The sequence below is a fragment of the Nocardioides sp. P86 genome, assembly GCF_023712465.1.
Lineage (GTDB): Bacteria > Actinomycetota > Actinomycetes > Propionibacteriales > Nocardioidaceae > Nocardioides > Nocardioides kribbensis.
Map to the genome: position 1 here is coordinate 394,675 of NZ_JAMAYE010000002.1, position 457,057 is coordinate 851,731.

General features: G+C 74.1%; 411 protein-coding genes, 6 tRNA genes, 1 other RNA gene, 1 pseudogene and 1 riboswitch (2 of these 420 running past the window's edge). Of the genes and pseudogenes, 149 read left to right on the forward strand and 270 right to left on the reverse strand.

The genetic code is table 11. The features are described 5' to 3' along the window. On the forward strand, positions 1-198 hold the 3' end of the coding sequence (gene map / locus M3673_RS09420; RefSeq protein WP_251533179.1) for a type I methionyl aminopeptidase. It extends 666 nt beyond the left edge of the window; 198 of the gene's 864 nt are visible here — the last part of the coding sequence; its start codon lies off the left edge, out of view; it ends in the stop codon at positions 196-198. Here the strand turns inward: map and M3673_RS09425 are convergent. Continuing rightward, complete coding sequence (locus M3673_RS09425; protein WP_251533181.1) at positions 124-1,125, reverse strand: EamA family transporter; 1,002 nt, start codon at positions 1,123-1,125, stop codon at positions 124-126. The genes map and M3673_RS09425 overlap by 75 nt on opposite strands. 109 nt (positions 1,126-1,234) lie before the next feature. Between M3673_RS09425 and M3673_RS09430 the strand changes: the two genes are divergently transcribed. Further along, positions 1,235-2,287, forward strand: coding sequence for a LysR family transcriptional regulator (locus M3673_RS09430; RefSeq protein WP_251533183.1), 1,053 nt, complete (start codon positions 1,235-1,237; stop codon positions 2,285-2,287). Positions 2,288-2,322: 35 nt separating this feature from the next. On the opposite strand, the gene M3673_RS09435 is transcribed toward M3673_RS09430, so the two are convergent. Next, positions 2,323-2,760 (reverse strand): tetratricopeptide repeat protein, encoded by a 438-nt coding sequence (locus M3673_RS09435; RefSeq protein WP_082502852.1) that lies wholly within the window; start codon positions 2,758-2,760, stop codon positions 2,323-2,325. A 28-nt stretch (positions 2,761-2,788) separates the two neighbouring features. Between M3673_RS09435 and rnpB the strand changes: the two genes are divergently transcribed. From rnpB to M3673_RS09450, 3 genes and pseudogenes are all read left to right on the forward strand, one after another. Beyond that, positions 2,789-3,187: RNase P RNA component class A (rnpB, locus tag M3673_RS09440), an RNA gene on the forward strand. A 199-nt stretch (positions 3,188-3,386) separates the two neighbouring features. After that, positions 3,387-4,546, forward strand: a pseudogene (locus M3673_RS09445) (IS3 family transposase). 229 nt (positions 4,547-4,775) lie between these two features. Further along, the gene (locus M3673_RS09450) at positions 4,776-6,218 is read left to right on the forward strand and encodes a hypothetical protein (protein WP_251533185.1); all 1,443 of its coding nucleotides are present in this window, start codon (positions 4,776-4,778) and stop codon (positions 6,216-6,218) included. Between the two features lie 13 nt (positions 6,219-6,231). Here the strand turns inward: M3673_RS09450 and M3673_RS09455 are convergent, their stop codons facing one another. Continuing rightward, positions 6,232-7,620: a DNA cytosine methyltransferase gene (locus tag M3673_RS09455; protein WP_251533187.1), complete on the reverse strand. Its 1,389-nt coding sequence runs from the start codon at positions 7,618-7,620 to the stop codon at positions 6,232-6,234. Positions 7,621-7,728: 108 nt separating this feature from the next. Here M3673_RS09455 and M3673_RS09460 point away from each other — a divergent pair, with 108 nt between their 5' ends. Continuing rightward, positions 7,729-8,148 (forward strand): very short patch repair endonuclease, encoded by a 420-nt coding sequence (locus M3673_RS09460; RefSeq protein ID WP_251533189.1) that lies wholly within the window; start codon positions 7,729-7,731, stop codon positions 8,146-8,148. A 44-nt stretch (positions 8,149-8,192) separates the two neighbouring features. Here M3673_RS09460 and M3673_RS09465 read toward each other — a convergent pair whose 3' ends face one another. Further along, the gene (locus M3673_RS09465; protein WP_251533191.1) at positions 8,193-10,988 is read right to left on the reverse strand and encodes a hypothetical protein; all 2,796 of its coding nucleotides are present in this window, start codon (positions 10,986-10,988) and stop codon (positions 8,193-8,195) included. Beyond that, positions 10,988-14,308 (reverse strand): ATP-dependent helicase, encoded by a 3,321-nt coding sequence (locus M3673_RS09470; RefSeq protein WP_251533193.1) that lies wholly within the window; start codon positions 14,306-14,308, stop codon positions 10,988-10,990. Before M3673_RS09470 ends, M3673_RS09465 begins: the two co-directional genes overlap by 1 nt. Positions 14,309-14,469: 161 nt before the next feature. Between M3673_RS09470 and M3673_RS09475 the strand changes: the two genes are divergently transcribed. From M3673_RS09475 to M3673_RS09495, 5 genes are all read left to right on the forward strand, one after another. After that, on the forward strand, positions 14,470-15,657 hold the full coding sequence (locus M3673_RS09475) for an RNA polymerase sigma factor RpoD/SigA (RefSeq protein ID WP_251533195.1): 1,188 nt from the start codon (positions 14,470-14,472) through the stop codon (positions 15,655-15,657). A 215-nt stretch (positions 15,658-15,872) separates the two neighbouring features. After that, a complete protein-coding gene (locus M3673_RS09480) occupies positions 15,873-16,454 on the forward strand; it encodes an endonuclease/exonuclease/phosphatase family protein (RefSeq protein WP_251533197.1) in 582 nt (193 codons plus the stop codon). 240 nt (positions 16,455-16,694) lie between these two features. Further along, positions 16,695-17,288, forward strand: coding sequence for a GNAT family N-acetyltransferase (locus M3673_RS09485; RefSeq protein WP_251533199.1), 594 nt, complete (start codon positions 16,695-16,697; stop codon positions 17,286-17,288). A gap of 102 nt (positions 17,289-17,390) precedes the next feature. Further along, positions 17,391-18,623 (forward strand): glucose-1-phosphate adenylyltransferase family protein, encoded by a 1,233-nt coding sequence (locus M3673_RS09490; protein ID WP_251533201.1) that lies wholly within the window; start codon positions 17,391-17,393, stop codon positions 18,621-18,623. A gap of 69 nt (positions 18,624-18,692) precedes the next feature. Beyond that, entirely contained in the window at positions 18,693-18,923 is a 231-nt protein-coding gene (locus tag M3673_RS09495; protein ID WP_056864272.1) for a hypothetical protein, read from the forward strand. 197 nt (positions 18,924-19,120) lie between these two features. Here the strand turns inward: M3673_RS09495 and M3673_RS09500 are convergent, their stop codons facing one another. Then, complete coding sequence (locus tag M3673_RS09500; protein WP_251533203.1) at positions 19,121-20,572, reverse strand: RNB domain-containing ribonuclease; 1,452 nt, start codon at positions 20,570-20,572, stop codon at positions 19,121-19,123. 23 nt (positions 20,573-20,595) lie between these two features. Between M3673_RS09500 and yaaA the strand changes: the two genes are divergently transcribed. Further along, positions 20,596-21,369: a peroxide stress protein YaaA gene (gene yaaA / locus M3673_RS09505; protein ID WP_251533204.1), complete on the forward strand. Its 774-nt coding sequence runs from the start codon at positions 20,596-20,598 to the stop codon at positions 21,367-21,369. A 201-nt stretch (positions 21,370-21,570) separates the two neighbouring features. On the opposite strand, the gene M3673_RS09510 is transcribed toward yaaA, so the two are convergent. From M3673_RS09510 to M3673_RS09525, 4 genes are all read right to left on the reverse strand, one after another. Next, on the reverse strand, positions 21,571-22,545 hold the full coding sequence (locus tag M3673_RS09510; protein ID WP_251533206.1) for a hypothetical protein: 975 nt from the start codon (positions 22,543-22,545) through the stop codon (positions 21,571-21,573). A gap of 1,092 nt (positions 22,546-23,637) precedes the next feature. After that, positions 23,638-24,852: a bifunctional RNase H/acid phosphatase gene (locus M3673_RS09515; protein ID WP_251533208.1), complete on the reverse strand. Its 1,215-nt coding sequence runs from the start codon at positions 24,850-24,852 to the stop codon at positions 23,638-23,640. Beyond that, the gene (locus M3673_RS09520) at positions 24,849-25,523 is read right to left on the reverse strand and encodes a zinc ribbon domain-containing protein (protein ID WP_251533210.1); all 675 of its coding nucleotides are present in this window, start codon (positions 25,521-25,523) and stop codon (positions 24,849-24,851) included. Before M3673_RS09520 ends, M3673_RS09515 begins: the two co-directional genes overlap by 4 nt. A gap of 65 nt (positions 25,524-25,588) precedes the next feature. Next, complete coding sequence (locus M3673_RS09525; RefSeq protein WP_251533217.1) at positions 25,589-26,743, reverse strand: Nif3-like dinuclear metal center hexameric protein; 1,155 nt, start codon at positions 26,741-26,743, stop codon at positions 25,589-25,591. Between the two features lie 73 nt (positions 26,744-26,816). On the opposite strand from M3673_RS09525, the gene M3673_RS09530 reads away from it, so the two are divergent. After that, a complete protein-coding gene (locus M3673_RS09530) occupies positions 26,817-27,134 on the forward strand; it encodes an antibiotic biosynthesis monooxygenase (RefSeq protein ID WP_193660985.1) in 318 nt (105 codons plus the stop codon). 28 nt (positions 27,135-27,162) lie between these two features. Here the strand turns inward: M3673_RS09530 and M3673_RS09535 are convergent, their stop codons facing one another. Then, the gene (locus M3673_RS09535; RefSeq protein ID WP_251533219.1) at positions 27,163-28,716 is read right to left on the reverse strand and encodes an AMP-binding protein; all 1,554 of its coding nucleotides are present in this window, start codon (positions 28,714-28,716) and stop codon (positions 27,163-27,165) included. Between the two features lie 279 nt (positions 28,717-28,995). Here M3673_RS09535 and M3673_RS09540 point away from each other — a divergent pair, with 279 nt between their 5' ends. Genes M3673_RS09540 through M3673_RS09550 form a run of 3 tightly spaced genes read left to right on the forward strand, consistent with a single transcriptional unit; the run spans position 28,996 to position 31,701 of the window. Further along, a complete protein-coding gene (locus M3673_RS09540; RefSeq protein ID WP_193660987.1) occupies positions 28,996-29,424 on the forward strand; it encodes a hypothetical protein in 429 nt (142 codons plus the stop codon). After that, the gene (locus M3673_RS09545) at positions 29,411-31,039 is read left to right on the forward strand and encodes a cell wall metabolism sensor histidine kinase WalK (RefSeq protein ID WP_193660988.1); all 1,629 of its coding nucleotides are present in this window, start codon (positions 29,411-29,413) and stop codon (positions 31,037-31,039) included. The genes M3673_RS09540 and M3673_RS09545 overlap by 14 nt, the downstream gene beginning before the upstream one ends. Continuing rightward, a complete protein-coding gene (locus M3673_RS09550; protein WP_056864264.1) occupies positions 31,024-31,701 on the forward strand; it encodes a response regulator transcription factor in 678 nt (225 codons plus the stop codon). Before M3673_RS09545 ends, M3673_RS09550 begins: the two co-directional genes overlap by 16 nt. Before the next feature lie 132 nt (positions 31,702-31,833). Here M3673_RS09550 and M3673_RS09555 read toward each other — a convergent pair whose 3' ends face one another. The 9 genes from M3673_RS09555 to M3673_RS09595 form a co-directional block, all read right to left on the reverse strand. Continuing rightward, the gene (locus M3673_RS09555; protein WP_193660989.1) at positions 31,834-32,712 is read right to left on the reverse strand and encodes a serine/threonine-protein kinase; all 879 of its coding nucleotides are present in this window, start codon (positions 32,710-32,712) and stop codon (positions 31,834-31,836) included. A 33-nt stretch (positions 32,713-32,745) separates the two neighbouring features. After that, entirely contained in the window at positions 32,746-33,141 is a 396-nt protein-coding gene (locus tag M3673_RS09560) for a hypothetical protein (protein WP_193660990.1), read from the reverse strand. A gap of 169 nt (positions 33,142-33,310) precedes the next feature. Beyond that, a complete protein-coding gene (locus M3673_RS09565) occupies positions 33,311-34,240 on the reverse strand; it encodes a lysophospholipid acyltransferase family protein (RefSeq protein ID WP_251533221.1) in 930 nt (309 codons plus the stop codon). Between the two features lie 23 nt (positions 34,241-34,263). Further along, positions 34,264-35,847, reverse strand: coding sequence for a lactate racemase domain-containing protein (locus tag M3673_RS09570; RefSeq protein ID WP_251533222.1), 1,584 nt, complete (start codon positions 35,845-35,847; stop codon positions 34,264-34,266). After that, positions 35,847-37,073, reverse strand: a complete 1,227-nt coding sequence (locus tag M3673_RS09575) for a zinc-binding dehydrogenase (protein WP_193661546.1) — start codon at positions 37,071-37,073, stop codon at positions 35,847-35,849. Before M3673_RS09575 ends, M3673_RS09570 begins: the two co-directional genes overlap by 1 nt. Continuing rightward, on the reverse strand, positions 37,073-39,400 hold the full coding sequence (locus tag M3673_RS09580; protein WP_251533224.1) for an HAD-IB family hydrolase: 2,328 nt from the start codon (positions 39,398-39,400) through the stop codon (positions 37,073-37,075). Before M3673_RS09580 ends, M3673_RS09575 begins: the two co-directional genes overlap by 1 nt. 193 nt (positions 39,401-39,593) lie before the next feature. Beyond that, positions 39,594-39,995: a hypothetical protein gene (locus M3673_RS09585; RefSeq protein ID WP_251533225.1), complete on the reverse strand. Its 402-nt coding sequence runs from the start codon at positions 39,993-39,995 to the stop codon at positions 39,594-39,596. After that, on the reverse strand, positions 39,992-41,377 hold the full coding sequence (locus M3673_RS09590; RefSeq protein ID WP_193660995.1) for a DUF4331 domain-containing protein: 1,386 nt from the start codon (positions 41,375-41,377) through the stop codon (positions 39,992-39,994). Before M3673_RS09590 ends, M3673_RS09585 begins: the two co-directional genes overlap by 4 nt. Further along, complete coding sequence (locus M3673_RS09595) at positions 41,377-41,640, reverse strand: hypothetical protein (protein WP_056864256.1); 264 nt, start codon at positions 41,638-41,640, stop codon at positions 41,377-41,379. The genes M3673_RS09590 and M3673_RS09595 overlap by 1 nt, the downstream gene beginning before the upstream one ends. 185 nt (positions 41,641-41,825) lie before the next feature. Here M3673_RS09595 and M3673_RS09600 point away from each other — a divergent pair. Beyond that, positions 41,826-41,900 (forward strand) — tRNA-Val (locus tag M3673_RS09600). 11 nt (positions 41,901-41,911) lie between these two features. Here M3673_RS09600 and M3673_RS09605 read toward each other — a convergent pair. The 4 genes from M3673_RS09605 to M3673_RS09620 all read right to left on the reverse strand — a co-directional run bounded on the left by M3673_RS09605 (position 41,912) and on the right by M3673_RS09620 (position 45,372). Beyond that, a complete protein-coding gene (locus M3673_RS09605; protein ID WP_193660996.1) occupies positions 41,912-42,547 on the reverse strand; it encodes an isochorismatase family protein in 636 nt (211 codons plus the stop codon). Between the two features lie 64 nt (positions 42,548-42,611). Continuing rightward, complete coding sequence (locus tag M3673_RS09610; RefSeq protein ID WP_251533227.1) at positions 42,612-43,118, reverse strand: peroxiredoxin; 507 nt, start codon at positions 43,116-43,118, stop codon at positions 42,612-42,614. Then, positions 43,115-44,731: an AMP-binding protein gene (locus M3673_RS09615; RefSeq protein ID WP_251533234.1), complete on the reverse strand. Its 1,617-nt coding sequence runs from the start codon at positions 44,729-44,731 to the stop codon at positions 43,115-43,117. Before M3673_RS09615 ends, M3673_RS09610 begins: the two co-directional genes overlap by 4 nt. 167 nt (positions 44,732-44,898) lie before the next feature. Then, entirely contained in the window at positions 44,899-45,372 is a 474-nt protein-coding gene (locus M3673_RS09620) for a DUF3052 domain-containing protein (RefSeq protein ID WP_082500250.1), read from the reverse strand. Between the two features lie 209 nt (positions 45,373-45,581). Between M3673_RS09620 and aceE the strand changes: the two genes are divergently transcribed. Then, positions 45,582-48,407, forward strand: coding sequence for a pyruvate dehydrogenase (acetyl-transferring), homodimeric type (gene aceE / locus M3673_RS09625; RefSeq protein ID WP_193660998.1), 2,826 nt, complete (start codon positions 45,582-45,584; stop codon positions 48,405-48,407). Between the two features lie 112 nt (positions 48,408-48,519). On the opposite strand, the gene M3673_RS09630 is transcribed toward aceE, so the two are convergent. Then, entirely contained in the window at positions 48,520-49,464 is a 945-nt protein-coding gene (locus M3673_RS09630) for an alpha/beta fold hydrolase (protein ID WP_251533236.1), read from the reverse strand. A 119-nt stretch (positions 49,465-49,583) separates the two neighbouring features. Between M3673_RS09630 and M3673_RS09635 the strand changes: the two genes are divergently transcribed. The 7 genes from M3673_RS09635 (at position 49,584) to M3673_RS09665 (ending at position 56,973) form a co-directional block, all read left to right on the forward strand. After that, positions 49,584-50,813, forward strand: a complete 1,230-nt coding sequence (locus M3673_RS09635) for a CdaR family transcriptional regulator (protein ID WP_056864251.1) — start codon at positions 49,584-49,586, stop codon at positions 50,811-50,813. A gap of 91 nt (positions 50,814-50,904) precedes the next feature. Further along, a complete protein-coding gene (locus M3673_RS09640) occupies positions 50,905-52,089 on the forward strand; it encodes an acyltransferase domain-containing protein (protein WP_193661000.1) in 1,185 nt (394 codons plus the stop codon). Beyond that, positions 52,089-53,099 (forward strand): beta-ketoacyl-ACP synthase III, encoded by a 1,011-nt coding sequence (locus tag M3673_RS09645; protein ID WP_056864249.1) that lies wholly within the window; start codon positions 52,089-52,091, stop codon positions 53,097-53,099. Before M3673_RS09640 ends, M3673_RS09645 begins: the two co-directional genes overlap by 1 nt. Before the next feature lie 123 nt (positions 53,100-53,222). Then, positions 53,223-53,468 carry an acyl carrier protein gene (locus tag M3673_RS09650; protein ID WP_056864248.1) on the forward strand — a complete coding sequence of 82 codons (246 nt, stop codon included), beginning with the start codon at positions 53,223-53,225 and terminating at the stop codon, positions 53,466-53,468. A gap of 148 nt (positions 53,469-53,616) precedes the next feature. Beyond that, positions 53,617-54,885, forward strand: a complete 1,269-nt coding sequence (fabF, locus tag M3673_RS09655) for a beta-ketoacyl-ACP synthase II (protein ID WP_056903929.1) — start codon at positions 53,617-53,619, stop codon at positions 54,883-54,885. Then, the gene (locus M3673_RS09660) at positions 54,882-56,318 is read left to right on the forward strand and encodes an acyl-CoA carboxylase subunit beta (protein WP_251533239.1); all 1,437 of its coding nucleotides are present in this window, start codon (positions 54,882-54,884) and stop codon (positions 56,316-56,318) included. Before fabF ends, M3673_RS09660 begins: the two co-directional genes overlap by 4 nt. Before the next feature lie 160 nt (positions 56,319-56,478). After that, positions 56,479-56,973 (forward strand): hypothetical protein, encoded by a 495-nt coding sequence (locus M3673_RS09665; protein ID WP_193661002.1) that lies wholly within the window; start codon positions 56,479-56,481, stop codon positions 56,971-56,973. 92 nt (positions 56,974-57,065) lie between these two features. Here the strand turns inward: M3673_RS09665 and M3673_RS09670 are convergent, their stop codons facing one another. Continuing rightward, positions 57,066-57,584, reverse strand: a complete 519-nt coding sequence (locus tag M3673_RS09670; protein WP_251533247.1) for a DUF3145 domain-containing protein — start codon at positions 57,582-57,584, stop codon at positions 57,066-57,068. Between the two features lie 255 nt (positions 57,585-57,839). On the opposite strand from M3673_RS09670, the gene M3673_RS09675 reads away from it, so the two are divergent. The 5 genes from M3673_RS09675 to M3673_RS09695 all read left to right on the forward strand — a co-directional run bounded on the left by M3673_RS09675 (position 57,840) and on the right by M3673_RS09695 (position 62,205). After that, the gene (locus M3673_RS09675; protein WP_251533249.1) at positions 57,840-58,418 is read left to right on the forward strand and encodes a hypothetical protein; all 579 of its coding nucleotides are present in this window, start codon (positions 57,840-57,842) and stop codon (positions 58,416-58,418) included. Next, a complete protein-coding gene (locus M3673_RS09680) occupies positions 58,415-59,827 on the forward strand; it encodes a ferredoxin reductase family protein (protein ID WP_251533251.1) in 1,413 nt (470 codons plus the stop codon). Before M3673_RS09675 ends, M3673_RS09680 begins: the two co-directional genes overlap by 4 nt. Before the next feature lie 4 nt (positions 59,828-59,831). Continuing rightward, on the forward strand, positions 59,832-60,344 hold the full coding sequence (locus M3673_RS09685) for an FMN-binding protein (protein WP_251533259.1): 513 nt from the start codon (positions 59,832-59,834) through the stop codon (positions 60,342-60,344). Beyond that, positions 60,341-61,138, forward strand: a complete 798-nt coding sequence (locus M3673_RS09690; protein WP_251533261.1) for an FAD:protein FMN transferase — start codon at positions 60,341-60,343, stop codon at positions 61,136-61,138. The genes M3673_RS09685 and M3673_RS09690 overlap by 4 nt, the downstream gene beginning before the upstream one ends. Before the next feature lie 95 nt (positions 61,139-61,233). Continuing rightward, on the forward strand, positions 61,234-62,205 hold the full coding sequence (locus M3673_RS09695; protein WP_251533263.1) for an aldo/keto reductase: 972 nt from the start codon (positions 61,234-61,236) through the stop codon (positions 62,203-62,205). 22 nt (positions 62,206-62,227) lie between these two features. Here the strand turns inward: M3673_RS09695 and M3673_RS19650 are convergent, their stop codons facing one another. After that, on the reverse strand, positions 62,228-63,880 hold the full coding sequence (locus M3673_RS19650) for an LCP family protein (RefSeq protein ID WP_251533265.1): 1,653 nt from the start codon (positions 63,878-63,880) through the stop codon (positions 62,228-62,230). A 171-nt stretch (positions 63,881-64,051) separates the two neighbouring features. Between M3673_RS19650 and M3673_RS09705 the strand changes: the two genes are divergently transcribed. Then, on the forward strand, positions 64,052-64,351 hold the full coding sequence (locus M3673_RS09705; protein ID WP_056903923.1) for a DUF3072 domain-containing protein: 300 nt from the start codon (positions 64,052-64,054) through the stop codon (positions 64,349-64,351). Between the two features lie 89 nt (positions 64,352-64,440). Here M3673_RS09705 and M3673_RS09710 read toward each other — a convergent pair. Beyond that, a tRNA-Ile gene (locus M3673_RS09710) sits at positions 64,441-64,514 on the reverse strand. A gap of 135 nt (positions 64,515-64,649) precedes the next feature. On the opposite strand from M3673_RS09710, the gene M3673_RS09715 reads away from it, so the two are divergent. Beyond that, complete coding sequence (locus M3673_RS09715) at positions 64,650-64,943, forward strand: Dabb family protein (RefSeq protein ID WP_251533275.1); 294 nt, start codon at positions 64,650-64,652, stop codon at positions 64,941-64,943. Positions 64,944-64,960: 17 nt separating this feature from the next. Here the strand turns inward: M3673_RS09715 and M3673_RS09720 are convergent, their stop codons facing one another. The 4 genes from M3673_RS09720 to M3673_RS09735 form a co-directional block, all read right to left on the reverse strand. Continuing rightward, positions 64,961-67,168 (reverse strand): alpha-galactosidase, encoded by a 2,208-nt coding sequence (locus M3673_RS09720; RefSeq protein ID WP_251533277.1) that lies wholly within the window; start codon positions 67,166-67,168, stop codon positions 64,961-64,963. 81 nt (positions 67,169-67,249) lie between these two features. Further along, on the reverse strand, positions 67,250-67,618 hold the full coding sequence (locus M3673_RS09725; protein ID WP_251533279.1) for a hypothetical protein: 369 nt from the start codon (positions 67,616-67,618) through the stop codon (positions 67,250-67,252). Between the two features lie 34 nt (positions 67,619-67,652). After that, the gene (locus M3673_RS09730) at positions 67,653-69,188 is read right to left on the reverse strand and encodes a HAMP domain-containing sensor histidine kinase (RefSeq protein WP_251533281.1); all 1,536 of its coding nucleotides are present in this window, start codon (positions 69,186-69,188) and stop codon (positions 67,653-67,655) included. Then, a complete protein-coding gene (locus M3673_RS09735) occupies positions 69,185-69,868 on the reverse strand; it encodes a response regulator transcription factor (protein WP_251533283.1) in 684 nt (227 codons plus the stop codon). The genes M3673_RS09730 and M3673_RS09735 overlap by 4 nt, the downstream gene beginning before the upstream one ends. Positions 69,869-70,040: 172 nt before the next feature. On the opposite strand from M3673_RS09735, the gene M3673_RS09740 reads away from it, so the two are divergent. Next, positions 70,041-70,373 (forward strand): hypothetical protein, encoded by a 333-nt coding sequence (locus M3673_RS09740; RefSeq protein ID WP_251533285.1) that lies wholly within the window; start codon positions 70,041-70,043, stop codon positions 70,371-70,373. Between the two features lie 111 nt (positions 70,374-70,484). After that, complete coding sequence (locus M3673_RS09745) at positions 70,485-71,174, forward strand: hypothetical protein (RefSeq protein ID WP_251533287.1); 690 nt, start codon at positions 70,485-70,487, stop codon at positions 71,172-71,174. A gap of 61 nt (positions 71,175-71,235) precedes the next feature. Here the strand turns inward: M3673_RS09745 and M3673_RS09750 are convergent. The 10 genes from M3673_RS09750 to M3673_RS09795 form a co-directional block, all read right to left on the reverse strand. After that, positions 71,236-71,308: transfer RNA gene (locus M3673_RS09750), tRNA-Asn, on the reverse strand. 87 nt (positions 71,309-71,395) lie between these two features. Beyond that, a complete protein-coding gene (locus M3673_RS09755) occupies positions 71,396-71,950 on the reverse strand; it encodes a hypothetical protein (RefSeq protein WP_251533289.1) in 555 nt (184 codons plus the stop codon). After that, positions 71,947-73,863: a DNA primase gene (gene dnaG / locus M3673_RS09760; RefSeq protein ID WP_251533291.1), complete on the reverse strand. Its 1,917-nt coding sequence runs from the start codon at positions 73,861-73,863 to the stop codon at positions 71,947-71,949. The genes M3673_RS09755 and dnaG overlap by 4 nt, the downstream gene beginning before the upstream one ends. Before the next feature lie 20 nt (positions 73,864-73,883). Then, positions 73,884-74,810, reverse strand: coding sequence for a 2-hydroxyacid dehydrogenase (locus tag M3673_RS09765; RefSeq protein ID WP_251533293.1), 927 nt, complete (start codon positions 74,808-74,810; stop codon positions 73,884-73,886). 10 nt (positions 74,811-74,820) lie between these two features. Next, entirely contained in the window at positions 74,821-76,089 is a 1,269-nt protein-coding gene (locus M3673_RS09770) for a deoxyguanosinetriphosphate triphosphohydrolase (protein ID WP_251533295.1), read from the reverse strand. Positions 76,090-76,109: 20 nt separating this feature from the next. After that, the gene (locus M3673_RS09775; RefSeq protein ID WP_251533297.1) at positions 76,110-77,063 is read right to left on the reverse strand and encodes a hypothetical protein; all 954 of its coding nucleotides are present in this window, start codon (positions 77,061-77,063) and stop codon (positions 76,110-76,112) included. A 205-nt stretch (positions 77,064-77,268) separates the two neighbouring features. Then, positions 77,269-78,441 carry a tRNA dihydrouridine synthase DusB gene (gene dusB / locus M3673_RS09780; protein WP_308196125.1) on the reverse strand — a complete coding sequence of 391 codons (1,173 nt, stop codon included), beginning with the start codon at positions 78,439-78,441 and terminating at the stop codon, positions 77,269-77,271. 37 nt (positions 78,442-78,478) lie between these two features. Then, positions 78,479-79,258 (reverse strand): hypothetical protein, encoded by a 780-nt coding sequence (locus M3673_RS09785; protein WP_251533299.1) that lies wholly within the window; start codon positions 79,256-79,258, stop codon positions 78,479-78,481. A gap of 25 nt (positions 79,259-79,283) precedes the next feature. Beyond that, positions 79,284-80,681, reverse strand: coding sequence for a glycine--tRNA ligase (locus M3673_RS09790; protein ID WP_251533301.1), 1,398 nt, complete (start codon positions 80,679-80,681; stop codon positions 79,284-79,286). Positions 80,682-80,732: 51 nt separating this feature from the next. After that, positions 80,733-81,053, reverse strand: coding sequence for an antibiotic biosynthesis monooxygenase family protein (locus M3673_RS09795; RefSeq protein ID WP_251533303.1), 321 nt, complete (start codon positions 81,051-81,053; stop codon positions 80,733-80,735). 69 nt (positions 81,054-81,122) lie between these two features. Here M3673_RS09795 and M3673_RS09800 point away from each other — a divergent pair, with 69 nt between their 5' ends. Genes M3673_RS09800 through M3673_RS09820 form a run of 5 tightly spaced genes read left to right on the forward strand, consistent with a single transcriptional unit; the run spans position 81,123 to position 85,099 of the window. Next, positions 81,123-82,154 (forward strand): metal ABC transporter substrate-binding protein, encoded by a 1,032-nt coding sequence (locus tag M3673_RS09800; protein ID WP_251533306.1) that lies wholly within the window; start codon positions 81,123-81,125, stop codon positions 82,152-82,154. Beyond that, on the forward strand, positions 82,151-83,035 hold the full coding sequence (locus M3673_RS09805; RefSeq protein WP_251533313.1) for a metal ABC transporter ATP-binding protein: 885 nt from the start codon (positions 82,151-82,153) through the stop codon (positions 83,033-83,035). The genes M3673_RS09800 and M3673_RS09805 overlap by 4 nt, the downstream gene beginning before the upstream one ends. Continuing rightward, on the forward strand, positions 83,032-84,090 hold the full coding sequence (locus M3673_RS09810; RefSeq protein ID WP_193661021.1) for a metal ABC transporter permease: 1,059 nt from the start codon (positions 83,032-83,034) through the stop codon (positions 84,088-84,090). The genes M3673_RS09805 and M3673_RS09810 overlap by 4 nt, the downstream gene beginning before the upstream one ends. A 5-nt stretch (positions 84,091-84,095) precedes the next feature. Next, entirely contained in the window at positions 84,096-84,557 is a 462-nt protein-coding gene (locus M3673_RS09815) for a Fur family transcriptional regulator (RefSeq protein WP_285839313.1), read from the forward strand. Beyond that, positions 84,539-85,099: a gluconokinase gene (locus M3673_RS09820; RefSeq protein WP_235558730.1), complete on the forward strand. Its 561-nt coding sequence runs from the start codon at positions 84,539-84,541 to the stop codon at positions 85,097-85,099. Before M3673_RS09815 ends, M3673_RS09820 begins: the two co-directional genes overlap by 19 nt. 7 nt (positions 85,100-85,106) lie before the next feature. Here the strand turns inward: M3673_RS09820 and M3673_RS09825 are convergent, their stop codons facing one another. The 3 genes from M3673_RS09825 to M3673_RS09835 are packed head-to-tail and all read right to left on the reverse strand — an operon-like array spanning position 85,107 to position 87,570. Continuing rightward, positions 85,107-85,892, reverse strand: a complete 786-nt coding sequence (locus M3673_RS09825) for an isoprenyl transferase (protein WP_193661023.1) — start codon at positions 85,890-85,892, stop codon at positions 85,107-85,109. Between the two features lie 43 nt (positions 85,893-85,935). Further along, positions 85,936-86,664, reverse strand: coding sequence for a DNA repair protein RecO (recO, locus tag M3673_RS09830; protein ID WP_056864632.1), 729 nt, complete (start codon positions 86,662-86,664; stop codon positions 85,936-85,938). A gap of 36 nt (positions 86,665-86,700) precedes the next feature. Continuing rightward, positions 86,701-87,570, reverse strand: coding sequence for an alpha/beta fold hydrolase (locus M3673_RS09835; protein WP_251533315.1), 870 nt, complete (start codon positions 87,568-87,570; stop codon positions 86,701-86,703). A 48-nt stretch (positions 87,571-87,618) separates the two neighbouring features. Between M3673_RS09835 and M3673_RS09840 the strand changes: the two genes are divergently transcribed. Beyond that, positions 87,619-90,468, forward strand: coding sequence for an ATP-binding protein (locus M3673_RS09840; protein ID WP_251533317.1), 2,850 nt, complete (start codon positions 87,619-87,621; stop codon positions 90,466-90,468). Positions 90,469-90,495: 27 nt separating this feature from the next. Here the strand turns inward: M3673_RS09840 and leuA are convergent, their stop codons facing one another. Beyond that, positions 90,496-92,247 carry a 2-isopropylmalate synthase gene (leuA, locus tag M3673_RS09845; RefSeq protein WP_193661027.1) on the reverse strand — a complete coding sequence of 584 codons (1,752 nt, stop codon included), beginning with the start codon at positions 92,245-92,247 and terminating at the stop codon, positions 90,496-90,498. Between the two features lie 301 nt (positions 92,248-92,548). On the opposite strand from leuA, the gene M3673_RS09850 reads away from it, so the two are divergent. Then, complete coding sequence (locus tag M3673_RS09850; protein WP_251533319.1) at positions 92,549-93,181, forward strand: response regulator transcription factor; 633 nt, start codon at positions 92,549-92,551, stop codon at positions 93,179-93,181. Here the strand turns inward: M3673_RS09850 and M3673_RS09855 are convergent. Further along, positions 93,178-94,107 (reverse strand): LysR family transcriptional regulator, encoded by a 930-nt coding sequence (locus M3673_RS09855; protein WP_193661029.1) that lies wholly within the window; start codon positions 94,105-94,107, stop codon positions 93,178-93,180. The two genes, M3673_RS09850 and M3673_RS09855, sit on opposite strands and share 4 nt — an antisense overlap. Before the next feature lie 70 nt (positions 94,108-94,177). On the opposite strand from M3673_RS09855, the gene M3673_RS09860 reads away from it, so the two are divergent. From M3673_RS09860 to M3673_RS09870, 3 genes are all read left to right on the forward strand, one after another. Further along, positions 94,178-94,669: a flavodoxin family protein gene (locus M3673_RS09860; protein WP_193661030.1), complete on the forward strand. Its 492-nt coding sequence runs from the start codon at positions 94,178-94,180 to the stop codon at positions 94,667-94,669. 100 nt (positions 94,670-94,769) lie between these two features. Beyond that, positions 94,770-95,624, forward strand: a complete 855-nt coding sequence (locus tag M3673_RS09865) for a septum formation family protein (protein WP_251533321.1) — start codon at positions 94,770-94,772, stop codon at positions 95,622-95,624. Then, the gene (locus M3673_RS09870) at positions 95,621-96,484 is read left to right on the forward strand and encodes a septum formation family protein (protein WP_251533323.1); all 864 of its coding nucleotides are present in this window, start codon (positions 95,621-95,623) and stop codon (positions 96,482-96,484) included. The genes M3673_RS09865 and M3673_RS09870 overlap by 4 nt, the downstream gene beginning before the upstream one ends. Positions 96,485-96,517: 33 nt before the next feature. On the opposite strand, the gene era is transcribed toward M3673_RS09870, so the two are convergent. The 4 genes from era to M3673_RS09890 are packed head-to-tail and all read right to left on the reverse strand — an operon-like array spanning position 96,518 to position 100,994. After that, positions 96,518-97,528, reverse strand: coding sequence for a GTPase Era (gene era, locus M3673_RS09875; RefSeq protein WP_082500245.1), 1,011 nt, complete (start codon positions 97,526-97,528; stop codon positions 96,518-96,520). After that, the gene (locus M3673_RS09880; protein WP_056903897.1) at positions 97,521-98,324 is read right to left on the reverse strand and encodes a siderophore-interacting protein; all 804 of its coding nucleotides are present in this window, start codon (positions 98,322-98,324) and stop codon (positions 97,521-97,523) included. Before M3673_RS09880 ends, era begins: the two co-directional genes overlap by 8 nt. A gap of 13 nt (positions 98,325-98,337) precedes the next feature. Next, positions 98,338-99,621, reverse strand: a complete 1,284-nt coding sequence (locus M3673_RS09885) for a class I SAM-dependent methyltransferase (protein ID WP_251533325.1) — start codon at positions 99,619-99,621, stop codon at positions 98,338-98,340. Continuing rightward, positions 99,618-100,994, reverse strand: a complete 1,377-nt coding sequence (locus M3673_RS09890; protein ID WP_251533327.1) for an FAD-binding oxidoreductase — start codon at positions 100,992-100,994, stop codon at positions 99,618-99,620. The genes M3673_RS09885 and M3673_RS09890 overlap by 4 nt, the downstream gene beginning before the upstream one ends. A gap of 68 nt (positions 100,995-101,062) precedes the next feature. Beyond that, positions 101,063-101,158, forward strand: a riboswitch (TPP riboswitch). Here M3673_RS09890 and thiE point away from each other — a divergent pair. Beyond that, entirely contained in the window at positions 101,149-101,877 is a 729-nt protein-coding gene (thiE, locus tag M3673_RS09895; protein ID WP_251533329.1) for a thiamine phosphate synthase, read from the forward strand. (Overlaps the previous riboswitch by 10 nt.) Continuing rightward, complete coding sequence (thiD, locus tag M3673_RS09900; protein WP_251533336.1) at positions 101,874-102,782, forward strand: bifunctional hydroxymethylpyrimidine kinase/phosphomethylpyrimidine kinase; 909 nt, start codon at positions 101,874-101,876, stop codon at positions 102,780-102,782. Before thiE ends, thiD begins: the two co-directional genes overlap by 4 nt. A 19-nt stretch (positions 102,783-102,801) precedes the next feature. Here the strand turns inward: thiD and M3673_RS09905 are convergent, their stop codons facing one another. From M3673_RS09905 to M3673_RS09920, 4 genes are read right to left on the reverse strand one after another with little or no spacing between them, the layout of a single operon-like run. Further along, complete coding sequence (locus tag M3673_RS09905) at positions 102,802-103,158, reverse strand: hypothetical protein (protein ID WP_056864213.1); 357 nt, start codon at positions 103,156-103,158, stop codon at positions 102,802-102,804. Beyond that, positions 103,151-104,458 (reverse strand): hemolysin family protein, encoded by a 1,308-nt coding sequence (locus tag M3673_RS09910; protein WP_056864212.1) that lies wholly within the window; start codon positions 104,456-104,458, stop codon positions 103,151-103,153. Before M3673_RS09910 ends, M3673_RS09905 begins: the two co-directional genes overlap by 8 nt. A 7-nt stretch (positions 104,459-104,465) precedes the next feature. After that, positions 104,466-104,915 (reverse strand): rRNA maturation RNase YbeY, encoded by a 450-nt coding sequence (gene ybeY, locus M3673_RS09915; protein WP_056864211.1) that lies wholly within the window; start codon positions 104,913-104,915, stop codon positions 104,466-104,468. Between the two features lie 5 nt (positions 104,916-104,920). After that, the gene (locus M3673_RS09920) at positions 104,921-105,880 is read right to left on the reverse strand and encodes a PhoH family protein (protein ID WP_251534333.1); all 960 of its coding nucleotides are present in this window, start codon (positions 105,878-105,880) and stop codon (positions 104,921-104,923) included. 218 nt (positions 105,881-106,098) lie between these two features. On the opposite strand from M3673_RS09920, the gene M3673_RS09925 reads away from it, so the two are divergent. Next, positions 106,099-106,383: a hypothetical protein gene (locus tag M3673_RS09925; RefSeq protein WP_193661038.1), complete on the forward strand. Its 285-nt coding sequence runs from the start codon at positions 106,099-106,101 to the stop codon at positions 106,381-106,383. A gap of 37 nt (positions 106,384-106,420) precedes the next feature. Here the strand turns inward: M3673_RS09925 and M3673_RS09930 are convergent, their stop codons facing one another. Continuing rightward, the gene (locus M3673_RS09930) at positions 106,421-106,759 is read right to left on the reverse strand and encodes a histidine triad nucleotide-binding protein (RefSeq protein ID WP_251533339.1); all 339 of its coding nucleotides are present in this window, start codon (positions 106,757-106,759) and stop codon (positions 106,421-106,423) included. 177 nt (positions 106,760-106,936) lie between these two features. Here M3673_RS09930 and M3673_RS09935 point away from each other — a divergent pair, with 177 nt between their 5' ends. Beyond that, positions 106,937-107,887, forward strand: coding sequence for a Gmad2 immunoglobulin-like domain-containing protein (locus M3673_RS09935; protein ID WP_285839315.1), 951 nt, complete (start codon positions 106,937-106,939; stop codon positions 107,885-107,887). 258 nt (positions 107,888-108,145) lie between these two features. Here the strand turns inward: M3673_RS09935 and M3673_RS09940 are convergent, their stop codons facing one another. From M3673_RS09940 to hrcA, 3 genes are all read right to left on the reverse strand, one after another. Beyond that, entirely contained in the window at positions 108,146-108,886 is a 741-nt protein-coding gene (locus M3673_RS09940; protein ID WP_251533341.1) for a 16S rRNA (uracil(1498)-N(3))-methyltransferase, read from the reverse strand. Between the two features lie 7 nt (positions 108,887-108,893). Next, positions 108,894-110,075: a molecular chaperone DnaJ gene (gene dnaJ / locus M3673_RS09945; protein ID WP_193661040.1), complete on the reverse strand. Its 1,182-nt coding sequence runs from the start codon at positions 110,073-110,075 to the stop codon at positions 108,894-108,896. Between the two features lie 150 nt (positions 110,076-110,225). Further along, complete coding sequence (gene hrcA, locus M3673_RS09950) at positions 110,226-111,257, reverse strand: heat-inducible transcriptional repressor HrcA (protein WP_056903889.1); 1,032 nt, start codon at positions 111,255-111,257, stop codon at positions 110,226-110,228. A 275-nt stretch (positions 111,258-111,532) separates the two neighbouring features. Between hrcA and M3673_RS09955 the strand changes: the two genes are divergently transcribed. The 5 genes from M3673_RS09955 to M3673_RS09975 all read left to right on the forward strand — a co-directional run bounded on the left by M3673_RS09955 (position 111,533) and on the right by M3673_RS09975 (position 115,199). Next, positions 111,533-112,258, forward strand: a complete 726-nt coding sequence (locus M3673_RS09955) for a hypothetical protein (protein WP_193661041.1) — start codon at positions 111,533-111,535, stop codon at positions 112,256-112,258. A 464-nt stretch (positions 112,259-112,722) separates the two neighbouring features. Further along, positions 112,723-113,583: an MBL fold metallo-hydrolase gene (locus M3673_RS09960; RefSeq protein ID WP_251533343.1), complete on the forward strand. Its 861-nt coding sequence runs from the start codon at positions 112,723-112,725 to the stop codon at positions 113,581-113,583. Positions 113,584-113,660: 77 nt separating this feature from the next. Continuing rightward, on the forward strand, positions 113,661-113,858 hold the full coding sequence (locus M3673_RS09965; RefSeq protein ID WP_251533345.1) for a hypothetical protein: 198 nt from the start codon (positions 113,661-113,663) through the stop codon (positions 113,856-113,858). Positions 113,859-113,906: 48 nt separating this feature from the next. Further along, a complete protein-coding gene (locus tag M3673_RS09970) occupies positions 113,907-114,752 on the forward strand; it encodes a DUF3097 domain-containing protein (RefSeq protein WP_228942564.1) in 846 nt (281 codons plus the stop codon). A gap of 24 nt (positions 114,753-114,776) precedes the next feature. Then, positions 114,777-115,199, forward strand: coding sequence for a DUF4870 domain-containing protein (locus M3673_RS09975; protein WP_082500244.1), 423 nt, complete (start codon positions 114,777-114,779; stop codon positions 115,197-115,199). Here M3673_RS09975 and hemW read toward each other — a convergent pair. From hemW to M3673_RS09995, 4 genes are all read right to left on the reverse strand, one after another. Next, on the reverse strand, positions 115,192-116,430 hold the full coding sequence (hemW, locus tag M3673_RS09980) for a radical SAM family heme chaperone HemW (RefSeq protein WP_251533352.1): 1,239 nt from the start codon (positions 116,428-116,430) through the stop codon (positions 115,192-115,194). The two genes, M3673_RS09975 and hemW, sit on opposite strands and share 8 nt — an antisense overlap. Before the next feature lie 58 nt (positions 116,431-116,488). Next, positions 116,489-117,403, reverse strand: coding sequence for a 3,4-dioxygenase subunit beta (locus M3673_RS09985; protein ID WP_251533355.1), 915 nt, complete (start codon positions 117,401-117,403; stop codon positions 116,489-116,491). 95 nt (positions 117,404-117,498) lie between these two features. Next, the gene (locus tag M3673_RS09990) at positions 117,499-119,319 is read right to left on the reverse strand and encodes a long-chain fatty acid--CoA ligase (protein WP_056864197.1); all 1,821 of its coding nucleotides are present in this window, start codon (positions 119,317-119,319) and stop codon (positions 117,499-117,501) included. A 102-nt stretch (positions 119,320-119,421) separates the two neighbouring features. Continuing rightward, the gene (locus M3673_RS09995; RefSeq protein ID WP_251533357.1) at positions 119,422-120,078 is read right to left on the reverse strand and encodes an MOSC domain-containing protein; all 657 of its coding nucleotides are present in this window, start codon (positions 120,076-120,078) and stop codon (positions 119,422-119,424) included. 128 nt (positions 120,079-120,206) lie between these two features. On the opposite strand from M3673_RS09995, the gene M3673_RS10000 reads away from it, so the two are divergent. Next, positions 120,207-121,748 (forward strand): sugar transferase, encoded by a 1,542-nt coding sequence (locus M3673_RS10000; RefSeq protein ID WP_251533359.1) that lies wholly within the window; start codon positions 120,207-120,209, stop codon positions 121,746-121,748. 30 nt (positions 121,749-121,778) lie between these two features. Here the strand turns inward: M3673_RS10000 and M3673_RS10005 are convergent, their stop codons facing one another. The 6 genes from M3673_RS10005 to M3673_RS10030 all read right to left on the reverse strand — a co-directional run bounded on the left by M3673_RS10005 (position 121,779) and on the right by M3673_RS10030 (position 129,357). Then, entirely contained in the window at positions 121,779-122,885 is a 1,107-nt protein-coding gene (locus M3673_RS10005; RefSeq protein WP_251533360.1) for a glycosyltransferase, read from the reverse strand. 44 nt (positions 122,886-122,929) lie between these two features. Further along, positions 122,930-124,201, reverse strand: coding sequence for a hypothetical protein (locus M3673_RS10010; RefSeq protein ID WP_251533362.1), 1,272 nt, complete (start codon positions 124,199-124,201; stop codon positions 122,930-122,932). Between the two features lie 128 nt (positions 124,202-124,329). Further along, positions 124,330-125,463 (reverse strand): glycosyltransferase, encoded by a 1,134-nt coding sequence (locus M3673_RS10015; RefSeq protein ID WP_251533364.1) that lies wholly within the window; start codon positions 125,461-125,463, stop codon positions 124,330-124,332. Further along, complete coding sequence (locus tag M3673_RS10020) at positions 125,460-126,668, reverse strand: glycosyltransferase family 4 protein (protein ID WP_285839316.1); 1,209 nt, start codon at positions 126,666-126,668, stop codon at positions 125,460-125,462. Before M3673_RS10020 ends, M3673_RS10015 begins: the two co-directional genes overlap by 4 nt. Then, on the reverse strand, positions 126,665-128,053 hold the full coding sequence (locus M3673_RS10025) for an O-antigen ligase (RefSeq protein WP_251533368.1): 1,389 nt from the start codon (positions 128,051-128,053) through the stop codon (positions 126,665-126,667). The genes M3673_RS10020 and M3673_RS10025 overlap by 4 nt, the downstream gene beginning before the upstream one ends. Then, entirely contained in the window at positions 128,050-129,357 is a 1,308-nt protein-coding gene (locus M3673_RS10030; protein WP_251533370.1) for an oligosaccharide flippase family protein, read from the reverse strand. The genes M3673_RS10025 and M3673_RS10030 overlap by 4 nt, the downstream gene beginning before the upstream one ends. Positions 129,358-129,455: 98 nt before the next feature. Here M3673_RS10030 and M3673_RS10035 point away from each other — a divergent pair, with 98 nt between their 5' ends. Continuing rightward, complete coding sequence (locus M3673_RS10035) at positions 129,456-130,205, forward strand: hypothetical protein (protein ID WP_251533372.1); 750 nt, start codon at positions 129,456-129,458, stop codon at positions 130,203-130,205. Between the two features lie 75 nt (positions 130,206-130,280). Here M3673_RS10035 and M3673_RS10040 read toward each other — a convergent pair whose 3' ends face one another. The 4 genes from M3673_RS10040 to M3673_RS10055 are packed head-to-tail and all read right to left on the reverse strand — an operon-like array spanning position 130,281 to position 135,862. Beyond that, complete coding sequence (locus M3673_RS10040; protein ID WP_251533374.1) at positions 130,281-131,237, reverse strand: ATP synthase F0 subunit B; 957 nt, start codon at positions 131,235-131,237, stop codon at positions 130,281-130,283. A 46-nt stretch (positions 131,238-131,283) separates the two neighbouring features. Beyond that, positions 131,284-132,192, reverse strand: coding sequence for an aminoglycoside phosphotransferase family protein (locus M3673_RS10045; protein WP_251533376.1), 909 nt, complete (start codon positions 132,190-132,192; stop codon positions 131,284-131,286). A gap of 11 nt (positions 132,193-132,203) precedes the next feature. Continuing rightward, positions 132,204-134,084 carry a translation elongation factor 4 gene (gene lepA / locus M3673_RS10050; RefSeq protein ID WP_056864187.1) on the reverse strand — a complete coding sequence of 627 codons (1,881 nt, stop codon included), beginning with the start codon at positions 134,082-134,084 and terminating at the stop codon, positions 132,204-132,206. Between the two features lie 53 nt (positions 134,085-134,137). Then, positions 134,138-135,862, reverse strand: a complete 1,725-nt coding sequence (locus tag M3673_RS10055; RefSeq protein ID WP_251533378.1) for a thiamine pyrophosphate-dependent enzyme — start codon at positions 135,860-135,862, stop codon at positions 134,138-134,140. A gap of 87 nt (positions 135,863-135,949) precedes the next feature. Between M3673_RS10055 and M3673_RS10060 the strand changes: the two genes are divergently transcribed. The 3 genes from M3673_RS10060 to rpsT all read left to right on the forward strand — a co-directional run bounded on the left by M3673_RS10060 (position 135,950) and on the right by rpsT (position 138,272). After that, a complete protein-coding gene (locus tag M3673_RS10060; protein ID WP_251533380.1) occupies positions 135,950-136,903 on the forward strand; it encodes a phosphotransferase in 954 nt (317 codons plus the stop codon). A gap of 539 nt (positions 136,904-137,442) precedes the next feature. Next, the gene (locus M3673_RS19810) at positions 137,443-137,865 is read left to right on the forward strand and encodes a phosphotransferase (RefSeq protein ID WP_251533382.1); all 423 of its coding nucleotides are present in this window, start codon (positions 137,443-137,445) and stop codon (positions 137,863-137,865) included. Positions 137,866-138,011: 146 nt separating this feature from the next. After that, complete coding sequence (rpsT, locus tag M3673_RS10070) at positions 138,012-138,272, forward strand: 30S ribosomal protein S20 (protein ID WP_056864184.1); 261 nt, start codon at positions 138,012-138,014, stop codon at positions 138,270-138,272. A 90-nt stretch (positions 138,273-138,362) separates the two neighbouring features. Here rpsT and holA read toward each other — a convergent pair whose 3' ends face one another. The 6 genes from holA to M3673_RS10100 form a co-directional block, all read right to left on the reverse strand. Beyond that, a complete protein-coding gene (gene holA / locus M3673_RS10075; protein ID WP_056864183.1) occupies positions 138,363-139,391 on the reverse strand; it encodes a DNA polymerase III subunit delta in 1,029 nt (342 codons plus the stop codon). 71 nt (positions 139,392-139,462) lie between these two features. Continuing rightward, a complete protein-coding gene (locus tag M3673_RS10080; protein WP_251533391.1) occupies positions 139,463-141,805 on the reverse strand; it encodes a ComEC/Rec2 family competence protein in 2,343 nt (780 codons plus the stop codon). A 1-nt stretch (position 141,806) separates the two neighbouring features. Beyond that, positions 141,807-142,862, reverse strand: a complete 1,056-nt coding sequence (locus M3673_RS10085; RefSeq protein WP_251533393.1) for a ComEA family DNA-binding protein — start codon at positions 142,860-142,862, stop codon at positions 141,807-141,809. Between the two features lie 130 nt (positions 142,863-142,992). Next, entirely contained in the window at positions 142,993-143,865 is an 873-nt protein-coding gene (locus M3673_RS10090) for a DegV family protein (protein WP_251533395.1), read from the reverse strand. A 4-nt stretch (positions 143,866-143,869) separates the two neighbouring features. Then, positions 143,870-146,356 carry a leucine--tRNA ligase gene (gene leuS, locus M3673_RS10095; RefSeq protein WP_193661562.1) on the reverse strand — a complete coding sequence of 829 codons (2,487 nt, stop codon included), beginning with the start codon at positions 146,354-146,356 and terminating at the stop codon, positions 143,870-143,872. A 169-nt stretch (positions 146,357-146,525) separates the two neighbouring features. Continuing rightward, the gene (locus M3673_RS10100) at positions 146,526-147,431 is read right to left on the reverse strand and encodes an alpha/beta hydrolase (RefSeq protein ID WP_251533397.1); all 906 of its coding nucleotides are present in this window, start codon (positions 147,429-147,431) and stop codon (positions 146,526-146,528) included. 49 nt (positions 147,432-147,480) lie between these two features. Here M3673_RS10100 and M3673_RS10105 point away from each other — a divergent pair, with 49 nt between their 5' ends. Then, positions 147,481-148,284, forward strand: a complete 804-nt coding sequence (locus tag M3673_RS10105; protein WP_251533399.1) for an SDR family NAD(P)-dependent oxidoreductase — start codon at positions 147,481-147,483, stop codon at positions 148,282-148,284. A gap of 49 nt (positions 148,285-148,333) precedes the next feature. Here the strand turns inward: M3673_RS10105 and M3673_RS10110 are convergent, their stop codons facing one another. Together M3673_RS10110 and M3673_RS10115 are read right to left on the reverse strand one after the other, a co-directional pair. Next, entirely contained in the window at positions 148,334-150,541 is a 2,208-nt protein-coding gene (locus M3673_RS10110) for a PhoX family phosphatase (RefSeq protein ID WP_251533401.1), read from the reverse strand. A 74-nt stretch (positions 150,542-150,615) separates the two neighbouring features. Next, a complete protein-coding gene (locus M3673_RS10115) occupies positions 150,616-151,647 on the reverse strand; it encodes an AraC family transcriptional regulator (protein ID WP_251533403.1) in 1,032 nt (343 codons plus the stop codon). 57 nt (positions 151,648-151,704) lie between these two features. On the opposite strand from M3673_RS10115, the gene M3673_RS10120 reads away from it, so the two are divergent. Then, on the forward strand, positions 151,705-153,210 hold the full coding sequence (locus M3673_RS10120; RefSeq protein ID WP_251533405.1) for an NAD(P)/FAD-dependent oxidoreductase: 1,506 nt from the start codon (positions 151,705-151,707) through the stop codon (positions 153,208-153,210). After that, on the forward strand, positions 153,207-153,854 hold the full coding sequence (locus M3673_RS10125; RefSeq protein ID WP_251533407.1) for an acetoacetate decarboxylase family protein: 648 nt from the start codon (positions 153,207-153,209) through the stop codon (positions 153,852-153,854). The genes M3673_RS10120 and M3673_RS10125 overlap by 4 nt, the downstream gene beginning before the upstream one ends. A 16-nt stretch (positions 153,855-153,870) precedes the next feature. Here M3673_RS10125 and M3673_RS10130 read toward each other — a convergent pair whose 3' ends face one another. From M3673_RS10130 to M3673_RS10190, 13 genes are all read right to left on the reverse strand, one after another. Beyond that, the gene (locus M3673_RS10130) at positions 153,871-154,398 is read right to left on the reverse strand and encodes a Dps family protein (protein ID WP_056864174.1); all 528 of its coding nucleotides are present in this window, start codon (positions 154,396-154,398) and stop codon (positions 153,871-153,873) included. 74 nt (positions 154,399-154,472) lie between these two features. Continuing rightward, entirely contained in the window at positions 154,473-155,324 is an 852-nt protein-coding gene (locus M3673_RS10135) for an FHA domain-containing protein (RefSeq protein ID WP_251533409.1), read from the reverse strand. A 9-nt stretch (positions 155,325-155,333) separates the two neighbouring features. Then, positions 155,334-155,615, reverse strand: a complete 282-nt coding sequence (locus tag M3673_RS10140; RefSeq protein ID WP_251533413.1) for a hypothetical protein — start codon at positions 155,613-155,615, stop codon at positions 155,334-155,336. 162 nt (positions 155,616-155,777) lie between these two features. After that, positions 155,778-155,850, reverse strand: a tRNA-Ala gene (locus M3673_RS10145). A gap of 116 nt (positions 155,851-155,966) precedes the next feature. Beyond that, positions 155,967-156,599: a histidine phosphatase family protein gene (locus M3673_RS10150; protein ID WP_251533415.1), complete on the reverse strand. Its 633-nt coding sequence runs from the start codon at positions 156,597-156,599 to the stop codon at positions 155,967-155,969. Then, positions 156,596-156,973, reverse strand: a complete 378-nt coding sequence (gene rsfS, locus M3673_RS10155) for a ribosome silencing factor (RefSeq protein ID WP_251533420.1) — start codon at positions 156,971-156,973, stop codon at positions 156,596-156,598. The genes M3673_RS10150 and rsfS overlap by 4 nt, the downstream gene beginning before the upstream one ends. Next, positions 156,970-157,650, reverse strand: a complete 681-nt coding sequence (gene nadD, locus M3673_RS10160) for a nicotinate-nucleotide adenylyltransferase (RefSeq protein ID WP_285839318.1) — start codon at positions 157,648-157,650, stop codon at positions 156,970-156,972. Before nadD ends, rsfS begins: the two co-directional genes overlap by 4 nt. A gap of 19 nt (positions 157,651-157,669) precedes the next feature. After that, a complete protein-coding gene (locus M3673_RS10165) occupies positions 157,670-157,834 on the reverse strand; it encodes a hypothetical protein (protein ID WP_156697867.1) in 165 nt (54 codons plus the stop codon). A 30-nt stretch (positions 157,835-157,864) separates the two neighbouring features. Then, entirely contained in the window at positions 157,865-159,166 is a 1,302-nt protein-coding gene (locus tag M3673_RS10170) for a glutamate-5-semialdehyde dehydrogenase (RefSeq protein ID WP_251533427.1), read from the reverse strand. A 138-nt stretch (positions 159,167-159,304) separates the two neighbouring features. After that, complete coding sequence (locus M3673_RS10175; RefSeq protein WP_056864168.1) at positions 159,305-160,258, reverse strand: electron transfer flavoprotein subunit alpha/FixB family protein; 954 nt, start codon at positions 160,256-160,258, stop codon at positions 159,305-159,307. A 19-nt stretch (positions 160,259-160,277) separates the two neighbouring features. Next, positions 160,278-161,075, reverse strand: coding sequence for an electron transfer flavoprotein subunit beta/FixA family protein (locus M3673_RS10180; RefSeq protein WP_056864167.1), 798 nt, complete (start codon positions 161,073-161,075; stop codon positions 160,278-160,280). A 150-nt stretch (positions 161,076-161,225) separates the two neighbouring features. Next, positions 161,226-161,648, reverse strand: coding sequence for a hypothetical protein (locus M3673_RS10185; protein ID WP_251533430.1), 423 nt, complete (start codon positions 161,646-161,648; stop codon positions 161,226-161,228). A 78-nt stretch (positions 161,649-161,726) separates the two neighbouring features. Then, on the reverse strand, positions 161,727-162,506 hold the full coding sequence (locus M3673_RS10190) for an enoyl-CoA hydratase/isomerase family protein (RefSeq protein WP_193661072.1): 780 nt from the start codon (positions 162,504-162,506) through the stop codon (positions 161,727-161,729). A gap of 123 nt (positions 162,507-162,629) precedes the next feature. Here M3673_RS10190 and glgX point away from each other — a divergent pair, with 123 nt between their 5' ends. After that, positions 162,630-164,825 (forward strand): glycogen debranching protein GlgX, encoded by a 2,196-nt coding sequence (gene glgX / locus M3673_RS10195; RefSeq protein WP_251533437.1) that lies wholly within the window; start codon positions 162,630-162,632, stop codon positions 164,823-164,825. Between the two features lie 27 nt (positions 164,826-164,852). Here glgX and glgP read toward each other — a convergent pair whose 3' ends face one another. Continuing rightward, entirely contained in the window at positions 164,853-167,441 is a 2,589-nt protein-coding gene (gene glgP, locus M3673_RS10200; protein ID WP_251533438.1) for an alpha-glucan family phosphorylase, read from the reverse strand. Between the two features lie 138 nt (positions 167,442-167,579). Here glgP and M3673_RS10205 point away from each other — a divergent pair, with 138 nt between their 5' ends. From M3673_RS10205 to M3673_RS10235, 7 genes are all read left to right on the forward strand, one after another. After that, a complete protein-coding gene (locus M3673_RS10205) occupies positions 167,580-171,014 on the forward strand; it encodes a M36 family metallopeptidase (protein WP_251533439.1) in 3,435 nt (1,144 codons plus the stop codon). 112 nt (positions 171,015-171,126) lie between these two features. Next, positions 171,127-173,127 (forward strand): alpha-1,4-glucan--maltose-1-phosphate maltosyltransferase, encoded by a 2,001-nt coding sequence (locus tag M3673_RS10210; RefSeq protein ID WP_285839319.1) that lies wholly within the window; start codon positions 171,127-171,129, stop codon positions 173,125-173,127. Beyond that, positions 173,124-174,977, forward strand: coding sequence for a maltose alpha-D-glucosyltransferase (gene treS, locus M3673_RS10215; RefSeq protein WP_082500235.1), 1,854 nt, complete (start codon positions 173,124-173,126; stop codon positions 174,975-174,977). The genes M3673_RS10210 and treS overlap by 4 nt, the downstream gene beginning before the upstream one ends. Further along, positions 174,974-176,452: a hypothetical protein gene (locus M3673_RS10220; protein WP_251533441.1), complete on the forward strand. Its 1,479-nt coding sequence runs from the start codon at positions 174,974-174,976 to the stop codon at positions 176,450-176,452. The genes treS and M3673_RS10220 overlap by 4 nt, the downstream gene beginning before the upstream one ends. Further along, the gene (glgB, locus tag M3673_RS10225; RefSeq protein ID WP_251533442.1) at positions 176,449-178,641 is read left to right on the forward strand and encodes a 1,4-alpha-glucan branching protein GlgB; all 2,193 of its coding nucleotides are present in this window, start codon (positions 176,449-176,451) and stop codon (positions 178,639-178,641) included. Before M3673_RS10220 ends, glgB begins: the two co-directional genes overlap by 4 nt. 73 nt (positions 178,642-178,714) lie before the next feature. Continuing rightward, a complete protein-coding gene (locus M3673_RS10230) occupies positions 178,715-180,001 on the forward strand; it encodes an acetamidase/formamidase family protein (protein ID WP_251533443.1) in 1,287 nt (428 codons plus the stop codon). A 70-nt stretch (positions 180,002-180,071) separates the two neighbouring features. Continuing rightward, the gene (locus M3673_RS10235; RefSeq protein ID WP_056864159.1) at positions 180,072-180,845 is read left to right on the forward strand and encodes an NUDIX hydrolase; all 774 of its coding nucleotides are present in this window, start codon (positions 180,072-180,074) and stop codon (positions 180,843-180,845) included. A gap of 68 nt (positions 180,846-180,913) precedes the next feature. On the opposite strand, the gene M3673_RS10240 is transcribed toward M3673_RS10235, so the two are convergent. From M3673_RS10240 to M3673_RS10270, 7 genes are all read right to left on the reverse strand, one after another. Then, complete coding sequence (locus M3673_RS10240) at positions 180,914-181,864, reverse strand: hypothetical protein (protein ID WP_251533444.1); 951 nt, start codon at positions 181,862-181,864, stop codon at positions 180,914-180,916. A 66-nt stretch (positions 181,865-181,930) separates the two neighbouring features. Then, positions 181,931-182,686 carry an EI24 domain-containing protein gene (locus M3673_RS10245; protein ID WP_251533445.1) on the reverse strand — a complete coding sequence of 252 codons (756 nt, stop codon included), beginning with the start codon at positions 182,684-182,686 and terminating at the stop codon, positions 181,931-181,933. Positions 182,687-182,700: 14 nt separating this feature from the next. Beyond that, on the reverse strand, positions 182,701-183,672 hold the full coding sequence (locus tag M3673_RS10250) for a co-chaperone YbbN (protein WP_251533446.1): 972 nt from the start codon (positions 183,670-183,672) through the stop codon (positions 182,701-182,703). Positions 183,673-183,698: 26 nt separating this feature from the next. Then, positions 183,699-184,220: a PH domain-containing protein gene (locus M3673_RS10255; RefSeq protein WP_193661082.1), complete on the reverse strand. Its 522-nt coding sequence runs from the start codon at positions 184,218-184,220 to the stop codon at positions 183,699-183,701. A 3-nt stretch (positions 184,221-184,223) separates the two neighbouring features. Next, a complete protein-coding gene (locus M3673_RS10260; RefSeq protein WP_156697866.1) occupies positions 184,224-184,388 on the reverse strand; it encodes a hypothetical protein in 165 nt (54 codons plus the stop codon). Positions 184,389-184,489: 101 nt separating this feature from the next. Then, on the reverse strand, positions 184,490-185,479 hold the full coding sequence (gene meaB, locus M3673_RS10265; RefSeq protein WP_374108203.1) for a methylmalonyl Co-A mutase-associated GTPase MeaB: 990 nt from the start codon (positions 185,477-185,479) through the stop codon (positions 184,490-184,492). Further along, positions 185,476-186,690 (reverse strand): acetyl-CoA C-acetyltransferase, encoded by a 1,215-nt coding sequence (locus M3673_RS10270; protein ID WP_056864155.1) that lies wholly within the window; start codon positions 186,688-186,690, stop codon positions 185,476-185,478. Before M3673_RS10270 ends, meaB begins: the two co-directional genes overlap by 4 nt. Positions 186,691-186,851: 161 nt before the next feature. On the opposite strand from M3673_RS10270, the gene mce reads away from it, so the two are divergent. The 4 genes from mce (at position 186,852) to M3673_RS10290 (ending at position 191,450) form a co-directional block, all read left to right on the forward strand. Next, complete coding sequence (gene mce / locus M3673_RS10275) at positions 186,852-187,325, forward strand: methylmalonyl-CoA epimerase (protein WP_056903856.1); 474 nt, start codon at positions 186,852-186,854, stop codon at positions 187,323-187,325. Positions 187,326-187,519: 194 nt separating this feature from the next. Next, positions 187,520-188,857, forward strand: coding sequence for a crotonyl-CoA carboxylase/reductase (gene ccrA / locus M3673_RS10280; protein ID WP_193661083.1), 1,338 nt, complete (start codon positions 187,520-187,522; stop codon positions 188,855-188,857). Between the two features lie 137 nt (positions 188,858-188,994). Then, positions 188,995-190,245 (forward strand): hypothetical protein, encoded by a 1,251-nt coding sequence (locus M3673_RS10285; protein WP_193661084.1) that lies wholly within the window; start codon positions 188,995-188,997, stop codon positions 190,243-190,245. Next, on the forward strand, positions 190,242-191,450 hold the full coding sequence (locus tag M3673_RS10290; RefSeq protein WP_251533456.1) for an AI-2E family transporter: 1,209 nt from the start codon (positions 190,242-190,244) through the stop codon (positions 191,448-191,450). The genes M3673_RS10285 and M3673_RS10290 overlap by 4 nt, the downstream gene beginning before the upstream one ends. Before the next feature lie 29 nt (positions 191,451-191,479). Here M3673_RS10290 and M3673_RS10295 read toward each other — a convergent pair whose 3' ends face one another. From M3673_RS10295 to M3673_RS10305, 3 genes are all read right to left on the reverse strand, one after another. Next, positions 191,480-193,120, reverse strand: coding sequence for an HNH endonuclease signature motif containing protein (locus M3673_RS10295; protein WP_251533464.1), 1,641 nt, complete (start codon positions 193,118-193,120; stop codon positions 191,480-191,482). 297 nt (positions 193,121-193,417) lie between these two features. After that, entirely contained in the window at positions 193,418-194,827 is a 1,410-nt protein-coding gene (locus tag M3673_RS10300) for a HAMP domain-containing sensor histidine kinase (RefSeq protein WP_251533465.1), read from the reverse strand. A 72-nt stretch (positions 194,828-194,899) separates the two neighbouring features. After that, a complete protein-coding gene (locus tag M3673_RS10305; protein ID WP_193661087.1) occupies positions 194,900-195,880 on the reverse strand; it encodes a DMT family transporter in 981 nt (326 codons plus the stop codon). Between the two features lie 38 nt (positions 195,881-195,918). Between M3673_RS10305 and M3673_RS10310 the strand changes: the two genes are divergently transcribed. Continuing rightward, positions 195,919-196,455 carry a CGNR zinc finger domain-containing protein gene (locus M3673_RS10310; RefSeq protein WP_056864147.1) on the forward strand — a complete coding sequence of 179 codons (537 nt, stop codon included), beginning with the start codon at positions 195,919-195,921 and terminating at the stop codon, positions 196,453-196,455. A gap of 49 nt (positions 196,456-196,504) precedes the next feature. Here M3673_RS10310 and M3673_RS10315 read toward each other — a convergent pair whose 3' ends face one another. Then, the gene (locus M3673_RS10315) at positions 196,505-197,377 is read right to left on the reverse strand and encodes an endo alpha-1,4 polygalactosaminidase (protein WP_251533467.1); all 873 of its coding nucleotides are present in this window, start codon (positions 197,375-197,377) and stop codon (positions 196,505-196,507) included. 135 nt (positions 197,378-197,512) lie between these two features. On the opposite strand from M3673_RS10315, the gene M3673_RS10320 reads away from it, so the two are divergent. Both M3673_RS10320 and M3673_RS10325 read left to right on the forward strand, forming a co-directional pair. Continuing rightward, positions 197,513-197,893 carry a response regulator transcription factor gene (locus tag M3673_RS10320; protein WP_193661089.1) on the forward strand — a complete coding sequence of 127 codons (381 nt, stop codon included), beginning with the start codon at positions 197,513-197,515 and terminating at the stop codon, positions 197,891-197,893. After that, complete coding sequence (locus M3673_RS10325; protein WP_251533474.1) at positions 197,890-199,092, forward strand: ATP-binding protein; 1,203 nt, start codon at positions 197,890-197,892, stop codon at positions 199,090-199,092. Before M3673_RS10320 ends, M3673_RS10325 begins: the two co-directional genes overlap by 4 nt. 5 nt (positions 199,093-199,097) lie before the next feature. On the opposite strand, the gene M3673_RS10330 is transcribed toward M3673_RS10325, so the two are convergent. The 3 genes from M3673_RS10330 to M3673_RS10340 form a co-directional block, all read right to left on the reverse strand. Then, on the reverse strand, positions 199,098-199,853 hold the full coding sequence (locus tag M3673_RS10330) for a hypothetical protein (protein WP_251533476.1): 756 nt from the start codon (positions 199,851-199,853) through the stop codon (positions 199,098-199,100). A gap of 64 nt (positions 199,854-199,917) precedes the next feature. Then, positions 199,918-201,738, reverse strand: coding sequence for a 3-hydroxyacyl-CoA dehydrogenase family protein (locus M3673_RS10335; RefSeq protein WP_251533484.1), 1,821 nt, complete (start codon positions 201,736-201,738; stop codon positions 199,918-199,920). 79 nt (positions 201,739-201,817) lie between these two features. After that, on the reverse strand, positions 201,818-202,399 hold the full coding sequence (locus M3673_RS10340) for a GNAT family N-acetyltransferase (RefSeq protein ID WP_251533486.1): 582 nt from the start codon (positions 202,397-202,399) through the stop codon (positions 201,818-201,820). Between the two features lie 25 nt (positions 202,400-202,424). Here M3673_RS10340 and nucS point away from each other — a divergent pair, with 25 nt between their 5' ends. After that, entirely contained in the window at positions 202,425-203,114 is a 690-nt protein-coding gene (gene nucS, locus M3673_RS10345; RefSeq protein ID WP_056864142.1) for an endonuclease NucS, read from the forward strand. A 2-nt stretch (positions 203,115-203,116) separates the two neighbouring features. Continuing rightward, positions 203,117-203,488, forward strand: coding sequence for a DUF952 domain-containing protein (locus M3673_RS10350; RefSeq protein ID WP_251533488.1), 372 nt, complete (start codon positions 203,117-203,119; stop codon positions 203,486-203,488). Between the two features lie 31 nt (positions 203,489-203,519). On the opposite strand, the gene M3673_RS10355 is transcribed toward M3673_RS10350, so the two are convergent. Beyond that, entirely contained in the window at positions 203,520-204,635 is a 1,116-nt protein-coding gene (locus M3673_RS10355; protein WP_251533491.1) for a PAS domain-containing sensor histidine kinase, read from the reverse strand. Positions 204,636-204,702: 67 nt separating this feature from the next. Beyond that, complete coding sequence (locus M3673_RS10360) at positions 204,703-205,629, reverse strand: FAD-dependent oxidoreductase (RefSeq protein WP_251533493.1); 927 nt, start codon at positions 205,627-205,629, stop codon at positions 204,703-204,705. A 115-nt stretch (positions 205,630-205,744) separates the two neighbouring features. On the opposite strand from M3673_RS10360, the gene M3673_RS10365 reads away from it, so the two are divergent. Next, positions 205,745-206,857 carry an alpha/beta hydrolase gene (locus M3673_RS10365; protein WP_251533494.1) on the forward strand — a complete coding sequence of 371 codons (1,113 nt, stop codon included), beginning with the start codon at positions 205,745-205,747 and terminating at the stop codon, positions 206,855-206,857. A 14-nt stretch (positions 206,858-206,871) separates the two neighbouring features. On the opposite strand, the gene M3673_RS10370 is transcribed toward M3673_RS10365, so the two are convergent. From M3673_RS10370 to M3673_RS10390, 5 genes are all read right to left on the reverse strand, one after another. Next, entirely contained in the window at positions 206,872-207,396 is a 525-nt protein-coding gene (locus M3673_RS10370) for a ferritin (protein WP_251533496.1), read from the reverse strand. Between the two features lie 58 nt (positions 207,397-207,454). Continuing rightward, positions 207,455-207,661 (reverse strand): hypothetical protein, encoded by a 207-nt coding sequence (locus M3673_RS10375; protein WP_082500337.1) that lies wholly within the window; start codon positions 207,659-207,661, stop codon positions 207,455-207,457. A gap of 53 nt (positions 207,662-207,714) precedes the next feature. Beyond that, positions 207,715-209,727 carry a protein meaA gene (locus M3673_RS10380; protein ID WP_251533498.1) on the reverse strand — a complete coding sequence of 671 codons (2,013 nt, stop codon included), beginning with the start codon at positions 209,725-209,727 and terminating at the stop codon, positions 207,715-207,717. A 90-nt stretch (positions 209,728-209,817) separates the two neighbouring features. Then, complete coding sequence (locus M3673_RS10385) at positions 209,818-210,117, reverse strand: STAS domain-containing protein (RefSeq protein ID WP_056864133.1); 300 nt, start codon at positions 210,115-210,117, stop codon at positions 209,818-209,820. Between the two features lie 124 nt (positions 210,118-210,241). Beyond that, positions 210,242-210,838, reverse strand: a complete 597-nt coding sequence (locus M3673_RS10390) for a hypothetical protein (protein WP_156718127.1) — start codon at positions 210,836-210,838, stop codon at positions 210,242-210,244. Between the two features lie 93 nt (positions 210,839-210,931). On the opposite strand from M3673_RS10390, the gene M3673_RS10395 reads away from it, so the two are divergent. Together M3673_RS10395 and M3673_RS10400 are read left to right on the forward strand one after the other, a co-directional pair. Then, positions 210,932-211,507, forward strand: a complete 576-nt coding sequence (locus M3673_RS10395; RefSeq protein ID WP_251533507.1) for a cob(I)yrinic acid a,c-diamide adenosyltransferase — start codon at positions 210,932-210,934, stop codon at positions 211,505-211,507. Beyond that, complete coding sequence (locus M3673_RS10400; protein WP_251533509.1) at positions 211,500-212,300, forward strand: hypothetical protein; 801 nt, start codon at positions 211,500-211,502, stop codon at positions 212,298-212,300. The genes M3673_RS10395 and M3673_RS10400 overlap by 8 nt, the downstream gene beginning before the upstream one ends. Here M3673_RS10400 and M3673_RS10405 read toward each other — a convergent pair. The 26 genes from M3673_RS10405 to argS form a co-directional block, all read right to left on the reverse strand. After that, complete coding sequence (locus tag M3673_RS10405) at positions 212,297-212,440, reverse strand: hypothetical protein (protein WP_251533512.1); 144 nt, start codon at positions 212,438-212,440, stop codon at positions 212,297-212,299. The genes M3673_RS10400 and M3673_RS10405 overlap by 4 nt on opposite strands. A 115-nt stretch (positions 212,441-212,555) precedes the next feature. Continuing rightward, positions 212,556-213,734: an MFS transporter gene (locus tag M3673_RS10410; RefSeq protein WP_251533515.1), complete on the reverse strand. Its 1,179-nt coding sequence runs from the start codon at positions 213,732-213,734 to the stop codon at positions 212,556-212,558. Beyond that, entirely contained in the window at positions 213,731-214,168 is a 438-nt protein-coding gene (locus M3673_RS10415) for a DUF2550 domain-containing protein (protein ID WP_056903841.1), read from the reverse strand. The genes M3673_RS10410 and M3673_RS10415 overlap by 4 nt, the downstream gene beginning before the upstream one ends. Before the next feature lie 116 nt (positions 214,169-214,284). Next, on the reverse strand, positions 214,285-214,680 hold the full coding sequence (locus M3673_RS10420; protein ID WP_056864127.1) for a F0F1 ATP synthase subunit epsilon: 396 nt from the start codon (positions 214,678-214,680) through the stop codon (positions 214,285-214,287). Then, complete coding sequence (atpD, locus tag M3673_RS10425; RefSeq protein ID WP_056864126.1) at positions 214,680-216,134, reverse strand: F0F1 ATP synthase subunit beta; 1,455 nt, start codon at positions 216,132-216,134, stop codon at positions 214,680-214,682. The genes M3673_RS10420 and atpD overlap by 1 nt, the downstream gene beginning before the upstream one ends. 19 nt (positions 216,135-216,153) lie before the next feature. Further along, positions 216,154-217,074: a F0F1 ATP synthase subunit gamma gene (locus M3673_RS10430; RefSeq protein ID WP_193661100.1), complete on the reverse strand. Its 921-nt coding sequence runs from the start codon at positions 217,072-217,074 to the stop codon at positions 216,154-216,156. A 3-nt stretch (positions 217,075-217,077) separates the two neighbouring features. Next, on the reverse strand, positions 217,078-218,721 hold the full coding sequence (gene atpA, locus M3673_RS10435; protein WP_056864124.1) for a F0F1 ATP synthase subunit alpha: 1,644 nt from the start codon (positions 218,719-218,721) through the stop codon (positions 217,078-217,080). A 108-nt stretch (positions 218,722-218,829) separates the two neighbouring features. After that, positions 218,830-219,645 (reverse strand): F0F1 ATP synthase subunit delta, encoded by an 816-nt coding sequence (locus M3673_RS10440; RefSeq protein WP_251533517.1) that lies wholly within the window; start codon positions 219,643-219,645, stop codon positions 218,830-218,832. Beyond that, positions 219,645-220,220 carry a F0F1 ATP synthase subunit B gene (locus M3673_RS10445; protein WP_056864122.1) on the reverse strand — a complete coding sequence of 192 codons (576 nt, stop codon included), beginning with the start codon at positions 220,218-220,220 and terminating at the stop codon, positions 219,645-219,647. The genes M3673_RS10440 and M3673_RS10445 overlap by 1 nt, the downstream gene beginning before the upstream one ends. A 37-nt stretch (positions 220,221-220,257) precedes the next feature. After that, complete coding sequence (atpE, locus tag M3673_RS10450) at positions 220,258-220,449, reverse strand: ATP synthase F0 subunit C (RefSeq protein WP_251534340.1); 192 nt, start codon at positions 220,447-220,449, stop codon at positions 220,258-220,260. A gap of 89 nt (positions 220,450-220,538) precedes the next feature. Beyond that, the gene (gene atpB, locus M3673_RS10455; RefSeq protein WP_082500231.1) at positions 220,539-221,357 is read right to left on the reverse strand and encodes a F0F1 ATP synthase subunit A; all 819 of its coding nucleotides are present in this window, start codon (positions 221,355-221,357) and stop codon (positions 220,539-220,541) included. Positions 221,358-221,388: 31 nt separating this feature from the next. Then, positions 221,389-221,718: an AtpZ/AtpI family protein gene (locus M3673_RS10460; protein ID WP_156697861.1), complete on the reverse strand. Its 330-nt coding sequence runs from the start codon at positions 221,716-221,718 to the stop codon at positions 221,389-221,391. Positions 221,719-221,748: 30 nt separating this feature from the next. Next, positions 221,749-222,249 (reverse strand): hypothetical protein, encoded by a 501-nt coding sequence (locus M3673_RS10465; protein ID WP_251533519.1) that lies wholly within the window; start codon positions 222,247-222,249, stop codon positions 221,749-221,751. 112 nt (positions 222,250-222,361) lie between these two features. After that, positions 222,362-223,498 carry a glycosyltransferase family 4 protein gene (locus M3673_RS10470; RefSeq protein WP_056864118.1) on the reverse strand — a complete coding sequence of 379 codons (1,137 nt, stop codon included), beginning with the start codon at positions 223,496-223,498 and terminating at the stop codon, positions 222,362-222,364. 8 nt (positions 223,499-223,506) lie between these two features. Continuing rightward, positions 223,507-224,172: an L-threonylcarbamoyladenylate synthase gene (locus M3673_RS10475; protein ID WP_056864117.1), complete on the reverse strand. Its 666-nt coding sequence runs from the start codon at positions 224,170-224,172 to the stop codon at positions 223,507-223,509. Positions 224,173-224,178: 6 nt separating this feature from the next. Further along, on the reverse strand, positions 224,179-225,051 hold the full coding sequence (prmC, locus tag M3673_RS10480) for a peptide chain release factor N(5)-glutamine methyltransferase (RefSeq protein ID WP_251533521.1): 873 nt from the start codon (positions 225,049-225,051) through the stop codon (positions 224,179-224,181). A 1-nt stretch (position 225,052) separates the two neighbouring features. Further along, complete coding sequence (prfA, locus tag M3673_RS10485) at positions 225,053-226,126, reverse strand: peptide chain release factor 1 (protein ID WP_251533522.1); 1,074 nt, start codon at positions 226,124-226,126, stop codon at positions 225,053-225,055. A 114-nt stretch (positions 226,127-226,240) separates the two neighbouring features. Continuing rightward, complete coding sequence (gene rpmE / locus M3673_RS10490; protein WP_056864114.1) at positions 226,241-226,456, reverse strand: 50S ribosomal protein L31; 216 nt, start codon at positions 226,454-226,456, stop codon at positions 226,241-226,243. Positions 226,457-226,540: 84 nt separating this feature from the next. Then, on the reverse strand, positions 226,541-228,067 hold the full coding sequence (locus M3673_RS10495) for a HAMP domain-containing sensor histidine kinase (protein WP_251533524.1): 1,527 nt from the start codon (positions 228,065-228,067) through the stop codon (positions 226,541-226,543). A 20-nt stretch (positions 228,068-228,087) separates the two neighbouring features. Continuing rightward, the gene (locus tag M3673_RS10500) at positions 228,088-228,459 is read right to left on the reverse strand and encodes a response regulator transcription factor (protein WP_251533526.1); all 372 of its coding nucleotides are present in this window, start codon (positions 228,457-228,459) and stop codon (positions 228,088-228,090) included. A 156-nt stretch (positions 228,460-228,615) separates the two neighbouring features. Further along, positions 228,616-230,850, reverse strand: coding sequence for a transcription termination factor Rho (gene rho / locus M3673_RS10505; RefSeq protein ID WP_251533528.1), 2,235 nt, complete (start codon positions 230,848-230,850; stop codon positions 228,616-228,618). 257 nt (positions 230,851-231,107) lie between these two features. Next, a complete protein-coding gene (gene thrB / locus M3673_RS10510) occupies positions 231,108-232,016 on the reverse strand; it encodes a homoserine kinase (RefSeq protein WP_251533531.1) in 909 nt (302 codons plus the stop codon). A 7-nt stretch (positions 232,017-232,023) separates the two neighbouring features. Continuing rightward, entirely contained in the window at positions 232,024-233,118 is a 1,095-nt protein-coding gene (gene thrC, locus M3673_RS10515; RefSeq protein WP_251533533.1) for a threonine synthase, read from the reverse strand. Further along, complete coding sequence (locus tag M3673_RS10520; protein WP_056864109.1) at positions 233,115-234,431, reverse strand: homoserine dehydrogenase; 1,317 nt, start codon at positions 234,429-234,431, stop codon at positions 233,115-233,117. The genes thrC and M3673_RS10520 overlap by 4 nt, the downstream gene beginning before the upstream one ends. Continuing rightward, positions 234,428-235,828 (reverse strand): diaminopimelate decarboxylase, encoded by a 1,401-nt coding sequence (gene lysA, locus M3673_RS10525; protein ID WP_374108195.1) that lies wholly within the window; start codon positions 235,826-235,828, stop codon positions 234,428-234,430. Before lysA ends, M3673_RS10520 begins: the two co-directional genes overlap by 4 nt. Continuing rightward, positions 235,825-237,480 (reverse strand): arginine--tRNA ligase, encoded by a 1,656-nt coding sequence (gene argS, locus M3673_RS10530; protein ID WP_251533537.1) that lies wholly within the window; start codon positions 237,478-237,480, stop codon positions 235,825-235,827. The genes lysA and argS overlap by 4 nt, the downstream gene beginning before the upstream one ends. A gap of 125 nt (positions 237,481-237,605) precedes the next feature. Here argS and M3673_RS10535 point away from each other — a divergent pair. The 4 genes from M3673_RS10535 to M3673_RS10550 all read left to right on the forward strand — a co-directional run bounded on the left by M3673_RS10535 (position 237,606) and on the right by M3673_RS10550 (position 240,252). Further along, positions 237,606-237,678, forward strand: a tRNA-Arg gene (locus M3673_RS10535). Positions 237,679-237,886: 208 nt separating this feature from the next. Further along, on the forward strand, positions 237,887-239,338 hold the full coding sequence (locus tag M3673_RS10540; RefSeq protein WP_193661114.1) for a hypothetical protein: 1,452 nt from the start codon (positions 237,887-237,889) through the stop codon (positions 239,336-239,338). A gap of 163 nt (positions 239,339-239,501) precedes the next feature. Beyond that, on the forward strand, positions 239,502-239,852 hold the full coding sequence (locus tag M3673_RS10545) for an STAS domain-containing protein (protein WP_056864105.1): 351 nt from the start codon (positions 239,502-239,504) through the stop codon (positions 239,850-239,852). Next, on the forward strand, positions 239,839-240,252 hold the full coding sequence (locus M3673_RS10550; protein ID WP_193661115.1) for an ATP-binding protein: 414 nt from the start codon (positions 239,839-239,841) through the stop codon (positions 240,250-240,252). Before M3673_RS10545 ends, M3673_RS10550 begins: the two co-directional genes overlap by 14 nt. Before the next feature lie 18 nt (positions 240,253-240,270). Here the strand turns inward: M3673_RS10550 and M3673_RS10555 are convergent, their stop codons facing one another. Both M3673_RS10555 and M3673_RS10560 read right to left on the reverse strand, forming a co-directional pair. Continuing rightward, positions 240,271-241,215, reverse strand: a complete 945-nt coding sequence (locus tag M3673_RS10555) for an LCP family protein (RefSeq protein WP_251533540.1) — start codon at positions 241,213-241,215, stop codon at positions 240,271-240,273. Continuing rightward, the gene (locus M3673_RS10560; protein WP_193661117.1) at positions 241,212-241,865 is read right to left on the reverse strand and encodes a hypothetical protein; all 654 of its coding nucleotides are present in this window, start codon (positions 241,863-241,865) and stop codon (positions 241,212-241,214) included. The genes M3673_RS10555 and M3673_RS10560 overlap by 4 nt, the downstream gene beginning before the upstream one ends. Before the next feature lie 313 nt (positions 241,866-242,178). On the opposite strand from M3673_RS10560, the gene M3673_RS10565 reads away from it, so the two are divergent. Both M3673_RS10565 and M3673_RS10570 read left to right on the forward strand, forming a co-directional pair. Then, positions 242,179-245,919, forward strand: a complete 3,741-nt coding sequence (locus M3673_RS10565; protein ID WP_374108204.1) for a multifunctional oxoglutarate decarboxylase/oxoglutarate dehydrogenase thiamine pyrophosphate-binding subunit/dihydrolipoyllysine-residue succinyltransferase subunit — start codon at positions 242,179-242,181, stop codon at positions 245,917-245,919. Position 245,920: 1 nt separating this feature from the next. Then, positions 245,921-246,097: a DUF6104 family protein gene (locus M3673_RS10570; RefSeq protein WP_165699040.1), complete on the forward strand. Its 177-nt coding sequence runs from the start codon at positions 245,921-245,923 to the stop codon at positions 246,095-246,097. Between the two features lie 67 nt (positions 246,098-246,164). Here the strand turns inward: M3673_RS10570 and M3673_RS10575 are convergent, their stop codons facing one another. From M3673_RS10575 to M3673_RS10585, 3 genes are read right to left on the reverse strand one after another with little or no spacing between them, the layout of a single operon-like run. Next, the gene (locus tag M3673_RS10575; protein ID WP_251533548.1) at positions 246,165-246,404 is read right to left on the reverse strand and encodes a hypothetical protein; all 240 of its coding nucleotides are present in this window, start codon (positions 246,402-246,404) and stop codon (positions 246,165-246,167) included. A 25-nt stretch (positions 246,405-246,429) separates the two neighbouring features. Then, on the reverse strand, positions 246,430-247,632 hold the full coding sequence (locus tag M3673_RS10580) for an acyl-CoA desaturase (RefSeq protein WP_251533549.1): 1,203 nt from the start codon (positions 247,630-247,632) through the stop codon (positions 246,430-246,432). 14 nt (positions 247,633-247,646) lie between these two features. After that, complete coding sequence (locus M3673_RS10585) at positions 247,647-248,738, reverse strand: flavin reductase family protein (RefSeq protein ID WP_251533550.1); 1,092 nt, start codon at positions 248,736-248,738, stop codon at positions 247,647-247,649. Positions 248,739-248,957: 219 nt separating this feature from the next. Between M3673_RS10585 and M3673_RS10590 the strand changes: the two genes are divergently transcribed. Then, on the forward strand, positions 248,958-249,590 hold the full coding sequence (locus tag M3673_RS10590; protein WP_056864099.1) for a TetR family transcriptional regulator: 633 nt from the start codon (positions 248,958-248,960) through the stop codon (positions 249,588-249,590). A gap of 46 nt (positions 249,591-249,636) precedes the next feature. On the opposite strand, the gene M3673_RS10595 is transcribed toward M3673_RS10590, so the two are convergent. The 4 genes from M3673_RS10595 to M3673_RS10610 form a co-directional block, all read right to left on the reverse strand. Then, a complete protein-coding gene (locus tag M3673_RS10595; protein ID WP_251533552.1) occupies positions 249,637-250,323 on the reverse strand; it encodes an SDR family oxidoreductase in 687 nt (228 codons plus the stop codon). Continuing rightward, positions 250,323-251,291, reverse strand: a complete 969-nt coding sequence (locus M3673_RS10600; RefSeq protein WP_056864097.1) for a zinc-binding dehydrogenase — start codon at positions 251,289-251,291, stop codon at positions 250,323-250,325. Before M3673_RS10600 ends, M3673_RS10595 begins: the two co-directional genes overlap by 1 nt. A 46-nt stretch (positions 251,292-251,337) precedes the next feature. After that, positions 251,338-252,453 (reverse strand): NADP-dependent malic enzyme, encoded by a 1,116-nt coding sequence (locus tag M3673_RS10605; RefSeq protein WP_374108205.1) that lies wholly within the window; start codon positions 252,451-252,453, stop codon positions 251,338-251,340. Positions 252,454-252,735: 282 nt separating this feature from the next. Beyond that, entirely contained in the window at positions 252,736-253,068 is a 333-nt protein-coding gene (locus tag M3673_RS10610) for a S24 family peptidase (RefSeq protein ID WP_374108196.1), read from the reverse strand. 163 nt (positions 253,069-253,231) lie between these two features. Here M3673_RS10610 and sodN point away from each other — a divergent pair, with 163 nt between their 5' ends. From sodN to M3673_RS10625, 3 genes are all read left to right on the forward strand, one after another. Continuing rightward, positions 253,232-253,633, forward strand: coding sequence for a superoxide dismutase, Ni (gene sodN / locus M3673_RS10615; RefSeq protein ID WP_056864095.1), 402 nt, complete (start codon positions 253,232-253,234; stop codon positions 253,631-253,633). Between the two features lie 221 nt (positions 253,634-253,854). Next, complete coding sequence (locus tag M3673_RS10620; protein ID WP_056864094.1) at positions 253,855-254,274, forward strand: anti-sigma factor; 420 nt, start codon at positions 253,855-253,857, stop codon at positions 254,272-254,274. A 1-nt stretch (position 254,275) separates the two neighbouring features. Further along, the gene (locus tag M3673_RS10625) at positions 254,276-255,112 is read left to right on the forward strand and encodes an RNA polymerase sigma factor SigF (RefSeq protein WP_056903830.1); all 837 of its coding nucleotides are present in this window, start codon (positions 254,276-254,278) and stop codon (positions 255,110-255,112) included. Positions 255,113-255,149: 37 nt separating this feature from the next. On the opposite strand, the gene M3673_RS10630 is transcribed toward M3673_RS10625, so the two are convergent. Further along, positions 255,150-255,533, reverse strand: a complete 384-nt coding sequence (locus M3673_RS10630) for a hypothetical protein (protein WP_056864092.1) — start codon at positions 255,531-255,533, stop codon at positions 255,150-255,152. A gap of 211 nt (positions 255,534-255,744) precedes the next feature. Between M3673_RS10630 and M3673_RS10635 the strand changes: the two genes are divergently transcribed. Continuing rightward, positions 255,745-255,996 (forward strand): WhiB family transcriptional regulator, encoded by a 252-nt coding sequence (locus M3673_RS10635; protein ID WP_027863177.1) that lies wholly within the window; start codon positions 255,745-255,747, stop codon positions 255,994-255,996. Positions 255,997-256,032: 36 nt separating this feature from the next. Here the strand turns inward: M3673_RS10635 and M3673_RS10640 are convergent, their stop codons facing one another. Continuing rightward, a complete protein-coding gene (locus tag M3673_RS10640) occupies positions 256,033-257,559 on the reverse strand; it encodes a PAS domain-containing sensor histidine kinase (RefSeq protein ID WP_251533556.1) in 1,527 nt (508 codons plus the stop codon). Positions 257,560-257,769: 210 nt separating this feature from the next. Between M3673_RS10640 and M3673_RS10645 the strand changes: the two genes are divergently transcribed. From M3673_RS10645 to M3673_RS10665, 6 genes are all read left to right on the forward strand, one after another. Next, positions 257,770-258,612, forward strand: a complete 843-nt coding sequence (locus M3673_RS10645) for a DUF2785 domain-containing protein (protein ID WP_056864090.1) — start codon at positions 257,770-257,772, stop codon at positions 258,610-258,612. Positions 258,613-258,644: 32 nt separating this feature from the next. Beyond that, positions 258,645-260,348 carry an acetolactate synthase gene (locus M3673_RS10650; RefSeq protein ID WP_251533558.1) on the forward strand — a complete coding sequence of 568 codons (1,704 nt, stop codon included), beginning with the start codon at positions 258,645-258,647 and terminating at the stop codon, positions 260,346-260,348. After that, on the forward strand, positions 260,349-260,864 hold the full coding sequence (locus tag M3673_RS10655; RefSeq protein WP_251533560.1) for a GNAT family N-acetyltransferase: 516 nt from the start codon (positions 260,349-260,351) through the stop codon (positions 260,862-260,864). After that, positions 260,864-261,250, forward strand: coding sequence for a thioesterase family protein (locus tag M3673_RS10660; protein WP_251533562.1), 387 nt, complete (start codon positions 260,864-260,866; stop codon positions 261,248-261,250). The genes M3673_RS10655 and M3673_RS10660 overlap by 1 nt, the downstream gene beginning before the upstream one ends. 90 nt (positions 261,251-261,340) lie before the next feature. Further along, complete coding sequence (locus M3673_RS19815; protein WP_369759046.1) at positions 261,341-261,415, forward strand: 50S ribosomal protein bL37; 75 nt, start codon at positions 261,341-261,343, stop codon at positions 261,413-261,415. A gap of 77 nt (positions 261,416-261,492) precedes the next feature. After that, complete coding sequence (locus tag M3673_RS10665) at positions 261,493-262,911, forward strand: amidase family protein (RefSeq protein ID WP_251533564.1); 1,419 nt, start codon at positions 261,493-261,495, stop codon at positions 262,909-262,911. Between the two features lie 37 nt (positions 262,912-262,948). Here the strand turns inward: M3673_RS10665 and rsrA are convergent, their stop codons facing one another. The 4 genes from rsrA to M3673_RS10685 form a co-directional block, all read right to left on the reverse strand. Then, entirely contained in the window at positions 262,949-263,245 is a 297-nt protein-coding gene (gene rsrA, locus M3673_RS10670; protein ID WP_056864086.1) for a mycothiol system anti-sigma-R factor, read from the reverse strand. Further along, positions 263,242-263,883, reverse strand: a complete 642-nt coding sequence (locus tag M3673_RS10675) for a sigma-70 family RNA polymerase sigma factor (RefSeq protein ID WP_251533566.1) — start codon at positions 263,881-263,883, stop codon at positions 263,242-263,244. The genes rsrA and M3673_RS10675 overlap by 4 nt, the downstream gene beginning before the upstream one ends. Before the next feature lie 172 nt (positions 263,884-264,055). Then, on the reverse strand, positions 264,056-264,691 hold the full coding sequence (locus M3673_RS10680) for an alpha/beta family hydrolase (protein WP_251533568.1): 636 nt from the start codon (positions 264,689-264,691) through the stop codon (positions 264,056-264,058). 7 nt (positions 264,692-264,698) lie between these two features. After that, the gene (locus M3673_RS10685) at positions 264,699-265,472 is read right to left on the reverse strand and encodes an SOS response-associated peptidase (protein ID WP_251533569.1); all 774 of its coding nucleotides are present in this window, start codon (positions 265,470-265,472) and stop codon (positions 264,699-264,701) included. Positions 265,473-265,546: 74 nt separating this feature from the next. Here M3673_RS10685 and M3673_RS10690 point away from each other — a divergent pair, with 74 nt between their 5' ends. The 5 genes from M3673_RS10690 to M3673_RS10710 all read left to right on the forward strand — a co-directional run bounded on the left by M3673_RS10690 (position 265,547) and on the right by M3673_RS10710 (position 269,981). Continuing rightward, on the forward strand, positions 265,547-266,089 hold the full coding sequence (locus M3673_RS10690) for a DoxX family membrane protein (protein WP_193661131.1): 543 nt from the start codon (positions 265,547-265,549) through the stop codon (positions 266,087-266,089). Positions 266,090-266,127: 38 nt separating this feature from the next. Beyond that, a complete protein-coding gene (aroA, locus tag M3673_RS10695; RefSeq protein ID WP_374108197.1) occupies positions 266,128-267,444 on the forward strand; it encodes a 3-phosphoshikimate 1-carboxyvinyltransferase in 1,317 nt (438 codons plus the stop codon). A gap of 16 nt (positions 267,445-267,460) precedes the next feature. Further along, a complete protein-coding gene (gene rsgA, locus M3673_RS10700; protein ID WP_056903822.1) occupies positions 267,461-268,471 on the forward strand; it encodes a ribosome small subunit-dependent GTPase A in 1,011 nt (336 codons plus the stop codon). A gap of 78 nt (positions 268,472-268,549) precedes the next feature. Then, positions 268,550-269,476, forward strand: coding sequence for a histidinol-phosphatase (hisN, locus tag M3673_RS10705; protein ID WP_251533576.1), 927 nt, complete (start codon positions 268,550-268,552; stop codon positions 269,474-269,476). A gap of 73 nt (positions 269,477-269,549) precedes the next feature. Beyond that, positions 269,550-269,981: a CBS domain-containing protein gene (locus M3673_RS10710; protein WP_193661133.1), complete on the forward strand. Its 432-nt coding sequence runs from the start codon at positions 269,550-269,552 to the stop codon at positions 269,979-269,981. A gap of 38 nt (positions 269,982-270,019) precedes the next feature. On the opposite strand, the gene lepB is transcribed toward M3673_RS10710, so the two are convergent. Beyond that, positions 270,020-270,811, reverse strand: a complete 792-nt coding sequence (gene lepB, locus M3673_RS10715; RefSeq protein ID WP_251533578.1) for a signal peptidase I — start codon at positions 270,809-270,811, stop codon at positions 270,020-270,022. A 205-nt stretch (positions 270,812-271,016) separates the two neighbouring features. On the opposite strand from lepB, the gene M3673_RS10720 reads away from it, so the two are divergent. Together M3673_RS10720 and M3673_RS10725 are read left to right on the forward strand one after the other, a co-directional pair. Then, a complete protein-coding gene (locus M3673_RS10720) occupies positions 271,017-271,385 on the forward strand; it encodes an FKBP-type peptidyl-prolyl cis-trans isomerase (RefSeq protein WP_056864078.1) in 369 nt (122 codons plus the stop codon). A 22-nt stretch (positions 271,386-271,407) separates the two neighbouring features. Next, entirely contained in the window at positions 271,408-272,571 is a 1,164-nt protein-coding gene (locus tag M3673_RS10725; RefSeq protein ID WP_251533580.1) for a lactate 2-monooxygenase, read from the forward strand. 58 nt (positions 272,572-272,629) lie between these two features. Here M3673_RS10725 and M3673_RS10730 read toward each other — a convergent pair whose 3' ends face one another. After that, a complete protein-coding gene (locus tag M3673_RS10730) occupies positions 272,630-272,878 on the reverse strand; it encodes an RNA-binding S4 domain-containing protein (RefSeq protein ID WP_056864077.1) in 249 nt (82 codons plus the stop codon). Between the two features lie 49 nt (positions 272,879-272,927). Further along, positions 272,928-274,238 carry a DUF445 domain-containing protein gene (locus M3673_RS10735; RefSeq protein ID WP_082503047.1) on the reverse strand — a complete coding sequence of 437 codons (1,311 nt, stop codon included), beginning with the start codon at positions 274,236-274,238 and terminating at the stop codon, positions 272,928-272,930. A 48-nt stretch (positions 274,239-274,286) separates the two neighbouring features. Between M3673_RS10735 and M3673_RS10740 the strand changes: the two genes are divergently transcribed. Both M3673_RS10740 and M3673_RS10745 read left to right on the forward strand, forming a co-directional pair. Beyond that, positions 274,287-274,736, forward strand: coding sequence for an adenylyltransferase/cytidyltransferase family protein (locus tag M3673_RS10740; protein ID WP_193661136.1), 450 nt, complete (start codon positions 274,287-274,289; stop codon positions 274,734-274,736). 84 nt (positions 274,737-274,820) lie between these two features. After that, positions 274,821-276,407, forward strand: coding sequence for an MXAN_6640 family putative metalloprotease (locus tag M3673_RS10745; RefSeq protein ID WP_193661137.1), 1,587 nt, complete (start codon positions 274,821-274,823; stop codon positions 276,405-276,407). A 74-nt stretch (positions 276,408-276,481) separates the two neighbouring features. Here the strand turns inward: M3673_RS10745 and M3673_RS10750 are convergent, their stop codons facing one another. The 4 genes from M3673_RS10750 to zwf form a co-directional block, all read right to left on the reverse strand. Continuing rightward, entirely contained in the window at positions 276,482-277,528 is a 1,047-nt protein-coding gene (locus M3673_RS10750; RefSeq protein ID WP_251533582.1) for a hypothetical protein, read from the reverse strand. A 154-nt stretch (positions 277,529-277,682) separates the two neighbouring features. After that, positions 277,683-278,267 carry a TMEM165/GDT1 family protein gene (locus M3673_RS10755; protein ID WP_193661139.1) on the reverse strand — a complete coding sequence of 195 codons (585 nt, stop codon included), beginning with the start codon at positions 278,265-278,267 and terminating at the stop codon, positions 277,683-277,685. A gap of 240 nt (positions 278,268-278,507) precedes the next feature. Continuing rightward, positions 278,508-280,352 (reverse strand): glycoside hydrolase family 15 protein, encoded by a 1,845-nt coding sequence (locus M3673_RS19655; protein ID WP_193661140.1) that lies wholly within the window; start codon positions 280,350-280,352, stop codon positions 278,508-278,510. Beyond that, positions 280,345-281,772, reverse strand: a complete 1,428-nt coding sequence (gene zwf / locus M3673_RS10765) for a glucose-6-phosphate dehydrogenase (protein WP_251533584.1) — start codon at positions 281,770-281,772, stop codon at positions 280,345-280,347. Before zwf ends, M3673_RS19655 begins: the two co-directional genes overlap by 8 nt. A 127-nt stretch (positions 281,773-281,899) precedes the next feature. On the opposite strand from zwf, the gene M3673_RS10770 reads away from it, so the two are divergent. Next, positions 281,900-283,543 (forward strand): ABC-F family ATP-binding cassette domain-containing protein, encoded by a 1,644-nt coding sequence (locus tag M3673_RS10770; RefSeq protein WP_251533586.1) that lies wholly within the window; start codon positions 281,900-281,902, stop codon positions 283,541-283,543. A gap of 16 nt (positions 283,544-283,559) precedes the next feature. On the opposite strand, the gene M3673_RS10775 is transcribed toward M3673_RS10770, so the two are convergent. Beyond that, positions 283,560-284,213 carry a response regulator transcription factor gene (locus tag M3673_RS10775; RefSeq protein WP_251533588.1) on the reverse strand — a complete coding sequence of 218 codons (654 nt, stop codon included), beginning with the start codon at positions 284,211-284,213 and terminating at the stop codon, positions 283,560-283,562. Positions 284,214-284,362: 149 nt separating this feature from the next. Between M3673_RS10775 and M3673_RS10780 the strand changes: the two genes are divergently transcribed. Continuing rightward, the gene (locus tag M3673_RS10780) at positions 284,363-286,111 is read left to right on the forward strand and encodes a GAF domain-containing sensor histidine kinase (RefSeq protein ID WP_193661142.1); all 1,749 of its coding nucleotides are present in this window, start codon (positions 284,363-284,365) and stop codon (positions 286,109-286,111) included. Between the two features lie 18 nt (positions 286,112-286,129). Here M3673_RS10780 and M3673_RS10785 read toward each other — a convergent pair whose 3' ends face one another. Beyond that, a complete protein-coding gene (locus tag M3673_RS10785) occupies positions 286,130-286,801 on the reverse strand; it encodes a response regulator transcription factor (RefSeq protein WP_193661143.1) in 672 nt (223 codons plus the stop codon). Between the two features lie 353 nt (positions 286,802-287,154). Here M3673_RS10785 and M3673_RS10790 point away from each other — a divergent pair, with 353 nt between their 5' ends. Continuing rightward, positions 287,155-287,811, forward strand: coding sequence for a response regulator transcription factor (locus M3673_RS10790; protein ID WP_228942452.1), 657 nt, complete (start codon positions 287,155-287,157; stop codon positions 287,809-287,811). Positions 287,812-287,926: 115 nt separating this feature from the next. Further along, positions 287,927-288,841 (forward strand): sugar transferase, encoded by a 915-nt coding sequence (locus tag M3673_RS10795; RefSeq protein ID WP_251533590.1) that lies wholly within the window; start codon positions 287,927-287,929, stop codon positions 288,839-288,841. Between the two features lie 911 nt (positions 288,842-289,752). Here the strand turns inward: M3673_RS10795 and M3673_RS10800 are convergent. From M3673_RS10800 to M3673_RS10810, 3 genes are read right to left on the reverse strand one after another with little or no spacing between them, the layout of a single operon-like run. Beyond that, the gene (locus M3673_RS10800; RefSeq protein ID WP_251533598.1) at positions 289,753-293,250 is read right to left on the reverse strand and encodes an Ig-like domain-containing protein; all 3,498 of its coding nucleotides are present in this window, start codon (positions 293,248-293,250) and stop codon (positions 289,753-289,755) included. 39 nt (positions 293,251-293,289) lie between these two features. Further along, on the reverse strand, positions 293,290-294,165 hold the full coding sequence (locus M3673_RS10805; protein ID WP_251533600.1) for a sulfotransferase: 876 nt from the start codon (positions 294,163-294,165) through the stop codon (positions 293,290-293,292). A 10-nt stretch (positions 294,166-294,175) separates the two neighbouring features. Next, entirely contained in the window at positions 294,176-295,111 is a 936-nt protein-coding gene (locus M3673_RS10810; protein WP_251533602.1) for a sulfotransferase, read from the reverse strand. 145 nt (positions 295,112-295,256) lie between these two features. On the opposite strand from M3673_RS10810, the gene M3673_RS10815 reads away from it, so the two are divergent. The 3 genes from M3673_RS10815 (at position 295,257) to M3673_RS10825 (ending at position 298,998) form a co-directional block, all read left to right on the forward strand. Next, on the forward strand, positions 295,257-296,378 hold the full coding sequence (locus tag M3673_RS10815; RefSeq protein ID WP_251533603.1) for a hypothetical protein: 1,122 nt from the start codon (positions 295,257-295,259) through the stop codon (positions 296,376-296,378). Continuing rightward, positions 296,375-297,388 carry a sulfotransferase gene (locus M3673_RS10820; protein WP_251533605.1) on the forward strand — a complete coding sequence of 338 codons (1,014 nt, stop codon included), beginning with the start codon at positions 296,375-296,377 and terminating at the stop codon, positions 297,386-297,388. Before M3673_RS10815 ends, M3673_RS10820 begins: the two co-directional genes overlap by 4 nt. A 77-nt stretch (positions 297,389-297,465) precedes the next feature. Next, positions 297,466-298,998, forward strand: a complete 1,533-nt coding sequence (locus M3673_RS10825; RefSeq protein ID WP_251533607.1) for a hypothetical protein — start codon at positions 297,466-297,468, stop codon at positions 298,996-298,998. Here the strand turns inward: M3673_RS10825 and M3673_RS10830 are convergent. From M3673_RS10830 to M3673_RS10865, 8 genes are all read right to left on the reverse strand, one after another. After that, on the reverse strand, positions 298,988-300,277 hold the full coding sequence (locus M3673_RS10830; protein ID WP_251533609.1) for a glycosyltransferase family 4 protein: 1,290 nt from the start codon (positions 300,275-300,277) through the stop codon (positions 298,988-298,990). The genes M3673_RS10825 and M3673_RS10830 overlap by 11 nt on opposite strands. Further along, positions 300,274-301,542 carry a glycosyltransferase gene (locus M3673_RS10835; protein WP_193661151.1) on the reverse strand — a complete coding sequence of 423 codons (1,269 nt, stop codon included), beginning with the start codon at positions 301,540-301,542 and terminating at the stop codon, positions 300,274-300,276. The genes M3673_RS10830 and M3673_RS10835 overlap by 4 nt, the downstream gene beginning before the upstream one ends. Before the next feature lies 1 nt (position 301,543). Continuing rightward, entirely contained in the window at positions 301,544-302,932 is a 1,389-nt protein-coding gene (locus M3673_RS10840) for an O-antigen ligase family protein (protein WP_251533611.1), read from the reverse strand. Continuing rightward, positions 302,929-304,461, reverse strand: a complete 1,533-nt coding sequence (locus tag M3673_RS10845) for a lipid II flippase MurJ (RefSeq protein ID WP_251533613.1) — start codon at positions 304,459-304,461, stop codon at positions 302,929-302,931. Before M3673_RS10845 ends, M3673_RS10840 begins: the two co-directional genes overlap by 4 nt. A 68-nt stretch (positions 304,462-304,529) precedes the next feature. After that, the gene (locus tag M3673_RS10850; RefSeq protein ID WP_251533615.1) at positions 304,530-305,564 is read right to left on the reverse strand and encodes a sulfotransferase domain-containing protein; all 1,035 of its coding nucleotides are present in this window, start codon (positions 305,562-305,564) and stop codon (positions 304,530-304,532) included. A 9-nt stretch (positions 305,565-305,573) separates the two neighbouring features. Beyond that, positions 305,574-308,477, reverse strand: coding sequence for an Ig-like domain-containing protein (locus tag M3673_RS10855; protein ID WP_251533623.1), 2,904 nt, complete (start codon positions 308,475-308,477; stop codon positions 305,574-305,576). After that, entirely contained in the window at positions 308,474-311,050 is a 2,577-nt protein-coding gene (locus tag M3673_RS10860) for an Ig-like domain-containing protein (RefSeq protein WP_251533631.1), read from the reverse strand. Before M3673_RS10860 ends, M3673_RS10855 begins: the two co-directional genes overlap by 4 nt. 56 nt (positions 311,051-311,106) lie before the next feature. Beyond that, the gene (locus M3673_RS10865; RefSeq protein WP_251533633.1) at positions 311,107-315,798 is read right to left on the reverse strand and encodes an SMP-30/gluconolactonase/LRE family protein; all 4,692 of its coding nucleotides are present in this window, start codon (positions 315,796-315,798) and stop codon (positions 311,107-311,109) included. A 157-nt stretch (positions 315,799-315,955) separates the two neighbouring features. Between M3673_RS10865 and M3673_RS10870 the strand changes: the two genes are divergently transcribed. Further along, positions 315,956-317,056: an LCP family protein gene (locus M3673_RS10870; RefSeq protein WP_251533635.1), complete on the forward strand. Its 1,101-nt coding sequence runs from the start codon at positions 315,956-315,958 to the stop codon at positions 317,054-317,056. A 312-nt stretch (positions 317,057-317,368) separates the two neighbouring features. Further along, complete coding sequence (locus M3673_RS10875) at positions 317,369-318,931, forward strand: hypothetical protein (RefSeq protein ID WP_251533637.1); 1,563 nt, start codon at positions 317,369-317,371, stop codon at positions 318,929-318,931. A gap of 10 nt (positions 318,932-318,941) precedes the next feature. Here M3673_RS10875 and M3673_RS10880 read toward each other — a convergent pair whose 3' ends face one another. Then, positions 318,942-319,232, reverse strand: a complete 291-nt coding sequence (locus M3673_RS10880) for a hypothetical protein (protein WP_251533639.1) — start codon at positions 319,230-319,232, stop codon at positions 318,942-318,944. Positions 319,233-319,560: 328 nt separating this feature from the next. On the opposite strand from M3673_RS10880, the gene M3673_RS10885 reads away from it, so the two are divergent. Continuing rightward, positions 319,561-320,079, forward strand: a complete 519-nt coding sequence (locus tag M3673_RS10885) for a pyridoxamine 5'-phosphate oxidase family protein (RefSeq protein ID WP_193661162.1) — start codon at positions 319,561-319,563, stop codon at positions 320,077-320,079. A 43-nt stretch (positions 320,080-320,122) separates the two neighbouring features. Next, on the forward strand, positions 320,123-321,253 hold the full coding sequence (locus tag M3673_RS10890) for an SDR family oxidoreductase (RefSeq protein WP_251533641.1): 1,131 nt from the start codon (positions 320,123-320,125) through the stop codon (positions 321,251-321,253). A 30-nt stretch (positions 321,254-321,283) separates the two neighbouring features. Here the strand turns inward: M3673_RS10890 and M3673_RS10895 are convergent, their stop codons facing one another. The 6 genes from M3673_RS10895 to M3673_RS10920 form a co-directional block, all read right to left on the reverse strand. Continuing rightward, complete coding sequence (locus M3673_RS10895) at positions 321,284-323,068, reverse strand: L-lactate permease (protein WP_251533643.1); 1,785 nt, start codon at positions 323,066-323,068, stop codon at positions 321,284-321,286. A gap of 91 nt (positions 323,069-323,159) precedes the next feature. Beyond that, positions 323,160-324,581 (reverse strand): glycolate oxidase subunit GlcF, encoded by a 1,422-nt coding sequence (gene glcF / locus M3673_RS10900; protein WP_227488396.1) that lies wholly within the window; start codon positions 324,579-324,581, stop codon positions 323,160-323,162. Then, the gene (locus tag M3673_RS10905; protein ID WP_251533645.1) at positions 324,581-325,858 is read right to left on the reverse strand and encodes an FAD-binding oxidoreductase; all 1,278 of its coding nucleotides are present in this window, start codon (positions 325,856-325,858) and stop codon (positions 324,581-324,583) included. The genes glcF and M3673_RS10905 overlap by 1 nt, the downstream gene beginning before the upstream one ends. After that, positions 325,858-327,357, reverse strand: a complete 1,500-nt coding sequence (locus tag M3673_RS10910; RefSeq protein ID WP_251533652.1) for an FAD-linked oxidase C-terminal domain-containing protein — start codon at positions 327,355-327,357, stop codon at positions 325,858-325,860. The genes M3673_RS10905 and M3673_RS10910 overlap by 1 nt, the downstream gene beginning before the upstream one ends. Before the next feature lie 131 nt (positions 327,358-327,488). After that, a complete protein-coding gene (locus M3673_RS10915; RefSeq protein ID WP_056864042.1) occupies positions 327,489-327,917 on the reverse strand; it encodes a heme-binding protein in 429 nt (142 codons plus the stop codon). Continuing rightward, positions 327,914-330,145: a malate synthase G gene (locus tag M3673_RS10920; RefSeq protein ID WP_251533653.1), complete on the reverse strand. Its 2,232-nt coding sequence runs from the start codon at positions 330,143-330,145 to the stop codon at positions 327,914-327,916. Before M3673_RS10920 ends, M3673_RS10915 begins: the two co-directional genes overlap by 4 nt. A 141-nt stretch (positions 330,146-330,286) precedes the next feature. On the opposite strand from M3673_RS10920, the gene M3673_RS10925 reads away from it, so the two are divergent. Continuing rightward, the gene (locus M3673_RS10925; protein WP_251533654.1) at positions 330,287-331,096 is read left to right on the forward strand and encodes an IclR family transcriptional regulator; all 810 of its coding nucleotides are present in this window, start codon (positions 330,287-330,289) and stop codon (positions 331,094-331,096) included. 62 nt (positions 331,097-331,158) lie between these two features. After that, positions 331,159-331,839, forward strand: a complete 681-nt coding sequence (locus M3673_RS10930; protein ID WP_251533655.1) for a haloacid dehalogenase type II — start codon at positions 331,159-331,161, stop codon at positions 331,837-331,839. A gap of 4 nt (positions 331,840-331,843) precedes the next feature. Here the strand turns inward: M3673_RS10930 and M3673_RS10935 are convergent, their stop codons facing one another. The 4 genes from M3673_RS10935 to M3673_RS10950 form a co-directional block, all read right to left on the reverse strand. Continuing rightward, a complete protein-coding gene (locus M3673_RS10935) occupies positions 331,844-332,908 on the reverse strand; it encodes a hypothetical protein (RefSeq protein ID WP_251533656.1) in 1,065 nt (354 codons plus the stop codon). Continuing rightward, on the reverse strand, positions 332,905-333,453 hold the full coding sequence (locus M3673_RS10940) for an RNA polymerase sigma factor (RefSeq protein ID WP_056864037.1): 549 nt from the start codon (positions 333,451-333,453) through the stop codon (positions 332,905-332,907). The genes M3673_RS10935 and M3673_RS10940 overlap by 4 nt, the downstream gene beginning before the upstream one ends. Before the next feature lie 81 nt (positions 333,454-333,534). Beyond that, positions 333,535-334,071 carry a hypothetical protein gene (locus M3673_RS10945; protein ID WP_251533657.1) on the reverse strand — a complete coding sequence of 179 codons (537 nt, stop codon included), beginning with the start codon at positions 334,069-334,071 and terminating at the stop codon, positions 333,535-333,537. A 104-nt stretch (positions 334,072-334,175) separates the two neighbouring features. After that, on the reverse strand, positions 334,176-335,195 hold the full coding sequence (locus M3673_RS10950) for an LLM class flavin-dependent oxidoreductase (protein WP_251533658.1): 1,020 nt from the start codon (positions 335,193-335,195) through the stop codon (positions 334,176-334,178). Positions 335,196-335,309: 114 nt separating this feature from the next. Here M3673_RS10950 and M3673_RS10955 point away from each other — a divergent pair, with 114 nt between their 5' ends. Together M3673_RS10955 and M3673_RS10960 are read left to right on the forward strand one after the other, a co-directional pair. Continuing rightward, positions 335,310-336,362, forward strand: a complete 1,053-nt coding sequence (locus tag M3673_RS10955; RefSeq protein ID WP_251533659.1) for an amidohydrolase — start codon at positions 335,310-335,312, stop codon at positions 336,360-336,362. After that, positions 336,359-336,922 carry a cysteine dioxygenase family protein gene (locus tag M3673_RS10960; protein ID WP_251533660.1) on the forward strand — a complete coding sequence of 188 codons (564 nt, stop codon included), beginning with the start codon at positions 336,359-336,361 and terminating at the stop codon, positions 336,920-336,922. The genes M3673_RS10955 and M3673_RS10960 overlap by 4 nt, the downstream gene beginning before the upstream one ends. A gap of 7 nt (positions 336,923-336,929) precedes the next feature. Here M3673_RS10960 and ctlX read toward each other — a convergent pair whose 3' ends face one another. The 9 genes from ctlX to M3673_RS11005 all read right to left on the reverse strand — a co-directional run bounded on the left by ctlX (position 336,930) and on the right by M3673_RS11005 (position 346,150). Then, positions 336,930-337,958, reverse strand: coding sequence for a citrulline utilization hydrolase CtlX (gene ctlX / locus M3673_RS10965; protein WP_056864033.1), 1,029 nt, complete (start codon positions 337,956-337,958; stop codon positions 336,930-336,932). 178 nt (positions 337,959-338,136) lie between these two features. Then, positions 338,137-339,048 carry an NAD(P)-dependent oxidoreductase gene (locus tag M3673_RS10970; RefSeq protein ID WP_193661173.1) on the reverse strand — a complete coding sequence of 304 codons (912 nt, stop codon included), beginning with the start codon at positions 339,046-339,048 and terminating at the stop codon, positions 338,137-338,139. A 76-nt stretch (positions 339,049-339,124) separates the two neighbouring features. Further along, complete coding sequence (locus M3673_RS10975; protein WP_251533661.1) at positions 339,125-340,177, reverse strand: hypothetical protein; 1,053 nt, start codon at positions 340,175-340,177, stop codon at positions 339,125-339,127. Between the two features lie 85 nt (positions 340,178-340,262). Further along, a tRNA-Met gene (locus tag M3673_RS10980) sits at positions 340,263-340,336 on the reverse strand. 95 nt (positions 340,337-340,431) lie between these two features. Continuing rightward, on the reverse strand, positions 340,432-343,488 hold the full coding sequence (locus M3673_RS10985; RefSeq protein ID WP_251533664.1) for a UPF0182 family protein: 3,057 nt from the start codon (positions 343,486-343,488) through the stop codon (positions 340,432-340,434). Further along, positions 343,485-344,210 (reverse strand): PPA1309 family protein, encoded by a 726-nt coding sequence (locus M3673_RS10990; RefSeq protein ID WP_251533666.1) that lies wholly within the window; start codon positions 344,208-344,210, stop codon positions 343,485-343,487. The genes M3673_RS10985 and M3673_RS10990 overlap by 4 nt, the downstream gene beginning before the upstream one ends. Next, positions 344,200-345,273: a PDZ domain-containing protein gene (locus tag M3673_RS10995; protein WP_056903771.1), complete on the reverse strand. Its 1,074-nt coding sequence runs from the start codon at positions 345,271-345,273 to the stop codon at positions 344,200-344,202. Before M3673_RS10995 ends, M3673_RS10990 begins: the two co-directional genes overlap by 11 nt. Positions 345,274-345,366: 93 nt before the next feature. Next, entirely contained in the window at positions 345,367-345,639 is a 273-nt protein-coding gene (locus M3673_RS11000; RefSeq protein WP_056864018.1) for a hypothetical protein, read from the reverse strand. A gap of 82 nt (positions 345,640-345,721) precedes the next feature. Then, on the reverse strand, positions 345,722-346,150 hold the full coding sequence (locus tag M3673_RS11005; protein WP_056864017.1) for a molybdenum cofactor biosynthesis protein MoaE: 429 nt from the start codon (positions 346,148-346,150) through the stop codon (positions 345,722-345,724). Between the two features lie 67 nt (positions 346,151-346,217). On the opposite strand from M3673_RS11005, the gene M3673_RS11010 reads away from it, so the two are divergent. Further along, positions 346,218-347,729: a zinc-dependent metalloprotease gene (locus M3673_RS11010; protein WP_251533668.1), complete on the forward strand. Its 1,512-nt coding sequence runs from the start codon at positions 346,218-346,220 to the stop codon at positions 347,727-347,729. Further along, on the forward strand, positions 347,726-348,385 hold the full coding sequence (locus M3673_RS11015) for an NUDIX hydrolase (protein WP_251533669.1): 660 nt from the start codon (positions 347,726-347,728) through the stop codon (positions 348,383-348,385). The genes M3673_RS11010 and M3673_RS11015 overlap by 4 nt, the downstream gene beginning before the upstream one ends. Here the strand turns inward: M3673_RS11015 and M3673_RS11020 are convergent. Genes M3673_RS11020 through M3673_RS11030 form a run of 3 tightly spaced genes read right to left on the reverse strand, consistent with a single transcriptional unit; the run spans position 348,313 to position 350,787 of the window. Continuing rightward, positions 348,313-348,885 carry a M48 family metallopeptidase gene (locus tag M3673_RS11020; RefSeq protein ID WP_056864016.1) on the reverse strand — a complete coding sequence of 191 codons (573 nt, stop codon included), beginning with the start codon at positions 348,883-348,885 and terminating at the stop codon, positions 348,313-348,315. The genes M3673_RS11015 and M3673_RS11020 overlap by 73 nt on opposite strands. A gap of 10 nt (positions 348,886-348,895) precedes the next feature. Further along, a complete protein-coding gene (locus M3673_RS11025; protein ID WP_251533670.1) occupies positions 348,896-349,969 on the reverse strand; it encodes a PHP domain-containing protein in 1,074 nt (357 codons plus the stop codon). A gap of 2 nt (positions 349,970-349,971) precedes the next feature. Beyond that, positions 349,972-350,787, reverse strand: coding sequence for an enoyl-CoA hydratase/isomerase family protein (locus M3673_RS11030; RefSeq protein WP_193661183.1), 816 nt, complete (start codon positions 350,785-350,787; stop codon positions 349,972-349,974). A gap of 85 nt (positions 350,788-350,872) precedes the next feature. Here M3673_RS11030 and M3673_RS11035 point away from each other — a divergent pair, with 85 nt between their 5' ends. After that, positions 350,873-351,865 (forward strand): hypothetical protein, encoded by a 993-nt coding sequence (locus M3673_RS11035; RefSeq protein ID WP_251533672.1) that lies wholly within the window; start codon positions 350,873-350,875, stop codon positions 351,863-351,865. Positions 351,866-353,135: 1,270 nt separating this feature from the next. Here the strand turns inward: M3673_RS11035 and M3673_RS11040 are convergent. From M3673_RS11040 to M3673_RS11065, 6 genes are all read right to left on the reverse strand, one after another. Then, a complete protein-coding gene (locus tag M3673_RS11040) occupies positions 353,136-353,300 on the reverse strand; it encodes a hypothetical protein (RefSeq protein ID WP_165699038.1) in 165 nt (54 codons plus the stop codon). An 83-nt stretch (positions 353,301-353,383) separates the two neighbouring features. Next, the gene (locus M3673_RS11045; RefSeq protein WP_193661620.1) at positions 353,384-353,647 is read right to left on the reverse strand and encodes a hypothetical protein; all 264 of its coding nucleotides are present in this window, start codon (positions 353,645-353,647) and stop codon (positions 353,384-353,386) included. Positions 353,648-353,679: 32 nt separating this feature from the next. Beyond that, complete coding sequence (locus M3673_RS11050) at positions 353,680-353,844, reverse strand: hypothetical protein (RefSeq protein ID WP_165699037.1); 165 nt, start codon at positions 353,842-353,844, stop codon at positions 353,680-353,682. Positions 353,845-353,913: 69 nt separating this feature from the next. Beyond that, positions 353,914-354,234 carry a WhiB family transcriptional regulator gene (locus M3673_RS11055; protein WP_056864012.1) on the reverse strand — a complete coding sequence of 107 codons (321 nt, stop codon included), beginning with the start codon at positions 354,232-354,234 and terminating at the stop codon, positions 353,914-353,916. A gap of 146 nt (positions 354,235-354,380) precedes the next feature. Continuing rightward, complete coding sequence (locus M3673_RS11060) at positions 354,381-354,617, reverse strand: hypothetical protein (protein WP_251533674.1); 237 nt, start codon at positions 354,615-354,617, stop codon at positions 354,381-354,383. A gap of 202 nt (positions 354,618-354,819) precedes the next feature. Next, positions 354,820-356,859: an ATP-dependent DNA helicase UvrD2 gene (locus tag M3673_RS11065; protein WP_193661186.1), complete on the reverse strand. Its 2,040-nt coding sequence runs from the start codon at positions 356,857-356,859 to the stop codon at positions 354,820-354,822. A 99-nt stretch (positions 356,860-356,958) separates the two neighbouring features. Between M3673_RS11065 and M3673_RS11070 the strand changes: the two genes are divergently transcribed. After that, positions 356,959-357,204, forward strand: a complete 246-nt coding sequence (locus tag M3673_RS11070; protein WP_056864009.1) for a mycoredoxin — start codon at positions 356,959-356,961, stop codon at positions 357,202-357,204. Positions 357,205-357,234: 30 nt separating this feature from the next. On the opposite strand, the gene nudC is transcribed toward M3673_RS11070, so the two are convergent. Next, the gene (nudC, locus tag M3673_RS11075) at positions 357,235-358,149 is read right to left on the reverse strand and encodes an NAD(+) diphosphatase (protein ID WP_251533687.1); all 915 of its coding nucleotides are present in this window, start codon (positions 358,147-358,149) and stop codon (positions 357,235-357,237) included. Positions 358,150-358,213: 64 nt separating this feature from the next. Between nudC and M3673_RS11080 the strand changes: the two genes are divergently transcribed. Then, positions 358,214-359,305, forward strand: coding sequence for an FAD-dependent oxidoreductase (locus M3673_RS11080; RefSeq protein ID WP_251533694.1), 1,092 nt, complete (start codon positions 358,214-358,216; stop codon positions 359,303-359,305). On the opposite strand, the gene M3673_RS11085 is transcribed toward M3673_RS11080, so the two are convergent. Both M3673_RS11085 and M3673_RS11090 read right to left on the reverse strand, forming a co-directional pair. Continuing rightward, positions 359,289-362,564, reverse strand: a complete 3,276-nt coding sequence (locus M3673_RS11085) for an ATP-dependent DNA helicase (RefSeq protein WP_251533696.1) — start codon at positions 362,562-362,564, stop codon at positions 359,289-359,291. The genes M3673_RS11080 and M3673_RS11085 overlap by 17 nt on opposite strands. Further along, on the reverse strand, positions 362,561-365,821 hold the full coding sequence (locus M3673_RS11090) for an ATP-dependent DNA helicase (RefSeq protein WP_251533697.1): 3,261 nt from the start codon (positions 365,819-365,821) through the stop codon (positions 362,561-362,563). Before M3673_RS11090 ends, M3673_RS11085 begins: the two co-directional genes overlap by 4 nt. Positions 365,822-365,961: 140 nt before the next feature. Here M3673_RS11090 and M3673_RS11095 point away from each other — a divergent pair, with 140 nt between their 5' ends. Beyond that, positions 365,962-367,608, forward strand: coding sequence for an alkaline phosphatase (locus tag M3673_RS11095; RefSeq protein ID WP_251533699.1), 1,647 nt, complete (start codon positions 365,962-365,964; stop codon positions 367,606-367,608). 78 nt (positions 367,609-367,686) lie between these two features. Here the strand turns inward: M3673_RS11095 and M3673_RS11100 are convergent, their stop codons facing one another. From M3673_RS11100 to moeZ, 6 genes are all read right to left on the reverse strand, one after another. After that, positions 367,687-370,635, reverse strand: a complete 2,949-nt coding sequence (locus M3673_RS11100; RefSeq protein ID WP_251533701.1) for a M14 family zinc carboxypeptidase — start codon at positions 370,633-370,635, stop codon at positions 367,687-367,689. Positions 370,636-370,824: 189 nt separating this feature from the next. Next, positions 370,825-371,493, reverse strand: a complete 669-nt coding sequence (locus M3673_RS11105; protein WP_193661191.1) for a 1-acyl-sn-glycerol-3-phosphate acyltransferase — start codon at positions 371,491-371,493, stop codon at positions 370,825-370,827. Between the two features lie 27 nt (positions 371,494-371,520). Then, on the reverse strand, positions 371,521-371,859 hold the full coding sequence (locus tag M3673_RS11110; protein ID WP_193661192.1) for an MGMT family protein: 339 nt from the start codon (positions 371,857-371,859) through the stop codon (positions 371,521-371,523). Positions 371,860-371,906: 47 nt separating this feature from the next. Next, positions 371,907-372,833 carry a hypothetical protein gene (locus M3673_RS11115; protein WP_251533703.1) on the reverse strand — a complete coding sequence of 309 codons (927 nt, stop codon included), beginning with the start codon at positions 372,831-372,833 and terminating at the stop codon, positions 371,907-371,909. A gap of 86 nt (positions 372,834-372,919) precedes the next feature. Next, on the reverse strand, positions 372,920-373,822 hold the full coding sequence (locus M3673_RS11120; RefSeq protein ID WP_251533705.1) for a hypothetical protein: 903 nt from the start codon (positions 373,820-373,822) through the stop codon (positions 372,920-372,922). 207 nt (positions 373,823-374,029) lie between these two features. After that, on the reverse strand, positions 374,030-375,247 hold the full coding sequence (moeZ, locus tag M3673_RS11125; RefSeq protein WP_193661194.1) for an adenylyltransferase/sulfurtransferase MoeZ: 1,218 nt from the start codon (positions 375,245-375,247) through the stop codon (positions 374,030-374,032). 272 nt (positions 375,248-375,519) lie between these two features. Here moeZ and M3673_RS11130 point away from each other — a divergent pair, with 272 nt between their 5' ends. From M3673_RS11130 to M3673_RS11140, 3 genes are all read left to right on the forward strand, one after another. After that, the gene (locus M3673_RS11130) at positions 375,520-376,107 is read left to right on the forward strand and encodes a TetR/AcrR family transcriptional regulator (RefSeq protein ID WP_056864596.1); all 588 of its coding nucleotides are present in this window, start codon (positions 375,520-375,522) and stop codon (positions 376,105-376,107) included. 80 nt (positions 376,108-376,187) lie between these two features. Then, on the forward strand, positions 376,188-376,409 hold the full coding sequence (locus M3673_RS11135; RefSeq protein WP_056864000.1) for a DUF3107 domain-containing protein: 222 nt from the start codon (positions 376,188-376,190) through the stop codon (positions 376,407-376,409). Between the two features lie 52 nt (positions 376,410-376,461). After that, entirely contained in the window at positions 376,462-376,761 is a 300-nt protein-coding gene (locus M3673_RS11140) for a hypothetical protein (protein WP_193661195.1), read from the forward strand. 15 nt (positions 376,762-376,776) lie between these two features. On the opposite strand, the gene M3673_RS11145 is transcribed toward M3673_RS11140, so the two are convergent. After that, positions 376,777-377,508 carry a ferritin-like fold-containing protein gene (locus M3673_RS11145; RefSeq protein ID WP_251533707.1) on the reverse strand — a complete coding sequence of 244 codons (732 nt, stop codon included), beginning with the start codon at positions 377,506-377,508 and terminating at the stop codon, positions 376,777-376,779. A 177-nt stretch (positions 377,509-377,685) separates the two neighbouring features. On the opposite strand from M3673_RS11145, the gene M3673_RS11150 reads away from it, so the two are divergent. Continuing rightward, positions 377,686-379,218 carry a DEAD/DEAH box helicase gene (locus M3673_RS11150; RefSeq protein ID WP_193661196.1) on the forward strand — a complete coding sequence of 511 codons (1,533 nt, stop codon included), beginning with the start codon at positions 377,686-377,688 and terminating at the stop codon, positions 379,216-379,218. Between the two features lie 67 nt (positions 379,219-379,285). On the opposite strand, the gene M3673_RS11155 is transcribed toward M3673_RS11150, so the two are convergent. Together M3673_RS11155 and M3673_RS11160 are read right to left on the reverse strand one after the other, a co-directional pair. Then, the gene (locus M3673_RS11155; protein WP_251533709.1) at positions 379,286-379,966 is read right to left on the reverse strand and encodes a L,D-transpeptidase; all 681 of its coding nucleotides are present in this window, start codon (positions 379,964-379,966) and stop codon (positions 379,286-379,288) included. A gap of 1 nt (position 379,967) precedes the next feature. Then, the gene (locus tag M3673_RS11160) at positions 379,968-380,756 is read right to left on the reverse strand and encodes a ParA family protein (RefSeq protein WP_251533711.1); all 789 of its coding nucleotides are present in this window, start codon (positions 380,754-380,756) and stop codon (positions 379,968-379,970) included. Between the two features lie 148 nt (positions 380,757-380,904). Here M3673_RS11160 and M3673_RS11165 point away from each other — a divergent pair, with 148 nt between their 5' ends. Continuing rightward, the gene (locus M3673_RS11165) at positions 380,905-381,690 is read left to right on the forward strand and encodes an SDR family oxidoreductase (RefSeq protein WP_193661199.1); all 786 of its coding nucleotides are present in this window, start codon (positions 380,905-380,907) and stop codon (positions 381,688-381,690) included. Between the two features lie 9 nt (positions 381,691-381,699). On the opposite strand, the gene M3673_RS11170 is transcribed toward M3673_RS11165, so the two are convergent. Beyond that, the gene (locus M3673_RS11170; protein ID WP_056863994.1) at positions 381,700-382,581 is read right to left on the reverse strand and encodes a PHP domain-containing protein; all 882 of its coding nucleotides are present in this window, start codon (positions 382,579-382,581) and stop codon (positions 381,700-381,702) included. 59 nt (positions 382,582-382,640) lie between these two features. On the opposite strand from M3673_RS11170, the gene M3673_RS11175 reads away from it, so the two are divergent. Further along, on the forward strand, positions 382,641-383,912 hold the full coding sequence (locus M3673_RS11175) for a YibE/F family protein (RefSeq protein WP_251533713.1): 1,272 nt from the start codon (positions 382,641-382,643) through the stop codon (positions 383,910-383,912). A gap of 27 nt (positions 383,913-383,939) precedes the next feature. Here the strand turns inward: M3673_RS11175 and M3673_RS11180 are convergent, their stop codons facing one another. The 4 genes from M3673_RS11180 to M3673_RS11195 form a co-directional block, all read right to left on the reverse strand. Continuing rightward, complete coding sequence (locus M3673_RS11180; protein WP_056863993.1) at positions 383,940-384,590, reverse strand: DUF6758 family protein; 651 nt, start codon at positions 384,588-384,590, stop codon at positions 383,940-383,942. Positions 384,591-384,662: 72 nt separating this feature from the next. Continuing rightward, positions 384,663-385,217 carry a histidine phosphatase family protein gene (locus tag M3673_RS11185; RefSeq protein WP_228943028.1) on the reverse strand — a complete coding sequence of 185 codons (555 nt, stop codon included), beginning with the start codon at positions 385,215-385,217 and terminating at the stop codon, positions 384,663-384,665. A gap of 74 nt (positions 385,218-385,291) precedes the next feature. Beyond that, positions 385,292-387,256: an NAD-binding protein gene (locus tag M3673_RS11190; RefSeq protein ID WP_251533720.1), complete on the reverse strand. Its 1,965-nt coding sequence runs from the start codon at positions 387,254-387,256 to the stop codon at positions 385,292-385,294. A gap of 51 nt (positions 387,257-387,307) precedes the next feature. After that, entirely contained in the window at positions 387,308-387,901 is a 594-nt protein-coding gene (locus M3673_RS11195; protein ID WP_324251266.1) for a MaoC family dehydratase, read from the reverse strand. Between the two features lie 83 nt (positions 387,902-387,984). Here M3673_RS11195 and M3673_RS19660 point away from each other — a divergent pair, with 83 nt between their 5' ends. Next, positions 387,985-389,112 carry an endonuclease/exonuclease/phosphatase family protein gene (locus tag M3673_RS19660; protein ID WP_193661203.1) on the forward strand — a complete coding sequence of 376 codons (1,128 nt, stop codon included), beginning with the start codon at positions 387,985-387,987 and terminating at the stop codon, positions 389,110-389,112. 15 nt (positions 389,113-389,127) lie between these two features. On the opposite strand, the gene M3673_RS11205 is transcribed toward M3673_RS19660, so the two are convergent. The 12 genes from M3673_RS11205 to M3673_RS11260 form a co-directional block, all read right to left on the reverse strand. Next, on the reverse strand, positions 389,128-390,144 hold the full coding sequence (locus M3673_RS11205; RefSeq protein WP_251533722.1) for a hypothetical protein: 1,017 nt from the start codon (positions 390,142-390,144) through the stop codon (positions 389,128-389,130). A 23-nt stretch (positions 390,145-390,167) separates the two neighbouring features. Next, positions 390,168-391,361 carry an acyl-CoA dehydrogenase family protein gene (locus M3673_RS11210; RefSeq protein ID WP_056863987.1) on the reverse strand — a complete coding sequence of 398 codons (1,194 nt, stop codon included), beginning with the start codon at positions 391,359-391,361 and terminating at the stop codon, positions 390,168-390,170. A 116-nt stretch (positions 391,362-391,477) separates the two neighbouring features. Then, positions 391,478-392,617, reverse strand: a complete 1,140-nt coding sequence (locus M3673_RS11215) for a hypothetical protein (RefSeq protein ID WP_251533724.1) — start codon at positions 392,615-392,617, stop codon at positions 391,478-391,480. Further along, positions 392,614-392,913 (reverse strand): DUF6752 domain-containing protein, encoded by a 300-nt coding sequence (locus M3673_RS11220; protein ID WP_193661206.1) that lies wholly within the window; start codon positions 392,911-392,913, stop codon positions 392,614-392,616. The genes M3673_RS11215 and M3673_RS11220 overlap by 4 nt, the downstream gene beginning before the upstream one ends. After that, positions 392,910-394,496, reverse strand: coding sequence for a class I SAM-dependent methyltransferase (locus M3673_RS11225; RefSeq protein WP_193661207.1), 1,587 nt, complete (start codon positions 394,494-394,496; stop codon positions 392,910-392,912). Before M3673_RS11225 ends, M3673_RS11220 begins: the two co-directional genes overlap by 4 nt. A gap of 67 nt (positions 394,497-394,563) precedes the next feature. Next, on the reverse strand, positions 394,564-395,562 hold the full coding sequence (locus M3673_RS11230) for a glycosyltransferase family 2 protein (RefSeq protein ID WP_251533726.1): 999 nt from the start codon (positions 395,560-395,562) through the stop codon (positions 394,564-394,566). Further along, positions 395,562-396,641, reverse strand: a complete 1,080-nt coding sequence (locus tag M3673_RS11235; RefSeq protein ID WP_251533728.1) for a hypothetical protein — start codon at positions 396,639-396,641, stop codon at positions 395,562-395,564. Before M3673_RS11235 ends, M3673_RS11230 begins: the two co-directional genes overlap by 1 nt. Positions 396,642-396,693: 52 nt before the next feature. Beyond that, the gene (locus M3673_RS11240) at positions 396,694-398,697 is read right to left on the reverse strand and encodes an endonuclease/exonuclease/phosphatase family protein (RefSeq protein WP_251533730.1); all 2,004 of its coding nucleotides are present in this window, start codon (positions 398,695-398,697) and stop codon (positions 396,694-396,696) included. A gap of 131 nt (positions 398,698-398,828) precedes the next feature. Further along, positions 398,829-400,154 (reverse strand): phosphatidylserine/phosphatidylglycerophosphate/cardiolipin synthase family protein, encoded by a 1,326-nt coding sequence (locus tag M3673_RS11245; RefSeq protein WP_193661211.1) that lies wholly within the window; start codon positions 400,152-400,154, stop codon positions 398,829-398,831. 69 nt (positions 400,155-400,223) lie between these two features. After that, the gene (locus tag M3673_RS11250; RefSeq protein ID WP_251533732.1) at positions 400,224-400,643 is read right to left on the reverse strand and encodes a hypothetical protein; all 420 of its coding nucleotides are present in this window, start codon (positions 400,641-400,643) and stop codon (positions 400,224-400,226) included. A gap of 25 nt (positions 400,644-400,668) precedes the next feature. Then, positions 400,669-401,766, reverse strand: coding sequence for a hypothetical protein (locus M3673_RS11255; RefSeq protein WP_251533734.1), 1,098 nt, complete (start codon positions 401,764-401,766; stop codon positions 400,669-400,671). A gap of 118 nt (positions 401,767-401,884) precedes the next feature. Further along, entirely contained in the window at positions 401,885-403,024 is a 1,140-nt protein-coding gene (locus tag M3673_RS11260) for a hypothetical protein (protein WP_193661214.1), read from the reverse strand. Between the two features lie 51 nt (positions 403,025-403,075). Between M3673_RS11260 and M3673_RS11265 the strand changes: the two genes are divergently transcribed. From M3673_RS11265 to M3673_RS11280, 4 genes are read left to right on the forward strand one after another with little or no spacing between them, the layout of a single operon-like run. Beyond that, positions 403,076-404,347, forward strand: coding sequence for a magnesium transporter MgtE N-terminal domain-containing protein (locus tag M3673_RS11265; protein ID WP_193661215.1), 1,272 nt, complete (start codon positions 403,076-403,078; stop codon positions 404,345-404,347). Then, a complete protein-coding gene (locus tag M3673_RS11270) occupies positions 404,340-404,903 on the forward strand; it encodes a DUF1003 domain-containing protein (protein ID WP_193661216.1) in 564 nt (187 codons plus the stop codon). The genes M3673_RS11265 and M3673_RS11270 overlap by 8 nt, the downstream gene beginning before the upstream one ends. Before the next feature lie 11 nt (positions 404,904-404,914). After that, the gene (locus M3673_RS11275) at positions 404,915-406,078 is read left to right on the forward strand and encodes an Mrp/NBP35 family ATP-binding protein (RefSeq protein ID WP_251533736.1); all 1,164 of its coding nucleotides are present in this window, start codon (positions 404,915-404,917) and stop codon (positions 406,076-406,078) included. A 3-nt stretch (positions 406,079-406,081) separates the two neighbouring features. After that, positions 406,082-406,411: a sec-independent translocase gene (locus M3673_RS11280; RefSeq protein ID WP_056863973.1), complete on the forward strand. Its 330-nt coding sequence runs from the start codon at positions 406,082-406,084 to the stop codon at positions 406,409-406,411. Between the two features lie 15 nt (positions 406,412-406,426). On the opposite strand, the gene M3673_RS11285 is transcribed toward M3673_RS11280, so the two are convergent. Next, the gene (locus M3673_RS11285; protein ID WP_228941897.1) at positions 406,427-406,960 is read right to left on the reverse strand and encodes a hypothetical protein; all 534 of its coding nucleotides are present in this window, start codon (positions 406,958-406,960) and stop codon (positions 406,427-406,429) included. 101 nt (positions 406,961-407,061) lie between these two features. Between M3673_RS11285 and M3673_RS11290 the strand changes: the two genes are divergently transcribed. Together M3673_RS11290 and M3673_RS11295 are read left to right on the forward strand one after the other, a co-directional pair. After that, positions 407,062-407,814, forward strand: coding sequence for a LysM peptidoglycan-binding domain-containing protein (locus tag M3673_RS11290; protein ID WP_251533738.1), 753 nt, complete (start codon positions 407,062-407,064; stop codon positions 407,812-407,814). 11 nt (positions 407,815-407,825) lie between these two features. Further along, positions 407,826-408,404 carry an Rv3235 family protein gene (locus M3673_RS11295; protein ID WP_251533739.1) on the forward strand — a complete coding sequence of 193 codons (579 nt, stop codon included), beginning with the start codon at positions 407,826-407,828 and terminating at the stop codon, positions 408,402-408,404. Positions 408,405-408,430: 26 nt separating this feature from the next. Here M3673_RS11295 and secA read toward each other — a convergent pair whose 3' ends face one another. The 15 genes from secA to M3673_RS11370 form a co-directional block, all read right to left on the reverse strand. Further along, positions 408,431-411,259 carry a preprotein translocase subunit SecA gene (gene secA, locus M3673_RS11300; RefSeq protein ID WP_251533746.1) on the reverse strand — a complete coding sequence of 943 codons (2,829 nt, stop codon included), beginning with the start codon at positions 411,257-411,259 and terminating at the stop codon, positions 408,431-408,433. 73 nt (positions 411,260-411,332) lie between these two features. After that, entirely contained in the window at positions 411,333-412,553 is a 1,221-nt protein-coding gene (locus M3673_RS11305) for a winged helix-turn-helix domain-containing protein (protein WP_251533748.1), read from the reverse strand. 5 nt (positions 412,554-412,558) lie between these two features. Next, positions 412,559-413,239: a response regulator transcription factor gene (locus M3673_RS11310; RefSeq protein ID WP_056863968.1), complete on the reverse strand. Its 681-nt coding sequence runs from the start codon at positions 413,237-413,239 to the stop codon at positions 412,559-412,561. A gap of 77 nt (positions 413,240-413,316) precedes the next feature. After that, positions 413,317-413,949: a ribosome hibernation-promoting factor, HPF/YfiA family gene (gene hpf, locus M3673_RS11315; RefSeq protein WP_228941901.1), complete on the reverse strand. Its 633-nt coding sequence runs from the start codon at positions 413,947-413,949 to the stop codon at positions 413,317-413,319. 488 nt (positions 413,950-414,437) lie between these two features. Beyond that, complete coding sequence (locus M3673_RS11320; RefSeq protein ID WP_251533750.1) at positions 414,438-415,169, reverse strand: ComF family protein; 732 nt, start codon at positions 415,167-415,169, stop codon at positions 414,438-414,440. 79 nt (positions 415,170-415,248) lie between these two features. Further along, positions 415,249-417,009, reverse strand: coding sequence for an LpqB family beta-propeller domain-containing protein (locus M3673_RS11325; protein WP_251533752.1), 1,761 nt, complete (start codon positions 417,007-417,009; stop codon positions 415,249-415,251). Between the two features lie 44 nt (positions 417,010-417,053). Continuing rightward, positions 417,054-418,691, reverse strand: coding sequence for an MtrAB system histidine kinase MtrB (mtrB, locus tag M3673_RS11330; protein WP_193661223.1), 1,638 nt, complete (start codon positions 418,689-418,691; stop codon positions 417,054-417,056). A gap of 7 nt (positions 418,692-418,698) precedes the next feature. Beyond that, positions 418,699-419,412, reverse strand: coding sequence for an MtrAB system response regulator MtrA (gene mtrA / locus M3673_RS11335; protein ID WP_056863963.1), 714 nt, complete (start codon positions 419,410-419,412; stop codon positions 418,699-418,701). 64 nt (positions 419,413-419,476) lie between these two features. Beyond that, positions 419,477-420,937, reverse strand: coding sequence for an adenosylhomocysteinase (ahcY, locus tag M3673_RS11340; protein WP_193661224.1), 1,461 nt, complete (start codon positions 420,935-420,937; stop codon positions 419,477-419,479). A 105-nt stretch (positions 420,938-421,042) separates the two neighbouring features. Beyond that, positions 421,043-421,993: a DUF808 domain-containing protein gene (locus M3673_RS11345; RefSeq protein ID WP_251533753.1), complete on the reverse strand. Its 951-nt coding sequence runs from the start codon at positions 421,991-421,993 to the stop codon at positions 421,043-421,045. 80 nt (positions 421,994-422,073) lie between these two features. Continuing rightward, positions 422,074-423,180 carry an acyltransferase family protein gene (locus M3673_RS11350; protein ID WP_251533755.1) on the reverse strand — a complete coding sequence of 369 codons (1,107 nt, stop codon included), beginning with the start codon at positions 423,178-423,180 and terminating at the stop codon, positions 422,074-422,076. 13 nt (positions 423,181-423,193) lie between these two features. Beyond that, positions 423,194-424,222: an SIS domain-containing protein gene (locus M3673_RS11355; protein ID WP_056903731.1), complete on the reverse strand. Its 1,029-nt coding sequence runs from the start codon at positions 424,220-424,222 to the stop codon at positions 423,194-423,196. Then, positions 424,219-424,395 carry a Trm112 family protein gene (locus tag M3673_RS11360; protein ID WP_193661228.1) on the reverse strand — a complete coding sequence of 59 codons (177 nt, stop codon included), beginning with the start codon at positions 424,393-424,395 and terminating at the stop codon, positions 424,219-424,221. The genes M3673_RS11355 and M3673_RS11360 overlap by 4 nt, the downstream gene beginning before the upstream one ends. Then, a complete protein-coding gene (locus M3673_RS11365) occupies positions 424,395-425,789 on the reverse strand; it encodes a phosphomannomutase/phosphoglucomutase (RefSeq protein ID WP_251533757.1) in 1,395 nt (464 codons plus the stop codon). Before M3673_RS11365 ends, M3673_RS11360 begins: the two co-directional genes overlap by 1 nt. Before the next feature lie 92 nt (positions 425,790-425,881). Beyond that, positions 425,882-426,274: a DUF3499 domain-containing protein gene (locus M3673_RS11370; RefSeq protein ID WP_056863957.1), complete on the reverse strand. Its 393-nt coding sequence runs from the start codon at positions 426,272-426,274 to the stop codon at positions 425,882-425,884. A gap of 48 nt (positions 426,275-426,322) precedes the next feature. On the opposite strand from M3673_RS11370, the gene M3673_RS11375 reads away from it, so the two are divergent. Continuing rightward, complete coding sequence (locus M3673_RS11375; RefSeq protein WP_056863956.1) at positions 426,323-426,778, forward strand: metallopeptidase family protein; 456 nt, start codon at positions 426,323-426,325, stop codon at positions 426,776-426,778. Positions 426,779-426,798: 20 nt separating this feature from the next. Here the strand turns inward: M3673_RS11375 and M3673_RS11380 are convergent, their stop codons facing one another. The 3 genes from M3673_RS11380 to M3673_RS11390 form a co-directional block, all read right to left on the reverse strand. Beyond that, complete coding sequence (locus M3673_RS11380; protein WP_251533759.1) at positions 426,799-428,172, reverse strand: DUF5719 family protein; 1,374 nt, start codon at positions 428,170-428,172, stop codon at positions 426,799-426,801. Beyond that, positions 428,169-431,069: a glycosyltransferase family 2 protein gene (locus M3673_RS11385; RefSeq protein WP_251533761.1), complete on the reverse strand. Its 2,901-nt coding sequence runs from the start codon at positions 431,067-431,069 to the stop codon at positions 428,169-428,171. The genes M3673_RS11380 and M3673_RS11385 overlap by 4 nt, the downstream gene beginning before the upstream one ends. 73 nt (positions 431,070-431,142) lie before the next feature. Further along, a complete protein-coding gene (locus M3673_RS11390) occupies positions 431,143-431,397 on the reverse strand; it encodes a WhiB family transcriptional regulator (protein WP_056863953.1) in 255 nt (84 codons plus the stop codon). A 289-nt stretch (positions 431,398-431,686) separates the two neighbouring features. On the opposite strand from M3673_RS11390, the gene cofD reads away from it, so the two are divergent. The 3 genes from cofD to M3673_RS11405 all read left to right on the forward strand — a co-directional run bounded on the left by cofD (position 431,687) and on the right by M3673_RS11405 (position 434,500). Continuing rightward, positions 431,687-432,694: a 2-phospho-L-lactate transferase gene (gene cofD / locus M3673_RS11395; protein ID WP_251533762.1), complete on the forward strand. Its 1,008-nt coding sequence runs from the start codon at positions 431,687-431,689 to the stop codon at positions 432,692-432,694. Positions 432,695-432,726: 32 nt separating this feature from the next. Continuing rightward, positions 432,727-433,671, forward strand: a complete 945-nt coding sequence (gene cofE, locus M3673_RS11400; protein WP_251533763.1) for a coenzyme F420-0:L-glutamate ligase — start codon at positions 432,727-432,729, stop codon at positions 433,669-433,671. Between the two features lie 82 nt (positions 433,672-433,753). Further along, a complete protein-coding gene (locus tag M3673_RS11405; RefSeq protein WP_056863951.1) occupies positions 433,754-434,500 on the forward strand; it encodes a DUF3105 domain-containing protein in 747 nt (248 codons plus the stop codon). Positions 434,501-434,515: 15 nt separating this feature from the next. Here the strand turns inward: M3673_RS11405 and M3673_RS11410 are convergent, their stop codons facing one another. Beyond that, entirely contained in the window at positions 434,516-435,640 is a 1,125-nt protein-coding gene (locus M3673_RS11410; protein WP_251533765.1) for a mannose-1-phosphate guanylyltransferase, read from the reverse strand. A gap of 58 nt (positions 435,641-435,698) precedes the next feature. Here M3673_RS11410 and M3673_RS11415 point away from each other — a divergent pair, with 58 nt between their 5' ends. Then, positions 435,699-436,457: a TIGR03089 family protein gene (locus tag M3673_RS11415; RefSeq protein WP_251533767.1), complete on the forward strand. Its 759-nt coding sequence runs from the start codon at positions 435,699-435,701 to the stop codon at positions 436,455-436,457. Here the strand turns inward: M3673_RS11415 and M3673_RS11420 are convergent. The 8 genes from M3673_RS11420 to M3673_RS11455 all read right to left on the reverse strand — a co-directional run bounded on the left by M3673_RS11420 (position 436,439) and on the right by M3673_RS11455 (position 447,859). Continuing rightward, positions 436,439-439,342 carry an FG-GAP-like repeat-containing protein gene (locus M3673_RS11420; protein ID WP_251533768.1) on the reverse strand — a complete coding sequence of 968 codons (2,904 nt, stop codon included), beginning with the start codon at positions 439,340-439,342 and terminating at the stop codon, positions 436,439-436,441. The two genes, M3673_RS11415 and M3673_RS11420, sit on opposite strands and share 19 nt — an antisense overlap. Positions 439,343-439,547: 205 nt before the next feature. Beyond that, entirely contained in the window at positions 439,548-440,330 is a 783-nt protein-coding gene (locus tag M3673_RS11425; RefSeq protein ID WP_056863947.1) for an ABC transporter ATP-binding protein, read from the reverse strand. Continuing rightward, positions 440,327-441,256: an ABC transporter permease gene (locus M3673_RS11430; protein WP_235557561.1), complete on the reverse strand. Its 930-nt coding sequence runs from the start codon at positions 441,254-441,256 to the stop codon at positions 440,327-440,329. Before M3673_RS11430 ends, M3673_RS11425 begins: the two co-directional genes overlap by 4 nt. Then, on the reverse strand, positions 441,238-443,298 hold the full coding sequence (locus tag M3673_RS11435; RefSeq protein ID WP_251533769.1) for a glycosyltransferase: 2,061 nt from the start codon (positions 443,296-443,298) through the stop codon (positions 441,238-441,240). The genes M3673_RS11430 and M3673_RS11435 overlap by 19 nt, the downstream gene beginning before the upstream one ends. Next, entirely contained in the window at positions 443,295-444,485 is a 1,191-nt protein-coding gene (glf, locus tag M3673_RS11440; RefSeq protein WP_251533770.1) for a UDP-galactopyranose mutase, read from the reverse strand. Before glf ends, M3673_RS11435 begins: the two co-directional genes overlap by 4 nt. A gap of 6 nt (positions 444,486-444,491) precedes the next feature. Beyond that, positions 444,492-445,454: a glycosyltransferase family 2 protein gene (locus M3673_RS11445; RefSeq protein WP_251533772.1), complete on the reverse strand. Its 963-nt coding sequence runs from the start codon at positions 445,452-445,454 to the stop codon at positions 444,492-444,494. Continuing rightward, entirely contained in the window at positions 445,451-446,362 is a 912-nt protein-coding gene (locus M3673_RS11450) for a glycosyltransferase (protein ID WP_251533774.1), read from the reverse strand. Before M3673_RS11450 ends, M3673_RS11445 begins: the two co-directional genes overlap by 4 nt. A gap of 15 nt (positions 446,363-446,377) precedes the next feature. Continuing rightward, complete coding sequence (locus M3673_RS11455) at positions 446,378-447,859, reverse strand: LCP family protein (protein WP_251533776.1); 1,482 nt, start codon at positions 447,857-447,859, stop codon at positions 446,378-446,380. 135 nt (positions 447,860-447,994) lie between these two features. Here M3673_RS11455 and M3673_RS11460 point away from each other — a divergent pair, with 135 nt between their 5' ends. Next, entirely contained in the window at positions 447,995-449,242 is a 1,248-nt protein-coding gene (locus tag M3673_RS11460; protein WP_251533778.1) for an LCP family protein, read from the forward strand. Next, complete coding sequence (locus M3673_RS11465; RefSeq protein ID WP_056863942.1) at positions 449,239-450,111, forward strand: crotonase/enoyl-CoA hydratase family protein; 873 nt, start codon at positions 449,239-449,241, stop codon at positions 450,109-450,111. The genes M3673_RS11460 and M3673_RS11465 overlap by 4 nt, the downstream gene beginning before the upstream one ends. 91 nt (positions 450,112-450,202) lie before the next feature. Here M3673_RS11465 and M3673_RS11470 read toward each other — a convergent pair whose 3' ends face one another. The 4 genes from M3673_RS11470 to M3673_RS11485 all read right to left on the reverse strand — a co-directional run bounded on the left by M3673_RS11470 (position 450,203) and on the right by M3673_RS11485 (position 454,608). After that, positions 450,203-450,754 (reverse strand): Dps family protein, encoded by a 552-nt coding sequence (locus M3673_RS11470; RefSeq protein ID WP_056863941.1) that lies wholly within the window; start codon positions 450,752-450,754, stop codon positions 450,203-450,205. A gap of 66 nt (positions 450,755-450,820) precedes the next feature. After that, a complete protein-coding gene (locus M3673_RS11475; protein ID WP_251533780.1) occupies positions 450,821-451,567 on the reverse strand; it encodes a dienelactone hydrolase family protein in 747 nt (248 codons plus the stop codon). A gap of 43 nt (positions 451,568-451,610) precedes the next feature. Then, positions 451,611-453,422: an acyl-CoA dehydrogenase gene (locus M3673_RS11480; protein ID WP_251533781.1), complete on the reverse strand. Its 1,812-nt coding sequence runs from the start codon at positions 453,420-453,422 to the stop codon at positions 451,611-451,613. Positions 453,423-453,435: 13 nt separating this feature from the next. Beyond that, positions 453,436-454,608 carry an acyl-CoA dehydrogenase family protein gene (locus tag M3673_RS11485; RefSeq protein WP_193661242.1) on the reverse strand — a complete coding sequence of 391 codons (1,173 nt, stop codon included), beginning with the start codon at positions 454,606-454,608 and terminating at the stop codon, positions 453,436-453,438. Positions 454,609-454,667: 59 nt separating this feature from the next. Between M3673_RS11485 and M3673_RS11490 the strand changes: the two genes are divergently transcribed. Further along, positions 454,668-455,135, forward strand: coding sequence for a CoA-binding protein (locus tag M3673_RS11490; protein WP_251533783.1), 468 nt, complete (start codon positions 454,668-454,670; stop codon positions 455,133-455,135). On the opposite strand, the gene M3673_RS11495 is transcribed toward M3673_RS11490, so the two are convergent. The 3 genes in view from M3673_RS11495 to M3673_RS11505 are tightly spaced (at most 7 nt apart) and all read right to left on the reverse strand, a layout consistent with a single transcriptional unit that may run on beyond the window. Beyond that, positions 455,124-456,314, reverse strand: a complete 1,191-nt coding sequence (locus M3673_RS11495; protein WP_251533784.1) for a heparan-alpha-glucosaminide N-acetyltransferase domain-containing protein — start codon at positions 456,312-456,314, stop codon at positions 455,124-455,126. The two genes, M3673_RS11490 and M3673_RS11495, sit on opposite strands and share 12 nt — an antisense overlap. Before the next feature lie 7 nt (positions 456,315-456,321). Next, complete coding sequence (purE, locus tag M3673_RS11500; RefSeq protein WP_268778347.1) at positions 456,322-456,882, reverse strand: 5-(carboxyamino)imidazole ribonucleotide mutase; 561 nt, start codon at positions 456,880-456,882, stop codon at positions 456,322-456,324. 4 nt (positions 456,883-456,886) lie between these two features. Continuing rightward, on the reverse strand, positions 456,887-457,057 hold the end of the coding sequence (locus M3673_RS11505; protein WP_156697850.1) for a 5-(carboxyamino)imidazole ribonucleotide synthase. 990 nt of this gene lie beyond the right edge of the window; the window shows 171 of its 1,161 coding nt (coding positions 991-1,161); its start codon lies beyond the right edge, outside the window — the gene reads right to left on this strand; its stop codon occupies positions 456,887-456,889.

Below are 457,057 nucleotides of genomic sequence, written 5' to 3' on the forward strand. Positions count from 1 at the left end.
GACGACCCGCACTACGACGACGTCATCAACGTCGGCATGACCTTCACCATCGAGCCCATGCTCAACCTCGGCACCCACGAGTGGACCATGTGGGACGACGGCTGGACGGTGGCGACCAAGGACCTACGGCGCTCGGCGCAGTTCGAGCACACCCTCCTCGTCACCGCCGACGGCGCCGAGGTCCTCACCCACCCCTGAGCCCGCCCCCGCCGCCGCACGCGACCCCCGGCGCCGGCGCCACGCGTGGGGCAGCAGCACACCCCCCACCACGAGCACCCCGCCGAGCACCTCGGCCAGCGCGGGGTTCTCCCCCAGCACCAGCCACGCGGTCGTGATGCCGGTGACCGGCACCAGCATCGAGAAGGGCGCGACCGCGCTCGAGGGGTTGCGCCGCAGCAGCAGCGTCCACAGCCCGCTGCCGACCAGGGTGCCGACGACCACGGTGTAGAGCAGGCCCAGGTTGGCCGCGGCCGCTTCGGGCGCGGCGCCCGGACCCACGGCGGAGCCGAGCGACGCGAGGATCCGGTCCGGCCCCTCGACCAGGAGCGAGAGCGCCAGCATCGGCAGCGGCGGCACGACCGTCATCCACAGCATGAGCGCGAAGGGCGAGGCGCCCGCCGGCCCGGCCTGGGCCTGGGCCTGACGCGAGGCGATGTTGCCCAGGGCCCAGCCCAGCGCCCCCAGCAGCACCAGCACCGTCGGCAGCAGCGAGACCGTCAGGCCACGGTAGGCCGCGATCACCAGCAGCCCGGTCAGGGCCACCGCGATGCCCACCCAGGTCGCGCGGGAGGGGCGCTCGCCCAGGCACGCCGCCGCGATCAGCACCGTGAAGGGCGCGGATGCCTGGAGCACCAGCGAGGACAGCCCGACCGGCATGCCGGCGGCCATGCCGGCGTAGAGGAACACGAACTGGAGCACGCCGAAGCCCACGCCGTAGCCGACCAGCCAGCGCGCGGGCACCTGCGGGCGCCGCACCAGCAGCAGCGTGGGCACCGCGATCACGGCGAAGCGCAGCGCGACCAGGAACATCGGCGGGTAGTGCTCCAGGGAGGCGTGGATGGCCAGGAAGTTCACCCCCCAGCAGACCGAGACGAGCACGGCGAGCAGGGCGTCGCGGCGGGTCACCGGCGGTCCACCCGGCGCGGGACGTGCGTGAGGGTCATGCACCCAGCCTGGGGCCTCCCACCGTGAAGATCCATGTCATCGTGCTGCAGCCACTGCGTAGTCTTCCTTCATGGACGTCCCGACCGGGCAGGCCCCGCCCCCGCGCCACCTCGACGTCCGGCGGCTGGGGCTGCTGCGCGACCTCGAGCGGCTCGGCACCGTCACCGCGGTGGCCCGGCGCGCCCACCTGACCCCCACGGCGGTCTCCCAGCAGCTCAAGACCCTGGAGCGCGAGGCCGGCGCCAGCCTGCTGCGCCGGGTCGGTCGCCGCGTCGAGCTCACCGACGCCGGCCGGGTGCTCTGCGACGCCGCGGGCGAGGTCGAGCAGGCGCTCGAGCGCGTGCAGGCCCGGTGGGACGACTACCACGGCGAGGTGCGGGGCACCGTGCGGCTCAGCGTCTTCCCCACCGCCGCGCAGGGTCTGCTCCCCCACCTGCTCACCGCCCTCGCCCGCCACCCCGGTCTGGAGCTGGAGGTGGTCGAGGCCGACCTCCACGGCGACGAGTACGCCGCGCGCACCGACCTCGCCGACGTCGTCCTGGCCCACCGCGCGTCGGTCGACGGCGCGTGGTCGGGCGCGGTGTCGCAGGCCCTGTGGCGACGGCGCGGCGTGCGGGTGGTCGACCTGGTCGAGGAGCCGCTCGACGTGGGTGTGCCGCCCGGTCACCCCCTGGCCGGCACCACCCGGCCGGTCGAGGTCGAGGACCTGCGCGCCGAGACCTGGATCGGGGTGCCGGCGGGCTGGCCCTTCGACCGGGCGCTGCTGGCGTGGTTCGCCGCCGCGGGCGCGCCGGCGCCGCAGGTGACGCACCGCTTCGCCGACCTGCGCACCCAGCAGGCGCTCGTGGGCGCCGGGCACGGCCTCGCCCTGCTGCCGCGCCACGCCGCCCGCCTGGGTGACACGGGCCCGGGAGCCGGCTCGGGGGCGGGCAGGCCGGTGCTGCTGCCCACCGCCGCGCCCGTGCAGACCCGGCGCATCGCCGCGCTCGCCCGCGCCGACCAGGCCGAGCGGGCCGCGGTGCGGGTGGTGCTGGAGGCGCTGCGCGAGGTGGCGCCGCGCTACTCCGGGCACGCCGCGGTCGCGACGGCCCCGACGTCCCGCGGCGACCGCGAGGGCGGCTGACCCACCCCGGGCCCCGAGGCCGGGTCAGGTCAGGGTCAGGTCAGGTCGTCGAAGGACCGCTCGCCGGCCTCGGCGAGGCGCCGCTCGACGCGCAGCACCGCGACCTCGTGCTCGGGGTCGCCCGACATGGCCGCGGCCAGCCGCAGGTGGGGCAGGGCGTCGGCGAGGCGGCTCTGGCGCTCGAGGGCGCGCCCCAGCGCGTGGCGCGCCCACAGGTCGTCGGGCTTCTCCTCCACCAGGCCGGCCAGCTCGGCCTCGGCCTTCGTCAGCTGGGCGCGCAGCAGGTACGCCCAGGCGCGCAGGGTCCGCAGCCCCGAGCTGGTCGGGTCGAGGGCGAGCGCGGGCTCGAGCACGGCGAGCGCCTCGGCCGGTGCGCGGCGCACGAGCAGGTCGTGGGCGACGCGGTAGGCCGACTCCGCGCCGGTCTGGCCGGGGAACACGAGGGGCGGGGGCACCAGGTCGTCGGAGGACACGCCCCCACGGTACGTTCTCTCCTGCGGACGGGCTGGCCGGGCGACCGCGTCGTCTCCCCTGGGAGGCGCCGAGGAAGGTCCGGGCTCCACAGGGCGTGGTGGTGGGTAACGCCCACCCGGGGTGACCCGCGGGACAGTGCCACAGAGAACAGACCGCCGCCGAGGGCTCCGGCCCGAGGCGGTAAGGGTGAAACGGTGGTGCAAGAGACCACCAGCGCCCCGGGCGACCGGGGCGGCTAGGCAAACCCCACCTGGAGCAAGGTCAAGAAGTGCGGAGCCGCGAGGCCCCGCACGCGTGCACGTCTGAGGGTGACCCGCCCGAGTGCACGGGTAGACCGCTGGAGGCTGTCGGCAACGGCAGTCGTAGATGGATGGTCGCCGCCGGCGCGAGCCGGCACAGAACCCGGCCTACAGGCCAGCCCGTCCGCAAAACACGGCTGACCTTCGGAAACGCGATCACGACACCGCTGTAGTCCGCACATAGTCCGCAAGAGAAGTACTCTTGCATCTTCAACTATCGACGCGATCGGGTCTGCTGCACGATCAGGTGACAGGTTGACCTGCCCCACCAGAAAGGTTCCAGTTCCTGTGGCTAAGTGACTGCCTTCACCGGAAGGCTGAACACCGTGCCCCGTGCCTACCCGCCCGAGTTCCGTGCCCAAGCCATCGCGCTCGTCCGTGCGGGCAAACCGCAGAAGCAGACCGCCCAGGAGCTCGACATTCATTCCGTCACGCTCTCCAAGTGGGTCAAGCAGGACCGCGTCGACCGCGGTGAGACTCCCGGAGTCAGCACCACCGAGTCGGCCGAGCTGCGTGCGGCTCGCCGACGCATCCGCGAGCTTGAGACCGAGTTGGTCATCGTCCGGCAGGCGGCGAAGTTCCTGGGCGAGGACAAGCCCCGCCCAAAAGGCTCTACCCGGTGATCGACCGACTCGTCGACGCTGGGGTCCCGGCCGATCGCTGCTGCCGGGTCCTGGGAGTGGCTCGGCAGAACTACTAGAAGCAGAAGCGCATCCCGATCACCCCGACACAGCTGCGGCGCCAATGGCTCACAGGGCTCATCGGTGAAGTGCACGTCGCCTCCCGAGGCACCTACGGCTACCGGCGCGTGCACGCCGAACTCACCATGGGGATGGGCATCACCGTGTGCGAGCGCACCGTCTGGTTGCTCATGAACTAGGCCGGCATCTACGGCCTACCGGGCCCTACCCGGGTCAAGCGGCTCCGCGGCGTCGTCACTGCCGACGACCTGGTGAACCGGAAGTTCCACCGGCTCCGTCCCAACGAGCTGTGGGTCACTGACATCACGCAACACCGAACGAGGGAAGGGTGGATCTACTGTGCCGCGGTCCTCGATGCCTACAGCCGCCGCATCGTGGGCTGGTCGATCGACTCCAAACAGGACGCCACGCTCGTGGTCAACGCCCCCGACATGGCGATCCGCAATCGTCGCCCCGAACCTGGAGGGATCGTCCACGCCGACCACGGGACCCAGTTCACCTCCTGGGTCTTCGGCGAGAAGATCCGCTCCGCCGGCTTGCTGCCATCCTTCGGCACCGTCGGCGTCGGTCTCGACAACGCCATGATGGAGAGCTTCTGGTCCTCGCTGCAGATCGAGCTCCTCAACCGCCGACGATGGAAGACCCGGGTCGAGCTCGCCAACGCGATCTTCGAGTACATCGAAATCTTCCACAACCGCCGCCGACGCCACTCCGCACTCGGCTATCGCACTCCGATCGAGTACGAACTACTGTCCGAAACCGACACCATCACCGCAGCCAGTTAGTCACCGCGACTGGAACCCAAACGGTGGGGCAGGTCAAGATGTCACCTATCCGTGCAGCAGACCCTAGAAACGACGGGAACGATTGATCTGCTGAGCGTTGGCGGCTTCGGATCACCAACCGGAGCCATCGCAACGGACGCCGCCACGAGTAAGGTCGACTCAGCCCAAACCGGGCGGCGCGGGTCATGTTCAGCGGACGACCCGCGACTGAGCCGATACGGTCCGAGGCGTGCATGGACAGGATCAGCCGTACTTCCTGCCGGCGGAGTCGTACGACGAGGCAACGGCCCGCGTCTACGCCTTGGCGGGTGGCGCACCCGCCGAGGACTCACCCGGCGGATCGCGCGGCGTGCGTGGCGCACTCGCGGTGCTTGCCGAAGCGCTCGGCGTAGAAGAAGATCCATCATGGACCAGCGCGATGACAGCGGAACGCGCGGCCCAGCGCCTCGACATTGTCTGGGAGCCGACCTACGTCGTTAAGACGAGCGTCAATCTCGACGGCTTGAATGCGCTCCTCGACGCGGCCTCGGACGCCTACTCCGCGGGCTCGCTCAAGCGGGTCACTGCGCGTTCTGCGCCTGGCCTTGACGGCGCGGAGTGGGCAACGTTCAACCCAGCTCGCTCGAAGATCGAAGCCGTGACGCGCCTCGCCGCGCTGACGGGAGCACCCCGCGAATGGCTTGGCCCCGGCTCTAAGGAGCACAAGAGCGCCCTGCAGAACCTTGCCGGCAACCTCTTCCCGAGCGATGAGCGCATTGACACCAGCAGCAAGCATCGGCTCGGAGCGACCCTCGCCGAGGTGCTGAACGCCCCCTGGTCCAAGGACTTCACAGCCACCGGCCAGACCATCAAGCTCACTGGGCTGAACGCGATCCTCGCCGGGGCCGAGCGGCACCTCGGCCGTCTCGGCGAGGTGGTCTCCGACGCCCTGACCACCCCTGAGGCAGAGGGTGACGCACTTGCGGCCGCGCTCCTCGCGGCGCTCCCGGTTCACTGGGACGCCAAGCAGGCTGTGCGTTGGCTGGCCGAGAACGACCTTCGTGGCTCTAACGATCTCGAGTGGCAGGGCTTCTATGGCGAGGAGAAGGCCAAGGCGATCCTGAACGCTTCCTTCACTCCGAACGTGCCTGGACCACGGCGCGCCTATGGCTCGACTGCCTTCGACTACGCACTTTCGTGGGTGTGGGACATCAAGGTCCACACGTCGATTCAAACCATCGGGCCAGTCAACAAGCGCGCGAGCGACGTCATGCTGCTCAATGACGAGCGTGCCGTCCGCGATTGCGTCGACGAGCAGGGCCTAGGGTTCCTCGTCGTGAGCGGCGACGCCGTCATGGATCACAACGGGGAGTTCAAGGTTTGGCACGACACGTGGAAGGCGAAGCGCTCGGGCAGGGCGTCAGCCCCGTCCAACTCAGGCAGCAGCCGAGTTCGGAAATCTGCGTTCAATCCACTACACGTGGATGCGTACTGGGTTCCCGACACACTGGCCCTCGGATCCGCCATCCTGTCGGGGCAGCTGACGCCGAGGGCCCAGGGACGTCAGGCACCCCGAGTCGCGGGCGGCGTCGGTGCGCCACGTCCACCAAAGTTCGAGATGAACACGGCCAAGGCGGGCACAGGGATACGCGTTGCGTCCTACACGTGGCCGAAAGGCAGGGGGTCCAGGTAGCCGATCCGACGGCTCAGTGCCGGGCGGCGAGGGCCGCGTCAGGGGACATCGGAGCGGCAAGTACCGCGTCGAGGATCCGTCGTCCGGGAGCAGACCTCTTCAACAGATCCTCGTCGCGAGAGACGTGCTCCTGCAGGACGTGCCAGACGGCGCCGACGTTCACGCCGTTGCCCATCTGCTTGTAGGTGGCGGCCGGAGGCTGTGTTCCGAAATCGAACCACTCGGGAAGGCCCTGCATCCGCGCCGTCTCTCGGGGCGAAAGTCGCCGCTCCCGGGGACCGATGATGGAGGTCTGCGTGATCGCGACGAGCGCAGGCAGGTAGGTGGGGCGCTTTGCCCTGATGCCTGAGGGACGCAATTGCATCACGGTATCCCACAGGCGCGGTGTGTCCTGGGCCTGCCATTCAAGCTTCCGTCGGGACGCGGGGAACTTGTCGGTGTAGATCCCCCACTTGCGCGTCCACGGCTTGATCCAGTCCTCGTGCTCGATGAACAGCGCATAGTTCTTGGCGAGATGACCGGCCTTCCACTGCGGGAGCGAGGGGTCTGCTTCCATCAGCTCCCGGTAGTGGGGAGTCGACCCGAAGACACACCGCATAGACGACTTTGAACTCCAGACGTCGCTCCACGAGTCTGCCCAGATCGGCATCCCGGGCGGGCGCCGACCATCAGTTCGCTCGAACCACGTCTGAACGAACTCGTCCCAGGCATTGATCCAGAGCCGCTCGGAGTCGGTCAGGTTGCAGCCCGGAATGTTGTGGCTGTCGTCGAGCAGTTCCTCAAGGTGCCACGTCGCTGGCTCCCAACCGTCGACCGGCTGCCCGCTGATGATCGGCGGCTCGACGTCAAGGCCGCCGGTCAGTCCGTCCGGGTCATAGGTAGCCGTGATGAACACACGCTCGCGGACCTGCGGACGACCGCCGCGCTCTGGCGGCAGCAGGTGAGGCGAGAACACTGCCGGGACTTCGGACACTCGGTATCCCTCGTCTCGCAGAGTCTCGATGATGACCTGCCACTCGTGCCCATGTCGCGGACCCGCGAGGTTGCGCACATTCTCAAGCAGCACGACCTTCGGACGTCGCTCCTGAATGATCCGGAGGATGTTCCAGTAGAGGGTTCCGCGAGTCTCGTCCATGCCGCGCTGGGCGCCGGACTTCGAGAACGGCTGGCAGGGGAACCCCGCGGCGAGCACCTCGTGCGCCGGGACGTTCATGACGTCGTCGTTGGCGTCCTGGGTGATGTCACCGAGCGGGTTGCGTCCCCAGTTGCGCTCGTAGACCGACGCTGCCTTGGAGTCGACTTCGACGGCGTAGACGCACTCGCCACCGAGGGCGGACAGCGCTGCGTGGAATCCGCCGATGCCGGCAAACAGGTCAATGAAGCGGAACGCCGGCCCAGTCATGGCGCACAGCCTAGGCGCCGCCACCCCCCAGCTCGCGACGGCTCGCCGTCGAACATGCGTTCGGCCGACCTTGAGCGAACGGTACGACCACCGGGGCAGAGTCGACGTATGGCGGCCTACGAGTCATGGGCATCGAGCCCTGCGTCCCGCGCCGTCATGCAGTCCAACCGCCGCCGCGACACATCCCCCGAGTTGGCAGTCCGCCGCCTTGCACATGCCCGGGGTCTCCGCTACCGGGTCGACGTAAAGCCCCTTCCCGAGTTGAATCGGCGCGCCGATCTTGTCTTCACCAGACCCAAGGTCGCGGTCTTCATAGACGGCTGCTACTGGCACGGCTGTCCAGTGCACGGAACCGCCGCAAAAACCAATGCCGACTACTGGAGTGCGAAAATCAAGAGAAACCGTGAGCGCGACTCCGAGACAAACGAGCGACTCTCGGACGCCGGCTGGCTTGTACTGCGAGCCTGGGAACACGACGATCCCGAGAAAATCGTGGCGCGGCTCATTGAAGCCGTCCGCACTCGCTAGACGAGAAGTGGACGGCTCCAGCCTCGGGCCGGAGACCCGAGCGCCTAGCGCTCGGGCTTTTTGCGCTGCGAGCAACGCGATTGGACCGGACACATCGTGCAGACCTTCGCGTCGTCGACGCCGGGCGGCAGGAACTCACTACCCGCAGGCACAACGTCCGCTGGCTTCACCGAGGTTCCGCCATATGCCGCTTGGTACGCCCGATCTGCTGGACCCGTGCCGTTCTGCCCGCCGGCCAACGTGAGCAACCACTCCGGACGTGCACCACCTGACTTCTTCACCACCGACCGCGCCTGGGTGCTCCTACGTTGTCCGGTCGTCAGATGCGGCCATAGGTCGTTCGCCGTCACCGCAGCAGCAAGCCCACTCGCCAGACCGACCTTTTCCAAAGCACCTGCAAGGTTTCCATACAGCATGGTTTGCAGGAACTCGGGCCCGAAGCCAGCGCTCGGGCCGAGTGCCCACTGCAGTGCGAACCGTCGCGGGCACGCCTTTGCCGCCGCGACCGCTCGCCGGTCGAGCGCGGTCACCACGTCATCCAGGTCGCTCGCGGACACGAGCACCTCCCGCGGCACCGGGGTGCTCCCAATCTCCGGGCGGTCGGCGGCGCTCACCACCGGGGCCACGGCCATGCCCCCGGCGATCTGGCGGATCGCGAGATCGTCCACGTCCGGCAGGGTCAGCAGCGCCACCAGAGGTGACAGCCGGCGCCGGTCGGCGGCCACGTCAGACTGCCAACTCAGGGTGACGCTGCGGCCCGGGGAGGCCCCGTCGAGCGCAACCCAGAAGAGGTACAGATCGCCGAGAGCGCCGGTCGAGGCGCGGGTCGTCAGCATGGTGGTCACCACCGGCTGCACCACCTGATCGTCGGAGCGGAGCAGGTCTTCCACGTCGAACGGCCACCCGACCGCCGAGGTCCGGCTGGGGAACACGTCCTCGGCCAAGTTCGCCAGGTGCAGGTCCTCGGTGCTCCGCTCCAGCGCGAGCACGTCCAGTCCACGCAGTTCCTGGACCTGCGCGTCGTCGTCGCCCCCGTCGGGTTCGGTCTCCTCACGCGCGGTACTGGCCTCGCGCCCTAGCAGCATCGCCACCACGTCGACGAGCCCGGCGACGTCGATCTCGTCCTCGAGCTGGACGCTGAAGCCACGTAAGGTGTCCTCCAGCCTGTCCCGCTCCTCCTGCGCGGCGCTCGCCAGCGCACGACGGAGCTGGTCCCGGACCCGGCCCAGATGGTCGCCGAGCGTGATCCGCTCCCGCACCGTGATCTCCTCGACCAGGACAACCACCCGCCGGACCGCCCGCTCGATGCTGACGGCCTCCGCCACCGAGAGGTCCGCCCACGGCGCCAGGCGGGCCGGGTTCGCCGCAGCCGCCTTCAGCCGCTCGACGTCGGTCGTGCCATCCTCGCGGGCACCGAGCGGGGCGACCCGTTCGCGCACCGTCGTGGCGAGCAGCTCAGCGCGCTGGACCCACTGGTCGCCGGTCCGGCAGTCCTCGAAGTACGGAAGCGCCCGGCGCAGCACCGCGGCCCGGGGTGGCGCGGCCACGTCGAGAAACCCGGAGGTGACGATGTCGAGCATCGCACTTCCGTCAAGCTCGACCGAGGTCCGGCCACCGGTCTCCTGACGGATGCAGCCGTGCAGGCCCATCAGGAAGGTCCCGACCGGCAGCTGCCCCAGCCGGGCGTCAACGGGCTGGTGCGCACGACCGAGCCGCTGGGCCAGCCGCTCGACGTCCTTCGCCGCGGCGGCATACCGGATCCTGACCGGCGTCTCCGCGGCCTCGCCCCCGGGAGCGGACTCCCCGGCTGCTGCTGGCGCTGCCGCACGTTCGGCCGCGTGCCGTTCGTCCTCCTGCTGCCAAAGGCGGACCAGCTCCGTCGCGCTCCGGCACTCCCGTACGTCGAGCCCGGCGAGGGTGCCCGAGCCCTGGCCGGTGAGCACTCCGCGGAAGTCAGCGGCCAAACCCGTGACCGTCTCCGCACCAGCGATCAGTCTCGGCACCGGCATGTTGAGCTCGGTGCAAAAGTAGTGTCGCCACGACTTGAACGCGGGGTTCGTGCCGTCGTCGTGGACGACGAACACCTGGTCGACCTCCGGAAGCGCCCGCAGCAGTTGGAACATCGCCCACTGGGGCGGGGTGTAGAAGTAGAAGCCGTGGTGGACCAGGGTCCACCGCTCCTGGTCACCGAAGGCGGTGCGCAACGCGGAACGCAGCGCGGCCGCCACCTTCGTGCCGTCCGGCGTCGCGTCGTGGGTGAGGTCGTCCGGCTCGACCCAGAGCAGGTCGCGTGGGGTCCTCAGCGCCTCGAGGTTGTCCTCGGCGAACTCCCAAGCCCGGGCGGCCACCTGGCCGAGGACGTCCCTGGCCTGGAGCCCGCGCGGGTCGACCCCGGCGTTCACCAACGCGTGCACAGTGCGGGCAAACTCCCGGCGCGAGGCGACCAGAGCGCGGCCGCTGGGGTTGTCGGCTTGCTCGCGGACAAACTGACGCAGCAGGTCATCGACCTGGATCCCGATCCGGAGCCGCCGCGACTTCGCCTTCGTCTGCCATGCCCCGACCTGGTCGTTGTACGCGCGCCGGTCCTGCCCGAACGCTGCCGGCCCGGGGAAGTCGTCCAGCGGCAACGCCAACGCGCCGGGCAGGCCCGGCAGCACCAGGAGGTCGACCAGGGTCGCCACCGGCAAGGCCAGGGCTCCCGAGTCCCGGATCCCCCGGGTAAGCGTGGTAGTCGCGGTGACGTGGGAGACCGAGTCCCAGCGCCGGTCCATCGTGCCGAGAACCCGCTCGATCTCTCCCTTGCTGACCCGCGGCAGCGCGACCGCGCCGAAGACCCCCATCAGAGCACGCCCTCGATCAGCTCGGCCCAACTGCGCGGCGGTCGGTGCGTCTGAGCCTTGGGATCGATGAACACGATCAGCTCCTCCCGAGCACGGGTCAGCGCGACGTACAGCAGGCGGGTCTCCTCGCGGGTGGTGTCGAGCGCGTCGACCACCCAGTCTGCGGCCCGGGCCAATGGCACGTTGGTGGCCGGGCCGGATCTGGAGGGTCGCCAACGCCACAGCAGCCGAGGCTTCTCCCCGTGCGGCCGGAGCACGCTGACCTCGGTCCCCGTCGGCCACGATGGCGCGAAGGGCGAGGAGGTCCGCGGCACCAGCACCCGGTGGAACTGCAGACCCTTGGCCTTGTGCACCGTCAGCGCGACCACCTTGCCGTCGGTCTCGGCGTCCGGTTCGTCCTCGTTGTCGTTGGTCGCGACCTGCAGCCGCAGCCAGAACAGCAGCCGCTCCAGGGTGATCGCGCCGTCCCCGAAAATCGTGTCGACCTGGGTGATCAGGTGATCCAGGCACCGGCCGTAACGGGCCCGCTCTGCAGGATCCTCGTCCGGGACCGCAAACGCCTCGGGCTCGAAGGTGCGGGCGACCTCGACCACCCAGGCAAGCACGGGTACGTCGGCCAGCATGCCGCGCAGCGCCGCTAGCCGGCTCCGGAGCAGGTCCAGGTCGTCGCGTCGGAAGCTGCCACCCACGCCCACCGCGGCCACCCGGGCCGCCCACACGACCGGCGCCTCACTGGCCACACCCCACACCTCGTCCGTGACACCGGTCGGCGCCTTTCCCCATAGGACACCGGGCGCCCACCGCGTCTCGCACAGCTCCAGCAGCGCGGCATCGTCGTCCGGGTCAGCGACCGCTTCCAGGAAGACCCGCAGCTCCACCACGGCGGGTGTCTCGTAGAAGCCGCCGCCCACCCGGAGGTCGCAGGACAGCCCACGTGTGCGGATCGCAGCCTGGACGTCCTTCGCCTGACGGTTCGTCCTGCAAAGGATGCCGACGCTGTCGGTCGGGTGCTTGTGCCGCCAGGCGACCACCTGGTCCGCCGCCTTGCTGTCGGCGTTCTTCTTGGGGACCGAGGTGACGACAATCTCCTCGCTGGTGTCGGTGTCACGACGACGGGGCCGCAGCCGGTCAGTGTCGGAGTAGGCGAGGAGCTTGTCGCGGCCCCACTGCGCGAAGTACGGGTGCAACGAGCCGAGCAAGCGCTCCCCGGACCGGAAGTTCCGGGTGAGGCCGAAGTAGGACATCGGCGGCAGACCACGGCCGGTGACCCGGTGCGCCAGCTCAGCGAACGCGTTGCCTTCGGCACCGCGGAACCGGTAGATGCCCTGCTTGACGTCACCGACCACGAACAGCCGGCAGTCCAGGCGTTCCCGCAGCTCGAGCACCAGATCGATCTGCGCCGCGTCGGTGTCCTGGAACTCGTCGACGAACAGGTAGCGGTAGCCCCGCACGAGCGGCTCGGCCTGCTCCTGGAGCGCGGCGGTCGCAGACGGAACCAGCTGGTTGGTAGGCAGCGTCTGGTCCCGCAGCGACATCGCCCGCATCTCCCGGGCGACCTCCAGCACGACCTCCCGGGTCGTGTCCACGACGGACGTCTCCAGACCGGTCCCCGGCGCCTGCCCCCAGTCGACCGCGTCCTGGGCCGGCAACGCCCCCGCCCCAAGTCCGAAGAGGTCGATGCCGTTGTTCTCCAGGGCGTTCCAGACGTCTTGCACGTGGTCTAGCCACTCGTACGCCGCCGGCGCCTGGGGGTGCATGTCGATCATCGCGGTGAGCCGGTCCGACAGCGCCCGGTAGACAGCAGCACGAAACTCCATGGTCCGCATCACGACCCGGAACTCGGGCCCAAGCCCGATAGCCCCTGCTCCCGACGCGGTGATCCTCTTGGCCAGGGAATGGATCGTGACAATGTCTGCCGAGGCCAGCTGCAGCATCCAGGCGAGAGCAGGCAGTGCGCACCGCTGGCACAACCGCTGTCGCAGCAGCAACGTCCTCGCGATGCGCTGGCGCATCTCGGACGCAGATTCCTTGGTGAAGGTCACCAGGGCGATCTCGTCTGCACGCAGGTCGGTGGTCGTCGAGGCGTCACGGCCACGAGCGCTGCTGGTGGCCAGCAGGAAAACCACCCTCTCGGCCATCGTCTCGGTCTTGCCAGTGCCCGCTCCCGCGCGGACGACCACGTCGGCGTCCAGGGGCGCGTGCACGATCCTGTACTGGGCGAGGTTGACGTCGCCGCGGTCGTCGGCCGCCTCGACGGCGCGCCGGGCGTTCCCGGGCGCGCCGTCCAACTGACCGTCCACGACCCAGGCGGAGCACCCAGCTGCCTCCGGGACCGCCGCCCACTCCAGCATCCGGCTGTCCAGGAAGGCCTGGAGCTGGGTCGCCTCCATCGCGTCGGCGGGCAGCTCAGGAACAACCAGGAAGACCCTGATCCCGTAGTGCAGCAGCCCCAGGAGGTCCTCGACGTCGAGGTTGTCGAGACCGACCCGCAGCACGGAGTAGCGCGGTGCGAAGGGGATGCCGAGGTTCCGGCGCAGCACGTCGAGCGCGACCACGGGTTCACTGTCGAGCCAGTGCTCGTCGACCAGCTCAGGACCCTCGGCGAGCACCACCGCAGACGGAGTAGACGGCTCCTCCTGCGGAACCTGCTCCGTAGATTGCTCGGCGTGCGGGGCGGGGGTCGTACGGCGTCTCCGGGTGCGCAAAGTGCGCTCGACCGGCGCGAGCGTGCCGAGTACCTTCTCTAGCGCTGACTCCTCTGTCGGCGCCAACGCCTCCTCGTCACCCTCCTCCGGCAGCAGCGGGACCGCGTCGGCAACGACCTCGACCGGCGGTCCGGCTACCGTGAGCATCTCCGCGACCGGCCAGGACCAAGCGTCGACCAAGACTCCGCCGACCCCGCGGCGATTGTCGCGCGAGCCGACCTGCTGCAGCACCTCGATGTCGATCTGCAGCCAGCGACCTGGCGACGTGGCCGTCGGGGTCTCGTAGAGCACCACCCACACGTGCGTCGCGAACTCGGCGGCCTCGAGGTAGTTGCGGTAGGCGGCGTACTCCATCCAGTGCTCGCTCTGCCCGGTGAGCTGGTCTACGTCCGGTCGCGACCGGGTCTTGACCTCCCAGTACTCCGTGCCGACCTTGCTCGTGGCCAGCAGGTCGGGAGCGCGCAGCCACTTGTTGCCGATCTGGATCAGCGGAGCCGCGGAGTGCGCCGTGTTGTTGGTCGCGTCGGTCAACCGGGCGACCATCATTCCCTTGTCGCTCAGCCATTGCGCCCAGGCGTTCTCGCACCGCCGCCACAGGGCGTTCTCGTCCAGCACTACCGAACCTCTCAGGTTGACCCGCGTATCCCCATAACCCCTCGAGAAGTCTTTCACCTGAGTCCGCCGCGCCGTCCCCACTTGCACCAATTCCTGCGACCTCGTCAGATGTGTCGGAGGTGGCGGTTAGGGTCCAGGATCACCAGGACAAGGAGCAGGACATGAACGGATGGGCAGGCGGCGAGCGGGCAGTCGAGCTCGCACTCCAGTCCGTGGTGACCCACATCGCTTCGCACCTGCGCGACAGCTCGGTCATCAGGTCCAGGGTTGAGCAGGCCCTCGACGTCGCGATGCTCTCCCCTGACCTTCAGCCTCGGCTGCGGCTCGCGCTCGACCATGCGCTCGGCCAGGCCCGGATCCGGGTCGTGGAGGACCTAGTTGGGCTAGATCCCTGGCCGGGTATGCAGACCGCCAAGACCAGTCCCGGGCCTGCGGCGCCGCAGACTAATACTGATCCGGTGGCCACCGCCCGTCGTCGTCTCGATCTCGATCGGACCATGTCGTCGAAGAGACTGGCCAAAGTCATTCTGACTGCCGATGAGGAGGTTGGGCTGACCTTGATCGCTCGTCCCAGTGGCGAGCCGCTGAACCGGGGCGGGCTCGGCCTGCTCACCGGACAGGCGCGCACCGCGGCTGAGGCAATGGTCTTCCACAACATCGGGCTGGTGCATTCGATCAGCAGGGGCTACCTAAACCAGGGCCTGGAGTATGAAGACCTGGTCCAGAGCGGCATGGTCGGGCTCTTTCGGGCTGTTGAGCTTTTCGACCCGGCGTCCGGCAACAAGTTCTCGACTTACGCAACCCACTGGATCCGTCAGGCTGTCACCAGGAACCTGGCCAACGAAGGTCGGCTTATCAGGCTTCCTGTCCACATGTGGGAGCTCGTCCGCAAGGTCGTTATGACCCGGCAGCAATTGGCCGCGGAAGGGCGCGGGCCGTCTCGCCCTGATCTCGCCGCGGCGTGTGGTATCGCGGTCGCGAAGGTCGACCAGTGCCTCGCCCTCGCGCCCGGAGCGTTCTCGCTCGACATGTCCCTCGGCGAGGACGGCTTCACGCTCGGCGACGTCGTCGACGCCCAGCAAGACTCGCCTGAAAGCATTGAGATCCGTGGCCTCTTCGTCGAGGATGTCGAGCGTCTCCTCGGGTACCTGACCGAGAGGGAGGCAGACGTCGTCCGCCGCCGCTACGGCCTCGCCCCACACGACGAGATCGCGACCCTCGACGAGATCGGCAAGGTCTACGGAGTGACCCGCGAACGGATCCGCCAGATCGAGGCGAAGGCGATGACGAGGATCCGGGAGCGACTCGTCATCGAGGGCGTGCTCATCCTCGACTCTCGTGCCGCCTAACTGTAGATCCCTCAACTTCAGCGACCCCCGCGCATTCGGACGTCGCCACAACGCCTTGTGCAGTCAACAACGCCCCAGGCTTACCTGGCGTCTTACGTGTCGAAACCTGGAACCTGGCAGGACGCTGGAGCGATGACCATCGCGTCTTCCTCGAGGACCTGCGATGTGTCGTTCTCCTGCTGACGGAGGTCTCGGACCGAGTCGAGATACCCGCGATGACCGAGCACGTGGTCAAGGCGCAGATGGCACGAAGGCGCCACTGGGCGGGCATCTGGTCGCGTCACCCGCTGACGCCGCTCCCGGATCAGCACGGAGCGTCCGCGATGGCAGAGATCCTGGGCCGCCGCTTCTGCTCCTCGATCTTGCCGTGGAGATCCTGCGGCTCACGCGAGCCGTGGGCCGTGGGCCGTGGGCCGTGGGCCGTGGGCCGTGGGCCGTGGGCCGTGGGCCGTGGGCCGTGGGCCGGAGCGAACACTACCGAGCGCACCATCGACACCGTCGGCGCCATCCGGCAGGCTGCTCCCGACATCTGGGGCGGGGACTGGAACCATGCCCTGCACGGTCGCGAGTTCGCAGGATCAAAGGCCGGGCGTGATCACCTCCTGACGGCGCTCGCCGAGCTCGGCCTTCACGCCGCGACGACTGATGCGCCGCACCAGATCGAGGGTCTACGTTCTATCGACCACATCGCGATTCCAGCGACGTGGAGCACCCGCGTCGAGCACCACTCGGCTCTCCTCGACGAGGGCCGACTTTCTGACCACGATGCGTACGTGGTCGAGGTCATCGAGGCCTGATTCAGTCCGCACAGAGTCCGCAAGAAGTTCATAAACGTCCGTTCCGGACAGTCACTCCGGATCAGCGTTTTCGCAGGCCAGACGGCATTTTCCGCCGCTTTCCATCGACGGCAAATCACGCGAGAACCGGCCCCGGCCTACAGGCCAGCCCGTCCGCACCCCGGGGCCCGCTGCACCCCGGGGCCCGCTGCACCGCGAGTGCCCCTTCACCCCGGGACGCGGAGGTCCTAGGGTCGCGAGATGCCCAAGTTCACCTGGCTCCCGGCCTACCGCGCCTCCGCCGAGGACGTCGCGGCCGTGTTCGCGGCGGGCGGGGCGAGCAGGTGCCGCTGCCAGGGCCTGAAGGCGCCGGGCTGGATCTGGCGCGACACCACCCAGGAGCAGCGGGAGGCGGCGCTGGTCGCACAGACCGCCTGCGGCACCGACGGCCCGACCTCCGGCCTCGTCGGCTACGTCGACGGCGAGCCCGCCGGCTGGGTCGCCGTCGAGCCGCGCGAGCACTACCCCCGCATCTGGAGCCGCAAGCAGCCCTGGATGCGTCAGGACCCCGAGCTGTCCGGCGTCTGGTCGGTGACCTGCTTCGTGGTGCGGTCGGGCTGGCGCAGGGCCGGTCTCACCTACGAGCTCGCCGCGGCCACCGTCGAGTACGGCGCGCAGGTCGGCGCCCACGTCCTCGAGGGCTACCCGATCGAGCCCGCCCCGGGGCGCACCGTCATCTGGGACGAGGCGTCGGTCGGGCTCCTCCAGGTCTTCGTCGAGGCCGGCTACGAGGTCGTCTCCTCCCCCACCCTGCGCCGCCGCGTCGTGCGGCACCGGCCGTCCGCCGGGGCCTGAGCCGAGACCGCGCCGCGTCCGGGGCGGGGCCGCGGCGCAGGGGGTTCCCGCACCACCCCGGGGGGCCTCGCGCACGAGACGGCGTCCGTGCTTGGGTGACCCATGACCAGACCCCGCGTGCTCGCGATCGTCCAGGCCGGCGGCGCCGGTGGGCGCATGGACGTGCTGACCCGGGAGCGCGCCAAGCCCGCGCTGCCCGTGGCCGGTGTCCTCCAGCTCGTCGACTTCCCGCTGTCCAACCTCACCCACAGCGGCATCAGCGACGTGTGGCTCTCGGTGCAGTTCCAGGGCGGCACGCTCGAGGAGGAGGTCGCCAACGGACGCCCGTGGGACCTCGACCGCACCCGCGGCGGCCTGCGGCTGCTCATGCCCGAGGAGGGCACCGGCAGCCTCGACGAGGAGGGCTTCGCGCGGGGCAACGCCGACGAGCTCTACCGGCTGCGCCACCATGTCGCCGGCTTCGGCGCCGACGTGCTGCTGGTGATGAGCGCCGACCACGTCTACACCTACGACTACGCCGAGCTCGTCGCCGCCCACCTCGACCGCGGCGCCGAGTGCACCCTGCTCACCAGCGAGGTCGACCCCTCCGAGGCGGGCGACCACGGGGTCGTCGAGGCCGACGACGACGGCCTCGTCACCGGCTTCGCCTACAAGCCCGACGAGCCCGTGACCTCCGTGGTCTCGACCGAGGTCATCGCCTACGACCCGGTCGTGCTGGTGGCGGTGCTCGAGGAGCTGCACCGCGAGCTCGGCGCCGACAGCCCGGCCGGCGACTCCGGGCTCGACGACTTCGGCGACCACCTGGTGCCGCGGCTGGTGGAGCGGGGCCGCACCCGGGCGCTGGCCCTCGACGGCTACTGGCGCGACCTGGGCGAGCCCCACAAGTACCTGCGCACCCACCACGACCTGCTCCTCGACGACCAGGGGGTGCTGGGTCGCGCCGACTGGCCGATCCTCACCCGCCAGCCGCAGCGCTCGCCGGCGCGGCTGCGCGACGGCGCCGACGTCGTCGACAGCCTCGTCTCCCCGGGCTGCCAGGTCGCGGGGTCGGTGCACCGCAGCGTGCTGGGGCCCGGGGTGGTCGTCGAGGAGGGCGCGATCGTCACCGACAGCGTGCTCTTCGCCGACTCCGTGGTCGGTGCCCGCAGCGCCGTGCACGACGCCGTCGTCGACGTGCGCTGCCGCGTCGGCGTCGGCGCCATGGTCGGGGCGCCCCGCGAGACGGCCTCGCGGCCCGACCCCGAGCACGTCGTGCTGCTCGGCCGCGAGTGCACGGTCGGCGAGGGCGTGGTGCTCGAGCCCGGTGCGCGGCTGGAGCCCGGCACCACCGCCTGAGCGCACCGCCCCGACGTACGTCACACTGCTCACCTGCCGCCGACCGGCGGCGCCGACGGAAGGAACCCCATGGCCACCTACGACGCCGACCTGCAGGCCGCGGTCGACTCCACCTCGGTCGCCTACGCGACCGGCCAGACCGAGCTGCTCGACTACCTGCGCGGCGAGCTGGCCCAGCGCGACATCGAGACCTCCGACGAGGACTGGCTGCACCGCATGGTCGAGGGCATCAAGGCCGACCGCGGCTTCATGATCGACAGCGAGCCGTCGGACTACGAGCGCCCGCGCCGAGACACCTGAGCCCCGTCGGGAGGCTTCTGACCGGGTCCCCGGCCAGAAATACCCGATCGGAGGAGTGATCGCCCCCGCGCGCTGGGGAGAGTAGGACCCACGGCCCCCCGGGTGGCTGCGACGCGGCTCGCGTTCCCCCGGCACGAGACGCGGCAGACCCGGGGGCCGGCCCTCCTCGCCCCACGACGCTCCCGCGACGGCGCCGCTCACTCCACCAGCGCGAACCCGACGCTCCCGGTCGCCACGTCGGCGCTCTCCAGCCTGACCCGTACGTCGGCCCCGAGCGGCAGCTCGCCCGCCGCCGTGACCGTGGCCTCCACGGCGGGGTCGGCCACCACGACGGTGCCCCGGTGGCCCTCGTCGTCGACCGAGACGACCACGCCGGCCATGTCCTCGCCCACGCGCCCGGCCAGCACCCCGGCCTCCACCAGGTCGAGCACCGCCCGCTCGTAGCGGCCGGCCAGCTGGCCCGAGCGCTGCAGCGTGCGCGGCAGCTCGTGGAGCTCGGCCAGCACCCACGCGGGCACGTCCTCCCCCGCGCACAGCGCGACGCACACCTCCCCGGCGTACCGGTCGCCCAGGCGGCGCAGCGGCGCCGTGACGTGGGCGTACTCCGAGGCCAGCGCCGCGTGCTGCGGGTCGGCCGGCACCTCGCCGTCGAAGCCGACGTAGCCGCTGCCGCGCAGCAGCCGGGTGCAGGCCACGACCATCGCGGCGTGCGCCGGCAGCGACGGGTCGAGGGAGCGGACGAAGTCGGGGTAGAGCTGCTCGGCGGGCCACTCGACGCCCAGCGCGCGGGCGGTGCGGTGCAGCCGCTGCACGTCGCGCGGGTCCGGCGGCGGCAGCGTGCGCAACAGGCCGACGCGGCCGTAGACCATGAGAGCGGCGGCCGCGAAGCCGGTGAGCAGGGAGAGCTGGGCGTTCCACTCCTCCACCGGCAGCTGCCGGCGGAACTCGAGGCGCCAGGTCTCGCCGTCGACGTCGACCTCCTGCTCGGGCAGCGGCAGCGACACCCCGCCGCGCGCGGCCTCGCGTGCCAGGCGGATCGGGCCGAGCTCGGCCAGGACCCGCAGCGAGTCGACCGCGCTGCCGTCGTCGATCGCGGCCTGGGCCTGCTCGTAGGACAGCTGGGCGGTCGAGCGCACCCGGGCCCGCTCGACCACGACGTCGGTGCGCTCGCCCTCGGCGCTCAGGGTGATCGTCCACAGCAGCGCGGGCCGCACCTGCCCCGGCAGCAGGGAGGCGGCGTCCTCGCTGAGCACCCGCGGGTGCAGCGGCACCTTCGCGTCGGCGGCGTAGAGGGTCTCGCCGCGGCGGTGGGCCTCGACGTCCACGGGGTCGCCGGGGGTCACGAAGGCCGCGACGTCGGCGATCGCGTAGTGCACGACGAAGCCGCCGTCGTCGCTGCGCTCGAGGTGCAGCGCCTGGTCGAGGTCGCGCGCGCCCTCGGGGTCGATGGTCAGCAGCGGCAGGTCGGTGCGGTCGAGGTCGGGCAGCCGGGGCGCCGCGGCCGCGCGCGCGGCGGCCTCCTCGACCTCGGCCGGGAAGGCCTCGGTGACCTCCAGCTCCTCGCGGATGCGGTCGATCCCGGCGCGCAGCCGGGTCGCGGCCACCCCGTCGTCGGAGGAGCGGACCCGGACCACGCGGTTGCTGGGCATGCAGGCACCATAGCGACGTGCTGATGCTGCTGCCCCCCAGCGAGGGCAAGACCGCGCCGCGGCGTGGCAAGCCCCTCGACCTCGGGTCCCTCTCCTCCCCCTCGCTCACCCCCGCCCGCGAGCGCGTCGTCGACGCCCTGGTCGCCCTGTGCGAGGGCGACCCCGAGGCGGCGGCCCGCACCCTCGACGTCGGCTCCACCCAGCTCGACCTCGTCGACCTCGACCGGCGCCTGCGCGAGAGCCCCACGGCGCGCGCCGACCAGGTCTACGCCGGGGTCGTCTACGACGCGCTCGACGCCCCCACCCTCTCCCCCGCCGCCCGGCGCCGCGCCGCCACCCGGCTCGCGGTCGTCTCCAGCGTCTTCGGCCTGGTGCGGCCCGCCGACCGGATCCCCGCCTACCGGCTCTCCGGCGGCACCTCGCTGCCCGGCCTCGGCCCCGTCGCCGGGGTCTGGCGCGAGGCGCTGGGCCCGGCCGTGCTCGACGCCGTCGGCGACGGCCTGCTCGTCGACCTGCGCTCCTCGACGTACGCCGCCTTCTGGCGCCCCTCACCCGAGGAGGCGCGCCGCGTGGCCACCGTGCGCGTGCTCCACGAGGTCGACGGGGTGCGCAAGGTGGTCAGCCACTTCAACAAGGCCACCAAGGGCCGCCTCGTGCGCGGGCTGCTCGAGGACGGCGCCAACCCCCGCACCCCGGCGCGGCTCGCCGAGGCGCTGCAGGACCTCGGCTGGACCGTCGAGCTCGGCGACCCCGGACCCCAGGGCACCCGCCTCGACGTGGTCGTCGCCGCGCTCTGACCGGCCGCGAGCCCACCGGGGGCCGGTGCCGCTGCGCCGGGAGACCGTGGGGCTCGCCCGTCGCCCCCTGCGTCCAGGGCTCACGGTCACGCGTGCGGTCGGCGCGGTGCACGGTGCACGGTGCACGGTGCCGCTCGCACGGCGCTCGGTCGGCCGCTTCCGTCGGATGCCGACGGGGTGCTCGGAGGCGAGGTCGGCCGGTCACCCGACGGGGCGCTCGGCAACGTGCCCGACCGGCGAGAGCTCCAGCCGCTCGACGAGTCGCTGGCGCCCCGCGGGGGTGAAGCAGGACTCGCGCAGCAGCGCGGTCCACGCGCGCACCGCCGCCGGGTCGTGCTCGCGCCCCAGGGCCAGGTCGACGTCGCGCACCACGGCGCCGGGCCGCCCGACGAGGTCGCCCGAGGTGTAGGCGCGGCGCGACCACCCGGCGCGGGCCAGGCGGCGGTCGCGGCGCAGGTCGTCGGCGTGCTGGGGCGCCTCGCGGTGGTGGGCTCCGTCGTACTCGTGCAGCACCGTCGTGCCGACCAGCCACAGGTCGCCGCGGGCGACCAGGCCGGAGTCGTCGCGCACCTCGTGCTGGCTCGCGACCTCGGCCCCGCACACGTGGTGCAGCACCCGCAGGACGCTCTCCCACACCGACTCCGCCCCGGCGTCGGCCAGCGAGGCGTCGCGACGCAGCGCCGGGAGGCCCCGGCGCCCGGTGAGGTCCGCGAGCCCGTCGAGGCAGGAGGCGTCCTCGCGCAGCGCGGCGTCGACGAGGACCACCAGGTCCAGCAGCGCGAGGTCGCACGCGCGCGCCAGGAGCACGTCGAGCGCGGGCGCCACCCTCAGTCCGCGCACGTCCTCGACCCGCGGCCGCGCCAGGCGGATCGTGCGCAGCCCGGGGCGGGCCGGACGCACGTCACGCCGGCCCATGCAGACCACCACCGGCAGACCGGCGGGGAGCGGCGGCAGGGACCAGCCCCGCGCCGCGGCGCCGGTGAGATGGGTCAGGCCGCCCGACGGCGGCACCAGCAGCAGCCACGCGGCCAGCTCGTCGTCGTCCCCGGCCGACACCGGCACGTGCAGGCCGTGCGCCACCTGACGCCACCCGACCCCGCGCCGGCGCCCCCGCACGGCCCCGGCGTCGGGCTCGTCGGGACCGTCGGGGGCGGGACCGCTCGCGAGGCTGGACACCCCCGGATCCTGCCCACTCCGAGCCCGTCGTCCCCGTCCACGGCGGCACCCTGTGGACGAGCACCCGGACGTGGCGTCGTACGACGAGCCCACGCCCCTCCGACCTGGCGTCTGCCGCCATTTCCCGCACGCTGCCGATCCGGCGCTCACCGCCAGCTCCCCGCGGGCCGTCAACCCGGTGGCGGCGGCCACCACCAGCCACCCGGCGCCGCGACCCGCAGCGGACCCGGCCGCACCCCCGACACCCGGACGACGGGTGACCCGGCGCCCCGTCCACGCAGAAGTGGCGGCAAACGACAGGCCCACGCCCCTGCGACCCGTCGTCTGCCGCCACTTCACACGCTGCCGACCCGGTAACGGCGGCGACCACCACGACCCACCCGGGGTCGAGAGGCCCGGCAGGGAGCTCAGCCCCCTCGGCGCAACCACATCCTCCTCGATCAGCCAGCCGAACAGTCACCCAGAAGTGGTGGCGAACGACAGTCCAACGCCCCTCCGACCTGCCGTCTGCCGCCACTTCTTGCGGGCCTCCGACCTGGCGTGTGCCGCCAGGTCCCCGCGGGCCATCAACCCGGTGGCGGCGGCCACCACCAGCCACCCGGCGCCGCGACCCGCAGCAGGACACGGCCCGCACCGCCGCGACCCGGACGACGTCCGACCGGCGGCCCCGCCCACGCAGAAGTGGCGGCAAACGACAGGCCCACGCCCCTCCGACCCGTCGTCTGCCGCCACTTCCCACACGCTGCCGACGCGGCAACAGCGGCGGCCACCACCAGCCACCCGGCGCCGCCACCCGCAGCAGGACCCGGCCGCACCCCCGACACCGGACGACAGTCGACCCGGCGGCCCCGCCCACGCAGAAGTGGGGGCAAACGACAGGCCCACGCCCCTCCGACCTGCCGTCTGCCGCCACTTCCCACACGCTGCCGACCCGGCAACATCGGCGACCACCACGACCCACCCGGGGCGAGACGCCCCGGCAGGTAACTCGGCCCCGCCGCACCACCTCACCCTCGACAGCCGACCCCGACGCCTGCCGCCCAACAGTGGCGGCAGACGACGGGCCACAGCCGGCGGCGCCCGCGCCAGCGGCTACCAGCGACCGGGGTCGAGGCTGGCCTGGTCGCCGGGGGGCAGGGCGTTGTAGAGCCGCATCGAGCCGCGGGGGGCGGAGGGCTCGTCCCCGGGGTAGAACGACAGCACCGAGATCGACGCCGGCGAGAGCTCCATGCGGAAGACCGCACCGAGGGGCGCGTCGACGGCGTGCGCGACCAGCGTCTTGATCGGCGTCACGTGGCTGACCACCACCACGGTGCGCCCGGCGTGCTGCTCCAGCACCCGACCGAGACCGGCGAGCACCCGCTCCTGCACCACCGCGAAGGACTCCCCGCCGGGCGGCGGCACGTCGAGCGAGCCGAGCCAGGCGTCGAGACCGGACTGGTCGCGCTCGGCGACCTCGGCGAAGGTCAGGCCGTCCCAGGCACCGAACTCCATCTCCGCGAAGCCGGCCTCGGTCTCGACCGGGAGGCCGAGCCGCTCGGCGACGATCGCGGCCGACTCCTGGGTGCGGCGCACCGGCGAGGCGACGACGGCGTCGACCCGGTCACCGAGCCCGCTGAGCCAGTCGGCGGCGGCGCGCACCTGGGCGCGGCCCTCCTCGCTCAGGCCGGGGTTGTCGCCGCCGAGACCGCCGGAGAAGCGCTTGGCCGCGGTGTGCGGGGTGACGCCGTGGCGCAGCAGCACGAGGGTCGTCGGCGGGCCGCCGGGGCCCGACCAGCCGCGCGCGGGTGCCGAGCGCTCGACCTCCTCCACCAGCGACTCGTCGTGCTCCTGGGCCGGCGCCCCCGCCCCGGCGTACCCCGGAGCCACGGTGACGCCGTCGCGCCGACCGTCGAGCGCCTCGTTGGCGAGCCGGTCGGCGTGGGCGTTCTGCCCCCGCGGCACCCAGGTGTACGTCGTGCCCGCCGGTGCCAGCGTCCTCGCCTCGGCCGCCAGCGGCACCATGTCGGGGTGCTTGATCTTCCAGCGCCCCGACATCTGCTCGACGACCAGCTTGGAGTCCATCCGCGCCTCGACCGTGGCGTCGGGCGCGAGGTCGCGGGCGAGGCGCAGGCCCGCGATCAGTCCGGAGTACTCCGCGACGTTGTTGGTGGCCACCCCCAGGCGCGCGGCGTCCTCGGCGACGACCTCGCCGGTGTCGGCGTCGGTGAGCACGGCGCCGTAGGCCGCCGGCCCGGGGTTGCCCCGCGAGCCGCCGTCGGCCTGCACGACCACCCGGCGGGGCGCCGGCGTGGGAGCAGCGGTCACAGGCCCGACTCGGCGGTGCGCACGAGGATGCGCGAGCACTCCTCGCAGCGCACGACGGTGTCGGCGGGGGTGGAGCGGATGACGGCGATCTCGGCGTTGTCGATGCCGAGCTGGCAGCCGGTGCAGCGGCGCTGGTGCAGCCGTGCGGCGCCCACGCCGCCCTTCTGGGTGCGCAGCTTCTCGTAGAGCGCCAGCAGGTCCTCGGGCAGGCCCTCGACCGACGGGCCGCGCTGGGCCTCGACGTCGACGAGCTGGGAGTCGATGACGCCGGCCTTCTCGTCACGCGCCTCGGTGAGCGTGGCCAGGCGCGTGTCGATGGTCTCGACCTGGGCGGTGAGCGAGTCGAGGGTCGCCTGGGCCTGCTCGAGGCGCTCCATGACCTCCAGCTCGTCGTCCTCGAGGCTGGCGATGCGGCGCTCGAGGGAGGTGAGCTCGTGACCCATGCGCTCGAGGTCCTTGGGGTTGGTGATGAGCCCCTGGTCCATCCGGTCGCGGTCGCGGGTGCGGCGGGCCTTGACCTGCTCGACGTCGGCGTCGACCTTGGCCTGCTCGGCCTGCAGGTCGTCGACCACGATCCGTGCGTCGCGGGCCTGGTCGTCGAGCTGCTTGCGCTGCGTGGTGAGGTCGGCGATGTCGGCCAGCTCGGGCAGGTGCGAGCGCAGGTGGCGCAACTGGTCGGCGCGGGCGTCGAGCTCCTGGAGGTCGAGGAGCTTCAGCTGGGCGGACGGGTCGGCTTTCAGGGGGTGCTCCTGGTGTCGGGACGCTCCGTGCGGAACGTCCAGGGGTCGGTCGATCGCGTGCTGACGCGGGTCTCCACCGTATCGCCCAGCGCCGCGCGCAGACGCTTCTCCAGCACCGGCAGCCAGGTCCACTCCGCGGCCCAGTGGGCCACGTCGACCAGGGCCGGGCCGTCGTGCTCGAGGAACTCCCCGGCCGGGTGGTGGCGCAGGTCGCTGGTGACGTAGACGTCGGCGTCGCTGCCGCGCACCCGGTCGAGCAGGAAGTCGCCGGCCCCGCCGCACAGCGCGACGCGGCGTACGACGCGGTCGGGGTCGCCGGCGACCCGCACGCCCTGGGCCGTGGCCGGCAGGGCCCGGGCGACGACGTCGGCGAAGTCGCGCAGCGTCGTCTCGGCCACCGTGCCGATCCGGCCGGTGCCGGTGAGGCCGACGCCGGCGTCGACGATCTCGGCGACGTCGTAGGCGACCTCCTCGTAGGGGTGCACGGCCAGCATCGCCCCGACCACCTCGGAGCGACGGCTGCGCGGCATGACGACCTCGATGTTGACCTCGGAGGTCACCTCGAACTGGCCCACCGTGCCGATGGCCGGGCGCGCGCCGGGCAGCGGCCGGAAGCGCCCCTCGCCCACGGAGGAGAACGACGCGTGCTCGTAGGCCCCCACCGACCCGGCGCCGGCCTCCGCCAGCGCGGCGCGCACCCGGTCGGCGTCGGCGGCCGGCACGTAGACGGTGAGCTTGTCCAGCGGGGCGGCGGGCGCGGGCAGGACCGGGCGCAGGTCCTCCAGGCCCAGCGCGAGCGCCATCGCCTCCGAGACCCCGCCCGCGGCCTGGTCGGCGTTGGTGTGGGCGGCCAGCAGGGCGCAGCCGCCCCGGGCCAGGGTCATCAGCGTGCGCCCCTTGGGCGTCTCGGTGGTGAAGCCGTGCACGCCCTGGAGGAAGAGCGGGTGGTGCACGACCAGCAGGTCGGCGCCCCAGGCGACGGCGTCCTGCGCCACCTCGAGCGTCGCGTCGACGGCCAGCATCACCCGGGCCACGGGCTGTGCGGTGTCACCGTGCACGAGGCCGACACGGTCCCAGTCGTTGGCCGTGGCCGGCGGGTACCACCCGTGGAGCAGGTCGACGACGTCGCGCAGGGAGAGGGGCGAGTGCATGGGCGGGAGGCTATCCGGCGTACGCCCGGTGACGGGCATCCGACTCCTGTGCGACCGGTCCTAGGCTGGGCGCATGCCCGTCGTGAAGATCAACGCCATCTCCGTGCCGCCGCAGGCCGGTGCCGAGCTCGAGAAGCGCTTCGGCGCCGCCGCCCACCGCATGGACGGCACGCCCGGCTTCCTCGGCTTCCAGCTGCTGCGCCCCGTCGCCGGGGAGTCGCGCTACTTCGTGGTCACCCACTGGGCCGACGACGAGGCCTTCGCCGCCTGGCGCGAGGGTCAGGCCGGCGCCGTGCACGGGGGCGAGGGCGGCGAGCGCCGCGACCCCGTCTCCTCGGGCGCCGACCTGCTGGAGTTCGAGGTCGTCCTCGACGTCGCCGCCTCCTCCTGACCCGTCGGTCGACCCGCTGGTCGGGCGGTCAGTTGACCTGGCGGTCGCGACCCTCCCAGTACGGCGCGCGCAGCTTGAACTTCTGCAGCTTGCCCGTCGCGGTGCGGGCCAGCTCGTCGCGGAACTCGATCGACGTCGGGGCCTTGTAGCCGGCCGCCTTCTCCTTGCACCACGCGATCAGCTCGGCCTCGGTGGCCTCGCCGCCGGGGCCGAGCACCACGAGCGCCTTGATCGTCTCGCCCCACTTCTCGCTGGGCACGCCGATGACGGCGACCTCGGAGACCGCGGGGTGGGAGAAGAGCACGTCCTCGACCTCGATCGAGGAGACGTTCTCGCCGCCGGTGATGATGACGTCCTTCTTGCGGTCGCTGATGGTGAGGTAGCCGTCCTCGCCGATGACACCGCCGTCACCGGTGTGGAACCAGTCGCCCGCCAGCGCCCGCGCCGACTCCTCGGGCTGCTCCCAGTAGCCCTCGAGCACGACGTTGGAGCGGGCCAGCACCTCCCCGGCCCCCTCCTCGGAGTCGTCGATGCGCAGGGTGACCCCGAGCGCGGGTGCGCCGGCGCGGGTCAGCAGACCGGCGCGCTCCTCCGCGCCGAGGTGGTCCCACTCGGCTCGCGAGCGGTTGACGGTGAGCAGGGGCGAGGTCTCGGTGAGGCCGTAGATCTGGATGAACTCCCAGCCCAGCTCCTCCTCGACCCGGGCGACGGTCTTCGTCGGCGGAGGGGCACCGGCCATGATGATGCGCACCTTGTCGCGCCCGGGGATCTCGCCCTCCCACTCCTGGGCGGCCTCCAGCACGGCGGCGGCCACGGCCGGGGCCGCGCACATCACCGTGACGCCATGCTCCTCGACGCGCCGCAGGATCTCCGCACCGTCGATCTTGCGGATCACGACCTGCGTGATGCCCAGGCCGGTGGTGGCGAAGGGCATGCCCCAGCCGTTGGCGTGGAACATCGGCAGCGTGTGGAGGTAGACGTCGCGGTCGCTGAGCGTGACGTGCATGGCGAACGTGACGGCGTTGGTCCAGATGTTGCGGTGCGTGATCTGCACGCCCTTGGGCCGCGCGGTCGTGCCCGAGGTGTAGTTGATGCAGGCCGTGGCGTTCTCGTCGTGCTCCCACGCCCGCGGCTCGGTGCCCTCGGGGGCGTAGAGGTCGTCGTCGTCGCCGAGCACGAAGCGGTGCTCCGCGGTCACCTCGCGCAGCGCCTCGTCGAGCTCGGGGTCGACGTAGAGCACCCGCGCCCCGGAGTGCTCGACGATGTACTTCACCTCGTCGGGGCGCAGCCGGAAGTTCACCGGCACCAGCACGCGACCCGACCCGGCGACGCCGAAGAACGACGTGAGCAGCCGCGAGCTGTTGTGGCTCACCACCGCGACCCGGTCGCCCACGCCGATGCCGAGCTCGTCGAGCCTCGCGGCCTGCCGGCGGGCCAGGGCGGCCATCTCGCCGTAGGTGAGGCGGCCCCCGTCACCCAGCGGGGTCGCAGGCTGCTGCGGCTCGTCGACGGCGCCGACGCGGTCGGCGTACACCCCCTCGGCACGCTCGATGAAGTCGGCAACGCTGAACGGGACGAACATCGGACCTCCTGGCTGGTCGCCCGGCGGCACGCCGGGCGGACGAGTCTCCTGGACCCTCCTGGACGGGGAGTGACGCGGGCCACTCTAGTGAGACCAGGTTGCCTCGCCGCTGGCCCGACGCGCCGAGCGCGACGAGCGGTCGCTCCCCCGCGCCCGGTGGTCGTGCCGGCAGCAAGGCGCCGGGGTGGTGGACGGGGGTGGTGGCCGGGGTGGTGAGGATGAGAACCCTCTCATCGCGGTCTCACGCCCGACCCACGATGAGGCAGGATCGTCCTCGTCATGAACATCGTGTGGAAGGTCGTCGTCGCCCTGGCGCTGCTGCTGCCCGTGGGCGGCTACGTCGCGGGCTCCCTGGCCGCCAACTCCAGTGACGGCCCGGCTCCCCGCGACCCGGTCGTGATCTCCCCGGCGGCCTCGCCCGACACCGACCCCGCCCGCGCCGCCGGCGACGACCGCGGCGGAGAGCGGTCCGACGACGAGCGCTCCGACGACCGGTCGGACGACCGCGACGACGACTCCGACGAGCGCGGGGACGACTCCGGTGGCGTCGACGTGGTCGCGCCACGACCCGGCGAGGTCGACGACGACAGCGGCCCCGGCAGCGGTGACGACGGGGACGACGACGGGGACGACGACACCGATGACGGCGGGGACGACGGGGACGACGGGGACGACGGGGACGACGACGGCGGGGATGACGACGACTGACGCGCCCCGCACCGCGACCGACGCCCGACCACGCCGGTCGGGCGTCTCGGTGCGGGTGCGCATCACCGCCACCGTGGCCCTGCTCGTCGCGCTCGCGCTGACGGGCGCCGGCTTCATCGTCTACGCCATCGAGAGCCAGCGCCTCGACCGGCAGTCGGCCGAGGAGGTCGACCAGGAGCTCGACGAGTTCGCCCGGCTCGTCGCCGACGGCCGCGACCCCGAGACCGGTGAGGCCTTCCCCGCGATCCGCCCGCTCATCGACCTCTTCATGGGCCGCAACGTCCCCGACGACGACGAGCTGCTGGTGGGCTGGATCGGCGACGGCCCCAAGGTGAGCTTCCCCGAGGACGACCTGGTCTACGACCCCGGCTTCCGCGCGGCCACCGCTCCCCTGGTCACCGGCGGCGGGTCGACCACCCTCGACACCGCGCAGGGCGAGGTGCTCATCGCCTCCCAGCCGATCACGCTGGCCGGCTCCGACGCGGTGGCCCCCGACGCCAGCGGGCCCTCGACCGGCGCCCTGGTCGTCGTGGTCTACCTCGACGAGGACCGCGCCGAGCTGCTCGACACCATGCGCACCTACGGCATCGTGGCGCTGCTGTCGCTGCTCGCGGTCATCGCCTTCGCCTTCTGGCAGTCGGGCCGGCTGCTGGCGCCGTTGCGCACCCTGCGGCTGACCGCCGAGGAGATCGGCGACACCGACCTGTCGCGGCGCGTGCCCGTGCGCGGCAACGACGACATCACCGCGCTCACCCTCACCGTCAACGGCATGCTCGACCGGCTCGAGGACTCCTTCGCCGGCCAGCGACGCTTCCTCGACGACGCCGGCCACGAGCTCAAGACGCCGCTCACCGTGCTCCGCGGCCACCTCGAGCTCCTCGACGTCGGCTCCCGCGAGGACGTCGAGGAGACCAAGGGCCTGCTGCTCGACGAGGTCGACCGCATGGCGCGCCTCGTCGGGGAGCTCATCCTGCTGGCCAAGAGCGACCGGCCCGACTTCGTCACCACCGGCCCGGTCCAGCTCGGCCGGCTCACCGAGGACCTGCTGTCCAAGGCCAGTGCCCTCGGTGAGCGTGCCTGGCGCCTCGACGCCGCGGCCGAGGTCGAGGTCGACCTCGACGAGCAGCGCGTCACCCAGGCGGTGCTCCAGCTGGCCGACAACGCGGTCAAGCACACCCGCCCGGGCGCGGAGGTCGCGCTGGGCTCGTCGTACGACGGGCGCGACGTGCGGCTGTGGGTGCGCGACACCGGGCCCGGCGTGCCCGCCGGCGACCGCGAGCTGGTCTTCACCCGCTTCGGGCGCAGCGCCGTGCCCGAGGGCGACGAGGGCTTCGGGCTGGGCCTGTCGATCGTGGCCGCCATCGCGGAGGGCCACGGCGGACGCGTCGAGCTCGACGACGCCGAGCCGCACGGCGCGCGCTTCACCCTCGTGCTGCCCTCGCGCTCCCACGGCGCACCCGACGTCACCGCCACCCGGACGCTGCCCGCCCTGCGGGCCGTGACCGGGCCCGACGGCACCACCCGCACCACCACCGTCACCAGCACCAGCACCAGCACCGACACCGACACGCGGCCCGTGAGGGCCCTCCAGGAGGACTCGTGGCCCGCATCCTGATCGTCGAGGACGAGGCGCGCATCGCGTCGTTCGTGGCGAAGGGTCTCAAGGCCGACGGCCACCAGGCGACCGTCGTGGGCGACGGCCCCGGCGGGCTCGACCACGCCCTGAGCGGCGACTACGAGCTCATGGTGCTCGACATCGGCCTGCCCGGCATGGACGGCTTCGAGGTGCTCGACCAGCTGCGCTCCCAGGGATCGCGGATGCCGGTCATCGTGCTCACCGCGCGCGACTCGGTGGGCGACACCGTGACCGCGCTGGAGAACGGCGCCGACGACTACATGCCCAAGCCCTTCCGCTTCGCCGAGCTCCAGGCGCGCATCCGGCTGCGCCTGCGCCAGGCCCCCGGCAACGAGGGCGGCGGGGGCCGCTCGGGCGACGTGGTCGAGGCCGGCGGGGTGGCGCTCGACGTGCGCACGCGCCGCGCCACCGTCGACGGACGCCAGGTCGACCTCTCGGCGCGCGAGTTCACCCTCGCCGAGATCTTCATGCTCAACGCCGGCCAGGTGCTCTCGCGCGAGCAGCTGCTCGACCACGTGTGGGGCTTCGACTTCGACCCCGGCTCCAACGTGGTCGACGTCTACGTCGGCTACCTGCGCAAGAAGTTCGGCGCCCCCACGATCGAGACCGTCCGGGGCATGGGCTACCGCTTCGTGCCCTGAGCCCGCCCGCCCCCACGACGAGAACCGCGGCGGGGGGCCCGGGGACAGGGGCCTCCCGCCGCGGCGCGGTGGAGGGGGGACTGGCGGAGGATCGTGCGGAGCGTGGTGCGGACGGGGCGGGTACGCCGCGTCTCAGCGCACCTTCCAGCCCGCGAGCCGGGCCCGCGGCTGGGCGGCGAGCACCGGCTCGAGGGCCTCGGCCACCTCGTGGGGCAGCGGACGGTCCTCGGGCCGCTTCTCGAGACCGGCGTAGACGATCTTGGCCACGTCGGCGGGCACGGCGTCGGGGAGCCGGTAGGGGTCCTGGGACACCTGCGGGTAGCGCACCCGCACGTCGTCGGAGGTCAGGTCGCCGTCGTCGAAGGCGCGGTAGCCCGCCACCGCCTCGAAGAGGGTCGCGGCCAACCCCCAGACGTCGCTGGCGTGTCCGGGGGTGCCGGTGCGGGGCGGGTCGGCCTGCTCGGGGGCGAGGTAGGCGTCGGTGCCGATGACGTGGTCGAGGGTCTCGGCCGCGGCCAGCGGGCGCGCCACCGAGAGGTCGATCAGGCGCGCGGGTGCGCCCATGATGATGTTGCTCGGCTTCACGTCGAGGTGGGTCCAGCCGAGGTGGCGCAGGTAGTGCAGCGCCGAGGCGACCTCGATGCCGAGCGGGAGGTACTGCTGCGGCTGGAGCGGGCCGTAGCGGCGTACGAGTGAGGACAGGCGGGGCCCGTCGAGGTGCTCGAGCACCAGGTGGGGCCGCTCCCCCTCCAGCTCGTGGCGCAGGCCGCGGACGACGGCGGGGTGGTTGACGACGGCCAGCGCCTCGATCTCACGGCGCAGGCCGCGGATGCTCGAGCGGTCCTCGACCTTGGCCGGCCGGACGATCTTCACCACCACCGGGGCGTAGGTGATCTCGTCGAAGGCCAGGTAGGCCTCGTAGGACGACCCGCCCCCGAGCAGCCGCATCGCGGTCAGCTCGCGGGTGATCGGGTCGCCCTCGCCCAGGCCCCAGGTGCTCGGCTTGCTCATCTCGTCCCCTCCGTCGTCCGCGTGCCCGGACCGTCAGCCGCGGGTGTCGTTGCGCGAGGCGTCGTTGGTCTGGTTGGCGGAGAAGTCGCGGGTGCGGTCGCCGCCGTCGCGCGTGAAGTCCTTGGTCTTGTCGCTGCGCGAGACGTCGCGGTCGCGGCTGGCCTTGGTGAAGTTGCTGTTGGTGCCGTCGTTGGTCGACTTGCTGGCGCCGGTGTTGGTGCCGCCGGTGTTGTCGCCGTTGGTGTCGTCGTCGCGGTTGCCCGTGTCGTCGTCATCGTCGTCGTCGACGCTCATCACGACGTCGGCGGTGTCCTCGTCACGCTTGGCGAAGGCGTCGTCGGCGTTGGCGATCGGGGCCTGGAACGCCAGCAGGCCGCCGGTGAGGGCGGAGGCCAGGGTGAGCGAGCCGATCGTGGCGATCTTCTTCATGGTGCTTCCTCTCGTGGGTCCGCCGGATGGTCCGGCGGGTGATGAGGAAGACTCTGACGGCCGGGGGTGAGGCCGCCATGAGGCTCGGATGAGGGCACTCTCATCCACGACGGGCCGCAGGGGTGAGGCGCACCCTGCAGCCGCGGGTCGGCGCCGGGTCAGCGCCGGGTCAGCGCCGCCAGACGGCCAGGCGTCGCGACGAGGTCGGCTCGGTCGGCGGGGAGTCGGTCTGGGCCCACACCCGCCGCCAGGTGGCCACCGCGGGGCCCGAGGGGTCGGGGGTCTCGCCGCGGGCGGCACGCCCCCGGGCCTCCCACCAGGTGGTGGTCTCCTCGTCGAGCAGCGCGGCCACGGCGTCGCGCACCCTCGGCGCGAAGTCGCGCACCGACTCGCCCTCGCGCGGTCGCAGCGGCTCGCCGAAGCGCACGGTCAGCTGGCGCCGTCCGCGACCGGGCCACCCCTGGCCGCGCGGCATCGCTGCGAAGGTGCCGCGGTGGGCCACCGGCACGACGGGCACGCCGTGCTCGTGGGCCAGCCAGGCCGCGCCCATCCGGAAGCCCGACATCCAGCCGTCGGTCGACCGGGTGCCCTCGGGGTAGATGACCAGGCTCCAGCCGTCGGCCAGCACCTCGCCGGGCGTCGCGGTGAGGGTGCCGCCGCGCCGGTCGATCGGGAAGGTGTTGAACAGCAGTGAGGAGCCCACGGCGCGCCACCAGGTGTCGAAGAAGTAGTCGGCCGCGGCGGCCACCGCCGTGCGCCGCCGCCACGCGTCGGGCAGCGAGAGCAGGATGAGCGGGGTGTCGAGGTGTGAGGCGTGGTTGGCCACGAAGATCACCGGGCCCTCGACCCGCTCGAGCACGTCGAGGCCCTCCACGCGGGTGCGCACCTGGCTGCGGAAGAGCGGCTCAAGCCCGCCGCGCTGCGCCACCTCGCGGGCGGCCACGGCCGAGGGCCGGCGCGACCAGTCGGAGGGGAACACCCGCGGGCGCGCCGCGGGCACGTAGGGCTCGGCCGAGCGCGGCACCTGCGCCCGCCTCCCCCAGCGCCAGCCGCGCGCCGTGCGGCGCACGTCGTCGACACCCTCGCTGACGAAATCCATCGCTGTCTCCCTCGCCTCGCTGCTCAGACCCGCACGTCGGCGACGAGGTGGGGCGGGTTGTGGAGGTAGGTGATCGACGGGCTCGAGCCCACCGAGCCCGACACCATCTCGAGGGCGTCGGCCAGCGTCGACGCGGCGCGGAAGCCCAGCCGCGCGGCGACCCGGCGGTCGCCACCGACCCACACGACGTCGCCGACGTGGTCCATCGCGTGCGCCGCCCAGTACCACATGTAGAACGGGTGGACGCCGTGGTAGGCGTGGGAGGTGCGGTAGAGGTGGCGGTACCAGTCGTCCTCGGCGAACTGCCGCTCGTACTTCTCCGAGAGCACCACGGGGTCGGTCGTCTCGGAGAGCACCTCCTCGTAGAAGTCGACGTAGGAGGGGTGGTGCAGCTGGTTGAAGCCCTCGTCGAGGGGGTGGTAGAGGATGACCGCCCCGCCGCGGCGGACCACCGGGTGGTTGCGGTAGGAGTTGAAGTAGTAGCCCAGCCCCATGCACGTGGCGAGCACGGGGTTCATCGAGCTGCCGACGTTGTAGGGGCCCAGGAACGGCACCCCGAGCACGAGCACGTCGGAGGCTCCGTCGACCTCCACCAGCTGCTGGCGGTGCACGCGCTCCAGGGTCTGCTCGTGGACCTCCTCGACCTCGCCGGCGGCGATGCCGGTCAGGCCGTACGGCGCACGCAGGTCGTGGAAGATCTTGTGCCGCAGCTTCGCGGGGGCGAGCGCCAGGCCGCGGCGGGCCGCGAGCATCGAGGCCTGGTCGCGCAGCGACCACTCCCACTCACGCTTCATGAGGAAGTCGAAGGGCGCCGGGAAGACCTGGTTGTCGAGCGTGGTCTCGATCTGGAAGACCGCCACGTGCTCCTTGATCACCCGCCCGATGCGCCACGCCGAGTGGTGCATCGCCGACTTCTTGTGGTCCATGAAGGAGCGCGAGTGCACCATCGTGCGCGGGTTGTGGTGGTGGCGCAGCGAGCGGTAGGAGGCCAGGCCGATGCCGACCGACTTGTGCCCTCCGTCCATGGCCACGAGGTTGACGTTGACGTAGACCAGCAGGTCGGACTCCGCGGCCCGCTTGCTGATCTCGATGTCCTCGCCCTCGTCGGTGGTGCCGAGGTGGGTGAGGTTGTCGCGGTCCTCGGCGTCGAAGTTGTAGAGCTTGCCCTGGGGATGGAAGGAGCGGAAGACGCGCTCACCGACGATGTGGCGCAGCTCCGCCGTCGTCATCCGGCGGTGCAGGGCGTTGGCGGCGATGATCTCGACGTCGTCGACGCCGGCCTCCGCGGCCAGGGTGAGCACCTGCTCGATCACCCGCTGGCGGATGTCGGGGGCGCGCATCGGGGGCAGCGGCAGCGAGACGTCGTCGAAGGCGATGGTCAGCCGCATGCCCGGGAAGAGGCGCTCGGGCAGCGGGTCGGAGCCCAGCGGGTGGAGCAGGGCGTCGGTGATCGCGGCCTCGACGTCGCGCACGGCCGGCAGCGACTCGGGCGGGTAGACCACGCGCGTGCCCTGCGGGAAGTCCTCGAGCCGGAAGCCGAGGCCCTCGTGCACGAGGAGCGGAGGCGTGCGGTCGTCGACCTCCAGGACGAATCCGGGACGGGGCACTAGTCGGTTCTCCTCGGGTCGAAGGCCACCTTGACCGTGCCGAGACGGCCGGCGGCGTGGGCGTGGTCGAGAGCTTCTCGCCAGCGGTGGAGCGGGTAGGTCGCGACCGACCCGGCGATGCGGGCGACGGCGTCGTGGGCGGCGAGGTCGGCGGCGAGGTCGAACGCCGCGCGGCCGGCCCGCGCACCGCCCTCGGCACCGTGCAGGGGCTCGCGGGCGGCCGAGGCGTAGGTGCCGACCAGCTCCAGCTCGCGGAACCACGCCGCCGACAGGTCGGCCGCGGCGGGCATGCCCGAGAGCACGACCCGCCCGCCGGCGCGGGTGGCCTGCAGCGCCGTCTCGAGCGAGCCGCGGGAGCCGACCGCGTCGATCGCCACGTCGACGCCGCCGAGCAGGTAGGGCGCGTGCAGCTGCGGGCTGACCTGGAAGGCCCCCGTCGTACGCCGCACCCGGCGCAGCACCTCGCGGGGCGCGACCACGTCGGTGGCTCCCAGCGCCAGGGCCAGCTCGCGCTGGTGGGGGTGCTTGGCCACGACCGTGACGTGCCCGGCGGGCGTGAGCTCGCGCAGGGCGAGCGTGGCGAAGAGCCCGACCGCGCCGGCGCCGCTGACCAGCACCCGGTCGCCCGAGGACACGCCGGCGCGCAGCGCCGTGTGGACCGCGCAGGCCAACGGCTCGAGGAGCAGTGCCTGGTGGTCGTCGAGACCCTCGGCCACGGGGTGCAGCTGGCTGCGGTGGGCCACCAGCTGCTGGCCCCAGCCGCCGCCGGTGTCGCGGCAGAAGCCGGTCTGCAGCCCGGGCGCGAGGTGGCCGACGGTGATGCGCGAGCAGCGGTTGGTCGCACCCACCCGGCAGGCCTCGCACGGCTCGACGCCCCGGGTGGCGCAGGCCAGGACCGGGTCGAGCACCACGCGCGTGCCGGCGGGCAGGTCCTCGCAGTCGTCGAGGAGCTCGGCGACGACCTCGTGGCCGGGCACGAAGGGCAGCGAGGACACCGCGGAGAAGTAGAGGCTCGTGCGCCCCGAGAGCGCGCCGAGGTCGGAGCCGCAGATGCCCGAGACGCGGGTGCGCAGCCGAGCCCAGCCGGGGCGGTCCACGCGCGGTGCCTCGCGGGTGACCAGTCGCAGCGGGGCGGCGAAGCCCGACAGCAGTCCGGGCACGCGACCGCCGACGGCACGGCCGGCCACGTGGCGCGGCAGCGAGCGGAACATCTCCAGCGCGAGCATCACCGGCGGCCTCCCGCGGGGTTGAGCGAGCGACCGGCCGCGGCGGGGCTGGCCCAGTCGACGATGCTCCAGCCCTGACGACGCGCCTGGCGGTAGAGCGGGACGTCGGGCCGCACGGCGACCGGGTTGCCGACGGCGGCCAGCAGCGGCAGGTCGGAGTGGGAGTCGGCGTAGGCGTAGGAGGCCGTCAGGTCGACGTCGTGCTCGGCGGCCCACGCCTGCATGAAGGCGGCGCGCGACTCCCCCACCAGCGGGGAGGACACGAGGTGGCCGGTGCAGCGGCCCCGGTCGTCGACCACGAGGTCGACGGCCTCGACGTGGTCGAAGAGCGGCGCGAGCGGGCGGGTGAGCGGACGCACGGCCCCGGTGATGAGGACCGTGCGGTGACCCGCTCGACGGTGCTCGCGGATCCGGCGCGCCGCCTCGGGCGAGAGCCGGGCCAGCACGTGGTCGGTGAGCAGCTCGTCGGCGACCCGGTCGAGGGCGGCGCGGTCGGCGCCCTCGTAGTCGCGGTAGACCGCGCGCAGGAAGTCCCCGCGCTGGCGTCGCTCGGCGCGCAGCAGCCCGGGCACCCGGCCCAGCACCCGGCCCAGCTCCCCGGCGCGCTCACCGGCCGAGAGCTCCTGCAGGCGCATCCACAGGTAGGTCTCGACCACGTTGGAGGACAGCAGCGTGCCGTCCATGTCGAAGAACGCCGCGACCCCCGGGGCGCCCGCGCCCTCCGCCGCCGGCACGGGGCGCAGCCCGCCGGCGCGCGCCGGGGTGGACCGGGCGCGCCGGGCACGGATCTCGTCGAGGCGTCGGATCGGCGCCGTCACCGCCGGGCAGTGGATCTGCTCGACGTAGACCCGCCAGTCGACGGCGGCGGTGTCGAAGGCGAACCGCTCCTGGTCGGCCGCCGACAGCGAGAGGCGCAGCGCGGTGGTGCGCTCGTCGGAGAAGCGCAGGTCGGCCTGGGCGTACTCCTGGTAGAGGTCGAGGTAGCGCCGCAGGAACTCCAGGCGCTGCTTCTGCTGCTCCAGCCGGCGGGCCAGGTCGCGGGTGCGGTCGCTGCGCGGGGCGCGGCCCACGACCGACTCCGCGACGCGGTGGGCGCGCTCGCTGGTGGTCAGCAGCCGCTCGACCGCCGAGGCCCCGGGGAAGCGCCAGTCGGGCAGCGGGCTCGCGCCCCGCGACCCCGCCTGGAAGGGGTGGGCGTCGAAGTAGGCACGCACGTGCTCGTAGAGCCGGCGGAAGGTGAGCGGGTTGCGGTGGCCCGAGGAGACGTGGAACCAGGCCGGCTCGCCCGCGACCGGCGGGTGCGCCAGCACCGCGACCAGGGTCGCGACCACGTGGTCGACCGGCACGATGTCGACGATGGTGTCGGCCGCGGCGGGGAACTCCGGGAGCTCTCCTCGCCCGTAGGCGAGGATCAGCGGCTCGGCCATCTTGAAGCCCTCGATCCAGCCCGGGTGGGGGCTGGCGAGCGCCGACTCGATGATGCTGGGGCGCACCACCGACACCGGGTGGGTGCGGGCGTGCTGCTCCACGACACGCTCGCCGAGGGCCTTGGTGAAGGTGTAGCAGTCGGTCCAGCCCAGGCTGCGGGCCCGCTCGCTGCCCACGCGGACCAGCTCGTCCTTGACCCACTGCCGTCGCGCGGCCTCGCTGGCCGCGGCCGCCGTGAGCAGCCCCGCGCGCCCGTGCTCGCGCTCGGCGCGCCGCCGCTGGGCCTCGAGCCGGTCGGCGTCGCGCGAGCGCCGCTCGAGCTCTCCGCGCTGGGCCAGCCCCCACGCCAGCTCGGCCTCGAGGTCGACGTCGTGGGCCACCGGTCCCTCGGGCACCGTGCCGCTGCGCCGCCCGGAGACGTAGGCGGTGGAGACGTGGACGTAGTGCACGGCACGGCCGTCGCCGCGCTCCTCGGCCTCGCGCAGCCGGGCGAGCAGGTCGCGCGTGCCGACGACGTTGGTGGTGAAGGCCGCGTCGACCGGCGGGTCGAAGGACACGTCGCCCGCGCAGTGGACGACCGCGTCGAGGTCGTCGGGCAGCGCGGGCACGTCGGAGAGGTCGCCGGCCACGACGCCGACGCGCGCGGCCAGCAGGGGCTCCACCCCGCCGGCGACCTCCACCGCCGGGGCGAAGACCGGCTTGCCCAGCAGCGTCGCGACCCTCGCGGCCGCGGACGTCGAGCCCTTGGGGCGCACGAGCACGCTGACCCGGACGTCGGGCACCTCGACCAGCAGCAGCCGCAGCAGGGCCTCGCCGACGAAGCCGGTGACCCCCGTCAGCAGGACGTGACGGCCGGCGAGGCGCTCGGCGACGCCCGGCCCGGATCCGGTTGCTGCCACGCTGCGTCCTCCGTCGCCGCTCGCCGTGCTGGTCTGTGGTGGGTGCGGGGCCGATTGTGCCCCGTCCCACCGACACCCGTCGGCCGGGGTCCACACCGTGGGGGCACGCGACGACGGCCGCCCCGGGTGGACCGGGACGGCCGTCGTACGTCGTGCTCGCGCCCGCACGGGCGCCGTGGTCGCGCAGGAGCGCTCAGGCTCCGGGCCACTCCGCGGTGGCGACGGACCCCCCGGGGACCTCGACGGTCAGGACGATGTCGGTCGTGTCCTTCACGTAGAGGCCGTAGGAGCCCCCGACGAGGTCGGGGTAGACCAGCGAGGGCACCGAGCCCCCGCCGGGCACCGGACGGGCGACGACCGCGACGTGCGGGTGCCTCCCGTGGCCGTGGCCGTGGCCGTGGCCGTGGCCGTGGCCGTGGTCGTGCGGGTGGTCGGCCGGCTCGTCGAAGTCGGCGCCGACCGGCTTGATCTCCACCTCCACGTCGAGCATCGACGCCGGCATGGTGACCACCAGGGCCCCGACGTCACCCCCGATGTCGAGCAGGACCGAGCCCTGCCCGGCGTGCGGGTTCTCGACCGACGCGGGGGTGGTCACGAGGCCTGCGTGGTGCCGGGCTCGGTCTGGTAGCCGCCGCCGGGCAGGCCCAGGAACGGGAACCGGTCGAGCAGCGGCGCGTTGGTGTTGCTGGTGCCGTCGGTGAGGGCACCGGCGGCCGCGTCGGGCTCGTAGGACGGGTCGACCAGCGGGATCGTGGCACCGGCCACGGCCCGCAGCTCGATGGCCACCACGTCGTCGCCGAGGCGGCGGCCGTTGGGGAAGCCCGCGGCGTCGCCGGCCACGAGGCCGATCGGGTTCTCGTCGGCCGGAGCCGTCGGGGGCACCGCCACGTTGAGGCGCAGCATGTCGGCCTTGACCGGCCCGGTGTAGTTCTGGAAGCCGGGCACGACACCCTCGGGGATGCCGGTCAGCAGGATCGCGTCGAGGTCGGCGCGCGGCTTGTCGTAGGCCGCCAGGTTCGGGAAGACCCCCGGGTAGAGCGCCGGGAGCAGACCCTGCAGCTCGGGCTTGGCGACGTACTTGGCGAAGCGCTTGTCGGCGGTGACCGGGCTGGCGTTCCAGTTGTCCTTCTCGGCCATCGGGACGATGACCTCGTTGAACAGCGGGTTGCCCAGGCGCGAGACCTGCTGCCACGGGCCCATGCCGGTGTACTTGCCCTGGTTGGCGTTCCACATCCGCGACTTGCGGCGGCTGGCGGTGGCCCACACGCCGATGACGGACTTGGGGTCCATCACGTCGTCGGGCTTGGAGCCGTCACGGGTCAGCTCGGTGATGTTCACCTGCAGCGCGATGGTGTGCACGTTGTAGGACTGCACCGAGTTGACGCCGTTCATCTCCGGCATGGAGATGACGTGCGCCTCGTTGAAGGGGCGCAGGGCACCGAGGTCGAAGATGCTGCCCAGGTCGACGTGGAAGGCGTCGGCGCGCTGGCCCGCGAAGACCTTGCGGCCGTTGCCGAGGCGGTGGGTGGCCTGGTCGGCCAGGTCGCCGTAGTTGGGCGTGCTGCGCGGGCCCACGTTGACCGGGGGCACGGGCAGGTTGCGCCCGATGACCTGCTTGCGGCCGCCCTGCACCTTCATCACGGTGTAGAACTGCGGGCGGTTCCAGGCCTCGTCGGAGATGTTGGTGATCTGGCCGGTGTTGTAGAGGAACGTCTTGGGGTTGCGCACCTGGGTCCGGAAGCGGAACTGGTAGGTGATGTCGGGCTCCGACGTGCCCTTGTTCGAGACGTGGATCTCGTACTGCACGTCATCGGCGAACTCGTAGAAGTTCGGGCCACCGTTGGGCTGCTGCAGCGGGATGAAGTTCGCGATCAGGATGACCTTGTTCGGGTTCTCCGGGCTCACGAACGCGTAGGTGTCGGTGCCGTCGGCCGCGGGGTCCTTGGCGATCTCCGGTGCTTCGCGGTGCGACGACATCAGTTGCCTCCTGCTGCGTTGAGGATGCGGGTCACGAGGTCGCGGTCGCGCACCTCGATCTCGCGCTCGCCGACGAGGATCGTCAGGCGGTCGGAGCGGTGGTTCTCGACGTAGGCCACGACGGCCTCCTTCGCGGTGCCCGGACGCGGGCGGGCGGCAGCGGCGCTGCCGCCGGTCGCCAGGGTCACGCCGCCGGCCACGGCGGTCGCCGCGGTGCCGGCTCCGGCCGCGGCGATGAACTTCCTTCTGCTGGTGTCGCTCATGCGAAAGCCCCTCCATAGGGATCCAGTCGCCTCGTGTGAGGCAGGCCACTACGTGTTCGGAGCCCTGGCCGTGGCGGATGGGCCCGGATCGGACCCGGTTTCCGACTGGTCTGGTCCGGAGGGCGTCGACCGCCCTGCGACGGTCTCGTCTAGTCTGTGCCCGCCTCGGTGCGACCGGGGCGCGGGGGCGTATAGCTCAGCGGTAGAGCAGCTCGCTTACAACGAGCAGGTCGGGGGTTCGATCCCCTCTGCGCCCACCAGCCCGGCCCGGTCAGCCGCCGAAGACCGCGCGACCCCGCGTGGCCGACGTGCCGAGGTCGCTGACGGGCAGGGCCTCCCCCGCGGCGACGGCCGCGGCCCAGTCGCCCGTCGTGGCCACGGCCGCGAGGTTGGAGTGCAGCAGCACCATCACGGTGGCGTGCAGCTGCTCGGCCGAGACCTCGCCGGCCTCGTTGGCCAGGTGGATGGCGCCCGTGGCGTCGGAGAGGACCTCGGCCGTGAGGCCGAGCTCCTCGGCGCCGACGGCGGTGGCGAGGTCGCAGTTGTTGGTCATGTAGCCGACGATCGTCACGGTGTCGACGTCGCGCTCGGCCAGCCAGCCGGCCACGTCGGTGCCGGCGAAGACGCTCGCCTTGTCCTTGGTGGCGCGCAGCCACGACGGGTCGAGCCGGCGCTCGACCTCCGGGTGCAGCGACCAGCTCCGACTGCCCACGGCGAAGACCGGCGCGCCCTCGGGCAGCTCGTGCTGCACCACGACGACCGGCAGGTCGGCCTCCGCGGCCGTGTCGAGGGCCGCGAGCACCTGGGCGAGGGTGCGGTCGCGGTCGGGGGCCTGGATCGCGAGCACTCCCTCGAAGTACTCCTGCTGGACGTCGACGACGACGAGGGCGCGGCGCGGGTGGGTCATGGTCTCTCCTCGGTGCAGCGGGGGTGGACCCCCAGCCTCCCCCACCGCGCCACGGCGGGACCGCTCAGGCCAGGGCCTGCAGCTGGCGCACGTGCTCGTCGAGGTCGCGGCCCTCGGGGTTGGCGTTGTGCACCGCCCACCGCACCAGGCCCTCCTTGTCGACGACGTAGGAGGAGCGGCGGGGGCAGCCCTTGCGCTCGTCGAAGACGTCGTAGGCCCGCGTGACCTCGCCGTGGGGCCAGAAGTCGGAGAGCAGGGGGAAGTTCAGCCCGTCGGCGTCGGCGAAGGCTCGCAGGGCGAAGGTCGGATCGCAGGAGATCGCGAGGACCTCGCTGTCGAAGGTCATGAACTCCGCGAGCCGGTCGCGCACCCCGGCCATCTCGCCGGTGCACACCCCGGAGAAGGCGAAGGGGTAGAAGAGGATGGCCACCGCCTTGGTGCCGCGGTAGGACGACAGCGTGACGTCCTGGCCGAACTGGTCGCGCAGCGTGAAGTCGGGCGCCGGGCCCCCGAGCCGCAGACCCGGGGCCCCACCCGCCGACGGGGACGCCGACACCGCGGTCGCGCTCATGCGTCCCGCTTCGCCAGGTCGCGCTTGAGGACCTTGCCGGTGGAGTTGCGCGGCAGCTCGTCGAGCAGCACGATCTCGCGCGGCACCTTGTAGCGGGCCAGGTTCTGCTTCACCCAGCCCTTCAGGTCGTCCTCGCTGACCGAGGAGTCGTCGACCACCACGAAGGCCTTGAGCCGCTTGCCGAAGTCGTCGTCGTCGACCCCGACGGCCGCCGCCTCGACCACGTGCTCGTGGCGGGCCAGGCAGTCCTCGACCTCCTTGGGGAAGACGTTCTCGCCGCCGGAGACGATCATCTCGTCGTCACGGCCCTCGACGTAGAGCCGGCCGTCCTCGCCGAAGCGCCCCACGTCGCCGGTCGACATCAGCCCGTCGACGACCTCCTTGTGACCGCCGCCGGTGTAGCCCTCGAAGAGCAGCCCGTTGCCCACGAAGATCCGCCCGGCCTCGCCGGCGGGCAGCTCGCGGCCCTGCTCGTCGAGGATCTTCACGACCGTGGCGTACGGCGGGTGGCCGGCCGACGACGGGGCCGCGCGCAGGTCGCGCGGGCCGGCGATGGAGGCGTAGGCGACCTCCGTGGAGCCGTAGGTGCTGTAGAGGTTGTCGCCGAAGCGGTCCATCCACGTCACCGCCAGGTCGCCGGGCAGCGCCGAGCCCGACGAGGCGACGACCTCGAGGCGGGTCAGGTCGTGGCGCTCGAGCACCTCCTCGGGCAGGGCGAGGATGCGCTGCAGCATGACCGGGATGACCACGAAGGAGTCGCACTCCTCGGCCGCGAGCAGCTCGAGGCTGGCCTCGGGGTCGAAGCGGCGGGTGAGCACGAGGGTGGAGCCGAGCAGCATGGCCAGGGCCATGTGGGCGAAGCCCCACGTGTGGAAGAGGGGCGCGGCGACGTGGGTGCGCCAGCCCTGCTTCAGCGGGATGCCCGAGAGCAGCGCGACCGCGGCGTCGACGCCGGCCTCGCTGCGCGGAGCGCCCTTGGGCGTGCCGGTGGTGCCGGAGGTCAGGATGATCGTGCGGCCGTGGCGCTCGGGGGCCGAGAGGTCGCCGTCGTCGTGGGCCGCGACGAGGGACTCCACGGTCGGCTGCCCGGGCTCGGAGCCCTGCTCGGTCCAGGCCAGCACGGTGTGGGCGACGTCGGCCGCCGCGACCATCTCGGCGAACTCCTCGTCGTGGACCAGCACGGTGGGCCGGTCGCGCTCCAGGACCTCCACGAGCTGCGGTCCGGCGAAGGCGGTGTTGAGGTAGATCGCGTCACCGCCGAGCTTGGCGACGGCGATGCTGGCGTCGAGGAAGTAGCGGTGGTTGCGGCACATGATCGCGACGCCGTCGCCCTCGCCCACGCCCAGGTCGGCCAGCGCTCGCGCGAGGGCGTTGGAGCGACGGTGCAGCTGCTCCCACGTCAGGGAGCCGATCTCGTCGACCAGCCCGGTCGCGTGGGGGTCGCGGATCGCCAGCGAGGCGAAGCCCCCCGCGGGCCCCGGGCCCCACTGCGTGAGCGTCCTGGCCAGCCGGGCCAGCACCACAGGCGAGTAGGGCTTGATGACCCCGGCACGACCGAGGACCTTCACCGACATGCCGGCCGAGGAGACACCGGTCATGATCTTCTGGAGCACGGGGCGTTCCTGTCTGGCCGTCCACAGGCGACCTGGGCATCCGGCCGCGGGAGCCGGTCGGGGCGGTGCCGCCCCGGTGAGCGGACCGTACGACGCGTCGCGCGCCGCCGGTTCACCCACCAGGACGACTCGGTCGTGCGGGAAGCCGGGGGTGGCCGGCGGCCCGCTCAGGCGGGGGTCTTCGGCGCGACCAGGCGCGTCGCGGCCCAGTCCTTGCTCACCGCGGCGGTCGTGGTCTGGGCCAGGCCCGCGATGGGCGCGGCCTCGGCGATGTCGGCGGCGTCGACCGAGCCCGGTCGTCCGACCTTCGGCGTGAGCAGCCAGATGGAGCCGCCGCCGACCAGGTCGGTGAGGGAGTCGACGAGCCCGTCGACGAGGTCGCCGTCGTCGGCGCGCCACCACAGCACGACGGCGTCGACCACGTTGCCGTGGTCGCCGTCGACCATGTCGGCGTCGATGGTGTCCTCGATGGAGACCCGGAGGTCGTCGTCGGTGTCGTTGTCCCAGCCGAGCTCCTGGATGACCATGCCCGCGCTGAAGCCGAGCCGTGCCGCCGGAGTGTCGGCAGTGGTGCCGTCGTCGGTCGTGGTCCCGGTCGTGGGGCCTGTCTGGGTGGACCCGCCACCCGCGGTCGAGCTCACTGAGTCCTCCAGTCTGTGGGCTCCGGGGCCGTCGGTCCGGCCACGGATGAGGAGTAGTCCAGCGGAGTGCGGGCCCGCGCGCAAGCCAGTGACCAGGGTGAGGACGCCGGCGGTCCGGTCAACGGACGTCCCGTGACGCTCAGCGAACCCTTTTCCGGCGTACTCGCGGGTAGATTTCGCCGGTCGGGACGGCGTGCCACGATGAGCGAGTGACCGATGACTCATCCACCCCGTCCGGCACCTCCTCGACCGGTCCCGCCACCGCGGGCACCGCACGTGCGGGCTCGGCCCGCGCCGTGATCCACGAGGGCCTGCCCACCCAGCTGCCCGACATCGATCCGGACGAGACCCACGACTGGATCGACTCCTTCGACTCCATGGTCGACGAGCGCGGTCGCGAGCGCGCGCGCTACGTCATGCTCCGGCTGCTGGAGCGCGCCCGGGAGATGAACGTCGGCGTGCCCGCCCTGCGCAGCACCGACTACATCAACACCATCCCGCCGGAGCGCGAGCCCTGGTTCCCCGGCGACGAGGAGGCCGAGCGGCGCATCCGCGCCTTCATCCGGTGGAACGCCGCGGTGATGGTCTCCAGCGCCAACCGCAAGGGCCTGGAGGTCGGCGGCCACATCGCCACCTACCAGTCCTCGGCGAGCCTCTACGAGGTCGGCTTCAACCACTTCTTCCAGGGCAAGGACGCCCCCGGCGGCGGCGACCAGATCTACATCCAGGGCCACGCCTCCCCCGGCATCTACTCACGTGCCTACCTCGAGGGCCGGCTCAGCGAGCAGCAGCTCTACCGCTTCCGCCAGGAGGTGCAGCACGGCACGGGCCAGGGCCTGCCCTCCTACCCGCACCCGCGCCTCATGCCGGACTTCTGGGAGTTCCCGACGGTCTCGATGGGTCTGACCGGCATCAACTCGATCTACCAGGCGCGCTTCAACCGCTACCTGCAGAACCGCGGCATCAAGGACACCGACAACCAGCACGTGTGGGCCTTCCTCGGCGACGGCGAGATGGCCGAGCCCGAGTCGCTGGGCGCGATCCGCGTCGCGGCCCGCGAGGAGCTCGACAACCTCACCTGGGTCATCAACTGCAACCTCCAGCAGCTCGACGGCCCGGTCACCGGCAACGGCAAGATCATCCAGGAGCTCGAGGCCAACTTCCGCGGCGCCGGCTGGAACGTCATCAAGGTCGTCTGGGGCCGCGAGTGGGACCAGCTGCTGGCCCGCGACGTCGACGGTGTGCTGGTCAACAAGATGAACGCCACCCCCGACGGCGACTTCCAGACCTACTCGGTCGAGGACGGCGGCTACGTCCGCGAGAGCTTCTTCGGCGGCGACCCGCGCCTGCGGGCCATGGTCGAGCACATGAGCGACCAGCAGATCCAGAAGCTGCCGCGCGGCGGCCACGACTACCGCAAGGTCTACGCCGCGTTCGACGCCGCCAAGAAGCACGTGGGCCAGCCCACCGTGATCCTGGCCAAGACCATCAAGGGCTGGACGATCGACGCCCTCGAGGGCAAGAACGCCACGCACCAGATGAAGAAGCTGACCCCCGAGGACCTCAAGAAGTTCCGCGACCGGCTCTACCTGCCGATCTCCGACCGCGACCTCGAGCGGTCCTACGAGGAGACCGGCGCCGCGCCGTTCTTCCACCCCGGCGAGAAGTCCCCCGAGATCGACTACATGATGGAGCGCCGTCGCCAGCTCGGCGGCTCGGTGCCGCGCCGTGTGCTGCGGGCCAAGCCCCTGACGCTGCCGGCCGACAAGGTCTACGCCGACCTCAAGAAGGGCTCGGGCAAGAACTCGGTGGCCTCGACCATGGCCGTCGTCCGCCTGCTCAAGGACTGGATGAAGGACCCCGAGATCGGCAAGCGCCTCGTGCCGATCGCCCCCGACGAGTACCGCACCTTCGGCATGGACGCGATGTTCCCCAGCGCCAAGGTCTACAACCCGGGCGGCCAGCGCTACGAGTCGGTCGACCGCAAGTTGTTGCTCTCCTACAAGGAGTCGACGCAGGGCCAGATGCTCCACGAGGGCATCTCGGAGGCCGGCGCCATGGCCTCGGCCACCGCAGCGGGCTCGGCCTACTCCACGCACGGCGAGCACATGATCCCGTTCTACATCTTCTACTCGATGTTCGGCTTCCAGCGCACCGGCGACTCGATCTGGGCCATGGCCGACCAGCTCGCCCGGGGCTTCCTCATCGGCGCCACGGCCGGTCGCACCACGCTGACCGGCGAGGGCTTGCAGCACGCCGACGGCCACTCGCCGCTGCTCGCCACCACCAACCCGGCGATCAAGCACTACGACCCGGCGTTCGCCTACGAGATCAGCCACATCATGCAGACCGGGCTGGAGCAGATGTACGGCTCCACCGAGGAGCACCCCGACGGCGAGAACGTCATCTACTACCTCACCGTCTACAACGAGCCGGTCCCGCAGCCGGCCGAGCCCGAGGACGTCGACGTCGAGGGCATCCTCAAGGGCATCCACAAGGTGTCCACCGGCGAGGGCGACGGACCCCGCGTGCAGCTGCTCGCCTCCGGCGTCGGCTTCCCGTGGGCCCAGGAGGCCGCGCGGATCCTGCGCGAGGACTGGGGGGTCGTGGCCGACACGTGGTCGGTCACGTCGTGGAACGAGCTGGCCCGCGACGCCGTCGCCTCCGAGCAGTGGAACCTCATGCACCCCGGCGAGCCGCAGCGCACGGCGTACGTCGCCGACAAGCTGGCCGGGTCGCAGGGCCCGTTCCTGGCCGTCTCGGACTTCATGGCCGCGGTGCCGCTGCAGATCGCGCGCTGGGTGCCCGGCGACTACTGCGTGCTCGGTGCCGACGGGTTCGGCTTCGCCGACACCCGGCCCGCCGCGCGCCGCTTCTTCAACATCGACGCCGAGTCGGTGGTGGTGCGCACGCTGCAGGCCCTGGCCGACGCGGGCGAGATCGACCCGGCACAGGTCGAGAAGGCCTTCGCGCAGTACCGCATCGACGACCCGACCGCGGTCGCCGGACGCAAGCAGGAGGGCGGCGACGCCTGAGCGTCACCGCACCAGCACGGCACGCGAGGGGCGTGCGGGCCTCGGCCCGCACGCCCCTCGCGGCGTCGGCACCGCTCCGGGCCCGGCACGCGCCACCGCGCCCGGCGCGGCCTCAGGCCGTGGCGACCGCGTGCACCGGGCTGACCGGTGCGGCGGGGCCGTTGGCGAGCAGCCGTCGCCACCGCGCCCGGCTGTAGACCGCGGGCCGGGTCGTGCGCACGAAGTCGTCGAGGATCGCGGCGAACCGCTCGGGGTGGTCCTTGTGGGGGAAGTGCCCCGCCCCCGCGATCACCTCCACGCTGGCCTTGGGCGCCAGCGACGCGGCGTTGTCGGCGTGGCTGACCGGGATCACCCGGTCGTGGCTGCCCCAGACCACGCTCATCGGCATGGCCTCGGTGAGGTAGGCCCGGTCGGCCATCGTGACGAGCTGGCCGCGCCAGTCGACGACCGCGCGCACGACCTGGCGGATCGCGGCCCGGGCGCGGGGATCCTTGAAGGAGTCGTAGATGTCGGCGACCTCGGCGAGGTCGCTCGTGCCGGGCAGCGGCGCCGCGGCCAGGGTGCGCATGCCGGCGACGCCCACGTGGCGCACGCCGGGCAGCGTGAGCACGCCCATCAGCTGGTGGAAGCCGGGCGTCGTGATCGCGCGGATCGCCGGCGAGACCTCGGGCCCGAGCCCCCCGGAGGCGACCAGCATCATCCGCTCGGTGCGCTCGGGGAACTGGTAGGCGAACTGCATCGCCACGCCGCCGCCGAAGCTGTGGCCGACCACCGTCACCTTGTCGATGCCCAGCACCGTGAGCAGGTCGCGCATGCCGTTGGCGTAGCCACCCACGGAGTAGTCGGCGCGCGGCTTGTCGGATGCGCCGTGACCCAGCAGGTCGGGCGCCAGCACGGTGTAGCGCTCGGCCAGGGTGTCGATGACCGGCGACCACGTGGTGTGGTCGCAGCCCAGACCGTGCAGCAGCAGGACCACCGGCCCGGTGCCGACCTTGACGAAGGCGCGGCGGTGGCCGTGGATGGTGAGGTGCTGGACCTCGTGGTGCGGTGCCGTCACGCGGGACCTCCCGGGGCTGCGACGTTGTGCGGGATTCAACCAGACGCCCCGCGGCCCACGCAGCACAACCGCCCGGCCCGCCGCTGATTTCACCTGCGCGGGGGCACTAGCCTCGGGGCGTGCCCCCTGCCGCCGCGGACCCCTCGGAGCAGCGGCGCCGCGCCGCGGCGCGCCTGCTGCGCGCCACCGGCGCCCTCAGCACCGCCGCCACGGCGCGCATGGACGCCTCCGTCCCGTGGTTCCGCGAGCTCAGCGCCGAGGACCGCTCCTGGGTCGGCCTCATCGTGCAGGCGGGCGTGCGCGGGTTCGTGGAGTGGTACGGCGCCGACGGCGGGACCCCCGGGTCCGGGCCGGCGCTGGCCGGGTCGATCTTCGAGGCCGCGCCCCGCACCCTGGCCGGCGTCATCACCCTGGGCCAGACCGTCGACCTGGTGCGGCTCTCGATCGAGGTCGTCGAGAGCAACGTCGACAGCGTGCTGGAGCCCGAGGAGGCGGTCGACGTGCACGCCGCCCTGCTGCGCTACGCCCGCGAGATCGCCTTCGCGACCGCCGAGGTCTACGCGCGCGCCGCCGAGGTCCGCGGCGCCTGGGACGCCCGCCTCGAGGCGCTGGTCGTCGACTCGGTGCTGCGCGCCGAGGCCGACGAGACCGTGCTGTCCCGCGCCAGCGCCCTCGGGTGGACCGCGCGCGGCCGGGTCGTGGTCGTGCTCGGGTCGGCGCCGGCGCGACGCACCGAGACCGACCTCTTCGACGAGGCGCGCCGACGGGCCCGGGCCGCGGGCACCGACGCCCTGTGCGCCGTGCAGGGCGAGCGGCTCGTCGTCATCCTGGGCGGCGTCGAGGACCCCCGCGCCGCCGCGGACGTGGTCGTCGGACTCTTCGGCGAGGGACCGGTCGTGGTCGGGCCCGTCGCCGGGAGCCTCGCGGAGGCCCACGTCTCGGCCCGGGCCGCGGTCTCGGCGCTGCGCGCCGCCAGCGGCTGGCCCGAGGCGCCGCGCCCCGTGCTGGCCAACGAGCTGCTGCCCGAGCGGGTGCTGGTGGGCGACGGCCACGCCCGGCGCCACCTGGTGGAGGACGTCTACCTCCGCCTGGTCGGGGCTCGCGGCACGCTGGTGGAGACGCTCGCGGCCTACCTCGCCGCCGGCGGCTCCATCGAGGGCGCCGCGCGGGCGCTCTTCGTCCACGCCAACACCGTGCGCTACCGGCTGCGGCAGGTCGCCGACCTCACGGGCTATGCGCCCGGCGAGCCGCGCGACGCCTTCACCCTCGAGATGGCGCTGGTGCTCGGGCGGCAGTCGGGTCGGCGGACCCCGGCACGACCGGCGTCGGACACCACGACACATCTGTAAACCGGATTTGTCGGGTTCCTACAACTTCGAGCCGCGCACTTGGTGCGCGCCGCAGGTGGGTCCCGGCCCCGGGCCCCGGCAGAGTGGGGGTGTGCTCGTCATCGTCGCTCCCGGTCAGGGAGCCCAGTCGCCCGGATTCCTCACCCCCTGGCTCGAGGACCCCACCTTCGCCGCCCGCTTCGAGTGGCTCTCCACCGTCGCGGGCCTCGACCTCGTCGACTACGGCACCCACGCCGACGCCGAGACCATCCGCGACACCAAGGTCGCCCAGCCGCTGCTGGTGGCGACCGGTCTGGTCACGGCGCTCGCGCTCTTCCCGCACCCCGGCGACGCCTTCGAGCGCATCGGGGCCGTGGCCGGTCACTCCGTGGGCGAGATCGCCGCCGCGGCGGGCGCCCGCGTCATCACCGCCGAGCAGGCCATGGTGCTGGTGCGCGAGCGCGGCAAGGCCATGGCCGAGGCCTCGGCCGCGACCCCGACCGGCATGACCGCCGTGCTGGGCGGCGACCGCGAGGAGGTGCTGGCCGGCCTGGCCCGGCACGGCCTCACCGCCGCCAACGACAACGGCCCCGGCCAGGTCGTCGCCGCGGGCACCCTGGAGCAGCTGGAGGCCTTCAAGGCCGATCCCCCGGCCAAGGCCCGCCTCGTGCCGCTCTCGGTCGCCGGCGCCTTCCACACCCACCACATGGAGCCCGCGGTCGGCCACCTCGGCCACCTCGCCCGCGCCGTGTCGACCCACGACCCCCGCACCCGCGTCATCTCCAACCGCGACGGGCAGGTCGTCCACGACGGTCGCGAGGTGCTGCGCCGCCTGGTCGGGCAGATCTCCCACCCGGTGCGCTGGGACCTGTGCCTGGAGACCATGGAGGACCTGGGCGTGACCGGCATCCTCGAGATGCCGCCGGCCGGCACCCTGACCGGCATCGCCAAGCGGGCGCTCAAGGGCGTGGAGACCTTCGCCCTCAAGACACCCGACCAGCTCGACGACGCACGCGCCTTCTGCGACAAGCACGGCGAGTCCGCGGGCATGGAGAACAGCCCCACCTGGCGCATGGTCGTCTCCCCCACCAAGGGCACCTTCCACCGCGACGAGGCCGCCGGCGCCACCGACCAGCTGGCCGCGGGCGCGGTGATCGGCGAGGTCGCCAGCTCGCGCGACAAGCTGGTCGTCACCGCCAACCACGGCGGCCAGGTCGTGGAGTGGCTCGTCGAGGACGGCGACCTGGTCTCCCCCGGTCAGCCCCTGCTGCGCCTGCACCCCCACGGCGCCAGCTGATGGCCGCCACCACGGGCCTGCGCACCGCCCAGGGCGCCGCCCACGCCGCCATCAAGAGCGTCGGCGCCTACCGCGCCTCGCGGGTCGTCCCCAACTCCGAGGTCGTCGAGGCCATCGACTCCTCCGACGAGTGGATCCAGCAGCGCTCGGGCATCCGCGAGCGGCGCTGGGCCACCGAGGAGGAGACGGTGCAGGTGATGGCCGTGGGCGCCGCCCGCCAGGCCGTCGAGCGCGCCGGCCTCGAGCCGGGCGACATCGGCTGCGTCATCGTCGCCACCGTCAGCCACCACCTCAGCACGCCGTCGCTGGCCACCGCCGTCGCCCACGAGCTCGGCACCGACCACGCCCCGGCCTTCGACATCTCCGCGGCGTGCGCCGGCTTCTGCCACGGCGTCGCCCTGGCCTCCGACCTCGTGCGCGGCGGCAGCGCCGGGCACGTGCTCGTCATCGGGGTCGAGAAGCTCTCCGAGATCACCGACCCCACCGACCGCGGCACCGCCTTCATCTTCGCCGACGGCGCGGGCGCCGTGGTCGTCGGACCGAGCGAGACCCCGGGCATCGGCCCGGTCGTCTGGGGCTCCGACGGCGAGCAGTACGACCTCATCCGCACCCGGGAGGACTGGCACCAGGCGCTCACCTCCGAGGAGCCCCGCGTGCCGCACCTGGTGATGCAGGGCAACGCCGTCTTCCGCTGGGCCTCCTTCCAGATGGCCAAGACCGGGCTGGAGGCCGTCGAGCGGGCCGGGATCACCGTCGACGACCTCGACTGCTTCGTGCCCCACCAGGCCAACAACCGCATCACCGACACCATGGCGCGGGCCATGAAGCTGCCGGCCGACGTGCGCATCGCCCGCGACATCGTCGACCAGGGCAACACCTCCGCCGCCTCCGTGCCGCTGGCGCTGGACCGCATGGTGGCCGAGGGCGACGCCCGCTCCGGCGACCTCGCGCTGCTCATCGCCTTCGGCGCCGGGCTCTCCTACGCCGCGCAGGTCGTCACCATCCCCTGACCGGCCCTGACCGGCCCCGCGCGGGCCCGGCAGGGGCCCGACCGCACGCCCCCGACGTACCCGACGCACCACCCGAACCCCCGCGGGGACCTCCCGCGGCCACCACAGAGAAGGAATCACGCGATGCCCACCACCGAAGAGATCCGCGCCGACCTCGCCGAGATCGTCAACGAGGTCGCCGGCGTGGACGCCGACGACGTCCAGCTCGACAAGTCCTTCGTCGACGACCTCGACGTCGACTCGCTCTCGATGGTCGAGGTCGTCGTGGCCGCCGAGGAGAAGTTCGGCGTGTCCATCCCCGACGACGAGGTCAAGAACCTCAAGACCGTCGGCGACGCCGTCGCGTTCATCGAGCGCGCCTCCGCCTGACCGGCAGCACCACCCCAGCACCACCCCAGCAGCACGCAGCAGCACCACGGCGGCCCCGGACCCCGGGGCCGCCCCGCACCACCCGCGTCGGGCGGGCGCAGCAGCACCGCCCGACGCGTCCCTTCCCGCACGTGAGGACACCCTGACGATGACATCCGCGCCATCCGCCCGCACCCGAGTCGTGGTCACCGGGCTCGGCACCACCAGCCCCGTCGGTGGCGACGTCGCCACCACCTGGGACGCGCTCGTCGCCGGCCGCTCCGGCGTCCGGCGCCTGACCGACGAGTGGGCCGCGGACATGCCGGTCAAGATCGCCGGTCGCGTGGCCGTCGAGCCCACCGAGGTGCTCGAGCGGGTCAAGGCCCGGCGTCTCGACCGCTCCTCGCAGTTCGCGATGGTGGCGGCCATGGAGGCGTGGGCCGACGCCGGCCTCCTCGACGCCGAGCTCGACCGCGACCGCCTCGGCGTCGCGATGGCCTCCGGCATCGGCGGTGTCACCACGCTGCTGTCGAACTACGACGTGCTCAAGGAGAAGGGCCCCCGCCGCGTCTCCCCGCTGGCGGTGCCCATGCTCATGCCCAACGCGCCGGCCGCCAACATCAGCCTCTACGTCGGCGCCCGCGCCGCCGTGAACACCCCGGTCTCCGCCTGCGCCTCGGGCAACGAGAGCATCGCGCTGGCCATCGACCAGATCCGCCTCGGCCGCGCCGACGTCGTCGTCGCCGGCGGCACCGAGGCCGCGATCCACCCGCTGCCGATGGCGGCCTTCGCCAACATGATGGCGCTGTCGAAGACCGGCAGCGAGGAGGGCGGCGACCCCACCACCGTCTCCCGTCCCTGGGACACCGGGCGCGACGGCTTCGTGCTCGGCGAGGGCGCCGGCGTGCTGGTGCTGGAGTCGGAGGAGCACGCCCGCGCCCGCGGTGCGCGCATCTACGCCGAGGTGCTCGGCGCCGGCATCACCGCCGACTCCCACGACATCGCCCAGCCCGACCCCGAGGGTCGTGGGGGCACCCGCGCGATCAAGCGGGCCCTCCTCGAGGCCGACATCAGCCCCGCCGACATCGTCCACGTCAACGCCCACGCCACCTCGACCCCGCAGGGCGACATCGCCGAGGGCCTGATGCTGCACGCGGTGATGGGCTCGCACGCCTCGGAGGTCGTCACCACGAGCACCAAGTCGATGACCGGCCACCTGCTCGGCGGCGCCGGCGCGCTGGAGTCGATCGCGACCGTGCTGGCGCTGCACCACCGCCTGGTGCCGCCCACGATCAACCTCGACGACCTCGACCCGCAGGTCGAGCTCGACATCGCCACCACCGCCCGCACCCTGCGCGACGGCGACATCGCGGCGCTCAACAACTCCTTCGGCTTCGGCGGCGCCAACGTCGCCGTCGCGTTCGGGACCTACCGATGAGCGTCCAGGCGGCGCCCGCCAAGCCGGCGAAGCTCCCCCGCGACCAGGACCCCCGCAACCCGGTCCTGCGCCTGACCGCCTTCTTCGACGAGGGCTCGATGGAGCTGCTCACCCCCGACGGCGACTCCGGCATGCTCGCCGCCATCGGCAAGGTCGCGGGCTCGCCCGTGGTCGCGTTCTGCTCCGACGCCACCGTCATGGGCGGGGCGATGGGCGACGTGGGCTGCCGCGTGGTCGTCGACGCCTACCACCGCGCGATGACCGACGGCGTGCCGATCGTGGGCCTGTGGCACTCCGGTGGGGCGCGCCTGGCCGAGGGCGTGCTCTCCCTGCACGCCGTGGGCCGCATCTTCCACGTGATGACCCAGGCCTCGGGCAAGATCCCGCAGGTCTCCGTGGTGCTCGGCCCCGCGGCCGGCGGCGCGGCCTACGGCCCGGCGCTGACCGACGTGGTCGTCCTCGGCCCCGAGGGACGCATCTTCGTCACCGGGCCCGACGTCGTGCGCTCGGTGACCGGGGAGGACGTCGACATGCTGCGTCTCGGTGGTCCCGAGCCGCACGGTCGCCGCTCCGGCGTCGTGCACATCCTCACCGACTCCGAGGCCGAGGCCCTCGAGCGCGCCCGCGGCGTGGCCTCGCTGCTCGGCGCCCAGGGCAGCCTGCGCGTCGAGGACGTCGAGGACCGCGACCTCGCGGCCCTGCTCCCGGAGTCGAAGAAGCGCGCCTACGACGTGCACCCGCTGGTCGAGTCGGTGCTCGACGAGGGCACCGCCCAGGAGCTCCACGCCCGGTGGGCGCCCAACATCGTCACCGCCCTGGGCCGCTTCGGCGGGCGCACCGTCGGTGTCGTGGCCAACAACCCGCTGCGCCTCGGCGGCTGCCTCGACTCGCTGTCGGCGGAGAAGGCCAGCCGCTTCGTGCGCATGTGCGACGCCTTCGGGGTGCCCCTCATCGTCCTCGTCGACGTGCCCGGCTACCTGCCCGGTGTCGGTCAGGAGTGGGACGGCGTCGTGCGTCGCGGCGCGAAGCTCCTGCACGCCTTCGGCGAGTGCGTCGTGCCCCGGGTGACCCTGGTGACCCGCAAGACCTACGGCGGCGCCTACATCGCCATGAACGCCCGCTCGCTCGGTGCCACCAAGGTGTTCGCCTGGCCCGGGGCCGAGGTCGCGGTCATGGGCGCTGTCGCCGCGGTGCGCATCCTGCACCGGCGCAAGCTCGCCGAGGTGTCGGTGGAGATCCGTCCCCAGGTCGAGGCCGAGCTCGCCGCCGAGCACGAGCGCATCGCCGGTGGCGTCGACAAGGCCGTCGAGATCGGGGTCGTGGACGAGGTCGTCAGCCCCGAGCGCACCCGCAGCATGATCGCGCGCGCCATCGACGAGGCCGTGCAGAGCGTCGGCGTACGCCACGGCGCGCACGGCAACATCCCGCTCTGAGGCTCCTCGTCGGCACCCCGCCGCGCCCCCGCACGCACCAGCGCGCACCAGCACGCCCCCGGGTCGTCCCACGATCCGGGGGCGTGTCGCGTAACCGTGGCGCCCGTGGCACGTTGGGGAGACGACCGTCACACGACGACCACCCGGGAGGTCGACCCCCATGCCCGCCACCACGCTCGCGCTGATCCGCCCGTCCACCCGCCGCGCCCGCGCGGCCCGAGGCCCGCGCGCGGGCGCCCTGGCCGTCGCGGCGGCCACGGCGCTGGGCGCCGCCGTGCTCGGGCCCGCTGCGCCGGCGCCGGCGCACCCGGGTCACGAGGGCTTCGCCCGCTTCGCCCAGATCGAGCGCGGCGACGGCATCCTGCGCAAGGGCTGCCACGACTACCGCTACCGCTACGAGGTGGAGGTGAAGCCGCGCTTCGACCAGTGGGCGTTGGAGACGTTCCTGGTCGACCGGCGGGGCGAGCGGGTCGCGGCCGGCGCCTTGCTCAAGGGCGCCGACCCGAAGACCGGGGTGGACTCGGTCCGCTTCTGCCGCACCGCGACCGTGCCGGGCCGCTTCACGCTGCGCGGCAAGCTCACGCTGCAGAACGTCGACGAGATCCACGACGGCTTCATCAAGCCGATCCGCTTCCGCCTGCGCCTGCCGGGCTGACCCGACGGCTCGCGCGGCACCGGGCTCGGCGGGACCTCACGGCGTCGGCCCTGCGGGGTGCCGGACCGGCGTCGGCGACCGGCCCGACGCCCTCAGACGACTTGGTGCAGCCAGCGCACCGGCGCGCCGTCGCCCGCGTGGCGGAAGGTCTCGAGCTCGTCGTCCCACGGCTTGCCGAGCAGCTTGTCGATCTCGGTCAGCAGGGTCACCTCGCCCAGCGCGGCCTTGACGACCGCGGCCTTGAGCCGGTCCTCGGGGATCATGATGTCGCCGTGCAGCCCGGTGACGGCGTGGTAGACGCCGAGCTCGGGGGTGTAGGAGAAGCGGGTGCCCTCGGTGGCGCTGGTGGGCTCCTCGGTGACCTCGAAGCGCAGGTGGTTCCAGCCGCGCAGCGCCGAGGCGATGGCGGCAGCACTGCCGGCCGAGGCTGCCCAGGACAGCTCGGCTCGGTACGTGCCCGACTGCGCCGGCTGCGGCGTCCAGTCGAGGCTGACGGCGGCACCGAGCACTCCGCCGACGGCCCACTCCACGTGCGGGCACAGCGCCGAGGGCGCTGAGTGCACGTAGAGCACGCCCCTCGTCGAATTGCGGGTGGCAGTCTGTGTGGTCACCGTGACCTCCTTCATCTGCGGCGCGAGCTACGCCTTCCCCAGCGGTCTCGTCGTCAGATGTCGGTCGCACGAATGACACTCGTGTAGTTGTGCGCCCCATTGTGCCGCACACCGGCCCCGGGCACCAGCACGACATCCCGTCGGTGGCTCACAGGTGACGCACAGGTGGTGCCGGTGGTGCTGCCAGCCGCCCCGGCGAGGGTCCTCGGTGTGAGACGTCGAGCGACGTCGCAGACCTGGCGAGAGGACACCACCGTGAGCGACGACCGATCCGGCACCGACCGGCCCACCCCCAGCGGCTCGCGCTGGGAGCCCACCGACCCCGCGGCGCCCACCGCACCGCTCGCCGCCGCACGCCCGCCCGAGGCCCCCGCTCCGAGCGCCGAGACGAGCGCCGAGACGGGCACCCCGACGGGCACCGCTGCCGCCGCGCCCCCGTCCACCCGCCGCCCGTGGCGTGAGCGACTCCCCCGGCGGCGCGGCGCACGGGTGGCCGCCGCCGGCGCGCTCGCCGCACTGCTGCTGCTGGGCTCGGCCGCGGGCGGCTTCGCGGTGGCCCGGGCGACCGGTCCCGACGGCGACCGCACCGGCGTGCCGGGCGCGCCGTCGGGCTACGGACCCGGCGACGGCGAGGACCGTGGCTTCCCCGCTCAGGGTGGCCCCGACGGCGACGGCCCCGCGGGAGGGTTCCCCGCCGCTCCCGACGGCACCCTGCCCGACGGCACGGCACCCGACGGCACCCTGCCCGACGGCACCGCTCCCAGGGGGACCGCGCCCGACGTCGCCACTCCCGGCGCCACGACCGACGACGACGCGAGCGGCTCGGCCACGTGACCACCCTCGCCGCTCCCCCGGCACCGCAGGGGGTCCCGAGCACGTCCGCGGCGCTCGACACCCGGGCCGCGCGCGTCGATGCCGCGGTCCGGACCTCGGCCGTGGCGGCGCTCTGGCTGAGCCTGCTCGTCGTCACCTACTGGTGGGTCGCCGGCGGAGGGGTGCAGGACCTGGCGGGCTGGGAGACGGGGCTGCTCTCCAGCGGCCGCCTCGTCGGGCTGGTCGGCTCCGACCTGCTGCTCGCGCAGGTGCTGCTCATGGCGCGGCTGCCGTGGCTCGAGCGCGCCTTCGGCCAGGACCGACTGGCACGGCTGCACCGCGTGGTCGGCTTCGTGTCCTTCGACCTCGTGCTGGCCCACGTCGGTCTGATCGTCTGGGGCTACGCCGCCGGGGACCTGCTCGCCACTCCGGCGACCGCCTGGGACCTCACCGTCGACTACCCGGGCATGCTCCTCGCGCTCGCCGGCCTGGTCTGCCTGGTCGTGGTCGTGGTGACCAGCGTCCGCGCCGCGCGCTCCCGGCTGCGCCACGAGTCGTGGCACCTGCTGCACCTCTACGCCTACCTCGGGGTCGGGCTCGCGCTGCCCCACCAGCTGTGGACCGGGCAGGAACTGCTCGCCTCGACCGCGGCCACCGTCTACTGGTGGAGCGCCTGGGCGGCGGCGGCCGGCGCCGTCCTGGTGTGGCGCGTGGCGCTGCCGCTGTGGCGCTCCTGGCGCCTGGACCTCCGGGTCACCTCGGTGGTGGCGGAGGGCGACGCCGCGGTGTCGGTCTACCTCACCGGACGCCTCGACCGACTGCGGGTCGAGGCCGGGCAGTTCCTGCTGTGGCGCTTCCTGACCGGCCCGGGCTGGTCGCGCGCCCACCCCTACTCGCTCTCGGCCGCCCCCGACGGGCGCAGCCTGCGCCTGACGGTCAAGGCGCTCGGTGACGGCAGCGCCGCCGTCGCCTCGCTGCGACCGGGCACCCGCGTGCTCGTCGAGGGCCCCTTCGGACGCCTCACCGCGCGCGCCCGCACCCGCCGGGGCGTGCTCCTGGTGGGGTCGGGCGTCGGCATCACCCCGCTGCGCGCGCTGGCCGAGGGGCTCGACCAGGCCCCGGGCGACGTGGTCGTGCTCCACCGCTACGCCCGGGAGCCGCTGCTCGGCGCCGAGCTCGCCGTGCTGGCCCGTGAGCGCGGCCTGCGCCTCGTGGGGCTCCCCGGCCCCCGCCGGGCTCCCGGCTCCTGGCTCGGCGACGGCGTGCCGCCCGTGGACGACACGACGGCCCTGCTCCGCCTCGTGCCCGACGTCGCCGAGCGCGACGTCTTCGTCTGCGGCCCCGACGGCTGGAGCGACTCCGTCGTCGCCAGCCTGCGCGCCGCGGGCGCGCACCCCGACCACGTCCATCTCGAGACCTTCCGGTGGTGACCCGATGAGACGCATCTCCCTGTGGGCCCTCAGCACGCTGTCGACCGTCGTGCTCCTCCTGGGCTACCGCACCTCGCTGGAGGGCCCCAGCACCACCGCGGCCCTCCCCTCCTACAGCGCCACCACCACGAGCACCGCCGGCACGACCACGGGCGGGACCACCGGCGGGAGCACCACCGGTGGGTCGACCGGCGCAGGGGCGGGAGGAGGTGACGCCGGCTCGGGCGGCTCCGGCGGGTCGAGCACGGTGACCGGCAGCGTGGTGCAGACCCAGTGGGGGCCGGTGCAGGTGCGGCTCACGGTGGACGGCGGCGGCGCGATCACCGGGGTCGACGTGCTGCAGTACCCCTCCGGCAACGGCCACGACCAGGAGATCAACGCCTACGCGCTGCCGGTGCTGGTGCAGGAGACGCTCGACGCCCAGAGCGCCGAGATCGACATGGTCAGCGGCGCCACCGTGACCAGCCAGGGCTACCTCGGCTCGCTGCAGGACGCACTCGACCAGGCCGGCCTGTGAGCGCCCCCGCGGCCACCGCACCCGGCCCGACGCGCCGCCACGTCGACCACGTCATGGGCCTGCCGGTCAGCCTCGCGCTGCGGGGGCCACACGCCGCCGACCCCGACGACCCGGCCGCGCGCGAGGCCTGGTCGGCGGTCACGACGAGCCTGCGCGGCAGCGACGCGCTGCTGAGCACCTGGCGCGAGGACTCCTGGGTCTCGCGACTGGACCGCGGCGAGGTCTCCCTGGCGCAGTGCCCACCGGAGCTGGCCGAGGTGCTCGCCCTCGGGGAGGACGCCGCCCGCGACTCCGGCGGCGCCTTCACGCTGCGCCTGCCCGACGCCGCGGGCCGCGTGCGTCTCGACCCGACGGGCGTGGCCAAGGGCTGGGCCCTCGACCGGGCGGCCCGCGCGCTGGAGCCGCTGGCGGGCACCGACTGGTGCCTGTCGGGCGGCGGCGATGTGCTCTGCCGCACCCGGAGCCGGCGTACGCCGCTGTGGCGGGTCGGCGTCGAGGACCCGCGCGACGCGTCGCGGCTGCTCGCCGTGGTGCCGGTCGGCAACGGCGCGGTCGCCACCTCGGGCACGACCCACCGCGGCGCCCACCTGCTCGACGGGCGCACCGGCCGCACGGCCCGCGGGGTGCGGCAGGTGACGGTGGTGGCCCCCACCCTCACCGAGGCCGACGTCGACGCCACCTGCGCCTACGCCCTGGGCCCCGACGCACTCGCGTGGCTGCGGCAGCGCCCCGGGCGCTCGGGGCTGGTGGTCCACGACGACGGCACCAGGAGCACCTTCGCCACCCCGCGCTGACCACGCAACGCCCATCCCCACCCGCACCCCACCCGCACCCCTTCCGCACCGAGTCCACACCGGGCCGGCTTGGGAGCCCGTCGCAGGATGGGCCCATGCGCTACACACGACTCGGCAGCAGCGGCCTCGAGGTCTCCGTCGTCACCCTCGGGTGCATGAGCTGGGGCGACCCGTCGCGGGGCGGTCACCCGTGGGTGCTCGACGAGGACGCCGGCCGGGCGATCATCCGCGACGCCCTGGAGGCGGGGGTGACGGTGCTCGACACCGCCAACGTCTACTCCGGCGGCTCCAGCGAGGAGATCACCGGCCGCGCCGTGCGCGACTTCGCCCGGCGCGAGGAGGTCGTGCTCGCCACCAAGGTCCACGGCCGCATGCGGCCCGGACCCCAGGGGGCCGGCCTCTCGCGCGGTGCGATCCTCCACGAGATCGACGCGTCGCTGCGCCGCCTCGGCACCGACTACGTCGACCTCTACCAGATCCACCGGTGGGACCCCGAGGTGCCGATCGAGGAGACCATGGAGGCGCTCCACGACGTGGTCCGCTCGGGCAAGGCGCGCTACCTCGGCGCCTCCTCGATGTACGCCTGGCAGTTCGCGAAGGCCCAGGAGGTCGCGCGCACCCACGGCTGGACGCCCTTCGTGTCGATGCAGGACCACTACAACCTCCTCTACCGCGAGGAGGAGCGCGAGATGCTCCCCCTCTGCGCCGACCAGGGGGTCGGGGTCATCCCGTGGAGCCCGCTGGCCCGGGGACGGCTGACCCGCCCCTGGGACACCGAGACCTCCCGCACCGAGACCGACGAGTTCGGCGGCACGCTCTACCGCGACGAGGACGCCGACATCGTCGCCACGGTGCTCGCCCTGGCCGAGCGACGCGGTGTCGCGCCGGCGCAGGTCGCGCTGGCCTGGCTGCTGCACCAGCCCGTGGTCAGCTCGCCGATCGTCGGTGTCACCAAGGCCCACCACCTCACCGACGCCGTGGCCGCGGTCGACCTCGAGCTCAGTGACGACGAGCTCGACGAGCTCGGCTCCGGCTACGTGCCCCACGCGGTCGCCGGGCACCGCTGAGGTCCCGCCGGGACCGCCCGGGTCAGTACGACGCGGCCGTGTCGGTGCTGCCGGTCGCGTCGGTGCCGTCGGCGGGCGCGTAGGCGCAGGAGTCCTCGGGGTCCTCGGCCCGGCCGGGGTCCTTCTTGCCCAGCCCGGGTCGCGAGCGCGGCTCGAGGGCCTTGGCCACGACCTGGCGCATGTAGTCGAAGTCGGGGTCACCGGAGAAGAACCGCTCGGAGGGCCGGAAGACGACCGACTTGACCTTGGCGTCCTTGACCTTCAGGGCGAGGTCGAGCAGCGCCGGCACGATCCGTCGCGGGATGTCGGTGGAGACGATCTCCTGCCCGGTCTCGGCCAGGGCCTGGTAGCGCTGCAGCACGGTCATGGGGTCGGCGGCCTCGATGATGGCGTCGACGGCGCAGCGCTGGCGGTCCATGCGCTCGTAGTCGTCGGAGCCGTAGCGCCCGCGGGCGAACCACAGCGCGTGGAAGCCGTCGAGCTCCTGGTCGGGGCCGGGGTCGATGTAGTCCACCGGCGGGATGCCCAGGTCGGTGTTGCCCTGGATGGCGACCGGCTCGTTGACGTTGACGGTGATGCCGCCGATGGCGTCGACGACGTCCTCGAAGCCCTTGAGGTTGACCAGCAGGTAGTAGTCGACCGGCACCCCGAGACTGCCCTCGACGGCCTGCTTGAGGGCGTCGGCACCCTCGTTGTCGCTCTTTCCCAAGATGCCCGGGTGACGCTCGGGGATCTGTCCGTAGATGGCGTTGAGCATGTAGAAGCCGTCGTCCTCGGGCCCGCTGAACCCGGTCGGGTAGAGGTCGTGCAGCGGGCTGTCCTCGGGGAACTGCGCGTTCATCAGGTTGCGCGGCAGGCTCACCGTGACCGCGCGGCCGGTGGTGGTGTCCATGCTCAGCAGGATCACGGTGTCGGTGCGCACGCCGGTGCGGCCCTCGCCGCCGTCGCCGCCGAGCAGGAGCACGGTCACCCGCTCCCGCCCGCCCCAGGGGTCCTCCTCGGTGACGTCGGTCGGCACGGTGGCGCTCTCGTTGCGGTCGTCGTCGAAGACGGTGCCGACCAGCCCGGCCTGCACCTGGGCGTAGCGCGCCGCCACCGCGAAGGGCGCGCCGATCGCGAGGCAGAGCACCAGCACGAACCCGTGGCCGACCGCCGTGTGCCACCGGGGTCGGCTCGGGGGCCTGACCTGGCGGTAGGTCAGGTAGACCACGGCCACCCAGGTCGCGAGGCCGAGGACCAGCACGACCGCGGCGATGGTGAGGCGGGTGGGGTCGACGGCGAAGGCGAGCAGGGCGCGCAGGTCGCGCCCGACGTACCACGCCGCGCCTCCCAGCAGGGCCAGCACCGGCAGCAGCACCAGGGCCCCGAGCAGGCGGCGTCCGGTGTAGAGGAAGCCGGCTCCCGGCACGAGCGCGCCGAGCAGCGTCACCCCGAGCGTGCCGGGCAGGCCCTCGGCGCGGCGCCGGCGCCGGTCGGCGCGGGCGCCGCCGCGGCGGCGGGTGGGAGGCTGGGTGGAGGACGAGGCGGAGGGCGAGGCGGAGGGACGGGCCCGCCGCGTACGCCGGGCGAGGGCAGGTCGGCTGCTGGCCCGCCGGCGTCCGCGTCGGGGCGCCGGGGGCGACGGGGATCCGGGGTGGGCCGGCACGGCACCGGGCTCACGTGACACGTCCTCCACGCGGCGCCTCTCCCTCGGTCCGGTCGGCCTGCTCCTGTCGGGCCGGTGCACCGGCACGGCTCGCACCACCCTCGGCGGAAAATAGCACCCTGCCCGATCACCCCGCCGGGGTCGACGCCCTCACCCGTTCGGGGTCTGGGGTCCGCCGGCGCCCCGACGTAGCGTGGGCCCATGACCTCATCGAACATGTCTTCGAACGACCAGGCTCCCGAGCAGGGCACGGAGCAGACCCCGAGCGGCGTGCCCGACGGCGAGGTCCTGGGTGCCGACAACCCCAGCCCGACCAACGCCGAGAAGGACCCCAACGACTGGGTGACCGGTGACGAGCCGATCACCGGCGCCCAGAAGAGCTACCTCGACACCCTGGCCCGTGAGGCCGGCGAGACGCTTCCCGCCGACCTGACCAAGGCCGAGGCCTCCGAGCACATCGACCGGCTCCAGGCCTCCACCGGGCGCGGCGCCGACAGCTGAGCGACCGCGCCGCCGAGGCGGCGCAGCGCCTCCGTGCCGCAGCGGCGGCGGAGCCCCCGGGACCTCACGGTCCCGGGGGCTCGCTGACGTAGGGCGGGTGGGGCTCGAACCCACGACCCAAGGATTATGAGTCCTCTGCTCTGACCGGCTGAGCTACCGCCCCACGGTGCGGACGGTCGAGCATCGCGCCCGTCCAGCCGCGCACTCTACCGACGCCGCGCTCCCGCCGACGTCAGGTGCCCCGCCCGGTCCGGGGGCCCCGCGAGGCCCGGACCACCGGCCCTGCTTCGATGGGCCCATGATCCGCAACGTGGTGGTGGGAGTGCTCCGGGACGACGCGACGCGTGAGCAGGCGCAGGCCGCGCTCGACGCGATCGCGGCGCTGCGCGTCGAGGGGGTCGCGTTCGAGATGCGCACCGGTCTCGACCTGGGCCTGCGGGAGGGCAACGCCAGCTACGTGCTGACCGCCGACTTCGCCGACGCGGAGGCCTACCGCGTCTACGACCTCGACGAGGAGCACAACCGGATCCGCCGCGAGCTGTTCGCGCCGATCTCGAGCGAGATCCGCCGGATCCAGTTCGCCCTCGACTGACCCCCGCCCCGCACCGGCTACCCGACGCGGCGCACCTCGATCAGCACGAGGTGCTCGGGGTCCTGCGCCGGGGCCTGGACCCCGACGGTGTCGAGCACCCGCCCGGTCAGACGCAGGCCGGTCGACCACCACGGCAGCGGCGAGTAGCCGGGGCCGTGGACGACGTCGCCGGGCGCCAGCGCCGCCACGTCGTACGTCGACGCCGCGTCGAGACCGGGCAGCGTGACCGGGCCGGGCGGCCACGTGGTCGGCCCGGCGGTCGCGACGACGGCGTAGACCGCGTGGTCGGCCGCGGGCGAGACGATCCCGTGCACGAGCGTGGCGGGGTCGGGGTGGTCGGAGCGCACCGTCGTGCCGGTGGCCAGCAGCGGGCGCAGCCGCCGGTGCAGCGCCACCCACGCCGCGAGCTCCTCGCGCTGCGCCGCGGTGGCCTCGCGCAGGTCCCACTCGATGCCGAGGTGGCCGAAGAGGGCGGTGCCGGCGCGGAAGGACAGGTCGTGGGTGCGTCCGGTGGTGTGGGAGCGCGCGGAGCCGATGTGGGCGCCGAGCAGCTCCGGGGGCACCAGCAGCGAGGTCCAGCGCTGGATGCCCTGGCGCTCGAGGGGGTCGATGCAGTCCGAGGCCCAGACCCGGTCGGTGCGCTCGAGCACCTCGAGGTCGATGCGGCCACCGCCCGAGGAGCACGACTCGATCTCGACGCCGGGGTGCCGGCGGCGCAGCTCGTCGACCAGCGCGTAGAAGGCCAGCGTCTGGCGGTGCACCGACGCCGCGCCAGCGGGACCGCTGCCGGCGTCGACGAGGTCGCGGTTGTGGTCCCACTTCAGGTAGGCGATGTCGTGCGCGGTGAGCAGGGCGTCGAGGCGCTCCAGGACGTGGGCGAAGGCGTCCGGGTGGGCGAGGTCGAGCACCTGCTGCTGGCGCGAGGCCACCGGCACCCGCCCGCCGGTGCCCAGCACCCACCCGGGGTGGGCGCGGGCGAGGTCGGAGTCGAGGTTGACCATCTCCGGCTCCACCCACAGCCCGAACTCCATGCCCAGCGCGCGGACCCGCCCGATGAGCGGGTCGAGGCCGTCGGGCCAGACCGTGGGGTCGACGTACCAGTCGCCGAGGCCGGCGGTGTCGTCGCGGCGGCCGAGGAACCAGCCGTCGTCGAGCACGTAGCGCTCCACCCCGACCCCGGCGGCCAGCTCGGCCAGCTCGGTGAGGACCTCGAGGTCGTGGTCGAAGTAGACCGCCTCCCAGGTGTTGAGGGTGACCGGGCGGGGTCGCCTCGGGTGCTGCGGGCGCGAGCGCAGGTGGGTGTGGATGCGTGCGGTGACCTCGTCGAGGCCGGTGCCGTGGCTGCCGTAGAGCCACGGCGAGGCGTAGGACTCCCCCGGCGCCAGCCGGACCTCGCCGGGCAGCAGCAGCTCGCCGCCACTGGCCAGCGTCACCCCGGTCGTGACCCGCTCCACGCGGCTGCGGTGGTCCCCCGACCAGGCGACGTGGGTGGCCCACACCTCACCCCGACGGAAGCCGAAGCCGGGCTCGCCGACGGCGGTGAGCAGGGTGGCGTCGGTGCCAGTGCGTCCGCGCCGGCCCTCGCGCACGTGGGCACCCACGGTGACCGGGCGCCGCTGGGGGCTGCGCTCGCGTGCGTGGCGCCCGGTGAGGTCGAGCAGCTCCCCGGCCCGGGTCGGCACGGGCAGCGCCGGCTCCAGCGCGTCGAGACGGTAGTCGCCCTCCCCCGTGTTGGTCACCGTGGCCCGGGTGCGCAGCAGCCCGCTGGCCAGCAGCTCCACCTCGAGCAGCACCGCCAGCCCCGCGACCGCGTCGAGGAGCTCGTACGTCGCGCTGCCGCCCGGCGACGCCGGGTCCGTCTGGTCCGCCGGGTCCGCCGGGTCCGCCGTGGTGGTCGACACCGCGCGCACCCGCAGCACGGGCGACCAGCCGGCGCCGTCGGCGCGCGCGCCGCGCAGGCCGGGGGTGCCGGGCCAGCCCGAGGCGTGCTCGGGCAGCAGGCCGACCGGACGCAACTCGTCGACGGTGTTGGGGGTCAGCTCGCGGTGCCCGGCACGCACGACCTCCCCGCGGGCCGCCTCGTCCAGCGGACCCAGGTCGGCGCCCCAGTGGGCCACCCACGGCCCGCCGTGGTCGACGTCGGGGTGGTGGGCCAGCAGCACGCTGACCCCGGCCGCCCGCAGGTGCAGGGTGGTGGGTGCGCCCACGGCGCGGTCGTCGGTCACGGTCGCCTCCTCGTCGGCGACAGACGCTAGCGGCGACCCCGGGCCGGCGGGCGCCCGGGCCGGTGCTCCCGCCGGGGAGGATCAGGCGGCGCGTCGCCCGTCGACGACGAGGGCGAGGGTGTTGAGCGCCGCCCAGCCGAGGGTCACGGCCATCACCTTGCTGCGCACCTGGGAGTCGGGGGCCTTGGCGGCGAGGATCGCGCAGTCGCCCAGGTCGCCGACGATGCGCAGCAGCATCGCGGTGCGCACGACCTTGTCGGAGCGCCCGAGTGCGCCGGCGGCGCTGATGCCGAGGTCGCGCACGCCGTAGGTGCGGGCCAGCACGTCGTAGCCGCCCCGCTCGGAGCGGCCGGCCTGCATGGCCGAGCCGAGGTGGTCGGGCTTGAGCAGGGCGAAGGCGCCGTAGCCGGCGGTGGCGGTGGACATGAGGCGGCTCAGGGGATAGCTCATGCCTCCGGTCTACCCCGCGCCGGGGCTCCCCGGCTCACCCGCGCGGGGTGGTCGCCGCGCCCACGGGCCCGTCCGCGGTCGCTCCCGCGGGCAGGGTCAGCCGCATCCGGGTGCCCGCGCCGCCGGCGGGCTCGCGGCAGACGAGCTCGCCGCCGTGGGCGCGGGCCAGGCCGCGGGCGATCGAGAGCCCGAGCCCCGAGCCGCCCGCCCGGCGCTCGCGGGCGGGGTCGAGCCGCACGAGCCGGTCGAAGACCCGTTCGCGGTCGGCCGCGGGGATGCCCGGTCCGTCGTCGACGACCTCCACGACCGCCGCGTCCCCGTCGTAGGCCGAGCGGAGCTCGACCTGACGCGCGCCGGCCTGCACGGCGTTGTCGACGAGGTTGCCCAGCACCTGCACGACCCGGTCGCGGTCGGCGGCGGCCACCACCGGGTCGCCCGCCACCTTGACCACCGCCGGGCCGGGCCGCGGCGACCTCGCCACCTCCTCGGCCACCGACCGCAGGTCGACCGGGCCCGTGACCAGGGCCAGACCGCGGTCGATGCGCGCCATCAGCAGCAGGTCGTCGACGAGCCGGCCGGCGCGCTGGGCCTCGCGGATGAGGTCCACCAGCACCTGCTCGCGCTCCTCGCGCGGCGGGTCGGTGCGCAGCACGTGCTCGGCGGCGGCGCGGATGCCGGTCACCGGGGTGCGCAGCTCGTGGGCGGCGTCGGAGACGAAGTCGCGCAGCCGGGCCTCCGAGTCGACCGCTCGGGCCTCGGCGCCCACCACCTCGTCGAGCATCTCGTCGAAGGCCAGCGCGGTGCGGCCGAGGTCGGTGCCGGGCGCGGTCGGGCGCAGCCGCCGCCCGCGGTCGCCGCGGGTGATGCTGCGGGCCACGTCGGTGATGCGGCGCAGCGGCCGCAGCGCCCCGCCCACCACCAGCGGCACGACGAGGGCGGTGGCGAGCAGCACCGCCACCGCGGTCACGAGCAGCACCAGCCTGACCTGGGCGACGGTCTCGCGGACGTCGCTGGCGTCGGCGAGCAGCAGCAGTTTGCTGCCGTCGGCGAGGCTGCGCGAGACCGTGAGCAGGTCGCCGCTCTCCTGCACCGCGGGGGTCGCGCCCGGCGGGTCGGGCGGACCCGGGTCGCCCCGCAGCGGGCTGGGCACCGTGGCGGGCCCCCGGGGCCCGCCGTCGGCCGGCCCCTCGCCCGCACCCGAGTCGCCTCCCGTGCCTCCGGAGCTCTCTGTGGCGTCCTCGCCGTCCCCCGGGGCCACGCCGGCCGCCCCGGCCAGCGGACCCTCGGCGTAGACCTCGCCGTCGGCGGTGCGCACGACCGCCGACACCCCCTCCCCCTCCAGGCGGCGGGCCAGGTCGCGGTCGTCGACCTCACCCACCAGGGCGTCGGCCACGCCCGCGCGCTCGGCGAGGCGCTGGCGCAGCTGGTCGTCGAGCCGCTCGCGCAGCGCCAGCTCCGTGGCCGCGACCAGCACCACCAGCAGCACGGCCACCAGCGCCACCACGACGAGCGTCACCCGTCGCCGCAACGACGGGGTGCGCAGGCCCGGCGCGCCGCCGGTGCCGCTCACCGGGGCGCCCGCAGCACGTAGCCCAGGCCGCGCTCGGTGTTGATGAGCCGCGGTCCGTGGGCCTCCAGCTTGCGGCGCAGGGCGCTGAGGTGCACCTGCACGAGGTTGTCGGCGTAGTCGTCGTAGCCCCACACCTGGCTGAGGATCTGGGCGTTGGAGAGGACCCGGTCGCGGTGACGGGCCAGGTGGGCCAGCAGGCGCAGCTCGGTGGCGGTGAGCGCGAGGTCGTGGCCGCCGCGCGTGACCCGCGCCGCCTCCTCGTCGACCACCAGGTCGTCGATCTCGATCGTGGTGGCCACGGCGCCGGTGCGCCGCAGCACCGCCCGCACCCGGGCGAGCAGCTCCTCCACGACGAAGGGCTTGGCCAGGTAGTCGTCGACACCGACCTCGAAGCCGCGCAGGCGGTCCTCGACGGCCTCGCGGGCGGTGAGCATCACCACCGCGGCGTCGCTGCGTCGTCGCACGACGCGCACCAGCTCGGGACCGTCGCGCCCCGGGAGCATCCAGTCGAGCACCACGAGGTCGACGCGGTGGGCGGCCAGCTCCTCCTCGAGCGCGCCGCCGTCGGCCAGCGCACGCACGGCGTAGCCCTCCGAGCGCAGCGACCTCACCAGCGACTCGCGGATGACGTCGTCGTCCTCCACCACGAGCAGTCGAGCGGCAGCGTCACGGGTCGGCACCCCGACAGTGTGCCGTCGTCGACCTGAAGACCACCTCAAGAAGTCCGCGAGCGGCCGCCGTCTTCAGGTGGCCCGCAGGTACGCCGCACAGAGTCCTCCTCGTGGCCCCGAGAGCCGCACCGCCGGGTCCTCGACCCGGCGGGCTCCCTCCGTCCCCGCCCCAGGAGTGCCCGTGCCGCACCTGTCCTCCCTCGGCCTGGTCGACCTGCTGGTCGTCCTCGCCGTCGTGCTCGCCGTCGTCGGAGCCCTGCGCACCGGTCGCGGACTCGTCCCGACGCTGCTGTCCGCCGTCGGCGCGGGCCTCGCCGCCCTCGCTGTCGCGTGGGTCGTCACCTCGGCCCTGAGCACCTGGGGGCCGCCCCGCGTCGCCCAGGCCGTCGACCGCAGCGCCTTCGCCGCGGCCTTGCCCGCGCCCGACCGTGCCCTCGGCGAGCTGCGCGACCTCACCGGCGGTGGGCCCAGCGGGCCCGGCGGCCGCGACGACGCACCCGGCCCACGCCCCTGACGGGGCCCACCCCGCGACCCCGGGCGAACCCGGACGGCCGCGGCGCCCCTGACCGCACCGAGCGAGACCCACGGATCGGCCCGATCCGACCACCACACGAAGGAGCACCCGATGACCCAGCCCCAGCACCCCCGCCCGCAGGACCCCCGGCACGACGACACCCAGCCGCTGAGCGTCGGCGCCTGGTCGGCCGGTGGCCCGCACACCGCCCCGCTCCCCGCCGCCGGCTCCGAGGAGCCGGCCGCGGCCTCCCCCGCCGGTCGCACCCGTGCCCCCCGCTCGCGCCTCGTGGCCGGGCTCGCTGCCGGAGCCGTGGCAGGACTGGTGCTCGGCCTGGGGGTGCCGGCCCTCGCGGGCGGCTCCGGGTCGAGCGGGAGCAGCCCCACCGGCGCCACCGGTGACGGCAGCTCGGTCACCACCCCGGTCGCACCGACCGACGCCCCGGACGAGGCCCCGGCGGAGGACTCCACCGACGGCGGAGCCGCCACGCCGGAGGCCGACGGCCGGCCGGCGCCCGGCGACGGGGTGCCCGTGCCTCCCGCGACCACTCCGGCTCCCGCCCCCGGCGGCCCGCTCTGCGAGGCCGGCACGGCGCCCCTCCCGGCACCGGGCGAGGCGTCCGAGGACGGCGCTGCGCCGGTCCCGGCCCCGCACGACGGGGAGCACCCCGCGCCGCCGGCTCCCCCCGCCCCGGGTGAGGGCGGGCAGCCCGGCGCCACGCCGACCCCGCCCTTCGAGCCCACCCCGCCGGCCGTGCCCGGCACGGGCGACGAGGTGGACCCGAGCACCCAGCCCGGCTGACCGGGCCCAGGAGACGCAGAAGGCCCCGGCCCGCATCACGCGGGCCGGGGCCTTCTCTCTGCTCCCCCGGTTGGACTCGAACCAACAACCCTCCGATTAACAGTCGAATGCTCTGCCAGTTGAGCTACAGGGGATCGGTGCAGCGCGCACACATTAGCAAGCGTGGTCGGCGAGGTGAAATCGGCCTCCTTCGACCCGGCGGACCGTGCGGAACGGCCACCTCAGCCCAGCCCGACGGCGTCGCGCGCCGAGGCCAGCGCCTCGGCCGCCGCGGCCTGCACGACGGGGTCGGTGGGGTCCACGCCCTCGTCGTACTGGAAGACCCAGGTGACCCCGGAGCCGCCGCCGGGGGCGCGTCGGGCCACGACCCGCACCCCGCGTCGGCCGGCGAGGGGCACGTGGCGCTGCAGCAGCACGCTCGCCGTGACCCGCTCGCGCACCAGCTCCAGCAGACGGGCGCCGTCGTCGAGGCGGAAGCGGTGCACGACGCGTGCGTCGGTGCGACCCGCGTCGTCGGCCTCGGTCACGGCCAGCGTGGAGGTCTCGGCGTCCCAGTCGGCCGCGTCCACCCGCTCCCAGCGCAGCCGCGCGGAGCGGGAGCCGTCGACGGAGACGTAGAGCGCGTCGCGGGTGCCCCCGACGTCGCGACCGTCGTCGGTGCGGGCCCAGGCCAGCAGCCGCTCGCCGCGGCCCACCTGGAGGTCGGGCCGGGGACCGTCGGCGCGGGTGCGCCACCACGGGCGGAACGCTCCGCGCAGCGCCCCGGCGAGGCTCACGCGCCCATCACCCGGTCGCGCAGGGCCCGACGGTGCTGCTCGAGGGCGGCCAGCTCGCCGAACATCCGGTTGTAGGCCTCGACGTCCTCCACCGGGTTGGTGCGCTGCAGCCTCGACTTCACCTCGGCGATGCGGCGCATCGTCGTGAGCTCGAGGAGGCGGAAGACGTGGTGGCCGACGTAGGCCGCGTCGGGCTCCTTCTCGGTGAGCAGCGGCTCGACGCCGAGCGCGGAGACGGCCGAGGAGACCTCGGGGTCGCTCGCGGCGTCGCGCAGGCGGGCGGCCCAGGCCGGGTCGCCGGCGCCCGTGGCGGTGCCGCCGGCCTGCTCGACCAGCTCCCACACCGCGCGGTAGGTCGGGTGGGTGAAGTCGTTGGCGCCGATGTCGGCGGTGGTGCGGCCGATCGCCATCGGGTGCTGCACGACGAGCTTGAGCGTCTCGCGCTCCAGGGTGAAGCGGGGGTCACGCAGGTCGGGCGCCTGGCGTCGAGGCGCGGCGGGGGCGCTGTCGGCCGCGGCCGGGGACCGGTCGGCCCGGCGGTCCTGCCCCCGCCCGCCGGCTGCCGGGGCGGGGCGGTGGGCGGGGCGGTGGGCGGCGCGGCGCACCTCGGCGCGTGCCTCGTCGGGGTCGACGCCGATCATCTGCGACAGCTCGCGGGCGAAGGCGTCGACCTTGGACTTGTCGCGCACGCTCGAGACCAGCCGGGCGCCCTCACGCAGGGCGTCGATGCGGCCGTCGGCGCGGTCGAGGTCGTACTTGCCGACCACGTTGGTCAGCACGAAGCGGTAGAGCGGCACCCGTCGCGCGACCAGCTCGCGCACGGCGGCGTCGCCGTCGGCGACGCGCAGGTCGCACGGGTCCTTGCCCGAGGGCTCGACCGCGACGTAGGTCTGCGAGACGAAGTTCTGGTCGCCGGAGAAGGCCCGCAGGGCGGCCTTCTGCCCGGCCGCGTCGCCGTCGAAGGTGAAGATCACCTCGCCGCGGAACTCCTCGTGGTCGTCGAGGAAGCGCCGCAGGATCCGCGAGTGGTCCTCGCCGAAGGCCGTGCCGCAGGTCGCCACCGCCGTGCCGACCCCGGCCAGGTGGCAGGCCATGACGTCGGTGTAGCCCTCGACGATCACCGCCTGGGAGGACCGCGCGATCTCGCGACGGGCCAGGTCGATGCCGTAGAGCACCTGGCTCTTCTTGTAGATCGGGGTCTCGGAGGTGTTGAGGTACTTGGCGTCGATGCGGTCGTCGTCGAGGATGCGCCGCGCGCCGAAGCCGATGGTGTCGCCGCTGGCGTCGCGGATCGGCCACATCAGCCGGCCCCGGAAGCGGTCGTAGGCGGACCGGCCCACGGCCACCAGGCCGCCGGTGACCAGCTCCTCCTGGCTGAAGGCCTTGGCGCGCAGGTGCCTGAAGAGGTCGTCGCCGCCGCGCGGGGAGAAGCCGATGCCGAACTGCTCGGCGGCGGCCTGGTCGAAGCCGCGCTCGGCGAGGAACTGACGGGCGACCAGCGCCTCGGGGGTGGCCAGCTGCTCGGCGTAGAACTCCTGCGCCTCGCGGTGGGCCTCCACCAGGCGGGTGCGGGACGGGCCGCGCGGACGGTTGTCGCGCTCGTCGCCCTCCTCGCGCCGCAGCTGCACGCCGTACTTGTCGGCCAGCCGCTCGACGGCCTCCCCGAAGCCCAGGCCGTCGATCTTCATCACGAACGTGATGACGTCGCCGCCCTCCTGGCAGCCGAAGCAGTGGAAGAAGTTGCGCGCCGGGGTGACGTGGAAGGAGGGCGACTTCTCGTCGTGGAAGGGGCACAGGCCCTTCTGCGAGCCACCGCCGGCGTTGCGCAGCGTGACGTACTGCGACACGACGTCGTCGATCCGGGCCTTCTCACGCACCTCGGCGATGCTGTCGTCTCGGATCCGGCCCACCACGGGTCGATCCTACGGCCGGGTCAGTACTCCCCCGACATCACGTTCGCCAGCTCCTCGCCGGCGGCGAAGCGCTGCAGCTGCTCGCGCACCAGGCGGTGGGCCCGCGGCCACATCGCGCTGCTCGCCCCACCGACGTGCGGGGTCATCAGCAGGCCCGGGGTCTCCCACAGCGGGCTGTCGGAGGGCACCGGCTCGTCCTCGAAGACGTCGCTGGCCGCGCGCAGCCGCCCCGAGGCCAGCTCGGCGAGCAGCGCGTCGGTGTCGACCACCGCGCCCCGCGCGACGTTGACCAGCAGCGCGCCGTCCTTCATGCGGGCCAGGAGGTCGGCGTCGACCAGGCCGCGGGTCTCCTCGGTCAGCGGCACGACGAGGACCACGACGTCGACGTCGGGCACGAGGTCGGGCAGCTCCTCGAAGCCGTGGACGTGGCCCTCGGGCTCCTCGCGCGCCGCGCGGGCCACCCGCACCACCTCGCACTCGAAGGGCAGGAGGCGGGCCTCGATGGCCCGGCCGATGGCGCCGTGACCCACCAGCAGCACCCGCTTGTCGGCCAGCGACGGGCGCCAGCCGGCCGCCCACTCGCGCCGCTCCTGGGCGCGCACGAAGTCGGGCACGCCGCGCAGCGAGGCCAGCGTGAGGGTCAGCGCGAGCTCGGCGGTCGAGGTGTCGTGGATCCCGCGCCCGTTGCACAGCGTGACCCCGTCGGGCACGCGGCCGCGCACGGCGTCGACCCCGGCGGTGAGCAGCTGCACGACCTCGAGGGAGGACATGCGCTCCATGACCTCCACGATGCCCGAGCCCAGCTGGTAGGGCGGCACGTAGAACCGCACGTCACCGACGGTGTCGGGCACCTCGCGGGTCGGGTCGACCCGCTCGTAGCGCAGCCCGGCCGGGGCCTCGCCCAGGTCGGAGACGTCGAAGGGCAGCCAGACAAGGGGTTCGCTCACGGCACCGACCCTAGCCACGACCCAGGAGCCGGCGGTGCCAGCCCACGGCGCTGGCGTCGGTGAGCGAGGCGACCTGGTCGACGACCACCCGCAGCCGGGCCGCGTCGTCGGGCGCCGCCGCCCAGTCGTCGGCGAAGGCCCGCTCCAAGGCGTCGGGGCCGCGGTGGGCCACCAGCGCCACCAGCTCGGCCATCACCTCGCGCTGGCGCGCCATGACGGCGAGCCGGTCGTCGGTCTGCATCACGTAGTGCGCGGCCACGCCCTTGAGCACCGCGATCTCCAGCAGGGTCCGCTCGGGCAGCACCAGGTCGCCGCCGTGGCGCACGAGGGCGCCCGGCCCGGAGGCGAAGGTCGCCGCCTGCACCGCCCCGCAGAAGCGGCCGATCAGGTCGCTGGTGAGGTTCTTCAGCGCCGCCAGCGACCTCCGGCTCGCGTCGTACGGCGCGCTGGGCCAGCTCGCCTGCGCGACCAGCCCCGCGAGCACGTCGTCGAGCTCGTCGTCGTCGGCCTCGGGGAGGTACCACTCGCGCACCGTCTGCCACACCGCCGCGGTGTCGAGCGCGGTGAGCTCGATGCGCCCGACCACGATGCCGTCCTCCACGTCGTGCACGCTGTAGGCGACGTCGTCGGCGAGGTCCATCACCTGCGCCTCCACGCAGCGGCGCGGACCGTCGACACCGGCGCGCAGCCAGGCGAAGACCGGCGCGTCGTCGGCGTAGACCCCGAACTTCGGGTCGGCGGCTCCCCCCGGCCCGGCCCCGCGCGCCCACGGGTACTTGGTGCAGGCGTCGAGCGTGGCCCGGGTGAGGTTGAGGCCCACCGAGCGCCCCTCGGCGTCGGCCGACTTCGCCTCCAGCCGGGTCAGCAGCCGCAGGGTCTGGGCGTTGCCCTCGAAGCCGCCGCACTCGGCGGCGAGGTCGGCCAGCACCCGCTCGCCGTTGTGACCGAAGGGCGGGTGACCCAGGTCGTGGGCCAGCGCCGCGGTCTCGGCGATGTCGGGGTGGCAGCCCAGGGCGCGTGACAGGTCGCGGGCCACCTGGGCCACCTCGAGGGAGTGGGTGAGCCGGTTGCGCACGAAGTCGTCGGTCTCGGGACCCACCACCTGGGTCTTCGCCGCCAACCGGCGCGACGCCGCGGCGTGGACCACCCGGGCGCGGTCGCGCTCGAAGGGGGTCCGCTCGGGCGCGTCGACCCGCTTCGGCGGCTCGGCCACGACCCGCTCGCGCGCCGACGCGTCGTAGCGCTCGAGCAGGTCGTCGGAGTCGAGGAGCCGGGGCACCGGCCCGACTCTAGCGGCGCTCAGTAGGTCGTGACGTGGACGTGGTCGTAGTGGTTGGCCGTGACCGAGCCACGGTCCTCCATCGCCCGCCACCCCTCGGAGGCGCGGTCGACCGACCAGATCTGCTGGGAGTAGATGATGTAGTTGACGCCCAGCTCCTGGTAGTTGGCCTGGACGAAGTCGCGCACCTGGTAGCCGAGGTCGCCGGACACCATGATGTCGATCGCGATGCCCTGGGCGTGCTCGCCGTCGCTGCGGAAGGTGCCGTAGGTGGTGATCGTCGGGAAGGCCGCGCACACCGCCTCGTGGATCGCGGCGATGTTGGGGCTGACCCCGCTCGGCACCGACGTGCCGTTGGTGCAGGTGGCGGAGCCGACGCTGCGGGCGGAGGCGACGTCGCTGGCCTCCTCGGCCACCGGCTTGTCCTCGGAGAGGTAGCCGGCGGTGACCCAGCGGGCCGAGCCCTTGACGACGATCTCGACCCGGTCGCCGAGAGCGCGCCCGGTCACGAGGACCTTCTTCCCCTCGTCGAGCACACCGGTCTGGTCGGCCTGGCCGGTGGGACCGGTCCACAGGTTGAGGGGGGCGGTGCTCCAGCGGGGCTGGTCGGCGCCGGCCACCGCGGCGCGGACGGCGGCGGGCGTCATCATCCGCTCGGCCGCGGTGGGCTTGGAGAGCGTCAGGCCCCGCTCGACGCGGTAGGCCGCCGTGCGGTCGGCGTCGCGGGAGAGACCGCGGCCCTCGGCGAAGGCCTGGAGGGCGGCGACGTCGGTGGGCTGGACCGCCTCGGCGAGGTCGGAGGTGCCGGCCTGCTGCAGGGGCGCCGTGCCGGGGTCGGCGGTGGCGACGCCGAGGGCGACGACCGCGGAGGTGGCGAGGAGGGCGACGGGTCCGGCGACGAGGGCGGCGCGGGGACGCGGACGTCGGGTGGTGCTGCGGGCATTGGCGTCCCGCTTGTGGCGATGATCTGCCACAGCGCTGATCCTTTGCTGTTGCTGGCTCCTGCCGGGCGGTCGCCCGGCATGACGACGCCGTCCTGCGGTCGGCAGGGCGGCGGAGTTGTCGAGTGAAGCACAGGCGGACAGCAGGCGACCAACCGTCGCGGGTAAAAACTGACGTGTCACCGGTCACGACCGTGCCGACCCGGCCGCCACGACGCGACGCGGGAGACCCGCCGGATCAGCCGCCGGAGCCCGCGTCGGCGTCCTCGGCGACCGCGCACCCGGCCCCGTCGGCGTCGTCGAGCCAGCCCTCGGGCAGCACGACCCGGGCCCGCGGCGAGCCCTGGCGCCCCCGGGGCGTGCCGAGCTCGGCCACCGGGAAGGGCGCGTCGGGGTCGAGCTCGGCGAGCAGGCGGTCGAGCCCGTCGAGGGTCTCCACCAGGGCCAGCGCCCGCCGCAGGTCGCCACCCGCCGGGAACCCCTTGAGGTACCACGACACGTGCTTGCGGAACTCCTTGCAGCCGCGCTCCTCGCCCATGTGCTGGCACAGCAGCTCGGCGTGGCGGCGCATGACGTCGCGCACCTCGCCCAGGCGCGGCAGCGTCGCACGGAAGCCCTCGGCCGGCACGTCGCCGGCGAAGGCCGCGGCCAGGTCGCGGAAGAGCCACGGACGGCCCAGGCAGCCCCGCCCCACGACCACGCCGGCGGCGCCGGTGTGCTCGACCATGCGCAGCGCGTCGCCGGCCTCCCAGATGTCGCCATTGCCGAGCACCGGCAGGTCGACGTGGGCCACGAGCTCGCCGATGGCGTCCCAGTCGGCCTGCCCCGAGTAGGCCTGCGCCACGGTGCGCCCGTGCAGGGCGATCGCGGCGCAGCCGGACTCCTGGGCGATCCGGCCGGCGTCGAGGTAGGTGAGGTGGTCCTCGTCGATGCCCTTGCGGGTCTTCATCGTCACGGGCACGTCGTACGCCGAGGCGGCCCGCACCGCCTGCTCGAGGATCCGCGCGAGCAGGCCGCGCTTCCAGGGCAGCGCACCGCCGCCGCCCTTGCGGGTCACCTTCGGCACGGGGCAGCCGAAGTTGAGGTCGATGTGGGCCACGCCGTAGTCGGCGCAGAGGATCTCGGCGGCCCGCCCGACGTAGACGGGGTCGGTGCCGTAGAGCTGCACCGAGCGCGTGGTCTCCAGCTCGTCGAAGACGAGCATGTCGCGGGTGTGCTGGTCGCCCTCGACGAGGCCGCGGCTGGTGATCATCTCGCAGACGTAGAGCCCGGCGCCCTGCTCGGCGCACAGGCGGCGGTAGGCGGCGTTGGTGATGCCGGCCATGGGCGCGAGCACCACCGGGGTGTCGACCCGCAGCGACCCGAGGGTCAGCCCCGGGTGGGGGCGCGTCGGCTGGGCGGTCGTCGTCACCGGACCATTGTCCGCCGCGCCCGCCGAGCGCCCCAAATCAGCCGTTGCCGCCGTTGCCGCCGTTGCCGCCGCCCTGGCCGCCGCCGGCGGAGCCCTTGCCCCCGTTCCGGCCGGCCCCCTGGGCCTGGCCGCCGGCGGAGCCCTTGCCGACGGTCGTGACCGGCCCCGACCACGTGATCGGGTTGAAGTCCTCGGTGGGCCGGAAGCTCACCGCCTCCAGCGAGCCGCCGTCGGGCACGAGGTAGACCAGGCAGACCTTCTCCTCGTCGCCGTTGCGGAACTTCTTGGGCAGCGGCGTGCTCGGGCAGGGCGTGAAGGTGCTGACGAACGACGAGGACTCGACGAGCACGTCGGCGTCGTCGACGGCGTAGAGCGGCACCCGGCGTCCGCCGAGGTCGCTGTCGCCGACGTTGGCCACGGTGGCCTGCACGAAGTAGGGCGTGGCCGTGCGCACCTGCTTGGTCAGCTCCCAGCCCTGGAAGGACTTCTCGAACGTCGTCCGCTGGACCTTCTCGACGGTGATGTCGAGGACCCCGACGCTCTTCTGGTCGGGCTCGTAGGCCACGACGGCCTCGTCGCCCAGCGAGAGCGCCGAGCCCTGCCCGGTCAGCTCGACGTCGTCGGGCACGGGGAGGTAGGGCTCGCCCTCGACCGGGGCCGAGGTCTCCGCCGACGCGCTGGTGCTGGCGGAGGCGGAGGGGTCCGACGGCCCCGCCGTCTCGTCGGTCCCGCTGCACCCGGCGGCGGCCAGGGCGAGCACGGGCAGGACCGCGAGGGCGGCCAGGCGGGGGCGGCGGAGCAGCGGACGAGCGGTCATCGGGTCATTGTGCACAGCAGGCGGCTCAGCAACCGACGAAACGCTGGGCGAAGTAGGCCGTGATGCCGTCGAGGCTGATGCGCTCCTGCGACATCGAGTCGCGCTCGCGCACGGTGACCGCGCCGTCCTCGAGGGTGTCGAAGTCGACGGTCACGCAGTAGGGCGTGCCGATCTCGTCCTGGCGGCGGTAGCGCCGGCCGATGGCGCCGGAGTCGTCGAAGTCGACGTTCCAGTTGCGGCGCAGCTCCGTGGCCAGGTCCTTGGCCTTCGGCGAGAGGTCGGCGTTGCGGCTCAGCGGCAGCACGGCCACCTTGACCGGGGCCAGGCGCGGGTCGAGGCGCAGCACCGTGCGCTTGTCGACGCCGCCCTTGGTGTTGGGGGCCTCGTCCTCGACGTAGGCGTCGACCAGGAAGGTCATCAGGCTGCGCGAGAGCCCGGCCGCGGGCTCGATGACGTAGGGCGTGTAGCGCTCGCCGGCGGCCTGGTCGAAGTACGACAGGTCCTGGCCGGAGTGCTTGGCGTGGGTGGAGAGGTCGAAGTCGGTGCGGTTGGCGATGCCCTCGAGCTCGCCCCACTCCGAGCCCGCGAAGCGGAAGCGGTACTCGATGTCGACGGTGCGCTTGGAGTAGTGGCTCAGCTTCTCCTGCGCGTGCTCGTAGTGGCGCAGGTTGTCGGGGTCGATGCCCAGGTCGACGTACCACTGCGTGCGGGCGTCGATCCAGTACTGGTGCCACTCCTCGTCCTCGCCGGGCTTGACGAAGAACTCCATCTCCATCTGCTCGAACTCGCGGGTGCGGAAGATGAAGTTGCCGGGGGTGATCTCGTTGCGGAAGCTCTTGCCGATCTGGGCGATGCCGAAGGGCGGCTTCATGCGCTGGCTGGTCACGACGTTGGCGAAGTTGAGGAAGATGCCCTGGGCGGTCTCGGGGCGCAGGTAGTGCAGGCCCGACTCGTCCTCGATGACGCCGAGGTAGGTCTTGAGCAGCCCGGAGTACTGGCGCGGCTCGGTCCAGGCGCCGCGGGTGCCGCAGTTGGGGCAGGCCAGGGTGGCGATGTCGACCGTGTCGGGGTCGTCGATGCCCTTCTTCTCGGCGTACTGCTCCTGGAGGTGGTCGGCGCGGTAGCGCTTGTGGCACGACTGGCACTCGGTCAGCGGGTCGCTGAAGGTGTCGACGTGCCCGCTGGCCTCCCAGGTCTGGCGGGGCAGGATCACGCTGGAGTCGAGGCCGACCATGTCGTCGCGCATCTGCACCATGGACTTCCACCACTGGCGCTTGATGTTGTCCTTGAGCTCCACGCCCAGCGGGCCGTAGTCCCACGCCGACCGGGTGCCGCCGTAGATCTCACCGCAGGGGTAGACGAAACCCCTCCGCTTGGCGAGGGAGACGACGTTGTCGACGGTTGACGGGGGCGGCTTGGCCACGGGTGCTCCTGCTCTCACGGACCGGCTGGCTGCCGGTCCTCGACGAAGCGCTCAGCCTAGCGATCGGGTCCGCTCGACATTGAGGTCGGTCCCGGGCTCGACGACCTCGTAGGCGCTCGGCTCGTCGAGGGCGCGGTAGAGCACCGGCACGGCGTACAGCTTCACGTCGTACGACGACAGCGCGCGGCGGTAGGCGCCGACGTTCTCCCACCGCGTGGTCAGCACCCACAGCCCGGGGTCGTCGACGTTGCGGCCGATCGTCGCGCCGACGTGGCCGGGTCGCGCCGCGAGGGCGTCGCGGGCGATCTCGAGCGCGACGCGGAAGGAGCCCTGCTCCTCGGGGGCGACGCGGAAGCGGTTGACGACGATCACACCCCGACCCTAGGCCAGCCCCGGCCGACGATTTTGACAATCGTTCTCAGCGGGTCGAGAATCGTTCTCATGACTTCGCGTGCCACCCGAGCCACCCGCCCCGTCCGACAGCGGCTGCTCGCCCCCGCGGTCGCCGGCGTCGCCGCCCTCGCGCTGAGCTCGTGCGCCGCCTTCTCCGACGACACCGGCACCGCCTCCGACGACGGCGACGTCACGGTCGCCGCCGCCTTCTACCCGCTGCAGTTCGTCGCCCAGCGCGTGGCCGGCGACCGCACCGAGGTCGCCAACCTCACCAAGCCCGGTGGCGAGCCCCACGACCTCGAGCTGAGCGTCGGCCAGACCGCCGAGGTGGCCGGCGCCGACCTGGTCGTCTACGAGGCCGACTTCCAGCCGGCCGTGGACGCCGCCGTCGAGCAGAACGCCGAGGGCGCCACGCTCGACGCCGCCGAGGTGGTCGGACTCGAGCCCTTCGCCGACGAGCACTCCGACGAGGCCCACTCCGAGGAGGAGCACTCCGAGGAGGAGCACGCGGACGACGCCCACTCCGAGGAGGAGCACGCGGAGGAGGAGCACGACCACGGCGACCTCGACCCCCACTTCTGGCTCGACCCGGTGCGTCTGGCCGACCTCGGTGACGCCGTCGCCGAACAGCTCGCCGAGATCGACCCCGACGGCGCGCAGACCTACACCGCCAACGCCGCGACCCTGCGCGAGGACCTCGAGAGCCTCGACGGCGAGCTGTCCGAGGGCCTGGCCGACTGCGAGCGCTCGACCATCGTGGTCTCCCACGACGCCTTCGGCTACCTCGGCAAGTACGGCATCGAGGTCGAGCCCATCGCCGGGCTCTCCCCCGACGCCGAGCCCACGCCGGCCGACCTGGCCCGCCTGCAGCAGATCATCGACGAGGACGGCATCACCACGGTCTTCTCCGAGCGCCTGGTCTCCCCCGCCCTCAGCGAGTCGCTGGCCCGCGACAAGGGCATCGAGACCGCGGTGCTCGACCCGGTGGAGGGCCTGAGTGACGAGACCGCCGACGAGGACTACCTTTCCCTGATGCGTGAGAACCTCGCGGCCCTCCGGACCGCCAACGGGTGCCGGTGACCCCCACGAGCCCGGCCGCACCGACGCCAGCGCCCGAGCCCGGGGCCGACCACACGGTCGGCCCCGGGCTCGAGGCCGTGGTGCGACTCGTCGACGGCGCCGTGGCCATCGCCGGTCGCCCGGTGCTGCGCGGCATCGACCTGACGGTGTCGCGCGGCGACTTCGTGGCGCTCATGGGCGCCAACGGCTCCGGCAAGTCCACCCTGGTGCGGGCGCTGACCGGCCTGCGACCGCTGACGACCGGCAGCCTGGAGCTCTTCGGCCACCGGTTGGAGCACTTCGACGAGTGGCGCCGCGTCGGCTTCGTGCCGCAGCGCACCGGCGCCGCCTCGGGCGTGCCGGCGTCGGTGTGGGAGGTGGTGGCCTCCGGGCGACTCACCCGCCGCCGCCTGCTGCGTCCCCTCGGGCGCGCCGACCGCCGCGCCGTCGCCGACGCGCTCGAGGTGGTCGGCCTGGCCGACCGGGCGCGCGACGGCGTCTCGCAGCTCTCCGGCGGCCAGCAGCAGCGCGTGCTCATCGCGCGGGCGCTGGCCGGCGAGCCGGAGCTGTTCTTCCTCGACGAGCCCACGGCCGGGGTGGACCTGCCCAACCAGCACGCCCTCGCCGCGTCGCTGGCGCGCCTGAAGGAGCGCGGCGCCACCGTCGTGCTCGTCGCCCACGAGCTGGGCCCGCTGGCCCCCCTGGTCGACCGGGCGGTGGTGATGCGCGACGGGCGCGTCGTCTACGACGGCACCCCCCTGGCCGACCACGAGGTGCACCAGCCCTGGCTGGGCGAGGCCCACTCCCACCACCACGCCACGCACCGTGACCGCGCCCGTCACGACCACGCGCCCCACGTCGCCTCACCGCTCGGGACCCACCCGGAGGAGCACCACCGATGAGCACCCTCGAGCTGTTCTCGCTGCCCTTCATGCAGCGCGCCCTCATCGCCGCGGTCTTCGTCGGGCTCGCCGCCCCGGTCGTCGGCACCTACCTGGTGCAGCGGCGCCTGGCCCTCATGGGCGACGGCCTGGGCCACGTCGCCGTCACCGGGGTCGCTCTCGGCCTGCTCACCGGCACGTCCCCGACCTGGACGGCCGTGGTGGTCGCGGTGCTCGGCGCGGTGCTGATCGAGGTGATCCGCGAGCGCGGCCACACCAACGGCGACGTCGCGCTCGCCCTGCTCTTCTACGGCGGCCTCGCGGGCGGGGTGCTGCTGACCGGGCTCGGCGGCCAGAGCGCCTCGCGGCTCCAGACCTTCCTGTTCGGCTCGATCACCACGATCTCCGTGGCCGACGTGGTCACGACGATGGTGCTGGCCGCCGTCGTCGTGATCCTCGGTGTCGGTCTCTCCCCGCAGCTCTTCGCGGTGGCCCAGGACCAGGAGTTCGCCCGCGTGGCGGGCCTCAACGTCCGGGCCTACAACCTGCTGGTGGCGGTGATGGCCGCGGTGAGCGTCACGGTGGCCATGCGCACGGTCGGCCTGCTGCTCGTCTCGGCGCTCATGGTGGTGCCGGTGGCCACCTCCCAGCAGCTCACCCGCTCCTTCCGCACCACCCTGGTCGCGGCCATGGCCCTCGGCACCGTCGCGTCGCTGGGCGGGCTGGTGATCTCGGCGCTGGTGCCGGCCGGCACCTCGGTCTCCCCCGGGCCGACCATCGTGCTGCTCGCCCTGGCCGGCTTCGTGGCCACCTGGCCGGTGGGGGTGTGGCTGCGCCACCGCGAGCAGCTGCGGGCGCCCTTCCCGGTGGACCCCGACGCCCCCGACGGCGCGGTGGCGCCCCTGTGCCCCGAGGTCGTGCCCGGGCCCGCCGACCACCGCCACGACGAGGAGCACGTCGACCACGACCACGGGCCCGACTGCGGGCACGTCGCCGTGCCCCACGGCGACCACGTCGACTACGTTCACGACGGACACCGCCACGCGCCGCACGGGAGGCACTATGACGAGCACTGAGCCCCATGACGAGCACTGAGCCGCCGACGACGGACCGCGCCGACCAGCAGACCGCTCAGCAGACCGACCAGGAGCCCGCCGCGAAGCCCGCGCTGCGCCCGACCCGCCAGCGTCGTGCCGTGAGCGAGGCGATGGCCTCCTTCGAGGACTTCCGCTCCGCGCAGGAGATCCACGAGCTGCTGCGCAACCGCGGCGAGGCGGTCGGCCTGGCCACCGTCTACCGCACGCTGCAGCGCCTGGCCGACGCCGGCGAGATCGACATGCTGCGCAGCGAGGACGGCGAGGCGATCTACCGCGCCTGCTCGACCACCCACCACCACCACCTGGTGTGCCGCTCCTGCGGACGCACCGTCGAGGTGGAGGGCCCCGCCGTCGAGCGCTGGACCAGCGCGATCGCCGCCGAGCACGGCTACGGCGAGGTCAGCCACACCCTGGAGATCTTCGGCACGTGTCCGGCCTGCCGCTAGACCCCGCGCCCGTCGAGGCGCCGCGCACCCCGCTCCAGGTCGTCGTCATGGGCGTCTCGGCGACGGGGAAGTCGACGGTGGCCCGCGGTCTCGCCGACGACCTGGGCTGGCCGATGGTGGAGGGCGACGACCTCCACCCCGAGGCCAACATCGCCAAGATGGAGGCCGGTGAGCCCCTGACCGACACCGACCGCGAGCCGTGGCTGGACCGCATCGCCGTGGCCCTGCGCAGCGACGTCGAGGCCGGTCGGCCCGGCGTGGTGACCTGCTCCGCGCTCAAGCGGTCCTACCGCGACCGGCTGCGCGCCGGCGCGCCCGACGTGTTCTTCGTGCACCTCCACACCGACCCGGCGGTGCTGCGGGAGCGGATGGCGCGCCGCGAGCGGCACTTCATGCCCACCTCGCTGCTCGACAGCCAGCTGGAGACCCTGGAGCCGCTCGACGCCGACGAGCAGGGCGCCGTGGTCGACGTCGCCCCACCGGTCGAGGAGGTCGTGGCCGAGGCCGCCCGTGTCGTGCGGGCGCGGCTGTCGTCGCCCTGAGCCCGCGCTAGCCCTCGGTCGGGTTCGGCAGCGCCCCGCCGTACCTGCGGTCGCGCGAGGCGTAGATCTCGATGGCCCGCCACAGGGCGCGGCGGTCGACGTCGGGCCACAGGACGTCGGTGAAGACCATCTCGGCGTAGGCGGCCTGCCAGAGCATGAAGTTGGACAGCCGCTGCTCCCCGGAGGTGCGCCACACCAGGTCGGCGTCGGAGAGCTCGGGCACGTAGAGGTGGCGGGCGAAGGTCTTCTCGGTGATCCGCTCGGGGTCGAGGCGTCCTGCGGCGACCTCACGGGCGATGGAGCGGGCGGTGTCGGCCAGCTCCGCGCGTCCGCCGTAGTTGACGCACATGGTCAGCGTCAGCACGTCGTTGTCGCGGGTCAGCTCCTCGGCGACCTGCAGCTCCTTGACCACCGAGCGCCACAGCCGCGGGGTGCGACCGGCCCACCGCACCCGCACGCCCAGCTCGTGCATCTCGTCGCGCCGGCGACGGATCACGTCACGGTTGAAGCCCATCAGGAACTTCACCTCGTCGGGCGAGCGTGACCAGTTCTCGGTGGAGAAGGCGTAGGCCGACACCGCCTTGACGCCGATCTCGATCGCGCCCTCGACCACGTCGAAGAGCGAGGACTCCCCCGCCTCGTGGCCCCGGGTGCGGGGCAGGCCGCGCTCCTTGGCCCAGCGCCCGTTGCCGTCCATGACCACCGCGACGTGGCGGGGCACCAGCTCGCGGGGCACGGCGGGGGGCCGGGCGCCCGAGGGGTGCGGGGTCGGGGGACGGACGTCGCGCTTCACGCAGCAGACCCTAGGACCCGCGGGCCCGGGCACCGGTCCCGGCTCACCGCTCGACGTGCTCCATCGAGCGCAGCCCGCGCTCGAGGTGCCAGTGCAGGTACGCCGCGACCAGGCCGCTGGCCTCCTTGCGGGTGCGGGCGTCGGCGGCGGCGACGGCCGGCCAGTCACCGGCGAGCAGCGAGCCGAGCAGCTCGAGCGTGGCCGGCGCGGGGCTGGCCGACCCGGGCACCCGGCAGGTCGCGCAGAGCACCCCGCCCATCGCGTGGTTGAACCAGCGGTGCGGGCCCTCGACGCCGCAGCGGGCGCAGTGGTGGAAGGACGGGGCGTAGCCGGCCACCGACAGCGAGCGCAGCAGGTAGGAGTCGAGCACCTGCCCGGGCCCCCGGTCGCCCGAGACCATCGCGCGCAGCCCGCCCACGAGCAGCAGGAACTGCTGCAGCGAGGGCTCGCGCTCCTCGGTGGCCAGCCGCTCGGCGGTCTCGAGCATGACGGTGCCGGCGGTGTAGCGCTCGTAGTCCAGCCCCACACCCGCGGCGAAGGGGTCGAGGGTCTCGGCCTGGGTGATCGTGTCGAGGTTGCGCCCCTCGGCGAGCTGGAGGTCGACGTGGGTGAAGGGCTCCAGCCGCGAGCCGAACTTGGAGGTGGTGCGCCGCACGCCCTTCGCCACCGCGCGGACCCGGCCGTGGTGGCGGGTCAGCAGGGTGATGATGCGGTCGGCCTCCCCCAGCTTGTGGGTGCGCAGGACGATCGCCTCGTCGCGGTAGAGGGGCACGCCCCCCATTGTGCCCGCCCCGGGGTCGCCCGGCGCTCAGGCGCCCGGGCGCGGGCGGGTGCGGCGCGAGGCGCGGGGGCTGCGCCAGCAGGCGGTCGCGAAGTCGGCCGCCGCCCGGTCGAGCCGGGCGGGGGCGACGCGCCACTCCAGGATGCTGCGGGCCCGCACGAAGGTGGCGTTGGGCATCTCCTCGGCCAGCATCGCCGCGTCGGCGGCCGGGTGGATCGGGTCGGCGGGGTGGCCCACCACGAGCGCCGGCGCCTGGATGGCGCGCCGCTGCCGGGAGGAGGGCGCCACGCGGCCGAAGAACAGCCCGTGCACCACGGCGGCGACGCTGTCGGCGCGCTGGTCGAGGGTGTCGAGCACGATCCCGACCCAGAAGGGCACCAGGCCGCGCGGCACGGGGCGGGTCAGTCGCCGGACCCCGTTGACGGTGAAGGGCAGGAAGCGGGCGGCGAAGAGCACCGGGGCGAAGGCCAGGATGCCGGCCTCGACGGCGTTGTCGAGCACGGGCATCTCGAGGATCAGGCCGCGCACCCGGTCGGGGGCCTCCACCGCGACCTCGAGCGAGACGTTGGCCCCCAGCGACGTGCCTCCGACGACCGCCTGCGGCGCGCCGAGGTGGTCGAGCAGCGCCACGACCTGCTCGGCGAAGGCGGTCATGGAGTAGGCCAGCGGGTCGGCGGGCCGGTCGGAGCGGCCGTGGCCGAGCAGGTCGACGGTGACGACGTGGAGGCCCTCGGCGGCCAGCGCGCGCGCCAGCGGCTGCTGCATGCGCCGGGGCATGAGCTGGCCGTGGATCAGCACGACCCACGAGTCGCCGCCGCCGTACTCGGTGTACTCGAGGCGGTCGCGGCCCGACTCGCCCTCGAGGAAGAACTGACCGATCCGCTCGGAGACCAACATGGCGCGAATGTACTGCGAGCGGCTCCGGCACCGGGGAGAATGCCCGCCATGAGCGAGCACGGCGGTCGACCCCTGACCCTGAGGGCGTCGGTCCTGCTGCTCGTGGCGACCTACGCCGCAGCGGTCGGGGCGGTCGAGCTCGCCCCCGCCGACCGCCCGGTGGCGTCCTGGTGGCCGGCCGCCGGCATCGCGGTCGTGCTGGTCGCCTGCGCCCGTCCGGGCCGGCTGGCCGTGCCGCTGACGGTGGCCGCGCTCGTGGTGGTGACCGCGGCGGCCAACGTCACCGGGGGCCGTCCCCTCGACGTCGCCACCGCCTTCGGCGCCGCCAACGCCGCCGAGGCCCTCGTCGCGGGCCTCGTGCTGCGCCTGGGACGGGGCCGGGCGGGCGGGCCCCCCGGGCTCGCGGGCGCCGACGACTTCGTGCGGCTGGTGCTCGCCGCCCTGGCCGGCGGGGCCACGGTGGCGGCGGGTGCCGCCCTCACGGTGGCCACGCTGGTGCCGGGCGGGTCCCCGGGCGAGGCCGCGGTCTCGGTGCTCGCCGCCCACGCCGCCTCGACCCTGGTGATCGCCCCGATCGCGCTCGCGGCGACGACGCGTCGCCGTCCGCGGGGGCGCAGCGAGGAGCTGGCGGTGCACGTGGCGGCCCTGCTGGTCGCCACGCTGGTCGTCTTCTCCCCCGCCCAGTCGCTCCCGCTGGCCTTCGTGCCCTTCGTGCTGCTGGCCTGGGCCGGCCTGCGCTTCGACCTCCGCACGGTCACCGTGGAGCTGGCCGGCTTCGCGGTGCTGACGACCTACGTCACCGACCTCGGGTGGGGGCCGCTCGGCAACGCCGCCGACGCGGCCGCGCTCGGTGGCCTCGCCGCGGCGACGCTCGCCCAGGGCTACCTCGTCTGCGCGGTGCTCATCACCGTGCCCCTGGCCATCGTGGTCGCCCAGCGCGCCGAGCTCCTCGAGCGGATCCGCTCCGACGGCCTGCTCTTCCGGCGCAACTTCACCGAGTCGCTGCTCGGCCAGGTGCTGCTGCGCGCCGAGGGCGCCGACCTGGTCGTCGTCGACATCAACGACGCCGCCGCGGCCGTGCTCGGCGCGGGCCGCGAGAGCCTGCTCGGTCGTGACCTGGGCGGGCTGCTGGTCACGCCTCAGTCGTTGCCCGACCTCGTCGTGGGGCTGAGCACCGGGCGCATCCGCAGCTGGCAGTCCACCGTGGGGGTGACCGGTCGCGAGGGAGCGCGCGTCGACGTGGCCCTGGCGGTGATCGACCGCGAGCTCGACGGGGGGCTGGTCTACTCCGCCCAGCTGCTCGACGTCTCCCGCGAGCACAGCGCCCGACGCCAGCTCGAGGCCGCGCAGAAGCTCACCAGCGCCACCCTCGACACCACCGACGCGCTCATCCTGGTCACCGACCTCAGCGGCCGCGTGGTGCGCGTCAACGCGGCCACCACGCGGGCCACCGGCTACGGCGAGACCGAGCTGATCGGCCGCCTCGTCGGGGAGACCGGCCTGGCCCCCGACAGCGGCGACCTCGACGCCCTCTTCGTGTGGCCCAACCGCTCCGGTGCCCCGGTGGTCCGCGAGGGCGAGGCCCTGACCCGCAGCGGCGAGCGGCGCCGCATCGTGTGGAGCAGCAACGTCGTGCGCGACGAGCACGGCTTCCCGGCCTTCGGGGTGATGACCGGCATCGACGTCACCACCGAGCGCGCCAGTGCGGGGCTGGTCAGCCACCTCATGCAGGCCCCGATCGGCACCGCCCTGCTGGGCCTGAGCCCCGAGGGCTGCATCGAGGTGGTCAACACCGGCGCCGTGCAGCTGCTGGGCCACCAGCCCCACGAGGTGGTCGGTCGCCGCTTCGTGGACCTGCTCGACCGCGAGCAGCTGCTGGCCCGCACCGGCGCCACCGACCTGCGGGCCGCCTTCGCCGCCCTGGTGGCGGAGGCCGGTGGCGGGGAGACCCGCGCCCGCGAGTGGACCTTCGTCGGGGGCGACGGCAGTCCCCGGGTGATCTCGGTGACCCTGAGCGCGACCGACCCCTCGCTGTCGACCGGCGTCGGCTACCTCTGCGTGGGGCGCGACGTCACGCAGCAGCGCCGCAGCCAGGACATGCTGGCCGCGGCGCTCGACAAGGAGCGCACGGCCGTCGAGCGGCTGCGCGCCCTCGACGAGGCCAAGACCGAGTTCGTCTCCACCGTGTCCCACGAGCTGCGCACCCCCATCACCAGCATCGTCGGCTTCACCGAGATGCTGCAGGACGGCTCCGTCGTCGAGCCGCTGCCCGAGCAGCTGCGCCTCTTCGAGACCATCGCGCGCAACGGCGAGCGCCTCATCGCCCTGTGCAACGACCTGCTCATGCTCAGCGGCCTCGACAGCGACGACGTGACCTGGCGCAGCGAGGAGGTCGACCTGGCCGCCTGCCTGGGCCTGGTCGAGGACTCCGTGCAACCGCTGCTGGCCGGGCGCGACCTCACGGTCACCTTCGAGACCCCGACGGGTCCGCTGCACGTGCTGGGCGACCGCCCGCAGCTCGAGCGGGTGATGGTCAACCTCGTCAGCAACGCGATGAAGTTCACCGAGGACGGCGGTGTCGTGCGCGCCCGGCTCGCCCAGGAGGGCGACGAGGCGGTGCTCAGCGTCACCGACACCGGTCTCGGGATCCCGCTCGACGAGCAGGAGGACCTCTTCAAGCGCTTCTTCCGCAGCTCCACCGCCCACACCGAGGCGATCCAGGGCACGGGCCTGGGCCTGGCCATCGTGGCCGCGATCGTCGAGGCCCACGGCGGTCGGATCCGGGTGCGCTCGGCCCACCTGGAGGGCGCCACCTTCACGGTGCGGCTGCCGCTGCTGCACAGCGGTGGCCCGGGCCGCCCCGTGGGCGACCCGGGCCACCGGCCGGTGCCGGCCTGACTCAGCCGGCCCTAAGCCGGCCCTGACTCAGCCGGCGCGGTTGACGGCGCTCACCACGGCCTGCAGCGAGGCCGTGACGATGTTGGCGTCCACGCCGACGCCCCAGTGGATGCGGTCGCGCACCGAGCACTCGACGTACGCCGCGGCCAGCGAGTCGCCACCGGCGGTCAGCGCGTGCTCGGCGTAGTCGAGGATCCGCACGTCCCAGTCCTGCGGGAGCGCGTTGATCGCGTCGCAGAAGGCCGAGAGCGGGCCGTTGCCGGTGCCGTGCAGCGACTGGGCCTGCCCGTCGACGAAGACGTTCACGTCGAGGGCGTCCTTCTCGCCGGCCGCGGAGCTGGTGTGCACCGCGTCGAGGCGCAGCGGGGCCTCCCGGTCGAGGTACTCCGCGCGGAACACGGCCCAGATCTCGTCGGGCGTGATCTCGCCGCCCTCGGCGTCGGTGCGCTCCTGGACCACGCGGCTGAACTCGATCTGCGCGCGGCGGGGCAGGTCGAGCTTGTGCTCGGCCTTGAGCACGTAGGCCACCCCGCCCTTGCCGGACTGGCTGTTGACCCGGATCACGGCCTCGTAGGTGCGACCGACGTCCTTGGGGTCGATGGGCAGGTAGGGCGCCTCCCAGCGGATCTCCCCGACCGGGCGGCCCTGCTCGGCGGCCTGGCGGTCGAGGTCCTCCAGGCCCTTCTTGATGGCGTCCTGGTGCGACCCGGAGAAGGCGGTGTAGACGAGGTCGCCGGCGTAGGGGTGGCGCGGGTGCACCGGCAGCTGGGTGCAGTACTCCACCGTGCGGCGCACCTCGTCGATGCCGCCGCCGACGGCGAAGTCGATCTGGGGGTCGATCCCCTGGCTGAAGAGGTTCATCCCCAGGGTCACCAGGCACACGTTGCCGGTGCGCTCGCCGTGGCCGAAGAGGCAGCCCTCGACGCGGTCGGCACCGGCCATCAACGCCAGCTCGGTGGCGGCCACCGCCGTGCCCCGGTCGTTGTGCGGGTGCAGCGAGATGGCGCTGACCTCGCGCCGGGTCAGGCCGCGGGAGAAGTACTCGATCTGGTCGGCGTAGGTGTTGGGCGTCGACATCTCGACGGTCGCCGGCAGGTTGAGGATGATCTCGCGGCCCGGCTCGGGCTGCCACACGTCGGAGACCGCCTCGCACACCGACAGGGCGAAGTCGGTCTCGGACTGGGTGAAGATCTCCGGGGAGTACTGGTAGCCGAACTCCTCGATGGCCCGGCCCAGGTGCTGCTCGGCGTACTTCATCACCAGCTCGGTGCCGCGCACCGCGATGCTGGTGCACTCCTGCGGCGTCACCCCGAACACGACGCGACGGAACAGCGGGGCGGTGGCGTTGTAGAGGTGCACGGTGGCGCGGTCGGCGCCCACCAGCGACTCCACGGTGCGCTCGATGAGGTCCTCCCTGGCCTGGGTCAGCACCGAGATGCGGACGTCGTCGGGGATGCGGTCGCCCTCCACCAGCTGGCGCACGAAGTCGAAGTCGGTCTGGCTCGCCGACGGGAAGCCGACCTCGATCTCCTTGTAGCCCATGCGCACGAGCAGGTCGAACATCTCCAGCTTGCGCGCCGGGGTCATCGGGTCGATCAGCGCCTGGTTGCCGTCGCGCAGGTCGGTGGAGAGCCACCGCGGGGCGTGGGTGATCTTGCGGGTGGGCCAGGTGCGGTCGGGCAGGTCGACGGGCTGGAACGCCTCGTAGCGGTGCACCGGCATGCCGCTGGGGCGCTGGGCGTTGTGGGTGTTGCTCAGGTCGATCCGGGTGCTGCTCATGGTCAGGTCCTCGCTGGGTGGGGCCGTGGGCGGCCGGCGCGCACTGGTGCACTCCGCAGCGAGGGGGTCCGGCTCTGGCTCAGACCTCGCTGCGGCAGCGAAGGAGGATCGGCTGTCGCGTCATGAGGCCACCACCATAACCCAGGGCCGGGGAGGGCCCGGCCGCGCGACGCCGTCGTCTCACGGCTCGAACCGCGACAGGGGCAGCGGGCGCCCGCCGCTCGGTTTCACGGAAATTTCACCCCTCCGGGCGAGGCGTACCCGTGTCGTTGCCGTGCGCCTCGCGGTTAGGTTCCCGTCCGTGACCGCACCACCTCCTCGTGCCCCACGGCGTCGGCCCCGCCCGCTGCGCGTCGGGGTGCTGGCGGAGTCGGAGCTGGTGGCCGCGGGGCTGGTCGGGATGCTGACGCCCTACCGCCACCGCGTCGTGGTCGACCTCCTCCCCGAGGACGCCGTGGATCGGCCCGACGCCCTGGCCGGGGTCGACCTGGTGCTGTGCGACCCGTTCACGCCCGGACCGGGGCACGAGGCCCGCCTGCTGGCCTGGCTGGCGCGGGGGGCCGGTGTGCCGGTGCTGGTGCACACCTGGCAGACCCACGCCTCGGCGGTCGAGCGCGCCCTGGACGCCGGTGCCGACGGCTGGGTCGCCAAGACCGCCCCCGCGGCCGAGCTGGTCGTGGCGGTGGAGGCCGTGCACCGCGGTGACGCCGTGCCGGCCCTGGCCGGCCCGCCCGCCTTCCCGGGCCTGTCGGGCCGCGAGTCGGAGGTGCTCGTCCTACTGTGCCGGGGGCTGTCCAACAGCGAGATCGCCGCGGCGCTCTTCGTGAGCGTCAACTCGGTGAAGACCTACGTCCGCCAGGTCTACGCCAAGACCGGGGTGAGCCGGCGCACGCAGGCCGTGGCCTGGGCGCACCGCCAGGGCTGGACCGGCTAGCGCCGGGCCTCGCCCGGGCCGGCAGCGATGGCCAGCAGGTCCCGCACCGGCCCCGCCGGCGGTCGGGAGCTGCCCTGCCAGACCGCGGTCAGCACCCGGTGGAGGTCGAGCCCGGTGGTGGCGACCTCGACGACATCGCCCGCCTCGACGTCGCGGCGCACCGCCCAGCGGCTGAGGAAGGCCGGCGGGCTGCCCGCCCGCACGGCGGCCAGCACCGCGGCGTTGGTGGTCAGCTCCACCTCCGGCGCCGAGGCCACGTGACCGGCCGCGGCCAGGGCGTCCTCCAGCACACGGCGGGTGCCCGAGCCCGGCTCGCGGGTGGTCAGCGCCCGCGCCGCGACCCCGGCGGCCGGCAGCGGGGTGCGCCTCGTCGCCCACGGGTCGTCGGGCGCCGCCACCAGCACCAGCTCGTCGGTGCCCACCGGCCTGGTGGCCAGCCCGTGCAGGTCGACGGGCCCCTCGACGAACCCGAGCCCGGCGCTGCCGTCGCGCACCGCGGCGACCACCGCCTCGGAGTTGGTCGCGTGCAGGCTGACCGCGACCGGCGCGACCGTGCCGGCCGCGCGCTGCTGGCGCAGCCGCACGAGCCAGCGCGGGAGCAGGAACTCCGCGGTGGTCATGCTCGCGTAGACGTGCAGCTCGCGGGTGCCCTCCGAGCGCAGGGTGCGCACGGCGAGGTCGAGCTCGTCGGCCCGGTCGAGCAGGTCCTGGCTCCACTCCACGAGCAGGCGACCGTGGGCGGTGAGGGTCGAGCCGCTGGTGGAGCGCTGCACCAGCGAGAGCCCGGTCTGCGTCTCGACCGCCCGCAGCCGCTCCGACGCGCTCTGCTGGGAGATCCCCGCCGCGCGTCCGGCCGCGCCGATGCTGCCCAGCCGGGCCACGTCGACGAGCAGCCGCAGCGCCGGCAGGTCGGGGAGGGAGCTCACGGGCAGCACGCTAGTGCCCGCGGCGCTGCCGCACCCCCGCAGCGCGGCGACCGGCCGCTACGGTCGGCCCATGAGCCGGCTCCTCCTCGTGCACCACGCCCCCACCTCCGTCGTCGCGGAGCTGGCCGACCGGGTCGAGGCCGGGGCCCACGACGAGGAGGTCACCGGCGTCGAGGTGGTCGTGCGCGACGCGCTGTCGGCGAGCCCCGAGGACGTGCTCGCCGCCGACGGCCTCGTGCTCGGCACCCCGGCCAACTTCGGCTACATGTCGGGAGCGCTCAAGCACTTCTTCGACTCCGTCTTCCTGCAGGTCGGCGGCTCGCTGTCCGAGGACGGCTCCGCCGCCTCCGGTGCGGGCGCCAGCACGCCCTTCGGGCTGTGGGTGCACGGGCGCTACGACACCACCGGCGCGACCCGGTCGGTGCTCACGATCACCGGGGCGCTGCCGTGGCGGCAGGCGGCCGGTGTGCTGGAGGTGGTCGGCGACGTCGACCGACGGGCCCGCGACGCGGCCTACGAGCTCGGCGCCACGCTGGCCGCCCTGGTGTCGCCCGACGCCTGAGCCACTCCCGCCCCTCGCCGGCGCCCCCACCGGTAGCATCCCGGTGTCCGCCCCACCACCCGGCGTCGTGCCGGGCCGAGACCAGCACCGGAGGAGCGCGTTGCCCCACGCACCGCTGCCCCACGCCTCTCTGGTCCCCCGACGGCGCCCGCTCCCCGGGCCCACCGCCGTGCTGGCCGCCCTCGCCCTCGCCGCGCTGCTGAGCGCCTGCAGCGGGGGCGCCCAGGCCGACCCCGAGGTCGACCCCGCCCAGGTCGACGCCGTCGAGGCCCCCGAGCTGGGCGCGTGCCGCGTGCTCACCCCCGACGACGTCGCGCAGCCCTCCGACGCCACGCGCACCGTCGACTGCTCCGAGCCGCACACCGCCCAGACCTACGCCGTGGGCCCGCTGCCCGACGAGCTCTCCGACGCCGCCTACGACGACCCGCGCCTGGGTGCCTTCGCCTACGACACCTGCTCGGCCCAGCAGATGGCCTTCCTCGGCGCCGACGAGAGCACCGTCATGCGCACCGTGGTGGCGTGGGCGTGGTTCCGCCCCTCCGAGGCCGCCTGGGAGGAGGGCGCGCGGTGGTACCGGTGCGACCTCGTCGGTGGCAGCGAGCAGAGCGAGGAGTACGTCGAGCTCCCCGAGACCGCCGAGGGCCTGCTGACCGGACGCGTCGACGACCGGTGGCTGGTCTGCGCCGACGGCGCGACCGTCGCCGGGTCGCCGCGGGTGCCGTGCAGCGAGCCCCACACCTGGCGCGCCGTCACCACCATCAAGCTCGGCGAGGCCGGCGACCCCTATCCCGGCGACCGGCTCTCCGAGGTCCGCTCCCGCGACTTCTGCTCGGAGTCGGTGGGGGCGTGGCTGGGCTACCCGCCCACCTACGAGTACGGCTACACCTACTTCCACGAGGCCGAGTGGGACGGCGGCAACCGCCGCTCGGTGTGCTGGGCGAGGACCGACCGGTGACCCGCCTGCGCGGCCTGCGCACCCGTCTGGGCGCCCTCGCCCTCGTGCTCCCCCTGCTCGCCGCGTGCAGCGGCGGCTCCGGCGACCCGCAGCCGTCGTCCTCCCCGACACCGTCGGGCTCCGGGTCGGCCTCGGCGAGCCCCACCCCGACCGCTCCCCCGACCGCCGAGCCGGTGGCGCGGCCCGCGGAGGGCGCCTGCTACCGCCTGTCGTACGCCGCGGCCCTGGCGCCGACCGTCGACGCCCGCCCGGTGGACTGCGGGGGCGACACGGCGCGCACCTTCGCCGTCGGCACCGTCGACGCGCTCGCGGGGGGCCACCTGCTGGCCATCGACTCCGACCGGGTCCAGGCCGCCGTGGCGCGCACCTGCCCCGAGCGCCTGGCCGGATTCCTCGGCGGCACGCAGGCCGACCGCCGCCTCAGCATGCTGCGCGCGGTGTGGTTCACCCCCACCGTGGAGGAGTCCGACGCCGGCGCCGACTGGTACCGCTGCGACGTCATCGCGCTGGCCGCCGACGAGCGACTCGCCCCGCTCACCGGGGTCCTCGCGGGCGTGCTGGACACCGAGGCCGGTCGCGCGCGCTACGGCGTGTGCGGCACCGCCGAGCCGGGCACCGCCGGTTTCTCCCGCGTCGTGTGCTCGCGCCCGCACTCCTGGCGGGCGATCTCGGTGGTCGACCTCGGCACCGGCGCCTACCCGGGGGTCGACACCGTGCGCACCCGGGGGGAGGCGCCGTGCGAGGACGCCGGGCGCGACGCCGCAGCCGACCCGCTCAGCTTCCGCTGGGGCTACGAGTGGCCCACCGCCGAGCAGTGGGCCGACGGGCAGACCTACGGCCTGTGCTGGGTGCCGGACTGACCGGTCCGACGGACCGGCTCCGCGGCGGTGGGCTCAGAAGCCGAGCCGGCGCAGCTGGCGGGGGTCGCGCTGCCAGTCCTTGGCGATCTTGACGCGCAGGTCGAGGTAGACCGGGGTGCCGAGCAGCGCCTCGATCTGCACGCGGGCGTCGGAGCCGACCTTGCGCAGGCGCGAGCCCTTGTGGCCGATCATGATCCCCTTCTGCGAGTCGCGCTCCACGAAGACCGACGCGTGGATGTCGAGCAGCGGGCGGTCCTCGGGGCGGTCCTCGCGCAGCCCCATCTCCTCGACCACGACGGCGATGGAGTGCGGCAGCTCGTCGCGCACCCCCTCGAGGGCGGCCTCGCGGATCAGCTCGGCCACGATCGCCTCCTCGGGGGCGTCGCTGAGCTCGCCGTCGGGGTAGAGCTGCGGGCCGGTCGGCAGAAGCGCGACGAGCAGGTCCTGGAGCAGCTCGACCTGGTCGCCGGCCTGGGCCGAGACCGGCACGATCTCGGCCCACTCGATGCCGGTCTCGGCGCCGAGCGCGGCGATGTCGAGCAGGTGCTGACCGATCTGCTCGGGGGTGGCGAGGTCGGTCTTGGTGGCGATGGCGACCTTGGTCGTGCGACGCACCTTGGCCATCTCGGCGACGATGAAGCGGTCCCCGGGCCCGATCTTCTCGTTGGCGGGGAAGCAGACGGCGACGACGTCGACCTCGGCCAGCGTGGTCTTGACCAGGTCGTTGAGCCGCTCGCCGAGCAGGGTGCGGGGGCGGTGCAGCCCCGGGGTGTCGACCAGCACGAGCTGGGAGTCGGGGCGGTGCACGATGCCGCGGACCACCGTGCGGGTGGTCTGGGGCTTGGAGGAGGTGATGACCACCTTCGAGCCGACCAGCGCGTTGGTCAGCGTGGACTTGCCGGCGTTGGGGCGACCCACGAAGGAGGCGAAGCCGCTGCGGAAGCCGGCGCTCCCGTCGGCACCGCCACCCGCGCGGTGGTCGTCGAGGCGCTCGCCGGACGTGCGGCCCGACCTGCTGCCGGGGGTCGTGGGGGTCTCACTCATGTCGCGCCTCGTCGTAGTCGGCCCAGATCTGCTCGTCGGTCTTGCCCGCTGCCTTGCCGGCCCGCCAGATGGGGCCGGGGTCGACCGCGCGTGGCTGACGGGTGGCGCCTCCGCGCCAGTAGCCCATCACGTCGTAGGCCGTGCTGGGCAGCGACCGCTCGCGCATCAGGTGCTTGCGGATCGCCCGCATCTGCGAGGACTCCCCCGCCATCCAGAAGTATCCCTCGTCGGCGGGCCAGTCCAGCTCCTCGACGACCTCGGCCAGCCGGGAGCGGCCCTCGCCGGGCTGCGGCAGCCAGGTCACGTCGAGGCCCTCGGGCAGGTAGCCGGTCGGCACCTCGGGCACCTCGACCCAGATCCGGGTCGGCACCGCGGCCCTCGCGCCGTCGGCCCGGGTGGTCGTCTGGGCGATGCGGGCCATGGCCGGCAGGGCGGTGAGGTCGCCGACCAGCATCAGCCAGGCCGCTCCCGCCGGCATGGCGAAGGAGCCCTTGGGCTCGGTGACCGTCACGGTCTCCCCCACCAGCTCCTCGGCCGGCCGTGCCGCCCACTCGGTGACCAGGCCGACGTCGTGCACGACGACGTCGAGCACGAGCTCGGTGCCGTCCCAGGAGCGCACCGTGTAGTAGCGGCTCTGGAACTGGCCCGGCACCACGAGGCCCACCCACTCGTCGGGCACGCCGGTCGAGACGAACCCGGCCAGACCGGGCCCGCCGAGGACCAGGCGCACGAGGTGGTCGCTGCGCTGCTCGCGACGCAGCACCACGGCGGCGTACTGCTGGGCGCGGGTGCTCACCGGACGAGGTTAGTCACCAGGTGGGCCGCAGCGGCAATCCGTCGGAGCCGTCCTCGCCGGTGCGCACCGCCAGCACCTGGTGCAGCTGGATCTCGTTGCGCTCGAAGCCGAGCCGCGAGCCGGCCATGTAGAGCCCCCACACCCGGGCCGTGCCCTCGCCGACCTCGGCCACGCACTCGTCCCAGTGCTCGACGAGGTTGGCGCACCAGTCGCGCAGGGTCATCGCGTAGTGGCGGCGCAGGTTCTCCTCGTGCACGACCTCCAGCCCCGCGTCCTGGGCGGTGGCGATGATCGTGCCCGACCCGGTCAGCTCGCCGTCGGGGAAGACGTAGCGGTCGATGAACGCCCCGGTCTCGGTGACCGCGTTGTCGTGGCGGGTGATGCAGTGGTTGAGCAGCCGGCCCTCGGGGCGCAGCCGCTCGCGCAGGAAGGAGAAGTACGCCGGGTAGTTGCGCACGCCGACGTGCTCGAGCAGCCCGATCGAGCTGACCGCGTCGAAGTCGGTCTCGAGCACCTCGCGGTAGTCGCTGTGGCGCACCTCGGCGAGGTCGCCCAGGCCGTCGCGGTCGATGGCCTCCTTGGCCCACGACGCCTGCTCGCGCGACAGCGTCACACCGAGCGCCTTCACGCCGTACTCCCGGGCGGCGTGGCGCACCATGCCTCCCCAGCCGCAGCCCACGTCGAGCAGGCGCTGTCCCGGCCTGAGGTCGAGCTTGCGGCACACGAGGTCGAACTTCTCGGCCTGCGCCTCCTCCAGCGAGGCGTCGGCGTCGGGGTAGACGGCGCAGGTGTAGGCCATCGAGGGGCCCAGCACGTGGCGGTAGAAGGCGTTGGAGACGTCATAGTGGTGGCTGATGACCTCGGCGTCGCGCGTCAGCGAGTGGCGCAGGCCCTCCACGGCGCGCCGCCAGCGCGGCAGGTGCTCCTGCGGCGGGGGCGGCGGCGGCTTGAGGTGGCCCAGGCCGAGCCCGCGCACGAGGGTCACGAGCTCGCCGGGGGTGGGCTTGCGGAAGCGCAGGTGGTTCTGCAGGAGCCGCATGACGGCGTAGGGGTCGCCGGGGTGCACGCCGTGCACGACCAGGTCGCCGGAGACGTAGGCGCGCGCCATGCCGAGGTCGCCGGGCGCGGTGAGCAGGTACGACAGCCCGCGCGGGGTGCGCAGCTCGAGGCCGAGCTCGGCGTCGGGCGGGCCCGCGACGGAGCCGTCGTAGGCCCGGAACCGCACCGGCATGCCGTCGCGCAGCAGGGTCTCGACCGCCTGGCCGATGGTGAGGGTGGATGTCGTGGAGCCGGTCACTGCCTGCGCACCGCCTTGTCGTAGAGGTGGGTGAGTCTGTCGTCGGGGTCGACGCGGGCCTTGACGGCGGCCAGGTGCGCCCCGTCGTAGAGCCGGTCGAAGGTCTCGCGGTCGTAGAAGGCCTCGGAGTAGAGGGACTTGTGCCCGCCGAGGCGGTGCACCTCGGCCTCGATGGCGCGGTTGGTCGGGCCGTCGTCGGCGTCGTCGCCGACGTGCACGGTGCCCCAGAAGCCGACGTTGACGTAGGTCTCGCCGGGCTCGAGGGGGTAGGTGGGCCAGCGCCCGCCGCCGCTGGTGCCGCGGGAGACCAGCGGGCACAGCCACACCGGGCGCATGCCGACCTCGTCGTCGAACCACGCCAGGAAGTCGGGCAGCCGCTCGACGGGCACCTCGACGTCCTGCACCACCCGCTCGCGCCGCGGTCGGCCCGCGCGGGCGTCGAGGCGGTCGACCAGGCCGAGGCGCTGGTCGAGGCCGACGAGGCGGTGGTAGACGTCGGAGCGACGCCAGCGCCGCGGCCACAGGCGTCGTACGACGGGGCGCTGCACCCCGAAGGCCCCCGAGCACCAGAACCAGTCGGTGTCCCAGCGCCAGAGGTAGTCCTCGGTCGTCAGCACGTCGTGCTCGCGCTGCTGCAGGGAGCGGTAGAAGACCTGCTGGCCGGTGTAGTCCGACGCCGGCCCGCCGGGTCGGTCGGTGAAGGTGGCCAGCGTGAGGTAGAGCTCGTCGGGGGAGAACGCGACGCCGTCGAGACCGTCGACCCGCACCCCGTCGTGCTCCCCCGACCCGACCACGGCCGCGATCCCCGCCGCCAGCTCCTTCGCGTCGGCGAAGCGCACGTGGCGCAGGGCCACGAAGGACGGCACCGCGACCAGCGAGATCCGCAGCCGCGTGGCGTAGCCCAGCGAGCCGTAGGAGTTGGGGAAGGTGTCGAAGAGGTCCTCGCCGGGTCGGGTCGTGACGATCTCGCCGGCGCCGGTGAGCACGTCCATCTCCAGCACCGACTCGTGGGGCAGCCCGTGGCGGAAGCTCGTCGACTCCACGCCCAGCCCGGTGACCGCGCCACCGAGGGTGATGGTGCGCAGCTGCGGCACCACCTCGGGCACGAGCCCGTGGGCCAGCGTGGCCGCCACGAGGTCCTCGTAGGTGCACATGCCCTGCACCTCGGCGGTGCGCCGCCCGGGGTCGACCTCGATCACGCCGGTCAGGCCCGACACGTCGAGGCCCGGCGACGTGGTCGCGGTGCGGGGCCGGAACAGGTTGGAGGTGCGCTTGGCCAGTCGCACGGGGGCGGCGGGCGCCAGGTCCGCGTACGACGTCAGCAGGCGGGCGACCGCCTCCTCATGCTGTCTCCAAGCACCGCTCTCAGCCACCCGCCGCACGTTACTCCCGGGTCGTGTCGCCCGGGAGTCGGGTCCGTGTCGCCTCCCGTCGTACGGTGGCGGACGACACGGGGTGCCCGCCGACGCGGGCTGAGAGCAGACCCGTCGAACCTGATCTAGCTCGCACTAGCGAAGGGATGTCGCCGTGGACCAGCCACGCCCGATCCAGCCTGACCCGATCCGGCCCGACCCGATCCGGCCCGACCCCGCCCGGTGGCGCCCCGGCGGCGTCCTGCTGGTCGCCGACACCCGTGCCTGCCGGCCGCGGGGCGTGGTGGCCACGGTGGCTGCCGCCCTCGACGGCGGGGTGCGCTGGGTGCAGCTGCGCGCCAAGACCGAGCCGGACGGCGAGGTGCTCGAGCTGCTGGGCGAGGTGGCCGAGCTGTGCCGCGACCGGGCGCGCCTGGTGGTCGACGACCGCGTCGACGTGCTGCTCGCCGCGCGGGCCCGCGGCCTCGCGGTCGACGGCGTGCACGTGGGCCGGCGCGACCTGCCCGTCGCCCTCGTACGCCGCCTCGTCGGCCCCGACGCGCTGGTCGGGCTGACCACCCCCACCCCGGCGCTGGCCGCCCGCGCAGGCGACCTGCCGCCCGGCACGGTCGACTACCTCGGGGTCGGCGCCTACCGCGCGAGCACCACCAAGGCCGACCATCCGCCGGTGACCGGCGCGGCCGGCCTCGCCGCCGTCGTGGCCGCTGCCGGGCGGCTGCCCTGCGTGGCGATCGGTGGCATCGTCGCGGGCGACCTCGCCGCGGTGCGGGGTGCGGGCGCGGCGGGGGCCGCCGTCGTCGCGGCCGTCTGCGCCGCCCCCGACCCGCGCCGCGCCGCCGCGGCCCTCGTCACCGCCTGGGGCGCCCCGGGAGCCGCCCGGTGAGCCGCCCCGTCACCACCGCGGGGCGCCGGGCACGACCGGACCTGCGCGCCAGGGACCTGCCCCGCGTGCTCAGCATCGCCGGGAGCGACCCCAGCGGCGGCGCCGGCGTGCAGGCCGACCTCAAGAGCATCGCCGCCCACGGCGGCTACGGCATGGCCGCCCTCAGCGCCCTCACGGCCCAGAACACCCAGGGGGTGCGCGCCGTGCACGTGCCGCCGTCGTCCTTCCTGCGCGCCCAGCTCGACGCCGTCTCCGACGACATCGCCGTCGACGCGGTCAAGGTCGGCATGCTGGCCCGCGCCGACGTGGTCGGCGAGGTCGCGGCGTGGCTCGGGCGGACGGCGCCGCCGCTGGTGGTGCTCGACCCCGTGATGGTCTCCACCAGCGGCCACCGCCTCCTCGACGCCGACGCCGAGGCCGCGGTGCGCGACCTGTGCGCCGGCGCCGACCTGCTGACGCCCAACCTCGCCGAGCTGGCGGTGCTGGTCGACCGGCCCGCGGCACCCGACTGGTCGGGAGCGCTCTCGCAGGCGGCCGAGCTGTCGGCGCGCACCGGCGCGGTCGTGCTGGCCAAGGGAGGACACCTGGCGCGCAGCGCCTCCGACCGCGGCGGGGAGGCCGGCTGTCCCGACGCCCTCGTGGACGCCGCCGCGGCGCCGGTGGTGCCGGGCGGCCTGCTCGAGCTGCCGGGGCGGCGGCTGGCGAGCACCGGCACCCACGGCACGGGCTGCTCGCTGTCGGCGGCGATGGCCACCCTGCTGGCCCGCACGGCCGACTGGGCCGGCTCGGCGCGCACGGCCAAGGCCTGGCTCCGCGGCGCCATCGAGCACGGACCGGAGCTCGAGGTCGGCACGGGCCACGGGCCCGTGCACCACCTGCACGCGTTGTGGGCCGCGGCCCGGTGACCCCGGCCCCCGGCGCGGCTCAGGTGGTGGTGGTGCCCAGCAGGGAGCCGCGGGCGTCGCCGCGGTGGACCACGACCCCGGCCCCGGCCAGGTCGCGCACGGCGGCGAGGTCGGTGTCGGCGACCGCGTCGGCGTCGGTGAGCACGACCACGGCCTCCAGACCCTTCGAGCCCGAGGCCACGGCCATCGCCACGCAGACCCCGACGGCCGACACGGCCAGCGAGGGCAGCGCCACCGTCGCGGCGGCGTAGGTGCGTCCGTCGGAGTCGCGGACCGCCGCGCCCTCCGCGGCCCCGGTGCGGGCCCGGGTGGCGCGCGCCAGGGTCACCAGCTTGCGGTCCTCGGCGGAGGTCTCCTCGGTGCGGGTCTCAGTCATCGTGCTCCTCGTCGTCGTGGGCGGGGTCCTGCGGGGGCACGCGGCTGATCAGCACGGTGCCGATCCGGTTGCGCCGCCCGGTGGTCTGCTCGGCGGTGAAGCGCAGGCCGTGGGCCTCCACCTCGGAGCCGGCGATCGGCACCAGACCGAGGTGCTTGGCCATGAGGCCGCCGACGGAGTCGACGTCCTCCTCCTCGACCCGGTGGCCGAAGAGCTCGTCGAGGTCGTCGACGGGATAGCGGGAGGAGACCCGGAAGACGTCGTCGCCGAGCACCTCCACCTCGACCTCCTCGGCGTCGTACTCGTCGGTGATCTCCCCGACGATCTCCTCGAGGATGTCCTCGATGGTGACGAGCCCGGCGGTGCCGCCGTACTCGTCGACGACCACCGCGACGTGCTGGCGCCGCGCCTGCATCTCGGTGAGGAGCGCGTTGGCCGGCTTCGACTCCGGCACCCAGTGCACCGGGCGCATCACCTCGTCGATGCGCTGGGTGAGCGCGACCTCGGGGGCCTCGAAGTCGCGGCGCACGATGTCCTTGAGGTAGGCCATGCCGACGATGTGGTCGACGTTCTCCTCCACCACGGGCACGCGGGAGTAGCCCGAGCGCAGGAAGAGCGAGAGCGCCTGGCGCAGGTCCTTGTGGCGCTCGAGGAAGACCACGTCGCCGCGGGGCACCATGACCTCGCGCACCGTGGTGTCGCCGAGCTCGAAGACGGAGTGGATCATCTTGCGCTCGCTGGTCTCGATCACCGAGGACGCCTCGGCCAGGTCGACGAGCTCGCGCAGCTCGGTCTCGGTGGAGAAGGGCCCCTCGCGGAAGCCCCGCCCCGGCGTGATGGCGTTGCCGACCGCGATCAGCAGTCGCGGCAGCGGGCCGAGGACACCCGTGATGACGGCCAGCGGGCCGGCCGACAGCAGCGCCACCGTCTCGGCGTGCTGGCGTCCCACCGTGCGCGGGGCCACCCCGACGGCGACGAAGGAGACCACCAGCATCACGAGGATCGCCGTGACGACGCTGCGCCACCACGCGCCGTCGTAGGCCTCGTCGATCTGGTCGGCGACCAGCACGATGGCCGAGATCTCGCACAGCAGCCGCAGCAGCAGGGCGGTGTTGAGGTAGCGCGGCGGGTCCTCGAGCAGGACGACGAGCCGGCGCGCTCCGGGGCGCCCCTCGGCGAGCAGCTCCTCGGCCCGGGCGCGGGAGAACGACGCGAGCGCGGCCTCGGCCGCGGAGAAGACGCCGGCGAGGACGACCAGGGCGGCCGCCGTCACCAGCAGCCCGAGATCGCCCGAGGTCACCGCCGGGTCACCGCGAGCGCCAGCCGGCGAGGAGCTCGTCCTGGAGACCGAACATCTCCCGGTGCTCCTCCGGCTCGGCGTGGTCGTAGCCGAGCAGGTGCAGGATGCCGTGGGTCGTCAGCAGCTCCAGCTCGGCCAGCGTGCCGTGCCCGGCCGTCTCGCCCTGCCGCTCCGCGACCACCGGGCACAGCACCAGGTCGCCGAGCACGCCCTCCTCGGGCTCCTCGTCGACCAGCCCCGGACGCAGCTCGTCCATCGGGAAGGCCAGCACGTCGGTGGGGCCCTCCTTCTCCATCCACTGCTCGTTGAGCTGAGCGATGGTGTCCTCGTCGACCGCCTTGATGCACAGCTCCGCGAGGGGGTGCACCCGCATGGCGTCCATGACGTAGCGGCTCAGCGCGGCCAGGTGCGCCACGTCGAGACCCCGGCCGGACTCGTCGAGGACCTCGATGCTCATCCCGCTCACCGCCCGGGGTGGCCCGCGCGGGACCGCTCGGAGCGCGCGCTCTCGGCGCGGGCGTCGAACTCGTCGTAGGCCGCGACGATCTTGCCGACCAGCTTGTGGCGCACGACGTCGCTGCTGGTGAGGCGGTTGAAGGAGATGTCGTCGACGCCGTCGAGGATGCCCTCGATGATCCGCAGCCCCGACTTCGTGCCACCCGGCAGGTCGGTCTGGGTGATGTCGCCGGTGACCACGATCTTCGAGCCGAAGCCCAGCCGGGTCAGGAACATCTTCATCTGCTCCGGCGTCGTGTTCTGCGCCTCGTCGAGGATGATGAAGGAGGAGTTGAGGGTGCGACCGCGCATGTAGGCCAGCGGTGCCACCTCGATGGTGCCGGCCGCGAGCAGCTTGGGGATCGACTCGGGGTCCATCATGTCGTGCAGCGCGTCGTAGAGCGGGCGCAGGTAGGGGTCGATCTTCTCGCTCAGCGTGCCCGGCAGGTAGCCCAGGTGCTCGCCGGCCTCGACGGCCGGACGGGTCAGGATGATCCGGGTGACCTCCTTCGACTGCAGCGCCTGCACGGCCTTGGCCATGGCGAGGTAGGTCTTGCCCGTGCCGGCCGGGCCGATGCCGAAGGTGATGGTGTGCTTGTCGATGGAGTCGACGTAGCGCTTCTGGTTCAGCGTCTTGGGCCGGATCGAGCGGCCGCGGTTGCTGAGGATGTTCATGCTCAGCACGTCGGCGGGACGCTCGGTGGTCTCGGCGCGCAGCATGCCGAGCACGCGCTCGACGGTCTCGCCGGTGACGCCCTGGCCGGTGCGGATGATCGTCACCAGCTCGTCGAGCAGGCGCTCGGCCAGCGCGACCTCGCCGGGCTCGCCGAGGAAGGTGATCCGGTTGCCCCGCACGTGGATCTCGGCGTCGAAGGCCCGCTCGATGAGGGCGAGGTGCTCGTCGCCGGCCCCCAGGAGGCTGACCATGTTGATGCTGTTGGGGACGACCACGGTGTGCCGGGTCTGGTGGGCGACGGACGGGCTCTGCGGGGCGTCGAGGTCGCGGGGGGTGCTCTCGGTCATGGATGCCCCGGTCGGGGCGCCTCTCGTGGTCGGCGGTGCGGCCGTTCCATCGTACGGCGCGCCGCCCGACCAGCCCAGCGGGTTCCTCGCTGGGAGCCGCGGGCGCGGCGTACGGTGGGCGCATGGCCGGTCCGGACGCGCACGTCGAGCAGTGGCCCGACGAGGACCCCGACGACCACGACGACGACACCGAGCCGTACTGGTTCCCCGGGCAGCACCTCCCCGGCCACGCCCGGGGCATGGGGCTGACCCACCACACGCAGGAGGGGGCGCTGCTCGACTTCGCGGGCTCGCTCGACCCCAGCAAGCCGCTGCACAAGATCACCGCCTGGGTGATGCTCGTGGTCTTCGGCCTGCCGGTCTTCTTCTACGTGCTGCGCCTCGTGCTCGCCGTCCTGCCCGGCTGACCGGGCGCGCCGGCCCGGGTCCGCCCCGCCGACCGGCTCAGCCGGGCGGCCAGGTCATCGAGCGACCCGCGAGCAGGTGCAGGTGGGTGTGGAAGACCGTCTGACCCGCGTCGGCGCCGGTGTTGAAGACCAGGCGGTAGTCGTCGTGGCCCTCGGCCGTGGCCACCGCGGCCGCGGTCGTCACCAGCTCGGCCGAGGCCTGCGGGTCGCCCGCGGCCAGCTCGGCGGCGTTGGCGTGGTGCTCGCGCGGCACGACGAGCACGTGGGTCGGCGCCTGGGGGTTGAGGTCGCGGAAGGCCACCGTGCGCTCAGTGACGTGCACCACCTCGGCCGGCACCTCCCCCGCCACGATCTTGCAGAACAGGCAGTCGGCCACGGGGCCCTCCATCGGTGGGGTACGTCGGGCCCCGGCGGGACCGCTCGGTCGTGCCGCCGGCGCAACCCCGGGGGCGCCCCGAGCGTCTCACCTGCGCCGACCCCGCACCAGCACCGACCCGACACGCGAGCCCCCCGCCTCCAGCGCTGGACCGGCTCCCACCCCGAGGATGGACCCATGACCGCTTCCCCCTGGACCCGTCTCGCCACCGTCGGTGGCACCCTCGCCCTCGGCGCCTGCGTGCTCGCGGGCTGCGGCGCCGACGACGACACCGCCGGCGACCCGACGGCCTCCGACAGCGCCACCGCCTCCACGACCCCCTCGGAGTCGCCCAGCGGCAGCGAGGAGCCCACCACCTCCCCCAGCGCCAGCGCCCCGACCGCCAGCGCCACCGAGGAGCCGAGCCAGGACCCCGGCTCGGAGACGGTGCCGACCTACTTCGTGGCCGACGCCCCGCAGGGCCCGCGGCTGTTCCGCGAGTTCCACCAGGTCGCCGGCGACCCGCTCCAGGCCGCCGCCGACCTCGTCACCACCGGCGAGGCCACCGACCCCGACTACCGCTCGCTCGTGCCCGCCGGCACCTTCTCCTCCGTCTCGTACGACGGCGACGCCTTCGTGGTCTCCCTGCCCGACGCCTCGTGGGCCGAGCGCGGCGGCCTGTCGGCGCGCGAGGCCCGCCTCGCGGTGCAGCAGGTGGTCTACACGCTGCAGGGGGTGCAGCAGGAGCGGGCGCCGCTGCGCGCGGAGCTCGACGGCGAGCCCTCGACGCTCTTCGGGGTCGACACCTCCGCGGGCGTGAAGCAGGCGCCGCAGCTCTCGGTGCTGGGCCTGGTCAACGTCACGGCGCCCGAGCAGGGCGCGACCCTGTCGGGCCCGGTCACGGCCTCGGGCCTGGCCAGCTCCTTCGAGGCGACCGTGCCGTGGGAGGTGCGCGACGCCTCCGGCGAGGTCGTCCTCGACGGGTTCGCCACCGCCGACGGCTTCATGGGCCGGCTCTTCCCGTGGACGACCGAGGTCGACCTGTCCTCGCTGGAGCCCGGCGACTACACCTTCGTCGCGTCGACCGACGACGCCGGCGGCGAGGGCCCCGGCCCCACCGAGGACTCCAAGGACTTCACCGTCGGCTGACCAATCCACCGGCAGCACGACTCCGAAGCACCAGGGCAGACGCTCCGGCCTCGTGGCGTGGGGGCCTTTTCCGGGTCCGGACCGTCTGCGGCGCTCGACCCCGGCCTCACACATCGAGGCCGGGGTCGAGCCGTCTCCGGAGCCCGCGCCGGGACAGAACCGGGGGAAGTCCGCCCAGGGCGGCGGAGACGACGGCGACGGTACCCCGCCGACAGCGCGAGTACCCAACTTGACGTCGGCCCCGCGAGGTGGTGGGGCTCAGTCCCAGCGAGGCGTGGCCGCCAGCAGTGCCGCGACCGCGGCGAGCCCCGCGGTCGACGTGCGCAGCACCTCGGCGCCCAGGCGCACCGAGCGGGCGCCGGCCGCGACGAGGGCCGCGACCTCCTCCTCGGTCAGGCCGCCCTCGGGGCCGACGACCACGACGAGGCGACCGGAGACCGGCACGCTCAGCGCCGAGAGCGCCTCGGTGGCCTCCTCGTGCAGCACCACGGCCAGGTCGGCCGCCGCGACCAGGGCGCAGACGTCCTCGGTGCGCGCGAGCGGGGCGACCTGCGGGTGCCAGGGACGGCGCGCCTGCTTGGCGGCCTCCCGGGCCGTGGCCCGCCAGCGCGCCAGCGACCGCTCGGCCCGCTCGCCCTTCCACACCGCGACCGACCGCGCCGCGGCCCAGGGCACCACCTCCGCGACGCCGACCTCGGTCAGCACCTCCACGGCCAGCTCGCCCCGGTCGCCCTTGGGCAGGGCCTGCACCACCGTGACCGACGGCGCGGGCTCGGGGTGGTCGGCCACCTCCTCCACGACGGCCTCCAGCGACCGCTTGGCCGTGGCCGTCACGGCGGCCACGACACTGCGTCCGCGGCCGTCGGTCAGCACCAGACGCTCACCGACACGCATCCGGCGTGCGGCGACGGCGTGGTGGGCCTCGTCGCCCTCGAGCGCGACGGGCGCCCCCACCCGGGCGTGGGCGAGGGTCTCGACGAGGTGCACCGGCAGCGTCACGACCGGCTCAGTGCGGGTTGAAGGCGTCGCGCAGGCGGCCGAAGACCGACTTGGTGCCGGGGCGCACCGACCCCGTGGGGGCCTCCTCGCCCCGCAGCGCGGCGAGCTCGCGCAGCAGCTCCTCCTGCCGCGCGTCGAGGCGACCGGGGGTCTCGACCGCGATGGTGACGACGAGGTCGCCCCGGCCGCCCCGCAGTCCGGGCACGCCGCGGCCGCGCAGCACCTGCTCGGTGCCCGACTGGGTGCCGGGGCGGACCTCGATCTCGAAGCTGGTCTCCAGCTCGGTGGGCTCGTCAGGGTCGGCCACGACGTCGGCCTCCAGGGTCGGCAGCGTGATCGTGGTGCCGAGCGCGGCCGCCGTCATCGGCACCGTGACGGTGCACTGGAGGTCGTTGCCGTGGCGGCGGAACGTCGGGTGCTCGGCCACGTGGATCTCGACGTAGAGGTCACCGGCGGGGCCGCCGCCCGGCCCGACCTCGCCCTGCTCGGTCAGCTGCACGCGGGTGCCGGTGTCGACGCCCGCGGGGATCTTGACCGTCAGCGAGCGACGCGAGCGCACCCGGCCGTCGCCGGAGCACTCCCGGCACGGGTCGGGGATGATCGTGCCGAAGCCGCGGCAGGCCGCGCAGGGGCGCAGCGTGCGGATCTCGCCGAGGAACGACCGCTGCACCTGGGCGACCTCGCCCTGGCCCCGGCAGGTCTCGCACGGCACCGGCTGGCTGCCCGGTGCGGCGCCGTCGCCGTGGCAGGTCGAGCACAGCACCGCGGTGTCGACCTTGATCTCGCGGGTGACGCCGAAGGCGGCGTCGGCGAGGTCGACCTCGAGGCGGATCAGCGCGTCCTGCCCCCGACGAACGCGCGGGCGCGGACCACGGCCCTGGCCACCGCCCTGACCGCCGCCTCCGAAGAACGCGTCCATGATGTCGGTGAAGGAAAACCCGGCACCCTGCCCGAAGCCGGCCTGCCCGCCCCCACCGAAGGGGTCTGCGCCGCGGTCGTAGGAGGAGCGCTTCTGCGGGTCGGAGAGCACCTCGTAGGCCATCGAGACCTGCTTGAACTTCTCCTGCGACTCGGGGTCGGGGTTGACGTCGGGGTGCAGCTGGCGCGCCAGTCGGCGGTAGGCCTTCTTGATCGCGTCGCCGTCCGCGTCGCGGGCGACCCCGAGGAGGTCGTACAGGTCCTGGCTCACTGATGGTCCTTCGTCGTCGTCCGGGTGGTGCGTGCTGGTCGTACGTCGTGCTCTGGCGTGCTGGTCTGGCGTGCTGGTCTGGTGGGGCGCGGGCGCTCGGGGGCGCCCGGGTGCGGAACGGGCCCGCGGGCCGGGCCGGTGAGGGCGTGCTCAGGCCTCGTCGAGGATGCGGGAGACGTAGCGGGCGACCGCGCGCACCGCGGCCATCGTGCCCGGGTAGTCCATGCGGGTGGGACCCACGATGCCGAGCGTGGCCAGCGACTCCTCGCGGGGGCCGTAGCCGGTGGAGACGACGCTGGTCGAGGACAGCTCCTCGTAGGGGCCCTCGGCGCCGATGCGCACCGTGACGAGGCCGCCGGTGCCCGACTCCCCCAGCAGCTTGAGCAGCACGACGTGCTCCTCGAGGGCCTCGAGCAGCGGTCGCACGGCCGAGTCGAAGCTGTCGCCGTACCTCGCGAGGTTCGCTGCGCCGCCGACGGCGACGCGGGCGTCGTTGCGGTGGTCGCTCATCGAGTCCACGAGCACCTCGACCACCTGCACGGTGGCTGCGCTCGGGCCCCGGCCGTCGGGCTCGCCGGCCTCGCCCAGGGCGCGCAGGGCCACGAGGGCCTCGGCGATGGTGGCGCCGGTGACGGTGCGCAGCACCAGCGAGCGCAGCTCGGCCAGCTCCTCGTCGGCGAGCTCCCCCTCGAGCTCGACCACGCGCTGCTCGACGCGCCCGGTGCTGAGGATCAGCACGACGAGCAGCCGGTGGGCGCCCAGGGAGACCAGCTCGACGTGGCGCACGGTGGAGCGCGACAGCGTGGGGTACTGCACCACGGCCACCTGACGGGTCAGCTGGGAGAGCAGCCGCACGCTGCGCTGCACGACGTCGTCGAGGTCGACGGCGCCGTCGAGGAAGGTGGAGATCGCCCGCCGCTCGGCGGTGCTCATGGGCTTGACCGTGGTGAGCCGGTCGACGAAGAGCCGGTAGCCCTTGTCGGTCGGCACGCGGCCGGCGCTGGTGTGGGGCTGCGTGATGTAGCCCTCGTCCTCCAGCACGGCCATGTCGTTGCGCACGGTGGCTGAGGAGACGCCCAGCCCGTGCCGCTCGACGAGCGCCTTGGAGCCGACGGGCTCGTCGGTGGCGACGTAGTCCTCCACGATGGCTCGCAGCACGGCGAGCCTGCGGTCCTCCTGCATCCCGCCTCCTCCCGCCGGCCCGGTCCGGGGCCCCTGGCACCCGGCCGCGCTCGATTGGCACTCGATTCCGTGGAGTGCCAACTCTACAAGGTCGGGCCCCTCACGGCAGCCCGGGCGTGGCCCGCGTCGGGCCGCCGGGCGTCCGTGCTCCGGCGCGTGTGGCGGACCCGACTCGGAGAGCCCCTCCCCCGGAGGACGCGGGTAGGTTAGGCTCACCTAACTACGACCACCCGTCACGGCGTCCGCCCCAGGACCGCCCGCCGATCGGAGGCAGCATGACCGCCGAGAGCTCGACCCGTCCCCTCCACGACCCCTTCCTGGTCGCGGCCGAGGCGCGCGCGGTGCTGTCGTGCGCCACCGACGCCGGTCTTGTCGTCGAGGGCGCCCCCGACGTGCTGCGCGACGACACCCTGGGCATGGCCGAGCGCGACGGCGTGCCGACCTTCACCTGCTCCCCCGACGGCGACCTCGCCCTGGCCGCCGCCCGTGGCGCCGGGGCCGTGCTCACCGTCGACAGCGCCCTCGCCGGCCCCGCCGGCGCGCGCCCGCCCTCGGTGACGGTCTCGGGCCGCCTCGCCCTGGCCGGCCTCGAGGCCTGCCCCTGCTGCGAGGACGAGCGACAGGTCGTGCGCCTGGTGCCCGAGCAGGTCGCCCTCCAGCTCACCGGCCCCGACGGCGCCGGCACCTCGCTGGCCGTGCCGGTCGAGGAGTACGCCGCGCCCGCCCACGCGCTCAACCGCGGCTACCTGCAGCGCTGCGTGGAGCACGCGGGCCGCTGCCACCCCGAGGAGCTGCGCGCCTCGGTCGCCCTCGCCGCCGGGGTGCCCGTCGAGCGCCTCATCGCCGCCGAGCTGGCCGACCTCACCGCCGGCGGGGTCGACGTGCGCTGGATCGACGACGCCGGCGCCCACGTCACCCGCCTGGTCTTCCCCCGCGCCGCGCGCTCGCCCGTGGAGCTGGCCGCGATGCTGCGGCGCGAGCTCGGCGCCGGCATCTGCTGACCCCGCCGACCCTCGCGCGGTCGGGATCGCCCGGTCGGAGCGGACAGCCGGGGTCCTGAGCCGCCGAACCAGCGCCATTGCGTGGCGGCCACGCCTCGGGGCCCACCGGTCTGCGCGGTCCGCGACCACCCCGACGGCCCCACCCTGCTGAACCAGCGCAATTGCGCAGCGCTCACGCCTCCACGCCCACCGGTTTGCGCGATCCGACACCACCCCGACGGCCCCAGGCTGCTCAACCAGCGCAATTGCGCAGCGCGCACCCCTCGACGCCCACCGGTCTGAGTCATCCGCGACCACCCCGACGGCCCCAGCCTGCTCAACCAGCGCAATTGCGCAGCGCGCACCCCTCGACGCCCACCGGTCTGCGTGATCCGCGACCACCCCGACGGCCCCAGCCTGCTCAACCAGCGCGATTGCGCGGCGCGCTCCGCTCCCCGCGCCCCGCGCCCGGCTAGGTTGAGCCGATGGGCTTCGAGGAGATCGCCGACCGCGTCTGGGTCTCACGGCGCGCGTGGTGCGACGTCAACGTCACGGTGGTGCGCGGTGAGCGCGGCCTGGTGGTGGTCGACACGCACGGGTCGCTGGCCTCGGGCCGCGCGCTGGTCGACGAAGTCCGTGCGCTCGGCCGGGGCGAGGTGGTGGCCGTCGTGACCACCCACGACCACTACGACCACGCCTTCGGCACCGGGGCGTTCCTCGAGGCCTGGGGCCCCCTGCCCGTGCACGCCCACGAGACGGCCGCCGCTCTGCTCACCGAGACCGCCCGGCGCGGCACGGGCGACTACCGCGGCGAGCACGCCGAGGAGGTCCACGCGACCGAGGTGGTCGTGCCCGACCACGTGTTCTCCTCCGCCGCGGTGCTGGACCTGGGCGACCGCGCCCTCGAGCTGGTCCACCCCGGGCGCGGTCACACCGCGGGCGACCTCGTGGTGCGGGTGCCCGACGCCGACGTGCTGCTGGCCGGCGACCTCGTCGAGGAGGCGCCGCCCGCCGGTGCCGGGGACGATGCGGTGCCGGCGTACGGCGCCGACTCGTTCCCGCTGGAGTGGCCCTGGAGCCTCGACGTCGTGCTGTCGCTGACCACCGCTCGCTCGGTGGTCGTGCCCGGCCACGGGTCGCCGGTCGACCGCGACTTCGTCGAGGTCCAGCGCAACGAGATCGGGCTGGTGGCCACCGAGATCCGCGACCTGGTGGCCCGCGGCGTGCCCGAGGCCGAGGCCCTGGCCACGGGGTCGTGGCCCTACCCCGCCGCGACCCTCGCCGACGCGGTCGCCCGCGGCTACTCCCAGCTGCCGCGCACCCCGCGCTGGCTCCCCCTCGTCTGACCCGCTCCCCGGTCCCAACCCGTCACCACCCCGCCGGGCGGTCGACCGCCCGCCCGCCCGCGCACTAGCGTCGCCCCATGAGCGAGACCCCCGACGAGCCCACGACCGGCATCTCCGACGACCAGCTGCCCGAGGACCTCGTGCCCGGCGACGACAACCCCCTCGCGGAGGGCCTGCCCGCCGGCGAGGACGCCGGCGACCTCCTCCACGACGGTAAGCCGGCCGCGGAGTCCGACGGCGGCGACGACGGTGAGGAACCCGACACCCAGCACTGACCGGCGCGCCGGGCCGGCTCGCGGCGGCGGGCGTCCTAGCCTGCTGCGATGAGTGATCGGTACGGCGGCGACGTGCTCTCCGGCGACTGGCGCGCCCCGAAGCGGGGCCGCGCGGTCGAGGCGCCCGCGGAGCTCGGAGCGGTGGTCGAGGAGGTCACCACCGACTGGGTGGGTGAGATCGTCGCGGTCGACCGGGACCTGCACACGCTGACGCTGGAGGACCGCCGCAGCAGGCGCCGCACCTTCCCCCTGGGCCCCGGCTTCCTGCTGGAGGGGCGCCCCGTCATCCTCGTGGCCCCGGCCCGCCCGGGTGCCCCCGTCGCCCCGACGCGCACCGCGTCGGGCTCGGTGGCCGTGCCGGGGGCGAAGGCCCGCGTCGCGCGGCAGAGCAGGATCTTCGTCGAGGGCCGCCACGACGCGGAGCTGGTGGAGAAGGTCTGGGGCGACGACCTGCGCATCGAGGGGGTCGTCGTGGAGTTCCTCGGCGGCGTCGACGACCTCGCCGACCATCTGGTCGACTTCAGGCCCGGGCCGCAGCGGCGCGTGGGCGTGCTGGTCGACCACCTGGTGCCGGGGTCGAAGGAGAGCCGCATCGCCCAGGGCATCGCGCGCTCGGCGGTGGGCAAGCACGTCCTGATCGTCGGCCACCCCTTCATCGACGTCTGGCAGGCCGTGAAGCCCGACCGCCTGGGGCTGGCGGCCTGGCCGACGATCCCCCGCTCGGTGGAGTGGAAGAAGGGCGTGTGCCAGCACCTCGGCTGGCCGCACCGCGACCAGGCCGACATCGCGCGCGCCTGGAAGCACATCCTGGGCAAGGTGGCCTCCTACGACGACCTGGAGCCGGCCCTGCTCGGTAGGGTCGAGGAGCTGATCGACTTCGTCACGGTCGACTGACCGCGACCGGCACCAGGAGGCCCCATGTCCCAGCCGCCCTTCGGCCAACCGCCCTACGGCCAGCAGCCCTACGGCCAGACCCCCTACGGCCAGACCCCGGGGCCCGACGGCCTGACCCCCGACGAGCGCACCTGGGGCGGCGCGGCGCACTGGTCGGCCCTCGTCGCGGCCTTCGTGGCGCTGTCGTTCCTCGGCCCGCTGCTCGTGCTGCTCCTCAAGGGCGGCACCTCGCCCTACGTGCGACAGCAGTCGGTCGAGAGCCTCAACTTCCAGCTCTCCATCCTCATCTACGGCGTCGTGTCGCTCGTGCTCGCCCTGGCGCTGGTGGGCTTCCTGCTGCTGCCGGTGGTGGGGCTGGTCTGGCTGGTGTTCACCGTCATCGGCTCGGTGCGCTCGGCGCGCGGCGAGCTCTACCGCTACCCGCTGACCATCCGCATGGTCAGCTGAGCAGGTCGCGCACCACGCCGTCGGCGACGAGGCGCGCCGCGTCCTCGAGCACGACCCGGTCGCCCTCGACCCGCACGAGGCCCCGCGAGCGCAGCCCCGGCACGGCGGCGGCGCCGGCGTCGTCGAGCACGTCGAGCGGGAGGCCCTCGCGCAGCCGCAGCTCCAACAGCACCCGCTCGACGCGACGGTCCTCCGGTGAGAGCACCTCGCGCGCGTGCGCCGGGCTCAGCCCGGCGCCGATCCGCTCGGCGTAGGCGACGGGGTGCTTGACGTTCCACCACCGCACGCCCCCCACGTGGGAGTGGGCGCCGGGACCGACGCCCCACCAGTCGGCTCCGGTCCAGTAGAGCTCGTTGTGGCGGCAGCGGTGGGCTCCGCTGGCCGGCATGCCCCGGGCCCAGTTCGACACCTCGTACCACCCCAGCCCGGCCGCGACCAGCCGCTCGTCGACGAGGGCGTACTTGTCGGCCAGGTCGTCCTCGTCGGGCATCGGCAGCTCGCCCCGGCGCACCCGGCGGGCCAGGGCGGTGCCGTCCTCGACGATGAGCGAGTACGCCGAGACGTGGTCGGGCTCGCAGGCCAGGGCCGCGTCGACCGAGGTGGCCCAGTCCTCCAGGCTCTCCCCGGGGGTGCCGTAGATCAGGTCGAGGCTGACCCGCTCGAAGCCGGCCTCGCGGGCCCACGCGACCGCCGCCGGCACGCGGCGGGGGTCGTGGGTGCGGTCGAGCACCCGCAGCACGTGGCCCACCTGCGACTGCATGCCGAAGGAGACGCGGTTGAGGCCCAGCTCGCGCAGCCGAGCCAGGTCGGCGGCGTCGACGCTGTCGGGGTTGGACTCGGTGGTGATCTCGGCGTCGGGGGCCAGCCCGAACTCCTCGGCGACCGCCTCCACCACCGCCCCGAGGTCGTCGGGGTCGAGCAGCGTGGGGGTGCCGCCGCCGAAGAAGACCGTCGACACGGGCAGGTCGACCTCGCCGAGGACCCGTCGCGCCTGCCGGACCTCGGCCACCGCCGCGGCGGCGTACGTCGAGCGCGAGGCCCCCGGGGCGCCCCCGGCGGGGCCGAGCTCCTCGGCGGTGTAGGTGTTGAAGTCGCAGTAGCCGCAGCGCACGGCGCAGAAGGGCACGTGGACGTAGAGGCCGAACGGGCGCCGGCCCAGACCGGCCAGGGCGGCCTCGGGCAGGGACCCGTCGGCGGGGACGGGATCGCCGTCGGGCAGGGCGGAGGGCATCTGGCCATCCTCCCACCCGGGGCCCGGGCGGCTCGGCGGCGGCTCGGACCCGGACGGCTCAGATGGGGACGTTGAGGGTCAGGGTGTAGCCCTCGGCCACCGACCCGGTCGCCTTCGCCAGCTGCAGCGAGTAGCCGTCGGCGAAGACGTTGTCGCTGTCGAGGCTGGTCTGGGCCATGTTCGTGACGCTCTGCTCGTAGCCCTCGGCCTCGGCGTAGACGGCGTCGGCGACGTCCTGGGGGATGGCCAGCTGGCTGGTGCGCAGCTTGTTGGAGGCGCTCGTGGCGTCCTCGAGGCTGGGGTAGACCTCGAAGTGCACGTGGGGCCAGCGACCCGAGTAGGCGGCGGGGAAGATGGTGGTGAACTCCACCCAGCCCTTCTCGTCGGTCTCCTGGACCCCGCGCAGGTAGTTCTCCTCCGCGATGGACTCCGAGTACATCGAGTACTCCCCGTCGCGGTCGCAGTGCCACACGTAGACCGCCGCCCCCGACAGCACCTCGGCCTCGTCGCCGGTGAGGTCGTAGACCTTGAGGCGCAGCGTCGTGGGCACCCCCTCGGCCACGCCCGAGGCGGAGCCGAAGCTGCGGGTGATGTCGGAGCGCACCACCCCCGACTCCGTCAGCACGTTGACGCCGTTGGACCCGTCGCCGGGGTAGGGACCGGCGGTCTCCTCGGGGATCTCGCCCTCGGCGACCTCCACCTCGGACCCGGCGGGCGCCGCGCCGCCGGGCCCGCCCTCCGGCGGGGTGCCGCCCGCGGTGCCGCCACCGGTGCCGCTCGTCGAGTCGGCGTCGGCGGAGCACGCCGCGAGCGCCGTGGCCGCGCCCACGCCACCCACCGCAGCGAGGAAGCGGCGCCGCCCGAGACGGTTGCGCTCCACGATCCGGGGCAGGTCGTGGCTCAGGCCCAGGTCGTGGTCCTCGAGGTCGCCCTGGTGGTCATGGTGGTGGTCGTGGCGCTGGTGCGGGGTCATGGCTCTCCTCGGAAGACGGAAACGGGTGCCGGCGGTCTCCCGCCGGCACCCATTCGAGTCGTCCTGCCTGTGCGCCCCCTGTGGGGAGCCTGCGCTCAGGAGTAGAAGGAGGCGATCCTCTCGGAGTTGTTGCTCTCCACCACGTTGCGCTTGACCTTCATCGAGGGGGTGAGCTCGCCGGACTCGATGGTCAGGTCGTGGTCGAGCAGGTCCCACTTCTTGATGGTCTCCCAGCGGTTGAGCCGCTCGTTGAGCTGGTCGACGTAGCCCCCGACCATCGCGCGGACCTTCTCCGAGCGCACGATGTCGGTGTAGGAGGCGCCCGACATCCCGTTCTCCTCGGCCCACGTCGCCATCGCGTCGGGGTCGAGGGTGATGAGGGCGACCACGAAGTTGCGCTCGTTGCCGAAGACGAGGAACTGGCTGGCGTAGGGGCACAGCGCCTTGAACTTGGCCTCGATGGCCGAGGGGGCGATGTACTTGCCGCCCGAGGTCTTGAAGAGGTCCTTGATCCGGCCGGTGATGGTGAGGAAGCCCTCGGCGTCGAGGCTGCCCTTGTCGCCCGTGCGCAGCCAGCCGTCCTCGGTGAACGCCTTGGCGGTCTCCTCGGGCAGGTTGTGGTAGCCGGCCATGATGTGGGGGCCGCGGATCTGGATCTCGTCGCCCTCCCCGATGCGGATCTCGCTGCCGGGCATGGCCTTGCCGACGCTGCCGATGCGGTAGTCGTCGGGGTGGTTGACCGCCGCGCCCGCGGAGTTCTCCGTCAGGCCGTAGCCCTCGAGGATGAGGATGCCGGCGGCGTGGAAGAAGTCGGCGATCTCGGAGTTGAGGGCGGCGGAGCCGGAGATGAAGAACTTCACGCGGCCGCCGAAGCGCTCGCGGACCTTGCTGTAGACCAGCTTGTCGAAGAGGCCGTGCTGCACCCGCAGCGCCAGCGGGACCGACTTTCCCTCGCGCTTGAGGCGGTCGACGGTCGTGCCGACCTCGAAGGCCTTGGTGAAGATCTTCTCCTTCGCGCCACCCTCCGCGGCCTGCATGGTGACGATGCGGGCGTGGGCCTTCTCGAAGATGCGGGGGGCCGCACCCATGAAGGTCGGCTTGACGACGCCGAGGTTGTCGACGATGCGGTCGACGCGACCGTCGATGGCGGTGGCGAACCCGCAGGCGAGCTGGGCCGAGAGCAGCACCTTGCCGAAGGAGTGGGCCATCGGCAGCCACAGGAACTGCAGGTCGGTCTCGTCGAGGATCCCCTGCTCCTTGATGAGCGCACCCTGGTAGACCCAGCCGCGGTGCAGCAGGCGCACGCCCTTGGGGCGCCCGGTCGTGCCCGAGGTGTAGATCAGCGTGGCCAGCTGGTCGGCCGGGATCGCCTCGGCGGTGCGCCGGATGACGTCGGGGTGCTCGGCGAGGTAGGCGTCGCCGCGGGCGGCGAGCTGGTCCATGCTGAGCACGCCCTCGCCGTCGGCGGCACCGTCGAAGGTCACGACCGTGCCGAGGGCCGGGAGCTCGCCGCGGTGCTCGGCGATCTTGGCCAGCTGCTCGTCGTCCTCGGCGAAGACGACGCGGCACTCGGCGTCGCTGAGGATGTACGCCGTGTCCTCGCTGTTGGTCGTGGGGTAGACGGTCGTGGTCGCACCGGCCGCGAGCATGATCGCGAGGTCGGCCAGGACCCACTCGTAGCGCGTGCTCGAGGCGATGCCGACGCGCTGCTCGGGCTCGATGCCCAGCGAGAGCAGGCCGGCGGCGAGCCGGGAGACCAGCTCGCCGGTCTGGCGCCAGGTCACCGACTCCCAGGCCTCGCCGACCGGGAACCGGTAGGCCTCGCTGTCGGGCGAGGTGGCCACCCGGTCGAGGAACAGCAGGGCGACGTTGGGTGTGAGGTGATCGACGAAGCCGGGGTCGATGGTGGCGGGCATTGACGCTCTCCTGCGGTGGACGACGACAGTGCCCGTAACCTACGTCACGTCGTGACCCGTCAGTAACCGGATCCCCCCAGGCGGTCCGTGTCGGGCCAGGCTTTACCTGGGAGGCGCGCCCCCGGCGACCCAGCGCTCGGCGGCGAGCCGCGCCTCCGGCACCAGGTCGGGCACCTCGAGCAGGCGGGGCAGCAGCGACCGGTCGAGGTGGACGGCCCGGAACATCAGCGCGACGGTCACACCGTGCCCGGGCCGGTGGCGCACCCGCACCTCGTCGCCGGCGGCCAGCGCCCCCTCCCCCAGCACCCTGAGGTACGCGCCGGGGCGGGCCCGCTCGGTGAAGCGCCGCAGCCAGGCCTCGGCGGGCAGTCCGCAGTGGTCCATCCAGCCGCTCAGGGTGCGGCACGGGGTGCGGGGCGAGCGCACCTCCAGGACGACCTCCCCCACCTCCCAGCGCTCGCCGATCTCGCAGTCGTCGACGTCGAGCCCGCTCAGCGTGAGGTTCTCCCCCAGCTGTCCGTCGGGCAGGTCGTGGCCCAGCTCCGCGGCCCAGTCGTCCAGCGCCTCGCGGGCGTAGGCGTAGACGGCCTTGTCGGGCCCTCCGTGGTGGCGACGGTTCGACACCTCGTCGCCCACCAGGCCCGCCACCGTCGCCCGCACCGGCCCCCGGACCGGGGACTTGTCGATGGAGGTGCGCCCCGTGGTCGCCCACGACGCCGCACGGGGACGACCCACGTTGACCGACCGCACCACCGCCACGTCGCCATCGTGCCAGCCCGCGGTCCGGCACCCGGCGCCACACCGTGTGACACGTCACGCACCCCGGTGGTTTGGACCGGGCCCACCGGGATAGGTTGAGTGGTGTCATACCGGGGGGTATCAGTTACATGCGTCTTCACATGGACGACGTCGTGCCAGGACTGGCCAGCGTCACACCATTGCTCATCGCCGCCGACCTGCTGGCCGTCACGGGTGCCAGCCTCGTCGTCGCCGACTCCGTCACGCTCGTCACCGTGCTGTGCGCCGCCGTCGGCGGCGCCGTGGTCAGCCGGGGTCTCAGCCTCCAGCGCTCGCGACTCGTGCTGTCGGTGCTGGAGGACCTGCCGGCCCTGTGCCTGACCGCGATCGCCGCCACGCTCCTGCTGCTGGCCACCAGCGGCCTCGACGTGGGCGACGGCGGATCGGTGCTCGGCCCGGTCGCGGCCTTCGCGGCCACGACGCTCGGCCTGCTGGCGACCCTGCGCGGGGTGGCGTACACGCTCGTGCGGGCCGGGCGCCGGCGCGGTGTGCTCTCGCACCCCGTCGTCATCGTCGGCACCGACGGCGTGGCCCGGCGCCTCGCGGCGGCCCTGCTCGCCGACCGCAGCCTCGGGCTGCACCCCGTGGGGTTCGTCGACGACGACGTCGAGACCGCCCTCGACCTGCCCGTGCCCCTGCTCGGCGCGCTCGGCGACCTGCCCCACGCGATGCGGGCCCTCGACGTCAACGACGTCATCTTCGCCTTCGGCAACGCGCCCGACGAGCGGGCGCTGGCCCTGGTGCGCTACTGCCAGAGCCAGGACCACCAGGTCTTCGTGGTGCCGCGCTTCTACGAGATGATGGGCCTCGACCGCCCCAGCCGCATCGAGGTCGTGCGCGACGTCGCCGTCGTGCGGCTGCGTCGCTGGCGGGTGCGGCCCCACGCCCTGCTCGTCAAGCGGTGCTTCGACGCCACCCTGTCGGCGGCCGCCCTGGCCGCCCTGGCCCCCCTCATGCTCGGCATCGCGCTCGCGGTCCGGCTCGAGACCGGGCCGGGCGTCATCTTCCGCCAGGTGCGCGTGGGCCGCGGCGGTCGCACCTTCGAGCTGATGAAGTTCCGCTCGATGAAGCCCGCCGACCCCTCCGAGAGCGCGACGGCGTGGAACATCGACAACGACCACCGCATCGGCCCGGTCGGCCGGTTCCTGCGCCGCACCGGTCTCGACGAGCTGCCGCAGCTGGTCAACATCCTGCGCGGTGACATGAGCCTGGTCGGCCCGCGCCCCGAGCGGCCCTACTTCGTCGAGCAGTTCTCCCGCGAGACCCGGGGCTACGGCCACCGTCACCGGGTGCCGATGGGCCTGACCGGCTGGGCGCAGGTCAACGACCTGCGGGGCGACACCTCCATCGACGACCGGGTGCGGGCCGACAACTACTACATCGAGAACTGGTCGCTGTGGGGCGACGTCAAGATCGTGGTGCGCACCGCACGCACGCTCGTGCGACCCCAGCCCGCGGCCACGCCGGCCTCGGTCGGCCCCACGACCGCCGACCACGGGACGGGGGACGACCGGGCCGCCGAGGTCACCGTCGACCCGGCCGTCGTACGTCGCATCGACGGCGCGCAGCGACCGCCCACCGGGCAGCGGGGCTCCGAGGGGTCGCCCGAGTCGGTGCGTCGCGGCGCCTGACCCGGCACCGACGGGCCGTCGGGCTCCCGCTCAGGCGCGGTTGCGCGACGCCATCAGGCTCAGCGACAGGCGGGCCACGCGCCGGGCGGCCTCGGCGGCGTCGCGCCCGGCGCTGACGTGGTCGTAGCCCGCCCACCCCTCGTCGTCGGCCCGCGCGGGGTCGAGGAGTCGCTCGACGAGAGCCGCGGCGAGGGCGTCCGGGTCGCCGGGCGGCACGAGGGCCCCCACACCGTCGACCACGCCCTCGGCGATCCCCGGCACGTCGGTGGCCACGACGCTGCGTCCGCTCGCCATCGCCTCGAGCGGCGCGAGGGCCATGCCCTCGTAGCGCGAGGGCACGGTCACGACGTCGGCCGCCGAGAGCCAGTCGGGCACGTCGACGCGGGCGCCGACGAAGACGACCCCGCCGAGGCCGCTGGCACGCCGGCGCAGGTCGGCCTCGTCGGGCCCGGCGCCGACGAGCACCAGCTGGGCACCCGGCACGGCCTCGAGGACCGACGTCCAGGCGTCGAGCAGCCCGTCCTGGCCCTTCTGGTGGCTCAGCCGCCCCACGCACACGACCGTCGGGGCCTCGCGCAGGCCCAGGCGCGCACGCGCCTCGACCCGGTCCTCGGGGCTGGTGGGGCCGAAGCGTCGCAGGTCGACCCCGTTGGGCACGACGGTCACCTCGGCGCGCACGCCCGCCGCCTCGCCCACGAGCCGCTCCCCCTCGCCGACGCACACGACCTGGTCGGTCCACCGCACGGCGAAGCGCTCCCACCGCAGCGCCAGCCGGCTCGACGTGCCGGACCCGGCCTGGAAGGACCAGGCGTGGGGCTGGAAGACGGTGGGCACGCGCCGTCGCACCGCCAGCCGACCGGCCAGGCCGGCCTTCGAGCTGTGCAGGTGCACCAGGTCGGGACCGAGCCTGGTGACCAGCGCGGACAGACGGGCGGTCTCCTCCAGGGTCGCGACGCCGGGCTCGCGACCGGCGCGCCACCACGCCACCTCGGCGCCGGCCTCGCGGGCCGCGTAGCCCAGCCAGCCCTCCGAGGGGCAGGCCACGCTCACCCGCCAGCCCCGGGCCAGCTGCTCGCGCACGTAGCCCAGCAGCACCTCGGCCGTGCCCTCGCTCGTCGGCACGCTGACGTGCAGCACGTGCGGACGGCCCGGCGTGGCCCCGACGGGGGCGGTCGCGGCGCTCAGAGCGCCACCGCCTCGGCGCGGTGCCCGACGAGCACGGTGCCAGCCAGGCGCACGCCGGCCACGACGAACCGGTCGGCGTAGGCGGCCAGCGCCTCGGGACTGATGACGCCCTCCACGACCCCGAGCAGCAGCGAGCCGCCCGCGGACATGACGAGCGCGTCGTCGCGCTCCTCCAGCGAGGGGGCGATGACCACCACGACGTCGAAGGCGCGGGTCAGGGCCTCCGCCAGCGCCCCGAACCTCCGCTCGAGCAGGTCGCCCGGCTCGGCGCCCGCGTCGGAGGCGGGCGCGCGACCAGGGGGCAGCACGCTGAGGCCGTCGACGGGGCCGGGGCTGACCGCTCGCTCCCAGGGCGTGCCGCGCAGCACGTCGTGGAGACCGGGGGTGTCGGGCTCCTCGGGCAGGGGCTCGTCGGCGGGGGTCGCGAGCCGCCCGTCGAGGAGCAGCACCCGGCGACCGGCCGAGGCCAGGGAGATGGCCAGGTTGGCGCCGAGCCAGGCGTTGACGTCGCCCGTCGTCACCCCCGTGACGACGACCAGGCGCGGCGGGTGCGCCCGCTGCGAGGCCTCCAGCGACAGGCGCAGGCGGCGGAAGACGTCGGCGGCCGGCGTGCCGGTGAACATGGCCTGCAGGGTCGGCGACCGGGGTGGGGCCACGTGGGCGAGCACGGGGGCGCGCAGCGCCGCCTCGACGCCCTGGGCGTCCTTGACCGTGTAGGTCCGGCGGTCGCGGGCCAGGGCCGAGACCACCGCGAGCACCAGGCTCAGCAGCACGCCGACGCCGATGGCGAGCGGGAGGTCGGGGCTGGAGTAGGTCGCCGGCTCGACCGCGGGGTCGACGTCGGTGAACTCGAAGGCCCCGGTGGGGTCGCTCTGCTGCAGCGTGAAGGACGCGGCGTTGGCCAGGCCCGCCGCGTCGCGGGCCGACGGGTCGGCGACGGTGATCTCGATCAGCTGGGTGCCCTCGACCCAGCGTGCGTCGACCTCGTCGAGCAGCTCCCCCACCGACCGGTCGACCCCGGCGCGCGTGGCGGCCTGACGCAGCACCTCGGGCGTCGTGGCGGTCTCGGCCAGGGTCGCGCGCAAGTCGTCGAGCTCGGCCGGGGCGGGCGCTCCGGGCGCCGGGGCGGCCGACACCGTCGCGGTCGCGGTGTAGGTCTTGGTCGAGGACCACACCCCCACCGCGACGCCGATCGCCGTGACCACCACCACCACGGCCACCAGCAGACGCTGGCGCCACAGGGCGGCCCCCATGTCTCGCAGCTCCATGCCCACGCTCTCCGCGGTCGGTCCTGCCCGACCGTCCTCACCCGTGGCCAGGAGATCTTCCCGGCCCCGCACGCCCCCGAGCGGAGTGCTGCACGGTGGCACCCTGGTGCGGCCACCGCTTGAAATGTCTACCACCCGAGCGCACCACCCAAACCCGTCAGCAGCCTGCGGTAGAGGTCACGGTAGGCCGCGTGCATGGTCGCCGTGGCGAAACGCGCGTCGACGAGCCCACGGGCCCGCGCCGTGCGCTCCGTGACCGCGCGGCCGCCGGCGAGCACCTCGTGCAGGCCGGCCGCCAGCCGGGGCGCGGAGCCCGGCGCCACCCGCGTCACGGCATCGCCCAGGCTGGCCAGGCCGCCCACGTCGCTGGCGACCACGGGCACCCCGACCGCCATGGCCTCGAGCACGGCCATCGGCAGGCCCTCGCGGTCGCTGGGGAGCACCAGGACGTCGGCCGCGGCCAGCAGTCGCGCCACGTCGGCGCGCTCGCCGAGCAGGCGCACGCTCGCGGTGAGCCCGGCGTCGGCGACCTGCTGCTCGAGGGCTCGGCGATGCGGCCCCTCGCCGACCAGCAGCAGGGTGCCGAGCGCCTCCCCGTGCGCGCGCCCGTCCCCGTGCTGGGCCTTGCGCTCGGCCCAGGCCTCGACCAGCAGGTCCTGGCGCTTGGGCCCGGCCAGCCGGGCCAGGCAGAGCACCACCGGTCCCCCCTCGGGGAGCCCCAGGTCGCGCCGCGCTGCGACCCGGTCGCCGGCGCGGGCCGCCGGAGCCACCCGCACGGCGTTCTCGATGACCGAGAGCCGCTGCGGGTCGAGCCCGGCCGCCACGAGGTCGTCGGCGACGGAGTCGGAGACGGCCACGACGTGGTCGGCGCAGCGGTTCAGGACACCGACGGCGCGGGGGTAGCTCTGCGGCGGGAGGCCGTGCACGGTGCTCAGCACCGGAGGTCCACCCGCCGGATAGGTCGCCATCCGGGCGACGAGGGTGGCCCGGACGTTGTGGGCGTGGACCAGGTCGGGGCGCAGCCGCTGGGCGTGCGCCGCGAGGCGTACGACGGAGCGCGCGCGGTCGAGGGCCGTGTCGCGTCGCAGCGGCACGCGCAGCGTGTCGACACCGCCGATCCCGGCGACCTCCCGCTCGCGGAAGCCGCCGCTGCTGGCCAGGCTGACCTGGTGGCCCTCGGCGGCCAGGTGGGCGGCCATCTCCGCGACCAGCGTCTCCGCGCCGCCCGGTCCCATCTCGGCGATCGTGACCAGCACCCTCACGCCGTCACCCGGCCGTAGGTCCGCAGCAGTCCTGCGACGCAGTGCGACCGGGTCCACCCGGCCGCCACCCGCTCGCGCGCGGCCGTGCCGAGCCGCCGCCGCAGCCGCGGGTCGTCACGCAGGCGCCGGAGCGCGGCCCCCAGGGCGTCGGGGTCGTCGACCGGCACCAGGAGGCCCTCGACCCCGTCGCGCACGACCTCCGGCACACCGCCGACGGCGGTCGCCACCACCGGCAGGCCGTGGGCCATGGCCTGGAGCATCGCGAGCGGCTGGTTCTCGGCCGCGGAGGTCGACACGTAGACGTCGGCCGCAGCCAGCGCGGGGGCGAGGTCGGGCAGCTGCCCGACCACCTCGACGCCGCCCGGGCCACGCCAGCCGGTCGCCGCCACGCGGCGCAGCAGGAGGTCGCGCTCCGGCCCCTCCCCCGCGATCACCACCGGTCCCAGCCCCGACACCCGCTCGACCGCGTCGAGCAGCGCGCCGGGCCGCTTGGCCGTCACCAGCCGGCCGGCCCACACCAGGGCCGGCGCCCGGGCGGGGCCGACGGGTCCGACGGGGCCGACGGGCGGCACCTCGACGCCGTTGGGCACGACGTCGAGCAGGTCGGGGTCCACGCCGACGCGGTGCACCAGGAAGTCCGCGACGGCCCGGCTGGGCGTGACCACGCGCGTGCGCGTCCACCGGGCCGACCACCGGGTCGCCCACCGCTCGCCGGCGACGTAGTAGAGGTCGTCGCGCCGCCGGCGCGGGCCGACGAGGGCGTTGCCCGCCACGAGGTCGCTCAGGCCGTCGGCGACCCCGTGCACGGTGTGGACCACGCCCGCCTGCAGGGCGGGGGCGGCGAGGCGGCCCACCCAGGCCGCCCGCCGGTCGTGGAGGTGGACGACGTCGGGCCGCAGGCCGCGCACGACCCGCGCCAGCGCCACGGCCCCGGCGGCGTCGCGCTTGGTGGTCACCGCCACCGTGTGCCAGGCGGCCCCCGCCGCCCGCACCGCCTCCGAGCGCGGCGACTCCGGACCCACCACGTGCACCTCGATCCCCTGTCGAGCCATGGCGGCCGCCACCGCGGACACGTGGTCGGCCGGTCCGCCCCCCGGCTGGGTCAGCACGTGCACCACCCGGCCGCGCCACCGGTGCTCGGCGGGCACGGCGGGCGCAGCGGGAACAGCCGAGCTCGGCGGGCGGACCCCGTCGGGGGGCCTCATCGGGCGCGGCGCACGCGCGGTGGTCGCCGCGCGGGTGCGCGGTCGCCGACGGACACCGCGACGGCGAGGGCCGCCAGCAGCCACAGCGGGAGGTAGAACTGCTCGCTGAGGAAGGACGCGGCCACCCCGGTGCCCACCAGCGCGGTGCACACCCCCGCGGCCAGCGGCGAGCGGTCGCGCCGCCAGCGGGCCCACGCACCGGCGAAGGCGGTCACGAGCACCGCGAGCAGGGCCAGCAGGCCGAGGAGACCGAGCTCGGCCGCCACCTCGAGATAGGTGTTGTGGGCGGTGTCGAGGTCGGCCACGGAGGCCCCGGCGTCGCCCGCGTAGTCCTGGTGCTCCTCGGCGAAGGACCCGGGGCCGTGACCGAGCAGCGGCGCGTCGAGGGTCATCCGGGCGGCCTGCTGCCACAGCTCGAGGCGCTGGGAGACGTTCTCCTGGGCCACCGCCTGCTTCTGCTCGAAGCTGACCCTCACCAGGTCGGCGTTGACCGACGCCGTGAAGGCGACCGCAGTGACCACGACCACCAGCAGGGCTCCGACGGCGCGCCACGGCAGCAGTCGCACCACGACGGCGACGGCCAGCGCGACCAGCAGCCCGAGCACGGCGCCGCGGGAGTAGGTGCCGGCCAGGGCGACCGCGCACACGACCGTGGCGAGGTCCCACGCGCGGGGCCGGCGGCTCTCCGCGCGCACGGCCAGGCCGAGCGGCACCGCGGCGAGGAGGTAGAAGGCGAAGTCGTTGGGGTCGGCCACCGGCCCGCCGACCCGACGGTCGCCGTCGGCGGAGGGGAAGACCACGAGGGCGCAGAGGGCCGCCAGGGCGCAGGACGCGACGTAGACCTCGGCGAGCACGGTGGGCGCCAGGCGCCCGCGCAGGCAGTCGGCGAGCACGACCAGCACGGCCAGGAAGCCGGCCCACCGACCCAGGGTGGCCACCGCCTCGCCGTCGGAGCCGGTCACCAGGGTCGACAGCAGCAGCACGACGACGAGCACGCCGGCCGACACCAGCACGGGGCTGCGCGGTGCGTGGTGGAAGGGGCGCGCGGCCCGGCGCACGGCCCAGGCGACCACCACCACCACGGCCAGCGTCTTGGTGGCGGCGGGCGAGACGAAGACCAGGTAGTCCTCGAAGACCGACGCCGCCACGACCACCAGGGCGGCGATCTCGATCTGGCCCAGCAGCAGCGTCAGCACGACGACGGCCAGCACGACCAGGCCGGTCAGGCCCGGGGCGAGACCCACCGACACGCCGCCCAGGAGGGCGAGCAGGACCGGCACGACGGTGTGCAGCCACGCCGGCCCGGTCCGCCGCGACGGGTCGTGCCGACGGGGGCGGCCCACCGACAGCAGGGCGCTGGGCGCCTCCCGGAGCATGAGGGTCATCGGGTCCGGGCCTCCCCCAGGAGCGAGCCGACGCGCGCGAGGGCCGCCAGGAGCACGGCCGCCGCCACGACGACCTGCGCCGCGGCGACGGCCACGACCCCGGCGGGAGCCAGCAGGAGCAGCGCCGGCAGCAGGAGCAGCAGGTGGGCCAGCCGCGCGAGCACCGCCTCGCCGGGACGGCCCATGGCGTGCAGCACGGTCAGCGTCACGTGGAGCAGCCCCGCCGCGAGGGCGTACGCCGCGAGCACCCGGAGCACCGGCACGGCCGGGGCCCACGCGGGTCCCAGCAGCACCAGGCGGTCGGCCAGCAGGGCCAGCAGCCCGCAGACGGGCAGGAGCAGCACCAGCGAGAGCCGCGCGAGGTCCGACACCGTGGCCCGCAGCTCCGCGCCGCGCCGGCGGCACAGCACGGGGAAGGCGGCGCTGGACAGGACCACGGCCACCAGGAGGTAGGGCACCGCCGCCACCCGGAAGGCCAACGAGTAGTGGCCCAGCGCCACCGCGCCGAGCAGGTGGGCGACCACGACGTAGTCGAGGTTGACCTGGACGAGCTCGAGCAGGTGGGCCCCCGACCACGGGAGCCCGAAGCGCAGGAGGCCGCGCACGTCGTCGGCGTGCCACCCCGGGCGCACGGGCGGGTGCACGCACCAGGCGAGCAGCAGCACCGCGACGCCCTGCACCACCTGGCCGGCCACCAGCGCTGCGACGCCCCAGCCACGCCCGACCAGCCACACCGCCAGCGCGGCCCCCAGCAGGGAGGCCGCGACGTCGGGCAGCACCCGGCGGCCGAAGGCCAGACGGCGGCGCATCAGCTCGAGGGTGACCATGGCCGCCGCGACCAGCGGCGCCGTCAGCACGAGCCCGCGCACCGGGCCCACGGCAGCGGGCCCCGCCCCCAGCGCGGACACCAGCGCCGGCGCCGAGACCCACACCGCGAGCGTCGCCGCAGCGCCCGAGGCCAGCGCGAGGGAGACCGCGGAGCGGGCGGCCCGGTCGACGTCGCCCTCCCAGCGCACCAGGGCGGCGGAGGCCCCGAGACCGCTGACGAGCGCCACGGCGCTCGAGACCAGGGTGGCCAGGGCGACGACCCCGAGGTCGGCCGGCACCAGGGCCGCGGCCAGGGCCAGCAGCACGACGGTCTGCCCGGCCTTCAGGGTCACGGCGTGCGTGGCGAACCACAGCGCCCCCGCGCCCACAGGGCGCTCGCGGGGCGGGAGGGCGCGCGTCGGTGCGGCCACCACGGCACGCGCGACGTCGAACATCATCCCCCCGGACTGCGACCGGGACGTCCTCCCGATCGCCATGATCGTGCTCCGACGCTACCCCGGATGGTTTGTCGCTACACCCGCGAGGGCATCATGGGTGCCGGTCCACGCGTGTCGACGGTGATTCGGGGGAACACATGCGCACCCAGCCGGCCCGCCTCCTGGTGGTGCTCCTGCTGCCCGCTCTCCTGCTGGCCCTCGGCGGCTGCGCCGACCTGCGGGCCCAGGTGGCCGGCGCGGCCGACGCCCCCGCCTCGGGCGCGGCCGAGGCGCCCGACGTGCTGACCACCAGCGAGTGGGCCGTCACCGACGGCCTCCTCTCGGTGCTGGTGCGCAACGAGGAGGACCGCACGCTGCGCACCGCCGAGGTCACCCTCGAGGCCTTCGACCGCGACGACGTGTCCCTCGGCACCTGGAGCGCCAGCGCCATGGTCGGGCAGGACGCCTGCTGCACCGTCACCGACCTGGCCCCCGGCGAGATCTACGGGCTCTACTTCCCCGTCGGCGTCGACGTCGGGGAGGTCGCCGCGGTCGACCTCGACTACCGCGACGTCGCCTGGCAGCCCGCCGCCACCGACCAGGACAGCTCCACCGCCTCGGCCACCGGCCTGGCCAGCGACCTCAACGCCAGCCGCACGGTCGTCAACGCCGACCTCACCGTGGGCAGCGCCGACATCCCTCAGGCCCTCGTGCAGGCCATCCTGCGCGGCGTCGACGGTCAGCTGGTGGCGGTCGTCACCGGGGTGTGGACCTGCCTGACGGCCTTCGAGGTGCGCCCGATCGAGATGCAGCTCTTCCAGGGCGTGCCCGAGGGCACCGTGGTCGACTCGATCACGGTGCGACCGCTCGACCCCTCGACCAGCCCCGTCGCACCGACCTGCGGCTAGTCACGCCCGGGCACCCCGGGCGCCCCGGGCGCTGGAGGCGCTGAGGGCACCGCCTGCGCCGCGGCCGACAGCGTCTCAGTGGCCGCGGAAGAGCCAGCCCAACGGGCGGGCACCCGTGAGGGCCTGGTCGAGGTCGTCCCGCTCGCCGCCCGTGGCACGGGCAGTCGACGCGGTCCGCGACGACGGGCCCGTCGCCGGCTCGGGCTCGGGCGCCACGGCCTCGTCCTCCCCCACGGGCACCGGGCCGGGGGCGGTGTCGGCGCCGGAGGTGGACCCGGACGCTGCGTCGCCGTCGTCGGTGAGGTCGTCGGCAGCGAGGTCGTCGGCAGCGAGGTCGTCGGGACCCACGACCGGCAGCGCGGTGACCTCGGTCTCCGGGCCGGAGGGGCCGTCGGTGACCGCGTCGGCGCCCTGGGGCGCGTCCGCCGTGTCGGCCGTGTCGGTCGTGTCGGCCTGCAGGTCGGAGCCGACGGCGGCGTCGAGCTCGGCGGCCGCGGTGGTCACCGCGAGCGCCACCGTGCTGGCGCTCGCCAGGGTGGTGGCGAGACCGCGCAGGTCGGAGTCGATCCCGGCGATGAGTCGCTCGGCCTGCTGGCGCACCTGGGCCATCTCGGCGAGGGCCTCGGCCCGGGCCTCACGGCGGGCTTCGGCGCGCGCGGCCTCGGCCTCGTCGCGCACCCGGACGGCCACCGCCTCGGCCTCCTGCCTCACCCGGAGGGCCGTCGCCTCCGCCTCCGCCACCGTGCTGCGGGCCTGCTCCGCCGCGACGTCGCGCTCGCGCTCGGCGTCGGCGCGGGCCTCGGCCACCAGCGTGGTGGCCAGCTCCTGGGCCTCGCGCACGAGGTCGTCGGCCTCGGCCACGGCCGTGTCGCGCACGCGCGTGGCCTCGGCGAGCAGCCCGCTGGCCTCGCGCCGCGTCGCCAGCTCCGCGCGCAGCGCCGCGGCCCGCGCCCCGACGTCACCCGCCGGGCGGTCGCCCGCGTCGCCCGCTGCGTCCTGCGACTGGTCCTGCGACTGGTCCTGGTCGGTCACCGTCGTCCCCCTTTGCGCTGGTGTCCTGCCCCGAGGGTAACCCGGCTCAGCCCTGCACGGCCTTGGCGATCGTGATGCAGCGGGTCAGCCACTCCGGGTCGGGCGAGCCCGCCTCCACCGCCCACAGGGCCTGGTGCAGCATCCGCACCACCACCCAGTCGCGGGCGCGGTCCTCGTCGAGACCGGCGGTGTCGATGGTGGTGTGGAAGCGGCGGCGCACCGCGTCGCGCACGTCGCCGGAGGCCAGGACTTCCTCCCAGCGGTTCCACAGCAGCGGCGCCACCTCGTAGTGCGGGTCGCCGCTGACCGGCTTCGGGTCGATCGCCAGCCACTCCGGCCCGTCGGGGCGTGAGGTCGCCAGCACGTTGGCGTAGTGCAGGTCGGTGTGGATCGTGGTGCCGACGGCAGCCGCGTCCCCCAGCAGGTCGCGGCCCAGCGCGACGGCCTGCTCCACCAGGCGGTGCGGCACCCCGGCGTCGCGCGGCAGCCCGGCCAGCCGCTCGCTCCAGGGCTCGACGTACGACGTGAGGGTGCGCAGCTGCGGCGGGGCCGGCGTGTGGAGCGCGGCGTAGAGCCCGCCGACGACCTCGCAGGCCTCGACGTCCCAGGCCTCGGTGAGGTCGCGGTCCTCCAGGCGCTCCAGCAGCAGCGCGCGACGGTGCGGGTCGGCCCGCAGCAGCCGCACGCTCGCGCGCCCGCCCCAGCGCTGGAGCACCAGCGCCTCGTGCTCGGACTCCTCGTCGGGGAAGGCCAGCTTGAGCACCGCCGGCGCGCCGCGGTCGGTGCGCACCGGCAGCACCCACGAGCAGTGCCCGGCGCGGGACTCGCCGTCGGCGGCGAGCTCCCACGCACCCGCCAGCTCCTCGACCAGCCGCGGCAGCCGCTCGACGAAGGCCGCCCAGTCGGGCCCACGCGAGGCGAAGGCCGTGACCTCGGCGGGCAGCCGTGGCCTCACCGGGCCCGCACCTACTTCTTGCCGGTCTTCTCGCCGGCGACGGTCGGGCCGTTGGACAGCGCGGCGATGAACGCCTCCTGGGGGACCTCGACGCGGCCGACCATCTTCATCCGCTTCTTGCCCTCCTTCTGCTTCTCCAGCAGCTTGCGCTTGCGCGTGATGTCGCCGCCGTAGCACTTGGCCAGGACGTCCTTGCGGATGGCGCGGATGTTCTCCCGCGCGATCACCCGGGCGCCGATGGCGGCCTGGATCGGCACCTCGAACTGCTGGCGCGGGATGAGGTCCTTGAGCTTGCCGGCCAGCATGACGCCGTAGGAGTAGGCCGCCTCGCGGTGGACGATGGCGGAGAACGCGTCGACCGGCTCCCCCTGGAGCAGGATGTCGACCTTCACCAGGTCGGCGGCCTGCTCGCCCGAGCGCTCGTAGTTGAGCGAGGCGTAGCCCTTGGTCTTGGACTTGAGGTGGTCGAAGAAGTCGAAGGCGATCTCGCCCATCGGCAGCGTGTAGCGCATCTCGACACGGTCCTCGGAGAGGTAGTCCATGCCCTTGAGCGTGCCGCGCTTGGTCTGGCACAGCTCCATGATCGTGCCGATGTAGTCCGAGGGGCTGAGGATCGTGGCGTTGACCACCGGCTCGCGGACCTCGGCGATCTTGCCCTCGGGGTACTCGCTGGGGTTGGTCACCGTCAGCTCGGTGCCGTCCTCCATGACGACCTCGTAGACCACGTTCGGGGCGGTGGAGATGAGGTCGAGGTTGAACTCGCGCTCGAGGCGGTCGCGGGTGATCTCCATGTGCAGCAGGCCCAGGAAGCCCAGGCGGAAGCCGAAGCCGAGCGCGCCGGAGGTCTCCGGCTCGTAGGTCAGGGCCGCGTCGTTGAGCTGGAGCTTCTCCAGCGCCTCGCGCAGGTCGCCGAACTGGTCGCCGTCGATGGGGTAGAGACCGGCGTAGACCATCGGGTTGGGGTGCTTGTAGCCGCCCAGGGCCTGGGTCGCGCCGTGGTGCTGGGTGGTGACGGTGTCACCGACGCGCGACTGGCGCACGTCCTTCACCCCGGTGATGAGGTAGCCCACCTCGCCGACGCCGATCTTGTCGGCCTTGACCTGCTCGGGGCTGATGACGCCGAGCTCGAGCAGCTCGTGGGTGGCGCCGGTCGACATCATCTTGATCCGGTCGCGGTGGCTGAGCTCGCCGTCGATGACGCGGACGTAGGTGACCACGCCGCGGTAGGTGTCGTAGACGGAGTCGAAGATGAGCGCCCGCGCGGGCTTGTCGGCCTCGCCCACGGGCGGCGGGGTCTGCTTGACGATCTCGTTGAGCAGGTCGGCCACGCCGACGCCGGTCTTGGCGCTGACCCGCAGCACGTCGGAGGGGTCGCAGCCGACCAGCCCGGCGAGCTCCGCGGCGTACTTCTCGGGGTTGGCGCTGGGCAGGTCGATCTTGTTGAGCACCGGGATGATGTGCAGGTCGGCGCCCATGGCGAGGTAGAGGTTGGCCAGCGTCTGCGCCTCGATGCCCTGGGCCGCGTCGACCAGCAGGACCGCGGCCTCGCAGGCCTCCAGGGAGCGCGAGACCTCGTAGGTGAAGTCGACGTGGCCCGGCGTGTCGATCATGTTGAGCACGTAGTCGCCGGCCTCGGCGCCCTGCTCGTTGGCCGCCGGCACCGTCCACGGCATGCGCACGGCCTGGCTCTTGATGGTGATGCCGCGCTCGCGCTCGATGTCCATGCGGTCGAGGTACTGCGCCCGGGCGGCGCGCTCGTCGACCACGCCGGTCAGCTGCAGCATCCGGTCGGCCAGCGTCGACTTGCCGTGGTCGATGTGCGCGATGATGCAGAAGTTGCGGATGATCGCGGGCGCGGTCTGGCCGGGCTGCGGCAGAGGGGTGGGTGCCATGGTGCGCCCATTGTCCCCAACGCCGCCACAGGCGCGAAACCCGTGCCGCGAGGTCACTCCGGAGCGGCGACGAACTCCTTGGTCTTGGCCAGCGCGAAGCCCCAGCCCTGCGCGACGGTGGGCGTCGGCGGCACGGCCACCTCGTCGGGGTTGGTGACCACGTCGAGGAGCACGGGCCCGGGGTGGGCCAGCGCCTCGCGCACGGCCTCGTCGACGTCGTGGGGGTCGGTGACCCGCACCCCGTGCAGGCCCACGGCCCGCGCCACCGCGGCGAAGTCGGGGTTGTGCAGCACGGTGCCGAACTCGGGCAGCCCCGCCTGCTCCATCTCCAGCTTGACCATGCCCAGGCGGCCGTTGTCGAAGACCACCAGCTTGACCGGCAGGTCGTGGGAGACGGCCGTGATGAGGTCGCCCATCAGCATCGACAGACCGCCGTCACCGCAGAAGGCCACCACCTGGCGGCCCCGGTCGAGGCCCTGGGCGCCCAGGGCCTGCGGCATGGCGTTGGCCATCGAGCCGAGGTTGTAGCTGCCGAGCAGCCGGCGCGTGCCCGACATGCGCACGAAGCGCGCGAGCCAGGTGGTGGCCATGCCGGTGTCGGTGGTGAAGACGGCGTCGCTCGCGGCGTGGCGGTCCACGGCCGCGGCCAGCAGCTCGGGGCGGATCAGCGCGTCGGGGTTGTCGACCCGCCGGCGCAGCAGCCCGCGGGGCCTGCGGTCGTGGTCGGGGTCGGTGAGGCGCTGCTGCCGCTCTCGCCAGGCGTCGTACGACGAGCGCGCCGACTCCAGGTGCGACCGGTCGGGCTTGGCCGACAGCCGGGCGAGCAGGCCCTCGACGGCGAGACGGGCGTCGCCGACCACGGCGTGCTGCACCGGGATCCGCCGGCCGATCCGGGCGCCGTCGAGGTCGACCTGCACGACCGTCTTCCCCTCGGGCAGGAAGCCGGTGTAGGGGAAGTCGGTGCCGAGGAGCACCAGCACGTCGCAGCCGGAGAAGGCCACCTCGGAGGCGTGGTTGCCCAGCAGGCCCGACTGGCCGACCTCGTAGGGGTTGTCCTCCTCCAGCCCCTCCTTGGCCTTGAGCGAGAGCACCATCGGCGCGGAGAGCCGCTCGGCCAGCCGCAGCACCTCCGCGCGGGCGTGCCGCGCGCCGGCGCCCACCAGCAGGGTCACCGCGGAGGCCGACTCGAGGGCGGTGGCGGCCTCGGCGAGGGCGTCGGGGTCGGGCGTGGCGAGCGCCGGGCGGGCCACCAGGCGCGGCACCGGCGTGCCGGAGGGCAGGTCGAGCTCGCCGACGTCGCCGGGCAGGGTGAGCACGGCCACGCCGCGGTGCTGGAGGGCGGCGTTGCCGGCCCGCTCGATGAGCCCGGGCAGCTGCTCGGTGCTGGTGACGGTCTCGCAGAAGACCGAGACGTCGGCGAAGAGGGTGTCGTTGTCGACCTCCTGGAAGAAGTCGCTGCCCATGTCGCCGCGCGGCACCTGCCCGCAGATGGCCAGCACCGGGGCGCCGGACTTCTTGGCGTCGTAGAGCCCGTTGAGCAGGTGGATCGCCCCCGGGCCCACCGTGCCCATGCAGACGCCGAGCCGCCCGGTGAGCTGGGCCTGGGCCCCGGCGGCGAAGGCCGCGACCTCCTCGTGGCGCACCCCCATCCACTCCAGGCGCTCCTCGCGCCGGATCGCGTCGGTGACGGGGTTGAGCGCGTCGCCGACCACGCCCCAGACCTGGGTGACGCCGTGGTCGGCGAGGGACTCCACGAGCAGCTCTGCGACGGTGGTCATGGCCCCACCCTCCGCTCGCGGCACGACGCCCGGCTCCCCTCGCGGGGTGGGTCGCCGCCGACGGGCCCGGTGGCCGAGGATGGCCGCGTGCACCCCACGACGATCCCCCACGGCCGCACGGCGCGGCGCGTCGAGTGGTCCTTCCTGCCCCCGGCCCTGCGCGCCCGGGTCGAGCGGCGCCTCGGCTCCCCCGTGGTCGAGGCCCGCTCCCAGCGCGCCGGCTTCACCCCCGGCATGGCCTCGGTGCTGGTGTGCGCCGACGGCAGCCGCCACTTCGTCAAGGCGGCCTCGGTCAAGGCCCAGCGGCCCTTCGCCGAGGCCTACCGCGCGGAGGCCCGCACGCTGGCGGCCCTGCCCGCGGCCACCCCCGCGCCGCGGCTGCGGTGGGTCCACGACGACGGCGACTGGGTGGTGCTGGCCATCGAGCACGTGGAGGCGCGCGCGCCCCGCCGGCCGTGGACCCCCGCCGACCTCGACGCCGCGCTGGCGGCCCTGGCCCGCGCTGCCGAGACGCTGACCGCGGCCCCGGACGGCCCGGCCGTCGTCGCGGGCGCCGCCGACTTCGCCACCGAGTTCGCCGGCTTCCCGGCGTACTGGGACAGCCTGCGGCGCAGCCTGCCCGACCTGCGCCACCGCGAGGAGGCCGCGCTCCTGGCCGGGCGCTTCCGCGAGGTGACCGCCGGCAGCACCCTGGTGCACACCGACGTGCGCGACGACAACCTGCTGGTGCGCCCCGACGGCAGCGTCCTGGTCTGCGACTGGAACTGGCCGGCGCTGGGGGCGCCGTGGATCGACTCCCTGCTGCTGCTCATCGGGCCCCGCGGCGACGGACTCGACGTGGAGGCCGTGCTCGCCACCCACCCGACCTTCGCCGACGTCGCTCCCGAGGCCGTCGACATCGTGCTCGCCCTGGTCACCGGCTACTTCCTCAAGTCCTCCGGCGACCCCGTGCCCCCGACCTCCCCCCACCTGCGCGAGGCGCAGTGGTGGCAGGGCGACGTGTGCTGGCACTGGCTCAGCGAGCGGCGCGGGTGGGAGTGAGCCCCGTGACCAGTCCCGTGACCAGCCCCGCGACCGGTCCCGCGGTGAGGGCGAGGTGAGCCCGCGCGCCGTGGGCAGCCGACGGTCGTGGGTCGACGTGCCCGTGCGCGTGCGTCGCTGGGTGGACGACGTCCTCGGCTCGCCGGTGGTGGCCCACGCCGACCAGGTCGGCGGCATGTCGCCGGGGTGCGCGGCCCGGGTGGCCTGCGCCCCGGGCCGCCGGGCCTTCGTCAAGGCGGTCGGGGCCGAGCTCAACCCCCACACCCCGACCCTCTTCCGGCGTGAGCGCGACGCTCTCGGGCTGCTGGGCTCCAGCCCGCTGTGGGCCGACCTCGTGGCCTCCTACGACGAGGACGAGGACGGGGACGCCGAGCACGGCGGGGACGCCGGCTGGGTGGCGCTCGTGCTCGAGGACGTCGAGGGTCGCCACCCCGACCTCGACGACGACGCCGAGGCCGCCGCCCTGCTCGAGGCCACCGACCGGCTTGTCGCCATCATGGCCGAGCGGGTCGTCGACCTGCCGGTGCCCGGCCCGCGCCGTGCCCGCCTGGGTCCGCCGCGAGCGCGACGCGCTGGCCGGGCTCCTGGCCCGAGTGCGCCTCGAGCCCGTCGACCACGTGGTCCACTTCGACATCCGCGACGACAACCTGCTGGTGCGCCCCGACGGCGGCGTGGTCTTCCTCGACTGGGGCGCCTTCGGGGTCGGGCCGGCCTGGACCGACCCGCTGCTGGCCCGGCTCGAGCGGGTCGACCGGCCGTGGTTCGACGACTCCCTGGCCTCCTCGCCCGCCCTGGTCCGCGCCGGTGACGACGTCGTGACGGGGGTGCTGGCCGGCCTCGGCACCCACCTGGCGCTGCGGGCCCACACCGCCCGTGACGTCGGACTGCCGGGGCTGGCGGACTTCCGGCGCCGGGAGTCGGCCCGCTTCCTCGGCGGCGCGGCGCGGCGCCTGGGGGTGTGACCCGAGGTGCGGGTGGTGCGATTTGGGGGCCCAGGAGCGCCGCTGTTAATCTTGCTCGTCGCGTGTCTGGCCGCAGCCTGCGCCGACCGCACCGCAGACCTGCAGCACCAGACCACCACACGTCGACTCGAAGCGAAGGCACATCCGTGGCGAACATCAAGTCCCAGATCAAGCGCAACAAGCAGAACGAGAAGGCGCACGAGCGCAACAAGGCGGTCAAGACCGGCCTCAAGACCGCCGTCCGCAAGTTCCGCTCCGCCGCCGACGCCGGCGACAAGGACACCGCCGTCACCGCCGGCCGCGACGCTGCGCGCATGCTCGACAAGGCCGCCTCCAAGGGCGTCATCCACAAGAACCAGGCGGCGAACCGCAAGTCGGCCATCGCCAAGAAGACCGCCTCTCTCTGAGCCGGTCCACCACGAAGGCGCCACCCCGGTCCGGGGTGGCGCCTTCGTCGTTCTCCGGCCCAGCTGCGCGGCCCGACCGCGCGGTCCCGCTCAGCGCTGCGTGCGCAGGCCGGTGATCGTCAGCACCAGCCGCTCCAGCGTGTACGACGGGTCGCTGGCGGCGCCCTTGATGTCGGCGTCGGCGCGCGCGACCGCCCGGATCGCGCGGGCCAGACCGTCGTCGTCCCACCCGCGCAGCTGGTCGCGCAGGGTGCGCAGCTTCCACGGGGGCACGCCGACCTCGCGCGCGAGGTCGGCCTCGCCGCGACCTCGTGCCGAGCGCAGCCGGGCCAGGCCGCGCGCGCTGCCGGCGAAGGCGGAGGTCACCAGCACCGAGGCCACGCCGTTGTCGAGGGCCCAGCGCAGCTCCTCGAGCGCGGCACGGGTGTGGCCGGAGAAGGCGGCGTCGGCGACGGCGAAGGACTTGGCCTCGGCGCGGCCGCCGAAGTACTGCTTGACCTTCTCGACGGTGAGGTTCTCGCCCAGGAAGTCGTTGGTGAGCTGGTGGGCCGCGGCGGCCAGCGAGCGGAGGTCCTGGCCGACGGCCTGCACCAGCACGGAAGCCGCCTCCTGGTCGATGCGCGCCCCGTGGGAGCGCACCTCGGCGGCCACGAACGAGGGGTACTCCGAGGCGCGCAGCTCGGCCGACTTGACCTCGGTCACCGCGGGCAGCTTGCGCAGCTTGGCCAGCACGCCCGACCCCTTCGCGCCGCCGCCGTGCACGAGCACGAGCGCGACGTCCTCGACCGGGTCGGCGGCGTAGGCCAGCAGGCCGGCCACCGACTCCTCCGGGAGGTGCTCCAGCGCCCGGACCACGACGCAGCGCGTGCTGGAGAACAGCGAGGCGGCCGACATCTCCCCCAGGGTGGCGAGGGTGAGGTCGGCGGCGGGCGAGTCGGCCAGCTCGGCCTCGGGGTCGTGGGCCCTGACCGCGGCGCGCACGGCGACGACGGTGCGCTCGCCGAGGAACTCCTCCTTGCCGGTGACCAGGGTGACCCGGCCCAGGACGTCGGCGGCGCTCGGCCCCCGACCCCCGGCGGGTCGGGCGGCGGAGCGGGTCGAGGACGATGCGGCGGCCATGGTGGGTCGAGCCTGCCACAGCCCGGGGACAGCGCGTGCGGGCGCATGGGCCGACCGCGTGCGCGCGGGGCTCAGCGGTCGCCGGCGCCGCCCGGCTCCGCGGTCGAGGCCGGGCCGAGCGGCTCGTGGGTGAGGGTGCCGAGAGCGCCGTCGGGGTCGACGACGACGGCCAGGTCGCCGCTGAGGTCGGTGCGCAGCACCCGCGCACCGGTGCGCTCCAGGTCGGAGACGACCTGCGGCGAGGGGTGGCCGTAGGTGTTGTCCTGCCCCACCGAGACCAGGACCAGGCGGGCCGCCAGCGACTCCAGGAAGGCCTCGTCCTGGTGGGCGCTGCCGTGGTGGGGCAGCTTGAGCACGTCGGCGCGCAGGCCCGGCAGGGCCGCGGCGAGCACCGCCTGGCCGGTGGGCTCGAGGTCGCCGGTGAGCAGCATCCTCACCCCGCGCACCTCGACGAGCAGCACGACGCTCGCGTCGTTGGCGGCGCTGGCCCCGGAGGGCACCGGCGGGGCCGGCACCGGTGGCCACAGCACCTGCAGCGTGGCCTCGCCCACCCGCGACGTCGCGCCGTGGGCCACGGTCGACACCGCGACGCCGTGCTCCGCAGCGACCTCCTGCACGTGCTGCACACCGCCGGGCGGGTCCGGCACGGAGGTCACCTCGACGCGGTCGACGCGCCGGCCCTCGAGCACGCCGGCGAGGCCGTCGACGTGGTCGGCGTGGAAGTGCGTGAGCACGACCAGCGGCACCTGCTCGACCCCCAGGTCGGTCAGGCAGCGGTCGACCGCCGCGGCGTCGGGGCCGGCGTCGACCACCACCGCGGCCCCCGGGCCGGTGCGCAGCACCAGCGCGTCGCCCTGGCCCACGTCGCAGGCCACCAGCACCCAGCCCGGCGGGGGCCACCCGGGCGTCGGGAGCCGCACCAGCGCGACGAGGACCACGACGCCGACCGCGACCGGCCCCAGTGCCCGGCTGCGCAGCACGCGGGGTGCCAGCAGCGCCAGGGCGGCGCAGGCGAGGATCAGCACGACGAGCGCCAGCGGGCCGGTGCCCCAGGCGACGGCAGCCGTGGGGAGGTCGGCCCCGCGGCGGGCGACCAGCACGATCCAGGCCACGCACCACGCGGCTACGGTGCCGATCACCGTGGCCAGCCCCGGCCAGACCAGCCCGACCAGCCCGGCCACGAGGCCGAGCACCGTCGCCGGGCCGACGACAGGGGCCACCAGCAGGTTGGCCACCACCGCGACCAGGCTGACCTGGCCGGAGACGGCGGCCACCAGCGGCGTGCAGGCCAGCTGGGCCGCGGCCGGCACCGCCACCGCCTCGGCCGCCCACCGTGGCAGCCAGCGCCGCAGCGCGTCGCGCCAGGGCGGGGCCAGCACCAGGATGCCGGCCGTCGCGAGCACCGACAGCGCGAACCCCACCGTGGTCGCGAGTCCGGGCGAGACGAGCAGCAGCGCGGTGACCGCCACGCCCAGGGCCCGGAACCCGCGCTGCCGGCCGTTGCGGCCCAGGCCCAGCAGCCCCACCGCCCCCATCGCAGCCGCGCGCACGACGCTGGGCTCGGTGCGCGCGAGCAGGACGAAGCCGACGATGCCGAGGGCGCCGACGACCACCAGCCAGCGCCCGCGCACCCCGACCCAGCGCGCCAGGAGGAGCACGAACCCCACGACGAGCGTGAGGTTGGTGCCGGACACCGCGGTGAGGTGGGTCAGCCCGGTGGTGCGGAAGTCCTCGGCGACCCCGGGGTCGAGGCCGGCGTCGTCGCCCACGACCAGCGCGGGCACGAGCACCCGCTGGGCCGCGGGACGGTGCTCGACCGCCGCCCGCAGCGAGGCCCGTACGCCGGCAGCGCCGCGCCACCACACGTCGGGGCCCTCGAGGGTGGCCACCGCGTCGGCGCCGACCAGCAGCGCCGCGACCTCGTCGCCGCCGCGGGAGTCGGAGGGCGCCAGCCGCCCGCTGGTGCTCACCCGCGCACCGAGCGGCACCGCGGCCCAGTCGGCGCCGCCGAGCACCACCACGGGCGCGGAGAGCCGCCACGCCCGACCACGCCCGACCACGCGGTCGACGTCGAGGCGCACGATCACCTGCTCCTCGAAGGCGCCCTGCACCGGGCGCGGGTCGCTGACCACCGTGCCCTCCAGGTCGACCACCGCACGCTCGGCGGCGAGGTCGGCCACCGGCCCGTCGCGCACGACCGCGGCCCGCAGCACCGCGACGACCCCGACGGCGACCAGCACGCTGAGCAGCGCCGCCACGAGCGCACGGGTGCCGGGGCGGCGACGGGCCAGCGCGGCTCCGCCGACGAGGGCCGCGGCGAGCACCAGCGCCGCCCAGCCGAGCGTGAGGAGCGTGCCGGCGAGGGCGCCGGTCCACGCCGCCAGCCCCACCAGGGCCATCCGGGGGTCGCGCACCTCAGAGGGTCACGTGGGGGGCGATCTGGGCCAGCGTGGCGTCGCCGATGCCGTCGACCTCGAGCAGCTCCTGCACCGAGGTGAAGCCGCCGTGCTCCTCGCGCCAGGCGAGGATGGCCTGCGCCGTCACCGGCCCGACCTCGGGCAGGGCCTCCAGCTCGGCCTGGGTGGCGCTGTTGAGGCTCACCGTGGCCACGGGCGCACCCGCCTCGGGCCCGGGGACCGCGCCGGGGACCGCCGCCGGGGCGGGTGCGGCCACGGCCGCGACCCCCACGACCACCTGCTCCCCGTCGACGAGCACACGGGCCAGGTTGAGCCCCGCCAGGTCGACCCCGGGGCGGGCCCCGCCCGCGGCCTCGAGGGCGTCGACCACCCGCGAGCCCGCCTCGAGCACCGCGATGCCCGGTCGGCGCACCTTGCCGGTGACGTCCACGGTGACCGTGGCGGCCTCCCCCGACGCCTCCCCCGACGCCTCCGCCCCGACCGCGCCGGTCGGGGCGGCGCCGAACGCCTCGGGCGTGGTCGGGACCAGCGGAGAGGGCGCCGCCTCGGGCCCGGCGGCGGCGGCGGCGGGCGCAGCCTCCACGGCCGGGTCGGACCGCACCACCCACCAGCACGTGAGCGCCAGCGCCGCCGCCACCATCAGCGCGAGGGCGGCCACGTGGCCCGGTTGCAGCGGGACCGCGGGCAGGCGCGCGGCCCAGGACCGCCCCACCCCGACCCCCGAGCGCCTCGCGGCGTGCCGCCCCGGCACCGGCACGACCACCGCACCGCCCACCGCACCGCCCACCGCAGCGTCCGCATCAGCGGCCGCAGCAGGGGCCGCGGCACCGTCCGCAGGAGGGGCCGACCCGGGCCACCGCCCCGGGCCGGGCTCCCGGCCCTCCGTCGGCGCCGGCACCAGCCGCAGCGGTGGCTGCTCCCCGGCGACCCGGGTGTGCCCGTCCCACCACGGCTGCTCCCCGCCGGCGGCACGCGCGGCGTCGAGCTCGGCGGTCAGCAGGGCCAGCCGACGGGCGACGGCCTCCTGGTGCTCGGGGCGGGGTCGGGTGCGCATGCCGGCACGCTACGAAGCCACCGCGGCCCGTCGCGGCGACCGCAGGCCGCCTGTGGACCGGCGAGCATCCGCGGCGCCCTGTGCATGAGAGGTGGGCGCCCCCGCGACCGGCCGCGGGCGCGTGCGGACCTCAGCGGGGAGCGACGCAGACCGCGATCATGCCGGGCCCGACGTGGGCCCCGAGCACGGCGCCGAGCTCGCCGCAGGAGATCTCCTCGCCGGCCAGCTCGACGTCGAGCCGTCCGGCGAGCCGCTCCACCAGCTGGGCGGCGCGCTCGGGGTTGGCCAGGTGGGCCACCGAGACCTCCACGGGTCCGCCGGCCGCTGCGGCCGCCTGCACCGCGAGCTCCTCGAGGCGACCCAGTGCGCGGCCGGAGGTGCGCACACGCTCGAGCGGCGCCACCCGGCCCTCGGCGATCTGGAGCAGCGGCTTGACCGCGAGCGCGCCGCCGAAGAGTGCTGCGGCGGTGCCGATGCGCCCGCCGCGGCGCAGGTACTCCAGCGTGTCGACGTAGAACAGCGAGGTGGTGGCGCGGCCGCGCTCGCGGGCGGCCGCGGCGGCCGTCGCGGCGTCGGCCCCGCCGGCCACGGCACGGGCGGCGGCCAGGGCGGCGTAGCCGGTGCCGATGCCGACCTGCTCGGTGTCGACCACCTCCACCGGCACCGACGCCCGGCGCGCGGCCAGCTGGGCCGACTCCACCGTGCCGCTCATCTGACCCGACAGGTGCACCGACACGATCACCTCCGCCCCGCCGCGCGCGGCCCGCTCGTAGGTCTCGAGCAGCAGCTCGGGCGAGGGGCGCGAGGTCGACACCGGCGTCCACTCCCGCAGCGCCGCCGCCACCAGGGCCGGGGTCGCCTCGCCCTCGGCCTCGCCCTCGTCGTAGGCGCTGGCGCCGATCACCACCTGCAGCGGCACCACGACGATCCCGAGCCCGGCCGCCAGCTCCCCGGGGAGGCTGGCGGTCGAGTCGGTGACGACGACGACGCGACCGGCGGGCACGCGCTCAGACCACGATGTTGACGAGCTTCGGGGCCCGCACCACGACCTTGCGCACCTCGCGCCCGTCGAGGGCACGCTGCACGTCGGCGTCGGCGAGGGCCAGCGCCTCCAGGGCCTCGCCGTCGATGCCGGGGTCGACCTCCAGGCGGGCCTTGACCTTGCCCTGCACCTGCACGACCGCGGTGACCGACTGCTCCACCAGCAGCGCGGGGTCGACCTCGGGCCAGGCGACCTGGGCGACGGTGGGCTCGTGGCCCAGCCGCTCCCACATCTCCTCCGCGACGTACGGCGTGACCAGCGACAGCAGCTGCGCGACCGTCTCGACGGCCTCGCGCACCGCCGGGTCGGCCGGGCCGCAGCCGGTGTCGACGGCCTTGCGCGTGGCGTTGACCAGCTCCATCACGCGGGCCACCATCACGTTGAAGCGGTGGCCCTCGACCAGCTCGGCGGCGTCGCGGATCGTGCGGTGGGTCTGCGAGCGCAGCGTCGCGTCGCCGCCGGTCGGGTCGGTGCCCGCCGCCGAGGTGACGTCACCGCTGAGGCGCCAGGCCCGCTGGAGGAACTTCTGCGAGCCCGACGGGGACACGTCGGCCCAGTCGATGTTGTCCTCGGGCGGGCTGGCGAAGACCAGTGTCAGGCGCACCGCGTCGACGCCGAAGGCGTCGAGCTGCTCGCCGAGGTTGACGCCGTTGCCCAGCGACTTGCTCATCTTGCGGCCCTGGTTGACCACGACGCCCTGGCCCAGCAGCGCCTCGAAGGGCTCGACGAAGTCGAGCATGCCCATGTCGTGCAGGACCTTGGTGAAGAAGCGGGCGTAGAGCAGGTGCAGCACGGCGTGCTCGAGGCCGCCGACGTACTGGTCGACCGCCCCCCACTCGCGCAGCTTCTCGGGGTCGAAGGGCCCCTCGGTGTAGCCCGGCGAGGTGAAGCGCAGGAAGTACCAGGAGGAGTCGACGAAGGTGTCCATCGTGTCGCTGTCGCGCTTCGCCGCGCCGCCGCAGGTCGGGCAGGCGACGTCGACCCACTCGCTGGCCGCGGCCAGCGGGGAGACGCCCCGGGGCTTGAGGTCGGCGCCCTTGAGCTCGGGCAGCTCGACGGGCAGCTGGTCCTCCGGCACGGGCACCTCGCCGCAGGAGGGGCAGTGGATGATCGGGATCGGGCAGCCCCAGAAGCGCTGCCGGCTCAGCAGCCAGTCGCGCAGGCGGTAGTTGACCGTGCCGGTGCCGGTGCCGCGCTCCTCCAGCAGCTCGATGGCTCGGCTGATGCCGGCGGCCTTGTCGGTGAGGCCGTCGAGCTCCCCGGAGGACACGTAGGCCCCGTCGCCGCTGGTGGCGACGCCGCTCTCGGCGGGGTCGGGCTCGCCGGTGTCGACCACGCGGCGCACGGGCAGGTCGAAGGCGCGGGCGAAGTCGAGGTCGCGCTGGTCGTGGGCGGGCACGGCCATGATGGCGCCGGTGCCGTAGTCGGCGAGCACGTAGTCCGACGCCCACACCGGCAGCCGCTCGCCGGTCAGCGGGTTGGTCGCGGTGACCCCGAGGTCGACGCCGCTCTTGGGCCGGTCGGTGGCCAGCCGCTCGATGTCGGAGGCCCTGCGGATCTCCTCCAGGTAGGCCTCGTAGGCCGGCCGCTGCGCGTCGCTGACCAGCTCGGCGGCCAGGTCGGCGTCGGCGGCGACCACCATGAAGGTCGCGCCGAAGAGGGTGTCGGGGCGGGTGGTGTAGACGGTGACCGGCTGCTCGCGGCCCTCGACGGCGAAGTCGACGTGGGCGCCCTCGGAGCGGCCGATCCAGTTGCGCTGGGCGGTGACGACGCGGTTCGGCCAGCGGTCGGCCACCTGGTCGAGGTCGGTCAGCAGCCGCTCGGCGTACTCGGTGGTCTTGAAGTACCACTGCGTCAGGTCACGCTTGGTGACCACCGCGCCGCAGCGCTCGCAGGCGCCGTCGACGACCTGCTCGTTGGCCAGCACCGTCTGGTCGTTGGGGCACCAGTTGACCGGGCTCTTGCGGCGGTAGGCCAGGCCACGCTCGCGGAACTTCAGGAACAGCCACTGCGTCCAGCGGTAGTACTCCGGGTCGGAGGTGTGCAGCCGGCGCGACCAGTCGAAGGCCAGGCCGTAGCGGCGCATCGAGGCGGCCTGGGTCTCGATGTTGGCGTAGGTGTAGGTCGCCGGGTGCTCGTCGTTGCGGATCGCGGCGTTCTCGGCCGGCAGGCCGAAGGAGTCCCAGCCCATCGGGTCGAGCACCTCGAAGCCGCGCATGCGCCAGTAGCGCGCGATGACGTCGTGCAGCGCGAACACCTCGGCGTGGCCCATGTGCAGGTCGCCGCTGGGGTAGGGGAACATCGTGAGCGCGTAGCGCTTCTCGCGCGGGGAGTCGTCGTCGGCCCGGAAGGGGTCGAGCTCCTCCCAGACCCGCTGCCACTTCTCCTCGGTCGCCACGACGTCGTACGTCGCCGCCTCGGTCTCGGCGTGCGTGGTGCGGTCCTGCGTCATCGTGGTCTCCTGGTGCCGGCCCTGACGGCCGGGCCGGTGCTGGTCCTGGTGCTGGTGCTGGCGGTGTCGCCACATGAAAAAACCCCTCGCAGGGAGGGGTGGCCGCGCGATCGGTGGAGGATCAGCGCGGCTGGCCGAGAAGCAGGGCCGACGTGGTCATGGCCTCATCCTAGCGCCCCACGACGGAGCCGAGGAACTCCACCTGGGCCGCCACGGAGCGCTCGAAGGGCTCGCCGAGGTAGATGTCGAAGTGCCCCACGTCGAGGCGCTCCACGACCACCCGGCCCCGGGCCCGCTCGGCCACGCGCTCGACCGCCGCCGGGGGCGCGATGGTGTCGTCGGCGGCCACGAGCAGGAAGAGCGGCATCCGCAGCCGGCGGGCGCGCGCGACGGGCCGGTTGGTCGCGATCGGGAGGATCGCGCGCGCCGGCGTGTCGTTGCGGAAGCCGGGTCCGGCGATCGCGGCGTAGCCGTCGACGCCGTCGTGGGAGGTGATCGCGGCCAGTGACCCGGGCTCGCCCACGACCGCGATGCGGTGGTCGGGGCGGCCCAGCGCGTGGCCGGCCGCGTCGCGCAGGGCGTGACCGGTGAGGCGCAGCAGCTGGCGCGGGCCGGCGTAGCGCAGGATCTCGCGCACCGCCGCCAGCCCGTCCATGGCGGCGCCCTGGGAGACGACCGCCGCGATCCGGGGGTCGTCGGCGGCCACGGCGACGACGTGCCCACCGGAGTAGGAGCTGCCCCACAGCACCACCCGCTCGGGGTCGAGGCCGGGCAGGCCGCGCACGTGCGCCACGACCGCGGCGTAGTCCTCGCGGTGGCGACGGTGGTCCACCAGCGTGCGCGGCTCCCCCGCCGAGGCGCCGAAGCCGCGGTAGTCGAAGAGCACCACGTCGGCGCCGGCCGCGGCGAAGCGCTCGGCGAAGGGCAGCAGGCCCGAGTCGCGGGTGCAGCCGAAGCCGTGGGCCATGACGACGACCGGTCGCCCGGCCGGCCCGGCCCAGGCGTCGGTGGTGGCCGGGACGTGCCAGGCCGCGAGGGACGTGCCGTGGCTGGGGATCGTGAGGTCGTGGCGCACGTCTCGGACCCTAGGCCACCGACGGCCCCGGTGTGCCTACGATCACGCCATGACCGACCCCACCACGACCGACACCTCCTCCGACCGCCCGCGCACCGTCTCCGACATGTTCCGCCTCGACGGCAGGGTCGCCGTCGTGACCGGCGCCTCGAGCGGCCTCGGGGTCGCCTTCGCCCAGGCCCTGGCCCAGGCCGGCGCCGACGTCGTGCTCGGCGCCCGGCGGGTGGACCGCCTCGAGGAGACCGCCGCCCTGGTGCGCGCCGCGGGCCGCACGGCGCTGCCGGTGGCCACCGACGTGGCCGACCCCGCGTCGTGCGACCGGCTCGTGGCGTTGGCCGTGGAGGAGTTCGGCCACGTCGACGTCCTGGTCAACAACGCCGGGATCGGCACCGCCGTGCCCGCCACGCGCGAGACGCCCGAGCAGTTCCGCGGGGTCATCGACGTCAACCTCAACGGCTGCTACTGGATGGCACAGGCCTGCGGACGGGTGATGGGCCACGGCTCGTCGATCATCAACATCTCCTCGGTGCTCGGCCTCACCACCGCGGGTCTCCCCCAGGCCGCCTACGCCGCGTCCAAGGCCGGCCTCATCGGCCTCACGCGCGACCTGGCCCAGCAGTGGACCGGACGCAAGGGCATCCGGGTCAACGCCATCGCCCCGGGCTTCTTCGCCTCCGAGATGACCGAGCAGTACCCCGAGGGCTACCTCGAGTCGATGCAGCAGCGCATCCCGGCAGGACGCAAGGGCGACCCCGCCGAGCTGGCCGCCACGGTGGTCTGGCTGGCCTCGCCGGCCGGCGGCTACGTCACCGGCCAGACGCTCGCGGTCGACGGCGGCCTCACCATCACGTGAGCGCCCCGCGCCCGCCCGGTGCCGCTCCGGACGGGCGCGAGGAGCGCCGTCAGGCCCGGCGGAAGGCGACGACCACCGACGGGCGCGGGAAGTCGTCGGTGTGGGGCCAGGTGCTCTGCGGGGCCTCGAAGGTGGCCGTGTCGGCCTCGCCGGGGTGCTGCACGGCGAAGAACAGCGACCGGTTGCGGTCGGTCACCAGCGGCCCGCAGGCCTCCGCGCCGCGCGGCACGGTGACGAACTGCTCGACCTTGCCGCGGTCGGGTCCCGAGGTCGGCACGCGGAAGACGCCGTCGTTGGAGCCGAGCACGTTGCCGTCGGTGGAGATCCACAGCGAGCCGTCGTCGGAGAAGGTGACGTTGTCGGGGCAGCTGATCGGGCTGACCTGCGACTTGTCGAAGCCGGCGAAGTAGGTCTCCTGCGCCGCGGGGTCGCCGCAGACCAGCATGAGGTCCCAGGTGAAGGTCGTGCCCGCGTGGCCGCCCCTGCCCGGCGTCATCTCCAGCACGTAGCCGTTGCGGTTGCCCGAGGCCTGCGTCAGCGGGGCGCCGAGCGAGGCGCGGACCATCGAGGAGCCGACCGGGTTGGGCTCGTCGGTGGGCAGCGCGGCGGTGCCGCGGTTGGAGTTGTTGGTCAGCGCGGCGTAGACCTTGCCGTTGACCAGGTTGGGCTCGACGTCCTCGGGGCGGTCCATCCGGGTCGGGGCGACCTTGTCGGCGGCCAGGCGGGTGAAGAGCAGCACGTCGGCCACCGACATGCCCTCGACGAAGGACTCGGTGTCGCTGCACAGCGGGATCCACTCGCCCGTGCCGTCGGAGACGCCGTCCTCGGCGCCGTCGCCGGTGAGGCGCGCGACGTAGAGGGTGCCGGCGCTGAGCAGGCGCAGGTTGCGGCGCTTGGCCCGCTCGGAGCCCGCGTCGTCGAAGGTGCCGGCGGAGACGAACTTGTAGAGGTAGTCACCGCGCTCGTCGTCACCCATGTAGGCCACGGCGCGGCCGTCCTCGGCGATGACGACGTTGGCGCCCTCGTGCTTGAAGCGGCCCAGCATCGTGTGCTTGCGCGGGGCGCTGTCGGGGTCGAAGGGGTCGACCTCGACGATCCAGCCGAAGCGGTGCGGCTCGTGCGGCTCGGCGCTGAGGTCGAAGCGCGGGTCCACCGTGTTCCAGCCCTTGCCCTTGCCGCTGATGCCGTAGCGGGCGTACTGCGCGGTGTAGCGCTCGTCGAGGCCGTCGGGGGCGTCGAAGTACTGGTTGAAGTTCTCCTCCCCCGAGAGCACCGTGCCCCACGGCGTCGTGCCGCCGGCGCAGTTGTTGAGGGTGCCGAGCACCTTCGTGCCGGTCGGGTCGGCGCTGGTGCGCAGGCGCTCGTCGCCGGCGGCGGGCCCGTCGACGACGAAGGTGGTGTCGATGTGGAGGCGGCGGTTGTAGCGGGCCCGCCGCAGGTCGCTGACCGGCAGCCAGTCGCCGTCGACCTTGGCGCGCTTGATCTGCACCACCGACATGCCGTGGCTGGCCATGGCGATGGCCTTGACCTGGTCGGCGGTGTAGACGCCGGTCGGGAACATGAGGTTCTCGTCGGTGTACTCGTGGTTGACGACCAGGAGCGCCTGGTCGAAGTCGCGGGCCAGGTAGCCGTACTGCTGGCCGCCCTTGCCCTTGCCGCCCTTGCCGCCCTTGCCGCCCTTGCCGGGCAGCGGGAGCACGCCGACGTAGTCGCAGTTGTAGCCGAACTGGGTCTTGGCGGCCTCGGGGGTCTGGGCGTAGGCGTCGAAGCGCGGCGCGCCGGCCACGACCCGGTCGCCCCAGCTGATGACCACGGAGTGGTCGAAGCCGCGGGGCACGGTCACGGCGTCGCGCTTGTTGGGCCCGACCGGGGCGAACGCCGTGCGGGCCAGGTCGCCGCCCATCGGCTTGGCCGAGGGAGCGCCGGGGGCCGTGGGCGCCGCGGCCGCCGCGCCGCCGAGGGCGCCGGCGGTGAGGCCGCCGAGCACGAGCGCGCCGGAGGTGGTCGCCGCGCCCTTGAGCACGGAGCGGCGGGCGACGGCCTTGACGATCTCGTCCTGGACGTGGCCGTGGCCGGTCTGGTTGGGCTCGGGGTGGTCGCAGGCCAGGCCGCAGCGGAAGAAGCAGGTGGCGTAGCTGCGCGAGCCGTGGCGGGTGCCCGAGGGCACGGGCACGAGCGGCAGGCTGCGGCGCGCGGTCGGCGCGTCCGCGGCGGTGGGGCTGATCGGGCTGACCGGGGTGGTGGGGGTGGTCGTCATCGGGATGGGCTCTCCATGATCGATCGTCGTGGTGGCCCGCGGTGTCCGCGGGCGACGGCCGCACCCTAGGAAGGTCAGGTGGTGCGGGAGGGGGCCTGCAGGTGGGGTCGCGGTGACCTCTGGGTGAACGCAGGGTGCTCCCGGCGCGCGCTCGACGGGGGTCCGCCGGTCCAGCGTCGGTGCGCGTGGGTGAGGGCCGCGGTCTCGGCGTAGCCCAGCCGCCGCGCCACCTCGGCCACCGGCAGCCCGGCGCCCAGCAGCTCGGCGGCCAGCGGGGCCCGCACCTCCTCCAGCAGCTCGCGGTACGTCGTGCCCGCGGCTCCCAGCCGGCGCCTCAGCGTGCGCTCGCTGAGCCCGAGGGCCGAGGCGACCTCGGGCATCGGCGCTCCGGCCGCGAGGCGCTGGGTGATGAGCACGCGCACCTCCTGGGCCACTCCGGTGCGCTCGCGCCGGCGGGCCACGGCCTGCAGGCACAGCTGCTCGGCGAGCCGGTCGACCTGCGCGGCGGCGCGACCGGTGGGGCGCGGCAGCGGACGGTCGAGCTCGGCTGCGTCGACCTCGAGGCGGGCCCGGTCGGCGCCGAGGCTCAGCCGGGCGCCCACGCCCCCGGGCACCAGCGAGGCCAGGACGGTGTCGACGGCGGTGGCGTCGCGGGCGAGGAGGAACGCGCGCACGTCGGCCGGGAGCCCCGACCCGTCGAGGTCGACCACGAGCCGGCCGTCGACGAGCCCGGCGCGTGGGATCGCGAAGGCGTGGCTGAGGTCGACGTAGCGCAGCGCCACCTCGACCGCGTCACGCACGGTGCGGCTGGAGAGCAGGGCCAGCCCGAGCACCCCGAAGGTGCTCGCGTCGTAGGACGCCCCCACCTCGGCCCCCGACCCCGGGCGGTGGCGCTGGAGCGTGCGCACGACCCGCAGCTCCTGCGCGGCGGTCACCACGGCCCCCGGCGCCTCGAGGTGGTCCACCGCCAGGCCGGTGCCGGCCAGGGCGGCCTCGGGGGCCAGCCCGGCGCGCACGGCGTGCCGCACGAGCAGAGCGACCCCGAGGGCCGAGCGCGGGAAGTCCCAGTCGGCGGCCGCGGGGGCGGGCAGGTTGTCCGGAATCATCAAGCCGATCCTCCCCGACCGCTCCCCCGGCGGCAACCGGCGCCCTAGCGTCGGGGCATGGTCACCAGCACGCCCGCGCAGGGCCCCCGTGTCCCCCGTAGCCCCCGTGTCCCCCGTGTCGTCGTGGTCGGAGCCGGCTTCGGAGGCCTCGGCGTCGTGCGCGCCCTGCGCGAGCGGGGCCTCACCGACGTCACCGTGCTCGAGCGGGCCGAGGCCGCCGGCGGCGTCTGGCGCGACAACACCTACCCCGGGGCCGCCTGCGACGTGCCCTCGCCGCTCTACTCCTGGTCGTGGGCGGTGAAGACCGACTGGCGGCACCGCTACGGCACCCAGCCGGAGATCCTCGCCTACCTGCGCGAGACCGCGGCCCGGGAGGGGCTGCTCGACCACGTGGAGACCGGACGCACCGTGACCTCGCTGCGCTGGTCGGAGGAGGCACGGAGCTGGACCGTGGCGACGGCCGAGGGCGCGACGTACGAGGCCGACGTGGTGGTGACCGCCACCGGTCAGCTCTCCGAGCCGGTCGTGCCCGACCTGCCGGGCGCCGACTCCTTCGCGGGCCCGTCCTTCCACTCCGCGCAGTGGCGCCACGACGTCGACCTCACCGGCAAGCGCGTGGCCGTGGTCGGCACCGGCGCCAGCGCGATCCAGTTCGTGCCGGGCATCGTGGACCGGGTCGGCGCGCTGACGGTCTTCCAGCGCTCCGCGCCCTACGTCGTGCCCAAGCCCGACCAGGAGTGGGGCGAGCGGCACCACCGCGTCTTCGACCGGGTGCCGGCCCTGATGGGCGCCGAGCGGCGCTCGTGGTTCTGGCTCACCGAGCGGCTCAACGCCGCCCTCGTCGGGGAGTCGCCGCTGACGCCGGCCATCAACCGCGGCCTGCGGGCGGTCTGGCGGCTGCACCTGCGTCGCCAGGTGCGCGACGCCGCCCTGCGGGCCCGGCTCGTGCCGGACTACCCGATCGGGTGCAAGCGGCTGCTGTTCAGCAACGACTGGTACCCCGCGCTCGACCGCGACCACGTCGAGGTGGTCGACACCGCCGTGGCCGGCGTCGAGCCGACCGGCGTGCGCACCGCCGACGGCGTGCTCCACGAGGTCGACGTCGTGATCTGGGGCACCGGCTTCGCCGCGACCCGCTTCCTCGACGGCGTCGAGGTCGTGGGCCCGGGCGGCCGGACCCTCGCCGAGCAGTGGCGCGGTGGCGCGCGCGCCCACCTCGGCGTGGGCGTGGCGGGCTTCCCCAACCTGTTCTGCGTCTACGGGCCCAACACCAACCTGGGGGGCAGCTCGATCATCACCATGATGGAGGCGCAGGCCGGGTGGATCGCCCAGGTCGCCCGCGGCATCGCCGACGGCCGCGCCCGCGGGGTCGCCCCGCGCGCGGAGGTCTACGACGCCTACGACGAGGAGATGCAGACCCGGCTGGCGCGCAGCGCCTGGGCCGGCTGCTCGAGCTGGTACGTCGAGGGCGGCCGGATCAGCACCAACTGGCCCGGGCGGGTGCAGGAGTACCAGGAGCGCACCGCCCGCGTCGACTGGTCGCAGCTGGAGGACGTGTCGTGAGCGCGGCCGAGCCGGCCGGCGCCTACCCGCCCGAGCCGTGGGACCTCACCGGCACGGGCCGGCTCACCGCCTGGGCGGTGCCCGTCGGCGACCTGCCCGCACTGCCGGCGGGCGTGCGGCCGGTGGTGCTGCGCGGCCGCGCACTCGCGGCGACCGCCTTCGTGCGCTACGACGAGCGGGGCCTGATGGCCTACGACGAGCTGCTCGCCGCCGTGGTGGTGCGCCACGGCCGGGGGCTGGCGCTGTCGATCACCGACATCTGGGTCGACAGCGAGGTCTCGCGGGCCGGCGGCCGCGGCCTGTGGGGCATCCCCAAGGAGCTGGCCAGCTTCTCCTCCCCCGCGCCCGACCGGATCGGCGCACGCACCGACGACGGGCCGCTGGCCTCGGTCGAGACCGCGCCCCGGCGGCTGCCGGGCCTGCGACTGCCGCTGCCCCTGCGCTCCCACGTGGTGCAGACCCGCGACGGTGCCACCGTGGCCAGCCCGATCCGGGCCACCGGGCGGGTGCGCCCCGCCCGGGCCCGGTGGACCGTCGAGCCCGAGGGTGCGCTGGCCTGGCTGCGCGGCGCCTCGCCGGTCACCAGCGCGGTGGCCGAGGACTTCGCGATGCGCTTCGGCGCCGCTCCCGTCCCCAGGCGCTGACCGCTCCCGAGCCCGCTCAGCCGTGCAGCGGGCGCGGCAGGCTGCGACCGGCGACGCGGTTCTCGGCGTCGATCATCCAGGCCAGCTGCTCGAGGCGCTCGATGACGGTGTGGAGGATGTCGGCGGTGGTGGGGTCCTCCGCGTCGACCTCGTCGTGGATGCGGCGCGCGGTGCCGGTGGTGGCGTAGATCGCGCCGGTGATGAGGTCGACGGTGTCGGCGGTGTTGACCTCGCCCGCGGGGAACTGCGGCAGGCTCGTCTGGGCGGCGACCGTCGCCGAGCGCCCGTCGGGGGTGATGTAGATGGCGCGCATGCGCTCGGCGACGGTGTCGGAGAACTCGCGGGCGGCGTCGACGACCTCGTCGAGGGCCAGGTGCAGGTCGCGGAAGTTCAGGCCGACGACGTTCCAGTGGGCCTGCTTGCCCTGCACGTGCAGGTCGATGAGGTCGACGCTCATCTGCTGCAGGTGGGCCGCCAGTCGCTCGGAGGCGGTGAAGGGCGGGCGGGCGACGTGGGTGGTCTCGCTGTGCAGGACGTCGGTCATGGGTGGTTCCTCTCCTCGGTGGTGTCCCCACTCAAGCAGGTTCTCTGGAACGGTTCCAGAAAGGTGAGGCTGACCTAAACGGCCGGCCGGTCGTCGGGGGGCTGCGGTCGCTGGCGCCCCAGCTCACCGCCGATGCGCCCGTAGTAGGGCCGTCCGTGGTCGGCGTGCTCCTCGCGGTAGTAGGCCAGGTGGTGCGGCCCGAGGTCGACACGGGCGCCGCTGCGCAGCACCGACCCGAGCACACGCGCGCCATGGACCCGCACGTCGCCCTCGACCGCGCGCACGACGTACTCGTCCTCCTCGTCGTGCTCGACCCGGGCGTGCAGCGGCGCCAGGCCGCGCAGCACGACGTCGCAGGTGGGGTCGGAGCCGATGGTGACGCCGTCGCCGAGCCAGAAGATCGGCTGCCGCTCCCCTCCCCAGACGTCCTCGCGCACCAGCACCAGGCGCGCCGATCCGCCGCGGGCCGGGTCGTGGGTGCCCGTCACCCGCCGGCGCGAGCGCCGGGCGAAGGTCGGGGCGATCGGCCACATCGTGGTCGGCGGCAGCAGGGAGGCGCTCGGCAGCACCGCCGGGGCCCGCCGGGCGCGGGCGCGGGCCGAGGTCACCGCGCCGCGGAGGCTGCCGAGACGGATCCGGGCCGAGCCGGTGGCCCGCCGCTGCCACCACGGCGCCCTGACCGCGCCGAGGCACACCAGGAGCCGACCGTCGTGCACCACGCGGACGACGACGCCGCTCGCGGCGAGCGACTCCGCGAAGGCGCGCACGGCCGGGGCGTCGGCGGAGCCCGCGAAGGCGGCCGGGTCGCTGACCTCCAGCGTCAGCCGGCTGTCGTGGCCCCGCAGGTGCAGCACGACGTCGCCCTCGCCGCCGGGGTCACCCGCGCCGCGCTGCAGCCTGACCTCGAGGTCGGCCGCGACCCTCACCGCCACCGCTCAGCGCTCCCCGGTGGCGGAGGCGGGCGAGACGGCGGCGTCGGTCGTGGTGATGGTGAGGGTGCCGTGGACCTTCCACGTCGCGCGGGGGGCGTTGGAGCCGGTGTCGCGCGGCACCTCGACGGCCATGTCCTCGAAGCGGTAGTGGATGGCCGCCTGCCGACCGGTGAGGAAGTCCCACATGCTGCGCCCGAGGTCGGTCCAGTCGACGACCTCGCCGGGCTCGCCGTCGAGCGACTGGCTGCTGACGGATCGGGGCCCGTCGGGGTGGATGGTGGTCATGACGCCTCCTGAGGGAAGAACCTCAACACGGTGTCGAGGTATATCTCCACAGAGTGATCCACTTCACCCGGGTCGACAAGGCGTCACCTCGCGCAGTCACCCACGAGGGGGAGAAATGACGAACGAGGCGGACCCCGGTGGGATCCGCCTCGTTCGTGTCGGTGGAGCTGAGGGGACTCGAACCCCTGACCCTCTGCATGCCATGCAGATGCGCTACCAGCTGCGCCACAGCCCCGCCGTCTCGAGCCGGGTTCCCCCGCCTCGGCGACGTCCGGAATACTAGCCACACGTCTTCCCGGATGTGAAATCCGGGTGTCGCCCGCGCGTCGCGCGGGCGCGGTGGTCGACGTGTCAGGCGCCCTGACCTGCGGCGACGCGGTTGTAGGCGTCGAGCGCAAGGCCACCGGCCGGGTGCTCCACGACCTCGACCCAGCCGCAGTTGCCCAGCCCCCGCAGCGTGCGGAACTGCCCCGCGGGCCACCCGAGCACCGCGCCGACGGCGACGCGAGCGGCGGCCCCGTGGGTCACGGCCACCCCGCACTCCCCCGGCGCCAGGGAGGCCAGCAGGTCGCCGAGCGCGGCGCGCATGCGCTCCCCCACCTCGTGGGTCGGCTCGGCGCCCGGGGCGGCGTCGTAGTGCCCGAGCCGGAACAGCGCGAACTCCTCGGCGTCGGCCGCGGCGTACTCGTCGTGGGTCAGGCCCTGGCGCTCGCCGAGGTGGAACTCGCGCAGCCGCTCGTCGTAGGACGGCTCGAGACCGGTCGCGGCGGCGACGTAGGACGCCGTCTGGCGCGCGCGGAGCAGGTCGGAGCTCCACAGCAGGCTCGGACGCAGCCGGGCGACCTCGGGAGCGGCCGCACGGGCCTCCTGGTGGCCCACCTCGTCGAGCTCGACGTCGACGTGGCCCTGCACCCGGCGCGCGTGGTTCCACGCGGTGCGCCCATGGCGCAGCAGCACCAGCCGCCGCGGGGCGGCAGCGCTCAACGCTGGGGGGAGGTGACGTCGGCCGGCAGCGCGATCGCGGGGCAGTCGCGCCAGAGCCGCTCGAGGGCGTAGAAGCCGCGCTCCTCCTCGTGCTGCACGTGCACGACGACCTCGCCGTAGTCGATGAGGACCCAGCGGCCGTCGCGCTCGCCCTCGCGGCGGATCGGCTTGGCGCCGATCTCGCGCAGGGCGTCCTCGACCGCGTCGACGATGGCCTTGACCTGCCGGTCGTTGGTGGCCGAGGCGATGACGAAGGCGTCGGTGATGGCCAGCTGCTCGCTGACGTCGAAGGCGACGATCTTCTGGGCGAGCTTGTCGGAGGCGGCGCGCGCGGCGGCGTGCACGAGCTCGAGGGCGTGGTCGGTGGCGGTCATGGGGCTCCGGACAGGTCGTGGGTGAGGTCGGGCTCGGGGTGGTCGGCGGTGCGCCGCGGGGTCTGCTGGGGGTAGAGGTCGTGCTTGGCGACGTACTGCACGACCCCGTCGGGCACGAGGTACCAGACCGGCTCGCCCCGCCGCTTGCGGTCGCGGCAGTCGCTGGAGGAGATCGCCAGGGCGGGGATCTCCACCATCGTCACGCGGTCGGCCGGGATGGCGGCCAGCGTCTGGGCGTCCATCTCGTAGCCCGGCCGCGTGCACCCGACGAACTGCGCCAGGGAGAAGAGCTCCTCGGCGTCGCGCCAGGTGAAGATGTCGGCCAGCGCGTCGGCGCCGGTGATGAAGTAGAGGTCGGCGTCGGGGTGGCTGGCGCGCAGGTCGCGCAGCGTGTCGATCGTGTACGTCGGCCCGTCGCGGTCGATGTCGACGCGGCTGACGTTGAAGCGCGGGTTGGCCGCCGTGGCGATGACCGTCATCAGGTAGCGGTCCTCGGCCGGCGAGACGTCGCGGTCGGACTTCTGCCACGGGTCGCCGGTGGGCACGAAGAGGACCTCGTCGAGGTCGAACCAGGCCTGGACCTCTGAGGCCGCCACGAGGTGCCCGTGGTGGATCGGGTCGAACGTGCCGCCCATGACGCCGACGCGGCGGCGCCGTCCGCCGGGGCCGACGGTCATCGGGACAGCCTCATGCTGCTCAGCTGTGCTCGCGCCCGGCGCCGAAGGCCGCCAGCGCGAAGGCGAGACCCAGCAGGATGCCGAGGGTCAGCACGCCGATGCCCCAGGAGAGCAGGTGGTTGATCTCGTGCTCCTCCTCGGAGGCGACGAGGACGAGGTTCTGCACGAGCTGAGCGGCGGTCATGCCCCACAGCCTACCGGTCGGGCTCCGGGCTCAGCGCACGTGGCCGTCACCGGTGACGACGTACTTGGTCGAGGTCATCTCCGGCAGCCCCATGGGCCCGCGTGCGTGGAGCTTCTGGGTGCTGATGCCGATCTCGGCGCCGAAGCCGAGCTCCCCGCCGTCGGTGAAGCGGGTGGAGGCGTTGACGAGCACGGCCGCGGAGTCGACGGCGGCCACGAAGCGGCGCGCCGCACCCTGGTCCTCGGTGACGATGGCCTCGCTGTGGCCGCTGGAGAAGCGGCGCACGTGGTCGACCGCCTCCTCCACCGAGGCGACCACGGCCGCGGAGATGTCGAGGGAGAGGTACTCCGCGGCGTGGTCCTCGTCAGTGGCGGGCACGACGCCGTCGAGGCGGGCCACCACCGGGTCGCCGTGCACCGTGACCCCGGCGTCCTGCAGGGCGCGCACGACCCGCGGCAGGAAGGTGTCGACCAGCGAGGCGTGCACCAGCAGCGACTCGGCGGCGTTGCAGACGCTGGGCCGGTGGGTCTTGGCGTTGAGCACGATCGCGAGGGCCTTGTCGAGGTCGGCCGCGGCGTCGACGTAGACGTGGCAGTTGCCGACGCCGGTCTCGATCACCGGCACGGTCGAGCCCTCCACCACGGCGGCGATCAGACCGGCCCCACCGCGCGGGATGAGCACGTCGACGTGGCCGCGGGCCCGCATCAGGGCCGTGACCGAGCCGCGGGTCTCCCCCGGCACCTGCTGGACGACGTCGGGGTCGATCTCGCCGTCGCCGGCGCGGGCGACCGCGTCGCGCAGCACGTCGACGAGCGCGGCGTTGCTGGCCCGGGCGCTCGAGCTGCCCCGCAGCAGCACGGCGTTGCCCGACTTCAGGCAGATGCCCGCGGCGTCGGCGGTGACGTTGGGGCGCGCCTCGTAGATCATGCCGACGACCCCGAACGGCACCCGGAGCTGGCGCAGCTCGAGCCCGTTGGCGAGCGTGCCGCCCCGCACCACCTCCCCCACCGGGTCGGGCAGCGCGGCCACGTCGCGCAGGCCCTGGGCCATGCCCGCGACCCGCTCCGGGGTGAGCCGCAGCCGGTCGACGATGCCCGCCGGCGTGCCGGCGGCCTCGGCGCGAGCCACGTCGGTGGCGTTGGCCGCCAGGACCTCCGTGGCGCGCGCGAGCAGGTCGTCGGCCATCGCGTGCAGCACGGCGTCCTTGCGGGCCCGGGTGGCCAGGGCCAGCGGGTGGCTCGCGGCGCGCGCCCGCCGCGCCACCTCGTGGACCTGCTCGACCGTCCGCTCGTCCGCCCCGCCGACCCCGTCGACCTCGTGACCCGTGCTCATGGCGCGAGGCTAGTGCGCGGAGCGTGCCGGCGCCCGTCGCGACCGGTCGCTCTCGCGGGCCGGACGCACGCCAGGGGCGGCCCCCGGGTGGGGGCCGCCCCTGGCGGTGTCGTGCGGGCCCGCTGACGCGGGTCGGGCTCAGCCCTTGCGCTGGTTGATCTCCTCGGTCGCGGCGGGGAGCACCGCGTGCAGGTCGCCCACGACGCCGAAGTCGACGAGCTCGAAGATCGGCGCCTCCTCGTCCTTGTTGACCGCCACGATGGTCTTGGAGGTCTGCATGCCGGCGCGGTGCTGGATCGCGCCGGAGATGCCGTTGGCGACGTAGAGCTGCGGCGAGACCGTCTTGCCGGTCTGTCCCACCTGGAAGCTGTGGGGCATCCATCCGGAGTCGACCGCGGCGCGCGAGGCGCCCACGGCCGCGCCGAGAGCGTCGGCCAGGCCCTCGATGGGGGCGAAGTCGCCGCCGGTGCCACGACCACCGGAGACCACGATCGCGGCCTCGGTCAGCTCGGGGCGACCGGTGGCCTGGCGCGGCTGGGCGGCGACGATCTGCGCCTTCTTGGCCGCGTCGGAGACGGTGGCGGCGAACTGCTCGACCTCACCGGCGCCCGCGGTCTCCTCGGGGGTGGCGGAGTTGGGCTTGACCGTGATGATCGGGGTGCCCTTGGTGACCTTCGCCTTGACGGTGTAGTTGCCGGCGAAGACGCTCTGCGTGGTCACGCCGCCGTCCTCGACGTCGACGGCGTCGGTGATCAGCCCGGAGCCGGTCTTGATGGCCAGGCGACCGGCCACCTCCTTGCCCTCGTAGCCCGAGACCAGCAGCACCGCGGCGGGCGAGGTCTTCTCGACCAGCTGCTGAAGCGCCTCGGCCTTGGGAGCCACCAGGTAGCCCTTGATCTCGGCGTCGTCGACGACGTAGATCTTGTCGGCACCGAAGGCCTTGAGCTTCTCGGCGGCCGCGGCGGAGGCGTCGGCTCCGCCGAAGAACACCGCGGAGGGCGAGCCGAGGCGCTTGGCCAGCGCGATCAGCTCGAAGGTCGGCTTGCGGATAGCGCCGTCGACGTGGTCGACGACGACCAGGACCTCAGTCATGGGTGTGTGCTCCTCGTCCTCAGATGAACTTCTTGGAGGCGAGGAAGCCCGTGAGCGCCGTGGCGCCCGAGCCCTCCTCGTCGGTCACGATCTCGCCGGCGGTGCGCGGCGGGCGGGCCGTGGTGTCCTCGACCTCGCTCCAGGCGACCGACAGGCCGACCTCGCCGGCGTCGACGCCGATGTCGGACAGCGACCAGGTCTCCATCGGCTTCTTCTTCGCCGCCATGATCCCCTTGAAGGAGGGGTAGCGGGCCTCGCCGGTCTGGTCGGTGACCGACAGCACGAGGGGGAAGGTGGCCCCGATGACCTCGGTGGCGGTGTCGGAGTCGCGCTTGACCCGGATCTGGTCGCCCTGGGTCTCGATGACCGAGGCGAAGGTCACCTGGGGCAGGTCGAGACGCTCGGCGAGCATCGCCGGGATCACGCTGCCCGAGGCGTCGGTCGAGGCCATGCCGCACATGACCAGGTCGACGGCCTGCTCCGAGCCGGCCTTCTCGATGGCCTTGGCCAGCACCAGCGAGGTGGCGATGTAGTCGGAGCCGGCGATGGCCTCGTCGGTGACGTGGATGCCCTTGTCGGCACCCATCTGCAGCGCCTTGCGCACGGCGTCGACGGCCTTGTCGGGGCCGACGCAGAGAGCGGTGACGGTGGTGTCGTCGCCGGCCTTCTCCTTGAGCTGCAGCGCCTGCTCGACGGCGTACTCGTCGAGCTCGCTGAGCAGCCCGTCGACGCCCACGCGGTCCACGGTGTTGTCCGACTCGAACTGCCGGTCGGCAGTGGCGTCGGGCACGTACTTCACACAGACAATGATGTTCATGGCAGATGGCCTGGACGGCCCCTCCTGTGCACTCGATGTGACCTCGAGGTTACCGCCGAGTCACTTCCGGCGGTACACGCCTCACTGGTTGGCTATCTCACATGCCTGACAGCGTCGCTGTCAGGGTCCTGCGTCGCTCTGCGGCCCTGCTCAGGGACGGATGACGCGCTCGAGGACGCGGCCCACCACGAGGTAGGCGACCGCCCCGAGGCCCCAGTTGACCAGGGCGTTCTTGGTGCCGGCGTTCTGTCCGTCGAACTTCATGATGCCGTCCTCGCGGGAGAAGACCCCGAGGTCGACGGCGTCGGCGGTCTCCTTCACGAAGGACACCAGTCCGTTGTCGGGGTTGGCGTCGACCGCGATGAGCAGCGCACCGACCGCCAGGGCGAGGGCGCAGAGCACGAAGACCGCCCACACCACCTGGGCCAGGCGCAGTCGGACGGCGGCGACGGCGGCGCCACGGTCGCGCCGCGGCGCGCGCGCCGGGCTCTCGGCCGCGGTCGTCTCCTCCTGCGTCGCGGTCTCGCCCCGCTTGCCCCGTCGGTTGCCCAGTCGGTCGGCCAGTCGTGCCACGGGTGACTCCTTCGTCGGTCGGATCCTCGGGGAAGGATGGCACACCGGCCCCGAGGGGGTCAGGTGGTCTCAGCGGGCTCAGCGCCCCTCGAAGACCGCCTTGCCCGGGCCCTGCTCCACGAAGGAGGTCATGCCGATCTCGCGGTCGCGGGTGGCGAAGAGCGCCGCGAACTGCTGGCGCTCGATCTCCAGGCCGGTCTCGAGGTCGGTCTCCAGGCCGCGGTCCACGCACTCCTTGGCCGCGCGCACGGCGTACGCCGCTGCCGTGCTGAACTGGCGCGCCCAGGCCACGGCCTCCTCGTAGACCGACGCGGCGGGGTAGAGCCGGTCGACCAGGCCGATGGCCAGCGCCTCCTCGGCCCTCACGAAGCGTCCGGTGAAGATGATGTCCTTGGCGCGGCTCGGGCCGACCAGGCGGCTGAGCCGCTGGGTGCCGCCGGCGCCGGGGATGATGCCCAGCAGCACCTCGGGCTGGCCGAGCACGGCGTCGTCGGCGGCGAAGCGGACGTCGGCGGCCAGGGCCAGCTCGCAGCCCCCGCCGAGGGCGTAGCCGGTGACGGCGGCGACGACGGGCTTGGGGATGCGGGCCACCGCGGTGACCGCCGACTGCAGGGGGCCCGACCGCTTGACCATGTCGACGTGCGACATGTCGGCCATCTCCTTGACGTCGTTGCCGGCGGCGAAGACGCGCTCGCCGCCGTAGACGACGACGGCGCGCACGTCGTCGCGGTCGGTGGCCTCGGCGGCCGCGGCGCGGATCTCCTCCTGCACCTGCACGCTGATGGCGTTCATCTTCGGCCGGTCGAGCCGGATGGTGCCGACGCCGTCGGCGACCTCCAGCCGCACGAGCTCACCCATCGTCGTCCTCTTTCCCTGTCGTCGTCCTGCGGTCGTCCTGCGGTCGGTGCTGCGGTCGGTGCTGGGCCCGGGTTTGGGCGGTAGTCCTCCGGCATGCTGCCACCATCGGCGATGATGCATGCCGTGACACCGACCAAGTGGACCCACCTCGGCCAGACCTCGCCGGTCTGGCCCGGCCGCAACTGGCCCCTCGGCGCGACCTGGAGCCAGGAGTCGACCAACTTCGCGGTCTACGCCCCGGCGGCGACCGAGGCGTGGGTCTGCATCTTCGAGGACGGCCCCGAGGGCCCCGACGGACCCGGGCCCGACGTGGAGACCCGCTACCCGCTCACCGAGCGGTCGCTGGGCATCTTCCACGGCGCCCTGCCCGCCCTGCCGCGCGGCACCCGCTACGGCTACCGCGTCGACGGCCCGTGGGACCCCGAGCGCGGCATGCGGTTCAACCCCGCCAAGCTCCTGCTCGACCCCTACGGCCTGGCGGTCTCGGGCGACTACACCCCCGATGCCGCGACCTTCGGCTACGTCCGCGGCGCACCGTCGGAGCAGGACCACGAGGACTCCGCGCCCCACGTGCCGCGCAGCGTCGTGGTCGACACCTCCTTCGACTGGGAGGGCGACACGCCCATGCGGCGCCGCTGGCGCGACACGGTGATCTACGAGGCCCACGTCAAGGGCATGACGCAGCTGCACCCCCGGGTCCCCGAGTGGCTGCGCGGCACCTACGCCGGCCTGGCCAACCCCGCGGTCATCGACTACCTCAAGGACCTCGGGGTCACGGCCGTCGAGCTGCTGCCCATCCACGAGTTCGTCTCCGAGCCCGGCCTGACCGAGCGCGGCGCGTCGAACTACTGGGGCTACAACTCCATCGGCTACTTCGCCCCCCACCACGCCTACGCCGCCACGGGCGATCGCGGCGAGCAGGTGGTGGAGTTCAAGAAGATGGTCAAGGCCTTCCACCAGGCCGGCCTGGAGGTCATCCTCGACGTCGTCTACAACCACACCGCCGAGGCGGGGCCGCTCGGCCCCACGCTGTCCTTCCGCGGCCTCGACGACCGCGGCTTCTACAAGCGGGTCAAGCCCACCGTGGACGACAAGACCGGGGCGTCGACCTTCGTCGACACCTACTGGGACGTCACCGGCTGCGGCAACACGGTCAACACCGACGACCCGCAGGCGCTGCGGCTCATCCTCGACTCGCTGCGCTACTGGGTCACCGAGATGCACGTCGACGGCTTCCGCTTCGACCTGATGTCGGCGCTGACCCGCACCGGCTACGACATCGACATGCGCTGCGCGCTGCTCACCGCCATCGGCCAGGACCCGATCCTGCGCCACGTGAAGCTCATCGCCGAGGCGTGGGACGCCTCGATGGACGGCTACCTCGTGGGCCGGATGCCCCCGCCGTGGGTGGAGTGGAACGACCAGTACCGCGACACCATCCGTGACTTCTGGCGGGGACAGTCATCGGGCATCCACCGGGTCGCGACCCGGCTCGCCGGCTCCTCCGACCTCTACGCCGACGACGGCCGCTCGGCCTACAACTCGGTCAACTTCGTCACCGCCCACGACGGCTTCACGATGCGCGACGTCGTGTCCTACGACCACAAGCACAACGAGGCCAACGGCGAGGACAACCGCGACGGCACCGACAACAACCGCTCCTGGAACCACGGCGTCGAGGGCGACACCGACGACGCCGAGGTGCTCGAGCTGCGCCGGCGTCAGGCCGCCAACATGATGGCCACGCTCTGCCTGTCCAACGGCGTCCCGATGATCACCGCCGGCGACGAGCGCGGGCGCACCCAGCGCGGCAACAACAACGCCTACTGCCAGGACAACGAGCTGTCGTGGATCGACTGGTCCGACGACGACGCCTGGCTCGACGTCCTGCGCGTCACGAAGGCCGCGCTCCGGCTGCGTCGCGACCACGCCGCGCTGCGCCAGCGGCACTGGTTCGAGGGGCGACCCACCATCCGCGGCGGTCCGAAGGACCTCGCGTGGATCCACCCGACGGGCCGGGAGATGACCGACGCCGACTGGCACGACCACGGTCTGAAGACGGTCGCCCTCTTCCTGTCGGGCGCGCCGCTGCGCTCCCCCGGCCCGCGCGGGCAGCAGCAATTCGACAGCTCGTTCATGATCTGGCTCAACTCCAGCTCGCGACCGAGCCGCATCGAGCTGCCGGTCAACGACTGGGTGCGCGCGGGGGAGGTCGTGGTGAGCACCGACGTCGAGCTGCCGGTCGGCACCGCCGTCAAGGCCGGCGACGGGTTGGTGCTGGGCAGCCGCTCGGTGCTGGTGCTCCAGCAGACCGAGTAGCCGCCGCGGCCCGGACGCACCCGGAGGTCAGGGCAGGGCCACCACGCCCAGCTCGGCGACCGAGGCCAGCAGCGGGTGCCGCGGCACGACCCGCGCGGTGTAGCCGAAGGGCCCCGAGTGGTCGAGCACGACCTCGCCGTCGAAGCGGTGGCGGCCCCCCTCGTAGGTCTCGCCGACGGCGAGGTCGACGGCGACGGTGTCGACCAGCTCGTCCTCGCCGGTGGCGCGGCCGTGCACCAGCTGCACGGTGACGTCGTCGGGCGCCAGGTCGCCGAGGGCCACGAAGGCGCGCACGCTCAGCACCGCGCCCACCTCGGGGGCGTCGCCGACCCCGCTGGACTCCACGTGCTCGACGCGCACGCCCGGCCACGCCGCGCGGACCCGCGCCTTCCAGGTCGCGAGCTCCCGGGCCCCCGACTCCTCGGCGCCCAGCGCCCGCGAGGTGGCCGCGGCCGGGGCGTAGAGGGTGCGCACGTAGTCGCGCACCATGCGCGTCGCGAGCACCTTCGGCCCCAGCGACTTCAGCGTGTGGCGCAGCATCTCGACCCACCGGGTCGGCACGCCGGCGGCGTCGACGTCGTAGAAGCGGGGCGCGACCTCGTTCTCCAGCAGCGTGTAGAGCGCGTCGGCCTCGAGGTCGTCGCGGCGCTCGGTGTCCTCCACGCCGTCGGCCGACGGGATGGCCCAGCCGTTCTCCCCGTCGTACCACTCGTCCCACCACCCGTCGAGGACGGAGAGGTTGAGCCCGCCGTTGAGCGCGGCCTTCATCCCCGAGGTGCCGCAGGCCTCGTAGGGCCGCAGGGGGTTGTTGAGCCAGACGTCGCAGCCGGGGTACAGCGGCTGGGCCATGGCGATGTCGTAGTCGGGCAGGAAGACGATGCGGTGCCGCACCGCGGGGTCGTCGGCGAAGCGCACCAGCTCCTGGATCAGCCGCTTGCCGCCGTCGTCGGCGGGGTGCGACTTGCCCGCGATCACCAGCTGCACCGGGCGGTCGGGGTCGAGCAGGAGCCGCGTGAGGCGGGCCGGGTCGCGCAACATCAGCGTGAGTCGCTTGTACGACGGCACCCTGCGGGCGAAGCCCACCGTGAGCACGTCGGGGTCCAGCGCGGAGTCCACCCAGCCGAGCTCGGCGCGCGAGGCGCCCCGGTGCTCCCAGGAGGCGACCAGTCGCCGGCGCGCCTCGTGCACCAGCCGCTCGCGCAGCTGCCGCTTGACCGCCCACATCCGCTCCGCCGGCACGGTGTCGACCGCCGCCCAGAAGGCCTCGGTGTCGTCGCCGTCGGGGTCGGCGCCCTCGCCGGCCGCCAGCTCGAGGATCTCCCGGGCCACCCAGGTCGGGGCGTGCACGCCGTTGGTGATCGACCCGATCGGCACCTCCGCCTCGTCGAAGGCCGGCCACAGGCCGTGGAACATGCCGCGGCTGACCTCGCCGTGCAGCAGCGAGACGCCGTTGGCGCGCTGGGCCAGGCGGAAGCCCATGACGGCCATGTTGAAGACGCCGGCGTCGCCGCCGGGGTAGTCCTCGGCGCCCAGGGCGAGCACGCGCTCCACCGGCACCCCGGGGGTCGGACCGGCGTCGGAGAAGTACTGCTCGACCAGGGTGCGCGAGAAGCGGTCGATGCCGGCCGGCACCGGCGTGTGGGTGGTGAAGACCGTGGAGGCGCGGCCGATCTCGAGCGCGGTGTCGAAGTCCAGCCCCGGTCCGGCGGGGTCGGCGGTGAGCTCGCGGATGCGCTCCAGGCCCAGGAAGCCGGCGTGGCCCTCGTTGGTGTGGAAGACCTCGGGAGCGGGGTGGCCGGTGATGCGGGCGAAGGCGCGCAGGGCGCGCACACCGCCGACGCCCAGCAGCAGCTCCTGGCGCAGGCGGTGCTCGCTGGTGCCGCCGTAGAGGCGGTCGGTGACGTCGACGTAGTGCTCGGGGTTGCCCTCGACGTCGGTGTCGAGCATGAGGAGCGGCACCCGTCCGACCGAGGCCACCCAGATCCGGGCGAGCAGCTCGGGTCCGTCGGGCATGGCCAGGCTGATGAGCGCGCGCTCCCCCGAGGGCTCGCGCAGCAGGGAGATCGGCAGCTCGTCGGGATCGAGCACCGGGTAGGTCTCCTGCTGCCACCCCTCGCGCGACAGCGCCTGGGTGAAGTACCCGTGGCGGTAGAGCAGGCCGACGCCCACCACCGGCACACCGAGGTCGCTGGCGGCCTTGAGGTGGTCGCCGGCCAGGATGCCGAGGCCCCCGGAGTACTGCGGCAGCACCGAGGTGATCCCGAACTCCGGGGAGAAGTAGGCGACCGCGCGCGGACCCTCCAGCGAGCCGCTCGCGGTGGCCCGCTGGTACCACCGCTGCGAGCCGAGGTAGGCCGCGAGGTCGGCACGGGCCTCCTCCAGTCGGGCCAGGAAGGCCTCGTCGCGGGCCAGCGCGTCGAGGCGGGCCCGCGAGACCGCACCGAGCAGGCGGACCGGGTCGCGACCGCTGGACTCCCACAGGGCGGGGTCGACGGCGGCGAACACGTCCTGCGTCGGCGGGTGCCAGCACCAGCGCAGGTTGCCCGCGAGCTCGCCGAGCGCAGCGAGGGACTCGGGCAGCACGGGACGGACGGTGAACCGGCGGATGGCGCGCATCCCGGCAAGGTAGCGGCTGGACTTGATCGTTCCAAGAGGCGCCGCCGAGGTGGGACCGCCCGGCGGCGCCGTGTCACGTTCGTGTTTCGTGGCGTGCCCGCGCATAACGTCGGGCCCGCACCCGCCGTTGTGCTGGCCATGACACCTCCCGCCAGGCGCCGTCGCACCACGGCCGCCCTCGCCCTGCTGACCGCGGCCGTGCTGCCCGGTCTCACGCAGCTGCCGGCCGTGGCCGGCACCTCCCCGGTCGCGGCCACGGCCGACGCCGCCCTCCACCCCGACGACGTGGTCACCCTCGGCGACCCGGTCGCCGGGCTCGCCGACCTCGACGTGCGCGACGCGGTCGCGCCCCTGGCCTCGCAGCGCGCCGCCGTCGCCGCGCTCGGCGACGTGGACCTGCGGTGGAACGCCTCCGGCACGCCCTCCTCGATCCTGCCCGCCGACGGCGTCCTCGGCCCCGACACCGGCACCCCCGTGCAGACCGCCCGCGCCTGGCTGGCCGACCACGCGGGCCTCTTCGGGCTGCGCCCCGCCGACCTGGCCGGCCTGGTGCTGGTCAACGACCAGGCGATGCCCGACACCGCGGCCCGCGCCGTGCTCCTGCGCCAGGACTTCGGCGGGCTGGCCCCCGCCCGGGGCGGCCTGGTCACCGTCGGCGTCGCCGCCGACGGCACCGTCGCCTACGTCTCCTCCTCCCTCGCGCGCACCACCGCCGCGCCCCCGGCGGCCTCGCTCAGCCCGCTCGAGGGCTGGGTGGCCGCCACCCGCGACGTGCGCCCCACCTTCGACACCGGACTCGTCGACGACGTCGTCGACTCCGTCTCCGGCGGCTGGACCCGGCTGCAGGTGCCGGGCTTCGCCCAGGAGCAGCAGGTGCGCCTGCGTGCCCTCCCGATGCCCGACGGCTCCGTGCGCCCCGTCCTCGAGGCCAACGTCGTCGACACCGAGGCGGGCGACGCCTTCGCCTACACCTCCCTGGTCGACGCCGTCACCGGCGACGTCCTCGTGCGGCAGAACCAGGTCGAGAACGCGATGTACGACGACGTCTTCACCGGCTCCGTCACCGCCACCGCGTGCGGGCCGATGCACACCTTCGAGCTCGGCGACGACCTGACCCGCTCCATCAACGCCGTCGGCATCGCCGCGCCGGTCGACGACCTCACCGTCAAGCTCTTCGGCCCCGACGGCGACCTGCTGCTCGCCCAGGACCTGCTGACCAGCCCCGAGGTGCTCACCTACACCGCCGAGGAGATCCCGGCCGGGGTCTACTCGGTGCAGGTGTGCCCCTTCGACGCGTCCTCGGTGGTCGTCGGGCAGTACGCCCTGACCGTCTCGACCAGCGACGAGGGCGCTCCCGAGACCGGCACCGGCCTGCCCGACCCGCGCTGGCGCTACTTCACCGCCAACCCCGCCAACCCCGCCATGACCAGCCTCGGCGAGGCCACACCGACCAACTCCGTCATCGGCTGCTGGGTCCAGGGCGCCGGCTGCACCACGCCGACCGGCCCCTTCCGCAACCCCGCCGCGGTCGGGCCGTGGGACACCGTCGGCGGCACCGTGCCGACGCTGACCACGGTGGGCAACAACGCCAACACCCACGAGGCCTGGGGCAGCCCGCTGACCCCGGGCGGCTTCTTCCAGGCACCGGTCTCCCCCACCCGTGACTACACCACCGAGTTCACCGACGCCTGGAACAACTCCCGGTGCGATCCCGCCCAGCTCGTGCCGGGCGGCAACGACATCGACGCCTCGGTGGGCAACCTGTTCGTCTCGCACAACCGCATGCACGACTACTCCTACTACCTCGGCTTCACCGAGGAGAACTACAACCTCCAGCTCGACAACCACGGGCGCGGCGGCGTCGGCGGCGACCAGGAGATCGGCAACGCCCAGGCCGGAGCCCTCACGGGCGCGACGTACCTCACCGGCCTCGGGCGCGACAACGCCAACCAGATCGCCCTGCAGGACGGCATCCCCGGCATCACCAACCAGTACCTCTTCCAGCCCATCGCCGGGGCCTTCTACGCCCCCTGCACCGACGGCGGGCTCGACATGGGCATCGTCGGCCACGAGTACACCCACGCCATCAGCAACCGGATGGTCGCCGGGCCCGACGAGGGCCTGACCTCCGAGCAGGGCGGCGCGATGGGTGAGTCGTGGAGCGACCTGGTGGCCGCGGAGTACCAGTTCAGCCACGGCTACGACAACGGCGGCAACATCTGGGCCGTCGGCGTCTACGCCACCGGCAACACGTCGGTGGCCATCCGCGACTACTCCATCGACGAGAACCCGCTGAACTACTCCGACTACGGCTTCGACACCACCGGCGCGGAGGTCCACGCCGACGGGGAGATCTGGAACGGCACCCAGTGGTCGGTGCGCCAGGCGCTCGTGCGCAAGTGGGACGACCGCTTCCCCTACGCCGACGAGCGGCTCCAGCTGCGCTGCGCCCAGGGTGACCAGACCGTCTCGCCGCTGCCGGCCAACCTGTGCCCGGGCAACCGCCGCTGGGTCCAGCTGATGTTCGACTCCTTCCTGCTCCAGCAGGGCGCCACCTCGATGCTCGACGCCCGCGACGCCATGCTGGCCGCCGACCGGATGCGCTTCGAGGGCAAGGACCAGGCCGTCATGTGGAAGGCCTTCGCCCAGCGCGGCATGGGCAAGGGCGCCTCGGTGCCCGACGCCGACTCCGAGGCCACCGTGCCCAGCTTCGCCTCCCCCCGCCAGCGCAACGGCGCCGTGCGCTTCACCGGTGCGGCTCCCGACACCGAGGTCTACGTCGGCCACTACGAGGCCCGCGCCACCCCGGTGGCCGACCTGTCCCGGTCGACCCGACGGCTGCGGGACACCGCCGCCTTCGTGCCGGGCCGCTACGAGATGCTCGCGGTCTCGGAGAAGCAGGGCTTCCGCCGCTTCACCATGACGGTGCGCCCCGGTGCCCAGACCGTGCGGATCGGCGGGGCCACCAACCTCGCCGCGAAGGCGTCCGGCGCCACGGTCCTCGCCGCCACCGAGGGCTCGCGCAACGCCGCCTTCCTCATCGACGGCACCGAGGCCACCAACTGGGGCGGCGTGACCACGCAGAACGTCGACGTCTCCCGCCCCTCGGTGTCGGTGGACCTCGCCGGCGGCCGGCACACGATCCGCCGGGTCCAGGTCAGCGCCCTGCTGACCCCCGCCCCGGCCGACCCCGAGGCGCTGCCGCTGGCCGTCGACGAGGACCCCGACTCCGGCTCCCGCTTCACCGCGCTGCGGAAGTTCGCGATCGAGGTGTGCACCTCGGGCTGCTCGGGCCCGCGGGCCACCTGGAAGCGGGTCTTCGTGTCGCAGGCCGACGCCTTCCCGGGCAGGCGCCCCCGCCCGGTGGCGCCCGACCAGACCATGCGCAGCTTCCGCATCGGCGCTGTCCAGGCCTCGGCCGTGCGCCTGGTGACCCTGGAGAACCAGTGCACCGGCTTCGCCGGCTACGCCGGTGAGTCCGACGCCGACCCGCTCAACGACACCGACTGCGCCACGGCCTCCGACCGCGGCACGATCGTTCACGCCGCGGAGCTGCAGGTCTTCACCCGCTGAGTCGCGCGGGCCCGGGCCCGCCGCCGTACGTCGACACCCCTGCGGTCACCCGCAGGGGTGTCGACGCGTCTCCTGCCTTGCAACGCCGCGGGCAGGCCGGTTGGGTGGACGCATGGTCGGACGCATCCCAGTCATGAACGTCATGCCCCTCGTCGACCTCGGTCGGCTCCCCGCGAAGGCCACCGTGGGCGAGCCGATGCCGGTGTCGGCCACGGTCTTCCGCGAGGGCCACGACAAGCTCGGCGCCGAGGTGGTGCTGGTCGGCCCCGACGGGGAGCGCCGCGCCCCCGTGCGCATGGCCAAGCACCCCACGACGCCCGACCACTACGAGGCGTGGGTGACCCCCGACGCCGGTGGCGCCTGGTCCTTCGAGGTGCACGCCTGGTCCGACCCGATCGCCACCTGGCAGCACGCCGCGGGCCTCAAGGTGCCCGCCGGCGTCGACGTCGACCTGATGTTCACCGAGGGCCGCCTGCTGCTCGAGCAGGTGCGCGAGCACCTGGCCGCCGACGACCGTCGGGGCGCCGAGCTGGTGGCGGCCGGTCTGGCCGCCGCGGTCGACGAGCAGCGCCCGGTCGAGGCACGCCTGGCCGCCCTCCAGGACCCCGCCCTCGAGGCGGTGCTGCTGGCCCACCCCGTGCGCGAGCTGGTCACCGTCGAGGGCCCCTTCCCGCTCTACGCCGACCGCCCCCGGGCGCTCTTCGGCAGCTGGTACGAGTTCTTCCCGCGCTCGGAGGGCGCGACCCGAGACGAGACCACGGGAGCGGTCACCAGCGGCACGTTCCGCACGGCGGCGAAGCGGCTCGACGCGGTCGCGGCCATGGGCTTCGACGTGCTCTACCTGCCCCCGATCCACCCCATCGGCGAGGTCAACCGCAAGGGACCCAACAACACCCTGACCCCCGGCCCCGACGACCCGGGCTCGCCGTGGGCGATCGGGTCCAAGGACGGCGGCCACGACGCGATCCACCCCGACCTGGGCACGCTCGAGGACTTCGACGCCTTCGTGGCCCGCGCGCGCGAGCTCGACATCGAGGTCGCCCTCGACCTCGCGCTCCAGGCGGCGCCCGACCACCCGTGGGTGACCACCAACCCCGAGTTCTTCACCACCCGCGCCGACGGCACCATCGCCTACGCCGAGAACCCGCCGAAGAAGTACCAGGACATCTACCCGGTCAACTTCGACAACGACCCCCGCGGCATCTGCCGCGAGGTGCTGCGGGTCGTGCGGCACTGGATGGCCCACGGCGTGCGGATCTTCCGGGTCGACAACCCCCACACCAAGCCGGTGGCCTTCTGGGAGTGGCTGCTCAAGGAGGTGCGCCGCACCGATCCCGACGTGCTCTTCCTGGCCGAGGCCTTCACCCGCCCGGCGATGATGCGCGGGCTGGGCGCCGTCGGCTTCCACCAGTCCTACACCTACTTCACCTGGCGCACCGCCAAGTGGGAGATCGAGGACTACCTGCGCGAGCTGTCCTCGGAGACCGACCACATGATGCGGCCGAACTTCTTCGTCAACACCCCCGACATCCTCCACGGCTTCCTGCAGTACGGCGGCCCCGCCGCGTTCAAGATCCGCGCCGCGCTGGCCGCCACCAGCTCCCCCACGTGGGGGGTCTACGCCGGCTACGAGCTCTACGAGCACGTCGCGGTGCGCCCCGGCAGCGAGGAGTACCTCGACTCGGAGAAGTACCAGATCCGCATCCGCGACTGGGAGGGCGCCGAGGCCGAGGGCCGCACGCTCGCGCCGTACCTCACGCGGCTCAACGAGATCCGGCGCGCCCACCCCGCGCTCCAGCAGCTGCGCAACGTGGTGATCCACGCCAGCGACGACGAGAACGTGCTCGTCTACAGCAAGCAGCTGCCCCCGGGCAGTGCCGCGGGGGCCGGTCGCGACGACACGGTGCTCGTCGTGCTCAACCTCGACCCCCACGCCACCCGCGAGACCACCGTCCACCTCGACCTGCCCGCGATGGGCATGGAGTGGGGCGACTCCTTCCTCGTCACCGACGAGATCTCCGGCGAGGCCTGGACCTGGAGCCAGCACAACTACGTGCGCCTCGACCCCCACCACGAGCCCGCCCACGTCTTCTCCGTCAGGAGGACCGCATGAGCACCAGCCCCGACACCCGCCCTGAGACCCGCACCGAGACCCGCACCGACCCGGTCGAGGACCAGCACGACGGCCCCGGCCCGGCGCCCGAGGGTCCGCCGCTGGGCGCCGACCCCGTCGAGGACGGCCACACCAGCTCCGGCGTCGACGCCGGGGAGGCGGCGTACTCCACGCCCGACTGGTTCAAGACCGCCGTGTTCTACGAGGTGCTGGTCCGCTCCTTCCGCGACTCCAACGGCGACGGCACCGGCGACTTCCGCGGCCTGGTCGAGAAGCTCGACTACCTCGAGTGGCTGGGCGTCGACTGCCTGTGGATCCCGCCGTTCTTCCCCAGCCCGCTGCGCGACGGCGGCTACGACGTCGCCGACTACACCGGCGTGCTGCCCCAGATCGGCTCGATCGAGGACTTCCGCTACTTCCTCGAGCAGGCCCACGAGCGCGGCATCCGCGTGATCATCGACTTCGTCATGAACCACACCAGCGACCAGCACCCGTGGTTCCAGGCCAGCCGCTCCGACCCCGACGGCCCCTACGGCGACTTCTACGTCTGGTCCGACACCGACGAGCTCTACTCCGACGCCCGCATCATCTTCGTCGACACCGAGCCCTCGAACTGGACCTGGGACCCCGTGCGCCAGCAGTACTTCTGGCACCGCTTCTTCTCCCACCAGCCCGACCTGAACTTCGACAACCCGAAGGTCCACGAGGCGATGATCGAGGCCATGTCGTTCTGGCTCGACATGGGCCTCGACGGCTTCCGGCTCGACGCCGTGCCCTACCTCTACGAGCGCCCCGGCACCGACGGCGAGAACCTCCCCGAGACCCACGACTTCCTGCGCACCGTCAGGTCCTACGTCGACGAGCACTACCCCGGTCGCGTGCTGCTGTGCGAGGCCAACCAGTGGCCCAACGACGTGGTGGAGTACTTCGGCGACTTCGAGTCCGGCGGCGACGAGTGCCACATGGCCTTCCACTTCCCGGTGATGCCGCGCATCTTCATGGCCGTGCGCCGCGAGTCGCGCTTCCCGATCTCGGAGATCCTCGAGCAGACCCCGGCGATCCCCCACAACTGCCAGTGGGGCATCTTCCTGCGCAACCACGACGAGCTGACCCTGGAGATGGTCACCGACGAGGACCGCGACTACATGTGGTCGGAGTACGCCAAGGACCCCCGCATGAAGGCCAACATCGGCATCCGCCGACGGCTGGCGCCGCTGCTGGAGAACGACACCAACCAGATCGAGCTCTTCAACGCGCTCCTGCTCTCGCTGCCCGGCAGCCCGGTGCTCTACTACGGCGACGAGATCGGCATGGGCGACAACATCTGGCTCGGCGACCGCGACGGCGTGCGCACCCCGATGCAGTGGACCTCCGACCGCAACGCCGGCTTCTCCTCGGCCAACCCCGGCCGCCTGGACCTGCCGGTGGTGCAGGACGCGATCTACGGCTACGAGTCGGTCAACGTCGAGGCGCAGCTGGAGAACTCCTCCTCGCTGCTGCACTGGACGCGCCGCATGATCCACGCGCGCCGCAACCACCCGGCCTTCGGTCTCGGCGACTTCCACGACCTCGGCGGCTCCAACTCCACGGTGCTCTCCTACGTGCGCACGCACGTCGCCGACGACGGCACCGAGGACACCATCCTCTGCGTCAACAACCTCTCCCGCTTCCCGCAGCCGGTCGAGCTCGACCTGCGCCGCTACGAGGGCTGCCGGCCCGTGGAGCTGCTGGGTGGGGTCTCCTTCCCCGAGATCGGCGAGCTGCCCTACCTGCTGACCCTGGCCGGCTACGGGTTCTACTGGTTCCGCCTGACACCGAGCGACAAACCGCACGAGGGACAGCTGCTGTGAGCGACCCGACGACACCCCCGACCACGCCCCCGACCCACCTGGACCCCCAGGTCTTCGTCGACTACCTGGGCCGCACCCGCTGGTTCGCCGGCAAGGGTCGCCCCTTCGCGGTCAGCGCGATCCGCCGCATCGGGATCCTGCCCGGCCAGGTGGAGGGCCCGCCCACCGTGGCGGTGCACCTCGTCGAGCTGACCTACTCCGACGTCGCCGCCGACGCGCCCGACGCCGTGGAGCTCTACCAGGTGCCGCTGGCCTTCTACACCGACCCCGAGCCCCGCCTCGACCACGCCTTCATCGGCTGGTGGGAGGAGCCGGGCCTGGGCTGGGTCCACGCCTACGACGCGCTCCACGACCGCCGTGCGATGGCGGGCTGGCTGCGCTCCTTCCACCAGGCCGCCTCGCGCCCCGGCGGCAACATGACCGACGAGCGCAGCACCATGGCCTTCCACCGGCTGCCCGGCCACGAGCTCGACACCGACGTGCACTCCACGCTCTTCTCCGGTGAGCAGTCGAACTCCTCGGTGGCCTACGGCGAGGACTCGCTGATGAAGGTCTTCCGCAAGGTGACCGTGGGCGTCAACCCCGACATCCAGGTGCACGAGGTCCTCACCCGCTCCGACAGCGACAAGGTGGCCGCCCTCTACGGCTGGCTGGACTGGATGGACGAGACCGCCGACGGCGGCACGGGCGCGGTGGTGCAGCTGGCGATGCTGCAGCAGTTCCTCCGCACCGCCAGCGACGGCTGGGACCTCGCCCTGTCCAGCGTGCGCAACCTCTTCGCCGACCCCGAGCTGCACGCCCACGAGGTCGGTGGCGACTTCGCCGGCGAGGCCACCCGGCTCGGCGAGGCCCTGCGCGAGATCCACGCCCTGCTGGCCGAGCAGTTCCCGACCCGGGTGCTGGGCGCCGAGGAGACCGCGGGGATCGGTGCGGCCATGACCGCGCGGCTCGAGGCGGCCACCGCGGTGCAGCCGGGCCTCGCGACCCACGCCGCGGGCCTGCGCGCCGCCTACGACCGCGTCGCCTCGCTCGGCGAGGTCGAGGTGCAGCGCGTGCACGGCGACCTGCACCTGGGCCAGACCCTGCGCACCGCCAAGGGCTGGAAGATCGTCGACTTCGAGGGCGAGCCGGCCAAGCCCCTGCACGAGCGGCTGCTGCCCGACTCCCCCTGGCGCGACGTCGCCGGCATGCTGCGCTCCTTCGACTACGCCCCGCGCGTGGTCGAGCGCCAGCTGCTGGAGGAGGACCCCTCGGGCGCCGAGCAGCGCAGCGTGCGCGCCGCCGAGTGGGCCCACCGCAGCCGCAACCACTTCCTCACCGCCTACAGCGGTGGTGACATGAGCGAGGCCGAGCACGTGCTGCTCGCCGCCTACCTCGCCGACAAGGCGGTCTACGAGACCGTCTACGAGACCCGCAACCGTCCGGCCTGGGTGGACATCCCGCTCGCGGCCGTGGCTGAGATCGGAGCGGCATGACCCCGCAGAGCCAGCACCCCGTCCCCGTCCCCACCGAGGAGCTCGACCTGCTCGTCTCGGGGCAGCACGGCGACCCGCACGCGGTGCTCGGCGCCCACCCGGGCCCCGGCGGCGTGACGGTGCGCGCGCTGAGGCCGCTCGCCTCCAGCGTCACCGTGCGCGGCGCCTGGGGCGAGACCGCGCTGACCCACGAGCACGAGGGCGTCTGGGTCGGTGTGCTCCCCGTCGACGAGGTGCCCGACTACCGGCTGCTGGTCGCCTACGACGGCGAGCCGCACGAGGTCGACGACCCCTACCGCTTCCTGCCGACCGTGCGCGAGATGGACCTCCACCTCATCAACGAGGGCCGTCACGAGCTGCTGTGGACCGTGCTCGGCGCCCACGTGCGCCACTACGAGGGCGGGGTGTCCGGCACGTCGTTCGCGGTCTGGGCACCCGCGGCGCGCGGCGTGCGGCTGATCTCGGAGGTCAACGGCTGGGACGGTCGTCAGCACCCGATGCGCCAGCTCGGCACGTCGGGGGTCTGGGAGCTCTTCGTCCCGGGCGTCGGCAGCGGCACGGCGTACAAGTTCGCGATCCTCACCGCCGAGGGCCGCTGGCTGGAGAAGGCCGACCCGATGGCGGCGTGGGCCGAGGTGCCCGCCGCGACCGCCTCGAAGGTCTACGAGTCGACCCACACCTGGGCCGACCAGGAGTGGATGGAGGCGCGGGCCGCCAAGCAGCCGGTCGCCGAGGCGATGAGCGTCTACGAGATGCACCTGGCGTCGTGGAAGAAGCACCACGACGGCTCGATGTGGGACTACGACGCGCTGGCCGACGACCTGGTCGGCTACCTCGCCGACCTCGCCTTCACCCACGTCGAGCTGATGCCGGTGATGCAGCACCCCTTCGGCGGCTCGTGGGGCTACCACGTCACCTCCTACTTCGCCCCCGACTCCCGCTTCGGCGACCCCGACGGCTTCCGCCGCCTCGTCGACCGGCTGCACCAGGCCGGCATCGGCGTCATCCTCGACTGGGTGCCCGGCCACTTCGCCACCGACGAGTGGGCGCTGGCCCGCTTCGACGGCACCCCGCTCTACGAGGACCCCAACCCCCAGCGCGGCTGGCACAAGGAGTGGGGCTCCCACATCTTCAACTTCGGGCGGCCGGAGGTGCGCAACTTCCTCTACGCCAACGCGATCTACTGGCTCGAGGAGTTCCACGCCGACGGGCTGCGCGTCGACGGCGTCGCCTCGATGCTCTACCTCGACTACTCCCGCGAGGAGGGCGAGTGGACCCCCAACGTCCACGGCGGGCGGGAGAACCTCGAGGCCGTGCAGTTCCTGCAGGAGATGAACGCCACCGCCTACAAGCGGGTGCCCGGGATCGTGACCATCGCCGAGGAGTCGACCTCCTGGCCCGGCGTGACCCGCCCGACCTCCGCCGACGGCCTGGGCTTCGGCTTCAAGTGGAACATGGGCTGGATGCACGACTCGCTCGACTACGTCGCCCACGAGCCGGTCCACCGCGCCCACCACCACGGCGAGATGACCTTCTCCCTCGTCTACGCCTGGTCGGAGAACTACGTGCTCCCGATCAGCCACGACGAGGTCGTGCACGGCAAGGGGTCGCTGCTGCGCAAGATGCCCGGCGACCGCTGGCAGCAGCTGGCCAACCTGCGCGCCTACCTCGGCTTCATGTGGGCCCACCCCGGCAAGCAGCTGCTGTTCATGGGCGCCGAGATGGGCCAGGAGTCGGAGTGGGCGGAGTCGCGCGAGCTCGACTGGTGGCTGCTGGACCACCCCGAGCACCGCGGCGTGCACTCCCTGGTGCGCGACCTCAACCGCACCTACGTCGACACCCCGGCGCTGTGGGCGCTCGACCACGACCCGAGCGGCTTCCGCTGGATCGACGCCAACGACGCCGGGCGCAACACGTTCTCCTTCGTGCGCCACGGCGGCGAGGGCGCGGCCGACCTGGTCTGCGTGACGAACTTCTCCGCGATCCCCCACCACGACTACCGGCTCGGCCTGCCCGCGGCCGGTGAGTGGGAGGAGGTGCTCAACACCGACTCCAGCGGCTACACCGGCTCCGGCGTCGGCAACCTCGGCTCGGTCGTCGCCGTGCCGGGCGAGCACGTCGGTCAGCCGGCCCACGCCGACGTCGTGGTGCCGCCGCTCGCGACCGTCTGGCTGCGCCGCCGGCCCTGACCCCGGGCAAGGTGTTACCCGCCCGTGACGCTCCGACACGGGCGGGTAACACGCACCTGGTGGGTTGGTGGTCATGACCGTCTCGGGAACCCCTGACCACCTGTCCTCCCTCGCCCGACGAGCCCTCCTGCGCGGGGCGGCCGCGGGCGCCGTCGGCGCCGGGGCCCTCGGCGCGGCCGGCGTCCCGGCGGGTGCCTCACCCGGACGTCGGGCGCCGGCGGGCGGACCCCGCGGGCCGGTCCGCGTGCTGCAGCCCGGCACGGGTCCGACGCGCGGTCGCTACGTGCGGGCACGCGCCGAGGAGGTGCTGTGGGGCCGGCTGCCCAACCGGCTCAGCGAGCCCGTCGCCGTGGTCTCCTCCGGCGACGTGGTCACCCTCGACACCCTCTCCCACGAGGGCCTGCTCGAGGACCAGGGCCAGGACCCCCGCGAGTACTTCGGCTCCTTCGGTGTGCCCGAGCGCCACGTGCTGCGCGACGCCGTCGAGGTGGCCGCCCGCACCCCGCACGACGGCCCCGGACCCCACGTCGTCACCGGGCCCGTCGCGGTGCGCGGCGCCGAGCCGGGCGACGTCCTGCGCGTCGACGTGCTCGACCTGCCCCTGCGGGTGCCCTACGGCGTGGTGTCCAACCGCCACGGCAAGGGCGCGCTGCCCGGCGAGTACCCCGAGCGGTTCGTGGGCGACCCGGCGCACGCGGCGTACGTCAACGAGGGCGGGAACATCAGCGTCTTCACCGAGGTCGTGAGGTCCCGCGGCGGGCTGCGGGGTCGCCTGCCCGGCGACGTGCCCGTGGGCTTCGACCTGCACCCGTTCCTGGGGATGATGGGCGTCGCCCGCGACACGACCGCCCTGGTCGACTCGGTGCCGCCGACCTACACCGGCGGCAACATCGACATCAACGACCTCACCGTCGGCTCCACGCTCTACCTGCCCGTGCAGGTCGCCGGGGCGATGTTCTTCGCCGGCGACCCGCACATGGCCCAGGGCGACGGCGAGGTCGCGCTGACCGCGATGGAGGGCTCGCTGCGTCCCACGCTGCGCCTGAGCGTGGTCAAGCGCGGCAGCCGCGGCGCACCCGCCCAGGCCTTCGAGCAGCCCTTCGCCGAGAACCGTGACTTCTGGATCCCCATCGGTCTCAGCGACCCCGACGGCCCCGAGGGCGGCGGCAACGCCACCAGCCTCGACCTGGCCATGAAGGACGCCGTGCGGCAGGCGCTGGCCTTCCTCGTCGAGGAGCGCGGCATGGCCGGTCCGGTGGCCTACGCCTACCTCTCGGCGGCCGCCGACTTCCAGTGCTCGCAGGTCGTGGACCGCACCACCGGCATCCACGCGCTCATCCGCAAGGCCGACTTCGCCTGACCGCGACCGACCGGCGGCGACACCCGCGGCTGGGCGGTCGCTCCTCCCGGGGCCTGACTAGGCTGGCCCGGTGAGCCAGGAACCGACCGTCCAGCCGAGCGTCGCGACCGTCGCCGAGGGCGTGGCCCGGATCAGCTGGGAGCCCGGGGAGAACGTCGACGTCGTGCGCCGCGAGGTCGCCGCCGCCCTGGTCGACCACCCGCGGGTGGAGGCCCTGGTGGACCCCGACGACGAGGGCGGCCAGCGTCTGGCCACCTGGTCGGGCATGCGCCGCGAGGGCGTGATGCGCGGGGTGACCGTCGACGGCGGGCCCGTGGACCGCGTCGTCTACGCCCGCCTGGCCACCGACACCCCGGTGCACGAGCCGGCCGGCTTCCGCGAGCTGCTCAACTCCTTCCTGCCGCGCAAGCGCGCTATCAGCCAGATGCTGGTGCGCGACGAGGAGGGGCGCGTGCTGCTGTGCCGCCTCACCTACAAGCAGGACTGGGACCTGCCCGGCGGGGTCGTCGAGGTCGGCGAGGCCCCCCGCGAGGCCGTCACCCGCGAGGTCGAGGAGGAGCTCGCGCTGCAGATCCCCGCCGGCGATCTGCTGCTGACCGACTGGCTGCCCCCGTGGAGCGGGTGGGACGACGCGCTCTGCCTGGTCTACGACGGCGGCGTCCACCCCGCCTCGATCACCGCCTCGATCGTCGAGCAGGCCCGCGAGATCCGCTCCGCGCAGTTCTGCACCCCCGCGGAGGTCCGTGAGCACTGCGCCGACTTCACCGCGCGCCGCGTCGAGGCCGCCCTGGCCCGTGTCGCCGACCCCACCGGCGCCCCGGCGTACACCGAGAGCGGCCGCTGAGGGCGGACGAGCCGCTCGGGCACCGACCGCTCGTGGATCCCACGCACCAGGTGTGTGCGATCCACGAGTCAACGGGGCGGCGCCTCGCCCGACGGGCACCGCGGGCACCGTCGTGACGCGCCGGACCAACCAGCGCGACGCAGCAGCGCGGCCAGGTGGCCCGCCGTACGACACGGTGCTGCGGTCACCTGACCCCAGGTGAGCCGCACGGTGCTCCGCCCGGAGACGAGTGCCTCGAGGTCGCGCTGGTGGTCGGCGTCCCAGGCGGCACGGTCGGCGTGGAACGCCCGTCCGTCGAGCTCGACCACCAGGCCGAGCCCCAGGTACTCCACGTCGCGCACCGTGGCGACCTCGCCTGCACCGGCACGGACCTGGCGGGCGCCCGTCGGGAGACCGTGGGGCGACTCGACACGCTCGCGGAACGCCCGCTCGAGGGTGGAGCAGGCACCCGCGGTCAGGTCGTCCAGCATCGCCTCGATGACCTCGCGACCACGCACCCTCCCCCGGGCGTCGAGCGCCACCCTGACGCGTTCGGGGGTGGTCTGCCGGTCGTGGCAGGCCGCGGCCAGCACACCGAAGCGGCGGGCAGGGTCGTCCCCGGCGATCACGTCGATCACCGCGTGCTCGCGCCGGACCCGCGGCGGAGTCGCCTGCCAGAGCACGCGACCCTCCAGGTCCGCCGTGCGGTGCACCACGACACCGGCCAACGGCCTGACCGTGCGGCGGAGGTCGACCGCGATCTGGATCGGGGCGTCGGCCGGCGGTCCGGGCAGCGCCGACTCACGCGCCAGGGCGGCCGGCCAGCGTGCGTGCACCGCACACCACGCCCGTTGGCGCCAGGTGGGCACCCCGGTGTGCGCCACGAACGCACCGGGGTGCACGGCCACGAGCTCACGTCGCCGGACCAGGCGGGCGATGTCGTGGTCGGCGCCGCCGAGAGCCAGGATCTGCCGGCGCGAGACCGTGCGGTCCTGCACGCGGTCGAGCAGGTGGTCGAGCTCGTCGCGGTCCAGAGGCATGCCCCATCGTCGCCGAGGCGGAGGACCCTCGCTAGCACGCTGCGCCTGGGCTGTGGACGAGCTTCCTCAGCCGCCCACCGGGCGGGCGGCTGCGGCGTCGAGGGCGTCGCGGGCCAGGCAGGTGGAGGCGACCACCGCGGCCGGCATGACGACCACGGCGCCCAGGGGCACCAGGAAGCACAGCTGGGTGGCGGTGCCGAGGCCGAGCAGCGCGGCACGGTGCTCGCGCAGCAGCGCCCGCCGCCCGTGCCGGTCGATGCCGCGGGCCTCCAGGGGCCGCGAGACCAGCTCGGCGGCCAGCAGCCGCCCGGAGACCACGACCCCGAGCACGGCGCCGACCACGGCGCCCACCACGGGCAGCAGGCCGATCAGCAGCACCAGCAGGCCGGTCACCAGGCCCAGCCCCACGAGCACGCCGGCATCGCGCGCGGAGCGCCAGAAGCCCAGCCCGTCTCCGGGCGCCTCGCCCCCGAGCATGGTCTCGGTCTCGCGCCAGATCCGCTCGTAGAAGGGGTCACCGACGGCGAGCGTGAGGCCGGTGAAGGTGAGCGAGGCGACCAGCAGGAAGCCCAGCACCACCAGCACCCCGAGCCCGACGCGCAGCGCGACCCGGGCGACCTCGGCCCAGCCGTCGGCGAAGGGCGTGGCCCAGCCCACCAGGTCGTCGACGGTAAGCAGCAGCCCCACCAGCGCGGCGACCACCACGACGAGCACGATCAGCGCCGGCACCATGCCGAGGGCCATCAGCCCGGGCCGGCGCCGCCACATCGCGAAGCCGCGGCCGAGGTAGGCCACGCCCTGCCCGAAGCCCAGCGGGGTCACCGGCTCCTCGCCCCTCAGAAGAGGGCGTTGGCGAGGCCCTGGCGCCCGCGCAGCACGCGCGGGTCGTCGTTGCCCACGGCGGCGAAGAGCCCGAGGAGGTGCTCGCGCGCGGCGGTGCGCTCGTCGCCCGTCGTACGCCGCACCAGCTCGACCAGCCGCGCGAAGGCCTCGTCGACCTGTCCCAGCACCAGGTCGAGGTCGGCGACGAGGGTCTGGGCGTCGACGTCGTCGGGGCGCGCGTCGGCGTCGGCGCGCACGGCGGCCTCGTCGACGCCCTGGGTGCGCTGGAGGACCGTGGCCATGGCCAGGCCGGCCGCGGCCTCGGCGTCGGCGGGGTTGGCCGAGACCAGCTTCTGGTACTCCGCGACCGCCCGGTCGACGTCGCCGGCGGCCAGGGCGTCCTGGGCGGGGGCGTAGCGGGGGTCGACGGCGGGCTCCTCCTCGCCCTCCGCGCCGGGCTCGGCCTGGGCACCGCGGGGCTGGTGGCGACCGGTCATGCCCTGCGCGGTGAGCTGCTGCACGACCTGGGTGAGCGCGGTGCGCAGCTCCGCGAGCGGCAGCACGTCCTGGAAGAGCGGCGCGGGGCGGCCGTCGAGCACGGCCACGACCAGCGGGATCGAGGGGATCTGCATGGCCTGGGCGATGCCGGGGGCGGCGTCGATGTCCACGAGTCCGGCGAGGAAGCGGCCCTCGAACTCCGCCGAGAGCGTCGCGAGGTCGTCGGCGAGCTGGCCGCTCTCGGGCATGCGGGTGCGGGAGTAGAAGACGAGCAGCACCGGCGCGGTCATCGACTGCTCGACGACGGCCTGGAAGCTCTCCTCGGTCACCTCCACGGCGTAGGACGAGCCACCCCCGCCGCCCGCGGCCGGGCCCCCGGCACCGCCCGGGGCCCCGGGAGCGGCCGGCGCGGCGGGCGCCGCGGGCGCGGGCCGCTTGAGGGCCGAGAGGTCGATGGCACCGGGGCGGGAGAACGGCTGCTGCGTCATGGGGCCAATCCTAGGGAAGGCCGGTCTCAGTTGACGCGCGGGCCGCGCAGGCCGGAGCGCTGCACGACGCGCTGGATCGCGAGGTCGCGCTCGTCGGGGCGACCGACGTACCTCACGTCGCGCAGGCCCTGCTCCTGGGCCGCCGACTCGAAGACGAAGTGGCCGAAGCCGAGCAGCCGCCCGTGCAGCGGCTTGACGACGGTGATGTCGAGGATGCGGCTCAGCGGCATGGTGGCGAGGTTGCTCGAGAGCACCCCGTGGACGCGGAAGACGCGCATGTTGGTGATGACGAAGCGGTCGCGGTGCTCGCGCAGCACTCCCCACCCGGCCCGCAGCAGCAGCACGAAGGCCGCCACGAGCAGCACCCAGGCGGCACCCATCGGCACGAAGGCCGCCCCGACGAGCACCACGAGACCGAGCACCCCCTCGAGCACCGGGCGCACGTAGGCCGTCCAGTGGTGCAGCACCTCGTCGACGATGACCTCGCCCTCGTCGCGCAGGAGGTGCTTGTGGATCTGGGGGTCGCCCCAGCTGCGGAGCAGACCCACGGCTCAGCCCAGCTCGCCGACGAACCTGATGAGCGCGGAGAAGAAGTCGCCGGTCCAGGCCGCGATCTGCCCCCCGGCGCCGCCGGCGGCGTCGGCCAGCCCGCGCGGGTCGGTGAACATCCAGAAGCCCAGGAACACCACGACCAGGGCGATGACCACCTTCTTCATCGTCGACCAACCTGTCTGTTCTCGAGCGGTGAGCGGCGGACGTCAGCGGCTCGGCGCCGCGCGTCCACAGGACGGCACATGCCTACCAGCAGCCACACCCGTCACGGGGCAGGCGCGCCGAGCAGCCGGTCGGCCGCGGCGTAGGGGTCGGTCTCCCCCGCGGCGACGGCCTCGGCGAGCGCGTCGAGCTCGGAGCGTCCGTCGACGTCGCCCCAGCTGCGGCGCAGCGCGGTGACGGCGATCGCGACGACCTCCTCGCGCGCCCGACGCGTACGTCGACGCCGCAGCTCGCCGGTCTCGTGCAGCCAGGCGTGATGGCGGTCGAGCTCGGCGACGACCTCGTCGACGCCGTCGCCGCTCGACGCGACGGTGGCGACCACCGGGGGCCGCCAGGCGCCGGCGGGGCGGTCGGCCATCGACAGCATGCCCCGCAGGTCGCGGCGCACCTGGTCGGCACCGTCGCGGTCGGCCTTGTTGACGACGTAGACGTCACCGATCTCGAGGATGCCGGCCTTGGCGGCCTGGATGCCGTCGCCCATGCCGGGGGCCAGCAGCACCAGCGTGGTGTCGGCGCGCGCCGCGACCTCGACCTCGCTCTGGCCGACGCCCACGGTCTCGACGAGCACCACGTCGCACCCGGCGGCGTCGAGCACCCGGATCGCCTGCGGTGTGCTCCAGGCCAGGCCACCGAGGTGGCCGCGGGCGGCCATGGAGCGGATGTAGACGCCCGCGTCGGAGGCGTGGTCCGACATCCGGATCCGGTCTCCGAGGAGCGCACCGCCGGAGAACGGCGAGCTGGGGTCGACCGCGAGCACGCCGACCCGCTTGCCCGCGGCGCGCAGCCGCGTGACCAGCGCGTTGGTGGAGGTCGACTTGCCCACCCCGGGCGAGCCGGTCAGGCCCACGACCTGGGCGCGGCCGGTGTGCGGGGCCAGCGCCGCCATCACCTCGCGCAGCGCGGGCGACTCGTCCTCGACCATCGAGATCAGCCGGGCCACCGCCCGGGGCTGGCCCTCGCGGGCGGCCGCGACCAGGTCGGGGACCGACGCCGCACGGCGCCGACCCCCGGGTCGCGGGGCGTCGGGGCTCAGCTGCTTGGGACGCGCACGATCAGGGCGTCGCCCTGGCCGCCGCCGCCGCAGAGCGCGGCCGCGCCGGTGCCGCCGCCGCGCCGCTTGAGCTCGAGGGCGAGGTGCAGCACCACGCGTGCCCCCGACATGCCCACCGGGTGGCCGAGCGCGATCGCGCCGCCGTTGACGTTGACCTTCTCGTCGGGCAGGCCCAGGGCGCGCGCCGAGGAGATGCCGACCGCGGCGAAGGCCTCGTTGAACTCCACGAGGTCGAGGTCGGTGGGCTCGATGCCCTCCTTGCGACAGGCCAGGGCGGTGGCGTTGGCCGGCTGGAGCTGCAGGGTGGAGTCGGGGCCCGCGACCATGCCGTGGGCGCCGATCTCGCAGAGGTAGTCCAGCCCGAGCTCCTCGGCCTTGGCCTTGCTCATCACCACGACCGCGCAGGCGCCGTCGGAGATCTGCGAGGCCGAGCCCGCCGTGACGGTGCCCGTCTTGGAGAAGGCGGGGCGCAGGCGCCCGAGCGACTCGGCGGTGGTCTCGCCGCGCACGCCCTCGTCGGCGGAGACGACGACCGGGTCACCCTTGCGCTGCGGGATCGAGACGGGCACGACCTCCTCGTCGAAGACGCCGTTCTTCCAGGCCGCGGCGGCCTTCTGGTGCGACAGCGCGGAGAACTCGTCCTGCTCCTCGCGGGTGAGGTTCTCGTCGGCGGCGTTGCGCTCCTCGGTGAGCAGACCCATCGCCTGGGAGGTGAACTGGTCGAAGAGGGCGTCGTAGGCCATCGAGTCGACGAGCTTGACGTCGCCGAACTTGATGCCCTCGCGCGACTTCGGCAGGAAGTGGGGGGCGTTGGTCATCGACTCCATGCCGCCGGCCACCACGACGTCGGCCTCGCCGGCGCGGACCATCTGGTCGGCCATCGCGATGGCGTTGAGACCGGAGAGGCAGACCTTGTTGATGGTGATCGAGGGCAGGCTCATCGGCAGCCCCGCGGCCACACCGGCGGTGCGGGCGGGGTTCTGACCCGCGCCGGCCTGGATGACCTGGCCCATGATGAGGTAGTCGACCTGGTCGCCGGAGACGCCGGCCTTCTCGAGGGCGCCCTTGATCGCGACCCCGCCGAGGTCGGCGGCGCTCAGGTCCTTCAGCCCTCCCAGGAGACGGCCGATCGGGGTGCGGGCTCCCGCGACGATGACGGTCGGCGAGCTCGACGGGGCGGCGTGGTCGGACATGGGTTCCTCCAGCGGGTCGGTGCTCGGACCGGCGGAAACGGGCCCGATGCGAGCAAGATACCGACGAGTCACATCGGGGGCGAGGGTGTCCGAGTCCCCACCTCGTGAGGCGCGCGTCACAAGCGGTCGCGGCGCACGGCGCGGCGTACGACCATGACGCCATGAGCCAGACCCAGGACAGCGGCGCCAGCCCGCTCGGCATCCCCGACCACCTCTTCACCGCCATCGACCACGTCGGCATGGCCGTGCCCGACCTCGACGAGGCCATCGCGTTCTACCGCGACACCTTCGGCATGCGCCTGGCCCACGAGGAGACCAACGCCGAGCAGGGCGTGCGCGAGGCCATGATGGCCGTGGGCGACTCCGGGTCGTGCGTGCAGCTGCTCGCACCGCTCGACGAGACCTCCACCATCGCCAAGTACCTCGACCGCTCCGGCCCGGGCTGCCAGCAGGTCGCCTACCGCGTCACCGACGTCGAGGCCGTCAGCGCGGTCCTGCGTGAGCGGGGCCTGCGGATGCTCTACGACGAGCCGCGCCGCGGCACCTCCGACTCCCGCATCAACTTCGTGCACCCCAAGGACGCCGGCGGCGTGCTCGTCGAGCTGGTGGAGCCGGCCGCGCGCCCGGCGCACTGACCGCACCGCACCGCACCGCACGGCGGGCGCCACCAACCGCCCGCCCACCTCGGCCCGCCACCCTGAGCGGGGCTGAGACCTCCAACACATCGGTCGCCTGACCGGTTACCGGACAGTAATGTTCGCCAGACGTCGGCCCGCCCTCGGGTCCGACGCCGTCACCCGCACCTCCCCGACCCCGCACAGGAGCCGACGTGCAGAACATCCTCGACGCCGTCCTCGCCGGCGACACCGCCAGCGAAGACTTCGCCCACCTGCCCCTGCCCGAGTCCTACCGCGCCGTGACGGTGCACAAGGACGAGCAGGACATGTTCGAGGGCGTCGCCAGCCGCGACAAGGACCCGCGCAAGTCCCTGCACGTCGACGACGTGCCCTTCCCCGAGCTCGGCCCCGGCGAGGCGCTGGTGGCCGTGATGGCCTCGGCGATCAACTACAACACCGTGTGGACCTCGATCTTCGAGCCGGTCTCGACCTTCGGCTTCCTCGAGCGCTACGGCAAGATCTCGCCGCTGACCAAGCGTCACGACCTGCCGTACCACATCGTCGGCTCCGACCTGGCCGGCGTCGTGCTCGCCACCGGTCCCGGCGTGAACTCCTGGAAGCCCGGCGCCGAGGTGGTCGCGCACTGCCTGTCGGTGGAGCTGGAGAGCCCCGACGGCCACAACGACACGATGCTCGACCCCGAGCAGCGGATCTGGGGCTTCGAGACCAACTTCGGCGGCCTGGCCGAGGTCGCGCTGGTGAAGTCCAACCAGCTCATGCCCAAGCCGGCCCACCTGACCTGGGAGGAGGCCGCCTCCCCCGGCCTGGTCAACTCCACCGCCTACCGCCAGCTGGTCTCGCGCAACGGCGCGGGCATGAAGCAGGGCGACAACGTCCTCATCTGGGGCGCCTCGGGCGGCCTGGGCGGCTTCGCGACGCAGTACGCGCTCAACGGTGGCGCCACGCCGATCTGCGTGGTCTCCAACGAGGAGAAGGCCGACATCTGCCGCGCCATGGGCGCCGAGCACATCATCAACCGCTCGGAGGAGAACTGGCAGTTCTGGAAGGACGAGCACACCCAGGACCAGAAGGAGTGGCGCCGCCTCGGGGCCCGGATCCGCGAGCTCACCGGCGGCGAGGACGTCGACATCGTCTTCGAGCACCCCGGCCGCGAGACCTTCGGCGCCAGCGTCTACGCCGCGCGCAAGGGCGGCACCATCGTCACCTGCGCCTCCACCACGGGCTACATGCACCAGTACGACAACCGCTACCTGTGGATGAACCTCAAGAGCATCATCGGCTCGCACTTCGCCAACTACCGCGAGTCGTGGGAGGCCAACCGCCTCATCGCCAAGGGCATGATCCACCCGACGCTGTCGCGGACCTACGGCCTCGAGGAGGTCGGCCAGGCCGCTCTCGACGTGCACAAGAACGCCCACCAGGGCAAGGTCGGCGTGCTCGCGCTGGCCCCCGAGGAGGGCCTGGGCGTGCGCGACACCGAGATGCGGGCCCGGCACATCGACGCGATCAACCGCTTCCGCGGCGTCTGAGGAGGCCCGTCGACCCGGCCCACCCCGACACGCGCTGAGTAAACGCTGAGCCACGCCGCGTCGGGGTGGGTTCGGGGCCTCGCATGCGGGAGGATGGGGAGGCACCAGCCCCCACCACCCGGAAGAGGTTTCCACCCATGAGCGACCAGGGCCTGTCCATCTTCGACGACGACTCGGAGCGCCGTTCCCAGGACGCCGACAAGACCCAGGTGATCCCGGTGGCCACGAACGCTCCCGGGTCGGCCCCTGGTCGCGCGACCGGTCAGGCGCCGCGCCAGGCCCCCCCGGCCGGACAGCGCCCGGGCACCGCTCCGGCGGCCCCGCAGACGCAGCAGGCCCCGCCCGCACCGCCCGCCCGCCCGCAGGCGGCTCCCGCCCGCGCCGGCGCCAGCATCACCTTCCCCGTCGTGCGCCGTGGGGGCTACGACACCGCGGCCGTCGACACCAAGGTCAAGCAGCTGGCCGCGGAGAAGGCCGGACTCGCCGGCAGCCTCGGCGAGTCCGAGCGGCGCGTCGTCGAGCTCGAGGCCCGCCTGGCCAGCCTGGAGCAGCAGGTCAAGGAGAACGAGACCCCCTCCTACGCCGGTCTCGGGGGCCGCGCCAGCGCCATGCTCCGCCTCGCCGAGGAAGAGGCCGACGAGATCCGCGGCACCGCGATGCGCGAGGCCGACGAGATCCGCGCCCAGGCGACCCGCGACGCCAAGCAGATCCGCACCGAGGGCCAGCGCGAGGCCGAGGACATGCGCATGGTGCAGCTCAAAGAGCTCGACGAGCACCGCGCCCGCACCCTCGCCGACGCCGAGCAGGAGCGCGAGCTGGCCCGCAGCGAGGCCGCCGACCTGATGGCCTCGGCCAAGCGGGAGTCCGACCAGCTGCGCCTGGCCGCCAAGCAGGAGACGACCGAGATGCGCACGGGCGCCCAGCGCGAGGTGGAGCAGGCTCGTGCCGCCGCCGACCGCGAGGTCACCGAGGCACGCCGCACCCTCGCGGTGGAGAAGGAGCGGCTCGCCCGCGAGGCCACCGACCACCACAGCAGCGCGATGGCCGAGACCCGCAAGCTCGTCGAGGAGGCCGAGCAGCGCGCCGCCGCGGCCGAGGCCCGGGCGCAGGAGGCCGCCACCCAGGCCGCCACCCAGCGCCAGCAGGCGAAGTCGGAGGCCGACGCCGTGGTCACCCGCGCGCGCCGCGAGGCCGAGCAGGTCGTGGCCTCGGCCCAGACCCAGGCCGACTCCATCACCTCCTCGGCCACCGCCGAGGTCGAGCGCGAGCTGGCCATGCTGCGCACCGAGGTCGCCCGGCTGGCCAAGCGCCGCGACGGCATCACCGCCCAGCTGGCGAGCCTGCGCGACGTCGTCGCCGGCTTCGGTCAGGACGACGAGGACGAGTGAGCGACCAGCCCGACCCGCCGGCGCCCGGCGCGAACCCGACGACGGCCGGGCCGGTCGTCGACCCGGCCGCCGCGGCGCCGGCCCCCGAGGTGCTGCCGGTCACCGGCGTGCCGCAGAAGGGCAAGCGGCAGGGGCTCGTCGGCGGGCCCGAGCACCTCGGCACCCCCGGGGCGCCGCTGGACCGCACGGCGCCGTACCTCATCGGGTTCCTGGGCGGGTTGGGCTTCGTCACCGCGTACTGGCTGGGCACGACGCTGCTGGCCATCGGCTCCACGCTGCTGCTGGTGGTGGTCGCGCTGTTCATCGCCGCCGGCCTCAACCCGGCGGTGGAGTTCTTCGAGCACCGCGGGCTGCGCCGCTCGTGGGCGGTGCTGGTGGTGACCTTGGTCTTCCTCGGCGCCATCGCCCTCTTCGTGGTGGCGATCGTGCCGGTCATCACCGACCAGGTCGCCTCGCTGACCGCCAACGCCCCGGTGTGGTTCGACCAGCTGCTGCAGAACCCCAAGATCCAGAAGCTCGACGAGGAGTACCAGATCGTCGAGAAGGCCCAGGACTACGTCGCCGGCGGTGACTTCGTCACGGGCCTGTTCGGCGGCGTGCTCGGCTTCGGCATCGCACTGCTGGGCGCCCTCTTCAACCTCTTCATCGTGCTGGTGCTGACGCTCTACTTCCTCTCCGCGCTGGAGACCACCAAGGGCGCGCTCTACAAGCTGGCCCCCGCCTCGCGTCGCGACCGGGTCACCCGCCTCGGGGACCGGATCGTGGCCAGCATCGGGGGCTACGTGTCGGGCGCCTTCCTCGTCGCCCTCTGCGCGGGCCTCACGTCGTTGGTCTTCCTCTTCGCCGTCGGCCTCGGCGAGTACGCCGTGGCGCTCGCCTTCGTCGTGGCCCTGCTCGACGTCATCCCGATGATCGGCGCGACGATCGGCGCCACGATCGTCACCGCCATCGCCTTCGCCACCGACGTGCGCACCGGCCTGATCTGCGTGGTCTTCTACGTCGTCTACCAGCAGATCGAGAACTACGTGATCTACCCCCGGGTCATGGCCTCCTCCGTCGACGTCCCGGGTGCCGTCACCGTGATCGCCGCCCTGGTGGGCGCCGCCCTGCTCGGCGTGGTGGGCGCGCTCCTGGCCATCCCCACCGCGGCCGCGGTGCTGATGCTGACCCGCGAGGTCTTCGTACGACGCCAGGACGCCCGCTAGCCCCACCGGTCCCCCGGGCCGCACCCCGCTCAGCCGGTGCGGACGAGCGTGGTCCAGCCGTGGGGGTTGGTCCAGGCGTAGGTGCCGTCGGGATGCGGGTGGTAACTCCAGGGTGGGCAACCTGCGGAGCCGGTGGTCTTGAGCCGGTGGTGGTGGCGGCACAGCGGCGCGAGGTTCGAGGGGTGGGTCTGGCCCGACTCCCCGCCCTGGTCGACGGGCCGGTAGGGGGTGATGTGGTCGAGGTCGCAGCGGCGTGAGGGCACGGTGCAGCCGGGGAACACGCATCTCGAGTCACGGATGACGACGTGTTCGCGCATCCAGGGTGGTGGGTCGTGTCGGTCGACGGCTCCGGCGGTGGTGGGGTCGAGGTCGATGACGGGTCTCACGAACACCTTGGTGCCCAGGAGCCAGCGGCGCAGGGTGGTGGTGGAGACCACCCCGAGGCCTTCGACGACCGCGGTGCCCGGTGGTGGGCCGGTGCGGTCGATCTGGGACAGGTGGCTGGTCTCGTGGTGGCGGTGGACCGGGGTGGGGCGCAGGTCGGGTCCGGTGGTGCGGTACGGGTCGTCCGCGGGCGGCTCGTGCACTGGGTGCTCGTCGGTGGTGGGGTGGCTTCGAGACGCTCGCTGCGATCGTTGCTCGGCCACCGGGGTCGTGGCCTGCTCCGCGGGGACGGTCTCGTGGTCGGTGGGGGTGGGGAGGTCCCGGGGGCCGGGCGGGGGCTCCTCGGCCGGTACATCGGTCGGTGGCGGCAGGTCCTCGGGAGCCGGGGGCCCCTCTCCACTCATGCGGGTGGCTTCAAGGGCGGCGAGGGTCTCGGCGCGTGCGAGGTCCTCGGGGCGCAGGTGGACGTAGACCACCCGTTCCTTGGCGGTGGTGGGTTCGACGGAGTCGAGGGCGGTGAGGCCTTGGGCGCGGTCGGTGATCACCCCGATCGCGCGGGCCTTGCGGACCTCCAACGACTCGACCACGGCTCCGGTCGAGGTCTGGTGGCGGCCGAGCTCGGCGGCGGTGGCGCAGATCAGGTCGTGGAACCGGGTGAGGTCCTGGGTGTCACCGAGCACCTCCAACCACGAGGTGCCGGACGCGGAGCCGCGGTCGACGTCGTGGGTGAGGCGCACGTTCCACCCACCGCGGGCTCTTTCCTCGAGCGCGGCCTGGGCGTGGGGGTCGTGCCTGGCCGCGGCTTCTGCGACGAACAGCTCGATGCGTCGCGCACCCAGGCTCTGCGCGCGGTGGCCGAGGGCGGCGACCTTGCGGTCCACGAACGCGGCCCCGGTGTCGTTCAACACCTGGGTCTGGGAGGCGATCCGCCGCGCACGCCAGCCGGGGAGGGTGAGGTCCTCCACCATCGCCCAGGTGCGGGGCAGCCGGTGGACCAGCTCCATGACCTCGGCCAGGTTGCAGCCGGCGGTGACCGGGGAGATGTCCAGGGCCAGGGCGAGGGGTTCGGCGGCGAACTCGTCGAGGCCGCGGCGGATCATCCCGGGCACCGACCACGCGTAGGCCCGGTCAGGGTTCAGCGCACCCCAGCGGGCCATGACGCGCAGGGTGCGACGCTCGGCGGCGCGCACGGAGCGGGCGGTGTCGGCGGCGTACTCCAAGACGTCGTCGGCCTCGAGGGACTCGATGTCGACCACGGCGCCGGTGGTGTCGAGGTCGAGGAGCATGCGCCTAGTTTATTCGAACACGCATTCGATGACTAGGTCTGCCGGAGGATCTGTGGAGAGGTTTGCGCTGTCGCGTGAGGGTGGTTTCGAGACGGTCGCTGGCGCTCCCTCCTCAACCACCGTGCGGGGCCGTGGTTTCGAGACGGTCGCTGGCGCTCCCTCCTCAACCACCGTGCGGGGCCGTGGTTTCGAGACGGTCGCTGGCGCTCCCTCCTCGACCACCGGGGCGCGGGCGCTCCCTCCTCGACCACCTCGGTCCTGGCGGCCGGCCCTCGACCACCGCCGGCGGGCGGCGGGTCAGACCCCCGCGGCGGGCAGGACGGCATCGGGCAGCTCGAGCCACACGGTGGCGCCCCCGCCGGGAGTGCCCCGGAGACCGATCGCGCCGCCGTGCGCCTCGACGACGCGCCGACAGGTGGCCAGACCCATCCCGGTGCCGGCCACCGTGGTGTGCACGCGCTCGAGCGGCTTGAAGACGCGGTCGCGGTCGGCCTCGGCGACGCCCAGGCCGTGGTCGACCACCACGAGCCGCACCGAGCCCGGGTCGCTCGCGGGCTCGGTGCGCACCTCGACGCGGGCGGTCGCGCCGGGTGCGACGTACTTGGCGGCGTTGCCGAGGAGGTTCTGGAGCACCACGCGCAGCTGCACCGCGTCGGCGCGGACGTGCGGCAACGGGCCTACCTCGACCGAGGCGCCCTCCAGCTCGGTCGCCAGGTCCTCGCGCGCCTCGGCCACCAGGCGCTCGAGGGAGACCTCGGTGAGCTCGAGCTCCCCGCCGATGCCCGCGAAGGACAGCACGTCGGAGATGAGCGCCTCCATGCGGTGGGCGCTGCGCCGCGCGCGCACCACCAGGGCGCTGAGCTGTGCGGGCCCGTCGGGTCCACCCTCGGCCACCACGTCCTCCATCAGCTCCAGCGAGGCGGCGATCGCGGAGAGCGGGTTGCGCAGGTCGTGGGTGACCTGTCCGGCGTAGGCCGCGAGCTGGGCGTTCGACCGCTCGAGCTCGTCGCGCGAGGCACTGACCTCGGCGAGCGCCTCGTCGAGCTGTCGCGAGCGCAGGGCGAGCTCCAGGACGTCGACGGCACGCTCGGCCAGGTTGGCCACGGCGGCCCGCTGGGCGGCGTCGAGCTCACGCGGCGCGGAGTCGAGGACGCAGAGCGAGCCGAAGGGCACGCCCGCAGGGGTCCGCAGCTGCTGGCTGACGTACAGCCGCGCGGGCGGGTCCATCTCCACGGCCGGGTAGCCGCTCCACTCCCCCTGCGCCGCCAGGTCAGCCTCGATCAGCGGTGCCGGGTCGTGGAGCACGCGGTGGCACACCGAGGCGTGGTTGGGGACCGGTCCGACCCGGAAGCCGTGGGTGGCCAGCTGGTGCATCTCGGAGTCGGTGAAGAAGGTCAGCATCGCCCTCGGCGCCTCGCAGACCTGCGCGGCGAGCTCCACGATGGCGCGCAGCTCCGGGAGCCGGGTCAGCTCGGGCAGGCGGTAACGACGTACCTCCGCGGCGCGCAGCGCCGCACGCTCGGCGTCGCGGCCCGGGTCGACGTCGGCCGCGACACCGGAGGTCGGCACGACGACGTCGCCCGTGCCGTCGGCGACCGGTGACCCCACCACGGCCAGCGCGTCGTCGAGCCAGGCATCGACGGGCACGCCGGCTGCGGCGGTGGCGGTGGCGGTGGCGGCCCCGTCACGGCGCCCCGGTGTCCTCACCCGCTCATCGTAGGTCGACCGGCGGCGGGCTTCAGGCGATCTGCGGATCCGGCCCGCGCGCCCCGGGTCGCCTCAGGCCGGCGTCGGCTCGACCCGGACGACGCCCCGCTCGCCGAGCTTGACCGCCACCACGCCGGCCAGGATGAGCAGGCCGCCGGCCAGCTGCACCGGGCGCGGCAGCTCGTCGAGGAGCAGCCAGGCGAAGCCGACACCGGCGAGCACCTCGAGGAGGGCGACGAAGGAGGCCAGCCGCGAGCCCAGGCGACGCCCGGCCGCGATGCCGGTGGTGTAGGCCAGGGCGGCCGTCACCAGCCCGAGCAGCAGCAGCGGCAGCCACCAGTCGACGGTCGTGCCGCCGTAGGTGACCGGACGCGTCGACCCGGCCATGGGCAGCACACCGACCAGGCCCAGCAGGCCCAGGACCGCCGCCCCGACGACCAGGCCGCCGGCGGCCAGGGTCAGCGGAGGCAGCCCGTTGCCCTCGTCGGCGGAGATCACGAAGTACGACGCGGCCCCGACCATCGCCCCCAGCGACCACAGCACGCCCGCCACGCTGAGGTCGGCGCCGGAGAGCAGGTCGAGCACCAGCACCAGGCCGGCGGCGGCGAGCGCCGCACCCACCAGCGTGACGGGCCCGGGGCGCTGGCCGTGGCGCAGCCAGAGCCACACCACCACGGCCGCGGGCGCGGTGTACTCGATGAGCAGCGCCGGCCCGACCTGCATGTGCTGCACCGCGGAGAAGTAGCAGAACTGCGCACCGGCCACGGCGAGGACGCCGTAGGTCACCACGAGCGCGGCGTTGCGCCGCAGCAGCGACCACCGCCCGCGCAGCGAGGCCAGCCCGAAGGGCAGCACCACGAGGGCGGCCAGCCCCACCCGCACCAGCACGCTCGAGCCCGGGGTCCACCCGGTGTCGAGCAGGCCCCGGGCCAGGGCGCCGGAGGCACCGAAGGCGGTCGCCGAGACGACGGCGAGCACGAGCCCCGACGCCAGGCGGGAGCCACCGGCGGGACCGCCGGCCGACCGGGTGGCGTCATGAGTCATCGTCGTCATGATCCATGACGCTACGGGCCGTCGGGTAACCTGTCAACGTGGTTTTCGCCCATGACACCGAGATGTCGCTCCAGTCCGCCGTGGTGCTCGCCAACTCCGCCGAGCCGCCCGACACGCTGGAGAGCGTCGCCGACCTCGACCGGTTCCTCGCCGACTTCGAGTACTCCGGGCGCCACGACCGCACGCGCGCCGAGCTCGACGCCGTGCGCGCGCTGCGGCCGGTGCTGCGCGAGCTGCTGACCGCCGAGCGCGACCACGCCGTCGAGCTGGTCAACGCGATGCTGAGCGAGGCCCGGGCGCTGCCGCAGCTGGTGCGGCACGAGCCCTACGACTGGCACGTGCACGCCGTGCTGCCCGACGCGCCGCTCGTCACCCGGATCACCGTCGAGACCGCGATGGCGATGATCGACGTGATCCGCACCGACGAGATGTCGCGGCTGGGCGTCTGCGCCGACGAGGACTGCGACGGTGTCGTGCTCGACCTCTCCCGCAACCGCTCGCGCCGCTTCTGCTCGACCACCTGCGGCAACCGCAACGCCGTCGCGGCCTACCGCGCCCGCCAGAGCGACGGCTGATCGACCGGCTGGTCGACCGGCTGGGCAGGGGGACGCGGCAGGTGGCCGGTCAGCACCACCGCGGGTCGTAGGTCGGTCGCAGCGGGCGGTCGCGGCGCACCACCGGCAGCGCGTCCCCGAAGCCGGCGCAGGTCGCCTCGAAGTCCCGGTCGCGGTACTCCACGACCACGACCTGGTCGCCGAAGACCTCGGTGTAGGCGTCGCACTCGTCGTAGCGTCCGCACTCCTCGGCCACCGCGAGGTCGAAGCCGATGCGGGTGCCGTCGTAGCCGGCGAGGTTCTTCTGGGCCACCGCCAGGCCGGCGGCGTGGCCGCGCTCGACGAGCAGCGACGCGAGCGCGAGGTTCTGTGGCCGTCGCAGCAGCCCGCCGCTGCGCAGGAAGGAGTCGAGGTTGTCGAGCTCGACGGCCTCGAAGCCGTCGCGGGCGCAGCCGTCGATCCAGCGCCCCACGATGCGGGCCACGCGCTCGCGCTTCGAGGCGGTGCGCAGGTCGAGCAGCCACTCCCCCCAGGCCGAGTCGACGACCGGACGGCCCCGGTCGTCCTTGAGCACCAGCGACCAGCGCTCGCGCCAGAAGCGCCGCGCGTCGGGCTGGGTCTGGAAGCCGTTGACGTAGCAGACGTCGTAGACCCCGGCCGGCTCCTCGGTGCGGTCGCGCACGACGATCCCCACGTGGTCGGGCACCTCGTCGACCCCGCCGAGCTGGTAGTCGACGTCGGTCGCCGCCGGGAGCGCCGGGGGCGCCGACGGCTCCTCGACGGTGCGCTCCCCCGCCGTCGGTGCGCCGGTGCTCGCACCCGAGGCGCCGCCCGGGGCGGCAGCGAGCAGGGGCCCGACGGTGAGACCGAGGAGCACGAGGAGCACGACGAGGAGCGGGGGCACGGCCGCGCGGGGGCTCCGGGCGGGGGGACGGTGCGACATGGGCGGCAACCTAGCAGCGGGCCGCGCCGGATCCCGTCGCCCGTCGGCGTGCCTCAGGTCCCCACCCCGACGGCCGATGGGGAGGACGAGGCGGGCGCGAGGCCCGCCCGTCCGAGGGGGGGACGGACCCGAACGATGCGCATCCTGGTGGTGGACGACGACCCGGACCTGTCGACGCTGATGGAGATCTTCCTCGGCCGCGCCGGGCACGACGTGGAGCTCGCGCCCGACGGTCGCTGCGGCCTGCGGCGGCTGCTCGCGGGCGGCTTCGACGCGGTGGTGCTGGACTGGATGATGCCCACCCTCGACGGCCTGGGACTGACGCGGGCGGTGCGCAGCGACCCGGCGCTCCGGGACCTGCCGCTGCTCATGGTCACCGCGCGCCGCGACCACGCCGCGGCCTACGCCGCCGGCGTCGACGAGGTGCTCGACAAGCCCTTCAGCGGGGCCGGCCTGGTGTCGGCGGTCGAGACGCTGGGGCGGCGTACGCCGGCCCGGGCGGGCTCGGCCTCGTGAGGGCCCCGGTCGTCGACTCCCTGGCCCTGGCCCCGGCACCGACGCCCGGCGACGTCCTGGCCGACCACGACGCCCGCGCGGCCCACGCCGCGCTGCGCGCCCTCGCCCGGGCCGAGGAGCGGTGGCGGATGACGATGGACAGCTCCCCGCTCGGCATGGCCCTGCTCTCGGTGGAGGGCCGCTTCCTCCGTGTCAACCGCGCCCTGTGCGCCCTGCTCGGTCGCGACGCGGAGTCGCTGCGCGCGCTGGCCTCGAGCGACGTGCTGCACCCCGACGACGCGGCGGTCGCGGCCGTCGAGTCGGCGCGCTGCCTCAGCGGCGAGCAGGAGTCCTCCCGGTTGCTGCAGCGCTGGCGCCACGCCGCCGGTCACCTGGTCTGGGTGGAGGTCACCGCCGCGGTCGTGCGCGAGGACGACGGCACGCCCATCCACGTCGTCGCGCACGTCGAGGACGTGAGCGCCCAGATGGAGGACCGTGCCCGCCTCGAGCACCTGCTCGGCGAGCTGGCCACCCGCACCACCGAGCTCGAGCGCTCCAACCAGGACCTCGAGCAGGTGGCGGCGGTCGCCTCCCACGACCTGCGCGGCCCGCTGACCGTGCTCACCGGCTGGCTGGAGATCCTCGACCACGAGTACGCCGGAGCCCTCGGCCCCCGCGGGCGCGAGCTGCTGCGACGCGCCGACCAGGCGTCGGGGCGCATGATGGACCTGCTCGACGCCCTGCTGCGCCACGCCCGCGTCGGCGGCCACGTGGTCGAGCGGCAGCACGTGGCCCTCGACGACGTGCTCGACCAGGTCGTCGTCGACCTCGGCGACACGGCCGCGCACGGCCTCGTGCGGCGCGACCTGGCGGCCCCGACGGTGCGGGCCGACCCGGCGCTGCTGCGCCAGTTGCTGCAGAACCTCCTCGCCAACGCCGTGAAGTTCCGCTCGCCCGACCGCGCACCGCGGGTGGTCGTCACCTCGGCGGCGACCCCCCAGGGTCACGAGCTGGCCGTGGTCGACAACGGCCGGGGCATCGCGGCCTCCCAACGGACGCGTGTGCTCGACATGTTCGGCCGCGACGACAGCGACCCCGACCACGGTCACGGCATCGGGCTGGCCACCTGCGCGCGGATCGCGTCGCTGCACGGCGGACGACTCCTCGTCGAGGACACCCCGGGCGGGGGCACCACCGTGCGCCTGACCCTGCCGTCCTGACCGGGCTAGAAGTCGAAGCCGTCGAACATGTCGCCGAGGCCCTCGCCGACGCCGCCGACGGCCTCGCCCAGCCCCTCGCCGATCTCACCGATGGCGTCGAAGCCTCCGAAGGCGCCGAACATCAGGCCCATGAACATGAAGTCCATGGTGGTGAACGACCCGAAGTAGCCGCGGGCGTAGGGCTGGTAGGCCGGGCCGCCCTGCCAGTAGGGCACCCGCTGGGAGCCGACCATCACCTTGCGGATGTCGGGGTCGGCACCGGCGCCCACCCGCTCGGCGTCGAGGGCGCAGGCCGGCACGTCGCGCTGGGCCCCCCCGGTCGGCGTCCAGGGCACGTCGGTCACCGAGAGCCCGTGGCGGGGGTCGAAGAAGCAGGGCGGACGGCGCGTGGGCAGCGCCTCGCCGGCCACGCGGGCCTGCACGCAGGCGATGGCGTAGCGCCCGTCCTCGAGGATCTCGGTGACGTGGCGGACGTCGTCGGGCCGCTCCATCGCGTCGGCGGCGGCCTTGGCCGACTCGTAGGCGTCGAGCGCGCGCTGGTAGTCGGCGTTGGCGCCGGCGTCGAGCGGCTGGCCGGCCAGCTCGAGGTCGAGCTCCTGGAGCTCGACCCCGAGCGCGGTCACGTCCTCGGCCGCCAGCCTGCGCACCGGCGCGAGCTCGGCCTCCTTGGCTGCGAGGACCTTGCGCTGGTGGCCCCGCCCGGCAAGCGTGGCGACGGCGATGGCACCGAGGACCAGGGCGAGGACGAGGAGGTACTCCATGTCCCCACTGTACGGAGCCCCCGAGGGACCGCCAGCCCCTCGCCGGCCGCCCTGGGCCGCGGTCTCAGCGGGCGGAGTAGTCGCGGAACCCCCGCTTGGTCTTGCGGCCCAGGTAGCCGGCGGTGACCAGGTGCTCGAGCAGCGGGGCCGGGGCGAAGCCCGGCTCGCGGAACTCGAGGTAGAGCTCGCGCTGGATGGCCAGCGAGACGTCGTTGCCCACGACGTCGAGCAGCTCGAAGGGACCCATCGGCAGGGCGCAGCCCTGCTTCATGGCCACGTCGATGTCGTCGGCGGTGGCGTAGTGGGCCTCGAGCATCTTCACCGCGTCGTTGAGGTAGGGGAAGAGCAGGGCGTTGACGATGAAGCCGGCCCGGTCGCCGCACGAGACCGCGATCTTGCCCACGGCCGCGCACAGCGCCCGCGTGGTCTCGGTGACCTCGTCGGAGGTGGCCACCGTGGAGACCACCTCGACCAGCTTCATCACCGTGGCGGGGTTGAAGAAGTGCATGCCGACGACGTCCTGCGGCCGGCTGGTCACCGTGGCCATGGCGATGATGGGCAGGCTCGAGGTGGTGGTGGCCAGGATCGCCCCCGGCTTGCAGATCTCGTCGAGGTTCTCGAAGAGGGTGGTCTTGACGGCGAGGTCCTCGGCGATGGCCTCGACCACCAGGTCCACGCTCGCCAGGTCCTCCAGGCTCGTGGTGCCGCTGATGCGGGCCAGCACCTCGGCCTTGGCCTCCTCGGTGGCCCGCCCGCGCTGGATCTGCTTGTCGAAGCTGCGGGTGACGGTGGCGCTGACGCCGTCGACCTTGTCGGCCGAGCGGCCCACGACGAGCACGTCGTAGCCGGCCTTGGCGAAGACCTCCACGATGCCGCTGGCCATGGTGCCGGTGCCGACGACGCCGACCTGGCGGATGTCGTGGCGCAGCTGCGGCAGCTCGTCGGCCGACGGGGTCGCGGCGTCGGCGACCACGACCGGGCTGTCGGGGGCCTCGTAGGTGTAGAAGCCGCGCCCGGTCTTGCGGCCCAGCAGACCGGCGGTGACCATCTGCTTGAGGATCGGGGCGGGCGCGTGGAGGCGGTCGCGGCCCTGGCGGTACATCGTCTCGAGGATCTCGTAGGCGGTGTCGAGGCCGATCAGGTCGAGCAGCGCCAGCGGGCCCATCGGGTAGCCGCAGCCGAAGCGCATCGCGGCGTCGATGTCCTCGCGCGAGGCGTAGCGGCCCTCGAACATCGAGGCGGCGTGGTTGAGGTAGCCGAAGAGCAGCGTGTTGGCGATGAAGCCGGCCTTGTCGCCGCAGACCACGGGGCTCTTGCCCAGGCGGCCGAGCAGCGCCTGCACGTCGTCGAGCACGGCGGGCTCGGTGACGACCGTGCGCACCACCTCGACCAGCTTCTGCACCGGGGCGGGGTTGAAGAAGTGCACGCCCACGACGCGGCCCGGGCGCGAGGTGGCGCTGGAGAGCTCGGTGACCGAGAGCGAGGAGGTGTTGGTGGCCAGCACCGTGTCGGGACCGACGATCGCGTCGAGCTCGCGGAAGATCGCCTGCTTGGTGGCCATCGACTCCACCGCGGCCTCGACGACCAGGTCGACGTCGGCCAGGTCCTTCAGCGACGTGGTCAGGGTGACCCGGCCGAGCAGCTCGGCCTGCTCCTCCTCGGTCAGCTTGCCGCGGCGCACCGCACGTCCCGTGGAGTGCTCGAGGTACTGCCGGCCGCGCGCCACGCTCTCCTCGCTCAGCTCGACGCCGACGACCGCGAAGCCGTGCCGGGCGAAGACCTCGGCGATGCCGGCGCCCATCGTCCCGAGCCCCACCACGCCGATGGCGGTGAAGTCGCGGCCGGCGTCGGCGGAGGTGTCGGGAGTGGTCTCGAGGCTCGTCATGGGCGGCATCATGGCACGCGTCACCGACCCGGGCCGTGAACTAGTTCACTCACCGGTAACTTGAACGATCCAGACCCGCTCAGGCCCCACGACGTCCCAGCCGGCGAGACATCGCGACCCTCGGACCCGCGGCCACGGCGCCCCCGAGGTCGAGGCCCGCGGCCCGCTCGGCGGCCAGCGCGCGCGCCACGTACGCCGGCGGCCGCGCCTGCTTGGCGTACCCCAGGCGGGCGTAGAGGGGTCCGTTCCACGGCAGGTCGCGGTAGGTGGTCAGCGTCATCAGACCGGCGCCCCACCAGCGTGCCTCCTCCTCGGCCGCGCGCACCAGCGCCGTGCCGATCCCGCGGCGACCGTGCGACGGCAGCACCGAGAGCTGCTCGAGGTGGACCGCCCCCGGCTCCTCGTGGCCGTGGTCCACGACGTGGGCGAACCCCACCACCTCCTGGTCCGTGCCGTGCACGGCCACGAGCACGCAGCCGGGCAGGGCCGCGCGGTCGAGCCCGGAGGGCGCCGGGGCGAGCAGCGTGGCCGGCAGGTCCTCTCCCAGGTGCGCGCGGAAGAGGGCTCCCCCGCTGTCCTCGACGGCGGCCAGCAGCCGCAGCTCGGAGGGGCGGGCGTGGCGCACGCGCCAGGCCGGGGGGAGCGGCGGGTGGTCGGGCACGGTCGCCACTGTAGATTCCTGGCCCGTGAGACTCGTCGTTGCGCGCTGCCAGGTCGACTACGCCGGACGGCTGACGGCGCACCTGCCGATGGCCACGCGGGTGCTGATGATCAAGGCCGACGGGTCGGTGCTGGTGCACTCCGACGGCGGGTCCTACAAGCCGCTGAACTGGATGTCACCGCCCTGCACGCTGCGCGAGGCCACCACCGAGGAGGGCCAGGTGGAGTGGACGGTGCGCAGCCGCGCGAGCGCCAAGGGGCCCGAGGACACCCTGCGCATCCTCATCGAGGAGGTCCTCCACGACTCCTCCCACGACCTCGGGGTCGACCCCGGCCTGCAGAAGGACGGGGTGGAGAAGCACCTGCAGGTGCTGCTGGCCGAGCAGCCGGCGACGCTCTCGCCCGGGCTCACGCTGGTGCGCCGCGAGTTCCCGACCGCGATCGGGCCGGTCGACCTGATGTGCCGCGACACCGAGGGCCGCAGCGTCGCCGTCGAGATCAAGCGGCGCGGGGAGATCGACGGCGTCGAGCAGCTCACCCGCTACCTCGAGCTGCTCAACCGCGACCCGCTGCTCGCGCCGGTGCGCGGCATCTTCGCCGCCCAGGAGATCAAGCCCCAGGCCCGGGTGCTGGCCACCGACCGCGGGATCGCCTGCGCCCTCGTCGACTACGACGCCCTGCGCGGCGTCGACGACCCCACCCACCGGCTGTTCTGAGCGTGACGACCTCCGCTGCCGGTGCGTCCCGGCTGTTCCACGTGGCGCTCGCGACCGACTGGGAGGCGGCCCGGGAGTCGGGGACCTACACGACCTCCACCCGCGGCGTGAGCCTGGAGCAGGAGGGCTTCGTCCACGCCAGCCGCGCCGACCAGTGGCGCGGGGTCCACGAGCGCTTCTACGCCGACTGCCCCGACGCCCTGGTGCTCCTCGAGATCGACCCCGCGCTGCTGGGCTGCGACGTGGTCGACGAGCCGGTGGAGCCCGGTCGGGCCGACGCCGAGACCTTCCCCCACGTCTACGGCCCCGTGCCCGCGGCCGCCGTCGTGCGGGTGCTGCCCCTCGACGAGGCGCTGCGCGAAGGTCCGGGCTGACCCCCGGGCTGACCCGGAGCGCCCGCGCCGCTCAGGCCACCGGCTCCACGTGCGCCGGGAGCAGCACCGAGACCGTCGTGCCGACCCCGGGCTCGCTGTCGACCTCGATCCGGCCCCCGTGGGCCCGCACGATGCTGTCCACGATGGACAGACCGAGGCCCGCTCCCGGCACCTGGTCGCGCACCGCCCGCGGCGAGCGGTAGAGCCGGTCGAAGATCTGCGGCACCTCGACGGCCTCCATGCCCGTGCCGGTGTCGCTCACGCTCAGGACCAGGTCTCCCTCGCGCGGCGCGCAGTCGACCAGCACCCGCCCGCCGGGAGCGGTGAACTTCACGGCGTTCGACAGCAGGTTGTCGAGCACCTGCCCGAGCCGCTGCTCGTCGCCGGTCACGAGCAGGGCACGCGCCCCGTCCGCGGCCACGCCCGCCGCGAGCGTCGAGGAGAGCTCCAGACCCCGGCCCCGGGCACCGACCCGCGCCCCGTCGACGGCGGCGCGCACCACCTCGACGAGGTCGACCGGCTCGGCGTCCATGTGCTCGCGGTCGTCGAGGAAGGCCAGGTCGAGGAGGTCGTTGACCAGCCGCAGCTCGCGGTTGGCGTTGCGCTCCACGATGGCCAGCATCCGGCGCGCCGCCGGGCCGACCTGGCTCTCGCCGAGGTCGAGCAGGAGCTCGGTGTAGCCGATGATCGACGTCAGCGGGGTGCGCAGCTCGTGGGAGACCGTGGCCAGGAGCTCCTCGCGCACCCGGTCGGACTCCTGCTGCAGCGCGAGGCGCGCGGTCACGTCGCGCACCGTGGCGCAGGTCAGCGGCTCCCCGTCGTGGGACACCGCCGCCAGCGAGATCTCGGCCGGGAACTCGGTGCCGTCGGCGCGCACCGCCGCGAGCTGCAGCAGCCCCATGGCCCGGGCGCCGCCACCGCCGGTGAAGGCCCCGCGTCGCGCGGGGTGGGCCTCGCGCAGCCGCGGCGGCACGAGGACCTCGACGGGCTCCCCCAGCAGGTCGTCAGGGTCGTGCCCGAAGACCGCCGAGCACTGGGCGTTGGCGCGCACGATCCGACCGTCGGCGTCGATGACCACGATGGCGTCGGGCGACGCCTCGAAGACCCCGCGCATGAGAGCGCTCTCGTCGGGTGGTCGATCCTCCACGCAGCGACAATAGGCCGCGGGGGACGCGTGACGCGTCCCGCCTGATCCGTGGGTCGTGCCAATTCGGTCACACCAGGGCGGCGACCTCGTCGGCGCACCCCCAGGAGAGCGTGACGCCGGCGCCTCCGTGGCCGTAGCAGTGGACCACGTCGCCCACCCGCTCCAGGCGCACGTGCGGTCGGGCCGGCCGCAGCCCCACGGCGTGCCCGAGCACCGGGGCCGCCGAGATCCCCGGCACCAGGGCCTCCGCCCGCTCCAGCAGGCGGGCCGCCGTCGCGGGCGACGGCGTGCGGTCCCACACGCCCTCCTCCGCAGTGCCGCCCACCACCACGTCGTCGGCCCGGGGCACGACATACGTCGGTCCGGCGCCGTCGAGCCACCACCGGTCGACCCCGGTCCGGGCGACCCGCACGACCTGGCCCCGCACCGGGGTCACCGCGAGGTCGCCGGCCAGCAGCCGGGCGCCGAGCCCCGCGCAGTCGACCACCAGTGCTGCGTGCGGGCCGCTCGCCGGCAGGGAGCCCAGCGCCAGCCGCGTCAGCGAGCCGCCCGCGGCCAGCACCTCGCGCCGCAGCCACCTGAGGTAGCGCGGCATCTCGACCACCGGCGCCGCGAACCGGTAGCCGTCGACGAAGCCCGCCGGCAGGTCCGCCGCCGTGGGCCGCGACAGGTCGGGCACCGCGCCGGCCCACCAGGGATCGGGCTTCGCCGCGCGCAGGACCTCGGTGCCCACGACGACACGCACACCGGTCCGCTCCCCGTCGGGGTCGGCCGCGGCGAGGGCGACCAGCTCCTCGCGGGTGGTCGCCGCCCACCCGCTCACCCGCTCCTGCGGACCGGCGCGGTAGGGGTACCAGAGCGCCGCCGCCACCACCGAGGTCGTCTCGAGCGGCAGGTCCCGCGCGACCACGTCGACGCGGTGCCCGGCCTGGAGCAGGCGCAGGGCACAGGTGAGACCGACGACCCCCGCCCCGACCACGACCACGCGCTGCACGCCCCCAGTGTGGACCACCGCGACCCCGTGCGGTGCCCGTCGAGGCGGGCGGACGTCGGCGACGTCACATACCGTCAGTACGCCACCACGGCCCTTGTTGAATTATGTTCAACACATGTCACTCCCCCGCACGTCACGCCCGATGGGCCGCCGCCCGCTGCCGGCGCTCGCCCTCGTCCTGACCGTCGTCGCGGCGGTGCTCCTGCCGGTCGCGGCCGGCATCGCCGCGGTCGGTGACGGCTCCGGCGTCTCGCGCGCCGGGGCCGACCGCGTCGTGTCCCACCCGGTGCGCTTCGACCTGCGCAACCTCAACGAGACCTCGGTGCCCTGCCTCGCCGACGGCGAGGCCTACGCCGTGCGCGCCCGTCTCGTCGGACCCCGGCGCGACGTGCTCGGCCAGACCGGCAGCACCCGGGTCAACGTCCTGGTGCACGACGCCGGCACCGGGTCGTGGTTCTGGCGCATGCCCGGTCGACCCGCCCTCGACTACGCCGCGGCACTGGCCCGGCGCGGCGAGACCTCGCTGGTGCTCGACCGCCTCGGCTACGACGCCAGCCCGCTGCCCGACGGCGACGCCACCTGCCTCGGCGCCCAGGCGACCATGCTCCACCAGGTCGTGCAGCACCTGCGCAGCGGGCGCTTCGTCTTCACCGCGGGCCCGGTGGGGAGCACTCCCCTGCACGCCGCGAAGGTCGTCGTGCACGGCCACGGCACCGGCGCCGCGATCGCGCAGCTCGAGGCGGCGGAGTTCACCGACGTCGACGGTCTGGTGCTGATGTCGTGGTCCGACACGGGCGCGACCCGTCGCGCCCTCGACGAGGCGGTGCGGCAGTCGTCGGCCTGCCTGGCGAGCGCCGGCGGCTACACGGCGTACGGCGCGAGCGCCCGCGACTTCCGCGACCTGCTGTTCTCCTCCGCGCCCGCCGCGGTCCAGCGCGCGGCCGCCGAGCGGCGCAACGCCGTGCCGTGCGGCGACGTCGCCAGCCTGGCCTCGGCGCTGGGCGCCTCCCTGGCCACGACCGACCGGATCGCGGAGCCCGTGCTCCTCCTCCACGGCAGCGAGGACCGGCGCTTCGACGCCGACTCCGCCGCGGCCCAGGCCGACCGGTTCTCCTCCAGCCCCACGGTGGCGGTGCGCACCGTCCGCGGCGCCGGCAGCGCCCTGCCCCTCGAGGCCCAGTCGGCGCAGGTGCAGCGCGCGGTCCTGCGCTGGCTCGCACGCCGCTGACAGGGCGCGCCAGATCAGGCGCCGGCGGCCCGGGGGGCCGTGGGGTCGGCGCCCTCGGCGCTCTGCTCACGCGCGACGTAGTCCTCGATGTCGTCGATGTCGTCGGCGTTGCGGCGCACCACGGCGAGCAGGTCCGACATCGTCGCGACCTCCTCGACCTGCTCCTTGATGAACCACTGCATGAACTGCTCGGAGGCGAAGTCGAACTCCTCGCGCGCGGTGCGCAGCAGCGCGTTGATCTGCTCGGTCACGCGACGCTCCTGCTCCAGGGCGAGGGCGACCGGCGCCACGACGTCGTCGAAGGTCGGCACGGGCGCGTCCACGCCGGGGATCGTCACCCGCGAGTCGGTGTCGAGGAGGTACTGCACCATCATCATGGCGTGCTCGCGCTCCTCGAGCGCCTGGCCGTAGAAGAACGCCGCCATCTGCGGCATCGTCTCGGCGTCGTAGTAGACCGCGCAGGCGAGGTACTGGTTGTGCGCGGCGAGCTCGTTGCCGATCTGGGCGTTGAGCTGCTCGACGAAACGGGCGGCGGGCACGGTGCCTCCTGGCGGGCGCGGGACGGACGGACGACGTGGCCGCGGGGCGTGAGGAGGGTCAGGCCGCCTTCGCGAGCTTCTTCTTGCTGACCTTCTTGCCGTCGACCCTGACCAGCTCGCGACGCTTGACCGTATACCCCTCGGGCAGGGTGCCCTCCTTGAGCATCCGCAGCGGGCAGCGCCCGCACTTGGACTTGGAGACGCAGCACTTGGTCTTGGGCAGCTTGGCGACCTTCGCGCCCTTGCCCTTCGCCTTCTTGCTCACGACGACCACGCTAGCACGAGGTGAGGGTAGCCTCACCTCATCTCGCCGGGCGGTCAGTCGAGCCCGTGGGCCTCGCGGATCACGTCGACTATGCCGCCCATGATCTCGGTGAGACCGAAGTCCTTCGGCGTGTAGACCGCGGCCACGCCCAGCTCGCGCAGCCGGCGGCCGTCGGAGTCGGGGATGATCCCGCCGACGATGACGGGCACGTCGTCGACACCGGCCTCGCGCAGCCCGTCGAGCACGGCCGGCACCAGCTCCATGTGCGAGCCGGAGAGGATCGAGAGGCCCACGCAGTGGACGTCCTCGGCCACGGCCGCCGACACGATCTGCTCGGGGGTCAGCCGGATGCCCTGGTAGACGACCTCGAAGCCCGCGTCCCGGGCGCGCACGGCGACCTGCTCCGCTCCGTTGGAGTGGCCGTCGAGCCCCGGCTTGCCGACGAGCAGGCGCAGGCGCCCGCCCAGCTCCTCGCCCGTGGCACGCACCCGGTCGCGCACGGTCGACAGCTCCGTGCCGGCCTCGGTCGCACCGACCGCGCCGCTCACGCCGGTGGGGGCCCGGAACTCGCCGAAGACCTCGCGCAGCGTGCCGGCCCACTCCCCCGTGGTCGCCCCGGCGCGGGCGGCGGCCAGGGTGGCCGGCATGAGGTTCTCGTCGGTCTTGGCCGTGGCGGCCAGGGCGGCCAGCGCCTCGGCCACCGCCGTCTCGTCGCGCTCGGCCTTCCAGGCCTCGACCGAGGCCCGCGCCGACTGCTCGGCCCGGGGGTCGGCGGCCATGATGGCGCCGTCGAGGTCGGCGGTGAGGGGCGAGGGCTCGGTGGTCTCGTAGACGTTGACGCCGACGATCTTCTCCTCGCCGTTCTCGATGCGCCCGCGGCGGGCCGCGTGGGCCGAGACCAGCTCCTGCTTCATGTAGCCCGACTCGACCGCGGCGATCGCCCCGCCCATGGCCTGCACGCGGTCGATCTCGGCACGGGCGCTGGCGACGAGCTCGGCCACCTTGGCCTCGATGACGTGGGAGCCGTCGAAGATGTCGTCGTACTCCAGCAGGTCGGACTCGAAGGCCAGCACCTGCTGCAGCCGCAGCGACCACTGCTGGTCCCACGGGCGCGGGAGGCCGAGGGCCTCGTTCCAGGCCGGGAGCTGCAGGGCGCGGGCGCGGGCGTTCTTCGACAGCGTCACCCCGAGCATCTCCAGCACGATGCGCTGCACGTTGTTCTCGGGCTGGGCCTCGGTCAGGCCGAGGGAGTTGACCTGCACGCCGTAGCGGAAGCGGCGCATCTTGGGGTCCTCGACGCCGTAGCGCTCACGGGTGATCTCGTCCCAGAGCTCGACGAAGGCCCGCATCTTGCAGGTCTCCTCGATGAAGCGCACCCCGGCGTTGACGAAGAAGGAGATCCGGCCGACGACCTTGCCGAAGTCGGCCTCCGAGACCTGGCCCGACTCCTTGACCTGGTCGAGCACCGCGATCGCGGTGCACAGCGCGTAGGCCAGCTCCTGGGTCGGCGTCGCGCCGGCCTCCTGGAGGTGGTAGCTGCAGATGTTGATCGGGTTCCACTTGGGGATCTGGTGGACCGTGTAGGCGATCATGTCGCTGATCAGGCGCAGCGAGTGCTCGGGCGGGAACACGTAGGTGCCCCGCGAGAGGTACTCCTTGATGATGTCGTTCTGCGTCGTGCCGGCCAGCTGCGCCGCGACGTCCTCAGGGGTGACCTCACCACCGGGCGCCGCGCCGGCCTGCTCCTCGGCCACGACCTGGTACATCGCCAGCAGCCACATCGCGGTGGCGTTGATGGTCATGGAGGTGTTCATCGAGGTCAGCGGGATGTCCTGGAAGAGCTTGCGCATCTCGCCGAGGTGCGGCACCGGCACGCCGACCTTGCCGACCTCGCCGCGGGCCATGACCGAGTCGGGGTCGTAGCCGGTCTGGGTCGGCAGGTCGAAGGCGACCGAGAGCCCGGTCTGCCCCTTGGCCAGGTTGGTGCGGTAGAGCGCGTTGGAGGCCGTGGCGGTGGAGTGCCCGGCGTAGGTGCGCATCACCCAGGGCTTGTCCTTCTCGGTCATGGACTGAGAGTAGGGCGAGATCTACCGCTTGGTAACCGGCGTCCGGTGTGGCACATGTGACACCCACCACCGCCGGGCGCGGCCCCCGCCTCAGGCCGTGACGCGGTCGAGGTCGACGACGCGGATCAGGTGGGAGAGGTGCAGCAGCCGTCGTACGGCGGGGCCCGCGCCCCGCAGCACGAGGTGGTGGCCCTCGATCGAGGCCTGCCGGGTGGCGAAGGCGAGCACCTTCAGCGCCGTCACGTCGACGGTGTCGACGTCGGTGAGGTCGACGACCACCTGGCCGTGGGCGTCGAGGTGGTCGTAAAGCGCGGTGCGCACCCGGAAGGTGCTGCGCACGTCGAAGTCGCCGTGCAGCGCCAGCGTGGGTCCGTCGGTGGTGATGTCCATCGTCGCCCTGCCTCCCGAGCCGCGGCGCCGCCGTCGGCGCCGCTGTCACCTACCTTGACGCCTCCGGCGGGCGTCCGGTTGCACCGATCGGGTGACTTTCTGCGACGTGTCGGTGGGTGAAGCCTCAACCGGAGGCGACCGCGGACCCCGACGCGCGGTCCTGGACCACCGCGAGGGCCCCCGTGGCGAGGCCGATGAGGGCCATGCCCGCGACGCCCTCCGGGGCGAAGATGTGCCCGATGTGCACGAGGTAGGCCCCCGGCAGGAGCACGAGGCCCACCAGCGCGGGCACCCGCAGCCGCGCCAGCTGGTCGGCCGCGAGCACCGCCACGCACGCCAGCAGGGCCCACGACCCGATCTCGCCCAGCGGCGTGCCGATGCGGAACATCAGGCTCACCGCGGGCGGGCGGGGCACGCCGGGCCCGAGCTCGTGGGTCACCCAGCCGGCGCCGATGCCGCTGATCACGTCGAGCGCGGAGTAGAAGGTGGCGTAGACGTAGGCCGTCAGCCGCACCACCCACGACACCGGGTCGCGCCGGCCCCGCACGAGGGCGGCGAGCGCGGCGCCGACGAGGGGGAAGACCAGCAGCCCGGGCACGTGCAGCGCGAACCAGCGCCACGAGGTGTCGTAGCTGAGACCGTGGGGGTGGAAGAGCCCGGCCACCGCCAGCACGAGCCCGGGCAGGGCGAGGAGCAGGGGCCAGGTCACGCGACGACTCATGCCTGCGAACCTAGCCGGGCCCAGGTCGGACCGGCGCGGCCGAGGAGACGCCGGGCGGGCCGAGGGGGCCGAGCGGGCCGATAGGCTCGCTCCATGGTCAACCTCACCCGGATCTACACCCGCACCGGCGACGCCGGCGAGACCCGCTTGGGGGACATGAGCCTCACCTCCAAGAACGACCCCCGGCTCCACGCCTACGCCGACGTCGACGAGGCCAACGCCACCATCGGCGTCGCCGTGGCCCGCGGCGGTCTCGAGGACGACGTGGTCGCCCTGCTGACCCGGATCCAGAACGACCTCTTCGACGTCGGGGCCGACTTCTGCACCCCGGTCGTGGCCGACCCCGAGTTCCCGCCGCTGCGCATCGAGCAGGACTACGTCGACCGCCTCGAGCAGTGGTGCGACTCCTACAACGCCGACCTGCCCGCCCTGCGGTCCTTCATCCTCAACGGGGGCACCGAGGGAGCAGCCCAGCTCCACGTCGCCCGCACCGTCGTCCGTCGCGCCGAGCGCTCCGCCTGGGCCGCCTGGTCCGAGCACAGCGAGACCATGAACAAGGTCGCCATCACCTACCTCAACCGGCTCTCCGACCTGCTGTTCATCCTGGCCCGCCACGCCAACCGCCACCAGGGCGACGTGCTCTGGGTGCCCGGGGGCGAGCGTGGCTGAGCTGTCCCCCGACCGCTTCTGGTCCCTGGTCGACATGCTCGGCGGTCGCGTCGACGCCGCGGGCGTGGCCCGCCTCGAGGAGGCGCTGCTCGCCGCCGACGTCGAGGAGACGCTGGGCTTCGCCGACGAGCTGGACGCCCTGGTCAGCGAGCTGGTGGTGAGGTGCACCGTCGTGCTCGACCCCGACGCGCAGCGCGTCGAGGTGCCCGACGAGGTCGCCGAGCCGGCCGAGCTCGTCGCCGCCGCGGTGGTCGCGGCGGGCCGCGGCACCCACGACCGGGTGCTCGCCGCCGGGCAGCCCCTGTCCTCGCGCGAGTGGGCGTGGCGCGAGGCCGCCCTCCTGCTCGAGGCGGGCATGGGCGACGAGCGCCTCGACGACCTCGCGGGCCCCGACGTGCTGCTGCAGTGGCGCACGACGCAGGTGCCCGACCGCGTCGACACCGACTGGGACGCCGATGCGCTCGGCGGGCTCGACCTCGGCGTCGACCCGACGCTCGGCGTGGTGCTGGCGCGCGACCCCGACCTCGAGGAGGCCCTGCTCCGGCTGCAGGCCGACCCGGAGTACCAGCGCCGCCGGGCCCTGATCGAGGACATCGACCTCCACCTGGTGGTCTCCGAGGTGGCCGAGCCCGAGCTCACCGCCTGGCCCGCGCCCGAGGCCGTCGAGCACGCCGTGCTCGAAGTGCCCGTCGGCACCTTCCCCCTCGACGGCTCAGCGCGCACCGACACCTACCTCGACCTCGTGGTCACCCTCGTCGTCTCGGTGCAGGAGCAGCTGGGCGACCCGGCCTAGCCGCGCGGCGCGCCGGCGCCGGGCTCCCCCGTGCACCGGCACTCCTCGCGCTTTAGCCACCAGCCGTTGCGCACCACCGCGGTGTGGGTGCAGGTCATGCCGTGCCAGTCGTGGCGGCAGCTGTCGCAGACGAGGCTCATGGTCACTCCCGGGGGGACGTCGAGACGGGGCGAGGGGCAGGCCGAGATCCTGTCCTCCGCCCTCTCCAACCGGGCAGGTGGCCCCCTGGTCACGCAGCGGTGGCAGCGACCTCGCTCACACCGCGCGCTCCCGGGTGGAGAGCACGGCCACGGCCGCGGGCACCATCAGCACCGCCACCACGAGCAGGGAGTGCAGCGTCCCGACCACGTCGGCCAGCTGGCCGAGCAGCGGGGGTCCGGCGAGGAACGCGCCGTAGCCGATCGTCGAGACCACGCTCACCCGAGCCGCCGCCCGGGCGGGGTCGTCGGCGGCCGCGCTCATGCCGACGGGAAAGCCGAGGGAGGCGCCCAGGCCCCACACCACGATGCCCAGGGCGACCAGGGGCAGCGGCTCGGCGAGCACGGTCAGCAGGGTCCCTGCGCCCGCCGCCGCGGCGCTCGCCCACAGGACCCGGCTGCGACCGAAGCGGTCGAGCAGCGACGTGCCCAGCAGCCGCCCCGCGGTCATGGCGGTGACGAACGTCGCGAAGCCGGCGACTCCCAGCCACCGCGGCACGTCGTGGCCGTCGATGAGGGCCAGGGCGAGCCAGTCGTTGGCCGTGCCCTCCACCATGGCGAAGGCCAGCACCATGACTCCCAGGGCCAGGGTGCGGGGCTCCGACCACGCCGTACGCGGCCGCCCCTCGCCGCGCGCAGAGGGGGCCTCGGGAGGCAGGAACGAGGACGCCCCGCGCACGGCCAGCACGACGGCCACGACCACGACCGCCCCGAGGTGCACCGGCATCGCGACGCCGAGGCCGCTCATCGGGATGCCGAGCACGGCGCCGCCGATGGTGCCGAGGCTGAAGCCGGCGTGGAAGCGCGGCATGACCGTGCGCGCCAGGCGACGCTCGACCTCGGCGGCCTCGACGTTCATGGAGACGTCCCAGACGCCGATGCCGACACCGTGCACGAAGAGGCCCACCGCCGCGACGGGCACCGACTCGAGCCAGAACGCCCCGCACGCGGCGAGCAGCAGCCCCGTGCCGTCGACCAGGGCCCCGGCGCGCAGCACGGCGCCGGGGCTCCAGCGCTCGATGAGCCGCCCGGTGCTGGGCAGGGCGAGCACGGACCCCGCCGCGATCGCCAGCAGGAGCAGGCCGAGGTCGCCGTTGCCGAGGTCGAGGCGCGAGCGCAGGTCGGGGATGCGGGAGACGAGCGAGGCGAAGAGGAAGCCGTTGAGGGCGAAGCTGAGACCGACGGCGTTGCGGGCACGACGCACGGTGGGGTCGGCCGGGATCGTCGTGGTCGTCACGGCATCTGCGCGCCCGGGGGCTTCGCCTCGAGCCAGGACTGGAAGCCGGTCAGCGAGGCCGGGGCGAGGGCGAGCTCGACCTGCCCCGCCGGGGAGTCGCAGCACACGACGACGTGGTCGGGGTAGAGCGAGACCTGCTCGGTGCCGTCGGGCTCGCGACGACCGACCAGCTCGAGGTCCTCGCGCTGCCACACGCGCTTGGGACGCGGCGAGAGGGAGAAGATGCGGAACCACTCGAGGGTCTCCCCCGAGTAGCGACCGATGCCGAGCAGCCAGCCGCGACCCGGGCGCTCGGTGCGCACCCGGTGGCTCAGCTCGAAGGTCCCACCGTCGCGGGAGATGAGCCGGCGGCGCACCACCAGGGCGACGGCGTAGAGCAGCGCGAGGAGGAGCAGCAGCCCGAGTGCGTCGAGAAGCCACTGCCACAGCGGCATCCGCCCACCCCCACCCTGCGCTTGAAAGAGCAACGACCCGAGGCCCTCACCCTACTGGGGTGGGTGCCTCGGGTCGTGGCGGGGTCGTGCTGTGACGTGCAGGGAGATGCTGGACCTCAGCGGGCCTTCTCGACCGCACGGATGCGGGCCTCGGCCCGCCGGATCCGCTGCTCGGCCTCGTCGCTGGTCGGCAGGCCACGGGCCTCGTCCAGCTCGGTCCGGGCGTTGTCGACGTCGATCTCCTCCGAGAGCACGGCGTGCTCGGAGAGTACGGAGACGCGGTCACCGGCCACCGACAGGAAGCCCCCGTCGACCGCGGCGACCACGACACCCTCGGGCGCCGAGATCTCCACGACGGCGTCGGTGAGCAGCGAGAGCAGCGGCGCGTGACCGCGCAGCACACCCACGTCGCCCTCGACCGTGCGGGCGATGACCATCGAGGCCTCGCCGGACCACACGGTCCGGTCGGCCGCGACGAGCTCGACCTGCAGGCCGGTGTCGGACGACGCCATCAGAGGCTCTTCTGGATCTCGGCCCACTTCGCCTCGACGTCGTCCAGACCGCCGCACATGAAGAAGGCCTGCTCGGCCACGTGGTCGTACTCGCCGTCGGCGATCTTGTTGAACGCCTCGATGGTGTCCTTGACGGGCACCGTCGAGCCCTCGATGCCGGTGAACTGCTTGGCGACGTAGGTGTTCTGCGACAGGAAGCGCTGGATGCGACGGGCGCGGGACACGATGATCTTGTCCTCCTCCGACAGCTCGTCGACACCGAGGATCGCGATGATGTCCTGGAGCTCCTTGTTGCGCTGCAGGATCGCCTTGATCCGGATGGCGCAGTCGTAGTGCTCCTGCCCGATGTACTGGGCGTCGAGGATCCGCGAGGTCGAGGTCAACGGGTCCACCGCGGGGTAGATGCCCAGCGACGCGATCTCGCGCGAGAGCTCCGTGGTGGCGTCGAGGTGCGCGAACGTCGTGGCCGGCGCCGGGTCGGTGTAGTCGTCGGCGGGCACGTAGATCGCCTGCAGCGAGGTGATCGAGTGACCGCGCGTCGAGGTGATCCGCTCCTGGAGCTGACCCATCTCGTCGGCCAGGTTGGGCTGGTAGCCCACGGCCGAGGGCATGCGGCCCAGCAGGGTCGACACCTCCGAGCCGGCCTGGGTGAAGCGGAAGATGTTGTCGATGAAGAGCAGCACGTCCTGGTTCTGCACGTCGCGGAAGTACTCCGCCATCGTCAGGGCCGAGAGGGCCACGCGCAGACGGGTGCCCGGCGGCTCGTCCATCTGGCCGAAGACCAGGGCGGTCTGCCCCAGCACGCCGGCCTCCTCCATCTCCGCGATGAGGTCGTTGCCCTCGCGGGTGCGCTCGCCGACACCGGCGAACACCGACACACCGCCGTGGTCCTTGGCGACGCGGGCGATCATCTCCTGGATGAGCACCGTCTTGCCCACGCCGGCGCCGCCGAACAGGCCGATCTTGCCGCCGTTGACGTAGGGCGTCAGCAGGTCGATGACCTTGATGCCGGTCTCGAACATCGTGGTCTTCGACTCGAGCTGGTCGAAGGCGGGGGCCTTGCGGTGGATGCCCCAGCGCTCGGTGACCTCGTACTCCTCGCCCTCGGTGAGGTTGAGGACGTCACCGGTCGCGTTGAACACGTGACCCTTGGTGATGTCGCCGACGGGCACGGTGATGGGCTCGCCGCTGTCGGTGACGGTGGCGCCGCGCACCAGGCCGTCGGTCGACTGCATCGAGATGGCGCGGACCATGCCGTCGCCGATGTGCAGTGCGACCTCGAGGATGAGGGTCTTGGTCTCGCCGCCCAGGGTCAGGTCGACCGTGAGCTTGTTGTAGATGTCGGGCATCGCGTCGACGGGGAACTCCACGTCGACGACGGGGCCGGTCACCCGAGCGATGCGACCGGTGCTCCCCGACGCCGTGGTCTGGGTCTCTTCAACGATTGCAGTCATGTCTCTCACTCAGCTCTGTTCACTCGTGGGAAGCGTTGGCGTCGGCCAGGGCGTTGACGCCACCGACGATCTCGCTGATTTCCTGTGTGATGCCAGCCTGGCGGGCCTGGTTGGCGATCCGGGTGTACTTCTTGATCAGCTCGTCGGCGTTGTCCGTGGCGGACTTCATGGCCTTCTGGCGGGCGGCGAGCTCGGAGGCCGCCGCCTGCAGCAGGCAGAAGAAGATCCGGCTCTGGACGTACTGCGGGAGCAGCCCGTCCAGCACGGCCTCGGGCGAGGGCTCGAACTCGTAGAGCGGCAGCAGGTCGGCGTCGGACGGGGTGTCGTCGTCAGCGGCCTCCACCACCTCGAGCGGGAGCAGCCGCGTCGCGGTCGGCTCCTGGGTCAGCATCGACACGAAGCGCGTGTAGACCACGTGCACCTCGTCGACGTCGCCCTCCTCGCCCTGCTCCTTGAGGAAGGACTCGATGAGCGCCTCCCCCACCTCGGCCGCGACGTCGTAGGACGGCTGGTCCGAGAAGCCCGTCCACGACCGCACCACCGGACGCTGGCGGAACTTGTAGAACGCCTCGCCCTTGCGACCGCAGATGTAGAAGTCGATCTCCTTGCCCTCCTCGCGCAGCCGCTCGGAGAGGCGCTCGGCCTCCTTGAGCACGCTGGCGGAGTAGGCCCCGGCCAGGCCCCGGTCGCTGGTGACGATCAGGACCGCGGCGCGCTGGGGGTTCTCCTCCTCGCGGGTCAGCGGGTGGTCGACGTTGGAGAACGTCGCCACCGCCGAGACCGCGCGGGTGAGCTCGCGGGCGTACGGCGCGGCCGCCTGCGCCCGCTGCTGCGCCTTGATGATGCGGGACGCAGCGATGAGCTCCATGGCGCGCGTGATCTTCTTCATCGACTCCGTCGACTTGATCCGCGCGCGGTACTCACGCAGCGACAGGGCCATCGGTCAGCCCCGCTTCTGCTTGACGATCTGCTCCTGGCCGAGCTCGTCGTCCTCGAGGGCCTCGGCGGGGGCCTCGTGGCCCACCTTGATCGAGGAGCCGTCGGAGGTCTCGAACTGGTCGAGGAACGACTCGTAGGCACCGATCAGCGACTGCTCGGTGTCGTCCTCGAACTTCAGCGTCTCGCGGATGGTGGCGAGGATGCCGTCGTGCGAGCGACGCAGGTAGTCGAGGAACTCGTTCTCGAAGCGCAGGACGTCGTCGGTGGGGACCTTGTCCAGACGGCCGCTGGTGCCGAGCCACAGCGAGGCGGTCATCTCCTCGACGGGGTACGGCGAGTAGGCCGGCTGCTTGAGCAGGGCCATCAGGCGCTGGCCGCGGTCGAGCTGCTGGCGCGAGGCCGCGTCGAGGTCGGAGGCGAACATCGCGAAGGCCTCCATCGCGCGGAACTGCGCGAGGTCGACCTTGAGCGAGCCGGTGACGCCCTTCATGGCCTTGGTCATCGCCGAGCCGCCGACGCGCGACACCGAGACGCCGACGTCGATGGCCGGGCGCTGGTTGGCCGCGAACAGGTCCGACTGCAGGAAGATCTGGCCGTCGGTGATCGAGATGACGTTGGTCGGGATGAACGCCGACACGTCGTTGGCCTTGGTCTCGATGATCGGCAGACCGGTCATCGAGCCCTTGCCCATCTCGTCCGACAGCTTCGCGCAGCGCTCCAGCAGGCGGGAGTGCAGGTAGAAGACGTCACCGGGGTAGGCCTCGCGGCCCGGCGGGCGACGCAGCAGCAGCGACACGGCGCGGTAGGCCTCGGCCTGCTTGGTCAGGTCGTCGAAGACGATGAGGACGTGCTTGCCCTCGTACATCCAGTGCTGGCCGATGGCCGAGCCGGTGTAGGGGGCGAGGTACTTGAAGCCCGCCGAGTCCGACGCGGGGGCCGCGACGATGGTGGTGTACTCCAGCGCGCCGGCCTCCTCGAGGGCGCCGCGCACCGAGGCGATGGTCGAGCCCTTCTGGCCGATGGCGACGTAGATGCAGCGCACCTGCTTGTCGGGGTCGCCGGTCTCCCAGTACTGCTTCTGGTTGATGATCGTGTCGATCGCGACCGTGGTCTTGCCGGTCGCGCGGTCACCGATGATCAGCTGGCGCTGACCACGGCCGATCGGCGTCATGGCGTCGATCGCCTTGATGCCGGTGGCCAGGGGCTCGTGCACCGACTTGCGCTGCACCACCGAGGGCGCCTGCAGCTCGAGCGCGCGACGACCGCTGGTCTCCAGCTCGCCCAGACCGTCGATCGGGGTGCCGAGCGGGTCCACGACGCGGCCGAGGTAGCCGTCGCCGACGGGCACCGAGAGCACCTCGCCGGTGCGGCGGACCGTCTGGCCCTCCTCGATCTTGTCGAAGTCACCGAGGACGACGACACCGATCTCGCGGGTGTCGAGGTTCAGGGCCAGGCCGAGCGTGCCGTCCTCGAACTCGAGGAGCTCGTTGGCCATCGCGGAGGGCAGGCCGCTGACGCGGGCGATGCCGTCACCCGCCTGGGCCACGGTGCCGACCTCTTCCTTGCTGGCGGCGTCGGGCTGGTAGTCGGCGACGTACTTCTGCAGCGCGTCGCGGATCTCCTCCGGACGGATGGAGAGCTCCGTCATCTTGGTGCCTTCTCTCTTGTCTCTTGCTTCAGGCGGTCTGGGGCGACTGGTCGCGGGTGGAGCGGTGGTGCGGGGTGCCGGTCTCTCCCAAGGGTGACCGGCGGGTGGTCATCCGGCGATGCGGCGGCGGGCGTCGTCGAGGCGAGCGGAGACGGTGCCGTCGATGACGTCGTCGCCGATCTCGACCTTCACCCCGCCGATGACCGAGGGGTCCACCACCAGGTTGAGGTGGACCGGACGGCCGTACTGGCGCGAGAGGACCTCGGTCAGGCGCTCGCGGTCGGCAGCGGAGAGCTCCCGGGCCACGCGCACCGTCGCCACGCCCTGGCCGTGGACCTCGGCGGCGACCTTCTGGTACTCGGCGAGGGCGACCCCGACGGTCCGGTAGGTGCCGGCGAGCGACTGCTTGGCCAGCGCGGCGGTGGCGCCGAGCGACTTGCCGCGCAGCAGGTCGTCGACCAAGGCACGCTTGTCGTCGACCGAGCGGGCGGGGTCGGACAGCGCGTCGCGCAGCGACGGGTTGTCCTTGACGGCCTGGGCCAGGGCGAAGAGCTCGTCGGCCAGGCGACCTGCGTCGTTGCCGGCGGAGGTCACCACCGCGACGACGCCGAGGTGCTCGAGCGCGTCGGGCAGGTCGCCCGAGGAGGTCCAGCGGCGCGAGGCCGCCGAGCGGAGCAGACCCAGGGTCTCCTCCCCGGCGCGGGATCCGAAGACCTCGCCGACGATGCCCGTGCGGGCCTCGGCCGGGATCGAGCCGTCGGTGACGAAGCGCCGCAGGGCGCCCTCGCCGCGCAGGGTCGCCGCGACCGAGAAGAGCTCGTCACCGACGGTGGCGGCACGCTCGGACGAGCCGGACACGGAGGTGCCCAGCTCGTCGGTGAGCGTGGCGACCGCGTCGACCGAGGCTCCACGGAAGTGCGACATCAGTTGACCCCGCTCCCGCCGGCCGGGGCCGAGCCCGACTCGAGGTCGGCCAGGAAGCGCTCGACGACACGGCTCTGGCGAGCGTCGTCCTCGAGGCTCTCGCCGACGATGCGACCGGCCAGGCCGGTCGCCAGGGCGCCGACCTCGGCCCGCAGCGAGGTGACCGCCTGCTGGCGCTCCGCCTCGATCTGGGCCTTGCCGTTGTCGACGATGCGGGTCGCCTCGGTCTGGGCCTGCTCGCGCATCTCCGAGATGATCGAGGCGCCCTGCTCGCGGGCCTCCTCACGGATGCGCGCGGCTTCGTGCCGGGCCTCGCTGAGCTGCTGCTCGAGCTCGGCCAGCTTGGCGTCGGCCTCGGCCTGCTTGGTCTCGGCAGCGGCCAGCCCACCCTCGATCGCCTGGGTGCGGTCGGCGTAGGTCTTCTCGAACGACGGCACCACGAACTTCTTGACGAGCAAGAAGAGGATGCCGAAGACGATCAGCGACAGGACGATCTCGACGGCGTGCGGAACGAGCGGGTTGAGCTCGCCGTCCTCCGACGCCCTCACCACGAGGGGTGCGAACGGTGCTTGCATGGGCTAGTCCTTCCGGTCCTGCGTGAGCCCGACTCGGTCAGAGAACGAACGCGAGGGCGATGCCGATGATCGCGAGCGCCTCGGCGAGCGCGAAGCCCAGGATGGCGATCGACTGCAGGCGGCCCTGGGCCTCCGGCTGACGGGCCACACCGGAGATGTAGGCGGCGAAGATGAGACCGATGCCGACGCCGGGGCCGATGGCGGCCAGGCCGTAGCCGATCATGTTCATGGAGCCAGTGAGTTCCACGACTTTCCTTTCGGTTTGTACTACTTCGGGGTTCTGGGCGGGTCGTGCGGGTGGAGCAGTGGGGCCGACGGTCAGTGCTCGTCGGCGAGAGCGCCCTGGATGTACATCGCGTTCAGCAGGACGAAGACGTAGGCCTGGAGGAACTGCACCAGCAGCTCCAGGAAGGCGACGGCGATGAAGAGCACCCAGGCGAGGACGCCGACCGGCGCGTAGGCCAGCGACATCTCCGCGATGATGTACTCGCCGCCGAGGGCGAAGAGGATGAGCAGCAGGTGGCCCGCGAACATGTTCGCGAAGAGACGCAGCGCCAGCGTGACCGGGCGGACCAGGATGTTGGAGAGGAACTCCAGCGGCACCAGCAGCAGCAGGATCGGCCCGGAGATGCCGGCCGGCACCGACTGGAGCTTGAAGTAGCCCACGAAGCCGTGCTTCTTGATGCCCACCGCGTTGTAGATGATCCAGCTCAGCGCGGCCAGCCCGTAGACCATGCCCGCGCGGGAGAAGGTCGGGAACTGGATGAAGGGGATCGTCGCGAAGAGGTTGTTGAGCAGGATGAAGAAGAACAGCGCGAACAGGTAGGGCACGAACCGCATGAAGTCGTGGCTGCCGATGATGTCGCGCGCCATCGAGTTGCGGACGAACCCGTAGGCCTCCTCGCCCACGAACTGCAGCTTGCCCGGCACCATGGCCCGCTTGCGCGAGGCCAGGTAGAAGAAGCCGAACACGAGCACCGCGGCCAGCACGAGCTGGAGCATGGGCTTGGTGACGGCCAGCAGCTGGGTCTGGCCGAGGAACTCGTAGGACCCGAAGTCGCCGCCGATTCCGGGCAGGTCGAAGTCCGCGGGACCCGGCGGGGTGAAACCCTCGCTGGCGGGGATGAGGCTGCTCAACGTGTCTCCTGTGTCTGCGTCAACGGGTGCGTCACTGCTGCGCCTGCTGGTCGTGCGGCTGCTGCTCGTGGTGCGGGGCGTGGTCCCGGGTGTCGGGCTGGGCGCCGGGCTTGACGTAGGGCTGCGGTCGGAACCGCGCCCAGGTCTGGTAGAGGCCCAGGGTGATGCCGGTCAGGATGCCGACGACGACGAGGAACTGGGTCCCCCACCACCGGTCGAGCCCCCATCCGATCCCGCCGTAGACGAGCACCCCCGAGACCAGGTAGCCGAAGGCCAGCCACGGGTCGCCCTGCACGTCTCCCGTGGGGGACGTGGTGGGGTCGGGGTCGCTCTGACCGGAAGGAGAGTCTTCAGGAGCCATCGCGCGTCGGACAATAGCAGCCGCCATGGGTCAGCGATCACCCGCCCGGGCCGCACCGGACGCGGGCGTCCGGTGGTCGTCGGCGCCGGAGGGCGCCGCTGCGGTGAGGGCGTAGGCGGGGATCCGCAGCCGGGTGGTGAGGGCGATCTGGAGGACCACCCACGACAGGGTCCCGACGACGGCACCCGCTGCCACCCAGCCGGCGGCCAGGGTCTCCCCCAGCGCGCCGCTGCGGTCGAGGGCGAGGAAGCCGACACCGGTCAGGACGACCTGCAGCAGGTACGTCGTGAGCGCCACCACGAGCGCGAGACCGGGCGCGACGGTGGCCACCGCGTCGACGGCCAGCGAGCCGAGCGCGAAGACCACGACGACGAGCCCGGCACCTACGGCGGCGCCGTAGGCCGCCGGGGCCCCGGAGACGACGGCACCCAGGCCGGCCAGGACCAGGCCGGCTCCCACCGAGACCGCCGCGCCTCCGAGGAGCACGGGGGCCACGCTGGTGCGCGGGTCCTGCTGCGACTCGGTCGTCATCGTCGGCGGCCGTTCTCTGGGGGCGGGAGCGGGGGTCGAGAGGCGTTCTGCGCGGTCGTGACCGCGCTCGTGAAAACTATCACAAGGCCTCCCCGTGGACCCAAACCGCAGGTCAGACGGGGTCCGTGACGCCGGCCGGACGGTGCACACGGGGCAGGAGGAAGGTCAGTCCCGCGGTGGCGGCGGTGGCGACGAGGAGCACCACCAGCACCCAGGCGCCGGTGTAGAGGCTGGCCAGCACGGTGCCGAAGGCGACCAGCGCGGCCCAGAGCCACATGATGAAGACCGCGCGCCGCTGCGAGTGCCCGATCTCCAGCAGCCGGTGGTGCAGGTGCTGCTTGTCGGGGGCGAAGGGCGAGCGGCCGGCCCGGGTGCGGCGCACCACCGCCAGCACCAGGTCGAGCAGCGGGATGACGAGGATGGAGATCGGCAGCAGCAGCGGCAGCAGGGTCGGCAGCAGGCTGGCCTGACCGCCCGAGGCGCCCTGGGAGATGTCGGCGCCGGCGAACTGGCCGGTGAGGGTGACCGCGGAGGCCGACAGGACCAGCCCGATGAGCATCGACCCGCTGTCGCCCATGAAGAGGCGGGCGGGGTTGAAGTTGTGGGGCAGGAAGCCGGCGCACGCGCCGGCCAGGGCCACGGCCAGCAGGGCCGCCGTGGTGGCGCGAGGCGCGTTGTTGGCCACCGTGAGCTGGTAGCAGAAGGCGAAGAAGGCCAGCGCCCCGATGCCCACGACGCCGGCGGCCAGCCCGTCGAGACCGTCGACGAAGTTGACCGCGTTGACGGTCGCCACCACCACGAAGCCGGTGAGCAGCGCCCCCTGGGCGGGGTCGAGGGAGAACACGGTGCCGTCGGTGGTCGGGAAGAAGTAGAACTGCACCCCGAAGGCGATGAGGAAGCCGGCGGCCAGCACCTGGCCGCCGAGCTTGGTCAGCGCGTCGAGCTCGAAGAGGTCGTCGAGGACGCCGACGGCGCAGATCAGCGCGCCGGCGATGAGCACGATGCCGGCGTCGCGGAAGACGAAGGCGCCGCTCGCGGAGAGGAACGGCAGCTCGCGCGCCACCAGGTAGGCCGCGACGAGGCCCCCGAGCATGGCCAGCCCCCCGAGGTAGGGGATCGGCTCGTCGTGGACGTCGCGGTCGCGCACCCGGGCGACGGCGCCCGTGCGCAGGGCGATCTCGCGGGCGATGACGGTGAGCAGGTAGGTGACCGCAGCGGCGACCAGGAAGACCAGGACGTACTCGCGCACGGCTCTCGTCAGTCCCCGTGGGTCAGGGTCGCACCGAGCGGCTCGAGCACCTCGTTGAGCTGCTCCAGCGAGAGGGCGCCCAGCCGGAGCACCCGACCCTGGGCGCCGGTGACGTCGACGATCGTGGAGCTCTCCCCCACCGGGGACTCCCCCGCGTCGACAATGACGGCGACGTCCTCACCGAGCATCTCCTCGGCCTGGTCGGCGTCGGTGGCCGCGGGCATCCCCGTCTTGTTGGCCGAGCTGACGGCCAGCGGGCCGGTGCGCTCCAGCACCTCCCGGGTCAGCTCGTGGTCGGGCATGCGCAGCGCGACGGTGGCCCGGGTGTCACCGAGGTCCCACTGCAGGGAGCCCTGCTGGTGGCACACCAGGGTGAGCGGGCCGGGCCAGAAGGCCTCGACCAGGGCGCGGGCGTAGCCGGGGATCTTGGTGGCCAGCGCGTCGATCGTCGTCGCCGAGCTGACCAGCACCGGCGGTGGCATCTCGCGACCCCGCCCCTTGGCGGCCAGCAGCTCGCGGACCGCGGCCGGGTCGAAGGCGTCGGCGGCGATGCCGTAGACGGTGTCGGTGGGCAGCACGACCAGCAGGCCGCGCTGGACGGCGAGGGTCGCGGCCTCGACGGCCTCCTCGCGCTCCTCGTCGGTGGTGGTGGCGTAGCGCAGCTTGTCAGTCATCGCCGCTCATCGTGCCAGTCTCGCGGTCGTGAAGCGCGCACGCCCTGCCAGGTCGGTGTGGTCGCGCACGTCGGCCCACCGCCCGGCGGCCACGAAGACGGCCGGCGCGGACTGCCCCTGCGTGTCGGCGTGCTCGGCGCCCACGACGCCACCGGGGCGCAGCAGCTGGGCCGCCCGCACCGCGAGCACGCGCATCGCGTCGAGCCCGTCGTCGCCGGAGAACAGCGCCAGGTGGGGGTCGTGGTCGCGGGCCTCGGGGGCCACGGACTCCCACGCCTCCAGCGGCACGTAGGGCGGGTTGCAGCTGATCACGTCGACGGTGCCCCGCAGGTCCTCGAAGGCCGTGGCCATGTCGCCGCGGCGCAGCTCCACCCCGGTGCCCGACAGGTTGCGCTCGGCCCAGGCGTGGGCGCCCTCGTCGAGCTCGACGGCGTGCACCCGCGCGTCGGGCACCTCGTCGGCCAGCGCGCGGGCGATGGCGCCGGAGCCCGTGCAGAGGTCGACCACCACGGGCTCACGGCCCTGCGCCAGCACCGCGCGGGCGGCGTCGACCGCCCACCCGGCCAGCAGCTCGGTCTCCGGGCGGGGCACGAAGACCCCGGGGCCGACGGCCAGCTCGACGTGGCGGAACGCCGCCGCGCCGGTGAGGTGCTGCAGCGGCTCGCGCGAGGCGCGGCGCGCCACCAGGGCGTCGTACGCCGCGAGCGCCGGGCCACCGACCCGGTCGACGAGCACCAGCCGGCCGCGCGTGGTGCCCAGCACGTGCGCCAGCAGGGCGTCGGCGTCGTGCTCGGGCGAGGCCACCCCCGCCTCGCGCAGGCGCGTGCTGGCCGCGGCGAGCACCTCGCGGCGCGGCCGGTCGGGCCCGGGGCTGGACACCTCAGTCCTCGAGCGCGGCGAGCCGCGCGGCCAGGTCGGCCTCGACGCTGGAGGCGATGACGGGCTCGAGGGCGCCGTCGAGCACCTGGTCGAGGTTGTAGGACTTGTAGCCGGTGCGGTGGTCGGAGATGCGGTTCTCGGGGTAGTTGTAGGTGCGGATCCGCTCGGAGCGGTCGACGGTGCGGACCTGGCTGCGACGGGCGTCGCTGGCCTCGGCGTCGGCGGCCTCCTGGGCCACGGCCAGCAGCCGGGCCCGCAGGATGCGCAGTGCCTGCTCCTTGTTCTGCAGCTGCGACTTCTCGTTCTGGCAACTGGCCACGATGCCGCTCGGCACGTGGGTGATGCGCACCGCGGAGTCGGTGGTGTTGACGCTCTGTCCGCCCGGGCCGCTGCTGCGGAAGACGTCGATGCGCAGGTCGTTGTCGTCGAGCTGCACGTCGACCTGCTCGGCCTCGGGGAGCACGAGCACCCCGGCGGCGCTGGTGTGGACCCGCCCCTGCGACTCGGTGACCGGCACCCGCTGGACGCGGTGCACGCCGCCCTCGAACTTCAGCAGGGCGTAGGGAGCCTCCCCCGGCTCCGGGGTGCCCTTGGCCTTCACCGCGACGGTGACCGACTTGTAGCCGCCCAGGTCGGACTCGGTGGCGTCGAGGACCTCCAGCGCCCAGCCACGGGTCTCGGCGTAGCGGGTGTACATCCGCAGCAGGTCGCCGGCGAACAGCGCCGACTCCTCGCCGCCCTCGCCGGACTTCACCTCGAGCAGGGCGTCCTTGTCGTCGGCGGCGTCGCGGGGCACCAGCAGGCGGCGCAGCCGCTCCTCGGCCACGACCCGCCGGGCCAGGAGCTCGTCGGCCTCCGCCGCGAAGGCGGGGTCCTCGGCGCCGAGCTCGCGGGCCGCCTCGGCGTCCTCGCCCAGACCGGTCCACTCACGCCAGGCGGCGATGACCGAGGACAGGGCGGCGTAGCGCTGGTTGAGGCGCTTGGCCAGCCGGGCGTCGGCGTGGGTCTCGGGCGCGGCGAGCCGGCGCTCGAGCTCGGCGTGCTCGCCGAGCATGCCCTCGACTGCCTCGAACACGGAGCCTCCCGGGTGCTGTGAGCGGTGCTGGTGCGGCGTGGGTCGGAGAACCTGGTGGTACGACACGAGCGCCGGCCCCCGTCACGGTGGACGGGGGCCGGCGCTCGAGGAGGACTACTTCTTGGCAGCCTTGGCGTAGCGGGCCTCGAAGCGGGCGACGCGGCCGCCGGTGTCGAGGATCTTCTGCTTGCCGGTGTAGAAGGGGTGGCACTGCGAGCACACGTCGGCGCGGATCTCGCCGGACTCCTTGGTGCTGCGGGTCGTGAACTGGGCGCCGCAGGTGCAGGTGACCTGGGTGTCCACGTAGGTCGGGTGGATGTCGCTCTTCATGCTGTCCTCATCTCCTGTTCCCGTCTCCGGGAGGGCGCCGGGTCGTCGGCGCGGGATGCGCGGACGTGAACCGGTGCCAGGTGGTCATTGTGCCAACGTCGGGCCCGGCGTCCCAATTCCCTGTCGCGCCGAGCGCTCGGGCAGGCGCACCACCACCGTGGTGCCGCGCCCCTCCTCCGAGGTGATCCGCACGTCGCCGCCGTGCTTGTCGACGATGGTCTGCACGATGCGCAGTCCGAGGCCCGTGCCGGCGATCTCGTTGTCGACGGCGTTGGAGGCGCGGAAGAAGCGGCCTCCCAGCTGGTCGACCTCGTCGGCGGGGATGCCGATGCCGCTGTCGCTCACCGTCACCCGCACCATGGCCTCGTGCGCGCCGGCCGCCACCGTCACCACCGAGCCCGGCCGGCTGAACTTCACGGCGTTGCCGATGACGTTGAGGAAGGCCCGCGCCAGCATCGCGCGGTCCATGAGCACCCACAGCGGGTCCTCGGGCTCCTCGACCTCCACCCGCAGGTCGCGACCTGCCGCCGTGATGGCCACGTCGGTGAGCACGTCGCGCAGCAGCAGGCGCACGTCGCCCTGCTCGAGGCTCGTGCTGCGTGCCTCGGCCCGCGACAGCGTGAGCAGGTCGTCGATCAGCAGCCGCAGGCGGGCGACGTTGCGCGTGGTCGCCTCCAGCATGCGCTGGTGACGGGGGCCCATCGCGTCCTCGAACTCCTCGGCCACCATCTCCAGGTAGCCGCTGATCGTCGTCAGCGGCGTGCGCAGCTCGTGGGAGACGTTGGAGACGAAGTCCTCGCGCGCTGTGTCGAGCTCGCGCAGCTCGTCGTGGATGTGGGCCTCCACGGCCCGCGCCCGGGCCTGGGCGTCGGCGAGCTCGTTGAGCGCCGCCGCGACGGCGCGGACCTCGCGGGTGCCAGCGTCGCCGGCCCGCACCTCCAGGCGACCCGCGGCCATGTCCTGCACGACCGTCTCGAGGTCCTGCAGCGGCCGGGAGAGGTCGCGGCGCAGGTCGCGGCGCGCGCGCGTCACCACCAGTCCGGCCAGGGCGGTGAGGAGCAGGGTCGCCGCGATGGTCGCGCCCACCAGCCACCAGGCCCGGGTGCGGGCCTGCGCGGTGAGGTCGTCGAAGGCCCGCGCGGTGACGGCGTGCTCCGCGCGGTAACGGGAGAAGAGGTCCTGGCCCAGGGCGAAGCGCGCGGGGTCGAAGGTCTCGGGTCCGCCGGGGGCGGCGGCGCGCGGGTCGGCGTACTGGTCCAGCCAGCGCTGCCCGGCCTCGAGCTCCGAGGCCAGGAGCGGCTGGAGGTCGGGCTCGGAGGCCGCGAAGTCGGCGACGTCCCGCTCGTGGCCGGGCAGGCGTGCGGCGGCCTCGCGGTAGTCCTCCAGCGCCGCCGCGTCGCCGCTGCGCGCCCACGCACCGACCGCGGACTCCAGGTCGGTGAGGTCCTGGAGCACCTCCTGGTGGGCCTCCGCCGCGGGAGTCACCTCCGAGGTCACGCGCGACACCGCCTGGGCGGCCAGCAGCATCCCGCCCACCGCGACCACGGCCAGGGCCGCCACGACGACCAGCAGCCGGCGCACCGCCAGGCCGACGAGGTCCTCGACGCTCACGGCGTGCGCCCCGCTCCGCCTCATCGGGTGCGGGTGAGCAGGGCCTCCACACGCGACGCCAGCTCGCGCGGGCTGAAGGGCTTGGTGATGTAGTCGTCGGCACCGGAGTCGAAGCCCGACTCGACGTCGGACTCCTGCGCCCGGGCGGTCAGCAGGATGACGGGCAGGTCGGCCAGCGACGGGTCGGCCCGGATGGACTTGATCGCGTCGAGGCCCGAGACCCCCGGCATCATGACGTCGAGCACGGCGAGGTCGGGGCGCGAGGCCTGGCAGGCGGCCACCGCGGCCGCGCCGTCACCGACGGCGGTGATCTCGTGACCGAGCATGCTCAGCTTGAACTTGACGAGCTCTCGGATGTCGACGTCGTCGTCGGCCACCAGGATGCGGGCCACGTGGTCAACCTTTCGGGAGTTGCACGGCAGGACGGGTCGAGGGGAGCCGCCAGCGTAGCCGTCCCCGGCCCGGCGCGCGCCGGAACGTCCCTCCCCCGGCCACACGGGGGCCGCTGGTCCGGACCGGTGAGGGCCCGGGCCAGCGGCCGCGGGCGCTCAGGCCCGGCCGCGACCGGTGGGAGCCGCAGCGGCGGTGCGCTGGACCTGCATGAGCAGCTCGATGTTGGTGGAGGTGCCGCGCAGGCGCTCCAGCAGCAGCTCCTGGGCGGCCTGCGGCTCGAGGGCGGCCAGCTCGTGACGCAGGGCCCACACGATGTCGACCTCCTCGGCGCCCATGAGCAGCTCCTCGCGCCGCGTGCCCGACCGCGCCGCGTCGACCGCCGGGAGCAGCCGCTTGTCGGCCAGGTCGGTGCGCAACCGGATCTCGGCGTTGGCCGTGCCGGCCAGCTCCTCGAAGATCAGCTCGTCGATCGGGGAGCCGCTCTCCACGACCGCCGTGGCGAGGATCGTGAGGGAGCCGCCGTCCTCGACGTTGCGGGCGGCGCCGAAGAACCGCGTCGTGGGGTGCAGCGCGGCGGCGTCGACGCCACCGGGCAGCACCCGCCCGCTCGAGGGCAGCGAGAGGTTGTAGGCGCGCCCCAGCCTGGTCAGTCCGTCGAGCAGGACCACGACGTCGTGGCCGAGCTCGACGAGCCGCTTGGCCCGCTCGATCGCGAGCTCGGCGACCATCGTGTGGTCGCTCGGCGGGCGGTCGAAGGTCGAGGCGATGACCTCGCCCTTCACCGACCGCTCGAAGTCGGTGACCTCCTCGGGACGCTCGTCGACGAGCACGACCATCAGGTGGCACTCGGGGTTGTTGGTGCTCACCGAGCGCGCCACCGACTGCAGCACCGTCGTGCGGCCGGCGCGGCCCGGGGCCGCGAGCAGCGCCCGCTGCCCCTTGCCCAGCGGGGCGGTGAGGTCGAGGGCACGGCCCACGACGTCGGCACGGCCGGTCTCGAGGCGCAGCCGCTCCTCGGGGTGCACCGGCGTCAGCGCCGCGAACTCCACGCGGTGGCGGGCGGTGTCGGGCTCGGCGCCGTTGACGGAGTCGATGCGCACCATCGGGTTGAACTTCTCCTTGCGCTCGCCCTCGCGGGGCTGGCGCACCTGCCCGACGAGCGCGTCACCGCGTCGCAGCCCGAACTTGCGGACCATCGACAGCGACACGTAGACGTCGTCGGTGCCCGGCAGGTAACCGCTCGTGCGGACGAAGGCGTAGTTGTCGAGCACGTCGAGGATGCCGGCCGCCGGCACGAGCACGTCGTCGTCGAGCACCTGGGTGTCGGGCTCGTTGCGCCCGCCGCCCGCCGCGCGCGGACCCCGCTCGCGGTCACGTCCCCGGCGGCGGCGGTTGCGTCCCGTGCCGCCCTCGTCGTCCTGCTGGTCGGCGCCCTGGCCGTCGCGGTTCTGGCCGTCGCGGTTCTGCCCGTCGCGGTTCTGGCCGTCGCGGTTCTGGCCGGCTTGGTCCTTGCCGCCCTGGTCCTTGCCAGCCTGGCCGCCCTGGTCGTTGCCGCCCTGGCCGCGCTGGTCCTTGCCTTGCTGGCGGTCCTGCTGGCGGTCCTGCTGCCGGTCCTTGCCGCCCTGGTCGTTGCCGCCCTGGCCGCGCTGGTCCTTGCCCTGCTGGCGGTCCTGCTGCCGGTCCTTGCCGCCCTGGTCATTGCCGCCCTGGCCCCGGTGGTCCTTGCCCTGCTGGTCCTGCTGTCCCTTGCCGGACTGCTTGCCCTGCTGGTCCTGGTCCTGCTGGTGGCGGCCCGCCTGCTTGTCCTGACCGCGCTGCTGAGGGTCCTGCTGCCGGTCCTCCTGCCGGTCCTCCTGCCGGTCCTGCTGCCGGTCCTGCTGCCCGTCCTGCTGGCGGTCCTGCTGTCGCGCGGCCGGAGCGTCCGGGGCCGGCTGGTCGACAGACCCGGTGGCGGCGCGCTCGGCACGCCGCTCGCGCACCCTGGCCGAGCGGCTCTCCTGGCGCACCTGGGTCGTGCCGCCCGGGCCGGCGTCGGCGGCGGCAGCGGGCGCCGCGTCGGCGGCCGCACCGTCGGTCGGCACGCTGGCGGTCGGTGCGCCGTCCGACGGGGCGGCCGTCTCGCCGGCGCTCGCCGTACGCCGCGAGCGCGTGGTGCGCGGCGGGGTCTGGGCGGGAGCGTCCGCCGCCGGGCCGGCCGCACCGGCCGACTGGGCCGAGCGGATCGCGTCGACGAGCTGAGCTTTGCGCATCCCGCCCGCGCCGGCGACGCCCATGCCGGCCGCCAGCGCCTTGAGGTCGGCGAGCAGCATGGAGTTGAGCCCACCTCCGCGCTTGCGGGGGGCGTCGCCACCTGCGGGCGCGGGCGAGGTGGGGTCCGGGGTGTCCGTCACGTGAGGGTCCTTGCCACGTATCGATGCGGGGTCCTCGGCCGGGCGCGGAGAGGCCGGCGACCGAGGGTCTGGCTCCCCCGTGGGGCGTCCGACGGCCGGGATCCGGTCGTGCGGACGATCCGCCGGTGAGGACGGGGATCGGGGGAGGTTCCGCGCCCGAGAGGCCGAGCAGGCTGGGGGCGATGCCCCCGGTGCCGGCCGAGAGAGCTGCGGCGTGCGGTCAATGTAGCACCGCGTCGACCCCGCGGGGCCGGGGATCAGGAGACGCGGACCCCGTCACGGTCCACCGCGACGTAGGACGCCTCCCAGCCACGCGGCGCGCGGTCGAGCACGGCGCGCACCGCGGCCGGGCGGCCCGCCTCCGCGAAGGCGAGCACGGTCGGCCCGGCGCCGGAGACCACCGCGGGCACGCCGTCGGCGCGCAGGGCGTCGACGAGCGCCACCGAGTCGGGCATCGCGGGCCGGCGGTAGTCCTGGTGCAGGTAGTCGCGCGTGGCCCGCAGCAGCTGCTCGGGCTGGCTGGCCAGCGCGGCGACCAGGAGCGCCGTGCGCCCCGCGTCGGCGGCGGCGTCGGCGTGGGGCACCGCGGCGGGCAGCAGGCCCCGGGCGACCTCGGTCGACAGCGGGGTCGGCGGCACGAGCACCACCGCGCCGACCCGCGGGTCGACCGGCGAGGTGACGGCGTAGAACCCCTCGTCGTCGTGACCGGAGATCACGAAGCCGCCGTAGAAGGCCGGGGCGACGTTGTCGGGGTGGCCCTCGATCTCGGCGGCGAGACGGAAGAGCGCGTCGTCGTCGAGCAGCAGGGAGCCGCCGGCCACGAGCGCGCGGGCCAGGCTGACGCCCGCCACGATGGCGGCCGAGGAGGAGCCGAGACCGCGGGCGTGCGGCACGACGTTGCGGCAGGTCAGGCGCAGCCCCGGCGGCTCGGCGCCCATGAGGCCCAGCGCGGCCCGCATCGAGCGCACCACCAGGTGGGTCTCGTCGCGCGGCACGTCGGCGGCGCCCATGCCCTCGACGACCACCTCCAGGCCCGAGGCCACGACCTCCGCGCTGAGCTCGTCGCGCAGGTCGAGCGCGAGGCCGAGGGAGTCGAAGCCGGGGCCGAGGTTGGCCGAGGTGGCCGGCACCGAGACGTGCACGGGCCCGTCGACGAAGCGGGTCACGCCGCCCTCAGGCCAGGCCGGCGGCCTGCGCCGCCGAGGAGACGTCGGCGTCGACCACGGTGTCGACCAGCGGACCCACACCCTCGAGGGCCGTCGCGGTGTCCTTGAGCCCGTGGCCGGTCACGGTGACGACCACCGTCGCGCCCGCGTAGGACACCCCCGCCTCGAGCTCCTGCAGCAGACCGGCCACGCCGGCCGCCGAGGCCGGCTCGACGAAGACGCCGTCGTGGGTGGCCAGCAGCCGCTGGGCGGCCAGGATCTGCTCGTCGCTCACCGCGGCGAAGCGACCGCCCGACTCCTCGGCAGCGGCGACCGCGAGGTGCCAGGACGCGGGGTTGCCGATGCGGATCGCGGTGGCCTTCGTCTCGGGGGCCGGGAACGGCGACCCGGTCACCAGGGGACTCGCGCCCTCGGCCTGGAAGCCACGCATGACCGGGCGGCGGGTGGCCACGCCCTGCTCGGCGTACTGGCGGTAGCCGAGCCAGTAGGCGGAGATGTTGCCGGCGTTGCCGACCGGCAGCAGGTGGAAGTCGGGGGCGTCGCCGAGGAAGTCGACGATCTCGAAGGCCGCGGTCTTCTGGCCCTCGAGGCGCACCGGGTTGACGGAGTTGACCAGGGCGACGGGGTAGTCCTTCGCCAGCCCCTGGGCGATGGCCAGGCAGTCGTCGAAGTTGCCGCGCACCATGATGACCTGCGCGCCGTGGAGGATCGCCTGGGCCATCTTGCCGGCGGCGATCTTGCCCTCGGGCACGAGCACGAGCGGCTTCAGGCCGGCCTTGGCGGCGTAGGCGGCCATCGAGGCCGAGGTGTTGCCGGTCGAGGCGCAGACCACGGCCTCGGCGCCCTGGTGCTTGGCCACCGAGATCGCGGCGGTCATGCCACGGTCCTTGAAGGACCCCGTGGGGTTGTCGCCCTCGACCTTGAGGTGGACCTCGGCACCGGTGAGGCCGGAGAGCCAGCCGGAGTGGACCAGGGGCGTGCCGCCCTCGCGCAGGGTCACCGCCGGGGTGCCCTCGGGGAGGTCGAGCAGGTCGCGGTACTCCTCGATCACCCCGCGCCACTGGTGGGTGCGGACCGGGGTCCTGGGGGCCGTGGTCGTCATTCCGCAACTCCTTCGACACGCATGACGGAGGTCACGTCACGCACGATGTCCATGGTCCTCAGGTGCGCCACGGTGGCGCTGAGCTGGGCGTCGGTGGCCTCGTGGGACACCACGACCAGCTGGGCGTCGTCGCCGCGACCCTCCTGGCGCACGGTCTGGATCGACACGTCGTGCTCGGCGAAGGCCAGCGCGACCGTGGCGAGCACGCCGGCGCGGTCGTCGACGTCGATCGCCACGTGGTAGCGGGTGCGGCTCTCGCCCATCGACAGCACGGCGCGCGCGGCGTAGGCCGACTCCCCGGCGCCGCGGGTGCCGGCGAGGCGGTTGCGGGCGACGGTCACGAGGTCGCCGAGCACCGCCGACGCCGTCGGCGACCCGCCGGCGCCGGGGCCGTAGAACATCAGCTGGCCCGCGGCCTCGGACTCCACGAAGACCGCGTTGTAGGCCTCGCGCACCGAGGCCAGCGGGTGGGAGCGCGGGATCATGGCCGGGTGCACGCGCACCGCCACGGCGTCCTCGCCGCCGTCGGCACCCGGGCGCAGCTCGCAGATCGCCAGCAGCTTGACCACGCTGTCCATGTCGCGCGCCGAGGCGACGTCGGCCGCGGTCACCTCGGAGATGCCCTCGCGGTGCACGTCGGAGGCGGTGACACGGGAGTGGAAGGCCAGGGAGGCCAGGATCGCGGCCTTGGCCGCGGCGTCGAAGCCCTCGACGTCGGCGGTGGGGTCGGCCTCGGCGTAGCCGAGGTCCTGGGCCTCCTGGAGCGCGTCGCCGAAGCCGGCGCCCGAGGTGTCCATCTTGTCGAGGATGAAGTTGGTCGTGCCGTTGACGATGCCGAGCACCCGGGTGACCGTGTCACCGGCCAGTGACTCCCGCAGCGGGCGCAGGATCGGGATCGCCCCGGCCACCGCGGCCTCGTAGTAGATGTCGCGCCCGGCCTTCTCGGCGGCCTCGAAGAGGGTCGGTCCGTCCTCGGCCAGCAGGGCCTTGTTGGCGGTGACCACGCTCGCGCCGTGCTCCAGGGCGCTGAGGATCAGGCCCCGGGCCGGCTCGATGCCGCCGATGACCTCGACCACGAGGTCGACGTCGTCACGGGCCACCAGCGCCGCGGCGTCGGTGGTCAGGAGCCCCTCGGGCACCTCGACCTCGCGCGCCGCGTCGAGGCGCCGTACGGCGACCCCCACCAGCTCCACCGGGGCGCCCACGCGCGCCGCGAGGTCGCCCGCCTGCTCCTGGAGCAGCCGCACCACCTGCGACCCGACCGAGCCGCAGCCCAGCACCGCCACACCGAGCGACTTGTCGCTCTCCTTCACTCGAGACCACCCACGTCGGTTGCCAACAGATCGTCCTCAGTCTCGCGTCGTACGACGACGCGCGCGACCCCGTCCCGCACCGCGATCACGGGCGGGCGGAGCGCGTGGTTGTAGTTGGAGGCCATCGACCGGCAGTAGGCGCCGGTGCCGGGCACCGCCAGCAGGTCGCCGGGGGCGACGTCGCCGGGCAGGAACTCGTCCTTGACCACGATGTCGCCGGCCTCGCAGTGCTTGCCGACGACACGGGCGAGCACGGGCGGGGCGTCGGAGACGCGCGAGGCGAGCGTGCAGGAGTAGTCGGCGTCGTAGAGCGCCGTGCGGATGTTGTCGCTCATGCCCCCGTCGACCGAGACGTAGGTGCGCACCGCTCCCCCGTCGAGCCGCACCGCCTTGACCGTGCCGACCTCGTAGACGGTGCACATCGCGGGGCCCGCGATGGCCCGGCCGGGCTCGATCGACAGGTGGGGCTCGGCGATCCCCAGCGCGCGGCACTCGTGGGCCACGATCGCCGACATCTCAGCGGCCAGGCGTGCGGGCTCGGCCGGGTCGTCCTGCGTCGTGTAGGCGATGCCGAAGCCCCCGCCGAGGTCCATCTGCGGCATCGTCGCGCTGAGCTCGGTCGCGACCCGGGCGTGCAGGGCCAGCACCCGCTTGGCCGCGACCTCGAAGCCGGCGGAGTCGAAGATCTGCGAGCCGATGTGGGAGTGCAGGCCGAGGAGCTCGAGCCCGGGGGCGTCGAGCACCCGGCGCACCGCCTCCAGCGCGTCCCCGGAGGTGATGGAGAAGCCGAACTTCTGGTCCTCGTGGGCCGTGGCGATGTACTCGTGGGTGTGGGCCTCCACGCCCGCCGTCACCCGGACCATCACGCGCGCCGGTCGTCCCTCGCGGACCACGACCGCAGCCAGCCGCTCGATCTCGTCGAAGGAGTCCACGACGACCCGGCCCACGCCCAGGCGCACGGCGCGCTCCAGCTCGCCGACGGTCTTGTTGTTGCCGTGCAGCTCGACGCGCGCCATCGGGAAGCCGGCGCGCTCGGCGACGCTCAGCTCGCCGCCCGAGCACACGTCGAGGCCGAGGCCCTCCTCGGCGATCCAGCGCGCGGCGGCGATGCTGAGGAAGGCCTTGCCGGCGTAGAAGACGTCGTAGTCGGCGAAGGCGTCGCGGAAGGCCCGGGCCCGGGCCCGGAAGTCGGCCTCGTCCAGCACGTACGCCGGGGACCCGTGCTCGGCCACGAGGTCGCTCAGCGCGACGCCGCCGACCTCGAGCACGCCGTCGCTCTTGCGCGCGGTGCTCGACCAGAGGTGGGTGACCAGGTCGTTGGGGTCGCTGGGCTCACGCAGCCACGAGGGACCGCGGGGCCCCTCGGCGTGGGCCCAGCCGGCCTCGTGCGCCCTCACATCCGCTCCGGGGCGCTCACGCCGAGCAGGCCGAGGCCGTTGGCGAAGACCACCCGGGTGGCCGCCACCAGGGCCAGCCGGGCGCGGTGCAGGTCGTTCGGCTCCTCGTCGCCGAGCGGCAGCACCCGGCAGCTGTCGTAGAAGCGGTGGTAGACCCCCGCCGTGTCCTCCAGGTAGCGGGCGACCCGGTGGGGCTCGCGCAGCTCGGCCGCGCTGGCCACCACGCGCGGGAGCTCGGCGAGCGCACGCAGCAGCTCGCCCTCCCGCTCGTGGGTGAGCAGGTGCATCGCGTCACCGGGCTCGAGGCCGAGGGCCGCGGCGTTGCGCAGGATCCCCGAGACGCGCGCGTGGACGTACTGCACGTAGTAGACCGGGTTGTCGTTGCCCGACTTGGCCCACAGGTCGAGGTCCAGGTCGATGTTGGAGTCGGAGCTGTAGCGGGCCAGGGCGTAGCGCGCGGCGTCCTTGCCGATGGCGCCGACCAGGTCCTCCAGCGTGATGACCGTGCCGGCCCGCTTCGACATGCGCACGGGCTCGCCCTCCTTGAGGAGGTTGACCATCTGGCCGATGAGGATCTCCAGGTTCTCCCCCGGCCGGTCGCCGAAGGCGGCGCACATCGCCATCATCCGACCGACGTAGCCGTGGTGGTCGGCGCCCAGCATGATCAGGCAGCGGTCGAAGCCGCGCTCCCGCTTGTCGAGGTAGTAGGCGAGGTCGCCGGAGATGTAGGCGCCCTGACCGTCGGACTTGATGATCACCCGGTCCTTGTCGTCGCCGAACTGCTCGGTGCGCAGCCAGACGGCGCCGTCGGCCTCGTAGGTGTTGCCCATCTCGGTGAGCCGCGCGATGGCCCGCTCCACTGCCCCGCTGCGGTGCAGGTCGTCCTCGTGGAAGTAGACGTCGAAGTCGACGCCGAAGTCGTGGAGGCTGGCCTTGATCTCGGCGAACATCATGTCGACACCGACGGCGCGGAACACCTCCTGCGCCTTCTCGTCGTCGAGGTCGCGCACCTCGGGCCGCTGCTCCACCACGGCCGCCGCGATGTCGTGGATGTACTGGCCGCCGTAGCCGTCCTCGGGCGCGGGCCGTCCCTGCGCGCTGGCCAGCAACGAGCGGCTGAACCGGTCGATCTGCGCTCCGTGGTCGTTGAAGTAGTACTCCCGGGTGACCTCGGCGCCGGTCATCGTGAAGATCCGACCCAGGGCGTCACCGACAGCAGCCCAGCGCACCCCGCCGATGTGGATGGGGCCGGTGGGGTTCGCGGAGACGAACTCGAGGTTGATCCTCTCGCCGGCGAAGGCCTGGCTCGCGCCGTAGCGGTCGCCGGCCGCGAGCACGTCGAGGGCGACGCGGCCCTGGGCACCGGCCTCGACCGTGATGTTGAGGAAGCCCGGCCCGGCGATCTCGACCTCGCCGACGCCGTCGACCGCACCGAGGCGCGCGGCGACCAGCTCGGCCAGGGCCCGCGGGTGGGTGCCGGCCCTCTTGGCCAGCTGGAGCGCGACGTTGGTGGCGTAGTCACCGTGCCCCTTCTGCCGGGGTCGCTCCACCGTGACGCTGGCCGGGACGCCCTCGGGGAGGGTCAGCGAGCCCTCGTCGACGAGGGCCGACAGGACGTCGACGATGGTGGCGGAGAGCTGCTCGGGAGTCACCGGTCAAGGGTAACGAGGTCGGGCGCTCCGCCCGACCACGGTCTCGCGGGCCCGGGGCGGCCCCGCTTCGACGCCGGGCCGGCCTGGTTGTAGGGTTCGGAACCGCGCCGCTGGTCGGCGTGAGCGCCTCCGTAGCTCAGGGGATAGAGCACTGGTTTCCGGTACCAGGTGCCGCAGGTTCGAATCCTGCCGGGGGCACACCTTTCTCTCGTCTCGCCCGGTTCTCCCCGGGCGCGGGACCCTCGTGGTCTGGACCGCCCGGACGTGTGACCTAACTTCCACGTCAGCCCGGCGTTCACTCAGCAACGAGGGGTCTCGGGGTCCCTCGGCCCGGGAGGCGCACGCGGCCGCACGGCCTCACACGCCCCTCCCGGCCGGCCCCCACTCGCTGACGAAAGCAGGAACAGTGAAGACGACCCTTCGACGGGCGGTCGCGGTCTCCGCGGTCTGCGCCGCCGGCCTCGCCGGCACCCTGACCACCCCCACGACCGCCACGGCCGAGGACGGCCCCTCCGCCCGGGCCGAGCGCCGGCTGACCGACTTCGGCATGAAGGCCAACGTCTACGGCACCAAGGTGCTGCTGGGCGGCGTGGAGCTGAAGAGCCTCAAGGACGCCCGCGCCAACCAGCCCTGCACCCGCACCGCCGGACTCTCCGACGTCGTGGGCTCGCTGCTCAGCACCGACACGCTCCCCGTCCCCAACGACCTGGTCCACCTCTCCCCCAGCACCAGCAGCTACGAGACCTACGAGACCGCGGGTCGCACGGGAGTGCGCGGCATCAACACCATCGCCGACATCGCCATCGGCGGCGAGGTCGTCGACGACCTCGCCATCCCGACCCTCAAGATCGAGGGGCTGCGCTCGGTCGCCGACTCCTTCTACGACCGCTCCGCCGTCGACGCCCGCGGCGCCGCCGGCGCCTACGGCACCGACCACTCCTTCGGCTTCGAGGGCATCTCGTTGGACTACGACGACACGGTGGTCGAGGGCACCCCGCTCGCCGACCTGCTCGACATCGTCAACGACGCCACCGCCCCCGTCTCCCAGGTCGTCGACCAGCTCGTCGAGCTGCTGTCCTCGGTCGCGGGCAACACCGTCGAGATCCCCGGCCTCGGCTCGATCGGGCTCGGTCGCTCCGGCGGCACGGTCGGGAAGACCTTCGCGACCTCGGAGACCTATGCGCTCAAGATCGACGTCGACCCCAGCGAGGCGGCCAACGACTCGGTGACGACGCTGCAGCTGGGCCGCGCCAAGACCCGCATCTCCAGCCCCGTGCGCTCGGGCGTCTTCCGCTCCACCGTCATGGGCCTGGACCTCTTCGCCGGCAACGACCTGCTCCACATGGGCGGCATCGGCACCCAGACCATCCCCTGCGAGGGCACCGGTGGCGACGTCCGCACCAAGACCGTCGAGCAGGCCCAGGTGCTGCTCGGGGGCCTGGTCACCCTGACCGGGCTGGAGTACGAGTACTCCGGCGAGCAGCTCGCCCGAGGGCGCGCTCGGTCCATGGTGGCCAGCAAGCTCGGCCGGCTCGAGATCCCCTCGGCCGGCCTGGTCATCACCGGCATCGGCTCGCGCATCGACCTGCTGGGCAAGGGCGCCGGCACCAAGGTCGCCCGCACCGTGAAGGTCAAGGTCGGCGATATCCTGCTCGACGGCGAGTCGATCAAGCCCGACGACCTGTCGCTGGGCGACCAGGTGCTCTTCGGCGACAACGGCGTCATCACCTTCGGCCGCATCCCCGCCGGCGGCAGCAACTTCTACGGCACCGAGGTCAGCGCCATCTCCGTGCGGATCCCCGGCGTCATCGACCTGATCGACGTCGGCTGGGCCGGCTCACGCATCTACCCGCGCTGACCCGCGCTGACCCGCGCAGCACCTCACGCGACACCCAGCAGCACACCAGCAGCACCCCGACGCCGGGGCGGCACCGCCGCCCCGGCGTCGCCGTGTCCGGCACCGTCGCGCACACCCACCCGGGGGAGCCTCGCGCCGGCTCCGGTGCGGGTATCGTTGGACCATGCAGGAGCGCCCCTTCACCAGCACCCTCGACTCCGGTGTCCTCACCGTGAGCGGGAGCATCGACGAGTACGCCGTCATGACGCTGCGCAACCAGATCGCCGCACACTCCGCCGACTACACCGGCCGGGTCGTGATCGAGCTCAGCGACGTCGACTACCTCCCCAGCGTCGCGATCGGCGTGCTGGCCAAGGCCATGTCGCAGGCCCGACGCGCCGGCGGGTCCGTCGAGCTCGTCGCCCGGCGCGACACCCTGGCCCAGAGGATGCTCACCGTCGTCGCGCTCCCCTACCGGGAGTCGCCCGACGACGAGGAGCCCGACCCGTCAGGCGCCCCGGGTGCCGTCGCCTGAGCCGGTGCGGCCGCCGGTCAGGGCGCAGCTCGCCCTGCCCTTCACCGTCGACTCCGTCACCGAGGCCCGGCACCGGCTCGGCGACCAGCTCGAGGCCGCCGGGGTCAACCGTGTCACCGTGCAGACCGCGTGCGTCATCGTGAGCGAGCTGGTCGCCAACGGCGTCCGGCACGGACGTGGCGGGGCCCGGCCGGCCCTGGAGGTCGCGTGGGAGACCCGCGGCGACGACCTGGTCATCTCGGTGGCCGACGGCGGGGGCGCGTCGCTGCCCGTCGTGCGACCACCCGACCTCGACTCCGACTCCGGGCGCGGGCTGATGATGGTCGCCGGCCTGAGCAGGCGGTGGTCCTACGACACCTCGCGCGGCACCACGGTGCGTGCCGAGATCGAGCTGGTCTGAGCGAGACGCCGCTGCGGCTCAGCAGCCGCGGGGCAGGGTCGCGTCCTGACGGGCGGCGTCGCCGAGCCTCCGGGCGACCGCCACGTAGGGCAGCACGACGCTGGCCTCTCCGACCTGCCCCAGGGCGCCCGGCACCACGCACGTCGTGATCCTGCGCCGGTCGACCTGCGCCACCGCCTGTGCCAGGCGGAACAGCTCGACCGGAGAGGCGTCGGTCGCGGTGTGGCGCAGCACCGTGGCGACGCCGCGCTCGAGGAAGCCCGGGCGGTCGGCGCGCTCCGCGATCGCGGCGTGGATCCCGCGGAGCACCCGCTGCTGGTTGGCGGAGCGGTCGAAGTCGCCGCCCGCGAGACCCTTGCGGATCCGGGAGAAGGCCATCGCGCCGTAGCCGTCGAGGCGGATGCGGCCCGCCTCGAAGCCGAGGGGCTTGAGGTCGGGGTCGGAGAAGACGCGCGGGTTGTCCACCTCGATGCCGCCGATGTCGTCGACCATGTCCTCGAAGAAGGGGAAGCGGGTCACCACCACGTAGTCGGGCTCGATGCCGACGAGGTCGCCGACCGTGCGGGCGAGCAGCTGCGGGCCGCCGTAGGTCAGCGCGGCGTTGACCCGGTCGGAGCCGAAGCCGGGGATCGGCACGTAGGAGTCGCGCGGCACACCGATCGACGCGGCGGCGCCGGTGCGGGTGTCGAGGCCCACGAGCTGGAGGGCGTCGCCGCGCACCCGGGTCATGTCCTCCCCCGGCCGCGCGTCGGAGCCCACCGCGAGGATCCACACGACGTCGGGGGTCAGGTCGACCGCCTGGGCGCGCCGCACCTCCACGAGCACCGCCTGCGGGCTGCTCACCGCCGAGCCGGGCACCGTGAGGGCGGCCAGCACCAGCACCGCGGCCAGCACCACCCGGCGCCAGCCGCGTCGCGCGGCCCCGCCGGCCGACCTCCCGACCTGCTCCCGCGAGCCCGTCATCGTGCGCCCTCCCCGGCACGCGCCAGGCGCCCCTGGGTCAGGTCGTAGGCGAAGACCCGCCAGGCGTCGCCGTCCCAGGTCAGGGAGAGTCGTCCCTGCACGCGTCGCGCGACCTGCTCGTCGGCGCCGCTGAGCGGCACGTAGTCGAGCAGCACCCGTGCGGTGGCGCCGCGCACGCGCCCGCCGTGGGCGAGCAGGTCCACCACGACCCGCTGCCGCGCGGCACGGACCGCGTCGACCCCCTCGCCCAGCGAGGCGGCACTGGTGCGGGCCCGCTCCGCCCGCGCGGCCTCGCGCGCCCCCGCGGTGAAGCCGGGGAAGGCGTCACGGACGTCGGAGCGGGGCCAGGGACCGTCGAGGAAGGCCGCGGCGTACCAGTCGGCCACGACCTGGCCGACCCGCTGCACGACACCCTCGCGGCGGGCCGCCGGCAGCCGTCCGACGACCTCCCCGGTCCGCACGACCACGGGCGCCGACGCGGGGCCGGTGGCCGCCGGGGCCGACGACGCGCCGGCGGCGGGCGGGTCACCGCCGTCGGGGGCCTCGTCGGTGCAGGCCCCCGTCGTCAGCAGCAGGGCGAGGACGAGCGCCCCGGCGGCCCGACGTGGGGACCGTGCTCGGTGCGCGCGCCCGGGCGGCCTCGGCGACACGCCGGGGACCGTGGGTGGGAGGGGCATCATCGGGTCGTCGTCCTCTCGTGGCCGCCGTGGTGGCGGGGCGCGCGTCGCCCCTGACCCCGGGCCGGGTGTGGTGCGGCTAACACCCTGCCCGAAAGGTGACCTCAACCTCGGCATTTGCCGGGTCGGGGGACTAGCCTGGACCACGGAAAACCACCCACCCCGCGCGCTCCCGGAAGAGGCGAAGCAAGTCGTGCCGCAGTCCCCTGGCAACAAGTCTCCACACCCCACCACCACCACGGAGCCGCCTGCGGACTTCGGCGCCAACGAGTGGCTGGTCGAGGAGATGTACGACCAGTACCAGGCCGACCCCTCGAGCGTCGACGCGACGTGGGTGACGTTCTTCAAGAACGGCGGCGCCGAGGCCGTGCTCGGCAACGGCAACGGCAACGGCGCCAGCAACGGTGCCGCGGCCGCGGGGGCCGCGGAGAAGGCGCAGCCAAAGGCGCCGGAGAAGGCCCCCGCGACGCCCGCCGAGAAGGCTCCCGAGAGGGCTCCGGAGAAGGCCGCGGCGCCCGCCCCGGCGAAGGCTCCGGCCGCCGCTCCGGCCGCCGCGAAGGGCTCCGACTCCCCCGCCCCGGTCGCCAAGCCGCGGCCGGCCGGCAAGGCCGCCGAGCCCGCCCAGGGCACCAGCAGCCCGGTGCCGAAGGAGTCGCGCCCGGCGGAGCCGTCGCCGGCCAAGGACGAGCCCACCTACACCGTCCTGCGCGGCGCCCCCGCGCGCACGGCGCAGAACATGGACGTGTCGCTGACCGTCCCCACCGCCACCTCCGTGCGCTCCGTGCCGGTCAAGCTGCTGTGGGACAACCGCACCGTCATCAACAACCACCTCGCCCGCGCCCGCGGCGGCAAGGTGTCGTTCACCCACCTGATCGGCTACGCCCTGGTGCAGGCGGTGAAGTCGATGCCGGAGATGAACGTCGGCTTCGACACCGTCGACGGCAAGCCCAACCTGATCACCCCCGCCCACATCAACCTGGGCCTGGCCATCGACGTGCCCAAGCCCGACGGCAGCCGTCAGCTGCTCGTGCCGGCCATCAAGGCCGCCGAGACCATGGACTTCGCCGGCTTCTGGACCGCCTACGAGGACATCGTCGCCAAGGCGCGCGACGCCAAGCTCACCGTCGCCGACTTCCAGGGCACGTCCATCTCGCTGACCAACCCCGGCGGCATCGGCACCAGCCACTCCGTGCCGCGCCTGATGAAGGGCCAGGGCGCCATCATCGGCGTCGGGGCCATGGAGCTCCCCCCGGAGTGGCAGGGCGCCTCCGACGAGGCCATCAGCCGCAACGGGATCAGCAAGGTCATGACGCTGACCTCGACCTACGACCACCGCGTCATCCAGGGCGCGCAGTCGGGTGAGTTCCTCAAGCGCGTGCACGCCCTCCTGCTGGGCGGCAACGACTTCTACGACGAGATCTTCCGGTCGCTGCGCATCCCCTACGAGCCGATCCGCTGGAGCAAGGACATCTCCACGTCGCACGACGACGAGATCTCCAAGCAGGCGCGCATCCTCGAGCTCATCCACGCCTACCGGGTGCGCGGCCACATGATGGCCGACACCGACCCGCTGGAGTACCGCCAGCGCAGCCACCCCGACCTCGAGGTCGAGTCGCACGGGCTGACCCTGTGGGACCTCGACCGCGAGTTCGCGACCGGCTCCTTCGGCGGCTCGGGCCGTCGCTTCATGAAGCTGCGCCAGATCCTGGGGATCCTGCGCGACTCCTACTGCCGCACCACCGGCATCGAGTACATGCACATCATGGACCCCGAGCAGCGCCGCTGGATCCAGGAGCGCGTCGAGGTGCCCCACACCAAGCCGCCGCGCGAGGAGCAGCTGCGCATCCTGCTCAAGCTCAACCAGGCCGAGGCCTTCGAGACGTTCCTGCAGACCAAGTTCGTCGGGCAGAAGCGCTTCAGCCTCGAGGGCGGCGAGACCACGGTGCCCGTGCTCGACGAGATCTGCGAGGCCGCGGCCGAGTCGGGCCTCGACGAGGTCGCCATCGGCATGGCCCACCGCGGCCGGCTCAACGTGCTGGCCAACATCGTGGGCAAGAACTACTCCCAGATCTTCCGCGAGTTCGAGGGCAACATCGACCCGCGCACGGTCCAGGGCTCCGGTGACGTGAAGTACCACCTCGGCGCCGAGGGCGAGTTCGAGTCCGGCACCGGGGAGAAGATCAAGGTCTCCGTCGCCGCCAACCCCTCCCACCTCGAGGCGGTCGACCCGGTGCTCGAGGGCATCGCGCGCGCCAAGCAGGACGTGCTCGACCAGGGCGCGGCCTACCCCGTGCTGCCCCTGCTGGTGCACGGCGACGCGGCGTTCGCGGGTCAGGGCGTGGTGGCCGAGACGCTCAACCTGTCCCAGCTGCGCGGCTACCGCACCGGAGGCACGATCCACCTGGTCGTCAACAACCAGGTCGGCTTCACCACCTCGCCGGGCTCGTCGCGCTCCTCGCTGTACTGCACCGACGTGGCCCGGATGGTCCAGGCGCCGATCTTCCACGTCAACGGCGACGACCCCGAGGCGTGCATCCGCGTCGCCCGACTGGCCTTCGAGTACCGCCAGGCCTTCAACAAGGACGTCGTCATCGACCTGGTGTGCTACCGCCGCCGTGGCCACAACGAGGGCGACGACCCGTCGTACACCCAGCCGCTGATGTACGACCTGATCGAGCAGAAGCGCTCGGTGCGCAAGCTCTACACCGAGTCGCTCATCGGTCGTGGCGACATCACGATCGAGGAGGCCGAGCAGGTCCTGCGCGACTACCAGCAGCAGCTGGAGCGCGTGTTCACCGAGGTGCGCGAGGCCACCGGCCAGCCCTCGGAGTGGACCACCGTGCCGGACTACCCGGACAAGCCCGCCGGGGAGACCCAGACCGCGGTCACCCTCGAGGTGCTCAAGCGGATCTCCGACGCCTACGTCACCCCGCCCGACGGCTTCACGGTCCACCCGAAGGTCATGCCCCAGCTCCAGCGCCGGGCCAAGGCCATCACCGAGGGCCCCATCGACTGGGGCACCGGCGAGATCCTCGCCTTCGGCTCGCTGCTCATGGAGGGCCGTCCGGTCCGCCTGGCCGGCCAGGACTCGCGCCGCGGCACGTTCGTGTCGCGCTTCGGCACGATCATCGACCGGGTCAACGCCAACGAGTGGACGCCGCTGGCCAACCTCACCGAGGACCAGGCCCGCTTCTACCTCTACGACTCGCTGCTCAGCGAGTACGCCGCGCTCGGCTTCGAGTACGGCTACTCCGTGGCCCGTCCCGAGGCGCTCGTGCTGTGGGAGGCGCAGTTCGGCGACTTCGTCAACGGCGCACAGACCGTCATCGACGAGTTCATCAGCTCGGGCAAGACCAAGTGGCGCCAGGAGTCGGGCGTCGTGCTCCTGCTCCCCCACGGCTACGAGGGACAGGGACCCGACCACTCCTCGGCGCGTATCGAGCGCTTCCTCACCATGGCCGCCGACGAGGCCTTCGTCGTCGCCCAGCCCTCGACGCCCGCGTCGTACTTCCACCTGCTGCGGCAGCACTCGCTGGGCTCGACCCACCGCCCGCTCATCGTCTTCACGCCGAAGTCGATGCTCAAGCGCAAGGAGGCCGCCTCCCGGCCCGAGGAGTTCACCGAGGGGTCCTTCCGGCCCTTCATCCCCGACGCCGAGGCCGACCCCGAGAAGGTCGACACGCTGCTGCTGTGCTCGGGCCGCGTCACGTGGGACCTCATGGTCGACCGGGCCAAGCGCGAGGGCGCCGAGCGCTTCGCGATCGCCCGCGTGGAGCAGCTCTACCCGCGCCCCGAGGAGGAGATCCGGGCCGAGATCGCCCGCTTCCCCCGCCTCAAGCAGGTCCGGTGGGTGCAGGACGAGCCGCTCAACAACGGCCCGTGGCCCCACTACGCCCTCAACGTGTGGCCGGGCGTCGACGCCCAGGTGGAGGCCGTCACGCGGGCCGAGTCGTCCTCGCCGTCGGTCGGCACCGTCAAGCGCCACATGGCCGAGCAGAAGGACCTGCTCGACCGCGCGTTCGCCTGACATGTACTTCACCGACCGCGGGATCGAGGAGCTCGAGCGGCGCCGGGGTGACGAGGAGGTCACCCTGGCGTGGCTGGCCGAGCGGCTCCAGGAGTTCACCGACACCCACCCGGAGTTCGAGACCGCCGTCGAGCGGTTCTCGACCTGGCTGGCCCGCCTCGACGACCCCGACGACTGAGCGGCACGACGAAGGGGCCCGATCCGGTGACGGATCGGGCCCCTTCGTCGTGCGGGCGGGTGCCGGACTACCGCTCGTCGACCTCGTGGACGGGCTCGACGTGCTCCGCCGAGGCCCGACGAGCGGCGTCGCGCAGCTCGAAGACCTCCGTGGCGAGCCCGCCCAGGGCGCCGGCGACGTCCTTGACGGCGCCGGTGAGGATGGTCGCCACCTCACCGACGGTCGTCGCGGTCGCCTCCACGGCGCCCTGGAGGGCGTCCTTGCGGATCTCGCTCTTGCTCAGCTGGTCCTTCATGGGCCCGGTCATGGTCCCTAGTGTGGCCCGAGCAGCCTCACGCGGCCAGGCGGCGGCGCAGGAAGCCGGGCACCAGGGCCTTGAGGTCCGACGGGGAGTCGGGCAGGGCGTAGCGGCAGATCTTCTTGGCCACGCTGCCCAGCTGACGCCCCAGCGGCCCGGTGTTGTAGTCGATCCCGTAGCGCTCGCAGATCTCGCGCACGTCCTCGGCGATCTCGGGGTAGCGGCGGGCGGGGATGTCGGGGAAGAGGTGGTGCTCGATCTGGTGCGACAGGTTGCCGGTCATCACGTGGAAGAGCCGGCCGCCGGTGATGTTGGCCGAGCCCAGGAGCTGGCGGTAGTACCAGTGGCCACGCGACTCGTCCTCGCACTCCTCCTCGGAGAAGGTCGCCACCCCGGCCGGGAAGTGCCCGCAGAAGATGATGTTGAAGGCCCACACGTTGCGCACCAGATTGGCCACCGCGTTGCCGGCCAGCGTCATCGGGAAGAGCGGGCCGGTGAGGGCCGGGAAGAGCAGGTAGTCCTTCAGCGCCTGGTTGCGCACCTTGCGCATCAGGCCGGGGTAGATCTTCTTGTTCTCCTCCAGCGTGCGCTTGCCGGCGACGAGGTTCTCGACCTCGAGGTCGTGCATGGCCACGCCCCACTCGAAGAAGACCATGAGCAGCGCCGCGTAGACCGGGTTGCCCAGGTAGTAGGGGTGCCACTTCTGGTCGTCGTCCATGCGCAGGATGCCGTAGCCGATGTCACGGTCCTTGCCCAGGATGTTGGTGTAGGTGTGGTGGATGTAGTTGTGGGAGTACTTCCACTGGTCGCTGGGGCACACGTTGTCCCACTCGTACATGCGCGAGCTCAGGCCGGGCTCGTTCATCCAGTCGTACTGCCCGTGCATGACGTTGTGGCCGATCTCCATGTTGTCGAGGATCTTCGACACGCTGAGGGCGGCCACGGCCAGCGGCCACGCCGGCGGCACGTAGAACAGCGCGCGCCCGGCGACCTCGAAGCCCCGCTGCACCTTCACGACGCGGTGGATGTAGTCACGGTCCTCGTCGCCCAGCGAGGCCAGCACGCGCTGGCGGATGGCGTCCATCTCGTCGCCGAAGTCCTTGAGCTGGGCCGCGGTGAGGCGGTGGAACGCGGCGTCGCCGGGCACGACGGGGCGCTCGGCGCGGGCGGCGCTCGCTCCGCTCGTGGTCGCGGTGGTCACGGTGGTCACGGTGGTCTCGTTCAGGGTGGCGGTCATGGTGCGGTCCTTCCTCAGAGGTCGACGACGCAGTCGCCGACGGGGGCGGAGACACAGATCTGGATGTCCTCGTCGGGCAGCGAGGACTCGGCACCGGTGACGACGTTGCGCACGGTGCCCTCGGTCTTGCGGGAGGTGCAGGAGAAGCAGATGCCCATGCGGCAGCCGAACTCGGGCCGCAGGCCGAGCGCCTCGGCCTGCTCCAGCAACGAGGCACCGGTGTTGGCGGCCTGCTGGCCCGACCGGGCGAAGGAGACCTTGCCCTCGGCCGTGCCCGACGCGGTCATGGGCGGCTTGAAGTACTCCACGCGCAGCCGGGGGCTCCCGGCGTACGCCGCCTGGACCAGCTCGATCATGCCGGCCGGGCCGCAGGCCCACGTGTCGGTGTCCTGGAAGGCCGGCACCAGCTCGCGCAGGGCGTCCTCGGAGAAGCGGCCACCGTCGGTCTCGTGCACCAGGTGCACGTCGACGTGGTTGTCGCCCGCCGCGATCTCGGCGAGCTCCGCGGCGAAGATCTGGTCCTCGGCGCTGCGGGCGTAGTGCAGGAAGGTCACCTTGCGGTGGGCCCGGCCGTCGTAGCCGTCGCGCAGCAGGGTGCGCACCATCGACATGGCCGGGGTGATGCCCGAGCCGCCGGTGACGAAGAGCAGGTGGTTGTTGGTCGGCGTCGCCGGGCTCTCGTGCATGACGAAGTCGCCCTCGGCCTGGCCCAGGTGGACCATGAGGCCCGGGCGGGCCTGCTCGACCAGGAACCGCGAGACCACGCCCTCCGCGTGCGAGCGCACCGTGAGCGAGATCCGCTCCCCCGGCGCCGAGGCGGGCGAGGAGACCGAGAAGCAGCGGGTCGTGCGGCGGCCTCCGGGCAGGTCGACGCCCACCTGGACGTACTGGCCCGCACGGTGCCCGCGCCACGTGCTCGTCGGCTGGAGCACGATCGTGGCGACCGGGTGCTCGCCGTCGGTCTCGCGACGGACCTCGACGACGCGGGCGCGCACCTCGTGGGCCGCCCACATCGGGTTGACCTGCTCCAGGAAGCGGTCGACGCCGTGGGGCGAGGTGAGGGCGGCGACGGCGCGGGACCGGAGGATGGAGCCCGTGATGCTCATCGGAGTTGCTCCCGTCAGATTGGGTGAACGCTTGTTCACTCAAAGTCTCCGGGGTCGGCGCCGCGAGGTCAACCGGAACGGCGGGTGACGCCGCCCACCCCTCTCCTGGCGGTCGCGCGCGACCCGCGTGACGGTGCACACATGTGCTCCCGCCCGGGCCCCGGGGTTCCGGGGCGCGCGAGGTCGGAGCACGCTGCGACGGTGGCCTAGGATCGGGGGATGACCGAGACCCGCGGCGAGCGCAAGGAGCGCACCCGACGCGCCATCCTCGACGCCGCCCTGGCGCTGCTCGAGGAGAGCAGCCTGGTCGCGCTCTCCCTGCGCCAGGTGTCGAAGCAGGTCGGCATCGTGCCGACCGGCTTCTACCGCCACTTCGACTCCATCGAGGACCTCGGCATGGCTCTCGTGGACGAGTCCTTCGAGTCGCTGCGCGCCATGCTGCGCGACGTGCGGCAGGGACGCGAGGGCGGGGCACCGGGCTGGATGGACATCGTCGACGACTCCATCGGGATCCTCGACGAGCACGTGCACCGCCAGCGCTCCCACTTCGCCTTCATCGCCCGAGAGCGGACCGCAGGGCCGCCGCTGGTGCGCGAGGCGATCCGCCACGAGATCGAGCTGTGCGAGCGCGAGCTGGCCACCGACCTCGCCCGGCTGCCCGGCACCGACCGCTGGTCGACCGAGGACCTGCGCGTGCTGTCGGGGCTCATCGTCACGGCCATGGTCGCCTTCGCCGAGAACACCCTCCACGCCGTGGGTCGCCCGGGCGCCGAGAAGCTCGTCGTCGAGAACGCCCGCACCCAGCTGCGGATGGTGCTGGTGGGCGCGCTCAACTGGACCTCCCGGCCCTGAGGGGTCCCGCGGCCGCAGCGGCCGGCCCGGGGCTCGGGGCCGGGGCTCAGGCTCGGGGCTTGAGCACCAGCTCGGTCAGCGTGGCGTCCTGCGGGAGGTCGAGCACGCCCACCACGGCCTCGGCCACCGTGACGGGGTCGATCCAGCGCGAGGCGTCGTAGTCCTTGCCCTCCTGGGCGTGCACCTTCTCCTGCATCGCGGTGGCGGTGCGTCCCGGGAACAGCGAGGTGACCCGCACACCGTGCTGCGCCTCCTCGGCGCGCAGCGCGTCGGCGAGGGCCTTCAGGCCGTGCTTGGAGGCGGCGTAGGCCGACCACTGCGGGTGGGCGGACAGCCCGGCACCGGAGTTGACCAGCACGACCGTGCCGCGCGCCTCGCGCAGCGCCGGCAGCGCGAGGCGGGTCAGGACCGCCGGGGCCACCAGGTTGACCGCCAGCTGCTCGGTCCATGCCGAGGCCGTCAGGTCGGCGACGGCACCGAGCTCCACCACGCCGGCCGCGTGCACGACGGAGTCGAGCCGGGCGGGCAGGCGACCCTCCAGCCGCTCGAGGGCGGCGGCGTCGGAGAGGTCGGCCACCAGCACCGTCGCGCCCGGGTGCTCGACACCGAGCTCCTCGGCCCTCGCCTCGGAGCGCGCCACCAGCACCAGGTCGTCGCCACGCGCGCGCAGGCGCCGGGCCAGCTCGGCGCCGATGCCCGCCCCGGCGCCCGTGAGCAGGTGGGTGCGAGCCATCAGCGGGTGAAGACGATCTTGCCGAAGACGTCGCCGCCGGCCATCGCGGCGAAGCCGTCGGCGGCCTGCTCCATGGGCAGCACCCGGTCGATCAGCGGGCGCGTGCCGGTGGCGTCGAGCAGCGAGACCAGGGACGCGAGCTCGTCGCGGGTGCCCATCGTCGAGCCGACCACGCTGAGCTGGAGGAAGAAGATCCGCGTGAGCTCGGCGTCGTCGAGGTCGGCCCCCGACGTCGTGCCCGAGACCACGATGCGCCCGCCCGGCTTGAGGGCGCGCACCGAGTGGGCCCAGGTGGCCTTGCCGACGGTCTCCATCACGGCGTCGACCTTGACCGGGAGGCGCGCCCCGGACTCGAAGACCTCGTGGGCGCCGATCTCCAGCGCACGGGCCCGCTTGCCCTCGTCGCGGCTGGTGGCCAGCACCTTGAGGCCCGCAGCCCGGGCGAGGGTGATGACGGCGGTGGCGACGCCGCCGCCCGCGCCCTGCACCAGCACGGTGTCACCGGCCACGAGGCCGCCGCGGGTGAAGAGCATGCGGTAGGCGGTGAGCCACGCGGTGGGCAGGCAGGCGGCCTCCTCGAAGGACATCGAGGCGGGCTTGGCCACGACGTTGGCGCGGGGCACGACGACCTTGTCGGCGAAGGTGCCCTGGTGCCGCTCGGAGAGCAGCGAGCGGCGCGGGTCGAGGGTCTCGTCGCCGCGCCACGCGGGGTCGCTGACGACCGCGTGCACCACGACCTCGTTGCCGTCCTCGTCGAGTCCGGCCGCGTCGCAGCCCAGGATCATCGGCAGGGCCTCCTCACGCAGGCCCACCCCGCGCAGCGACCAGACGTCGTGGTGGTTGAGCGAGGCGGCCTTGACCGTCACCGTCGTCCACCCGTCGGGGGCCTCGGGGTCGGGCCGCTCCCCCACCGTCAGGGCGGAGAGCGGGTCGTCGGAGGAGAAGCGGTCGGCGTAGACGGCGAACATGGGGACAACCTAACGGGGAGTGGCTGGACGGACGGGGCACGCCGTCTCAGCGGCGAGCGACGCCGTCCTGCCGGGCGGCGGCCGCGACCGCGGCGGAGACGGCCGGGCCGACGCGCGGGTCGAACGGCGAGGGGATGACGTACTCCTCGGTCAGCGCCTCGCCCACCAGGTCGGCGAGCGCGCGGGCCGCGGCCAGCTTCATGCCCTCGGTGATGGCCGTGGCGTGGGCGTCGAAGGCGCCGCGGAAGATGCCGGGGAACGCCAGCACGTTGTTGATCTGGTTCGGGAAGTCGGAGCGTCCGGTGGCCACGACGCGCGCGTGGCGCCGGGCCACCTCGGGGTGCACCTCGGGCGTGGGGTTGGCCAGACCGAAGACGATGGCGTCGGGCGCCATCGTGGCGACGTGCTCCTCGGGCACCGTGCCGCCGGAGACGCCGATGTAGACGTCGGCGCCGTCGAGCACGTCGGCCAGCGAGCCGGTGCGGCCCGTGACGTCTGCGGTGAGCTCGGCCAGCGAGCGCTTGACCGCGGTGAGGTCGCCGCGCGAGGAGTGGATGACGCCCTTGCGGTCGGTCACGGCGAGGTCGGTGATGCCGGCCTCGAGCAGGATCTTGGCCACCGCCACGCCCGCCGCCCCCGCGCCGGAGATGACCACCCGGGTGCTGCCCGGGTCGCGGCCGGTGAGCGTGAGGGCGTTGGTCAGGGCGGCGAGCGCCACCACGGCGGTGCCGTGCTGGTCGTCGTGGAAGACCGGGATGTCGAGCATCTCCTTGAGCCGGTCCTCGATCTCGAAGCAGCGGGGAGCCGAGATGTCCTCGAGGTTGACCCCGCCGAAGCTCGGCGCCAGCCGGGCCACGGTCTCGATGATCTCCTCGGTGTCGGTGGTGTCGAGGCAGATCGGCACCGCGTCGACGCCGCCGAACTGCTTGAACAGCACCGCCTTGCCCTCCATCACCGGCATGGCGGCGGCCGGCCCGATGTCGCCCAGGCCGAGCACGGCGGTGCCGTCGGTGACGACCGCGACCGTGTTGGGCACCCAGGTGTAGTGCTGCGTGAGCGACGGGTCGGCCGCGATCGCCTCGCACACCAGGGCCACGCCGGGGGTGTAGGCCAGCGACAGCTCCTCCGCGCCGGCCAGGGCCACGGAGGACTGGATGGACATCTTGCCGCCGAGGTGCAGGTCGAAGACGGGGTCTCCGGCCCGCGGGTGCGACGGCGAGGCCGACGGGCCGTGGCCCGCAGGGCCGGCGGCGGCGGTGGTGGCAGGAGACGTGGGAGAAGCAGTCATCACAGGACTTTCCAGGACGAGTCGGATGGGCCGGATCGTGCCCGGGACCACTGCTCGACGCGAGGGGTTGCCGCGGAGCCGTGACGCCCGGAGGGCTGTCCCGCCAGTCTGGCACAGCGCACGGATACAGGACGCCGGCGTCCGCAATGCTCTACGTCACAGCGCCCGCGAGGCAGCGGCGTCGGGCCCTGCGCCCGCCCTGAGCAGGCAGGGACGCGGCCAGACGCGGCACAGCGCCACGGCCAGCACCTGGTCCTCGGCGACGGGCCCGCGGTGCCGGGAGTCGACGCCCACCGACGGGTCGTCGCTGAGCAGCCACCAGCCGGGCGAGCCACCGGCCGTCGTACGCCGCTCCACGGCGCGCTTGACCGCCAGCGTGCCGTCGGGCAGCCGGGCGACCACCACCCGCCCCGGCACGACCCGCGCGCCGTGCAGCACCAGCAGCCGGTCGCCCCCGCGCAGCGTGGGCGCCATCGACGCCCCGCGCACCAGGGCCCACCCGGGGCGACCCGGGCCGGGCAACCCGCCGCGGGCACGAGCGAGCCACCCGATGGGGTGGCTCGAGGGGGAGACACCTCGTGCAGGACGCGACACGCGGAGTAGTGTCGCAGCCGAGCTCAGCAGACCCCTGAAGGACCACGAGAGGAACCGCATGTTCGCGCGACTGTTCGCACCCACCGTCGAGGTCTCCGCCCACTGCGACCTGCCCTGCGGCGTCTACGACCCCGCGCAGGCCCGCATCGAGGCCGAGTCGATCAAGGGCATCATCGCCAAGGTCGCCGACAACGACGACCCCGACTTCCGCACCCGCGCCATCCTGATCAAGGAGCAGCGCGCCGAGCTGGTCAAGCACCACCTGTGGGTGCTGTGGACCGACTACTTCAAGCCCCCGCACTTCGAGAAGTACCCGCAGCTGCACGTCCTGGTCAACGAGGCCACCAAGCTCGCCGGCGCCTCCGGCGCCAAGGGCGCCCTCGACGCCGACGTGGCCGACCAGCTGCTGGCCAAGATCGACGAGATCGCCGAGATCTTCTGGGAGACCAAGAAGGCTTGAGCGACGCAGCCGGCGCGCCGCCGCCGCGGCGGGCGCCGCCGACCGTTTGTCGAGGCCGGTCCCGGGGTAGACCCCCGGGACCGGCCTCGCTGGCGTTCCAGGCGGCACACATGGGGCGCAGCCGAGCACCAGCCGAGCACCGGACGGCCTCCCACCCGGGGAGCCACCGCGTCACCTAGAGTTCGACCACTTCCTCCGCACCTGCCACGAAGGACGGCCCCATGTCCCAGCCCGGTCCGACGATCGACCCGATCCGTGACCGCTCCGACGTCGAGCTGCGGCTGCCCGCGGACGGCGCCTACGTGTCGGTGCTCCGTACGACGACGGCGTCGCTGGCCGCGCGCCTCGACTTCACCATCGACGACATCGAGGACCTGCGCATCGCGGTGGGCGAGGCGTGCGCGCTGGTGCTGCCCGAGGCCGACGCCGGGGCCGACCTGGTCGGACGCTTCTACCTGCGCCCCGCCGAGCTGACGGTGTCGGTGTCCGTGGGCGCCGCCGACGCCGGTGAGCCCGACCGCGACAGCTTCGCCTGGCAGGTGCTCGACACGCTGGCCTCCGAGGTCGGGGTGCGGATCGCCGAGGGCGAGCTCGCCGTCGCGCTCACGCTGCGCTCCACGCACCTGGGAGCCGGCCTCTGAGATGGACCACCCCCTCCCGGACGACGACCCCGCCCCCAGCGCGGCGAGCGAGGCGACCGACGCCCGGCGCGCGGGCGTCGAGCTCACCCGCCGGCGCAGCGCCGAGCTGTTCCTGGCCTTCCACGACCAGCAGGGCAGCGAGGCCGGTCGCGAGAGCGCGCGGGACGCCCTGGTGCACCTGCACCTGCCGCTCGTCGAGCACTGCGCACGCCGCTTCCGCAACCGCGGCGAGCCCTTCGAGGACCTGGTGCAGGTGGGCACGATCGGGCTCATCAAGTCCATCGACCGCTTCGACTCCGACCGGGGCGTGGAGTTCTCGACCTACGCCACGCCGACGATCATCGGCGAGATCAAGCGCTACTTCCGCGACAAGGGCTGGGCGATCCGGGTGCCGCGGCGGCTCCAGGAGCTGCGCATGCAGATCGGCTCCGCGACCGCCGAGCTGACCCAGACCCTCGGCCGCTCCCCCACGGCCCGCGAGCTCGCCGAGTGCATCGGGTGCACGGTGGAGGAGATCGTGGAGGGCATCGAGTCCAGCAACGCCTACTCCACCCTCTCCCTCGACGCCAGTGACGACTCCGACGACGGGGCCGCCACGATGCTCGACGCCATCGGCATCGAGGACGCGGGCCTCGAGCACGTCGAGATCCGCGAGTCGATCAAGCCGCTGCTCGACCAGCTCGACGCGCGCGAGAAGAAGATCCTGCTGCTGCGCTTCTTCCGCAACATGACCCAGTCGCAGATCGCCGAGGAGATCGGCGTCTCGCAGATGCACGTCTCCCGGCTCCTCAACCGCACCCTGGAGCACCTGCGGCGCTCGCTGCAGGAGCAGGACTGAGCCCTCTCCGCGCCCCCCGGCGCTGCCCCGGGGCCGCTCAGTCCTCGCGCATCGGGTCGTCGGCGAGGGCCTCGAGGCTCGCGGGGTGCAGCATGCCGGCCAGCACGACGGCGGCCACGACGACCAGGCCCAGCGCGATCAGCTGGGTGCCCCGGAAGCTCCAGGCCAGCCCGAGGGCGATCAGCTGGGTCAGCAGGATCGGACCCCGCGTCCAGGCCTGCCCCCGCGTCACCGCCCAGGCGCAGGCGATGACGGCCACGCCGAAGAGCGCGAAGAACGCCGCCACGGTCCATCCCATCGTGGTGCGCCCCTCGGAGAGGTCGGCGAGCTGGGCGCCGGCGAGGAGCAGCAGGACCAGCCCCTCGACCGCGGCGAGGGAGGCCGCGACGACCAGCGGCGGCGGGTTCTCGGATCGGGTCACGACGCCGAGGTTAGTGCGCCTCCTCCACACGGGACGCCTGTGACGCAGGAGACCAGCGATTTGGCTTGTTTAACGGTCCAAAAGTTGTCAGTGTGTTCTGAGCGCTCGTGGCCGAGTCCACTTCGTGGTGCCATCGCACCTGGCGCCGCCGCAGGCTTGCGTTGCCCCTGGCCTGCACATTTCGCTTGAGGAAAAGAGGGATCGCCCAGCCATGGACTGGCGTCACCGTTCAGCATGTCTCGACGAGGATCCGGAGCTGTTCTTCCCGATCGGCAACACCGGCCCGGCCATCCTGCAGATCGAGGAGGCCAAGCAGGTCTGCCGACGCTGCGACGTGCGCGAGCAGTGCCTCGCCTGGGCCCTCGAGGCCGGCCAGGACCACGGCGTGTGGGGCGGTCTGAGCGAGGACGAGCGTCGTGCGCTGAAGCGCCGCAACGCCCGGGCCCGCGTCCGCACCGCCTGACCCAGCGCCTGGCCCACCGCACCGCCACAGGGCCGGTCAGGTCAGCGGGTCGAGGGGGACGTCGACCACGGCACGGGTGCCGTGGTTCGAGGGCACCGGCCCCATCTCGAGCCGACCACCGAGCTCCGACTCCACGAGCGTGCGCACGATGGAGAGACCCAGGTTGGTCGATCCCTCCAGGTCGAAGCCGTCGGGCAGGCCACGGCCGTCGTCGTCCACGACCAGGTGGAGCCGGCCCGCAGCACGGTGCACCCCCACGCTGACCTCTCCCAGCAGCCCGCCGGCGAGGATCTCCTCGGTCGAGCGCAGCCCGGCGGGGTGCTCGTCGGGCACCTCGTAGCCGTGCTCCACCGCGTTCTGCAACAGCTCGGTCAGCACCATGGCCAGTGCGGTCGCCGACTCCGAGGTCAGCTCGCCGAAGCTGCCCGCGCGCCGCACCCTCACCCTGCTGCCGACCGCGCTGACGTCGGTCACCATGGCGCAGAGCCGGTCGGCGATCTCGTCGAAGAGCACCGTCTCCTCCACGGCCTGGCTGAGCGTCTCGTGGACGATCGCGATGGTCCCGACCCGCCGCACGGCCTCCTCCAGCGCGGCCTTGGCGTCCTGCGAGCCGATGCGGCGGCCCTGGAGGCGCAGCAGGGCGGCCACGGTCTGCAGGTTGTTCTTCACGCGGTGGTGGATCTCGCGGATCGTGGCGTCCTTGGTCACCAGCTCGCGGTCGCGCCGGCGCAGGTCGCTGACGTCGCGCACGAGCACGAGGGCACCGATCCGGGTGCCCTGGGGCCGCAGCGGGATGGCACGTGCGATCAGCGTGACCTCGTCGGTGCCGAACTCGGTGTCGCGGTGCGTGCGGCCGCCCATCACCGCGCTGAGGGTCTCCTCGTCGGGACGGCGCCGCGACGGCACCAGCTCGCGCACCAGGTCGGGCAGCGCGAGCCCGGCCAGGTCGCCGGAGAGACCGAGACGGCGGAAGACCGACAGCGCGTTGGGGCTGGCGTAGACGACGTGGCCCTGGGCGTCGACGCGCAGGAAGCCGTCGCCCACGCGCGGTGAGTCGGCGTGGTCGCTGCGCTGGCCCTGCGCGGGGAACCAGCCGCCCGCGATCATCTGGGTCAGGTCGGCCGCGGTCTGCAGGTAGGAGAGCTCCAGGCGGCTGGGGGTGCGCACGCCGAGCAGGTTGGTGTTGCGCGTGACCACCGCGATCACGCGGCCCTCGCGACGCACCGGGATGCTCTCCACCCGCACCGGCACGTCGTCGCGCCACTCCGGGTCGCCCTCGCGCACCAGGCGCTGCTCGGCGTACGCCGCGTCGAGGAGGGGGCGTCGCCCGCGGGGCACGAAGGTGCCCACGACGTCGTCGACGTAGGACGTCGGGCCGGTGGTGGGCCGCATCTGCCCCACCGCCCAGAACCCGCTGCCCTCGCGGTCGGGCAGCCACAGCACGAGGTCGGCGAAGGACAGGTCGGCGATGATCTGCCAGTCGGCCTGGAGCAGCTGGAGCCACGCGACGTCGTCGGGTCCCAGGTCGGTGTGGCTCCGGACCAGCTCGCTCATCGACGGCACCCGCCGAGCCTACGGCGAGCGGCAGGGGTGGGCGCACCGTCGGCCCCGACGTCCGACGGGCGGGCACGCGGTCGCGCCGTGAGCCCGTGCACACCTGGCCCGCACCGGGAGCCCACCGGGCCCACCCCTCCCCGCGGGCCCGCCGGACCGACCGGTCGGGTCCTCCCCCGACCGTGCGCGGACCCCGGGGAGTTTGGCAGGATGACGGCCATGTCGGGCGCGTATTGGAGACAGGTGCACGCCGACGGCCTCGCGGTGCCGTCGGACCGCCCCCTCGACGACCTGACCGCGGAGCTCACCCGCATGCTCGGCGACACCGACCCCGAGACCCGCGACGGCACGGCCTACCCGACGCTGGCGACCTGGGTCGAGCGGGGCGTCTACGACGACCTCCTGGCCGGTCTCGGCGACGGCATGGCCGCCGGGCTGACCACCGGGCTCGGCGAGGTCGGCACCGACTCGGTCTTCCGCCGCAGCTTCTCGGTGCTGGTGCTCGCCGAGTGCATCGCCCGCGACAACGAGCGACCACTGGTCTCCGGCGGCAAGGTGCTCGACTGGGGCGACCGGATCGCGACCTGGCTGCTGCGCGAGCGCGACCTGCGCGGATTCGTGCCGGGCAAGGGATGGGCCCACGCGGTGGCCCACGGCGCCGACGCCCTCGGGGCGCTCGCCGCGTCCCCCCACATCGGCAAGGCCGAGCTGACCGTCGTGCTCGACGTCGTGGCCGACCGGGTGCTCATGCCCGTCGACGCGCTCTTCGCGCACGGCGAGGAGGACCGGCTGGCCCACACCACCCTGTGCGTACTGCGCCGCGACGTCGTGCCGCTGAGCATCCTCGAGCCCTGGATCAACCGCCTCGCGTCGGCCGCCGGCGAGCGCGCCGTGCACGGCGAGCAGGACCCCTTCCTGCGCGGCGGCAACGCCGAGGCCTTCCTCCGCGCGCTCTACCTCCAGCTCGCGCTGGGCCCGCGCCCGCCGGCGGTCCGCTCCGACCTGCTGCTGGTGGTCGTCGAGGCGCTGCGGGCCAGCAACCCGCACTTCCTGCGCGACTGACGCCCCGGGTGACCCGTGGGTAACCTGCGGGCATGACGCAGACCACACCCGACCCGCAGCAGCCCGCGAGCCCCGACGCGCACCCGGAGGGCCACCTCGAGGGCCACGCCGGCCAGCTCGCCGTGGCGGTGGCCCGAGCCCACGGCGTCGAGACGATGTTCACGCTCTCGGGCGCGCACGTCTTCCCCATGTACGACGGGGCCGTGAAGGCCGACCCGCCGATGCGCCTGCTCGACGTGCGCCACGAGCAGACCGCGGCCTTCGCGGCCGAGGCCACGGGCAAGCTCACCCGGGTGCCCGGCCTGGCGGTGCTGACGGCGGGGCCCGGCGTCACCAACGGCGTGAGCGCCATCGCCCAGGCGCAGTTCGCCGGCTCCCCCATGGTGGTCGTCGGTGGCCGGGCCCCGCAGAACCGGTGGGGCAGCGGCAGCCTCCAGGAGCTGGACCAGCCGCCGATCGTCGCGTCGGTCTCGAAGCTGGCGCGCACCCTGCCCACCGCGGGCGACGTGCTCGGCGGCATGCACGAGGCCTTCAGCGCGGCGGGGTCCAGCCACCGCGGCCCGGTCTTCGTCGACGTGCCGATGGACGAGTTCTTCGCCTCCGCGTCGGGCTCCCTGCCCACGGTCGGTGCGGGCCGGGGCGAGGCCCCCGACACCGACGCGATCGACCGGATCGCGGCGCTGCTGGCCGCCAGCGAGCGCCCCGTGCTCGTGCTCGGCACCGACGTGTGGGCCGACCGTGCCGAGGTGGCGGCCCTGCGGCTGGTCGAGGAGGCGGGCCTGCCCGCCATCACCAACGGCATGGGCCGCGGGCTCGTGCCCGGGGGGCACCCGCTGCTGGTGACCAAGGCCCGCGGCGCCGCGCTCGGCGGCGCCGACCTCGTGGTCGTCGTGGGCACCCCGCTGGACTTCCGTCTCGGCTACGGCGTCTTCGGCGGCAAGGACGGCGCCACCCCGGCCCGGGTCGTGCACGTCGCCGACTCCGCCGGGCAGGTCTCCACCCACGCCGACCTCGCCGCGTCGGTCTCGGGCGACCTGACCTCGGTGCTCGACGGGCTGCTCGCGGCGCTCGAGCGCCACGACCGCCCCGACCGCAGCGCCTGGGTGGGCGGGCTGCAGGACACCGTGCGCGGCGCTACGGAGCGCGACCGGGCCCTCCTCGGCGCCGAGGCCGACCCCATCCACCCCGCCCGCGTCTACGGCGAGCTCGTGCCGCGTCTGGCCGACGACGCCGTCGTGATCGGCGACGGCGGCGACTTCGTGAGCTTCGCCGGCAAGTTCGTCGAGCCGCAGCGCCCCGGCGGGTGGCTCGACCCCGGGCCCTACGGCTGCCTGGGCGCCGGGCTGGGCGCCGCGATCGCGGCACGGATCGCCCGGCCCTCGGCCCAGGTCGTGCTGCTGCTCGGCGACGGCGCGGCCGGCTTCTCGCTGATGGACGTCGACACCCTGGTGCGCCACGGGCTGCCGGTCGTGATGGTCATGGGCAACAACTCCGCGTGGGGGCTGGAGAAGGGCCCGATGCAGATGCTCTACGGCTACGACGTGGCCGCCGACCTCGCCCCGCAGACCAGGTACGACGAGGTCGTGCGCGCCCTCGGCGGCGCCGGTGAGCGGGTCACCGACCCGCGTCAGATCGGAGCGGCGCTCGACCGGGCCTTCGCCTCCGGCGTGCCCTACCTGGTCAACGTGATCACCGACGTCGACGCGGCCTACCCGCGCGCGACCTTCGGCATCTGAGTGGCCGGCCACGCGGCCGGGCCCGGGCCGCACTGGACGCTGCGGCGGGCCCGCGACGAGGACCTGCCGGCCGTCGGCGAGGTGACGCTCGCGGCGTACGCCCCCTTCACGCGGGGTCCCGACGACCCCTACGTCGCGCGGCTGGGCGACGCCGGCCCGCGGCACCGTGAGGCCGAGCTCTGGGTGGCGGTCGGCCCGGCCGGGCGCGTGCTGGGGTCGGTCACCGTGTGCCCGCCCGGCTCACCGTGGCGCGAGGTGGCCCGCGACGGCGAGGGGGAGTTCCGGATGCTGGCCGTGGACCCCGCGGCCCGCGGCAGCGGGGTCGGGCGGGCGCTGGTGCGTCACGCCGTCGACCGGGCCCGCGAGCTCGGCGCAGGGGCCGTGGTCATCTCCAGCCTCACCGCGATGACGACCGCGCACCGGCTCTACGAGACCCTGGGCTTCGTGCGCGACCCCGGGCGCGACTGGCGCCCGCTGCCCGAGGTCGACCTCATCGCCTACCGACTGGAGCCCTGATGACCACCCTGCACGCCGAGCTCGACTTCACCGTCGGCGAGGACGACACCGCCGCCTCGCTGGGGTCGGGCTCGCTGCCGGTGCTCGCCACGCCCCGCCTGCTGGCGTGGTGCGAGGCCGCCACGTGCGCGGCCCTGGAGCCGGCGCTCGCGCCCGGGTCGACCAGCGTCGGGACCCGGGTGTCGCTGGAGCACCTGGCCGCCTCGGCGGTGGGTCGCCGGGTGCGGGTCAGCGCGACCTCGGCCTACGCCGACGGGCGACTGCACCGCCTCGCCGTCTCGGCGCGTCACCTGGGTCCCGACGGCGAGCCCGTCGGCAAGGTCCTCGCCTCGGGCGAGGTGACGCGGGTCGTGGTCGACCCGGAGCGCTTCCTGTCCAGGCTGTGACCCGGACCCGATTTCCCCGGCGCCGCACGATTTGAGAGACTGCCTCCTGGCCCTTCGACGGGTCGCCACCGATTCGACGAGGAGAACACCATGGGCAAGACCGGCCGCAAGCGCCGCGCTCGCAAGAAGAAGGGCGCGAACCACGGCAAGCGCCCCAACGCCTGAGCGCAGGCACCGTGCACTGGACCCCCGAGCCTCCGGCCGGGGGTTCGTTGCTTCTCGGGGTCCGGCAGGATCGCGGCATGGACCACTCCTCCCAGGCCGGCGTCGAGCGCCTGCTCGCGCACGCCGCCGAGGTCGACCACCTCGTCCGCGCCGTCTGCACCCCCCACCCCGAGGCCCTCGCACAGGCGGCCCGCCTCGACGCCGAGGCCGCCGAGGGCCGCTCGCGCGGGCCCCTACACGGGCAGGCGGTGCTGGTGAAGGACAACGTCGACACCCACGACCTGCCCACCACGGCCGGCTCGCTGGCGCTCGCCGACGCGCCACCGCCGCGCCGCGACGCCGACCTGGTCGAGCGGCTGCGCTCCGCCGGCATGGTCGTGCTCGGCAAGAACAACCTCTCGGAGTGGGCCAACTTCCGCGACGAGTCGTCGACCTCCGGCTGGAGCGCGTACGGCGGCCTGACGCGCAACCCCCACGCCCTCAACCGGTCGGCCGGCGGGTCGAGCTCCGGCAGCGGGGCGGCCGTGGCGGCCGGCCTGGCCGACTTCGCCGTCGGCACCGAGACCGACGGGTCGATCACCTGCCCGGCGGCCTTCAACGGCTGCGTCGGCCTCAAGCCCACCGTCGGTGCGGTGCCCACGCGCGGGGTGGTGCCGATCGCCGCCTCCCAGGACTCCCCCGGCCCCCTGACCCGCACGGTGGCCCAGGCCGCGGCCCTGCTCGACGTGCTCAGCGCGACCACGCGCGACCCGCACGCCGCCCACGCGGTGCCGGGCCGGCTCGCCGGCAAGCGGATCGGCGTGCCGCGCGCGACCTACTGGGGCTACTCCCCCCACGCCGACGCCGCCGCGGAGCGCGCGGTGGCGCTGCTGGCCGCGGAGGGCGCGGAGATCGTCGACGGCACCGACCTGAGCGAGCTCGACGCCCGCAGCGAGCAGGTGGGCGCCGACGAGCTGCTCGTGCTGCTCGCGGAGTTCCGGCACGGCGTCGAGGCCTACCTCGCCACCCGGGAGGGCGACGTGCCCCGCAGCCTGGCCGAGCTCGTGGCGTTCAACACCGCCCACGCCGGCACGGAGCTGGCGCACTTCGGGCAGTCGCTGCTCGAGCGGGCGCTCGAGGCGCCGCAGGTCGGCGGCGCGGAGCACCGCGCCGCCCGGGGGCGCAACCTGCTGGCGACCCGCACCGACGGCATCGACCACGTGCTGGGCAAGCACCGCCTCGATGCGCTGGTGACGCCGTCCTACGCCCCGGCCGGGCCGATCGACCTGGTCAACCCCGAGGTCTTCCCCGGTTCGTGCAGCGGGCCGACGGCGATCGCGGGCTACCCGCTGCTCACCGTGCCGACCGAGCTGGCGGCCGGCCTGCCCGTGGCGGTGTCCTTCTGGGGCACCGCCGGCAGCGAGCGGACGCTGCTGGAGGTGGGCGCGGGCTACGAGGCCGCGCGCGACCGCACGAGCGGTCCGCTGCCGGAGCCGGCGTACGCGCCCTGGGTGTGAGCCCGACGACGGCCCTCGGGGCGTCGGAGCGGGCGGCTCAGGACTCGCTGAGTCGCAGCTGGACCTCGCGCACGCGCAGCATCACGCGCTGGCGCAGCTCGTCGGGCGCCGACTCCGAGCAGGAGCGGGCCACGATCTGCTTGACGGTGCGCTGGAGGTCGTACTTCTCCAGGCACGGGTTGCACGTGTCGAGGTGCACCTGCACGGCGGCGCAGTCGGCGGCGTCGAGCTCGTTGTCGATGAAGTAGACGATCTGCTCGAGGTAGTCGGCGCAGTCGCTGGCCGACACCTCCTCGGGGCCGGCGTGGTCGTGCCCGGCGTGCTCCTGCGTCATGGCTTCTCCCCCTCGAGGCGGGCCGCCGCGGTGAGGTCGCGCGAGCGGGCGTAGTCGGTGAGCATGTCGCGCAGCTGGCGACGGCCGCGGTGCAGTCGCGACATCACGGTGCCGATCGGCGTCTCCATGATCTCGGCGATCTCCTTGTAGGCGAAGCCCTCCACGTCGGCGAGGTAGACCGCGAGGCGGAACTCCTCGGGCAGGCGCTGCAGGGCGTCCTTGACCTGCGAGTCGGGCAGGTGCTCCAGCGCCTCGGTCTCGGCCGACTTCAGGCCGGTGGAACTGTGCGACTCCGCGCGGGCCAGCTGCCAGTCCTCGACGTCCTCCGACATCGACTGCTGCGGCTGGCGCTGCTTCTTGCGGTAGGTGTTGATGAAGGTGTTGGTGAGGATGCGGTAGAGCCAGGCCTTGAGGTTGGTGCCGGGCTTGAACTGGTGGAAGGAGGAGTAGGCCTTGGCGAAGGTCTCCTGCACCAGGTCCTCGGCGTCGGCGGGGTTGCGCGTCATGCGCATCGCGGCCGAGTAGAGCTGGTCGAGGAAGGGCAGGGCGTCGCGCTCGAAGCGAGCGGAACGCTCGGTCTCGGTCTCGGTGGCGAGGTCGACCGGCGCGTCGGCCGGGCTCTCGAAGGTGTCGGTCATCGCGTCCCAGACTAGGCCCTCGGCGGTGGGCCGCGGGTCGCGGGACGGCCGCGTGGCGGGAGGTTCCAGAAGTGCGATCACGTCTGGTGGAACGCCCCGCCCCTGCCGCCCATTCCCCGTGCCGACGCTCGGTTCCACCCGCGGGGCCGCCTCGCGGCGGTCGCGGGGAGGCTCAGCCCCCGACGACCCTGCCCAGCCAGGCCACGACCTCGTCGACGACCAGCTCGCCCGCCTCCTCCTGGCCGAGGGCGGCGCGGGCCGGCACCTTCAGTCCGTGGTCGCCACCGGGCACGACGACGGTCTCGACGTCGGGGGGCAGCTCCTCGGGGCGGCCCATCGGGTCGCGCTCGCCCTGCACCACCAGCAGCGGCAGCCGGGCCCCGCGCAGCTCCGGCAGGCGCGAGCGCTCGGGGCGACCGGGCGGGTGCAGCGGGAACGACAGCGCCAGCACCCCCACCGCGCCCAGGCCCCGGGCGCAGCGTGCCGCCGAGCGCGCCCCGGCCGAGCGGCCGCCGATGAGCAGGGGCACGCGTCCGCGCAGGGCGTCGGCTCCCGCGGCCAGCCCCTCGTCGAGCGTCGGGGGCGGCGTGGCGATCCGGCGGCCCGCGACCTTCCAGGGCTGCTCGAGCCGCACGACGGTGAAGCCTCGTCGCGGCAGCCGGTCGGCCAGCAGCTCGAGGTCCCAGGTGTCGATGCCCGCGCCCGCGCCGTGGCTGAGCAGCAGGGTCGCGCGGGGCTTGGGGGCGCGGTCGGTGACCAGCCTCGCCTCGCCGTGCGGGGTGGCGATCCGCCGCTCGGTCCTCGTCACCGACGCGTCACCGGCCGTCCTGCTCGCGCAGGTCGTCGGGCACGTCCTCGAGGGGCAGCGGTCGCACCAGCTCGGGGCCGTTGTTGCGCACGTTGGACACCAGGGTCGAGACGGCGACCGCCTCGAGCTCGCCCGGGGCGGCCGGCACGAGCAGCTCGCGCGGGTCACCCGCACCGTCACCGGAGGGGTCGAGCCAGGCGTCGCGTCGCTCGCGCGGCACCATCAGGGGCATCCGGTCGTGGATGTGGCCCAGGGCGTCCTCGGCCGCGGTGGTCAGCACGGTGCAGGTCCAGCGGAAGCGCTCGGGGTCGTCGTCGGCCCGGTCGGGGTCGCGCCAGATCTCGTAGAGACCCGCCATGGCGAGCACCGAGCCGTCACGGGGGCGGATGAAGAAGGGCTGCTTGCGCGCCTTCCCCCCGGGTGACGTCGCACGGGTGGCGTACCACTCGTAGTAGCCGTCGGCGGGCAGCAGGCAGCGGCGGGCGGCGAAGGCGCGGCGGAAGGCGGGCTTCTCGGCCACCGTCTCCATGCGCGCGTTGATCATGCGGCCTCCGATGGCGGGGTCCTTGGCCCACGACGGCACCAGCCCCCAGCGCAGCGCACGCAGCTGGCGCACCTGCGGGCGGTCCTCCTTCGCCGGGCGCTCGAGCACGGCGTAGACCTCCTTGGTGGGGGCGACGTTCCAGTCGGGGTCGAGGGGCGCGGCCAGCAGGGCGTCGGCGACCTCGAACTCGTCGACCAGGTCCTCGGGGCGTCGACTCGACGCGTACCTGCCGCACATGGGGCTCACTGTAGGCACTCCCCGCCACCCTCGGGGTGAGGACGTCGGCGGCGACGGTGCGGTAGGAAGGGCCCATGAGCCTGAGCCGACTGATCGCCCGTCCCCTCCTCGCCGCCGGTGTCGTCTACGGCGCCCAGACCGCGCTGCGCAACTCCTCCGCCCTGGCCCCCAAAGCGGCCCGCGTGACCGACCGCGTCGTGCCCGCCGTGCGCAAGGCCGTGCCCGGCGCTCCCATCCCCACCGACACCGCGACCCTGGTCAGGCTCAACGCCGGCGTGCAGATCGGCGCCGCGCTCGCCCTGGCCACCGGTCGCGCCCCCCGCCTGGGCGCCGGCGTCCTCGTGGCCTCCCTGGTGCCGACCACCATCGCCGGCCACCCCTTCTGGTCGGAGACCGACCCGGCCGCCAAGCAGACCCACACGCTGCAGTTCTTCAAGAACCTCTCGCTCATCGGCGGCCTCATCATCGCCGCCGGCGACACCGACGGCCAGCCCGGCGTGGCCTACCGCGCGCGCCGCGTCGCCAAGGACACCCGCCGCGAGGCCAAGCACCAGGCCAAGCTGATCGCGACCGCGGCGCGCCAGGAGGCCCGCGTGGCCAAGGCGAAGGTCTCCTGACCGAGGCAGCGACACCGGGTCTCGGTAGTCTCACGCGGGTGAGGACCACCCCCGACGAGGCCGCCGACGACCGCACCGCACCCGACCGCCCCACCGACCTGTGGCCCGCCCCGCGCGCGACCGGCCCGGTGGAGGCGGTCGTGTCGCTCCCGGGCAGCAAGTCGATCACCAACCGCGCCCTGCTGCTGGCCGCGATCGCCGACGGACCGTCGGTCGTGCGCCGCGCCCTGCGCTCGCGCGACACGACGCTCATGGCGGCGGCCCTGACCGGCCTCGGCGCCACGGTCGACACCACCGGCGAGGACTGGACCGTGACGCCCGGCGACCTGCGCGGCCCGGCCCACGTCGACTGCGGCCTGGCCGGCACGGTCATGCGCTTCGTGCCCCCGGTGGCCGCTCTCGCCGACGGCACGGTCACCTTCGACGGCGACCCCCACATGCGCACCCGCCCGGTCGGCGGGGTGCTCGACTCGCTGCGCGCCCTCGGCGCCGACGTCGACGACGGCGGGCGCGGGGCGCTGCCCTTCGCCGTGCACGGCACCGGCGCCGTGAGCGGCGGCACGGTGCTCCTCGACGCCTCCTCGTCCTCGCAGTTCGTCAGCGCACTGCTGCTCGCCGGGGCGCGCTACGAGCGCGGCGTCGACGTGCGCCACGACGGGGAGCCGGTGCCGTCGCTGCCCCACATCGAGATGACCGTCGCGATGGTGCGCGAGCACGGCGTGGAGGTCGACGACAGCGAGCCCGACCGCTGGCGCGTCGCGCCCGGACCGGTGGCCCCGGTCGACCGGACGGTCGAGCCCGACCTGTCCAACGCCGCGCCCTTCCTGGCCCTCGCCGCCGTCACCGGCGGAACGGTGACGGTGCGCGACTGGCCCCGCCGCACCACCCAGGCCGGCGACGCGCTGCGCGAGATCCTGGCCCTGATGGGCTGCGAGGTCGAGCTGGGCGGTGCGGGCCTGCGCGTGACCGGTCCCACGGCGCTGCTGGGCATCGACCACGACCTGCACGACGTCGGCGAGCTCGCCCCGGCGGTCGCCGCCCTCTGCGCGCTGGCCACGACCCCGTCCCACCTGCGCGGGATCGCCCACATCCGCCACCACGAGACCGACCGGATCACGGCCCTGGCGACCGAGCTGACGGCGTTGGGCGCCGACGTGAGCGAGCACGCCGACGGGCTGTCGCTCCGCCCGGCGCCGCTGCACGGCGGCACGTTCCACACCTACGCCGACCACCGCATGGCCCACGCCGCGGTGATCGTGGGGGCGGCCGTGCCCGGTGTGCTGGTCGAGGACGTCGCCACCACCGGCAAGACCTTCCCCGACTTCGCCGGCTTCTGGTCGGACCTCTTCCGGTGACCCGGGGGGCCGCGGCGTGAGCGGGCGCTACTCCGAGCACGACCACGAGCACTACGAGCGCCCACGGCGCCGCACCCGCCCCCGCACCAAGGAGCGGCCCTCCTACGACGACGCCGTCGACGGACGGGTCGTCACCGTCGACCGGGGTCGCTTCACCCTCCTCGTCGACGAGCACCGGGTGATGGCCATGAAGGCCCGCCCGCTCGGGCGCAAGGGGGTGGTCGTCGGGGACCGCGTGCGGGTCGTGGGCGACACCTCGGGCGACGACGGCAGCCTGGCCCGCATCGTGGAGGTGACCGAGCGGCTCACCACCCTGCGCCGCACCGCCGACGACGACGACCCGGTGGAGCGGGTGATCGTCAGCAACGCCGAGCAGCTCGTGGTCGTGGTGGCGCTGGCCGACCCCGAGCCGCGCACCGGCCTGGTCGACCGCGCCCTCGTCGCGGCCTACGACGCCGGCATGGCTCCCCTGCTGTGCCTGACCAAGGCCGACCTGGCCGACCCCGAGGCCTTCCTGTCCACCTACCGCGCCCTCGGCGTGCCGTGGGTCGTCACGCAGCGGGGCGGCGACGTCGGCGTGCTGCGCGAGCGCCTCGCCGGGCGCACCAGCGTGCTGGTCGGCCACAGCGGCGTGGGCAAGTCGACCCTGGTCAACGCGCTCGTGCCCGACGCCGGGCGCGCGGTCAGCCACGTCAACGCCGTCACCGGCCGCGGGCGGCACACCTCGACCTCGGCGTACATGCTCGCGCTCCCGCCGTCGGACCCCGGCGACCCCGACGACCGCGGGTGGATCATCGACACCCCCGGCATCCGCTCCTTCGGCCTGGCCCACGTCGAGCCCGAGCACCTCATCGAGGCCTTCCCCGACCTCGACGAGATGACCGAGGACTGTCCCCGGGGCTGCACCCACGGCACCGAGGAGCCGGAGTGCGGGCTCGACGAGGCGGTGGCCGCCGGGCAGGCCGACGTCGAGCGCGTGGAGTCGTTCCGCCGGCTGCTGGCGGCCCGCAGCCACCACGACTGGTGAGCGCGCCGCGCCCCTCGCCGGGGCCCGGTGGCGTGGTCGCGGCACCCGCGCGCGCCGCCGGACCGTAGCCTGTCCCCCGTGGCCACCTCCTCTGACACCGCGCACCGCGACTACACCGACGACCTGCGCCTGGCCCACGTGCTCGCCGACGACGCCGACTCGCTGACCACCGACCGCTTCAAGGCGCTCGACCTGCACGTGATGAGCAAGCCCGACCTCACCCCGGTCACCGACGCCGACCAGGCCGTCGAGGAGAGCATCCGGCGCACCCTGTCGAAGGTCCGCTCCCGCGACGCCATCACCGGCGAGGAGCAGGGCTCCACCGGTCACAGCCAGCGCCGGTGGATCATCGACCCCATCGACGGCACCAAGAACTTCGTGCGCGGCGTGCCGGTGTGGGCCACCCTGATCTCGCTGGTCGTCGACGACGAGGTGGTGCTCGGGGTGGTCTCGGCGCCGATGCTGCAGCGACGCTGGTGGGCCTCCAGCGGCAACGGCGCGTGGACCGGTCGGAGCCTGCTCAAGGCCACCCGTTGCCAGGTCTCCGACGTGCGCCGGCTCGAGGACGCCTCGCTGTCCTACTCCTCGCTCTCGGGCTGGGAGGAGCGCGGCCGCCTCGACGACATGCTCGCGCTGACCCGCCGCTGCTGGCGCACCCGGGCCTACGGCGACTTCTGGTCTTACATGCTGCTCGCCGAGGGCGCCGTGGACCTGGCCGCCGAGCCCGAGCTCGAGGTCTACGACATGGCCGCCCTCGACGTGATCGTGCGCGAGGCCGGCGGCCGCTTCACCGCCCTCGACGGCACCGACGGCCCCTTCGGGGGCAACGCCCTGGCCTCCAACGGACACCTGCACGAGCCGGCGCTGTCGTTCCTGGCCTCGCTGCGCGACGACCCCGAGGGCACCGAGGACCCCGACTGGCCCCGCTCGGGGCCGGGGTCGGTCTCCGACCTGCGGGTCCGACGCGCCCGCGTGGCCGACGACGGCCCGGTCTACGACCAGTAGGCCCGACCGTCGACCCTGGTCAGGTGACCTGCGTCACTCGTAGAGTCGACTCACGCCGACCCGAGGAGAGCGCATGCACGTCGCCGAGATCCTGGCCGCCAAGGCCCCCGCCCCCGTGGTCACCGTCGCGCCCGACGCCGGGGTGCGCACCCTGCTCGCCCTGCTCGCCGAGCACAACATCGGAGCCGTCGTGGTCAGCTCCGACGGCACCGCGCTCGACGGCATCGTCAGCGAGCGCGACGTCGTGCGCCACCTGCACTCCGACGGCACGGTCGTGGACAACACCGTCGGCGCGATCATGACCGCCGTGGTGGAGACCTGCACCCCCGAGGACGACCTCGACGCGCTCATGACGACCATGACCGAGCGCCGGATCCGGCACGTCCCCGTCGTCGCGGAGGGCCGCCTCGTGGGCGTCGTCAGCATCGGCGACGCCGTGAAGCACAAGATCGGCCAGCTGCAGTTCGAGCGCGACCAGCTCGACAGCTACGTCCACCAGGCCTGACCCGGACCCGCGCCGGCCGGGGCGCGGCGACGCCGGGATCAGTCCTGGAGGGCCTGGTCGAGGGCGTCGAAGGCCTCGGGCCGGTGCAGCACCGAGAACCGGTCGGCGGGCCAGACCCGTGCGAGCACCTTGCCGACGACCAGGTCGGTGGGGACGTACTCGTCGCCCTCCTCGCAGCCGGTGTCGGGGTTGCGGCAGATGTGGAAGCTGGAGTCGGCGGAGTCGTCACGGTGGTCGCCCATCACGAAGACGCTGCCCTCCGGGACCGGTCCCACCTCCCAGTCGGAGCGGCACTGGTTGACCATGGGCCCGTCGCAGTCGGCGCGGTTGCGGGTGAAGTCGGAGGAGTCGAGCGGCACGCCGTTGATCGTGAGGCGGCCGTCGTCGTCGCAGCACACGATGACGTCGCCGGCCACGCCGATGACGCGCTTCACCAGGTGGCCGCCGGTGGGGTAGAGACCGATGCGGCTCATGACGGAGGTCAGGGTGTTGCCGGGTCCGACGTCCTCCTGCGGGCCGAGCCAGTCGCCCGGGTCCTCGAAGACGACCACGTCGCCGCGCTCGGGGTCCCCGCCACCCCAGTAGGACACCTTCTGCACGAGGATGCGGTCGTTGAGCACGAGCCCGGGCTCCATGGAGCCCGAGGGGATGTAGAAGGCCTGCACGAAGAAGGTCTTGACGACCAGCGCCAGGGCGAGGGCCATGACGAGCAGCAGGATGGACTCCTGCCACACGGGCAGGCGCCGGGGACGGCGGGCCGGCCCGGGGGCGTCGCCGCCGTCGGGGGCGTCGGCGCCGTCGCTCGCGCCGTGCTCGTCGTGCTGGGCCACGGCCCACCCCTCTCGGTCCCGCGTCGCGGGGTCCTTCCGGTGCCGCGCGGCTGCTGCCTGCGCGCCGCGACCCTACCCCGGTGTCCCTACGGTCCCCCGCACCCCTGGCGCGGTCGGTGCACGCGGTCGGGACACGCGGTGGCTAGGCTCCCACGGTCGGTCCGACCGGGCCGGCCACCAGGTCACCGAGAGGACACCGAGCACCATGGACAAGCCCGAGATCGACTTCCCCGACTTCGAGCCGCCGAAGGACCTCGAGATCACCGACCTCACGGTGGGCGACGGCGAGGAGGCCGCCGCCGGCCAGACCGTCTCCGTGCACTACGTCGGCGTGGCCCACTCCACCGGTGAGGAGTTCGACGCCTCCTACAACCGCGGCGAGCCGCTGCGCTTCCGCCTCGGCATCGGCCAGGTCATCTCCGGCTGGGACACCGGCGTGCAGGGCATGAAGGTGGGCGGTCGGCGCAAGCTCGTCATCCCGCCGCACCTCGGGTACGGCGACCGGGGCGCCGGCGGGGTCATCAAGCCGGGCGAGACGCTGATCTTCGTCGTCGACCTGCTCGCGGTCTCCTGACGACCCCGCGCCACCGGCGACCGTGACGCACTTCGGCGACCACCAGACCGCGATCTACGCCCAGGGCATGTTCCTGGGCCAGACCCCCGCGATCACCACCGACCTCGCGGGGCTGGAGGCGCGGGCCGCCGAGGTGCTGGAGCCGGCCGCGCTGGGCTACGTCGTGCCCAGCGCGGGCGGCGGCTCCACCGCCCGCGCCAACGTGGCCGCCTTCGAGCGGTGGCGGATCGTGCCGCGGATGCTGCGCGACCACGCCCGGCGCGACCTCGCCACCACCGTGCTGGGCACGTCGATGGCCGCACCGGTGCTGCTCGGCCCGGTGGGGGTGCAGACCCTCGCCCACCCCGACGGCGAGCTGGCGAGCGCACGGGCGGCGACCGCCCTGGGGCTCACCTACGTGCACTCCACGCAGGCCAGCCACTCCCTGGAGGAGGCCGCCGGGGCCTCCGGCGACGGGAGCCGGTGGTACCAGCTCTACTGGCCCTCCGACCCCGAGCTGTGCGAGAGCTTCCTCGACCGGGCGCACCGCGGCGGGTACACCCACCTGGTCGTCACCGTCGACACCACCCTGCTGGGGTGGCGGCCCGCCGACCTCGACCGCGGCTACCTGCCGTTCCTGGCCGGCGAGGGCATCGCCAACTACACCAGCGACCCGGTCTTCACCCGCCGCCTCGAGCGGCCGGCGTCCGAGGACCCCGGCGCCGCGGGCCTGGCCTTCGCCTCGGTCTTCCCCCACCCCGGCCTGTCGTGGGACCGGCTGGCCTGGCTGCGCGAGCGGTGGGCCGGCCCGATCGTGCTCAAGGGCATCCAGCACGTCGACGACGCGCGGCTGGCCCACGACCACGGCATGGACGGCATCGTGGTGTCCAACCACGGCGGACGCCAGGTCGACGGGGCGGTGGCCTCCCTCGACGTGCTGCGCGCCATCGCCGAGGCCGTGGGGTCGGACCTGTGCGTGCTCTTCGACTCCGGGGTGCGCTCGGGGCCCGACGTGCTCAAGGCCCTCGCGCTGGGCGCGGAGGCCGTGCTGCTGGGGCGGCCCTACCTCTACGGCCTCGCCCTCGGCGGGCAGGCCGGGGTGGAGCACGTGCTGCGCTCCCTGCTGGCCGAGCTCGACCTCACCCTGGCCGGAGCGGGGTGGTCGTCCCTGGCCGACCTCGGACCGCACTGCGTCGTGCGGGCCTGACCCGGGGCGCGTGGCGAGGGCCGCGCTCCTCCCGTCCCACCAGGGTCCTGCCCGGGTCCTACCAGGGCAGGCCGTCGTCGAAGGCGCCCCCGTCGGCGACGCGCGCGGCCCGGCCGCGCAGCTCCACCACGTCTCCGGCCACGAGCTGGCGCCCGCGACGCGTGTCGACCTCGCCGTTGACGCGCACGTCGCCGGCCGCGACGACCTCCTTGGCCTCGGCCCCGCTGTCGATCAGGTCGGCCAGCTTCAGGAACTGACCGAGCCGGATCACCTGGTCACGGATGGGGACGTCGACGGGCTCGGGCACGACGCCAGTCAACCACCCGCCGCCGCCCGGACCGCCCGGGCCCCGCGGGTCAGCCGATCAGCACACTCACGGCGTGGATCAGCACGCCGACGAGCCCGCCGACGACCGTGCCGTTGATCCGGATGAACTGCAGGTCGCGCCCCACGTGCAGCTCGATGCGGTCGGCGGCCTCCTTGCCGTCCCAGCGCGCGATGGTGCTGGAGATGATGGTGGTCACCTCGTCGCCGTAGCGGTCGACGGCGAACACGACGGCATCGGCGATCGTCGAGTCGAGCGAGGCGCGCAGGTCGGGCTCCTCGCCCAGGCGCCGGGCGAAGCGGGCCACCTCGGCCAGCAGTCGCTCGCGCACCGCCCCCTGGGGGTCCTGGAGCGACGCGGTGAGCACCCGACGCAGGGCGTCCCACAGCGACACGGCCGTCGCGACGACCTGCGGCTGGTCGAGCAGGCGGTCCTTGAGCCGCTCGGTGCGCTCCTGGGTCTCGGGGTCGTCGAGGAGGTCGTGGGCCAGCTGGACCAGCATCGAGTCGAGGGCCCGACGGGCCCGGTGCTCGGAGTCGTCGCGGATGTCCGCGACCCAGCGCACCAGCTCGAGGTGGATGCGCCCGGTGATCTTCTCGTTGATGCTGGGCGGGGCCCACCAGGGCGCTCGCTCCTCCAGCACCTGCGAGACGGTCTCGGGGTTCTCCAGCAGCCAGCCGTGGAGCTCGTCGAGGACCAGGTCGACGACGCCGTGGTGGAGGTCGTCGCGCATGACCTCCTCCAGCAGCTTGCCCAGCAACGGCGAGATCGGCTCCTCGTGGAAGCGGGGCACGAGCGCGTCCTGGACCACGGCGCGCACGTGCTCGTCCTTGACCTTCGCCAGACCGGTCGCGACGACCTCGGAGACCTCGTCGACCACCGACCGGGCGTGGTCGGGGTCGGAGAGCCACCGCCCCACGCGCGCCGAGACCTCGGCGGCGCCGATCCGCTCGCGCACGATGGACTCCTGCAGGAAGTTCTCCCCCACGAACTCCTCGAGGCCCTTGCCGAGCTCGTCCTTGCGTCGCGGCACGAGGGCGGTGTGCGGGATCGGCAGGCCGAGGGGGTGACGGAAGAGCGCGGTCACCGCGAACCAGTCGGCGATGGCGCCGACCATCGAGGCCTCGGCGCCGGCGTTGACGAAGCCCCAGAAGCCGTCCTGGCCCAGCGTGAGGACGTAGACCACGGCCGCGAAGGCCAGCAGGGAGCCGGCCACCACCCGCATCCGGCGCAGGCCCTGGCGGCGCAGTGCGTCGGCGCCGGGGTCGACGGCGGGTAGGGGCAGGCCGGAGGGGCCGGAGCCGGTGGCCTCGGACGTGGCGGTGCTCGTCGGTGTCGTCATCTCGCACACGATTCTCACCTACCCCCGCCGGGTGCGAGACTGCCGCCCATGCCCGCGCACCACGAGACCGCCACCAGCACCGTGGCCCCGCACGACGAGCGCCCGCGCACGGTGATCACCTTCGGCACCTTCGACGTCTTCCACGTCGGCCACCTGCGGGTCATCGAGCGGGCCGCGGGTCTCGGGGACCGGCTCGTGGTCGGCGTCTCCGCCGACGCGCTGAACCTGCGCAAGAAGGGTCGCGAGCCGGTCTTCAGCGAGGGCGAGCGGCTGGCCATCGTGGCCGCCCTCAAGCCGGTCGACGAGGTCTTCCTCGAGGAGAGCCTCGAGCTCAAGCGCGACTACATCGTGCGCTTCGGCGCCGACGTGCTGGTGATGGGCGACGACTGGGCCGGACGCTTCGACGAGTTCCGCGACGTCTGCGAGGTCGTCTACCTCCCCCGTACCCCGGCGATCTCCACGACCGCACTGATCGAGAAGATCTCCGGCACCTCCTGAGGCGACCAGCGCGTCGGGTTTGCCCAGCGCTCGACACGGGGCAGGCTGACCGGGCCCGTTCCCCGACCTGATGAGGACTCCCCCATGCGCCGTACCCTCGCCGCCGCCGTGGTGGCGCTGAGCACGGCCCTCACCGCCGCGCCCGCCGTCTCGGCCACCACCCCCACCGTGACGGCGCCCCGCGCCGCCACGGCGGGCGTGGCCTCCGCCGACCGCGACGCGACCGCTGTGAAGGCCCGAGCCGCGCTCGCCACCGCCAGCGACCTGGTCACCGGCGACGCCGCCCCCTCCGACGGCGTCCGACGCGTCGACGCGACCCTCGCGCTGACCGACCTCTTCGCCCGCCTCGACCACCTCCGGGGCCCTGAGCGCACCGCCGCCGAGGCCCTGCTCGCCCGCCCCACCGACGGCGCGGGCGACGTCTACGGAGACGGCTACACCGTGCGGTCGAAGAAGAAGTGCGCCGGCAACTTCTGCCTGCACTGGGTGCCGACCACCGCCGACGCCCCGCCCGGCATGACCTGGGTCAACCGCAACCTGGCCCTGCTCAACAAGGTGTGGCGCTTCGAGGTCGGCAAGCTCGGCTACCGCAAGCCCGTCAGCGACGGCTTCGTGAAGGGCCGCAACAACGGCGGCAACGGCAAGTTCGACGTCTACCTCGCCGACGTCGGCAGCCAGGGCCTCTACGGCTACTGCGCCCCGGAGTACGTCCGCAAGGGCAAGCCGCGCCTGGCCACCGGCTTCTGCGTGCTCGACAACGACTTCTCGCGCGACCAGTTCTCCGCGCCCCCGCGCGACAGCCTGCGGGTCACGGCCGCCCACGAGTTCTTCCACGCCATCCAGTTCGGCTACGACTACCTCGACGACCGCTGGTTCAAGGAGTCGACCGCGACGTGGATCGAGGAGCGCTTCGCCGACGACGTCAACGACAACCGCAGCTACCTCGTCGCCAGCCAGGTGCAGCGCCCCGGCTACTCGATGGACGTCTCGGGCGTCTCCAACTTCCAGCAGTACGGCAACTGGACCTGGTGGGAGTACCTCACCGTCCGCTACGGCGCCGGCATCGTGCGCAAGGTGTGGAACGGCGCCGGCCAGTTCAAGGGCGCGGGCCGCACCTACTCCACCAAGGCGCTGACCCGGGTCCTGGGCAGCCGGGGCGGCTTCCGCGCCGTCTACAACCGCTACGTCGGCGCCAACGTCGCCCCCGGGCGCTTCTATCCCGAGGGCGGGAGCTGGCCCTCGGCGAAGATCGGCAAGACCTGGAAGCTCACCGAGGACCAGCGCACCGCCTCCGGCGTGGCGACCCTCAACCACCTCGCGGCGCGCAACTTCGCGGCGGTGCCGGGCGGCTCGCTGGAGTCGGGCCGGTGGCGCGCGAAGATCACCGTCGACGGCCCTGCGGGCAGGACCTCACCGGCCGCCTACCTGACGGTCAAGAACACCCGTGGCGCCTGGGTGGAGAAGGCGATCCGGCTCAACCGTGACGGTCGCGGCAGCGTGGTCCTCCCGTTCTCCGCGAGGAAGGTGCGCGAGGCCGTGGTCTCCACCGTCAACGCCTCCACCCGCTTCGCCGACTGCGGCGGCGGCAGCATCTACTCCTGCGGCGGCACCCCGCGCGACGAGGGCAAGAAGTTCCGCGTGAGCGTGAAGGTCTACAAGAAGTCCCGCTGACCGACCCGCGACGTGCGAAGGCCCCCTCCCTCGGGAGGGGGCCTTCGTGCGTGCGTGCGGGCCGGGGTGCCGGGTCAGGAGCGACCGAGCACCGCGGCGTCGGGCTGGAGCGCGTCGTCGGACCCCGGCGCGGGTGCGTCGTCGGTCTCGGGGGTGTTCTCGGTCTCCGGGGCGGTCTCGGGCTGGGGAGCGGTCTCGGGCTCGGCGGCCGGCTCCGTCTCGGGGGCCGGCTCCGGGTCGGCCTCGACAGGAGCCGGGTCGGGCTCGAGGGCGTCCACCACGTCGGTGACCTCGTCGACGACGTCGGGCAGCCCGCCGAGCACCGGGTCGACGACCGGGTCGAGCCCGTCGTCGCCGTCCACGTCGTCGACCTCGTCGACGATCACCTCGACCACGGGGTCGACGATCACCGACACGACGCCGTGGCCCTTGCCGGGGCTGCTCCCCCCGTTGCCGTTGCCGTTGCCGTTGCCGTTGTCACCCGGCGAGGCCGACGGACCGTTGCCGTTGCCGTTGTCACCCGGCGAGGTGGACGGGCCGTTGCCGTTGCCGCTGCCCGGCACGGGCTGGCCGCCGTCGGGCTGGGCGGGCTGGGCGGGCTGGGCGGGCTGGGCTCCGGTGCCGGCCTCCGCCCCGATCGCCTGCTGCGGGGACCGGACCGGGTCGGTGCCGTCGTCGGCGGGCTGGTCGGTCGCGGGGGCGGCCGGCTCGGCGCCGGCGCCCGTCACTCCGGTCCCGACATCGGATCCGGTGGCGGACCCGGTGACCGACCCTGCCTCGGACCCCGCCTCGGACTCGGGGGCGTTCAGGTCGGAGCCCCCCGCGCCCGCGGACGGGGCACCGGAGCGGTCGCCCCGCGCGGGCTCGCGCGGGGTGTCGTCGTCCCCGACCGGGGCCGACGGCGTGACCGGGGCGTCGAGGGGCCGCAGCACCTCGGCGCCGATGACCTCCTGCTCGGGCCCGGCGGCGGTCGGGGCGACCAGGGTGGGCGCGACCTGCGTGATGACCAGCGAGGTCACCAGCACGCACACGAAGGCCAGGGCTCCCAGCGCGAGCGCGCCGTAGCCCAGGTGCAGGTCGAGCCTGCGACGCGCGATCGCGGCGCGTAGACGTGGTGACACCGGGCTCTCCTCATCGACGGTGATGACGCGTTGCCCCACCCCCCGAGGGACAGGACGACGCTAGTGGACGCGGGGCCGCGTCCGTGGCGTTTTCGCACAGGTGGCGCCGGGTGGTCCGGACCGCTGCGCGGCACGGACCGGCAGCCGGTCGCGATCAGGCGCCGACGAGACCGGCCCCCTCGGCGATCAGCAGGAACCCGAAGACGGCGAAGGCCGCGGCGGCGCCGTAGGTGATCGCCTTCTCCGGCAGCTTCTTGCCGAGCATGGCGCCGACCACGATGGCCAGCGCGTCGGCCGCCACCATGCCCAGCGTGCTGCCGATCCAGGTGCCGAACCAGCCCTCGCGCGTGGCCAGGGTGATGGTGGCCAGCATGGTCTTGTCGCCGAGCTCGGCGAGGAAGAACGCCACGCCCACCGCGAGGATCGCCGCGCCCTGGCTCTTGCGCGCCTTGTCGGCCTCCTCCTCGGTGAGCTCGTCGCCGCGCAGCGTCCACAGCGCGAAGCCGAGGAAGGCCACACCGGCGACGATGGCGATGGTGTCCTGGTACTCGGCGAAGGCGTCGCCGATGAAGTAGCCGATGCCCACCGACGCCAGGTGGACGATGGCCGTGGCGACGGTGATGCCGATGAGGACGTCGCGCGCGCGGTAGCGCGCGGCGAAGGTCATCGCCATCAGCTGGGACTTGTCGCCGAGCTCGGCGACGAAGATGACGGCGGTGCTGATCAGGAAGGCTTCCATGGGTTCCTCTCCGCGCCGGGCCGAGGAAGCGCCAGGGAGCCGGACGCGCCTTCGACCAGGCGCGACCGGTTGACGGGTCGTGGCACTGGTCGAAAGTCTCGTCCGCCCGCCGGCTCTCGCCGGCTGGCCCGCTGCACCGGTCCCGCCGCGAGGCGGGGCAGTGTGTCGACGCAGCTGTTGGGGACTACTCCCTTTCGGTGAGCGAGCCTAGTCGCTGCGGCCCCGCGGGCACGAATCGGCTCACCCCAGGCTGCGGTCGAGGTTGAGCGCGGCACTGATGAGCGAGAGGTGGGTGAAGGCCTGCGGGAAGTTGCCCTGCTGGTTGCCGGCCAGCCCGACCTGCTCGGCGTACAGACCGAGGTGGTTGGCGTAGGTGAACATCTTCTCCAGCGCCAGCCGCGCCTCGTCGATGCGACCGAGCCGCGTGAGCGCCTCGACGTACCAGAACGAGCAGAGCGAGAAGGTGCCCTCGTCGCCGTCGACACCGTCGCTGGTGGCGTCGAGGTCGTAGCGGAACACCAGGCTGTCGGAGACCAGGCGGCGCTCGACCTCGGCCAGGGTGGACACGAACCGGGGGTCGTCCGGGGCCACGAACTTCACCATCGGCATGAGCAGCACCCCCGCGTCGAGGGTGTCGGAGCCCTCCGACTGCATGAAGGCCCCGACCTCGGGATCCCAGCTGTGCTCCATGATCCGGGTGAAGATGCGGTCACGGACCTCGCCCCAGCCGGCGAGGTCGCCGGGCAGCCCGCGCTGGCGGGCGATGCGCATCATCCGCTCGATGGCGACCCACGACATCAGCCGTGAGGTCGTGTGGGCCTGGGGGTCGTCGCGGATCTCCCACATGCCGGCGTCGTCGCGCTCCCAGTTGTCCATCAGCCAGGTCAGGGCACGCGTCAGGTCGGTCCAGGCGTCGTAGCTGATGCCCGTGCCGTACTTGTTGTAGAGGTAGACCGAGTCGATGAGCTCGCCGTAGATGTCGAGCTGGAGCTGACCCACGGCGGCGTTGCCGACCCGCACCGGCCGGGAGTCGAGGTGCCCGCGCAGGTGGTCGAGCTCGTGCTCCTCCACCGGCACCTCGCCGTCGATGTCGTAGAGCACGCGCAGCGGGCCGAGCTCGTCGTCGCCCGCGCCGTCGCTGCGCAGCCGGTCGGAGAGCCAGCCCATGAACGCGCCGGCCTCGTCGGTGAAGCCGAGGCGGAGCAGGGCGTAGAGGCTGAAGGCGGCGTCGCGGATCCACACGTAGCGGTAGTCCCAGTTGCGCTCACCGCCGATCTTCTCCGGCAGGCTGGTCGTCGGGGCGGCGATGATCGCCCCGGTGGGCTCGTGGGTCAGCAGCTTGAGGGTCAGCGCGGAGCGGTCGACCATCTCGCGCCACCGGCCGGTGTAGGTGGACTGGGAGAGCCAGTCGCGCCAGAAGCGGGCGGTGGCGTCGAAGAGCGCGGCGGTGTCGTCGCAGTCGCCCGTCGGGAGGTCCTGGTCGTCGTCGAGCACGTGGAGCACGAAGAGCGCCTCCTCGCCTCCCTCGAGCGTGAGGTCGGCCCGCACGCACCCCTCGTCGGTGGTGAGCGGGGCGGTGGAGGTGACGCCGAGGCGCAGGTCGGCGCCGGTCAGCAGGACTCCCCCGTCGGTCTCCTCGACCTCCGGCACGACCCGGCCGTAGTCGAAGCGGGGCGCCATCTCCATCCGGATGCGCGTGGCTCCCCGCACGCACGCCACCCGGCGCACCACGCGCTGGCGGTGGTCGGGGTCATGCGGCCGGACGACCGGCATGAAGTCGTGCACCTCGGTGACGCCCTGCTCGGTGAGGAAGCGGGTGACGAGGATCGTGGAGTCGGGGAGGTAGAACTGGTGGGTCGTCGTCGCCCCGTCGACGGGCTCCATGCGCCACGCGCCGCCCTTGCCGGGGTCGAGCAGGGCCCCGAAGACGCTGGCCGAGTCGAAGCGGCGCGGACAGAACCAGTCGATCGTGGCGTCGGTGCCGACCAGCGCGCAGGAGCGCAGGTCGCCGATCAGCCCGTGGTCGGAGATGGCGACGAACCCCTCGGCGTCGGCCGGGCCGCCGCCGTGGGGCACCTCAGCCACCGAGCCGCCACCCGCCCTGCGGCAGGTCGAGCGCGGCCTGCGGGCCCCACGAGCCCTTCTCGTAGGGCTGCACCGACGGCGGGTTGTCGAGCACCGGCTGCACGACCTGCCACAGCCGGTCGACCTCGTCGGAGCGGGTGAAGAGGGTCTGGTCGCCGCGCAGCACATCGAGCAGCAGCCGCTCGTAGGCCTCGAGGGGGTCGCCGTCGGGCACGTCGTCGACCAGGTCGAGACGCAGCCGGGCCTCGACGAGCTCCATGTCGGGTCCGGGCCTCTTGGCCTGGAGCTCCACGGTGATCTTGGGGTCGTCGGTGAGCTCCAGCACCAGGTCGTTGCAGCCGGCCTGGTTGGAGAAGATCTTGGTGGCGGGAGTGCGCAGCCGCAGCGTGATGGTGCGCCTGCCCTCGGCCAGCGCCTTGCCGGTGCGCAGGTAGAACGGCACGTCGCGCCACCGGTCGTTGTCGACGAAGGCCTCGATGGCCACGAACGTCTCCACCTCGGAGTCGTCGGCGACGTCGTCCTCGTCGCGGTAGCCCTCGAACTGCCCGTAGACCACGCGCGCGGGGTCGAGGGGGCGCATGGCGGCGAAGACCGCCGACTTGGCGTCGCGCAGGGTGCCGGCGTCGAAGTCGACGGGGTCCTCCAGCGCCACGAAGCCGAGCAGCTGGCTGAGGTGGGTCGAGACCATGTCGCGCAGCGCCCCGGTGGACTCGTAGAAGCTGCCCCGACCCTCGAGGCCGAGCGCCTCGGGCACGTCGATCTGCACCGAGGAGACGGTCTCGCGGTTCCACGCCGGCTCGAAGAGCCCGTTGGCGAAGCGCAGGGCGAGGATGTTCTGCACGGCCTCCTTGCCCAGGAAGTGGTCGATGCGGAAGACCTGGTCCTCGTCGACGACCTCCTTGAGGCTGGCGTCGAGCTCCCGGGCCGTCTCGAGGTCGAGCCCGAAGGGCTTCTCGATGACCAGGCGGGCCCGCTCGGTGAGCCGCTCGCGACCCAGCATGGCGATCATGCCCTGCATGGCGCCGGGGGGCACCGAGAGGTAGATGAGGCGGCGCACGTCCGCGACGTCGGCGTCGAGCTCCTCCTCGGCACGGCGCACCGCAGCGGCGAGGTCGGAGCCGTCGTCGGCGTTGGACGTCTGGAAGCTCACCCGCGAGACCAGGTCGTCGAGGATCTCGGCGTCGGGGTGCTCGACGACGTCCTCGAGCCCCTGGCGCACGCGGTCGCGGAACTCCTCGTCGCTGCCCGGGGAGTGCCGCCCGCTGCCGATGAGGCGGAAGTCGGCCGGGAGGCGGCCGTCCTCGGCGAGGCGGTAGAAGCCGGGGAAGAGCTTGCGGGCCGCCAGGTCTCCGGTGGCCCCGAAGAGCACCATCACGTGCGGCGGCAGGTGCTCGCCGGCGGAGTCGGGTCGAGACGTCACGGTGGACCTTTCGTGGACGGGTTCGTGGGCGCGGTCGTGCGCGCCACGGGGTCAGGACTACCAGGCCACCTGTAGGGGTGACCAGGCCCGCGCCACCGACCGGTCGGCCGCTGGCTAGGCTCCCCGGGTGAGTGCAACCCTCGTCGCCAAGGACCTGGCCGGGGGCCACGCCCACCGCACGCTCTTCGAGGGCCTCGACCTCACCGTGGCGCCGGGCGACGTGGTGGGGGTCGTCGGCGCCAACGGCGCCGGCAAGTCGACGCTGCTGCGCCTGCTGGCCGGGCACGACGCCCCCCTCGCCGGCTCGGTCTCGACCGCGCCGTCGGACGCGTTCGTGGGCTGGCTGCCCCAGGAGCACGAGCGCGTGCCCGGGGAGAGCGTCGGCGCCTACCTCGCGCGACGCACGGGCGCGGCGGCGGCGACCGAGCGGATGGAGGCCACCGCGGCCGACCTGGGCTCGCAGGCGCCCGGGGCCGACGACGCCTACGCCGCCGCCTTCGACCACTGGATGGCCAGCGGCGCGGCCGACCTCGAGGACCGCACCGGGGCGGTGCTGGCCGACCTCGGCCTCGACCTCGGCGCCGACACCCCGATGACCGCCCTGTCGGGAGGACAGGCCGCACGGGTCGCGCTCGCCGCCCTGCTGCTGAGCCGCTTCGACGTGGTGCTCCTCGACGAGCCCACCAACGACCTCGACCTGGCGGGCCTCGAACGGCTCGAGGGCTTCGTGCGGGGGCTGCGGGCCGGGGTCGTGCTGGTCTCCCACGACCGCGAGTTCCTGGCGCGCTGCGTGACCCGCGTCGTGGAGCTCGACCTGGCCCAGCACCAGGTGGCGGTCTACGACGGCGGCTACGACGCCTTCCTCGAGGAGCGGGCCGTCGCCCGGCGCCACGCCCGCGAGGCCTACGAGGAGTTCGCCGCCACCAAGGCCGACCTCGTGTCCCGCGCCCGCACCCAGCGCGAGTGGAGCAGCCAGGGGGTGCGCAACGCCCTGCGCAAGAGCCCCGACAACGACAAGATCCGTCGCCGCGCCCAGTCGGAGTCCTCGGAGAAGCAGGCGCAGAAGGTGCGGCAGATGGAGTCGCGCATCGCCCGTCTCGACGAGGTGGAGGAGCCGCGCAAGGAGTGGGTGCTCCAGCTCGAGATCGCCGCCGCGCCCCGCTCCAGCGCCGTCGTCGCCAGCCTCGACGCCGCGACCCGCACCCTCGGCGACTTCCGCCTCGGACCGGTCACGCTCCAGGTCGACGCCGGCGACCGCATCGGCATCACCGGGCCCAACGGCGCGGGCAAGACGACGCTGCTGCGCCTGCTGCTCGGCCACGACCAGCCCGACTCCGGCCGCTCCTCGCTGGGCGCGAGCGTGGCGGTCGGAGAGATCGACCAGGCGCGCTCCGGCCTGGCCGAGGACCAGCCGCTGGGAGCGGCGTTCGAGGCGCTGGTGCCGCAGTGGAGCCAGGCCGAGGTGCGCACGCTGCTGGCCAAGTTCGGCCTCAAGGCCGACCAGGTCACCAGCCGGGTGGGGCGCCTCTCCCCCGGCGAGCGCACCCGGGCCGCCCTCGCGCTGCTCCAGGCGCGCGGGGTCAACCTGCTGGTGCTCGACGAGCCCACCAACCACCTCGACCTGCCGGCCATCGAGCAGCTGGAGCAGGCCCTGGAGTCCTACACGGGAGCGCTGCTGCTGGTCACCCACGACCGGCGCCTGCTCGACGCCGTGCGGCTGGACCGGCGCTGGGAGGTCGAGGCGGGCGTCGTCACCTCGGTGCTGGGCTGAGCCGGGCCGAGTGGGCTCAGCCCACGCGTTGGGGGCGGTCGTCCAGCAGCCGGTTGGCCAGCAGGGCCGCCTGCGCCCGTCGCTGCAGGCCCAGCTTGGCCAGCACGTTGGAGACGTAGTTCTTCACCGTCTTCTCGGCCAGGAACATGCGGTCGCCGATCTGGCGGTTGGTGAGGCCCTCGGCGATCAGGTCGAGGATCCGACGCTCCTGCGCCGTCAGCGTCCGCAGCTCGGCCGGCACCTCGCGTCGCGGCTGCGGCGTGCGCTCCGCGGCCCGGCGCACCAGGGCGGGGTCGATGAGCGTGCCGCCCGCGGCCAGCACGGCCACCGCGTCGAGCAGCTCGGTGCCGGTGACCTGCTTGAGGACGTAGCCCGCCGCCCCGGCGTGCACGGCGGAGTAGAGCGCCTCGGCGTCGTCGTAGGACGTCAGCATCAGGCAGGCGATGCTCGGGTCGACCGCGCGCACGTGGCGGCAGACCTCGATGCCGGTGCCGTCGGGCAGCCGGGCGTCGAGGATGGCCACGTCGGGTCTCAGCGCCGGGATGCGCGCCATCGCGGTGGCGGCGCTGCCGGCCTCCCCCACGACGGAGTAGCCCTCGACGCTCTCCAGCAGGTCGTGCAGGCCCCGTCGTACGAGCTCGTGGTCGTCTAGCAGAAACAGTGTGGTCACGGCGATCCCCCCTCAGGTCGGCCGAGAACGGGCACGTGGTGCTCCCGGCACACAGTGTGACCCAGACGACAGCCGTCGACCAGGGACCAAAGTCCCGACACAGGTCCTCTCCCGCGGTGCATGATGGCGCTCCACGGCCGGGGGGACGGATGGATCGCGACGACAACGACGAGGTGCCGGCACTCGGCTTCGACTCGCTGCTGCTGCAGCTGGTCGACCGTGCCGGGGAGCTGATCGGCGCGCGGGACCGGCTCAAGTCCCTCGTGCGCGCCAACCACGACCTCGTCACGGCGCTCGACCTGCCCACGGTGCGGCGCCGCGTGTGCTCGGTGGCCGCCGAGCTGGTCGACGCCCGCTACGCCTGGCTCGTGGTGTGGGACGACGACGGCGAGCTCGAGGACTTCGTGCACCACGCGGTCGACGAGGGCGTGACCGGCTCCCTGGGCGGGGCGGTGGACCGGCAGCGCCTGCTCTCCGACGTGATGGCCACCGGCCACCCCCACGGCCTGGTCGCCGCCTGCGCCCCGCACTGCTCGTGCGGCACGCCCGAGCTGCACGAGCCGGAGGGCGGACTGCTCGTGGTGCCGATCCGTCCCCGCCAGCAGCTGCTCGGCACGCTCTACCTCACCGCCAAGCGCACCGGCACCTTCACCGCCGACGACGAGGAGCTCGTGCACGCCCTCGCCGTCACCGCGGGCATCGCCATGACCAATGCCCGGCTCTTCGACGACCTCGCCTACCGCGAGCAGTGGTCCTCCGTGCTGGCCCAGGCCTCCCGTGACCTGTCGGTGCAGGAGGGCGAGGAGGTCACCGCCCTGCTCACCGGCGCCCGCGACCTGGCCGGCGCCGCGGTGGCCGCGGTGACCGCGCCCGGGGACGACCCGGCCACCCTCGTGACGACCCACGCGGTGGGGCTGGCGGCCGAGGCCTCGATCGGCCTGGTGCTGCCCGTGCGCGGCACCCTCGCCGGCAAGGCGGTGACCTCGGGGGTCGCCGCGGCCGCCGACGGCGTCGACCAGCTCTCGCCGCACGGCTACCGCGGCATGGGCGAGCTCGGCCACGCCCTCGCGGTGCCCTTCGTCATCGAGGACCGCGGGGTCGCGGCGCTGGTGCTGGCCCGGGAGCGGGGCGAGGGCGGCTTCCTGCGCCGCGACATCGAGATGGCCGAGGCCTTCGCCGCCCAGCTCGGGGTCGTGCTGGCCCAGGCCGAGGTCCGCGCCACCCGCGAGCGCCTCGGTCTGGTGGAGGACCGGCAGCGCATCGCCCGCGACCTCCACGACCACGTGATCCAGCGCCTCTTCGCCGCGGGGCTCGGGCTCGACGCCGTCGTGCTCCAGATCGGCCCCGGGCCGGTGGCCGACCGCATCGCTCTCATGAACGAGGAGGTCAACGCGGCCATCAGCCAGATCCGGCAGAGCATCTTCTCGCTGGGGGCCACCTCCCGTCCCACCTCGCTGCGCGGACGGGTGGCCGAGGTCGTGGGCACGACGGTCGGCTTCGCCGTGCCCCCGGCGACGACCTTCGCCGGCCCGGTCGAGCACGTGACCCAGGAGTCGCTGGCCCAGGACGTGGCCGCGGTGGTGCGGGAGAGCCTCGCCAACGCCGTGCGGCACGGGCGGGCCGGCACCGCTCACGTGCACGTCGCGGTGCGGGAGGGGTGGCTCGTCGTCGAGGTCGCCGACGACGGCATCGGGGCCGTCGACCTCACGCCCCGCGCCGAGCGGAGCGGCCTGTCCAACATGGCCGAGCGCGCACGGCGGCGCGGCGGGTCGATGACCGCGGAGGTGGTGCCCCGCGACGACGGCTCGGCGGGCGGCGCTCGGCTGGAGGCCGGGGCGAGCGACGACCCGCAGGCCGTGGCCGGTGGTGTCGTGGTGCGGTGGTCGGTGCCCCTCTGAGGCACTCCCGACGCCGTCTCACGAGTCCTCCAGGACCGCGGCGTAGAGCGCCACCGCGGCCAGCTGGGAGCGCACGTGGAGCTTGCGCAGCACCGCGCGTACCTGCGTCCGCACGGTCGCCTCCGACACCCCGGCGGCGACGGCGATCTCGGCCACGCTGGTGCCGGCGAAGAGGGAGTCGAGCACCTCCAGCTCGCGCGGCGAGAGCTGCGCGATCCGCCGCTCGACCGACGTCCGCTCCCGCCTGACGCGCGACCACGCGGCCACCAGCTCGGCCACCGTCTGCGGCTCCACCGACCGGTGCCCGGCCGCGGCCAGCCGCAGGGCGAGGTCGACCTCGCGCAGCGACGACGTGCCCTCCACGACCTCGCTGGCGCCCGCCTCGAGGGCCGCGCCCCACCACGGGCCGCGCTCGGTCGTGGTCACCAGGACCCAGGGCGTGCCGACACCGGCGACGGCGGTGCGCAGCGCGCCGAGCCGCCGCGGGCTGCCCACGTCGGCCACCACGAGCACGACGTCGGGCCGGCCGTGCTCGGCGGCGGAGCCGAGCACGACGTGCTCGGTGAGGAAGCCGCGCCGTCGCAGCGCCGAGGCCACCGTCTCCGCCACGAGACCCTCGTCGGCGACGACCAGCACCCCGGGCCGCGACGGGGCCGGTCGCGACGTCGCCTCCGCGACGAAGGGCGTCACCACCGCCCGCCTCCCCGGCAGCGGGGAGGGGCGGCGCAAGCGGCTGGGCCGGCGGGTCTCGTGGGGCAGACGACGGCGTCTGTGCAGGTCACAGGCCCACAGTGGAGTGTGGACGGGTCGCCGGTCGGGCGTCGCACCCCCGCATCCTGACTATTGGGCACGCGCAGGCGCAGGCGTGCGTCGGACCGACCGGTCGACTCGTCAAGCTTGGGTAGGGACCTAAGTCCCTGTGAGGACCCTGAGGGCCGTTCCTAGGCTCCGACCAGTCGCACGCACCGGGAGAGCCCGCGTGGTGCCGATTGCTGGAGGGGGGCCCAGTGAGTCAGTCTGTCGTGCCGCGGAGTGGGTTCCGCGTGCTGATCATCGAGAACCACGTCCTGTTCGCCGAGTCGCTCGAGCTCGCGCTCGGGGTGGAGGGCTACGACGCGCGCCGGGTGCGCCTGGACGACGTCGCCGGCGCGCCCGGGCAGCTGTCGAGCACCCTGGCGCGGCTGCGTCCGCGGATGGTGCTCATCGGGCTCGACCCGGGGCCGTTGGGCCAGGCGGCCCGCGTCGTGCGCACCATCGCCGCGACCGGCACGCCGGTCGTCGTCGTCACCTCCTCGCCCGACCGCGCCACGTGGGGGGAGTGCGTGCGGCTCGGGGCGCGCCAGGTCGTGAGCAAGACCCGGCCGCTCAACGACCTGCTCGCCGTCGTGCGACGACTGCACCACGGGCTGCCCGTGCTGCAGGTCAGCGAGCGCGAGGAGCTGCTGCGCCTGTGGCAGGAGCAGCGCCACGACCACGAGGACCTCCGCCGGCGTCTCGAGCTGCTGACCACGCGCGAGCAGGAGGTGCTCCAGGGGCTGATGCGCGGCTCGCTGGTGCGCGACATCGCCCGCGAGTCGGTGGTCTCCGAGGCCACGGTGCGCACCCAGGTGAAGTCGATCCTGGCCAAGCTCGGGGTCTCCTCCCAGCTCTCCGCGGTCGGCATCGCCCACCGTGTCGGGTGGTACTCCGCCGTGGGCTGAGCCGGCGTCGGGGCGGCCCGCGGATGTGCCGTATTTGCGGGATGCCCACCCCCAGAGCCCTCCCTAGCGTGGAGCGCGATGAGCGGCCCGTGAGGGCGACTCGAGGGGGTAGCAGATGTCGAGCATCGAGCTGGAGCACGCCGGGCCCGAGCCCGGGTCACCGAGGGCGGAGCTCGCCCGGGTCGACAGGGCGGCGGACGGTGGTCTGGTCGACGTGGGACTGGTCGACGTGGGGCTGGTCGACGTGGGGCTGGTCGACGTGGGGCACGTGGGGCTGGTCGACGTGGGGCTGGTCGACGTCGGCCTCGTCGACGTCGGACTGGTCGACCTGGTGCCCGAGGGTCTGCCCGAGCTGGTGGCCGACCTCGGCGCCGACCTGGCCGCCGACCTCGCCGCCGGGGAGCGGTGGCTCGGCTCACAGGCCACGCGGGCCTGCCGGGCGGCCTGCGACCTCGCAGGCCGCGCGGCCGCGCTGCTGCTGCTGGTGGGCGTGCTGCCGCTGCTGCTGGGGCTCGTGGTCGCCGTGCGGCTGGACTCGGCCGGCCCCGCGCTCTTCCGCCAGGTGCGGGTGGGGCGCGGTGAGCGTCCCTTCATCATGCTGAAGCTGCGCTCGATGGAGGTCGCGGCCGAGCTGCGCCTGGAGGCCGTCGCCCACCTCGACGAGGGCAACGGGGTGCTCTTCAAGATGCGCCGCGACCCCCGCGTCACCCGGGTCGGTGCCGTGCTGCGGCGCTGGTCGCTCGACGAGCTGCCCCAGCTGTGGAACGTCGTGCGCGGGGACATGGCCCTCGTCGGACCGCGGCCCGCGCTGCCCTCGGAGGTGGAGGCCTACGACGAGCGGACGCGACGACGCCTGCGGGTGAAGCCCGGTCTGACCGGCCTGTGGCAGGTCTCGGGCCGCTCCGACCTGTCGTGGGACGACAGCGTCCGACTCGACCTGACCTACGTCGACCAGTGGTCGCTGCGCCTGGAGGCCTCGATCCTGCTGCGCACCCTCGGCGCCGTCGTCGGCCGCCGCGGCGCCTACTGACGCGTGCGCGCCCGCCACGGCCGCCTCCCGCTCGGGTGCGGAGCGGTCGGCGGTCGGCGGTCCCGGGGCGGGCCCGGGTCGACCGGAGGCTCGTCCACACCGGCAGTGCCCCGACCCGCTCCAGGCGCAGGACACCAGCAGCCCGGGCGACGCCCCCACCGACACCCCTCCCCCGCCTGCCCCTCCCCCTTCCTCGCCCCCTGCCCGGCAACGGTCGTGGGTTGATCGAGCGTTCGTTCAACCCAGAAGCACCTCGGCCCGCCCACGACACGCAGCCCCACGAACAGCCACGACGCCACCGGGCCGCCAGCCGCGGGCTGCGGGTCGCGGGCCGCGGGTCGCGGGTCGCGGGTCGCTGACGGTCCTGGGTTGATCGAACGTTCGTTCAACCCAGAAGGACCTCGACCCGCCGAGGACACGCGAGCCCATGACGGCCCCGACGCCACCGGCACCTCGACGCCACCGGCACCCCGGTGCCCCCGGCCGCCGGTCACCGGTCGCCGGTCGCCGGCGGTCCTCCGTCGATCCGACGTCCGATCACCCCAGGAGGGCCTGCGAGGCCACGAGTGTGGACCGACCGACGTGGCGCGGTCAGCGCGGACACCGTCGCGCGGTGCGACGCCGGGCGCTTCCGCGGGCACCGCCGCCGAGCCGGGCGGCTGGCACCGCTGGATCGATCCCCCGACGGTGCCGAGCGACCCGGGTACGACGACGCCCCACCCGCTGCGTGAGCGGGGTGGGGCGTCGTCGTCGGGTGACCCCCCTCCCCCCAGAGGAGTGGGCCCGGGTCGGGGGCGGGCGGTCAGGCCGGTGAGCGGGCCCGGCAGGCGCCCCGGGTCACCGGCGCACCGCCGGCGGCCACGGGAGCGTCGTCCGAGCGCCCTCGAGGGCCACCGGGGGGCACCGGAGGGTCACTGGAGGGTCACCGTGCGCCAGGCCGTGCGGGCGGAGACGTTGCCGGCCCCGTCGGCCGCGGTCACCTGGTAGCCGTAGCGGCCCGCCGAGGGCGGGGCGAAGGTGTAGGCCCAGGTGGCCGTCGGCACGCCGGGCGAGACCCCGGCGGCGACGGTCGTGTAGGGACCCCAGCCGCTGCCGTTCCACCACAGCTTGCTGACCGTGTCCTGCACCGCGACGCGCACCGAGGTGACCCCGACGGCGTCGGTGGCGTCGCCCGAGAGCACCACCGAGGGCATCGACGCGGTGGCGTTGGTGGCGGCGGGTGCCAGCACCCGTGCCACCGGTGCGGTCGTGTCGGGCGCCCCGCTCAGCGTGAAGGAACGGGTGGCCGGGTCGGTGTCGGGCGTGCCCGAGGCGTCGGTCGCGGTCGCGGTGACGGCGTAGGAGCCGGCCGGTGCTCCCGGCAGCGTGTAGCCCCAGGTGGCCGACGGGGTGCCCGAGCCCGTCAGGGTCGCGGCCACGGTGGCCGGCGCGGTGGTGAAGGCGGTGCCGTTCCACGAGCGGCCGGAGCCGTCGGTGATGGCGAGGCGCACGCCCGCCACGGCGCGGTCGTCGGTGGCGGTGCCGCTCAGCGCGACGTTGCCGCTGGGCAGGCTCGCCCCCGCCTCCGGCGAGGTGATCGTGGTGTCGGGGGCGACGGTGTCGGGCGCCTCCGTGGTCACGGTGAAGGGCACCGAGGGCCGGGAGCCGTCGATGAGCCCGGCGGCGTCGCGGGCCTCCACGGTGATCGTGTAGGAGCCGGCCGCCCGTGGCGTCCACTCCCACGACCAGCCGGTGCTCGTCGCACCGGGCGCGTCCAGGGTCGCGGGCCACGACGTGTACCCCGTGGAGAAGCCGGTCGACCCGCTCCCGCTCCACCAGCGCCCGGTCGCGTTGTCCTTGAGGGCCAGGCGCACCCCGGCGACGCCGACGTTGTCGGTCGCGGCGCCGGCGAAGCGCACCGTGCCCAGCGGCAGCGCCGCCGCAGGAGCCGGCGGTGGGGCGGGGAAGGTCAGCGTGCCGTCGGGGCGCGTGGTGTCGTTGGTGGTGGGCGGCGGCAGCGGCGGCGGGGTGGCGCCGGCCATGGCGAAGGAGCGCACGACCGCGGACCCGGCGTTGACGTTGCCGTTGTGGTCCAGGGTCCGCACGGTGGCCAGGTAGCGGCCACGGGCGCCGACCCCGGGGAAGACGAAGCGCCACGACACCGAGGTCGCGGGCGCGGCGCTCGAGGTCCACGAGGCGATCGACCACGTCGGGGCGGCGTCCCAGCTGGCGTCGGAGGAGTTCCAGTAGAGCCCGGTGTCGGCGTCCTGCACCGACAGCTCGACGTTGCCGACCGACTGGTTGTCAGTGGCCGTGCCGGTGAGGGTGACCGAGGCCAGCGGCAGCACGCTGCTCTGGGCCGGGGCGCTCACCACCGGGGCCGACGGCGCGGTCGACTCGTAGGTGCGCGCGGCACCGGTGTCGTAGACCTGGATCCGGTCGTTGCCCGAGTCGGCGACGTAGACCCGGCCCTGGCCGTCGCAGTCGATGCCGGCAGGGCCGCGGAAGGAGTAGGGGTCCTGGCCGTAGGTGGAGCCCCAGCGGGTCACGAACGTGCCGTCGGGGTCCATCACGGTGACCTTGGCCGCCTGCTCGTCGACGATGTGGACCTGGCCGCCGCAGAAGGTGAGGTCGGCGATGTCGCGGAACTGGCCGAGCGCGGTGCCGGAGGCGCCGTAGGAGGCCAGCTCGTTGCCGGCCTGGTCGAAGACGCGCACCCGGGTGCCCGCCCCGATGTAGATGTTGCCCGTCGCCGGGTCGACCGCCGTGCCGCTGCCCCGCACGGCGATGAAGTTGGCGTCGGGGTCGTCCACGGTCGGGCTGGCGTCGAGCTCGGCGAAGGTGACGGCGTCGAGGATCTTGACGCTGGAGGCCATCCGGTCGGTGATGATCGCGACCTGCCGGCCGTCGGGGCGGGTGTAGAACTCCACGTCGCCGGGCCAGCGGAAGTGGCCGTTGTCGGTGTCGTCGGAGCCGATCTCGCCCACCTGGCGCACGTAGGTCGGGGTACCGCCGGCGGTGGTCGGGGCGTTGTAGACCTGGAGGTGGTGGCCGCGCTCGTTGACCACCCACAGCCGCTTCGGGGTCGTGGCCGTCGGCGGCTGCACCGCGATGTGGCGCGGGTAGTTCATGTCGAAGGCGCCGCCCGGCCCACGGCGGCCCCAGGCGCCGAGGGACGCGCCGGTGGAGCTGAACCGCTGGAAGCGCTGGGCCCAGGCGTCGGCCACCCACACGTCGCCGGTGGCGTCGTCGACCGACACGTCGCGCGGCTGGGCGAGCATGCCCACCGGAGGTCGCCGCGACGGGCTCGGGGCCCGCAGCAGCGGGGTGCCGCTGGAGGTGTACTTCTCGACCTCGAAGCCCCCGAAGTCGCCGACCCACACGTTGCCCTCGTCGTCGACGTCGACCTGGCGCCCGCCGCCGGAGAACTGGCCGGGGCCCTCCCCCTCGCCGCCGAAGCTCCCGACGTAGGACCCGTCGCGGCGGAAGACGTCGATGTCGGAGTTCTCCGCGTCGACGAGGTAGACCCGGCCCGAGGCGTCGTCGACGGTGATGCTGCGGTTGTCGCCACCGGTCTGGGTCGTGGCGAAGGTCGACAGGTAGGTGCCGTCGCGCCCGTAGACGTAGGCCCGGCGGTTCCAGGCGTCGGTCATGTAGATCTGGTCGTCGTCGGTGATGTCGATGCCGTAGACGCGCGCCTGGTTGGTCTCCGACGTGCCCGGGGGCGTGATGGCCCACGAGCCGAGCTCGTCGACGGTCCGGGTGGCGTCGTTGAAGTGCAGGTGCAGCAGGCGCGGCGGGTTGGCCTCGTCGAGGGTGTTCGCGGTCACCGAGAGGTTCTGGTAGTGGCTGTCGAGCACCCACACGTCCCCGGTGTCCTCCTCCACGGTCATCCAGACGGGGTAGAAGGCCCGGAACCGGTTGCCGGTCGAGGAGCTCAGGCTGGCGTCGGCGGTGTAGAGGAAGTTGCCCGCCTTGTCGTACTTGGCGATGGCGGCGGTGAGCGGGTTGTCCTTGAGCTCCGCGACGTAGACCGCCCCGTCGGTGGGGTCGGTGGCGATGCTGTAGGGCTGGCCCAGCGGGTTGGGCCGGTAGAAGTCGCCCAGCGGGTTGCCCTGCTTGTCGTAGCGGCGCACCGAGAAGTTGAGGTAGTCGCCGACCAGCACCTCCTCGGTCACGGGGTTGTACTGCACGCCCCAGGCGAAGACGCCCGGGCGGCCCTGGCCGCCGATGGAGCGCAGGAAGCGGGGCTGCTGGCCCGAGGCCACTGCGGCGTCGGCGGTCGAGCCGGTCGTGGCGACGACCAGCAGGGCCGGGGCGAGCGCCACGGTGAGGGCGAGCAGGAGGCGGGCGGCGGCCACGCGCAGGCGGCTGCGCCGCCCGGGCGTACGGCGCGCGGCGCGCGGTCGGGTCTCGGACGGGTCGGTCATGGTTGCTCCTGGTGCGAGGGACGCCGCGGCGCCGGGGTGTCAGCGGTAGCCGAGGGCGAGGAGCTGGGCGTCCAGCACCTTGTCCAGGGCCGCGACGTCCCCGGTGGCGAGGTCGTCGCGGAAGGCCTCCGAGCGGGCCGGGTCGAAGTGGTGGCGGGCCAGTCCCCGCTCGAAGGGCCGGCTGCGGGCCAGCCCCACGTGGTCGAGCACCGCGCCGAGGGTGCCGCGCGGGTCGGCGACGACGTCCTCGTGCCGCACCCGGATCCAGGACCCGGCCGGTGCGAGGGCGCGCGCGTCGTCGTAGGCCTCCATCAGCGAGCGCCAGGCCAGGCCCGCGAGCACCGGGAAGCTCTCGCCGTGCTCGCGCCACAGCTCGTGCAGGTCGGGGCGCAGCGGGCCGAAGAGCAGCCCGCCGGCGCCGCGGTGGCCGTCCCACCACGGCATCTGCAGCCACGAGCTGGCCACCGCGCGACCGTCGCGCACGACCTCGACGACCAGCGCGTCGGGGAAGCACTCCAGCAGCAGGCCGGCGCGCGGCCAGCCGGTTAGCTTGTGCAGGAAGACCGGGGCGCCCAGCGTCTCGGCCCGGTCCTCCACCAGGTCGACCAGCCGCCGCCGCAGCCACGGGGTGGCGTCAGCGGCGGTGAGGTCGCGCGCGGGGTCGACGAGCAGGGGGGACACCTCGCGGGCCAGCAGCCGGTAGGCCTCGCTCGGCGCGAAGCGCGCCCCGCCCTTGCGGGTCACCCCGGCGGGCAGGCGCCGCCAGGCGACGTTGTGGACACGGCGGCTGCGCAGCACGCCGAGGTCGTCGAGGTTGGTCACGAAGCCGGTGTCCTCGTGGCGCGCCAGCACCTCGTGCACCAGCGTCGACCCGCAGCGCCCCGTGCCGAGCACGAAGACCGGTCTCGCCCTCACCGTCGGCCCCTCACCGGTAGCCGTGACGGGCCAGCGACGGCGCGAGGATGCGGGCCACGCCCACCGGCACCTCGCGTGTCGAGCGGTTGCGGTCGGGGTAGCTCAGCCGGCGCAGCTCCTCGGCCCACGCACCGTCCTCGCCCAGCCCGGCGAAGCGGGCGGTCGCGCCGAGGACCGCGACGGGGTCGCGGACCAGCTCCTCGTAGCCCACGTGGCGCACGCGGCCCGGGTCGAGCCCGGCCAGCCCCGCGTCGAGGGCCTCGGTCTCGTGGAGCCAGTGGCGCGCGGCGAGCTCGGCGGGGTCGGCGCCCTGCGCCACCCGGTCGAGCACCCGCGCCCCGCCGTCCCACCACAGCTCCAGGTCGGGCCACCAGTCCACGCCGGTCAGCGAGCGCGTGACGGCACGGCCGTCGCGCGTCACGACCACGAAGCGCGCCCGCGGGAAGGCCTCGGCCAGCAGCGGCACCCGGCGGTTGTGGTCGATGCGCTTGGAGACCACCACCGCGGCGCCGGCGCTGCGGCGCAGCCGCTCCAGGTCGCGCACGAGGCCCGCGACGTCGACGGTGGGGTCGCCGGGGGCGGCGCCGGGCACGGCGCCGCGGCGCACGAACACCGGCTCGCCCTCCACCGGCTGCGGGAAGAGCCGCTCGGCGAGGCTGCGGCGCGAGGCGTAGCGGTAGGCGTCGTCGCCCCCGGGGCCGAACCACACCGCGCGGCGCCGCTCGGGCGCGAGGCGGGCCACGCGGCCCAGGGCCCCCAGCTCGGGCAGCGCCGGGAGCCGGCGGTGGTAGTTGCTGACCCAGCCCGCGCGCGGGTGCAGGGCCAGCGCGCGGTAGACCAGGCTCGTGCCCGAGCGCGGCGCGCCCAGCACGAACAGCGGCCCCGCGTCACCGCGGGCGTCGGGCCGGGCCGGACGGGTCGGCCGGGCTGCGGCGTACGACGTCATGGGGCTCCTCGGGTGGACGTTCTGACCCCCGGAGTCAAGCGAGCCGCTACCCCGTGCAGCGGGGCCCGGCGGGCACGTCCCCAAGAGTGGTGACGGCCCGTCGGGGCGGGGTCGGGGACCCTGATCGCTGCCTAGGTTCGGCGCCATGCAGCTGACCGAGCTCCTCACCGCCGCCGGCCGCGCCCGGTGGCTCCTCGTCGTCCTCCCCGTGCTCTGCGCCGCGCTGTGGGTGGGGGTGCACGCCGACGACTCCCCGCGCGCGACCTCGCTGGCCACCGTGGCCGTGGTCGTGCCCGAGACCGACACGAGCGCCTCGGCCGTGGCCCAGGCCGTCGAGGCCTTCCGCTCGGCGCTGGTCTCGGAGACCGCGGTGCAGGACGCCGGCGACGCCGCCGGCGTCGAGCTGGTCGTCGACCGCGACGTCACCGCGGAGCGCGTCGGCACCTCGAACCTGCTCGACGTCGAGGTGCGCACCCCGCCGGGCACCGACGTCGCGGCCGTCGTCGAGGCCCTCGTGCGCAGCACGGCCCAGGAGCTCTACGTCGCGCCCGTGGGCATCGCCCAGGCCCGGCTCGACCGCGCCGACGCCCGCTACACCGACGCGCTCGAGCGCCGTGAGGGGCTCACCGAGCGCTCGGGGCTGCTGCTGCCGATCGAGGCCTACCGCGCCAAGGAGAGCGAGGCGACCCAGCTGCGGGTCGCGCTGACCACCGGTCTGGCCAACGGCACGGTGGCCGGCGCAGGGGCCGCCGCGCTCCAGGAGGCCCTGGACCGCGCCGAGACCGACCTGGCCCGGATCGGCACCGCCGTCGACCGCTACGAGCCGGTGCAGGACGAGGTCGAGCGCTCCCGCGCCCTGCGCGCCGACGCCCGCGCGGAGCTCGACGCCGTGCTGGTGCGCCAAGACGCCGCCGTGCAGCCCGAGACCCTCGACGTCGGCGCCCCCGTCACCGAGAGCCGCCGCACCCTGCTCGTGCGCGCGGGGGTGACGGGCGCCGTCGGCGGCCTGGCCCTGGCCGCCGCCGTGGTGCTGGCCGCCGGCCTGCTGCGCGACCGACCGCGCACCCACCGCTCGGGGCCCGACCCGGCGCCGGCCAGGGGCGCGCCCGGGCCCGCGTCGACGCCCCGGCGCGAGACCCGGCGGGCGCGCCGCCGGCGCTCCGCCTCCACCCCGCCCGCCACCCCGACCGCCACCGAGGCCGACACCCCGGACCAGGACCCCGAGCACGACGGCCCCCGCACCCCGACCCCGGTCGGTCGGCGATGAGCGTCGAGCCCGCCGCGGACCCGCGGCCGGCCACCGGCCACACCACCGGACCGACCCGCGTGCTCTACGTCGCCGGCACCGGGCGCAGCGGCAGCACGGTGCTGGCCAACCTGCTCGGCGGTGTCGACGGCTGGGTCAGCGTCGGCGAGATGCGCTTCGTGTGGGAGCGCGGCCTGCTCCAGGACCGCCTCTGCGGGTGCGGCGCCTCGTTCTCGGCCTGTCCGTGGTGGGGCGAGGTGCTCGACCTCGCCCTCGGCCCCGGGACCGGCGCGCAGCGACGGGCCCTGGCCGAGCGGATGCACGCCGAGCTCACCGCGCGCACCCGCCTGCGCACGCTGCCCACCCACGTCGTGCACCAGCGGGCGCGGGTCTCCCTGCGCCCCGACGGCGAGCTCGAGCACCTCACCGGGCGTCTCTACGCCGCGGCCGCCGCCGTGGCCGGGGCCTCGGTGGTCGTGGACTCCTCCAAGCTGCCCACCTACGCCGCCGTGCTCGACGCCCTCGAGGACGTCGAGCCCCTCGTGGTGCACCTGGTGCGCGACCCGCGCGCCGCGGCGTACTCCTGGACCCGTGTCCGGGCCCAGCCCGACCTCGGTGCGGGCGCCCTGATGGAGCAGCGCGGCGCCTGGAAGAGCGCGGCGCTGTGGCTGCTGTGGAACCGCGGCATGGAGACCCTCGTGCCGGCCGGGTGCACGCGCTACGTGCGGCTGACCTACGAGGACCTGCTCGCCCAGCCGCGCGAGCAACTCGACCGGGTGCTGCGCACCCTCGGGCTCGACGGCGGCGACCTCGGCGCGCTGCTGCCCGAGCCGGGCGTGGCGCGGCTCGGGGTGCACCACACCGTCGCCGGCAACCCCGCGCGCATGCGCAGCGGCCTCGTGCCGCTCACCCTCGACGACGAGTGGCGCCGCTCGATGCCGCAGGGACAGCAGCGCGCCGTCACCGCCCTCACCCGGGGCACCCTGCGGCGCTACGGCTACCGGCTGCGCGCCGGCGCCCCGGGGCGGTGAGCCGGCGCCGGGCCCCCGGGGGCGTCCGCGCGGCGCCGGGTCGGCCCGCATCACCGGGTCGGGCTACGTCACCGGTCGTGCTGCTCGTCGTCGCCCTCGCGCTGGGCGGCTGCGGCGGGGCCGACCCCGGTGCCCGGGAACCCGCCGCGCCGACCGCGCTGCCCGGCGCGACGGGGGCCCCGGGGGCTCCGGGGGCTCCGGGGGCTCCGGGGGGTCGGCCCACCACCACCGGCTCCGCGACCCCCGCCCCGGTGCTGCCGGTCGACCCCGACGCCCGGGTCAGGGCGGGCGCGGCCGGGTGGCTGGGCCTGAAGTGGAGCCGGGCCCAGCCCGGCACCTTCGACTACGTCGCCGACTTCCCCGCCGGCCTCACCTTCGCCGAGGTCGAGTGGTGCGACGTCGAGCCCCGCCCCGGGGTCCTCGACTGGACCCGTCTCGACGCGCTGGTCTCCGACGCGGTCACCCTCGGCCACGCCCCGATGCTCAAGCTGCGCACCGGCCAGTGCTGGGGCACCACCCCGCCGCGGGTGCCACTGCCCCCCGGCCGGGTCGGCGACGAGGCGGCGGGCAAGCAGACCTCGACCCCGCCGCGCGACCTCGACGCCTACCTCGCGCTCGTGCGGCGGGTGGTGCAGCGCTACGCCGCGCGGGGCGTGCACGTGTGGGCGATCGAGAACGAGACCGACGTGACCGGCTTCTGGGCCGCCTCCCCCGCCGCCTACGACCGGCTGGTGCGCCGGGTCGCGCCCGTCGTGCGCGCCGCCGACCCCCGCGCCCGGGTGCTCGACTCTGGCCTGTCCAGCACCGGGTACGGCGTCGTGCTGGCCGCCCGGCTGCTGGCCCGCGACCGCGACCGGGCCGCCCTGGCGGCGTACCGGCTCCACTACGGGCGCCGCATCGAGGGCGGCGCCAGCCGGTGGCCCGCGGTCGAGCGGGTCGGGGGTCCTGACGGCCTCGCGGCGGTCCTGCGCAGCGAGCCCGCCCGGCGGGCCCGGCAGACCTGGCGCCACGCCCTCGCGCTGGTGCGCGACGGGGTCGTCGACGCCTACCAGCTGCACTTCTACGAGGCCCCCGAGGCGCTGGCCCAGGCGCTGCGGGCCGTGCGCGGCGCTCTCCCGTCGGGCGCCCGCGTCGAGGCGTGGGAGGTCGGCACCGCCTGGCCGGGCCCGCGGTGGGACGCCCGCCGGCAGGCCGGCGACCTGTGGCGCTCGACCGCGCTGCTGCTCGGCTCCGGGGTGCGCGTGGTCGTGCAGCTGCCCGTGGCCTGGACCCCCGATGCGGACGCCCAGGTCTTCCGTGGGCTGACCCGCCCCGACGGCCGCGTGCTGCCGGCCGGACGCGGCTGGGCTGTGCTCGCGCGGGCGCTCGCCGGCGCCCGGCCCGGCACCGTGGCCCCGGTGCGGGAGCGGCGCGGGCTGCGCGGGGTGCGGTGGCTCGCCGGGCCCGCCGGGTCGCCGCGGCCGTGGCGGGCGGTGGTGTGGTCGGAGACCGGCCCGAGCCCCGCGCCGCGTGCGTGGCGGCTGCGCGCAGCCACCGGTCGCCGGCTCCCCGCGGGGTCCGACGTGGGGGCCGCGCCGGTCCTGGTGCGCTCCCCCGGCCCTATCCGCTGAGCGCGGGGGCCCGGACCGCGGCCCCAGGACCCACAGGACCCACCGGTCCCTGGCGACGGGCGCGGGCGCGGCGGTAGACGGACTCCAGCAGGTCGGTGGCGACGTCCCAGTCGTAGCGGCGCACGGCGTCGGCGCGCAGCTGGTCGGCGCCGGCCTGACGGGTGGCGGCCGGCCGGTCGAGCTCGCTCTGCAGCACCCGGCGCAGGTCGTCGCCGTCGCCGGCACGGAAGACGGCCCGCCCCGGGGCGGAGCCGCCGAGGATCTCCAGGTGCGGGGCGATGTCGCTGGCCACGACGGGCCGGGCGTGCGCGGCGGCCTCGAGCAGCGCGATCGGCAGGCCCTCCAGGAGCGAGGGCTGGGCGACGAGCGTGGCCCCGGCCTGCAGGGCGGTGAGGTGGGCGCCGTACTGGTAGCCGACGAGGAGCACGCGGGGGTCGAGGGCGGCGGCCGCGCGCAGCTGCTCGACGTAGGCGTCGGTGTGGCTGCTGTCGCCGACCAGCACGAGCCGCTGGTCGGTCGCGACGTCGCGGAAGGCGCGCACCAGGCCGAGCGGGTCCTTCTCCGGCACCAGGCGACCGACGAAGGCGACGTAGCCGCCCGGGCGCAGACCGAGGCCGGCGAGGAGGCCGAGGTCGGCGGCCGGCACGACGGGCACGCCGTTGCCGATGTAGGTGGTGTAGCGACCCAGCTCGTCGCGGTAGTGCTCGGCGAGCGCGCGGGAGACCACCACCACCTCGTCGGGCACGTGGGCCGACAGGGTCCGGCCGGCACGCAGCACGCGCTGCGCCCCACCGCCCCACTTGTCGCGCTGGTCGTCGAGGCCGTGCACGGTCTGCACGACCGCGGCGCGGCTCAGCGAGCGGGTCAGCGGGGAGAACAGGCCGGGACCCAGGGCGTGGTAGTGCACGACGTCGAGGTGGGCGCCGGCCGCGACGAGCGCGCTGAGCGCGCTGTGCACGAAGGCCTCTCCCCCGGCGTGGCGCACGGTGGGCAGCGAGGCCAGGTGCACCCCGTGGTAGCTGCGGGTCGTGCGCTCGGCGTAGCCCGGTCGGCAGTAGACGGTGACGTGGTGGCCCCGGGCGGCCAGCCGCGTGGCGATCTCCTCGACGTGGCGCTCGACGCCACCGGCGCGCGCGGGCAGCCCGCGCTGCCCGATCATGGCGATGCGCAGCGGGCCGCGCGGGTCGCGACGGGGGCCCGCCGGCGCTCCGGCGGCTCCCGGCGCGCTCGGGGCGGGGAGGGTGAGGGGCGTGCCGGGGCGGCTGGAGACGACGGTCATGACGCGCCTGCTTCCTGGTAGTGCCGGACCACGGAGCGGAGGTGGGTGCGGGGGTCGTGGTCGCGGGCGACCCGCGCCCTCCCGGCCAGGCCGCGCCGCCTGGCGCGGGCGGGGTCGGCGAGCACCGCGCCGAGCACCTCGGTGAGCCGGGCGGGGTCGTCGGGCGGCACGAGCCAGCCCGTGGTCTCGTCGACCAGCTCCGGCAGACCGCCGAGCGTGGTCGTCACGACCGGCACCCCGAGGGCCTGCGACTCCAGCACCGACAGCGGCTGGTTCTCGTGCCAGCGCGAGGGCACGACCGACGCGGTGGCGCCGGCCATCAGCGCGTGGAGCTCCTCGCGCGCCAGACGCCCGTGGAAGCGCACGCGCCCCGGGGCGACGGCCGCGGCGAGCCGCTCGAGCTCGGCACGGGCGGGCCCGTCGCCGGCGACGTCGAGCACCGGGCCGGCGGGCTGCCCGGCGCCGCCCGCGGGCCCGGCGACCCCGGCCGCGGTGAGGTCGAGGGCGCCCACCGCGCGCACCAGGGTGTCGACGCCCTTCTCGCTGGACAGGCGCGCGGCCACCACGAGCCGCGGATCGGCGGGCGGGCCTTCCGGAGGCGCACCGAGCACCGCGAAGTTGGGCTGCACGCGCACGCGCCCCGCCTGCACGCCGGCGGCGGCCACCTGGTCGCCGAGGAACCGGCTGGGAGCCAGGAAGCGGTCGACGGCGTCGTAGGCCCCGAAGCGGCGGTGCAGGTCGACCTCGAGCGCCGCGGCGGCGCTGGCCGCGCGCGAGCCGCCCTGGCAGGAGCGCCGGGCGGCCTCCCACGGGCCGCGCGTCACGCACGCGGTGCAGGGCGCGTCGTGGTCGAGGAAGCGGTAGGTCGGACAGACCAGCTTGTAGTCGTGCAGGGTCAGCACGACCGGTACCCCGCGCGAGGAGGCCGCGTGGAGCACCGAGGGCGAGAGCTGGTGGTAGACGTTGTGGGCGTGCACGACGTCGGGGCGGAACTCCTCGATGGCCGCCGCCATGCCGCGGGCCGCGGGCACCGACCAGACCATGCGCCCGAGCAGCCCGAGGCGGGCGACCGTGCCGGAGGGCGCCGGGTCGAACTCCACGTGCCGCGGTGGGCGGCCGACCGAGGCGACGTCGTTGTCGGGGTGCTGCATCCCGAAGAAGGCGACCTCGTGGCCGTCGACCCGTTGCAGCTCGGCCAGGTCGAGCATGTAGCCCTCGGCCCCGCCGCGGCGGTGCAGGAACTTGTTGACGTGCAGGACGCGCATCTCACTCTCCCCCGGTGACGGCCTCCCCGGCCGCGCTGACGCGACGGCCGGTGCCGGGCTCCACCGTGCCGCCGGCGGGGTCCTCCTCGGCGCGAGACGGCCGGCGCTGCTCGTTATTGGGGACGGGTCCGGCGTCGAGGGCGGGGTCGAGGGCGGGGTCGGTGCCGCGCTGCACCAGCGCCGAGACGCAGCCGGCCAGCGCGGCGAGGTAGACCCCGACCACGACCTGCGACATCAGGTTGGCCACGGCGCTCATCAGCACGTAGCCCGCGGCGACCCCCGCGAAGGCCGCGGCCAGGGCGCGGTCGCCGACGGGGCCGCCCCGGGTGCGGGCCCAGCCGCGCACGGCGGTGCGCACGAGCTGCGACACGAAGAGCGTGAAGGCGAGCAGCCCGAGCAGGCCCATCTCGACGTAGGCGCGCAGGAAGTCGTTGTGGGGCTGCTTGCCCTCGAGGCTCTCCCCCGCGACCTGCTTGAGACCGATGCCGGTGACGGGGCTCTCCGAGGCCAGGTCGAGCGCCTCCGACCAGTACTCGAAGCGCCAGGTCAACGAGTTGCCCGGCTCGCCGCGCAGGCTCTCCTCGTCGCCGAGGTCGCCGAAGCGCTGGGCGATGCCGGGCACGAGCAGCAGCACGACGACCAGCGCCCCGGCCACACCGAGGAGCAGCCGGCGCTGCCGCAGCGCCACCACGACCGCGACGCCCAGCAGGGCGGCCAGCCAGGCGCCGCGGGTGTAGGTGGCCAGCAGGCCGAGCGAGGCGAGCACGGCCACGGCGGCGCAGACCAGGCGCAGCCGGGTCTCGCTGCGGTGCACGACCTGGGCCAGCGCCACGACGACCACGATCGAGAGGTAGGCCGCGAAGGGGTTGGGGTGGGTGAAGGTGCCGACCGCCCGGTCGAAGCCGCCCGCCTCGAAGAGGCCCTCGCCGCGCACGACCTGCACCGCGGCCGTCGACAGCGGCACCACCGCGGCCAGCAGCAGCACGAGCACGAGACGGCGCCGGAAGGCCGCGGAGGCGGCCAGGCGCTCCACCACCAGCAGGGTCACCGCGATGCTGGCCAGCCGGGTCCACTCCACCAGCGCCACGGCGTACGCCGGGGCCACCGCGACGCCGACGAGGCCGGCCCCGGCGAAGGCCAGCGAGGCCAGGGCGAGCGGGGAGAGCCGCGGCCAGCCCTCACGGCGCCAGGTCGCGAGCAGCCAGGTCGAGGCGGTGCCCAGCAGCAGGATGCCCAGGAGCGCGGCGGGGTCGAGGCCGGCCGGCCCCGGCACCCGCACGGCGTCGAGGGAGGTGCGCACGAGCAGGACGACGAGCACGAAGAGGTCGATGCGCCGCAGCGCGAGGCCCACGAGGAGCACCACGCCGAGGCCGACCACCAGGCCGGTCACGACCCGGCCCCCCCGGTGCGCCGGTGGCGGCCGCCGCTCGAGGCACGGCGCTGCACGACGACGGTGAGCACGAGGACCACCACGCCGGCCGAGCCCGCGACCACGAGGCGCAGGGCCGAGCCCGGCAGCAGCGGGGCGAGACCGCCGCCGAGCGCCCAGGCCGCGCCGGCGGCCGCGGCGACCGCGAGCGCCCCCAGCACCGACCCGCGCAGCGCCGCGGCGTCGAGCCGCGGTCGGGGCAGCTCGGAGCGCACCAGGCAGTGGTGGGCGTGGACCACGTTGGCGACGTTGCCGGCCACGAAGGCGGCGGCGACGCCGAGCACCTCGTAGCCCGTGCCGAGCAGGGGCAGCACCGCCACCGGCAGCAGCGCCAGGTCGACGGCGACGCCGACGACCGCGTTGCGCAGCGGCACGCGCGTGTCGCGCGCGGCGTAGTAGGGCGCCAGCAGCGCCCGCTGCACCGCCGAGGCCGGGAAGGACAGCGCGAGCACGACCACGCACAGCCCCAGCAGCCGGGCGTCGGACTCCCCGAAGCGGCCGAGGCCGAAGAGCAGCTCCACGCCCGGCACGGCGAGCACGACGGTGAGCGCGGTCAGCGGCAGCGAGACCGCCACCATCAGCCGCAGGCCGAGGGTGGCCAGGGCGGCGGCCTCGTCGCGGCGGCCCGCGACCTGGGCCCGGGTCAGCCGCGGCAGCACCGCGACCATCACCGAGCGGAAGAGCACCGTGCCGCCGACGGCGGAGACCAGCCGGTTGCCGTAGTGCAGCACCGTCGCCGACCCGGGGGCCAGGAAGGACGCGATGGCGGTCTCGGCGACGCGGGCGAGCGGGTTGAGCCCGGCCGCGGTCGAGGGCCGGGCCAGCAGCCGCGGCAGCGCCACCAGCTCGGGGTCGCGCCAGCGCGGGCGGGCCACCCGGAAGCCCCGCAGCACCGCCCACGCGAGCACCAGCAGCAGCTGGCAGGCCGAGCCGACGACGTAGGCCACCGGCAGCACCCGGACGTCACCGGGCCAGGTGAGCACCAGGCCGGCGGCCACCAGGTTCATCACCACCGTCATGGCGGCGGGCACCACGACCTGGGCGCGGGCGTTGAACCACGAGCGCAGCACCTCGCAGCCGGCCGCCAGCGGCAGCGTCCAGACCATCACCCACAGCAGCGAGGCGGTGAGCGCGGTCTGCTCGGCGTCGAAGCCCGGCGCCAGCACCCGGGCCAGCAGCGGCCCGAGCGCGCCGAGGGCCAGGGCCAGCGCGGCGCCGATGCCCACCGCCGCCAGCAGGGTGCCCGTCACCAGGCGTCGCATCCGCCGTGCCTCGAGGGTCACCGCCCAGGTGGCGAAGGTCGGCACGAGCACCTGGTTGCCGAGCAGGAGGAGCACGGCGGTGCCGGCCAGCGGCAGCCGCGCGGCGGCCACGAAGGCGTCGGTGTCGCGACCGGCCCCGAAGGCCGCGGCCGCCGCGACGTCGAGCAGCAGCCCGGCGCCGAGGGCGAGGGTGGCCACCGAGCCGCTGAGCGTGCTCTGGCGAGCCACGCCGCGCGTGCCGGTCGGCGGCGCCCCCGCGACCGCGGTCGCGGGGGCGACCGACCCAGGACCCACCCTCACCGCCGGGGGTCCCGCGGGGCCTGCCGCCGCAGCGACACGTCGGCCGCGGCGGCCAGCTCGGTCTCCAGCGCCGTGCACGCCGCGCGCACGCGCGGGTCGAGGTCGAGGCGGCGCGGACGCGCGCCGCGCGCGTCGACGTGGGACCACAGCCCCGGGGCCGGCTCGAGGCCGAGGAAGCGCGCCATCGCGCTGATCGACGGCTCGGGGTCGGCGACGGTCCGCTCGTAGGAGACCACGTGCACGTCGCGGCGCCGGTGCAGGCCGCCCTCGAGCAGGAGCCGGTTGCGCACCAGCCAGAAGAGCGCCGCGGCCGACCACGGGTCGAGGCGGGCCGGGTCGAGGGAGCGCACCAGGTCGAGGGAGGCCGGCGAGAGCCCGCGCTCCTGCCAGCGGCCCGTCCAGCGCCCCTCGGCCGCCGCGGCTGCGACCTCGGCCAGCACGCGGCGGTTGACGTCGCCGAACTTCGCGACCGCCGAGGCGGCGCGACCGTCGACGTCGCGGTAGACCCACACCGCCCGGCTCTCCGGCCCGAGCCGGTCGAGCAGCTGTGCGGTGCGGTCGCTGTCGCACAGCGCCTTGAGCAGCACCACGGCGTGGCGGCTGTCGCCCACCACGCCGCGCACCACCGCGTCGTCGCGCAGCTGGAAGCGGGCGAAGGCGCGGCGGTCGTTCTCGTTGTGCACCTCGACCGAGGGGTCGCGCTCGATGCCGCGCACGACCATGTTGGTGCCCGAGCGCTGCACCCCCACCACGAGCACCGCGCGCGCCGAGCCGGCCGGGCGCGGGTGCGCCCGCCGCCACCGGTACGCCGACACCGCCCCGGCCAGCCGCTCGCGCGGGTCGAGCCCGTCCTCCTCCACGAGGCGGCCGAGACCGTCGCGGCGGGCCCAGGCCACGTGGCGGCCCGCGCGGGCGCGCAGCCGCGCGGCGGGCGAGGCGTCCTCGGGCAGCGGCGCGGCGGCGAGGGCGTGGACCGGCCCTGACGCCGTCTCGACGGGGGCGTGGGAGTGGGACAGCGGGTCAGGACACACGAGGCCTCCTCAGGGAGCGACGGTGAAGGAGCGGAAGGCTTGCGTGGTGGGGTTGCCGGCGGCGTCGGAGGCCCGCAGCTGGTAGCCGTAGGACCCCGGGGCCGCGGCCCAGGGGCGCGACCACGTGGTGCTCGCCGCGCCGGGCGGGGCCAGCGCCGCCGGCAGCCAGCTGAAGGCGCCCCAGGAGCCGTCGGGGCGCAGCCACCGCCCCGTGGTCTTGTCCTTGAGGGCGACGTCGACCGAGGCCACCGCGCGGTCGTCGGTGGCGGTGCCGCCGAGGGTGGCGGCGTCGGCGGTCACGGTGGACCCGGCGGCCGGCCGGGAGTCCGAGAGCACCAGCGGCGTGGTGTCGGGCGGCAGCACGCCGGTGAGCGTGAAGGAGCCGACCACGGCGACGGCACCGGCCCCCAGCACGTCGGTGGCGCGGGTGGCGACCTCGTAGCCGTCGGGCGACGGGTCGGCCCACGACCAGTTCCACGCGGTCGAGCCGGTGGAGGGGTCGGAGAGCGCGGCCGGGAGCCAGGCGGCGGTCGTCGAGAACGAGCCGTCGGGCTGGAGGAACTGCCCGGTGCCGCTGCGGCGGATCCTGACCTCCACCGACTCCACGCCGGTGTCGTCGGCCGCGTCGCCCGACACCACCAGCGGCGGCTCGATGGCCACGCTGTCGTCGGGCGAGGGGTTGGTGAGCACCGTCTCCGGGGCCACGGTGTCGGTGGTGGTCTCGGGCACCACCGTGAAGTCGACGGAGGTCGCGGGCGAGGCGTTGCCGGCGACGTCGACGCCGCGCACCTCGGCGTGGAAGCTGCCGGAGTACTCCACGCCGATGAAGCTCCACGCCCAGGTCATGCTCCGGGCGGTGTCGCCGACCAGCGGGCTCAGCGCCCAGGTCTGGGTGGTCGACCAGGTCGAGTTGCCCGCGTCGAACCACAGCCCCGTGCCGGTGTCCTGCACCGCCACCTGCACCGAGGCCACCCCGGTCTCGTCGGTCACGGTGCCGCTGAAGCGCACCGGCCGGGCGGGCACGGTGGCGCCCTGACCCGGGTAGGCCAGGGTCGTGGTCGGCGGCGGCCAGGCGCTGCCGCCGCGGGCCCTGGCGGGGTCGAAGACCATCACACGGTCGTTGCCCGCGTCGGCGACGTAGAGCAGGCCCTCGTCGTCGGTGGCGATGCCCGAGGGGTTCTTGAACTGGTAGGCGCCCTGGCCGTAGCCGCCCCACTTGCCCAGGAAGGTGCCCGAGGTCGTGAAGGCCTGCACCCGCGAGGCCAGGTCGTCGGTGACGTAGAGCACGCCGTTGCTGACGACCATGTCCCAGATGTGGCGGAACTGCCCGTCACCGGTGCCGGAGGTGCCGAAGCTGGTCAGCAGGGTGGTGCCGGTGGGGTTGTAGACGTAGACCTTGGTGCCGTCGGCGAGGAACACGTTGCCGGTGGCCGGGTCGATCGCGCCGCCGTGGTTGCCGGCCCGCGTGATCTGGCCGATCTCGGTGCCCGAGGCGGCGTCGAGGATCTTGACCTTGCTGGAGTTGCGGTCGGTCACGATGGCCCGCCCGGCCTGGAACTCGATGTCGAGCGGCCACCGGAAGGAGCCCGGGTCGGCCGAGTCGCTCTCGGCGCTGCCGAGCTGGTCGACGAAGCTGCCGTCGTACTCGTAGCGCTTGATGTGGTGCCCGCGCTGGTTGGCCACCCAGACCCGCCGGCTGACGGGGTCGACGCCGATCCCGCGGGGGTAGTTCATGCCGTAGGTCGGCGAGGCCGAGCGGGTGCCCCAGGTGCCGATGAAGGCACCGGTCGGGGCGAAGCGCTGGAAGCGCTGGTTCCACGAGTCGGCCACCCACACGTCGCCGGTCTGGTCGTCGACGTCGACGTCGCGCGGCTCGCCGAGTTGGCCGGCGACGGCCGGCTGGGCGGGGCGCGGGAAGAAGCCGGCGTCCTCGCCGGTGGCGGTGAAGCGGTGGACACGGGCGTTGCCGTACTCCGCGACGTAGACCGTGCCGTCGGGCGCGACCGCGGGCTGGCGCGGGCTGCCCAGGTTCAGCGGGCCGGTGCCGGCCCCGGCGCCCAGGGTGTCGACGTGGTTGCCCTGCAGGTCGAAGACCTCGACCACGCCGGTGGTGGGCACCGAGACGTAGAGCCGGTTGCGCGCGTCGTCGACGGCCATGCCGCGTGCGTCGCCGCCGAGCAGCCCGGCGCCGTAGGTGGCCAGGTAGGAGCCGGTGGGCGAGTACTTGAGGATCCGGTTGTTGAAGGTGTCGGTGAGCCAGAAGTTGCCGGAGGCGTCGGTGTCGACGCCGTAGATGCGCGGGATGGTGCTGCTGGTGGTGCCGGGCGGGAGCACGTTGAAGGTGCGGGTGTTGCGCCCGTCGGAGAGCCGCCAGACCCGCACGGCGGGCGGGTTGGTCAGCGAGTTGGCGTAGTGGCTGTCGGCCTGCACCAGGTTGCCGGCGCCGTCGATGCTGATCCAGGCCTGGTAGTCGATGCCGTTGAGGGTCAGCTGGCGCAGGAAGGCGCCGTCCTTGCTGTACTGCGCGACCTTGTTGCCCGGCTGGCCGTCGGCGATCTCCGGGACGTAGATGTCGCCCTGGCGCGGGTCGATGCCGATCGAGTAGGGCTGGCCCGTGGCGTTGGCGCGGTAGAACGACCCGAGGACCCGTCCGGCGGGCGTGTAGCGGCGCACCTGGTTGTTGAGGTAGTCACCCACCACGACCTCGCCGCTGACGGGGTTGACCTGGACCCCCCACGGGAAGACGCCGGGGCGGCCGTTGCCGCTGATCGAGCGCACCAGCGCCGGGGCGCTCCACGCCGCCTGCGCCGGCGGGCTGCTCAGGCCCACGAAGACCAGACACGCGGCGACGACCGCCAGCGCCAGCACCACCGGGGGCACCCGACGCCGCGCCGTGCTCACCGGGGCGCTCACGGGGTCACCGTGAACGACCGCCAGCCGGGCTTGCCCGTGCCGGTCGCGAGCCGGCCCGCGGTGTCGGTGGCGTCGGTGGAGAAGCCGTAGCCGCCCGGGGCGACCCCGGCCAGCTCGTAGGACCAGGTCGTCGAGGCGCCGCCGGGCGTGGCGAGCACGGCGCTGACCTTGGTGGCCGCGGCCTGCCAGGTGGTGCCGTTCCACCACAGGCCGGTCGAGGACTGCTTGATGCCGAGCTTCACGGACGCGACCCCCCGGTCGTCGGTGGCGGAGCCGGTGATGCTCACCGGCGCGGGCAGGGAGGCGCCCGCGGTGGGCGCCGTGAGGGTCACGACCGGCGTGGCGGTGTCGCTGCCGCCGCTGGTCGCGGTGAAGGACGTCGCCGGTCGCGGCGTCGGGTTCTGGTTGCCGCTGGCGTCGTCGACGCGCACCTGCACGGCGTAGCCGGTCGCGCTGGGCAGGGTGAGGCCCAGCGACCAGCCGGTCGAGGTCGAGCCCGGGGCGGCCAGGGTGGTCGGCACCCAGGTGAACGCGCCCCAGCTGCCGTCGGGGCGCAGCCACGTGGAGGTGTCACCGCGGCGCACGGCGACGTACGCCGCCGCGACGGAGCGGTCGTCGCTCGCGGTGCCGGTCAGGGTCACCGGCCCCACGGGCACCTGCTGGCCCGCGGTGGGCGAGGTCAGGGCACCGCTCGGTGCGGTCGTGTCGGGGGGCGGCGACGCGCCCATCGTGTAGGTGCGCACGACGTCGGCGTAGGTGTCGGCGAGGTAGATGGTGCCGGTGGGCCCGACCTCGACCGCCGAGGGGTGGTGCAGGCCGCCGACCGTGGCCTCGAGGCTGCGGTCGGGGGCCAGCACGACCATCTCGTCGTCGCCGCTGTCGGCCACCACGACACGACCCGTGGGGTCGACGCCGACGCCCTCGGGGGCGTCGAGCGTGCCGCCCGCGGTCCAGCTCCGCACGGGGGCGAATCCCGCGGCCGGCGAGTAGGTCAGCTCCTGCACCCGGTTGTTGCCGCGGTCGGCGACGTAGACGTGGCCGTCGGGGCCGACGGCCACCGCGCTGGGGAAGCGGAAGTTGGTGGCACCGGCCCCGCGGGAGCCGAAGACGTGCACGGGCAGCGGGCCCTTGTTGTCGGTGCCGAACACCGCGCCGGCCACGTCGTAGGCCTTGATGCGGTGGTTCTGGGTGTCGACGACGAAGGCGTAGCGGTCGGAGGCGCGGATGGCGATGTCGTAGGGCCAGTTGAAGGAGCGGGTGTCGGCGCCGGCCGGGGCGTTCTTGACGAAGCCGATGCCGGTGCAGCCCTCGTCGAGCACCTGCAGCTGGTGCTGCTTGGTGTCGGCCACCCACAGGTCGCCGGTGGCGGGGTCGACGGCGAGACCGCGGGGCCAGTTGAACTGCCCCAGCTGGGTGCCCTCGGCGGCGCGCTGGCCGCAGTGGCCGACGAGGGACCCCGAGGCGTCGAAGCGTCGGAACTGGTGGTGCACGGTGTCGGAGACCCACAGGTCGCCGTCGGGTGCGAGCGCCATGCCGCGCGGCTCGTGGAAGACCGCGGTGGAGGTGGCCTCGGGCATCACCGCGCCGATGGTGCGGTCGTAGGCGAAGCCGGTGGCGGTCCGCGTCCAGCGCTCGACCCGGTCGCCCCACAGGTCGGCGGCCCACACGTCGCCGCTGCCGTCCTGGGCCACCGCGACACGTCGCATCGTGGTGAACGTGCCCACGGTGGTGGGCTCGCCGTAGCTGCCGAAGGCGGTGACGAACGTGCCGGTGGTGGTGAAGACCTGCACCCGGTTGTTGAGCCCGTCGGCGACGTAGACCAGCTCCTGGCCCGTCACCGGGTCGAGGGCGGTGGCGATGCCGTAGGGGGTGCGGAACTTGCCCTCCGCGGTGCCGGTGCCGCCCCACGTCGCCAGGCAGGTGCCGTCGGGGGCGAACTTCACGACCTGGTTGGTCTTGTAGCCGGCGACGTAGATGTTGCCGGCGCTGTCGGCCTGCGCGTCGCGGTTGTCGTTGATGTTCGTGCAGGCGCCGTTGGCCACGACGGTCTGCAGGACCGCCAGGTCGTCGTCGAGCACGACGACGCGGGCGCGGCCGGTGTCGCCGACGTAGACCTTGTCGCCCTTCGCGGAGACCCCGAGGGGGAAGGAGAAGGCGGTGGCGGGTCCGGTGGTGGAGCCCAGCCAGGCACCGCTCGGGGAGAGCTTGACGATGCGGCTGTTGCGGGTGTCGGCGACGTAGACGTTGTTCTGGTCGTCGACGCCCACGTCGCGGGGGTTGTCGAACTGTCCGGTGCCCGCGCCGTAGGTGCCCACCGACCAAACGAGCGTGCCGTCGGCGGTGTAGCGCGCGACCCGGTTGTTGCCGGTGTCGGCGACCACGACCGTGCCGTCGGGCGCCGTCTCGACCCCCGAGGGGTACATCTCGGCGTGCAGCGGCCCGCCGAGCACGGGCCCCGGGTCGGCGGGGCCGGCCGAGGCGGGGGCCGCGACGACGAGGGCGGCGCTGAGCACCAGCCCGGCCAGGGCGGCCAGGACGGCCAGCGGTGCGGGGGTGCGGCGGGTGGTGGGCATCGGGTCCTCGTGGTGGTGTCGGGTGCAGGTGCCGCCGGGGCGGGCGGGCGGAGCCGTCACGGGGTGACGGTGAAGGTGCTGCGGGGCTTGGTGGGGTCCTGGTTGCCGGCGGCGTCGCGGGCGATGGCGGTGACGGCGTAGGTCCGGGCCAGCGGCGGCTGGAAGGTGAAGGCCCAGGTGGTGCTCGTCGCACCGGGGGCGGCGAGGACGGCGGTCACGGTGCGGTAGGACGCCCCGAAGCTGCCGTCGGGGCGCAGCCACTCCTTCGACACGGTGTCCTGCACGGCCAGCAGCACCGTGGCGACCCCGGTGTCGTCGGTGGCGCCGCCGCGCAGCGGGACGGCCCCGAGCGGCACCCGCGCCCCCTGTGCCGGGCTGGTGACGGTGGCGTCGGGGGCCACGCTGTCGCTCGCGCGCACCGTGACCTGCCGCGAGGCGGGGGTGGCGTCCTGGTTGCCGGCACCGTCACGGGCCCGGGCCGTGACCAGGTACCTCCCGGTCGCCAGCGGCACGTCGAGCGACCATCCGGTGCTCGCGGCGCCGGGGGCCGCGAGGTCGGAGAGGCGCTGGGCGCCCGCCGTGGTGCTCCCCCAGCTGCCGTCGGCCTTGAGCCACAGCCCGGTGTCGCGGTCCTTGACCAGCACCGTGACCGAGGCGACGCCCGACCCGCCTGCGGGGTCGCTGGCGGTGCCGGTCAGCGACAGCGTCGGCGGCGCCACGACCGCGTCCTGCGCCGGGGAGGTCACGACGGTGTCGGGCGCTCCGGTGTCGGCCCCCGCGACCGTGAAGGACCGGGTCGCGGTGGCCGGGTTGCCCGCCTGGTCGCGGGCGGTGACGCTCACGGTGTGGCCGCCGGCGGTGCCGGCGACGAAGGACAGCGAGAAGCCGGTCGAGGTGGACCCGGGGGCGGCGAGGGTCGCGTCGAGCTCCTGGCGCGCGCTCCCCCACCCCCCGGAGGCCTGGAGCCAGCTGCCGTCGGCGCGCTGCACCGCCACGGTGACCCCGGCGACCGAGGTGTCGTCGGTGGCCGTGCCGGTGACCGCGACGCTGCCCGCCGGGAGCGAGGCGCCCGCGGCCGGCGACGTGAGCGTCACGCCGGGGGCCGTGGTGTCGGGCGGCGGCGGGGTGCCCTGGGGGTCCCACAGCGAGACCCGGTCGTTGCCGTAGTCGGCCACCGCGAGGTCGCCGTCGGTGGGGTCGACGGCGACCCCGCGGGGCTGCTCGAGCTGACCGCTGCCCGACCCCGTGGAGCCGAAGGCGGTCTCGACCGCGCCGGTGGCGTCGAGCACGACCACGCGGTCGTTGCCGGCGTCGGCGATGTGGAGGCGCCGGTCGGCGCCGGTGCCGGTGACCAGGAGGCCGCCGGGCTTGCGCACCTGCCCGCTGCCGGTGCCGGAGGCGGCCACGGTGGCGAGCAGGGTGCCGGCGGTGGAGTAGCGCTCGACGCGGTTGTTCTGGGTGTTGGAGACCAGCAGCGTGCCGTCGGAGTCGACCGCGACGCCCTCGGGCCTGCTGGCCGCCGCGGCGCCCGCGACCGGGAACGTGCCCAGCACGGCACCGTCGGAGGCGAGGTGCACGACGCGGTTGTTGTTGGTGTCGGCGATCCAGTAGCCGCCGCTGCCGTCGAGCGCGGTCTGGTGCGGGCGGCTCAGGGTCGTGCCGGCCGGGGGCTTGACCTGGCGCACGAAGGCGCCGGCGGCGGTGAAGACGTCGATGCGGTTGTTCTCGCTGTCGGTGACGACGACGTCGCCCGCGGCGGTGACGAGCAGTCCGCGCGGGAAGATCAGCGAGCCGTTCTGCGGCCCGTAGCCGCCCCACTGCGAGACGTAGGACCCGTCGGGCGCGAAGCGCTGGATGCGGTGGTTGAACCAGTCGGCGGCGTAGAGCGAGCCGTCGGGGCCGTAGGCCACCGCGAAGGCGCCGTTGAAGCCGCCGGCGGTCGGCCCCGTGCCCCCCACCGTCCGGTCGTACGCCGGGGACGCGCCGGCGCCGTCGTAGACCGCGAGCCGGAAGTTGAACGTGTCGCACACCGCGACCTCGGTGGTGCCCGGCAGCCGGGTGACGCAGTGCGGCGAGCGGAACTGCTGGGCCCCGTCGCCGTAGGCCGCGACGGGGGTCGCGCCGAGCGAGCCGCCCGTGGCGGTGAGGTGCTGCACGCGGTAGTTGAGCGCGTCGGCCACCCACATGCCGCCCGCGCCGTCGGAGGTGACGCTGCGCGGCGACTTGAACTGCACCGCCCCGGTGCCACGGGTGCCGAAGGTGCGCACGCACGCGCCGGTGGCCGCCTCGAGCACCACGATCCGGTCGTTGTCGGTGTCGGCGACCAGGACCCGGCCGTCGTCGGCCAGTCCGACGTCGCGGGGGCGGGAGAAGGCGGTGCCGCCGCAGGTGGTCTGGGTCCAGGCCGTCGCCCCGGCACGGGTGAGGGCCCGCACGCTGTTGGCGTAGGTGTTGGCGACGTAGACCCGGGTGGCGTCGTTGGCCAGGCCGTAGGGCTGGGTCAGCCCGCCGATGGTGCCGAGCTGCTGGCCGGTGCGCGAGAGGCGCACGACGCGGTTGCCGCCGGTGTCGGTCGCCCACAGCGCGGTGGGGTCGGCCGCGTCGAGCTCGAGGTCGCGGGGGTCGGTGAGACCGGTCGTGGTCAGCGGCGTGACGGCGCCGGTGGCGGGGTCGAGGGTCACGACCCGGCTGCCCCCGGAGTCGGCGACATACCAGGTGCCGTCGACCACGGCGAGGCCGGCGGGGTAGACCGGGGCGCGACCGCCGGGGTCGGAGAGCTGGTCGCGGTAGACCGGGCTCAGCGGCTCCTGCGGCGGGTCGACCGGGCCGGGGGCGGCGAAGACCTGGACGCGGTCGTTGTAGGTGTCGGCGACGTACATCCGGTCGTTGCCGAAGGCGAGGTCGTGGGGGTCGAAGAACTGGGTGTCGCCGTTGCCGCGCGAGCCGAAGCCGTCGCCGAGGTCGACGAGGTCGGCCGAGAGGTGCACCAGGCGGCTGTTGCCGGTGTCGGCCACCCAGACCGAGCCGTCGGGGGCGACCTCCAGGCCCTGGGGGCCGAGCAGGCCGGTGGCGAAGGAGGCCAGCGGCGTGCCGTCGAGGGCGAGCTTCTGCACCCGGTTGTTGCCGGTGTCGGCGACGTAGACCGCGCTCGGCGTCACCGCCACGCCCATGGGGTCCTGCAGCTGTCCGGGGGCCGTGCCCTGGGAGCCGACGGTGGCGAAGGTGCCGCTCGCGGGGTCGAAGGTCTGCAGGCGGTGGTTGCGGGTGTCGGCCACCCAGACCACGCCGTCGGCGCCGACGTCGGCGTTGGAGGGGTAGTTGAAGCGGCCCGTCTCGCTGCCCGTGGAGCCGTAGGACGGCACGCCGGTGGGCGACAGGTCGGCGGCGAAGCGCTCGATGCGGTCACCGCGCGTGTCGACGGCCCACACCGAGCCGTCGGGCCCGGTCGTCACGCCCTCGGGCCAGGAGAAGGTCGCCGGCTGGGTGCCGCGGGCACCGACCCGGTCGACGTAGGTGCCGTCGGGGCGGAAGCGCTGGATGCGGTGGTTGAGGCGGTCCATGACGTAGACCTGGCCGCTGGGGGCCACGTCGACGGCGTAGGCCTCGGCGAAGCCGGGGGCCGGTGCCTCGGCGCCCTCGATGGAGCGCACGGAGGCGCCCGCGGGGCTGAAGACCTCCAGGCCGCCGCCCCAGAAGTCGGCGCCGTAGACCGCGCCGTCGGCGTCGACGGCCACGCGTCGCAGGTGGTTGAACAGACCCGCGTCGACCGGCGGGTCCTCGCAGGGCTGCGGGTGGTTGCTGCAGCGCCCGCCGAAGGATGGCAGCCACTGCGGCGTGGGGCCGGAGAGGTCCCAGCGCGCGATGCGCCCGTTGCCGGTGTCGGAGACGTAGATCGTGTCGCCGTCGGCGGACCAGACCGTGTTGTAGGGGAAGTTGAGCTGGCCCTCGCCGCTGCCCGAGGCGACGCCGTCGCCGAGCACCACCGCGGGCGTGGTGCTCGCCCACACCCCGGCCGCGGACACGTCGTAGGCCTTGACCTGGTGCTGCTTGTAGGCCGTCAGCCAGATCCGGCCGTCGGGGCCGCGGGCGACGTCGCGGATGCCGCCTGCGCCCAGCGCGGTGCCGGTGGGCGACTTCCAGCGGAAGACCCCGTCGGCGTCCCAGGCCTTGACCAGCGACTGACCGGTCGAGGCGACGAGCAGCACGTCGTTGGCGGCGTCCCAGGTGACGCCGATGGGGGTGTTGAGGGTCTCGTTGCCGGTGCCGAGGCCGCCGCGCTGCCACAGGAAGGTGCCGGTGGCGGTGAACTTCTGGATCCGGTTGTTCTCGGCGTCGGCGACGTAGACGTCGCCGGCCTCGTCGACCGCCACGTCGCGCGGGCTGGCCATCTGGCCGGGCTCGGTGCCGTAGGTGCCGAAGCCGCCGAGCTTGGTGCCGGTGCGGGTGTAGAACAGCACGCGGTCGCGGCCGGTGTCGGCCACGACGAGCCGGTCGTGGACCGCGTCGACCTCGAGGCCGGAGGGGTACATCGCCGCCTGGGAGGGCCCGGCCAGGGTGCCGAGGAAGTCCGGCGGGGCCGCCGCGGCCAGCCGGGCCGGTGCGGCGCTCGCCGCGGGCTCGGCGCCGCGGGCGCTCGCCGCCAGGGCCAGCCAGGTGGTCAGCACCAGCGCGAGGGTGAGCAGGGCCGCGGCGATGAGCACGGCCTGCTCGCCGTGGGTGCGCTGTCGTTCGATCCGGTGTCGGGCCACGAGGGCGATACGACCAGCGACCGCCCGGCCCCCCGGGCCCCGCAGGGCCTTTTGCCTCATTGTGGGGACCCCCGGCGGCGTCGCGCCCGCTCCCCACATTTGAGGACCCCCGCACAGGCCGTGGCGAGGGGGGCCCGGAGCGGCGGAGGCTCGCCCCATGACGACCGCTCACGACGCTCCCCCGAGCCCTGGAGCACCGGCCGACCCAGCCGGCCCCCCAGCCGGCCCCCCGGCCAGCCGCCGCGCCCGCGCCGCCATCATGGTGGGCTGCACGGTGCTCACCACGGTGCTCGCCGCGGTGGGCACGCTGCTGGTGGTGCAGTCGCACCTGGCCGGGCAGGTCGACCGCGTCGACGGCGTCTTCGCCGGACTCGAGGACCGCCCCCCGCGCCCGAGCGGCAGCCCTGCGGCCGACTCGATGAACATCCTGGTCATGGGCACCGACCGGCGCGCCGACGGCCTCACCACCGGCACCGAGGCCGACCTCGAGGGCTGGATCCCGGGCGCGGGTCGCTCCGACGTCATGATGCTGGTCCACGTCGACGGCGACCGCGCCGGCGCCTCGGTGGTCGCCTTCCCCCGTGACTCCTGGGTCGACGTGCCGGGCTGGGGCTCGCACAAGATCAACGCCGCCTACTCCTACGGCGGCCCGCGCCTGGCCGTCCACACCGTCGAGGAGCTCACCGGCCTGCGCGTCGACCACGTCGCCATCACCGACTGGACCGGCTACGGCTCGATCATCGACGCCGTCGGCGGGGTCACCGTCACCGTGCCCCGCACCGTGACCGACACCCGGCACGACGTGGTGTGGGCCCAGGGTCGGCAGACCCTCGACGGGCGCCAGGCGCTGCTCTACGTGCGCCAGCGCTACGGCCTGCCCGGCGGCGACCTCGACCGCATCCGCCGTGAGCTGGCGGTGGCGCGCAACCTCGCCCGCGGGGCGCTGCGCGAGCTCGGCGGGCCCGCTCCCTGGGACGTCTACGACCTGCTCGACACCGTCACCCGCAACGTCACCGTCGACAGCGGCTGGGAGGTCTCCGACATGCGGGCCCTGCTCACCGAGCTGCGCGGCATGACCAGCGACGACATCACCTACCTCTCGGCCCCGGTGTCGGGGCTGGGCCGCGAGGGCGCGGAGAGCGTCGTCTACCTCGACCGCGCCCGGGCCGACACCCTGTGGGAGGCCCTGCGCACCGACACCGTCGAGGCCTGGGCGGCCCGGCACCCCGAGCTCACCACCGTCGGCCCGGTGCTCTGAGGCCCCGTGCTCTGAGCCCGTGTCCTGAGGCGACAGCCGATCCTCCAGATCGGTGATCCAGAGCAAAATCCGGAGACCTCCCCCACGCCCTTGTCCAGGGTCATGGGTCCCACGCGGCCCTGATTACCCCACTTTGCTGATGGATCGGCCGCGGGGGCTGCCGATGCTCTAGGGGCACGGACCGACCCGGTGGTCCGCGCCCGGCACCCCCGCCGGCGTCCCACGGCCCCGCACTCCCCCCGGAGGCACCCTCCTCCCCGTCGCAGGTCCCCGCGGTGGTCGTGGTCCCCACCCACGCCCAGGAGCCCCCCCATGCCCCCCAGCACCCCCCCGGCACGACCGCGCGCCCGCACGCGCCGCGCCCTCGTCGGTGTCCTCACCCTCCTGACCGCCGTCGTGGCCTCGCTGCTCGTCGGCGCCTCCTCCTCGCCCGGCTGGTCGGCCGACCTGTCGGGTCGGCTCACCAGCCAGAGCCCGTCGCGCTCCTACGACGTCGACACGCCGGCCGGCACGCTCGCGGCCCGCGTGGACGTCGAGCTGCGCCGCGACTCCGGCCGCCTGGCCCGGCGCGCGGCCCGCGTCACCCCGCCGACGCTGACGGTGTCGCTGCGCCGACCCGACGGCTCGGTGGTGATGAGCGACTCCGGCACGAGCCCGGTGCGGATCTCCGGCCGGGTCGCCGCGGGCTCCTACCGCCTGGTCGTGCGCACGTCGTACCCCCTCAGGGACCGCTACCTGGCCTACACCGCCGACCTGACGCTGCCCACGGCCTCCGCGACACCGACCCCGACGCCGACCGCCACCGCGACGCCCACCCCGACCCCCACCCCGACACCCACGCCGACCGCCACGGCCACCCCCACGCCGACCCCGACGGCTCCCACCCCGGTCACCACCGACCTCGCGCAGGAGTCCTGCGGCACCTGGGTGCTCTACCAGGTCTCCTCGGTCACCGACCTGGAGCGGCTGCGCCCGCGCATCGAGGCCGCGCTGGCCCTGCCCGGTGTCGTCGGCTTCTCGGTGCGCTTCCCGTGGGACGCCGTCGACCTGACCGGCACCCAGACCACCCACCCTGTGCTCGACCTCGCCGACGAGATCGCGCGCGGCGCCGGCAAGGCCCTCTCGATCCGCTTCATGGCCGGCGCCCACACCCCGGCCCGCGTCTTCGACGCCGGTGCCGCGAGCTACCTGGTCGACGGTGCCCGCGTGCCGCTGCCCTGGGACTCCACGACCGGCACCAACGACGTCTTCCTGCGTGAGTACGCCGCCTACGCCCGCAAGCTCGCCGCCTGGTCGCGCGCCCACGACGTCCACCTGCTGCACCTGTCCTGGTACGGCCTGGACTGGGCCGAGCTCAACCACGGCGCCGAGGTCCGCGCCGCCGCCGGCTACACGCAGGCGGCGTGGCTCCAGGGCCACCGCGAGCTGGTCGACGTGGCCGCCTCCCTCGCCTCGGGCGACCTGGCCGTGGAGCTCCCGCTCTCGGGCTACGGACCCCTCTCGGGCGGGCAGTCGGCCGCGCTCGCCGACCACGTCGTCAGCCTGGTCGGCGCCGACAGCGACCGGTTCTTCGTGCAGGCCAACGGCTGGGACGAGACCCGTGAGTGGGGCTCGCCCGACATGACGGTGGAGGGCCAGTTCGACAGGATCTGGGCCAAGCCGGTCGAGCGCGGCCTGCAGATGATCCAGCCCGACGGCTACGACTGGACGCGGGTCTTCGACCGGCTGCGCACCTCCGGCGCCACCTACGGCGAGGTCTACCTGCCCAGCTTCTGGCAGGTGCCCGGGCCGACCCCGGCCTACGACAACAACACCGAGGCCCGGATCGCCCAGCTGGAGAAGGAGATCGCCGCCTTCGGCGCCACCTGCTCCTGACCGGACGGTCTCAGGTCGGCGTCGCCCGGCTCCCCACCGGGGAGAGGGGCCGGCGGCGCTGCACCTCGGCGGCGACCAGCTCGTGCAGGGCCCTCACGCTGGCGGCGTAGCCCGGTGTCGCGTGCTCGGGCACCGGCTGGGCCAGCAGGCGGGCCAGGTCACGACCCGGCAGCTCGCGCAGCGCGGCGGCCACCTCCAGCGGCGAGGTGGCCGGGTGCAGCGCCCAGGCCAGGGAGCCGCGGGCCCGCAGCGACGCCGCACGCTGACGACGTCGGCGGTGCACCAGCTCGGTGAGGGTCATCGCTGCTCCTGGGGGCGTGGTCGGGGGGCCGACGGGGGCCCCTCGGGCCGGACCGGGGAGATCTCGAGGCTCGTTGGCGTCGCAGCGGCTGACGCCGACCCCCGTCGACGAGGTCCATCCCAGCCCAGCCGTCACACCCCCGACAGGGTCCAAGGTCCCTGCTTCCCGCGTCCGGCCGCTCGCCGGCCGCGACGGCGCGGGACCGGGCACGGGGGTCTCCGGTCCCGCGCGCGGCGGACCTTCGCCCCTGGGCACGACCCTCACCGCGACGGTGGACTGGCGCACGTCCCCGCACGTCCCCGCACGCCGCCGCAGGCCAGGAGCCCCCATGGACCACCCCAGCGACCCCGCCGCCCACCTCGCCCCCGAGCCCACCCTGCGCGACCTGACCGCCCGTGAGTGCTGGGAGCACCTGGCCCGTCAGCCCGTCGGTCGGCTCGCCTGCGTGCTCGGCGGCAGGGCCGTGCTGCTGCCCCTCAACCACCGGGTGCACGACCACGCGGTGTGGTTCCGCACGGCCTCCTGGAGCCGCCTCGGCGTGCACCTGCCCGGACTCGAGGTCGTCTTCGAGGTCGACGACGCCGACCCGCGCACCCGCAGCGGCTGGAGCGTGGTCGCCCGCGGCACCACCGAGCACGTGCTCACCGGCGTGCCCGGCTCCCCCGGGGCCGAGGACCACGGCGATCCCGCGCCGTGGCCCGGTGGCCCGCGCACCATGCTCTTCCGGCTCGTGCCCACCGAGCTGACCGGGCGGCTGCTGCGACCCGCGGCCGTCGTGGCGCCGGTCGGCGTACGTCCCGGGTCGGTGCAGCGCGACCCCGGTCACGTCGCCGCCGCACCGCGCTGAGCCGGGCCCGGCCCGGTTGGTCGGGGCGCCTACCGTCGGTGGGATGGACACCACCACCGACCTCCCCACCGCCGACCCCGCCGAGGGCCCCGCCGGCCACGACGCGGGCACCGCGCTCGTCGTCGGCGCCACCGGCATCGCCGGCTCCGCGCTCAGCCGGCTGCTCGTCGACCAGGGCTGGCAGGTCCTCGGGCTCTCCCGGCGCTCGGCCAGCGACGTGCCCGGTGTCGAGCCCGTGCAGGCCGACCTGACCGACGCCGCGGCCCTGGCCGCCGCGCTCGAGGGGCACCGCCCCACCCACGTCTTCCTCACCGCGTGGGCGCGCCAGGACACCGAGGCCGAGAACATCCGCGTCAACGCCGCCATGGTGCGCGACGTGCTCGCCGCCGTGCGGCCCGCCGGCTCCGTGCGCCACGTCGCGCTGCTGACCGGCCTCAAGCACTACCTCGGCCCCTTCGAGGCCTACGGCCAGGGCGAGGTGCCCGACACGCCCTTCCACGAGGACGAGGAGCGCCTGCCCTACCCCAACTTCTACTACGCCCAGGAGGACGAGCTCTTCGCCGCCGCCGGGCGTGACGGCTTCACCTGGAGCGTGCACCGCGCCCACACCGTGATCGGCTACGCCCTGGGCAACGCCATGAACATGGGCCAGACCCTCACCGCCCAGGCCGCGGTGTGCCGCGAGCTGGGCCGGCCCTTCGTCTTCCCGGGCTCGCAGACCCAGTGGGACGGCCTGACCGACATGACCGACGCCGGCCTGCTGGCCGAGCAGATGCACTGGGCCGCCACCACCCCGGCCGCCGCCGACACCGCGTTCAACACCGCCAACGGCGACGTCTTCCGCTGGCGCTGGCTCTGGCCCCGACTCGCCGCCCGCCTCGGCGTCGAGCCCGAGGGGTACGCCGACCGGCCCCGGCCGCTCGAGCAGCAGATGGCCGACGCGGGTCCGGTGTGGACGGCGCTGGCCGAGCGCGAGGGCCTCGCCGAGCCCGACCTCGACCGGGTGGCGTCGTGGTGGCACACCGACGGCGACCTGGGCCGCGACATGGAGTGCCTCACCGACCTGGCCCGCAGCCGCGCCGCGGGCTTCACCGGCTACCGCTCCACGCTCCAGGCCTTCCTCGACCTCTTCGACCGGCTCGAGGCCGACCGGGTCGTGCCGCGGGTCGACTGACCCGCGGCACGCCCGGCCGCGGCGCGCGGGTCAGCTGGTGGGCACCATCCAGCCCAGCACCGGGGTGGACTGCAGCCCGACGATGACGCAGACCAGCAGGAGCAGCCCGAGGCTCCAGCCGATCACCTTGCGGAAGATGTCGCCCTCGCGCCCGGCCATGCCCACCGCGGCGGCGGCGATGGCGAGGTTCTGCGGGCTGACCATCTTGCCGAGCACGCCGCCGGAGGTGTTGGCGGCGGCCATGAGCAGCGGGTCGAGACCGGCCTCGCGGGCGGTCTGCACCTGCAGCGCGCCGAAGAGCGCGTTGGCGGAGGTGTCGGAGCCGGTGACGGCCACGCCGATCCAGCCGAGGATCGGCGAGAGCAGCACGAAGGCCCCACCGGCGCCGGCCAGCCAGGCGCCCAGCGAGGTGGTCTGGCCCGAGAGGTTCATGACGTAGGCCAGGCCCAGCACGGCCATGACGGTGACGATGGCCGAGCGCAGCTCGACGTAGGTCTTGACGTAGGTGCGGGCGGCCTCGCCCGGCGAGACCTTGAGGATCGCGGCGGTGATGACACCGGCGAGGATCATCAGCGTGCCCGCGGCCGGGAGCCAGTTGAGCTTGAACAGCGTGGCCACCGGGTCGCCGGCGGGGTTGGTGATGTCGAGGCCGGGCCAGGCGAAGGAGTAGGTGAACGGCTCCTTGGCGAGCGCGTCGACCACGGCGGGGATGCTGACGATCGAGAAGATCGCGATGATCACGAGGTAGGGCGCGTAGGCCTTGGCGACGTCGGCGCCGCTGTCGCGGGGCGCCTCCCCGGCGCGCGATCCCGGCGAGGTGCCGCCGGGGCCGCTGGTCGCGCCCCCTCCGGCGGGGGCGCCGCGGCCGGTGGAGGCGGTGACGGTGGTCGAGAGGCCGTTCGGTCCCCGGCGGGTCGAGGTCGCGCGGGCGTCCTCGACCTCGTCGTCCTCGGCGGCGGCCTGCTCGGCGGTCAGCACGTCGGCGGGCGTCCAGACCCGCAGCAGCAGCACGACGGCGGCGGCGCCGACGAGGGCGGCGACGATGTCGGCCAGCGGCACCGAGATGTAGTTGGCGGCCACGAACTGCGCGACGGCGAAGGCGCCGCCGCAGACCAGCGCGGGCAGCCAGGTGGCCTTGAGCCCGCGGCGGCCGTCGACGACCAGCACCAGGATGAGCGGCACGATCACGGCGAGGATCGGGGTCTGGCGGCCCACCATGCCGCCGAGGCCGTCGACGGTGAGGCGGGGGTCGTCGCTGACCGCGGAGGTGACCGAGGCGAGCGTGACGATGGGGGTGGCCAGGGCGCCGAAGGCGACCGGGGCGGTGTTGGCGATGAGCGCGACGGCGGCGGCCTTGATCGGGCGGAAGCCGAGGGCCATGAGCATCACCACGGTGATCGCCACCGGGGTGCCGAAGCCGGCGAGGGCCTCGAGCAGCGCGCCGAAGCAGAAGGCGATGATGATGGCCTGGATGCGCTGGTCGGGGCTGACCTTCTCGAAGGAGCGCCGCAGCACGTCGAAGTGGCCCGAGGCGACGGTGAGGTTGTAGACCCAGATCGCGTTGATGACGATCCACAGGATCGGGAAGAACCCGAACGCCGCGCCGTCGAAGGCCGCGAGCGCGGCCTGGCCGACGGGCATGCCGAAGAGGGCGACGCCGATGACCAGGGCGACGCCGAGGGAGATCAGGCCGGCCAGCCACGCCTGGAGGCGCAGCCCGCCCAGGAGCACGAAGAGCGTGAGCAGCGGCAGCGCCGCGCACAGGGCGCTGAGGGCGAGCGAGTCGCCGACGGGTTGGAGGTCTTGCTGGAACATGCGGGCTCCCGAGGGTGCGGCAGTGGGGGACGGATCCGGGGACGGAGCCCAGGACGGGGTGGTGCGGAGGGTCAGCGGTGCGACGGTGGGGTCAGCGCGCGGCCGGGGTCGGGGCGAAGACGCCGGCGCCGGCGCCCTGGATCGAGGCGTCGAGCACCTCGATGGTGTGGGCCATGCCCATCGGGTGCCCGGAGCGCTCGATGGCCGAGGTGACCTGCATGAGGCAGCCGGGGTTGGCGGTCACCAGCACCTGGGCGCCGGTGGCGACGATGTTGGCGGCCTTGCGGTCGCCGAGCTCGCGGGCCGGCTCGGGGTTGATGATGTTGTAGATGCCCGCCGAGCCGCAGCACAGCTCGGCCTCCGCGATCTCCTTCAGCTCCAGGCCGGGGATGGCCTCGAGCAGGCGCCGCGGCTGCGCGCGCACGCCCTGGGCGTGGGAGAGGTGGCAGGCATCGTGGTAGGCCACGCTCATCTCCAGCGGGTGGCGGGGGGCGACCGGTCCGAGCTCGTCGAGGATCTCGGAGACGTCGCGCACCTTGTCGGCGAAGGAGCGGGCACGCTCGGCGTAGGCCGGGTCGTCGGCCAGCAGCGCGGCGTACTCCTTCATCGTCGAGCCGCAGCCGGCGGCGTTGACCACGACGTAGTCGACCCGGGCGACGTCGAAGGCGTCGACGAGGCGGCGGGCGTAGTCCTGCGCCTCCTCCTCGCGCCCGTTGTGGGCCGACAGGGCGCCGCAGCACCCCTGGGCCTGGGGCACCACGACGTCCATGCCCTCGGCGCGCAGCACGCGGGCGGTGGCGGAGTTGACGCCGGGGAAGAAGGCGCCCTGCACGCAGCCGGTCAGCAGGCCGACGACGGCGCGGCGCTGCCCGATCGCGTCGATGTAGGGCGGCAGCGGCTCGGGGCGGCCCAGCCGCGGGGCGAGGCTCTCCATGGCGGCCAGCTGGGGCGACATCCGCTCCAGCAGGCCGGTGCGGCGCAGGGCACGGTCGAGGCCGGTGGCCTGCATCGCGCGCAGCGGCCCGCGCATCAGCCGCAGCCGCCTGGGGTGCGGGAAGAGGGCGAAGATCAGCCCGCGCAGGGCCTTCTCCCCCGCGCTGCGCTCGTGGTGGCGCTCGACCTGGTTGCGGGTCTGCTCGATGAGGGTGTCGTACTGCACGCCCGAGGGGCAGGCGGTCACGCAGGCCATGCAGCCCAGGCAGGCGTCCCAGTGCTCGACCATGGAGTCGGTCATCGGCTCGCCCTCGAGGCCCTGCTTCATGAGGTAGATGCGCCCGCGGGGGCTGTCCATCTCCTCGCCCCACAGCGCGTAGGTGGGGCACGTCGGCAGGCAGAAGCCGCAGTGCACGCAGTCGCCGATGAGGGCGGAGTCGGGCGGGTTGTGGTCGTCGAAGGCGCCGCCGGGGGCGGGCATGCCGAGGTCGACGATGCCGCCCATCTCCCCCAGGGTCTCGCCCTGCCTCGGGCGGGGATCGCCCCCGGCGCGGGTGTCGTTGCTGGACGTGTCGGTCATCAGATGCCTCCCACGAAGCGGCCCGGCGCGAGCCGGTGGTCAGGGTCGAGCTGGTCCTTCACGCGGCGCATGAGGTCGAGCGCCGGCACCGGTCCCCACACGTCGAGACCGGCCTTGAGGTGGGCCGGGGCGTCGACGACGACGGTGCTGCCGCCGCGGGCGGTGGTGGCGCGGCGCAGGCCCTCGACGGCGGCGCGTGCCTCCTCGGCACCGGTGCCGGGCGGCAGCGCGGCGTAGACGACGCCCGCGCCGGCCGAGCCGCGCACGTGGGCCCCGGCGCGCTCGGCCGCGCCGAGCACGTCGGCGAGGCCGGAGAGCGCGAAGGTGCACTTGAGGGCCAGGGAGCGCTCGTCGCCGCGCGCCGCGGTGTCCCAGGGATACGCCGCGCCCGCGGCCGGGGCGTCGGTCGACTCCGAGGCCGCGGCGCCGAGCAGGCCGCGCACGGTGGCCGCCCGGGCGGCGACGCCGTCCTCGCGGCCCTCGAGGAGCACGCTCACGACGCCGCCGGTGCCCTGCGCGTCACGGGGCCACTCGACCTCGATCGCGCCGGGCACGGCCTGGGCGTGGAGCACGGCCTGCGTCAGGCGCTGCGCCTCGGCGGGAGTGGCGGCCGGGACGCTGACCCAGGTGCGGGCCGCCGGACGCGGGTGGAGCCGGAAGGTCGCGTCGACGACGACCGCGAGGGTGCCCAGGGAGCCGATGAGCAGCTTGCCGAGGTCGTAGCCCGCGACGTTCTTCACCACGCGGCCGCCGGCCTTGGCCACGACGCCGTCGGCGCGCACCACGGTGACGCCGATGAGCAGGTCGCGGGCGCTGCCGACGGCGACGCGTCCGGGGCCGCTGGTGTTGGTGGCCAGCAGCCCGCCGATGCTGGTGCCGGGCACGGTCTCGTCGAGGGCCAGGCGCTGGTCGGCGGAGCCGGCCACCTCCTGCACGGCGCTGAGCCGGGCCCCGGCCTGCGCGGCGACGATGAGGTCGCCGGCCTGGTGGTCGAGCACGGCGTCGAGGCCCGCGAGGTCGAGGAGGACGTCGGCGCGGGTGGGCGGGGCCCCCCAGGTGAGCTTGGTGCCGCGGCCCCGCGGCACGACGACCAGGTCGTGGGCGGTGGCCACGCGCATCACCTCAGCCACCTGCGCGACGTCGGTGGGTCGGGCCACGAGGCCGGGGCGCACGCCGTCGACGTCGTCGTGCCCGTCGTGCCCGTCGGGGTCGGCCACCTCGGCGCAGGCCGAGGCCAGGGCCTCGCGGGCCGTGGTGTCGAGGGCGGGGGCGCTCATCAGAACACCTCCGCCAGGCCGGCGTCCTGCAGCGGGTGGGCGCCCTTGTGGCGTCCGGGCACCTCGCCGCAGAGCCGCGGGGTCGGGAAGACCTTGCCGGGGTTGGAGATGTTCTGCGGGTCGAAGGCGCAGCGCACCATCTGCATGGTGTCGAGGTCCTCGTCGGTGTACATCCGCGGCATGTACTTGGCCTTGTCCATGCCCACGCCGTGCTCACCGGTGATGGAGCCACCGTGCTGGATGCAGAGGTCGAGGATGGCGCCGCTGACCTCCTCGGCGGCCTCGCCGGCGCCCTCGACGGCGTCGTCGAAGAGCACGAGGGGGTGGAGGTTGCCGTCACCGGCGTGGAAGACGTTGGCCACGCGCACGCCCGAGGAGGCCGAGAGCTCGGCGATCGCGGTGAGCACCTCCGGCAGGGCGGTGCGCGGGATGACGCCGTCCTGGACGATGTAGTCGGGGCTGATGCGGCCCACGGCCGCGAAGGCGGACTTGCGGCCCTTCCAGATCAGGGCGCGGTCGGCGGGGTCGGTGGCCAGGCGCTGCTCGAAGGCGCCGTTCTCGGCGCAGAAGCGCTCGACCTCGGCGTACTCCGCCTCGACCTCGCCCGAGGCGCCGTCGAGCTCGATGACGAGCACCGCGCCGGCGCCCTCGGGGTAGCCGCAGTGGGTGGCGGCCTCGGCGGCCTCGATGGCCAGCGCGTCCATCATCTCGATCGCGGCGGGCACGATGCCCGCGGAGATGATGGCCGAGGTGGCGGCGCCCGCCTGGTCGGTGGTCGCGAAGCCGACCAGGATCGTGCGCACCTCCTCGGGCAGCCGGGTCAGCCGCACCGTGGTGGAGGTGACCACACCGAGGGTGCCCTCGGAGCCGACGACGGCGCCGAGCAGGTCGTAGCCGGGCGTGTCGGGAGCGTCGCCGCCCAGCGCCACGACGTCACCGTCGGAGGTGACGAAGTCGGCGCCGACGACGTGGTTGGTGGTGAAGCCGTACTTCAGGCAGTGCGCGCCGCCGGAGTTCTCCGCGACATTGCCGCCGATGGAGCAGATCTGCTGGCTGGAGGGGTCGGGGGCGTAGTAGTACCCGTGGGGGGTGGCGGCGCGGGTGACGTCGAGGTTGATGACGCCGGGGTCGACCACGGCGCGCTGGTCCTCGGGGCGCATCTGGGTGATGGAGCGCATCCGGGAGGTCACGACGAGGACGCCCTCGGCGTGCGGCAGCGCGCCGCCGGACAGGCCGGTGCCGGAGCCGCGGGCGACGTAGGGCACCCGGTGCTGGGCGCAGGCACGGACGACGGCGGCCAGCTGGGCGGTGTCCTCGGGCATGACCACGAGCGCCGGGGTGACGCGGTAGTGCGCCAGGCCGTCGCACTCGTAGGTGCGCAGCCGGGCGTGGTCGCTGATCACCCCGTCGGCGGGCAGCAGCCGGCGCGCCACCTCGGCGACGGCCTCGATCCCCGCCGCCGTGGCCGCGGTGGGCCCGGGCTCCGTGGTCGTCGTCATCGTTCGTCCTCCGTGCTCGTGTGCCTGCTGGGGGGTGCCTGCTGGGTGCCTGCTGGGTGCCTGCTGGGTGCCTGCTGGGTGCCGCCCGGGGGGTGGGCCGGGGTGGCGGGGGCGCCGGTGCGCCGGCGTCCTCAGTCGGGCTGGGCGGTGAGGCCCGCGCCCTCGATGCCGGCGACCGCGGCGGCCTCGTCGTTGTCGGAGGTGTCGCCGGTGACCCCGACGGCGCCCAGGAGCGCGCCGTCGGCGTCGCGCACCAGCACCCCGCCGGGCACGGGCACCAGCGCCCCGCCGACCGCGGAGGTGACCGCGGCGACGAAGTAGGCCTGCTGCTCGGCGCGCGCCATGATCGAGCGCGAGCCCATGCCCAGGGCCAGGGCGCCGTGGGCCTTGCCGAAGCCGATCTCGAAGCGGCCCATCGAGGAGCCGTCCTCGCGCTCGACGGCGACCACGTGGCCGCCGGCGTCTAGCACGACGACGGTCATCGGCTTGAAGCCGGCCTCGGCGGCGTGCGCGCGGGTGCCGGCGACGATGCGGCGGGCGGTGTCCAGGTCCAGGCTCATCGGGTGCTCTCCTGCGTCGTGGGGGTGGCGGCCTGCGCCTTCCGGGCGGCGCGGCGGCGGTGGAGGATCGGCTCGGTGTAGCCGCTGGGCTGGGCCAGGCCCTCGGTGACCAGCTCGCGTGCGGCGAGGAAGGCCTCGCCGTCGAAGGCCGGCGCCATGGGCGTGTAGGTCGGGTCGGAGGCGTTCTGCTCGTCGACCACGGCGGCCATGCGGCGCAGGGTCTCGTCGACCTGCTCGGCGCTGACCACCCCGTGGTGCAGCCAGTTGGCGACGTGCTGGGCGGAGATCCGGCAGGTGGCGCGGTCCTCCATCAGCGGCTCGCCGGTGATGTCGGGGACCTTGGAGCAGCCGACGCCGGCGTCGACCCAGCGCACGACGTAGCCCAGCAGGCTCTGGATGTTGTTGTCGATCTCGGCCTGGCGGTCCTCCGCGCTCCAGCCGGCGGGGTCGCCGAGGGGCACGGTGAGCAGGTCGGCGCGGCTGGAGCGGCGGCCGCCGGCGCGCAGCTCCTCCTGGCGGGCGCGCACGTCGACCTGGTGGTAGTGCAGGGCGTGGAGGGTGGCGGCGGTCGGCGAGGGCACCCAGGCGCAGCTCGCGCCGGCCTGCGGGTGACCCACCTTGGCCTCGAGCATCGCCGCCAGGCTGTCGGGGGCGGCCCACATGCCCTTGCCGATCTGGCCGTGGCCGAGCAGGCCGCACTCCAGGCCGACGTCGACGTTGTTGTCCTCGTAGGCCTTGATCCAGGTCTCGCCCTTCATGTCGTTCTTGCGCACGACGGGCCCGGCGAGCATCGAGGTGTGGATCTCGTCGCCGGTGCGGTCGAGGAAGCCGGTGTTGATGAAGACCACGCGCTCGCGGGCGACCTCGATGCAGGCCTTGAGGTTGAGGGTGGTGCGCCGCTCCTCGTCCATGATGCCGACCTTGATGGTCAGCGGCTCGAGGCCGAGCACGCGCTCGACGCGCTCGAAGAGGTCGACGGTCAGGCGCACCTCGTCGGGTCCGTGCATCTTCGGCTTCACGACGTACATCGAGCCGGTGCGGGAGTTGGCCAGCTGCGACTGCCCGCGCAGGTCGCGCATGCTGCCCACCGCGCAGACCAGGGCGTCGAGGATGCCCTCGGGCACCTCGCGGCCCTCGCGGTCGAGCACGGCGTCGGAGGTCATCAGGTGTCCGACCTGGCGGATGAAGAGCAGCGAGCGGCCCGGCAGCACGACCTCGCCGCCGTCGGGCCCGGTGTAGGTGCGGTCGGGGTTCATGGCGCGGGTGAAGGTGCGCCCGCCCTTGGTGACCTCCTCGGCCAGGGTGCCGTCCATCAGCCGCATCCAGTTGCGGTAGCCGACGACCTTGTCCTCGGCGTCGACCGCGGCCACGGAGTCCTCGAGGTCCATGATCGTGGAGACCGCCGACTCCAGCAGCAGGTCCTTGACGCCGGCCCGGTCGGTCGCGCCGACGGCGTCCTGGGCGTCGACCTGGATCTCCACGTGGAGGCCGTGGTGCACCAGCAGGACGGCCTCGGGTGCCGAGGCCTCGCCGCGGTGGCCGACCAGCTGGGCCGGCTCGGCCAGGCGGAGCACCTCGCCGCCGCCGACGGTGACGGCCAGCCCGTCGCCGTCCACGGCGTAGGAGGTGGCGTCGACGTGCGACCCGCCGCTGAGGGGGAAGTGCGCGTCGAGCAGGGCGCGACCGCGGGCGATGACCTCGTCGCCGCGCACGGTGTTGTACTCCTCGCCCGGGGCGAGGTCGCCCTCGCGGGGGACGGCGTCGCTGCCGTACAGGGCGTCGTAGAGGGAGCCCCAGCGGGCGTTGACGGCGTTGGTGGCGAAGCGGGCGTTGAGCAGCGGCACGACCAGCTGGGGACCGGCGGTGAGCGCGACCTCGTCGTCGACGCCGGAGGTGGTCACCTCGACCGTCTCGGGCTCGGGCAGCAGGTAGCCGATCTCGGTGAGGAAGGCGGTGTAGCCCTCGGCGTCGGGGGTGCCGGGGTGGTCGCGGTGCCACTGGTCGACCTGCGCCTGCAGCTCGTCGCGGCGCGCGAGGAGCTCGCGGGTGCGGGGGGCCAGCTCGTGGACGACCTCGCCGGCGCCCTCCCAGAACGCGTCGGGGTCGACCCCGGCCGCCGGCAGCGCCTCCTCGGTGAGGAACCGGTGGAGGCTCTCGGCGACGCTGAGGCCGCCGACCTCGACCCGTCCGTCCCGGTGACCCGTCTGCCCGCTGGTCTCGTCCGCCATGCCGCTCCCTCGTCGTCCGTCTCGCCGGAGTGCCCGGTGAGAGCACTCTTGTCAGTTTTTCCGCATTGTGGAACGCTTGGTTCTCATCACGAAACTAGGCAGTGCGCCTGTGTGATGTCAACCACCCGGAGGGAGACCGTCGTGGCGGCACCGGAGGATCGCGCGCAGCAGGACCCGCAGCGGGACGCGCAGCAAGACCCGCAGTCGGGCAAGCAGGGCGGGGTGCAGTCGGTGCACCGGGCCCTGGACCTGCTCGAGGTCGTGGCGGGTCGTGGCGGGCACCTGACCATCGGCGAGATCGCCGCCGCCACCGACCTGCCCGTGCCCACGACGCACCGCCTCCTGCGCACGCTGGTCGACCGCGGCTACATGCGCCAGATGCCCAACCGCCGCTACGCGCTCGGCTTCCGCCTCGTGCCCCTCGGCGCCACCGCCGGCTCCACCGTCGGCGTCGACACCGAGGGCGTGCTCTCCGGGCTCGTCGACGCCCTGGGCGAGACCGCCAACCTCGCCGTGCTCTCGGGCTCCCGGGCGCAGTACGTCGCCCAGGTGCCCTCACGCCACACCATGCGGATGTTCACCGAGGTCGGTCGCCAGGTCGACCTGCACTCCACCGGGGTCGGCAAGGCCCTGCTGGCCCAGCTCGACGACGACCGGGCACTGGAGCACGTGCGGCGGGTGGGCCTGGCTCCACAGACCGAGCACACCCTGGCCACCGAGGCCGACCTGCTGGCCGACCTCGCCCTGGTGCGCGAGCGCGGCTACGCCCTCGACGAGCAGGAGCAGGAGGCCGGGGTGCGCTGCGTCGCCGTCGCGGTCGGCCCCGGACCCACCTCGTGGATGGCGGTGTCGGTGTCGGGGCCGCTGACCCGGATGACCGACGACCTCGTCGCCCGCGCCGTGCCGCTGCTCCACGCCGCCGGGCGCCGCCTGCACTCCCCCGCCACCTGACCCGCCACCTGACCCGCCACCTGATCGACCACCCGACCCGCCACGTGACCCAGGAGACCCCGGTGTCCCTCCCCCCGCTCCCCGCCCTCGTGGTCCTCGACGTCAACGAGACGCTGTCCGACCTCTCCCCGCTCGGCGCGGCGTTCGCCGCGGCCGGGCTGCAGGAGCACGAGGCCGAGCCGTGGTTCGCGGGCCTGCTGCGCGACGCCTTCGCCCTCACCGCCGCCGGGGCGCACCCGTCGTTCGGTGAGCTGGCCCGCGAGTCGCTGCTGGTGCGCGCCCACGGCCGGGTCGCCGACCCCGACGCGACGGCCGAGCAGGTGCTGGAGGCGGTGCGCGGACTCCCGCCGCACCCCGACGTGGCCGACGGGATCCGCGCCCTCACCGCCCTCGGCACCCGGGTCGTCACCCTGAGCAACGGCCCCGCCGCGACCGCCGAGGCCCTGCTCGGGCGCGCCGGTGTGGCCCATCTGGTCGAGCGCACGCTGTCGGTCGACGACGCCCCCGCCTGGAAGCCCGACCGCCGCGCCTACGGGCACGCTCTCGACGCCTGCGGTGTCAGCGACGCCGGCGAGGCCCTGCTCGCGGCGGTCCACCCGTGGGACGTCGACGGCGCCCGGCGCGCGGGCCTGCGCACGGCGTGGGTCGACCGGCGCGGCTCGCGCTACCCGGCGTACGCCGCTCCCGCCGACCTCACCGTCACCTCGCTGGTGGACCTGGCCGACCACCTGCGGGCGCGCTGAGGCCTCACGGCTCGACGCTCCCCGCGGGGTGCACGACGTCGCCGTCGGGTGAGGACACGGTGACGGCGGCGAGGTCGTCGGTCGGGGCGAGGAACACGTAGAGGACTCCCGGCCACGTCGCCGCCCGCACCGGGTCGACCGTCGTGGTCGCGCCCGCGCGGTCTCGCCACGTCACGCCGGTCACCGCACCCTGGCCGTCGTAGACCACGACCAGGCGCTGCGCCGAGGCCCGCCCGACCACGTCGTCGGGGTCGCTGAGCTGCGAGGTGCGGTCGAGCGGGGTGGGGTCGTCGGAGCGCAGCCGTGAGCGGGTGATCGTGTCGCCCCTGCTGCCCGCGACCAGGCAGACGCTCCGGCCGCAGGGCACGGCCCACACCGTGTGCCGCTTCACCAGCCCCACGGTGTCGTAGCTGGCACGGTCGACCACCCTCACCGCCCCCTCCCCCACGTCGGCCGCGCTGAGCAGGCCGGGCGAGTCGGGCAGACCGGGGGTGAGCAGCCGCGAGCCGTCGCCCACGTCGACGCACCGCTCCACGGAGACCGGCCGGAAGCCGGAGCCCGAGGCACGGAAGGTCACCACGCTGGCCAGGGCGCCGCCGGCGTCGCCGAGGCGGAGCAGGGTGGTGCCGTCCGGACCCTCGGCCACCTCCCACCGGGGCGCCGCGGTCGCCTCGCCGGCGGGACGGAGGTCGTCGGTGAGCTCGGGCAGGAAGGAGTCGTCGGCGCTGCCGGGTCCCAGGTCGACGCTCTCCTGCGCGGGGCAGGCGAAGCCCTCGGCCACACCCCCGCGCCCGGCGGGGCGCTCGCCGGGGTCGACACCCCGGTCGGCGTCGCCGGGCAGCACGGGCAGGCCGGCCAGCAGCGCCGCACCCAGCGCCCCGGCCAGCCCGACGCCCGACAGTCCGGCCACCCAGGTCACCCGGGTCCGCGCGGCCCGGCGCGGCGTGCGCCGGGCACGCTCGCGTCGGGTCAGCTCGTCCCTGACGGCTGCGTGGAGGGCGGCGACGTCGACGTCGCGGGCCTCGGCGGCGCGCTCGAGCGCGCCGCGCACCCGGTCCTCGGTGCTCATCGGCGGCCTCCGTCGTGGTCCTCGGGGGTGGCTGCGCCGTCGTGCGAGTCGGCCCGCAGGTGGGCCTCGACCGCCGCGAGGGCGCGGGAGACGTGCGACTTCGCCGTCCCGAGCCGCGTGCCCATGGTCTCGGCGACCTCGGCCAGCGGCAGGTCGAGCCAGAAGCGCAGCACCAGGGCCTCGCGCTGGCGGTGCGGGAGGGCGGCGATCGCGCGGACGACCTCGTCGCGCTCGGCGACGCCGAGGGGGTCGGCGGCGACCTCACGCGTGGCGACGAGGTGCCGGTCGCGACGGACGACCTGGCGGTGCCGGTGGCGGTCGCGCACCTCGTTGACGACGGCACGCTTGAGGTAGGCGCGCAGCCGGTCGTCGTCGTGGAGCCGGGCGCGGCAGGCGTAGACGCGGCAGAAGGCCTCCTGCACGACGTCCTCCGGGTCCTCGGCGCCCAGCAGGGCCGCGAGACGCACCAGGCGGCGGGCCTCGGCGTGGAAGAGCAGGGCGAAGCCGGCCCCGTGCACGGGCTCCACGGCATCCACGGGGTCCACGGGCCTCCCCGCCTCGTCGGTCGCTGTCCTCACGACCTTCCTACGCCCCGACCCCCGGAAAGGTTGAGAGGCGCGGCGGTCCTACTCCCCCGGCGCCGGCGCGCCGGCGCCGAGGGTCACCAGCACCGTGCTGCTGCCGGCGTCTTCGACGGTGGTCACGACGGCATCGACCACGGCGGCGGCCGCGACGCCCTCGGGCAGCTCGAGCGGGCTCGGGTTCGGTCCGAGGTCGGCGGTGCACAGCTGCCCCTTCGGCACCGTGGCGTCGACGTCGACCTCCAGGGTGTCGGAGTCGAGCGCGCGCACGGCGGTGACCTCGGCCGGGCAGCCGCTGCTGCCGTAGGTCGTGAGCACCAGGGCGTCGCCGTCGAGGGTCAGCTCCGGGTCGAGCTCACCGGCCGGGGGCGCGTCGACCTCGACCTGCTCGGGGACCTGCTCGGGGACCTGCTCGGGCACCTCGCCCGGGCCCGACGACGCGCCGGAGGTCGCCGACGGGGCCGGCGCCGGGTCGGTCGCCTGCTCGCCCCCGCCGTCGCCGCACCCGGCCAGCAGGCCGGCGGCGGCGAGGGCGGCCAGGGCCGCGATCGGACGGGGGACGGTGGCGCGGGTGCGGGTCATCGCTCTCCTCGAGTAGGGCGTGGTCGCCAGCCTCTCCGACGCGGCCGCTCCCGGGTCGGTTCCCACGCCACCCCGGCCCCGCCGGGGCCCGTCTCCCCGTCGTCTCAGCGCCAGCCGAGCGCGGGGGCGACCTCGGTGAGCAGCGTGTCGAGCACGTGGGCGCAGTAGTCGACGCCGAGCTGGTTGGGGATCGTGAGCAGCAGCGTGTCGGCGGCCGCGACCGCCTCGTCGCGGGCCAGCTCCTCGACCAGCCGGTCGGGCTCCCCGGCGTAGGTCTTGCCGAAGCGCGCCTTGCCGCCGTCGAGGAAGCCGACCTGGTCGCCGCCGGAGCCCTGGCCGCCGAAGTAGGCACGATCGAGGTCGGAGACGACCGGGAAGATGCTGCGGCTCACCGAGACACGCGGGGTGCGGTCGTGGCCCGCGTCGGCCCACGCCTTGCGGAAGCGCTCGATCTGCTCGGCCTGGAGCTCGTGGAAGGGCACGCCGGTGTCCTCGCTGAGCAGGGTCGAGCTCATCAGGTTCATGCCCTGCTGCGCGGTCCACTCGGCGGTCTGGCGGGTGCCGGCGCCCCACCAGATGCGCTCGCGCAGCCCCTCGGAGTGGGGCTCCAGGCGCAGCAGCCCGGGCGGGTTGGGGAACATCGGTCGCGGGTTGGGCTCGGCGAAGCCCTCCCCCTCGAGCACCTTGAGCAGCACGGCGGTGTGCTCACGGGCCAGGTCGGCGTGGTCCTGGCCCTCGCGGGGCTGGTAGCCGAAGTAGCGGTAGCCGTCGACGACCTGCTCCGGTGAGCCGCGGCTCACCCCGAGCTGGAGCCTGCCGCCGGAGATGAGGTCGGCGGAGCCGGCGTCCTCGGCCATGTAGAGCGGGTTCTCGTAGCGCATGTCGATGACGCCGGTGCCGATCTCGATGCGGCTGGTGCGCGCGCCCACGGCGGCCAGCAGCGGGAAGGGCGAGGCGAGCTGGCGGGCGAAGTGGTGCACCCGGAAGTAGGCGCCGTCGGCGCCGAGCTCCTCGGCGGCCACGGCGAGGTCGATGGACTGCAGCAGCACGTCGGAGGCCGACCGCGTCTGCGACTGCGGCGAGGGCGTCCAGTGACCGAAGGACAGGAACCCGATCTTCTTCATGCAACTTTCAACGACTCGGGCGGGCGCCCTGTTCCCGACCGACACGCGGACCACCTCCCCTTAAGTCGAGTCATCTGGTCTACTTTGGGTCGCCCACCCGCCCGAGGAGTCGTCGTGCCCCCAGTCCAGCGCCCGGCCGCGCCGAACAGCGCCGTGCCGGCGGCCGTCGACGTGCACCAGCACCTGTGGCCCGAGCCCCTCCTCGACCGGCTCCGCGCCCGCTCCCGCCCGCCCTACCTGCGCGGCTGGACCCTCCACACCGCCACCGAGGCGCCGTACGACGTGCGCGCCGCGGACCACGACGTGGCGGGCCGGGTCGCGGCCGACCGGGCCGCGGGCATCGGCCTGGCCTGCGTGTCGCTCTCCGCGCCGCTGGGCGTCGAGTCGCTGCCACGGCCCGAGGCCGACGAGCTGCTCGCCGCGTGGCACGACGGGGCCGCCGCCCTGCCCGGCCACTTCGCCGCGTGGGCCTCGCTCGCCGACGTCGACCCCGACCTCGAGGACCTCGCCGCCCGGCTGGCTCCCCACCCGGGCGGGTCCGTCGGCGGGTCCGTCGGCGGGTTCGTCGGCGGGTGCGTCGGGGTGCAGCTGCCGGCGACGTCGCTGGGCACCCCGCGGGGCTGGGACCGTCTCGGCGACGTGCTCGCGGTGGCCGCGGCGGCCGACCGGCCGGTGCTGGTCCACCCCGGCCCGGTCGCGGCCTCCCCCGCCGACGCGCCGGGCTGGTGGGCCCCGGTGGTCGACTACACCGCCCAGCTGCACGCCGCGTGGTGGGCCTGGCACGCGGCCGGCGTGCGCGCCCGGCACCCCGGGCTGCGCGTCGTGCTCGCCGCCGCCGCGGGTCTCGCGCCGCTGCACCACGAGCGCCACGCCGCGCGCGGCGGGGACCCCGCCCCGGTCGACCCCGACCTCTTCGTCGACACCTCCTCCTACGGCCCGCGTGCGCTCGACGCGGTGGTGCGCGCGCTGGGCGTCGACACGCTGGTGCTCGGCTCCGACCGGCCCTACGCCGAGCCCCTGGCCCACCTGCTGGGCGAGGCGGCCACCCACGCCGTACGCGTCGTCAACCCGCGGCGCCTGCTCGGCCCGCATGCTCCCGCCGCGGCCGCCGAGGCCGCCCCCGATCCCGACCCCCGCCACCACCGACCCCAGGAGGGCCCGTCATGACCGCACTGCCGACCGACCGGCCGCTGCCCGCCCAGGACGCCGCCGCGATCCCCGACGTCGTGCGCGACCCGCTCGCGCTGGGCGACCTCCCCGGGCGCGACCTGACGCCCGAGGAGCTGGCCCGCCTGGCCGCGGGGATCGCCGCCGACCCCGCCTCGTGGGCCCACCTGGTGGGCTTCGACGACGACGAGCGGGTCTTCGCCTCCCTGCACCGCGACGCCCACGTCGACGTGTGGCTGCTGTGCTGGACCCCCGACAACGACACCGGCTGGCACGACCACGACACCTCCTCCGGCGCGGTCGCGGTGGTCAGCGGCGAGCTGGTCGAGAACAACCTCACCCTTGCCGCCGGCGCCCTGGAGACGCGCGTCGGCGCCGGGCGGGTCTTCTCCTTCGGCCCCGACCACATCCACCGGCTCAACGGCGCCGAGCGCGGCTCGGTCTCGGTGCACGCCTACAGCCCGCCGCTGTGGCGCATGGGGCAGTACGCCGTGAGCGACGCCGGCGTCCTGCGCCGGGTGTCGCTGTCCTACGCCGAGGAGCTGCGCCCCCTGGAGTGAGACCGGCTCAGGCGTCACCGGCCACGTCGCGGCCGTCGGCGGTGTGGGGGTCCTCGTCGATCGCCTCGACCGCGGCGGTCGGCTCGGTCTCCACCCCGGGCGGGCGGCGGTCGAGGTGGACCCCGGCGATCATGCAGCGCACCGACCCGCCGGCCAGCTCGATGGTCGGGATGTCGACCGCGACGATCTCGCAGGACTCCTCGATCGCCGCGACCTGCTCGGGACGCAGGCTGCGCCGCGCCCGCGCCGACATGGCCATCACGTAGCGCCGCCGGCCCTCGGGGGTGCGACCGCACAGCTCGACGGCGTTGCCGGCGAACTCCCTGACCTGCTCCTCGGTCAGCTCCACCACGCGCCGGCCGTTGACCGTGAGCCGCTCGCGCACCTGCTCGCGGCGCGCGACGTCGGGGATCATCTCCAGCGCGATGAGGGCCACGTCGGTGCCGATGCAGGCGATGACGTTGGTGTGGTAGACCGGCACGCCCGCGGAGTCCACGGCGTCGAAGGCCATCGGCTCGTAGCCGAAGTCGGTGCAGAAGCGCTCGAGCACGTGGGTGTCGGCGCGGTGGCTGACCGCGGTGTAGGCCACCCGCGAGACGTGGTCGAGCACCATCGCGCCGGTGCCCTCGAGGAAGATGCCGTCGGGCTCGAGGCCGGAGTAGTCGATGATCGTCTGCACCCGGTAGCTCGACTTCAGCATCTCCAGCACGTCGGAGCGCCGCTCGTGACGACGGTTGGAGGCGTACATCGGGTAGACCCCCACCACGCCGCCGGCGTGGGTGGAGAGCCAGTTGTTGGGGAAGACGCTGTCGGGTCGGGTGTGGTCGTCGTCCTCGAAGACGTGCACCCGCACCCCGGCCCCGCGCAGCGCGTCGGCCACCGCGTCCATCTCGGCCACGGCCCGGGCCGAGATCACCTCGTCGGGCTCGCCCTCGGGGGCCTCGGACTGGAAGGCGTTGTCGGCCGCCGTCGCCGGGTTGGGCAGGAACTTCGCGGCGCGGACCAGGATGACTGCGGACGGGGCTTGAGCACTCACAGGGCCGCAATCTAGGCCACCCGCCGGACCCCTGCGGCATCCAGGGTGGGGCCGCGCGGCCGCGGGTTTCGCCAGCCGACCGGCGAAACCCGCACCTGTCGGCCCACGCACGGGCCGACAGGTGCGGGTCCGGGCCGACAGGTGCCGAGGTGACCCCTGCCGGCGCGGCCGCCCGGCCTCAGGCGCGCGGGTCGTCGAGCACGTCGCGCCAGGAGTGCTCCGGCTCGTAGCCGAGCATCCGGCGGGCCTTGTCGATGGAGTAGAAGGTCTCGTCGCGGCCCATCTCCTTGCGCACCTCGACACCGGCGTAGAAGCGCTCGATCACCTCGTCGGTGGTCGCGGCGACCGACATGTCGGCGTTGGCGACGTTGAAGACCTCGAAGCCGAGCCCGTCGGTCTCCAGGCAGCGCTGGGTCATCTGGCCCAGGTCGCGGGTGTCGATGTAGGCGAAGACGTTGCGCCGGCGCAGCGCGGGGTCCTCGAGGAAGGCCGGGAACATCTCGGCGTACTCGTGGGGCTCGATGACGTTGTTGATGCGCAGGCCGTAGATGTCGGCGCCGCTGCGGGCGTGGAAGGAGCGCGCGGTGACCTCGCCGGAGACCTTCGACATGGCGTAGGAGTCCTCCGGCACGACCGGGTGCTCCTCGTCGACGGGCACATAGAGCGGCTTGCGCTCGCCCTGGGCGAAGCAGATCCCGTACGTCGTCTCCGAGGAGGCGAAGATGACCTTGCGGATGCCGAGCCGGGTCGCGGCCTCGAGCACGTGGTAGGTGCTGAGCACGTTGATCTCGTACGTCGCGGCGTCGGCGCGGATCATCGGCGCCGGGATCGCCGCGTAGTGCACCACCGCGTCGTAGGCCGAGCCGCGGGTCAGGTCGAGGTCGGGGTCGTCGAAGTCGGCCTGCGTCGGCACGCCGGCCATCGCGGAGTAGGTCTCCCCCGCGTCGGTGAGGTCGACCCGCAGGTCAGTGACGTCGGGGTGCCCGAGCGGGGTGAGGTCGGCGTTGGTGACCTGGTGGCCCTGGGCCGCGAGGTAAGGGGCCACGTGGTGTCCGGCCTTGCCGCTGCCGCCGGTGAAGAAGATGCGCATGCCTCCCACCCAACCACCCGGGGCCGCACCGGCCGCCCACCCCAAGGGGCCAGACCCGCCGCTGGCCCAAGACCGCTCACCCCTGGCCGCCCGTGCCGCCCTCGGTGAGGAAGGTCGGCCAGCGGCCCGCTGTCGCGTCATTGGTGCGCACGACCGGGCTGACCGGTGTGCACTGCAGCGTCGGCATCTCGCAGGAGACGACCTGCTGGGCCCGCACCGAGTCGACCACGTGGCGGAGGCGGATCCGCTGCGCGAGGCCGAAGAAGGTGTCGTCGTCGCTGAAGACCATCAGCGAGAAGTGGCGCCAGGGAGCGTCGATGGTGCGCCGCTCACCGGTGTCGGCGTCGTAGGCGACCGCGTCGGCCCGCGAGTAGGTGACGTCGAAGAGGGTGCTGCGGACGGGCGAGAGCCGACCTGAGCCGTAGGCCGTGGTCGCCGCGACCCGTCGGTGGTCGCCCCGGCCCCGCAACCCGACGTGGTAGCCGTCGGCGAAGAGCGTCTCGGCGAGTCCGGCGTACTCGGTCACGCCCTCGGCGTCGTTGCCGGCCTCGGTGGTCGAGCCGTCAGCCAGGTCGATGGTGACCTCGTCGTAGAAGAGCGCGTCGTCGCTCGCCCCGTGCAGCAGCGGCATGGTCTCGCTGTAGCGCTGGGCGAGGTCGGCGCGGTCGTCGGGCTCCTCGTCGGGCGTGCGGTAGAGCTGCTCGCCGGTGCGGGTGTCGAAGGCGGCGACCTGCAGCACGTGGGTGCCGTAGTCGTCGGTGGGTCCGCGCGACTGGTCCACGGTGGCGAGGACCGACCGGTCCGCCGACACCGCGAGGTTGCCCCAGCCGACGTCCTCGACGCGCTCGGTCGCGCCCTCCGCGCTGGTGAACATCAGCGTCGACCCGCGCATCCAGTAGGCGCCCGTCGCGCCCAGCACGTACTGGTCGACCCGCCGCCCGAGCCGCACGCTGCTCTCCCCCACGTGCAGCGTGCCGTGGAGCAGCCAGGAGGGCGCCGTGGCGTCCCAGGTGCTCGGCCCCACCGGCAGCTCGAAGGGCGGCGCGTACGTCGCACCCGTCGACGTGCCGCACCCCGCGAGGAGCAGGGCCGACCCGACGACCCCGAGGGCTTTGAGGCGGAACTCCACCTCGTCATGGTCGCACGCCCCGGGACGGAAGGTCCGCAGACAGCAAGAGGCCCTCACAGCGGACTGTGAGGGCCTCTTGGCGTTGTAGCGGGGGCAGGATTTGAACCTGCGACCTCTGGGTTATGAGCCCAGCGAGCTACCGAGCTGCTCCACCCCGCGCCGGTGAACAGAACATTACAGACGTCGCCCGGGAGGCACAAATCGGGGCCCGGACGACGTCGTCCGGGCCCCGATCGGGTGCTGCTGGTGCTGCCTCAGGAGGTCGGCGAGGCGCTCTCCGACGGGCTCGCCGAGGCGTCGGCCGAGGGCTCGTCGCCCGCGGTGTCGCCCCCGTCGGAGCTGTCGGAGCTGTCGGAGCCGCCCACGCCGCCGGGGCGCGACTCGGCCAGGGTGATGGCCTGGCTGATGAGGTCCTGGGCCTCCTGGTTCTGCGCCTGGTACTCCGCGAGGTCCTGCTCGGCCAGCGCGGCGTCGGCGGCGTCGAAGGCCTCCTGGGCCTGGTCGAGCAGCTGGGCGATCTGCTGGTCGACGGTGAGGTCCTCCCCGCCGCCGTTGCCACCACCGTTGCCGCCGCCCCCGTTGCCGCCGGGGTCGACCGGGTCGGGCAGCTCGGTGTCGTCGACGCCGAGGGCGACCTGGAGCGCGTCGGTGAGACTGCGACCGACGCCGACCTCGTCGCCGTAGGAGACCAGCACGAACTGCAAGATCGGGTAGCCCGAGCTCGACGCCGAGCGCACGGCGTAGACCGGCTCGATGTAGATCAGGCCGTCCTCCACCGGCAGCGTGAGCAGGTTGCCGAAGATCGGGTCGGAGGTGCCCTGGGAGTAGGGCAGCAGCGCGTCGCGCACGCCCTCGTCCTGGGCGAACTCGTTGGCGATCAGCCCGGGTCCGGGCGTCGTCTGGTCCTGCAGCTCCAGCACGCTGAGCTGGCCGTAGGTGTCCGACGTCGCGTCGGAGTCCACCGACATGAACGAGGCGAGGTTGTTGCGCTCGAAGGGCACGAAGACCGAGGTCAGCGACCACTCCCCCTCGCTGGTGGTGCTTCCGTCCTGGTTGGCGAAGAGCCGGTAGGGCGGCTGCAGGCTGGTGGAGGCGGAGTTGGGGTCCTCCGGCACCTCCCAGCGGTCGTTGCCCTGGTACCAGTCGTTGGCCTCGGTGACGTGGTAGCGGGCGAACTGGTAGCGCTGGACCTTGAACAGGTCCTCGGGGTAGCGCAGGTGCTCCATGAGCTCGTCAGAGATCGAGTCGTAGGGCTGGACGGTGCCCGGGAAGGCGCCCTCCCAGGCCCGCAGGATCGGGTCCTCGGTGTCCCACTCGTAGAGCGTCACGGTGCCGTCGTAGGCGTCGACGGTGGCCTTGACCGCGTTGCGCATGTAGTTGATCTCGTCGGTGGGGATCGGCTGCAGGCCCACGTTGTCCTGGAGGGAGTCGTCGATCATCGTGGCGAACGACTCCTTCTCCGCACCGGGGAACCGGTCGGTGGTCGTGTAGCCGTCGACGATCCACTGCACCCGGCCGTCGATCAGCGCCGGGTAGGCGTCGCTGTCGATGGTCAGCCAGGGGGCGACCTTCTGGACCCGCTCGCTGGGGTTGCGGTCGTAGAGCACCTTGGAGTTCTCGTTGACCCGGCCCGAGAGCAGGAAGTTCGGCTCGCCGTACTTCACCGCGAACATCAGCTGGTCGAAGGTGTTGCCGATGTCGACGCCGCCGTCGCCGTCGTAGGTGGTGCGCTGGTCGGTCTCGCTGTCGTTGGCCAGGCCCAGCTCGACGTCGGCGTCGTCGGCGTCGGCCTTGCCGACCACCGAGTAGTCGGGGCTCTGCTCGCCGAAGTAGATCCGGCTCTCGTAGCCCTCGTCGCCGAGGTTGGACAGCGTGTCCTGGCCGGCCTGGTTGCCCTCGGCCCACACGATGCCGCCGTCGTTGTCCTCGCTGGCCGCGACGGGTGCGTTGGTGGCGGTGCGCTGGTTGGCGAAGGCGGCGATCAGGCCGTTGCCGTGGGTGTAGGTGGTGTGGAGGTTCGACCAGTTGCGGTCGCCGGCCGGGATGCCGGACTGGTCGAGCTCGCGCACGCCGAGCACGAGCGCGCGGTCGACGCCGTCGATCTCGTAGCGGTCGACGTCGAGCACGGGCGCCACCGAGTAGTAGGCGCGACCCTGCTGGGTCTGCTCGAAGGTGTCGCGCACCAGCCGCGGGTCGATGAGCGGCACCGAGGTGACCTGGCCGTTGACCTGCGAGAAGTTGCCCTCGTCGGCGGTGGCGGTGCTCTGGTACTCGGTGGTCTGCACGTCCTCCAGGTCGTACGCCGTGCGCGTGGCGTCGATGTTGGCCTGGATGTACTCCTCCTCGCGGTCGGCCTCGGAGGGGTTGACCTGGAACTGCTGGACGATGCCGGGCCAGATGATGCCCAGCAGCACCGCCGACAGCGCGAGCAGCGCGATACCCACCGACGGCAGCGTCCAGGTGCGGCGCCACACGTTGAGGAAGAACAGCACCGCGCAGATCACCGAGATGCCGATGAGGATGTTCTTGGCCGGCAGCACGGCGTTGGCGTCGGTGTAGGTGATGCCGGTGATCAGCCCGCCGGCGTCGGTGGCCAGGTCGAAGCGGTCGAGGTAGTAGTCGCCCGCCTTCGCCAGCACGAAGAGCCCGAGGAGCACCGAGAGCTGGGCCTGGGCCGCGCCGGTGAGACGCTCGCTGGGCACCTGCAGGCGGATGCCGCCGTAGAGGTAGTGCGTCAGCGCCGCGGCGAGCAGGGCGACCACGAAGGTCGCCATCGCGAAGTCGACGAGGTAGTGCAGCCACGGCAGGTCGAAGACGAAGAAGCCGGCGTCGCGGCCGAAGTGCTCGTCGTCGTAGCCGAACTCGCCGCCGTTGCGCCACAGCATGAAGGTGCGCCACTGCCCCGCGCCCGAGGTGCCGGCGAAGACGAGCAGCACCGCGCCGACGGCCAGCACGAGCCAGCGCCGGATCGGGTTGACGGCCTCGCGGTAGCGGTCGAGGCCGTTCTGGTCGGGCATGCTCACGAAGAGCGGGCGGGTGCGGAAGGCGATCACCACGTTGACGCAGACCACGAGCGCCATGAGCAGCCCGAAGACCGCGAACATGCCGACCCGGGTCCACAGCACGGTGGTGAACACCGAGGTGTAGCCGACCGAGCCGAACCACAGCCGCTCGGTGTAGAAGCTGGCGAAGGCGGTCAGCGCGAAGAACGCCACCACCAGCACCGCGCCGGTGATCACCAGCGCGCGCGATCGACTCCGTGGCCTGGGCGGCGGGGAGCCCTGCTGCTCCTCGTCGTACGTCTCACTCACCGTGGGTCCCTCTCGTCACTGCGGTCGTTGCTCATGTCGGTACTCGTGTCGCTGCTGGTGTCGGCCGGGTCCGGGGCGGAGCCCGGGGCCGGGTCGGCGCCCGGTTCGCCGGGGTCCTCGAGGAGCGTGGCGGCCAGCAGCTCGACGAGTGCGGGCACGAGGTCGGCTCCCCCGACCACCTTGGAGTCGTCGTCGTGGCTGCGGAAGCGCATCGCGCAGTACGCCGACCCGTGCCGGGTCACCCCCGCGGCGATGCGCAGCTCCTGGCGCTCCGGGTGGGTCCGGGCGAACTCGGCCGCCGCGTCGGGGTCGGACGGCACGTCGGCATCGGCGCCCGGCGGCAGCACGAAGCGCTCGACGACCGCGGCGCAGCCGGCCACGTCGGCGGGCCACACGATGGTCTCGAGCACCTGCTCGAGCAGCTGGTCGGGGCGCAGCTGATCCTGCTCGATCGCGGTCAGCGAGCCCTGCTCGGTGGAGGCGTCGAGGCCCATGGCCGCGGCCAGCGCCGGCTCGTGCTCGACCAGCTGGCCGGTGTCGACGAGGGCGAAGAGATGCGCCGGCTGGTCCCAGCCGATGGTGGCGACGTGCTGCTCGATCTCCAGCACGGCGGCGGCCAGCGCGGGGTCGACGTCGAGGTCGCTCAGGTCGTCGAGCAGGTCGTCGCCGGGAAGGTCGCCACCGGGAACGTCACCACCGGGAAGGGGGTCCTCAGGCGTCATCGGGCACGTCCTCACAGCTGGGAAGGGCGGCGTCGGGGTCCTCGACCCAGTCCTGGATCGCCGCGAGGGTGGAGTCGAAGGTGTCGGCGCGCAGCAGCCGGATGCCGTCGACGTCGGCGCCGAGGGCCTCCTCGCAGTTGTCCGGGGGCACGAGGAAGAGGGTGGCGCCGTCGTCGGCGGCGCCGGCGATCTTCTGCTGGATCCCGCCGATGGGGCCCACCGAGCCGTCGAGGGCGACGGTGCCGGTGCCGGCGATGACCTCCCCTCCGGTCAGGGAGCCCTCGGTGAGGGTGTCGTAGATGCCCAGGCTGAAGACCAGGCCGGCGCTGGGGCCGCCGATCTTGGGGTCGATGGCCACCGAGACCTCGAAGGGGAAGCGGTAGCCCTCGCCGGGCACGACGCCGATGCGCGGCTGGCCCTCGACCTCCTCCGGGGTGATGCTCACCTCGCGGCGCCGGCCGTCGCGCTCGATGACGACGGCCAGCGGCTCGCCGGCCTCGGCGCCGGAGACGGCGGCGACGAGCTGACGCGGGGTGCGCACCGGCTCCCCGCCGACGCTGCGGATGATGTCCAGCGGCTCGAGCACGCCCTCGGCGGGGGTGCCCTCGTCGACGAAGTAGACCTTCACGGCGCGCTCGACGTCGTAGCCGAGCTTCTCCAGGGCCACGGCGGTGGCGACGTCCTGGGAGGTCACCATCGAGATGGCGCCCTGCTGCTGGTCCTCCTCGGCGCTCTCGTCGTCGGGGTGGATGAAGTCGTAGGGGTAGACGGCGTCCTCGGGGTCGGCCCAGGCCCGCAGCAGCGTGAAGAGGCTCGACCCGCCGGTCTGGCCCGGAGGCGCGGCGGCCGAGACCGAGACGGTGGTCATGCGCAGCTGGCCGGTGTCGCGGTAGGTCTTGGCGCCGCGCACCTGGATCGTCTCGTTGCCCTCGGGCTGGGCGAGCACGTCGACGGTGGTGCCGGGGGCGTAGGTGCCGAACGGCAGCCGCACCAGCGAGGTCACGAGGAACAGCGCGAGGACCAGCGGCGCGGCGATGAGCGCGGCGATGGAGCGCTGGGTCATGGCGCCAACTGTCTCATTGCTCACCAACCGTCCCGCCCACCGGCTCGCGTGCCGCGAGCCAGGGCGGACCACCCGGTCGGTCGGGCGCTCGGGTCAGGACGCCCGGCGCGACTCGCCGGGGCGCTGCGAGGCCGCGGGCCCGCGGGGCGCGCGCGAGGGGCGCACGGCGATGCCGGTGCTCCGGTCGCGCTCCGGGGCGGGGGCGGCGTAGCCGGCGCGGTCGGGCCGGGCCAGCGCGCCGGCCATGCGCTCGAGGGCGGCCTCGCGGTCGACCTGCTCACGCGGCTCGCGACCCACCCAGCCGACCCAGGCCATGGCCAGGACGGCGACGACGGCGGCAGGCGCCAGCCAGAGCAGGATCTCCACCTGTGCAGGGTAGGTCGCCCGCGGGCCGCGGCGGCGCCGAAACGCCGGGCGCCGGCTCGGGCAGTGGTCGCCCGGGCACCGCTCAGGGGGTGCCGACCCACTCGTCGGTGCCGTCGACGAAGCGCTGGTGCTTCCAGATCGGCACCTCCGCCTTCAGCGTGTCGATCAGCGCCCGTGAGGCCGTGAAGGCGTCGCCGCGGTGGGCGGCGACCGTGGCCACGACGACGGCGATGTCGCCGATGGCCAGCGACCCGGTGCGGTGCACCGCCGCCACGGCCTGGACGTCGTGGTCGGCGGCGACCTGCTCGCAGACCGCCTCGAGCCGCGCCAGGGCGGTGGGGTGGGCGCTGTAGTCGAGTCCGACGACACCCGCGCCGTGGTCGTGGTCGCGCACGCGGCCCACGAAGAGGGTCAGGCCCCCCGAGGTCGGGTCGTCGAGGGCGTCGAGCACCTCGGTGACGTCGAGCGGGTCCTCGCGCAGGGCGGCCAGGCGGACGGCGGGGTGAGCCATGGACGCGACCCTACTCACTGTCCTCCTCACCGCCGGCGGGTTGGGGCTCACGGCGTACCGTGGGGCCATGAGCAACGACTCCGGCGACACCCCGAACGACTCCGGGAACGGCCCTGACGACAGCGGTCAGAACCCGTTCAAGGGCACGCCGTTCGAGCAGTTCTTCAACCAGCTCGGCGGGATGGGCGGGGGCGGCGGCGCCACGCCCGGCGGCTTCGGGTTCGGCTTCGGCACCGGTGGCTCCGGAGCGAGCGGTGGCGGCGCGGGCGGGGCCGGCGGCTTCCCGGGGTTCCCCGGCGGGTTCCCCGGCATGGGCGGCCCCGGCGGCATGCCCGACCTCAACCAGCTCTTCGGCCAGATCCAGGCCATGATGCAGCCCTACGACGGCCCGCTGAACTGGGACGTCGCCCTCGACACCGCCCGCAAGGCCGTCGCGCAGCAGCCCGACCCCTCGCCCACGCAGCGCCAGAAGGACGCCGTGGCCGACGCCGTGCGCCTGGCCGACCACTGGCTGGACGACACGACCGCCTTCCCCTCCGGCGTCACTTCGACCGCCGCCTGGAGCCGCGCGGAGTGGCTGGTGGGCACCGTCGAGGTGTGGAAGGTGCTCGTCGAGCCGGTCGCCAAGCAGACCGTCGACTCGCTGGGCTCCGCCCTGCCCGAGGAGGCCCGCGCGGCGTCCGGCCCCCTCCTCGGGATCATCGGCAAGGCCGTGGGCGTCATGCTCGCCAGCCAGGTCGGCTCCGGCCTGGGCGCGCTGGCCTCCGAGGTGCTCACCGCCTCCGACGTCGGCCTGCCCCTGGGTGCCGCCGGGCGCGCCGCCCTCGTGCCGGCCAACGTGGAGGCCTTCGCCGCCGGCCTCGACGTCAGCACCGACGACGTCCTGCTCTACCTCGCGCTGCGCGAGGCCGCCCACCAGCGGCTCTTCGCCCACGTGCCATGGCTGCGCGAGCACCTGCTCGGCGCCGTCACCGCCTACGCCCGCGGCATCGAGATCAACGCCGAGGCGATCCAGAGCCGCATCGAGGAGCAGATGCGCGGCGTCGACCCCACCGACCCCGAGTCGATGCAGCGCCTGCTCGAGGGCGGACTCTTCGACATGCCCAAGTCCCCCGCCCAGGAGGCCGCGCTGCTGCGCCTGGAGACGACGCTGGCCCTCGTCGAGGGCTGGGTCGACGAGGTCGTCGGGCAGGCCACCGCCGAGCGCATGCCCGCCGCGGCCAAGATGCAGGAGGCCGTACGCCGCCGCCGCGCGGCCGGCGGCCCGGCCGAGGACACCTTCGCCTCGCTGGTCGGCCTCGAGCTGCGCCCGCGCCGGCTGCGCGACGCCTCCACCCTGTGGGGCTCGCTGCGCACGCGTCAGGGCACCGAGGCCCGCGACGGGGTGTGGATGCACCCCGACCTGCTGCCGAGCGCTGCCGACCTCGACGACCCGCTGGGCTTCCGCGAGGGCGCCGCCGCCCCGGCCGAGATCAGCGAGTCGGACTTCGACGCCGAGCTGGCCAAGCTCCTCGACGGCGACCTGCCGGACGGTGACCAGCCCGGTGACCAGCCCGGTGAGGGCCCGACCCCGGCGTGAGCCTGCACGCCGACGCGCTCGCGGCCCTCGAGGCCTGGGCGGCGCCCGACGCCGCCCAGGAGGCGCTGCGGGTGCGCTACGTCGCCCACCTGCGCGCCCACCCCGACGGTCTGGAGCGCGGCTGCCGGCCCGACCACCTCACGGCCAGCACGCTCGTGCTCGACCACGACCGCGCCCACGTGCTGCTCACGCTGCACGCCAAGGCCCAGGAGTGGTTCCAGCTCGGCGGCCACTGCGAGCCCGGTGACACCACGCTGGCCGGCGCCGCGCGGCGCGAGGCCACCGAGGAGTCGGGGCTGGGCGACCTGTCCCTCGACCCGGTGCCGGTGGAGCTGAGCGAGCACCCCGTGCCGTTCTGCGGCCCGCGCGACGGGGTGCTCGTGCACCACCTCGACGTGCGCTTCGTCGCCGTGGCCGCCCCCGGCGCGCAGGTCGCGGTCAGCGAGGAGTCGCTCGACCTGCGCTGGTGGCCGGTCGACGCGCTGCCGTCGGGCCCCGACGGGCGACCGGACCCCGACATCGCGGCCCTCGTAGCCCGCGCCCTGCACCGGGCCGGCCCGTCGGGTCGGTCGGACCAGGCGGGTCAGTCGACGCCGTCGGCGCTGCCGTCGGCGGGCGGCTCGACCCGCGCCGCGGCCGACCAGCCCAGCAGGTAGCCCTTGGCCCGCTCGGCCTGGGGGTAGCGGTCGACCCACGCCCAGAAGCGGGCGTCGTGGCCGGGCTCCAGCAGGTGGGCCAGCTCGTGTACCAGCACGTAGTCGATGACCCACGCCGGCATCCCCTGCAGCCGCGCCGAGAGCCGGATCGAGCGGTCGCCCGGCGTGCAGGAGCCCCAGCGCGAGCTCTGGTTCTCCACCCACCGCACCGTGTCGGGCACGGCCATGCCGCCGAGGTAGCGGTCGTTGAGCGACACCGCCCGGGTCCGCAGCTCCTCGTCGCTGGGCAGGCGGCGGCGCTCGGCGCGCTCGAGGCGGGCCAGCATGGTCTCCACCCACTCGGCCTCCTCGCTGGGCGAGAGGGTGTCGGGCACGAGCACGACGATCCGGTCGCCGTCGCGGTAGGCCGAGACCGTGCGCCGGCGCCGCGTCGAGCGGCGTACCTCCACGTCGGGGCGCGCCCGCGAGCCCGCGGGGTCGCTCGTCGGCGGCGGTGACATGGACGACAAGTTAAGCCTTGGCGCCCGCCCAGGCGAGGAGGCGCTCCCGGGGCCAGGTCGTCACGATCCGCTCGGGGTCGATCCCGGCGGCCTCGGCGCGCTCGGCGCCGTGGTCGAGGAAGTCGAGCTGGCCCGGGGCGTGGGCGTCGCTGTCGATGGAGAAGAGGCAGCCGGTGTCGCGGGCCAGCTCCAGCAGCCGGGTCGGCGGGTCGCGGCGCTCCGGGCGGGAGTTGATCTCGACCGCGACGTCGTGCTCGGCGCAGGCCTCGAAGACCGCCCGGGCGTCGAACTGCGACTCCTTGCGGGTCCCCCGCCCGCCGGTCACCAGCCGGCCGGTGCAGTGGCCGAGCACGTTGGTCCAGCGCTGGCCGACCGCCGCCACCATGCGTCGGGTCATCGCGTCGCCGTCCATGGCCAGCTTGGAGTGCACGCTGGCCACGCGTACGTCGAGGCGCGCCAGCATCGCGTCGGTCTGGTCGAGCGAGCCGTCGTCGAGGATGTCGACCTCGATGCCCTTGAGCAGCGTGAAGCCGCCGGCGGGCCCCCCGAGGTGGTCGTTGACCGCGTCGACCACGTCGAGCTGTCGGGCCAGCCGCTCCGCGCTGAGGCCGCGGGCCACCTTCAGCCGCGGCGAGTGGTCGGTCAGCACCTGGTACTCGTGGCCCAGCTCGATGGCGGTGAAGGCCATCTCCTCGATCGGCGAGCCGCCGTCGGACCAGTCGGAGTGGGAGTGCAGGTCGCCGCGCAGCAGCGCGCGCAGCTCCTGCCCGCCCGTCGCCAGCGGTCCCGCGTGCTCGGCCTCCAGCCGCGCCAGCCGCTCCGGCCGGACCCCGCGCACGGCGTCGGAGACCACCGCGGCGGTGCTGGAGCCGATGCCGGGCAGGTCGGTGAGCGTGCCCTCGTCGACGGCCCGGGCGACCTCGTCGTCGTCCATCGTGAGCAGCGTGGCCACGGCCCCGCGGTAGGCCTTGACCTTGTAGGTGTCCTCCCGGCCCCGCTCGAGCAGGAAGGCGATGCGGCGCAGGGCCGCGACCGGGCCGTCGGCGTAGGCCTCGTCGTCGGTCCCGGCGGGGTGCTCGGCCATGCTCAGCGACCCTGGAAGTGCGGGCGCCGCTTCTCCTGGACGGCGCGGATGCCCTCCTGGAGGTCCTCGGTGGCCATGGTGACCGGCTGGGCCAGCGCCTCCCACTGCAGGGCGTGCTCGAGGTCGGCGTGGCCGCCGCGCAGGGCCAGGGTGGTCAGCCGCGCGGCCACCGGGGCGGAGGCCGCCACGCCGGCCGCGGCGTCCAGCACCTCCTCCAGGAACGTCTCCTGCTCCACCACCCGCGAGACCAGGCCGAGTCGCAGCGCCTCGTCGCCCTCGACCAGGCGCCCGGTGAGGAAGAGGTCGCGAGCAGCGGCCGGACCGACGACGTCGGGCAGCAGCCAGGTGCCGGCCATGCCCGGGTGCAGCCCGAGCTTGAGGAAGGGCACGCCCATCCGCGCCCCGCGGGCGGCCCACCGCACGTCGCAGGCGAGGGCCAGGCAGAGCCCGGCACCGATGGCCGGGCCGTTGACCGCGGCGAAGGTGGGCACCTCCAGGCGCCGGATCGAGAGCCAGGCGCGGTAGAAGGCCATCATCCGGGTGCGGTGGCGGTCGACGCCGGCCTCCGGCTCGCTGGCCAGCCAGCTGGTGACCCCGCCGGAGGTGAAGGCCGAGCCCTCCCCCGTGACGACCACCGCGCGCAGCGACGCGTCACCGGCGAGGTCGTCGACCGCGCGCACCCACGAGGCCGTCATCTCCTCGGTCATGGCGTTGCGCTGCTCGGGGTTGTCGAGCACCAGCAGGGCGACGCCCTCGCGCGGGCGCTCCACGCGCAGGTGCTCGTAGGTCGCGGGCTGGTCCGAGGTGAGGTCGGTCATGGCCCCGAACATAGCGGCCGACGCGCCCGCGCGGAGCCTGTGGACGAGCGCCGGCCGACCGGGCCGAGCGGGGTAGGAGCGCCACGTGCACTCCCACACGACCTCTCCCCCGGCCGCCCGGCCCACGCTCCTGCCCGGCCTGGTCGTCGCGACCCGTGAGGCCGGCCGCCTCCAGGTCGGTCTCGACGAGCCACGGCGGGTCGTGCTCCCCGACCACCCCGACGTACGCCGGCTCCTCGCCGCCCTGCGCGACCGCACCCCGCCGACCCCCACGACGCCCGAGGGCGTGCGCGCGCTGACCGCCCTGGTCGGGGCGGGCCTGGTCGTGGACGCCGACCTGCTCGACGCCGCCGGCGCCGGCACCGCGGATCCCGGGGCCGTGGCCGCGGCGTTCGCGGCCCACGGCGACGCCGCGGCGCTGCTGCTGCAGCGGCGCTCGGAGGCCGTGGTGGCGGTCGAGGGCGGCGACACCGTGCCGGTGGCGGCCACCGACCTCGCCGTGCGACTGCTGCGCGAGGCGGGGGCAGGAGTCGCCGACCCCGGCGAGGGCCGGGGAGCCGGCGGGGGCCGGGGAGCCGGCGGGGGCCGGGGAGCCGGCGGGGGCCGGGCCCGACGGACGCGCGCCGCACGAGCCCCGGCGAGCAGACCCGACGTCGTGATCCGCCTCAGCGCGGGCCCCCCGGCCCGGGCCGGTCTCGACCCCCTCCTGCAGGAGGCGCAGCCGCACCTGCTCGTCGTCGGTGGTCCCGCCGGCGTCGTCGTGGGCCCCTTCGTGGAGCCGGGGGTCACCGCCTGCCTGCGGTGCGTCGACGCCGCCCGGGCCGAGCATGACCCCCGGCGCGGGCTCGTGCTCGAGCAGGTCGCCGCCGCGCCGGCGCCGGTCGCCCCGCTCGACCCGGCCCTGCTGCACCTCGCGGTGTCGTGGGCCGTGCGCGACGTCGTCACCTACCTCGACGGCGGCACGCCGTCGACGTGGTCGACCACGGTCGAGGTCGACGAACTGCTCTCCTGCCGGAGCCGGCGCTGGCTGCGGCACCCGCGGTGCGGCTGCTCCTGGGACGGCGCGCAGGTGGGCTGACCGGGACGGCGTCGGTGAGTGGCGGGAGACGGCACCGTCGGCGGCCCTCGACCGGTCGTACGCCGCCACGTCACAGGCGACTCGGCCGGGCACGCCTGTCGCGACCGCGTGCCGGGGCCGGCGCTGGCGGCGCTCGCGGTGACCGAACGTGCGCCAAGTGGCGGGAGACGACACCCCCGGGCGCCCTCGACCCGTCATACGCCGCCACTTCTCGGGCCGGCCGGCCGGCGACGGGACACAGCCCCGCGCGGCGGGGCCGGCGCTGGCGGCGCTCGCGGTGACCGGACGTGCGGCAAGTGGCGGGAGACGACACCCCCGGGCGCCCTCGACCGGTCGTATCCCGCCACTTCTCAGGCCGGCCGGCCGACGGGGACGTAACCCAGCTCCGCGCGGCGGGGCCGGCGCTCGCGGTGACCGAACGTGCGGTGAGTGGCGGGAGACGACACCTCCGGGCGCCCTCGACCGGTCGTATCCCGCCACTTCCCGGGCCGGCCGACGGGGACGTGACCCAGCCCCGCGCGGCGGGGCCGGCGGTGGCGGTGCTCGCGGTGACCCAAAGTGCGCTAAGTGGCGGGAGACGACACCTTCGGGCGCCCTCGACCCGTCGTACGCCGCCACTTCTCGGGCCGGCCGGCCGGCGACGTGACAGAGCCCCGCGTGGCGGGGCCGGCGGTGGCGGCGCTGGCGGTGACCGACCGTGCGGTAGTGGCGGGAGACGACACCGTCGGCGGCCCTCGACCGGTCGTACGCCGCCACTTCTCGGGCCGGCCGGCCGGCGACGGGACACAGCCCCGCGCGGCGGGGCCGACGCTGGCGGCGCTCGCGGTGACCGCGGTGACCGCGGTGACCGCGGTGACCAAGGTGACCGCGGTGACCGCGGTGACCAAGGTGACCGATCGTGCGGCAAGTGGCGGGAGACGACACCTCCGGCGGCCCTCGACCCGTCGTACGCCGCCACTTCCCGGGCCGGCCGGCCAGGGACGGGAGGCAGCCCCGCGTGGCGGGGCAGGTGCTGGCGGCGCCCGCGGTCTCAGAACGTGCCCTAAGTGGCGGGAGACGACACCTCCGGCGGCCCTCGACCCGTCGTACGCCGCCACTTCTCGGGCCGGCCGGCCGGGGACGTGACTCAGCCCCGCGTGGCGGCAGCGCTCGCGGGGACCGACCGTCCGGGGCGGGTTGCCCGAGACCTCGACCAGCTGCTCGAACACCGACGAGTCACGACGTGACGATCCCGCGGAGGGTCCCGGGGGCGCGCGCCCGGCCGGGGCGTCTACCAGTGCTCGGAGTCGAGCTTGCCCTCCAGGGCGCGCAGGTGGCGGCGCGCGCAGGTCACGCAGAGGTCCTGGCGGCGGCCGCGCTCGAACGACACCGTCCAGGCCAGCAGCCGCTGCGGGTCGTCCTCGACGGTGCCGCACAGGTCGCAGGTGGTGCTCATTCCCCCGACCCTAGACCTGTCGCACGCGCCCGAGCCGGGCACGACGAGGTCGTGCCCGGCTCGGGTCGGTGTGCCGCGTGCGCTCAGAGCGCGCGGGCGAGGGCGAGGCGCGCCTGCTGCGCGGCCGCCTCGGAGCGGCGGGCCAGCCGCTTGGCCTTGGCCAGGCGCTGGTCGCGGCGGGTGTGCGCCTCTCCCAGGCGCTCGGACATTTGTATGCGTGCCAGTTCTTCGTGCATGAGATTCATCGTGGTGCTCCGGTTCGGGTCGCTGTGGGTGGCGGTGCGGGGGTCGGCGTGGCTGCCTGCGCGGATCGCGGCGTCGAGCCGGGTCGTGGTCGGGGTGGTCATGGTCGTGGTGCCTCCTGGTCGGGTCGGTGCGCTCAGAGCGCGCGGGCGAGGGCGGTGCGGGCCTGCTGGACGGCGCGCTCGGCTCGCCGACTGCGACGGTGCACCCGGGCCAGCTCGTGGCCGCGGCGCTGACGCTGCGCCTCGTCGAGGCGGGAGGTGACCTGGGCTCGGGCCAGGTGGTCGTTGAGCGGGTACATCACGGGATCCTTCGGGTCTCGGGTGGTGCCGGGTCGTGCGGTCGGGGTGGAGCAGGACGGTGCCGGCGGTCAGGCCGCCACCTCGCTCTTGCGAGGACGGCCACGGGGCCGCTTGCGGGGGATGACGACGCCCTGGAGGAAGAGCTCGCCGCCCCAGACGCCCCAGGGCTCGCGCCGCTGCAGCGCACCGTCGAGGCAGAGGTGCCTGACGGGGCAGCTGCCGCAGAGGGCCTTGGCGTGCTCGACGTCCTGGGGGGTCTCGGCGAACCAGAGCTCGGGGTTGTTCGTGCGGCACGGCATGAGTGCGTCGTCGACGTCGACGGCGCGGTCGTGCAGCAGACCCAGGGTGGGCTCGACCGTCTCGTGGCGGTGGAGGTCGCTGATGGTCATGTGTGTCACCTCCTTGTCCTTGACCGGTCGCTGGGTGGTGCGGGGGTTCGTGGGGCCCGGGGTTCCCGGGGTCCTGGGGGAATGCAAAAGGCCGCGGATCCCGGGTTACGGGTTCCGCGGCCTGGAGGCTGCCGAGCTGTCGAGGATCAACAGATCGGTGGACTCCAGGCGAGGGGACCCGGGATGTAGGCGTGGCCGAAGGCCAGATCGCCCGCGACGACGCCCTGGCGCTCGGCGGCGACGGACACGACGGCGGAGGACACGGCGGCGGAGGACACAGTGGTCCCCTGGGTCGACGCGGTGAAGGCGATCGTGCGGCCGCAGACGGGCAGGGCGGAGCGGGACGGGGTCTGAGCCGTCATCCAGAACTTGTTGCTGGCCATCGGGGCCACCTCCTTCGGTGCGTCGTGCGCCGGCTTCGTCAGGGCCGTGGTGCGCTGCTGGTCGTGTGGTGAGGAAACTACCGGGCTGCTCCTGTAAGGAGCAAACCATTTTATGACTATTTCCCGGTTTTCTTCCGTGGCCCGCTGAGCAGGGCTGGCGGGGCGCCCCCGAGGGCCTGCCGGGGGGGCCGCGCGGGGCGGGTCAGGAGAGCAGGGCGAGCACGTCCTCGCCGTACTTCTCCACCTTGGACCGGCCGATCCCGCTGATGCGCAGCAGCGCCTCGGGGGTGCTCGGGCGCAGCTCGGCGACCAGCTGCAGGGTGGCGTCGCTGAAGACCACGAAGGCCGGCACGCTCTCCTCCCCCGCCCGCTCGCGACGCCAGTCGCGCAGCCGCTCGTAGAGCGCCTCGTCGTAGGAGGCGGGGCAGTCGACGCAGCGCCCGGTCTTCTTCTCCGCCGCGGTCGACAGCGGCTGGCCGCACTCGCGGCAGGTCATCGCCTTGCGGGCGCGACCGGGCCCGCCGGTCGGGCGCGACTGGTCGGGCAGGAGCGGGTCGAGGAAGCGCGAGGGCTTGCGCGAGGCCCGGCCGCCGGGGTTGCGGGCCAGCGACCACGACAGGCTCAGCTCCGCGCGGGCGCGGGTCATGCCGACGTAGAGCAGGCGGCGCTCCTCCTCGACCGCCTCGGGGGTCTCGGCGTAGGTGATCGGCATCGTGCCGTCCTGCAGGCCGCACAGGAAGACGGCGTCCCACTCCAGGCCCTTGGCGGCGTGGAAGGTGGCCAGCGTGACCCCGTCGGCCACCGGCGCGTGCTGCTCGGCCGCACGGCGGTCGAGGTCGTCGACGAAGGCCCCGAGGGAGGCGCCGGGCTGGCCGGCGTGCTCGGCCGCCTGGTCGACGAGGGCCTGCCACGACTCCCACCGGTCGCGGGTCTGCCCGCGGGCGGTGGGCGGCTGGTCGGTCCAGCCCATCGCGGCCAGCGTGGCCCGCACGACCTCGACGATCTCGTCGGGGTCGGTGACCTCGGCGCTGGAGCGGGCGGTGCCGCGCAGCCGGGTGACGGCCTCGCGCACCTCGGGGCGGTCGAAGAACCGTGCCGCGCCGCGCACGACGTAAGGGATGGAGCGCGCCGAGAGCGCCTCCTCGTAGGCCTCGGACTGCGCGTTGATGCGGAAGAGCACCGCGACCTCCGACATCGGGTGGCCGCTCTCGCGCAGCGCAAGGATGCGGGCGGCGGTGGCCTCGGCCTCGGCGACCTCGTCGGGGTGGGGGGCGTAGCGCACGGCGGCGCCGCCCGGGCGCTGGGCCTGCAGCGAGACGCCCTCGCTGCCCGACCCGGCCAGCAGCGTGTTGGCCGCACCCACGACCTGCGGGGTGGAGCGGTAGTTGCGCACCAGCTCCACCGACGTCGTGCCGGGGTGGCGCTGGGGGAACTCGCGCAGGTAGCGCGCGTCGGCGCCGGCGAAGGAGTAGATGGTCTGGGCGGGGTCGCCGACCACGCACAGCTCGTCGCGACCGCCGAGCCACAGGTCGAGCAGGGCCGACTGCAGCGGCGAGACGTCCTGGAACTCGTCGACGACGAACCACTTGTACTGCCGGCGCACCTGGGCCGCGACCCGCTCGTCCTCGGCGAGCAGCCCGGCCGTGAGCAGCAGGATGTCCTCCATGTCCATGCGGCCCTGCCCACGCTTGACCTCCTCGTAGCTGGAGAAGATCCGTCCCACGGTCTCGGCGTCGTGGCCGGTCACCGTGCGGCCGCGCTGGGTGGCGACCCGGGCGTAGTCGTCGGGGTGGACGTTGCTCACCTTGGCCCACTCCACCTCCGAGGCCAGGTCGCGCAGCAGCGCCTGGTCGGCGTTGATGCGGTGGCGTCGCGCGGCGCCCGCGAGCAGGGGGATCTTGGACTCCGTGAGCGCCGGGAGCTCGGTGCCCTGGACCTGGGGCCAGAAGTAGCGGAGCTGGCGCAGCGCGGCGGCGTGGAAGGTGCGCGCCTGGACTCCCCCGGCGCCCAGCACCCGCAGCCGCTGGCGCATCTCCCCCGCCGCGCGGGTGGTGAAGGTGACCGCCAGGACCTCGGTGGGCACGTAGACCCCCGAGGCCACGCCGTGGGCGATGCGGTGGGTGATGGCCCGGGTCTTGCCGGTGCCCGCGCCGGCGAGGACGCGCACCGGTCCGCGCAGCGTCTCGGCGACCTGGCGCTGCTCGGGATCGAGGGCGTCGAGGAGGTCGGCGGGGCGGGTCACGAGGGGAACAACTCCTGGGGCAGGCTGGTTGACGACAGGTACGACGACGCCCGCCTCGGGCGTCGTGACCACCCTAGATGTCGGAGGCGACAGTCCCAGATGAGCTCGTTCACGATGTACTCCACCCCCTGGTGCGGCTACTGCCACCGCCTCAAGAGCCAGCTGGACCGTGAGGGCATCTCCTACGACGTCGTCGACATCGAGCAGCAGCCCGACGCGGCGCTGATCGTGGAGCAGGCCAACAACGGCAACCAGACCGTGCCCACGCTGGTCTTCAGCGACGGCACGTCGCAGACCAACCCCTCGCTGGCGCAGGTCAAGGAGAAGCTGGCCGCGCTGGCCTGAGCGCGACGGCGGACCACCCGCCCGGCCGGCTCACCACTGGCCGGGCAGCGGCCCGCCGTACCAGTGCTCCACGAGGGAGCGGCTGATGGAGACCCCGCCGGGCAGCACGAGCGTGCCGGCGCGGGTCTCTTCCAGCATCTGGGCGCGGGTGAACCAGCGCGCCTCCTCGATCTCGACCTCGTCGACCTCGATCCGCGTGCTCGTGGCGCGGCCCACGAAGCCCACCATGAGGCTCGCGGGCATCGGCCAGGGCTGGTTGCCGAAGTACGACACCTCGCCCACCTCGACCCCGGTCTCCTCGGCCACCTCGCGACGCACGGCGTCCTCGAGGCTCTCCCCGGGCTCGTAGAAGCCCGCCAGGGTCGAGAAGCGTCCGCGCGGCCAGACCCGCTGGCGCCCCAGGAGGCACAGCTCGTCGTCGGCACCGGGCTCGCCGTGGGTGACCAGCATGATCACCGCGGCGTCCGTGCGGGGGAACTGGGTGCGCCCGCAGCGAAGGCAGGTGAGCTCGTGCCCGGCGGCGCGCGGCTCCAGCGGGGTGCCGTCGCGGGGGCAGAAGCGGGTCACGGCCAACCACTCGGCGATGCCGAGGGCGTGGAAGAGCAGCGGGGCGTCGGCGCGCGACTCCGGTGCGTCGCCGGCCAGCAGCGGCAGCAGGTCGCGCAGCCCGGCCCACCCCGGCTCGTCGGGGTCGGGACGGTCGGTGACCAGGGCGAACCACGCCCGGTCGTCGCGCTCGCCCAGCAGCACCCGCAGCCCGTCAGGGGTCTCGTCGGGTCGCACCCAGTCGATCCGGCCGCCCCGCGGGCGCACCTGCGCGCCCGCCACCACCAGCACCCGGGTCGCCGGGTCGGCCCACTGCTGCTCGAGCCAGGCCTCGTCACGTCTGCGCACCGACGCCCGGTCGTGCGCGTCGACGGTCAGCAGCGTGTGGGGAGCGGTCACGCAGCGACCCTAGGCCGCCCGGACAACCCGGGAAGCCTCGGGCCCGTCGCGGCGTTCTCCCGACATGGCAGCGCCCGGGACCCTCCTCGACGCGGTGGTCGTGGGCGCCGGCCAGGCCGGCCTGTCGGCCTCCCACCACCTGCGCCGGCTCGGTCTGCGCCACGTCGTCCTCGACGCCGAGACCGCGCCCGGCGGTGCCTGGCAGCACCGTTGGGACACCCTGACCATGCGCGACGTGCACGGCGTGGCCGACCTGCCCGACTCCCCCGCGCCGCGGCCCGGCGAGGAGCGGGCCAACCTGGTCGTGCCCGCGTGGTTCGCCGCCTACGAGCGTGAGCAGGCCCTGCCCGTGGTGCGGCCGGTGCGGGTCGAGCGCGTCGAGCCGGCCGACCCCGACGACCCCGGCGGCCCGCTGCGGGTCGTGGCCGGCGACCGCACCTGGACCACCCGCACCCTGGTCAACGCGACCGGCACGTGGAGCCGACCGTTCGTGCCCGCCTACCCCGGCGCGCGGACCTTCCGCGGGCTGCAGCTGCACACCCACGACTACCGCGGGCCCGAGGCGCTGCGCGGGAGGCGCACCGTCGTGGTCGGCGGCGGGGCCTCCGCTGTGCAGCTGCTCGGCGAGCTCGCCCCGGTCACCGACACCCTCTGGGTCACCCGCCGCCCCCCGGTCTGGCGCACCGACGACCTCACCCCGGAGGCCGGCCGCGCCGCGGTCGCCCTGGTCGAGGAGCGCGTACGCCGCGGGCTGCCGCCCGCCAGCGTGGTGAGCGTGACCGGGCTGGCCCTGCGGCCCCAGGAGCAGGCGGCGGCCGCGCTCGGCGCCTACGAGCGACGGCCGGTGTTCCGCAGCATCGAGCCCGACGGGCTCCGCTGGGCCGACGGGTCCTTCGAGCCGGCCCAGGCCCTCCTGTGGGCCACCGGCTTCCGCGCCGAGCTGTCCCACCTCGCACCCCTGGGTCTGCGTGGCTCCGGCGGCGGCATCGCCGTCGACGGCACCACCGTCGTGACCGATCCGCGGGTGCAGCTGGTCGGCTACGGGCCCTCGGCCAGCACCATCGGCGCCAACCGCGCCGGGCGGTCCGCCGCGCTCGCCGTGCTGCGTCTGCTGCAGGGCCGGGAGGCCGGGGCCGCGCTCACCGCGACGGGCTGAGCAGCGCCTCCAGCTCCTCGCGGCCGGGCAGGTCGGCGGGCTCGACCACGCTGCCGGTGCGCACGAGGTAGAACGCGGCTCGCACCTGCTCGGGCGCCACGCCGTGGAGCTCGGCCCAGGCCAGGCGGTAGAGCGCCAGCTGCAACGGGTCGGTGGCCTCGGCGCGACCGGTCTTCCAGTCGACCAGCAGCCAGCCCCCGTCGGGCTCGGCGTAGACGGCGTCGATGCGCCCGCGCACGACCTGACCGGCCAGCACCAGGGCGAAGGGGGCCTCCACCTGGTGGGGCACCCGGGTGGCGAAGGGACCGGACTCGAAGGTCGCGACCAGCGCCTCGAGGTCGGCGTCGTCGTCGATGCCGGCGTCGGCGCGCCCGGGCAGGTCGCCGTAGTCGAAGAGGTCCTGCTGGCCGAAGCGCGCCTCGACCCAGGCGTGGAAGCGGGTGCCGAAGCGGGCCGCGGCCGAGGGCGGGCGCGGCATCGGACGGGCCAGGTCGCGGGCGAAGGCCTCGGGGTCCTCGCGCAGCCGGGAGACCGCCGTGGCCGACAGGCTCGAGGGCAGCGGGACCGCGACGTGCTCGGAGCGGTCGCGCCGGGCCTCGGCGAGCAGCCGGTCGAGCTCGGCGTCCCACTCCGCGACCCGGGCCGCCTCGATCATGTCGAGGCCGAGGTCGGGCGCGCCCACCACGGCCGTGCGCACCCGCTCGGCCGCCTCCCGGCGCAGGGCTGCCTCGCGGCCCACGGCCGTGCTCGGCCACGGGCGCGACGGGTCGACCGCGTCGTAGGGGTTGGGGTCGCCCTTCACCGGCTTCTCCCGCCACGGCCGCGGCGGCTCTCCCCAGGCCTCGACCCTCTCGGCGACCACCCGCTGGTAGGCTGAGGGTCCGAAGGGGGTCGTGCGAGAGGTCCAGCAGTAGCTGGTGACCGACAGCACGTGCGCGGCGCGGGTGAAGGCGACGTAGCCCAGGCGCAGCTCCTCCTCGGCGTCGTGGGCGCGCGTGTCGGCGCGGTAGGCGTCGAGGGCCGCCTTGTCGTGGCCGGCGAGCTGCGGCAGGTCCGGAGCGTCGCCGCGCAGCGGGGCGGGCAGCACGCTGGGCGAGGAGGTCCACAGGGTGCGCGAGCGGTTGGAGGGGAAGCGGGTCTCGCAGACCCCGACGAGGAAGACCGCGTGCCACTCCAGACCCTTGGAGCGGTGCACCGTGAGCAGCTTGACCGAGTCGGCCAGGGTCGGCGTGGCGACGTCGAGGCCGTTGCCCTGATCGTCCTCGGCGGTGAGGTAGGCCAGCAGCGCCGGGAGGCCCACGTCGCCGTCGACGGCCTGGAAGTCGGCCACGGCGCGCACGAAGAGGTCGAGGTTGTCGCGCCGCGAGAGCGCGGCCGGGTCGACGGCGGAGGCGAGCTCCACGTCGACGCCCGTGAGGTCGACGATGCGGCGCACGACGTCGAGCAGGGGCTCGCCGACGTGCGAGCGCAGCAGGCGCAGCTCCGCGCCGAGCAGCGCGAAGCGCTCGCGGGCCTCCTCGGAGAACGGCAGGTCGCCGGGGTCGGCCAGGGCGTCGTCGAGGCAGGCCACCTCGGCGGGGTCGATGCCGTCGGCGATGTCGAGCAGGTGGTCGGTCACCGAGCCGGCCTCGGCGCCCCGCCCGCCCCGGCCGGCGATCTCGTCGGCCCGCTGGCCCAGCAGGCGCAGGTCGCGCGCACCGATCGCCCACCGCGGCCCGGTGAGCAGCGTGAGCAGCGCGGCGTTGGCGGTCACGTCGTGGAGCAGGTGCAGCACCGCGACCACCTCGGCCACCTCGGGCAGCCGCAGCAGGCCGGAGAGACCGACGATCTCGACGGGCACCCCGGCCCCCGACAGGGCGTCGAAGACCTCGGCGGCGTGGGCGTTGTCGCGGGTGAGCACGCCGATGTCGCTCCAGGTCGTGCCGCGCTCGCCGCCGTGGACCGCCTGCACGTCCTCCACGAGGCGGGCCAGCTCGTCGGCGTGGGTCTCGAGCACCTCGGCGCCCACGACGCCCGGCTCCGCGCCGGGCTTGGCCTGGAGCGGCTCCACCTGGTCGTAGCGCTCGTAGAGGGGGGCCGCCAGCGCGTTGGCGACCTCGAGGATGCGCGCGTCGGAGCGCCGGTTGACCGTCAGTGGCAGCACCGGCACCGCGCCCCCGCGTGCCGCGGGGAAGGTGTCGGCGAAGTTGAGGATGTTGGAGACCGACGCGCCGCGCCAGCCGTAGATCGCCTGGTTGGGGTCGCCCACCGCGGTGACGGCGTGCCCTCGGCCGCGGGCCTCGTCGGGCCCGGAGAAGAGCCGGGAGAGCATGGTCGCCTGCGCGACCGAGGTGTCCTGGTACTCGTCGAGCAGCACGACCCGGAAGGCCGCGCGCTGCGCGAGGCCCACGTCGGGCTGCTCGCTGGCCAGCCGCGCCCCCAGCTCGATCTGGTCGGAGAAGTCCATCAGGCCGAGCTCGGCCTTCAGCCGACGGTAGCCGGCCACGAGCTCGAGCAGCTCGCCGCGACGGTCGATGGCCGAGAGCGCGGCCTCGACGGGCTTGCGGTAGGTCGTGCGGTCCTTGCCGGCGCGCTCCGCGGCGAGGGCGGCCGCGAACCCCGCCCGGGCCTCGGCGTCCACCCGGCGGACGTCGTCGGGGCCGACGAGGTGCTCGCTCATGGCGCTGTCGAGGGCGAGGAGGTTCTGGATCGCGGTGGGCGGGTGGTCGGTGAGCTGGTGGATGTCGCCGGTGGAGCGCTCCACGACGCGGGCACCGAGCTGGTAGCGCGCGGCGTCGGTGATGACGCGGGTGTCGGGCTCGTGGCCGATGCGCAGGCCGTGCTCGGTGAGCAGGTTGGCGGCGTAGGCGTTGTAGGTGAGCACGCTGGGCTCGAGGACCTCCTCGACGGCGTCGTCGTCGCGCGCGCCGCCCCGTGTCATCGGCTCGTCGAGCACGCCCGCGGTGCGCAGCGCGGCCCGGATCCGCTGGCGCAGCTCGCTGGCCGCCTTGGTGGTGAAGGTCAGGCCCAGCACCTGCTCGGGGCGCACCTGCCCGGTGACGACGAGGTAGACCACCCGCGCCGCCATGAGGGTGGTCTTGCCCGACCCGGCGCCGGCGATGACCACGCCGGGGGCCAGCGGGGCCGAGATCGCGGCCCACTGCTGGTCGCTGGGCGCGTAGTCGGTCTGCATCACCCGCTGCAGGTCGGCCGGGGTGTCGATGCGCAGCGGCGCGCGGCCCGTGCCGGGGGTCGGGGGGATCGGCGGGATCGCGCTCACGAGGCGGTCACCGCCCCGGCGCCCTTGATCGGGCAGATCGCCACGAAGTCGCAGTCGCGGCAGTGCTGGCCCACCACGGCGGGGAAGGACTCGCGCCGCAGCATCACCGCGCCGTGGGCGAGCTTGTCGCGCAGGGCCTCGCGGCCCCGGCTGCCGGCGGGCTGGGGGTCCTGCGGCTGGACGACGGCGTGCTCGGTGTCGTCGAGGGCGCCCAGCTGCACCAGCTCGGCACCGCCAGCGACGCCGTGCTCGTCCTCGGGCAGCACCGCGTCGACGGCGCCGCTGTCCACGGCGTACTGGTAGAGGGCGAGCTGCACGTGCTCCTGCACCGAGGAGGTCGAGGGGGCGGTGCGCCCGGTCTTGAGGTCGACCACGACGACGCGCCCGTCGTGGTCGAGCTCGAGACGGTCGGCGTAGCCGTTGAGCAGCACCTGCTCGCCGTCGGGGAGGTCGACCACGGTGGAGAAGCGCGCCTCGGTCTGCAGCAGCCGCCGGGCGTTGGTGTGGTGCCAGCGCAGGAAGCGCGCCAGCGCCACCCTCACCCGGGCGTGCTCGCGCGCCCGCGACCACGGGGTGCGGAACTCCAGGCGGCCCCACACCGCGTCGACGTGGGTCATCAGCAGGTCGACGTCGTCGGGCCCCGCCGCCAGCTCCCCCGTGGCGACGCGCTCGGCCAGGGCGTGGAGCATCTTGCCCAGGTTGGCCGACTGGTGGGAGCGGGCCGCTCCCCCGGCCTCGCGCTCCAGGAACCACCGCATCGGGCAGGTCTGGAGGGCCTCGAGCACGCTCGCCGAGATCGGCACCGGCCGGTCGGGGTCACGCACCGGCTGCACCGAGCGGGTGGCGGCGCGGGTGCCCCACCAGCTCGCCGGGTCGGCGTGCGGGGCGAGCGGCCGGGTGCCGGCGCTCTCCCCCGCGAGCCGCGCCAGCCGTCGCGCGGCGGCGTCGCGCAGCGCGGGCGTGGTCGCGGGGTCGGCGACGGTGCGTCGCAGCTCGCTCACCAGGCCGTCCATCGACAGCGGGCGCTCGGGTCGTCCCACCACGGCCTCGACGCTGACGCCGAGCTCGTCGAGGAAGCGGGAGGGCTGCTCGCCGTCGTCCTCCGGGGAGGCGACGGCGGTGACCACGAGCCGCTGCCGCGCGCGTGTGCAGGCGACGTAGAAGAGGCGACGCTCCTCGGCCAGCAGCTCGCGCGCGGAGACCGGCGGCACGAGCTCGCCCTCGCCGATGCGGTCGGCCTGCAGCAGGGTGGTGCGCCGCCGCAGGTCGGGCCAGGCGTCCTGCTGCACGTGGGCGACCACGACCAGGCGCCACTCCAGCCCCTTGGAGCGGTGGGCCGTCAGCAGCCGCACGGCGGCGCCCCGGGTGCCCTGCTCGGCGAGGGTGTCGGCCGGGATCTCCTGGGCCACCAGGGTGGCGAGGAAGGAGCGGACGCCGCGGTGGTCGCGCTGCTCCTCGGCGCGCGCGGCGACGTCGAAGAGGGCGCAGACCGAGTCGAGGTCGCGGTGGGCGCGACGGGCCGGGGCCCCGCCCTGCTCGACCGCGCGTCGCAGCCGGGCCGGCCAGCCGGTGCCCGACCACAGGCCCCACAGCAGCTCCTCGGCGCTCAAGCCGGCCGCGAGGTCGTCGCGGGCGGAGGCGAGCAGCGCGTGCAGGGCCCGGGCCCGGGTGACCTCGCCCCCCTCGAGCCCGTCGAGGAACCCCCGCTCGACCAGGGCCAGCCGCACCAGCTCCCGGGAGGGGCGGGGCGCCCGGTCCTCGGTCAGCGCCCGGTGCTTCTCGCGCACCCGCAGCTGACGGCCCAGCCGGCGCACGTCGCCGGCGTCGAGACCGCCCAGCGGTCCCACGAGCAGCGCCTCGACCCGGCCGGGGTCGAGGTGGTCGGGCGCGGTGGGGTCGGCGACCCCGAGGTCGACCACGGCGCGCAGCGCGTCGAGCAGCGGCAGCACCGCGGGGTCGCGCACGAGCGGCACCTCGTCGCTGGCGACCTCCACCGGCACCCCGGCCGCCCCCAGGGCCCGGCGCAGCGGGGGCAGCGAGGTGCGGCCCGAGCGCACGAGCACCGCCATGTCGTCCCACGCCACGCCGTCCTCGAGGTGGGCGCGCCGCAGCAGGTCGGCGAGGTGCTCGGACTCGGCCCGGTCGGTGTCGAAGGTGCGCACGACGACGCGGCCCTCGCCGAGCCGACCGGGCTCGGCCACCGGGTGCAGGAAGGCCTCGCGGGCCTGCTCGTCGATGCTGCCGGGGAGCCCGAGGCGCCCGGCGACGCGCTGGGAGGCGACGAGCAGCCGCGGGCCGAAGCGTCGGGTGGTGCGCAGCGCGACGACCTCGGCCGGGCTGCCGTCGCGGCGCGGGAAGCTGGTCGGGAAGTCGAGGATGCCGCGCACCTCGGCGCCGCGGAAGGCGTAGATCGACTGGTGCGGGTCGCCCACCACGGTGAGGTCGCGACCGTCGCCGGCCAGCGCTCGCAGCAGCGCCACCTGACCGGGGTCGGTGTCCTGGTACTCGTCGACGAAGACGTGGGAGAAGCGGCGCCTCAGCTCCTCGCGGTGGACCTCAGCCTCGAGGGTCGCCCGCCGGATCAGGTCGGAGTAGTCGGTGGCGCCCTGGGTGTCGAGCACCGTGAGGTACTGGTCGAGGAAGAGCCCGGCCGCGGTCAGCTCGGGGGCGCCGTGGACCTGCCCGAGGCGCGCCAGCTCCGCGCCGTCGAGCCCCTTCTCCCGGGCCCGCGACAGCACGGCGTGCACCTCGCGTGCGAAGCCGCGGGTGCCGAGCGCCCGCTGCAGCCCCTCGGGCCAGGCCACGGCCTCGGGGGTCGGGACGAGGAGCTCGCGCAGCACGACGTCCTGCTCGGGGGCGCTCAGCAGACGCAGGGGGGCGTCGTAGAGCTCCGCCGGCGCGTACTGCCGGATCAGCGCGTAGGCGAAGGAGTGGAAGGTCGAGCTCAGGCTCGTCGCCATGGTGCGCCCCAGCCGGGCCGTGACCCGGTCGCGCAGCTGGTCGGCGGCCTTGCGCGAGAAGGTCAGCGCCAGCACCTCGTCGGGCCGCGCCCCGTCGTCGACGCGTCGCACGATCGCCTCGACCAGCGTCGTGGTCTTGCCCGTGCCCGGCCCGGCGAGCACCAGCAGCGGCCCGCCGGCGTGGTCGACCACGCGCTGCTGCTCGGCGTCGAGGCGCGGCACCGGGGCCTCCGCGTGCTCGTGCACGAGGTGGTAGCGCGGGGTGGCCGGACGGTCCGGGCGGGGCGGGCGGGTCACGGGCCCCATCTCAGCACCCGGCGCCGACAGCCGTTCGCGCGCCCGCCCCCGACCCGTCACCACCGGGCCACCGCCAGGGCCCCCGGGGTCGACAGCGTGAGCCGCGCCGACATCCGCACCACCCTCTCGGGAGCACCCAGATGAACGCCTCACCCCGCCCTGCCCTCACCGGCCCCGCCCTCACCGGCCCCGCCCTCACCGGCCCCACCCGCCGCGCCGTCGTGGGCACCGCCCTCGGCGCCGGCGTCGGGCTCGGTGCCACCCTCACCGGCACGCTGGTCCCCGCCGCCTGGCTGCCCGGGGCCGCCGCCGCCCCGGCCCGGCCGCTGAGCCGCGACCCCTTCACCCTCGGCGTCGCCTCCGGCGACCCGCTGCCCGACGGGGTCGTCCTGTGGACCCGGCTGGCCCCCGAGCCGCTGGCCGCCGACGGCCTGGGCGGCATGCCCGCCCGCGAGGTCGCGGTGCGGTGGGAGGTCGCCACCGACGAGCGCTTCCGCCGGGTCGTGCGCCGCGGCGTGGCCCGCACCGGCCCCGACGCCGGCCACAGCGTCCACGTCGAGGTCCAGGGCCTCTCGCCCGCCCGGCCCTACTGGTACCGCTTCGCGGCCGAGCGGTGGGTCTCCCCCACGGGCCTGACCCGCACGGCCCCGGCGTACGACTCCTCGCCGGCCTCGCTCAGCATGGCCTTCGCCTCCTGCTCGCAGTACGAGCACGGCTTCTTCACCGCCTACCGGCGCCTGGCCGAGGAGCAGCCCGAGCTGGTGCTGCACCTCGGTGACTACCTCTACGAGTACACGAAGGACGACTACGTCGTGGCGCCGGGCAACGTGCGCGACCACGAGGGCCCCGAGACCGAGACGCTGGCCGGCTACCGCCAGCGCCACGCGCAGTACAAGACCGACGCCGACCTGCAGGCCGCCCACGCCGCAGCACCCTGGGTCGTGGTGTGGGACGACCACGAGGTCGACAACAACTGGGCCGACGAGGTACCCGAGAAGCCGGCGGTGCCGCAGCCGGGCTTCCTGGCCCGTCGCGCCGCCGCCTTCCAGGCCTACTACGAGAACATGCCGCTGCGCCGCACGTCGGTGCCGCAGGGCATCGACCTCCAGCTCTACCGCCGCGTGCAGTGGGGCGACCTGGCCACCTTCCACATGATGGACACCCGGCAGTACCGCGACGACCAGGCCTGCGGCGACGGCACCGCGGTCGACTGCCAGGAGGCGCTCGACCCCTCGCGCACCCTCTGCGGCGACGCCCAGGAGCGGTGGCTCGTCGAGGGTCTCGCCGCCTCCACCACCACCTGGGACCTGCTGGGCCAGCAGGTCTTCTTCGCCCGCCGCGACTTCACCGCCGGCCCCACGCGGTCGCTGTCGATGGACGGCTGGGACGGCTACGCCCCCGCCCGCCAGCGCCTCGTCGACGCCCTGCCGGCCGACGCCAACACCGTGGTGCTCACCGGCGACGTGCACCGCCACTACGCCAACGACGTGCTCGCCGACTTCGACGACCCCGACTCGGCCGTGCGCGCGGCCGAGCTCGTGTGCTCCTCGGTCACCAGCGGCGGCGACGGCTCCGACACCACCGCCGCGACCGACACCCAGTTGCGCGAGAACCCGCACATCAGGTTCGCCAACAGCCAGCGCGGCTACGTCATGACCGAGATCGGCCGCGACAGCCTGCGCGCCGACTTCAAGGTCCTGCCCTACGTACGCCGCCCCGGCGCCCCGGTGTCGACGCGGCAGTCCTTCGTGGTCGAGGCGGGCCGCCCCGGCCTCCAGCAGGCCTGAGCGCACGCGCCGGGAGCCGGCACCCCGCGTGGGGTGCCGGCTCCCGGTGTCCTGCCTGCGTCGCGGTGCGCGCCCGGGTCAGGGCAGGCGCACCACCACGGTGCGCGAGGCGCTCCGCTCGACCTGCTCGGTGGCCGGGAAGACCGCCCGCAGCACGTGACGACCGCGCCCCAGGCGCACCGTCACCTTCTTGGATCCCTCGTCGGCGCGGGTGATCCGCACGGTGCGCACGACACCCTCGCCGCGCTCGCGCAGCTGCACGGTGCCCACGGCCTCGCCGAAGTTGAAGGACAGCCGCACGGTGGCCGAGGCCTTGACCGTGCCGGCCTTGCGCGCGGTGAGGCGCGTGGTCGACGTCGCCTTGGCCGGCGCGACCTCCTCGCCGGCGGGGGCGGCCCAGAACAGGCCGCGGGCGGCCTGGCTCAGCCCGCCCTTGGGGTGGGTGCGGAAGAACACCGAGGTGCCGAAGACCATGCCCTTGGCGCCGCTGGCGGCCTCACCGGAGATGACCGAGGCCTTGCCGGCCGCCTCGGCCGGACCGCCCACCGGGCTGCCCTCGGCCGTGGGGCGCCAGTGACCCGCGAGCAGCGGGTCGGCGGCGTAGGTCTGCTCGGCCGTCGTGCCCTCGCCGAGGCTGGCGAAGGACAGCGCGGGGTAGATGAACGACGCCTCCTGCGCGTACGGCGCGAGCGCCGAGCCGGCCGGGGTGTCGACCGCGACGATCCCGTTGCCGGAGCGGTTGCCGGCGACCGGGGTGGCCGAGACGAGGCCGAGCAGCGCGGCGGCGTTGTAGCCGGCCGTGCCGCGCCCCACGACGCCGTGGCCCTCGTCGAGCCAGGCCTCCAGCGCGGTCAGGCCGGGCGCCTGGGCCTCGGTGAAGCTCAGCGCCCCGCCGACCCAGAGCACGTCGGCGTCGGCGAGCACGGAGGCGTCGGTGGCCAGGCCGGCCGCGGTGACCGGCACGAGGTCGTCGAAGCCGAGCTCGAGCAGCGAGAGCTTGTCGTCCTGGGTGCCGGTGTAGGCGATGGTGAGGTCGTCGAGCCCCTTGGTGGCCTCGTCGTCGAGGGCGTCGAGGTCGGCGGCGCGGGCGCGGGTGAACCGCACGCCGAGGTCCTCGGCGACGGCGGCGGCGGCGTCACGGTCCTCGGGCCCGACGACGGCGGAGCCGTCCTCGAGCATGGAGACGGTCACGCCCTCCTCCAGCAGCGCGTTGAGCGCCTGGAAGTCGGCGACGCCCGCGACGTCGAGCACGAGGTGCTGGCCCTCGGCCGGCACGGAGCCGGTCGGGGTCGCGTCGGTCACCGGCGTGGTGGCGCCGAGCGGCGCGTCGGTGGTGAGGCCGACCTTGTCGACGGTGGCCCCCCACAGGTAGGAGTAGCTCCAGGCGGAGATGTCGTACATCGACGGCACCTTGTCGGAGATGTCGGAGCCCAGGTCGAGCAGCACGTTGGCCATGCCGCGCAGCGGCTGGTGCATGTCGACGACGTAGGAGCCGGCGGGGTAGGTCGTGCCGTCGACGGTCGTGGCGCGGTCGAGCGTGCCGACCTCCACGCCGTTGAAGAGCAGCTGCTGCACGACACGGGCGGCGTCGCTGCGCGAGCGCTGGGCGGCACCGACGGGGATGACGTAGGCGCGCGGGAGCACGACCGGGTCCTGGTCGTCGACGGAGTCCCACAGCGGCTTCCACTCGTCGGGGCCCTCGACGGCGTCGACGGTCTCGGTGGTCAGCGACTCCTTGGGGGCGCCGGCCGCGCCACGGCGGAACATCTCGATCTGGTTGGCCAGCATCGCGTCGTCGTTGGCCACGACGTAGTCGACCATCGACTCCATCGTCTGCTTGGCCACCGCGGTGTTGATGACGGCGTCCTCGGGCGTCGTCACCGACGCGAAGGGCGTGCCGGGGGTCGAGGTGCGGCCCTTGGGCAGCTCGACGGTGCTGGTGACGGCGCCGTGGAAGGCGGCGTACTGCGCGGTGAAGATCGGCGGGAAGTCGTCCCAGCCGTCGGGGGTGTCGCGGTAGGGGATCTTGATCTTGCCGGTGTTCTCGGTGGTGTCGTCGTCGGTCGCCGGGTCGTAGTAGGTGTTGCCCGGGATCTCGGCGGCGACGACGTCGTCCTCGACCTGGCGCGCGACGGCGTAGCCGTGCGGGATGAAGAGGTCGTACTCGTAGTTCTCGCCGTGCGGCGGGCCGCAGGGCTCGACCTGGAGCACGCCGGTGTAGCCGTGGAAGTCGGCGGCGTAGAGCGCCTGGAGCGCCTGCGCGGTCTTGACGAAGGAGACCGACTCGGGGGTCTTGCTGGTGATCATGTCGCGGTTGGGGTCCAGCGACAGCGCCGTGGCGCGGGTGGCCTTGGTGCGCCCGTCGGGGTTGAGCGAGAGCGAGAAGTAGAGCCGGTGGCCGGCCAGCAGCTCGCCGACCTCCTCCTCGGGGGCGGCGACGAGGTCCTCGATGACCTGCATGGCCGCGTCGGTGCCCTCCCACTCGTTGCCGTGGATGTTGGCGCTGAACCAGATCGGCGTCTTGTAGCCGGCCGCGAGGTCCGCGTCGGCGGCCGCGGCCTCGGGCGAGGTGCGGATCTTCTCGCGCCACGCGGTCTGCTGGGCGGTCTGGGCCTCGGTCTCGGGCGCGGTGAGGGTGACCAGGTAGAGGTCGCGGCCCTCGGTGGAGGTGCCCACCAGCTGGGTCGAGATCCGGTCGCTGGAGGCCATCAGCTCGTTGAGGCGCGGGGCGAGGTCGGAGTAGGAGATGGTGCCGTTGACCGAGGTGGCGTCGGGCACGGTCGGCGCGGGCTCCTCCAGGGTCGGCTGGGCGGGGTACGACGAGGGCATCGTGATCGGCTCGCCGAACGACTCGGCGGCGGCGGCGAGCTTCGCGGCGGCCGCCGTGCTCGGGCGCGCGGCGCTCTGGTCGGGGGTGACGCCCCGGCCGCCGGCGGCGGACGTCAGCGCGGAGGACCCGCTCGGGCCCGAGGGCTCGGCGGTGGCAACGGGGGCGAGGAGCGCGAGGGTCGTCGCAGCGACAGCCATGGTGCTCAGGCTCGCGAGGGTGCGGTGGCGCAAGGGGATTCGCTTCCTGTCGTGGGGGCCTCCGCGACAGGAGGTCGTCGCGGTGGATCGTCAGAATGTCTGACGATCTGCAGCGAACCGTGTCCTGAAACACAACGGTTACCGTCTGTCCGCCATGTGGACGGGCGTTCCGCCAGGCGGACCGCGCAGTCAGGCCGTCGGGGTCCGCTCGTTGTAGGCCCCGGCCTCCTGCTGGCCCGACAGGGCGGCCACCGCCCTCATGACCTCGTCGGTGAGCTCGCGCCGGGCGCGCCCCGACGACATCCCCGCGAACCGGTCGCCGGCGACGATCGGCTCCCCGAAGCGCACCGTCACCCGGGCCAGGCGCGGCCAGGAGCTCCCCACCGGCTGCAGCCGGTCGGTGCCGACGAGGCCGACCGGCACCACGGGCGCCCCGGCGGTCAGCGCGAGGTGGGCCACCCCCGTGCGCCCGCGGTAGAGCCGGCCGTCGCGAGAGCGGGTGCCCTCGGGGTAGAGCCCGAAGGCCTCGCCCCGACCGAGCACCTCGAGCGCGACGTCGAGGCTGGCCAGGGCCGCCCGCGGGTCGTCGCGGTCCACGGGCAGCATGCCCAGACCCTCGAACCACGCCCGCTGCGCGCTCCCCCGCAGCCCCGTGCCGGTGAAGTAGTCCGACTTGGCCAGGAAGACCACCTTGCGCGGCGCGGTCACCGGGATGACGACGGAGTCGATGAAGCTGAGGTGGTTGCTGGCCAGGATCACGGGGCCCGAGCGCGGCACGTGGTGGATCCCCTCGATCCTCGGCCGCCACACGGCGCGGGCCAGCGGGGGGACGACGGAGTGGAGCACGCGGTAGAGCACCTCGCCAGTCTTGCGGTTACCGGCCGGTCAGCCGATCCGGTGTCCACCGGAGCAGTCCGGCGGCCTCCAGTACGCCGAGGCCAGCTCGACGCGCAGCGCGCCGGCCCCCGTGCTGCGGGTCGGGGTGCCCTCCTCGCGGTAGCGCGCCACGGCCTCCCCCTGGTGGCTCGGCGGCAGCGTGCCGTCGGCGCGCACGACGCGCCACCACGGCACCGGACCGCCGTGCTCGGCCATCACGTTGCCCACCCGCCGCGGGCCGAAGCGCCCCACCGCCTCGGCGATCGAGCCGTAGGTCGTCACCCGCCCGGGCGGCACCTGCTCGACGCAGGCCAGCACGGCCTCGACGTAGTCCTCGGGGTGGCGCACCCCGCCATTGTGGCGCGCCGGGGGTCCGAGCCGTGCCCGGGCCGGGATCAGAGCGGCGGGCGGAAGGGCTCGGTGCCGGGGGCCAGCCGCAGGCCCTCGATGCCCGACGTGCGCCGGGCGAAGGCCAGCTCGCGGGCCAGGTCGCCCAGGCCGTTGGTGCCGGCCAGCGGCGCGAGCGCGATCGTCGACAGCGTGCCGAAGGCCCGGCCCTCGGCGTCGAGGAAGCCGCTGCCCGAGTCGCCCGGCACACCGGGCGTCAGCGTCAGCACGTCGGAGCTCCACGGGCTGGTCGCGCCCAGCGACGTGCCCACCTTGGGCGAGAGCAGCGTGGTCGGGCGCAGGCTCGACTGGCCGTAGCTGCGCACCACCTCGCCGGCCGCCGGCGAGGAGTCGGCCAGGCCCACGGGGCCCCCGGAGAACGGCACCGACGGGTTGACCTCACGCACGTCGGCGGCGTCGACCTTCACCAGCGCGAAGTCGTTGAAGGCGCAGGCGTCGGCGTTGCTCGTGCCCGCGGCGCGCATCGCCCGCCAGGAGGAGTAGGCCAGGCGGCCGCGCCCCAGCGTGGTGCCGCCCCCGGCGAGCGTGGCGCCGGTCGCGAAGCGCACCCGCGTGCCGAGCGGCACCGAGGCGGTGCTGCAGCCGTCGGTGTCGGTGGCCTCGCCGAGGCCGGCGCAGTGGGCGGCGTAGCCGACGTAGACCCCGCCACGTGCGTCGGTGAAGACGAAGTTGCCGGTGCACTGCGCACCGGAGGTGAACATCTGCACGCCGGGGTGGATGGTCGCGGTCTCCGCCGGCGCCCAGGAGGTGACCCGCGCGCGCCGGTCGGCGGCCTCGGCGCCCGGGGTGGCCACCAGGCCGGCGACCAGGGCCAACAGCGCCAGCAGAGCCAGCAGGGCCAGCAGGGGGCCCGTCGCGAGCGCCGGGGCGAGGGCGGGGCGGGAGGGACGCAGGCTCGCTCGGGAGAGGGACATGCCCCCCCCAACGAGCGACGACCCCGTCCGGCTACGCGGACGGGGTCGTCGGATCGGCGGCGGCTGGCCGCCTCGGGGCACCGGCCTCAGAGCACCGGCTCGAAGGGCTCGGTGCCGAGCACGAGGTCGAGGCCGTCGATGCCGGAGTGCTGCTGGGCGAAGGCCAGCTCCTTGGCCAGGTCGCCGATGTTGTTCGAGGCCGGGAGCGGCGCCAGGCCGAGGGTCGAGAGCGTGCCCACCGCGGTGCCGTCGGCGCTGAGGAAGCCCGACCCCGAGTCGCCGGGCACGCCCGGGGTGACGGTGTAGAGCGGGTGGGTCCAGCCGTCGGTGGCCGGGTCGTCGCCCAGGCTCGCCCCGGTCTTGGGCGAGAGCAGCTCGAGGCCACCGCGCAGGCTCGAGTTGCCGTAGGAGTGGACCCGGTCGCCGGCGGCGGTGCCGTCGGTGTCGATGCCGGTCGGGCCCCCGAAGAACGGCACCGAGGGGTTGACCTTGCCGACGTCGGCGGCGTCGACCCGCACGAGGGCGAAGTCGTTGTAGGCGCAGGTGTTGGCGTCGCTGGTGCCGATGCGGTCCATGGTGTCCCACGAGGAGTAGGCGAGGGTGCCGGCGCCGAGCCGGGTGCCCTCCCCGAGCAGGCTGCCGCCCTCGTTGAAGGTGACGCGGGTGCCCAGCGGCAGCGAGTCGGCGAGGCAGCCGTCGGTGTCGGTGGCCGCGCCGGTGCCGGCGCAGTGGGCGGCGTAGCCGACGTAGAGGTTGCCGGCGGCGTCGTCGAAGACGAAGTTGGAGGTGCACTGGGCGCCCTCGGTGTACATCTGGGTGCCCGGCGTGATGGTGGCCTCGGCGGCGGGCGCGAAGGCGCCGGGGTCGGTCTGCGCCGACGCGGTCGTCGAGGTGGCCAGGGCGGTGCCGAGCGCGGCGCTGCCGAGCAGGGCCACGGCGGCGGCCCGGCGCGAGCCGGGGCGGGTGGTGCGGGGGGTCGGGGTCCTCATCGGGCTGGGTGCCTCCTGTGGTGGGTCGCGGCCACGCGGAGGTGACCCACGACACGGTTGGGTACTCCTCCAACGACCATGGCCCGTCCGGGTCACGCGCCTGGCCCGGACGGGCCAGGCGGCGCTGGGGTCCGCACGCGCAGCGGCGCCCGCCCCCGGGCCGGGGACGGGCGCCGCTGAAGGCTCACCCGGCGGGTGCGCCGGAGGTCAGTACGACGGCTGGCTCGGGTCGATCTGGTTGACCCAGGCCACGACTCCGCCGCCCACGTGCACGGCGTCGGAGTAGCCCGCACCCTTGACGATGGCCAGCGTCTCGGCCGAGCGCACGCCGGACTTGCAGTGCATGACGACCTGCTTGTCCGACGGCAGCTGCTCGAGGGCCGAGCCGTTGAGGAAGTCGCCCTTGGGGATCAGCACCGAGCCGGGGATCCTGTTGATCTCGTACTCGTTGGGCTCGCGCACGTCGACCAGGACGAAGTCGCGGCTGCCCTCCTCGCGCTCCTTGAGCATGTGCTCGAGCTGGGTCACCGAGATGGTCGACCCGGCGGCGGCGTCGGCGGCCTCCTCCGAGATGGCGCCGCAGAAGGCGTCGTAGTCGATGAGGCCGGTGACGGTGGGGTTCTCCCCGCACAGCGCGCAGTTCGGGTCCTTGCGCACCTTCAGCTTGCGCCACTCCAGCTCGAGGGCGTCGTAGATGACCAGCTTGCCGACGGCGGGGTCGCCGATGCCGGTGAGCACCTTGATGGCCTCGTTGACCTGGATCGAGCCGATCGCGGCGCAGAGCACGCCCAGGACGCCGCCCTCGGCGCAGCTGGGCACCATGCCCGGCGGCGGGGGCTCGGGGTAGAGGCAGCGGTAGCAGGGCGCCTCGGCGCTGGTGCCGTCCTCGAGCTCGGCCTGGGGCCAGAAGACCGACGCCTGGCCGTCGAAGCGGTAGATGGAGCCCCACACGTAGGGGATCCCCAGGAAGTACGCCGCGTCGTTGACCATGTAGCGGGTGGCGAAGTTGTCGGTGCCGTCGACGATGAGGTCGTAGCCCTCGAAGACCTGCATGACGTTGTCGTTGTCGAGGCGCTCCTCGTGCAGGACGACCTCGACGTAGGGGTTGGCCTCGGCGATCGACTCCTTGGCGGAGACCGCCTTGGACTTCCCGATGTCGGACTGGGTGTGGATGATCTGGCGCTGCAGGTTCGACTCGTCGACCTCGTCGAACTCCGCGATCCCGAGGGTGCCGACGCCGGCAGCGGCGAGGTAGAGCAGGGCCGGGCTGCCGAGGCCGCCGGCGCCGATCACGAGCACCTTGGCGTTCTTGAGGCGCTTCTGCCCCGTCATCCCCACGTCGGGGATGATCAGGTGGCGGCTGTAGCGGCGGACCTCGTCGATGGTCAGCTCGGGGGCCGGCTCCACGAGAGCTGGGAAGGACACAGGGGCTCCTCGGACGGTCGGTGGTGGACGAGGGTCAGAACGCTCCGACGCCCACGCGTGTTCCCGGCCATGCTCCCGGCCCGGTGGGCGGCTGCCGCGCCGCGTCCCGTCATCCGGACCGAGGTGACCTGCGGGTAGCATCGCGCCCTGCACGAGTGCGGCGCCGGGCGCCGCGGGACCTCAGCGAGCAGGAGCACCGCGTGACCACAGGCCAGCACCCCTCCGACACGGCGCGCGCCGACGTCGACCAGGCCCGTCCCCGCGGGGGCCGGATGCCGCGTCGCGAGCGTCGCACCCAGCTGCTGGGGTCGGCCCTCGAGGTCTTCGTGGCGCAGGGCTACCACGCCGCCGCCATGGACGACATCGCGGAGCGCGCCGGGGTCTCCAAGCCGGTGCTCTACCAGCACTTCCCCGGCAAGCTCGACCTCTACCTCGCGCTCCTGGACTCCTCCTGCGACGCCATCATCGACAACTGCCGCCAGGCGCTGCTGTCCACACAGGACAACAAGCAGCGCGTGGCCGCCGCGATCGACGTGTTCTTCGAGTACGTCGCCGCCGAGTCGGGCGCCTTCCGGCTCGTCTTCGAGTCCGACCTCACCAACGAGCCCGCCGTGCGCGAGCACGTCGACCGCGTGACCACCGAGTGCGCCACCCTCATCGCCGAGGTGATCCGCGACGACACGGCGCTGCCCGACCCCGCCTCGCGCTTGCTGGCCGTGTCGCTGGTGGGAATGGCGCAGGTCAGCGCGCGGTTCTGGCTCACCGAGGCCGGCGGCATCGACCGACCCGACGCCGCGGCGCTCGTGGCGGGCCTGGCCTGGCGCGGGATCCGGGGCTACCCCAAGGCCGACGAGGCCTGATCCCCACCCGGGTGGGAGCATCGAGCCTGCACGTCCCCGCACACCCCACCGCACCACCCAGACGACTCACAGGAGGACCCGTGGAGGTCAAGATCGGCATCCAGCAGGCAGCACGCGAGCTGGTCGTGGAGACCGACGAGAGCGCCGAGGCCATCGGACAGCTCGTCGCCACCGCCGTCGACGCCGGTGGCGTCGTCACGCTCCGGGACAGCAAGGGCCGCACGGTCATCGTGCCCGCCGCCAAGCTGGCCTACGTCGAGATCGGCAACAGCGTCGCCGGACAGGTCGGCTTCCGCAGCTGATCGCGAGGAGGGGCCGGGTGCCCGTTGCCCCGGCCCCCCACGGAGGAGGACCATGAGCGTCGTGGACGTCGATGCGATCCTGTGGTCCCTCGTCGGTGGCACCGTCGTGGCGCTGCTGGCGCTCTGGGTCGCGCGGGGTGGCCGCGACGACTCCCCGCTGTGGCTGGTCGTGCTGGCCGGCATCGCCGCCGCGGCCCTGGGCACCCTGGCGCACGGCGCGGTCTACGACCGGGCCGTGACCGGCTTCGACTGGTGGCGCCACGCCTGGCAGCTCGCGGCCTCGGCGATCGGGGTGTCGCTCACCCTCGCCCTGCTGCGCGGTGAGCGCACGCGTCACCGCGCCGCTCGCTGAGCGCCCGGACCTCGCTCAGCTCTCGAGGCCGAGCTCGGCCATCCGCTCGGTGTGCCGCTCGGTCAGCCGGGTGAACATCCGCCCGATGGCGGCGAGGTCGAGCCCCGGCACGTCGGCGCCGCCGGCGAGCAGCGACGACAGGGCGTCGCGCTCGGCGGCCACGCGCTGGGCCTGGGTGAGGGCCTCCCCCATGAGCCGACGACCCCACAGCGCGAGCCGGCCGCCGAGGCGCGGGTCGGCGGCGATGGCCGCGCGCACCCGGTCGACGACGAAGGCGGCGTGACCGGTCTCCTCGACCGAGGCCAGCACGAGGTCGCGGGTGTCGGTGTCGAGGAAGGCGGCGATCTCGCGGTAGAAGTCGTCGGCCAGCCCGTCGCCGACGAAGGCCTTCACCAGACCCTCGTACCAGTCGGCCGGCGCGGTGTGCTCGTGGAAGAGCTCGATCGGCTCGCGGAAGGGGGCCATCGCGGCGAACGGGTCGGCGCCCAGCGCCGTGATCCGCTCGTGCAGCGGGGCGACGCGGGTGAACTCCGCCGCGGCCTTGCCGGCCACCGCCACCTTGTCCTCCAGCCGGGGGGCCAGCTTGGCGTCCTCGGCCAGCCGCTCGAAGGCGGAGATCTCGCCGTAGGCGATGGCCCCGAGCAGCTCGACGACGGCCTCGCGGTAGGCAGGGTCGTCGAGCGCGAGCGGGGTGTCCTCGCCGCCCGGGGCGCCGGCCGGGCCCGGCCGGTCTGTCGATGGGGGCATGGTCGCACCCTACCGATAGACTCGGGCGCAGGGCGCCGTGCCCGCCGGGCGCGAGCGGCCCACGTATGTGCGCGGCTGACGCTGTCGAGAGCTACCTGCACCGCTGACTGGGGCAGCCCGACGAGTCCGCCGCATCCGGACTCCCGGCCCCTCACCCGCGCCGGGCTCACGAAAGCGATGAGACCACTGACCACGTTCCGAGAGCTCGGGGTCCTCCCCGACATCTGCGACGCGCTCGAGCGCGCCGGCATCACCACCCCCTTCGCCATCCAGGAGATGACGCTGTCGGTCGCCCTCATGGGCACCGACCTGATCGGCCAGGCCCGCACGGGCACCGGCAAGACCCTCGCCTTCGGCATCCCGGTGCTGCAGCGCAGCGTCGCCCCCAAGGACCCCGACTACGCCGAGATCCCGCAGGGCAAGCCGCAGGCGCTCATCGTCGCGCCCACCCGCGAGCTGGCCCTCCAGGTCTCCAGCGACCTCGCCATCGCCAGCAAGGACCGCGGCCTGCGCGTCCTCACCGTCTACGGCGGTGTGGGCTACGACGGCCAGCTCGAGGCCCTCGAGGCCGGCGTCGACGTCGTCGTCGGCACCCCCGGGCGACTGATCGACCTGGCCAACCGCCGGGCCCTCGACCTCTCCCACGTGCACGCCCTCGTGCTCGACGAGGCCGACGAGATGCTCGACCTGGGCTTCCTGCCCGACGTCGAGCGCATCCTGCGGATGACCCCCGAGACCCGCCAGACCATGCTGTTCTCGGCCACCATGCCCTCCGCGATCGTCGCCCTGGCCCGCACCCACATGCGCCACCCGATGAACATCCGCGCCGAGTCCTCCTACGACACCACCCTCGTGCCGGCCACCGCGCAGTTCATCTACCAGGCCCACGACCTCGACAAGCCCGAGATCATCGGGCGCGTGCTCCAGGCCGAGGACGCCGAGAAGATCATCGTCTTCACCCGCACCAAGCGGCAGTCGCAGCGCATCGCCGACGACCTCGCCGAGCGCGGCTTCAGCGCCAGCCCGCTGCACGGCGACATGGCCCAGGTCGCCCGCGAGAAGGCCCTCGCCAAGTTCCGCGAGGACAAGATCCGCGTGCTCGTCGCCACCGACGTCGCGGCCCGCGGCATCGACGTGCGCGGCGTCTCCCACGTCATCAACTACACCTGCCCCGAGGACGACAAGACCTACGTCCACCGCATCGGCCGCACCGGCCGGGCGGGTGCGACCGGCACGGCGATCACCTTCGTCGACTGGGCCGACGTGCAGCGCTGGAAGCTGATCAACAAGACCCTCGACCTGCCCTTCGACGAGCCGGCCGAGACCTACTCCACCTCTCCGCACCTCTACACCGACCTCGGCATCCCGGCCGGCACGAAGGGCCGCGTCGTCGACCCCGCCCCGGTCGAGCGCAAGCCCCGCGAGGAGCGGGGCGGCGACCGCGGTGGACGTGGCGGCGAGCGCAGCGACCGTGGGGGCGACCGCGGAGACCGCCCCGCGCGCAACCGCAGCCGCACCCGCTCGCGCGGTGGCGACTCCGGTGGCTCCGCTGCGGGCGCCGCGCCGACGACGGGCCCCGCCACCGACGCGCCCGAGGGCTCCGCCGAGGGCGGTGCTCCCCGCACCCGTCGCCGCCGCCGCAGCCGCGGCGGCTCCGGCCAGGGCGGCCAGGGCGAGGGCTCGGCCCAGGCCGCGGCCGAGACCGCCTGAGCCAGCAGCACCACGCACGGCCCGCCGGTCCGCCGGCGGGCCGTGCGGCGTTCCGGGTGCAGGCCGGTCAGGCCGTGACGACGACCTCGGTGCCCAGCGGCGCGAAGGCCCACATCAGCCGCGCGTCGGAGCGCTGCTGCCGGATGCACCCGTGCGACTGGGGGGTGCCGAGGTCGAGGCGGCTCTGCACGCGCTCGCCGTCGTCGACCGGGATGTCGTGGAAGCCGATCGCGGCACCGCTCGGGCCACGGGTGAAGCGCACGAAGTAGCGCATCGTGCCGGAGTCGTCGATGCCGATCGCGTCGAGCGAGCGCGACCACACCTCGTAGGTGCCGGGGTCGAGGTTGTCGGTGAGGCTCCCCGAGACCAGGTACGTCGACGCCACCGCGCCGGAGCCCTCGACCAGCCAGACGCGCTGGCGCGACTCGCTGAAGACCACGCGCCGCCCGCTGCCCGAGCGCGCGGGCAGGGTGTCCATCGCCCGCCGCAGCGCGGCGGCGCCCTCACCCCACGCGGCCGCGGGCGCGCCGGCCACCGCCGGGTCCTCGGCCTCCGGCTCCGGCTCGGCCCCCGCCCGCGGTGGAGCGCTCTCGAGGGCGACGACCGGCGCCTCCTCCTCGGCCGACGAGGGCAGCACGCCCGTGCCGCCGAGGACGGCCACGGCCGTGACGAGGAGCGAGGAGCCGAGGGCGGCGAGGCGCCCGTAGCGAGGGCCGCCCCGGCCGCTCCCGGTCCGCCGGCCGGTCATCTCAGGCCGTCGCCCTCGGGCGCTGCGAGCGGGTCACCAGGTTGGCGGCGACGGCGCGGTAGGCCTGGGCGCCCTTGCTCGTGCGGCTCGTGGCCAGGATGGAGCGGCCGGCGGCGGGCGCCTCGGCGAACTTGATCGTCTTGGGGATGGGGGGCTCGACCACCTCGAGGTCGTAGGTCTGCGAGATGGTCTCGAGCACGGTGCGGGCGTGGTTGGTGCGCCCGTCGTAGAGGGTGGGGAGGACGCCCCAGACCTCGAGGTCGCGGTTGGTGAAGCGGCGCACGTCGTGCACGGTGTCGAGCAGCTGGCCCACGCCGCGGTGCGACAGGGTCTCGCACTGCAGCGGCACCAGCACCCCGTCGGCGGCGGTGAGGGCGGCGACGGTGAGCACCCCCAGCGAGGGCGGGCAGTCCAGCAGCACCCAGTCGTAGCCGGCGTCGGCCTCCTCGAGGGCCTCGACCACCCCGCGCAGCACGTGCTCGCGCCCGGTGCGGGTCAACAGGTCGGCCTCGGCCCGCGCCAGCTCGATGGTGGCCGGCAGCAGGTCGACGCCGTCGTCGGTCTCGATGACGACCTCGAGCGGGTCGACGCCCTGGGTGAGCACGTGGTGCACCGACAGCTCCAGCACCTCGGGGTCGATGCCCAGGGAGAAGGTCAGGCAGGCCTGGGGGTCGAGGTCGACCAGCAGCACCGCGTGGCCCAGCTCGGCGAGCGCCGCACCGATGGAGGCGACCGAGGTGGTCTTGGCGACGCCGCCCTTCTGGTTGGCGATCGCGAGTGTCGTGGTCATCACCGACCATCATGCCGGACGCGGGCCCGCCCGTGTCGGACGCTCGCCTGCCGTCACCGGCCTGCTGTCACCGGCCTGCTGTCACCCGCCTGCTGTCACCGGCCTGCTGTCGTCGGCCTGCTGCCCCGCACCTGCTTCACTGGTCGCCATGTCCTCCCCGCAGCCCGACCGCCCCGCGGGCACCGCCCTCGTCACCGGACCCACCGCCGGCATCGGCCGCGCCTTCGCCGAGCAGCTCGCCGCCCGCGGTCACGACCTCGTGCTCGTCGCCCGCGACACCGCCCGCCTCGAGGGGGTCGCCACCGAGCTGCGCGCCGCCCACGGGGTGGCGGTCGAGGTGCTCACCGCCGACCTCGCCGACCGCGGGCAGCTGCTCCGCGTCGAGGAGCGGCTGGCCGACCCCGCACGCCCCGTGGAGCTGCTGGTCAACAACGCCGGCTTCGGCCTCAAGCACCGCTTCCTCGACAACTCCGCCGACGCCGAGACCGCGATGCTCGACGTGCTCGTCACCGCGGTGCTGCGGCTCAGCCACGCCGCCCTGGGGCCGATGGCCGAGCGTGGCCACGGCGGGATCGTCAACGTCTCCAGCGTCGCGGCCTTCCTGCCGCGCGGCACCTACTCGGCCGCCAAGGCCTGGGTCAACCAGTTCGGGGCCTGGGCCTCCCACGAGTACGCCCCGCGCGGCGTGCGGGTCATGACGCTGTGCCCGGGCTTCGTCAGGACCGAGTTCCACGCGCGCATGGACGTCTCGCGCGGCTCCGCGCCCGACCTGCTGTGGCTCGAGGCCGACCGGCTCGTGCGCGACGCGCTCGCCGACTACGACCGCGGCCGCAGCCTCTCGGTGCCCAGCGCGCAGTACAAGGCGATCACCGCGCTGGCCCGGGTCGTGCCCGGCGGCGTGCTGCAGCGCTTCCAGGGCCTGGGCCGGCGCTGACCGGCCCGGTCAGGGCAGGAGGAGCGGCTGCGGGGTCGCGCGGCCCGAGCGGGCCGCGGCCGCGGCCGCGAGCTCGAGCAGGCGGTGCAGCTGCTCGGGGGGCGTGGTGTGGCAGCCCAGGTCGTGGTCGACCTTGCCCGTGCCGTGGTGGTCGCTGGACCCGGTGGCGACCAGGCCGAGGTCGGTCGCGATCGCGCGCAGCCGCTCCCGGGCCGCTGGCGCGTGGTCCTGGTGGTCGACCTCGATGCCGGCCAGGCCGCGCTCGGCCAGCGCCGCCAGGGTGGCCGCGTCGGGGCGCTCGTCGCTGCGCCGGCCCCACGGGTGGGCGATCACGCTGACCCCGCCCGCGCCGGCCACCGCGTCGATCATGTCGGTCAGCGGCGCGGCGTAGCGGTCGACGTAGGCGGGACGGCCGGGGTTGAGGAAGCGGGTGAAGGCCTCGGTGCGGTCGCCGACGACGCCGCGCTGCACGAGGGCGTCGGCCACGTGGGGCCGGCCGCTGGCGGCGCTGTCGCCGGAGACGGCGGCAACGTCGGCCTCGGTGATCTCGATGCCGAGGGCGTTGAGGCGGGCCACGACGTCGGGCACGCGCGACACCCGCCCCTCGAGGATGCGGGTGAGCCCCTCGGCCAGCGGCGGGTACGTCGGGTCCGGCAGGTAGGCCAGCAGGTGCACCGACTGGCCCTCGTGGCGGGTGCTGATCTCCATGCCGCGCACCAGCCCGATGCCGACGTCGGCGGCGGCGCGCTCGGCCTCGGCCCAGCCCTCGGCGGTGTCGTGGTCGGTGAGCGCCACCACGTCGAGGCCGGCGGCCGCCGCCGCCCGCACCAGCTCGTCGGGCGACTGGGTGCCGTCACTGGCCCGCGAGTGGGTGTGGAGGTCGATGCGCACGCCCCCACCCTAGGACCACCCCACCGACAGGGCCGTCGCGTCCGGGCATGATGACGCCCATGGGGAGTCACCGAGCCGACCGCACGCCGCCCCGCTCCCCCGCCGCCACCGCCGCGGCCGTGGAGTCGGGCCACGGTCACTCCCACGGCGGACCTCCCCCGGCGCTCGACGTGGGCCTGCGGGCGCGGGCGGTGCTGCTGGGCCTGCTCGCCGTGGGCGCCGTGGTCACCCTCGTCGGCCTGGTCGTGCTGTGGCCCGCGGCCTCCGACGCGCCCGAGGAGGTCGACTTCCTGCGCAGCGGCACCACCACCCTCACCGCCCCCGTCGTCGACGTCGGTCCCTCCTGCCCGGTGCTGGTTGACGGCGAGCAGGGCTCGCGCGAGCCGCCGCCGGAGGACTGCGACACCCTCACCGCCGACGTCGGGGGCGAGGACGTCACCCTCGGCGTCCCGCCCTACGTCGGCCGCTCGGGCCTCGTGCCCGGCGACACGGTCCGTCTCATCCGGCTGCCGGCCTCCAGCACGCCCGACGGCCAGGTGGGCTACGGCTTCGCCGGGGTCGAGCGCACCCTGCCGCTGGGGCTGCTCGCGGGCGCCTTCGTGGTGCTGGTCGGCCTCGTGGCCCGGCTGCGCGGACTCCTCGCGCTGGTCGGCCTGGGCCTGGCCGCGCTGGTCATCGCCCGCTTCCTGCTGCCGGCGCTGCTCGCGGGCGGGTCGGGCTGGGCCGTGGCCGCCGTCGGCTCCGCCGCGATCATGTACGTCGTCCTCTACCTCGCCCACGGCCCCTCGCTGCGCACCAGCGCGGCCCTGCTCGGCACCCTGGCCGGCATCGGGGCCACCGCCCTCCTCGGCGTCTGGGCGGTCGGCGCGGCACGGCTCTCGGGCATCAGCGACGAGACCGGGGAGGTGCTCGCGACCTACGCCCCCGCCCTCGACAGCCAGGGCGTGCTGGCCTGCGCGGTGATCATCGCCGGGCTCGGGGTGCTCAACGACGTCACGATCACCCAGTCCTCGGCGGTGTGGGAGCTGCGCGCCGCGGCGCCGGAGCTCTCGCGGCGCCAGCTCTTCGGCAGCGCCATGCGCATCGGGCGCGACCACATCGCCTCGACGATCTACACGATCGTCTTCGCCTACGCCGGCACCGGCCTGGCCGTGCTCATGCTGCTCAGCCTCTACGACCGGCCCTTCCTGGAGCTGCTGGCCGACGAGTCCATCGGGGTGGAGATCGTGCGCACCCTGGCCTCCGCGGTCGGGCTGGTGCTGGCCGTGCCCCTCACCACGGCCGTCGCGGCGCTGACGGTCGGCGGGGCCGTGGTGCCCGAGGACGCCTGACCCGCCCCCTGCTGCCCCCGCTACGGCTCACCAGGCGGGGGCCGGCCCCCCGAAGGGCAGCTCGACCAGGCCGGGGCCGAGCGCGGAGACGTCGCGCAGGTGCCACTCGCCGTGCAGGAGGAGCACCGCCGGCGCGGGCCGCACGACCACCCACAGCCACCTCCCGTGGGCCTCCCCCGCGAGCACCGAGCGGTCCCACTCGCCGTCGGCCGCGCTGGTCGAGACCGCCCACAGCGGCACCTGCTGGCCCTCGACGCGCAGCCGCACCACCGGCGCGGCTCCCCCGATCTCGTAGCCCGGGTCGGTGTGGGGTGCGCCCGCCACGCGCGCCCCGAGGCCGGTGCCGGCCTCCTCGGTGACGACCACGACGTCGACCGGGCCGTCGGCCTCCGTGGTGCCGGTGCAGGCGGTGAGCACCGCCCGCGCGGCCCCGGGTCGGGCCGCGACCACCCCGAAGCCGGTCACCGACCAGTCGGGACCCAGCGGCCAGGGCAGGAGGCTGGGCAGGTCGCCGGCCATCTCGAGGTGGTCGGTGAAGTCGGCGTAGCCGACCTCCGAGGGGCGCCACAGCGGTGCGGCGGCGCCGTGCTCGGGGCAGGACCAGAGCCCTGGGCCCTGCTCCGCGGGCAGCGGGGCGACGGGGGCCGGGCAGCGGGGGCAGGCTGCGGAGAGCGGCACGCAGCCACGGTGACCGCCTCGGGCCCCGCCGTCAAGGCCTGTCAAGGGCCGTCAAGAGCCGTCAAGCGCCGCTCAGGCGTTCCACCGCAGGACGACGGGGGTCTCCCGCTCGTGGCCGAGCACCGAGACCGTGGCGGTGTCGAGGCGCAGCAGCCGGCCGTCGGCCACCGGGAGGTCGAGCCACCGCGCCGCCAGGGCGCGCAGGGAGTGGCCGTGGGCGAAGAGCAGCACGTCGCCGTCGACGCCCCGCGCCCGCGCCACGACCCGGTCGAGGCGCCGCGACACGTCCGAGGCGTCCTCGCCGCCGGGGCAGCCGTGGGTCCACACCGTCCAGCCCGGCACGTCCTCGCGGATCGCGGGGGTGGTCACGCCCTCGTAGTCGCCGTACTCCCACTCGCGCAGGTCGTCGTCGACCTCGGCCGAGGCCCAGCCGGCCAGCTCCGCCGTGCGCCGCGCGCGCAGCCGCGGACTGCTCAGCACCAGGGCGAAGTCGCGCCGCAGCCGCCCGGCGAGGCCGGCCGCGACCTCCTCGCCCTCGGGCAGCAGCGGCAGGTCGGTGGTCGAGGTGTGCCGACCCTCCCGGCTCCACTCGGTCTCCCCGTGCCGCACCAGCCAGACGTCGCCCATGGCGTCATCCTGTCAGCCGGCCCCGAGGCGGCCCCGACGCGGCCCCGGAGCGGCCCCGGAGCGGTCACGGGCGGTCACGACTCGGCCAGCACCACCACGCGGTCGCCGGGGAGCACCGTGAGCAGGTCGGACTTGGCCGGGTTGAGCCGGACCCCGAAGTCCTCGCCCCGCACGGCCAGCGCCGTCGACGTCCAGCCCAGGGCGGTCTCGCCGCGGCGCGACGCACCGGCCACCACGCTCGCCCACGCGACCGGCGCGCCGGGTGCGACGTACCAGTGGGCTGGGCGCAGGTAGACCTCGCTGCCCTCGGAGCCGAGCAGCTCGGCGAAGACGTCCTCGAGCCGACCGTCCTCGGAGAGCTGGGTGACGATGAGGCTCACGATCTCGCCGCTCACCACGACGTCGTCGATGTCGGCGACCTGGGCGAGCAGGCGGTTGCGGTCGTCCATCATCTCGCTGACCACCGCGGTCTGGTGCTCCCGGCGCGAGAGGATGTCGCGCACGTGCAGCAGCGTGACCAGCGTGCGGGCGTCGGCGGCCTGCGCGTCCAGGTGGTCGGAGTAGCACAGCACCAGCACCTGGTCGAGGCCCTCCACGACGTGCTGCTCCAGCACGGCGCGGTCGGTGGTGCCGGCGCGCACGACGCTCACCGCGAGGTGCTCGAGGTCGGCGGGCAGCACCGGCTCGCCGTGGGTGGTCACCACGGTCAGCGTCGAGCCCGGCTCGGCGTAGTGGTCGAGCTCGCGCAGCATGATCGGGGCGCGCTCGTTCCACCCCAGGAGCAGGGCCCGTGTGGGGTGGGCGTCGGTGCCGTCCTCGACGCCGAGCACCGCGGGGTCGGGACGGGTCCGGGCGACCTCGGCGCCGGCGAGCACGCCGTCGTCCTCGGCCACCACGATGAGCGTCGCCGTGCCGACCAGGGCCGAGGGCGGCGGGTTGAGGCGCGTGACACCGCCGTCCAGCAGGCCGATCACGGTGGCCCGCTCGTAGAACAGCTGCGCCTCCTCGTACGTCGCGCCCGCCAGCCCGTGGTCGGCGAGGAAGTAGATCTCGTCGCCGTCGTAGTCGAAGAGCTCGGTGTAGACCGCGGCGGCGCCGGACTGGCGCGAGGTCTGCACGACCAGCTTGGCCACCGTCTCGCGGATGTCGAGCAGCGAGGTGCGCCGGGCGCCGACGAGCCGGGCGACCTCGAGGTTGGACGGGTCGCGGATCTCGGCCACGATCCGGGGCCCCTCGGAGCCCTCGTGGGTCAGCGCCAGGAGGGTCTTGACGACCTCGCTGTCGGGGTCGTCGGAGTCGGGCGCCAGCAGGATGACCGAGCGCGCCGTGGCGTGGCTGCTGACCGCGAGCTCGTCGACGTCCATCGGCGAGCCCGACCGGCACACCACCCGCGTGCCGCGCAGGTCGGGCACCTTGGCGCGGATCTCGTCCTCCATCTCGACCTTGTCGCGGTCGGCGAGCACGACCACCACCGGTCGTCGCCGGCTCTCGTTGGCCAGGGCCAGCTCGCGCAGGATCGTGAACACCGAGTCCGACCAGCCGAGCACCACGGTGTGGTCGCGCTCGAGCACGATGGAGCGCCCGCGGCGCAGGTCGGCCAGCCGCGCGTCGATCCCGGCGGCGATGACGCCGATGAGGGCCGAGACCACGAAGAGCCCGGCCAGGGTGAGCAGGAGCATGGCGGCCACCAGCCGCCACGGCGCCTGCTCCTCCCCCGCCACGGTGCCGGGGTCGAGGGCGTGCAGCAGGGCGGAGAAGACCTCGTCGGCGAAGCTGCGGTCGGCCACCGGGTCGTCGGCGCCGCGCAGGCCCAGGAGGCTGACGGCCGCGGCGAAGGCCACGACCAGCACGGCGGTGACCGCGGCCAGCCAGCCGACCAGCGCCGGCGTGCCGCGGGCCATCGAGTTGTCGAACCGGTAGCGCAGGCGCTCGCCCGGCCGGGGCGGACGGGTGCCCCGCCGGGTGGCCGGGGCGGTCCCGGCCACCCGGGCGGTGGGCGCGGCGGTGCGACGCCTCAGCTGTGGTGCGGAGCGGGCCATGGTGGGGATGGTGCCCCACCCCGCCCGTCGCCGGCAGCGGAACGCCGTGGGTCAGGCCTGTGGTCCGGCCCAGTTCTTGTCCGGCTGCGGCACGGGGCGCCCGGGCTGCTCGCCACCGCGCTGCGTGAGGTAGTTCTCCTTCGGCACCATCACCTTGCGCCGGAAGACGCACACGACCTTGCCGTCCTGGTTGTAGCCGATGGTCTCGACGTGGACGACGCCACGGTCGTCCTTGCTCGTCGACTCCGTCTTGCCCAGCACCGTGGTCTCGCCGTACAGCGTGTCGCCGTGGAAGGTGGGCGCCACGTGGCGCAGCGACTCGACCTCGAGGTTGGCGATCGCCTTGCCGGACACGTCGGCCACGCTCATCCCCAGCAGCAGGGAGTAGACGTAGTTGCCCACGACGACGTTCTTGCCGAACTGCGTGGTCTCCCCGGCGTAGTTGACGTCGAGGTGCAGCGGGTGGTGGTTCATCGTGAGCAGGCAGAACAGGTGGTCGTCGTACTCGGTCACGGTCTTGCCGGGCCAGTGCTTGTAGGTCGCTCCGACCTCGAACTCCTCGTAGCTGCGGCCGAACTGCATGGGCTCTCCTCTGGCTCGGGCGTCGGGCGTCGTCGTGCACCCGCTCGCGGTGTCGCACGCCATGGTGGCGCACACCGCACCCGGGCGGCCGGGTGCCCGCCGTGGGTTTCGTCACGCCCCGGCGGTGAGCCGCCTACACTTCCCCCGTGCCGTCCCTCCCGCCGACCGACGACCCCCGCCACCTCGCGCCGGGCCCGCGTCCCCTGCTGACGCTGCTGCCGGTGGCGGCCGTGCTGGCCAGCGTGGCGCTCGTCCTGGCCCTCACCGGCGGGCTGCCCCCCGGTGACGACGGCGGCGCCGACCTGCGCGCGGCCGAGGCCGGCACCACGCCCACCGCTCCCGTGGCGGCCACCACGCGCCCGACCCAGGACGTGCTGGAGGCCCCCGCCGCCATCGAGCCCGCCCCCGGGCAGCGGGCCCGGCAGCTGCGCGCCGCCCTGGAGCCGGGCACCGCCGTGCCCGACCGGCAGACGGCCCTGCCGGTGCGACGCCTCGCGCGCCAGGTCGAGGAGCGCACGACCTGCCAGCCCGAGACCGTCGAGCGCGAGCTGACCGTGCTGTCCTACAACATCAAGTCCGGCTTCGCGAGCGGACGAGGACTGCAGCTCGACGACTACGCCCGCGCGATCGCCGCGACCGCCGCCGACGTCGTGCTGCTCCAGGAGGTCGACCGCAACCGTGCCTTCTCGCGGCGCACCGACCAGCCCGGGATCCTCGGCGCGCAGCTGGGCATGCAGAACGCCTTCGGGGCCAACGTGCTGCGCAGCGGGGGCAGTCAGTACGGCACCGCGATCCTCTCGCGCTTCCCCATCGAGGAGTCGGCCAACCGCCTGCTCCCGTTCCTGCCGGGCAAGGGCATGCAGCAGCGCGGCCTGCTGCACGCCACGATCGACGTCGACGGCGTGCCGGTGAGCCTCTACAGCACCCACCTGCAGAACCGCTCCGAGCCCTCGCGGATGGCCCAGGCCCGTGCGATCAACCAGGTCATGGCCGCCGACCCGCTGCCCAAGGTCCTGGGCGGCGACATGAACGCGCACCCGACCTCGGCGCCGATGCGCACGCTGGCGGCCACGATGGTCGACAGCTGGCCCTCCTCGGGCGCCGGGCCCGGCTTCACGCACCCCTCGGTCAACCTGCGCGGCCGCATCGACTACCTGCTGCACGGCGGGTCGGGCATCACGCCCCTGGCGAGCTCGGTGCCGGCCGTCACCCTGTCCGACCACCGGCCCGTGCGCACGACCTACCAGGTGCAGGGCGTCGTCGAGACCTGCTGACACCCGGCGTCGGCGTCAGTCCACCACCTGCGAGGCCACGAGACCCGCGAGCGCGACCAGGGCGGCCTCGCCCACCTCGACGGCGTCGATGCTGGAGGGGTGGACCCCGGGGACCTCGACGGGGGTCAGGTCCTCCCAGGAGCCGACCAGCCTCGTGCCGGCGTCCCGCAGCACCGCCACGGTGTCGGCCGCCTGCTCGACCACCCACGGCGCCACCGGCAGACCCAGGCGCGGCTCCTCGGCCCGGCGCGCGGCCAGCACCGTCTTGGCGAGCACCTGCTTGCGCAGCCTGGCCCCGGTCGGGAAGGTGAGGCCCTGGGCGTCGAGGAGCTGGTTGACGCGCTGGAGCACCAGGGTCGACGTCAGCCCGAGGGAGGCGTTGGCGCCACCGGTGCCCTCGTGGACGGGCACCGCCACGCCCAGGACCTCGCCGAAGCGGTGCGCCAGGGTGTCGCGGGGTGCGCCGGGCCCCGGCACGGTGACGACCTGCACGTGGTCGTGCCCGACCGCGCGCGACCAGGAGTCGACGACGCGCGGCAGGTGCTGCTGACGCCAGAACGTGCCTCCTGCGGTGACCCGGTCGGCGACCCCGGCGCCGCGCCCGGGCCGCTTGGCGGCCACGTCGGCGACGTACTCGTCCCAGCCCCAGCTGCGGCCGTTCTGGATCGTCTCCTGCCACAGCGAGGCAACGGACCGGTTGAGGTCGCGGGCGGTCACCACCACGTCCACGACGGCACCGTCGAAGGCTCCCACCACGCGGTCGACCTGGTCGGGGCCCGCGGGGCCGAGGAACTCCATGGACACCACCGCGGTGCCCTCGTGCCCGTCGATCTCGTCGACCATCCGGCGCCACGGGCGCCCGGGGCTCGAGGAGAGCACGTCCTTGACCGCGGCGACCTGGCGGCCCCAGCCCGCGCCCGGCACGAGCACGCCGTGCGCACCCAGCTCCGCCTTGGCGGCGAAGAGCAGGTCCTGCACGAAGCTCGTGCCGGACTTCATCAGACCGACGTGGAGGACCACCCGCTGCGCCATGTCGCGAGACCCTAGGTCACCGCTCAGCGCAGCCGATAATCCTTCAGCACGGCCCGGCCGATGATCATCTTCTGGATGTCGGCGGTGCCCTCGCCGATCAGCAGGAACGCCGCCTCGCGGTAGAGCCGCTCGATCTCGTACTCCTTGGAGTACCCGTAGCCGCCGTGGATGCGGAACGACGCCTCCACCACCTCGTTGCAGTACTCCGCCGCGAGGTACTTGGCCATGCCGGCCTCGACGTCGTTGCGCTGCCCGCCGTCCTTGGACCGCGCCGAGCGGACCATCATCGCGTGGGCGGCCTCGACCTTGGTCGCCATCTCGGCCAGGCGGAACAGGATGGCCTGGTGCTCGACGATGGGCTTGCCGAAGGTCTCGCGCTGCTGGGCGTAGGCGATGGCGAGCTCGAAGGCACGGTTGGCGACGCCGGTGGCGCGGGCCGCGACGTTGACGCGACCGACCTCGACGCCGTCCATCATCTGGTAGAAGCCCTGGCCGGGGGCGCCGCCGAGGATCTGGTCGGCGGAGATGCGGTGACCCTCGAGCACCAGCTCGGTGGTGTCGACGCCCTTGTAGCCCATCTTCTCGATCTTGCCCGGCACCGTGACGCCCTGGGCGGTCTCCCCGAAGCCGGCCTCCTTCTCGACCAGGAAGGTGGTCATGTTCCGGTAGACCGAGTCGGCGCCCTCGTCGGTCTTGACGAGCAGCGCCACCAGGGTCGAGGAGCCGCCGTTGGTCAGCCACATCTTCTGGCCGGTGATCTCGTAGCCCTCGTCGGTCCTGACGGCCTTGGTCTTGATGGCCGCGACGTCGGAGCCCAGGCCCGGCTCCGACATGGAGAACGACCCGCGCACCTCGCCGGTGGCCATCCGCGGCAGGTACTTCTGCTTCTGCTCCTCGGTGCCGTGGTGCATGAGCAGGTAGGCCACGATGAAGTGGGTGTTGATGACCCCGGAGACGCTCATCCAGCCGCGGGCGATCTCCTCGACGACCAGGGCGTAGGTCAGCAGGGACTCGCCCAGACCGCCGTACTCCTCGGGGATCATGAGGCCGAAGACGCCGAGCTCCTTGAGCCCCTCGACGATGTCGGTGGGGTACTCGTCGGCGTGCTCGAGCTCGGTGGCGACGGGGAGGATCTCGGACTCCACGAAGGAGCGGACGGCCTTCAGGATCTCGGACTGGTCCTCGGTGAGTCCCTCGGTCTGGCACAGGCGGGCCATCGGCACGTGCTCCTTCGTCTCGGCGCGGCGACGCGGCGGCGTCGGTCGTCGGACCCAAAGTAACCCGTCAGTAGCCTAGGGTCACTTGTGGGGAACGCCACAGCACGGGCCGGGTCTCACCCGCCCGCGCGCCTGCGCAGCAGCCGACGCACCGCACGGCGGGCGCGGCCGGGCGCCGGGCCGGGCGCCGGGCCGGTCGGGCCGGCGGCCGGAGCGGGCCCGGTGCTCGAGGCGGGGTCCGGCGCCGCGCGGTCGCGCAGCTCGCCGACGAGATCGGCGACCAGCGCGACGGCGACCTCGGCGACCTCGGCGTCGGTCACGGAGTCGGGGTGGCGACGCGGCGGCACGACGTCGGGCACGAGCAGCGAGTCGAGGTCGCCCCGCACGTCGTAGCCGCCCGCGCGCACCGCCGCCACGGCCCGCAGCCCGCGGGCGCGGCAGTCGGCGACCTGGTCCTCGCCGGGCCAGAAGGGCTCGCCCGCGCGGGGCGCGAGCAGCTGGTCGGCGAGGTGGCTGCGCAGCCACCTCCCCCGGTCCTGGGCACCCCAGGGACCGCTCAGCGCGGCGTTGACCCGTCGCAGGGTCTCGGCCTCGACGACGCCCATGCCGGTGTTGGCGAAGCGTCCGCTGGTGTCGACCACCGCGGGGTCGAGGTCCAGCAGCGCGGCGAAGCGGTGCCACAGGTCCTCCCGCGGCTGGCCGCGTCCCGGCACGGGGAGCACGTGCACCCGCTCCGCGGGCACCGCACCGCCCCAGCGCTCCAGCACCAGCCCGAGGTCGAGGGCACGCCAGTCCCAGACGTCGCGGGGGTCCTCGGACTCGCCTCGTCCGTAGTCGGCCAGGGCCGTCGTGCCGCGGTTCTTCAGGTGCTCCTGCCAGCTCGACGCGAAGAGCGAGAGCGGCTCGCGGGCGGTCACCACCACGTGGACCTCGTCGGCGGGGAGAGCCTCCACCGCGCGGCGCGCCTGGGCGGCGGTGGCGGCGCAGAAGAACTCGTGCGAGACCAGCACGTCGCCGCTGTGGGCGGCCGTGTCGGCGAGGACGACGTCCCAGGCCTCGGCCGCGCCGGGCCCGCGGCGGCGTACGCCAGGGTCCTCGCGCACGACCAGGGAGCTCAGCAGGTGGTCGCGCTTGGCCCGCCCGGGGAGCAGCAGACCCGCCTCCAGCAGCGCGGCGCGGTGCGACCACCACCCGGCCTGCAGGTAGCTGGTGCCCGTCTTGGGCAGGCCGATGTGCAGGAAGGCCCGACGGCTCATCTGCCGAGCTCGGCGGAGTACCGGTCGAGCACCTCCTGCGCCCGGGCCGGGTCGCTGGAGGCCAGGGGCAGCAGGAGCTCCTGCACGACGTCGGTCAGCTCGGCCAGGCGGAGGTTGAGCCGGCGCAGCTCGCCCACCTCCTCCTCGAGGTCCGCCACGCGTGCCCGCAGGGCCTCGAGCCCGTCGGGGCCCTCGCCGGCGGCGGCCGGGCGCGAGCGCAGCCCGGGGGCCAGCCGGCGCAGCCGGTCGACCGGGCCGGCCGGCGCGGGGTCGGGGCGTTCGTCGGGTGCGTTCATGCTCTCCACTCCATCACCATGCGGTACCCCCGCAGCGGGGTCTCGTCCTCGATGCCGCCGGCGGGCGGCTGACCGGTGTGCGTGACGTCCACGGCTGCCTCCTCCACGACGCGTGCGCCGCGTGCGAGGACCTCCGAGCGCACCTGGTCGGGATCGAGGCCGTGCAGCAGCAGGTGCTGCGGCAGGGGCGGGTCGGCCGGCGGCAGCACGAACTCGAGGTAGAGGCGCCCGCCGCCGGACAGCGCCATCGCGGCCAGACGCCACAGGTGTCGTCGGCCACGGTCGCTGGTGGCGTCAGCGACATGACGCGCGAGGACGGCCCGGGGGCCCTCGCGACGGGCCAGCCGCGCTCCCCAGAGCATGACCTGACGCAGCTCGAGCAGGTTCATCGAGGCGAAGTCGGCGCCCCACCCCTCCTCCTGCGAGCGGGCGTGGAGCCGGGCGAACCCGTTGGGCGAGAAGTCCAGCCCCAGCACCGGGTGACCCCGCCGGGCCAGCCACACGGCGTCCTGACCGCGCCCGCAGCCCACGTCGACGACCTCGCAGTCCTCCGCCTCGCGCCGGTGCAGCAGGCGGGCCAGGTCGTGCGGCTTGCGGACCGGGCCGTGGTGGACCGCGTCGGAGTAGCGCCGGTCCCAGTGGTTGCGCGCCGCCCGGGTGCCGCGGAACCAGCCGTCGAGACGGCGGGTCGTGGCCGCCGGGGGCGCGTAGGCGAAGGCGGGGTCGGGCCGCCGCCAGGAGGGGCCGTAGGTCGCCGCCAGGAGGGCCTCCGGGTCGGCCGGGGCCGGCAGCGAGCGCCCCTCCAGGACCACCGAGGTCCGCGGCAGCAGCGCGGAGCGGTCGTAGGGCACCCACAGCTCGCCCATGAGCATGAGGTGACCCTCGACGAGGGCGCCGGCGAAGACGTCGATGGTGCGTCGGGTGCCGTCGGAGACGGTCAGGTCAACGCGGAAGGCGGCGCCGCTGTAGCGGGTGGTGTCGTGGCCGGCGCGGATCAGGTGGCGCTGGACCCGGTAGGACTCGAGGATCACGTCCACCGGGTGCTCGTGGGAGCTGAGGTAGGCCAGGTCGACGTCGTTGTCGTGCCCGACGAAGCTGCCCTCGCGCACGGCGCCGAGCAGGGTGCCGTAGGCCACGAAGGGCTCCACGCCGGCCTCCTCGAGGTCGGCGAGCAGCCGGGCCGTGGCGTCGAGGAGCAGCGCGGTCGCCTCCTCCCCCTGGTCGCCGAAGGCGACGGCGAGCCGGCCGTGGTTGTCGACGACGAGGTCGCGGCCCTCCCGGTCGACCAGGCGCACACGGTCGGGGCCGGGCCCCATCACGACCTCGCGGTCCAGCAGCACGGTCTCGCCGCAGGAGACCGTCATCCGCACGGGCCCGTCGAGGGCCTGGGCCAGCTCGCGCGGCCAGGGCACCGCGACCGCACCGGGCGGCCCCGAGGGCGAGGGCGTGCGACCCGCGACCCGCTCGGTCCACAGGGACCAGACCCGACGACCGTCGAGGAGCACGTCGAGGAGGACGTCGTCGCTGTCGCCGAGCAGGAGGCCCGCACGATCGACGTCGACGACCTCGGGCAGCCGTGGCACCGTCGTACTCCCTCCCCCGTCGTGGAACGGCGAACCTACCAGTCGCGGGCGCCCCCGCGACGTCGGCTCACACGAGGTCGCGGAAGCGCCGGGGCACGCGCACCAGCGGCTGGCTGCGCATCGCCTGCACCTGTCCGGCGCCGGTCGCGCGCCACATCGCGCCCTGGCGCTGCACGATGCGCTCCAGGCGCGCCGGTCGCGGACGGAAGCGCTCGACCTGCTCGAGGTCGATGTCGGCGGTGATCTCGTCGAGCAGGTCGACCATCTCGTCGGCCGGGCGCTCCCAGCTGGTGCGCGCTGCGCGGCCGTCGTCGCGGAACGCCGCGTGCCGCTTGGCCGCGGCGTCGGCCAGGTGGTCGCGGTCGGCGAACTTGAGGTGGAACATGAACAGCTCCGGGTCGACCGCGTAGGGGCACTCGATGCCGTGGGAGGCGTGGGCCCAGCGCGCGGGCACCCACTTCAGGCTCGGCTTGCACATGAGGGGCGCGAACTTGGCCAGCGCGCGCTGCGAGAGCACGGGGGCGTCGTCGCGCAGCGGCCCCTCGCGGGAGACGTCGTGGACGACGTTGAGGGCCGTGACGCCCACCGCCTGCCGCCCGGGCCGCGCCGCGACGTAGTGGAGCAGCGAGGCGTGGTGGTCGGGGTCGGGCACGATGAACTCGTCGGTGTCGCAGAACACCACCGCGTCGTAGGCCGCGAGCAGCCCGGCCGAGAGCCCCGCCATGACCTCCATCCGCGACGGCTCGAAGCCGCGCTTGCGCAGCGGGGGGATCCGCAGCACCGGCCCGGCCAGGTCGTCGGTGGACCCGTCGGTCGTCTGGTCGTCGACCACGTAGACGTGCTCGGCGCCGACCTGGGCGGCGTAGTGACGCACCCAGCGCCCCAGCATGGCGCCCTCGTCGCGGGCCATGGTCATCACCGCCACGCTCGGCAGCTGACCCTCGGGGGCGGCCGACACCAGGTGGGAGAGGTCGGCAGGGTCGGCGGGGTCCTCCGGCGCCGGGAGCGGGCGCGAGGGGTCCGACGGGTCCGCGGACCCCGAGGAGCGGCGGCGCAGGAGCGCCATCAGTCCTCCTCGCCCCGACCGGCCGGCCCGGAGCCCTGCCGGCGCGCCGCGCGGCGCTGCTTGCGCTCGCTCTGGCCCCACTCGCGCACGAGCAGCTCGAGCCCGTCGACGGCGGCGGCCAGCTGGTCCTCGGCGGAGATCTCGTCGGTGTGCACGCCCGGCACCCGCACGGGCCGGAGGTCCTCGAGGTCGCCCACCACGCGGTGCCCGGCGCCGGCGAGGCGCTCGACCTGCGCATGCGCCTCCTCGCGCACCCACTCCTCGTCCAGGCCCAGCCGGGGCTCGAGGGGGGTGCGGGCCACGAGACCGCGCTTGGCCAGGGAGTGCTTCACGAACCGGTCGTAGCCCTGCGGGACCGCTCCGTCCACCACCATCTTCTCGTTGAGGCGACGCAGCACCATGGCCGTGGCCGGACCGATGGAGCGGTTGGACCGCACCTCGAGGTCGTAGCCCGAGGGGTCGACGCCGAGCACCTCGGCGAAGCGCCGCCAGAGCAGGTCGTGGGGCGCGCCCGAGGGCGGCACCGTCACCAGGGTGAGTCGACCCTCGCCGAGCACCCGCGCCCAGCGCTCCGCGATGACCGGGAGGTCCTGGTGGCGCCAGAAGTTGCGCGCGATCGGGGAGTCCCTGTCGCGGTCGCGCACGGCCGCCAGGAAGTCGGGCCAGGTCGCCGACGAGCCGTTCTGCATCGACTCCAGCCACATCGCCGGGATGTTGCGCGACAGGTCGCGACACGTCATCACCGCCTCGACGGTGGTGTCGGGGAAGGCGGCGAGGATCTGCTCGATCTTGGCCTCGCTGCGCGGGCCCAGGAACTCCATCGAGACGACTGCGGTGCCCTCCCAGCGGCTGGCGTCCTCGACGACGGCGGCCCAGGACCCGTCGACCGGCATCGGACGCTGGCCCGGCCCGCCGCGCTCGATCAGCTCCCGCACGGCCTTCACCTGCTCGCGCCAGCGGCTGCCGGCGAAGAGCACGCCCGACTCGGCGAGACGCTCCCGGTGGTGGCCCAGGACGTTCTGGACGAAGCTCGTGCCGGACTTCATCGAGCCGATGTGCAGCACCAGTCGTCGCGCCATGGGCATGCTCCTCCGAGAGGTCGTCGGGTGGGGCACCGGCCGGACGGGAGCGTCAGGGAAGCGTGACGCGGGAGACCGGCACCCAGTGATCCGTCGCCAGCCTCACCAGCGGGATGCGGCTCGGAGCATACCCGTCCCAGGTCGCGTCGCCGGGACCGAAGAGCCAGTCCACGCGCATCGTGCCGCGCGGCGGGGTGCAGCGGCCGTCGGCGTAGCGCCCTCCGGTCGCGCTGCGCAGGGTGGTGCCGGCCATGACCTTGCAGACGATGGTCTCCTTCTCGTTCATGTCGCCCACGTAGAAGACGGGCACGCCGGTGGCCTCGAGCTCGTTGATCCGGGCCAGCTGGGCGCGCACGGCCTTGTCCCGCTTGGCCTGGTACTCCCAGGGCGCGTTGTGGACGGCCATCACCCAGATGCGTCGCCCCGTGGCGCGGTGCTCGAGGAGCACGACCGGCCGGTCGAGCTCGCGGCTGATGAACTGGGTCCGGATGACGGTGCGCTCGACCGGCTTCCACACGTCGCGCCGCCACAGCAGGGCCGACTCGACACCCAGGTCGCCGGACGCCGGGGTCTGGAAGCTGGCGTACTCGCCCTCGCCGGCGGCGAGGATCGCCGCGAGCTGCTCGGCGGTCTGCTCCTGCACGCCGACGACGTCGGCGTCGAGGGTGCGCAGCGCCCGGGCGGTCCACTCCGCGCGCATGCGCGCGGGGGCCAGCTGGTCGTCGTGGGCGTAGGGCCGGGTGTGGCCGTTGCCGACGGTGTTGAAGGTGGCGATGCGGAAGCTGAGCGGCCCCTCGCGGCGCGTCACCGTCCTCGGGCTCGTGCTCGGGCTCGTGCTCGGAGCCTGCCGCGCGGCGGTCCCGGGCACGGCGGTCTGGCCGCGCTCGTCGTTGCCGACGCAGGCGCGCTGGCCCTCGCTCGTGCGGGCGCACCCGTGCAGCCAGCCCAGGCTGAGGTCGGTCCAGGTGCCGGGGCCGACGACCGGCACCGGGCTGCTCCCACCGGGCGCGGAGCCGTCACCGAGCTGGCCGTAGACGTCGGAGCCCCAGCACCACCGTCGCTGCGCGTCGTCGATCAGGCAGGAGCTGCCCTCGCCCACGGCCACCCGCTTGGCGACGTGGCCACCGGCCACGGCGACCGGCGAGGTGGACCCGGCGAGGGCGCCCGTGCCGAGCTGGCCCTGGTCGCCCCGACCCCAGCAGCTCACCGCACCGGCGCCGGTGCGGGCGCAGGCGTGGGTCCACGAGACCGACACCCCGCTCCACGTGGCGCCGGTGCCGACGCGGGTCGGCTCGGCACGGTCGCGGTTGTCGCCCACGCCGAGCTGGCCGAAGAGGTTGCGACCCCAGCACCACAGCGAGCCGTCGCCCTTGACCGCGCAGGTCGACCAGCCGTTGACCGAGACGCGCTTCCAGTCCGCCCCGGGCACCCGGGTGGGCGTGGTCCGGTCCTGGTCGCCCGGCACGCCCAGCTGACCGGCGGAGTCGTCGCCCCAGCACCACAGGGTGCTGTCGGCGCGGGTCGCGCAGGTGTGGAACCAGCCCGTCGAGACCTGCTTCCACTGCCTGCCGGCCACCCGGGTGGGCTCCAGGCGCACGTCGCGGGTGCCGTCGCCCAGCTGGCCGCGGTGATTGACGCCCCAGCACCACAGGCTGGCGTCGGTGCGGGTGGCGCACGTCGAGGCGCCGCCGGCCGACACCGTGGCCCACGCGGTCGATCCCCCCACCTGCTCGGGGATCGCGGTGCCGGGGCCGGTGCGGTCGAGGCCGAGCTGGCCGTAGGTGTTGCGTCCCCAGCACCACAGGGTGCGGTCGCCGCGGATCTCGCAGGAGTGCTCGCCGCCGGCGGCGACCCGGCGTACGGCGGGCGCCCGGCGGGCCGGTGCGTCGACGGCGGTGACCGCGGCCGACCTCGCCGAGGCGCCTGCGGACCGCGGCTCGTCCGCGGCCCGGGCCATCGTGCCGGCGCCGGCCAGCAGGGTGGCCACCAGGACGACGAGGGCGGCCAGGACGACCAGGGCACCCGTGGGGGCGTGCGGGCGCAGGGGAAGGCGCATGACGTGCTCCGACTCGGGGAAGAGGAGGGGGGACCGGGGAAGGCTAACCTCCCCCGGTCCCCCTCGTCCCGCGATCGGGCGAGGCGCCTCTCGCGCCCCGCCCGCCACTCACGTCACAGAGGTCGCAGACATCACTGCGTCAGCAGCCACGCCTTGGCGTAGGGATCGACGTCGGTGGCCGCACGACCGGCCACGACCCGGCTGACCGGCGGGTTGGCGAACAGCGTGTTGGCCCAGGAGATGTACTGGCGCACGATGCCGTCGCGGGTGATGATCATGCCCTGCTCGTCGGACTTCAGGCTCGAGCCCGACCAGTTCGCCGAGCCGTTGAGCACGATCCGGTCGCCACGGCTGCCGCCGTAGTTGCCGCTGATGGCGATCGACTTGATGTGCAGGTAGCGGTCGTAGACGCCGTCACCGTCGGGGTCCTGCACGATGTGGCGCCGTGGCACGGGGCCCAGGATGTCGCGGACGTTGGGCGTCATCACCGAGTAGTTGATGCGGATGTTGCACCCGGCGTTGTACTTCTGGCGGATCGCCCGGGCGACCGCCTCGCCGCGCAGGCCGTTGAAGACCGACTGCATGATCCGGATCTGGGTCCGGCCGTTGATGCCGAAGCCCTTCCGCACGTTCTTGCACCGGGTCTTGCCGAGCATGTCCACGACCTGGTCGGAGCGCCCCAGGCGCGGGTAGAACCACGAGCGGTAGTCACCCTCGGCGAAGGTGTCGAACGTCGGGCGGTGCAGCTTGTCGCGCGAGGCCTGCGTGAAGATGCGCTCGTAGCCCCGGTAGGTCTTCTCCCGCCCGGCGAGCGTGATGAGGTCGTCCCACTGGTTGTTGGCCGCCGACTCGGTGAGGTTGCCGGAGCCCTGCATCACGACGTGTCGCGACTTCCCCACCTTGCTGAAGAGGAAGAACTTCGAGTGCACGATGCCCGTGCCGGCCTTGCCGCGGCAGGAGTTGTTGCAGACCCGGAACCAGCTGCGCATGCCCGCCTTGCGGGACTTGTTGCCGACCGCGAGAGCCCGCTTGAGGGTCCGGTAGGACCCGTCGGGCTGCTGCTGGGCGGCCAGACCGCCCGACATGATGACGCGGACGCTGACGCCGCGCTGGTGCGCGGCGCGCAGCGAGCGCACGAAGAGCTCGCTCTTGAAGTTCCACGTGATCATCCGGATCCGCTCGCCCGCGGGCGTGCGGGCGATCGCCTCGCGGATGTGCTTGTTGATGACGTGGGACCGGTCGTTGAGGGGGTTGTTGAAGAGCAGTCCCTGGGGCACGGTGTAGCCGCCCGCCCGCTGCCGCGACGGTCCCGAGGCCGACGCGTAGCGGTCGACCGACGACACCTCGACCGACGCGGCGGTGGCGCTGGGCGCGGCCTGGCTCGGCACGGCGACCGCACCGCTCAGCAGCAGCGGCAGGCCCACGAGGGCGCCCACCAGCATCCGGCGTACAAACATCCTTGCTCCATTTCCCGACCCGCGATGGCGGGTCGTTCGCCTGCCGACGGCAGGCGTTCGCACCCTTGATCAGCCTTGGCAGCTGCGCAGGGCCCGACGGTACTCGGGGCTCTGCGCGAGGCTCTCGGTCTCGTTGACGACGTTGCCGGGGACGGCGTAGAACCGGCCCGCGTGCTCCACGATGGTCTGGCCGAACTCGCAGCGACGGCGCTCCGGATCCTCGACCCGACCGTCCTGCACGCACCCGGCGTAGCCGCGTGGCAGGTCCTGGCCCGCCACCCAGACCGCGTCGCACTCCGGGAGGCCCGAGCCGGAGGGCGAGGTGGAGGTCGACGTGGAGGACGACGTGGAGGACGACGGCGACGGGTCGGTGGCCTGCTCGGCCGGGCCGGCCGACCCGCTGTCGGACCCGCAGCCGGCGAGGAGCACGACGAGGAGGGCCCCTGCCGACGGCAGGAGGGCCCGGCGTCGTCGTCCGCGGTCGCTCACCCCAGCAGGGTAAAGCATGCCCGGGTCACCGGGTCCCGGCCACGGCGCGCAGCAGGGCCGCCGACTCGGCCACCAGGCGGTCGACCTCGTCTCCCGGGCCGGGCGGGTCGACCGGGTCGACCGGGTCGACCGACCCGGCCCCCGTCGCGGCGACCAGCGCGGACCGCGCGTGCTCGTGCAGGGCCCGGGCGGCACGCAGCACGTGGGCGGGGTCAGGGGGGCTCACGGCGTCGGGGTAGTCGGACGGGTCGGCGTCGACCGGGAGGTCCTCGAGGTCACCCGTCAGGCCGACGCGCCCGCCGGTGACGAGCGCCCGGATGTCGGCGTTGCGCCGCGCGGCGGCCGCGGCGGCCGTGCGGTCGAGGACCGGACGCTCCTCCAGGGCGCGCAGCGCGCCGAGCGGGCCGAGCGCCGCCTCCCGTACGAGCGCGCGGTAGACCGGGCCGGGCAGCCCCGTGAGCAGGGTGTTGGCGCGGCGCAGCACGTCACAGGAGGCGTAGCCGAGCGAGTCGTTGCGCCGGGCCACCGACGGGTCCGCGATCGAGGCGTCGAGACCCGCGGCGGTGGCGAAGCGCCGCCACAGCTCCGAGGCGGGCGCGTGGCCCGGCACGGTCACCAGCCCGACGCCGGCCACGGCCGGGTGGTCGCCCCACCGCGCCACCACGACCGGCACGTCCTGGGCCCGGTGGAAGACCCGGTGGGCCCGCGAGCCGCCCTCGGGGTCCTCGATGAGTCGCAGGTAGCTGGCCCAGTCGTCCTTGCCCTGGTTGCGGGTGAAGGTCTGCCACTGGGCGGCCACGGCGCGCAGCTGGTCGCGCACGGTCACGACGACGCTCACCTCGAGCCCGCGCAGGGGGCTCACCAGCTCCTCGACCTGGGCCTCGGTGGCGAACCCGAGGAACTCCATCGAGACCACCGACACCTCCGCGGGCGAGGCGTGGACCCGGGCCGCGAGGTCGAGCCAGCGGGCCCGGTTGCGCCGCGGGGCCTCGGGAAGGCGCAGCATGCGGCGCACCGCGCGGGTCTGGACGCCGAAGCCGCCGACGAACTCGGCACCCGAGGCGAGCAGCTCCTGCTTGTGGCCGCCGAGGATGGACTGCACGTAGCTCGTCCCGGACTTCATCGTCCCCACGTGGAGCACGACTCGACTGCTCAACGGGCCTCCCGGGGAGATGGAGCCGATCTGGCGCGGGAGCACCGTAGCACCGCGTCCCGACCGCGCCGCCGCCCCGCGGCGCGGGTCAGCGCCACCACCGGCGCCGGGGGCGCACGGCGACCTCCCCGGCCGCGCCCGCGGCGTCGAGGAGCCGCTGCGCCACCGCGGCCGGGTCGACGCCGGCGACGGCCTCCACGTCGGGCGTCGGGTCGCCGGGTGGGGCCAGCACCGGGTCGAGGTCGGCCGGGTCGCCGTGCACCGACCAGCCCGCCGCCGCGACCTCGTCGAGCCAGGCCCGGGTGGCGGGCACGAGCACCTCGGCCAGCCCGGCCGGTGCCAGCGGCCGCGCCGAGCCGGTGGCGGCCAGCTCGCCCTCGGCGTACCCCTGCTTCACGACGCGGGCGCGGGCGCGGGGATCGAGACGGTCGCCCAGGGCCCGGTTGACCGCCCGCAGGAGCGCGGTCTCGGGCGCGCCCAGCGAGGCGTTGCCCGGCAGCGACAGCCCGGGGTCGACCAGTGCGGGGTCGACCCCGGCCGCCTCGGCGAAGCGCTCCCACAGCACGGCGGCCGGCGCCCCCGGCGGCGGGCAGAGGACCAGGTGTCCGCGGTCGGGCCCCAGCCGCGCGGTCCAGCGCTGCAGCGCGCCGACGAGGTCCTGGGCGTGCCAGAAGTGGGGACGCGACCCGCCGTCGTCGGGGCCGGCGGGCTCGCGGCCGGTGTCGGCGCGCAGCTGCTCGCGCTCGAGGTCGGCGAAGGACCAGGTGGCGCCGAGCTTGACCTCCTCCTGCCAGTGCGCCGTGGCCTGGCGGCCGAGGTCGCGGGCGGTGACGACCACGTGCACCTCCCGCCCGGCCAGCGGTGCGAGCGCCCGCTCCACCTGGTCGGGCGCCGCTCCCCCCAGCACCTCGTGGCTGATCACCGCGGTGCGGCCACCGGCGTCGAGGAACTCCCCCGCGCGGGCGCAGACCGCGGCCCACGCGCCCTCGACCTGCTCGGCGGCGAGCCCGAACCGGGCCCGGCTCCCCCTCACCTCGACGGCGCCGTGGAACATCGCCCCCGGCCGGACGAAGGGGTAGACCACGCCACCGGCCCGCAGCTCGTCGCGGTGCGCGGCGAGCAGGGCCTGCAGCCAGGTCGTGCCGGTCTTGGGCAGGCCCACGTGGAGCACGACCCTCCCACCGCCCGGGCGGGCCGACCGGGGATCGCGGGGCTGCTCGGGAGGCACCCGCCCATGCTGCCACCGCCCCGACCCCGACCGGGGCACTAGCCTCCTCCTGTGAGCTCCGCCCCCTCCCGCGTCTACGCCGCCCGCCTCGTCGGGCTGCCGATCTTCGACCCCCAGGGCGACCAGGTCGGCAAGGTGCGCGACCTCGTGGTGTCGGTGCGCTCGGAGACCAGCCAGCCGCGCGTGCTGGGCCTGGTCGTCGAGGTCTTCGGCCGGCGCCGGATCTTCGTGCCGATGACCCGGGTGACCCACATCGACAGCGGCCAGGTCTACACCACCGGGCTGCTCAACATGCGCCGCTTCGAGCAGCGCTCCACCGAGACCCTCGTCATGGGCCAGATGCTCGACAAGACCGTGCGCATCGCCGGCTCCGGGGTCACCGGCACGGTCTACGACGTGGCGATGGAGCAGGCCCGCAACCGCGACTGGGTGCTGTGCCGGGTGGCGGTGCAGGAGCCGGCCAAGGCCCTGCGCCGCAAGGGTCAGACCCACGTCGTGGAGTGGCGCGACGTCGAGGGCCTCACGCTGCGCGAGGAGGCCCAGGGCGCGACGCACCTCGTCGCCGCGCTCAACGAGCTGCGACCCGCCGACGCGGCCACCATGATCCACGAGCTGCCCGTCGAGCGCCGCTCGGCGGTGGTCGCCGCCCTCGACGACGAGCGCCTCGCCGACGTGCTCGAGGAGCTCCCGGAGGAGGACCAGGTCGAGATCCTCAGCCACCTCGGCGACGAGCGCGCCGCCGACGTGCTCGAGGAGATGTCGCCCGACGACGCCGCCGACCTGATCGCCGAGCTGCCGCCGGAGACCGCGGCCACCCTGCTGGAGCTGATGGAGCCCGACGAGGCCGAGGACGTGCGGCGCCTCATGTCGTACGTCGAGGACACCGCGGGGGCGATGATGACGCCCGAGCCGGTGATCCTCGGGCCCGACGCGACGATCGCCGACGCGCTGGCCCACGTGCGCAACCCCGACCTCACGCCGTCGCTGGCCGCCCTCGTCTACGTGTGCCGTCAGCCGCTGGAGACCCCGACCGGCCGCTTCCTGGGGGTGGCCCACATCCAGCGGCTGCTGCGCGAGCCCCCCTCGACCCTCGTCGCGGGAGCCCTCGACGACTCGATGGAGACCCTGCCCCCGGAGGCCACCATCGACCAGGTGGCGGCCCACCTGGCGACCTACAACCTGGTGGCCGCGCCCGTCGTCGACGAGAACGGTCACCTGCTCGGCGCGGTGACGGTCGACGACCTGCTCGACCACATGCTGCCGGAGAACTGGCGCGACCAGGGCCTGCGGCCGCGACGTCGCCGGGGGGTCGCTCGTGGCTGAGAGCCGTCGCGCGCGCCTCGACACCCCCACCGAGACCCGCCGCCAGCTGGTGCGGCGCCCGTCCTACGACTCCGACACCTTCGGGGTCTTCGCCGAGCAGTTCGCCCGCTTCATGGGCACCGCGAAGTTCCTCATCTACATGACGCTCTTCGTCGTGGTGTGGGTGGTGTGGAACCTGCTGGCTCCCCCGGAGCTGCGCTGGGACGACTACCCCTTCATCTTCCTCACCCTGATGCTCAGCCTCCAGGCCTCCTACGCCGCGCCGCTGATCCTGCTGGCGCAGAACCGCCAGGAGACGCGCGACAAGGTCGTCGCCGAGCAGGACCGGCAGGCCAACGCGCGCGCCCACGCCGACATGGAGTTCCTCGCCCGCGAGGTCGCCTCGCTGCGGATGTCGGTGGGAGAGGTCGCCACCCGCGACTTCCTGCGCTCGGAGCTGCGCTCGCTGCTGCACGAGCTCGAGGACCGGGCCGGTGACCGGGCCAGCGACCGGCCCGGGGAGCGATCCGGCGACCGGGTGGCGGGCGACGACCGTCCCGCACCACCCCTCGCCTAGGATCGGGGATCATGAGCACCTCCCTCGTCGACCAGGTCAACGCCGCGCTCGCCACGGTCAACGACCCCGAGATCAAGCGCCCGATCACCGACCTCGGCATGGTCGACTCGGTGACGGTCGACGACACGGGTCTGGCCAGCATCACGGTGCTGCTCACCGTCGCCGGCTGCCCGCTCAAGGACACCATCGACCGCGACGTGACGGCCGCCGTCACGAAGGTGCCCGGCATCTCGGGCGTCGACCTGACCCTCGGGGTGATGACCGCGGAGCAGCGCGCCGGCCTCAAGGACATCCTCAGCGACGGCAAGGCCCAGCGCGAGATCCCCTTCGCCCAGCCCGGCTCGCTCACCAAGGTGTTCGCGATCGCCTCGGGCAAGGGCGGGGTCGGCAAGTCGTCGGTCACCGTCAACCTCGCGCTCGCCATGGCCAAGCAGGGCCTCAAGGTCGGCGTGGTCGACGCCGACATCTACGGCCACTCCGTGCCGGCGATGCTCGGCGTCGCCGACTCCCGCCCCACCCAGGTCGACGACCTGATCATGCCGGTGCCGACCTCGTCGGGGGTGTCGGTGATCTCGATCGGCATGCTCAAGCCGCGCCGCGACCAGGTCGTGGCCTGGCGCGGACCCATGCTCGACCGGGCCCTGGTGCAGATGCTCGCCGACGTCTACTGGGGTGACCTCGACGTGCTCCTGCTCGACCTGCCGCCCGGCACCGGCGACGTGGCCATCTCGCTGGGCCAGCACCTGCCCGGGGCCGAGGTGGTCGTCGTGACGACCCCGCAGGAGGCCGCGGCCGAGGTCGCCGAGCGCGCGGGCACCATGGCCTCGATGATGCACCAGCGCGTCGTCGGCGTGGTCGAGAACATGAGCTTCCTGCCCTGCCCGCACTGCGCCGCGGAGGGCACCGAGCACCGGCTGGAGATCTTCGGCTCCGGCGGGGGCGCCCGGGTCGCCGAGACCCTGTCGTCGCGGTTCGGCTACGACGTGCCCGTCCTGGGCCAGATCCCCCTCGACGTCTCACTGCGCGAGGGCGGCGACGTCGGCAAGCCGATCGTCGACGCCGACCCGACCGCCCCGGCCGCGGAGGTCCTCACCGCCGTGGCGACCCGCCTGGCCGGCCGCGGTCGAGGACTGGCCGGCATGCAGCTCGGCCTGACCCCGACCGCTAAGTTCTAGTCCGTGCCTGGATTCGCCGAGCTGGCCGTCATCGCGCTGGTCGCGATCCTCGTCTTCGGCCCCGACCGTCTCCCCGACCTGGCCAAGCAGGCCGGGCAGATGGTGCGCAAGGCCAAGGAGTTCGCCAACTCCGCGCGCGACGAGCTCCGCGACGAGCTCGGCCCCGAGTTCTCCGACCTCGAGCTGCGCGACCTCGACCCGCGCGCGATCGTGCGCAAGCACATCATGGAGGCGATGGAGGAGGCCGAGCAGGAGGAGAAGCGCCCCAAGCGGCCCGGCCTCCGGCCCCTCGCCGACGGCGAGCTCCCGCCGTACGACGTCGACGCCACCTGAGCGGGCCCGCCGGCGTCAGTCGCGGCTCTGGACCGCCGCCAGCGCGGCGAAGGACACCAGCGCCGTCCGGTCGACCCCGGTGAGGACCTCGGCGAAGTCCGACCCGACCCGCTGGAGCACGCCCTCGTGCCGGGCTCCGTCGACCAGGTGCAGCAGGCAGCGCTCGCGCGCGTCGGCGAGTCGGCGCAGCGGCGAGCCGAGGCCGAGCCGTGAGACGGGTGACCAGGCCACCTCGGGCACCGAGCGCGCCGAGGCACCGCGCACGACGTCGACGGCCCGGGTGAGCACCACCCAGTCCTGGGCCGCACCGCCGACCACCACCCAGTCCGCCGCCACCCGCTCGAGCACCCCGGTGACCGCTCCGACCCCGCGCACCTCCAGCGCCACCGGCAGGCCCACCGAGGCCATGAGCCGGCTGGCCAGCGTCACCTGCTGGTACTCCGCCCGGGCACGGTCGGCGAGCTCGACGACCCGCTCGGCGTCGTAGGCCGCCTCCGCCTGCTGCTCGAGGTCGTCGAGCACCGCGAAGAGCTGCTCCTCCCAGGACACGAGGCAGATCCTGCCCCACCCGCCTGTGGAGCGACGGTTGACTAGACCACGCAATCGACGTCAAATGATGCAAACAGACGCAAACGCAAAGGTCTCTCGGGATGTCCTCGTCGTCGATCGTCCGCTGCACCGTGGTGTGGGTCCTGGTGGCCGCCACCTCCGTGGCGCTCACCGCAGCCCTGCTGCCCGGTCTGCTGTCCGGGGTGGTGCGGCCCGCCGTCTGGGCCGACCGGGGCTTCGAGGACCTGCTCGTGGCCGGCTGCAGCCTGGCGCTGCTGGGATGCGGCTGGTGGGCGCTCCTGGCGACCACGGCCGTGGTCACCGACGTGCTGCGCGGGCGGGCCGGCCACCGCACCCGCGGCGTGCCCGACGTGGCCCGCCGTTGGGTGCTCGCGGCGTGCGGGCTCGCCCTGGCGGGCACGACCGCCGCCGGCACGCTCGTGCCCGCCGCGGCCGCACCGGGCGCCGACGTGCCCGGGCGCCAGGGCCAGGCCCAGACCGCCCACACCGCCCACACCGCCCAGACCGCACCGGGCCGCGGCCCCGCCGACGAGCGTCTGCTCACCGGGCTGCCCCTGCCCGAGCGGGCGGTCGGCACGCTCGCGGCCCGCCTCGGCGGCACCGCGCAAGCGTCCGTGACCGTCTCCCCCGGTGACAGCCTCTGGACCCTCACCGCCTCGGCGCTGGAGCGGGCGGGCCGACCGGCCACGCCCGCCGCCGTCGCCGCCGCCTGGCCCCGGGTCCACGAGGCCAACCGCAGCGTGGTCGGGCCCGACCCCGACCTCATCCACCCGGGCCAGCGCCTCGTGCTGCCCGCACCCCCGACGAGCCCCGGCCCGACGCCGGGTCAGTGAGGAGCACCGCCATGACCGGATCCGTCGCCCGCAGCACCAGCAGCCGGCCCAGCAGCCGGCCCAGCACCCATCACAGCACCCGTCACCGCACTGTCGTGCCGCTGCGCGCCACCGTGCCGGTGGAGGCCGTGCAGGGCACCCTCGCCCTCGACCTGGCCCCCGACGACCTGCCGCCCACCGCACCGCGCAGCACCCGACCCGCCACCGCCTCGCCCGCGTCGGTCCACCGCATCGACCAGCGCGCCCGCCGCGAGGCCGAGCGCTGGGCGTGGCGCTACGTCCAGGCGGTGGTGGAGATCGTGGGCGGCGACCGGCCGGTCTCCCAGCTGCTGTGCTGGACCGACCGTCAGGTCTACCTCGACCTCGCGCGCCGGGCGCTGCTCGTGGCGCGCGCCGGCGACCACCAGCCCGGGGTGGCCCGGGTCCAGCCCGTGCGTCCGCAGGTGCGCAGCGTGCACGCCAGCGACGTGCGGCCCGGGGTGATGGAGGTCAGCGCCCACGTGCGGTACGGCGCCCGCTCCCGCGCGGTCGCGGCGCGCTTCGAGGAGCGCCGCGGCCGCTGGACCTGCACGGCCCTGGAGTTCGCCTGAGCCCGGCCCCGACGGGCCGGGCCGGCTCAGCCGTTGACCCGGGTGGTCAGGCCGGTGGGCCCACCCTCCGCGCCGTGGCACTGCTTGAACTTCTTGCCCGAGCCGCAGGGGCACTTGGCGTTGCGTCCGGTGCCGGCGAACTCGTCGTCGCCCGCGGGCCCGCTGACGACCTCGGCCTCGCCGTCCTCGGCCGGCGCGGAGTACGCCAGTCGCTGCGGCGTCGTGGGCTCCAGGCCCTTGGCCCGGATGTGCGGCCGCGCGGCGGCCTCGGCCTCGGACTCCTCCTGGGCCGGGGCGCCGGCGGTCACGGGCGAGCGCAGACCCTCGGCCACGCCGAGCACGGGGGCCGCCGGCTCATCCTCGACGGTGACCTCGAGGTTGAACAGGAAGCCGACGGCCTCCTCCTTGATGCCGTCCATCATCGCGGCGAACATGTCGAAGCCCTCGCGCTGGTACTCCACGAGCGGGTCGCGCTGGGAGTAGGCGCGCAGGTAGATGCCCTCGCGCAGGTAGTCCATCTCGTAGAGGTGCTCGCGCCACTTGCGGTCGAGCACCGAGAGCAGCACCCGCCGCTCGAGCTCGCGCATGACCTCGCTGCCGACCTGGGCCTCGCGCTCGTCGTAGGCGGCGTGCGCGTCGGCCTTGAGCGCGGTGACGAGGTCGTCGCGGTCGATGTCCTCGCGGCTGCCGGCCTGCTGCTCGAGGTCGGCGATGGTGACGCCCACCGGCCAGATCTGGCCGAGGTCGGTCCACAGCTGCTCGAGGTCCCACTGCTCGGAGAAGTCCTGCGTGGCCCCGGTGACGTAGCCGGTGACCACGTCGTCGAGGAAGGTGCGCACCTGCTCGGCGAGGTCGGCGCCCTCGAGGACCTCGCGACGCTCGCCGTAGATGACCTGGCGCTGGCGGTCCATGACGTCGTCGTACTTGAGGACGTTCTTGCGGGACTCGAAGTTCTGCGACTCGACCTGGCCCTGGGCGTTGGCGATGGCGCCGGTGACGCGCTTGTTCTCGATCGGCACGTCGTCGGGGATCCGCAGCACCTGCAGCACCCGGTCGACCCACTCGGACTTGAACAGCCGCATCAGCTCGTCCTCGAGGGAGAGGTAGAACCGCGACTCCCCCGGGTCGCCCTGGCGACCGGAGCGACCGCGCAGCTGGTTGTCGATGCGGCGCGACTCGTGGCGCTCGGTGCCGACGACGTAGAGGCCGCCGAGCTCCTTGACCTCGTCGTGCTCGGCCTTGACCTGCTCGCGGATGCGCTCCACGGTGCCGGGCCAGGCGGCGTCGTACTCCTGCGCGGTCTCGCCGGTGGGCTCGAGACCCTGCTTGCGCAGCGCCTCGTCGGCGAGGAACTCCACCGAGCCGCCGAGCATGATGTCGGTGCCTCGCCCGGCCATGTTGGTGGCGACCGTGACGGCGCCCTTGTGACCCGCCAGCGCGACGATCTTGGCCTCGTCGGCGTGGACCTTCGCGTTGAGCACCGAGTGCGCGATGCCCAGCTTGGTGAGCTTCTTGGACAGGTGCTCGGACTTCTCGACCGACACCGTGCCGATCAGGACCGGCTGGCCCTTCTCGTGCCGCTCGCGGATGTCGTCGGCGACGGCGTCGTACTTGGCCTCCTCGGTGCGGTAGACCAGGTCGCCCTGGTCGATGCGCGCCATGGGGCGGTTGGTCGGGATCGGGACCACGCCGAGCTTGTAGATCTTGTCGAACTCCGAGGCCTCGGTCATGGCCGTGCCGGTCATGCCGGAGAGCTTCTCGTAGAGGCGGAAGTAGTTCTGCAGGGTGACGGTGGCCAGCGTCTGGTACTCCTCGCGGACCTGGACGCCCTCCTTGGCCTCGATCGCCTGGTGCAGACCGTCGTTGTAGCGGCGCCCCGCGAGCATGCGGCCGGTGTGCTCGTCGACGATGAGCACCTCGCCGTTCATGACGACGTACTCCTTGTCGTTGTGGAACAGCTCCTTGGCCTTGATGGAGTTGTTGAGGAACGAGATCAGCGGGGTGTTGGCCGACTCGTAGAGGTTCTCGATGCCGAGGTGGTCCTCGACCTTGGTGATGCCCGGCTCCAGGACCGAGATGGTGCGCTTCTTCTCGTCGACCTCGTAGTCGACGTCGCGCTCGAGGCGGCGGGTGATCTTGGCGAACTCGCCGTACCACTTCACCTCGTCCTGGGTGGGGCCGCTGATGATGAGCGGGGTGCGGGCCTCGTCGATGAGGATCGAGTCGACCTCGTCGACCACGGCGAAGAAGTGGCCGCGCTGCACGCAGTCCTCGATGGAGGAGGCCATGTTGTCGCGCAGGTAGTCGAAGCCGAGCTCGTTGTTGGTGCCGTAGGTGATGTCGCAGGCGTAGGCCTCGCGCCGCTGCGCCGGGCGCATGTCGGGGAGGATCACGCCGGTGGTCAGGCCCAGGAAGTGGTGGATGCGGCCCATCTGGTCGGACTGGTACTTGGCCAGGTAGTCGTTGACCGTGACCACGTGCACGCCCTTGCCGGCCAGCGCGTTGAGGTACGACGGGAGCACCGCCACCAGCGTCTTGCCCTCACCGGTCTTCATCTCGGCGATGTTGCCCAGGTGCAGCGCCGCGGCGCCCATGACCTGCACGTCGAAGGGGCGCATGCCGGTGACGCGGCGCGAGGCCTCGCGGACCGTGGCGAAGGCCTCGGGCATGATGTCGTCGAGCGTCTCCCCCGCGGCGAGTCGCTCCTTGAGCTCCACGGTCATGTGCTGGAGCTCGGCGTCGCTCATCGCCTCGAAGTCCTCCTCGATGGCGTTGACCGCCTTCGCGACCGCCTCGAGCTGTCGGAGGATCTTGCCCTCGCCGATGCGAAGGAGCTTGTCGAGGATCACGGGCACCGGGGTTCACTCCTAGCTGGGGCCTAGCGGTAGTCACAGGCGGATCCACCTTACCCAGGGGGGTGGCTCGTCCCTAACCGGCCAGGGCCGAGCGCAGCTCACCCGCGAGGTCCCCGAGCTCGCCCACGACGACGTCGGCCAGGCCGAGCCAGCCGGCCAGCGCGCGCAGCTCGGCCGCGAGCTCGGCGGCGGTCTCCTCCGGGGCGCCGGGCTCGGCCCACGCCGCGGGCACCCGGAGCAGTCCCGCTCCCCCGGCTGCGCGGCGGTCGGCCTTGAGGTCGACCCGCGCGACGATCTCGTCGCCGAGCAGGAAGGGGAGCACGTAGTAGCCGTGGCGCCGCAGGTGCGCGGGCACGTAGATCTCGATGCGGTAGTGGAAGTCGAAGAGCCGCTCGGTGCGCTCGCGCTCCCACACCAGCGGGTCGAAGGGGCTCAGCAGCGCGCGGGCCCGCACCGCACGGGGCCGCCGCGCGTCGACGTGCAGGTACGCCGGGCGCGCCCAGCCCTCCACGGCGACGGGGAGCAGCTCGCCGCTCTCGACGAGCGTCTCGACCGCGGGGCGCACCTGGTCGACGTGCATCCGGTAGTAGTCGATGAGGCAGCGCTGGGTCGCCACGCCGTGGGAGCGCGCGGCGCGGCGCACCAGCTCGAGGTGCTGCTCGGCCACGGGCGGCGTCGGCAGCGCCAGGACCTCCGCGGGCAGCACCCGCTCCGGCAGGTCGTAGAGCACCTCGAACTGCCGCGTGCGCCCGGCGATGGCGACCTCGCCGGTGGTGAACAGGTAGTCCAGGACCCTCCGGGTCGAGGACCAGTTCCACCCCCAGTGGTCGCGGCTCTCCGGGCCGGCGTCGCCGCGCCAGCCGGCCACCTGACGGGCGGTGGCGGCGCCGTGGGCGGCCAGCCGCGCCAGCACGTCGGCCTCGAGGCCGGGGTTCTCCTCCAGCACGCTCCACTTGCCGCGCCGGGCGCGGTAGTGCGCACGACGGTGGGCCATGTGCGGCCACAGCTCGACCGGCATGAGGGCCTGCACGTGGGCCCAGTACTCCACGACCCGGCGCGGGCGCTGCTCGGAGGCACGGCGCAGCAGGTCGGTGTCGTAGGCGCCCATGCGTGACCACAGCGGCATGTAGTGGGCGCGCTGGAGCACGTTGACCGAGTCGACCTGCAGCACGCCGGTGCGCTGCAGGGTGCGCTGGAAGGTGCGCATGGTCGGCACGGCGGGCCGCGGGTCGAGGAAGCCCTGCGCGGCCAGCGCGATCCGGCGGGCCTGGGCCCGCGACAGCGAGTCGGTCACGGGCCTCAGGGCAGGTCGAGGAGCTTCTCGCGCACGGCGTACATGACCGCCTCCATGCGCGAGTGCAGCTGGAGCTTCTCCAAGATGTTGCGCACGTGGTTCTTCACGGTGTTCTCGGAGATGAACAGGTTGCGGGCGATCTCGCGGTTGTTCATGCCCTTGGCCACGAGCCGGAGCACCTCGAGCTCGCGCTCGGTCAGGCGCAGGCCCGGCACGTGCTCGCGCTCGGGACGCGACATCTGCTTGAACTCGTCGATGAGCTTGACCGCCATCGACGGGGAGATGAGGGACTGGCCGTCGGCCACGACCCGGACGGCCTGGGCGACCTCCTCGATGGAGGAGTCCTTGAGCAGGTAGCCCGAGGCGCCGCTCTTGACCGCCTCGTAGAGGTCGGCCTCCTCGTCGGAGACCGTGAGCATGATGATCTTGGCCGACGGCACGGCCTCCTTGATGGCCAGGCAGGCCTCGATGCCCGAGCGCTTGGGCATCCTCACGTCGAGCAGCACGACGTCGGGCGCGACGGTCGAGGCGACCGTGGTGCCCTCGACGCCGTCGCCGGCCTCGCCGACCACCTCGATGCCGTCCTCGATCGCGAGGAGCATGGTCAGGCCCCGGCGGAAGAGCTCCTGGTCGTCCACGACGATGACCCGGACGTCCTCACGGGGGGCTGGGGTGGGGTCTGGCACGAGCGCATCATGGCACGTCCGGGCCCCTCGCGGGGCCCGGACGGACCAGGTGGTCGGGTGCTCGGGGCGGGCGGACCTCAGTCCTGGCCGAGGTCCTTCCCGAGATCGAGGGAGATGACGCCGTAGTCGTAGCCGCGACGGCGGTAGACGACCGCGGGCCGCTCGCTGTCCTTGTCGACGTAGAGGTAGAAGTCGTGCCCCACGAGCTCCATCTCGTAGAGCGCCTGGTCGAGGGTCATCGGGCTGGCCGGGTGGGTCTTCTCGCGCACGACGAGCGGTCCGTCGCCGGTGACGGTGATCGGGCCGACCTGCCGCTCCTGCACGGCCTCGTCGTCGGGGGCGAGGGTCTCGGGCTCGGTGACGTCGGCGAGGGCCTGGCCCACCGAGACCGGGGTGCGGCGGCCGCGGTGCACCCGGCGCCGGTCGGCGGCGCGGCGCATCTGGGCGGCCATCTTGTCGAGGGCGAGGTCGAGGGCACCCATCTTGTCGTCGGCCGCGGCCTCGGCGCGGATGACGGGGCCCTTGGAGAAGGCGGTGAGCTCGACGTGGACGGCCCGGTCGTGCTGCCGGGGGTTGGGCTCGCAGTCCACCTCCACGTGGACCCGCATGATCCGGTGGTCGTGCTTCTCGAGCCGGGCGAGCTTCTCGGAGACGTGACTCCGGAAACCCTCCTTGATCTCGCAGTGACGTCCGGTGACCACAACTTCCATGTGAACCTCCTTGTGCGCGCCCGGGGGCGCGCCGTTGGTGTTGCTCAGCTCCTGGGCACGCCCTCCTGGGGGCAGGCGGACGCCCGGGGCCCGCGGGCCCCGGTGCGCGAGACGGGCTCTCGCCCCAGGGATGGAGTCCGCCCGGCCGACCTGGTCTTCGACCCCACACTCGCCTGCTGAGGCTTCCGCAGCTTCTCTGCCACTACCGGCCTTCTCCCGCCGACGGCCGCATCTGACGGCCGGGACGAGGCAGGACTTACGACTAAGCCGCACCGTGCTCGTCGCCGCGCCGGAGGCGGACCCCCGGACGACGACTTACGTGGACCGTTTCGCCTGCGACTGGCATCGGCTTGCCGCTGACGCGTCCGGGCTGACCGGAGCGTCCTTGCGACGCAACCACGGACCCGGGCGGACTCCATGACGAGACACTAGGGGAGGCCGGGACCCGACGAAAGGGACGATCGGTCGAGTTCAGCAAACTCTTCGGATCAGCCCCGAGGAGCCGGAGCCCGGCGGCGGGTCGCGGCGACGGTCGCCACCGCGGCCACGCCGAGGCCCACGGCCTCCAGCGCCCGCTGCGCCTCCCACGCGGTGACGCCCGTGGTGAGCACGTCGTCGCACAGCACGACGCGCACCCGGCGCGCCCCCACGCGTACGCCGAGGCGGCGCAGCCCCGGCGTGGGGCAGGTCAGCGACCCGGCGAGGTTGGCCGCCCGCTCGGCGGCCCCGAGGCCGGCCTGGTCGACCAGGCCGGGGCGCGTGCGCAGCAGGGGCGCCACCTCGATCCGCGCTCCCCCGCCGCGCAGGGCGGCCGCGGCCACGCGCACCATGGCCAGCGTGGGGTCGTGCCCGCGGGCCCGCACGCTGGCGGGGCGCGAGGGCACCGGCACGAGCACGACCACCGCGCCCGCAGCGTCGGACACCCCGGGACCGGACCCCAGGGCGGCGGCCGCGGACCGCGCGAGCAGCCGCCCCAGCGGGACGCGCAGCGAGAGCAGCCCGCGCTCCTTGTGCCCGAGCACCAGCTCGCGCAGCAGGTCGGCGTAGGCGCCGCACGCCCAGGGGGTCACCAGCCCGGGCGGCACCGGGTCGGGCCAGGTCACCGCGGCCGCGGTGGGCAGGGTCGCGCCGCAGGGCGCGCACAGCAGCCGCCCCGGGCGCGCGCAGCCCACGCAGCTGCTGCCCAGCAGCAGGTCGGTGACGGCGTCGCGCAGCAGCACCCCACGATCGCACCAGCCGCGAGGGCGGCGGGCAAGCGCGGCAGGGCCGGCCTGTGGAGGACCCGCGGGTCGCGCCGCGCTAGCCGACGTAGGCCAGCGAGCCGACCCCGTCGGCCAGCGGGCGGGCCGCGGTCGGCAGGCCGGTGAGGTCGACCAGCCCGTCGGGGGTGAGGGCGTAGAGGACCTCCCCGGTCACCGGCGACCCGGCCAGCCCCGAAGCGCGTCCGAGGGTCACCGACAGCCCCTCGGGCCCCGGGGGCGACCCGTCGACGCCGACGGCCCCGACGCGGGTGGTCTCCGGGCCCAGCCGCTGCATCACCGCCAGGCTGGTCGGGCTGCGCCAGGCGACGTCGACGATGCGGCCCCGGCTGCCCTCGTCGGGACGCAGCTGGACCGGTCGGGTCACCCGCAGCACCTGGCCGCGGTCGTCGTAGCGCACCCGCGAGACCAGCAGCCGGTCGCGCTGCGGACCGCGCACCACCGCCACGACGCGGCTGGCGTCGCGCGAGACGAGGAAGCGGCGTACGTCGGAGCCGCTCACGCCCGGCACGGTGACGCTGCGGCGGCGCTCGCCCACCAGCACGGAGACCTCGGCGCCGTCGGGGCCGCGGTCGACCAGCCAGAGCCGGTCGCTGTGGTCCCAGGCGGGGGTGAGCAGGTCGGTGGCGCCCGGGACGACGCGCACCACCTTGCCCGAGCCGCGCACCGGCGCGGTGACCAGCGAGGTGCCGCCGTCGACGACGCCGGCCACCGTGGTCGCGGTGAGGTTGACCGCCACGCTCGACACGCCCACGGCCCGCGAGCCCAGCGGGCCGTCGACCGGCGCGAGCGTGTCGGGGCCGCCGGAGACGAGCAGGCCGTCGCGCAGGCCGTAGAGCAGCGAGCTGGACTGGAAGCCGACCGGGGAGTAGAGCGCCCCCTCGGTGACGCTGAAGCGGCCGTCGCCGCCGGGCAGCCGCACGGGCTGGCCGTTGACGCTGAGCTGCACCGCCTCGATGCGGGGGTCCTGGCGCAGGGTCCAGGCCAGCTGGGCCAGCAGCAGCTCGGTCTCGCGCTCGGAGGTCGGCGGGGTCGCGGGACCGGTGAGCGACACCTGCGCCACGCCGTCCTCGGAGACCGGCACCGACAGGTCGACCTCCAGGCCCGGGGGCAGGAAGGTGCTGCTCACCCCCGACGCGCCGCGGCCGGGGCCCTCGACCAGGCCCTCGACCAGGGAGCTGGCGAAGGTGTCGTCGACGGGGGCGTAGACGGGCTCGGGCACCAGGATCTCCGCCAGCGGGTCGACGAAGTAGAGCGAGACCTGGCGGAAGCGCTGGTCGAACCAGCTGTCGGGCACCACGAGCGCGTCGGGCGGGTCGCTGATGCGCAGGTCGCCGTCCTCGACGCGCACGGTGAAGGCCAGCTGGGAGCGCGCGGCCGAGAGCCGGCCCTGCCAGGCGCCGCGGGCGTCGAGCTCGGCGGCGCCGGTGAGCGCGACCACGACGCGGGTGCTGCCCTGGGGCAGCTGGCGGTCGTCGTAGGTGATGGTCGCCTGCTGGGGGTTCCAGGCCGCCGCGGCCTCGCGGGTGAGGTACTCCGAGGCCGTGGCGGTGTCGATGGGGCTGGCCTGCATGGCCGCGAGGAAGCCCTCCACGACCTCGGCCGCCGACATGCCCGGCTGCGGGGCGGGCGGGTCGATCGCCGGGGCGGCGCCCTCGTCGGAGGTGCTCGACCCCGTGCCGGCCTCGACGACCGGGCCCTCGTCGGGCAGCCCGACGCAGGCGGTGGCCAGCGGCCCGACGAGCAGCAGCGCGAGCCCGGCGAGGAGCGCGCGCGCCCGGCGGGTCACCGGGCGGGGCACCGGGCGGGTCACTGGGCGGGTCACTGGGCGGGTCACTGGGCGGGTCACACCGTCTCCACGGCGTCGTCGGGGATGAGCACGATGGGGCTGCGGCGCAGGGACGCGCCGGCGTGGCGGGGCAGGGTGAGGCGGAAGTGCGCCCCCTCCCCCGGGCGGCCCCAGGCCTGGAGCCAGCCGCCGTGCAGGTGGGTGTCCTCCAGCGAGATCGACAGCCCCAGGCCGGTGCCGCCGCTGGTGCGGGCGCGGGCGGGGTCGGCGCGCCAGAAGCGGTTGAAGACCATGGCCGACTCCCCCGGCGCCAGGCCCACGCCGTGGTCGCGCACCGCGACGGCGGCGGCGTGGTCGTCGGCGGCGACGCGCACGACCACCTCGACCGGCCCGCCCGGGTGGCGCGCGCCGGCGTGGTCGATGGCGTTGGTGACCAGGTTGCGGACGATGCGCTCGACCCGGCGTACGTCGGCCTCGGCGAGGCAGGGGTGGTCGGGGGCCTCGACGAGCAGCACGACGTCGCGCTGGGCGGCGAGGGGGCGGGTGGCCTCCACCACGCGGTGGGCGACGTCGACGAGGTTGACGTCGTCGAGGTCGAGCACCGCCGCGCCGGCGTCGAAGCGGCTGATCTCGAGCAGGTCGACCAGGAGGGTCTCGAAGCGGTCGAGCTCGGTCTGCAGCAGCTCGGCGGCGCGACCGGTGACGGGGTCGAAGTCCTCGCGGGCGTCGTGGAGCACGTCGCCGGCCATGCGCACCGTGGTGAGCGGCGTGCGCAGCTCGTGGGAGACGTCGGAGACGAAGCGGCGCTGCACGCGGCTGAGCTCCTCGAGCTGGCGGATCTGGCGCTGCAGGTTGGAGGCCATCTGGTTGAACGACGTGGCCAGCCGCGCCAGGTCGTCCTCGCCAGTGACGCGCAGGCGCTCCTGGAGGCGACCCGCGGCGAGCCGCTCGGCCACGCGCCGCGCGAGCCGGATCGGGGTGACGACCTGCCGGGTCACCAGCCAGGTGACGCCGGCGACCAGCACCAGCAGCAGCGCGCCCGCGGTGAGCAGGGCGCGGGTGACCAGCGCCAGGGTGTCCTCCTCCTCGCTGAGCGGGAAGAGGAAGTAGAGGGTGTAGGTCTCACCGTCGGCCGGCAGCCGCACCTGCGAGCCCACCACGACCCCCGGCTCGCTCGACACCGCCTCGCCGCGCTCGTCGAGGCGGGTGAGCTCGGTGTAGGTCCACGCGATGCTGGAGGAGGTCGCGAAGTGCCGCACCAGGGAGTCGGGCACGCTGTCGCGGTCGAGCCAGGGGGTGTACGTCGCGCCCGCGCCCGTCGGGTCGGCGCCGACCGGACCCGCCAGCACCACCGCGAAGCCGCGGGTCTCGCCGCGCGAGATGATCGGCTGCACCAGGTCGCGCTGCTGGCCGACCGCGTCGAGGTTGAGGTTGATGGCGGCCTGCAGCCGCTCGTCGGCCTCGCCGGTCTCGCTGCCGACCTCGGCGAGCACGGCGTCGACACGGTTCTCCAGCAGCCCGTCGCGGGTCTGCTGGAGCAGGAACCAGCCGACCACGCCGACCACGGCGGCCGAGAGCAGGACCGTGCTGACCACCACGCGGGCCTGGATGGAGCGGCGCCAGAAGGTGAGCGCGTGGCGCAGCCCGACCGGCAGGCGGGAGGCCGCCGGCAGGCGGGCCCAGGAGGAGGCCACGTCGGCCCTAGGCCGTGCCGGCCTTGTAGCCGACACCCCGCACGGTCACGACGATCTCGGGGTTCTCCGGGTCGTGCTCGACCTTGGAGCGCAGCCGCTGCACGTGCACGTTGACCAGCCGGGTGTCCGCGGCGTGGCGGTAGCCCCAGACCTGCTCGAGCAGCACCTCGCGGGTGAAGACCTGCCAGGGCTTGCGGGCCAGGCAGACCAGCAGGTCGAACTCGAGCGGCGTGAGGCTGATGGGCGCACCGCCGCGGGTGACGGCGTGGCCGGCGACGTCGATGGACAGGTCGCCGATGTCGAGGGTCTCGGCCTGGGAGGTGGCGTCGAAGCGGCGCACCCGCGCCCGGATCCGGGCGATGAGCTCCTTGGGCTTGAAGGGCTTGACGACGTAGTCGTCGGCGCCCGACTCGAGCCCGACGACGACGTCGACGGTGTCGCCCTTGGCGGTGAGCATGACGATCGGCACGCCGGACTCGGCGCGGATCTCCTTGCACACGTCGATGCCGTCCTTGCCGGGCAGCATCAGGTCGAGCAGCACGAGGTCGGGGCGGTAGTCGCGGAACTGCTCCACGGCCAGGTCGCCGCGGGTGCACATGCGGCTGTCGAAGCCCTCCTGGCGCAGCACGATGGTGAGCATCTCCGCCAGCGACGCGTCGTCGTCGACGACGAGGACCCGCCCCTTGGTGGTGTAGTCGCTCGGGCTCGCTGCCTGGCTCATGGCTCCATCCTGCACCCTGACGGGCGCGGGCGGGCCGGCGTGGTGCCGGCCCGCCCGCTCCTGCTCAGTAGCGGTACTGCTCCGACTTGTAGGGACCGGCGACGTCGACGCCGAGGTAGGCCGCCTGCTTGTCGCTGAGGGTGGTGAGCCGCACGCCGAGGGCGTCGAGGTGCAGGCGGGCCACCTCCTCGTCGAGGTGCTTGGGCAGCACGTAGACCCCGGTGGGGTACTCCACGGGCTTGGTGTAGAGCTCGATCTGGGCCAGCACCTGGTTGGTGAAGGAGTTCGACATGACGAAGCTCGGGTGACCGGTGGCGTTGCCGAGGTTCATCAGGCGCCCCTCGGAGAGCACGATGATGGCGTGCTCGTCGCGCTCGCCCGCGGCCGGGAAGGTCCACACGTCGACCTGCGGCTTGACGTTCTTGCGCACGACGCCCTCGAAGGACTCCAGGCCGGCCATGTCGATCTCGTTGTCGAAGTGGCCGATGTTGCCGAGGATCGCGTTGTGCTTCATCCGCTGCATCTGCTCGACCGTCACGACGTCCTTGTTGCCGGTCGCGGTGATGATGATGTCGGCGGTGTCGACCACGTCGTCGAGGGTCGCGACCTGGTAGCCGTCCATGGCGGCCTGCAGGGCGCAGATCGGGTCGATCTCGGTCACGATGACGCGGGCGCCCTGGCCGCGCAGCGACTCCGCGGAGCCCTTGCCGACGTCGCCGTAGCCGCACACGACCGCGACCTTGCCGCCGATGAGGACGTCGGTGGCGCGGTTGATGCCGTCGACGAGGCTGTGGCGGCAGCCGTACTTGTTGTCGAACTTCGACTTGGTCACCGAGTCGTTGACGTTGATGGCCGGGAAGAGCAGCGAGCCCTCGCGCATCATGTCGTAGAGGCGCAGCACACCGGTGGTGGTCTCCTCGGTGACGCCCTTGATCTCACCGGCGATCTGGGTCCAGCGGTCGGTGCTCTCGGCGAGGCTGGCGTTGAGCGCCTCGAAGATGATCCGCTGCTCGTGGCTCGTGGCCGAGGCCGGGTCGGGCGCCTCGCCCCTCTTCTCGGCGTCGACCCCGAGGTGCACCAGCAGGGTGGCGTCGCCGCCGTCGTCGAGGATCATGTTGGCGAAGCGGGGCTGGCCGTCGGCACCGGCGGGCCACTGCAGCACCTGCTGCGTGCACCACCAGTACTCCTCCAGCGTCTCGCCCTTCCACGCGTAGACCGGGACGCCCTGGGGGTCCTCCGGCGTGCCGTGCGGGCCCACCGCGACGGCGGCCGCGGCGTGGTCCTGGGTGGAGAAGATGTTGCAGGAGGCCCAGCGGACCTCGGCACCGAGCGCGGTGAGGGTCTCGATGAGCACCGCGGTCTGGATGGTCATGTGCAGCGAGCCGGTGATGCGGGCACCCGCCAGCGGCTTGGCGTCGCCGTAGCGCTCGCGCATCGCCATGAGGCCGGGCATCTCGTGCTCGGCCAGCTGGATCTCGGTGCGGCCGTAGTCGGCCAGGGAAAGGTCGGCGACCTTGAAGTCCATCGGTGTGTCTCCTCAGGAGGGGTGGAGCCAGGTCTGCGTCGCGCATCTGCGCATCGTCGGGATCTCCCACGCGGACCCTGCCAGGGTAGGCGGGGCCGAGAAGTTTCAGGAATTCCCGAGCCGCCGCTTCACCGGCACCACGTGGAGCACCGCCACGACCACCGCGCCCACCAGCAGCCCCACCAGGGCCGAGGCCAGGGTGTTGACCAGCCAGCCCGCGACGGCGCCGACGGCGGCCAGCGCGTCGTGGGCGCCCTCCTCCAGGTGGTGCACCAGGTCGTAGGGCGCGTGCCAGCCGAGCTCGTCGACACCGACGAGCAGGATGTGGCCGCCGACCCACAGCATCGCCGCGGTGCCGACGACCGAGATCACGGTGAGCAGCTTGGGCATGCCGGCCACCAGGGCGCGACCGACCTTCTGCGCGGCGGCCGAGGAGCGCTGGGTGAGGCTCAGCCCGACGTCGTCGGTCTTCACGATGAGCGCGACCACGCCGTAGACCAGCACGGTGATCCCGATGGCCACCACGACGAGGATCAGGGCGCGGGAGACGAAGGCCTCCTCGGCGACCTCGTTGAGCGAGATGACCATGATCTCGGCCGAGAGGATCAGGTCGGTGCGGATGGCCCCGGCGACCATCGTCCGCTCCAGCTCCTCCGGCGAGCCCGAGGCGGCCGGGTCGGCCCCGTGAGCGCCACCGTGGCCGCTGAGCTTCTCCCAGACCTTCTCCGCGCCCTCGTAGCAGAGGAACGCACCGCCCAGCATGAGGACGGGCGTGAGCACCCAGGGCAGGAACTGCGAGAGCAGCAGCGCCGCCGGCAGGATGATGAGCAGCTTGTTGCGCAGCGAGCCGATCGCGATCTTGCGGATGATCGGCAACTCGCGCTGCGCCGCGACGCCCTGCACGTACTGCGGGGTCACCGCGGTGTCGTCGACCACCACGCCGGCGGCCTTCACGCTCGCCCGCCCCGCGGCGGCACCCACGTCGTCGACCGAGGCGGCGGCCAGCTTGGCCAGCGCGGCGACGTCGTCGAGCAGCGCGAACAGCCCGCCGCTCACCGGCGCGGCTCGTCGGTCTGACGGGCCGCGCGGGGCGCGGCGAGGGCGGGGGCGGGTCGGTGGCTCGGCACGCGCTCACCCTAGCGTCGCGGACGGGCCTCCCGGGCCGCGTCGGCCGCCGCGTCGGCGACGGCCCCGGCGATGACCTCCGCCTCCTGCGAGGCCACCGCGACGTCGGCGGCCCGGTCGACGCGCTTCTCGGCGAAGCCGAACGGGTCGACCAGGTGGCCCAGCACCGGCGCGACCCGCGGGGAGGCGAGCAGCAGCGCCAGCGCCACGGCCAGCGCCGAGGTCAGCACGAGGCCGACCCAGGGGTGGTCGGCGGTCCACCCCGTGTAGCCGGCGTACTCGGCGCCCTTCACGGCGAAGCCGTGGAAGAGGTAGACCACGAGGGTCCAGGCGCCCATGCGTGTGAACCACCCCCCGCGCCGCGGGACCAGCGCGAGGAACGACCAGGCCAGCACCGTGCCGCTGACCAGGAGCACCGAGCGCGTGAGGAAGGCCCGGGTGTCGCTGACGTCGAGCTCGCCGTAGAGCGCGCGGTAGTAGTACCACTCCGTGGAGGCCCAGGTGTCGGTCCAGGTGGTCAGCACCCAGGCCGCGACGAAGGCCACGACGGCCACCGGCCGCAGCCAGGGCGTGCGGAGACGCTCGAGCCGCTGCGGGGTCGCGGCGAGCCCGAGCACGAAGAAGGGCAGCAGCCCCAGCACGCGGGCCATGTCGAGGGTGTCGCCCGCCCACAGCCCCGCCGCCAGGCTCGTCACCACGGCGACGGCGATCGCCACCGCGGCCGGCAGCGCGGTGAACACCGGGGTCAGCAGGCGCCAGAAGAAGAGCGCCGAGAGGTACCACATCGGCCAGTGGGGGTCGCGGAAGAGGTTCTCCAGCTCCTCACCCCCCACGTAGATGCGGAAGAGCGCCAGGGCGCACTCGAAGAGCACGTAGGGCACCGCCACGGTGCGCACCAGCTGCCACAGACGCCGCCGGCTCCACGTGAAGGAGCGCGAGAGGTAGCCCGTCACGAACACGAAGGCGGGCACGTGCCAGGCGTAGAGGAAGTCGTAGAGGTGGTCGCGCAGCCCGCTCTCGGGCAGCAGCACCCAGGAGTGGCCGAGCACCACCAGGGTCACCAGCGCCATCTTGGCGTTGTCGAACCAGGGGTCGCGGGTGGTCGCCCGTCCAGTCATGCGGCCGCCTCGGTCAGTCGTCGACCAGGCCGAGGCTGACGTACTGCGCGGCGTAGCTGCCCGAGAGCAGCAGCGAGGCGTAGCGCGCGACCTCGGTGGTGGCCTCGGTGGTGACGGTCTCCACCCGCACGCCGCGGGCGTCGGCGGCCGCCGTCAGGCGGCCGCGCTGCTCGCCCACCAGCGGGTCGTCGCTGCCGTCGTCGAGCACGATGAGGATCGGGCGCAGGTCGCCGCCGCCGTCGGCGAAGGGGTCGACGAAGACGTCGCGCGGGCGCGCCGCCTCGAGCACGGGCAGCAGCTGCTCGACGTCGCCGGCCAGCGCGTTGCGCCCCGTGGCGCGTCGCAGCGACTCCGCGAGCCGGCGCGCCGCGCGGGCGGCGAGCACCGAGCCGCCCCACACGACCGGGTTGGCGTCGGCCAGCGCGATGGCCAGCATCTTGGCGGGGTTGACCGCGATGTCGCGGTGCGGCGAGCAGGCGATCGCCACCGCGTCGAGCGCCTCCGCGACGCTGTCGGCGTCGGCGCGCGGGCCCAGGCCGACGCGGTCGAGGTAGGTGAGCATGACCACGGCGATGGCCAGCTGGTCGGTGGTCGCGGTGGGGAGGATAGTGCTGTAGCGGCCGGCGGCGTGCTCGGCCACGCTCGAGCCGGGCGCGCAGGCCACGACGACCTGGCAGCCGCGGCGCACGGCCTCGGCCAGGGCCGACTTCGTGCCCGGGTCGCCGCCGTCGGGCGCCAGCACGACCACGAGGTCGAGGCTGCCCGCCCAGCCGGGCAGCGACGGGCCGGCCCACGCCACGAACGGCACGGGGCACCACGGCTCCAGCACGGCGCGCAGGAGCCGGGAGTCGGGGCCGGCGGCGATGACGGCGCGCGGGCGGGAGAACTCCTGGCTGCGCACGACCGCCTCGTCGAGGGCGGGCGCGGCCTCGCCCGCCTCGCGACGCACCCGCGCGCCCGACTCCGCCAGCCCGCGCAGGCGCAGGTCGGCGGTCGAGAGGGCGGCCTCGTCGTCGAGCCGGGACTCGTCGAACCAGCTCACGGCGTGCGGGCCTCGTCGACGAGCAGCACGGGGATGTCGTCGCGCACCGGGTAGGCCAGCCCGCAGCCCTGGCAGACCAGCTCGACGGCCCCCGCGTCGGCGGGGGTCTCGGTCAGGTCGGAGCGGCAGGCGGGGCACACGATGATCGCCAGCAGCGAGGGGTCGAGCGCCATCAGAGCGCCCCTCCCCCACGGATCAGGCCCAGGACCTCGTCGCGGATGGTGCTCATGGTCTCCTCGTCCCTGCCCTCGGCGTTGAGCCGGAGGAGCGGTTCGGTGTTGGACGGCCTCACGTTGAAGGTCCAGTCGGCATGGGTCACGCTCAGCCCGTCGAGCCGGTCGACGGTGACCCCGGGGCGCTCGGCGTACGCCGCCTCGACGGCGGCCATCACGGCCACGGGGTCGGCGACGGTGGAGTTGATCTCGCCGCTGACGGGATAGGGGTCGTAGTCGGCCAGCAGGCTCGACAGCGGCTGGTCGGTCTCCGCCAGCGCGGCGAGCACGTGCAGGGCGGCGAGCATGCCCGAGTCGGCCCGCCAGAAGTCGCGGAAGTAGAAGTGGCCGCTGTGCTCGCCGCCGAAGACCGCGTCGGTCTCGGCCATCGTGGCCTTGATGAAGGAGTGGCCGACGCGGGTGCGCACCGGCGTGCCGCCCAGGCGCGTGACGAGCTCGGGCACCGCCCGGCTGGTGATGAGGTTGTGGATGACCGTCGCGCCCGGCTCCTTGGCGAGCTCGCGGGCGGCGATGAGGGCGGTGACCGCCGAGGGCGGCACGGGCACGCCGCGCTCGTCGACGAGGAAGCAGCGGTCGGCGTCGCCGTCGAAGGCCAGCCCGACGTCGGCGCCCTCGGCGAGCACCCGGGCCTGGAGGTCGCGCAGGTTCTCCGCGTCGATCGGGTTGGCCTCGTGGTGGGGGAAGGTGCCGTCGAGCTCGAAGTACATCGGCACCAGGTCGACGACGTCGGCGCCGAGGCGCTCGAAGACGGCGGGGGCGGTGTGGCCGGCCATGCCGTTGCCGGCGTCGGCGACCACGCGCAGCGGGCGACCCCGACCACCGGTGCCGACCGGGGCGAGCGAGAGCAGGTGGGCGGCGTAGGCCTCCAGCACGTCGTGCTCGCTGATCGAGCCGGTCGAGGCGGTGAGCGGCCCGTCGGGCGCGAGGACCCGGTCGCGGATCTCCGCGAGCCCGGTGTCGAGCCCGATGGGCGCGGCGTGCGCGCGGCAGAGCTTCATCCCGTTGTACTGGGCCGGGTTGTGGCTCGCCGTGAACATCACGCCCGGCAGCCCGAGGTGGCCCGAGGCGAAGTAGAGCTGGTCGGTCGAGGCGAGCCCGATGTGGACGACGTCGGCGCCCGCCTCGCTCGCCCCTTCGGCGAAGGCGCCCGCCATGCCCGGCGAGCTCGGTCGCATGTCGTGCCCGACGACGACGGTCGTGGCCCCCACGACCTCCACGAAGGCGCGCCCCACCGCCCGGGCGAGCTCCTCGTCGATCTGGTCAGGCACGGTCCCGCGCACGTCGTAGGCCTTGAAGACGGCCGCGATCGAAGCGGCGTCGAGGGTCGAGGGCATGACCGGAGCCTAGTCGTGGCGACCGTGGCTCCGCGCAGGGGCCGAGCACGGGCCACGACGACCGAGCGGCCCCGGGAGCCGGTGGGCCGGGCTCAGTGGTCGGTCGTGAGCATGCGCAAGTGGCCCTTGCGGCCGGTCTCGCGTCCGGAGCCCGACTCGGAGGTCTGCTGCCGGGGATCGCCGACGACCTCGGGAGCCGGGCGGCGCGGCGCCGGCCGGGCGGCCTCGCGCACGGCGTCGGCGAGCGCGAGCAGGTCGTCGTTCGACGGGCCGCGGTCGACGGTGTCGCGCTGCAGGCGCAGCACCTCCCACCCGCGCGGGGCCGAGAGGCGCTCGCTGTGGGCCTCGCAGAGGTCGTAGGCGTGCGGCTCGGCGTAGGTCGCCAGGGGGCCCAGGACGGCGGTCTGGTCGGCGTAGACGTAGGTCAGGGTCATGACGGCGGGCCGGCCGCACGCGGTGCGGGAGCAGCGGCGGGCGGAGGTCACGCGGTGACGCTACCCCGCCACCGGTGCGCATCGGATTAGGCTCGCCCCGTGCCTCCCCCGACGCCTGAGACCACCCGCGGCGGACCGCGTCGCCGCGACCGCCGGGGCCGCGGCATGCGCGGTCCCGCGGTGATGCCGCAGCGGCCCGGCACGGTCGCCGTGCGCACCGCGCGGGAGCGCTTCGACCGGCTCGTCGTCGACATCGTCAGCGAGATCGACGAGCGCTGGCAGGACCGCCTCGGCCTGGTCGAGTACGGCGTCGAGGACACCCCCCAGGTGCCCGACGACTGGACGAGCGAGACCGTGCCGCTCTCGACCCTGGTGCCCGCCAGCGGCGGGCGCCCGGCCCGTCTGGTGGTCTTCCGCAGGCCGATCGAGCACCGCGCCGAGACCCGCTCGGAGCTCGAGGCGCTCGTGCTCACCGTCGTGGTGGAGCAGGTCGCCGACCTGCTGGGCATGGCGGCGGAGGACGTCGACCCGAGGTACTCCGACCTCGACGACTGACGCCGGCCGCGCCGTCCGCCTCAGCCGAGCCCGGGGCGTACGGCGGGGACCAGTGCGCTGCGCACGAGATCGCGCAGCGGCACCACCACCGACCCGTCGGGGCCGGCACGCAGCAGGGAGGCGACGACTTCGGCACGTGAGGGCACCACCCGCACCAGCACGGCGCCGTCGGGCAGCGCGAGGCTCGTGCCGCGGTCGGGGCCGACCTCGGTCCGTCGGGTGCGCAGCGGTCGACCCTCGGCGTCCCACGCCTCCACCTCGACCACGCCGGCGGTGGCGGCGCCGCCCAGGACCAGCTCGGCCCCCCCGGGGCCCGGGGGCACGACGGCCGCGGTGGCGCCCGTGACCAGCGGCCCGGCGACCGTCTCGGCGAGGTCGCCGTCGACGTAGGACCGCAGCGTGGCGGTGACGGGCGCGGAGGAGGTGACCGCCAGGCCCAGGGCGCCGTCGGCCGCCGGCGACGACAGCAGGGCACCGAGCGAGACCACCTTGACGCTGCCGGGGTCGACGACGAGCTCCGGCAGCTCCTCGGGGGCGAACACCGACTGCGCGGTCACGATCCCCACCTGCACCCTGACCGCGTCGTCACCGGGGTTGGCGACCACGAGGGTGCGGCGACCGTCACCGGCCGGCACCCCGAGCAGCAGGTTGTCGGTGCGGGGCTCGGCCTGCGAGGGCAGCCACTCCCGGGAGGCCGCGGCTGCGCCGAGCTCCTCGAAGGAGTCGACGACGGTGGCGGCGATGCGGCCCCGGTCGGTCGTCACCCGCAGCGTGAGCTCCTCGCGGCGTGGGACGAGCTCGGCGAGGTCGAGGCGCAGCGTGCGTCCGGGCCCCACCGCGACGCCGCGCAGCCGCTCGGCGTCGAGGGCGCCGGACTGGCTGTAGACGGCCACGTCGGCGACGGCCGGGCCGCCGTCGGGGTTGTGCAGCTCGAGCACGGAGGTGTGGGCCCCACCGGCGCCCACGCCGGTGAACCACTGGTCGGAGGACGGCGGCGGGCAGTCCACCGCGCTCGTCGCGTCGCGGGCCGAGCGCCCGGCGACCAGGCCGGGTGCCCTCTCGCCCTCGCCGGTGACCTCGACGCTGCCGTCGTCGTCGAGCCCGGCGGTGACCCCGTCGCCGACCTCGACCTCCTCCTCGCCCGCGGCCACCGTGCCGGGGGCGCCGTCGTCGCTGCCGACCACGACCCGACCGCCGTCGGCGGCTCGCGGGCACACCAGGGTGCTGCGCGTCAGGGCGGCCTCGGACGGTGGCTGGGCCCCCGGTGCGGCCACCTCGTCGGGACCACCCACCGCGAGTGCGGACAGCAGCACCAGCAGCGGCAGCACGCCCGCCAGGACGACGGTGGGCGCCAGGCGTCCGCCTCGGACCTGTTCCGACCTGCGACCGCTCATCGCGCTCGCCTCCTCTCACGGGTGGGTGCGCCGAGCACCACGACCGCCACCGCACCGAGCAGCTGCACGCCGAGGAGCGCGACGTGCAGCCACGAGCGCGGCCCGTCGAGGGCGTCGGGGTCGAGCGCGCGGGCGACGCGCCAGGCGCGGGTCGAGCGGTCCTCGGCGCTGGCCTGGACCAGGCCGCCGGTGGCGTCGAGGTCGGCGGCGACGTCGCCGTCGGCGGGCGAGGGCAGCACGACGTACTCGATCCCCTCCCCGGCGAGGGCGTCGACGACCGCAGGGGTCGGGCGGGCGGTCAGCTCGCGGACGTCGGCGGCCAGGCTGCCGTCGCCCCCGCTGAGCGCCAGCACCTCGTCCTCGCCGAGGGTGGTGCCGTCGCCGCGCACGACGGAGTAGGTGAGGCCCTGCGACACGTCTCCGCGCAGCACCAGGATGCCGTGCTCGGGGCCCAGCTCGGCGCGCTGCACCATGTAGGCCGGGATGTCGTCGTCGACGGAGTCGGCGAGGGCGTCGTCGGGCCCCGCCACGAACCACCCGAGGGTGGCCAGCGGCACGAGCCCGGCCAGGGCGGCACCGACCAGGACCCCGCCCCGCAGCAGTCCCCGGGCCTCGCGCCTGGCCGACTCCCAGGCCCCCATCGCCCCGAGGACGGTCGCGGTGACGAGAGCGCCCTGGAGCAGCACGACGAGCGCACCGAGGCCGGCCGGTGTCGAGGTGGCCGCCAGGGCGAACGAGACCGACGAGAGGCCCAGCGCGAGCAGGGCCGCGACGGCGGCGGCCAGCCAGCACACCAGCACCGGCACCCGCGTCGCGCGCGGCACCAGCGCGAGCACGGCCAGCACGGCGGGCACGAGCCCGAGCGCCACCGGGGCGCCGAGGTCGCTGACCCGTCCGGCCAGCAGGTCGAGCCCCCCGAGCGCGGCGTGCGGGAGGCGGCCCGGCTCGAGCAGCAGGCCGGCGCCCGCGCCCTCGCGCAGCGCGCCGACCCACCACGGCGAGAGCAGCACCACCGGCACGAGCAGGGCGGTGACCGGCGGGCCCCAGACCGAGCGGTCGCGCACCACCGCGCGGAGCAGGAGCGCGGCGCACAGCAGCACCACCACGCCCAGGACGGCGGCGAAGAGCCATGCGGCCGGACCGAAGGCGGTGACGAGGGCGAGCAGCAGACCGCTGCGCCAGGCCGCGCGCCAGCGGCGGTCGGGCGCCGGGTCGGCGAACCCGAGGGCGGCGTGGGCCAGCCACGGCAGCAGCGCGGCGGCCACGACCGGCCCGAGGCGACCGGCGCCCCAGGCCCCGCTGGCCACGGGCACGAGCGCGAAGGCCGTCGACCCCCACAGCAGCAGCCAGCGCGGCATCCCGCGCGGCGAGACCAGGCGTCCCACGACACGCAGGAAGCGCCACGAGCCCCACAGCGCCACCGGCACCGCCAGCACCAGCACCGCGCTCAGCGCCGCGGCGGGCGAGCCGAGCAGCAGGCCGCCCAGCAGCGCGAGCGGAGCGACGTACGGCGGAGCGGGCACGGCCGTCCCCTGGCCGATGGCGTGCCACGACTCGGTGTGCAGGCGCCACCACGAGCCGACCGAGTCGGGCACCGGCGAGAGAGCGCCGCCCACGACCGACCCGAAGGCCTCGCGCGCTCCCACCACGGCGAGGAGCACGACCAGGGTCAGCACGATCGCGACGGGGTTGGTGACGAAGCGCGCGACGACACCGGTGTCGGCGTAGGGGGCGTCCTCGTCGTCCTCGGCCGGGCGCCGCGCGGCGAACGAGGCCGGGTCGAGCTCGGCCGCGGCGGCGCGCCGCCGCTCGGCGACGTCGGCGGCCTGGTCGGTGGCGGCGGCGAGGAGGTCGGAGACGGCGTCGAGGCCGTGGCGGTAGGGCAGCCAGCGCGGCGCGAGGAGGCCGCGCACCTCCTCCGACGGGGCGGTGCGGGCCTCACGGCGCTCGCGGCGGGCGGCCAGCACGGCCCGCGGCCGGGCGGCGATGTTGACCAGGGCGGCGAGCTCGTCGAGGGCCTCGCCCACCGCCCGCACCAGCAGGAACCCCACGACGCGCAGCAGCGTGCCGAGGGCCAGGCGCAGCGCCTGCAGGGGCCACAGCCGGTGGTCGGAGTTGACCAGCAGGGTCCACAGCGCGGCGCGCCGCTCCTGGTAGTGGGTGTGGCGTCCGGTCAGGGGCGTGCGGCGCAGCCCCCGGTGGGCGGCCTCGGCGTGGAAGACGACGGCGCTGGGCACGACGAGCGTGTGGTGGCCGGCGGCGGCGGCGCGCCAGCCGAAGTCGAGGTCGTTGCCGAAGATCGGGAGGTGCTCGTCGAAGCCGCCCACCTCGTCGAGCACGGAGCGGCGCACGAGCATCCCCGCGGTGTTGACGGCCAGCACCCGGCGCACCTGGTCGTGCTGGCCCTGGTCGTACTCGCCGCGCTCGAGACCGGTCTCGCGGCGTCCCGTGCCCGAGATCGTCGCGCCGACCTCCAGGAGACGTCGCAGCGAGGGCCACTCGCGCAGCTTGGGGCCCAGCACCGCGGCCTCGGGGTGCTCGGCCGCCGCGGCGAGGAGGGCCTCGAGGGCGCCGGGGTCGGGGTTGGCGTCGTCGTGGAGGAGCCAGACCCAGTCGTCGGGGGCGGTGCCGGGGGCGCCGTGGGGTCCGGCGTCGACCCGGGCGAGGCCCTCGCGCACCGCGGCGGGGTAGGACGTCGAGCCCGGCACCACGTGGACCGGCCCGAAGGCGGCCTCGAGCAGGGCCACGCTGTCGTCGCGGCTCGTGGTGTCGACGGCCACGACGCGGTCGACGGGCCGGGTCTGGCCCGTGACGCCGTCGACGACCGCGGGCAGCCAGCGCGCTCCGTCGTGGCTGACCACGAGGGCGACGACGGCAGGGCTTTCCGAGGCGGGCACGACCGCAGACCCTAACCGCCGCGGAGGGGACGCCGAAATGAGAGCGGCCCCGGTCGAGGACCGGGGCCTGCACTCAGACTGCGCGCTTCTTCAGCTTGCGGCGCTCCCTCTCGGAGAGCCCGCCCCAGATGCCGAAGCGCTCGTCGTTCATCAACGCCGACTCGAGGCAGTCGTCTCGGACCTCGCAGGTGAGGCACACCTTCTTGGCCTCCCTGGTCGATCCCCCCTTCTCGGGGAAGAAAGCCTCCGGGTCGGTCTGCGCACAGAGTGCACGCTCCTGCCAGCCCGCCTCGTCGGCGTCGGATTCGAGGAGAAAGAGTTCTCTCACGGCGCTCGCCCTTTCGACCCTGCATTGCTCTGGTGGTGCATGAGGTGTTGCTCGTGGGGGTGTGCTGCCCGCGGCTGCGGCCGGGCCGGGGACCAGGTGGAACCGTGAACAACACTGCGGGAATTACATGCCTGTCGTGCACCGTAAGTCAAGCCCGGTTCTGGTATGGCACCATCCCGCGCGCGCACCACGACCGACCGGCTGCCGGGCATGGCCCGGACGGGCCATGACGGGCCACCCGCCCGTGCCTGCCGCGCGGTCCGGGACCGGGGTGCGGCACAGTGGAGCCATGCGCGAGATCACCGTCCTGTCCGGCGGCATGGGCGGGGCCCGCTTCCTCCAGGGACTGCTCCACGGCATCGCCGAGGGGCTGCTGCCCGGGGTCGCCCCCGACGCCCGGGTCACCGTGGTGGCCAACACCGCCGACGACCTGTGGGTCCACGGCCTCAAGGTCTGCCCCGACCTCGACACCGTCATGTACACCCTCGGCGACGGCATCGACCCCGAGCGCGGCTGGGGTCGGCGTGAGGAGACGTGGAGCGTGCGCACCGAGCTGGCCGAGTACGGCGTGGAGCCGACCTGGTTCGGGCTCGGCGACCGCGACGTGGCCACCCACCTGGTGCGCACGCAGATGCTCGACGCCGGCTACCCGCTCTCCCAGGTCACCGAGGCGCTGTGCCGACGCTGGCGGCCGGGCGTCCGCCTGCTCCCGATGAGCGACGACCGGGTCGAGACCCACGTGGCGATCGCCGACGCCGAGGCGCCGAGCGGTCGGCGCGTCGTGCACTTCCAGGAGTACTGGGTCCGCCTGCGCGCCTCGGTGCCGGCCGAGGCCGTGGTGGTGGTGGGCCTCGACGAGGCGCGCCCGGCCCCCGGCGTCGTGGAGGCCGTGGCCGAGGCCGACCTCGTGCTCGTGCCCCCCTCCAACCCCGTCGTGTCGGTCGGCACCATCCTCGGCGTGCCCGGGATCCGCGAGACCCTGCGCGCCACCGCCGCCCCCGTGGTCGGCCTCTCCCCCATCGTCGGCGGCACCCACGTGCGCGGCATGGCGGCCCAGGTCCTGCCCGCGATCGGTGTCGAGGTCAGCGCCCGGGCGGTCGGGCTGCACTACGGCGCCCGCTCCGCCGGCGGGGTCCTCGACGGCTGGCTGGTCGACTCCGCCGACGCCGACGCCCTCCCCGCGCTGCGCGAGGCCGGGCTGGCCGCCGAGGCCGTGCCGCTGATGATGACCGACGTCGACGCGACGGCCCGGATGGTCGCGGCCGCACTGGCCCTGGTGGCCGCCCCCCGCCCGTGAGCGGTGCTGCTGCGGGCGGTGCCCTGAGCGTCGTGGCCCCCGACGGCGTGCCCGAGGTCGGGGCGGGCGACGACCTCGTCGGACTGCTGCTGCCCCTGGTCGCGCTGCAGGACGGCGACGTCCTGGTCGTCACCAGCAAGGTCGTCAGCAAGGCCGAGGGCCGGGTGCGCGTCGGCGGGCGCGAGGAGGCCGTGGCCGAGGAGACCGTGCGGGTGGTCGCACGTCGTGGCCCGACCCGCATCGTGCGGACCCGCCACGGGCTGACCATGGCCGCGGCCGGGGTGGACGCCTCCAACGTCGCGCGCGGCTCGGTCGTGCTGCTCCCCCTCGACCCCGACCGCTCGGCGCGCGGCCTGCGCGAGGAGGTCCGGCGCCGCTCGGGCCGCAACGTGGCCGTGGTCGTCACCGACACCGCCGGCCGCGCCTGGCGCGAGGGGCAGACCGACATCGCGGTGGGGGCGGCCGGCCTGCGCGTCGCCGAGGACTACGCCGGGCGCGTGGACGCCCACGGCAACGAGCTGGCCGTCACGCTGCCCGCGGTCGCCGACGAGATCGCCGGCGCCGCGGAGCTGGCGCAGGGCAAGCTCGGCGCCCGTCCGGTGGCCGTGGTGCGCGGCCGGGCCGACCTCGTCCTCCCCCCGGACGACCACGGCCCGGGTGCCCGCACGCTGGTGCGTCCCGAGGGCGGCGACCTCTTCGGGTTCGGCGCCCGCGAGGCGGTGGTGCGGGCCCTGGCCGGCGACCCGGCCGACCGGGCTCCCTTCGGGGCTCCGGCCACCGCCGAGGAGCTGGCCGACGCCGTCGGGCTCGTCACCGGCCGACGGCCGCGTCCCGGTCCCGACGGAGGCCTGCGCGCGCCGGCCCACCCCGCCCTGGCCGCCCTCGCCTTCGCCCACGGCTGGCTGGTGGAGCCGCCGGGGTCACCGCTCGGTGACGATCGGGCCGCCGAGGCCCACCTGCGCCCGCAGGGTCCGTAGACTCACCCGGCAGGCTCACCCGAGAGGGGGACCCGCACCGACCCGCGCACCCGCACTCCGAGCACCGAGGGACACCAGCACCGTGGCCAAGCCCGCCAAGACAGACCGCCAGGCGAAGATCGACGCGATCCGCAAGTCCCAGAAGGGCGCCGAGAAGCGCCAGGGCTTCGTCATCGTCGGTGTCTGCGCCGCGATCGCCCTGGCCCTCATCGGTGCCGCCGTGTGGGGCCCCGTCACCGGGTGGCTCGACAAGCGGGAGTACGCCGACCTCGCGGTCTCCGAGATCGGCGCGCCCGCCTCGGCCTGCACCGACGTGACCACGAAGAAGGCCGACGGCGTCCAGGACCACGTGCCCGACGGCACCACGGTCGACTACAAGACCAGCCCCCCGGCCTTCGGCGCCCACTGGAACATCGCGGGCGAGGCCCCAGCCACCATGTCGCGCAAGGTCTACACCGACGACCGCCCCGCCCTCGAGGCCCTGGTGCACAACCTCGAGCACGGCTACACGATCCTCTGGTACGACGAGACCATCGCCGACGACGACGAGGCGATGACCGAGATCCGCGCGATCGCCGACAAGTACGAGGGCACCAGCAACCAGCGCGACAAGTTCATCGCCGCGCCCTGGACCTCCGAGGACGGCGACGCCTTCCCCGACGACGCGCACGTCGCCTTCACCCACTGGTCGGCCGGCGGCCAAGGCGAGACCGACACGACCAAGCAGGTCGGCGCCTTCCAGTACTGCTCGGGCCCCAGCGGCGCCGCGCTCGACGCCTTCATGGTCGAGTACCCCTACTTCGACAGCCCCGAGCCCAACGGCATGTGACCCGGGGCCGCGCGCTCAGGTCAGCCGGGTCCGGCCGGACTCGGTGAGGGCGGCCACGACCGCCTTGACCTCCTGGGCCCGGGCCCGCGTGGTCACCAGCAGGGCGTCGGGAGTGTCGACGACGACCACGTCGTCGAGCCCGACGACCGCGACCAGCCGACCCGAGGGCACCACCAGGCCGGTGCTGTCCACGGCCTCCACGAGCGAGGCGTCGCCCAGCACCACGGGCCCCGTCGCCGCGTCGGCACCGTCGGCGCCGAGCAGCGCGGCGAGGGAGTCGAAGTCGCCCACGTCCTCCCAGCCGAAGCCGGCGGGCACCGTCGCCACCCGGCCCGCCGCGGCCGCGGGCTCGGCCACGGCGTGGTCGACCGCGATGCGGGGCAGGCCCGGCCACAGCTCCTCCAGACGCGAGCCGTCGGCGGCGATCGCGCGCAGGTCGGCGGCGAACTGCGGGTGCCACTGCGCCAGCAGGTCCAGCAGCACACCGGGGCGGACGACGAACATGCCGGCGTTCCACCGGTAGCCGCCGCTCGCGAGGTAGCCGGCCGCGACCTCGGGCGAGGGCTTCTCCACGAAGGAGGCCACCCGTGCCGCGCCGGGGTGGCCCTCGAGGTCCTCGCCCTGCTGCACGTAGCCGAAGGCCGAGGACGGGTGGGTCGGCTCGATGCCGATGGTCACCAGCCAGCCGTCGCGGGCCACCTCGACCGCGGTGGTGACCACGGCGGCGAAGACGTCGGGCTCGGTGATGACGTGGTCGGCGGCGAAGGAGCCCATCACCGCGTCGGGGTCGGCGCGCTCCAGCAGCGCGGCCGCCAGGCCGATCGCGGCCATCGAGTCGCGCGGCGTCGGCTCGGCGAGCACGGCCTCGGCGGCCACCTGCGGGAGCTGGCGCACCACCGCCGCCCGGTGGGCGGCGCCGGTGACGACGACGAAGCGGTCCTCGGCGAGCGGCTCGAGCCGGTCGACGGTCTCCTGGAGCAGCGTGCGCCCCTGGCCGCGCAGGTCGCGCAGGAACTTCGGCGCCGCGGCGCGGGACAGGGGCCACAGCCGGGTGCCGGCACCACCGGCGGGCACCACCGCCCAGAAGTGGTCGAGGGGTGCAGGGGGCGTGCTCGGCACGTCGGTGCCCGGGGCGCTCATGGGGCCTCACCCTAGGGCGTGGCCGAGGTCACCGGCCCCGGTGCCTAGGCTGGACCGGGTGACCACCTTCGCCGCCCTGCTGAGCGACCTGCTGCGCCACGAGCCGGGCCGTCCGCTGCTGACCTACTACGACGAGCGCCCGGGCGACGGGCCCGACCAGCACCCGGGTGAGCGCGTGGAGCTGTCGGTCACGACGTACGCCAACTGGGTCGCGAAGGTGTCCTCGCTGCTGGTCGAGGAGCACGACCTCGAGCGGGGACAGGTGCTGCGGGTCGACCTGCCGGCCCACTGGCTGACGCCGGTGCTCCTCGGCGCGGCCTGGAACGTCGGCCTCGCCGTGGACCTCACCGGCGACGGTCCCGCCGACGCGGTCGTCTGCGGTCCGGCGGGGCTGGAGCGCTGGGCGGTCCACGCCGACGAGGTGCCGGTGCTGGCCTGCTCGCTGCGCCCGATGGGGGTCCGCTTCGCCGACCCGCTCCCGGCCGGGGTCCACGACGTCGGCGTGGACGTCTGGTCGCAGCCCGACTCCTTCGTCGCCTGGGACCCCGCCCAGGCCGACGACGCCGCCCTGGTCGGGTCGGGCGCCCCGGTCACGCAGGGCGAGCTGTGGAGAGCGGCCGCCGCCGGGAGTGCACTCCCTGACGGCGGCCGCCTCCTCTCGGTGACGAACCCGGCTTCCCCACCGGGGATCGTCACCTTCACCGAGCCGCTCGCGCGCCGCGGCTCGCTGGTCCTGGTCGTGGGTGGTGCCGAGGAGCGGCTCGCGGCCGTGGCGGCCGCGGAGCGCACCTCGACGCGTCACCCCGCCAGGTCGTAGTCGCCCATCCCCTCGGCGAGGAAGCGGCGGGGCTCGAACCCGTCGGCGCTGGCGCGCAGCAGCCACAGGTAGCCGGTCCGCTTCTCGCGCACGACGAGGTCGGGGTGGCCGGTGAGGCCGACGTCGCTCACGCCGACGACCCAGTCGTACGCCGTGACGTCGAGTCCCAGCGTGCGGGGGTCGGTGAGCCCGCCGGGCCCGTTGCCGGGGTAGAGCGTCAGCCGTGAGCCGTTGCGCAGCAGGCTGTCGGGAGCGCCGTCGGCGTCCCACAGCCCGGCGCCGACCTGCTGGGTGGCCGTGATCGCGCTGCGCGCCACGTAGCTCTCGCCGAGGCCGTCGAGCCCGGCCCCGGGGTAGATGCGCATCGACCCGCCGCGCGGCTGGCCCATGAGGTCGGGGCGGCCGTCGCCGGTGGTGTCGCCCACGGCGGCCAGGAGCCCGACGTCCTTGAAGCCGGTGCCGATCCGCAACGCCTTGCCGAGACGGCCCTGGCCGTCGCCGCGGCGCAGCATGAGCACCCCGGTGGCGGCGTTGCGCACGACCACGTCACCCAGGCCGTCGCCGTCCCAGTCGCCCACGTTCATCACCGCGTCGGCGCCGGGCACCCGGACGCCGGTGTCGACGAGCGGGGCGGTGTCGACCGTGCCCGGGTTGGCCAGGACGACCAGGGCATCGCCGCGGCGGGCGAGGACGTCGGGCGCGGCGTCGCCGGTGAGGCTGGCGCCCGAGACGATCCCGTCGAGGCCGGCCACCCGGTCGACCGGGCCGAGCACGTGGCCGAAGCCGCCGTCGCCGCGCGAGGGCATCACGAAGCCGGCACCGCCGGCGCGGCGCACCAGCAGGTCGGCGCGACCGTCGCGGTTCCAGTCGCCGGCCGCGGTGACAACGTCCCAGCGGCTCCAGTCGCCCGCGAGGCGGGTGGCGGCCGCGAAGGACACCGCACCGGTGCCGGACCGCACCCCGCGGTGCAGCGTCGCCGACCCGGCGGCGTCGCGGACGACCAGGTCGGCCACGCCGTCGCCGTCGAGGTCGCCGGGGGCGGCGAGCAGGTCGCTCGCGGCGAGCGCGAGACCGGTGTCGACGCGCCGGAAGCCGCCGGCCCCGTTGCCCAGGAAGGCGTCGAGGCGCCCGGTGGTGTCCTGGCGCGCGAGCAGGTCGGCACGACCGTCGCCGTCGAGGTCGCCGGCCGCGGTGAGCAGGTCGTGGCCGGCCAGAGCCGTCAGCGACCGGGGAGCCGCGGCGAACCCGCCCGCCCCGTCGCCCGCGCGCACGCCGGTCGTGCCGTCGGCCGAGCGCGCCACGAGGTCGGCCAGACCGTCGCCGGTGAGGTCGGGCGAGGCCACCACCGCGTCGACCGAGCTCCAGTCGCCGGCCACGGCGCGGGGCTTGGCCAGGCGGGTCAGCCCGCCGGTGGGCAGCACGAGGAGCCGGCCGTCGGAGGCCCGGCGCAGCACCACGTCGGGGTGGGCAGTGTCGGCGAGGTTGGAGGCGAGCTGTCGGCCCGCGAAGCCGGTCTGCGTCGCGGCGGCCAGCCGCCGGATCTCGGGCAGCCGGGCGTAGAGGTAGCGACCGGGGCAGGCCGTCGACCCGGCGTCGCGGTGGCCGTTGATCGCCGGGAAGCGCTTGGAGCCGACCTGCTGGGAGCCCGAGGAGGCGTCGACGCCGTGCAGCGAGAGCTTCCAGGCGAAGAGCGCGCCGTAGGCCTGCACCACGGCCTGCGAGGGCTGGGCGACGTCGTAGTTGCCGATGGCCGACATCGCGAAGGAGTAGTCGTTGTAGCCCAGGGTGTGGGCACCGACGACGGCCCGGTCGATGCCGCCGTAGCGGCCCTCCCAGATCCGGCCGAAGCGGTCGACGAGGTAGTTGTAGCCGATGTCGGACCAGCCCTGCGAGCGCGTGTGGTAGGCGTAGATGCCGCGGATCAGCGCCGGCACCTGCTCGCGGGTGTAGTCGTTGGCGTTGACGGTGTGGTGCACGAAGCCGGCGTGCACCTCGCCGTAGCGCAGCGAGGAGGCCGAGCGCATCCGCTCGTCGGCGCCCCACTGGGCCCGGGAGAAGATCTGCGGGCGCGGGGTCGCCTCCGCCGCGCTGAGCGCCAGCTGCTCCTCCCCCGCGGCCCCGGCCGTCTCGGGCGCGGGCGCGGCGTCACCCGGGGTGGCGGGGCCGTCCAGGGTGGAGGTGTCGAGCGCGGGGCGCTCGGCGACGGTGTCGGCGGCCTCGCCGGGGTCGATGACGGCCAGGCTCATGTCGTCGGGCGCGGCCGTGCCGCGGGCCACGTCGACGCGCACCTGCACCTCGTCGACCGTGCCCACCAGCACCGGGTCGGTGCCCGGGCGGGCCCGCCGCGCCTCGGCGCTGTCGGGGTCGGGCCCGTGGTCGTCGTGGTACTCCAGGTCGCTCCAGGCCCCCCAGCGGCCGTCGGTGCGGGTCCGCACCACGAGGGCCAGCTCGTCCTCGTCGACCTGCTCGCCGTGCTGCCAGGTGACGCCGACGGCGCCGTAGCCGGTGACGCGCTGCGGCGCGCTGGTGATCCGGGTGCCGGCGGGGCCCTGCGCCGCCCGGGCGGCGAGCGTGCCCGCGCGGGCGCTGCTGCCGGCCGGCGGGGTCAGGGCGTACTCGCGCACGTCGGGGTCGACGGGAGCCGTGGGCACCGCGGTGGCCTCCTGGGCGCCCCGGGCGTACGCCGCGAGGTCGCTGGCCGCCGCCGTGCGCGGCGGGGTCAGCAGCGCGGGGCCGGTGAGGCCCGCGGCGCGGCTGCCCTCGGGGGCCTGACGCACGACGTCGAGGCTGATGACGCTGGCGGCGGGGGTGAGCACGGCGAGCACCACCCCGAGGGCCAGCAGCTGCTGGCAGAGGGTGACGAAGCGGGACCTGCTGGGTGACATGGGGGTACTCCAGTGCGCGGGGAAGTTCACACGGTGCGCAACTTTCACACGCGTCACAGGGGCACGCCACGGGAAGTGAGTAACTACAACGCTGTAATTTCCACTCGACACGCCGGTCGATCCGAGATTTGTCAAGTCGTCGCACCTGCCCCGGACGGCACGAACCCCCGCAGCCCGGGGGCTGCGGGGGTTCGTGTCGCGGGGCTCAGATGTCGGCGCCGAGCTCCTCGTCCTGCTCCTCCTCGTCGGTGCCGGCGTCGTACTTGAGGTACTTGATGCCGGGCCCGACCTCGCCGTCGTAGCCGACCTTGCCGCTCTCCAGCACGATCACCCGGTCGCACATCTTGCGCACCGACGACGCGGCGTGGCTGACGTAGAGCAGCGTGCGACCGGAGTCGCGGATCTCCTGCATGCGCTCGAGGCACTTCTTCTTGAAGGGCTTGTCCCCCACCGCCAGCACCTCGTCGGCCAGGAAGATGTCGGAGTCGACGTGCACCGCGACCGCGAAGCCCAGCCGGGCGAACTGCCCCGAGGAGTAGTTGCCGACCGGGGAGTCGAGGTGGCGCCCGATGTCGGCGAACTCCACGATGTCGTCGAACTTGCGGGCCGTCTCACGCTCGGTCATGCCCAGCACGGCGGCGTTGAGGTAGACGTTCTCCCGGCCGGTGAGCTGCGGGTGGAAGCCGGCGCCGGTGGCGATCAGCCCCGCGATCCGGCCCCGCGTCAGCACCCGCCCGGAGTCGGGCTTCATCACGCCGTTGATCATCTTCAGCAGCGTGGACTTGCCCGAGCCGTTGAGACCCATCAGGCCCACCGACTCGCCCTGCTCGACGGTGAAGGAGACGTCGTCGACGGCCTGGAAGGTGTCGCTGACCTGGTGGCCCTTGAGCATGGCCACCGTGACCTGCTTGAACGTGCGGTGGTAGCGCAGCGTGAAGGACTTGGTGGCCTGGTCGACCACGATGGAGGTGTCGGCGGGGTAGCTCAATTCAGGCGCTCCGGGATCTTGTTCTCCAGGCGGGTGAAGACCAGCTGGGCGATGACCAGCACCACGAGCGAGACCCCCACCATGGCCAGGCCGCGGGTGAAGAGGTGGTCGGGCAGCTCGGTGGCCGCGGTGGCGGTCGGGTCCTGCGTGGTGCCGACCCAGAAGGCGCGCTGCACCAGCAGCACGGCCTCGGCGAGCGGGTTGAGCATGTAGTACTGCGCGAAGGAGCCGAACCGCTCCTCCACGACGGCGTAGGGGTAGATCATCGGCACGCCGAAGCGCACGAAGTTGGTCAGGATGCTGACCACGCTGGCGAAGTCGCGGAAGTAGACGTTGGCCACGCTGAAGAGCAGCGCGAGCGCCGTCGCCAGCAGCATGATGATGCCCAGCGCCAGCGCCAGCGCGACCGGCACCATCGGATCGGGCACCCAGCCGTAGAACAGGCAGACGACGAAGAGGATCACGACCTGCGGGGCCACGTGGTAGAGCGAGACCAGCATCGAGGCCACGGGGAACATCTCGCGCGGCAGCGCCATCTTCCGCACCAGCGACTTGTTGCGCACGATCGACCGGGTGCCGGCGTTGAACGTCTCGATGAAGAAGTGCACGACGATGAGCGCCGAGAAGACGTGCACCGCGAAGTTCTCGGTGCCGCGGTCGAGCAGCTTGCCCAGGATGAAGTAGTAGATGAGGAACTGGCTGAGCGGGTTGATGTAGGACCACAGCAGGCCCAGGAACGACCCGGAGTAGCGGGCGCTGATCTCGCGTCGCACCAGCAGGCGCAGCAGGTAGCGGTTCTGGAAGACCCCCAGCAGCCCCGACCGCGCGGTCGGAGGGGCGAGGTCGGCGTCGACCCGACGGTGCGGGCGCGGCTCCTCGAGCGCGGCGCCCGTCGAGGAGGCCTCGCTCATCTCGTCCCGCGCCACGGCCGCAGGGTCTCCTCCCACGCCTCCGGGGAGGTGATCGCACCGAGCGAGGCGCGGTACTCCTCGGCCAGGCGCGGCCACTCGCGGCGCAGCCGGTCGTGGCTCTCCAGCGTGCGCTTCATGAGGTCGCGGAAGCGCTCGGGGTCGCGCTGGTAGAAGGCCGCCGACGTGCCGTCGTTCATCGACACGACCGCGGAGTCGTACTTGGCCAGGCGGTACCACTTGGCGTCCATCGCCGGCACCTCCGCCTCCGGGTGGCGCCGCGAGAGCTCGCGCACCGGGCGCAGCTGGCGCAGCGGCATGAGCGCGGCCGCCAGCAGCGTCGCCTTGCGACCGGGCACGCCGGTGTCGTCGCGGCCCTTGCGCGGCGGCTTCTGCCGGCGCACGGAGGGGAAGGCGTCGGGGTCGACCTCGAGCTGGGCGTCGGGGAACTGCTTCACGAAGGCCCGCACCTCGGGCAGCTTCGTGGCCAGCTGCGCGTGCAGGGCCTCGGGGCCGGCGAAGACGTCCTCGAGGGCCCGCAGCCGCAGCTCTGCGGTGGAGTACTGCATCGAGACCAGGTGCGCGATCTGGTGGTTGAGGCTCTCGCGCACCATCCGCCCGCCCTTGGGGTACGGCGAGTGCAGCAGGGCCGCCACCAGGCGGTTGCGGTAGTGGAAGTAGGACTGCCAGTCGAGGGCGTCGTTCTTGTCCGACCACGGCACGTGCCACACGGCCGCCCCGGGGAACGTGACCGTGGGGTAGCCCGCCTTCTTGGCGCGCAGCCCGAACTCCGAGTCGTCCCACTTGAGGAACAGCGGGAGCGAGAGGCCGACCTCCTCGAGCACCTGGCGGGGCACGAGGCACATGAACCAGCCGTTGAAGTCGACGTCGATGCGCTGGTGCAGCCAGCGCGAGGAGCGCAGGTTGCGCGCGGCGAAGTCCCAGTCGTGGAAGACGCCCGGCGCCGACTGCCACCAGAAGCGCCACGGCTGCACGATCTCGCCGAAGCTGTGCAGCCGCGAGCGGGAGTAGATGTTGAACATGTGGCCGCCCACGATGGTGGGCCGGCGGGCCAGGTCGCCGAAGGTGACCGCGCGGACGATGCCCTCGGGCTCGCAGACGACGTCGTCGTCCATCATCATCGTGTAGGTCGCGGTGCCCTTGCGCACCGACTCCAGCTGGCCCCGGGCGTAGCCGCCCGAGCCGCCCAGGTTGCCCTGCTCGATGACCCGCAGGGTGTCGCCGAGGGCCTCGCGTGCCGCGGGGAAGTGCTCGGAGTCGCTGACCAGGTCGGTGCCCTGCTCCATGACGAGCACCTCGTCGAGCAGCGGGCGCAGCGCGTCGTCCTCGCCGATCTGCACGAGCAGCTCGGCGCAGAAGTCGGGGCGGTTCATGGTGGTGATGGCGATGTCGACGGTGCCGTGCTGCGCGCGCTCGGCGGGCACCTCGGCGGTCCACTCGGCCGACTCGACGACCACGTCGTCGTCGCCGGCGAGCACGTCGTACCAGTACCAGCCGCCGTCGACGAAGGGCTTGAGGGTCAGGTCGAAGCTGAAGGTGCCGCCGTCCTGGTCACCGGTGGTGACCGCGTCGACGCGCTGGGAGTTGCCGCGGGCCATCGACTTGTAGACGACCAGGCTGGCGCCACGACCACGCAGGCGCACGGTCAGGCGCACCGCCGACACGACGCTCCAGCGCCGCCAGTAGCTGGCGGGGAAGGCGTTGAAGTAGGTGCCGAAGGACAGCGACTCCCCGCTGGTGACCCGCAGCGCGGTGCGCGACTCGATCTGGTCGGGGTGCAGCCGGCGCCCGGAGCGGGTGCTCTGTCGCATCGACGCGGCGTTGAGCTCGCGCGCGTTGCGGTTGGTGCCGATCTCGTACTTGTCGGCGTCGAGGACGGCGGGCTCGGTGTCGACGTAGAGCGGCAGCACGTCGAGGTCGCCGTCGAGCGGCAGGACCTGGCGCATCAGCAGCCGGGTGCTGGTGCCGGCCCCGCCCGCCGCGGCGGTCGAGGCGGTGGTGGGGGTCGTGCCCGTGGTGGTGCCCGTGGTGGTGCTCATGCGTCCACTCCTCCGCTCGTCAGCGGCGCACCCTCGGAGAAGTGCGGCGCGAGCTTGTTGTCGACCATCGACAGCGCGGAGCCGATGGCCATGTGCATGTCGAGGTACTTGTAGGTGCCGAGCCGGCCTCCGAAGAGGACCATCGGCTCGGCCTTGGCCAGGTCGCGGTAGGCGAGCAGCTTCGCGCGGTCCTCGGCGGTGTTGACCGGGTAGTAGGGCTCGTCGCCCTCCTCGGCGAAGCGGGAGTACTCGTGCACGACGATGGTCTTGCCGGGCAGGTAGGTCCGCTCGGGGTGGAGGTGCTTGAACTCCAGCGTGCGGGTGTAGGGCAGGTGCTCGTCGTTGGCGTTGACCACGCCGGTGCCCTGGTAGTCGTCGACGTCGAGGGTCTCGGCCTCGAGGTCGATGGTGCGCCACGACAGGCGGCCCTCGACGTTGTCGAAGTACTCGTCGACGGGTCCGGTGTAGACGACGGGGACCTTGCCCTTGTACTCGTCCTGCACGTCGAACCAGTCGGTGGACAGGCGCACCTCGATGTTCGGGTGGTCGGCCATCCGGGTCAGCCACGCGGTGTAGCCGTCGACGGGCAGGCCCTCGTGGGTGTCGTTGAAGTAGCGGTTGTCGAAGGTGTAGCGCACCGGCAGCCGCGTGATGATGTCGGCGCTGAGCTGCGTCGGGTCGGTCTGCCACTGCTTGGCGGTGTAGCCCTTGACGAAGGCCTCGTAGAGCGGGCGCCCGATGAGGCTGATCGCCTTCTCCTCGAGGTTGGTCGCCTCGGCGGTGTCGATCTCGCTGGCCTGCTCGGCGATGAGCGCGCGGGCCTCGTCGGGGCTGAGGTCCTTGCCGAAGAACTGGTTGATCAGCCCGAGGTTCATCGGGAAGGAGTAGACCTGGCCCTGGTAGCGCGCGAAGACGCGGTGCTGGTAGCCGGTGAAGTCGGTGAAGCGGTTGACGTACTCCCACACCCGCTCGTTGGAGGTGTGGAAGAGGTGGGTGCCGTACTTGTGCACCTCGATGCCCGTCTCGGGGTCGATCTCGCTGTAGGCGTTGCCGCCGATGTGGTCACGGCGCTCGAGGACGAGGACCTTGAGGTCGAGCTCGCGGGCGCAGCGCTCGGCGACGGTCAGGCCGAAGAAGCCGGAGCCGACGACGACGAGGTCGGGCTGGGAGTGATCAGGTGTCGACACGATCGGTCAGTCTACGGACGACGAGGGCCGGGCCCGCATCCCACGCGCGGCGCGCATGGCACGGATCACGTTGCGGGCCTCCGCCCGTCCGCCGCGCAGGGGGCTGAGCAGCACGACGCCGAGGGTCACCAGCCACGGCTTGGCCCGCACGAGGGCGTTCTCGCCGTAGCGCAGGTGCACGACGAAGAGGTTGCGGTACATGTAGAAGCCCTTCCACCCGGCCAGGTCGTGCTGCTGGTCGAAGTCGAGCTGGCGCACGAGCACCGCGTCGCGCAGCGCCCAGATGTGCGCACCCGCCTCCCGGGCCCGCAGCGCGTAGTCGACGTCGTCGTAGAAGATGAAGTACGACGGGTCGGGCAGCCCGATCCGGTCGACGACGCGGCGCCGCACCATGAAGCCCTCGAAGGCGACGTTCTCCACCTCCACCCGCTCCGGCATCGCCGCACGGGTGCCGTACGTCGTCTCCACCATCGCCGTCTTGGGCTTCACCGCCCACGGACGGGTCAGGTCGAAGCGCAGCGCGGCCTTCTCGCACAGCCGCCCGGAGGAGTCCTCGCGCACCGCGGCGAGGCAGTCCTCGTCGACGGCCATCATCACCGCCAGGCAGTCGGGCGCGGGCACGACGTCGTCGTCCATCAGCCAGAACCGGTCGTGGCCCAGGGCGTGGGCGGTGCGCAGCCCGAGGTGGAAGCCGCCGGCGCCCCCGAGGTTCTCCTCGCTGCGCACGACCGTGAGCGGCGCGAGGCCCGGCAGGTCGGCGCCGGCGCCCGCGAGCACGTCGGCCGTGGCGTCGGTGCTGGCGTTGTCGACGACCACGATCGCGTCGGGACGGCGCTCCTGCGCGGCCAGCCCCCGCAGCATGCCGACGAGGAGCTCGGCACGGTTGTAGGTGACCACCACCACCGCCACGCTCTCGGCGGGCGGGCCGGGCCGGCCGGACGCGCTGGAGGAGTGGGACGGGGTGGTCACGACAGGTACCTCCGGTGTCCGGTGAAGTCGCCGCGCAGCCCGGCGAGCATCGCCCGCGCGCTCAGCAGCAGCCGCCCCGGCTGCGGGCGGGTGAGGGAGTAGAACCACACCGTCTTGGCCACGAAGGCCAGCGCGTGCGGCCAGCCACGGTAGTCGCGCAGGTTGAGAAGGTTGTTGCGCGCCATGCAGTAGTGCTTCAGGTCGCTCGGGCTGTGGTTGTACGTCGTGCGACCGAAGGCCATCGGGGTGCCGAGCGCATCGGTCGCGGGGTGCAGGACCCGCGCCCCGACGACGGTCGCCACGCGCGCACCGGCGCGCCGGGCGCGCCACAGGTACTCCACGTCGTCGCCCCAGATGAAGAACTCCGCGCGGGGCAGACCGATGCGCTCCACCAGCGCGCGGGTCACCAGCACGCCGTTGAAGGGGATGACCACGTCAGGCAGCAGGCCGTCGGTGGCGGCGGCCTCGACGTCGTCCATGGCGTGGACCACCCGGGTGCCGCCGGGCAGACGGATCGGGAAGACCAGGCGGCGCGGGTCGTCGTGGGCGGCCACGACCGGACCCCAGAAGTCAAGGTCGCGGTGCTCGAGCAGCAGCGGCAGCGCCTCGACGTCGGGCAGGCCGTCGTCGTCCATCAGCCAGACCAGGTCGGCGCCCTCCTCGAGCGCCCAGGCCAGGCCGTCGTGGAAGCCGCCGGCGCCGCCGCGGTTGTCCTCCAGCGTGCGGGCGCGCACGTCCTCGCGCCCGGCCAGCCAGGCGCCGGTGCCGTCGGTGGAGGCGTTGTCGACCACCAGGACCTGCGCCAGGCCCGGCACCTGGGCCAGCCGGTCGACCAGGTCCCGCAGCAGCGCGAGGCGGTTGAAGGTGACGACGACCGCCACGACACGGGGGGCGGGGGTCTCGGGCACGGAGGTCACCCTAGGTCAGCAGGCGGCGCCGAGGTCCTGGGCCTGGTTGGCGGCGTAGCCCCCGCTCAGCGAGCCCACCGAGCCACCGGTCACGGGACCGTCGACGGGGCTCGTCGAGCCCGAGCCGCCCGAGCCGCCCGCGCCGCCCGCGCCGGAGCCGGCCGGCGCGGTGCCCTCGGCCTTGGCGACGGCGGCGGCCACCTTGGCCTGGATCTCCTCGACGTCGGGGTGGGCGGTGTCGATCATCGGCGGCACCAGCGAGAGGGTCGAGACCTTCTGGCCGCGGGCCTTCAGCGCCAGCTGCATGAACGTGTCGAGCTCGGAGGCCGGGAGGTTGGTGGAGACCATCTCGGAGGAGGCGGCGGCGATGGACTCGAAGTTGCGCACCGCGACCTGGGGGCTGACCTGCTGGAGCATGGCGTTCATGACGCACTTCTGCCGCGCCATGCGCGAGTAGTCGTCGGAGCCCTCGCGGGCCCGGGCGTACCAGAGCGTCTCGAAGCCGTCGAGGGTGCGCGTGCCGGGCTCGATGTAGCCGGTGACGTCGTCGCCGAGACCGCCCACCGGGATCGGGGAGCGCACGGTGAGCTCGACGCCGCCGACGGCGTCGACGAGGTCCTTGAAGCCCTGCAGGTTGACCATGGCCCAGTAGTTGATCCGCAGCCCGGTGATGCCCTCGACGGCCGAGACGGTGGCGTCGACGCCGGGGTTCTCGGAGTCGCCGAAGAGCTCGGTGTTGTCACCGGCCCAGGTGCTCACGCCGTTGAGGTAGCAGCCGTCGCAGTCGAAGCCGTCGGGGAACTGCTCGTCCATGACCGAGCCCGGCGCGAAGGGGAAGTCGGCCATGTTGCGGGGCAGGCCGACCAGCACGGTGCGGCCGGTCTCGACGTCGATGGAGGCCACCGTCATCGAGTCGGGGCGCAGGCCCCAGCGCCCCGCACCGGAGTCGCCGCCCATGAGCAGCACGTTGTAGCGGCCGTCGTGGGCGTCGGTGACGGTGGAGGAGGCGAACATCGTGACGATGAAATCGCGCTGCACGGCGACCACGTGGGCGCCGAAGAGCATGGTGCCGGCGACCGAGAGGCAGAGCAGGCCGTTGACCCCGACCACCGCGCGGCGGTGGCTCATCGAGAGCGTCAGCGGCTGGCCGATGCGCCAGGCGTCGACGAAGAGCGCGGCCCAGGCCACGGCACCCACCATGAGCAGCACCCGCAGCACGAGCAGCACGGCCGGGCTCACGGCCATCTTCAGGGCCAGGCCGGGGTGGATCGCGACGGCCAGGCCGACGACCAGCACGGTGAGCAGCGTGCCGAGCCAGATCCGCACGGCGATCCTGCCGATGCGACGGTCGCCGGCGACGAGCTGCGCCGAGCCCGGCACGACGAGGGTCATGGCCATCAGCGCGAGCGCTCGGCGGAAGCGCACGCGGGCCGCGCGGTCGGCTGCGCTCGGACGGGGCTGGCCGTCGAGCAACCCGGGGGAAGGTACGGGTGGCATCGAGGTGTCTCTCTCCTGCTCAGGACTGGTGGGGAAGGGTCCAGTGCTGTCGGCCAGTATCACCAGCCTCAGGAGTCACACGGGCCCCGACGCGCCGTGCCCGGCCAGGTCGGCCCATCGCGTAGCGTCCTCCCCATGGCAGACGGGCCCGGCCGCGGCGGCGACGACGAGAAGCGCTTCGACTGGCTCTACGGCGGACAGGGGGCGAGCGACCCCGACGCGACCCGGCCGGTGCGACGCCAGCCCCGGCCCGCCTCCCCCGCCGCCGGGTCGGGCGCCCCCGACGACGAGGCGACCCGGGTCATGCGGGCCCGACCCCGTGACCAGCCCCGTGACCAGCCCCGTGACCAGCCCCGCGCGGCCACCCCGCCGCCCCGGGCCCCGGTCGCGCCGCCGCCGGCCGCGGCCTCCTCGGGGCGCCGACGTCCGCGCTTCCGCGCGCGCTACGTGCTGGTCCTGGTGCTGCTGTGGGTGGTCTACCTGGTCGCCGTGCCGGTCTTCGCCTGGACCAAGGTCGACAAGGTGGCCTTCGAGCCCCGCGGGGAGCGCCCGGCGGAGCAGCCGGGCACGACGTACCTGCTCGTCGGCAGCGACTCGCGCCAGGGGCTGAGCGCCGCGGAGCGCAAGGAGTACGGCACGGGCGACGCGAGCGGGCAGCGCACCGACACGATCCTGCTGCTGCACACCGGCTCCGGGCCCAACCTGCTGATGTCGATCCCCCGCGACTCCCTCGTCGACGTGCCCGGGTCGGGCACCACGAAGATCAACGCTGCCTACGCCTTCGGGGGCCCGAGGTTGCTCACGCGGACCATCGAGGAGAACACCGGCATCCGCGTCGACGAGTACGTCGAGATCGGCATCGGCGGCTTCGTCGACCTCGTCGACGCCGTGGGCGGCATCGAGATCTGCCCCCGGCAGGCCATGGACGACCCGCTGGCCAACCTCGACATCGAGAAGGGCTGCCAGGAGGCCGACGGCGTGACCGCGCTGGGCTACGCCCGCTCGCGGCACACCAGCGGGCTCGGCGACATCGAGCGCGCCCGTCAGCAGCGCGAGGTGGTCGCGTCCATCGGGCGCGAGGTGGTCTCGCCCTGGTCGGTGCTCAACCCCGTGCGCTACTGGCGGCTCAACCTCGCCGCCACCGAGACGGTCACCTTCGGCGACGGCATGAACCCCGCCCGGGCCGCGATGTGGGCCTCGGCGATGACCCGCGTCAACGGGGACAACGGTCTGACCTGCTCGGTGCCGATCAGCGACCTCGCGGTCAACTGGGACCCCGAGCGCTCGCGGCAGATGTTCCAGGCGATCATCGACGACGACACCGACAGCATCGACGACAGCCTGTGCACGCCCTCGGGCCTGCCGGAAGGAGCCACCTCGTGAGCTACGAGACCCTCACCTGGAGCGTGGACGACGACGGGGTCGCGACCCTGACGCTGCACCGCCCCGAGCAGCTCAACGCCTTCGACCTGGTGATGGCCCGCGAGCTGCTCCAGGTCTTCACCGTCGACGCCCACGACGACGCCGTGCGCGCCGTGGTCGTCACCGGCGCCGGTCGCGCCTTCTGCGCGGGCATGGACCTCTCGGCCGAGGGCAACGTCTTCGGGCTCGACGAGTCCCTCGACGTCACCCCCGAGGAGCTGCGCGAGCGCTACGACCAGGAGCCCTACCAGGACGGCCTGCGCGACACCGGCGGCAAGGTGACGCTGGCCATCCACGCCCTGCCCAAGCCGGTGATCGCGGCCATCAACGGCGCGGCGGTCGGCATCGGCGCCACGATGACCCTGGCCATGGACCTGCGCCTGGCCTCGACCCGGGCCAGGGTCGGCTTCGTCTTCGGCCGGCTCGGCATCGTCCCCGAGGCGTGCTCGAGCTGGTTCCTGCCCCGCATCGTCGGGGTGCAGCAGGCGCTGGAGTGGGTCTACTCCGCCGACGTGCTCACCGCCGAGCAGGCCCTCGAGGGCCGGCTGCTGCGCTCGGTGCACGAGCCCGACGACCTGCTGCCGGCCGCCCAGGAGCTGGCCCGCTCCTTCGTCAAGGACCGCTCCCCCGTGGCGCTCGCCCTGGCCAAGCAGCTGGTCTACCGCAACAGCGCCGCCCCGGAGCCGCTCGACGCGCACCTGTCGGACACCCTCGCGATGTTCCACACCTCGATCGGCGACGGCAAGGAGGGGGTGGCGGCGTTCAAGGAGAAGCGCACGCCGGTCTTCACCTCCCGCGCCTCCGAGGTGCCGCGGGTCTTCCCGCGCTGATCCGGCCCCGTCCCTCGACCGGAACCGGTCCGGACGCAGACGACCCCCCGCCCAGGAGGGCGGGGGGTCGTCGACGTCGAGGGGGCGTGGCTCAGCCGGCGGCCGCCGCGGCCTGCGTCTCGGAGGTGGCGCCGGCGGTCGACAGACCGCCCGACTTGTCCTCCAGGTGGGCGCGCACGAACCAGTGGAAGAGCTCCAGCTCGTTGATCTGGGCGATGAACATGTCCTGGGTGACCAGGTCGAGGTCGTCGAGCTCCTTCATGCCGTCGCGGTAGGAGGAGATGACGCCCTGGTAGACCAGGTCGAGGGCACCGAGGTGCTCCTGGGTGGTGGCGCGACCGATGCTGTACTCGTCCCAGGTGCGGTTCTCCACCAGCGAGCCGGGCGTGCCCTTGGGCGAGCCGCCGAGGGTCGCGATGCGCTCGGCGAGGTCGTCGGCGAAGCCGCGCACGGTCTCGACCTGGGGGTCGATCATCTCGTGGACGGCGATGAAGTGGGGACCCACGACGTTCCAGTGGACGTGCTTGAGCGTCAGGTGCAGGTCGTTGCAGGCGTAGAGGCGGCCCTGGACCAGCTCGACGACGCGTGCAGCGTCCTCGTCGCTCATGCCGGGCACGGTGTACTTGAGGTTGGGAGTGGCCATGGATCGAACGTACTGCGGCCCTCCGGGGGTCCCATCACCCGAAGGGGTGCCGCTCCCGCGCACGCCTCAGGCCGGGGCGATCGTGCGCTCGAGGAGGGCCCGGAGCTCGCTCGTGTGGCGTTCCGCGGCCTGCTCGTCGTACATCGAGGTGTCGGCCATCGAGTAGCCGTGCGCGGCGCCGGCGTAGACCTCGTTGAGGTGCGGGCGACCCGCCTCCTGCAGGGTCCGCTCGAGGGTCTCGACGGCCTCCAGCGGCATCGAGGCGTCCTGGTCGGCGTGGCCGAGCACGAACTCCGCGGTGGAGGCGGCCACGGCCAGGTGCGGGCTGTCGGGCTCGTCGGTGACCAGTCCCCCGCCGTGGAAGCCGCCGACCGCGCCGACGGTGCCGGGGAACTGCCCGGCGGTGCGCAGCGCGAGCCGCGCGCCCATGCAGTAGCCGATCACGCCGATCGGGCCGTCCCCGGCGTGCTCGAGCAGCGTGGCCACCCAGGCGTCGGCGTCGGGGCCAGACCGGTCGGGGGTGAGGGCGGCGATGCGGTCCATGACCCCGGAGGCGAAGAAGGCCTCCCGGGCGCCGTCCTCGCGCAGGTCGCCCTCGGGCTCGAGGTCGGCGGCCGAGCCGTCGCGGTAGAACACGTGCGGCACCAGCACGACGTAGCCCCACGAGGCGACGCGGTCGGCCATGTCGCGGGTCTGTCGGCGCAGGCCGATGGCGTCGACGTACATCAGCACGCCGGGGCGGCCGTCCTCACCGGTGAGGTAGGCCTCCGCGGTGCCGTCGGGGGTCTGGATCGAGAGCGTCTGCTGGGTCATGGCGCCGACGCTAGCGACCGCCCGGTCACCGGCCGGTGCCGACCTAGAGCCAGGCGTCCTCGACGTCGAGGACCGTGCGGTCGAGTCGCTCGAGCAGGTCGAGCTGCGGGTGCACCCGGGGCAGGTCGCAGCGCACGAACCAGCGCGCCGCGTGCCGCTTGCCGGCGTGCAGGTCGCTGTCGCCGTCGGCGGCCATCGCCTGCTGCAGCCACAGCCACGCGACCACGACGTGCCCCGCCACCTCCAGGTACGCCGAGGAGTTGGCCGTGCTCACCCGGGGGTCGCCCGCCGACCAGAGCGTCGCCGTGACCGCGACCAGCCGGTCGGCCGCGGCCTGCACGGCCGCGGCGTCCTGGGCCACGTCGCCCCCGCGGGCCGAGGCCGCGTCGGTCGTCTCCCTGATCCGGCGGGCGAGCAGGCGCAGGCCCGCACCGCCCTCGGCGACGACCTTGCGCCCGAGCAGGTCGAGGCCCTGGATGCCGTGGGTGCCCTCGTGGATGGGGTTGAGCCGGTTGTCGCGGTAGTGCTGCTCGACGTCGTACTCGCGGGTGTAGCCGTAGCCGCCGTGCACCTGGATGGCCAGGTCGTTGGCGGCCAGGCACCACTGGGAGGGCCACGACTTCGCGATCGGGGTGAGCACCTCGAGCAACCGGTGCGCCTCCTCGCGCGCCGCGGCGTCCTCGGCGGTCTGCTCCTCGTCGACCAGTCGGGCGGTGTAGAGCACCAGGCCGAGACCGCCCTCGACCCAGGCCTTCATCGTGAGCAGCATCCGGCGCACGTCGGCGTGCTCGACCAGGCGCACCGGCGGCGAGGCGGGGTCCTTGGCGCCGACGGGGCGGCCCTGGGTGCGCTCGCGGGCGTACGCGAGGGCCTTGAGGTAGCCGGTGCAGCCCAGGGCGGCCGCGCCGAGCCCGACGCCGACGCGGGCCTCGTTCATCATGTGGAACATCAGCGCCAGGCCACGGTGCTGCTCCCCCACGAGGTAGCCCACGGCGCCCGGCTCGCCCCCGGGACGGTGGGCGCCCTCGCCGAAGTTGAGCAGCGTGTTGGTGGTGCCGCGCCAGCCCATCTTGTGGTTGAGCCCGGCCAGCACGACGTCGTTGCGCTCGCCCAGCGAGCCGTCGTCGGCCACCAGGTGCTTGGGCACCAGGAAGAGCGAGATGCCCTTGACCCCGGCCGGCGCACCCGCGGTGCGGGCCAGCACGAGGTGCACGATGTTCTCGCCCATCTCGTGGTCGCCGCCGGAGATCCACATCTTGTTGCCGCGCAGCCGGAAGGTGCCGTCGGGCTGCTCGGTGGCGGTCGTGGTCACGTCGGCCAGCGAGGAGCCCGCCTGCGGCTCGGAGAGGCACATCGTGCCGAAGAACCGGCCCTCGAGCATGGGGCGCACGAAGCGCTCGACCTGCTCGGGGCTGCCGTGGGCGACCAGCAGGTGGGCGTTGGCCTGGGTGAGGAACGGGTAGCCCGCCGTGCCGCAGTTGGCGGCCTGGAACCACGCCGCCACCGCCGAGGCGACCACCTGCGGCAGCTGCAGGCCGCCGAGCTCCTCGTCGAAGGTGGCGCCGGTGAAGCCGCTGGCGGAGTAGACCGCCAGCGCCTCCTCCACCTCGGGGTGCAGGTGCACCCGCTCCCCGTCGAAGCGGGGCTCCTCCTGGTCGTTGCGCTTGTTGTGCGTCGCGAAGTGGCGCGTGGCCACCGTCTCGGCCAGGTCGAGCACCGCGTCGAGGGTGTCGCGCGAGTGCTCGGCGTACCGCTCGCGCGTGAGGAGGTCCTCGACCCGCAGCCACTCGTGCAGCTGGAAGGCCAGGTCGGCGCGGGACATCACCGTCGACGACGGGGTGGTGCTGCGGGTCATGACGACCTCCTGCTCAGAGCTGGCTCTGCACCCCCGCGAGGAGCTGCCGGGCCATGACGATGCGCTGCACCTGGTTGGTGCCCTCGTAGATCTGGGTGATCTTCGCATCGCGCATCATGCGCTCGACGGGGTAGTCCTTGGTGAAGCCGTAGCCGCCCAGCACCTGCACGGCGTCGACGCAGACCTGCATGGCCACGTCGGAGGCGAAGCACTTGGCCGCGGCGCCGAAGAACGTGAGGTCGGCGTCGCCGCGCTCGGAGCGGCCGGCGGCGGCGTAGGTCATCTGGCGGGCGGCCTCGATCTTCATGCCCATGTCGGCGAGCATGAACTGCAGGCCCTGGAACTCCGCGATCGCCTTGCCGAACTGCTCGCGCTCCTTGGCGTACTGCAGCGCGTAGTCGAGCGCGCCCTGGGCGACGCCGACGGCCTGGGCAGCGATCGTGACCCGGGTGTGGTCGAGGGTCTTCATGGCGGTCTCGAAGCCGGTGCCCTCGGCGCCGATCATCCGGTCGGCGGGAATGCGCACGTGGTCGAGGTAGACCTCGCGGGTCGGGCTGCCCTTGATGCCCAGCTTCTTCTCGGGGGCGCCGAAGGAGACGCCCTCGTCGGACTTCTCGACGACGAAGGCCGAGATGCCCTTGGAGCGCTTCTCGGGGTCGGTGACGGCGAGCACCGTGTAGTACTCCGACTCCCCCGCGTTGCTGATCCACCGCTTGGTGCCGTTCAGCACCCAGTCCTCGCCGTCGCGCACGGCCTTGGTCTTCATCGACACCGCGTCGGAGCCGGCCTCGGGCTCGGAGAGGCAGTAGGAGAAGCCGCCCTCGCCGCGGGCCAGCGCCCCGAGGTACTTCTTCTTCAGCTCCTCCGAGCCGGCGATCTGCACCGGCAGCGAGCCCAGCTTGTTGACGGCCGGGATCAGCGAGGCCGACACGTCGGCGCGCGCCACCTCCTCGATGACCAGCACGGTCGCGAGGGCGTCGGCACCGGCGCCGCCGTACTCCTCGGGCACGTGGGGGGCGTGGAAGTCGGCGGCGAGCAGCGCGGCCGCGGCCTCGTGGGGGTAGCGGGCCTGCTCGTCCACCTCGGCGGCGTGGGGGGCGACCTTGGCGTCGCACAGGTCGCGCACCGCCTCGCGGATCGCCTGGTGCTCCTCGGACAGGGCGTAGAGGGGATAGTTGGACGTCATAGCATCCGAGGTTACTCGGAGGTAGGACGCACGTGCACCCCGCGACCTAGGCTGGCGGTGTGACCTCCGACGCCCCCCTTCCCGGGGCCCCCCTGACCGGCGACTGGCAGCACGCCGCCTCGGTCGACCTCATGCTCGACGAGTGCGACACCTGGGCCGTCGTCGGACTCTCCGGCGACCCGAGCCGTACGGCGTACGCCATCGCCCACCTGCTCCAGCAGCGCGGCAAGCGGATCGTGCCGGTGCACCCGGCCGCCGCCGGCGGGCGTCTCGTCGTGCTGGGCGAGCCCGCCTGGCCCACCCTCGCCGACGTGCCCTTCGCCCTCGACGTGGTCGACGTCTTCCGTCGCTCGCAGTTCGCCGGCGAGGTGGCCGACCAGGCGGTCGCCGTCGGGGCGCGCGGGGTGTGGCTGCAGCTCGGCGTGGTCGACGAGGCGGCCCTGCGCCGCACCCGGTCCGCCGGCGTGGCCATGGTGATGGACACCTGCCCGGCCATCGAGTGGCGCCGGCGCGGCTCAGCCGTCTGAGGGGCCGGCCGAGGGGCGGTCCGAGGGGCGGCCCGGGCGACCGCGCACGAGTCGGGCCGCACCCTGGGAGGCCAGGGAGACCAGCTGCTCGAGGGGGCCACGGCGCCCGGCGGCGGCGTAGAGCGCGCCGATGCCGAGCAGCACGAGGAGGTGGGCGGGGTAGGCCGAGGACTCCTCGGGCGGCCACAGCCGGTCGGTGCGCAGCAGCACGTGCAGCGAGTAGAGCGTGAGCACCATCGTCCCGGCGCCGAAGACGATGCCGACCGCGCGACGGGCGACGTCGAGGCCGTGGCGCACCAGGGTGGCGTCGAGGAGCAGGCACAGCCCCAGGACCAGGCCCGCGCTGCCGGTGGTCTGCAGCAGGTCGAGCGTGGTGGAGCTGTGCGGCGCCGCGGCCACCAGCCAGCCCGGCTCGCCGGGCGGCGTCGTGCCGAACATGCCCCCGGCGGCCTCGTCGAGCTGCGCGGCGGTGAGGTCGGTGCGTGCCACCAGGGCCCCGGCCAGGGCGCTGGCCCCGACCGCGAGGACCAGCCCGCCGAGCGCGATCGCCGTCCCGACCGCGCGCCGGGCGAGGTCGAGACGGCCCAGGGCCAGCCCCACCAGCACGTAGGACAGCCAGGGCACCGCCGGGTAGTAGCCGGTCCACAGCAGCTCGGCCAGCAGCCCGGTGGGGTCCGCCACCAGCTGGGCGAAGGTCGGGCTGGCGACGCCGCGCGGGGCGAGCTCGGCGCGCAGCACGCAGGAGAAGAGCGGCGCCGCCACCACCCAGGCGGCGGCCAGGCCCAGGAGCGCGGGCGGGCGGAGCCCGAGGAAGGGCAGGGCCAGCAGCAGGAGCACGGCGTAGTAGGTGAGGATCACCGCGAGCCCCGAGTCGGGCTGACCGAGCGCGAGCCCGAGCAGCCCGATCAGCACTGCGCGGACCACGACGCCCGCCGACCGCGCCGCGCGCTCGCGCCCCTGCACCGGCTCGCGGCGCCCGGTCGTCAGCGCGAGGCTGACCCCCAGGAGCACCGCGAAGAGCGCCGAGGCCCGTCCGCCGGCCAGCCACTGCGCCGCGCTGAGCGACCCGTCGGGGTCGCGCGGGTCGACGACGTGGGTCGCCACCATGCCGACCAGGGCCAGGCAGCGGGCCACGTCGACGCCGAGCAGGCGCCCCGCGCCGTCCCCCGACCTCGGCACGGTCGGGTCAGAAGCCGAGGCGACGGGGGGCGGCCTCGCGGCGCACGACCTCGCCCTTGGCGTGGGCCGCGGTGCGCAGCTCGGCCTGGAAGTCGCGCATCCGCTCCTGCAGGACCGGGTCGGTCGCGGCCAGGATCCGCACGGCGAGCAGGCCGGCGTTGCGCGCACCGCCCACCGCGACGGTGGCCACCGGCACGCCGGCGGGCATCTGCACGATGGAGAGCAGGGAGTCCATGCCGTCGAGGTACTTCAGCGGCACCGGCACCCCGATCACCGGCAACGGCGTGACCGCGGCGAGCATGCCGGGCAGGTGGGCGGCGCCGCCGGCGCCGGCGATGATCACCGACAGGCCGCGCTCGTGGGCGCGGCGGCCGTAGTCGAGCATCTCCTCGGGCATCCGGTGCGCGGAGACCACGTCGGCCTCGTGCGGCACCTCGAACTCGGCCAGCGCCTCCGCGGCGGCCTGCATCACCGGCCAGTCGGAGTCGGAGCCCATCACGATGCCGACGCGCGGGGCGGGCCGCCCGGTGGCAGGACCGGTGGGGGTGCCGGTGGGGGTGTCGGTCACGGGTCTACTCGCTCTCGTTGCCGAGGTCGCCGCGGAACCAGGCGGCGGCGTGCCGCGCCCGCTCCAGGCAGTCCTCGAGGTCGTCGCCGTAGGCGTTGACGTGCCCGACCTTGCGCCCGGGGCGCAGGTCCTTGCCGTAGAGGTGCACGCGCAGGTGGGGGTCGCGGGCCAGGGC

Excerpts from the sequence above, each read along its gene's own strand:
- M3673_RS09955 (WP_193661041.1), top strand. The coding sequence starts at position 111,533 with ATGACCGCCGAGAGCTCGACCCGTCCCCTCCACGACCCCTTCCTGGTC.
- M3673_RS11215 (WP_251533724.1), bottom strand. The coding sequence starts at position 392,617 with ATGAGCCGTCGGGCCTTCCTGCACATCGGCCTGCCCAAGACGGGCACC.
- M3673_RS10870 (WP_251533635.1), top strand. The coding sequence starts at position 315,956 with ATGACGACCGCTCACGACGCTCCCCCGAGCCCTGGAGCACCGGCCGAC.
- M3673_RS10990 (WP_251533666.1), bottom strand. The coding sequence starts at position 344,210 with ATGACGCCTGAGGACCCCCTTCCCGGTGGTGACGTTCCCGGTGGCGAC.
- M3673_RS11460 (WP_251533778.1), top strand. The coding sequence starts at position 447,995 with ATGGCAGACGGGCCCGGCCGCGGCGGCGACGACGAGAAGCGCTTCGAC.
- M3673_RS10605 (WP_374108205.1), bottom strand. The coding sequence starts at position 252,453 with ATGTCCATCCAGTCCTCCGTGGCCCTGGCCGGCGCGGAGGAGCTGTCG.
- M3673_RS11360 (WP_193661228.1), bottom strand. The coding sequence starts at position 424,395 with ATGGCGCTCGACCCCTCGCTGCTGGCGATCATCGTGTGCCCCGCCTGC.
- M3673_RS09990 (WP_056864197.1), bottom strand. The coding sequence starts at position 119,319 with ATGCCCGCCACCATCGACCCCGGCTTCGTCGATCACCTCACACCCAAC.
- M3673_RS10890 (WP_251533641.1), top strand. The coding sequence starts at position 320,123 with ATGGACACCACCACCGACCTCCCCACCGCCGACCCCGCCGAGGGCCCC.
- M3673_RS10585 (WP_251533550.1), bottom strand. The coding sequence starts at position 248,738 with ATGAGCATCACGGGCTCCATCCTCCGGTCCCGCGCCGTCGCCGCCCTC.
- M3673_RS09530 (WP_193660985.1), top strand. The coding sequence starts at position 26,817 with ATGCCCGTCGTGAAGATCAACGCCATCTCCGTGCCGCCGCAGGCCGGT.
- M3673_RS10915 (WP_056864042.1), bottom strand. The coding sequence starts at position 327,917 with ATGAGCCTGGACCTGGACACCGCCCGCCGCATCGTCGCCGGCACCCGC.
- M3673_RS10945 (WP_251533657.1), bottom strand. The coding sequence starts at position 334,071 with ATGACCCGCACCCGCGCCACCGTCCCCCGTCCGATCGCGGCCCTGGCC.
- M3673_RS11485 (WP_193661242.1), bottom strand. The coding sequence starts at position 454,608 with ATGACGTCCAACTATCCCCTCTACGCCCTGTCCGAGGAGCACCAGGCG.
- M3673_RS10920 (WP_251533653.1), bottom strand. The coding sequence starts at position 330,145 with ATGGCGGACGAGACCAGCGGGCAGACGGGTCACCGGGACGGACGGGTC.
- M3673_RS09685 (WP_251533259.1), top strand. The coding sequence starts at position 59,832 with ATGAGACGCATCTCCCTGTGGGCCCTCAGCACGCTGTCGACCGTCGTG.
- M3673_RS09480 (WP_251533197.1), top strand. The coding sequence starts at position 15,873 with ATGACCGAGCACGTGGTCAAGGCGCAGATGGCACGAAGGCGCCACTGG.
- M3673_RS10665 (WP_251533564.1), top strand. The coding sequence starts at position 261,493 with ATGGACCACTCCTCCCAGGCCGGCGTCGAGCGCCTGCTCGCGCACGCC.
- M3673_RS09695 (WP_251533263.1), top strand. The coding sequence starts at position 61,234 with ATGCGCTACACACGACTCGGCAGCAGCGGCCTCGAGGTCTCCGTCGTC.
- M3673_RS10735 (WP_082503047.1), bottom strand. The coding sequence starts at position 274,238 with ATGACGACACCGACGAGCACCGCCACGTCCGAGGCCACCGGCTCCGGC.
- M3673_RS10555 (WP_251533540.1), bottom strand. The coding sequence starts at position 241,215 with ATGACGGGCTCGCGGGAGCAGGTCGGGAGGTCGGCCGGCGGGGCCGCG.
- M3673_RS11005 (WP_056864017.1), bottom strand. The coding sequence starts at position 346,150 with ATGGCTCACCCCGCCGTCCGCCTGGCCGCCCTGCGCGAGGACCCGCTC.
- M3673_RS10180 (WP_056864167.1), bottom strand. The coding sequence starts at position 161,075 with ATGAACATCATTGTCTGTGTGAAGTACGTGCCCGACGCCACTGCCGAC.
- M3673_RS10810 (WP_251533602.1), bottom strand. The coding sequence starts at position 295,111 with ATGACGTCGTACGCCGCAGCCCGGCCGACCCGTCCGGCCCGGCCCGAC.
- M3673_RS10415 (WP_056903841.1), bottom strand. The coding sequence starts at position 214,168 with ATGCCGCTGTGGCAGTGGCTTCTCGACGCACTCGGGCTGCTGCTCCTC.
- M3673_RS09985 (WP_251533355.1), bottom strand. The coding sequence starts at position 117,403 with ATGACCCCGCACCAGCGCCACGACCACCACCATGACCACCAGGGCGAC.
- lepA (WP_056864187.1), bottom strand. The coding sequence starts at position 134,084 with ATGGCACCCACCCCTCTGCCGCAGCCCGGCCAGACCGCGCCCGCGATC.
- M3673_RS11070 (WP_056864009.1), top strand. The coding sequence starts at position 356,959 with ATGAGCTCGTTCACGATGTACTCCACCCCCTGGTGCGGCTACTGCCAC.
- M3673_RS11190 (WP_251533720.1), bottom strand. The coding sequence starts at position 387,256 with ATGGCCCGCTCCGCACCACAGCTGAGGCGTCGCACCGCCGCGCCCACC.
- M3673_RS09835 (WP_251533315.1), bottom strand. The coding sequence starts at position 87,570 with ATGTTGGTCTCCGAGCGGATCGGTCAGTTCTTCCTCGAGGGCGAGTCG.
- M3673_RS09555 (WP_193660989.1), bottom strand. The coding sequence starts at position 32,712 with ATGAGCAAGCCGAGCACCTGGGGCCTGGGCGAGGGCGACCCGATCACC.
- M3673_RS10165 (WP_156697867.1), bottom strand. The coding sequence starts at position 157,834 with ATGACCGCCGCTCAGCTCGTGCAGAACCTCGTCCTCGTCGCCTCCGAG.
- M3673_RS11145 (WP_251533707.1), bottom strand. The coding sequence starts at position 377,508 with ATGCCCCCATCGACAGACCGGCCGGGCCCGGCCGGCGCCCCGGGCGGC.
- leuS (WP_193661562.1), bottom strand. The coding sequence starts at position 146,356 with ATGACGCAGGACCGCACCACGCACGCCGAGACCGAGGCGGCGACGTAC.
- glgP (WP_251533438.1), bottom strand. The coding sequence starts at position 167,441 with ATGCGCGCCATCCGCCGGTTCACCGTCCGTCCCGTGCTGCCCGAGTCC.
- M3673_RS10285 (WP_193661084.1), top strand. The coding sequence starts at position 188,995 with ATGAGCGACCAGGGCCTGTCCATCTTCGACGACGACTCGGAGCGCCGT.
- M3673_RS11100 (WP_251533701.1), bottom strand. The coding sequence starts at position 370,635 with ATGGCTGTCGCTGCGACGACCCTCGCGCTCCTCGCCCCCGTTGCCACC.
- M3673_RS09920 (WP_251534333.1), bottom strand. The coding sequence starts at position 105,880 with ATGGTCAGCCTCCTGGGGGCCGGCGACGAGCACCTCGCCCTCATCGAG.
- M3673_RS11230 (WP_251533726.1), bottom strand. The coding sequence starts at position 395,562 with ATGGCGCTCCTGCGCCGCCGCTCCTCGGGGTCCGCGGACCCGTCGGAC.
- M3673_RS11255 (WP_251533734.1), bottom strand. The coding sequence starts at position 401,766 with ATGAAGTCCGGGACGAGCTACGTGCAGTCCATCCTCGGCGGCCACAAG.
- M3673_RS10260 (WP_156697866.1), bottom strand. The coding sequence starts at position 184,388 with ATGAAGAAGGTGGTCATCGCCCTGGTCGTGGTGTTCCTGGGCTTCTGG.
- M3673_RS09535 (WP_251533219.1), bottom strand. The coding sequence starts at position 28,716 with ATGTTCGTCCCGTTCAGCGTTGCCGACTTCATCGAGCGTGCCGAGGGG.
- M3673_RS09860 (WP_193661030.1), top strand. The coding sequence starts at position 94,178 with ATGAGCCGGCTCCTCCTCGTGCACCACGCCCCCACCTCCGTCGTCGCG.
- M3673_RS10625 (WP_056903830.1), top strand. The coding sequence starts at position 254,276 with ATGGACCACCCCCTCCCGGACGACGACCCCGCCCCCAGCGCGGCGAGC.
- M3673_RS10020 (WP_285839316.1), bottom strand. The coding sequence starts at position 126,668 with ATGAGGCCCCCCGACGGGGTCCGCCCGCCGAGCTCGGCTGTTCCCGCT.
- M3673_RS09665 (WP_193661002.1), top strand. The coding sequence starts at position 56,479 with ATGCCCGCCACCACGCTCGCGCTGATCCGCCCGTCCACCCGCCGCGCC.
- M3673_RS10580 (WP_251533549.1), bottom strand. The coding sequence starts at position 247,632 with ATGACCGCCACCCTGAACGAGACCACCGTGACCACCGTGACCACCGCG.
- M3673_RS09465 (WP_251533191.1), bottom strand. The coding sequence starts at position 10,988 with ATGGGGGTCTTCGGCGCGGTCGCGCTGCCGCGGGTCAGCAAGGGAGAG.
- M3673_RS10815 (WP_251533603.1), top strand. The coding sequence starts at position 295,257 with ATGCAGCTGACCGAGCTCCTCACCGCCGCCGGCCGCGCCCGGTGGCTC.
- M3673_RS11050 (WP_165699037.1), bottom strand. The coding sequence starts at position 353,844 with ATGTACCCGCTCAACGACCACCTGGCCCGAGCCCAGGTCACCTCCCGC.
- M3673_RS09565 (WP_251533221.1), bottom strand. The coding sequence starts at position 34,240 with ATGGATTTCGTCAGCGAGGGTGTCGACGACGTGCGCCGCACGGCGCGC.
- M3673_RS10880 (WP_251533639.1), bottom strand. The coding sequence starts at position 319,232 with ATGACCCTCACCGAGCTGGTGCACCGCCGACGTCGTCAGCGTGCGGCG.
- M3673_RS10445 (WP_056864122.1), bottom strand. The coding sequence starts at position 220,220 with ATGCAAGCACCGTTCGCACCCCTCGTGGTGAGGGCGTCGGAGGACGGC.
- M3673_RS09800 (WP_251533306.1), top strand. The coding sequence starts at position 81,123 with ATGACTTCGCGTGCCACCCGAGCCACCCGCCCCGTCCGACAGCGGCTG.
- M3673_RS10600 (WP_056864097.1), bottom strand. The coding sequence starts at position 251,291 with ATGTTCGCCGTCTACGCCGACCGCTTCTCCTCCGACGACCCGCTCTCC.
- M3673_RS10175 (WP_056864168.1), bottom strand. The coding sequence starts at position 160,258 with ATGACTGAGGTCCTGGTCGTCGTCGACCACGTCGACGGCGCTATCCGC.
- M3673_RS09840 (WP_251533317.1), top strand. The coding sequence starts at position 87,619 with ATGAGCGAGCACGGCGGTCGACCCCTGACCCTGAGGGCGTCGGTCCTG.
- M3673_RS09475 (WP_251533195.1), top strand. The coding sequence starts at position 14,470 with ATGAACGGATGGGCAGGCGGCGAGCGGGCAGTCGAGCTCGCACTCCAG.
- M3673_RS11195 (WP_324251266.1), bottom strand. The coding sequence starts at position 387,901 with ATGGCGTGCGACACCGCGAGCGGGTGCACGACGACGCCCGACGCCCGA.
- nadD (WP_285839318.1), bottom strand. The coding sequence starts at position 157,650 with ATGACCGTCGGCCCCGGCGGACGGCGCCGCCGCGTCGGCGTCATGGGC.
- M3673_RS10745 (WP_193661137.1), top strand. The coding sequence starts at position 274,821 with ATGCGCCGTACCCTCGCCGCCGCCGTGGTGGCGCTGAGCACGGCCCTC.
- M3673_RS10270 (WP_056864155.1), bottom strand. The coding sequence starts at position 186,690 with ATGTCCGACCACGCCGCCCCGTCGAGCTCGCCGACCGTCATCGTCGCG.
- M3673_RS10190 (WP_193661072.1), bottom strand. The coding sequence starts at position 162,506 with ATGGGTGAGCTCGTGCGGCTGGAGGTCGCCGACGGCGTCGGCACCATC.
- M3673_RS10305 (WP_193661087.1), bottom strand. The coding sequence starts at position 195,880 with ATGACGACGATGACTCATGACGCCACCCGGTCGGCCGGCGGTCCCGCC.
- M3673_RS10170 (WP_251533427.1), bottom strand. The coding sequence starts at position 159,166 with ATGAGCACGGGTCACGAGGTCGACGGGGTCGGCGGGGCGGACGAGCGG.
- M3673_RS11155 (WP_251533709.1), bottom strand. The coding sequence starts at position 379,966 with ATGACCGGCCGGCGGACCGGGAGCGGCCGGGGCGGCCCTCGCTACGGG.
- M3673_RS10405 (WP_251533512.1), bottom strand. The coding sequence starts at position 212,440 with ATGAGCCTCGTCTGCGACAGCTGCCGCCACGACTGGCACGGCATGACC.
- M3673_RS10935 (WP_251533656.1), bottom strand. The coding sequence starts at position 332,908 with ATGAGCACCGAGGACCGGGTGCGCGGCGCGCTCGAGCGCGCCGCCGAG.
- rsrA (WP_056864086.1), bottom strand. The coding sequence starts at position 263,245 with ATGACGCAGGAGCACGCCGGGCACGACCACGCCGGCCCCGAGGAGGTG.
- M3673_RS09605 (WP_193660996.1), bottom strand. The coding sequence starts at position 42,547 with ATGACCCACCCGCGCCGCGCCCTCGTCGTCGTCGACGTCCAGCAGGAG.
- M3673_RS09645 (WP_056864249.1), top strand. The coding sequence starts at position 52,089 with ATGGCCGCCACCACGGGCCTGCGCACCGCCCAGGGCGCCGCCCACGCC.
- M3673_RS09725 (WP_251533279.1), bottom strand. The coding sequence starts at position 67,618 with ATGAGCTATCCCCTGAGCCGCCTCATGTCCACCGCCACCGCCGGCTAC.
- M3673_RS10205 (WP_251533439.1), top strand. The coding sequence starts at position 167,580 with ATGACACCTCCCGCCAGGCGCCGTCGCACCACGGCCGCCCTCGCCCTG.
- M3673_RS10475 (WP_056864117.1), bottom strand. The coding sequence starts at position 224,172 with ATGACTGACAAGCTGCGCTACGCCACCACCACCGACGAGGAGCGCGAG.
- M3673_RS10315 (WP_251533467.1), bottom strand. The coding sequence starts at position 197,377 with ATGTCGCACCGTCCCCCCGCCCGGAGCCCCCGCGCGGCCGTGCCCCCG.
- M3673_RS09575 (WP_193661546.1), bottom strand. The coding sequence starts at position 37,073 with ATGCTCGCGCTGGAGATGTTCCGCTCGCTGCCGCGCCACGTGGCCGGC.
- M3673_RS09500 (WP_251533203.1), bottom strand. The coding sequence starts at position 20,572 with ATGCCCAGCAACCGCGTGGTCCGGGTCCGCTCCTCCGACGACGGGGTG.
- M3673_RS10740 (WP_193661136.1), top strand. The coding sequence starts at position 274,287 with ATGCCCGCGCACCACGAGACCGCCACCAGCACCGTGGCCCCGCACGAC.
- M3673_RS11240 (WP_251533730.1), bottom strand. The coding sequence starts at position 398,697 with ATGCGCCTTCCCCTGCGCCCGCACGCCCCCACGGGTGCCCTGGTCGTC.
- M3673_RS09905 (WP_056864213.1), bottom strand. The coding sequence starts at position 103,158 with ATGACTGAGACCCGCACCGAGGAGACCTCCGCCGAGGACCGCAAGCTG.
- M3673_RS10295 (WP_251533464.1), bottom strand. The coding sequence starts at position 193,120 with ATGCTCCTCGACCTCGACACCACCGGCGCCGTGGTCGACATCGAGTCC.
- M3673_RS10970 (WP_193661173.1), bottom strand. The coding sequence starts at position 339,048 with ATGCGCATCTTCTTCACCGGCGGCAGCGGCAAGGCCGGACACCACGTG.
- M3673_RS09460 (WP_251533189.1), top strand. The coding sequence starts at position 7,729 with ATGGCGGCCTACGAGTCATGGGCATCGAGCCCTGCGTCCCGCGCCGTC.
- M3673_RS10025 (WP_251533368.1), bottom strand. The coding sequence starts at position 128,053 with ATGACCCTCATGCTCCGGGAGGCGCCCAGCGCCCTGCTGTCGGTGGGC.
- M3673_RS10115 (WP_251533403.1), bottom strand. The coding sequence starts at position 151,647 with ATGATTCCGGACAACCTGCCCGCCCCCGCGGCCGCCGACTGGGACTTC.
- M3673_RS10710 (WP_193661133.1), top strand. The coding sequence starts at position 269,550 with ATGCACGTCGCCGAGATCCTGGCCGCCAAGGCCCCCGCCCCCGTGGTC.
- M3673_RS09810 (WP_193661021.1), top strand. The coding sequence starts at position 83,032 with ATGAGCACCCTCGAGCTGTTCTCGCTGCCCTTCATGCAGCGCGCCCTC.
- M3673_RS10250 (WP_251533446.1), bottom strand. The coding sequence starts at position 183,672 with ATGACGCAGCAGCCGTTCTCCCGCCCCGGTGCCATCGACCTCTCGGCC.
- M3673_RS11185 (WP_228943028.1), bottom strand. The coding sequence starts at position 385,217 with ATGGGCGACGTCTGGCTGGTGCGGCACGGGGAGACCGAGTGGAGCCGG.
- M3673_RS11095 (WP_251533699.1), top strand. The coding sequence starts at position 365,962 with ATGAACGCCTCACCCCGCCCTGCCCTCACCGGCCCCGCCCTCACCGGC.
- leuA (WP_193661027.1), bottom strand. The coding sequence starts at position 92,247 with ATGAGCAGCACCCGGATCGACCTGAGCAACACCCACAACGCCCAGCGC.
- M3673_RS11365 (WP_251533757.1), bottom strand. The coding sequence starts at position 425,789 with ATGCCCTCGACCCTCGACGCCGCTTCGATCGCGGCCGTCTTCAAGGCC.
- M3673_RS10085 (WP_251533393.1), bottom strand. The coding sequence starts at position 142,862 with ATGCGCACCCGACCCCGCCCCGAGCACCAGGAGGCCGTCGCCCGTCGG.
- mce (WP_056903856.1), top strand. The coding sequence starts at position 186,852 with ATGAGCCAGACCCAGGACAGCGGCGCCAGCCCGCTCGGCATCCCCGAC.
- M3673_RS10860 (WP_251533631.1), bottom strand. The coding sequence starts at position 311,050 with ATGCCCACCACCCGCCGCACCCCCGCACCGCTGGCCGTCCTGGCCGCC.
- M3673_RS10575 (WP_251533548.1), bottom strand. The coding sequence starts at position 246,404 with ATGACCGGGCCCATGAAGGACCAGCTGAGCAAGAGCGAGATCCGCAAG.
- M3673_RS10010 (WP_251533362.1), bottom strand. The coding sequence starts at position 124,201 with ATGGAGCTGCGAGACATGGGGGCCGCCCTGTGGCGCCAGCGTCTGCTG.
- M3673_RS10105 (WP_251533399.1), top strand. The coding sequence starts at position 147,481 with ATGACCGACCCCACCACGACCGACACCTCCTCCGACCGCCCGCGCACC.
- M3673_RS09485 (WP_251533199.1), top strand. The coding sequence starts at position 16,695 with ATGCCCAAGTTCACCTGGCTCCCGGCCTACCGCGCCTCCGCCGAGGAC.
- M3673_RS10950 (WP_251533658.1), bottom strand. The coding sequence starts at position 335,195 with ATGAAGAAGATCGGGTTCCTGTCCTTCGGTCACTGGACGCCCTCGCCG.
- M3673_RS10335 (WP_251533484.1), bottom strand. The coding sequence starts at position 201,738 with ATGACGAGCCTCGAGACCACTCCCGACACCTCCGCCGACGCCGGCCGC.
- M3673_RS10035 (WP_251533372.1), top strand. The coding sequence starts at position 129,456 with ATGCGCACCCAGCCGGCCCGCCTCCTGGTGGTGCTCCTGCTGCCCGCT.
- hpf (WP_228941901.1), bottom strand. The coding sequence starts at position 413,949 with ATGGAAGTTGTGGTCACCGGACGTCACTGCGAGATCAAGGAGGGTTTC.
- M3673_RS10240 (WP_251533444.1), bottom strand. The coding sequence starts at position 181,864 with ATGCCTCTGGACCGCGACGAGCTCGACCACCTGCTCGACCGCGTGCAG.
- fabF (WP_056903929.1), top strand. The coding sequence starts at position 53,617 with ATGACATCCGCGCCATCCGCCCGCACCCGAGTCGTGGTCACCGGGCTC.
- M3673_RS11475 (WP_251533780.1), bottom strand. The coding sequence starts at position 451,567 with ATGACCCAGCAGACGCTCTCGATCCAGACCCCCGACGGCACCGCGGAG.
- M3673_RS09975 (WP_082500244.1), top strand. The coding sequence starts at position 114,777 with ATGTCCCAGCCGCCCTTCGGCCAACCGCCCTACGGCCAGCAGCCCTAC.
- ahcY (WP_193661224.1), bottom strand. The coding sequence starts at position 420,937 with ATGGACTTCAAGGTCGCCGACCTTTCCCTGGCCGACTACGGCCGCACC.
- M3673_RS09970 (WP_228942564.1), top strand. The coding sequence starts at position 113,907 with ATGAGTGATCGGTACGGCGGCGACGTGCTCTCCGGCGACTGGCGCGCC.
- M3673_RS11350 (WP_251533755.1), bottom strand. The coding sequence starts at position 423,180 with ATGACTGGACGGGCGACCACCCGCGACCCCTGGTTCGACAACGCCAAG.
- yaaA (WP_251533204.1), top strand. The coding sequence starts at position 20,596 with ATGCTGCTGCCCCCCAGCGAGGGCAAGACCGCGCCGCGGCGTGGCAAG.
- M3673_RS11175 (WP_251533713.1), top strand. The coding sequence starts at position 382,641 with ATGGGGAGTCACCGAGCCGACCGCACGCCGCCCCGCTCCCCCGCCGCC.
- M3673_RS10385 (WP_056864133.1), bottom strand. The coding sequence starts at position 210,117 with ATGGACATCACCACCGACGGACCCACGCTGGCGCTGCACGGCGACTTC.
- M3673_RS10000 (WP_251533359.1), top strand. The coding sequence starts at position 120,207 with ATGCGTCTTCACATGGACGACGTCGTGCCAGGACTGGCCAGCGTCACA.
- M3673_RS09965 (WP_251533345.1), top strand. The coding sequence starts at position 113,661 with ATGAGCGAGACCCCCGACGAGCCCACGACCGGCATCTCCGACGACCAG.
- M3673_RS11030 (WP_193661183.1), bottom strand. The coding sequence starts at position 350,787 with ATGACCGACCTCACCTCGGACCAGCCCGCGACCTACGAGCACCTGCGC.
- M3673_RS10635 (WP_027863177.1), top strand. The coding sequence starts at position 255,745 with ATGGACTGGCGTCACCGTTCAGCATGTCTCGACGAGGATCCGGAGCTG.
- M3673_RS10210 (WP_285839319.1), top strand. The coding sequence starts at position 171,127 with ATGGTCGGACGCATCCCAGTCATGAACGTCATGCCCCTCGTCGACCTC.
- M3673_RS11120 (WP_251533705.1), bottom strand. The coding sequence starts at position 373,822 with ATGAGGACCCCGACCCCCCGCACCACCCGCCCCGGCTCGCGCCGGGCC.
- M3673_RS10780 (WP_193661142.1), top strand. The coding sequence starts at position 284,363 with ATGGATCGCGACGACAACGACGAGGTGCCGGCACTCGGCTTCGACTCG.
- M3673_RS10960 (WP_251533660.1), top strand. The coding sequence starts at position 336,359 with ATGACCGCACTGCCGACCGACCGGCCGCTGCCCGCCCAGGACGCCGCC.
- M3673_RS10675 (WP_251533566.1), bottom strand. The coding sequence starts at position 263,883 with ATGACCGACACCTTCGAGAGCCCGGCCGACGCGCCGGTCGACCTCGCC.
- M3673_RS11470 (WP_056863941.1), bottom strand. The coding sequence starts at position 450,754 with ATGGCCACTCCCAACCTCAAGTACACCGTGCCCGGCATGAGCGACGAG.
- M3673_RS10390 (WP_156718127.1), bottom strand. The coding sequence starts at position 210,838 with ATGAGTCGTCGCGTGACCTGGCCCCTGCTCCTCGCCCTGCCCGGGCTC.
- M3673_RS10120 (WP_251533405.1), top strand. The coding sequence starts at position 151,705 with ATGGTCACCAGCACGCCCGCGCAGGGCCCCCGTGTCCCCCGTAGCCCC.
- M3673_RS09815 (WP_285839313.1), top strand. The coding sequence starts at position 84,096 with ATGACGAGCACTGAGCCGCCGACGACGGACCGCGCCGACCAGCAGACC.
- M3673_RS10885 (WP_193661162.1), top strand. The coding sequence starts at position 319,561 with ATGGACCACCCCAGCGACCCCGCCGCCCACCTCGCCCCCGAGCCCACC.
- M3673_RS10650 (WP_251533558.1), top strand. The coding sequence starts at position 258,645 with ATGACGCAGACCACACCCGACCCGCAGCAGCCCGCGAGCCCCGACGCG.
- M3673_RS10230 (WP_251533443.1), top strand. The coding sequence starts at position 178,715 with ATGACCGTCTCGGGAACCCCTGACCACCTGTCCTCCCTCGCCCGACGA.
- sodN (WP_056864095.1), top strand. The coding sequence starts at position 253,232 with ATGTTCGCGCGACTGTTCGCACCCACCGTCGAGGTCTCCGCCCACTGC.
- M3673_RS11160 (WP_251533711.1), bottom strand. The coding sequence starts at position 380,756 with ATGACCACGACACTCGCGATCGCCAACCAGAAGGGCGGCGTCGCCAAG.
- M3673_RS11025 (WP_251533670.1), bottom strand. The coding sequence starts at position 349,969 with ATGGCCGAGCACCCCGCCGGGACCGACGACGAGGCCTACGCCGACGGC.
- M3673_RS10755 (WP_193661139.1), bottom strand. The coding sequence starts at position 278,267 with ATGGAAGCCTTCCTGATCAGCACCGCCGTCATCTTCGTCGCCGAGCTC.
- M3673_RS10055 (WP_251533378.1), bottom strand. The coding sequence starts at position 135,862 with ATGACCACCGTCGCAGAGCTGCTCGTGGAGTCCCTCGCCGACCACGGC.
- atpE (WP_251534340.1), bottom strand. The coding sequence starts at position 220,449 with ATGAACATGATCGGCTACGGCCTGGCCGCCATCGGCCCCGGCGTCGGC.
- M3673_RS10595 (WP_251533552.1), bottom strand. The coding sequence starts at position 250,323 with ATGGCTCGCACCCACCTGCTCACGGGCGCCGGGGCGGGCATCGGCGCC.
- M3673_RS10330 (WP_251533476.1), bottom strand. The coding sequence starts at position 199,853 with ATGGAGTACCTCCTCGTCCTCGCCCTGGTCCTCGGTGCCATCGCCGTC.
- treS (WP_082500235.1), top strand. The coding sequence starts at position 173,124 with ATGAGCACCAGCCCCGACACCCGCCCTGAGACCCGCACCGAGACCCGC.
- M3673_RS11040 (WP_165699038.1), bottom strand. The coding sequence starts at position 353,300 with ATGAGCACCACCTGCGACCTGTGCGGCACCGTCGAGGACGACCCGCAG.
- M3673_RS10430 (WP_193661100.1), bottom strand. The coding sequence starts at position 217,074 with ATGGCCCTGTCGCTGCGTGAGTACCGCGCGCGGATCAAGTCGACGGAG.
- M3673_RS09705 (WP_056903923.1), top strand. The coding sequence starts at position 64,052 with ATGACCTCATCGAACATGTCTTCGAACGACCAGGCTCCCGAGCAGGGC.
- M3673_RS10460 (WP_156697861.1), bottom strand. The coding sequence starts at position 221,718 with ATGGCTCCTGAAGACTCTCCTTCCGGTCAGAGCGACCCCGACCCCACC.
- M3673_RS10620 (WP_056864094.1), top strand. The coding sequence starts at position 253,855 with ATGTCCCAGCCCGGTCCGACGATCGACCCGATCCGTGACCGCTCCGAC.
- M3673_RS10910 (WP_251533652.1), bottom strand. The coding sequence starts at position 327,357 with ATGACGACGACCACGGAGCCCGGGCCCACCGCGGCCACGGCGGCGGGG.
- M3673_RS09960 (WP_251533343.1), top strand. The coding sequence starts at position 112,723 with ATGGGCTTCGAGGAGATCGCCGACCGCGTCTGGGTCTCACGGCGCGCG.
- M3673_RS10545 (WP_056864105.1), top strand. The coding sequence starts at position 239,502 with ATGCAGGAGCGCCCCTTCACCAGCACCCTCGACTCCGGTGTCCTCACC.
- atpD (WP_056864126.1), bottom strand. The coding sequence starts at position 216,134 with ATGACTGCAATCGTTGAAGAGACCCAGACCACGGCGTCGGGGAGCACC.
- M3673_RS11080 (WP_251533694.1), top strand. The coding sequence starts at position 358,214 with ATGGCAGCGCCCGGGACCCTCCTCGACGCGGTGGTCGTGGGCGCCGGC.
- M3673_RS10380 (WP_251533498.1), bottom strand. The coding sequence starts at position 209,727 with ATGACCGAGAAGGACAAGCCCTGGGTGATGCGCACCTACGCCGGGCAC.
- M3673_RS10140 (WP_251533413.1), bottom strand. The coding sequence starts at position 155,615 with ATGACCACCATCCACCCCGACGGGCCCCGATCCGTCAGCAGCCAGTCG.
- M3673_RS10795 (WP_251533590.1), top strand. The coding sequence starts at position 287,927 with ATGTCGAGCATCGAGCTGGAGCACGCCGGGCCCGAGCCCGGGTCACCG.
- M3673_RS09490 (WP_251533201.1), top strand. The coding sequence starts at position 17,391 with ATGACCAGACCCCGCGTGCTCGCGATCGTCCAGGCCGGCGGCGCCGGT.
- hemW (WP_251533352.1), bottom strand. The coding sequence starts at position 116,430 with ATGCCCTCCGCCCTGCCCGACGGCGATCCCGTCCCCGCCGACGGGTCC.
- M3673_RS11010 (WP_251533668.1), top strand. The coding sequence starts at position 346,218 with ATGAGCAACGACTCCGGCGACACCCCGAACGACTCCGGGAACGGCCCT.
- M3673_RS09455 (WP_251533187.1), bottom strand. The coding sequence starts at position 7,620 with ATGACTGGGCCGGCGTTCCGCTTCATTGACCTGTTTGCCGGCATCGGC.
- M3673_RS11420 (WP_251533768.1), bottom strand. The coding sequence starts at position 439,342 with ATGTCACCCAGCAGGTCCCGCTTCGTCACCCTCTGCCAGCAGCTGCTG.
- M3673_RS10720 (WP_056864078.1), top strand. The coding sequence starts at position 271,017 with ATGGACAAGCCCGAGATCGACTTCCCCGACTTCGAGCCGCCGAAGGAC.
- M3673_RS11220 (WP_193661206.1), bottom strand. The coding sequence starts at position 392,913 with ATGAACGCACCCGACGAACGCCCCGACCCCGCGCCGGCCGGCCCGGTC.
- M3673_RS09595 (WP_056864256.1), bottom strand. The coding sequence starts at position 41,640 with ATGAGCGACACCAGCAGAAGGAAGTTCATCGCCGCGGCCGGAGCCGGC.
- M3673_RS11380 (WP_251533759.1), bottom strand. The coding sequence starts at position 428,172 with ATGAGCGGTCGCAGGTCGGAACAGGTCCGAGGCGGACGCCTGGCGCCC.
- M3673_RS11205 (WP_251533722.1), bottom strand. The coding sequence starts at position 390,144 with ATGGCGCAGCGGGTGGTCCTCCACGTCGGTCTGATGAAGTCCGGCACG.
- M3673_RS09495 (WP_056864272.1), top strand. The coding sequence starts at position 18,693 with ATGGCCACCTACGACGCCGACCTGCAGGCCGCGGTCGACTCCACCTCG.
- M3673_RS10590 (WP_056864099.1), top strand. The coding sequence starts at position 248,958 with ATGACCGAGACCCGCGGCGAGCGCAAGGAGCGCACCCGACGCGCCATC.
- M3673_RS11275 (WP_251533736.1), top strand. The coding sequence starts at position 404,915 with ATGAGCACCTCCCTCGTCGACCAGGTCAACGCCGCGCTCGCCACGGTC.
- M3673_RS09545 (WP_193660988.1), top strand. The coding sequence starts at position 29,411 with ATGACGACGACTGACGCGCCCCGCACCGCGACCGACGCCCGACCACGC.
- M3673_RS11235 (WP_251533728.1), bottom strand. The coding sequence starts at position 396,641 with ATGGCGCGACGACTGGTGCTGCACATCGGCTCGATGAAGTCCGGCACG.
- M3673_RS10830 (WP_251533609.1), bottom strand. The coding sequence starts at position 300,277 with ATGACCGTCGTCTCCAGCCGCCCCGGCACGCCCCTCACCCTCCCCGCC.
- M3673_RS11020 (WP_056864016.1), bottom strand. The coding sequence starts at position 348,885 with ATGTCACCGCCGCCGACGAGCGACCCCGCGGGCTCGCGGGCGCGCCCC.
- M3673_RS11210 (WP_056863987.1), bottom strand. The coding sequence starts at position 391,361 with ATGGCCCGCCTGTGCCAGACCGAGGGACTCACCGAGGACCAGTCCGAG.
- M3673_RS10685 (WP_251533569.1), bottom strand. The coding sequence starts at position 265,472 with ATGTGCGGCAGGTACGCGTCGAGTCGACGCCCCGAGGACCTGGTCGAC.
- M3673_RS10660 (WP_251533562.1), top strand. The coding sequence starts at position 260,864 with ATGACCACCCTGCACGCCGAGCTCGACTTCACCGTCGGCGAGGACGAC.
- rsfS (WP_251533420.1), bottom strand. The coding sequence starts at position 156,973 with ATGACCGCCACCGACCACGCCCTCGAGCTCGTGCACGCCGCCGCGCGC.
- M3673_RS10570 (WP_165699040.1), top strand. The coding sequence starts at position 245,921 with ATGTACTTCACCGACCGCGGGATCGAGGAGCTCGAGCGGCGCCGGGGT.
- M3673_RS11410 (WP_251533765.1), bottom strand. The coding sequence starts at position 435,640 with ATGAGCGCCCCGGGCACCGACGTGCCGAGCACGCCCCCTGCACCCCTC.
- M3673_RS10905 (WP_251533645.1), bottom strand. The coding sequence starts at position 325,858 with ATGAGCGCCCCCGCCCTCGACACCACGGCCCGCGAGGCCCTGGCCTCG.
- M3673_RS09610 (WP_251533227.1), bottom strand. The coding sequence starts at position 43,118 with ATGAGCGCGACCGCGGTGTCGGCGTCCCCGTCGGCGGGTGGGGCCCCG.
- M3673_RS11140 (WP_193661195.1), top strand. The coding sequence starts at position 376,462 with ATGAGCGTCGTGGACGTCGATGCGATCCTGTGGTCCCTCGTCGGTGGC.
- M3673_RS09590 (WP_193660995.1), bottom strand. The coding sequence starts at position 41,377 with ATGTCGTCGCACCGCGAAGCACCGGAGATCGCCAAGGACCCCGCGGCC.
- M3673_RS11295 (WP_251533739.1), top strand. The coding sequence starts at position 407,826 with ATGACCGGATCCGTCGCCCGCAGCACCAGCAGCCGGCCCAGCAGCCGG.
- M3673_RS11165 (WP_193661199.1), top strand. The coding sequence starts at position 380,905 with ATGTCCTCCCCGCAGCCCGACCGCCCCGCGGGCACCGCCCTCGTCACC.
- M3673_RS10820 (WP_251533605.1), top strand. The coding sequence starts at position 296,375 with ATGAGCGTCGAGCCCGCCGCGGACCCGCGGCCGGCCACCGGCCACACC.
- M3673_RS11290 (WP_251533738.1), top strand. The coding sequence starts at position 407,062 with ATGTCCTCGTCGTCGATCGTCCGCTGCACCGTGGTGTGGGTCCTGGTG.
- M3673_RS10875 (WP_251533637.1), top strand. The coding sequence starts at position 317,369 with ATGCCCCCCAGCACCCCCCCGGCACGACCGCGCGCCCGCACGCGCCGC.
- M3673_RS10565 (WP_374108204.1), top strand. The coding sequence starts at position 242,179 with ATGTACGACCAGTACCAGGCCGACCCCTCGAGCGTCGACGCGACGTGG.
- holA (WP_056864183.1), bottom strand. The coding sequence starts at position 139,391 with ATGGCCGCCGCATCGTCCTCGACCCGCTCCGCCGCCCGACCCGCCGGG.
- rpmE (WP_056864114.1), bottom strand. The coding sequence starts at position 226,456 with ATGAAGAGCGACATCCACCCGACCTACGTGGACACCCAGGTCACCTGC.
- M3673_RS11245 (WP_193661211.1), bottom strand. The coding sequence starts at position 400,154 with ATGTTTGTACGCCGGATGCTGGTGGGCGCCCTCGTGGGCCTGCCGCTG.
- M3673_RS10420 (WP_056864127.1), bottom strand. The coding sequence starts at position 214,680 with ATGGCGTCGTCCGACACCGGCCTGCAGGTCGAGCTCGTCGCGGCCGAC.
- thrC (WP_251533533.1), bottom strand. The coding sequence starts at position 233,118 with ATGACGACCACGGCCCCCAGGACCCCGGTCCGCACCCACCAGTGGCGC.
- M3673_RS10395 (WP_251533507.1), top strand. The coding sequence starts at position 210,932 with ATGGTCAACCTCACCCGGATCTACACCCGCACCGGCGACGCCGGCGAG.
- mtrA (WP_056863963.1), bottom strand. The coding sequence starts at position 419,412 with ATGAGCCAGGCAGCGAGCCCGAGCGACTACACCACCAAGGGGCGGGTC.
- M3673_RS10320 (WP_193661089.1), top strand. The coding sequence starts at position 197,513 with ATGCGCATCCTGGTGGTGGACGACGACCCGGACCTGTCGACGCTGATG.
- M3673_RS11055 (WP_056864012.1), bottom strand. The coding sequence starts at position 354,234 with ATGACCATCAGCGACCTCCACCGCCACGAGACGGTCGAGCCCACCCTG.
- M3673_RS11435 (WP_251533769.1), bottom strand. The coding sequence starts at position 443,298 with ATGAGCACCACCACGGGCACCACCACGGGCACGACCCCCACCACCGCC.
- M3673_RS11060 (WP_251533674.1), bottom strand. The coding sequence starts at position 354,617 with ATGGCCAGCAACAAGTTCTGGATGACGGCTCAGACCCCGTCCCGCTCC.
- M3673_RS11150 (WP_193661196.1), top strand. The coding sequence starts at position 377,686 with ATGAGACCACTGACCACGTTCCGAGAGCTCGGGGTCCTCCCCGACATC.
- M3673_RS11115 (WP_251533703.1), bottom strand. The coding sequence starts at position 372,833 with ATGTCCCTCTCCCGAGCGAGCCTGCGTCCCTCCCGCCCCGCCCTCGCC.
- era (WP_082500245.1), bottom strand. The coding sequence starts at position 97,528 with ATGAGTGAGACCCCCACGACCCCCGGCAGCAGGTCGGGCCGCACGTCC.
- M3673_RS09935 (WP_285839315.1), top strand. The coding sequence starts at position 106,937 with ATGACCGCTTCCCCCTGGACCCGTCTCGCCACCGTCGGTGGCACCCTC.
- M3673_RS10110 (WP_251533401.1), bottom strand. The coding sequence starts at position 150,541 with ATGACGACCACCCCCACCACCCCGGTCAGCCCGATCAGCCCCACCGCC.
- M3673_RS09925 (WP_193661038.1), top strand. The coding sequence starts at position 106,099 with ATGGCCGGTCCGGACGCGCACGTCGAGCAGTGGCCCGACGAGGACCCC.
- M3673_RS10995 (WP_056903771.1), bottom strand. The coding sequence starts at position 345,273 with ATGACCCAGCGCTCCATCGCCGCGCTCATCGCCGCGCCGCTGGTCCTC.
- M3673_RS10365 (WP_251533494.1), top strand. The coding sequence starts at position 205,745 with ATGTCACTCCCCCGCACGTCACGCCCGATGGGCCGCCGCCCGCTGCCG.
- ybeY (WP_056864211.1), bottom strand. The coding sequence starts at position 104,915 with ATGAGCATCGAGGTCCTCGACGAGTCCGGCCGGGGTCTCGACGTGGCG.
- M3673_RS11045 (WP_193661620.1), bottom strand. The coding sequence starts at position 353,647 with ATGACCACCCCGACCACGACCCGGCTCGACGCCGCGATCCGCGCAGGC.
- M3673_RS10690 (WP_193661131.1), top strand. The coding sequence starts at position 265,547 with ATGAGCCTGAGCCGACTGATCGCCCGTCCCCTCCTCGCCGCCGGTGTC.
- M3673_RS10800 (WP_251533598.1), bottom strand. The coding sequence starts at position 293,250 with ATGACCGACCCGTCCGAGACCCGACCGCGCGCCGCGCGCCGTACGCCC.
- cofD (WP_251533762.1), top strand. The coding sequence starts at position 431,687 with ATGCGCGAGATCACCGTCCTGTCCGGCGGCATGGGCGGGGCCCGCTTC.
- glcF (WP_227488396.1), bottom strand. The coding sequence starts at position 324,581 with ATGACCGACACGTCCAGCAACGACACCCGCGCCGGGGGCGATCCCCGC.
- M3673_RS10465 (WP_251533519.1), bottom strand. The coding sequence starts at position 222,249 with ATGACGACCGAGTCGCAGCAGGACCCGCGCACCAGCGTGGCCCCCGTG.
- M3673_RS11455 (WP_251533776.1), bottom strand. The coding sequence starts at position 447,859 with ATGCCACCCGTACCTTCCCCCGGGTTGCTCGACGGCCAGCCCCGTCCG.
- M3673_RS09785 (WP_251533299.1), bottom strand. The coding sequence starts at position 79,258 with ATGACCGCTCGTCCGCTGCTCCGCCGCCCCCGCCTGGCCGCCCTCGCG.
- glgB (WP_251533442.1), top strand. The coding sequence starts at position 176,449 with ATGACCCCGCAGAGCCAGCACCCCGTCCCCGTCCCCACCGAGGAGCTC.
- M3673_RS09745 (WP_251533287.1), top strand. The coding sequence starts at position 70,485 with ATGACCCAGCCCCAGCACCCCCGCCCGCAGGACCCCCGGCACGACGAC.
- M3673_RS10835 (WP_193661151.1), bottom strand. The coding sequence starts at position 301,542 with ATGCGCGTCCTGCACGTCAACAAGTTCCTGCACCGCCGCGGCGGGGCC.
- M3673_RS10130 (WP_056864174.1), bottom strand. The coding sequence starts at position 154,398 with ATGACCGACGTCCTGCACAGCGAGACCACCCACGTCGCCCGCCCGCCC.
- M3673_RS10440 (WP_251533517.1), bottom strand. The coding sequence starts at position 219,645 with ATGTCGCACTTCCGTGGAGCCTCGGTCGACGCGGTCGCCACGCTCACC.
- M3673_RS09650 (WP_056864248.1), top strand. The coding sequence starts at position 53,223 with ATGCCCACCACCGAAGAGATCCGCGCCGACCTCGCCGAGATCGTCAAC.
- hrcA (WP_056903889.1), bottom strand. The coding sequence starts at position 111,257 with ATGCAGGAGGACCGCAGGCTCGCCGTGCTGCGAGCCATCGTGGAGGAC.
- M3673_RS10895 (WP_251533643.1), bottom strand. The coding sequence starts at position 323,068 with ATGTTCCAGCAAGACCTCCAACCCGTCGGCGACTCGCTCGCCCTCAGC.
- M3673_RS09430 (WP_251533183.1), top strand. The coding sequence starts at position 1,235 with ATGGACGTCCCGACCGGGCAGGCCCCGCCCCCGCGCCACCTCGACGTC.
- M3673_RS09560 (WP_193660990.1), bottom strand. The coding sequence starts at position 33,141 with ATGAAGAAGATCGCCACGATCGGCTCGCTCACCCTGGCCTCCGCCCTC.
- M3673_RS10030 (WP_251533370.1), bottom strand. The coding sequence starts at position 129,357 with ATGGCGATCGGGAGGACGTCCCGGTCGCAGTCCGGGGGGATGATGTTC.
- M3673_RS10645 (WP_056864090.1), top strand. The coding sequence starts at position 257,770 with ATGTCGGGCGCGTATTGGAGACAGGTGCACGCCGACGGCCTCGCGGTG.
- M3673_RS11130 (WP_056864596.1), top strand. The coding sequence starts at position 375,520 with ATGCCGCGTCGCGAGCGTCGCACCCAGCTGCTGGGGTCGGCCCTCGAG.
- M3673_RS09660 (WP_251533239.1), top strand. The coding sequence starts at position 54,882 with ATGAGCGTCCAGGCGGCGCCCGCCAAGCCGGCGAAGCTCCCCCGCGAC.
- M3673_RS11480 (WP_251533781.1), bottom strand. The coding sequence starts at position 453,422 with ATGACCCGCAGCACCACCCCGTCGTCGACGGTGATGTCCCGCGCCGAC.
- M3673_RS09540 (WP_193660987.1), top strand. The coding sequence starts at position 28,996 with ATGAACATCGTGTGGAAGGTCGTCGTCGCCCTGGCGCTGCTGCTGCCC.
- M3673_RS09715 (WP_251533275.1), top strand. The coding sequence starts at position 64,650 with ATGATCCGCAACGTGGTGGTGGGAGTGCTCCGGGACGACGCGACGCGT.
- atpA (WP_056864124.1), bottom strand. The coding sequence starts at position 218,721 with ATGACGGAGCTCTCCATCCGTCCGGAGGAGATCCGCGACGCGCTGCAG.
- M3673_RS09525 (WP_251533217.1), bottom strand. The coding sequence starts at position 26,743 with ATGCACTCGCCCCTCTCCCTGCGCGACGTCGTCGACCTGCTCCACGGG.